At 73.5% G+C, this 453,103-nt stretch carries 395 protein-coding genes, 6 tRNA genes, 2 other RNA genes and 4 pseudogenes (1 of these 407 cut by a window edge); 220 read left to right on the top strand and 187 right to left on the bottom strand.

Annotated elements, in window-relative coordinates:
- The 3 genes in view from AMOR_RS09150 to AMOR_RS09140 are tightly spaced (at most 6 nt apart) and all read left to right on the top strand, a layout consistent with a single transcriptional unit that may run on beyond the window.
- Positions 1-941 carry the end of a helicase-related protein gene (locus AMOR_RS09150; RefSeq protein WP_248360503.1) on the top strand. 1,813 nt of this gene lie to the left of the window's left edge, so only the last 941 of its 2,754 coding nucleotides appear in the window; its start codon lies off the left edge, out of view; the stop codon is at positions 939-941.
- Between the two features lie 6 nt (positions 942-947).
- Complete coding sequence (locus AMOR_RS09145) at positions 948-3,506, top strand: helicase-related protein (RefSeq protein ID WP_248360502.1); 2,559 nt, start codon at positions 948-950, stop codon at positions 3,504-3,506.
- Positions 3,445-4,053 carry a phospholipase D-like domain-containing protein gene (locus AMOR_RS09140; RefSeq protein ID WP_248360501.1) on the top strand — a complete coding sequence of 203 codons (609 nt, stop codon included), beginning with the start codon at positions 3,445-3,447 and terminating at the stop codon, positions 4,051-4,053. The genes AMOR_RS09145 and AMOR_RS09140 overlap by 62 nt, the downstream gene beginning before the upstream one ends.
- A gap of 133 nt (positions 4,054-4,186) precedes the next feature.
- Here AMOR_RS09140 and AMOR_RS09135 read toward each other — a convergent pair whose 3' ends face one another.
- Positions 4,187-5,935 (bottom strand): tetratricopeptide repeat protein, encoded by a 1,749-nt coding sequence (locus AMOR_RS09135; protein ID WP_248360500.1) that lies wholly within the window; start codon positions 5,933-5,935, stop codon positions 4,187-4,189.
- Between the two features lie 57 nt (positions 5,936-5,992).
- On the bottom strand, positions 5,993-6,139 hold the full coding sequence (locus tag AMOR_RS09130; protein WP_248360499.1) for a hypothetical protein: 147 nt from the start codon (positions 6,137-6,139) through the stop codon (positions 5,993-5,995).
- Positions 6,140-6,380: 241 nt separating this feature from the next.
- Here AMOR_RS09130 and AMOR_RS29805 point away from each other — a divergent pair.
- The 8 genes and pseudogenes from AMOR_RS29805 to AMOR_RS09085 all read left to right on the top strand — a co-directional run.
- Positions 6,381-8,311: pseudogene (locus AMOR_RS29805) on the top strand (DEAD/DEAH box helicase family protein); the annotation flags it as partial.
- Positions 8,312-8,422: 111 nt separating this feature from the next.
- Positions 8,423-9,502 (top strand): hypothetical protein, encoded by a 1,080-nt coding sequence (locus tag AMOR_RS09115; RefSeq protein WP_248362684.1) that lies wholly within the window; start codon positions 8,423-8,425, stop codon positions 9,500-9,502.
- Positions 9,481-10,602, top strand: a complete 1,122-nt coding sequence (locus tag AMOR_RS09110; protein ID WP_248360498.1) for a S24 family peptidase — start codon at positions 9,481-9,483, stop codon at positions 10,600-10,602. The genes AMOR_RS09115 and AMOR_RS09110 overlap by 22 nt, the downstream gene beginning before the upstream one ends.
- Before the next feature lie 529 nt (positions 10,603-11,131).
- On the top strand, positions 11,132-11,950 hold the full coding sequence (locus AMOR_RS09105) for a hypothetical protein (protein ID WP_248360497.1): 819 nt from the start codon (positions 11,132-11,134) through the stop codon (positions 11,948-11,950).
- Positions 11,951-12,604: 654 nt separating this feature from the next.
- Entirely contained in the window at positions 12,605-12,775 is a 171-nt protein-coding gene (locus tag AMOR_RS09100) for a hypothetical protein (protein WP_248360496.1), read from the top strand.
- A gap of 627 nt (positions 12,776-13,402) precedes the next feature.
- Positions 13,403-13,624: a hypothetical protein gene (locus AMOR_RS09095; RefSeq protein WP_248360495.1), complete on the top strand. Its 222-nt coding sequence runs from the start codon at positions 13,403-13,405 to the stop codon at positions 13,622-13,624.
- Between the two features lie 5 nt (positions 13,625-13,629).
- Positions 13,630-14,016, top strand: a complete 387-nt coding sequence (locus AMOR_RS09090; protein ID WP_248360494.1) for a helix-turn-helix domain-containing protein — start codon at positions 13,630-13,632, stop codon at positions 14,014-14,016.
- A gap of 109 nt (positions 14,017-14,125) precedes the next feature.
- Entirely contained in the window at positions 14,126-15,223 is a 1,098-nt protein-coding gene (locus AMOR_RS09085) for a tyrosine-type recombinase/integrase (protein WP_248360493.1), read from the top strand.
- A 106-nt stretch (positions 15,224-15,329) separates the two neighbouring features.
- Here AMOR_RS09085 and AMOR_RS09080 read toward each other — a convergent pair.
- The 3 genes from AMOR_RS09080 to AMOR_RS09070 all read right to left on the bottom strand — a co-directional run bounded on the left by AMOR_RS09080 (position 15,330) and on the right by AMOR_RS09070 (position 15,665).
- Positions 15,330-15,406, bottom strand: a tRNA-Arg gene (locus AMOR_RS09080).
- 51 nt (positions 15,407-15,457) lie between these two features.
- Positions 15,458-15,549, bottom strand: a tRNA-Ser gene (locus tag AMOR_RS09075).
- Positions 15,550-15,575: 26 nt separating this feature from the next.
- Positions 15,576-15,665 (bottom strand) — tRNA-Ser (locus tag AMOR_RS09070).
- 924 nt (positions 15,666-16,589) lie between these two features.
- On the opposite strand from AMOR_RS09070, the gene AMOR_RS09065 reads away from it, so the two are divergent.
- The 3 genes from AMOR_RS09065 (at position 16,590) to AMOR_RS09055 (ending at position 19,314) form a co-directional block, all read left to right on the top strand.
- A complete protein-coding gene (locus tag AMOR_RS09065) occupies positions 16,590-16,802 on the top strand; it encodes a hypothetical protein (protein WP_248360492.1) in 213 nt (70 codons plus the stop codon).
- Positions 16,803-17,254: 452 nt separating this feature from the next.
- The gene (locus AMOR_RS09060; protein WP_248360491.1) at positions 17,255-17,944 is read left to right on the top strand and encodes a response regulator transcription factor; all 690 of its coding nucleotides are present in this window, start codon (positions 17,255-17,257) and stop codon (positions 17,942-17,944) included.
- Positions 17,941-19,314, top strand: coding sequence for a sensor histidine kinase (locus tag AMOR_RS09055; RefSeq protein ID WP_248360490.1), 1,374 nt, complete (start codon positions 17,941-17,943; stop codon positions 19,312-19,314). The genes AMOR_RS09060 and AMOR_RS09055 overlap by 4 nt, the downstream gene beginning before the upstream one ends.
- 288 nt (positions 19,315-19,602) lie before the next feature.
- Here AMOR_RS09055 and serS read toward each other — a convergent pair whose 3' ends face one another.
- Entirely contained in the window at positions 19,603-20,910 is a 1,308-nt protein-coding gene (serS, locus tag AMOR_RS09050) for a serine--tRNA ligase (RefSeq protein ID WP_248360489.1), read from the bottom strand.
- A 121-nt stretch (positions 20,911-21,031) separates the two neighbouring features.
- On the opposite strand from serS, the gene AMOR_RS09045 reads away from it, so the two are divergent.
- The 3 genes from AMOR_RS09045 to AMOR_RS09035 are packed head-to-tail and all read left to right on the top strand — an operon-like array spanning position 21,032 to position 22,963.
- The gene (locus AMOR_RS09045; protein WP_248360488.1) at positions 21,032-21,724 is read left to right on the top strand and encodes an RNA polymerase sigma factor; all 693 of its coding nucleotides are present in this window, start codon (positions 21,032-21,034) and stop codon (positions 21,722-21,724) included.
- Positions 21,721-22,227, top strand: coding sequence for a zf-HC2 domain-containing protein (locus AMOR_RS09040; RefSeq protein ID WP_248360487.1), 507 nt, complete (start codon positions 21,721-21,723; stop codon positions 22,225-22,227). Before AMOR_RS09045 ends, AMOR_RS09040 begins: the two co-directional genes overlap by 4 nt.
- Positions 22,228-22,264: 37 nt before the next feature.
- A complete protein-coding gene (locus AMOR_RS09035; protein WP_248360486.1) occupies positions 22,265-22,963 on the top strand; it encodes a periplasmic heavy metal sensor in 699 nt (232 codons plus the stop codon).
- Between the two features lie 153 nt (positions 22,964-23,116).
- Here the strand turns inward: AMOR_RS09035 and AMOR_RS09030 are convergent, their stop codons facing one another.
- From AMOR_RS09030 to AMOR_RS09015, 4 genes are all read right to left on the bottom strand, one after another.
- Positions 23,117-23,272 (bottom strand): hypothetical protein, encoded by a 156-nt coding sequence (locus tag AMOR_RS09030; protein WP_248360485.1) that lies wholly within the window; start codon positions 23,270-23,272, stop codon positions 23,117-23,119.
- 342 nt (positions 23,273-23,614) lie between these two features.
- Positions 23,615-24,007 carry an ArsR/SmtB family transcription factor gene (locus tag AMOR_RS09025; protein WP_248360484.1) on the bottom strand — a complete coding sequence of 131 codons (393 nt, stop codon included), beginning with the start codon at positions 24,005-24,007 and terminating at the stop codon, positions 23,615-23,617.
- The gene (locus AMOR_RS09020; RefSeq protein WP_248360483.1) at positions 23,994-24,440 is read right to left on the bottom strand and encodes an SRPBCC family protein; all 447 of its coding nucleotides are present in this window, start codon (positions 24,438-24,440) and stop codon (positions 23,994-23,996) included. The genes AMOR_RS09025 and AMOR_RS09020 overlap by 14 nt, the downstream gene beginning before the upstream one ends.
- Before the next feature lie 497 nt (positions 24,441-24,937).
- On the bottom strand, positions 24,938-25,783 hold the full coding sequence (locus AMOR_RS09015) for a hemerythrin domain-containing protein (protein ID WP_248360482.1): 846 nt from the start codon (positions 25,781-25,783) through the stop codon (positions 24,938-24,940).
- Positions 25,784-25,967: 184 nt separating this feature from the next.
- Between AMOR_RS09015 and AMOR_RS09010 the strand changes: the two genes are divergently transcribed.
- The 3 genes from AMOR_RS09010 (at position 25,968) to AMOR_RS09000 (ending at position 28,028) form a co-directional block, all read left to right on the top strand.
- Complete coding sequence (locus tag AMOR_RS09010) at positions 25,968-26,768, top strand: SDR family NAD(P)-dependent oxidoreductase (protein ID WP_248360481.1); 801 nt, start codon at positions 25,968-25,970, stop codon at positions 26,766-26,768.
- A complete protein-coding gene (locus AMOR_RS09005; RefSeq protein WP_248360480.1) occupies positions 26,765-27,559 on the top strand; it encodes a hypothetical protein in 795 nt (264 codons plus the stop codon). The genes AMOR_RS09010 and AMOR_RS09005 overlap by 4 nt, the downstream gene beginning before the upstream one ends.
- Positions 27,560-27,668: 109 nt before the next feature.
- Positions 27,669-28,028, top strand: coding sequence for an endonuclease domain-containing protein (locus AMOR_RS09000; RefSeq protein WP_248360479.1), 360 nt, complete (start codon positions 27,669-27,671; stop codon positions 28,026-28,028).
- Positions 28,029-28,538: 510 nt separating this feature from the next.
- On the opposite strand, the gene AMOR_RS08995 is transcribed toward AMOR_RS09000, so the two are convergent.
- Entirely contained in the window at positions 28,539-29,330 is a 792-nt protein-coding gene (locus AMOR_RS08995; protein ID WP_248360478.1) for an alpha/beta fold hydrolase, read from the bottom strand.
- Between the two features lie 320 nt (positions 29,331-29,650).
- Here AMOR_RS08995 and AMOR_RS08990 point away from each other — a divergent pair, with 320 nt between their 5' ends.
- The 3 genes from AMOR_RS08990 (at position 29,651) to AMOR_RS08980 (ending at position 32,953) form a co-directional block, all read left to right on the top strand.
- Positions 29,651-31,108, top strand: coding sequence for a TldD/PmbA family protein (locus AMOR_RS08990; RefSeq protein ID WP_248360477.1), 1,458 nt, complete (start codon positions 29,651-29,653; stop codon positions 31,106-31,108).
- Position 31,109: 1 nt separating this feature from the next.
- Entirely contained in the window at positions 31,110-32,486 is a 1,377-nt protein-coding gene (locus AMOR_RS08985) for a TldD/PmbA family protein (protein WP_248360476.1), read from the top strand.
- A 119-nt stretch (positions 32,487-32,605) separates the two neighbouring features.
- A complete protein-coding gene (locus AMOR_RS08980; RefSeq protein ID WP_248360475.1) occupies positions 32,606-32,953 on the top strand; it encodes a response regulator in 348 nt (115 codons plus the stop codon).
- On the opposite strand, the gene AMOR_RS08975 is transcribed toward AMOR_RS08980, so the two are convergent.
- The 4 genes from AMOR_RS08975 to purS form a co-directional block, all read right to left on the bottom strand.
- Entirely contained in the window at positions 32,922-33,383 is a 462-nt protein-coding gene (locus AMOR_RS08975) for a hypothetical protein (protein ID WP_248360474.1), read from the bottom strand. The two genes, AMOR_RS08980 and AMOR_RS08975, sit on opposite strands and share 32 nt — an antisense overlap.
- A complete protein-coding gene (locus AMOR_RS08970) occupies positions 33,380-34,027 on the bottom strand; it encodes an alpha/beta hydrolase (RefSeq protein WP_248360473.1) in 648 nt (215 codons plus the stop codon). The genes AMOR_RS08975 and AMOR_RS08970 overlap by 4 nt, the downstream gene beginning before the upstream one ends.
- Before the next feature lie 156 nt (positions 34,028-34,183).
- Positions 34,184-34,843 (bottom strand): phosphoribosylformylglycinamidine synthase subunit PurQ, encoded by a 660-nt coding sequence (gene purQ / locus AMOR_RS08965; protein WP_248360472.1) that lies wholly within the window; start codon positions 34,841-34,843, stop codon positions 34,184-34,186.
- A complete protein-coding gene (gene purS / locus AMOR_RS08960; protein ID WP_248360471.1) occupies positions 34,844-35,089 on the bottom strand; it encodes a phosphoribosylformylglycinamidine synthase subunit PurS in 246 nt (81 codons plus the stop codon).
- Positions 35,090-35,154: 65 nt separating this feature from the next.
- Between purS and AMOR_RS08955 the strand changes: the two genes are divergently transcribed.
- The 8 genes from AMOR_RS08955 (at position 35,155) to AMOR_RS08920 (ending at position 43,524) form a co-directional block, all read left to right on the top strand.
- Positions 35,155-36,429, top strand: coding sequence for a hemolysin family protein (locus AMOR_RS08955; protein WP_248360470.1), 1,275 nt, complete (start codon positions 35,155-35,157; stop codon positions 36,427-36,429).
- Positions 36,430-36,439: 10 nt separating this feature from the next.
- Complete coding sequence (locus AMOR_RS08950; RefSeq protein WP_248360469.1) at positions 36,440-36,985, top strand: GNAT family N-acetyltransferase; 546 nt, start codon at positions 36,440-36,442, stop codon at positions 36,983-36,985.
- Positions 36,986-37,064: 79 nt separating this feature from the next.
- Positions 37,065-37,523 (top strand): hypothetical protein, encoded by a 459-nt coding sequence (locus tag AMOR_RS08945; RefSeq protein WP_248360468.1) that lies wholly within the window; start codon positions 37,065-37,067, stop codon positions 37,521-37,523.
- Positions 37,524-37,604: 81 nt separating this feature from the next.
- Positions 37,605-38,990: an MFS transporter gene (locus AMOR_RS08940; RefSeq protein ID WP_248360467.1), complete on the top strand. Its 1,386-nt coding sequence runs from the start codon at positions 37,605-37,607 to the stop codon at positions 38,988-38,990.
- A 214-nt stretch (positions 38,991-39,204) separates the two neighbouring features.
- Positions 39,205-41,019 (top strand): HEAT repeat domain-containing protein, encoded by a 1,815-nt coding sequence (locus AMOR_RS08935; RefSeq protein ID WP_248360466.1) that lies wholly within the window; start codon positions 39,205-39,207, stop codon positions 41,017-41,019.
- 9 nt (positions 41,020-41,028) lie between these two features.
- Complete coding sequence (locus tag AMOR_RS08930) at positions 41,029-41,979, top strand: ParA family protein (RefSeq protein ID WP_248360465.1); 951 nt, start codon at positions 41,029-41,031, stop codon at positions 41,977-41,979.
- A 489-nt stretch (positions 41,980-42,468) separates the two neighbouring features.
- A complete protein-coding gene (locus AMOR_RS08925) occupies positions 42,469-43,194 on the top strand; it encodes a hypothetical protein (protein WP_248360464.1) in 726 nt (241 codons plus the stop codon).
- A 111-nt stretch (positions 43,195-43,305) separates the two neighbouring features.
- The gene (locus AMOR_RS08920; protein WP_248360463.1) at positions 43,306-43,524 is read left to right on the top strand and encodes a hypothetical protein; all 219 of its coding nucleotides are present in this window, start codon (positions 43,306-43,308) and stop codon (positions 43,522-43,524) included.
- A 4-nt stretch (positions 43,525-43,528) separates the two neighbouring features.
- Here AMOR_RS08920 and sthA read toward each other — a convergent pair whose 3' ends face one another.
- Positions 43,529-44,959 carry a Si-specific NAD(P)(+) transhydrogenase gene (gene sthA / locus AMOR_RS08915; protein ID WP_248360462.1) on the bottom strand — a complete coding sequence of 477 codons (1,431 nt, stop codon included), beginning with the start codon at positions 44,957-44,959 and terminating at the stop codon, positions 43,529-43,531.
- A 54-nt stretch (positions 44,960-45,013) separates the two neighbouring features.
- Between sthA and dapC the strand changes: the two genes are divergently transcribed.
- The 6 genes from dapC to AMOR_RS08885 all read left to right on the top strand — a co-directional run bounded on the left by dapC (position 45,014) and on the right by AMOR_RS08885 (position 50,344).
- Complete coding sequence (gene dapC / locus AMOR_RS08910; RefSeq protein ID WP_248360461.1) at positions 45,014-46,165, top strand: succinyldiaminopimelate transaminase; 1,152 nt, start codon at positions 45,014-45,016, stop codon at positions 46,163-46,165.
- The gene (locus tag AMOR_RS08905; protein WP_248360460.1) at positions 46,162-46,986 is read left to right on the top strand and encodes a 2,3,4,5-tetrahydropyridine-2,6-dicarboxylate N-succinyltransferase; all 825 of its coding nucleotides are present in this window, start codon (positions 46,162-46,164) and stop codon (positions 46,984-46,986) included. The genes dapC and AMOR_RS08905 overlap by 4 nt, the downstream gene beginning before the upstream one ends.
- A gap of 25 nt (positions 46,987-47,011) precedes the next feature.
- The gene (gene dapE / locus AMOR_RS08900) at positions 47,012-48,154 is read left to right on the top strand and encodes a succinyl-diaminopimelate desuccinylase (protein WP_248360459.1); all 1,143 of its coding nucleotides are present in this window, start codon (positions 47,012-47,014) and stop codon (positions 48,152-48,154) included.
- Positions 48,155-48,244: 90 nt separating this feature from the next.
- Positions 48,245-48,748, top strand: a complete 504-nt coding sequence (locus tag AMOR_RS08895) for a hypothetical protein (RefSeq protein WP_248360458.1) — start codon at positions 48,245-48,247, stop codon at positions 48,746-48,748.
- Positions 48,749-48,887: 139 nt separating this feature from the next.
- Entirely contained in the window at positions 48,888-49,739 is an 852-nt protein-coding gene (locus AMOR_RS08890) for a DODA-type extradiol aromatic ring-opening family dioxygenase (RefSeq protein ID WP_248360457.1), read from the top strand.
- Entirely contained in the window at positions 49,736-50,344 is a 609-nt protein-coding gene (locus tag AMOR_RS08885; protein WP_248360456.1) for a YceI family protein, read from the top strand. Before AMOR_RS08890 ends, AMOR_RS08885 begins: the two co-directional genes overlap by 4 nt.
- 184 nt (positions 50,345-50,528) lie before the next feature.
- Here the strand turns inward: AMOR_RS08885 and AMOR_RS08880 are convergent, their stop codons facing one another.
- Positions 50,529-51,209, bottom strand: a complete 681-nt coding sequence (locus AMOR_RS08880) for a class I SAM-dependent methyltransferase (protein WP_248360455.1) — start codon at positions 51,207-51,209, stop codon at positions 50,529-50,531.
- 244 nt (positions 51,210-51,453) lie between these two features.
- On the opposite strand from AMOR_RS08880, the gene AMOR_RS08875 reads away from it, so the two are divergent.
- The 5 genes from AMOR_RS08875 to murI all read left to right on the top strand — a co-directional run bounded on the left by AMOR_RS08875 (position 51,454) and on the right by murI (position 55,786).
- Entirely contained in the window at positions 51,454-52,137 is a 684-nt protein-coding gene (locus tag AMOR_RS08875) for a PadR family transcriptional regulator (RefSeq protein ID WP_248360454.1), read from the top strand.
- Positions 52,134-53,141, top strand: a complete 1,008-nt coding sequence (locus AMOR_RS08870; RefSeq protein ID WP_248360453.1) for an ATP-binding cassette domain-containing protein — start codon at positions 52,134-52,136, stop codon at positions 53,139-53,141. Before AMOR_RS08875 ends, AMOR_RS08870 begins: the two co-directional genes overlap by 4 nt.
- Positions 53,142-53,143: 2 nt before the next feature.
- Positions 53,144-54,004: an ABC transporter permease gene (locus AMOR_RS08865; RefSeq protein WP_248360452.1), complete on the top strand. Its 861-nt coding sequence runs from the start codon at positions 53,144-53,146 to the stop codon at positions 54,002-54,004.
- A 182-nt stretch (positions 54,005-54,186) separates the two neighbouring features.
- Positions 54,187-54,870, top strand: coding sequence for a JAB domain-containing protein (locus tag AMOR_RS08860; protein WP_248360451.1), 684 nt, complete (start codon positions 54,187-54,189; stop codon positions 54,868-54,870).
- 85 nt (positions 54,871-54,955) lie between these two features.
- The gene (gene murI / locus AMOR_RS08855; protein ID WP_248360450.1) at positions 54,956-55,786 is read left to right on the top strand and encodes a glutamate racemase; all 831 of its coding nucleotides are present in this window, start codon (positions 54,956-54,958) and stop codon (positions 55,784-55,786) included.
- A gap of 785 nt (positions 55,787-56,571) precedes the next feature.
- Here murI and AMOR_RS08850 read toward each other — a convergent pair.
- From AMOR_RS08850 to dacB, 12 genes are all read right to left on the bottom strand, one after another.
- Positions 56,572-57,261, bottom strand: a complete 690-nt coding sequence (locus tag AMOR_RS08850) for a haloacid dehalogenase type II (RefSeq protein WP_248360449.1) — start codon at positions 57,259-57,261, stop codon at positions 56,572-56,574.
- 57 nt (positions 57,262-57,318) lie between these two features.
- Positions 57,319-60,180 carry a tetratricopeptide repeat protein gene (locus AMOR_RS08845; RefSeq protein WP_248360448.1) on the bottom strand — a complete coding sequence of 954 codons (2,862 nt, stop codon included), beginning with the start codon at positions 60,178-60,180 and terminating at the stop codon, positions 57,319-57,321.
- Between the two features lie 240 nt (positions 60,181-60,420).
- Positions 60,421-61,518 (bottom strand): MBL fold metallo-hydrolase, encoded by a 1,098-nt coding sequence (locus tag AMOR_RS08840; RefSeq protein WP_248360447.1) that lies wholly within the window; start codon positions 61,516-61,518, stop codon positions 60,421-60,423.
- Positions 61,519-61,678: 160 nt separating this feature from the next.
- Positions 61,679-63,727: a methyl-accepting chemotaxis protein gene (locus AMOR_RS08835; protein WP_248360446.1), complete on the bottom strand. Its 2,049-nt coding sequence runs from the start codon at positions 63,725-63,727 to the stop codon at positions 61,679-61,681.
- A 57-nt stretch (positions 63,728-63,784) separates the two neighbouring features.
- A complete protein-coding gene (locus AMOR_RS08830; RefSeq protein ID WP_248360445.1) occupies positions 63,785-64,819 on the bottom strand; it encodes a chemotaxis protein CheB in 1,035 nt (344 codons plus the stop codon).
- The gene (locus AMOR_RS08825) at positions 64,816-66,900 is read right to left on the bottom strand and encodes a hybrid sensor histidine kinase/response regulator (RefSeq protein WP_248360444.1); all 2,085 of its coding nucleotides are present in this window, start codon (positions 66,898-66,900) and stop codon (positions 64,816-64,818) included. The genes AMOR_RS08830 and AMOR_RS08825 overlap by 4 nt, the downstream gene beginning before the upstream one ends.
- 7 nt (positions 66,901-66,907) lie before the next feature.
- A complete protein-coding gene (locus AMOR_RS08820; RefSeq protein ID WP_248360443.1) occupies positions 66,908-67,438 on the bottom strand; it encodes a chemotaxis protein CheW in 531 nt (176 codons plus the stop codon).
- Entirely contained in the window at positions 67,435-68,685 is a 1,251-nt protein-coding gene (locus tag AMOR_RS08815; RefSeq protein WP_248360442.1) for a CheR family methyltransferase, read from the bottom strand. Before AMOR_RS08815 ends, AMOR_RS08820 begins: the two co-directional genes overlap by 4 nt.
- Positions 68,682-69,560 carry a response regulator gene (locus tag AMOR_RS08810; protein WP_248360441.1) on the bottom strand — a complete coding sequence of 293 codons (879 nt, stop codon included), beginning with the start codon at positions 69,558-69,560 and terminating at the stop codon, positions 68,682-68,684. Before AMOR_RS08810 ends, AMOR_RS08815 begins: the two co-directional genes overlap by 4 nt.
- Entirely contained in the window at positions 69,557-69,934 is a 378-nt protein-coding gene (locus AMOR_RS08805; RefSeq protein ID WP_248360440.1) for a response regulator, read from the bottom strand. Before AMOR_RS08805 ends, AMOR_RS08810 begins: the two co-directional genes overlap by 4 nt.
- 559 nt (positions 69,935-70,493) lie before the next feature.
- Positions 70,494-70,979, bottom strand: a complete 486-nt coding sequence (locus AMOR_RS08800; protein WP_248360439.1) for a single-stranded DNA-binding protein — start codon at positions 70,977-70,979, stop codon at positions 70,494-70,496.
- A gap of 87 nt (positions 70,980-71,066) precedes the next feature.
- Entirely contained in the window at positions 71,067-73,256 is a 2,190-nt protein-coding gene (dacB, locus tag AMOR_RS08795) for a D-alanyl-D-alanine carboxypeptidase/D-alanyl-D-alanine endopeptidase (RefSeq protein ID WP_248360438.1), read from the bottom strand.
- Between the two features lie 161 nt (positions 73,257-73,417).
- Between dacB and AMOR_RS08790 the strand changes: the two genes are divergently transcribed.
- From AMOR_RS08790 to AMOR_RS08760, 7 genes are all read left to right on the top strand, one after another.
- Complete coding sequence (locus tag AMOR_RS08790; RefSeq protein ID WP_248360437.1) at positions 73,418-73,927, top strand: Fur family transcriptional regulator; 510 nt, start codon at positions 73,418-73,420, stop codon at positions 73,925-73,927.
- 332 nt (positions 73,928-74,259) lie between these two features.
- Complete coding sequence (locus AMOR_RS08785) at positions 74,260-75,009, top strand: ABC transporter ATP-binding protein (RefSeq protein ID WP_248360436.1); 750 nt, start codon at positions 74,260-74,262, stop codon at positions 75,007-75,009.
- A complete protein-coding gene (locus AMOR_RS08780) occupies positions 75,006-75,734 on the top strand; it encodes an ABC transporter ATP-binding protein (RefSeq protein ID WP_248360435.1) in 729 nt (242 codons plus the stop codon). Before AMOR_RS08785 ends, AMOR_RS08780 begins: the two co-directional genes overlap by 4 nt.
- Positions 75,735-75,767: 33 nt before the next feature.
- Positions 75,768-76,982 carry an ABC transporter substrate-binding protein gene (locus AMOR_RS08775; protein ID WP_248360434.1) on the top strand — a complete coding sequence of 405 codons (1,215 nt, stop codon included), beginning with the start codon at positions 75,768-75,770 and terminating at the stop codon, positions 76,980-76,982.
- A 57-nt stretch (positions 76,983-77,039) separates the two neighbouring features.
- Entirely contained in the window at positions 77,040-77,906 is an 867-nt protein-coding gene (locus tag AMOR_RS08770) for a branched-chain amino acid ABC transporter permease (protein ID WP_248360433.1), read from the top strand.
- A complete protein-coding gene (locus AMOR_RS08765) occupies positions 77,903-78,913 on the top strand; it encodes a branched-chain amino acid ABC transporter permease (RefSeq protein WP_248360432.1) in 1,011 nt (336 codons plus the stop codon). The genes AMOR_RS08770 and AMOR_RS08765 overlap by 4 nt, the downstream gene beginning before the upstream one ends.
- A 25-nt stretch (positions 78,914-78,938) precedes the next feature.
- Complete coding sequence (locus tag AMOR_RS08760; RefSeq protein WP_248360431.1) at positions 78,939-79,712, top strand: 3-hydroxybutyrate dehydrogenase; 774 nt, start codon at positions 78,939-78,941, stop codon at positions 79,710-79,712.
- A gap of 24 nt (positions 79,713-79,736) precedes the next feature.
- On the opposite strand, the gene AMOR_RS08755 is transcribed toward AMOR_RS08760, so the two are convergent.
- From AMOR_RS08755 to AMOR_RS08740, 4 genes are all read right to left on the bottom strand, one after another.
- The gene (locus tag AMOR_RS08755; protein WP_248360430.1) at positions 79,737-80,366 is read right to left on the bottom strand and encodes an NADPH-dependent F420 reductase; all 630 of its coding nucleotides are present in this window, start codon (positions 80,364-80,366) and stop codon (positions 79,737-79,739) included.
- Between the two features lie 160 nt (positions 80,367-80,526).
- Positions 80,527-82,377: a class I SAM-dependent methyltransferase gene (locus tag AMOR_RS08750; RefSeq protein WP_248360429.1), complete on the bottom strand. Its 1,851-nt coding sequence runs from the start codon at positions 82,375-82,377 to the stop codon at positions 80,527-80,529.
- Positions 82,374-83,012: a M15 family metallopeptidase gene (locus AMOR_RS08745; protein ID WP_248360428.1), complete on the bottom strand. Its 639-nt coding sequence runs from the start codon at positions 83,010-83,012 to the stop codon at positions 82,374-82,376. The genes AMOR_RS08750 and AMOR_RS08745 overlap by 4 nt, the downstream gene beginning before the upstream one ends.
- A 35-nt stretch (positions 83,013-83,047) precedes the next feature.
- Positions 83,048-83,386, bottom strand: a complete 339-nt coding sequence (locus tag AMOR_RS08740) for a hypothetical protein (protein WP_248360427.1) — start codon at positions 83,384-83,386, stop codon at positions 83,048-83,050.
- Positions 83,387-83,650: 264 nt separating this feature from the next.
- Between AMOR_RS08740 and AMOR_RS08735 the strand changes: the two genes are divergently transcribed.
- Complete coding sequence (locus tag AMOR_RS08735; protein ID WP_248360426.1) at positions 83,651-83,914, top strand: hypothetical protein; 264 nt, start codon at positions 83,651-83,653, stop codon at positions 83,912-83,914.
- 50 nt (positions 83,915-83,964) lie between these two features.
- Here the strand turns inward: AMOR_RS08735 and AMOR_RS08730 are convergent, their stop codons facing one another.
- The 6 genes from AMOR_RS08730 to AMOR_RS08705 all read right to left on the bottom strand — a co-directional run bounded on the left by AMOR_RS08730 (position 83,965) and on the right by AMOR_RS08705 (position 100,465).
- Positions 83,965-84,252, bottom strand: a complete 288-nt coding sequence (locus AMOR_RS08730) for a polyhydroxyalkanoic acid system family protein (RefSeq protein ID WP_248360425.1) — start codon at positions 84,250-84,252, stop codon at positions 83,965-83,967.
- 18 nt (positions 84,253-84,270) lie between these two features.
- Positions 84,271-84,969, bottom strand: coding sequence for a 7-cyano-7-deazaguanine synthase QueC (gene queC / locus AMOR_RS08725; RefSeq protein ID WP_248360424.1), 699 nt, complete (start codon positions 84,967-84,969; stop codon positions 84,271-84,273).
- A gap of 14 nt (positions 84,970-84,983) precedes the next feature.
- On the bottom strand, positions 84,984-85,526 hold the full coding sequence (locus AMOR_RS08720; protein WP_248360423.1) for a hypothetical protein: 543 nt from the start codon (positions 85,524-85,526) through the stop codon (positions 84,984-84,986).
- Between the two features lie 9 nt (positions 85,527-85,535).
- Positions 85,536-96,335 carry a tetratricopeptide repeat protein gene (locus AMOR_RS08715; protein WP_248360422.1) on the bottom strand — a complete coding sequence of 3,600 codons (10,800 nt, stop codon included), beginning with the start codon at positions 96,333-96,335 and terminating at the stop codon, positions 85,536-85,538.
- 155 nt (positions 96,336-96,490) lie between these two features.
- Positions 96,491-99,760: an MXAN_5808 family serine peptidase gene (locus tag AMOR_RS08710; RefSeq protein WP_248360421.1), complete on the bottom strand. Its 3,270-nt coding sequence runs from the start codon at positions 99,758-99,760 to the stop codon at positions 96,491-96,493.
- Positions 99,761-99,940: 180 nt separating this feature from the next.
- Positions 99,941-100,465, bottom strand: a complete 525-nt coding sequence (locus AMOR_RS08705) for a hypothetical protein (protein WP_248360420.1) — start codon at positions 100,463-100,465, stop codon at positions 99,941-99,943.
- Between the two features lie 79 nt (positions 100,466-100,544).
- Between AMOR_RS08705 and AMOR_RS08700 the strand changes: the two genes are divergently transcribed.
- Positions 100,545-101,177, top strand: a complete 633-nt coding sequence (locus AMOR_RS08700; protein WP_248360419.1) for a helix-turn-helix transcriptional regulator — start codon at positions 100,545-100,547, stop codon at positions 101,175-101,177.
- A 35-nt stretch (positions 101,178-101,212) separates the two neighbouring features.
- Positions 101,213-102,577, top strand: coding sequence for a glutamate--cysteine ligase (locus AMOR_RS08695; protein WP_248360418.1), 1,365 nt, complete (start codon positions 101,213-101,215; stop codon positions 102,575-102,577).
- Positions 102,578-103,576: 999 nt separating this feature from the next.
- Here the strand turns inward: AMOR_RS08695 and AMOR_RS08690 are convergent.
- The 9 genes from AMOR_RS08690 to AMOR_RS08650 all read right to left on the bottom strand — a co-directional run bounded on the left by AMOR_RS08690 (position 103,577) and on the right by AMOR_RS08650 (position 113,335).
- Complete coding sequence (locus AMOR_RS08690) at positions 103,577-104,308, bottom strand: tetratricopeptide repeat protein (RefSeq protein WP_248360417.1); 732 nt, start codon at positions 104,306-104,308, stop codon at positions 103,577-103,579.
- Entirely contained in the window at positions 104,305-106,140 is a 1,836-nt protein-coding gene (locus AMOR_RS08685; RefSeq protein WP_248360416.1) for a BatD family protein, read from the bottom strand. Before AMOR_RS08685 ends, AMOR_RS08690 begins: the two co-directional genes overlap by 4 nt.
- Complete coding sequence (locus AMOR_RS08680) at positions 106,121-107,011, bottom strand: tetratricopeptide repeat protein (RefSeq protein ID WP_248360415.1); 891 nt, start codon at positions 107,009-107,011, stop codon at positions 106,121-106,123. The genes AMOR_RS08685 and AMOR_RS08680 overlap by 20 nt, the downstream gene beginning before the upstream one ends.
- A complete protein-coding gene (locus AMOR_RS08675; protein WP_248360414.1) occupies positions 107,008-108,078 on the bottom strand; it encodes a VWA domain-containing protein in 1,071 nt (356 codons plus the stop codon). The genes AMOR_RS08680 and AMOR_RS08675 overlap by 4 nt, the downstream gene beginning before the upstream one ends.
- Positions 108,075-109,088 (bottom strand): vWA domain-containing protein, encoded by a 1,014-nt coding sequence (locus AMOR_RS08670; RefSeq protein WP_248360413.1) that lies wholly within the window; start codon positions 109,086-109,088, stop codon positions 108,075-108,077. The genes AMOR_RS08675 and AMOR_RS08670 overlap by 4 nt, the downstream gene beginning before the upstream one ends.
- Positions 109,085-110,452, bottom strand: coding sequence for a hypothetical protein (locus AMOR_RS08665; protein ID WP_248360412.1), 1,368 nt, complete (start codon positions 110,450-110,452; stop codon positions 109,085-109,087). Before AMOR_RS08665 ends, AMOR_RS08670 begins: the two co-directional genes overlap by 4 nt.
- Positions 110,449-111,426, bottom strand: a complete 978-nt coding sequence (locus tag AMOR_RS08660) for a DUF58 domain-containing protein (protein ID WP_248360411.1) — start codon at positions 111,424-111,426, stop codon at positions 110,449-110,451. The genes AMOR_RS08665 and AMOR_RS08660 overlap by 4 nt, the downstream gene beginning before the upstream one ends.
- Entirely contained in the window at positions 111,423-112,424 is a 1,002-nt protein-coding gene (locus tag AMOR_RS08655) for an AAA family ATPase (protein ID WP_248360410.1), read from the bottom strand. Before AMOR_RS08655 ends, AMOR_RS08660 begins: the two co-directional genes overlap by 4 nt.
- 134 nt (positions 112,425-112,558) lie before the next feature.
- On the bottom strand, positions 112,559-113,335 hold the full coding sequence (locus AMOR_RS08650) for a hypothetical protein (RefSeq protein WP_248360409.1): 777 nt from the start codon (positions 113,333-113,335) through the stop codon (positions 112,559-112,561).
- Positions 113,336-113,517: 182 nt separating this feature from the next.
- On the opposite strand from AMOR_RS08650, the gene AMOR_RS08645 reads away from it, so the two are divergent.
- The gene (locus tag AMOR_RS08645; protein ID WP_248360408.1) at positions 113,518-114,252 is read left to right on the top strand and encodes a class I SAM-dependent DNA methyltransferase; all 735 of its coding nucleotides are present in this window, start codon (positions 113,518-113,520) and stop codon (positions 114,250-114,252) included.
- A gap of 30 nt (positions 114,253-114,282) precedes the next feature.
- Here AMOR_RS08645 and AMOR_RS08640 read toward each other — a convergent pair whose 3' ends face one another.
- From AMOR_RS08640 to dusB, 3 genes are read right to left on the bottom strand one after another with little or no spacing between them, the layout of a single operon-like run.
- Positions 114,283-115,116 (bottom strand): ZIP family metal transporter, encoded by an 834-nt coding sequence (locus AMOR_RS08640; RefSeq protein WP_248360407.1) that lies wholly within the window; start codon positions 115,114-115,116, stop codon positions 114,283-114,285.
- The gene (locus AMOR_RS08635) at positions 115,113-115,535 is read right to left on the bottom strand and encodes a helix-turn-helix domain-containing protein (protein WP_248360406.1); all 423 of its coding nucleotides are present in this window, start codon (positions 115,533-115,535) and stop codon (positions 115,113-115,115) included. Before AMOR_RS08635 ends, AMOR_RS08640 begins: the two co-directional genes overlap by 4 nt.
- Complete coding sequence (gene dusB / locus AMOR_RS08630; RefSeq protein WP_248360405.1) at positions 115,532-116,581, bottom strand: tRNA dihydrouridine synthase DusB; 1,050 nt, start codon at positions 116,579-116,581, stop codon at positions 115,532-115,534. Before dusB ends, AMOR_RS08635 begins: the two co-directional genes overlap by 4 nt.
- A 456-nt stretch (positions 116,582-117,037) precedes the next feature.
- Here dusB and AMOR_RS08625 point away from each other — a divergent pair, with 456 nt between their 5' ends.
- Entirely contained in the window at positions 117,038-118,771 is a 1,734-nt protein-coding gene (locus AMOR_RS08625) for a lytic transglycosylase domain-containing protein (RefSeq protein ID WP_248360404.1), read from the top strand.
- 122 nt (positions 118,772-118,893) lie between these two features.
- On the opposite strand, the gene AMOR_RS08620 is transcribed toward AMOR_RS08625, so the two are convergent.
- Positions 118,894-119,466 carry a class I SAM-dependent methyltransferase gene (locus tag AMOR_RS08620; RefSeq protein ID WP_248360403.1) on the bottom strand — a complete coding sequence of 191 codons (573 nt, stop codon included), beginning with the start codon at positions 119,464-119,466 and terminating at the stop codon, positions 118,894-118,896.
- A gap of 184 nt (positions 119,467-119,650) precedes the next feature.
- Between AMOR_RS08620 and AMOR_RS08615 the strand changes: the two genes are divergently transcribed.
- A complete protein-coding gene (locus AMOR_RS08615) occupies positions 119,651-122,284 on the top strand; it encodes a fibronectin type III domain-containing protein (RefSeq protein WP_248360402.1) in 2,634 nt (877 codons plus the stop codon).
- Between the two features lie 78 nt (positions 122,285-122,362).
- Here AMOR_RS08615 and AMOR_RS08610 read toward each other — a convergent pair whose 3' ends face one another.
- From AMOR_RS08610 to AMOR_RS08600, 3 genes are read right to left on the bottom strand one after another with little or no spacing between them, the layout of a single operon-like run.
- Positions 122,363-123,646 carry an ABC transporter permease gene (locus tag AMOR_RS08610; protein WP_248360401.1) on the bottom strand — a complete coding sequence of 428 codons (1,284 nt, stop codon included), beginning with the start codon at positions 123,644-123,646 and terminating at the stop codon, positions 122,363-122,365.
- The gene (locus AMOR_RS08605) at positions 123,643-124,314 is read right to left on the bottom strand and encodes an ABC transporter ATP-binding protein (RefSeq protein ID WP_248360400.1); all 672 of its coding nucleotides are present in this window, start codon (positions 124,312-124,314) and stop codon (positions 123,643-123,645) included. The genes AMOR_RS08610 and AMOR_RS08605 overlap by 4 nt, the downstream gene beginning before the upstream one ends.
- Complete coding sequence (locus AMOR_RS08600) at positions 124,311-125,957, bottom strand: hypothetical protein (protein ID WP_248360399.1); 1,647 nt, start codon at positions 125,955-125,957, stop codon at positions 124,311-124,313. The genes AMOR_RS08605 and AMOR_RS08600 overlap by 4 nt, the downstream gene beginning before the upstream one ends.
- A 23-nt stretch (positions 125,958-125,980) precedes the next feature.
- Between AMOR_RS08600 and trmB the strand changes: the two genes are divergently transcribed.
- Positions 125,981-126,586, top strand: a complete 606-nt coding sequence (gene trmB / locus AMOR_RS08595) for a tRNA (guanosine(46)-N7)-methyltransferase TrmB (RefSeq protein WP_248360398.1) — start codon at positions 125,981-125,983, stop codon at positions 126,584-126,586.
- 143 nt (positions 126,587-126,729) lie between these two features.
- Here the strand turns inward: trmB and AMOR_RS08590 are convergent, their stop codons facing one another.
- The gene (locus tag AMOR_RS08590) at positions 126,730-127,380 is read right to left on the bottom strand and encodes a hypothetical protein (protein WP_248360397.1); all 651 of its coding nucleotides are present in this window, start codon (positions 127,378-127,380) and stop codon (positions 126,730-126,732) included.
- Positions 127,381-127,539: 159 nt separating this feature from the next.
- Between AMOR_RS08590 and AMOR_RS08585 the strand changes: the two genes are divergently transcribed.
- The 3 genes from AMOR_RS08585 to AMOR_RS08575 all read left to right on the top strand — a co-directional run bounded on the left by AMOR_RS08585 (position 127,540) and on the right by AMOR_RS08575 (position 131,309).
- On the top strand, positions 127,540-127,950 hold the full coding sequence (locus AMOR_RS08585) for a hypothetical protein (protein ID WP_248360396.1): 411 nt from the start codon (positions 127,540-127,542) through the stop codon (positions 127,948-127,950).
- Between the two features lie 79 nt (positions 127,951-128,029).
- Entirely contained in the window at positions 128,030-130,762 is a 2,733-nt protein-coding gene (gene alaS, locus AMOR_RS08580; RefSeq protein WP_248360395.1) for an alanine--tRNA ligase, read from the top strand.
- Between the two features lie 160 nt (positions 130,763-130,922).
- On the top strand, positions 130,923-131,309 hold the full coding sequence (locus tag AMOR_RS08575) for a hypothetical protein (protein WP_248360394.1): 387 nt from the start codon (positions 130,923-130,925) through the stop codon (positions 131,307-131,309).
- Between the two features lie 16 nt (positions 131,310-131,325).
- On the opposite strand, the gene AMOR_RS08570 is transcribed toward AMOR_RS08575, so the two are convergent.
- The 3 genes from AMOR_RS08570 to AMOR_RS08560 are packed head-to-tail and all read right to left on the bottom strand — an operon-like array spanning position 131,326 to position 133,733.
- Positions 131,326-132,303: an NUDIX hydrolase gene (locus tag AMOR_RS08570; protein WP_248360393.1), complete on the bottom strand. Its 978-nt coding sequence runs from the start codon at positions 132,301-132,303 to the stop codon at positions 131,326-131,328.
- On the bottom strand, positions 132,300-132,791 hold the full coding sequence (locus AMOR_RS08565) for a hypothetical protein (RefSeq protein ID WP_248360392.1): 492 nt from the start codon (positions 132,789-132,791) through the stop codon (positions 132,300-132,302). Before AMOR_RS08565 ends, AMOR_RS08570 begins: the two co-directional genes overlap by 4 nt.
- Before the next feature lie 3 nt (positions 132,792-132,794).
- On the bottom strand, positions 132,795-133,733 hold the full coding sequence (locus AMOR_RS08560; protein ID WP_248360391.1) for a hypothetical protein: 939 nt from the start codon (positions 133,731-133,733) through the stop codon (positions 132,795-132,797).
- 294 nt (positions 133,734-134,027) lie between these two features.
- On the opposite strand from AMOR_RS08560, the gene AMOR_RS08555 reads away from it, so the two are divergent.
- The 3 genes from AMOR_RS08555 (at position 134,028) to AMOR_RS08545 (ending at position 136,944) form a co-directional block, all read left to right on the top strand.
- Positions 134,028-134,630: an outer membrane beta-barrel protein gene (locus AMOR_RS08555; RefSeq protein WP_248360390.1), complete on the top strand. Its 603-nt coding sequence runs from the start codon at positions 134,028-134,030 to the stop codon at positions 134,628-134,630.
- A gap of 65 nt (positions 134,631-134,695) precedes the next feature.
- Entirely contained in the window at positions 134,696-135,703 is a 1,008-nt protein-coding gene (locus AMOR_RS08550; RefSeq protein WP_248360389.1) for an alpha/beta hydrolase, read from the top strand.
- A 68-nt stretch (positions 135,704-135,771) separates the two neighbouring features.
- Positions 135,772-136,944, top strand: a complete 1,173-nt coding sequence (locus AMOR_RS08545) for a M24 family metallopeptidase (protein WP_248360388.1) — start codon at positions 135,772-135,774, stop codon at positions 136,942-136,944.
- Positions 136,945-137,199: 255 nt separating this feature from the next.
- Here the strand turns inward: AMOR_RS08545 and ftsZ are convergent, their stop codons facing one another.
- From ftsZ to AMOR_RS08530, 3 genes are all read right to left on the bottom strand, one after another.
- On the bottom strand, positions 137,200-138,414 hold the full coding sequence (ftsZ, locus tag AMOR_RS08540; protein WP_248360387.1) for a cell division protein FtsZ: 1,215 nt from the start codon (positions 138,412-138,414) through the stop codon (positions 137,200-137,202).
- Between the two features lie 18 nt (positions 138,415-138,432).
- Positions 138,433-139,665, bottom strand: a complete 1,233-nt coding sequence (gene ftsA, locus AMOR_RS08535) for a cell division protein FtsA (RefSeq protein ID WP_248360386.1) — start codon at positions 139,663-139,665, stop codon at positions 138,433-138,435.
- A 66-nt stretch (positions 139,666-139,731) separates the two neighbouring features.
- Positions 139,732-140,583: a cell division protein FtsQ/DivIB gene (locus AMOR_RS08530; protein WP_248360385.1), complete on the bottom strand. Its 852-nt coding sequence runs from the start codon at positions 140,581-140,583 to the stop codon at positions 139,732-139,734.
- A 248-nt stretch (positions 140,584-140,831) separates the two neighbouring features.
- Here AMOR_RS08530 and AMOR_RS08525 point away from each other — a divergent pair, with 248 nt between their 5' ends.
- From AMOR_RS08525 to AMOR_RS08505, 5 genes are all read left to right on the top strand, one after another.
- Positions 140,832-141,182, top strand: a complete 351-nt coding sequence (locus AMOR_RS08525) for a cytochrome c3 family protein (protein WP_248360384.1) — start codon at positions 140,832-140,834, stop codon at positions 141,180-141,182.
- Positions 141,183-141,370: 188 nt separating this feature from the next.
- On the top strand, positions 141,371-142,450 hold the full coding sequence (locus tag AMOR_RS08520) for a cytochrome c3 family protein (protein WP_248360383.1): 1,080 nt from the start codon (positions 141,371-141,373) through the stop codon (positions 142,448-142,450).
- An 11-nt stretch (positions 142,451-142,461) separates the two neighbouring features.
- Entirely contained in the window at positions 142,462-143,286 is an 825-nt protein-coding gene (locus AMOR_RS08515; protein WP_248360382.1) for a thioredoxin domain-containing protein, read from the top strand.
- Between the two features lie 91 nt (positions 143,287-143,377).
- The gene (locus AMOR_RS08510; protein WP_248360381.1) at positions 143,378-144,211 is read left to right on the top strand and encodes a tetratricopeptide repeat protein; all 834 of its coding nucleotides are present in this window, start codon (positions 143,378-143,380) and stop codon (positions 144,209-144,211) included.
- A gap of 132 nt (positions 144,212-144,343) precedes the next feature.
- Positions 144,344-144,877, top strand: coding sequence for a hypothetical protein (locus AMOR_RS08505; RefSeq protein WP_248360380.1), 534 nt, complete (start codon positions 144,344-144,346; stop codon positions 144,875-144,877).
- Positions 144,878-144,945: 68 nt separating this feature from the next.
- Here AMOR_RS08505 and AMOR_RS08500 read toward each other — a convergent pair whose 3' ends face one another.
- The 14 genes from AMOR_RS08500 to AMOR_RS08435 all read right to left on the bottom strand — a co-directional run bounded on the left by AMOR_RS08500 (position 144,946) and on the right by AMOR_RS08435 (position 160,361).
- Complete coding sequence (locus tag AMOR_RS08500; RefSeq protein ID WP_248360379.1) at positions 144,946-145,872, bottom strand: D-alanine--D-alanine ligase; 927 nt, start codon at positions 145,870-145,872, stop codon at positions 144,946-144,948.
- Between the two features lie 19 nt (positions 145,873-145,891).
- Positions 145,892-146,833 carry a UDP-N-acetylmuramate dehydrogenase gene (murB, locus tag AMOR_RS08495; protein WP_248360378.1) on the bottom strand — a complete coding sequence of 314 codons (942 nt, stop codon included), beginning with the start codon at positions 146,831-146,833 and terminating at the stop codon, positions 145,892-145,894.
- Complete coding sequence (gene murC, locus AMOR_RS08490) at positions 146,833-148,212, bottom strand: UDP-N-acetylmuramate--L-alanine ligase (RefSeq protein ID WP_248360377.1); 1,380 nt, start codon at positions 148,210-148,212, stop codon at positions 146,833-146,835. The genes murB and murC overlap by 1 nt, the downstream gene beginning before the upstream one ends.
- Before the next feature lie 25 nt (positions 148,213-148,237).
- Positions 148,238-149,389 carry an undecaprenyldiphospho-muramoylpentapeptide beta-N-acetylglucosaminyltransferase gene (gene murG, locus AMOR_RS08485; protein WP_248360376.1) on the bottom strand — a complete coding sequence of 384 codons (1,152 nt, stop codon included), beginning with the start codon at positions 149,387-149,389 and terminating at the stop codon, positions 148,238-148,240.
- Positions 149,386-150,618: a putative lipid II flippase FtsW gene (gene ftsW, locus AMOR_RS08480; RefSeq protein ID WP_248360375.1), complete on the bottom strand. Its 1,233-nt coding sequence runs from the start codon at positions 150,616-150,618 to the stop codon at positions 149,386-149,388. Before ftsW ends, murG begins: the two co-directional genes overlap by 4 nt.
- The gene (gene murD, locus AMOR_RS08475) at positions 150,615-152,006 is read right to left on the bottom strand and encodes a UDP-N-acetylmuramoyl-L-alanine--D-glutamate ligase (RefSeq protein WP_248360374.1); all 1,392 of its coding nucleotides are present in this window, start codon (positions 152,004-152,006) and stop codon (positions 150,615-150,617) included. Before murD ends, ftsW begins: the two co-directional genes overlap by 4 nt.
- Positions 152,007-152,009: 3 nt before the next feature.
- Positions 152,010-153,152, bottom strand: coding sequence for a phospho-N-acetylmuramoyl-pentapeptide-transferase (gene mraY / locus AMOR_RS08470; RefSeq protein WP_248360373.1), 1,143 nt, complete (start codon positions 153,150-153,152; stop codon positions 152,010-152,012).
- Complete coding sequence (locus AMOR_RS08465) at positions 153,153-154,544, bottom strand: UDP-N-acetylmuramoyl-tripeptide--D-alanyl-D-alanine ligase (RefSeq protein WP_248360372.1); 1,392 nt, start codon at positions 154,542-154,544, stop codon at positions 153,153-153,155.
- The gene (locus AMOR_RS08460; RefSeq protein WP_248360371.1) at positions 154,541-156,034 is read right to left on the bottom strand and encodes a UDP-N-acetylmuramoyl-L-alanyl-D-glutamate--2,6-diaminopimelate ligase; all 1,494 of its coding nucleotides are present in this window, start codon (positions 156,032-156,034) and stop codon (positions 154,541-154,543) included. Before AMOR_RS08460 ends, AMOR_RS08465 begins: the two co-directional genes overlap by 4 nt.
- Positions 156,035-156,146: 112 nt before the next feature.
- Positions 156,147-158,174, bottom strand: coding sequence for a penicillin-binding protein (locus AMOR_RS08455; protein ID WP_248360370.1), 2,028 nt, complete (start codon positions 158,172-158,174; stop codon positions 156,147-156,149).
- A gap of 3 nt (positions 158,175-158,177) precedes the next feature.
- Entirely contained in the window at positions 158,178-158,678 is a 501-nt protein-coding gene (locus AMOR_RS08450) for a hypothetical protein (RefSeq protein ID WP_248360369.1), read from the bottom strand.
- On the bottom strand, positions 158,675-159,607 hold the full coding sequence (gene rsmH, locus AMOR_RS08445) for a 16S rRNA (cytosine(1402)-N(4))-methyltransferase RsmH (protein WP_248360368.1): 933 nt from the start codon (positions 159,605-159,607) through the stop codon (positions 158,675-158,677). The genes AMOR_RS08450 and rsmH overlap by 4 nt, the downstream gene beginning before the upstream one ends.
- The gene (locus AMOR_RS08440) at positions 159,604-159,906 is read right to left on the bottom strand and encodes an STAS domain-containing protein (RefSeq protein WP_248360367.1); all 303 of its coding nucleotides are present in this window, start codon (positions 159,904-159,906) and stop codon (positions 159,604-159,606) included. Before AMOR_RS08440 ends, rsmH begins: the two co-directional genes overlap by 4 nt.
- 17 nt (positions 159,907-159,923) lie before the next feature.
- Complete coding sequence (locus AMOR_RS08435) at positions 159,924-160,361, bottom strand: division/cell wall cluster transcriptional repressor MraZ (protein WP_248360366.1); 438 nt, start codon at positions 160,359-160,361, stop codon at positions 159,924-159,926.
- Between the two features lie 269 nt (positions 160,362-160,630).
- On the opposite strand from AMOR_RS08435, the gene AMOR_RS08430 reads away from it, so the two are divergent.
- The 6 genes from AMOR_RS08430 (at position 160,631) to AMOR_RS08405 (ending at position 166,020) form a co-directional block, all read left to right on the top strand.
- Complete coding sequence (locus AMOR_RS08430) at positions 160,631-161,452, top strand: SDR family oxidoreductase (RefSeq protein WP_248360365.1); 822 nt, start codon at positions 160,631-160,633, stop codon at positions 161,450-161,452.
- 156 nt (positions 161,453-161,608) lie between these two features.
- Positions 161,609-162,505 carry a hypothetical protein gene (locus AMOR_RS08425; RefSeq protein ID WP_248360364.1) on the top strand — a complete coding sequence of 299 codons (897 nt, stop codon included), beginning with the start codon at positions 161,609-161,611 and terminating at the stop codon, positions 162,503-162,505.
- Between the two features lie 129 nt (positions 162,506-162,634).
- The gene (locus AMOR_RS08420) at positions 162,635-163,669 is read left to right on the top strand and encodes a hypothetical protein (RefSeq protein ID WP_248360363.1); all 1,035 of its coding nucleotides are present in this window, start codon (positions 162,635-162,637) and stop codon (positions 163,667-163,669) included.
- 348 nt (positions 163,670-164,017) lie between these two features.
- Entirely contained in the window at positions 164,018-164,554 is a 537-nt protein-coding gene (locus AMOR_RS08415) for a mismatch-specific DNA-glycosylase (protein WP_248360362.1), read from the top strand.
- Between the two features lie 162 nt (positions 164,555-164,716).
- Positions 164,717-165,232 (top strand): flavodoxin family protein, encoded by a 516-nt coding sequence (locus AMOR_RS08410; protein WP_248360361.1) that lies wholly within the window; start codon positions 164,717-164,719, stop codon positions 165,230-165,232.
- A 173-nt stretch (positions 165,233-165,405) separates the two neighbouring features.
- Complete coding sequence (locus AMOR_RS08405) at positions 165,406-166,020, top strand: histidine kinase (RefSeq protein ID WP_248360360.1); 615 nt, start codon at positions 165,406-165,408, stop codon at positions 166,018-166,020.
- A 34-nt stretch (positions 166,021-166,054) separates the two neighbouring features.
- Here the strand turns inward: AMOR_RS08405 and AMOR_RS08400 are convergent, their stop codons facing one another.
- The 11 genes from AMOR_RS08400 to AMOR_RS08350 all read right to left on the bottom strand — a co-directional run bounded on the left by AMOR_RS08400 (position 166,055) and on the right by AMOR_RS08350 (position 178,211).
- Positions 166,055-166,828, bottom strand: a complete 774-nt coding sequence (locus AMOR_RS08400; protein ID WP_248360359.1) for a VOC family protein — start codon at positions 166,826-166,828, stop codon at positions 166,055-166,057.
- A gap of 155 nt (positions 166,829-166,983) precedes the next feature.
- On the bottom strand, positions 166,984-167,727 hold the full coding sequence (locus AMOR_RS08395) for an endonuclease V (RefSeq protein ID WP_248360358.1): 744 nt from the start codon (positions 167,725-167,727) through the stop codon (positions 166,984-166,986).
- A 37-nt stretch (positions 167,728-167,764) separates the two neighbouring features.
- On the bottom strand, positions 167,765-168,619 hold the full coding sequence (locus AMOR_RS08390; protein WP_248360357.1) for a formate dehydrogenase accessory protein FdhE: 855 nt from the start codon (positions 168,617-168,619) through the stop codon (positions 167,765-167,767).
- A complete protein-coding gene (locus AMOR_RS08385) occupies positions 168,616-169,275 on the bottom strand; it encodes a formate dehydrogenase subunit gamma (protein WP_248360356.1) in 660 nt (219 codons plus the stop codon). Before AMOR_RS08385 ends, AMOR_RS08390 begins: the two co-directional genes overlap by 4 nt.
- A 5-nt stretch (positions 169,276-169,280) precedes the next feature.
- The gene (gene fdxH, locus AMOR_RS08380) at positions 169,281-170,153 is read right to left on the bottom strand and encodes a formate dehydrogenase subunit beta (RefSeq protein ID WP_248360355.1); all 873 of its coding nucleotides are present in this window, start codon (positions 170,151-170,153) and stop codon (positions 169,281-169,283) included.
- 9 nt (positions 170,154-170,162) lie between these two features.
- The gene (fdnG, locus tag AMOR_RS08375) at positions 170,163-173,264 is read right to left on the bottom strand and encodes a formate dehydrogenase-N subunit alpha (RefSeq protein ID WP_248360354.1); all 3,102 of its coding nucleotides are present in this window, start codon (positions 173,262-173,264) and stop codon (positions 170,163-170,165) included.
- A 309-nt stretch (positions 173,265-173,573) separates the two neighbouring features.
- Positions 173,574-174,110, bottom strand: a complete 537-nt coding sequence (locus AMOR_RS08370) for a hypothetical protein (RefSeq protein WP_248360353.1) — start codon at positions 174,108-174,110, stop codon at positions 173,574-173,576.
- A 652-nt stretch (positions 174,111-174,762) separates the two neighbouring features.
- A complete protein-coding gene (locus tag AMOR_RS08365) occupies positions 174,763-175,383 on the bottom strand; it encodes a hypothetical protein (protein WP_248360352.1) in 621 nt (206 codons plus the stop codon).
- Between the two features lie 220 nt (positions 175,384-175,603).
- Positions 175,604-176,425 (bottom strand): ABC transporter ATP-binding protein, encoded by an 822-nt coding sequence (locus AMOR_RS08360; protein WP_404800952.1) that lies wholly within the window; start codon positions 176,423-176,425, stop codon positions 175,604-175,606.
- Positions 176,426-176,427: 2 nt separating this feature from the next.
- Positions 176,428-177,243 (bottom strand): ABC transporter permease, encoded by an 816-nt coding sequence (locus AMOR_RS08355; RefSeq protein WP_248360350.1) that lies wholly within the window; start codon positions 177,241-177,243, stop codon positions 176,428-176,430.
- 2 nt (positions 177,244-177,245) lie between these two features.
- Positions 177,246-178,211 (bottom strand): ABC transporter substrate-binding protein, encoded by a 966-nt coding sequence (locus AMOR_RS08350; protein ID WP_248360349.1) that lies wholly within the window; start codon positions 178,209-178,211, stop codon positions 177,246-177,248.
- A 276-nt stretch (positions 178,212-178,487) separates the two neighbouring features.
- Here AMOR_RS08350 and AMOR_RS08345 point away from each other — a divergent pair, with 276 nt between their 5' ends.
- The 4 genes from AMOR_RS08345 to AMOR_RS08330 all read left to right on the top strand — a co-directional run bounded on the left by AMOR_RS08345 (position 178,488) and on the right by AMOR_RS08330 (position 184,068).
- Positions 178,488-178,871, top strand: coding sequence for a response regulator (locus AMOR_RS08345; RefSeq protein ID WP_248360348.1), 384 nt, complete (start codon positions 178,488-178,490; stop codon positions 178,869-178,871).
- Positions 178,872-178,874: 3 nt separating this feature from the next.
- On the top strand, positions 178,875-179,114 hold the full coding sequence (locus AMOR_RS08340) for a hypothetical protein (protein ID WP_248360347.1): 240 nt from the start codon (positions 178,875-178,877) through the stop codon (positions 179,112-179,114).
- Positions 179,107-182,406, top strand: a complete 3,300-nt coding sequence (locus AMOR_RS08335) for an ATP-binding protein (protein WP_248360346.1) — start codon at positions 179,107-179,109, stop codon at positions 182,404-182,406. Before AMOR_RS08340 ends, AMOR_RS08335 begins: the two co-directional genes overlap by 8 nt.
- A gap of 486 nt (positions 182,407-182,892) precedes the next feature.
- Complete coding sequence (locus AMOR_RS08330; protein ID WP_248360345.1) at positions 182,893-184,068, top strand: HNH endonuclease; 1,176 nt, start codon at positions 182,893-182,895, stop codon at positions 184,066-184,068.
- 387 nt (positions 184,069-184,455) lie between these two features.
- On the opposite strand, the gene AMOR_RS08325 is transcribed toward AMOR_RS08330, so the two are convergent.
- The 3 genes from AMOR_RS08325 to AMOR_RS08315 form a co-directional block, all read right to left on the bottom strand.
- The gene (locus AMOR_RS08325) at positions 184,456-185,811 is read right to left on the bottom strand and encodes a TrpB-like pyridoxal phosphate-dependent enzyme (RefSeq protein WP_248360344.1); all 1,356 of its coding nucleotides are present in this window, start codon (positions 185,809-185,811) and stop codon (positions 184,456-184,458) included.
- Between the two features lie 122 nt (positions 185,812-185,933).
- A complete protein-coding gene (gene yedA / locus AMOR_RS08320; RefSeq protein ID WP_263009841.1) occupies positions 185,934-186,845 on the bottom strand; it encodes a drug/metabolite exporter YedA in 912 nt (303 codons plus the stop codon).
- A gap of 245 nt (positions 186,846-187,090) precedes the next feature.
- The gene (locus AMOR_RS08315; RefSeq protein ID WP_248360343.1) at positions 187,091-187,864 is read right to left on the bottom strand and encodes an SDR family NAD(P)-dependent oxidoreductase; all 774 of its coding nucleotides are present in this window, start codon (positions 187,862-187,864) and stop codon (positions 187,091-187,093) included.
- Positions 187,865-188,295: 431 nt separating this feature from the next.
- Between AMOR_RS08315 and AMOR_RS08310 the strand changes: the two genes are divergently transcribed.
- The 3 genes from AMOR_RS08310 (at position 188,296) to AMOR_RS08300 (ending at position 190,399) form a co-directional block, all read left to right on the top strand.
- Positions 188,296-189,135, top strand: coding sequence for a response regulator (locus AMOR_RS08310; RefSeq protein ID WP_248360342.1), 840 nt, complete (start codon positions 188,296-188,298; stop codon positions 189,133-189,135).
- A 254-nt stretch (positions 189,136-189,389) separates the two neighbouring features.
- Positions 189,390-189,602 carry a biotin/lipoyl-binding carrier protein gene (locus tag AMOR_RS08305; RefSeq protein ID WP_248360341.1) on the top strand — a complete coding sequence of 71 codons (213 nt, stop codon included), beginning with the start codon at positions 189,390-189,392 and terminating at the stop codon, positions 189,600-189,602.
- Positions 189,599-190,399: an enoyl-CoA hydratase-related protein gene (locus AMOR_RS08300; RefSeq protein ID WP_248360340.1), complete on the top strand. Its 801-nt coding sequence runs from the start codon at positions 189,599-189,601 to the stop codon at positions 190,397-190,399. The genes AMOR_RS08305 and AMOR_RS08300 overlap by 4 nt, the downstream gene beginning before the upstream one ends.
- Positions 190,400-190,403: 4 nt before the next feature.
- Here AMOR_RS08300 and AMOR_RS08295 read toward each other — a convergent pair whose 3' ends face one another.
- The 10 genes from AMOR_RS08295 to AMOR_RS08250 all read right to left on the bottom strand — a co-directional run bounded on the left by AMOR_RS08295 (position 190,404) and on the right by AMOR_RS08250 (position 199,939).
- Positions 190,404-190,991, bottom strand: coding sequence for an FHA domain-containing protein (locus tag AMOR_RS08295; protein WP_248360339.1), 588 nt, complete (start codon positions 190,989-190,991; stop codon positions 190,404-190,406).
- A gap of 7 nt (positions 190,992-190,998) precedes the next feature.
- Positions 190,999-192,777 (bottom strand): serine/threonine-protein kinase, encoded by a 1,779-nt coding sequence (locus AMOR_RS08290; protein WP_248360338.1) that lies wholly within the window; start codon positions 192,775-192,777, stop codon positions 190,999-191,001.
- Between the two features lie 59 nt (positions 192,778-192,836).
- On the bottom strand, positions 192,837-193,751 hold the full coding sequence (locus tag AMOR_RS08285) for a hypothetical protein (protein WP_248360337.1): 915 nt from the start codon (positions 193,749-193,751) through the stop codon (positions 192,837-192,839).
- Between the two features lie 25 nt (positions 193,752-193,776).
- Positions 193,777-194,133, bottom strand: a complete 357-nt coding sequence (locus AMOR_RS08280; protein ID WP_248360336.1) for a glycogen-binding domain-containing protein — start codon at positions 194,131-194,133, stop codon at positions 193,777-193,779.
- Positions 194,130-195,014, bottom strand: coding sequence for a hypothetical protein (locus tag AMOR_RS08275; RefSeq protein ID WP_248360335.1), 885 nt, complete (start codon positions 195,012-195,014; stop codon positions 194,130-194,132). Before AMOR_RS08275 ends, AMOR_RS08280 begins: the two co-directional genes overlap by 4 nt.
- Positions 195,015-195,626 (bottom strand): glycoside hydrolase family 13, encoded by a 612-nt coding sequence (locus AMOR_RS08270; RefSeq protein WP_248360334.1) that lies wholly within the window; start codon positions 195,624-195,626, stop codon positions 195,015-195,017.
- Positions 195,623-196,069, bottom strand: coding sequence for an RNA polymerase sigma factor (locus AMOR_RS08265; RefSeq protein WP_248360333.1), 447 nt, complete (start codon positions 196,067-196,069; stop codon positions 195,623-195,625). Before AMOR_RS08265 ends, AMOR_RS08270 begins: the two co-directional genes overlap by 4 nt.
- A gap of 318 nt (positions 196,070-196,387) precedes the next feature.
- Entirely contained in the window at positions 196,388-197,170 is a 783-nt protein-coding gene (locus AMOR_RS08260; protein ID WP_248360332.1) for a methyltransferase domain-containing protein, read from the bottom strand.
- On the bottom strand, positions 197,167-197,973 hold the full coding sequence (locus AMOR_RS08255; protein WP_248360331.1) for an alpha/beta fold hydrolase: 807 nt from the start codon (positions 197,971-197,973) through the stop codon (positions 197,167-197,169). The genes AMOR_RS08260 and AMOR_RS08255 overlap by 4 nt, the downstream gene beginning before the upstream one ends.
- A gap of 157 nt (positions 197,974-198,130) precedes the next feature.
- Positions 198,131-199,939, bottom strand: coding sequence for a hypothetical protein (locus AMOR_RS08250; protein WP_248360330.1), 1,809 nt, complete (start codon positions 199,937-199,939; stop codon positions 198,131-198,133).
- 49 nt (positions 199,940-199,988) lie between these two features.
- Between AMOR_RS08250 and epmA the strand changes: the two genes are divergently transcribed.
- A complete protein-coding gene (gene epmA / locus AMOR_RS08245) occupies positions 199,989-201,017 on the top strand; it encodes an EF-P lysine aminoacylase EpmA (RefSeq protein WP_248360329.1) in 1,029 nt (342 codons plus the stop codon).
- Between the two features lie 7 nt (positions 201,018-201,024).
- On the opposite strand, the gene AMOR_RS08240 is transcribed toward epmA, so the two are convergent.
- From AMOR_RS08240 to AMOR_RS08220, 5 genes are all read right to left on the bottom strand, one after another.
- A complete protein-coding gene (locus tag AMOR_RS08240; RefSeq protein ID WP_248360328.1) occupies positions 201,025-201,702 on the bottom strand; it encodes an O-methyltransferase in 678 nt (225 codons plus the stop codon).
- Positions 201,703-201,794: 92 nt separating this feature from the next.
- The gene (locus tag AMOR_RS08235) at positions 201,795-203,540 is read right to left on the bottom strand and encodes a sensor histidine kinase (RefSeq protein ID WP_248360327.1); all 1,746 of its coding nucleotides are present in this window, start codon (positions 203,538-203,540) and stop codon (positions 201,795-201,797) included.
- A 40-nt stretch (positions 203,541-203,580) separates the two neighbouring features.
- Positions 203,581-205,722: a cyclic nucleotide-binding domain-containing protein gene (locus AMOR_RS08230; protein ID WP_248360326.1), complete on the bottom strand. Its 2,142-nt coding sequence runs from the start codon at positions 205,720-205,722 to the stop codon at positions 203,581-203,583.
- 87 nt (positions 205,723-205,809) lie between these two features.
- Positions 205,810-206,979, bottom strand: a complete 1,170-nt coding sequence (locus tag AMOR_RS08225) for a class I SAM-dependent rRNA methyltransferase (protein ID WP_248360325.1) — start codon at positions 206,977-206,979, stop codon at positions 205,810-205,812.
- Positions 206,980-207,062: 83 nt separating this feature from the next.
- Positions 207,063-207,914, bottom strand: coding sequence for an MBL fold metallo-hydrolase (locus AMOR_RS08220; RefSeq protein ID WP_248360324.1), 852 nt, complete (start codon positions 207,912-207,914; stop codon positions 207,063-207,065).
- A gap of 119 nt (positions 207,915-208,033) precedes the next feature.
- On the opposite strand from AMOR_RS08220, the gene AMOR_RS08215 reads away from it, so the two are divergent.
- A complete protein-coding gene (locus AMOR_RS08215) occupies positions 208,034-210,328 on the top strand; it encodes a nitric-oxide reductase large subunit (RefSeq protein ID WP_248360323.1) in 2,295 nt (764 codons plus the stop codon).
- On the opposite strand, the pseudogene AMOR_RS29800 reads toward AMOR_RS08215, so the two are convergent.
- The 3 pseudogenes from AMOR_RS29800 to AMOR_RS29790 form a co-directional block, all read right to left on the bottom strand.
- Positions 210,288-211,475, bottom strand: a pseudogene (locus tag AMOR_RS29800) (ATP-binding response regulator); the annotation flags it as partial. The gene AMOR_RS08215 and the pseudogene AMOR_RS29800 sit on opposite strands and share 41 nt — an antisense overlap.
- A gap of 261 nt (positions 211,476-211,736) precedes the next feature.
- Positions 211,737-211,949, bottom strand: a pseudogene (locus AMOR_RS29920) (ATP-binding protein); the annotation flags it as partial.
- A 255-nt stretch (positions 211,950-212,204) separates the two neighbouring features.
- Positions 212,205-212,666: pseudogene (locus AMOR_RS29790) on the bottom strand (histidine kinase dimerization/phospho-acceptor domain-containing protein); the annotation flags it as partial.
- 339 nt (positions 212,667-213,005) lie between these two features.
- Between AMOR_RS29790 and AMOR_RS08205 the strand changes: the two are divergent.
- On the top strand, positions 213,006-213,551 hold the full coding sequence (locus AMOR_RS08205) for a CPBP family intramembrane glutamic endopeptidase (RefSeq protein WP_248360321.1): 546 nt from the start codon (positions 213,006-213,008) through the stop codon (positions 213,549-213,551).
- 31 nt (positions 213,552-213,582) lie between these two features.
- Here AMOR_RS08205 and AMOR_RS08200 read toward each other — a convergent pair whose 3' ends face one another.
- On the bottom strand, positions 213,583-214,638 hold the full coding sequence (locus tag AMOR_RS08200; RefSeq protein WP_248360320.1) for an NADH:flavin oxidoreductase/NADH oxidase: 1,056 nt from the start codon (positions 214,636-214,638) through the stop codon (positions 213,583-213,585).
- Positions 214,639-214,756: 118 nt separating this feature from the next.
- Positions 214,757-215,827 carry a hypothetical protein gene (locus tag AMOR_RS08195; protein ID WP_248360319.1) on the bottom strand — a complete coding sequence of 357 codons (1,071 nt, stop codon included), beginning with the start codon at positions 215,825-215,827 and terminating at the stop codon, positions 214,757-214,759.
- 73 nt (positions 215,828-215,900) lie between these two features.
- On the opposite strand from AMOR_RS08195, the gene treZ (AMOR_RS08190) reads away from it, so the two are divergent.
- The 3 genes from treZ (AMOR_RS08190) (at position 215,901) to AMOR_RS08180 (ending at position 221,193) form a co-directional block, all read left to right on the top strand.
- Positions 215,901-217,802, top strand: a complete 1,902-nt coding sequence (treZ, locus tag AMOR_RS08190; RefSeq protein ID WP_248360318.1) for a malto-oligosyltrehalose trehalohydrolase — start codon at positions 215,901-215,903, stop codon at positions 217,800-217,802.
- A gap of 7 nt (positions 217,803-217,809) precedes the next feature.
- A complete protein-coding gene (locus tag AMOR_RS08185) occupies positions 217,810-219,828 on the top strand; it encodes an amylo-alpha-1,6-glucosidase (RefSeq protein ID WP_318653859.1) in 2,019 nt (672 codons plus the stop codon).
- Between the two features lie 72 nt (positions 219,829-219,900).
- Complete coding sequence (locus AMOR_RS08180; RefSeq protein WP_248360316.1) at positions 219,901-221,193, top strand: flavin monoamine oxidase family protein; 1,293 nt, start codon at positions 219,901-219,903, stop codon at positions 221,191-221,193.
- A gap of 15 nt (positions 221,194-221,208) precedes the next feature.
- Here AMOR_RS08180 and AMOR_RS08175 read toward each other — a convergent pair whose 3' ends face one another.
- Positions 221,209-221,475 (bottom strand): hypothetical protein, encoded by a 267-nt coding sequence (locus AMOR_RS08175; RefSeq protein ID WP_248360315.1) that lies wholly within the window; start codon positions 221,473-221,475, stop codon positions 221,209-221,211.
- Positions 221,476-221,589: 114 nt separating this feature from the next.
- Between AMOR_RS08175 and AMOR_RS08170 the strand changes: the two genes are divergently transcribed.
- A complete protein-coding gene (locus AMOR_RS08170; protein ID WP_248360314.1) occupies positions 221,590-221,880 on the top strand; it encodes a hypothetical protein in 291 nt (96 codons plus the stop codon).
- A 12-nt stretch (positions 221,881-221,892) separates the two neighbouring features.
- Here AMOR_RS08170 and AMOR_RS08165 read toward each other — a convergent pair whose 3' ends face one another.
- Positions 221,893-223,959: a hypothetical protein gene (locus AMOR_RS08165; protein ID WP_248360313.1), complete on the bottom strand. Its 2,067-nt coding sequence runs from the start codon at positions 223,957-223,959 to the stop codon at positions 221,893-221,895.
- Positions 223,960-224,475: 516 nt separating this feature from the next.
- Between AMOR_RS08165 and AMOR_RS08160 the strand changes: the two genes are divergently transcribed.
- Positions 224,476-225,984, top strand: a complete 1,509-nt coding sequence (locus AMOR_RS08160; protein WP_248360312.1) for an MDR family MFS transporter — start codon at positions 224,476-224,478, stop codon at positions 225,982-225,984.
- Positions 225,981-227,243: an MFS transporter gene (locus AMOR_RS08155; RefSeq protein ID WP_248360311.1), complete on the top strand. Its 1,263-nt coding sequence runs from the start codon at positions 225,981-225,983 to the stop codon at positions 227,241-227,243. The genes AMOR_RS08160 and AMOR_RS08155 overlap by 4 nt, the downstream gene beginning before the upstream one ends.
- A gap of 18 nt (positions 227,244-227,261) precedes the next feature.
- On the opposite strand, the gene AMOR_RS08150 is transcribed toward AMOR_RS08155, so the two are convergent.
- From AMOR_RS08150 to AMOR_RS08140, 3 genes are all read right to left on the bottom strand, one after another.
- Positions 227,262-228,929, bottom strand: coding sequence for a methyl-accepting chemotaxis protein (locus AMOR_RS08150; RefSeq protein ID WP_248360310.1), 1,668 nt, complete (start codon positions 228,927-228,929; stop codon positions 227,262-227,264).
- A 240-nt stretch (positions 228,930-229,169) separates the two neighbouring features.
- Positions 229,170-230,834 carry a methyl-accepting chemotaxis protein gene (locus AMOR_RS08145; protein WP_248360309.1) on the bottom strand — a complete coding sequence of 555 codons (1,665 nt, stop codon included), beginning with the start codon at positions 230,832-230,834 and terminating at the stop codon, positions 229,170-229,172.
- Between the two features lie 314 nt (positions 230,835-231,148).
- Positions 231,149-232,189, bottom strand: a complete 1,041-nt coding sequence (locus AMOR_RS08140) for an aminoglycoside phosphotransferase family protein (protein ID WP_248360308.1) — start codon at positions 232,187-232,189, stop codon at positions 231,149-231,151.
- A gap of 128 nt (positions 232,190-232,317) precedes the next feature.
- Between AMOR_RS08140 and AMOR_RS08135 the strand changes: the two genes are divergently transcribed.
- The gene (locus AMOR_RS08135; RefSeq protein ID WP_248360307.1) at positions 232,318-233,700 is read left to right on the top strand and encodes a pyridoxal-phosphate dependent enzyme; all 1,383 of its coding nucleotides are present in this window, start codon (positions 232,318-232,320) and stop codon (positions 233,698-233,700) included.
- A gap of 146 nt (positions 233,701-233,846) precedes the next feature.
- On the opposite strand, the gene AMOR_RS08130 is transcribed toward AMOR_RS08135, so the two are convergent.
- Positions 233,847-235,499: a solute symporter family protein gene (locus AMOR_RS08130; RefSeq protein WP_248360306.1), complete on the bottom strand. Its 1,653-nt coding sequence runs from the start codon at positions 235,497-235,499 to the stop codon at positions 233,847-233,849.
- Between the two features lie 22 nt (positions 235,500-235,521).
- A complete protein-coding gene (locus AMOR_RS08125; RefSeq protein ID WP_248360305.1) occupies positions 235,522-235,863 on the bottom strand; it encodes a DUF485 domain-containing protein in 342 nt (113 codons plus the stop codon).
- A 404-nt stretch (positions 235,864-236,267) separates the two neighbouring features.
- On the opposite strand from AMOR_RS08125, the gene AMOR_RS08120 reads away from it, so the two are divergent.
- Complete coding sequence (locus tag AMOR_RS08120; RefSeq protein WP_248360304.1) at positions 236,268-237,014, top strand: metallophosphoesterase family protein; 747 nt, start codon at positions 236,268-236,270, stop codon at positions 237,012-237,014.
- Positions 237,015-237,018: 4 nt separating this feature from the next.
- Positions 237,019-238,413 carry a bifunctional serine/threonine-protein kinase/universal stress protein gene (locus tag AMOR_RS08115; protein WP_248360303.1) on the top strand — a complete coding sequence of 465 codons (1,395 nt, stop codon included), beginning with the start codon at positions 237,019-237,021 and terminating at the stop codon, positions 238,411-238,413.
- Positions 238,414-238,527: 114 nt separating this feature from the next.
- On the opposite strand, the gene AMOR_RS08110 is transcribed toward AMOR_RS08115, so the two are convergent.
- Entirely contained in the window at positions 238,528-240,249 is a 1,722-nt protein-coding gene (locus AMOR_RS08110; protein ID WP_248360302.1) for an MFS transporter, read from the bottom strand.
- A 353-nt stretch (positions 240,250-240,602) separates the two neighbouring features.
- Between AMOR_RS08110 and AMOR_RS08105 the strand changes: the two genes are divergently transcribed.
- The 5 genes from AMOR_RS08105 to AMOR_RS08085 all read left to right on the top strand — a co-directional run bounded on the left by AMOR_RS08105 (position 240,603) and on the right by AMOR_RS08085 (position 245,823).
- Positions 240,603-240,860: a DUF4212 domain-containing protein gene (locus AMOR_RS08105; protein WP_248360301.1), complete on the top strand. Its 258-nt coding sequence runs from the start codon at positions 240,603-240,605 to the stop codon at positions 240,858-240,860.
- Positions 240,861-240,864: 4 nt separating this feature from the next.
- Positions 240,865-242,616 (top strand): sodium:solute symporter family protein, encoded by a 1,752-nt coding sequence (locus tag AMOR_RS08100; RefSeq protein WP_248360300.1) that lies wholly within the window; start codon positions 240,865-240,867, stop codon positions 242,614-242,616.
- 1 nt (position 242,617) lies between these two features.
- Positions 242,618-244,423: a DUF294 nucleotidyltransferase-like domain-containing protein gene (locus AMOR_RS08095; protein WP_248360299.1), complete on the top strand. Its 1,806-nt coding sequence runs from the start codon at positions 242,618-242,620 to the stop codon at positions 244,421-244,423.
- On the top strand, positions 244,423-245,019 hold the full coding sequence (locus AMOR_RS08090) for a 3'-5' exonuclease (protein ID WP_248360298.1): 597 nt from the start codon (positions 244,423-244,425) through the stop codon (positions 245,017-245,019). Before AMOR_RS08095 ends, AMOR_RS08090 begins: the two co-directional genes overlap by 1 nt.
- An 84-nt stretch (positions 245,020-245,103) precedes the next feature.
- Positions 245,104-245,823 (top strand): hypothetical protein, encoded by a 720-nt coding sequence (locus AMOR_RS08085; RefSeq protein WP_248360297.1) that lies wholly within the window; start codon positions 245,104-245,106, stop codon positions 245,821-245,823.
- Here the strand turns inward: AMOR_RS08085 and AMOR_RS08080 are convergent.
- Positions 245,792-246,979 (bottom strand): MFS transporter, encoded by a 1,188-nt coding sequence (locus AMOR_RS08080; protein WP_248360296.1) that lies wholly within the window; start codon positions 246,977-246,979, stop codon positions 245,792-245,794. The two genes, AMOR_RS08085 and AMOR_RS08080, sit on opposite strands and share 32 nt — an antisense overlap.
- A 21-nt stretch (positions 246,980-247,000) precedes the next feature.
- Between AMOR_RS08080 and AMOR_RS08075 the strand changes: the two genes are divergently transcribed.
- Positions 247,001-248,062: a sugar phosphate nucleotidyltransferase gene (locus AMOR_RS08075; RefSeq protein ID WP_248360295.1), complete on the top strand. Its 1,062-nt coding sequence runs from the start codon at positions 247,001-247,003 to the stop codon at positions 248,060-248,062.
- Positions 248,063-248,069: 7 nt separating this feature from the next.
- Here the strand turns inward: AMOR_RS08075 and AMOR_RS08070 are convergent, their stop codons facing one another.
- The 3 genes from AMOR_RS08070 to AMOR_RS08060 all read right to left on the bottom strand — a co-directional run bounded on the left by AMOR_RS08070 (position 248,070) and on the right by AMOR_RS08060 (position 251,296).
- Positions 248,070-248,840, bottom strand: a complete 771-nt coding sequence (locus AMOR_RS08070) for a Stp1/IreP family PP2C-type Ser/Thr phosphatase (protein WP_248360294.1) — start codon at positions 248,838-248,840, stop codon at positions 248,070-248,072.
- Between the two features lie 82 nt (positions 248,841-248,922).
- Complete coding sequence (locus AMOR_RS08065; protein WP_248360293.1) at positions 248,923-250,773, bottom strand: DUF4388 domain-containing protein; 1,851 nt, start codon at positions 250,771-250,773, stop codon at positions 248,923-248,925.
- 34 nt (positions 250,774-250,807) lie between these two features.
- Complete coding sequence (locus AMOR_RS08060) at positions 250,808-251,296, bottom strand: tRNA (cytidine(34)-2'-O)-methyltransferase (protein WP_248360292.1); 489 nt, start codon at positions 251,294-251,296, stop codon at positions 250,808-250,810.
- Here AMOR_RS08060 and AMOR_RS08055 point away from each other — a divergent pair.
- The 5 genes from AMOR_RS08055 (at position 251,295) to rsmA (ending at position 256,837) form a co-directional block, all read left to right on the top strand.
- Entirely contained in the window at positions 251,295-252,236 is a 942-nt protein-coding gene (locus AMOR_RS08055; RefSeq protein ID WP_248360291.1) for a diacylglycerol kinase family protein, read from the top strand. The two genes, AMOR_RS08060 and AMOR_RS08055, sit on opposite strands and share 2 nt — an antisense overlap.
- 98 nt (positions 252,237-252,334) lie before the next feature.
- Positions 252,335-254,479, top strand: a complete 2,145-nt coding sequence (locus tag AMOR_RS08050) for a response regulator (RefSeq protein ID WP_248360290.1) — start codon at positions 252,335-252,337, stop codon at positions 254,477-254,479.
- Between the two features lie 45 nt (positions 254,480-254,524).
- The gene (tsaD, locus tag AMOR_RS08045) at positions 254,525-255,526 is read left to right on the top strand and encodes a tRNA (adenosine(37)-N6)-threonylcarbamoyltransferase complex transferase subunit TsaD (RefSeq protein WP_248360289.1); all 1,002 of its coding nucleotides are present in this window, start codon (positions 254,525-254,527) and stop codon (positions 255,524-255,526) included.
- An 80-nt stretch (positions 255,527-255,606) separates the two neighbouring features.
- Positions 255,607-255,936 carry an SPW repeat domain-containing protein gene (locus AMOR_RS08040; RefSeq protein WP_248360288.1) on the top strand — a complete coding sequence of 110 codons (330 nt, stop codon included), beginning with the start codon at positions 255,607-255,609 and terminating at the stop codon, positions 255,934-255,936.
- Between the two features lie 46 nt (positions 255,937-255,982).
- Positions 255,983-256,837 (top strand): 16S rRNA (adenine(1518)-N(6)/adenine(1519)-N(6))-dimethyltransferase RsmA, encoded by an 855-nt coding sequence (gene rsmA / locus AMOR_RS08035; protein WP_248360287.1) that lies wholly within the window; start codon positions 255,983-255,985, stop codon positions 256,835-256,837.
- A gap of 106 nt (positions 256,838-256,943) precedes the next feature.
- On the opposite strand, the gene AMOR_RS08030 is transcribed toward rsmA, so the two are convergent.
- Positions 256,944-257,210 (bottom strand): hypothetical protein, encoded by a 267-nt coding sequence (locus tag AMOR_RS08030; RefSeq protein WP_248360286.1) that lies wholly within the window; start codon positions 257,208-257,210, stop codon positions 256,944-256,946.
- A gap of 204 nt (positions 257,211-257,414) precedes the next feature.
- Between AMOR_RS08030 and AMOR_RS08025 the strand changes: the two genes are divergently transcribed.
- From AMOR_RS08025 to AMOR_RS08005, 5 genes are all read left to right on the top strand, one after another.
- Positions 257,415-258,062, top strand: a complete 648-nt coding sequence (locus AMOR_RS08025; RefSeq protein ID WP_248360285.1) for a deoxynucleoside kinase — start codon at positions 257,415-257,417, stop codon at positions 258,060-258,062.
- A gap of 64 nt (positions 258,063-258,126) precedes the next feature.
- On the top strand, positions 258,127-259,041 hold the full coding sequence (panB, locus tag AMOR_RS08020) for a 3-methyl-2-oxobutanoate hydroxymethyltransferase (protein WP_248360284.1): 915 nt from the start codon (positions 258,127-258,129) through the stop codon (positions 259,039-259,041).
- Positions 259,042-259,108: 67 nt separating this feature from the next.
- Entirely contained in the window at positions 259,109-259,978 is an 870-nt protein-coding gene (panC, locus tag AMOR_RS08015) for a pantoate--beta-alanine ligase (protein WP_404800951.1), read from the top strand.
- Positions 259,975-260,466: an SsrA-binding protein SmpB gene (gene smpB / locus AMOR_RS08010; protein ID WP_248360283.1), complete on the top strand. Its 492-nt coding sequence runs from the start codon at positions 259,975-259,977 to the stop codon at positions 260,464-260,466. The genes panC and smpB overlap by 4 nt, the downstream gene beginning before the upstream one ends.
- Positions 260,467-260,693: 227 nt before the next feature.
- A complete protein-coding gene (locus AMOR_RS08005) occupies positions 260,694-261,602 on the top strand; it encodes an HD domain-containing phosphohydrolase (protein WP_248360282.1) in 909 nt (302 codons plus the stop codon).
- Here the strand turns inward: AMOR_RS08005 and AMOR_RS08000 are convergent.
- The 3 genes from AMOR_RS08000 to AMOR_RS07990 form a co-directional block, all read right to left on the bottom strand.
- Positions 261,599-261,952 carry a DUF971 domain-containing protein gene (locus AMOR_RS08000; RefSeq protein ID WP_248360281.1) on the bottom strand — a complete coding sequence of 118 codons (354 nt, stop codon included), beginning with the start codon at positions 261,950-261,952 and terminating at the stop codon, positions 261,599-261,601. The two genes, AMOR_RS08005 and AMOR_RS08000, sit on opposite strands and share 4 nt — an antisense overlap.
- 35 nt (positions 261,953-261,987) lie before the next feature.
- Positions 261,988-262,731: an NRDE family protein gene (locus tag AMOR_RS07995; RefSeq protein WP_248360280.1), complete on the bottom strand. Its 744-nt coding sequence runs from the start codon at positions 262,729-262,731 to the stop codon at positions 261,988-261,990.
- 127 nt (positions 262,732-262,858) lie between these two features.
- Positions 262,859-264,646 (bottom strand): phosphoenolpyruvate carboxykinase (GTP), encoded by a 1,788-nt coding sequence (locus AMOR_RS07990; RefSeq protein ID WP_248360279.1) that lies wholly within the window; start codon positions 264,644-264,646, stop codon positions 262,859-262,861.
- Positions 264,647-264,887: 241 nt separating this feature from the next.
- Here AMOR_RS07990 and treZ (AMOR_RS07985) point away from each other — a divergent pair, with 241 nt between their 5' ends.
- On the top strand, positions 264,888-266,579 hold the full coding sequence (gene treZ / locus AMOR_RS07985; RefSeq protein ID WP_248360278.1) for a malto-oligosyltrehalose trehalohydrolase: 1,692 nt from the start codon (positions 264,888-264,890) through the stop codon (positions 266,577-266,579).
- A gap of 72 nt (positions 266,580-266,651) precedes the next feature.
- Here treZ (AMOR_RS07985) and AMOR_RS07980 read toward each other — a convergent pair whose 3' ends face one another.
- The gene (locus tag AMOR_RS07980) at positions 266,652-268,271 is read right to left on the bottom strand and encodes a 30S ribosomal protein S1 (protein ID WP_248360277.1); all 1,620 of its coding nucleotides are present in this window, start codon (positions 268,269-268,271) and stop codon (positions 266,652-266,654) included.
- A gap of 48 nt (positions 268,272-268,319) precedes the next feature.
- Between AMOR_RS07980 and AMOR_RS07975 the strand changes: the two genes are divergently transcribed.
- Positions 268,320-268,670 (top strand): DsrE family protein, encoded by a 351-nt coding sequence (locus tag AMOR_RS07975; RefSeq protein WP_248360276.1) that lies wholly within the window; start codon positions 268,320-268,322, stop codon positions 268,668-268,670.
- A 128-nt stretch (positions 268,671-268,798) separates the two neighbouring features.
- A complete protein-coding gene (locus AMOR_RS07970) occupies positions 268,799-270,025 on the top strand; it encodes a M23 family metallopeptidase (RefSeq protein ID WP_248360275.1) in 1,227 nt (408 codons plus the stop codon).
- 215 nt (positions 270,026-270,240) lie between these two features.
- Here AMOR_RS07970 and AMOR_RS07965 read toward each other — a convergent pair whose 3' ends face one another.
- Together AMOR_RS07965 and AMOR_RS07960 are read right to left on the bottom strand one after the other, a co-directional pair.
- Positions 270,241-271,566, bottom strand: coding sequence for a citrate (Si)-synthase (locus tag AMOR_RS07965; protein WP_248360274.1), 1,326 nt, complete (start codon positions 271,564-271,566; stop codon positions 270,241-270,243).
- A 398-nt stretch (positions 271,567-271,964) separates the two neighbouring features.
- Positions 271,965-272,411: a hypothetical protein gene (locus tag AMOR_RS07960; RefSeq protein ID WP_248360273.1), complete on the bottom strand. Its 447-nt coding sequence runs from the start codon at positions 272,409-272,411 to the stop codon at positions 271,965-271,967.
- Between the two features lie 379 nt (positions 272,412-272,790).
- On the opposite strand from AMOR_RS07960, the gene AMOR_RS07955 reads away from it, so the two are divergent.
- The gene (locus AMOR_RS07955) at positions 272,791-274,965 is read left to right on the top strand and encodes a hybrid sensor histidine kinase/response regulator (protein ID WP_248360272.1); all 2,175 of its coding nucleotides are present in this window, start codon (positions 272,791-272,793) and stop codon (positions 274,963-274,965) included.
- An 82-nt stretch (positions 274,966-275,047) separates the two neighbouring features.
- Here the strand turns inward: AMOR_RS07955 and AMOR_RS07950 are convergent, their stop codons facing one another.
- Both AMOR_RS07950 and AMOR_RS07945 read right to left on the bottom strand, forming a co-directional pair.
- A complete protein-coding gene (locus AMOR_RS07950; RefSeq protein WP_248360271.1) occupies positions 275,048-275,356 on the bottom strand; it encodes a hypothetical protein in 309 nt (102 codons plus the stop codon).
- A gap of 49 nt (positions 275,357-275,405) precedes the next feature.
- Positions 275,406-278,246, bottom strand: a complete 2,841-nt coding sequence (locus tag AMOR_RS07945) for an aconitate hydratase (RefSeq protein WP_248360270.1) — start codon at positions 278,244-278,246, stop codon at positions 275,406-275,408.
- A 104-nt stretch (positions 278,247-278,350) separates the two neighbouring features.
- Between AMOR_RS07945 and AMOR_RS07940 the strand changes: the two genes are divergently transcribed.
- Positions 278,351-279,826, top strand: coding sequence for a nicotinate phosphoribosyltransferase (locus AMOR_RS07940; RefSeq protein WP_248360269.1), 1,476 nt, complete (start codon positions 278,351-278,353; stop codon positions 279,824-279,826).
- Here AMOR_RS07940 and AMOR_RS07935 read toward each other — a convergent pair.
- The 3 genes from AMOR_RS07935 to AMOR_RS07925 form a co-directional block, all read right to left on the bottom strand.
- Complete coding sequence (locus AMOR_RS07935; protein WP_248360268.1) at positions 279,823-280,311, bottom strand: hypothetical protein; 489 nt, start codon at positions 280,309-280,311, stop codon at positions 279,823-279,825. The two genes, AMOR_RS07940 and AMOR_RS07935, sit on opposite strands and share 4 nt — an antisense overlap.
- A 27-nt stretch (positions 280,312-280,338) precedes the next feature.
- Positions 280,339-280,836, bottom strand: coding sequence for a GNAT family N-acetyltransferase (locus AMOR_RS07930; protein ID WP_248360267.1), 498 nt, complete (start codon positions 280,834-280,836; stop codon positions 280,339-280,341).
- Positions 280,837-280,902: 66 nt separating this feature from the next.
- On the bottom strand, positions 280,903-281,742 hold the full coding sequence (locus AMOR_RS07925; protein ID WP_248360266.1) for a metallophosphoesterase family protein: 840 nt from the start codon (positions 281,740-281,742) through the stop codon (positions 280,903-280,905).
- Between the two features lie 335 nt (positions 281,743-282,077).
- Between AMOR_RS07925 and AMOR_RS07920 the strand changes: the two genes are divergently transcribed.
- The gene (locus AMOR_RS07920; protein WP_248360265.1) at positions 282,078-282,713 is read left to right on the top strand and encodes a class I SAM-dependent methyltransferase; all 636 of its coding nucleotides are present in this window, start codon (positions 282,078-282,080) and stop codon (positions 282,711-282,713) included.
- A gap of 45 nt (positions 282,714-282,758) precedes the next feature.
- A complete protein-coding gene (locus AMOR_RS07915) occupies positions 282,759-283,097 on the top strand; it encodes a PspC domain-containing protein (protein ID WP_248360264.1) in 339 nt (112 codons plus the stop codon).
- Positions 283,098-283,357: 260 nt separating this feature from the next.
- Here AMOR_RS07915 and AMOR_RS07910 read toward each other — a convergent pair whose 3' ends face one another.
- The 6 genes from AMOR_RS07910 to AMOR_RS07885 are packed head-to-tail and all read right to left on the bottom strand — an operon-like array spanning position 283,358 to position 290,735.
- The gene (locus tag AMOR_RS07910) at positions 283,358-284,161 is read right to left on the bottom strand and encodes an NADH-quinone oxidoreductase subunit B family protein (protein WP_248360263.1); all 804 of its coding nucleotides are present in this window, start codon (positions 284,159-284,161) and stop codon (positions 283,358-283,360) included.
- Positions 284,158-285,669: a hydrogenase large subunit gene (locus AMOR_RS07905; RefSeq protein ID WP_248360262.1), complete on the bottom strand. Its 1,512-nt coding sequence runs from the start codon at positions 285,667-285,669 to the stop codon at positions 284,158-284,160. The genes AMOR_RS07910 and AMOR_RS07905 overlap by 4 nt, the downstream gene beginning before the upstream one ends.
- A complete protein-coding gene (locus AMOR_RS07900; RefSeq protein ID WP_248360261.1) occupies positions 285,666-287,096 on the bottom strand; it encodes a complex I subunit 5 family protein in 1,431 nt (476 codons plus the stop codon). Before AMOR_RS07900 ends, AMOR_RS07905 begins: the two co-directional genes overlap by 4 nt.
- 3 nt (positions 287,097-287,099) lie before the next feature.
- Complete coding sequence (locus tag AMOR_RS07895; RefSeq protein WP_248360260.1) at positions 287,100-287,747, bottom strand: NADH-quinone oxidoreductase subunit K; 648 nt, start codon at positions 287,745-287,747, stop codon at positions 287,100-287,102.
- Between the two features lie 4 nt (positions 287,748-287,751).
- The gene (locus AMOR_RS07890) at positions 287,752-288,660 is read right to left on the bottom strand and encodes a respiratory chain complex I subunit 1 family protein (protein WP_248360259.1); all 909 of its coding nucleotides are present in this window, start codon (positions 288,658-288,660) and stop codon (positions 287,752-287,754) included.
- Positions 288,657-290,735 (bottom strand): proton-conducting transporter transmembrane domain-containing protein, encoded by a 2,079-nt coding sequence (locus tag AMOR_RS07885; protein ID WP_248360258.1) that lies wholly within the window; start codon positions 290,733-290,735, stop codon positions 288,657-288,659. The genes AMOR_RS07890 and AMOR_RS07885 overlap by 4 nt, the downstream gene beginning before the upstream one ends.
- A gap of 54 nt (positions 290,736-290,789) precedes the next feature.
- Here AMOR_RS07885 and AMOR_RS07880 point away from each other — a divergent pair, with 54 nt between their 5' ends.
- From AMOR_RS07880 to AMOR_RS07845, 8 genes are all read left to right on the top strand, one after another.
- The gene (locus AMOR_RS07880; protein WP_248360257.1) at positions 290,790-292,223 is read left to right on the top strand and encodes a sigma-54-dependent transcriptional regulator; all 1,434 of its coding nucleotides are present in this window, start codon (positions 290,790-290,792) and stop codon (positions 292,221-292,223) included.
- 164 nt (positions 292,224-292,387) lie between these two features.
- Positions 292,388-292,747 (top strand): hypothetical protein, encoded by a 360-nt coding sequence (locus AMOR_RS07875; RefSeq protein WP_248360256.1) that lies wholly within the window; start codon positions 292,388-292,390, stop codon positions 292,745-292,747.
- Between the two features lie 72 nt (positions 292,748-292,819).
- Positions 292,820-294,817, top strand: coding sequence for a proton-conducting transporter transmembrane domain-containing protein (locus tag AMOR_RS07870; RefSeq protein WP_248360255.1), 1,998 nt, complete (start codon positions 292,820-292,822; stop codon positions 294,815-294,817).
- Positions 294,814-295,743, top strand: coding sequence for a respiratory chain complex I subunit 1 family protein (locus AMOR_RS07865; protein WP_248360254.1), 930 nt, complete (start codon positions 294,814-294,816; stop codon positions 295,741-295,743). Before AMOR_RS07870 ends, AMOR_RS07865 begins: the two co-directional genes overlap by 4 nt.
- Positions 295,740-296,363, top strand: coding sequence for a hypothetical protein (locus AMOR_RS07860; RefSeq protein WP_248360253.1), 624 nt, complete (start codon positions 295,740-295,742; stop codon positions 296,361-296,363). Before AMOR_RS07865 ends, AMOR_RS07860 begins: the two co-directional genes overlap by 4 nt.
- Complete coding sequence (locus tag AMOR_RS07855) at positions 296,360-297,805, top strand: proton-conducting transporter transmembrane domain-containing protein (protein WP_248360252.1); 1,446 nt, start codon at positions 296,360-296,362, stop codon at positions 297,803-297,805. Before AMOR_RS07860 ends, AMOR_RS07855 begins: the two co-directional genes overlap by 4 nt.
- Positions 297,802-299,265: a hydrogenase large subunit gene (locus AMOR_RS07850; RefSeq protein WP_248360251.1), complete on the top strand. Its 1,464-nt coding sequence runs from the start codon at positions 297,802-297,804 to the stop codon at positions 299,263-299,265. The genes AMOR_RS07855 and AMOR_RS07850 overlap by 4 nt, the downstream gene beginning before the upstream one ends.
- Before the next feature lie 14 nt (positions 299,266-299,279).
- The gene (locus tag AMOR_RS07845) at positions 299,280-300,047 is read left to right on the top strand and encodes an NADH-quinone oxidoreductase subunit B family protein (RefSeq protein ID WP_248360250.1); all 768 of its coding nucleotides are present in this window, start codon (positions 299,280-299,282) and stop codon (positions 300,045-300,047) included.
- Between the two features lie 60 nt (positions 300,048-300,107).
- Here the strand turns inward: AMOR_RS07845 and AMOR_RS07840 are convergent, their stop codons facing one another.
- Complete coding sequence (locus AMOR_RS07840; RefSeq protein WP_248360249.1) at positions 300,108-300,374, bottom strand: GlsB/YeaQ/YmgE family stress response membrane protein; 267 nt, start codon at positions 300,372-300,374, stop codon at positions 300,108-300,110.
- A gap of 111 nt (positions 300,375-300,485) precedes the next feature.
- Here AMOR_RS07840 and AMOR_RS07835 point away from each other — a divergent pair, with 111 nt between their 5' ends.
- The 3 genes from AMOR_RS07835 (at position 300,486) to AMOR_RS07825 (ending at position 302,624) form a co-directional block, all read left to right on the top strand.
- Entirely contained in the window at positions 300,486-300,869 is a 384-nt protein-coding gene (locus tag AMOR_RS07835; RefSeq protein ID WP_248360248.1) for a response regulator transcription factor, read from the top strand.
- A gap of 109 nt (positions 300,870-300,978) precedes the next feature.
- Complete coding sequence (locus AMOR_RS07830) at positions 300,979-301,287, top strand: hypothetical protein (RefSeq protein ID WP_248360247.1); 309 nt, start codon at positions 300,979-300,981, stop codon at positions 301,285-301,287.
- Positions 301,284-302,624 (top strand): OmpA family protein, encoded by a 1,341-nt coding sequence (locus AMOR_RS07825; protein WP_318653857.1) that lies wholly within the window; start codon positions 301,284-301,286, stop codon positions 302,622-302,624. The genes AMOR_RS07830 and AMOR_RS07825 overlap by 4 nt, the downstream gene beginning before the upstream one ends.
- A gap of 87 nt (positions 302,625-302,711) precedes the next feature.
- Here the strand turns inward: AMOR_RS07825 and truD are convergent, their stop codons facing one another.
- The 3 genes from truD to AMOR_RS07810 are packed head-to-tail and all read right to left on the bottom strand — an operon-like array spanning position 302,712 to position 305,993.
- Complete coding sequence (gene truD / locus AMOR_RS07820) at positions 302,712-303,770, bottom strand: tRNA pseudouridine(13) synthase TruD (protein WP_248360246.1); 1,059 nt, start codon at positions 303,768-303,770, stop codon at positions 302,712-302,714.
- Entirely contained in the window at positions 303,767-305,053 is a 1,287-nt protein-coding gene (locus AMOR_RS07815) for a DUF4388 domain-containing protein (protein ID WP_248360245.1), read from the bottom strand. The genes truD and AMOR_RS07815 overlap by 4 nt, the downstream gene beginning before the upstream one ends.
- A 7-nt stretch (positions 305,054-305,060) precedes the next feature.
- On the bottom strand, positions 305,061-305,993 hold the full coding sequence (locus tag AMOR_RS07810) for a DsbA family protein (RefSeq protein WP_248360244.1): 933 nt from the start codon (positions 305,991-305,993) through the stop codon (positions 305,061-305,063).
- 156 nt (positions 305,994-306,149) lie between these two features.
- On the opposite strand from AMOR_RS07810, the gene AMOR_RS07805 reads away from it, so the two are divergent.
- The 28 genes from AMOR_RS07805 to AMOR_RS07670 all read left to right on the top strand — a co-directional run bounded on the left by AMOR_RS07805 (position 306,150) and on the right by AMOR_RS07670 (position 339,655).
- A complete protein-coding gene (locus AMOR_RS07805) occupies positions 306,150-307,904 on the top strand; it encodes a radical SAM protein (RefSeq protein WP_248360243.1) in 1,755 nt (584 codons plus the stop codon).
- Between the two features lie 14 nt (positions 307,905-307,918).
- On the top strand, positions 307,919-308,374 hold the full coding sequence (tadA, locus tag AMOR_RS07800) for a tRNA adenosine(34) deaminase TadA (RefSeq protein ID WP_248362483.1): 456 nt from the start codon (positions 307,919-307,921) through the stop codon (positions 308,372-308,374).
- A 45-nt stretch (positions 308,375-308,419) separates the two neighbouring features.
- Positions 308,420-308,507, top strand: a tRNA-Ser gene (locus AMOR_RS07795).
- 12 nt (positions 308,508-308,519) lie between these two features.
- Positions 308,520-308,609: transfer RNA gene (locus tag AMOR_RS07790), tRNA-Ser, on the top strand.
- A 68-nt stretch (positions 308,610-308,677) separates the two neighbouring features.
- An RNA gene (gene ffs / locus AMOR_RS07785) (signal recognition particle sRNA small type) lies at positions 308,678-308,771 on the top strand.
- 71 nt (positions 308,772-308,842) lie between these two features.
- Positions 308,843-310,651 (top strand): DNA polymerase III subunit gamma/tau, encoded by a 1,809-nt coding sequence (gene dnaX / locus AMOR_RS07780; RefSeq protein WP_263009839.1) that lies wholly within the window; start codon positions 308,843-308,845, stop codon positions 310,649-310,651.
- A 27-nt stretch (positions 310,652-310,678) separates the two neighbouring features.
- The gene (locus AMOR_RS07775; RefSeq protein ID WP_248360242.1) at positions 310,679-310,990 is read left to right on the top strand and encodes a YbaB/EbfC family nucleoid-associated protein; all 312 of its coding nucleotides are present in this window, start codon (positions 310,679-310,681) and stop codon (positions 310,988-310,990) included.
- A gap of 3 nt (positions 310,991-310,993) precedes the next feature.
- Complete coding sequence (gene recR / locus AMOR_RS07770) at positions 310,994-311,590, top strand: recombination mediator RecR (protein WP_248360241.1); 597 nt, start codon at positions 310,994-310,996, stop codon at positions 311,588-311,590.
- Positions 311,587-312,597, top strand: coding sequence for a hypothetical protein (locus AMOR_RS07765; RefSeq protein WP_248360240.1), 1,011 nt, complete (start codon positions 311,587-311,589; stop codon positions 312,595-312,597). The genes recR and AMOR_RS07765 overlap by 4 nt, the downstream gene beginning before the upstream one ends.
- Positions 312,598-312,691: 94 nt before the next feature.
- The gene (locus AMOR_RS07760; protein WP_248360239.1) at positions 312,692-313,171 is read left to right on the top strand and encodes a roadblock/LC7 domain-containing protein; all 480 of its coding nucleotides are present in this window, start codon (positions 312,692-312,694) and stop codon (positions 313,169-313,171) included.
- An 11-nt stretch (positions 313,172-313,182) separates the two neighbouring features.
- Positions 313,183-313,770, top strand: coding sequence for a GTP-binding protein (locus AMOR_RS07755; protein WP_248360238.1), 588 nt, complete (start codon positions 313,183-313,185; stop codon positions 313,768-313,770).
- Positions 313,771-313,895: 125 nt separating this feature from the next.
- Positions 313,896-314,573, top strand: coding sequence for a dihydrolipoamide acetyltransferase (locus AMOR_RS07750; RefSeq protein ID WP_248360237.1), 678 nt, complete (start codon positions 313,896-313,898; stop codon positions 314,571-314,573).
- Positions 314,570-316,888, top strand: coding sequence for a tetratricopeptide repeat protein (locus tag AMOR_RS07745; RefSeq protein WP_248360236.1), 2,319 nt, complete (start codon positions 314,570-314,572; stop codon positions 316,886-316,888). Before AMOR_RS07750 ends, AMOR_RS07745 begins: the two co-directional genes overlap by 4 nt.
- A gap of 2 nt (positions 316,889-316,890) precedes the next feature.
- Positions 316,891-320,361 carry a tetratricopeptide repeat protein gene (locus AMOR_RS07740; RefSeq protein WP_248360235.1) on the top strand — a complete coding sequence of 1,157 codons (3,471 nt, stop codon included), beginning with the start codon at positions 316,891-316,893 and terminating at the stop codon, positions 320,359-320,361.
- Between the two features lie 17 nt (positions 320,362-320,378).
- Positions 320,379-321,935, top strand: coding sequence for a tetratricopeptide repeat protein (locus tag AMOR_RS07735; protein WP_248360234.1), 1,557 nt, complete (start codon positions 320,379-320,381; stop codon positions 321,933-321,935).
- Between the two features lie 30 nt (positions 321,936-321,965).
- On the top strand, positions 321,966-323,648 hold the full coding sequence (locus AMOR_RS07730; RefSeq protein ID WP_248360233.1) for a tetratricopeptide repeat protein: 1,683 nt from the start codon (positions 321,966-321,968) through the stop codon (positions 323,646-323,648).
- Positions 323,645-323,914, top strand: coding sequence for a hypothetical protein (locus AMOR_RS07725; protein ID WP_248360232.1), 270 nt, complete (start codon positions 323,645-323,647; stop codon positions 323,912-323,914). The genes AMOR_RS07730 and AMOR_RS07725 overlap by 4 nt, the downstream gene beginning before the upstream one ends.
- Before the next feature lie 25 nt (positions 323,915-323,939).
- Positions 323,940-325,280, top strand: a complete 1,341-nt coding sequence (locus AMOR_RS29680; RefSeq protein ID WP_248360231.1) for an AgmX/PglI C-terminal domain-containing protein — start codon at positions 323,940-323,942, stop codon at positions 325,278-325,280.
- Positions 325,281-325,293: 13 nt separating this feature from the next.
- Positions 325,294-326,313, top strand: a complete 1,020-nt coding sequence (locus AMOR_RS07715; RefSeq protein WP_248360230.1) for a hypothetical protein — start codon at positions 325,294-325,296, stop codon at positions 326,311-326,313.
- Between the two features lie 103 nt (positions 326,314-326,416).
- Complete coding sequence (locus AMOR_RS07710; protein WP_248360229.1) at positions 326,417-331,084, top strand: PQQ-binding-like beta-propeller repeat protein; 4,668 nt, start codon at positions 326,417-326,419, stop codon at positions 331,082-331,084.
- A gap of 84 nt (positions 331,085-331,168) precedes the next feature.
- Positions 331,169-331,732: a hypothetical protein gene (locus tag AMOR_RS07705; protein ID WP_248360228.1), complete on the top strand. Its 564-nt coding sequence runs from the start codon at positions 331,169-331,171 to the stop codon at positions 331,730-331,732.
- Between the two features lie 109 nt (positions 331,733-331,841).
- Positions 331,842-333,083 carry an outer membrane beta-barrel protein gene (locus AMOR_RS07700; protein ID WP_248360227.1) on the top strand — a complete coding sequence of 414 codons (1,242 nt, stop codon included), beginning with the start codon at positions 331,842-331,844 and terminating at the stop codon, positions 333,081-333,083.
- A 77-nt stretch (positions 333,084-333,160) separates the two neighbouring features.
- Positions 333,161-333,754 (top strand): polysaccharide biosynthesis/export family protein, encoded by a 594-nt coding sequence (locus AMOR_RS07695; RefSeq protein WP_248360226.1) that lies wholly within the window; start codon positions 333,161-333,163, stop codon positions 333,752-333,754.
- 230 nt (positions 333,755-333,984) lie between these two features.
- Positions 333,985-334,668 (top strand): uracil-DNA glycosylase, encoded by a 684-nt coding sequence (locus AMOR_RS07690; RefSeq protein WP_248360225.1) that lies wholly within the window; start codon positions 333,985-333,987, stop codon positions 334,666-334,668.
- Positions 334,669-334,827: 159 nt separating this feature from the next.
- Complete coding sequence (locus AMOR_RS07685; RefSeq protein ID WP_248360224.1) at positions 334,828-336,339, top strand: YifB family Mg chelatase-like AAA ATPase; 1,512 nt, start codon at positions 334,828-334,830, stop codon at positions 336,337-336,339.
- A 62-nt stretch (positions 336,340-336,401) separates the two neighbouring features.
- Positions 336,402-337,418, top strand: coding sequence for a recombinase RecA (gene recA / locus AMOR_RS07680; protein ID WP_318653856.1), 1,017 nt, complete (start codon positions 336,402-336,404; stop codon positions 337,416-337,418).
- Positions 337,419-337,696: 278 nt separating this feature from the next.
- Complete coding sequence (locus AMOR_RS07675) at positions 337,697-339,211, top strand: EF-hand domain-containing protein (protein WP_248360223.1); 1,515 nt, start codon at positions 337,697-337,699, stop codon at positions 339,209-339,211.
- 234 nt (positions 339,212-339,445) lie between these two features.
- Complete coding sequence (locus AMOR_RS07670; protein ID WP_404800950.1) at positions 339,446-339,655, top strand: hypothetical protein; 210 nt, start codon at positions 339,446-339,448, stop codon at positions 339,653-339,655.
- A gap of 41 nt (positions 339,656-339,696) precedes the next feature.
- Here the strand turns inward: AMOR_RS07670 and AMOR_RS07665 are convergent, their stop codons facing one another.
- Together AMOR_RS07665 and AMOR_RS07660 are read right to left on the bottom strand one after the other, a co-directional pair.
- Positions 339,697-342,837, bottom strand: coding sequence for a TolB-like translocation protein (locus AMOR_RS07665; protein WP_248360222.1), 3,141 nt, complete (start codon positions 342,835-342,837; stop codon positions 339,697-339,699).
- A gap of 70 nt (positions 342,838-342,907) precedes the next feature.
- A complete protein-coding gene (locus tag AMOR_RS07660; RefSeq protein ID WP_248360221.1) occupies positions 342,908-343,387 on the bottom strand; it encodes a DUF1285 domain-containing protein in 480 nt (159 codons plus the stop codon).
- A gap of 78 nt (positions 343,388-343,465) precedes the next feature.
- Here AMOR_RS07660 and AMOR_RS07655 point away from each other — a divergent pair, with 78 nt between their 5' ends.
- Positions 343,466-343,918, top strand: coding sequence for a hypothetical protein (locus AMOR_RS07655; protein ID WP_248360220.1), 453 nt, complete (start codon positions 343,466-343,468; stop codon positions 343,916-343,918).
- A 3-nt stretch (positions 343,919-343,921) separates the two neighbouring features.
- Here the strand turns inward: AMOR_RS07655 and AMOR_RS07650 are convergent, their stop codons facing one another.
- From AMOR_RS07650 to AMOR_RS07620, 7 genes are all read right to left on the bottom strand, one after another.
- The gene (locus AMOR_RS07650; RefSeq protein WP_248360219.1) at positions 343,922-345,148 is read right to left on the bottom strand and encodes a competence/damage-inducible protein A; all 1,227 of its coding nucleotides are present in this window, start codon (positions 345,146-345,148) and stop codon (positions 343,922-343,924) included.
- Positions 345,145-345,753 carry a phosphatidylglycerophosphatase A family protein gene (locus AMOR_RS07645; protein ID WP_248360218.1) on the bottom strand — a complete coding sequence of 203 codons (609 nt, stop codon included), beginning with the start codon at positions 345,751-345,753 and terminating at the stop codon, positions 345,145-345,147. Before AMOR_RS07645 ends, AMOR_RS07650 begins: the two co-directional genes overlap by 4 nt.
- Positions 345,754-345,756: 3 nt before the next feature.
- Positions 345,757-346,614, bottom strand: coding sequence for a CDP-diacylglycerol--serine O-phosphatidyltransferase (pssA, locus tag AMOR_RS07640; RefSeq protein WP_248360217.1), 858 nt, complete (start codon positions 346,612-346,614; stop codon positions 345,757-345,759).
- Positions 346,615-346,768: 154 nt separating this feature from the next.
- Positions 346,769-347,830, bottom strand: coding sequence for a hypothetical protein (locus AMOR_RS07635; protein ID WP_248360216.1), 1,062 nt, complete (start codon positions 347,828-347,830; stop codon positions 346,769-346,771).
- A 192-nt stretch (positions 347,831-348,022) separates the two neighbouring features.
- Positions 348,023-349,027 carry a M23 family metallopeptidase gene (locus AMOR_RS07630; protein WP_318653855.1) on the bottom strand — a complete coding sequence of 335 codons (1,005 nt, stop codon included), beginning with the start codon at positions 349,025-349,027 and terminating at the stop codon, positions 348,023-348,025.
- A gap of 73 nt (positions 349,028-349,100) precedes the next feature.
- Positions 349,101-349,412, bottom strand: coding sequence for a hypothetical protein (locus AMOR_RS07625; protein ID WP_248360215.1), 312 nt, complete (start codon positions 349,410-349,412; stop codon positions 349,101-349,103).
- A 69-nt stretch (positions 349,413-349,481) separates the two neighbouring features.
- Positions 349,482-350,510: a threonine aldolase family protein gene (locus AMOR_RS07620; RefSeq protein ID WP_248360214.1), complete on the bottom strand. Its 1,029-nt coding sequence runs from the start codon at positions 350,508-350,510 to the stop codon at positions 349,482-349,484.
- Positions 350,511-350,538: 28 nt separating this feature from the next.
- Here AMOR_RS07620 and nth point away from each other — a divergent pair, with 28 nt between their 5' ends.
- On the top strand, positions 350,539-351,222 hold the full coding sequence (gene nth, locus AMOR_RS07615; RefSeq protein WP_248360213.1) for an endonuclease III: 684 nt from the start codon (positions 350,539-350,541) through the stop codon (positions 351,220-351,222).
- A gap of 75 nt (positions 351,223-351,297) precedes the next feature.
- Positions 351,298-351,703, top strand: an RNA gene (gene rnpB / locus AMOR_RS07610) — RNase P RNA component class A.
- A gap of 334 nt (positions 351,704-352,037) precedes the next feature.
- On the opposite strand, the gene AMOR_RS07605 is transcribed toward rnpB, so the two are convergent.
- Positions 352,038-352,553: a hypothetical protein gene (locus AMOR_RS07605; protein ID WP_248360212.1), complete on the bottom strand. Its 516-nt coding sequence runs from the start codon at positions 352,551-352,553 to the stop codon at positions 352,038-352,040.
- A gap of 657 nt (positions 352,554-353,210) precedes the next feature.
- Positions 353,211-353,999: a HEAT repeat domain-containing protein gene (locus AMOR_RS07600; protein ID WP_248360211.1), complete on the bottom strand. Its 789-nt coding sequence runs from the start codon at positions 353,997-353,999 to the stop codon at positions 353,211-353,213.
- A 499-nt stretch (positions 354,000-354,498) separates the two neighbouring features.
- Here AMOR_RS07600 and AMOR_RS07595 point away from each other — a divergent pair, with 499 nt between their 5' ends.
- Positions 354,499-355,278 carry a tetratricopeptide repeat protein gene (locus AMOR_RS07595; RefSeq protein ID WP_248360210.1) on the top strand — a complete coding sequence of 260 codons (780 nt, stop codon included), beginning with the start codon at positions 354,499-354,501 and terminating at the stop codon, positions 355,276-355,278.
- 403 nt (positions 355,279-355,681) lie between these two features.
- A complete protein-coding gene (locus AMOR_RS07590; RefSeq protein ID WP_248360209.1) occupies positions 355,682-356,062 on the top strand; it encodes a hypothetical protein in 381 nt (126 codons plus the stop codon).
- 270 nt (positions 356,063-356,332) lie between these two features.
- On the opposite strand, the gene AMOR_RS07585 is transcribed toward AMOR_RS07590, so the two are convergent.
- The 10 genes from AMOR_RS07585 to AMOR_RS07540 all read right to left on the bottom strand — a co-directional run bounded on the left by AMOR_RS07585 (position 356,333) and on the right by AMOR_RS07540 (position 365,336).
- Positions 356,333-356,530, bottom strand: a complete 198-nt coding sequence (locus tag AMOR_RS07585) for a hypothetical protein (RefSeq protein WP_248360208.1) — start codon at positions 356,528-356,530, stop codon at positions 356,333-356,335.
- Between the two features lie 9 nt (positions 356,531-356,539).
- Positions 356,540-356,911 carry a hypothetical protein gene (locus tag AMOR_RS07580; RefSeq protein ID WP_248360206.1) on the bottom strand — a complete coding sequence of 124 codons (372 nt, stop codon included), beginning with the start codon at positions 356,909-356,911 and terminating at the stop codon, positions 356,540-356,542.
- Between the two features lie 295 nt (positions 356,912-357,206).
- Complete coding sequence (locus AMOR_RS07575; protein ID WP_248360204.1) at positions 357,207-357,470, bottom strand: hypothetical protein; 264 nt, start codon at positions 357,468-357,470, stop codon at positions 357,207-357,209.
- Between the two features lie 220 nt (positions 357,471-357,690).
- The gene (locus AMOR_RS07570) at positions 357,691-358,245 is read right to left on the bottom strand and encodes an RNA polymerase sigma factor (RefSeq protein WP_248360202.1); all 555 of its coding nucleotides are present in this window, start codon (positions 358,243-358,245) and stop codon (positions 357,691-357,693) included.
- Between the two features lie 5 nt (positions 358,246-358,250).
- Positions 358,251-358,919 (bottom strand): hypothetical protein, encoded by a 669-nt coding sequence (locus AMOR_RS07565; protein ID WP_248360200.1) that lies wholly within the window; start codon positions 358,917-358,919, stop codon positions 358,251-358,253.
- A gap of 194 nt (positions 358,920-359,113) precedes the next feature.
- Positions 359,114-359,608, bottom strand: a complete 495-nt coding sequence (locus AMOR_RS07560; RefSeq protein WP_248360198.1) for a hypothetical protein — start codon at positions 359,606-359,608, stop codon at positions 359,114-359,116.
- A 292-nt stretch (positions 359,609-359,900) separates the two neighbouring features.
- Positions 359,901-361,778 (bottom strand): Na+/H+ antiporter NhaA, encoded by a 1,878-nt coding sequence (gene nhaA, locus AMOR_RS07555; RefSeq protein ID WP_248360196.1) that lies wholly within the window; start codon positions 361,776-361,778, stop codon positions 359,901-359,903.
- 109 nt (positions 361,779-361,887) lie between these two features.
- Positions 361,888-362,163 carry a PRC-barrel domain-containing protein gene (locus tag AMOR_RS07550; protein ID WP_248360195.1) on the bottom strand — a complete coding sequence of 92 codons (276 nt, stop codon included), beginning with the start codon at positions 362,161-362,163 and terminating at the stop codon, positions 361,888-361,890.
- A 180-nt stretch (positions 362,164-362,343) separates the two neighbouring features.
- Entirely contained in the window at positions 362,344-362,997 is a 654-nt protein-coding gene (locus tag AMOR_RS07545) for a DUF3455 domain-containing protein (RefSeq protein ID WP_248360193.1), read from the bottom strand.
- Positions 362,998-363,248: 251 nt separating this feature from the next.
- On the bottom strand, positions 363,249-365,336 hold the full coding sequence (locus AMOR_RS07540) for a cation:proton antiporter (protein WP_248360191.1): 2,088 nt from the start codon (positions 365,334-365,336) through the stop codon (positions 363,249-363,251).
- Positions 365,337-365,661: 325 nt separating this feature from the next.
- On the opposite strand from AMOR_RS07540, the gene AMOR_RS07535 reads away from it, so the two are divergent.
- The 5 genes from AMOR_RS07535 to AMOR_RS07515 all read left to right on the top strand — a co-directional run bounded on the left by AMOR_RS07535 (position 365,662) and on the right by AMOR_RS07515 (position 369,616).
- The gene (locus AMOR_RS07535) at positions 365,662-366,012 is read left to right on the top strand and encodes an ArsR/SmtB family transcription factor (RefSeq protein WP_248360189.1); all 351 of its coding nucleotides are present in this window, start codon (positions 365,662-365,664) and stop codon (positions 366,010-366,012) included.
- Positions 366,013-366,023: 11 nt separating this feature from the next.
- Positions 366,024-367,163, top strand: coding sequence for an ACR3 family arsenite efflux transporter (arsB, locus tag AMOR_RS07530; protein ID WP_248360187.1), 1,140 nt, complete (start codon positions 366,024-366,026; stop codon positions 367,161-367,163).
- Between the two features lie 4 nt (positions 367,164-367,167).
- Positions 367,168-367,620, top strand: a complete 453-nt coding sequence (locus tag AMOR_RS07525; RefSeq protein WP_248360185.1) for an arsenate reductase ArsC — start codon at positions 367,168-367,170, stop codon at positions 367,618-367,620.
- A 148-nt stretch (positions 367,621-367,768) separates the two neighbouring features.
- The gene (locus AMOR_RS07520) at positions 367,769-368,614 is read left to right on the top strand and encodes a phosphatase PAP2 family protein (protein ID WP_248360183.1); all 846 of its coding nucleotides are present in this window, start codon (positions 367,769-367,771) and stop codon (positions 368,612-368,614) included.
- A gap of 63 nt (positions 368,615-368,677) precedes the next feature.
- Complete coding sequence (locus tag AMOR_RS07515) at positions 368,678-369,616, top strand: hypothetical protein (RefSeq protein WP_248360181.1); 939 nt, start codon at positions 368,678-368,680, stop codon at positions 369,614-369,616.
- 21 nt (positions 369,617-369,637) lie between these two features.
- On the opposite strand, the gene AMOR_RS07510 is transcribed toward AMOR_RS07515, so the two are convergent.
- Complete coding sequence (locus AMOR_RS07510; RefSeq protein ID WP_248360179.1) at positions 369,638-370,075, bottom strand: hypothetical protein; 438 nt, start codon at positions 370,073-370,075, stop codon at positions 369,638-369,640.
- A 624-nt stretch (positions 370,076-370,699) separates the two neighbouring features.
- On the opposite strand from AMOR_RS07510, the gene AMOR_RS07505 reads away from it, so the two are divergent.
- From AMOR_RS07505 to AMOR_RS07480, 6 genes are all read left to right on the top strand, one after another.
- Positions 370,700-372,220, top strand: a complete 1,521-nt coding sequence (locus tag AMOR_RS07505; RefSeq protein ID WP_248360177.1) for an ABC transporter substrate-binding protein — start codon at positions 370,700-370,702, stop codon at positions 372,218-372,220.
- Positions 372,221-372,308: 88 nt separating this feature from the next.
- Positions 372,309-373,208, top strand: a complete 900-nt coding sequence (locus AMOR_RS07500; RefSeq protein WP_248360175.1) for an ABC transporter permease subunit — start codon at positions 372,309-372,311, stop codon at positions 373,206-373,208.
- A complete protein-coding gene (locus AMOR_RS07495) occupies positions 373,205-374,293 on the top strand; it encodes an ABC transporter permease subunit (RefSeq protein WP_248360174.1) in 1,089 nt (362 codons plus the stop codon). Before AMOR_RS07500 ends, AMOR_RS07495 begins: the two co-directional genes overlap by 4 nt.
- Positions 374,290-375,027, top strand: coding sequence for an ABC transporter ATP-binding protein (locus AMOR_RS07490; protein WP_248360173.1), 738 nt, complete (start codon positions 374,290-374,292; stop codon positions 375,025-375,027). Before AMOR_RS07495 ends, AMOR_RS07490 begins: the two co-directional genes overlap by 4 nt.
- A gap of 3 nt (positions 375,028-375,030) precedes the next feature.
- Positions 375,031-375,750 carry an ABC transporter ATP-binding protein gene (locus AMOR_RS07485; RefSeq protein ID WP_248360172.1) on the top strand — a complete coding sequence of 240 codons (720 nt, stop codon included), beginning with the start codon at positions 375,031-375,033 and terminating at the stop codon, positions 375,748-375,750.
- Positions 375,751-375,779: 29 nt separating this feature from the next.
- Positions 375,780-376,712, top strand: coding sequence for an acetamidase/formamidase family protein (locus AMOR_RS07480; RefSeq protein ID WP_248360171.1), 933 nt, complete (start codon positions 375,780-375,782; stop codon positions 376,710-376,712).
- Positions 376,713-376,737: 25 nt separating this feature from the next.
- On the opposite strand, the gene AMOR_RS07475 is transcribed toward AMOR_RS07480, so the two are convergent.
- The 3 genes from AMOR_RS07475 to AMOR_RS29705 form a co-directional block, all read right to left on the bottom strand.
- Positions 376,738-376,878 carry a hypothetical protein gene (locus AMOR_RS07475; protein WP_248360170.1) on the bottom strand — a complete coding sequence of 47 codons (141 nt, stop codon included), beginning with the start codon at positions 376,876-376,878 and terminating at the stop codon, positions 376,738-376,740.
- 364 nt (positions 376,879-377,242) lie between these two features.
- A complete protein-coding gene (locus tag AMOR_RS29675; protein WP_263009838.1) occupies positions 377,243-378,283 on the bottom strand; it encodes a hypothetical protein in 1,041 nt (346 codons plus the stop codon).
- A 117-nt stretch (positions 378,284-378,400) separates the two neighbouring features.
- Positions 378,401-380,848 carry a multicopper oxidase family protein gene (locus AMOR_RS29705; RefSeq protein WP_318653854.1) on the bottom strand — a complete coding sequence of 816 codons (2,448 nt, stop codon included), beginning with the start codon at positions 380,846-380,848 and terminating at the stop codon, positions 378,401-378,403.
- Positions 380,849-381,329: 481 nt separating this feature from the next.
- Here AMOR_RS29705 and AMOR_RS07460 point away from each other — a divergent pair, with 481 nt between their 5' ends.
- Complete coding sequence (locus tag AMOR_RS07460) at positions 381,330-382,325, top strand: GTPase (protein WP_248360168.1); 996 nt, start codon at positions 381,330-381,332, stop codon at positions 382,323-382,325.
- Between the two features lie 45 nt (positions 382,326-382,370).
- Here the strand turns inward: AMOR_RS07460 and AMOR_RS07455 are convergent, their stop codons facing one another.
- The gene (locus AMOR_RS07455) at positions 382,371-383,009 is read right to left on the bottom strand and encodes a cupin domain-containing protein (RefSeq protein WP_248360166.1); all 639 of its coding nucleotides are present in this window, start codon (positions 383,007-383,009) and stop codon (positions 382,371-382,373) included.
- A 226-nt stretch (positions 383,010-383,235) separates the two neighbouring features.
- On the opposite strand from AMOR_RS07455, the gene AMOR_RS07450 reads away from it, so the two are divergent.
- Genes AMOR_RS07450 through AMOR_RS07440 form a run of 3 tightly spaced genes read left to right on the top strand, consistent with a single transcriptional unit; the run spans position 383,236 to position 389,084 of the window.
- Positions 383,236-384,729: a CoA-acylating methylmalonate-semialdehyde dehydrogenase gene (locus tag AMOR_RS07450; protein ID WP_248360164.1), complete on the top strand. Its 1,494-nt coding sequence runs from the start codon at positions 383,236-383,238 to the stop codon at positions 384,727-384,729.
- Positions 384,730-384,743: 14 nt separating this feature from the next.
- Positions 384,744-386,078 (top strand): aminotransferase class III-fold pyridoxal phosphate-dependent enzyme, encoded by a 1,335-nt coding sequence (locus AMOR_RS07445; protein WP_248360162.1) that lies wholly within the window; start codon positions 384,744-384,746, stop codon positions 386,076-386,078.
- Positions 386,079-386,093: 15 nt separating this feature from the next.
- Positions 386,094-389,084: an NAD-glutamate dehydrogenase domain-containing protein gene (locus AMOR_RS07440; RefSeq protein ID WP_248360160.1), complete on the top strand. Its 2,991-nt coding sequence runs from the start codon at positions 386,094-386,096 to the stop codon at positions 389,082-389,084.
- A gap of 24 nt (positions 389,085-389,108) precedes the next feature.
- On the opposite strand, the gene AMOR_RS07435 is transcribed toward AMOR_RS07440, so the two are convergent.
- Genes AMOR_RS07435 through AMOR_RS07425 form a run of 3 tightly spaced genes read right to left on the bottom strand, consistent with a single transcriptional unit; the run spans position 389,109 to position 391,599 of the window.
- Positions 389,109-389,840: a TetR/AcrR family transcriptional regulator gene (locus AMOR_RS07435; protein ID WP_248360158.1), complete on the bottom strand. Its 732-nt coding sequence runs from the start codon at positions 389,838-389,840 to the stop codon at positions 389,109-389,111.
- Between the two features lie 16 nt (positions 389,841-389,856).
- Positions 389,857-391,359: an aminotransferase-like domain-containing protein gene (locus tag AMOR_RS07430; RefSeq protein ID WP_248360156.1), complete on the bottom strand. Its 1,503-nt coding sequence runs from the start codon at positions 391,357-391,359 to the stop codon at positions 389,857-389,859.
- Positions 391,360-391,401: 42 nt separating this feature from the next.
- Positions 391,402-391,599 (bottom strand): hypothetical protein, encoded by a 198-nt coding sequence (locus AMOR_RS07425; RefSeq protein ID WP_248360154.1) that lies wholly within the window; start codon positions 391,597-391,599, stop codon positions 391,402-391,404.
- Between AMOR_RS07425 and AMOR_RS07420 the strand changes: the two genes are divergently transcribed.
- The 7 genes from AMOR_RS07420 (at position 391,598) to AMOR_RS07390 (ending at position 399,182) form a co-directional block, all read left to right on the top strand.
- Positions 391,598-393,082 carry an NCS1 family nucleobase:cation symporter-1 gene (locus tag AMOR_RS07420; RefSeq protein ID WP_248360152.1) on the top strand — a complete coding sequence of 495 codons (1,485 nt, stop codon included), beginning with the start codon at positions 391,598-391,600 and terminating at the stop codon, positions 393,080-393,082. The genes AMOR_RS07425 and AMOR_RS07420 overlap by 2 nt on opposite strands.
- A gap of 11 nt (positions 393,083-393,093) precedes the next feature.
- A complete protein-coding gene (hydA, locus tag AMOR_RS07415; RefSeq protein WP_248360150.1) occupies positions 393,094-394,536 on the top strand; it encodes a dihydropyrimidinase in 1,443 nt (480 codons plus the stop codon).
- 79 nt (positions 394,537-394,615) lie between these two features.
- Entirely contained in the window at positions 394,616-395,872 is a 1,257-nt protein-coding gene (locus AMOR_RS07410; protein WP_248360149.1) for a Zn-dependent hydrolase, read from the top strand.
- Positions 395,873-395,905: 33 nt separating this feature from the next.
- Positions 395,906-397,012, top strand: a complete 1,107-nt coding sequence (preA, locus tag AMOR_RS07405; protein ID WP_248360148.1) for an NAD-dependent dihydropyrimidine dehydrogenase subunit PreA — start codon at positions 395,906-395,908, stop codon at positions 397,010-397,012.
- A 77-nt stretch (positions 397,013-397,089) separates the two neighbouring features.
- Positions 397,090-397,992, top strand: a complete 903-nt coding sequence (locus AMOR_RS07400; protein ID WP_248360147.1) for a hypothetical protein — start codon at positions 397,090-397,092, stop codon at positions 397,990-397,992.
- Positions 397,993-398,380: 388 nt separating this feature from the next.
- Positions 398,381-398,632, top strand: coding sequence for a hypothetical protein (locus AMOR_RS07395; RefSeq protein WP_248360146.1), 252 nt, complete (start codon positions 398,381-398,383; stop codon positions 398,630-398,632).
- 130 nt (positions 398,633-398,762) lie between these two features.
- On the top strand, positions 398,763-399,182 hold the full coding sequence (locus tag AMOR_RS07390; protein ID WP_248360145.1) for a hypothetical protein: 420 nt from the start codon (positions 398,763-398,765) through the stop codon (positions 399,180-399,182).
- A 111-nt stretch (positions 399,183-399,293) separates the two neighbouring features.
- Here AMOR_RS07390 and AMOR_RS07385 read toward each other — a convergent pair whose 3' ends face one another.
- From AMOR_RS07385 to groES, 4 genes are all read right to left on the bottom strand, one after another.
- The gene (locus AMOR_RS07385) at positions 399,294-400,316 is read right to left on the bottom strand and encodes a PDZ domain-containing protein (protein ID WP_248360144.1); all 1,023 of its coding nucleotides are present in this window, start codon (positions 400,314-400,316) and stop codon (positions 399,294-399,296) included.
- A 176-nt stretch (positions 400,317-400,492) separates the two neighbouring features.
- On the bottom strand, positions 400,493-400,729 hold the full coding sequence (locus tag AMOR_RS07380; protein WP_248360143.1) for a hypothetical protein: 237 nt from the start codon (positions 400,727-400,729) through the stop codon (positions 400,493-400,495).
- 221 nt (positions 400,730-400,950) lie between these two features.
- The gene (gene groL / locus AMOR_RS07375) at positions 400,951-402,594 is read right to left on the bottom strand and encodes a chaperonin GroEL (protein ID WP_248360141.1); all 1,644 of its coding nucleotides are present in this window, start codon (positions 402,592-402,594) and stop codon (positions 400,951-400,953) included.
- Positions 402,595-402,636: 42 nt separating this feature from the next.
- The gene (groES, locus tag AMOR_RS07370) at positions 402,637-402,933 is read right to left on the bottom strand and encodes a co-chaperone GroES (protein ID WP_248360139.1); all 297 of its coding nucleotides are present in this window, start codon (positions 402,931-402,933) and stop codon (positions 402,637-402,639) included.
- A gap of 397 nt (positions 402,934-403,330) precedes the next feature.
- Here groES and AMOR_RS07365 point away from each other — a divergent pair, with 397 nt between their 5' ends.
- Together AMOR_RS07365 and AMOR_RS07360 are read left to right on the top strand one after the other, a co-directional pair.
- Entirely contained in the window at positions 403,331-403,945 is a 615-nt protein-coding gene (locus tag AMOR_RS07365; protein WP_248360137.1) for a hypothetical protein, read from the top strand.
- Positions 403,945-404,631 (top strand): hypothetical protein, encoded by a 687-nt coding sequence (locus AMOR_RS07360; protein WP_248360135.1) that lies wholly within the window; start codon positions 403,945-403,947, stop codon positions 404,629-404,631. The genes AMOR_RS07365 and AMOR_RS07360 overlap by 1 nt, the downstream gene beginning before the upstream one ends.
- 63 nt (positions 404,632-404,694) lie before the next feature.
- Here the strand turns inward: AMOR_RS07360 and rpoZ are convergent, their stop codons facing one another.
- Both rpoZ and AMOR_RS07350 read right to left on the bottom strand, forming a co-directional pair.
- Positions 404,695-404,961, bottom strand: a complete 267-nt coding sequence (gene rpoZ / locus AMOR_RS07355) for a DNA-directed RNA polymerase subunit omega (protein ID WP_248360133.1) — start codon at positions 404,959-404,961, stop codon at positions 404,695-404,697.
- A 57-nt stretch (positions 404,962-405,018) separates the two neighbouring features.
- Complete coding sequence (locus tag AMOR_RS07350; RefSeq protein WP_248360131.1) at positions 405,019-405,624, bottom strand: hypothetical protein; 606 nt, start codon at positions 405,622-405,624, stop codon at positions 405,019-405,021.
- Positions 405,625-405,717: 93 nt separating this feature from the next.
- Between AMOR_RS07350 and AMOR_RS07345 the strand changes: the two genes are divergently transcribed.
- A complete protein-coding gene (locus tag AMOR_RS07345; RefSeq protein ID WP_248360129.1) occupies positions 405,718-406,881 on the top strand; it encodes an aspartate kinase in 1,164 nt (387 codons plus the stop codon).
- A 148-nt stretch (positions 406,882-407,029) separates the two neighbouring features.
- Here AMOR_RS07345 and AMOR_RS07340 read toward each other — a convergent pair whose 3' ends face one another.
- Genes AMOR_RS07340 through AMOR_RS07330 form a run of 3 tightly spaced genes read right to left on the bottom strand, consistent with a single transcriptional unit; the run spans position 407,030 to position 409,696 of the window.
- The gene (locus AMOR_RS07340) at positions 407,030-407,914 is read right to left on the bottom strand and encodes an ATP-binding protein (RefSeq protein ID WP_248360128.1); all 885 of its coding nucleotides are present in this window, start codon (positions 407,912-407,914) and stop codon (positions 407,030-407,032) included.
- Between the two features lie 15 nt (positions 407,915-407,929).
- The gene (locus AMOR_RS07335) at positions 407,930-408,598 is read right to left on the bottom strand and encodes a hypothetical protein (protein WP_248360127.1); all 669 of its coding nucleotides are present in this window, start codon (positions 408,596-408,598) and stop codon (positions 407,930-407,932) included.
- Between the two features lie 30 nt (positions 408,599-408,628).
- Entirely contained in the window at positions 408,629-409,696 is a 1,068-nt protein-coding gene (locus AMOR_RS07330; protein ID WP_248360126.1) for a serine/threonine-protein kinase, read from the bottom strand.
- 105 nt (positions 409,697-409,801) lie between these two features.
- Between AMOR_RS07330 and AMOR_RS07325 the strand changes: the two genes are divergently transcribed.
- From AMOR_RS07325 to AMOR_RS07280, 10 genes are all read left to right on the top strand, one after another.
- Complete coding sequence (locus AMOR_RS07325; protein ID WP_248360125.1) at positions 409,802-410,569, top strand: isoprenyl transferase; 768 nt, start codon at positions 409,802-409,804, stop codon at positions 410,567-410,569.
- Positions 410,570-410,579: 10 nt separating this feature from the next.
- Positions 410,580-411,425 carry a phosphatidate cytidylyltransferase gene (locus AMOR_RS07320; protein ID WP_248360124.1) on the top strand — a complete coding sequence of 282 codons (846 nt, stop codon included), beginning with the start codon at positions 410,580-410,582 and terminating at the stop codon, positions 411,423-411,425.
- A 51-nt stretch (positions 411,426-411,476) separates the two neighbouring features.
- Complete coding sequence (locus AMOR_RS07315) at positions 411,477-412,640, top strand: 1-deoxy-D-xylulose-5-phosphate reductoisomerase (RefSeq protein ID WP_248360123.1); 1,164 nt, start codon at positions 411,477-411,479, stop codon at positions 412,638-412,640.
- A gap of 90 nt (positions 412,641-412,730) precedes the next feature.
- Entirely contained in the window at positions 412,731-414,413 is a 1,683-nt protein-coding gene (gene rseP, locus AMOR_RS07310; protein WP_248360122.1) for an RIP metalloprotease RseP, read from the top strand.
- Between the two features lie 35 nt (positions 414,414-414,448).
- Positions 414,449-415,222 carry a tRNA (adenosine(37)-N6)-threonylcarbamoyltransferase complex dimerization subunit type 1 TsaB gene (tsaB, locus tag AMOR_RS07305; RefSeq protein ID WP_248360120.1) on the top strand — a complete coding sequence of 258 codons (774 nt, stop codon included), beginning with the start codon at positions 414,449-414,451 and terminating at the stop codon, positions 415,220-415,222.
- 48 nt (positions 415,223-415,270) lie between these two features.
- On the top strand, positions 415,271-416,740 hold the full coding sequence (locus AMOR_RS07300; RefSeq protein ID WP_248360118.1) for a site-2 protease family protein: 1,470 nt from the start codon (positions 415,271-415,273) through the stop codon (positions 416,738-416,740).
- Positions 416,741-417,224: 484 nt separating this feature from the next.
- On the top strand, positions 417,225-418,124 hold the full coding sequence (locus AMOR_RS07295) for a TIGR01777 family oxidoreductase (protein ID WP_248360116.1): 900 nt from the start codon (positions 417,225-417,227) through the stop codon (positions 418,122-418,124).
- A 12-nt stretch (positions 418,125-418,136) separates the two neighbouring features.
- Entirely contained in the window at positions 418,137-419,159 is a 1,023-nt protein-coding gene (locus AMOR_RS07290; protein ID WP_248360114.1) for an aspartate-semialdehyde dehydrogenase, read from the top strand.
- A gap of 216 nt (positions 419,160-419,375) precedes the next feature.
- Positions 419,376-420,323 (top strand): fibronectin type III domain-containing protein, encoded by a 948-nt coding sequence (locus tag AMOR_RS07285; protein WP_248360112.1) that lies wholly within the window; start codon positions 419,376-419,378, stop codon positions 420,321-420,323.
- Positions 420,323-421,066 carry an MXAN_2562 family outer membrane beta-barrel protein gene (locus tag AMOR_RS07280; RefSeq protein ID WP_248360110.1) on the top strand — a complete coding sequence of 248 codons (744 nt, stop codon included), beginning with the start codon at positions 420,323-420,325 and terminating at the stop codon, positions 421,064-421,066. The genes AMOR_RS07285 and AMOR_RS07280 overlap by 1 nt, the downstream gene beginning before the upstream one ends.
- 167 nt (positions 421,067-421,233) lie before the next feature.
- On the opposite strand, the gene AMOR_RS07275 is transcribed toward AMOR_RS07280, so the two are convergent.
- Positions 421,234-422,046, bottom strand: a complete 813-nt coding sequence (locus AMOR_RS07275; RefSeq protein WP_248360108.1) for a carbon-nitrogen hydrolase family protein — start codon at positions 422,044-422,046, stop codon at positions 421,234-421,236.
- A 114-nt stretch (positions 422,047-422,160) separates the two neighbouring features.
- On the opposite strand from AMOR_RS07275, the gene AMOR_RS07270 reads away from it, so the two are divergent.
- The 8 genes from AMOR_RS07270 (at position 422,161) to AMOR_RS07235 (ending at position 428,828) form a co-directional block, all read left to right on the top strand.
- Positions 422,161-422,787 carry a MerR family transcriptional regulator gene (locus tag AMOR_RS07270; RefSeq protein ID WP_248360105.1) on the top strand — a complete coding sequence of 209 codons (627 nt, stop codon included), beginning with the start codon at positions 422,161-422,163 and terminating at the stop codon, positions 422,785-422,787.
- A 61-nt stretch (positions 422,788-422,848) separates the two neighbouring features.
- Positions 422,849-424,831: a tetratricopeptide repeat protein gene (locus tag AMOR_RS07265; protein ID WP_248360104.1), complete on the top strand. Its 1,983-nt coding sequence runs from the start codon at positions 422,849-422,851 to the stop codon at positions 424,829-424,831.
- 10 nt (positions 424,832-424,841) lie between these two features.
- On the top strand, positions 424,842-425,714 hold the full coding sequence (locus AMOR_RS07260; RefSeq protein ID WP_248360103.1) for an alpha/beta hydrolase: 873 nt from the start codon (positions 424,842-424,844) through the stop codon (positions 425,712-425,714).
- Positions 425,715-425,860: 146 nt separating this feature from the next.
- Entirely contained in the window at positions 425,861-426,229 is a 369-nt protein-coding gene (locus tag AMOR_RS07255) for a bactofilin family protein (RefSeq protein ID WP_242396205.1), read from the top strand.
- 3 nt (positions 426,230-426,232) lie between these two features.
- Positions 426,233-426,775 (top strand): bactofilin family protein, encoded by a 543-nt coding sequence (locus AMOR_RS07250; RefSeq protein WP_248360102.1) that lies wholly within the window; start codon positions 426,233-426,235, stop codon positions 426,773-426,775.
- Positions 426,776-426,832: 57 nt separating this feature from the next.
- Positions 426,833-427,627: a ParB N-terminal domain-containing protein gene (locus AMOR_RS07245; protein WP_248360101.1), complete on the top strand. Its 795-nt coding sequence runs from the start codon at positions 426,833-426,835 to the stop codon at positions 427,625-427,627.
- Positions 427,624-428,184, top strand: coding sequence for an orotate phosphoribosyltransferase (pyrE, locus tag AMOR_RS07240; protein WP_248360100.1), 561 nt, complete (start codon positions 427,624-427,626; stop codon positions 428,182-428,184). Before AMOR_RS07245 ends, pyrE begins: the two co-directional genes overlap by 4 nt.
- Positions 428,181-428,828: a hypothetical protein gene (locus AMOR_RS07235; protein ID WP_248360098.1), complete on the top strand. Its 648-nt coding sequence runs from the start codon at positions 428,181-428,183 to the stop codon at positions 428,826-428,828. Before pyrE ends, AMOR_RS07235 begins: the two co-directional genes overlap by 4 nt.
- A 31-nt stretch (positions 428,829-428,859) precedes the next feature.
- On the opposite strand, the gene nadB is transcribed toward AMOR_RS07235, so the two are convergent.
- Positions 428,860-430,467 (bottom strand): L-aspartate oxidase, encoded by a 1,608-nt coding sequence (gene nadB / locus AMOR_RS07230; RefSeq protein ID WP_248360096.1) that lies wholly within the window; start codon positions 430,465-430,467, stop codon positions 428,860-428,862.
- 74 nt (positions 430,468-430,541) lie between these two features.
- Here nadB and AMOR_RS07225 point away from each other — a divergent pair, with 74 nt between their 5' ends.
- The 4 genes from AMOR_RS07225 to AMOR_RS07210 all read left to right on the top strand — a co-directional run bounded on the left by AMOR_RS07225 (position 430,542) and on the right by AMOR_RS07210 (position 433,234).
- A complete protein-coding gene (locus tag AMOR_RS07225; protein ID WP_248360094.1) occupies positions 430,542-431,168 on the top strand; it encodes a lytic transglycosylase domain-containing protein in 627 nt (208 codons plus the stop codon).
- A gap of 3 nt (positions 431,169-431,171) precedes the next feature.
- On the top strand, positions 431,172-432,479 hold the full coding sequence (locus AMOR_RS07220; protein WP_248360092.1) for a tetratricopeptide repeat protein: 1,308 nt from the start codon (positions 431,172-431,174) through the stop codon (positions 432,477-432,479).
- Complete coding sequence (gene pgsA / locus AMOR_RS07215; RefSeq protein WP_248360090.1) at positions 432,476-433,138, top strand: CDP-diacylglycerol--glycerol-3-phosphate 3-phosphatidyltransferase; 663 nt, start codon at positions 432,476-432,478, stop codon at positions 433,136-433,138. The genes AMOR_RS07220 and pgsA overlap by 4 nt, the downstream gene beginning before the upstream one ends.
- 21 nt (positions 433,139-433,159) lie before the next feature.
- Positions 433,160-433,234, top strand: a tRNA-Gly gene (locus AMOR_RS07210).
- A 36-nt stretch (positions 433,235-433,270) separates the two neighbouring features.
- Here AMOR_RS07210 and AMOR_RS07205 read toward each other — a convergent pair.
- Positions 433,271-433,468: a tyrosine-type recombinase/integrase gene (locus tag AMOR_RS07205; RefSeq protein WP_248360089.1), complete on the bottom strand. Its 198-nt coding sequence runs from the start codon at positions 433,466-433,468 to the stop codon at positions 433,271-433,273.
- 271 nt (positions 433,469-433,739) lie between these two features.
- Complete coding sequence (locus tag AMOR_RS07200; protein WP_248360087.1) at positions 433,740-433,886, bottom strand: site-specific integrase; 147 nt, start codon at positions 433,884-433,886, stop codon at positions 433,740-433,742.
- 191 nt (positions 433,887-434,077) lie between these two features.
- On the opposite strand from AMOR_RS07200, the gene AMOR_RS07195 reads away from it, so the two are divergent.
- Positions 434,078-434,242, top strand: a complete 165-nt coding sequence (locus AMOR_RS07195; protein ID WP_248360085.1) for a hypothetical protein — start codon at positions 434,078-434,080, stop codon at positions 434,240-434,242.
- Positions 434,243-434,296: 54 nt separating this feature from the next.
- On the opposite strand, the gene AMOR_RS07190 is transcribed toward AMOR_RS07195, so the two are convergent.
- The gene (locus AMOR_RS07190) at positions 434,297-434,494 is read right to left on the bottom strand and encodes a hypothetical protein (protein WP_248362682.1); all 198 of its coding nucleotides are present in this window, start codon (positions 434,492-434,494) and stop codon (positions 434,297-434,299) included.
- 351 nt (positions 434,495-434,845) lie between these two features.
- Between AMOR_RS07190 and AMOR_RS07185 the strand changes: the two genes are divergently transcribed.
- From AMOR_RS07185 to AMOR_RS07125, 13 genes are all read left to right on the top strand, one after another.
- Positions 434,846-439,528 (top strand): pullulanase X25 domain-containing protein, encoded by a 4,683-nt coding sequence (locus tag AMOR_RS07185; protein WP_404800949.1) that lies wholly within the window; start codon positions 434,846-434,848, stop codon positions 439,526-439,528.
- 197 nt (positions 439,529-439,725) lie between these two features.
- Positions 439,726-440,112 carry a GFA family protein gene (locus tag AMOR_RS07180; RefSeq protein ID WP_449658177.1) on the top strand — a complete coding sequence of 129 codons (387 nt, stop codon included), beginning with the start codon at positions 439,726-439,728 and terminating at the stop codon, positions 440,110-440,112.
- A 295-nt stretch (positions 440,113-440,407) separates the two neighbouring features.
- Positions 440,408-440,710 carry a DF family (seleno)protein gene (locus AMOR_RS07175; protein ID WP_419720682.1) on the top strand — a complete coding sequence of 101 codons (303 nt, stop codon included), beginning with the start codon at positions 440,408-440,410 and terminating at the stop codon, positions 440,708-440,710.
- 115 nt (positions 440,711-440,825) lie between these two features.
- The gene (locus tag AMOR_RS07170; RefSeq protein WP_248360077.1) at positions 440,826-441,509 is read left to right on the top strand and encodes a hypothetical protein; all 684 of its coding nucleotides are present in this window, start codon (positions 440,826-440,828) and stop codon (positions 441,507-441,509) included.
- Between the two features lie 223 nt (positions 441,510-441,732).
- Entirely contained in the window at positions 441,733-442,116 is a 384-nt protein-coding gene (locus AMOR_RS07165) for a YybH family protein (RefSeq protein ID WP_248360075.1), read from the top strand.
- A gap of 229 nt (positions 442,117-442,345) precedes the next feature.
- Positions 442,346-444,580: a cache domain-containing protein gene (locus AMOR_RS07160; protein WP_248360073.1), complete on the top strand. Its 2,235-nt coding sequence runs from the start codon at positions 442,346-442,348 to the stop codon at positions 444,578-444,580.
- Positions 444,581-445,069: 489 nt separating this feature from the next.
- Complete coding sequence (locus AMOR_RS07155) at positions 445,070-446,491, top strand: hypothetical protein (RefSeq protein WP_248360071.1); 1,422 nt, start codon at positions 445,070-445,072, stop codon at positions 446,489-446,491.
- Between the two features lie 150 nt (positions 446,492-446,641).
- Positions 446,642-447,262: a hypothetical protein gene (locus AMOR_RS07150; RefSeq protein ID WP_248360069.1), complete on the top strand. Its 621-nt coding sequence runs from the start codon at positions 446,642-446,644 to the stop codon at positions 447,260-447,262.
- 192 nt (positions 447,263-447,454) lie between these two features.
- Positions 447,455-448,612 carry an acyl-CoA dehydrogenase family protein gene (locus AMOR_RS07145; RefSeq protein WP_248360067.1) on the top strand — a complete coding sequence of 386 codons (1,158 nt, stop codon included), beginning with the start codon at positions 447,455-447,457 and terminating at the stop codon, positions 448,610-448,612.
- Positions 448,613-448,620: 8 nt separating this feature from the next.
- The gene (locus tag AMOR_RS07140; RefSeq protein ID WP_248360065.1) at positions 448,621-449,691 is read left to right on the top strand and encodes an acyl-CoA dehydrogenase family protein; all 1,071 of its coding nucleotides are present in this window, start codon (positions 448,621-448,623) and stop codon (positions 449,689-449,691) included.
- Positions 449,670-451,313, top strand: coding sequence for an acyl-CoA carboxylase subunit beta (locus tag AMOR_RS07135; protein ID WP_318653853.1), 1,644 nt, complete (start codon positions 449,670-449,672; stop codon positions 451,311-451,313). The genes AMOR_RS07140 and AMOR_RS07135 overlap by 22 nt, the downstream gene beginning before the upstream one ends.
- Positions 451,314-451,332: 19 nt before the next feature.
- Entirely contained in the window at positions 451,333-452,103 is a 771-nt protein-coding gene (locus AMOR_RS07130) for an enoyl-CoA hydratase/isomerase family protein (protein WP_248360063.1), read from the top strand.
- A gap of 2 nt (positions 452,104-452,105) precedes the next feature.
- Positions 452,106-452,990: a BKACE family enzyme gene (locus tag AMOR_RS07125; protein ID WP_248360061.1), complete on the top strand. Its 885-nt coding sequence runs from the start codon at positions 452,106-452,108 to the stop codon at positions 452,988-452,990.
- Positions 452,991-453,103: the final 113 nt, after the last annotated feature.

Here is a 453,103-nt window from a genome sequence, read left to right as displayed (position 1 = left end):
CGCGCCTCGCCCAGATCGCGCGCGACGTCGATCGCGACCGGTTCGAGCTGCTGTTCAGTCGCACGATGTCTCTCATCCCGCTTCAGGAATTGGAAGCGCTGATGGCGGCTGATGGGTTCGGACCGCTGGATCCGCACGAAGGTGCGCGATTGGACGCGCTTGTGAAGGAAGGCTTCGAGCGGTGGCACACGACCGACCGCGAGTTCCGTGCACAGCAGGCCTCGCTCGCGGCGCTCGACCGCGGCCCCCTCGATCTCGGTGACCTCACCGCGTTCGTCAAGGATTACGTCGGAGCATCGCCGGCCGAAGGCTACATGCGCCGAGTGTTCAAGGACGTTCGCCCCGGCGCGGAACCGGTACTCGCGGAGGAGCCGCTCGAAGCGTTCACGCTCGAGGACGGGACCGTGGTCGCGTTCGGCCGCAACGGCGGAGTCGGAGTCGCGGGACCAGTCGGTGCGCGCGTGCCGCGCAGAGCGGGGCTGAACGACCCTGCGATCGCGGCAGCCGTACGCCGTGCCGTCGGGCTCGGCGGGGACGGTGAGGTCCTCGGCGGTGGGAGCTGCCTCGTGCAACCCTCGCGGCTCGGCGAGCTGGTGTCGTCGGGCGTCATCCCCGCCGACTTCCGGTCAGGGTTCGTGTTCCTCGCGTACGTCGTCCGCGAACTCGAGGCTGGGACCCTCGCCCGAGAGGTCGGCACGTCGCTCCGGTGCTGGGGATTCCGGCCCGGAATCGCCGAGGTCGCGCTCACGCCGCGGCAAGCGGCGGCGCTCGTGCGCCTGCTCCGGGAGCCGCGACCCCGAAAGAATGCCCCCGCGACCGGCGAGCTCGCCGGGCTCGAGGCGCTCGACGAGCGCCTCATCGCGTCGATGAGGCTCGGGCAACCTGCGCGCCCTGTTCCGGCGGTGTTCCCCGTCGCGGCAATTCTCATCGAGCCAGGGTAGGTCAGGATGCCGAGCACGAATCCGCCTTCGGTGTTCGCAGCCGATGCGCTGCTCCGCCGCTGGAGCGCGCAGGTCGCTCCTCACGCCGTTCACTTGATCACGCCTGTGCCGTCGCGCACCTCGCTGGCGAAGCTCGCGGTTCCGGGAGAGGTCCGAGCGTTCGTCGCCCGGTACGAGCCGCGGATCGAGGGCGGTGGCGTCTACTCGCATCAGGCGCAGGTGCTCGAGGCGCTTGGGTCGCACAGAAGAAACGTGGTGCTAACGACCGCGACAGGCTCGGGCAAGAGCCTCGCGTTCTGGGCGTGGGCGTTCGACCTGCTCCGGCGCGACCCGCGCGCCACCGTCATCGCGTGCTTCCCGACGCAGGCGCTGCTGTGGGGGCAGGCGGACCGGCTCCGCCGGTCGTCCGCGACCGAGTCCCTCGTCATCCGCAGCGAGCAGCCGTTCGCGGGCGAGATCGCGGTCGGAGAGACACGGGTGCCGTGGACGGTCTGGTACGGCACGCAGAACTGCGAAGACATGAAGGCTCACGAGAAATCGGAGTCCTTCGAGAACGCGCGGATCCGGCTCTGCACGCTCGACAAGGCTCACTGGAGCCTCATGCGGTCGCAGCACGAGTATTTCCTGCGGAATATCGCAGGAGTGATCGTGGACGAAGGTCACGTGTGGCAGGGCGTCTCCGGGGCCCACGTTCGTCGGATGTTCGACCGGCTCCGCGTGGCGCTCGACGTGTTGCAGGCCGGTTACCCGAGCTTCTTCGTAGCCTCGGCGACGCTGCCCGACCCTGGCCGGTTCGCCACGCTCCTGACCGGCGCGACGGGCTTTCTCGCAATCGACGACGGTACGGCTCCTCGGCACGAGCTCGTGGCAGCGAGCGAGGTTCCGGCGCGCCTCGGCGCGGCGCCCGGGCTGGAGGGGCTACACCGGTTCGTCCTCATGGTGCGTGCCTCCTCCGATTCTCTCAGGTCGCGCGATCTACTCTCTAACGTGGAACTCGTGGGGCGAGAGGCCGCCGCGCTGTGCTTCGTGCAGAACAAATTCGAGGGCCACCGGCTCACGGCGGACCTGGTCAGGGACGTCCGCGAGCGGCGCGCCGTGGCATACGACGCGGACATGAGCGCCCGTGATCGCCGTGCAGTCGAACGAGAGTTCCAACGCGGTGAGAAGGGCGTCACGTACGTGGCGACGAGCGCGCTCGAGGTCGGGGTGGATCTCCCAGCGCTCGATCTCGTCGTCATGGACGAGCTTCCCGCGCGGAGAGCGGATCTGCTCCAGCGCCTCGGGCGCGTGGGCCGGGCGGCGGAGCGGCCCGGGCTCGGCGTGCTGATCCTTGGCGGCGGCCCCGCAGACCTTCGGCTGCTCGACGAGCCGGCAACCCTCATAGCGTCCTCGTCGAGGCCACTCGGGATTCCGCTGCACCTCGACTCCCTGCGCCTGAAAGCGATGAAGGCGTGTTTCGGAGAGCACGAGCGACGCGCGCGCAGCGCATCCATCCGAGGACGGCTCACGGCGTCGCTCGAGCGCCATTTCGGCGAGGGTATCGGTGAGTCGGCGCTCGACCAGCGCATCGCAGACGAGCTGTCGGGCCTGGTCGAGCTCGATGACGGCGCCTGGGTCTACAAGGGATTTCGGACCAGCGCGTCACAAGGAAAGATCCCGCTCGTCCTAGAAGCCTCCGGCAAGGAGGTCGCCCGTATCCAGGACATCGCGGTGTTCCGCGACGCCCACCCCGAGGCTGTGTACCTTGGTCACAAAGGCGAGCGGTTCCGGATTCTCCGGTACGAGGGGGAGTTCCAGGTTGGTGAGTGGCGGCACCCAGACAGCCCCGTGGTGCTCGGGAAGTTCATGCACCAGCTCCGAGCGGTGATCGTCGAGCAAATCTCGGAGAGGGTCGCGACTCGTGGGTGCTGGGAGGATCGGTTCGATTTGCACACGCCAAAGGACCTTCCTCCGAGCGGGATCGCGCCTGCGACCGGCGCACTCGAGTACGGAATCTGGGACTTTCTCCGGCACTTCGACGGATACAACGAGATCGAGCTCGCGACCGGGCGAACGAAACGTGTGAAGCTCGCGGACGTTTCGAAGCGGTTCAAGGAAGCGGTCCAGAGGGGAGCTAGCTTCCCGTTCCTCCACGACTTCACGTATCGGACGCTGGGGTGGCAGTGGCACCTCGCACGAGTCCTCCCCGAAGTGGAGGTTCGAACCCGGGCGGCGCCCATGCTTTCGAGGCTGCTCCACGCCTGGTTCTGCGATGCGGTCGAGTGCGCGCCCGGCGACCTCGAGGTCGAGCTCGATCCCCTCGAGCCGGCCCTCCGGGTGGTGGACACCACCCCAGGAGGCAACGGCCTGTCGGCTGCGCTCCTCGACGATCGCATCGCTGCGGCCCTCGCGGCGGCGCGCCGGGCTGTCGCGGCCGAGAGCGCCAGGGGTGCCGAGGCGTTCTCGAAGTGGATCACGGGCGAACTCGGGGTCGATCCGGAGGCCTCGCCCAAGGAGATCGACGATGCCCTCCAACGCCTGGAAAGCCCTTGGCGGTCCGAGCGTCCTCGGGCATCTACGGGCTGATCTGGCGCGGGCGCGAGCCGTCCTGATCGTCGGGCCGTGGCTGGACGAGCACGTCGCGGCGGCGATCCTCGCTGCCTCCGGGAATTCGATCCGCTTCAGGGTGCTGACGCGGCCCTACGACGCGATGGATCCCGGGTTCGTCCCTCACGCCCGAGCGGCACATTCCGCGTTCCTCGAAACGGGTCGCGCCGAGATCAGGACTCTGCAAACGCTCCATGCCAAGGCGCTCGTCCTCGACGACGAGGTTTCGTATTGCGGAAGCGCGAACTGGTACCGCTACAGCCTGGAGACGAGCAAGGAGATCGTCCTCCGGGGGCTCGTGTCCGAGGTTCCCGCGCTGCTCGACCTGGCGGAGGGGTATTGGCAGGCTGGCGAGCCGCTTCAGGCGGTGTGGGACGACGCGGCGCGCGGCTCAGTGCCACCGGGAGAAACCGGTAAGCCTGCATCCGGCGGGTACCGCGCCGAGGTGCTCGACCCGCTCGCCGCGAAAGTGCTCCGGGAGGTGAAGGGCGCATTCGTGCTCGGCCGAGACAAGCGCAAAGCTTGACGCAGGCTGAAGTGCATCGCGGTCGCCCGGTATCGAATTTGGCGAGCCCCGCATTCCGCTCGCGCCTCCCGGGCCCCTCGCGCCCGGCCGCCCGACCGGCTCATCCGCCTGTGCAGCCCGACGGAACGGCCACTCAGTATCGGCCGTCCTCGAGGTCCTTCAGCACCTGCGGCATCCCCAGATGCGCTGCCCGCTTCGCGACCTCGCGGCCGTTGGTGCGATCCCCGGTCAGCAGGAGCGCGTGGGCGAGCCGTTCCGCTGTGGCCGCGTTCTCCGGATACCGCTCGAACGCCGTCGTGAGAACCGGTACGGCGTCCCGCGGCCGGCCCAGCCGAAGCAGCGCCTCGCCCTGGTGATAAAGGACGTGCGCCGCGAGCTTCGGATCCGGCTCCGTGGCGACGTACGTTTCCGCGACGCGCGCCAGCACCGAGAGCGCCTCCTCGTTCCGGCCCGCGCGGAGGTGCACGATCCCGACCTCTGCGGCTGCGATGATCCAGCCGCCAGCGAGCTGGTCGGCGACGTGGCACTCGAAGAGCGCCTCGGCGTGAGCGCCGCTCTGGGCGAGCGCGTCCCCGAGCCACAGGTGGTACTTCGGGACCTCGGGGTGCAGCTTCACGAGGCGCCGTGCGGCCGCGACCCAGGTGACGAGATCTCCCGAGTGCTGAGCCTGAATCATGCGCTCCTCCATCGCGGGCGCGTCATCCAGGTTGGCGACCTTCGCGACGGCGCGGTCAATCTCGGGATCGCGAGCTTGCTTCGGCTTCACCTTTGGGGTGCGAAGCAGCAGATCCTTGATATGGCGCGCCTCGCTTTCACTCGCCGAACCGAGCACGGCCGTGAGGGACGCCGCCCACTCCGAGTCCGGCGTAGCGAGCTCCCGGTAGCACCGTAAGATGGCCGTGCTCCAGTCGCCGGCCGCGCCTCGGAGCTGGAACGCTTCGTGGGGGAATTGAACGTTTTCCGCCGCGGCCGCGAGAACCCGGTTGCTCCAGTCGCCGCGAACACCCGTCGCGACGTGGTACCAATAAAAACCCTCGGCATCCTTCGGAGCCTTCTGAGCGACGAAGGAGTGGACGAACCGCACGAGGTACGCACAGCCCAGCGCCAAGTCCTTCGCCCAATCCTCGCCCAGCCTCGTGCTCACGAGACCGTGGAGTGCCGACGCGGCGCGGGCGGCGACGAGCTGGAACCGCACCGTCGTGGCGAGGCGCTTGCGGTCGCGGTCGCCAAGGTGGCGCTTGCCCGCCAGTGATGCGGCGAGAACCTCCGCGATCCCGGGCAAGTTGCTGAAGTGCGGCAGGCGACTTCCCGAGAGCCAGGCGCGCGGATCCGAACGCGTCTTCTGCGCAAGCGCCTCTCGGGTAAGGTCCGCTTCCTCACGCAACCACTGCAGCGTCGAGGCGAATGCCTTTCCGCCTAGAATGGCCTCGATCGTCTCGCGCCGGGGCACGGGCGTGCCGCTAGCGAGCAGGAAGAATCCCCACCGCAGCCCGAGGTCGATAGCCGCAAGCCGCGCCCATGGCAGCACCGCCTCGTGATCCCGCGTCACCCGAGCATGCCCGGCGCTCAGCTGACCGCGGGCTGCATCCCATGCGTCAAGGGCGGAGGACACCGACTCGAGCGCAAGCGCGATCCAGTCATGGTGCAGGTCATCGCGCCGAAACAGCGCGGACGAAGTCTCCTCGGTCCAAAGGACCTCGATCAGAGCGCGGACGAACTCGTCGCGGGTCGCGCGCTTCACCGGCTTTCCCGAAAGGACCGCGCTGACAGAGTGGGGAGAAATGCACTTCCGCTCCTCGATCGCGGAACGGATCCCGAGCGCGTCGACGAGAACGCGCAACGCAATGCCGGAAGGCGGGAGCTGGAGGCTAGTCGAGGTCAAGAAAGCTCCGAGGCGACGGGCGGGGAGGGGCGGGGCGGCCCCTCCCCGCGCGCGTGGCTACTTCCGCTTCGAAGCCGCCTTGTTCTCCTCAGCCTGCTTTCTGCGGTTCTCCGCGTCGAGCGCATGCTCTCGGCTGTTCGGGTTCATCACCGTGGCGCGCTGGTCGTTGGGCGTTGGCTCCTTCTTCTCGTTCGTATCCGGCATCGGGGTTCCCTTCCGTCTCGGCGCGACATGCGCCTCGCCCGAAGAGAAGATCGGAGCGGTGGCTGGCGCTAGGCGCACTTTCCTGCATTTTCGGATGACTCTCCCCCGGACGACGAGGAAACCGTGACGATCCAAGGACATCGGCAGCGGTTCGCGACGGTCGAACTGGTAGGGACGGCGGTCACTCGCGAGAAGCTGAGCGAGATGGCAGGCGACGCCCGGGCGTAGAGTAGCAGGGTCGATGACCTCTCCTTTTGCCGAGATCCCGGGCGAGCGATGGGTCGCCTCGAATGCGCTCACGTTCGCGGTCCGTGACGCCTACGCCGTCTCCGAAGGGCACACGCTCGTCATCACGCGCCGGGTCGTGGCCGACTGGTTCGAGGCGACTCGTGACGAGCAGCTCGCGGTCCTCGACCTCATCGAGGTGGTGAAGCGGCAGCTCGACGCGGAGTACCGCCCCGCAGGCTACAACGTCGGTTTCAACGCAGGGCTCGCCGCCGGCCAGACCGTGATGCACCTCCACGTCCATGTCATTCCTCGCTATGAGGGCGACATGGACGATCCGCGTGGCGGCGTCCGACACGTCATCCCGTGGAAGGGCAACTACAAGCGAGCTGCCGCCGAGCCGTTGGTCGTCGGCGGGGTGAGCGACCCGTTCCTCTCCCACATCCGACCGCTTCTCGCGGCCGCTCGCGACGTCGCGATCGTCGCGGCATTCGTCCAGGACAGTGGCCTCGAGCTGCTTCAGGACCCGGTGTTTTCGGCGGCGGAGCGCGGCGCCCGCGTGCGCCTGGTCACGGGCGACTACCTCGACATCACGCAGGCCGAGGCGCTGAAGCGCATGCTCGACTGGCAGGGCGCGCTCGCGCCCGCGGGTGAGGTGGCCAGGTTCGAGGCGCGAGTGATCGAGACGGCGCGCCTCCCCGTGTCTGGTCAATCCTTCCATCCAAAGTCATGGCGGTTCGAGGGCGACGGCTTCGGGGTCGCGTTCGTGGGGAGCTCAAACCTATCGGCGTCGGCTCTCGCACGCGGGATCGAGTGGAACCTGCGATCGGACCGGGCGCTGGATCCGGGCGCCTATGCGCGCATCAAGGACGCGTTCGAGGCAGTGTGGACTCAGGGGCGGCCGCTCACGTACGACTGGGTGTCGTCGTACGCTGCGCGCGTCCGACTCGTGCCCGTCGCACTGCCGCCGGGCGAGGCCGAGGCAGAGCCGCTCACGCCAGCGCCGGATCCTCACGACAATCAGCTCGACGCTCTCGACGCACTCGCGGAGACGCGTGCGGAGGGGGAGAAGCGCGCGCTCGTCGTCATGGCGACCGGCCTCGGCAAGACCCTGCTCGCCGCCTACGATGCCGACGCATTCCGCTCTACGCTCGGTCGTCGCATCCGGGTGTTGTTCTCGCCCACCGGCGCGAGCTGCTCGTCCAGGCCGCCACGACGTTCCGGCGCGTCCTCCGGACAGCGATGCCCGACCTCCGGGTGGGCTGGTTTGTCGAGGATCGCTCGGAGCTCGATGCGGACGTCGCGGTCGCGTCGGTACAGAAGCTCTCCCGGCCGGAGAACCTGGACCGGCTCGCGGCCGAGCGGTTCGACTACGTCGTCGTCGACGAGGTGCACCACGCCGAGGCGCCGAGCTATCGCCGGATCCTGTCGCGGATCGAGCCGGAGTTTCTGCTCGGGCTCACGGCGACGCCCGACCGAGCCGACGAGGGAGACATCCTCGGCCTGTTCGGCGACAACCTGGCGTTCCGCGCCGACCTCGGCGTCGGCATCTCGGCGAATCGCCTCGTCCCGTTCGCGTACTTCGGCCTCAAGGACACCGTCGACTACTCGTACGAGAACATCCCCTGGCGGAACCGGCGGTTCGATCCGAAGCGGCTCGAGGCGGCCGTCCAGACGCAGGAACGGATGGATCGTCTCTGGGCCGCTCTCGGTGAGCATGTGGGAACGCGCTCTCTCGTGTTCTGCTGCTCGATCCCGCACGCCGAGTTCGCCAAGCGTTGGCTCGAGGGCCGCGGCCTCCGCGCGAGGGCAGTTCACTCGGAGCCGGGCTCAGACGATCGGAGTCGCGCGCTCGAGGACCTCGCCGCGGGGCGCATCGACGCGGTGTGCGCCGTCGACCTCTTCAATGAGGGTGTCGACGTGCCCCTCATCGATCGCGTCGTGATGCTGCGACCCACGGAGTCGCCGGTCGTGTTCCTCCAGCAGCTCGGGCGCGGGCTGCGCGTCGCACCAGGGAAGGATCGGCTCACCGTCATCGATTTCGTCGGGAACCACCGCGTGTTCCTCGACCGGGTTCGCACGCTGCTCTCGTTCGGCGAGGCCCAGCCGAACCTGCGCGCGTTTCTCGAGGGAGCCGAGCCCGAGCTGCCGCCCGGCTGCTCCGTGGACGTCGAGATCGAGGCCGTCGATCTCCTGCGCAAGCTCCTTCCGGCGGGCGCCAACGCGGTCGAGCGCGCTTACCGCGAGCTTCAGGTCGCCCGCGGCGAACGTCCGACCATCGGCGAGCTGTATCGGTCCGGCTACTCGCCCTCCGTTCTGCGCCAGGCGCATGGTTCCTGGTTCGAGTTCGTGCGATCCGAGGGGCACCTCACGGAAGAAGAGGCGCAGGTCCTGGACGCAGGACGTGATTGGTTTCGCGAGCTCGAGACGACCGCGGTCGAGAAGTCGTTCAAGATGGTGCTCCTTGAGGCGCTCATCGAGCTCGAAGCGCTCCGCGCCGGAGCGCCGCTCGAGGTGCTCGCTCGCCGCAGTCATCAGATCCTCGTCCGCTCCGCGGAGCTGTTCCGCGACATCGAAGACGTGAGGGAACTCCCGGATCCCCGCCGGCCAGATGAGCGGACGTGGACCGGTTATTGGCGGAGGAACCCGGTCAAGGCGTGGGCGGGAACGCCAGCTGCCCCGAAGCGGTGGTTCGCCGTGGATGGGGACCGGCTCGTGCCGCGGCTGCCCGTCCCCGACGCTCTCGACGAGGTGTTCGTCGAGATGGCCCGCGAGCTCGTCGACTATCGGCTCGCTCAGTATCGTCGGCGCTTCGAGCCCGAGGCGCGGGGCGAAGCGTTCGTGGCAAAGGTCTTCTGGAACCAGCGCGACCCCATCCTGAAGGTACCGCCGCGAACGAAGCGTCCGGACCTGCCCCTCGGGGATATCGATGTACGGCTGCCGAGCGGCGCGTTCTGGCGGTTCCGGTTCGCGCAGATCGCGTGCAACGTCGCCCACCGGGTCGGTTCCGCGCGAAACGAGCTCCCCGATCTGCTTCGGAGCTGGTTCGGCCGGGCGCGGGGCGTCCAGGTACGGCGTTCCAAGTCCGGTTCTTCCGCTCGCCGGATGGCTGGTTTGTGGAGCCGATCGGCCAGGTGATCGAGCTGCCGCCGCCGGGCCGCATCACCGCGTTCCCGACGTTGCGGGCGGCGGCAGGCGCGGCAGGAATACTTGTCGCCGGCGCTCCGGAGGCAGAGGAAGTCGTCCTGCCGGTTCGGACCCGCGGAAACGGTCTGTTCGCGGTCCGCGCAGCGGGCGACTCCATGAACGGCGGCACCGACCCGATCCGCGACGGTGAGTGGATCGTCTTCCGCTATTCGCGCGGCGTCGGTCTCGGTGCCGTCGAGGGGAGGGTGGCCCTTCTGCAGAGCGGCCACGCCACGGGCGACAGCGCGTACCAGGTGAAGCGCGTGGTCCGCGACGGCCGACGTTGGATGCTGAAATCGGACAACCCGTCCTCGCCGTCGTTCCAGGCGAGCGCGGAGACCACGCCCATCGCGGTACTGGTCGAACACATCTCGCCAGAGGCACTCGGGCCGGCGGTAGGGGAACGCCTCTCGGACGGCGAGATCGGAAAGGCGTTCGGTCTTGACTCGGACCCGCGGCCCGGGCGAGCCGGCGGACACCTGTTCGTCTTCGTCGAAAGACCGGGCTCTCTCGACGCGCCGGATCGCGTGAAGTCGCGGACGTTAGACCGGCGGCCGGGTGAAACTGCCTTCGTGCTCTCGCGACACGAGCCCGGGCCGTGGCGGTACTGCGGCGTGGCGCGATGGGATGAACAGGCTGCGGCCTGGGCCTTCGCGGCAGTCGATTACGCAACCTGGCGTGCTGTCGGGGCGGGGCGCAGCTCGTCACGGCGGCTCACCGATGAGCAACTGGATCGCGCCCGTGTGTTCGCGAGCTCCGTCGTCGAACGCCACGCAGGGAAGTGGGTCGAGTACGCCGGGAAGCGGTGCCGCGTAGTGAGCAGCTCCGAGCAGGGCGGGGTGCGGATCGATGGCGGGCGGGACGGCTTCGCCGAACGAACCGTGTCGCTCACCGACATCGCGTGGGTCCTCGTTGCCCGCGACGAGGTGGCGTCGGCCGGTGGCGTCCTCGACGAGGCTCGCGTGAACCGGCTCCGTTACCTCGAGGGCACGCCGAAGGGCGCCACACGGTGGATCGACACCGGGTGGGCGATCGTGCTCGTGGCCGGGTGAATACTCCCCTGACAGCAGTAACAGCCCCGGACGTCAGGTTCGGGCATACGGGTCAGGGTCGTCTGGTACTGTGCCCCACGACGCGCGAATGAACGTGGACATCCGATTCAGCGGGGGCCGCCGCGTACCGCACAGCGGAAGGGCGACGTCGAGAAACGCGCTGCCGCTGCATGAACGATCCAGCATCCGCGTCGAGTGGCTCTGATGTCAAAGCCTTCGGGGTGCGCTCGAAACGTCGGTTAGGTGAAACTCGTCACCGGGAGCTGACTTAATGGCAGCGTCCAAGAAAGGGTACGCGTGTCCCCAATGCGGCGGGCCCATGCCCACGCGCCGCGTGCGTTGCGCGAAGTGCGCTGAGTGGGTAGACCGCTACAGTCAAGGCTGGCGACGCTTCACGACCGCGTCAGGCGCTATCGAGGCGCAGTTGCCACATCATGCGTGGCACCGGTACGAACGCTTCCGCAAACCGAATGCCCTTGGCCCAAGGTCAAAAGTCGGAGAGTTCCTCGAGATCGTTCTCGGCGTCGCCGTGAACGGAGCGGAGTACCTACCGGAGCCGCACCAGCCGTGGCTCGTCTCGCTGGTGCACGACATGTTGACGGCGAACATCGACGTCCGTCGGTCGGGATGGTCGACAACTGGTGGCCCATTCACGCAGATGCCGCTAGAGGCAATGCACCTGGGGCTAACGCAGTGGTTTAGTGACATCACTGAAAAGCGGAATCCGCGCGACAGGCTTTTGCCGCATTTTGCTCTCGCGGCCGCCCGTTTCGTGGAGGACCACTACTGGGGAACGGACGGGGTATTCTCGCTTGAGGGCATTGCTCCGAGGGAGTACGGCGGAAGTCTTAGACTCTGCAGCAGCAAGGGCGACAAGAAGGACTTTACGCAGCGATGGTGCCCCGTTCACGTCCGAGCCGTCGTGCCGCGGGGTGCGAAGCTCATCGTTGATCGAGGCTACTCACGCCAGGGCAGGCATGAGGTGGAGGAATACGAGGAAGGAAAGAACTTCGAGTTCGTCATCCAGCGGTGCTTTGATAGCTCAGGCATCAACGATTATCAGAATCTCGAACCAGTCGTCCCGGAGCGCGCGTACGACATTCTGTATGGGTTTCGCGCTTATGGCGTGCTGTTCGAGGATCGTGAGCCAGGGTGTTATCTCGGGGGGCAGATCCCCTTCGAGTGGATAACCGAGCGGCGCTTGCGGGCCGAGCCGAAGAATCCGGCGAAGCCGTGGGAAGCGCCGTTCGAATGGGTGCCCCTGCCACCATGGCTAAAGCCTGTTCCAGAGAAGGCTCCGCTCAAAGGGTTCGTGCTCGCCCACTATGCGGACGGAGGGGGAATATGACTCTCCGTGGAGAATCCTTTTCTGGTTCGGAGCCGGGCGGTACGCAGCGGACGTTGTTGGTGAGAATGGTGCGCGCTCATCCATGGCGACCCGCACACCCCTCCAGACCAGGGGGCGTACTCTGCTGAATGCGGTGTGTCGCGCCGCACACGTGAACCTGCGACCCGGGTGCTGCCGCCGAGTGGGCGATCGGGTGCGGTCCGCCGCGTCATTCAACTCCTGTATTCCGCCACTCGACCCTAGTGGCGGCGGGAGTGAGTCCGTCTACGAGGTCCGGTACCGATGGACAGCCCGGCCGCGCCCGGACGAAACCGCGTTCGTGCTGGCGCCGCACGAAGGTGGGCGCGTGGCGCTATGCGGCGTAGGCCGCTGGACGAGACGAGCGGAGCCTGGGCCATTCCCGACGTCGACTTCGCGACGTGGAAAGTGCTCGGGTCAGGACGCTGAGTCTAACGCGGCGACTCACTGAGGCTCAGCTCGAGCGGGCGCGCGTGTCCGCTGATACGGTTCTCGAACTACGCCGGCCGCTGGATCGAGCGCGGCGGAACCCGGTGCTGGTGCTGGATCGCCGGGACCGGCAGAGCAGGGCGGCATCCGGAGCGGCGGTGGGCCGGGCGGCTTGACGGAGCGCACGGTGTCCCTAACGGACATCGCATGGGCGCTCGTCGCCCCGAGGACGTTTCGGCGCCGGGCGGCGTCCTCGACGAGGCGAGGGTGAACAAGCTGCGGTACCTCGAGGGCACGCCCAAGGAGTCCACGCGCTGGATCGACACCGGGTGGGCGATACTGCTGGTCTCCGCTGGCCGGAATCCGCCTACCGGGTAGCGGCGTCGGGGGGGGGACGGCCTGGTTCCACCGAACAGGCGCGAACAGCCCGCCCGGAAAACCGCGACTGTTACGCGGGGCGAGGTCGGGCGCGATCGGCCCTGGGCTGTTTCAGTCGGGTCCGCGCCGCAGCGGACGGCTGTTCAGCCGAGATGGGAGCGCAGCGGCGCCGATCGCGGCTGAGCGGGGTGCCTTGTCCGCACGATGTTCAGCGCGCGGTGCTGAACAGGCGGGAAAACGGCCGATTCGTCCCGAGAGCGCCAGGTCCCACGCGAACTTCGAAGTCCCGAACATCGGGAAATGAATCGCGCGCGGGGTGCCTTCGCGACTATGGCAATCCCGAGTCTGCTTTGGCTTCGGCTGAACAGCCCTGCTTCGTTCGAAACAGCTGAGCCGTGAGAGCGATTCGTTCTCCGCGGTCCTTGAATTGGCCGCGGGGTGCCAATCGATCGTTTACGAGCGAATCGCGTCAGAGTGACAGCCAAACCAATCTCTGTAAGCAATGGATCTCGACGCTGCCTTTCGCAGCGCAAGGAGACGACCATGAGTGAGAAGGTGAAGCGAAACGATGAGAACGCCGACGCCCCCACGCGTGCCCGAGAGCACTCCACGGACGAGCTCGGCGAGATGACCGACTCCGAAGCGGACGCGATCATCGCCGGCGCAGAGGCGGCGCTCGGGTTGGCGGTGCGGGCCTGCCGCCGCCGCGGACCCAAGGAGGCATGCGACATGCTCGAGGCGCTGACGCCGATCGTCCGCGCGCTCCAGCCGAAGCGCACCGTTCCTGTGCCGGAGCACGAGCCCGAGCGCCACTGCTGCCCCGCGCAGCCGAAGCGGAAGAACGAGTAAGCGCGATGCCCGCACCCACTCCGCCTCCGTCCTGGACCTGCCAGATCTGCGCGCTCGGCCAGGAAATCCTCTACCGCCCGCCGACGTCCCCCGACGCCCGCTGCGCCGCCTGCGGGGACGCGCCTCAGGGCTGCGAGATGCTCCGCTTCGACGTCGCCGCACTCCGGCACGCCGTCGAGGAGCTGAAGACGCGGCTCCTCCGGGCGGAGCTGCCGAGCCGCGAGCGCGAGCCCGCGGACCTCATGACGCCGACGGAGGCGGCCGACTACCTCCGCCTGCCGAGCGTCCGAGCGCTCTATCAGCTCGTCCGCCGCGGCCGCGTCCACGCGCAGCGGCTCGGCCGCCAACTCCGCTTCAGCCGTAAGGACCTCACCGGGCTCGCGCGCACCTAGCGGTTCCGTGGGCTACCGCGCGCCCTGCGGGGCGGAGCGCGCTCCCGAGCGCGACCATGCGAGGCGCGGTAGAACTTCAGTCCGACGCCCGCCTGCCAAGGAGAACGACATGGGCGTCAAGCAGTACGAGAAGGACGGCCAGACGCTGTACGCCATCGACGTCTGGCTGAAGATGCCGAACGGCACGCAGAAGCGGGTGCGGGTGAAGAAGATCCCCACCCTCAAGCACGCGAAGATGCTCCTCGCCAAGCTCGAGATCGATTCCTTCGAGGGCCGGTACTTCGACAGGCAGCTCGAGGCGAAGATCACGGTCGAGGGCGCCTGGAAGGCGTGGGAGCCGATCACCCGCCGGGACAACGACAGCTGGCAGTCCGACATCGATCGGGCTCGCCACCTCGTCGAGCACCTCGGGAACCGCCGAGCCGCGAAGCTCACGCGGCAGGACGTCGAGGAGTACCGGCAGAAGCGCTTCCAGGAGACCACCCGCCGCGGTGGCCCTCCGGCGCCCGGCACCATCGACCGCGAGATCGCGCTCCTCAAACGCTGCATCAACTACCAGGTCGAGTGCGGGATGCTCGCGCGGAACCCCATCGCCGGGGTGCCGCTCCTCAACGAGCCGAACACCCGTGATCAGGTCCTGAAGCCGGCCATGCTCGAGCGGATCCTGAAGGTGGCGCCGCCCGCCTTCGCGCCCGTGATCGAGTTCGACTACGAGACCGGACTCCGGAAGACCGAGCTCCGCTTCCTTCGCTGGGAGCAGGTCGACCTCACCGTCGGCTGCATCCGGCTCTCGGCGAAGGAGACCAAGACGAACCAGGCTCGCATCGTGTACCTCACGACGCGGGCCCTCGAGATCCTCCGGCAGACGCCCCGCCAGCTCCATTCACCTTACGTGTTCGTGAACCCGGACACCGGCCGGCCCTGGAGCGAGCACAACAAGATGCTCCGGCGCGCCTGCGAGCGGGCGGGGTACGAGGGGATCTGGTTCCACGACCTGCGCCGCTCGTTCGTCACGAACGCGCGGCGGAGCGGGGTGCCGGAGTCGGTCGTGATGAAGCTCTCCGGTCACCGCACCCGGAGCGTCTTCGATCGGTACAACATCATCGACGAGGGCGACCTCCGGGCCGCCGTCGAGCGCATCGACGCGTTGCGTCAGCATGCGATGCAGCACCCCTCCCGGGGCAAGCTTCTGCCCCGGAGGGAGTAGGCAACGGATGGGCACGAAGCCACCCGAAGGGATGAGAACAGTGCGTGGCCAGGCTGTAAAAACGACGAGGCCTCGCGGGTTTTGGCCCGCAAGGCCTCGGAACTACTGGCGCGCCCTAGAGGATTTGAACCTCTGGCCTTCGGATTCGTAGTCCGACGCTCTATCCAACTGAGCTAAGGGCGCAAACGCTATTCATAATGTCTCCGGCCTCGCGGCCGGCGGTGCTTCAGCTACTGGCGGAAAGGGAGGGATTCGAACCCTCGATACAGGTCACCCCGTATACTGGTTTAGCAAACCAGCGCCTTCGGCCTCTCGGCCACCTTTCCAGAACCTCTTCGCTCCTTCTTCAACCTGGCGGAGGAGGAAGGATTCGAACCTTCGGAGGGCGTGAACCCTCAGCGGTTTTCAAGACCGCCGCCTTAAGCCGCTCGGCCACTCCTCCGAATCCGTCCTCCGTCTGTCCCCGAGTGCCTGGCGCGATGGTCCGGCCGTCGGAGTCCGCCCATATACGGCACCTCCGGCCGGTGATCAAGCGGAGATCGCTGGGGTTCCGACCACGCGCGCGCAGGGGCTGGGATCGGGGGTGTTCGGGTGGAGTGGGCGGGTGCGGGCGGGGTCGCCGTGGTCGCTGGAAGAGGGGAGGGCGACGTTCTGCGACGGGATTGGCTCTGACACCGACCCCTGGCCGGGCGATTCGCGACTGCGAGCGCGAGCGGCCCCCCTCACCCCGCCCTCTCCCCCCGCTCCGCTTCGCTGCGCGGGGGGAGAGGGAGGACCACAGCCGAGCGGGCGGGCGAGCGCAGCCACACCCGAGCGGGCGAGCGCAGGGCCGCAGTGGGCGAGCGCGCATCGGGCGAGCTCGAGGCGGTCGGCTGCGGTTGCCGCCCCGCGCGGGATCCTCGCGTGACCGCACCATTCCGGCTCTCCGGCCCGATGCTGCCCGCCTAGATGCGCCCCAGTCCCCCGAGCAAGCTTCCCCCGCACCCCCATCCGCCTGCGACGCCACCAGAGTCACCCCGGGCGCGACGTCCCCAAACCCCAGCCATTCCGCGCGACCAGCGCCCGCCCGAAACCCTCACTTGCGCCCCATCAAAGAGCCAATTCTGAGACCCGTCTCAGCGCCGCCCCATGAACATCCGGCCCTGCGACCCCATGTCTACCCCCGATGCCGGCTGTTCCCCGCCCCGCAGCTTGCTCCGCCTCGACGCCCCATCGCGGTGGCGCTCGGTCCGAAGTAACGCCCGCCTCCTACCCCCTCCCCCCAGGTCTGAGCCGGTGCGTACGCGTGATCGGCGGGGCGGGGACGGCCGCATCGACGCGCTCGACCAACAGCAGGGAGGCGCTTCCTCCTGCGGAGGTGCCGGCCGTGAAGGCGCTCGCTCGCATCACGCTCGCGACGATCGCGGTCGCCCCGCCGTCGATCGCCGTGGAGCGCGCAGACCAGCCGCGCGCGTTCGCAGCGGCGGTGCGCGACGCCTTCACGGCCGCACCTCCGGTCACCGCGCCGCGTGCGGGCCGGTGCGCGAGAGGCGACGAGGTGGCGGCTGCCGCGAGACCGGCGGTCGGGAATGGGACCTGACGCGGACGCGGAGTCCGCAGGCGGCGCCGCGCGGGCAGCCGCCACCTCTCCTTCGTTACTTGGCCCTCCACATTGTCCACCGGTTGTTCCACACCCCGCCCCGGGCCTTCCGCGCGCGAATCGCCGTGACGGGTGCGTCCCGTCGGGCACGATGCTCGAATCGACGCATCCGGTGCGCCTCTCGCGAGCGCCGAGGAGGCGCGCCGGTGTCGGTGCATCACGCCCATCCGCCTCGCCGCAGCCGCGCCACTGCGCACGTCGCCTCGGGTCCGACACCGGCTCCGACGCGCGGCGCCGACACGGCGACCGCAGGCCGCCTGTGCAGCGACGGGCTCACCTCGCCTCGCTCGCCGGCGGGCGAGCGCGTGCTCCCCACTCCGGTCAGGCACCCGCGGCGCTTGGCCTCGCAGCCGCTTCGGGGGATCATGCGCCCCCGTGCGAGGCTCCGAACGATGAAGCTCTTGCTGGTCGAGGACGAGGAACGCGTCGCGCGGATGCTCGCGCGTGGCCTCGGAGAGGAAGGCCACCAGGTCGACGTCGTCGGCACCGGCCTGCAGGCGCGTGACCAGGGGCTCGCGGTCGCCTACGACGTCGTGGTCCTCGACTGGTCGCTGCCGGACCTCGACGGCGTCTCCGTGCTCCGCGAGTGGCGCACCCGCGGCCTCCGCACCCCGGTCCTCCTCCTCACCGCGCGCGGCTCCACCGGCGAGAAGGTCACCGGGCTCCGCGCCGGCGCGGACGACTACCTCGTGAAGCCGTTCGCGTTCGACGAGCTGCTCGCGCGCCTCGAGGCGCTCCACCGCCGCGGCGGCGCCACCGACGCCTTCGTGCTCGGCGCGGCGACCCTCGACGCCCGCCGCCGGGCGCTCGTGCTCGGCGCGAAGGCCGAGCCGCTCACCGCGCGCGAGTTCGCCCTCTTCTCCGAGCTCGCCTCGCACGCCGGCGAGGTCCTCTCGCGCTCGAAGCTCGTCCAGACGGTCTGGGGCGCCGACTTCGACGGCAACACCAACGTCGTCGACGTGTACGTCGGCTATCTCCGCACCAAGATCGAGCGGCTCGGCGTCGACGGCCTCGAGATCCAGGCGGTGCGCGGCGTCGGGTACCGCCTCGCCGTCCCGCCGCCACCGGGGCCGCGCACGTGAAGCTCGCGACGCGCCTGTGGCTCTGGGGCGCGCTCGTCCCGTTCGTGGGCACCGTCGCGGCGCTCCTCGCCGCCGGCCAGATCTTCCGCGCGAACCTCGAGCGCACCGTGGACGAGGCGCTGCTCGGCCAGGCCGCCGTCGAGGCGGTGAGCATGTTCGACGGCCCGAACTACTCGCCCCACCTGCACATCCTCAAGTCGCCGCTCCAGCACGCCGTCGCGCAGATCGCGCCGGCGATCGCGCTGTACGAGCCGGACGGCCGCGTGCGGATCCGGTACCCGAGCGACGCCCGCGAGGGCTGGACGGCGGAGCGGCTCCGCCCCGAGGACGTCGAGCCCGAGCCCCGGCTCGAGACGCGGCAGCTCCCCGACGGCACCCGGCTCCGCGTCGTCTCCGTCGAGATCAAGAGCCCGGCCGGCGAGCCGCACGCGCTGCAGCTCGCGGCGTCGCTCGCTCCGGTGGACGCGACGGTCCGCGTCTACCACCGCACCGGCTTCGCGATGGCGCTCGCGCTCGGCGTCGCGCTCTTCCTGCTCCAGAGCTACCTCGCCGCTCGCGTGAGCGCGCGCGTGAAGCGGCTCACCGGACACATGGGGGCGCTCCGCGAGGGGAAGCTCGATGCCGTCCCGCCGCGGCCGGAGGGCGGGGACGAGATCGCGGAGCTCACCGGCGTCGTCGCCGACGCGACCGCGAAGCTCCGCGGTGCGCGCGCGGCGCAGGACCTCCTCGTCGCGGAGGCGGCCCACGAGCTCCGGACGCCGCTCACGCTCATGCGCACTTCGATCGACCTCGCGCTGCGGCGGAAGCGCGAGGTGCCGGAGCTGGTGGCGTCGCTCGAGGAGACCCGGCGCGAGGTGGATCGGCTCGCGCACCTCTCGACGCGGCTCCTCGACTTCGCCACCGCGCGGCGCGGCACCTGGGATCGCGCGCCGGGCGACCTCGCGGCCGTCGCGCGCGACGCGGCCGAGGCGGCGCGCGCCGCGGCGGAGGAGCGGCGCCTGCTCGTGCAGGTCATCGCGCCCGCGCCGGTGCCCGCGCTGTTCGATCCAGAGGGCCTGCGCCAGGCGGTCGACAACCTCGTCGGGAACGCGATCAAGTTCAGCCCACCGGGGACGGCGGTGACCGTCGCCGTGGCCGAGGACGGCAGGATCGCGCGGCTCGTGGTGCAGGACGAGGGGCCGGGTATCCCCGTCGAGGACCGCGAGCGGTTCTTTCATCCGTTCGAGCGCGGGCGGGACGGGGCACGCGGGGCGGGGCTTGGGCTTGCGATCGTGCGCGAGATCGCGAACGGGCATGGTGGGCGGGCGTACGCGACCGATGCGCCGCGGGGCGCGCGGGTGGTGATCGAGATTCCTTCGGCGCGGGCGTAGAGGTCCAGGCGGCGCCCCTCACCCTGGCCCTCTCCCCCCCCGGGTGAAGCTCGGGGGGAGAGGGAAGCCTCATGTGTATCGGGCGCTCGACTTCGCGCGGAGCGTCTGCGCGGTGATCCGCTCGAGTCGCGGGCCTGGAGGTCCAGGCGGCCCCCCTCACCCTGGCCCTCTCCCCCCGCTCCGCTTCGCTGCGCGGGGGGAGAGGGAAATTCTGCACGCGTCTTTTCCGAGCCTCGCAGCCCGCAGCCGAGACCCCGCGGCCTGACGCCCGAAGCCCGAAGCCTTCCGCTACCGCTCGACCCCCCGCGGGAACTTCTGCGCGGTGATCCGCTCGAGCCCGCCCATGTACGGCCGCAGCGGCTCCGGCACGATCACCGAGCCGTCCGCCTGCTGGTACTGCTCGAGGATCGCGACGATGGTCCGGCCGACCGCCACGCCCGAGCCGTTCAGCGTGTGCGCGAGCCTGGGCTTCCCGCCCTCGCCGCGGTAGCGCACGCGGATCCGGCGCGCCTGGAAGTCCTCGCAGTTCGAGACGGAGCTGATCTCGCGGTACGCCTCCTGGCCCGGGCACCAGACCTCGATGTCGTAGGTCTTCGCCGACGCGAAGCCCATGTCGCCCGTACAGAGGAGCGAGATGCGGTGGTGGAGCCCGAGGCGGCGGAGCACCTCGGCGGCGTCGTCCACCATCTTCTCGTGCTGGTCGTAGCTCTCGTCCGCCTTCGCGAACTTCACGAGCTCGACCTTGTGGAACTGGTGCTGCCGCATGATGCCGCGCGTGTCACGGCCCGCGCTCCCCGCCTCGGCGCGGAAGCACGGGCTGAAGGCGCAGTACGAGACCGGCAGCGCGTCCGCCTCGAAGATCTCGTCCCGGTGCATGTTGGTCACCGGGACCTCCGCCGTCGGGATGAGGTACATCGGCGGCGTGTTGGTCGTCTTGAAGAGGTCCTCCTCGAACTTCGGGAGCTGGCCGGTGCCGGTCATGGTCTCGCCGGTGACGAGGTAGGGCGGGAGGATCTCGAGATACCCGCGCGACGTGTGCACGTCGGCGAAGAACGAGATGATCGCCCGCTCGAGCTTCGCGGCGGCGCCCTTCAGGATCGTGAAGCGCGAGCCCGACAGCTTCGCGGCCTGCTGCCACTCGAGGATCCCGAGCGCCTCGCCGACCTCCCAGTGCGGCCTCGGCTTGAAGTCGTAGGCCTTCTTCTCGCCCCAGGTCCGGACGACCACGTTGTCGTGCTCGTCCTTGCCGGTCGGGACCGAGTCGTGGGGCGGGTTCGGGACGAGGAGCAGGAGCCGCTCGATCTCCGCCTCGACCTCGCCGAGCTCGGCCTCGGTCTTCTTCGCCACGTCGCCGAGCGCCCGGAGCGCCGCACGCGCCGCGTCCATGGCCGCCTGGTCGCCCTTCGCGAGCGTCCGCATCTTCGCGTTCGCGTCCGCCTGCTCCTTCTTCTGCTTCTCGAGGAGCACGTTCAGCTCGCGCCGGCGCGCCGCGAGGGGCTTCACCGGGGCGAGCGCGGCCACCGCGCCCTCGCCGCGGCGGGCGAGCCGCCTCTCGTAGCTCTCGAAGTCGCTGGCGACGGCCTTGAGGTCGAGCATCGGTCCTTCCCTCGGGTGTGGAAAAGCCCCGAAAATCGGGGCTCCGGAGCGGGCCCCAGGATTAGTCTTTAACCTCTGGACGGGCAAGGGGTCAGGTAGAGGCGTGACCCCGGGGAAGCGCATGGCCGACGAGAGGGACCAGGGCAGGCGCCCCGCGCTGCGGGTGGTCGCGGGCGGGGCGGCGTCGCGCCCCGGCGCGGGCGGCAGCGCGGCGCACGGCGAGCCGGCCGGCGCGGCCGCGGACGAGACGCCCCGGATCCGGCCGGTCGACGAGGGGCTCCTCGCGGCGTTCCTCGTCGGCGACGACGACGCCTTCGCCGAGCTCTTCCGGCGCCACGAGGCGCTCGTGCTCGCGCTGGTGCGGCGCTACGCCCGCACGCCGGAGGACGCCCGCGACCTCGCGCAGCGGACCTTCCTCCGCGCCCTCGAGGCCGCCCGCCGCACGCTCCGGCGCGGCCCCGTCGCGGTGCCCTTCCGCCGCTGGCTCGTCCGGATCGCCGTGAACCTCGCGAAGAACCACCTCCGCGACGAGCGCCGCTTCTCGCGCGCGCCGCTCGACGCCCTCGGCTCCGCGGAGGCGACGCAACCCGAGGCGCCCGCGGATCTCGAGCGCGCGGAGCGGACCGCTCGCGTGCGCCGGGCGGTGCTCGAGCTCCCGCGCCGCCAGCGCGAGGTCCTCACCCTGCGCATCGACGCCGAGCTCCCCTTCGCGGAGATCGCCCTCGCGCTCGGCATCACCGAGAACTCCGCGAAGGTGAGCTTCCACCACGCCACCCGGCGCCTGCGGGCGCTCGTCGAGGAGGACCACCCGTGACCGCCGCCTGTGCCGACCTGCAGGTGCTCCTCTCGCTCCGCGCCGCCGGCGCGCTCGTGCCGGCCGAGGAGGCGCTCGTCGCGGCGCACCTCGCGGACTGCGCGGCGTGCCGCGCCGAGGCCGCGCGCGACGCGGACGTGCTCGGGCTGGCGCGCCTCCCCGAGCCCTCCGAGGGCGAGCGCCGCGCGGTCGCCGCCGTGCCGGAGCGCGTCGTCGCGGCCGTGCGGCGCACGGAGGCGCGGCGCGGCGCGGGGAAGCGGGTCGTCGCGGTCGTGGCCGCGATCGCCGCCGTCGCGGTGATGGTCGCCGCGCCCGCGGTGCTCCGGAAGCAGCCGCCGGAGCTCGCGTCGGCGCAGGTCGCCGCGACGTGGACGGAGCCGGACGTGGACGGGCTCTGGAGCGAGACGGACGTGCTGGAGCTCGAGTCCGCGTCCGCGAGCGGTGCGGACGGAACCGCGAGCGACGCGGCCCTCGCCGCGCTGGACGTGGACGAGGGCGGATAGCCTCTCACCCGGAGTGACAGACAGAAGGAGAATGGAGATGAGGAAGATCCTCGTTGCGCTGATGGTGTGCCCGCTCGTCGCGCTGGCCCAGGGGCCGGCGAATCCGCCGGGACAGGGGCAAGGGCAGGGGCAGGGCGCCGGACCGGGGCGCGGGATGGGCCCGGGCCGCGGTGACCCGGCGCGGATGGAGAAGCGGATGCGGCTCGCGCGGACGCTCGGGCTCGCGGAGGCGCTCGACCTCGACAGCGCGCAGGCGCTGAAGCTCGGCGACACGCTTCAGAAGTACGACGACCGCCGCACGGCGGCGCGGAAGCAGATCCGCGACGCGCGCGAGACGCTCCGCAAGGCGGCCGCGAGCGACAAGGCCAACGCCGCGGAGGTCGACGGGGCGATCAAGAGCATCTTCGAGGCGCGCACGCAGCTCCAGGCGTCCGACCGCGACATGCTGGCGGCGATCTCGAAGGACCTCCCCGCCGAGAAGCGGGCGCGCGCCGCGCTCTTCCTCGGGCGGTTCGAGAGCCGGATCGAGCGGCGGATGATCATGCACCGTGGCCCGGGCGGCCCCGGCCACCCCGGCGGGATGGGTCCGGGGATGATGCGCGGCCCCGGCTCGCAGATGGGCATGGGCCCGGGCGGAATGCAGAGTGACCGCTACACGTTCAGGAGCGGCGGCCCAGACGACGAGCAGATGGACCTGTGCACGGGCGAGGACTGCCCGATGGACGACGAGGAGTAGAAGCATCCGCGGCGCTCGCTCCGGTGGATCCAGGGAGACACCGGAGCGGGTGGCGGTGGTCAGGAAGCCGGTGGCGCCCGGGGACAGGCGCCGCCGGATTCCGCTTTTCTGGCGAGGGCTGCGCCGCCGCCCTTCGGGCAAAGCCGCGCGCGCTCAGCCTGAGACGCGGGGCCCGTGACCCTCGCGTGGCTGCTCGAGCAGCGGCGTGGCGCGCGCGCGGACCGCGGGGTCGGGATCGGCGAGGACGCGCCAGAGTGCGAGCGTGAGCCCGTGATCGGAGGACCTGACCGTGAGGAGATCGTCCGCCACCAGGGTCCGAGGGGACCGCGACGAGCGGCGGGCGCCCGAACGCGCGCCGGAGCGGGTCGAGCACGCGGGCGCGTGTGGCCGGCGAGGCGCGAATCTCGTCCGCGAGGTCGTACGTCGGAGAGCGCCTCGGTCCGGAATGCCGGCACGGAGACGCCCAGGGGCCGGTTCGCGAGGCCCCCACCCTGCGTGCACTCATGAGGCGTCACCGGCCGGGCGGGCGGCTCCGGGGCGGAAGAGGACGCCGGGCCGTCGACGATCAGGCCGTCCGGCGTCGCCAGTTACCGGTAGCTCGGTCATCGCGAGCCGCCGCGGGCGGGCCACGCGGTGACCGCCGCGCCTCGTTCACTCCTCGACGAACTTCCTCAGCCGCTCGAGGGCCTCGTCCCAACGCCTCGAGATCTCCTCCAGCGTCCGGCGCGCCTCGCCGAGCCGCTCCGGCTCGAGTTCCCAGAGCCGCTCCCGGCCGCGCCACGTGTCGCGGACGAGCCCGGCGTCGGCGAGGACCTGCAGGTGCTTCGTGACCGCTTGCCGCGTGACCGCGGAGCCCTCCGTGAGCCGCGCGATCGACCACGGACCGCCGTCGCAGAGGCGCGCGACGAGCGCGAGCCGGGTCTCGTCGCCGAGCGCGGCGAACACCGGCGCCGCCAGGGTGACCGCGAAGGCGCCCTTTGACTCCGCGCCGCCTGCGGCGACGCGACGCTCCGGGCGAACGGCTTTCCCGCTACGCCGAGACATGTCGCTCGATGTTCCTGAGCTGCTCGGCCCAGCCGCCGTCGTTCATGCGGAAGGCAGTGGCGCGGCGCGGCTCGGGGAGCCGATCGAAGCCGGACTCCACGACGGTGAGCTCGGTGCCGCCCGCGATCTCGACGAGCCGGAACTCGACGAGAGTGGTCGGCTCGGCAGTCACGTCGACGCCCGGCTGCGGGTACGGGTGCCACCGCCACGAGAGGAGCTGCTCGGGCTCGACCCGTTCGACGGTGAGCTCGACCTTCCAGGTCTCGTACCCGGGCGTGGTGATCCGGCCGGTGACGCGGGCCCCGGGCGCGAACCCGCCGTCGAGCCTCATGCCGAACCAGGTCCCGAACTCCTCCGCGCTCGCAATGGCGCGCCACACCCTCGATCGCGGCGCGCGCAGCACGATCTTCTTCTCGATCCGGTCCGTGGTCATGCGCAACCCCCAGGTTGCACGTTAACCAGGGCCGCGAAGCGCAACCGGATGGTTGCAGGTGAGCCCGTCAGGGGCAGGGAAACGAGGTGTGGTGGGCCCGGCCGCGCGACGCGCGCGCGGCCACGGCGCCGGGCGCGCGTCGTTCGCGGCGAGCGAAGCGGCGCTCCCGCTCGCCGTGCGATCCGGAACCCCGGCGGCGCTCCCGCTCGCCCTGCGATCCGGCTCCCCTGCGGCGCTCCCGCTCGCCGTGCGATCCGGAACCCCGGCGGCGCTCCCGCTCGCCCTGCGATCCGGCTCCCCCGCGGCGCTCCCGCTCGCCCTGCGATCCGGCACCCCCGCGGCGCTCTCGCTCGCCGTGCAACCGGCCCCCAGAGGTCCCTCTCCCCCCGGGCTTCACCGGGGGGAGAGGGTAGGGTGAGGGGGGCACTCGCGCCGCAAGGAGTCGAAGCCAGCGCCCATCCACTGCTCGGCCGCTTCCCCCGTCACGCTCGATGGCGTCAATGCACCGTCGGCCTGCTCTCCCCGCGACCGCCACCCCTCGCCACCTGCCGTCCGGCCTTCTGCACCTTCCGCGACGCCTGCTCCCCCCGCCGCCCGGCGTCGGTGAGCGCCTCGGCCCCGCGCCTGCGCCCTTCCGCGAGCGCTTGTGTGCTCCGGGCCCGTCCGCGCTCCACCGCCTCGCGGCCGCGCTGGGCGGCCTCGCCGACGACCTCGCGCCCGCGCCGCTCCGCCCTTCCGATCGCGAAGCGCGCCACGTCCATGCCCTGCCGCCCCGCGCGCTCGACGAGCAACCGGAGCGTCCCGAGCGCGTCACGCAGCGTGTCCCGCGCGCGGTCGAGGAGCGCTGCGAGCGCGTTCGCGACGACGTTCGCCGGCGGGGTGTCGGGCGCAGCGGGGTGCGGCCGGGTCGGCGCCGCTCGCTTCGCCTCGACGAGCGCGTCGCCGAGCTCCCGGAGCTTCGCCGCGTCGATGGCGCGCCGCAGCCGCGGCAGGAGCTCGCGCTCCTCCTCGGCGACGTGGTGCCGGACCTCGGTCGCGAGCACCCGCACCTTCGCCTCGAACCGCTCCGCGCCCGGGCCGAGCGCCTCCAGCTCCGAGAGCGTGAGCTTCGCCGCGTGGTGCTCCTCGAGCGCGCCGAGCACGTCGTCCTCGACGCCCGCCGCGCGGAGCGCCGGGTACACGAGCTCCTCCTCCACGGCGGCGTGCACCGAGAGCTCGCGCACGAGGTCGCGCACGATGCGCGCCTGCTCGCGGCGGCGCCCGTCGCGGGCCGCACGCTCGAACGCCTTGAACAGCGTCTCCACCTCGCGGTGGTCCTTCTGGATCAGCTGGATCGGGTCCAAATCGTGTTCCTCCGCTGGGAACCCTCGGCACGATGGCGCCGCGCGTCAACGCGCCCCGGCTGCCCGGCCGCACCGCGGTCGCTCGCCCTGAGCGTGGACGGCGGCACCGCCCGGGACGGGCGCGGCGCGGCGGCCGCTCGTCTCCCGGGGCGCCGGGGGCGCGCACGCGTTAGACTCGCCCGGAATGCCCACCCCGCCGCGCTCTCCGCGCCTCGCCGTCGTCACCGGCGCGTCCGCCGGGATCGGGCTCGCCCTCGCGCGGCTCGTCGCGCGCGCCGGCCGCCCCGTGCTCGCCGTCGCGCGGCGCGGCGAGCGGCTCGAGGCCCTCGCCGCCGAGGCGAGCCGCGAAGGGTGGGCGCCGATCCACCCGCTCGCCCTCGACGTCGCGGCGCCGGAAGCCGCCGAGGCGATCCGGGCGCGCGCCGGCGCCCTCGGGGGCGCAGGGTGGGTGGTGAACAACGCGGGCCTCGGCCAGTACGGCCGCTTCGCCGAGGCCGATCCGCGGCGGCTGGTCGAGCTCGTCCGCGTGAACTGCGAGGCGGTGGTGCTCGTCTCGCGCGCCTTCGTCGCCGACCTCCGCGCGGGCGGCGGCGGCACGATCCTGAACGTCGCCTCCGCGGCGGCGTTCCAGCCGACGCCGTACATGGCCGTGTACGGCGGGACGAAGGCGTTCGTCCTCTCGTTCACCGAGGCGCTCGCCGAGGAGCTCCGCGGCACCGGCGTGCGCGCCGGCGCGTTCTGCCCAGGGCCCGTCGAGACGGAGTTCGGGGCGGTGGCAGGGACGGGCAACCGGTTCGAGCGGCCGCCGGGGATCCTCACGGCCGAGGAGGCCGCGCGCGAGGCGCTCCGGCAGCTCGAGCGAGGCGAGGTGGTGCGCGTGCCGCACCCGATCTACAAGCTCACCGCGGCGGCGTCGCGCCTCATCCCGCGCGCCGTGCTGCGCCGCGCGTCCGGCCGGATCCACCGGCCCGCGGAGGAGACATGAGTGGCCGCAGGCGAGGGAAGCCCGACGACGCGACGCCCGGAATCGTGCCGGCGTACGAGGGGCCGGAGGTGCTCGAGGCGCTGCTCCGGAAGGCCGGCTCGCCGAGCGGCGCCGACGACGTGATCGCGACCTTCCAGCGGGCGCAGGCGGCGGGCGAGCCGCGCTCGGCGGTGATCCCGGCGCTCTTCCCGGACGAGCCGCGGTTCGCGACGCCCGAGGACGCCCGGCGGCTCTACTCGAACCTCTTCGGCCTGTGGGCCCGGCTCGCCGCGGGCCTCGGCGCGCACGACGACGCGCCGGAGGTGGTCCCCGAGGCGTCCGAGCCGCCGCCGCTCCCGGAGCGTGGCGCGATCTCCGGCTCGATCGTTCCGGCCGACCTCGTCGAGGCGATCTGGAAGAACCTCGCCGCCGCGCCGCCGCGAGAGGTGCAGCGCCAGCGCGACCGGTTCACGAACGTGCAGCCGGATCTCGCGGCGTGGCTCGACGTGGTGGCCCTACCGGACTCCGGCGCGCTCGCCACGCAGGACCTCGCGTTCGAGGCCTGGGCGATGTTCGATCACGCGTTCGGCGAGCGGCTCGGCGGGGTGGAGTGGCGGACGCTCACCACGCTCGAGAAGGAACCGCCGCCGCTCGAGGAGACGCAGCCCCCGCTCGCCGCGTACGCGGCGGAGCAGCTCGACGTGCTCGAGGGCGAGGACCCGGCCTTCGGCGAGGCCGAGCGCGCGCAGGTGGAGCGCGCGATCGCGACGGTCGGGGCGGCGCTGACCGAGGCGGTGCGAGAGCCGTCGTAGGGTCTGCCAGGCCACGTTGCACGCGGTCTGGCTCACGGCCGGCGCGTGGAGCCGAGCGGGAGAGTCAGCGTCCTCGGGCGTCGTCAGACGCGCGCATACACTGTGCGTCATGGGCGTGCCGAGCGAGCCGGTCGCGTTCCGGAGGGCGCTCCGCGGCGGCTCGACGGACGCCGAGGCGAAGCTCTGGCGCGTGCTGCGCGACCGGCGGCTCGGGGGTGTGAAGTTCCGGCGGCAGCATCCGGTCGGTCCCTACGTGCTCGACTTCTTCTGCCGGGCTCACCGGCTCGCGGTCGAGCTGGATGGCGGCCAGCACTACACGCCGGAGGGCGAGGCGCACGACGCGCGGCGGACGGAGTGGCTGGCGGAGCGGGGCATCCGCGTGATCCGGTTCACGGATGCGGAGGCGCTCCGGGACACGGATACGGTGCTCCAGGTCATCTGGGATGCGCTGGGGCTTCCGTCGGGGTGACTTGCCGGTTGCGTCCGGGTGAGCCCCCCTCACCCCGGCCCTCTCCCCCCGCGCGCGTGGGCTTCACGTTGCGCTAGAGCGCGGGGAGAGAGGGAGGAAGTCTTTCCGAGGGCTCTGCCGTGGAGCTCGAGGTGATCTGGCGCTCGCTGTTTCGTCAGGCTGACCGCGGGTGCGTGTGGTGCCCCCCCTCACCCCGGCCCGCTCCCCCCCGCGCGCTTGGGCTTCACGTGGCGCGAGAGCGCGGGGCGAGAGGGAGGAAGTCTTTCCGAGGGCCCTGGCGACGTCGCTCGAAGGAGAAGGTCCCTCGCAGGAGAAGCTCGATCGCCGGGAGAAGCTCCCCCGCGCGCGTGGGCTTCGCGCCGCGCGAGAGCGCGTGGGAGAGCGAAGGACATCCTCGCGTGAAGACGCTCGAAGATCGTCCCCTCTCCCCCACCGGGGGAGAGGGCTAGGGTGAGGGGGCTCGTTCGCTGCGCCTGATCGCGCGATCCCCCGCGGCGCCCGCCCACCGCCCTACGCAGGCAGCTTATCGAGGAACGGCACCATCGCCGCCTCGAACGCGTCCGGATTCTCCAGGTTCGCGAGATGCCCGGCCTTCGGGATGCGCGCGAGCTTCGCCCCCGGAATCGCCTTCGCCATCTTCTCGGACTCGGCCGGCGGCGTGAGGCCGTCCTGCTCGCCGACGATGACCAGCGTCGGGCAGGCGATCTTCGCGAGCGTCGGCGTCGAGTCCGGGCGGCGGGCCATCCCGCGCTGCGCGGCGGCGACGCCGGCGGGCGTGCCGGCGGCGATGAGGTGGCGGACCTCCTTCGCGACGGCCGGATCCGGCGACGGCTTGAGGAGCTTCGGGATCATCTCGTCGGAGACCCACCCGAGCCCCTTCTCGAGCGTGGTCCGCGCGAACTGCTCGCGCATGGCTTTGCCCTCCTCGGTGTCGGCGGCCGCCTTCGTGTCGCAGAGCACGAGGCCGCGGAACAGCGCCGGCGCGCGGCGGTAGAGCTCGAACGACACGTAGCCGCCCATCGAGAGCCCCGCGACCGCGACGCGCTCGATCCGGAGGTGCGCGAGCACCGCGCGGACGTCCTCCGCGATGACGTCCATCGTGGTCGCCTCGGGCGCCACGCCGCTCTTGCCGAGCCCGCGGTAGTCGATCGCGACCACGCGGTGGCGCTTCTCGAGGGCGGCGATCTGGCGCGACCACATCCCCGAGTTCAGCGGGAACGCGTGGAGGAGCAGGACCGCGTCCTTGGCGCTCCCCGCGTCGCGAAAGTGGATCTCCGTTCCGTTCAGGTGGGCGACGGGCATGCGGAAAGCATTAGCACTTCCCGACCGCCGTCATCTGATCCCGGGCCGGCCCGGGAGGGGGGCGGGCGGGCAGGGGGCACCCACGCGCACCCACCTGTGTTCACCGTCGGTGTCCTCCGGTGTCCGGCCGCCGCGGCGCGACCTCGGCGGCGGCGCGGACGGCGGTGCGGGCAGGCGAGGTCTCGGCGGGGCTCCGGCGGGCCTCCACCGCAGGGGCACCCCGGGCTCTCTTCCGCCCGGGCACCGGGGGGCGTCCCGGGTTATGAAGAGCCGGTCCGCCGGCGCGTCGCGCGGCGGGCCTCTCGACAGGCGGGGTGCACATGATGGGACAGGACGTGGGGCGCGGGACGGGACCGCGCGAGGGCATCGGCTACTTCGCGCGCTTCGGGGTGACGGAGCGGCTGATCGCGGAGACGCTCGCCGCCGCCCTCTCGCGGGGTGGCGAGCACGCCGACGTCTTCTTCCAGCACCGCGTCGGCTCGGACCTCGGCCTCGAGGACGGCGCGGTGAACCGGGCCTACGCGTCGGTCGAGCTCGGCGTCGGCGTCCGGGTCGTGAAGGGCGATCAGACCGGCTACGGCTACACCGAGGACCTCTCGCTCCCGGCGCTCCTCGAGTGCGCCCGCACCGCGGCGGCCATCGCCGACGGCCCCGGTCGGCCCGGGCCCGCGCGCTTCCACCTCCGCTCCGATCTGCCGGACCGCTACCCGCTCGTCCGCCCCTGGGACGAGGTGCGGCCGGAGGAGAAGCTGCCCCTCGTGGCCGGCCTGAACGAGCGGGCGTTCGCCGCGGACCCGCGGATCAAGAAGGTGAGCGTCTTCCTCCGCGACGAGGCGGGCGCCGTGCTCGTCGCCGACTCCTCGGGCCGCATCGTCGAGGACCGCCAGCCGATGACGCTCCTCTACCTCTCGGTGCTCGCCGAGGAAGGCGGGCGCCGGGAGCAGAACGGCTACAACGTCGCGGGCCGCGCCGGGTTCGAGTTCTACACGCCGGACCGGCTCGACCGCGTGGTGAGGGAGGCCGTCGCCCGCACCGCGATCCTGTTCGAGGCCGGTCCGCCGCCCGCCGGCGAGATGCCGGTCGTGCTCGCCGCCGGGTCCTCGGGGATCCTCCTCCACGAGGCCATCGGCCACGGCATGGAGGCGGACTTCAACCGCAAGGGCGTCTCGATCTACGCCGACAAGATCGGCAAGCCCATCGCGAAGCCGTTCGTGAACATCGTCGACGACGCCGCGAACCCCGGCGCGCGCGGCGCCATCAACGTCGACGACGAGGGGAACGCCGCCGGCACCACGCACCTCGTGGAGAACGGCATCCTCGCGACCTACCTCCACGACGCGATCTCGGCGAAGCACTACGGCGTCGCGCCCACCGGGAACGGCCGCCGCGAGAGCTACCGCCACCCGCCGCTCCCGCGCATGCGCTCGACGTACATGCTGCCCGGCCCGCACAAGAAGGACGAGATCATCCGCTCCGTGAAGAAGGGCATCTACTGCGTCAACTTCTCGAACGGCCAGGTCAACATCGGTGCGGGCGACTTCACCTTCTACGTGAAGAACGGCTGGCTCATCGAGGACGGCAAGCTCACCCGGCCGGTGAAGGACGTGAACATCATCGGCAACGGGCCCAAGGCGCTCGAGCAGGTGGACATGGTCTCCGACGATCTCGCCATCGACGAGGGCGGCTGGACCTGCGGGAAGGACGGGCAGAGCGTGCCGGTCTCGCAGGGGCTGCCGACGGTGCGGGTCGCGAAGATGACGGTGGGCGGGAGGGGCTGACATGAGCACGACGACGACGCGGTCGCGGGGCACCCCGGCGGCGGCCGACGCGGACTCGAAGGCGCTCCTCGACGTCACGCGCTGCGCGGCGGACCTCGCCCTCGCGAAGGGCGCGAGCGAGGCCGCGGCCGGCGCGTACCGGGCGCGGCACGTCGAGGTGGCGTGGCGCGACGGGAAGCTCGAGAAGGTCACCGAGGCCACCACCCGCGGCCTCGGCCTCGACCTCTACGTGGACGGCCGGTACAGCTCGGTCTCGACGAGCGATCTCCGCGCGGACGCCCTCGAGCGCTTCGTCGAGGACGCCATCGCGCTCGCGCGGACGCTCGCGCCGGACCCGAACCGCCGCCTGCCCGACCCCGCGCTCTACCAGGGCCAGTCGACCATCGACCTCGACCTCGAGGACGGCACCTACGGCGCGCTCGACGCGAGCGCCCGCCGTCGCGCCGCGGAGGCCATCGAGGCCGCCGCGCGTGGCGTGCCCGGCGCCGGAGCGATCCTCTCGGTGACCTCGAGCGTCTCCGACTCCCTCGGGGAGAGCGTCCTCATCCAGACGAACGGGTTCGAGGGCACGCGCCGCTCGACGGACTTCTGGATCGGCGCCGAGGTCACGGTGAAGGATCCCGACGGCCGGCGTCCGGAGGAGTACGCGTCCTCGGGGGCGCGGCATCGCGAGGACGTGGAGGCGCCGGAGATCGTCGGCCGCCGCGCCGGGGAGCGCGCCATCGCCCGCATCGGCTCGACGAAGGGCGAGTCGGCGGTGATGACCATGGCGGTGGACGCGCGCGCGTCCGGCCGGCTCGTCGGCGCGCTGTTCGGACCCCTCGCGGCGGCGTCGATCCAGCAGCGGCGCTCGTTCCTCGAGGGGAAGCTCGGCGCCGAGGTGGGCAGTCCCCTGCTCGACCTCCGCGACGATCCGCTCGTGCCGCGCGGACTCGGCTCCCGGCGCTACGACGGCGAGGGCATCGCGGCGCGGCCGTTCCCGGTCTTCGAGAAGGGCGCCCTCCGGAGCTATTACGTGGACACGTACTACGGCCGGAAGCTCGGGATCGCGCCGACGACCGCGCGCGCGTCGAACCTCGCGTGGCGGCTCGGCGACCGCTCCCAGCCGGAGCTGCTCGCCGCCATCGGCGAGGGGATCCTCGTCACCGGATTCCTGGGCGGGAACTCGAACGGCACGACCGGGGACTTCTCCCTGGGCGTGCGCGGATTCCGGATCCGCGGCGGGCGCCTCGCGGAGCCCATCGGCGAGATGAACGTCTCGGGGAACCACCTCGACCTCTGGAAGCGGCTCGCCGCGGTCGGCAACGATCCGTATCGGTACTCCGCGATGCGGACGCCGACGCTCGTGTTCGAGGGCGTGCAGATCGCGGGGACGTGACCCCGTCCGGAATGCGGCCGGCCGGGCTGCGGCCGACTGTCTGCGGCGTGTGCTCCACCCCGAGCGACCGCTTGCCACGGATTTGCAGGAGAGGCCGATCGGGCTTACCTCTACGCTTGATGGCGCGCGTACTCATCGTCGACGACGAGGTGGACATCCGGCAGGCGGTCGCGGAGGTGCTCGCTGACGAGGGGTACGTGGTCGCTTCCGCCCGGGACGGCGCGGAGGGGCTCGCGCAGGCACGGGCGTTCCATCCGCAGGTCGTGCTGCTCGACCTGATGATGCCCGGCATGAGCGGCTGGGAGTTCCGGCGCCGGCAGAAGGACGATCCGGACCTCTCGGAGATCCCGGTCGTGGTCCTCTCGGCGCTCGGCCGGGACGGCCTGGTCGACGCCGCCGGATACCTGCAGAAGCCCTTCGATCTCGACGACCTGCTCAGCGCGGTACGCCGCCACGCAGCGGCCTGAGCGGCGAGAACGACACCACCCTCACGATCGCCGGCGGTCCGCCCCCGCGGATCGACTCGAGGCCACCGCGCGCGAGCTCCACCGCGCGCGCCGCGACGTCGGTCACCTCGGGCCCCGCCTCGAGCGCGTCACACGCGGCCGCGATCACCTCGCCCACGAGCCGCCACTCCGCGCGAAGCTCGTCCTCGGCGAGCCCCGACGCGGCCGGGTCGAGGCGCACCACGCCCTCCGCGCGGGCCCACACGTCCTCCGCGGGGCGCCCGAGCACCAGCGCCTCCCCGAGGCCCGCGACGAAGCGCTCCACGAGCCCGTCGGAGAGCCCGGGGAACACGTCCGGGCTCGCCTCCGCCCGCGCCGCGCGCCAGATCCGCGTCAGCTCCGAGGCTGCGGTCGCGAGGGCCTCCCCGGCGCGGCGCCCGTCGAGGCTCATCGCGCCTCCCCGAGCAGCCAGGCGAGCGCCGCCTCGGCCTCTCGCTGCAGCGCCTGGAGCGCCTCGCCGAAGAGGTGGGTCGCGCCCGGGATCGCGACGAGCCGGCGCGGACCGGCGGACCCCGCGAGGGCGAGCTCGACCTCCTCGGGGGTGCCGAACTCGTCGCGCGAGGCCTGGATCACCGCGACCGGCTTCGCGATGCCGCGGACGTCCGCGCTGTCCCGCACGAGATCGAGGTCGGCGGACCGGAGGGCGAGGCCTGCCAGCAGGAGCCCGCGGACCTCCGGCTCGGCGCCGCCGGCGTGCGCCGCCATCCACGCGCCGAACGAGAACCCGGCGGCGACGAGCGGGATCCCGGGCCGCTCCGCCCGGAGCCATGTGAGCGCGGCGCGCGTGTCCAGGGCCTCGCCGCGGCCGGCGTCGTAGGACCCGCCGCTCCGGCCGACGCCGCGGTAGTTGAACCGGAGGGAGACGCCCCCCGCGGCGCGGACCGCCTTCGCGAGCCGGTAGGTGGCGTGGTTGTGAAGCGTGCCGCCGAAGCGCGGGTGCGGGTGGCACACCACCGCGGCGAAGCGTGCTTCCGCGGGACCCTCGAGGAGGCCCTCGAGGCGCCCCGCCGGACCGTGGAGATCGACCTGGAGCACTTCCGTGCAGCTTATAGCGGCGCGGCGAGCGGCGCGCTCCCGGCGCGGGCCCGCGCCGAAGCGCCGCGGCCGGACACCACTCCGGCGCGCCCTTCGACTCCGCGCCCGCTCCGCGGGCGCTGCGCTCAGGGCGACCGGAGTCCGGCCGCCGCGCGCTCAGGCCGCGAGGAGCGACTCGAACAGCCGCTTCCCGTCGTCCCGCCCGAGGATCGCCTCGGCGGCGCGCTCCGGGTGCGGCATGAGCCCGACCACGTTGCGGCGCGGGCCTGCCGCGATGCCGGCGATGTCTCGCGCGGCGCCGTTCGGCGCGCCGCCCACGTACCGGAACACCACGCGGCCCTCGCCCTCGAGCCGGTCGAGCGTCTCGGCGTCGGCGAAGTAGTTCCCCTCCGCGTGCGCGACCGGCATCGTGAGCGTCCGCCCGACGAGGCCGCGCGTCACCGGCGTCTCCTGCCCGTCGACCTTCAGCGTCACGTCGCGGCAGATGAACTTGAGCGACGCGTTCCGCATGAGGACGCCGGGGAGGAGCCCGGCCTCGCAGAGGATCTGGAAGCCGTTGCAGATGCCGAGGACCGGGCCGCCCGCGTTCGCGAACGCGGCCACGTCCTCCATCACCGGCGAGAAGCGGGCGAGCGCGCCGCAGCGGAGGTAGTCGCCGTAGCTGAACCCGCCCGGCACGACGACCGCGTCGAGCTTCTCCGGGAGCCGGTCCTTGTGCCAGACGTAGCGGGCGTCCGCGCCGCAGGCGTGCTTCACCACGTGGTAGACGTCGTGGTCGCAGTTCGAGCCGGGGAAGGTGACGATTCCGACGCGCATCTAGAGCTCGATCCGGAAGTCCTCGATGACGGTGTTCGCGAGGAGCTTCCGGCACATCTCCTCGAGCCGCTTCCGCTCGTCGGCGACCGGCACGTTCTCGTCGAGCGTGACCTCGATGAGCTTCCCGAGCCGGACGTCCGAGACCTCGCCGTAGCCCATCGCGTGCAGGGCCCGGTTCACCGCCGAGCCCTGGGGGTCGAGCACCCCGCGCTTGAGCGTGACGTACACTCGCGCCTTCTTCGCCATGCGCCGCTTCATAGCACGATTCGATGTCGGCGCATCCGGCCGAGTTTGCTAGGGTACCTGGCGGAATGACGGACGGCTCGGGCGCGGAGATCCTCGGCATCGTCGCGATCCTCCTCGTGCTGCTCCTCACCCGCGCGGTGGCGGCGGCCCTCGAGGCGGCGCTGGTCGCGGTCGGCGTCCCCAGGGCCCAGGCGCTCGCCGCGGCGCCCGACGCGGGTGCGCGCGCCCGGGCGCTCGCCATCCTCGCCGGCGATCCCGAGGCCACCGCCTTCGCGCTCCGCTGCGCCTCGACGTTCTCGATCCTCCTCGTCGGGCTCTTCGCCGGCGTCGAGGGCGCGCTGCTCGTGCCGTCGCCGGCGCGGTGGGCGGCGGGCCCGATCGCCGCGCTCGCGGTGGGCGGCCTGTCGCTCCCGATCGCCGCGCTCGCCCGCGGCGTCGGCGCGGCACACGGCGAGGCCGTCGCGCTCGCCTTCGCGGTCCCGTTCCGCGCGCTGCGCGAGCTCCTGCGCCCGCTCTCCGTCGCGACGCTCCTCGTCACCGGCGCGAAGGGCCGCTTCTCGCTGCCGAGGCCGCCGCTCGACGAGATGGAGCGCGCGCTCACCGAGTGGGCGAAGGGCCAGGGCGGGGCCGGCGCCGAGGCGACGAGCGAGCTCATCCACAACGTCTTCGAGTTCCGCGAGAAGGTCGCCCGCGACGTGATGGTGCCCCGCACCGACATCGTCGCGGTGGACGTCGACACGCCGGTCCCGGAGATCATCCGGATCCTCGCCGAGGAGGGCCACTCGCGGATGCCGGTCTACCGCGGCAGCCTCGATCACGTGGCGGGCGTGCTGCACGCGCGCGACCTCGTCCCGTTGCTCGCCCACCCCGAGCTGATCGTCCTCCCGGACCTGCTCCGCCCCGCCCACTTCGTGCCGTGGTCGAAGCCCGTGGATCAGCTCCTCCGCGAGATGCAGAAGCGGAAGCTGCACATGGCCTTCGTCGTCGACGAGTTCGGCGGCGTGATGGGCATCTGCACGATCGAGGACGTCCTCGAGGTCATCGTCGGGGACATCCAGGACGAGTTCGAGGACGAGGACGTGAAGGCCGTGGAGGCGCATCCCGACGGCACCTTCACCGTGCTGGGCCAGACCCCCATCGCGGAGTTCAACGAGGCGGCGGGCGCGGATCTCCCGGACGATCAGGGCTTCGAGACCGTCGCCGGGTTCCTCAACTCCGTGGCGGGCGCGATCCCGGCCCGCGGAGACCGCTACTTCTGGAAGGGGTGGGTCTTCACGGTGGCGGACGCCGACCCGCGGAAGGTCACCAAGGTCCGGGCGGCGCGCGTGAAGCGCGGCTAGGAACGGAGCCATGGCGCCCCCGCGCATCGACGGCGACAAGGTCCTGCTCCGTCCGCTCGTCCACGAGGACGCGCCCCGGCTCACCGGCATCCTGAACGACGAGGCGGTGCGGCGGAACCTGCGCCTCGAGCGGCCCGTGTCGCTCGCCGCGGAGCAGGAGTTCATCGCCGCGCTCGCCCGCGCCACCGACGAGGTGGTCGTCGGGATCGTCGCGAGGCCCCACGGCCGCCTCGTCGGCGTCACCGGCCTCCACCACCTCGGCGATCCCGCCCGGCAGTCCGAGTTCGGGATCTTCCTCGGCGGACCGGAGGAGTGGGGGAAGGGCTACGGCCAGGAGGCGACGCGGCTCATCGTGGGGTACGGCTTCGAGGCGCTCGGGCTGAACCGGGTCTGGCTCCACGTCCACGCCGACAACGCCCGCGGGATCCACGCGTACGAGAAGGTCGGCTTCCGGTCGGAGGGCCTCCTCCGGCAGGCCGCCCTCCGGGACGGCCGCTTCGTCGACGTGGTCTCGATGGCGGTGCTGCGCGAGGACTGGCGCCCGGCGTCCCGCTGACGCCCCGCCCGGGAAGGACCCCGCGCCGGCCGTGCCCCGGCCAGGCCCTCTCCCTATCCTGCTCTGCGAGAGGCGCGAGATGGCGGACCGCGAGCGGAACGGAGTCCAGCTGGGGCAACGGGTCCGGGACCTGGACGGCAAGGATCTCGGCCGGGTCACGTCGCTCTACGGCTGGGGGTTCGAGGTCGCGAAGGGCTTCATGATGTTCCGGCGCGATCAGGTGATCCGGTACGACGAGGTCCGGGGCGTCCGGGACGGCGCGGTCGTCGTGGCGCGGAGCGACCGGGCGCTCTTCGAGCTCGCGGCCGGCGAGATGCCCGGGATCTGGCGGATTCGCGTCCCGCCCGACTTCCCCGCCGCGGCGACGCCGCCCGAGGCGCGCGGCGTCTTCGAGGAGCTCGCCGCGGAGCGTCTCCAGGGCACCGCGCCGGGCTCCCCACAGCCCGCCGGTGAGCCGCCGGCGATCACGACGGGCGAGGTGCGCGACTACACCGAGCGCCGGGGCGAGACGTTCCCGGCTCCGCCCGCACATCCGTAGACGCCCGGCGCGCGCGGGCGCGGCTCTGCCGCGTGATCCCCCGATGGCGTCCCCCGCCGAGGCGGACTATCGTCCGCGGCCATGATCGACGCCGCCGCCCCGGACCTCGCCGCCCGGCCTGCGCCCCCGACCGCGTACCGCTGGCTCGTGCTGGTGGCGTGCAGCCTCGCGATGTTCGGGAACTACTACGTCTTCGACGCGCTCTACCCGGTGACGCCGCTCCTCGAGAAGGCGTTCGGGTTCACCGGCGAGCAGATCGGCAAGCTCGACACGGCGTACAACGTCGCGGCGCTCCTCACCCTCATCGCCGGCGGCGTGCTCATCGACCGCCTCGGCACGGCGCGCTCGGCGGTGCTCTTCGGCGCGGTCGGCGCGCTCGGGAGCGTGCTGATCGGGGTGCTTCCGGCGCTCGTCCCGTCGGCGCCGTGGGCAGCGATGATGGGCGGCCGCTTCGTCCTCGGCGTCGGCTCGGAGCTCTTCATCGTCGCCGCGACGACGGTGGTGGGCCGCTGGTTCAAGGGGAAGGAGATCTCGTTCGCGCTCGCGCTGCAGCTCCTCATCGCGCGCCTCGGATCCTACGCGGCCGACAAGTCGCCGAGCGCGGCGGGAGGGCTCTTCACCTCGTGGCAGCCGCCGCTGCTGCTCGCGGCAGGGCTGGGCGTCGCCTGGCTCGTCTTCGCGATCGTCTACGCCGCGCTCGAGGCGAGGGCGGCGCGGCGCTACGCGGTCGCGCGCGCCGGCGCGACGGACAAGCTCGTGCTCGCGGACCTCGTGAACTTCGACACGTCCTACTGGTGGGTCGTCGGCCTCTGCGTCGCGTTCTACTCGACGATCTTCCCGTTCCGGACCTTCGCGAACCTCTACCTCACGCAGGCGCGCGGGGTCTCCGACGCGGTCGCCGGAGACCTGAAGAGCGTCCTCCCCATGCTCTCGATGATCGGCATGCCGCTCTTCGGGCTCCTGGCGGACCGGATCGGGAAGCGCGCGCTGCTCATGGCCGCCGGGTCGGCGCTCCTCGTGCCGCCGTTCCTGCTCCTGACGTACTGGAGGACCGGCGTGACGCTGCCCCGGATCGGGCTGCCATTCATCGGGACGGTCCTCTCGGCCGGCGCGCCCCTCGACGGCGTCGTCGCCATGGCCATGCTCGGCCTCGCGTTCGCGCTGGTCCCCGCGGTGCTCTGGCCCGCGGTGACGTACCTCGTCCCCGAGCAGCGGCTCGGCTCGGCCTACGCGCTCATGACCTTCTGCCAGCAGATCGGCTGGGGCGCGATGAGCTGGGGGATGGGCCTGGTGAAGGACGTCGCGCACGCCGGCGCGGACCACCCCGCCGGCTGGACCCCCGTCATGTGGATGCTCGCGGCCCTCGCGAGCGTCGGGTTCGTCTTCTCGTTCCTGCTCTGGAAGAGCGAGCGCGGGGCCCGCGCCCACGGCCTCGAGTCCGTCACGCCGGGGCGTCAGGCGGCCTGAGGGCGGCCTGAATCCTCCGTCCGGGCGTTACGGAGCGTGACGTCGCGAGGGGCCGGGATCACCAGCCCCGCGGCGGCGTCAACTTATTTGCCATCGGGATCCCGACACCGTATGCTGCGATATCGGCGCAAGATCCCGTGATCAGGACGGGATCCGTGACACGGGGCGCCGGGGGTGGCGGGACGGCGGTCTCACGGCATACGGGCGGCGGGTGATGGCGGACGGGACCGAGGTGACGGGGGCCGTTTCGATCGACCCGGAGGGCTACCTCCGGAGCGCGCTCGAGAAGATCGTCTTCTTCGAGTGCCGCGTCTCGCAGCTCGAGTCGGAGCTCCAGGCAGCCCGCACCGTCGCCGAGCGCGGGCGCGGCGACGCGGCCCAGTCGCGGCGCCGCGAGGTCGAGCTCGAGCAGCTCGCCGCGGCCGAGCGCGGCGCGCGCGCCGACGCCGAGGCGCGCGCCTCCGACCTCGCCGAGCGCGTGCGGCTCCTCGAGGGCGAGCGCGAGCGGCTCCTGGGCGGCCTCGTCGATCGCGCCCGCGTCGCGGGGGCGCCGGGCTCCGACGGAACGCCCGGGCCGGAGGAGGGCGGCGCGGATCTCGCCGGCTTCATCGCCGAGCTGCGCGCCGAGATCGAGACGCTCCGGGCCTGGAAGGCGGCGGCCGAGGCGCAGGGGCTCCGGGTGGACGGCGCCGCCGCCTACTCGCACGCGCCGCGCGCCGCTGCGGAGCCCGTCGCGCGGCTCGCGGGGCGGTTCGAGGCGGAGGGGCGCGTCGGGGTCTCCGGGCGCGACACCGACCGGATGAAGGACCTGCTCGCGACGCGCGCGGACCGCGTCCTGTACGAGCGCTCGATGGACGACCTCCGCGCGCCGGACGCCGGCGCCCGGCTCCGCGCGGTGCGCGCCCTCGAGGCGCTCGGGTCGAAGGCGGCGGCGCCGCTCCTCGCCGTCGCGCTCGGGCGCGAGCCGGAGGGCGAGGTGAAGGGCGCGATCCTCCTCGCGCTGGGCCGGTTCAAGGAGCCGTTCGCGGCCGAGCTCGCGGCGCGCGAGCTCGGCGACCCGCGCCCCGCCGTGCGGGTCGCCGCGCTCGACGCCCTGGCCGCGGTCGCGGAGGGCGCCGCGGAGGAGCGGCTCGCCGGCGCGCTGTCCGACGCAAGCCCGCTCGTGCGCCGCCGCGCGGCGCTGCTCCTCGGCTTCGCGCCGGGCGAGCGTGCCGAGGCGGCGCTCGCGGGCGCGCTCGCGGACCCGGATCGCGGCGTCGCGCGGGCCGCGGCGGCGGCGCTGTCCGGCCGGCCGACGGCGCGCGCGCAGGGCGCCCTCGCGCGCGCGCTCGAGCACCCGGACGCCTCGGTGCGGCGGGCCGCGGCGGGCTCGCTCTCGCGGGTCGCCGGGGAGCGCGTCGACGTCGAGGGCTCCGCGTCGGCGCGGCGGGCGGTGTCCCGCCGGATCGCGGCGAAGCTCGCGGCGATGGACGGGGCCGCGCTCCGGGAGGCGGTGATCGTGGGGGCGGGGGCCGCGCGCGCGGACGCGACGCGGAGGGCGAGCGCGACGGCGACCCCGAACGTCGTGAAGGCGGCCGTCTCCGTGCACCCGAACGCCCCCCTCACCCCGGCCCTCTCCCCCCGCAAAAGCGCGGGGGGAGAGGGAGGTCCGCTCGTGGCGAGCGCGAAGGGCTCAGCAGGGGCGGCCACAGTGGCCGCCGCGCCCGTCGCGGCCGCATCTGCTGTCGGCGCCCGCGTCGCGGCCGCATCCGCTGTCGCCGCCCCCGTCGCGGCCGCATCCGCTGTCGCCGCTCCCGTCGCCCGCGCCACCGTCGCCGTGCTCGTCCAGCAGGCGGCGGTCGCCGGCGGCCCGGCGGACGACCTCGAGGCGACCGTCGTCTCGGAGGTGCGCGCGGCGCTCCGGGGCTGCACGCCGGAGGGGCTCGCGGCGACCGTCGGCGCGCCGGCGGCGAGGATCGAGGCGGCGCTCGCCGCCCTCGAGTCGAAGGGCACGGTCGCGAAGCGCGGCACCCGCTGGTTCATGGCCTAGAGGACCTCGATGGAGAACGTCCGGTACACCGCGAAGCGCCTCGCCGAGATCGTCGGCGCGACCGAGAAGCAAGTCGTGGCCGCGCTCGGCAAGAAGGACGGGCTCGCGCCGGAGGACCTCGCGGTCCTGCGCGACAAGCTGAAGAAGCGCCCGGAGCCGTTCCCGCCCCGCATCCAGCTCTTCCTGAACTTCAAGGGCGGGACGGGGAAGACGAGCATCTCGTCGTCCTACGCGTACCGCCTCGCCGAGCGCGGCTACCGCGTCCTGATGATCGACCTCGACAGCCAGGGCCACGCGACCAAGTGCCTCGGGAGGGAGGGATCGTCGTTCACGAAGACGCTGCACGACGTGCTCATCCGGCGGACGCCGCTCGACGACGTGACGGTCACGACGCGCTTGCCGAACCTGGCGCTCGTGCCCGCGAACCTCGCCATGAGCACCATCGATCTCGCGCTCATGCCCCTCGCCGGCCGCGAGTTCCGGCTGCGGAACGCGCTCGAGGCGGTGAAGGGCAAGTACGACTTCGTGGTCCTCGACGCGCCGCCGTCGTTCGGGCTCCTCAACCTGAACGCGCTCATGGCGGCGACGGACCTCGTGATCCCGGTGCTCGCCGACTTCCTCTCCTACGACGGGCTCAGGCTCCTGTTCGAGACGATCCAGGGCATCGAGCAGGACCTCTCGCACCAGCTCGAGAACATCTTCATCGTGGTGAACGCGTTCAACCAGACGTTCAAGATCGCCCGGGAGGCGCTCGAGGCGCTCCGGACGCACTACGCGGACTACCTGCTCGACACCGTGGTCCGCCAGTGCACCAAGTTCGCCCAGGCGTCGAGCGAGGGCTGCCCGATCTTCGGCTACGACCCGGAGTCGAAGGGGGCGACCGACATCGAGGCGGTCCAGCAGGAGATCCTCGGACGGATCCGCGCGGCCGCGAAGGCCGCCGGCGCCGCGGGAGCGTGAGAGATGCGCAAGGCCTTCGACGCGAACGTCCCGAAGCTCAAGCCGCGGCTCAAGGCGGCGGTGCCGGTCGATCCGGTCGTGGCTGAAGAGCCGCCTCGGGCCTCGGACGACGCAGGGCTTCAGGCCGCCGAGGGCGAGCCTCAGCCCTCAGGCGTCAGGTCTCAGGCCGAAGTTCTGGCAGCGGCCGAGGACGTCACCGTGGCGAGAGCTTCGGCGCCGCGCATCACGGATCCTCGCGCGCGAGCTTCAGCGCCGGCCATCACGGATGCTCCTGCGCGAGCTTCAGGCCCGAGCATCCCGGATGCTCACGCGCGAGCTTCAGGCCCGAGCATCACGGATGCTCCTGCGCGACCTTCAGCTCCGCGCATCACGGATCCTCCTGCGCGAGCTTCGGCGCCGAGCATCACGGACCCTCCCTCTCCCTCCGCGCAGCGCAGCGGAGCGGGGGGAGAGGGCCGGGGTGAGGGGGGCACGCTCGAGGCCCTCGTCGTGGAAGCGCGGACGTACGCGGAGCCCTCCTCGTCCGTCGCGACGACCACCAACGACGTCCTCAGCCGCCGCGACCGCCTCGAGAAGATCAAGCGCCGGGTCGCCGACGCCGCGAAGCCCTCGCCGCGCATCGACCCGGTCCCCGCGGACCCCGCCCGCGCCGCCGAGAGCGTGCTCGGGCTCGTGCGCGACCTCGAGGGCGAGCTCGCCCGCGCGCGCGAGCGCGAGGAGGCCCTCCGCGCGGATCTCGACGGCGCGCGCCAGGAGCTCGCGAAGGCGGCGGGCGAGGCGCGCAGCGCGTCGGAGCGGCTCGGCGTGGCCGAGAAGGAGCTCGACGAGAAGCGCGGCGTCCTCACCGAGCTGCTCGCGGAGATGGAGGCCCTCGAGGACGAGCGCGACGAGGCGGTGCGCCGGGCCCAGGCGCTCTCCGCGCTCGACGAGGAGCGCGCCCGCCTGCTCGACGAGGTGACCCGGCGCGCGGACGAGGAGGCGCGGCTGCGGGCGGAGCGCGAGGCCGAGGTGGAGCGGCTCTCGGAGGAGCTCCGCGCCGGGGCCGCCGACGGCGCCCGGCTCCGGACCGCGGTCGGCGAGCTCGCCCGCGAGCGCGATCAGCTCGGCGCGGAGCTGGACCGGCTCCGCCAGGAGCGCGACGACCTCGCGAGCGCGAAGCGCGCGCTCGAGCAGGTCCACGCGGCGCTCGCGCAGGCACGCGCGCGCCTCGGGTAGCGCGCCGCGACGACAAGCCGCGCGGGCCCGCGCGCGCGCCCGAGGGCCGGGGGCCTACAATCGGGGGAGCGACCGCGGGCCGGGGGGTACGCGGTCGCCGGAGGAGGAGAGATGGCCTGCGCCCGCGTCGCCGCGTGCCCGCTGTTCAAGCAGTTCTCGATGAAGTCGTCCCTGAAGGTGTGGCAGTCGTACTATTGCGAGGGCGACTTCTCGCGCTGCGAGCGGTTCAAGCTCGCCTCCGCGTCGGCGCCGGTCCCGAAGAACCTGCTCCCGAACGGCCGCGTCCTCGAGCTGCCGCTCGAGCGGCTCGAGGCGCACCACCTCGAGTGAGCTCTCACTTCTTCGCGGCCGCGCTCTCGATCGACCGGACGTTCGTGCGCTCGCGCATCTTCTCGAGCGCGTCGTAGGCCGCGTACTTGTACGCCTCGCCGAGCGTCGGGTAGTTGAACACGGCCTCGACGAAGTAGTTCAGGTTGCCGCCGTGGCTCATCACGGCCTGGCCGAGGTGCACGAGCTCGGACGCATGCGGGCCGATGCAGTGGACGCCCAGCAGCTTCCCGTCGTGCGCGTCCGCGACGACCTTCACGAACCCGACCGCCTCGCCGATGAGGTTCGCGCGGGCGTTCCCGACGAGCGTCGCCTTCCCGACCACGTACTCGTGCCCGCGGGCGCGGAGCTGCTCCTCGGTGTCGCCCACCCCCGAGACCTCCGGGATCGTGTAGATGCCCACCGGGAGCAGCGAGGAGAGCGTCTGCGTCCGCGAGCCGCCGCAGGCGTGGTTCATCGCGACGCGGCCCTGCTCCATCGAGGTCGAGGCGAGGCCGGGGAAGCCCACCAGGTCGCCCGCCGCGTACACGTGCGGCACCGCGGTCTGGTAGTAGGCGTTCACCTCGAGGAGGCCCTTGTCGGTGGCCTTCAGACCCGCGGCGCCGAGGTTCAGCGACTCGACGTTCCCGATCCGCCCCGCCGCGACGAGCACCTTCTCCGCGACGAGCCGCGAGCCGTCCTTGAGCGTCACGAGCACGTCCTTGTCGCCGGGCTCGAGGCGCATCGCGCGGGTGCGCTGGTACATGTCGATGCCGGCCAGCGCGAACAGGTCCTGCATCGCGGTCGAGAGCTCCGCGTCGAGCCAGGGCAGGAGCCGGTCCTTCGAGTCGATGATCGAGACGTGCACGCCGAGCGCGGCGAAGATCGACGCGTACTCGCAGCCGGCGACGCCGCCGCCCAGGATCGCGAGCGAGCGCGGGATGCGATCCAGCATCAGGATCGAGTCGGAGTCGTACACGCGCGCGTTGTCGATGGCGTACTGCGGCGGGTGGAAGGGGCGCGTCCCCGTCGCGAGGAGGATGACCTCGGCGTGGAGGTCCTGCTCGCCGCCGTCCGGCACCGCCACCCGGATCGTGTGCGGGTCCTGGAAGCTCGCGACGCCACGGAACTGCTCCACGCCGGCGCGGTTCAGCGCGCTCCGGATGCGCGAGTGCTCGCGCGCGGTGACGAGGCCGCGGCGGCCCATCAGCTCCGGGACCGTCACGGTCTCGGACACCCGGAACTCGATGCCGTGCGCGTCGCGGTTCCGCGCCTGCTGGATCGCGAGGGCGGTCTCGCGGAGCGCCTTCGAGGGGATCGTGCCGGTGTTCGCGGAGGCGCCGCCCGGGACGGCCTCCTTCTCGACGAGGGCGACCTTCTTGCCGAGGAAGGAGGCCTGGATCGCGCCGTTCTCGCCGGCGGGGCCGCTGCCGATGACCACCACGTCGTAGGAGAGCATGCGGGCGGGCTTATAATGCAACGAGGTCCGGACTTCGATATCCTTCACGGTTCCGTGCGGAACGCTCCGAAGAACCCCGCCCTCTCGCAGGTCCAGAAGAACCTCTCGGTCGAGCTCGACGAGCGCCGGAAGGCCCTCGCCGCGCGCGGCGTGCGCCTCTTCGACTTCGGCCTCGGCGACCCCAAGGAGCCCACGCCGGGCTTCCTCCGCGAGGCGCTCCGCGAAGCGGTCCCCGAGGTCTCGCAGTACCCGAGCGCGTTCGGCACCGTCGCCCTCCGCCGGAGCGTCGCCGGGTACCTCCGGCGCCGGTTCGGCGTGACGGTCGATCCCGAGGCGCAGGTGCTCGCCTGCGCGGGCGCCAAGGAGGCGATCTTCCACCTCCCGCTCGCCTTCGCCGGCGACCCGGGCCGCCGCAAGGTGGTGATGCCCGATCCCGGCTACCCGACCTACGAGGTCGGCGCGCGGTTCGCCGGGCTCGAGCCGGTGAAGGTGCCGCTCACCGCGGCGCGGCGGTTCCTCCTCGAGCCGGAGGACGTCGGCGAGGCGACGCTCCGCGAGACGCTCGTCTTCTGGCTCAGCTATCCCCACAACCCGACCGGCGCCGTCGCGCCGCGCGACTACCTCGCGCGCGTCGGGGAGGCCGCGCTTCGGTACGGGTTCGTCGTCGCCTCCGACGAGTGCTACGCGGACATCTACTTCGGCGAGAAGCCCGCCTCGATGCTCGAGGTGCAGCAGGAGAACGTGATCGCGGTGCACTCCTGCTCGAAGCGGAGCGGCATGACCGGCTACCGGAGCGGGTTCATGGCGGGCGATCCGGACCTCGTGAAGGTGCTCCGGTCGCTCCGGAGCCACCCCGGCGTCGCCTCGCCCGAGTTCGTCACGCCGGCGGCGGCCGCCGCGTGGGGCGACGACGAGCACCCCGCCGAGCGCCGGGAGATCTTCCGGCGGAAGCGCGACCGGTTCCTGCGCTTCTTCGCGGAGCACGGGCTCGTCGCCGACGCGTCGGAGGCGACGCTGTACCTGTGGGTCCGCGTGCCGGCCGGCCACACCGCGTCGAGCTACGCGCTGCGGCTCCTCGAGGGCGGCATCGTCGTCGCGCCGGGGACCGCGTTCGGCGCGGGGGAGGGTTACGTACGCGTGGCGCTGGTGCCCACGCTCGAGGAGTGCGAGGAGGCCATCTCGGCCTGGAAGAGGATCGACGGATGAGCGACTGGAACGACGTGGAGCGGCTCGTGGCGGCGGCGTTCGCCGACCGGGCGCGGCTCTCGGACCCGCAGACGAAGGCCGCCGTGGTGAAGGCGCTGCACGGCCTCGACCGCGGCGAGCTGCGGGTGGCGGAGAAGAAGGACGGCGAGTGGAAGGTGAACGCCTGGCTGATGCAGGCGGTGAACCTCTTCTTCGCGATCTCGCCGATGGAGACGACGACGCACGGCGCCTTCGAGGCGCGCGACAAGATCCCGCTCAAGAAGGATCTCGAGAAGGCCGGCATCCGCGTGGTGCCGGGCGGCGTCGCGCGGTTCGGCTCGCACCTCGAGCCGGGCGCGGTGCTCATGCCGGGCTTCGTGAACATCGGCGCGCGCGTCGGCGCGAACTCGATGGTCGACACGTGGGCGACGGTCGGCTCGTGCGCGCAGGTCGGCGCGAACGTGCACCTCGCCGGCGGCGTCGGCATCGGCGGCGTGCTCGAGCCGCCCGGAGCGCGCCCGAACATCATCGAGGACGGGTGCTTCATCGGGAGCCGCTGCATCATCGTGGAGGGCGCGCTCATCGAGGAGGACGTGGTCCTCGGCGCGAACGTGGTGATCACGGCGTCGACGCCGATCATCGACGTCACCGGCCCGCAGGAGGTCGTCTACAAGGGCCGGGTCCCGGCGCGCTCGGTGGTGATCCCCGGCACGCGCCCGAAGCAGTACCCCGCGGGCACGTTCCAGATCCCGTGCGCGCTCATCGTCGGGAAGCGGAGCGCGTCGACCGACAAGAAGGTCTCGCTCAACCAGGCGCTGCGCGACTTCGAGGTGCAGGTCTGACGCTGCGCTCCGTCACGAGGTCGCGATGAGCGGCGAGCTGGCCGAAGCCCTGGCACGGCGCACCGAGGCGCTCTGCGCCATCGAGTCGCCCATCGGCCACGAGCGGGTCATCTGCGATCACGCGGAGGCCTGGGCGCGCGGTCGCGGGTTCGGCGTCCGCCGGATCAAGGACTCGCTGGTCGTCGAGGTGGACGGCGCTCCGGCGTCTTCGGGAAGTCCTCCCTCTTCCCCCGCGGCAGCGGGGGGGGAGGGCCGGGGTGAGGGGGACCGCCCGCGGATCGCGCTCTGCGGCCACCTCGACACGGTCCCCATCCACGACGCCGACAAGGGACGCCCGCCGCGCCGCGAGGGCGGGCGCCTCGTCGCCCCCGGCAGCTCCGACATGAAGGGCGGCGTCGCGCTCGCGATGGAGCTCGCCGAGCGCCTCCCGCGCGCGGCGCGGTTCGCCGACCTCGTGCTCGTCCTCTACGCACGCGAGGAGGGGCCGTTCCTCGAGAACGAGCTCGGCGACGTGCTCCGCGCGCCGGGGGCGCTCTCCGGCATCGACCTCGCGCTCTGCCTCGAGCCCACCGACAACGTGCTCCAGCTCGGGTGCGTGGGCTCGATCCACGGCACCTTCGTCTTCGAGGGGCGGAGCGCCCACTCCGCCCGGCCGTGGCAGGGCGCCAACGCGGTGCACGCGGCGGGCGCGCTCCTCGCCGAGCTGCACGGGCGCGTGCCGCGGGAGGCGGTGAGCGGCGGGCTCGTCTTCCGCGAGGTCGCGAGCGTCACGCGCATCGACGGCGGCCGCGCGCGGAACGTCGTCCCGGATCGCTGCACGCTGAACGTGAACTTCCGGTTCGCGCCCGACAAGACGCTCGACGCGGCGGCCCGGGAGCTCGTGGCGCTCGGCGCGCGGTTCGGCGCGAAGGTCGAGCTGACGGACCTGTCGCCGGCGTGCCCGGCCTACGCGGATCACCCGCTCGTGAAGCGGCTCCTCGAGCGCGCCGGGATCGCGGCCGAGCCGAAGCAGGCGTGGACGGACGTGGCGCGGCTCGCGCAGGCCGGCATCCCGGCCGCGAACCTCGGCCCCGGCGCGACGGCGCAGGCGCACCAGCAGGGAGAGTGGCTCGAGCTCGCGGCCCTGGAGCGCGGCTACCGCATCCTGGAGAAGTTCCTCGCCGCGTGACGCCCCGCGGCTCGCGCCTTCGCGAGCGCGGCGGCGCGCCCCCGGTCAGGAATGCTGCGCGGACGCGCGGACGCGTCTATCATCGCCCGCGTGCGCCCCCTCCTCCTCGCCGCCCTCGTCGCGCTCGCGCCGGCCGCGGCGATCGCCGACGAGGACGAGCTCGGCAACGAGATCGAGGCCCAGGACACCGGCCGCGGCCGCCTCGCGCTCGTGGCGTGGGGAGGGCAGGCGTTCGACACGTCGGGGTCCGGTCCCAACGTGCCGCTCCTCGGCGGCGAGGTCGCGTGGGCGTTCGACCAGCTCGATCTCGGCGTGGCAGGGTACGGGTACCGCGATCTCCGCGGGATCGGCAGCAGGAGCTACGACCCGGTCGTCCTGGCGCGCGTGACGCAGCGCTTCGAGACGTACCGCGGGGTGGATGCCGGGATCACGATCGGGGTCGGCGCGGCGCGCGAGGATCACTGGCGGGCGTGGTTCCAGTTCGCGCTCGGGCTGCGGCTGAACCTCGGGCCGGTGTTCATCGCCGGCGAGCTCGGGTTCGAGCAGCAGAGCCTGCTCAGGCTCGCCGGCGGCGTCGGGGTAAGGCTCTTCTAGCCTCCGGCGGTGCGCCGCACGTCCGCCCTCGCACCGCCTGTCCTGCGACCGCTCCCCGCCCGGGCCGTACCCCCGCGGGTGTGTACGCTCCCGGTTGAATCTGTGCCGTCTCCGGTTACACATTCCGTTCCATATGTCGATGGCGTCCTGCGAGGCGAGCCGCGCGCCCGTTCTCTTCGTGTCCCACGGCGCGCCGACCGTCGCGCTCGACCCGGGCGCGTTCGGCGCGGACCTCGCTTCGTTCGCCGCCCGCCTCCCGCGGCCGCGGGCGATCCTCGCCGTCTCGGCGCACTGGACCACGGGGTCGGAGATCCGGATCACGGGCGCGGCGCGGAACAAGCTCGTCTACGACTTCTCGGGCTTCCCGCCGGAGATGTACGAGCTCCGCTGGCCGGCGCCAGGCGCGCCGGACGTCGCGGCGCGCGCCGTCTCGCACCTCGAGGCCGCCGGCTTCCGAGCCCGCCTCGACCCGTCGCGAGGTCTCGACCACGGCGTCTGGGTGCCGCTCCGGATCGCGTGGCCCCAGGCGGACGTCCCGGTCGTCCAGGCGTCGCTGCCCCAGGTGCCGCCCGCGGCGCTGGTGCAGGTCGGCGCGGCGCTCGCGCCGCTGCGCGAGGAGGGCGTCCTGCTGCTCTTCACCGGCGGCGTCGTCCACAACCTGATGCAGCTCCGCTGGGACGCACCGGAGGGGCCGGCGGCGGAGCCGTGGGCGGCCGCGTTCGACGCCTGGGTCGCCGCGCGCCTCGACCCGCTCGACGTCGCGGGCCTCGCCCGCTGGCGCGAGGACGCGCCGCACGCCGCTCTCGCGGCGCCCACGAGCGAGCACCTCGATCCGCTCCTCGTCGCGATCGGGGCAGCCCAGCACGGGGACGTCCCGACGACCATCCACGCGGGGTTCACGTTCGGGACCCTCTCGATGCGGAGCATCGCGTTCCTACCCCCCGGCGGTCCCGCCGCCACCACCGAAGCACGAAAGGAGCAGGCCTCATGACGAAGCGACTCGTCCCCGTCCTCCTCGCGATGGTTCCCGCGCTGGCCCTCGCCCAGGCCACGACGTGGAACCTCGACCCCGTCCACACCCAGACGACCTTCGGGGTGAGGCACCTCGTGATCTCCACCGTGCGCGGGGAGTTCAAGAAGACGAGCGGCGTCGTGATGCTCGACGAGCAGGACCCGACCAAGTCCTCGGTCGAGGCGACGATCGACGCGACGACGATCAACACACGCGAGGACAAGCGCGACGCGGATCTCAAGTCGCCGAACTTCCTGGACGTGCAGAAGTACCCGACGATCACCTTCAAGTCGACGAAGGTCGTGAAGGACGGCGACCGGTACAAGGTGACCGGCGATCTCACGATCCACGGCGTCACGAAGCCGGCCGTGCTCGACGCGACGCTCTCGCCCGAGGTGAAGGATCCGTGGGGCGGGACGCGCCGCGGGATCCAGGCTTCGACGAAGATCAACCGGCAGGACTACGGGCTCCACTACAGCAAGGCGATCGAGGCCGGCCCGGTGGTGGGCGACGAGGTGGCGATCGAGATCAACGCCGAGATCGTCAAGGCCGCCGGCGGCCAGAAGGCCGCCTCGGCGAGGTAGCGGCGCGGCCGGACGCGACCCGGGCCCCCGGGCCTCGCCGGCTAGAGCGTCTCCGGCGCGACGGCTGCCGGATCCCGCTGCGAGTGGGTGCCGCAGGAGCCGGAGGGCGGCAACCGGCAAGAGACTGCCAGGGCGGCCCCGAGGACCGGCCGCTGATCACTCGGCGTCAAATGCCGTGTGTCGGTCACGTCGGGCTCTTCTCGAGGATCCAGCCGCCGACGTGCAGGCTGGCGTAGAACGGGCGCGCGGTCGAGAATCCAGCCCGCCGAGCCCGTTCGGCATACGCGTCCGGAGCGAGGAGATGTAGCTCGTTGGGCACGCGCGCCACGTACGCATCGGCTTCGACGGCGCTCATCTTCGAGAACCAGTCGAGGTAGAGCCGGAGCGCCGCCATGTCCCTTGCGTGCGTCTCGGTCCGGCACAAGTCCATGAGCACCAGCTCGCCGCCTGGACGCAGACGGCGGGCGATCTGCTCCAGCAACCGTTCCTTTCCGTCGTCCGGGATGAAGTGCAGGACGAAGCAGAGCAACGCGGCGTCATACCGCGGCTCGTCCGGAAGGTCGGAGACCGTGCAGCAGCGAAGGTCCACGCCGAGGATCCCCTCGGCTCGGAAGCGCGCGGCAGCGAGGGCGACCATGTCCGGCGAGGGGTCGATCGCGGTCACTTGGTACGTGGGCCGCCGCGCGAGCTCGATGACGTCCTGGCCGGAACCGCAGCCAACGGAGAGGATCGCTCCGGCGCCGCGGGAGCACGCGATCTGGGCCGTCGCAGTCTGGAGCACGACGTCGTACCCCGGGATCCGTGCTCGGATGGTGGCCTCGAACTGACGTGCTCGGTCGCCGGCGAAGAGCTCCACGAACTCCATGCCCTCTCCTTGTCGTGCTGGGAGCCTACCTCACGGGCTCGTCGCTGCGGAGCGGCGACTCCGTGGCCGCGCAGAACACGCGGGACGCCGCGTGGTGAACGCCGATCATGTCGCGCGAGCGACCTGCCGCACTCCCGCACGGCTCCGAGTGACGAGTGGCGTGGTCTTGACCGGTATCGAAGATACCGATATATCGCTGACGCAACGCTGGCTGTCGGGGACACTCGACGCAGGAGGTCACGTCATGGAGCGCTGGCCGCACTTTCACCACTTCTTCGACGAGACGAGGTGCTTCGCCGCGGAGCGGGGTCGCCACCGAGGGCGAGGCGGACACGGCGCCCGCGGACCCGGCGGGCCCGGGAGCCCCTTCGGCGGCCCTCCCGGCGACCCACCGGGAGGCGGGAACCCCTGGGGCGGAAATCCCTGGGGCGGCAACCCGTTCTCGTTCTTCTTCCACCGCGGGCCGCGGGCGCGGCGGGGCGACGTCCGCGCCGGCATCCTGGCCCTGCTCGCCGAGCAGCCGCGCAACGGATACCAGGTCATGCAGGAGCTCGAGCAGCGGAGCCGCGGCCTCTGGCGGCCGAGCCCGGGCTCGGTCTACCCGGCCCTCCAGCAGCTCGAGGACGAGGGGCTCGTGCGCGCTGCGGAGAGCGGCGGCGGCCGCGTCTTCGAGCTCACCGAGCGCGGCCGCGCCCACGTGAAGGAGCACGCGAGCGAGCTGAAGGCACCCTGGGACGCCGTGGGCGACGCCGCCGGCGGCGAGGTGGTGGCCATGATCGGCCTGTGCCGGCAGCTCGGGGTCGCGGCGGTGCAGGTAGCGCGCGCCGGAAACGCCGACCAGATCGCCCAGGCGCGCAAGGTGGTCACCGAGGCGCGTCGCGCGCTCTACCGGCTCCTCGCGGAGGACGCGCCGGAGGAGGCGGAATGAGCGCGGCCGTCGCTCCGCTCGCCGGGGGGCGCGAGCCGGCGGTCTGGGCGAAGGGGCTCGCGAAGCGCTTCGGCGCCGTCGAGGCGGTGCGCGGCATCGACCTCGCGGTGGCGCCCGGCGAGACCTTCGGCTTCCTCGGGCCGAACGGCGCGGGAAAGTCGACGACCATCAACATCCTCTGCACCCTCACCGATCCGAGCGGCGGCACGGCGCGGGTCGCCGGCTTCGACGTCGTGAAGGAGCGCGACGACGTCCGCCGCCACATCGGCCTCGTCTTCCAGGACCCCACGCTCGATGGGTACCTGTCGGCGGAGCAGAACCTGCGCTTCCACGCCGAGCTGTATGGCATCCCGCGGGCGGTGACCGCCCCGCGCCTTCGCCAGGTGATGGAGATGGTGGGGCTCTGGGAGCGGCGCGAGAGCCTCGTCAGCACCTTCTCCGGCGGGATGAAGCGGCGGCTCGAGATCGCGCGCGGGCTCCTCCACTCTCCACGGGTGCTCTTCCTCGACGAGCCGACGGTCGGCCTGGACCCACAGACGCGGAGCTCGATCTGGGCTTACGTGCACGCGCTCAAGCGGCGCGAGGAGATCACCATCTTCATGACCACCCACTACATGGAGGAGGCCGAGTACTGCGACCGCATCGCCATCATGGACGCGGGCCAGATCGTGGCGCTCGGCTCCCCGGAGGCGCTCAAGGCCGAGGTGGGCAGGGATCGCGTGCAGATCCGGACCGCGGACGACCCGGCAGCCATCGCCGCCCTGAGGTCCCGCTTCGGGCTCGAGGCGGCGGTGCGCGATGGCGCGGTGACGTTCGCCGTCCCCGAGGGGGAGCGGTTCGTCCCGCGGCTCTTCGGCGAGCTCGGCATCGCGATCCAGTCGGTGAGCGTGACGCGCCCGACGCTCGACGACGTCTTCATGGCCCACACCGGGACCACCATCCGCGACGCGGAGGCGTCGCGGCCGGAGCGGATCCGCGTGGGGCCGTTCGGGCGAGCGAGATAGCCATGACGGACCTCTCCATGCCCGTGGACCTCCCTGACACCGTGCCGGTGCGCGTGCCGGAGCGGAGCTTCCGGAGCGACCTGCGCGCGGTGAAGATCGTGTGGCAGCGGGAGCTCATCCGGTTCTTCCGTGACAAGCCGCGCATCGTCACCGCGCTGCTCCAGCCGATGCTCTACCTCTTCGTCTTCGGCACCGGGATGTCGTCGATGATCGCGGGCGGCCGCGGCGATCTCAGGGTCTTCCTCTTTCCCGGTGTCATGACCATGGCGGTGCTGTTCACGAGCTTCTTCTCCGCGGGCTCGCTCGTCTGGGACCGGGAGTTCGGGTTCATGCGCGAGATGCTCGTCGCTCCGGTCCGGCGCGGCGCCATCCTGCTCGGCAAGTGCCTCGGGGGCGCGACCGCCGGCACGTTCCAGGGGCTCGTGGTCCTCGCCGTCGGCGGGTTCGCCGGCATCCGGTACTCGCCCTCGCTCGTGCTCACGCTCGTGGGCGAGCTCCTCGTCGTCGCCTTCGCGGTGACCGCCCTCGGTCTGCTGGTCGCCGTGCGTATCCGGGCCATCCAGTCGTTCATGGCGCTCGTGCAGATGCTGCTCATGCCCCTGTTCTTCCTCTCGGGCGCGCTCTTCCCGGTCTCCGGCCTGCCCTCCTGGCTGGCGGTCCTCACCCGCCTCGACCCGCTCACCTACGCAGTCGACCCGCTGAGGCGAGCGGTGCTGGCGCACACCGGGGCCGGCCTCGGCGCCGTGGCCCCCGGCGTCACCTGGTTCGGCTGGAACGTGCCCGTCCCGCTCGAGCTCGCCCTGGTAGCGCTCTCCGCCGCCGTCGCGCTGACGATCGCGGTCTCTCTGTTCGGGCGGGACTGATCCGATCTGTCGATCCCTGGATCCCGTCCTGGATCCTGGATCCCGACCCAGGGCAATCGGGTCCACGCCGAGCGCGAGGCCGCGGCGCGGCCCGGAGGTCCGCCCTTCACCCCGAACGCGCTCGGGCGCGTGAGTGTGGTCTCGGCGTCCCCCGGGCACGCCGGTTGCTCCGCTCCGCCGGAATGGCCCTCGCTTCGGACTCCTCGCCCGCCCCCGTCGATCTTCCCCGCGAGCGGCTCCTCGCCGCCGGGCCCCGCGCCCTCTCCGATGCCGAGCTGATCGCGCTCGTCCTCGGCGCCGGCGCGGGCCGGCTCTCCGCCCGCGCGACCGCGCTCGGGCTCCTCGAGGCGCTTCCGGTGGCCGAGCTGGCCTGGGCGCCGCCGGACGTGATCGCCGCGTTCCCCGGGATCGGCCTCGCCCGCGCCGCGGCGGTGTCCGCCGCGTTCGAGCTCGGCCGCCGCGGCGCCTGGGCCCCGCCGCGCCGCGGCGAGCGGTGCCTCGACCCGGGCCGTGTCTTCGAGCTGATGCGCCACGCGGCGCACGGGGAGCGGGAGGCGTTCCACGTCGTGCTGCTCGATGTCCGCGGCCGGCTGCTCCGCGCGGTCCAGGTCGCGGAGGGCTCGCTCACGCAGTGCCCGGTCTCGCCGCGCGACGCGCTCCGCCCCGCCGTCCGGGAGGGCGCGCACGGCATCGTCTTCGTGCACAACCACCCGTCGGGCGATCCCTCCCCGAGCCCCGACGACGCCGATCTCACCGAGCGGCTCCGCGCCGCCGCCGATCTCGTGGGCGTCCTCGCCCGCGACCACGTGATCGTCGCGACCGGCGGCTACTACAGCTTCGTCGAGGCGGGGAGGTGGAGGCGTTGAGCCGTCACACGATGGCCCGCCGGCGGGAATCGACCTGGTTCAACGTGGATACCGCGAGCTTGGCGGTGGTAGCGTCTTTTGCTGGATGACCCCTGCGCTGGACCCTGACGGCCCAATCGGCGTCTTCGACTCCGGGGTGGGCGGCCTGTCCGTGCTGCGCCACGTTCGAGCCCGGCTGCCGCATGAGGACCTCCTCTACTTGGCCGACTCGGCGCACGCGCCCTACGGCGACCGCTCACCTGCCTGGATTCGTGCGCGGTCTGTCCAGCTCTGTGAATGGCTCGTGAGCCACGGCGCGAAAGCCATCGTGGTGGCCTGCAACACCGCGACGGCTGCTGCAGCTTCGGCGCTTCGGGCTCACCTGACGCTGCCGGTGATCGCGATGGAGCCAGCAGTGAAGCCGGCCGCAGCTGCCACGCGCAGCGGCGTCGTGGGCGTCCTTGCTACGTCAGGGACGCTGGAGAGCGCTCGATTCGCGGCGCTGCTAGATCGCTTCACAGCTGGGATCGAGGTGCTCGCGCAGCCCTGCCCAGGCTTGGTCGAAGTGATCGAGCGCGGCGAGCTCGACGGGTCAGCCACGCGGGCCCTGGTGGCGCGCTTCGTGAGGCCGCTCCTCACCCGCGGCGTCGATACCATCGTCCTCGGCTGCACGCATTATCCGTTCGTGCGCGACGTCATCGCTGCTGCCGCTGGTCCAGGCGTGGCCATCGTCGACACTGGACCTGCTGTGGCCCAGCAGGTCGAGCGCCGGCTGTCCGAGGCAGGCCTCCTCACTCCCGCCTTGGCTCCGGGTCGCGATCGACTGATCACGACGGGTAACGCGGCCGCGGCTGCGACTGTGCGGCTGCTGTGGCCCGAGGCTCGGGTCGAAGTGCTCGACCTCGAGCTCGCGCCACCAGACCGATGGGCGCCGTAGCTCTCCCCGGTCGCGGCGCCGAGCCGGTTCACCGCGAGCTGGTAGACGGACGGGTGGGGCTTGTACACCCCGACCTCCTCGATCATGGTGCAGGCATGGAAAAGCGCGACGTGACGCCTTGGCGACTCGGAGAACCGTGTCCATACGAAGCGGGCTCGCAGGCCGCTAGTCGCGGGGTCCTCGCTCTGCTGGCCGCGGTCGCGTTCAGTGCGAGCGGGTGCGGGCCAAATGAGCGCCAGATCCACGGTGCCGTCGAGGCATGGCCGTTGTCTGTAGAGGTTGCTCCACCGTTCAAGATGACCGGCGCGTCGACTCGGTTGTGCCTGGGCCTGCCGACTGGGTTCTCCGTGGGCTACGCCTCGAAGCATGAGCCGCCGGTGATGGCCGCCGACGGCACCCCCGTGGAGGCACGCGCTCAGGTGTGCTTTGACGATGGGAAATGCGGCGTCTGGAACAAATGGGAGGTCTCGCTCCGGAACGACGGCAGCAGGCGTTATTGCCTGAGGGAGCTTACGATTCCTCGGGCGGGTAGCATCATTTCTGCGCGAATCGATGCGAGTCCCTCGATGCGTGCGGATGGCGCTTGGCTAGAGAGCTATACGCCTCGCTAGCACGCGCGCGTGGTGCGGCGTTCCCACCTGGAACTCTGCACTTCCCGTGGGCACGGGCAGCCGTCGTGCTGCACGTCGCCAGCGTCGAGCAGGTTCTCGGAAAGTGAGCGCGGACTCGCCAGGGCGCGCGAACGCGGACTGCTGGCGGCGGTGACGGCGGCGCCCGGCGGCTCGTCAGCCGCCCACGCCCGCGATCGCCGGCAGCTCCGCGAGCGATCGGATGGTGAAGTCCGGCGCCGGCCGGAGCCGCTCCGGCGGCTGCCCGCTCCGGTTGCACCACGCGACGGTGAGGCCGGACGCCTTCGCGCCCCAGGCGTCCCAGCCGTTGGAGGAGACGAACAGGATCTCCTCGGGGGCGAGGCCGAGCCGGTCCACCGCGAGCCGGTAGACGGACGGATGGGGCTTGTAGACCCCGACCTCCTCGACCGACAGGATCGCGTCGAGCAGCCCGGTCAGTCCGGCGCTCCGGGTCGCCGCCGCGAGCATGGGCGGCGAGCCGTTGGAGAGGATCGCGCAGGGGAGGCCGCTCCGTCGCAGCGCCTCGAGCGCGGGCCGCGCGTCCGGGTACGCAGCGAGCGTCTCGTAGAGCGTCATCAGCCGCGCGCGCAGCGCGCCGTCGCCGACCCCGAGGCTCTCGAGCGCGAAGTCGAGCGCGTCGCCGGTGACCTGGCGGAAGTCGGCGTGCCGGCCGGCGAGGCCGCGGAGCCAGCTGTACTGGAGCTGCTTCGTGCGCCACAGGTCGGCGAGCGGCTGCCAGTGGGCGCCGAGCGCGTCCTTCGCGTCGGCGGCGGCGCTCGTGACGTCGAAGAGCGTGCCGTAGGCATCGAAGACCGCGGCGCGGAGCGGAACTCGGGGCGTGGGCATCGGCGGATGGTAGCGGGTCGAGGCGGCCGCGAACGGGCCCGGGCGGGGCGGGTCGCGCTACCGCTTCCGCTTCCCGGTCTCCGCGGCGATCCTCCGCGCGTCGGCGGCGTCGGGGCCGTGGGCCCCCGCCTTGAGCGCGCGATCCGCGAGCGCCTTCGCCGTGCCGCGGTCGTCCGTGGCGAGGGCGGCGCGGGCGGCCGCCACGAGGAGCGCCGGGTCGCGCGGCGCCGCCGCGAGGCCGCGCTCCGCGGCGCGGCGGGCCTCGGCGGGCTGGCCCTCGGCGAGCCACGCCGCCGAGACGAGGCGCAGGGCGTCGCGGTCTGCCGGCCGCCCGAGCAGTACCGCGTCGAGGTCGGCGCGCGCGGCCGAAGGGGCGCCGGCCGCGAGCCGCGCCGCCCCGAGCGCGCGCCGGGCGTCGAGGTCGGCCGGATCCGCCGCGACGGCCTTCTCGAGCGGCGACAGCGCCGCGGGGACGTCGCCGCGCGCGAGCAGGAGCGCGCCGAGCGCGACGTTCGGCTCCGGCGAGGAGGGATCGCGCTCCACGGCGGCGCGGTACGCGCGCTCCGCGTCGGCGGGCCGGCCCTGCGCCTCGAGCACCCGCCCGAGCGCCACGTGCGCGCCGGGGGGCGGGTTCCGCGTGGCGGTCAGCTTCTCGAGGAGCCCCCGGGCGCGGTCGGCGCGGCCCTGGCCGAGGTCGGTCAGGGCGTACCAGACGGCGGCCTCCGCCGGCATCCGCCCGTCCCGGGCCGTCCGCTCCAGCTCCGCCCGGGCGAGACCGAGCTGGCCGAGCCGGTACCGCGCGATCGCGCGCTGGATCCGGACCGCGCGCCCGTCGACGCCGTCGGTCGCGGCGAGCGACTCGACGAAGCGTCCACGCCCGATGCGGGCGCGGGCGAGCAGCACCTTCGCGTCCACGTCCTTCGGGGCGAGCGCCACCGCGTGCGCGGCGGCCGCCTCCGCGCGATCCCACGCCCGCGCCGCGAGGTGCAGCTCGGCGAGGGCGGTGGCGACGGGGGCACTCTCGCCGAGCGCCTGCGCAGCGCGGGAGAGCCGCTCGGCGGCCCTGGCGGCGTCGCCGGTCGCGGCGAGCACGCGCGCGGTGACGATCTCGTAGCGGGCGCGGAGGTCCCGGGGCGGAGCGCTCGCCGGATCGGCGTCGACGGCGGCGAGCTCGCGCCGCGCGACGGCGAGGTCGCGCCCGAGGGCGAGCCGCGCCTCGGCCGCGCCCACCACCGCGCGCGGATGCGTCGGCTGCACCCGGAGGGCCGCGCCGTGGAGCGCGAGCGCCTGCTCCGCGTCGCCCGCGGCGAGCGCGAGGTCCCCGAGGTCCGCGACGGCGCGGAGGAGCGGGGGCCAGGCGGCGGCGTCGCGCGGGCCGGCCTCGTTCGCGCGGGCGGCGATCCCGAGCCGGCCGCGGGCGGCCTCCGCCTCGCCGCGGTCGAGCAGGATCCGGCCCGCGAGCGCCTGGAGGAGCGGCTCGGAGGACGGGGGCGCGGCGAGGATCGCCGCGGCCGCCGCGCGGCGCGTCTCGGCCGTCTCGGCGAGGAGCCACCGGGCGGCGAGCGCGCCGTCTCCGGCGGCGTCGCTGCCGGCGAGCTCGGTCGCGACCGCCCGGGCGGACGCATCGCCGTGGTCGGCCGCGAAGAGCGCGTTCGCCTGAGCGGAGAGCGAGAGGATCTCGGGGGCGTGCGGGGCGCGCCGGCGCGCGTCCGCGAGGAGCGCGACCGCCTCGGAGAGCGAGCCGCGCGTGTCGCGCGCGATCCCGGCCCGCGCCTTCGCGGCCGCGTTCGCGGCCAGGTCCGCCGCGCGGCGAGCGTCGATGGCGAGGTAGACGCCGGCGGCGCCGCCCACCGCGAGCACCGCCGCGACGGCGAGCACGAGCCTCCGGTGGCGCCGGAGCGGCGGCGGGGGCGGCTCGGGCGCCGCGGCGAGCCGCTGGCGGACCTCCAGCTCGTACTGCGCCGCGATCCGCTCCGCCTCGGCCGCGTCGGGCTCCGCGGCGCCGAGGACGCCGCTACCCGCGCCCGGCGCGGGGATGGCGGTCTTCGTCCCGGGCAGCATCGAGAGGAGGGAGCGGGGGATCTCGTCCCGCGGCGGCAGGTGGGGCGCGGCGTCGGCCCGGATCGGGGGAGGGCGCGGCGGTGCGGGTGACGCCTCGGCGTCGCCCTTCGACTCCGCGCCGGCGGCTCCGTTCGGGTGGGCGGCCCCGTTCGCTTTCGCAGCTCCGTTCGCAGCCCCGCTCGCGCTCGCAGTCCAGTTCGTGCTCGCAGCGCCGTTCTCCTTCGCGGCCCCGTTCGCCCCCGCAGTCCCGTTGGTCTTCGTGGCCCCGTTCGCGCTCGCGTCCCGGGCGACCTCGTTCCCCTTCGCCCCGTTCCGCCCCGCGACCCCCGGCACCGGAACCGGAAACTCCGCCGTCCGCTCCGCGTCGGCCTCCGCGGAGGCGAGCGCCGTCGCCCCGCTCGCCGGAATGCGCCGGGTGGTCTCGGTCCGCTCGTCCTCGTCCGCGGGGTCGACCTCGCCGAGCTTCCTCCGGGCGTCCTCGAGCCAGCCCTTCACCCGCGCGTCCGCGGGCTGCAGGGCGACCGCCTTCCGCAGGACGGGGAGCGCCTCGCGGTGGAGGCCCTTCGCGAGGAGCGCCTCGGCGACGAGGTTGTAGGCGTAGGGGCTGCCGGGATCGAGGGCGAACGCCGCGTCGAACTGTGCCGTTGCCCCGCCAGGATCGGCCGACTCGAGGAGGGCGCGGCCCCAGATCACCCTTCCCAGGATCGAGGTCGGGTGGTGCTCGAGCCCCTGGCGGCACACGTCGATGGCGCGGGTGGGCTCCCCCCGTTCGAGGAGCGCCTTCGCGAGCTCGACGAAGATGCGCGAGCGGGGATCGGCGGCGAGGATCTGCTCGTACTTCTCGAGGATGGAGGCCATTCGGCAGGGTCTCACCGGCGGTGCGGGGCCGGCGGGAGCGTACCATGCAAGCTCGACGCGGAAGGGGGCGCCCGGCAAGTGGCCCGTGACAGTGATGTCGGCGCGTGTCGCCGCCGCACTCCACGCACATGCGCCGCCTTCGCCCGACGAAGAGCGGCGCGGGCCCGGCCCCGATGATCCGGGTGCCGGGCCCGCCGTGGAGCGGCTCGCCCTCGCGGGGCGAGCGGCCTCCAGGCGACGTCAGAAGACGATCGAGTCGCCGTTCCCGATGTAGTGGCTGCTCTTGCTGCCGTAGTTGGCGCTGCCGGTCACCATGGGGAAGCCGCGCTCGATCATCTTCTCGACCGCGGTGATGCCGGTGCAGTGGTTGCTCGCGACGACGCTGAACTGCGCGGCCTGCATCGCGTCGAGCATCTGGTCCGCCGCGGGGCTCCACGTCTCGAGCGCCGAGATGTGCAGGCCGCCGAACAGGCCATAGAAGCGCCCGGCGCTCGTGACGATGTTGTTCTGCGCGAACGCGATGGCGTTCTGGATCCCGACGTGGCCACAGCCGGTGACGATGACCATGCCCTTGTCCTTCACGTTGAAGTACAGGATCTGCTCGCCGCGGACCCCGAGGATGATCGGGACGTCCAGCACCGCCGAGGCGAAGCCGGGGAAGTGCTTGTGCACGGTCCCGGGGGTCACCTGGGTGATGGGGCCCTTCAGCTTGCTGCGATCGATGAAGTTCCACGCCTCCGCGCTGAGCGTGGACGGGACCCAGAACGGGACCTTCCGGTTGAGCGCGGTGAGGGCGGGGAGCCCCCAGAAGTGATCGAGGTGCTCGTGGGAGAGGATGGCCCGGTCGATGAGGCCGTTCTCGAGCTTCTCGGCCACGCCTTCGCGCCGGAAGACCCAGCTCATGTACTGGGTGTTCCAGCCCGTGTCGAGCAGCACGGTGTGCACGGTCCCGTCGCACTCCTGCGCCTCGATGAGGGCCGAGTAGCCGCCCGAGTTCTTCGGGTCGAACGGGATCGTCCACTGGTTCGTGCTCATCCCGCCGGCGGCGTCGATGTCCGCGAGGAACTGCGGCGTGGACCACCAGCCGACCTCGCTGAGGCAGGTCACCTTCAGGCTCTTCAGCTCCCCGATCGCGACGGGCGCGCCCACCGGGATCACCTGGTCGTACGCGCCACCATCGCCCGGGCATGCCCGCGCCGCTCCCGGCGCGCCGAGCGCGCCGGCCGCCAGCACGGCGGCACCTCCCATGGTGACGTCGCGGATGAAGCCCCTGCGATCCATGGTCCGCGGCGCCCGGCCGCTCTCGCCCCGCTTCACGTTCTCATCGGTGTTGGCCACGTTGCATCCCCTCGTCGTGGGTTCACTGCGAGCCGGTGCGCCATGCACCGGTGATCGTCGCTCGTCGTCGCGCGCCTCCACCGAGGCGCGCGCCACTGCTCCGGCGCGGTCCTCCTCTCGACCCCCCGGCGACCACGCCCGCTCGTGCGGGCGCGGCGGATCAGACGCGGTACTCCTTGATGATCTCCTGGACCTGGGCGGTCACCGCCTTCACCGCCTCGGTGGCGCGGTCGGTGGTCTCGACGCGCTTCACGGTGTCGTCCACCGCCTTCGACAGCTCGGTCACCGAGCCGAAGATCTGGGCGATGCCGGCGTCCTGCTGGCTCACGGCGGCGGCGATCTGCCGGACCGCCGAGGAGTTCTCCCGGACGATGTTGGAGAGCCGGCGGAGCGTCTCGCCCGAGGTCTTCACCTGGGTGAGCCCGCTGTCGATCTTCTGGGCGCCCTTCTCCGAGATGGAGATGGCCGTGGTGATGGCGTTGGACGTGTCGTCGAGCACGTCGCTCACGCGGTGGGTGGCCTGGATCGACTGATCCGCCAGGTTGCGGATCTCGCGCGCGACCACGCCGAAGCCCTTGCCGTGCTCGCCGGACCGCACCGCCTCGATGGCGGCGTTGAGCGCCAGCATGTTGGACTGATCGGCCAGGTCTCGCACCGACTGCGTGATGTGGCCGATCTGCCGGGTCCGCGCGCCGAGCTCGCCGATCTTGGAGGAGATCTCCGTCGCCTCGGTGCGGATGTCGGTGAGCCAGTTGAGCGTCTGCTCGATGGACGTCTCGCCCGAGCGCCCGATGTCGTCCGCCTCGGAGGCGACCTTGAGCACGACCTCGGCCTTCTGCGCGGCCATGTTGGAGGTCTGCTTGATCTCCTGGGCCGTGACCTGCGTCTCCTGCAGCGCGGCCGCCTGGCGGGTGATGGTCTCGCGCTGCTCGGCGTTGATCGCCTCGAGGTTGGTCACCGCCTCGACCAGCGAGGAGAGGCTCTGCCGCAGGCTGGTGGCCATCTCCCGCAGCTTGTCCACCATCTGGTTGAAGGTGCGGCTCAGCTCCCCGATCTCGTCGTTCGTGTGCGCGTCGATCTTCTGGGTGAGGTCGCCGGAGCGGACGATCTCGGCGGCCGCGCGGGTGAGCTTGAGGAGCGGCTGCGTGATGGTCCTGGTGGTGTGCCGGTAGAGCAGGATCGCCACGAAGGCGGCGAGGACGACGGAGAAGAAGAGGTAGGAATAGACCTGCGTGGTGGAGGACTTGACGATCTCCGACTTCGGCTGCCCGGAGACGATGTACCAGTCGTTCGCCATCAGGTGAGGCGACCCCGCGGCGGCGCCCGGCAGGTCGAACGAGTCCTTGGTGAGCCGCGAGACGACGTAGAGCTTCTCGACGCCCTCGTAGCTCTCGAAGAAGGACTCGTCCTTGCCCTCCAGGATGCGCCGGGTCAGCGGCGCGACCTTCTCCTTCTCCTTGTCGTTGAGGATGAGCTTCTTGTCGGGATGGGCGACCACCTTCCCGTGCTCGTCGAACATCATCAGGTAGCCGGACTCGCCGATCTTCACCTTGTCGAGGAAGAGATCGGTGAAGTAGTCCATGCGCGGCGCGACGAGCGTGTAGCCGATGACCTGCCCCTGCGACTTCACCGGCGCGGCGACGACGAAGAGCGGGTTTCCGCGGAGGAGGCTCGGGTAGACGTGGCTGACGTAGTACGGAGCCCCGTCGAACATCGCCTTCACGTAGTTCAGCTCGGGGCTCGCCTTCCCGAGCGTGCGGCCCTGGACCGTGTCGAGGAAGAAGCCCCCGTTCCGGACGACCTTCTGCTGGCCCTCGTAGTCGATGGTGAGGGGCTTGTCGGAGGGGAGCCGGATCCCGACCGGCACGTTCTCGTAGTACTGGTACCGGTCGTGGATCTCCTGCAGGTAGGCGTGGGCCTCCGCGCGCGCCTTGTCGTCGGTCGGGTTGAGGCACGCGTTCACGACCTTCGGGTTCGCGGCGATGGACTGCGCGAGGTAGATCTGGTCGTGGATCCAGTTGATCAGCGCGACCCGGGTCTGGTCCGTCAGCAGCGTGGACGACTGCTGCGAGAAGGAGACGAGGGACTCGCGGGTCACGAAGAATCCGGCCACCCCGAACGCCACGAACGAGACCGTGAGCAGCGGGATGATCCAGCGCAGAAAGCGGAACGATAGGTTGGTCTGCAGGGCCTGCTTCTTGCCGAACATCTGTCTTCCTCCGGTGAGCGGCGACGGTGCGCGATGCGAGGAGCGAGGGTTCGCGGTTCAGCCGGCTGCGGCCGGGCACGCGGCGACGAGGAGGACCGCGACCTCCGCCGGCGCCGGCCGGGCCTCGGCCGCCCCTAGGGCGTCGGCTGCGCGGGGCATGCCGTCCACGACGGAGGTGGCGGCGCTCTGCGCCAGGGCGAGGCCGCCGGCGCGACGGATGGCGAGCAGGCCGCGCGCGCCGTCCTCGCCCATGCCCGAGAGGACGACCCCTCCCGCGCGCGGCCCGAGCGCCTCCGCGAGGGAGCCGAGGAGGGCGTCTCCGCTGGGACAGATGGAGTCGGTGCACGGTGGCGTTGCGAGCAGCCCGGACCGCGCCCAGAGGAGGTTGCAGCCGGGCGGCGCGAGGTAGACGCAGCCCGGTCGCGGCCGCTCCCCGTCGCGCGCCACGCGGACCTCGAGCGGGGTGGACTCGGAGAACCACCGGCGCATCCCGTCCACGAACCCGGACGCGATGTGCTGGGCGACGAGGATCGTCAGGGGCAGCCGCGCCGGCAGGCTCGACAGGATCGCCACCACCGCCTGCGGTCCGCCCGTCGAGGCGGCGAGGCCGACGGCGTCGAGCGTGCGGGGCCGCGCCGCGCGCGCCGGCGTCGCGCCTGGCGCGGCGCGCCGGGTGACGACCGGCACCTCGCTCATCAGGCTCACCGCCTCGCGCACCGCGAGGCCCCAGCGCCGCAGGTCGTCCGGTCCGGCGGCCTGCGGCTTCGGGAGGAGCTCGACCGCGCCCGCCGCCAGGGCGCGGAAGGCGAGGCTCTGCTCGCGCGTCGCGAGCTGGCTGATGACGATGATCCGGGTGGGCGCGACGGCCATGATCTCCTCGGTCGCGCGCAGGCCGTCGAGGCCCGGCATCACCACGTCCATGGTGACCACGTCCGGCCCCACGCTGCGCGCGGCGGCCACCGCCTCGGCCCCGTCGCTCGCCTCCGCCACCACCTGGATGCGCGGGTCCTCCTCGAGGAGCACGCGCAGCGCCTGGCGGAGCGTGGGGGAGTCGTCGGCGACCAGCACGCGCGTCCGAGGGCGTCCGGTCACGCGCGCCTCCGCCGGCGCGCGACGGCGCCGTCGATCTCCGCGAGCAGCATGCCGGCGGCGCAGGCCTGCTTGCTCACGAACGCGTCGGCGCCGGCCTCCCGTGCGCGCCGCCGACCGGCGTCGTCGTCGTGGGACGAGACCAGCACGACGGGGACGGCCTCCAGCTCGGGGCGCGCCCGGACCAGCGCCGTCAGGGCGATGCCGTCCATCCCCTCGCCGAGATCGACGTCGCACACGATGGCCTGGTAGCCGCCGCGGCGCAGGTGCTCGAGGGCCTGCGGAGCGCTCGCCGCGACGTGGGCGGAGTAGCCCGCGGACTCGAGCACGGCCCGGTGCGCAGCGCGCGCGGTCAGCGAGTCGTCGACCACGAGGACGCGGGGCGTCGCGGCCGCGGCCGAGGTGCGGCTCTCGAGGAGCCACGACGGCCGGAGGACGAGGACCGGCTCCCCGCGAGAGAGGGTGGCCGCGCCGAGGTACGGGTCGAGGTGGCGAACCTCCTCCGGCAGCGGGCGCACCACCGGCCAGCGGTCGCCGAGGGTGGAGTCCACCGCCAGCGCGGTCTCGCGCCCCTCCGCGCTGACGACGAGCAGCGGCTGGCCGTCCCCGGGCGAGAGCGGCTGGCGCAGGCCGAGCAGCCCCCCGAGGTCCTGGAGCGGGAGGAGCGCGCCCTCGTCCTCGAGCTGCAGGCCGGAGTGGCCCGTCCGCACCCGGGACGCCTGCGCCGGGAGCGCCTTGCGCACCGCGTACAGCGGGATCCCGAAGACCTGATCGCCCACCCCCACGAGCATCAGCGGGGAGCTGCCCATCTCGGCCGGGACGCTCAGGACGAAGCGAGTTCCGTGGCCCCGGACGCTGTGGACCTCGATCCGGCCGTGGATCGACCGCACCGCGTCGGCCACCACGTCGAGCCCCACCCCGCGGCCGGAGACGCCGGTCGCCGCCGCGCGGGTGGTGAACCCGGAGCGGAAGATGAGCGCGGCGAGCTGGCGCGCGTCGAGGCGCGCCGCCTCGTCGGCGCCGACCAGGCCGCGGCCCACCGCGGAGCTGCGGATGCGCTCGTCGTCGAGCCCGGCGCCGTCGTCCGAGATCTCGACGAACACCTCGTTCCCGGCCTGCTCCACCCGGATCGCGACGATCCCCTCGCGGTGCTTGCCGGCGCGCTCGCGGACGTCCGGAGCCTCGATCCCGTGATCGACCGCGTTTCGCACGATCTGGACGAGCGGTGCGCGGAGCGCGTCGAGGAGCCGGCGGTCGAGCGCCACCTCCACGCCCACCGCCGAGAGCTTCGCCTCCTTCCCGAGCCGGCGCGCGAGGTCGCGCACGGACCGGTGGAGCGGCTCGACGACCGTCTGGCACGGCAGCGTGCACACCGTCTTCAGCCACTCCTCCATCGACTCCACCCGCGCCGCGACCTCCGCCGCGTCGCCGGAGAGGCCGACGCGCGCCGCGAGCAGCGTGCTCCGGAGCTGGTCCGCGGCGTCGGCCGGGAGCCCCTTGGGCAAAAGGGAGAGGCAGCGCGCCACGTCGCGGCTCTGGTCCTCGAGCCGGAGCGCGATCTCGCGGAGCCGCTCGACGTCCGCGACCATCGACGCGACGTCCCGGGCGTCCACCCGCCAGCCGGTCGCCTCGGGCTCGCCGGTCGGGGCGGACGGGGGCGCGGCGGGGCCGCGCGGGGCGGCGGCGCCCGGGACCGAGGGCGCCGCGCCGGCCCCGGCCCGCAGCGCGCGCACGACGCCCGCCAGGTCGGGGAGGTCGGCCCGCTGGCTCGCCCGGCTTCGCATCCACTCGAGCCCCCGGTCGAGGGCGGTGAGGAACGCGTCCACCACCGCACGCGGCAACGCCGCGTCTGCCGCGTGGACCGCGAGCTGGTCCTCCATCTCGTGAGCGAGGTCGGAGAGCTCCGCCAGCCCGACGGTGGCCGCGCTCCCCTTCAGGCGATGGAGCCCGCGGCGCAGTTCCGCGTGCGCCGCGCCCAGCGCCGCTTCCCCGTGCTCGGCCTTCTCCACCACGAGGAGCGCGCGGGTGAGCTGCGCGCCGAGCTCCTCCGCCTCGCGCGAGAAGGTCGCGATGAGCGAGCCCATGACCGCCTCATCCACGGGCCGCCTCCGCTCCCCGCGCGAGCAGGGCGGGCACGTCGACGAGGCCCACGGTGCGGACCCCGGCGGTCGTGACCTCGCGGACCGGCCCGCCGCCGCGCGCGCGCGCCTGGTCCACCGCGCGCTGGGGCAGCGCCTCGATGCGCGGTACGTGCTCGCAGTCGATGGCGATGCGGTGGCCGTCCTCGCGCTCGAGCACGAGGAGCACCGCGCAGTCCTGCCGCCATCCCTTCACGCCGAGGAGGGTCATGAGGCTCACCGCGGTGACGAGCTGGCCCTGGAAGCGGAGGACGCCGATCACGTGCAACGGCGACCTCGGCACGGGCGTGACCAGCCTGAGCGGGAGGACCGCCCGGAGGGAGGCGAGCGGGATGGCGTAGCGATCGTCGCCCAGCCCGAACTCCGCGACGGGGAGCGTCGCCTCCGCCCGATCCGTGTCGGCGGTGGCGCGCGCGCGTTCGGCGCGCCGCGCGAGGATCTCCTCGACGGCGCGGTCCTGATCCTGTGCGACTGGGGCGCTCACCGTCGGACCTCCGCGCCCAGGAACGTCCGGGCGGCTGCGGCGTAGAAGCTCGCGGGCAAGGTCTCGGGGCCCGGGACCGGTGCCTCGGCCGGAAGCGCGCGCGCGCGAGCGAGGACGGAGCGCATCAGCTCGACGGCGTGCGCGCGGCGCCCCTCCCGCGCGTGAAGGAGCGCGCCCTCCAGCAGGCCGGGGAGGTACTGAGGGGCGAGGCGCTGGAGCTCGACCAGCAGCGCCCGCGCGTGGGCGTGGTCGCCGCGCTCGATGTGAGCGAGCACCCGGAGGTGCAGCGACACGGGCTCGCCCGCGGCCGGCGGCGCGACCGCGGGGGACGCCGAGCCGGCGCGCGGCCCGGGCGTGGGACGCGGCGCGGGCGACACCCGCGGCGGAGCCGGCGGCGCCTCCCGGCCGGGGGGCGGTGGGACGGGGGTGGGCTCGCGGGCCGCGGTCACGGGCGGCCGCTGGAAGAGCTGCAGCTCCGGCGGCCCGATCCGGACGAGCGGCGCGGGCGCCTCGCCGACGTCCATCGTCGCGAACGCGATGACGCCGCCCGGCGCGAGCGCCGAGACCAGCGCCGCGAGGGCGCGGTCGGCGGCCTCGCGCGTGAAGTAGATGAGGACGTTCCGGCAGAAGATCAGGTCGAACCGGCCCGGCGCCGGCGGCGCGTCGAGCAGGTTGTGGGCGTGGAAGCGGGTCCGGGTGCGCAGCGCCGGATCGACCTCGCGCGGCCCGTCCCCGGTGGCGGGCAGGAACGGGTCCTCGGCCGCCGGAACGCTGCCGCGCAGCGACCACGGCCCGTACCGGCCGGCCCTCGCCGCCGCCACGTTCGCCTCGACGAGATCCGTCCCGACGATCTGGAAGGAGCGGACCCCGGACGCACGCAGCATCGCGGCCAGCGAGTAGGCCTCCTCGCCCCCGGCGCAGCCCGCGCTCCACACGGACCGGACGCGCTCGGCGTCGGCCGCCCAGCGCGGCCCGAGGGTGTCCCGCACGAACGCGAAGTGCTCGGGGATGCGGAAGAAGTAGGTCTCGCCCACGGGCACCGCCTGCGTGAGCCGGCGGCGCAGCGCGGGATCGTCCCGCTGCGCCAGCGCGACCATCTCCTCGGCCGCGATCCCCTCCGCGAGGAGCGGCGCGAGCGCGCCGTGGACCGCGCGCACCCAGATCGCGTCGGGGTGGAACCCGGTCCAGCGGGTGATGCTGGCGGCCAGCTGCGACCAGGCGGCCGGGGTGAAGGTCGTGGCGCTCAAGGGTGCGGGGGGGCGGACGCGTCGCGCTCGTCGCGTCCGAGGAGGCCGGGGAGCGCGTCCAGCACGCGAGGGGAGATGAGCGAGGACGCCGAGAGGACGGGCAGGGTCCCTCCAGCGTGCCGCACGAAGGCCACGAGCGCCGGGGCGAGCACCTCCCGTCCCTCTCCGCCGAGCGGCTCCCGCGGCAGCACGCCCTCGGGCGGCACCTCCACCGGATCGCGGATGCGGTCGAGGCTGAGCGCCACGGAGCGCCCCGCGTGCCGGAGCACGACGAGGACACGATCGACGAGAGGGGTCGTGTGCTCGACGCCCAGCGCCTCCGCGAGATCGATCACGCCCACCGGCTCGCCCTCGAGCTCGAACCAGCCCTTCACCACCGGCGGGGCGCCCGGCAGCGGCGCGACCCGCGTCTGGTGGAGCACGCGGGCGACGCCGTCGAGGGGCAGCGCGAGCTCGTGCGGCCCGACGCCCACCGGGAGGACGGCGAGGCTGCCCGCGCGCTCGAGCGCGCGGCGGGCCTCCACGACCGAGATCGCGGTCGCGCGCAGCTGGTCCGCCGCCGCGGGCTTCGTGAGGAACACGTCCGCGCCCGCCGCCAGGCACTCGCGCTCCCGGAACGACTCGGAGGAGAGGACGATCACGGGGATCGGGCGCAGCCGCGGGTCGGCCTTGAGGCGCGCGAGCACCTCGCCGCCGTCCATCTCGGGCATGGACAGGTCGAGCAGGATCACGTCGGGCGGGACGCTCTCGACCTTCTCCAGCGCCTCCCTGCCGTTCGAGGCGAGGCTGACCTCGAAGTGGCCGGTGAGCGCCGCGCGCCCGAAGGTGAGCACCGCCTCGCTGTCGTCCACGAGGAGCGCGAGCGGGAGGCTCACGGGGACCCCCGGGGCATGACGTCCTGGATCGTCTGGAGGAGGGTCCTCGCGTCCACCGGCTTGCAGACGAAGGCGTTCGCGCCGGCCTCGAGCCCCTGGACGCGGACGGCCTCGGAGCGATCGCTGGTCAGCATGACCACCGGGACGGAGCGGAGCTGCGGGCGCTCGGACTGCCGGAGCTCCCGCACGAAGGTGATGCCGTCCATCGGGGACATCTGGACGTCGACGATGACGAGGTCGACGGGGGAGAGCCGGAGGACGCGGAGGGCGCGCTCGCCGTCCTCCGCCTCCAGGAACGTCGGGTGAAGCCCCATCAGGTAGACCTGGAGGATCGCCCGGACGGAGGCGCTGTCATCGACGAGGAGGACGTTCATCGCGGGCTCGAGCCGTGGTGTGGCCGAGGGTCCTGCAAGGATCGGGACACGCGGAGCGCGTGGGGGTCCTGGCTCCGTCGAGGTCGGGTCCGTCGCGGACGTGTTTCAGCGACCGTTACGTTCCGTGATCTAGTGTTTTCACTATGGTGGACGGATCGTGAAACGGTTAACGTAAAGTTAACACCCGCCGCGTGCTGCTCGACGGGTCGCCCGGCGCGGGCGCCGGACGTCTCGCGGCGCCGGGTCGCCTCGCACCTCGGGAAGCGGCGTCCCCGGCGGCGCTTACCCGGCCGTGGATGCGGGGATGGCGCACCGGGGAGCAACCGAGGGTGAACTTGACCTATGGGTCGGCGGCGACAGGCGCCCGGTCACGCTGGCGCGCCGAGCGCCGCGGCGCCCGAGGCTCTGCGTGGCCGGGGCGCGGAGCGCGCGATGTCACTCGCCAGCGCGGCGCGTGGTCCTCTCCGGCCATGAAAAAAGGCGCGGACCTCTCGGTCCGCGCCTCGCGATCGGCGGGCTGGCGCGCAGTCGCGGCGTCCGCCCACCTGAGCTTCGAAACCTAGAACGGGATGTCGTCCGGCCCGCCGCCGCCGCCACCACCACCACCGCCGCTCGGGCCGGGCCCCATGTCCGGCTCCTCGAAGCCGCCCGGCGGCTCCTCCGCGTGCGGGCGACCGCCGCCGGCGCCACCCGCGCCGCGGCCGCCGCCACCGGCGCCTCCGCCCAGGAACCGGACGGTCTCGGCGACCACCTTCACCTTCGACCGCTCCTGGCCGGACGCCTTGTCCTGCCACTTGTCGGTCTTGAGGCGGCCCTCGACGTAGACCTGGCGGCCCTTCGAGAGGTACTCGCCGCACTGCTCGGCCTGCTTGCCCCACACCTCGACGTCATGCCACTCCGTCTCCTCCTTGCGCTGCCCCGACTGCTTGTCGGTCCAGGAGCGGGAGGTGGCGATGCGGAGGTTCGCGACCGCCTGGCCGCCGGACGTGTAGCGGACCTCGGGATCCTTACCGAGGTTCCCGACGAGGATGACCCTGTTCACCATGGCGATCGTCTCCTAGGCGTGGCCTGCGCTGGCCGCAGGCGTTTCGTGTGAGGGCACGACCGTAGCAGCCGCGTCTGACACGGGCGCCTAGTGGGCCCGGGCGGGCACGTTCGTGCTCGAGGCGGGGACGAGCGAGGGCGCGGTCCGGGTAGCCGTGCCGGCCTTCTCGCCCTCCTCGATGCGCGGCAGGAGGGCGCGGGCGAACGCGGCGAGCTCGCCTTGCTTCGCGCCCATGGCGCGGAGGACCGCCGGGAACGGATGGTCGGGCTCCTCGGAGCGCGCGAGCCCCGCGCCGAGCGCGCCGATCGCGGCCTCGACGGCGGGGCCGGGCGCGCCCCGGAGCGCCTGGACGAGCTCCTCCGGCGCGCTCGCGGCGACGCCAGCGAGGGCGTCGGAGATCGCCATGGCGAGGCGGCCGTCGAGCGCCGACGCCGGCGCGAGCTCGACGAGCCTCGCGAGCGCGTCCGGGGAGCCCTCGGCGGCGAGGTCGCCGAGGGACGAGACGACCGGCGCGGGCGACTCGCCCGCCGCCGCGGCCCAGAGCCGGCCCAGCACCTGCGAGTCCGGGGACAGCGCCTCGAGGAACGCCCGCTTCGCGGAGTCGGCGTCCGTGTCCGACAGGTAGATGCACTCGCCGATGGCGAGCCGCAGCGCGGGATCCGTCTCGCTGCGGAGCGCCGTCTGCAGGAACGGGATGTTCCGCGGATCGCCGGCGCGCCCGAGCGCGTAGTACGTCTTCACCGTCTCGGTGAGCGCGGAGGGCGCCGCCGCTGGGACGGCCGGCGCCGGCGCCTTCGCGAGCGCCACCGCGGCGCCGAGCCCGGCCGCGGGCCCGCCGCTCGCGGCGAGGGCGCCGCCGATGGCGTCCACCGCCCGCACCACGCCGGCCGCCCGGCCGGGGTAGTCGTTCACGAGCACCGCGAACGCGAGCGTCTCGTGGCCGGCGGTCTCGACGTAGCCGGAGAGGCTCGTCACGTTCTCGAGCGTGCCGGTCTTGGCGCGGAGCCGGCCGGCCGCCTCGGTGCCCTCCATCCGCCAGCGGATGGTCCCGTCCCGGCCCGCGACCGGCAGCGAGGCGAGGTACTCCGCCTGGAGCGGGAAGCGCGCGTACATGTGGCGGAGGAGCGTCACGACCTGGCGCGCGCTGAAGCGGTTCGTGTCGTTCAGCCCCGAGCCGTTCTTCATCACGTACGCGCCGCGCGGGATCCCGGCGTCGGCGAGGAAGTCCTCGACCGCGGAGACGCCCTTCGGCCAGCTGCCCGGCGCGCCCTTCGCCTCGGCGCCGAGCGTCTCGAGGATTTGCTCCGCGGTGAAGTTGTTCGAGGTCTTGTTGAGCTTCCGCACGATCTCGGCGAGGGCCTCGGACTCGGAGACGTACACGAGCCGGGCGCCCTGCGGCGCCGCGCCGGCGCGCACCTTCCCGACCTTCACGCCGCGGAGCTCGAGGAGCCGCTTGAGGGCGCTCCCGAAGTAGAGCGCCGGATCCTCGATCTTCCGCCAGCTCGCCTGCGGGCGGCTGCCGAGGGGCAGGCGGCCCTCGACGACGATCTTCTGCCGTCCGTTCACGCGCATGGTGGAGATCGTCACGCGGCGGCGCGCGTTGGCGGCGACGGTGGTGGTCCGGTTCTCGACGTCGAAGTGGTCGCAGGCAGGCTCGAGCTCGACCTTGCCGCGGAGGCCCTTCCGGTCGCCGGGGCCGACGTGGACCGCGATGGTGTTGAAGTTGAGCGAGAGCGCGCCGGTGGGCGCGAGATAGGCGTTGTCGCCGCCCTCCTGGTCGAACCCGGGACCGGTCCGCTCGCCGTCGAAGAACGAGTCGTCGACGACGATCTCGCCGACGCGCTCGAGCCCGAGGTGCTCGAGGTCGCCGGTGATCCCCCAGAGCCGCTCGGTCACGATGGACGGGTCACCCCTGCCGCGGACGTAGAGCGTCTTCGGCGAGGGCGCCGCCGCCTGGCCCGGGTCGACGAGGAACTCGGTCGCGAACCGGTACTCGGGCCCGAGGCGCGCGAGCGCCGCCGCCGACGTGAACAGCTTCACGTTGGACGCCGGGTTCAGGAGGACGTCGGCGTCCCTCGCGTAGAGCACCTTCCCGGTGGCGACGTCGGCGACGAGGATGCCGGCGCGGGCACCCGCGAGCGGCGTCCCGTCCACGATGGCGCGGAGCGCCGCGTCGACGTCGTGCGGGGGAGGATCGGCGGGGCGGGCGAGGGCGGGGAGGGAGGCGAGGGCCGACAGGACGGCCGCGGCGAGCGCGCGGCGAGCGGGGCGAGTCACACGGTTCCTTTACCGGAAGGCCGGGCGGGTGGACAGGGCACGGGGGAGCGCTCCCCGTTGAACCCTCCGGACCGGCTGCGGTATTTCAGGCGAACGTTGACACGGCCGACGGCCGGCCGATAGGGTACGGCGCTGTGAGAACGGGTCGCACCGAGGGAGACGTGACGGTCACGGCAGAGCCCCGCACGCAGGAGGCGCTCGAGCGCTTCGAGCGGTTCCTCCACAGGAAGGACCTCCGGCTCACGGAGGCGCGGGCGGCCATCGTCGAGGCGGCGCTCGCCCGGCAGGGGCATTATCCGATCGAGGAGCTGATCCACGACCTCAAGCAGCGCGGGATCCGCGGCTCGAAGGCGACCGTGTACCGGACGCTGCCGCTCCTTGCGGAGGCCGGGATCCTCCAGCCGGCGATCGTCGCGGGCGACTCGAAGAGCTACGAGACGACCTTCGGCCGGCAGCACCACGACCACCTCCTCTGCATGACCTGCCGGAGGGTCGTCGAGTTCGAGTTCGAGGCGTTCGAGATCCTCCAGAAGGAGGTCGCGACGCGCTACGGCTTCCGGCTCGAGGGCCATCACCACGAGCTCGTCGGCACCTGCCCCGACTGCCTCGCGAAGGAGGCGGCCCGCGCCAGCGCCGCCCCCGCCCCGAAGACGGCGAGCGGCGCGGCGTAGACGTAGCCCGGCGTTCGTCCAGCCATCCTCCGTTGCCGGAAGCCCGGACGCTCCGTGCGGGCGGCCGCGGAGCCGCGCGAAGGCGCGGGACGATTCGCGCCAGATCCACCGGACCCAGAGTAATTCCCGGGGGCCCCCGGGGATCCCACGGCATCCGACCGAACCCAGAGCATTTTCGTCCCGCCGGGGCGCCCGCTGCCGCGTCCGCGCCCTCTCCTCGTCACGGTGCGTCAAGGCCCCGGGTCCGGCGCGACAGCCCTGGACAGGTGCTTGAAGAACCCTTCGCAGGGCGCAAGAAGACGTGGACACCTCGTCGCATGCGCCGGAGTGGAATGGACGACGTCATCCTCGAGACGCGTCGCCTCACGAAGGAGTTCGCCGGCTTCGTCGCGGTGAGCGGCGTCGACCTCCGAGTCCGCCGCGGCGCCATCCACGCGCTCATCGGCCCGAACGGCGCCGGCAAGACCACCGTCTTCAACCTCCTCACGAAGTTCCTCGAGCCGACCGCCGGGACGATCCACTTCGCGGGGAAGGACATCACCCGGACCGCACCCGCGGCGGTGGCGCGGATGGGCGTCGTGCGATCGTTCCAGATCTCGGCGGTGTTCCCGAACCTCTCGGTCCTCGAGAACGTGCGGGTCGCGCTCCAGCGGACCCTCGGCACCGCGTACCACTTCTGGCGGTCGCCGCGAACGCTCCAGGTGCTCGACGACCGCGCGCTCGAGCTCCTCGAGGCCGTCGACCTCGCCGCGTTCCGCGACACGATCGCGGTCGAGCTGCCGTACGGCCGGAAGCGCGCCCTCGAGCTCGCGACCACGCTCGCGCTCGACCCGGAGCTGGTGCTCCTCGACGAGCCGACGCAGGGGATGGGCCACGAGGACGTCGGCCGCGTCGTCGCGCTCATCCGGAAGGTCGCCGCCCGGCGGACGGTGCTGATGGTGGAGCACAACCTCTCGGTCGTCGCCGACCTCTGCCACCGGATCACGGTGCTCCAGCGCGGGAGCGTCCTCGCGGAGGGGCCGTACGACGAGGTCTCGCGGGATCCGCGCGTCCTCGAGGCGTACATCGGGGGAGCGGCGTGACGGGGGTGAGCGCGTTCACGCCGAGTCACGAGCTGCTCCGGGTCGCGGGGCTGCACGCGTTCTACGGCGAGTCCCACGTCCTCCACGGCATCGACCTCCAGGTCGCGAAGGGCGAGCTCGTGACCCTCCTCGGCCGGAACGGCTCCGGGCGGACGACGACGCTGAAGGCGATCCTCGGCCTCGTCGGGAAGCGGAGCGGGTCGGTGATGGTGAACGGGCGCGAGACCATCGGCCTCCCGCCGCACCGGATCGTCCACCTCGGCCTCGGCTACTGCCCGGAGGAGCGCGGGATCTTCGCGAGCCTCACGGCGGAGGAGAACCTGCTGCTCCCCCCGCCCGTCACCTCCGGCGGGATGGGCGTCGACGAGCTCTACCGGATGTTCCCGAACCTCGCCGAGCGGCGGAGGAGCCCCGGTGGCCGGCTCTCCGGCGGCGAGCAGCAGATGCTGGCGCTGGCGCGCATCCTCCGGACCGGCGCGCGGCTGCTGCTCCTCGACGAGATCACCGAGGGCCTCGCGCCGGTGATCGTCCAGGCGCTCGGCCGCGCGGTGCGCGCGCTGAAGGAGCGCGGCTTCACGGTGGTCCTCGTCGAGCAGAACTTCCGGTTCGTCGCGCCGCTCGCGGACCGCCACTACCTCCTCGAGCACGGCCGGATCGTGGACGAGATCCCCGCGGCCGCGCTCGAGGCCCGCACCGAGCAGCTGCACCGTTTCCTCGGCCTGTAGCCAAGAGGCCGAACAGAGAGGAAGGCCAAGCGCATGGAACGCCTCGCCCGCATCGCCCTCACCCTCGTCTCGCTCGCCGCGGCCGGCGGCGCGGCCGCCGCCGACGGGAAGATCTCCGACGGGATCGTGAAGATCGGCGTCCTCACCGACATGACCGGCGCGTACTCCGACCTCGCCGGCCCCGGCTCCCTCGCGGCCGCGCAGCTGGCGGTGGAGGACTTCGGCGGAAAGATCGGGAACGCGAAGATCGTGGTGGTCTCCGCCGATCACCAGAACAAGCCGGACGTCGCCTCGAACATCGCGCGGCGCTGGATCGACGAGGAGCAGGTGGACGTCATCGTCGACCTCGTCTCGTCGTCGACCGCGCTCGCGGTGATGCCCGTCGCCGCGGCGAAGAAGCGGATCACGCTCCTCTCCGGCCCGGGATCCGACCCCATCACCGGCGAGAAGTGCACGCCGTACAACGTCCACTACACGTACGACACGTACGCGATGGCGCACGGCACGGGGAAGGCGGTCGTCGAGACCGGCGGGAAGAGCTGGTTCTTCATCACCGCCGACTACGTGTTCGGCCGGACGCTCGAGGAGGACACGATGAGCGTGGTGAAGGCCTCCGGCGGGAAGGTGCTCGGCAACGTGCGGGCGCCGTTCCCGACGACGGACTTCTCCTCGTACCTGCTGCAGGCGCAGTCGTCGGGCGCGCAGATCATCGGGCTCGCGAACGCCGGGGCGGACACGATCAACGCCATCAAGCAGGCGCACGAGTTCGGCGTCGCGCCGAAGCAGAGCCTCGCCGGGCTCCTCGTCTTCATCTCCGACATCCACAGCCTCGGCCTCGACACCGCGAAGGGCATGTACCTCACCACCGCGTTCTACTGGGACCGGGACGACGCGAGCCGGAAGTTCTCGAAGCGCTTCTTCGAGCGGACCAAGAGGATGCCGACGATGGTCCAGGCGGGCGTCTACTCCGAGGTGATGCACTACCTGAACGCCATCAAGGCGACCGGCACCGACGACGCGGACGCCGTGATGAAGTCGATGCGCGACACGCCGGTGAACGACTTCTTCGCGAAGAACGGCCGCATCGGTCCCGACGGGCTGCACCGGCACGACATGTACCTCGCGGAGGTGAAGGCGCCGAACGAGTCCAAGCAGCCCTGGGACTACTACAAGATCGTGAAGACGATCCCCGCGGACCAGGCGTTCCCGCCGCTCTCCGAGTCGAAGTGTCCGCTCGTGAAGAAGTAGGGGCGCGCCGGGCCGCGCGGCGGTCGTGCGGCCCGGTCCGTCACCGTGCGTGACCCAATGACCCAGGCACTGTTCGGGCAGCTGCTCCTCGGCCTCATCAACGGGTCGTTCTACGCGCTCCTCTCGCTCGGGCTGGCCATCATCTTCGGCCTCCTGAACGTGGTGAACTTCGCGCACGGCGCGCTCTACATGCTCGGCGCGTTCCTCGCGTGGATCGGCCTCACCCGGTTCGGCGTGAGCTACTGGGTCGCGCTGATCGCGGTGCCGCTCGTGGTGGGCGCGCTCGCGATCGGGGTGGAGCGGACGATGCTCCGGAGGCTGTACGGGCTCGACAACCTGTACGGCCTCCTCCTCACCTTCGGGCTCGCGCTCGTGGCCGAGGGCGTCTTCCAGAACGCCTACGGGATCTCGGGGAACTCGTATCCGGTCCCGGAGGCACTGCGCGGCGGCGTCCGGCTCTCGTTCATGTACCTGCCGCTCTACCGCGCCTGGGTCGTGCTCGTCTCCGTCGCGGTGTGCTTCGCGAGCTGGTTCGTCATCGAGCGGACCCGGCTCGGCGCGTACCTCCGCGCCGGCACCGAGAACCCGCACCTGCTCCAGGCGTTCGGCGTCAACGTCCCGCTCATGTTCACGATCACGTACGGCTACGGCGCGGCGCTCGCGGCGTTCGCCGGGGTGATGGCGGCGCCCATCTACCAGGTGACGCCCATGATGGGCTCCTCGATCGTGATCGTGGTCTTCGCGGTGGTGGTGATCGGCGGGATGGGCTCGATCGTCGGGTCGATCGTCACCGGGCTCGGCCTCGGCCTCGTGGAGGGGCTCACGAAGTTCTTCTGGCCACAGGCCGCGTCGGCGGTGGTCTTCCTCGTGATGGCGCTGGTGCTGCTCGTGCGGCCCGCCGGGCTGTTCGGGAGGGAGCGGTGAGCCGCGATCCCGCCGCGCCCCGCGCGGATCCGGCAGGCGGCGCGCGATCCGGGGCGACGCCCAGCGCCACTACGGAGCCGCTCTGGCGCCGCCGGATCTTCTGGGCGTACGCGCTCATGGTGGTGCTCGGCCTCGTCGCGCCGTACGTGGTCTACCCGGACTTCGCGATGAACGTGCTCTGCCTCGCGCTGTTCGCGAGCGCATTCAACCTGCTCCTCGGGTACGCGGGCCTGCTCTCGTTCGGGCACGCGGCGTTCCTCGGCGCCGCGGCGTACGCCGCCGGCGTCGTCACGCGCGACCTCGGGCTCCCGACGGAGGCCGGCCTGCTCGCCGGCACCGCCGTCGCGACGCTGATGGGCCTGGTCTTCGGCCTCCTCGCGATCCGCCGCTCCGGCATCTACTTCGCGATGATCACCCTCGGCTTCGCGCAGCTCGTGTACTTCCTCGCGGTGCAGCTGCCGTGGACGGGCGGGGAGGACGGCTTCCAGGGCATCCCGCGCGGGCGGCTCCTCGGCGTCGTCGACCTCGGCCACTCCTTCTCGATGTACTACTTCACCTACGCGGTGTTCCTCGGCGGCTTCTGGCTCATCCACCGGACCATCGACTCGCCGTTCGGCCACGTGCTCCGCGCGATCCGCGAGAACGAGCCGCGGGCGGTGTCGCTCGGCTACGACGTCGCCCGCTTCAAGCTCCTCGCGTTCGTCCTCTCGGCCGCGCTCTCCGGGCTCGCGGGCTCGCTCCGCGCCATCGTGAACCAGTTCGCCGCGCTCCCGGACCTGCACTGGCACACCTCGGGATCGGTCGTCCTCATGACGCTCCTCGGCGGGCTCGGGACGGTGATGGGGCCGTCGGTCGGGGCGCTCCTCGTCGCCTCCCTCGAGTACAAGCTCGCGAGCTTCGGCTCCTGGGTGGCGGTCATCACCGGCGCGGTGTTCGTCGCCTCGGTGCTCGCGTTCCGGCGCGGCATCGTCGGCGAGGTGCGGGCGCTCGTGAAGCGGTCCTTCTAGAAGAGCCGGAGGAGGGAGCGACGGCATGGGACTGCTCACGGGACGCGCCGCGTTCGTGACGGGCGGCGGCGGCGGGATCGGGCTCCGGATCGCGGAGGTGCTCGCCCGCGAGGGCGCGCAGGTCGCGATCGCGGACAAGGACGGCGCGGCGGCCGAGCGAGCGGCGGCGGCGCTCGGCGACCGAGCGGTCGGCCTCGCCTGCGACGTGACCCGCGAGGCGGAGCTCACGGGTGCGCTCGACCGCGCGACGGCGGCGTTCGGGCGTCTCGACGTCCTCGTGAACAACGCGGGGCTGCAGCACGTCGCGCCCATCGAGGAGTTCCCGACGGAGCGGTTCGAGCTCCTGGTCAAGGTGATGCTGGTCGCGCCGTTCGTCGCGACGAAGCACGTGTTCCCGGCGATGAAGCGGCAGCGCTACGGCCGGATCCTGAACATGGCGTCGATCAACGGCCTCGTGGGCTTCGCCGGGAAGGCCGCCTACAACAGCGCGAAGCACGGGCTCATCGGGCTGACCAAGGTCGCCGCGCTCGAGGGCGCGCCGCACGGCATCACCGTGAACGCGCTCTGCCCCGGGTACGTGGACACGCCGCTCGTCCGCAACCAGCTCGGGGACCTGTCCCGCACGCGCGGCGTGCCGATCGAGCGGGTGCTCGAGGACGTCATCTATCCCCTCGTGCCGATGCGGCGGTTGCTGTCGGTCGACGAGATCGCGCAGTACGCGCTCTTCCTCGTCGGCGAGCAAGCCGGCGGGATCACTGGGCAGGCCGCCGTGATCGACGGCGGGTACACCGCGCAGTAGCTCCGCGCCGGCTCGCGCCCGACGTCAACCGCCGCGCGCGAGCGCTGCGCGGGCCTCCGCGCCAGTCATGGGACGATTGTAGATGGCCGTACCCGGCTGCTGTCGCTGCCCGCCCTCCCGGAGCGAGCCCGTGTCCACCGGGGCGAACCCGATCTGCTCGATGAGCGTCTCGACCACCCGCTTCGCGGCGGCGTCGTCCCCGGCGACGAAGATCGCGTGGCGCTCCTCGACGGGGAGGTCGCGCCGCCCGCGTGTCGCGAGGTGCTCGAAGTAGATGGTATTGAACGCCTTCACGAGACGGGCACCGGGGAGTCGTTTCGCGGTCTCCTCGCTCGACGTCGATGTGCCAAGGTCCTGGAGGCCACCCGTCGCCGTGTACGGGTTCATCGCGTCGATGACGACCTTCCCCGCGACGCGCGCCGGCGACGGGAGCGCCTCGGGCTTCCTCCAGGGCGTCGCGAGCAGGATCACCTCCCCGAAAGCCGCCGCGTCATCCACGGTGGCGGCGTGCGCCTTCGACCCGAGTGCGGCCGCGAGATCGCGCAGCGAGTCCGGGCCCCGTGAGTTGCTCACCGAGACCTCATGCCCAGCTTCGACGAAGAGCCGCGCCGCCGTGCCGCCGATGTGCCCCGCGCCGATGATCCCGATCTTCATGTCGTCTCCATCTAACCGCGGGAGACCCTGGCCAGCCACGCCGGTTCGGCGACCCTTCGCTCCCAGTGAGGGTGGCCCCAGCCGGCGAGGGGGCGTGCGAGCGACCGGCCGGCACCCCGGAGGAGCCGCGTGGATCGGGGGGAAGCTCGGATGCCCCCGACTACCCCGCGAGCTTCTCGCGGATCGCCGCCGCGTGCTCGAGCCGCGCCTCCACGCGCGCGACGAGGGTCCGGCGGCCGCGCTCGACGTCGCTCGCGGTGAATCCGAGCGCCCTCCCCACGACGAGATCGAGCTCTCGCTGCGCTGGCCGGGCGAGCATCGCCCGGAGATCGGTCGTGACCGGGTCGCGCGCGAGCGCCGCCCTCAGCGCGGTGAGCGGCGCCGCGACGGCGGCGAGCGCGGCGGGCCGGGGGAAGGGTGCCGCTGCCAGGACGCGGCAGTCCACGTCCGCGATCGCCTGCGCTCCGGTGAGCTGCCGTGCGCCCTCGTCGATCGCGAGCCGGACGGGCGTCGCGGAGAGCACGACCGCGAGCTGCCATGCGGGCACCGCGCCGGCCGGGAAGAGCGCGTGCCACTTCTTGTCCTCCCAGAGTCCCGCCTCGTTCAGGAACGCGAACGCGCGCGCGCCGAGCTTCGCGGGGTAGAGCACCGGCGCCGGTCCGCGGCCGGGCGCGAGGCGCCACCAGGGTGCGCGTCCCGCGCACGTCGGCCGGCGGTGGACCCCGAGCGCCTCGCCCATCGCGACGTACCGGATCGCCGTCGCGCTCTCGCGCGCCGGGCGGAACAGCACCCGGGCCGGCGCCGCGTCCTCGGGCGCGCGCGCCTCCTTGAGGCTCGCGAGCAGCGGGACGACGTCGGTCGGCCCGAGGGCGACGTCGCCGGCGAGGGCCGAGGCGAAGCGTCCGCCCCCCGTGGGCGCGAGGTGGAAGAACGCGTTGCATCCGCTCTTCGTCCCGAAGCGGACCGCGCAGACGTCCGCGACGGTGACCGCGCCGCGGGGTGCCGCCGCCGCCCGCGTGCTCCGCCGGATCCGCGGCCCGCCCGCGCCGCGGGCGAGCGCCGCCAGCTCCGCGTCCGCGAGGTCCGACAGCGGGGCCGACGCCTCCACCGCCGCCGCGTCGCGCGCCCCCTCGGCCCAGACCGCGAGCGCCGTGTCGACGGACGCGGCGAAGCTCCCGGCCGAACGGGATCGGAGCCGCAGGACGAAGCCGCCCCGGGCGCGCGCATCGGCGAGCACCGGCGCCGCGGACCGCGACACGTCGAGCGCGCGCGGCCAGACCAGCGCCGCGACCGGCGCGCGGCGGAGCGCGAGGGCCGCGAAGTGCGCCGAGAGGTCCGCCTGACGCGAGAGGCCGCTCGCGGCCGCTGCGGCGGCCTTCTCGTCCGGCGGGACCGCCTCGTGTCGCAGGAACGGCGGGTTCGCGAGCACGAGGTCGGCCGCCGGCCACTCCGTGCGAAGCGCGTCGGCGCAGACGATCGTCGCCTCCAACCCGAGGAGCGCGAGGCGGGTGCGGGCGGCGTCGGCAGCGAGCGGCGCGACGTCGATGCCGTCCACCCGGAGCCGCGCGCGTTGCGGCGACGCGAGTCGCCCCGCAGCGGCGAGGAGCGCGCCGCCGCCGCAGGCGGGGTCGAGCACCGCGATGCCGTCGAGGGCCCGTGCGAGGGCGGGGAGGCGTACGCCCGCGAGCAGCGCGGCGAGCGCCTCCGCCGCGGGCGGTCCGCCGCGGACGGACGCCGCGTGGGCGAGGCCGAACGCGGCGAGGATCCGGGCCTCCGCCGCGGGCGTGAACACGGCGCCGCGCGCGCCGGAGAGGGCGCGCGCGCAGATCGCCTCGAGCAGCGCGCCGTCGACCGCGTCCGCCGCGGGCGCGCGCTCGGACCCGCGACGGACGTGAGCGAGCGCCGGGCTCGCACCGCCCGCGAGCCAGCGCGCCGCCTCGGCGAGCTGCGCCGCCGGCGGGAGCGGGGCGAGCGCGGCGAGCGCGCGATCGAGCGGGTCGAGCCTGGTCACGGGCGCGGCGGCGGGCTCCCCGCGAGGGCGGCGGGCGCGAGCGGCACGTCCAGGATGGGCGCGCCGCGCGCCTCCGGTGCGTCGAAGTGCCACCACTCCGCGCGGTTCACGCGGAACCCCTCCGCCTCCATCGCGGCGCGAAGCAGGTCACGGTTCACGCGTGCGACGCTGGGGATCCCGGCCGCCGCGTCGGCGCGAGCGCGCGGCTCGAAAGCGTCGAACGCGGTCGGCAGCTCGGCCTCGCGGCCGTCCGCGGTGGAGAGTCCGACGTCGACGGCCGCCGCGCGGTTGTGGTTCGAGCCGTGGCGCGGATCCGCGACCCAGCCCCGACGCGGAACGAGTCGCCACATCTCCCGCTGGACGGCGAGCGGCCGGTAACAGTCGTACAGCCGGAGTCGAAGGTCGCGCGTGCGCAGGCGCTCCGCGGCGCGCGCGAGCCGCGCGGCGACGTCGGCCCGGACCAGGCAGCGCGCGTCCGGCGGATAGACCGCGCGGCCCAGGAAGTTCGCCGCCGTCGCGTACCGGAGATCGACGACCGCGTCCGGCACCAGCGCCGAGACGTCCACGAGCGCGGCGCCGCGCGCGGTCGGGGCGGCGGTGACGAGCAGTGGCAGGAGCGCGGCGAGCGCGGTCACGCGTCGATCATACGCGACCGGGATCCGCGAGGCGATCAGGCCCGCGCACCGGCCCGATGCTCGCGCTCGGCGGCGGCGCGGTCGAACCGCGCGCTCGGGAACAGCGCGAGCACGACGAGGAGCACGCCGCTCGCGATCTCGACCACGGCCGCGGAACGATCGCTGGTCGACCGCGCGCTCCACACGAGCCACAGCGCAGGCAGGGCGAGCGCGAACCGCGCCGGCGGCCACTCGAGCGCGGCGAGCGTCGCGATGCACACGAGGAGCCCGACCGCGACGTGGTGGAGGATCGGCTCCACGGCGCCGTAGCCGAGCACCAGCGGGGCGAGGACGAGCCCCAGCCCGACCGCGAAGCTCCCCCAGCGCGCGTACATGCACCTCCAAACCTAGTCGGGGTTTCGGAGGCCGCAAGGGGAGGGCTCGCGCTGGCCCCTGGCCGGGTGGTGCCCGCGAGAGCGATCGCTCGGCCTGCCTGGCCGGACGCGATCCGGGCGAGCGAGCGGGCGCAGCAGCCGGGACGGAAACTGGCGGAGTCAGACGCCCCGGCTAGGATGCGAGCGCTCTCGAGGAACTGCGAGAGGATGGCGTGCATGCCGCGACGCCGATCCGAGCGGTCGCACCGCACGACGGAATCAGAGATGACCTACGCCGACGAACGCGTCGCCGCAGAGATGGGGCGAGTCTTGCTCGCGCTATACCGCGCCGGGATGCAGGTTCGGGTATGGCCGGACGCGCTGAACGGGCGGGCGGGCGCCCGGATCGTTGCGGGACCCTCGGCGAAGAAGCGCCGGACGGCTCTCAAGTCCGTGACGGGCTCGGGAGATTCCCCCCTGCAGGCGATCTACGCGGCGGTCGAGCGGATGAACGAGCGCGCGGGCGCCATCGTGGTGCCGCTGGACTAGGCCGCCCTCGCTGCCCGGATCCAGGCCCTGCCGGGTCGCGATCCAGTCACTCAGGACTGGCCGAACAGCCCGTCCAGCTTCCGCTCGATGTCCTCCTGCACCTTCTGGCGCATCGAGCCGGGCACGAGCATCGGGAACTTGAGGTCGATGGTGACCTGCTCGTCCTTCACCGCGTAGGCGCCGCTGACGCCCATCTTCGAGACCTTCCCGGTCTTCGCGTCGAGATCCTTCTCGTAGTCGAGCGACATCTTCTGGGCGATGCGCTCCATGACCTCGTCGACCTTCTCGTAGATCTCGGCGGCCTTCTTCCCGGGATACTTCCTCGTGATCTGCGGCATCCGATGTGCGCTCCTGGTTCAGGGCTGCTTCGCGTAGAGAGTTGGATCGGGCACCCCCGCCTCGGCAAATCCCTTTCGGCGCAGCCGGCACGCATCGCACCGGCCGCACGCGCGTCCGCGGACGGGGTCGTAGCAGGACATCGTCATCCGGTAGGGGACCCCCAGCGCCGAGCCGAGCCGGATGATCCCCGCCTTCGAGAGCTTCAGGAGAGGGGCGCGGATCCGCAGCGGCCGCCCCTCGACGCCCGCCTTCGTCGCGACCTTCGCGAGCTTCTCGAACGCGCGCAGGAACGCCGGCCGGCAATCCGGGTACCCGGAGTAGTCGATCGCGTTCACGCCGACGAAGACGTCCTCGGCGCCGATGGTCTCCGCGTGCGCGAGCGAGAGGGCGAGCATCACGGTGTTCCGCGCCGGCACGTAGGTCACCGGGATGTCGCGGGACATGCGCTTCTCGCTCCGGTCCTTCGGGACGGCGATCCGCGCATCGGTCAGGGCCGAGCCGCCGAAGGCGGAGAGATCCACCTTCACGACGCGGTGGGCGGCCGCCCCGAGCGCGGCCGCGACGCGCCGCGCGCGGGCGAGCTCGTGCCGGTGCCGCTGGCCGTAGTCGACCGACAGACAGTGCGCCTCGAAGCCCTCCGCGCGCGCGACCGCGAGGCAGGTCGTCGAGTCGAGCCCGCCCGACAGGAGCACCACCGCGCGCTTCACCCTGGCCATCCGTCGTCCTCCGTCTACGGCGCCAGCGCGCCGGTCACGTCGTACCGCGCGTCGCAGGGGAGCGGGCACGCCCCGCAATCGCCCTCGTGTCGCGACATCCGCTCGATGTAGGTCCCGGCGAAGCCCGTCGCCACGCCGCCGCCGTCGCGGAGCACGGTCCCGCGGAGGATCACCGTCAGCTCCGCCGAGCAGGTCGGGCCGCAGCCGCCGAGCACCGCGCCTCGCGTCGTCGCCTCGACGTCCACGGCGTCGCCCGAGCGCTGCCCGAACAGCGTCGCCGCGAGGGGCCGCCCGGAGCAGAAGGCGGCGCCGGACGTCTCGGAATCCGACGAGAGCGTCCCGAAGAAGCTGATGGGCGCGTCTCCGTAGCCGGTCTCGGCGGGACAGGCCGGGATGGCGGGAGCCTCGGGGTCCGGCGCCAGGTTGCGGGTCCCCGAGAGCGCGAACGCGCCGATCGTCTCGCCGGGACACGCGTCCGAGCGCGAGCTGCCGCACCCGGCGCCGAGCAGGGCGGCGAGCGCGGCGAGCGCGATGACGGGGGCGGGGTGGCGGCGCATCGAGGGGCGTCAGCCTAGCACCGCGAGCCGCAGCTCGAGGAACGGATCCGAGAGCGCGAACAGCGCGACGTCGCGGAGGTCGGGGAGGGCGAGCGCCTGCGCCGGCTCGAGCGCCCCCGCCTCGACCCGCCGGTCGAGCCGCGACAGCGCCCGGAGCGCCTCCCCCGGATCTCCGGCGTACAGCAGCGCGACCCGGTTCGCCGTCCGGCGCAGGGAGGCGGCGAGCGCGCGCGGGTCCACCGACGCGAGCTCCGCGGCCGCGGCCGCGCCGAGGCGGCTCGCGTCCTCGCGGATCGCCGTCGGGACCTTCGCCTCGAGCGCCGCGACGAAGGCGCCCGCCCGCTGCGCCGGGAGCCCGAACGAAGGCGGCGCGCCTCCCGCGAAGCGGCAGGCGAGCTCGAGCAGGATCCCGACGTCGCGCGGCGCGAACTTCCCGATCAGCGCCCAGCCGTGCTCGACGAGGTCGAGGGTGCGCGCCGCCACGAACGGGAGGGCGGCGGCGGGAAGCGCCGCGACGCCCTCCGAGAGGACGGCCGCCGCCGGCTGCGTGTTCTCCACGGCGATCTCGACGCCGGGCCGGCCGGTCAGGAACACGGCGTGCGGCCGCGTGCCGAGCGCGGTGGCCGCGTCCTCGAGCGCCGCCCGGAGCGCCGGTGCGCGCGGCGCGACGAGGCGGTCGGCCGCGGACGCGCCGCGGCGGGCGAGGTCGGCGGGGAAGAGCGGCTCGAGCCACGGCGCGAGCAAGGTGAGGAGCCGCGCCACGGCGCCGGTCGCGCCGGGTGCAGCGACCCGGTCGCGCAGCTCGGGCGGGATCCGGAGCGCGAGGCGCGCCGGCGCCGGCGGCGCGTGCGGAGGACCGGCGAACGCGGCGAGCGACGCCGCGAGGCGCGCCCGCTCGGCGAGGCGCGCCACGTCGGACGCCGCGGCGGCGCGCGCGACGGCCTCGCACGACGACGCGACGGCCGCGAGCGCGGCGCCGTCCGACGGGTCCTGCCGGGCGAGGTCGAGCCACGCCTCGAGCGCCCGCGGCGCGGTCTCCGGCCGCTCGCCCCACGCGGTGACGAGCGCCCGTCGCGCGTCGGGATCGTCGGGCACGAGCGCGAGCGCCTTCTCGAGCATGACGACCGCCTGCTCGGTCCGCCCGAGCTTCACCGTGAGGACCTCGGCGAAGTGCCGGAACCGGGCGGCGGCGGCGAGCGGATCGTAGGCTGCGATCGCGTCGGCGCAGACCTCGCCGAGCTGCACGTACTCGTCGAAGCGCCCGAGCTTCTCGGCGATGCGGGACAGGTCGCGCGCGATGGTGAGGTCCGACGGCTCGCGCGCGAGGGCTCGGGACAGCCACCGGCGCGCATCCTCCCACTCGCCGGCGCGCATGTGCGTCCGGCCGAGGGCGGCGGCGTCGACGCCGGGCTCTGGAGGCGACGCCTCCGAGGTCGCGGGAGCGCTCTCGAGCTCGACCGGCGGGAGCGACTGCGCAGCGGGCTCGGCGGCGTCGGCCAGGACGGGCGCCTCGCCCGCTGCGGGGCCCGCTTCCTCGAGGGAGAGAGGCGGAGGGAGGACGTCGGGCGGGCCGAGGTCGGTCGCGCTCGCCGTCGCGTCGCCCGTCCCGTCCTCGCCTCGGCTCGCGTTCGCGTCGTCGCCGGGCGTCGCGGTTCCCCCCGTCTCGCCCGCGGGCTGCTGCTCGAAGGCCCCGTCGTGTGCCGCGGGTTCCGCGAATCCCGGCCGGACGAGCCGTGCCCGGAGCGCATCGGCGCGGGCGACTCGCGCGGCGTCGCCCTCGGCGAGCCCGAGGAGCCACGACCAGGTGAGGTCGCGCTCGGGATCCGCGTCGAGCGCGTCGAGGAGCGCGTCCGCGGCGCCGCCGCGGTCTCCGCTGCGCTCGAGGTGGCCGGCGAGCCGCTCGTACAGCTCGGCGCGCTCGAAGCCGCTCGCGGCCTCGGCCTGACCGCGGAGCACGTCCGCGACGAGGTCCGCGCCCGGCGTCGAGTCCGCGTCCTCGTCGTCGGTCCCGGCCACGGCGCCCGGCGCGACGGCCCCCGGTGCCGCGGTGCCGAGGAGGGCTGCCTCGAGCGCCTCCGCGTCCTCGACGACGCGGCGGGCCTCGGGCGCGTCGCTCTCTCGCGCGCGGGCGCGCGCGTGGTCGAGCGCGATGGCGGCGCCGACGTCGTCCCCGAGCCGCTCGTGCAGGACCCGCGCGCGGAGGAGATGGATCGCGGCGGCGTCGGCCGGGTCGGTGGCGCGCTCCGCCTCCGCGAGGAGCGCCGCTGCGGTCGCGGTCCACCCGCCCTCGCGCTGGTCCAGGTCGGCGAGGGCTTCCGCCGAGGGCGCGTGAGCGGGATCCAGCTCGAGAGCGGCGAGGAACGCGTCGCGGGCGGCCTCGGGCCGGCCGTGCTCGGCGAGCAGGGCCCCGCGGGCGTGGAGGAGATCGCGCCGGCCCGCGTCGTCGCCGGCGGCCCCGAGCGCCTGCTCGCGCGCGGAAGAGAGGTCGACCCAGGTCTCGACCGCGCCGCGGGCGATGGCGAGCCCGGCCGCCTGCTCGAATGCCTCGAGGTCGCGCGGCTCGCCTCGCAGCACCGCGGTCCAGACCGCCTCCGCGTCGGCGGGCCGCCCGCCCCCCTCGAGCGCCCGGGCGAGCTTCCGCGCGTGAGCGGCCCGGTCCTCCGGCGCGAGCTCGTCGGCGTGGATGGCCTCGAGGTGCTGCGCGGCAAGCTCCGCATCGCCTGCCGCGAGCGCCTCCTCCGCGAGGACGGCGCGCGCCGGCACGCAGCCGGGGCGCGCGTGCACCGCGACGCGGTACGCGCGGGCGGCGTCCCCGTGCCGGCCGGCGGCATCGAAGAGGCGCGCGGCCTCGAGCGCGGCGCGAGCCGCCTCGTCCCCGGAGGTCCGGATCGAGACGGCGAGGTGGGCGCGGGCCGCCGCCGCCGCGTCTCCGGCGGCGGACTCGAGCCGCGCCCGCGTCCGCCACGGCTCGGCGGCGTCCGGATCCGCGTCGCAGGCGAGCTCGAGGACGGCGCGGAGCTCGTCCGGGTCGGCGCCGGCCCGCTCGAGCGCGTCGGCCGCCTCGACGAGCGCGTCGGCGCGGGCGGAGAGGTCGTCGGTGGAGAAGGCGCGCTCGGCGGCCGCGCGGGCGAGCTCGCGGAGTGCGTAGGGCGTGAGCGGGGCGGCCGTTTGCTCGAGCTCCGTCGGGCTCGTCCCCGTGCCCGTGCCCGTCAACGTGCCCGGCCACTCCGTGCCCGTGCCCCGCGTCCCGTGGCCCGTGGACCCTGGCCCGCTTCCCGGGCTTGTCGCGGTGGCGATCGCGGCGTCGTCCGACTCCGCGCCCCATTCCCGGTCCGCAGGCGGCCGGCGGCCCCCCTCACCCCGGCCCTCTCCCCCCGCTGGCGCGGGGGGAGAGGGAGGTTCCGCTTGGACCACGCCGCTCGTGTCCGCAATGCCCGTCGCGCCGACAATCCCGGTCGCGTCCGCAATCCCGGCCGTATCCGCAAGCCCGGTCGCGTCCACAGCCCCGGTCCCGTCCGCAAACCGGGTCGCGTCCGCAAACCCGGTCCCGTCGGCAACCCCGGTCGCGTCCGCAAACCCGGTCCCGTCGGCAACCCCGGTCGCGTCCGCAAACCCGGTCCCGTCGGCAAACCCGGTCCCGTCCGCAAACCCGGTCCCGTCCGCAAACCCGGTCCCGTCCGCAAACCCGGTCGCGTCCGCAAGTCCGCTCGCGTCCGCAAACCCGGTCCCGTCCGCAAACCCGGTCCCGTCCGCAAACCCGGTCCCGTCCGCAGCCCCGGTCCCGTCCGCAAACCCCGTCCCGTCCGCAGCCCCGGTCCCGTCCGCAAACCCCGTCCCGTCGGCAAACCCGCTCGCGTCCGCAATCCCGGTCGCACCGATCCCGGCCGCATCTGCAGTCCCGCTCGCGCCGACAAGCCCGGTCCCGTCCACGGTCCCGTCCGCGGCCCCGTCCGCAAGTCCGCTCGCGTCCGCAATCCCGGTCGCATCCGCAATCCGAGTCGCGTCCGCGGCCCCGGTCGCATCCGCAATCTCGCTCGCGCCCGCGGTCCCGCTCGCAAGCGCAGTCGCGCTCGTATCCAGAGCCCTGCTCGCGCCCGCGCCCGCGGTCCCGCTCACAAGCGCAGCCGCGCTCGTATCCAGAGTCCCGCTCGCGCTCGCGTTCGCGATCCAGCTCGCCGTCGCAGTGCCGCTCGCGCCCTCGGTTCCGCTGGCGGCCGCGCTCGCGCTCTCCGCCTCGTTCGTGCTCTCCCCCTCGCTCGCTGCAGCGACCGCCGCAGCGATGCCGCTCTCCGCCGCCCCCTCGCCCCCCGCGACCGCCTCGCGCGCGAGAGGCGCGCGCGGGTCTTCCGGCGCCAGCGCGAGCGCCCGGTCCAGGTGCACGACCGCGGCGACGTTGCCCGCGCGCCACGCGGCGAGCCCGGCGCGGTAGCGGCTCGGGGCCTCGCACGCCGCCGGCACCGCGCCAGCGATCGCAGCCATCGTGAGGATCCGCGCGTCGACCTCGGCGGCCTCCCAGTCGCGCCCCGCGTCGGCGAGGCACCCGGCCAGCGCCGCGAGCGCCGACGGGTCGTGGGGCGCGAGCTCGACGCAGACGCGGTAGGCCTCGATCGCGCGATCCGGCTCCCCGAACGCGACGAGCGCGTCGGCGCGGGCACGATGGCAGCGCACCGCCTCGGCCGGGACCGCGCCCGCGCGCGCCGCGAGCACGGCGTCGAGCCGCTCCGGGTCGGCCGCGCCGTCGCCGAGCGCGGCCACGAAGGCGGCGTCGTCGGCGGGGCAGCCGTCGAACGCGTCGCGGAGGGCGGCGCGCGCGCCGGCGTCGTCGCCGGCGGCGAGGAACGCCGTGGCGGCGTCGCGGAGCAGGGTCGCGCGCTCCCCGCCCGCCGCGCGCTCCGCTCGCGAGAGCAGCAGCGCGGCGCGCTCGGAGTGCCGGTCCGCCAGCGCGTCCGCGAGCGCCCGCGCCGTGGTCTCGTCGGAGGGATCGGCGCGGACGAGGGCGGCGAGGTGGGGGATGGCGTCCTCGGCGCGCCCGAGCCGGAGGAGCAGGTCCGCGGCGGCGCGATCGAGGACGAGATCGCCGGGCCGGTCCGCGGCTGCCGCGATCCGGGCCTCCGCCGCCATGGCGAGGTCCCCCGCGTCGCCGGAGCCCTCGAGCACCCTCGCCGCCTCGGTCCGCAGCGGGGCACGAGCCGCGGGGTCGGCGAGGCGCGCGGCGCGCGCGAGGAGGAGACGCGCGCGCTCGACCGCCCGGCCCTCGGCGGCGAGCCGCGCGAGGAGCCGCGCCTCGGCGCCGGCGTGGCCCGGGGCGTCCGCGAGCGCCGCCCGGAGCGCCTGCTCGGCCTTGGCGGGCGCACCGGCGGCGTCGCGCGCGTCGGCGAGCGCGACCAGCGCATCGGCCCGGTCCGCGCCTGGCGCGGCGCGCTCGACGCGCTCCTCGAGCAGGCTCGCGAGGAGCGGCGCGCCGGCCGCGCCCTGGGCGCGCGCGACCTCCTCGAGGAGCCGCGAGGCCTCGACGCCGGACGGATCCGTCGCCGCGGCGCGGCTCAGCGCCTCGGCGGCGCCCTCGAGATCGCCGGCGCGGAGGAGCAGCGTCCCTGCCGCGCGGGCATAGGCCGCCGCGGCGGCGAAGTCGCCGTCCGCGGCGGCGAGGGCGTCGACCTGCAGCAGCAGGCGGGCCGCCTCGACGGGCGCGGTCTCCCGCGCGCGCGCAGCGGCGTCCGCGTACAGCGCGCGGGCGGCGGCGCGGTCTCCGGCGTCCTGCGCGAGCGCCGCGGCCTCGGCGAGCGCCTCGACGACGGCGGGGCCGCGCGGGCCGTCGAGCGCCTCGAGCGCTGCGGCGCGATCGCGGGCGAGCGCCGCGAGCCGGCGCGGGTCGCCCTCCGCGGCGGCGCGGGCGCGCCCGAAGAGCTCCTCCCCGAGCGCCCGGTCCCGGAGCGCGCCCATCGCCTCCGCCGCGGCGGCGCCGAGCGCGCCGGCGCGCGCGGTCGCGGAGCGTGACGCCTCCACCGCGGCGGCGAGGGCCTCGACGGCCATGCGCCGGTCCGGCTCGAGCGCGAAGCGGGCCCGCGCGGCGTCGAGGTCCTGCGGGCGCCGGGAGAGGACCTCGTCGAGGGCGGCCCGCGCGAGGTCGTGCTCGCCCGCGTCGGCGGCGAGCTCGGCGAGCTGCCGGGCGACGGCGAGCGCGTCCTCCGGGGCGAGCGCGTCGAGGCCAGCCTCGAGGAGCCGCCGGTGCAGCACGAGCGCCTCGGCGCACGAGCCGCCGAGGTAGAGGAGGCGCGCGAGGAGCGGTCCCGCGAACGCGAGCTCGTCCTGCGTCCGGACGTAGGCGCGCCGGGCGCAGCGGAGGGCCGTCGCGGGATCGCCGGCCTCGAGGGCGAGCGCGGCGGCGGTCCGCAGGGCCCGGGCGGCGGCGCGGACGTCGGGCGCGCGCGTCGCGAACGCCTCGAGCGGCGCGGCGGCGGCGCCGAGCGCCGGGTGCGCCCGGCGGAGCGCCGCGTGCGCGTCGGCGAGGGCGCGATCCGGGGGGAGCGCCGCGAGCGCGGCGGCGTAGGCGCGGTCGGCGCCCGGCACGTCCCCGAGCGCCGCGAGGAGCCGCGCCCGGGCGAGGCGGTGCCGCCCGGCGTCCCCCGGCACGAGCGTCGCGAGCTCTTCCAGGCGCTCCGCGACGGCGGCGAGGTCGCCGATGGCCTCGGCGGCCGCCCGGGCCGCCTCGACCGCAGCGGGATCGCGGGGCGCGAGGGCGCGCGCCTCCTCGGCGCTCGCCCGCGCCGCGGCCGCGTCCCCGGCGGCGAGGGCGAGGGCGGCGTGCCGGAGCAGCGCCGCGGGTCGCTCCCCGGTGGGGAGGAGCGGGACCAGCTCGGGGAGGAGCTCGCGCTCGGCCGCGCCGTCGGCGCGGGCGCGGGCACGGGCGACGAGGGCCGCGACGACGGCCCGGGCGTCCTCCTTCCCCGTCCCGAGCGCGCGCGCCTCCCGGAGCGCCTCCTCGGCGCCGGGCAGCTCCGCCGCGTGCGCGGCGAGGGCGGCCGCGGCGAGCCGCTCGGGTCCGTCGGGCTCCTCCCACTGGACCGCGCGCCGCGCGCGCTCGAGGAGCGCCGTCGCGGCCTCCGTCCCGGCGCCCGCGCGCGCGGCGAGCTCGGCGCGGAGCTCGAGCGCGTCGTCCGCCTCGGGCGCGCGCGCCGCCGCGGCGCGGAGCGCGCCGAGCGCACCCTCGAGGTCGCCGGCCCCGGCGAGGAGCTTCGCCCGCTCCGCGAGCGCCGTCGCGGCGTCGCCGTCCGGGATCGCGGAGTCCGCCGCGAGGCGGCCGAGGAGCTCGGCGCGCTCGGGGGCGGCGACCGCCGCGCACCGCGGCGGCGCGAGGAGCGCGCGGGTCGCGGCGAGCGCCGTCCCGGGATCCGCGAGCGCGGCGCGCGCGAGGCCGGCGGCGGGCTCGACGTCCCCGCGCGCGGCGAGGAGGTCGGAGAGCTCGAGCCGGAGCGCGCCCGCAAGCTCGCCGGGCGCGCGCGTGATCAGCCGCGCGAGCACGCCCGCGAGCGCGGCCGCGTCGCCCGCGCGGCGGTGGAGCGCCGCGAGCCGGTCGAGCGCCGCGAGGTCGTCCGGCGCCGCCTCGCAGTAGGCGGAGAGGTGCGCCCGCGCGCGTGCGCCGTCGCCGAGCGCGGCGGCGGCGCCGGCCGCGAGCGCGAGCAGCGCGGGGCGCTCCGCGGGATCGAGCGCGTCGCCCGAGAGGGCCGCCTCGGCGTCCGCGAGCGCGGCGCCCGGGTCACGCGCGGCATCGCGTCTGGCGCGACGGGCGCGCGCGGGCGCGAACGCGGGATCGCAGGCGACGGCCGCGTCGAGGCCGGCGGCGCCGGGATCGAGCGCATCGGCGCGGAGCGCGAGGACGGCGCCCGCGCGGCCGCCCCGGTGCCGCGCGAGCCGGACGAGCGCGAGCGCGGCCCCTGCCGCGTCGCCGCCCGAGAGCCGCAGGTCCGCGAGGCGCTCCAGGGCATCGGCGGCGGTCGCGGGATCGCCGGCGGCGCAGTCGTACGCGGCGAGCGCGCCGTCGAGATCGCCGTCGGCCTCGAGGAGCCGTCCGGCGTCGAGGTGGCGCCCGACCCGGGCGAGCAGCGCCGGCCGCGCGGGATCGCCGGCGGGCGTCTGCGCGAGCACCTCCGCGAGCAGCGCGGCGGCGCCCGGGGCGCCGCCTGCCTGCGCACGCTCCGCGTGCTCGCAGGCGGCGCCGGGCTCGCCCGTCGCGAGGGCGGCGCGGCCGGCGCGGAGCTCGAGCGCCGCGGCGTCGGGCGCCCCCGCGGCGAGGAGCGCGCGCAGCGCGCCGAGGGCGAGGCGGGCCTCGCCGGCCTCCTCCGCGAGATCGGCCTGCGCCCGGAGCGCGGCGGCGTCGCCCGGAGCGGCGGCGCGGGCGGCCGCGAGCGCGGCGAGCGCGGCGGCGGGATCGGACGCCGCGACGAGCCGGGCCCGCTCGAGCCAGGCGGCTGCGGCCCCGGAGGCGTCGCCGGCGGTGCCCGCCGCCTCGGCGGCGTCGGCGAGCACGGCGGCGAGCCGCGCGCCGTCGCCGGCGCGGCGCGCGAGGTGGACCTCGGCCGCGAGCCGGTCCGGGCTCGGTGCGGCCTCCCGCGCCGCTCGCGCCGCGGCGAGCGCCGCGGGGAGATCGCCGGCCCGCGCGGCGGCGACGGCGAGCCGGTCGTGGAGCACGGCGACGTCCCCGGCGTCCGTCGCGAGCGCCGCGAGGCGCGCGAGCGCGTCGCGCTCGGCGAGCACGTCGCCGCGATCACCGGCGAGCCGGGCGAGGCCGGCGAGGGCGGGGCGGCACGCCGGGTCGTGGGCGAGCGCGGCGGTGAAGCGCTGGACCGCCTCGGCGGGAGCGCCCGCCGCGAGAAGTGCCTCGCCCGCCTCGGCGAGGAGCGCGGCGCGCTCGCCCGGCGACGCGGCGAGCGGCGCGAGGCGGTCGAGGGCGGCGGCGAGCGGCGCGGGGCGCGCGAGGCCGCGGAGGAGCCCGGCGAGGCGCGCGAGCAGCGCCGCGTCCGGCGAGAGCGCCGTCGCCGCCTCGAGGTGCGCCGCGGCCGCGGCGGGATCCGCGAGCCTTCGCTCCGCCACGTCCGCGAGCGCGACCCGCGTCCGGACCGCGAGCGCCGGCCCGCCGGGCGCGCGGAGGTCGAGGGACGCGAGCACCGCCGCGTGGTGGTCCGACGCCTCGGCCCACTGGCCGACGGCCTCCGCCGCGCGCGCCGCGCGGGCGTGGACGTCGGCGGACGGCGCGAGCTCCGCCGCCTCGCGGTACCGGAGCAGGGCGTTCTCGGGGTTCCCGAGCGGCCCCTCCCAGAGCGCGCCCGCCTCGACCGCGGCGGCCGCGGCGGGGCCCCGCTCCTCGCGCGCCGCGTGCACGGCGCGGAGCCGGTCGAGCGCGCGCACCGCCCGGAGCGCCTCGCCCGCGGCCGCGCACGCTCGGGCGAGGGCCGCGAGCGCGGCGGGGTCCTCCGGCGCGAGGCGCAGCGCCTGGTCCAGGTGGAGGCGCGCGGCGGCCGGGTCCGACGCGAGGAGCAGCTCGCCCAGCTCGGCGTGGGCGCGGGCCTTCCCGGCGTCGTCGGGATCGTAGGCGACGAGCCGGCGGTCGGCGCGCAGGAGCGCCTCGCGATCTCCGCCCGCCGCGGCGAGATCGCGGAGCGCCCGCAGCGCCGGCACGTGATCGCGCCGGACCGCGAGCGCGACGTCCACCGCGCGCAGCGCGTCCTCGCGGCCGGCGCCGGGCAGCGCGAGCGCGGCGTCGGCGGCGGCGAGCGCCGCGAAGGGTTCCCCGCGCTCCGAGGCGCCCGCGGCGAGCTCCGACAGCGCCCGCGCCGCGCGGCCGGTCTCCCCGCGGCTGAGCCGGACGTGTGCCTCGGCGAGGAGCGCGGGCGCGAACCCCGGCCGCCGCCCGAGCCAGTCGGCGGCGAGGTCGAGGGCCTCCTCGTGGAACGCCTCGTCGAGCACGAGCAGCGAGAGCAGCCGCTCGGCGGCGAACGGGTGGACCGCGGCGGCCGTGCCCGCCGCGAGGAGCGTCTCCCGCGCGGCGGCGGGGTCGCCGCGCGCGATGGCCTCCTCGGCGACGGCGAAGGCGCGCGCGCCCTCGTCGGCGGCGAGGAGCTCGGGGTCGACGGACAGCGCGGCGGGCGCGGCGCCGCTCCCGTCCCAGGCCAGCGCGGCGACGCCACCGGCGAGCTCGGCGCGGGCGAGCCGGACGCCGCCGACGCGCGGGAGCTTCCAGCCCCGGGGCGCGAGGACGCGACGGAGCAGCGCCGAGAGCGGATCCTCCGGCAGCCCGGCGTCTCCGAGCCCGGCGAGGGCGCGGAGCGCGAGGTGAGGGAGCTCCGCGGACGCGAGCGGCGCCGGCCCGTACAGGCGCGGCGCGAAGAAGGCCAGGCGGACGCCGCGATCGCCGGCGGCGAGCAGGCCCGCCTTGAGCGTGAAGACCGGTCCGGCCGCGATCCGTCCGGCGAGCTCGGCGAACCCGTCCCGGAACGCGATCCGGACGTCGGCCAGCCCGAGCGCGGCGAGCGGCGCGGCGGCGACCGCGGCCTCGGCGAGCGCCGGCGCGGCGCTCACCCGGAGCTCCACGAGGTCGGACAGGCGGTGGCGGAACTGCGCGGCGCCCTGGCCGACGTCGAACGGGAACCGGACGTCGGGGATCTGCAGGGTGAGGACGTCGACGGCGAGCCCGGGGGCGATGGGGCGGGCGGCGAGCCGGACGGCGGCGCCCCCGCGCTCGAGCCGGAGCTCGAACCCCGTCCCGCTCCTCCCGGGGTCGCCGGCGGAGGCGGTCTTGTTCACCTCCGCCATTCGAGGGCGAATTCTACCGGACGGTCGAGGGGTTCGCGAATCGCCGCGCGCCGGTTTCGCGCGCGCCGATCCGGGTGGGAGGCGGGCCTACTCGTGAGAGAGCCCCGGCCGCCTCATCGGGCGAGCCGGGGCTCTCGAGCCTGCCCTGGACGTCGCTAGCGCGTCACGGTGGTCTGCGCTGCCTGCGGCGGCGTCTTCCGGCCGTCCTGCGCGACCTCCGGCTGCGGCGGCGTCTTCCGCCCGTCCTGCGCGACCTCCGCCGGCGGGCGCCGGTACACGACGATGCTCCGCCGCGTCTGGAAGTCCTCGTCCTCTCGCGCGAACACCGTCACGACGTTGTTCCCCGGCTGGAGCGGGACGTCCGTCGTGAACTCCATGCGCGGGGTCGTCGCGTTCTCCTGCTGGACCTTGAAGAAGACCTTCTGGTCGTTCACGAACACGAAGACGTCCCGGAGCTTGGTGCCGGGATCGGCGCTCGCGGGCACCGTGGCGGTGCCGGAGAGCTTGATGCTCTCGCCGTCCACCACCGGCGCGCCCTTCACCGGGTCGGGCAGGAGCGCGATGCGCGGCGGCTCGCGCTGCCAGACCTCGGCGATCGTGCCGGAGCGCGCGCCGGTCGCCGGCTTCACGTCGGCGTCCGCGGCGAAGGCGAAGCGGCCCTTGTGCCACTCGACCCGGTAGAACTCGCCGAGCTTGGCGTCGACGGGCAGCACGGCCCCCTTGCGCGCGACGGCGATCACCGGCGACGACGGGCTCGCGCCGGTGCGCAGGACCGCCTCGGTCGCCTCGACGCGGACCGCGCCCTGCGCCGCGGCCTTCACGGGCTCGTCCTTCGCGACGGGCAGGTCGAGCTTCTCCTGCACGAACTCGTCCGTCTTCTCGTCGAAGATCGCCACCCGCACCGGCAGGGTGTCGCTCTTCGAGCCGCGCTTCAGCTCGACCTCCATCGTGGCGGACTTCACCTCGCCCGGCTTCAGCGCGCCGATCACGTCGCGGCCCTTCTTGATGAAGAGCTTCTCGTCGCCGAGGTTCTTGAGCGAGACGAACGTCTTCTCGCTCGCGGCGCCGGTGCCGGCGTTCTTCACGTCCACCCGGAGGCGGAACGTCTCGCCGCGCTGCGGGAGGCCGTCGCCGTTCCCGCCCTGCTGGTCCTCGAGCTGGACCGAGAACGCGAACACGGGCTTCGGGATCTCCGTCACGGCGACCGCGCTCGTCACGTCCGGCGGTGCCTTCCCGTTCTCGTCGGCGAAGTGGAAGACCACCTCGTCGCGACGCGTGTCCATGCCCTTCGGCAGCTTCACGGGCACCGTCCAGGTCCGCCGCTCGCCGGGACGGACCGTGCCGAACACGAACTCGCGGCGGTCGAGGAGCAGGTTCTTCTCGGCGGTGGTCCAGGCGCGCAGGCGGCGGAACGGGCCGTCGCCCCGGTTCTCCACCGTGACCGTCCACGGCATCGTCTCGCCGGCGCGGATCTCCTTGCCGGGCGGGGGCGTCACGGTCACGACGGCGCGCGGCGCGCCGTTCGCGGGGCCCTCGGCCCAGTCGACGCCGAACTCCTTGAGGCGCTTCTCGGCGCGCTGCTCCTCCTCCTCCTTGCGCTCGTTCACGAAGCCCTTCGCGGCCTCGAGGAGCTTCGAGCGCTTCGCGAGGGGCGCGCGGCGCAGGAGGTCGCGGGCGAACTTCACCTGGTAGTCGGCGACGAACTCGTCGGGGTTGGCGTCGCTCTCCTCGTCCTCCACCTGCTCCGGCGTGAGCTGGTCGTCGTCGCCGTGCGGCGAGGCGGCGGCCGCGGCGTCCTTCTTGAGCTGCTTCGCCACCGCGTCGTCCTTCTCGTCGAGGAGGTAGCGAAGCTCGTACGGCGAGGGCGGCGGCTTCGGGCGGGCCTTCTCCGCCGGCTCGGACGCGTCGACCTTCCCGCTCGGCCCGGCCGCCGTGTGGTTCACGAAGTGGCGGTCGAGATCGGCCTCGCCCATCGACCGCGGCGGCGCGAACAGGTTCACCTGCTCCTTCAGGATCCGGCCCGGGAAGAGCGCGACGTCCGGCGTGATGCCGACCTCCTGGATCGAGACGTCACCGGGCGTGAGGTACTGCGCGATGGTGAGCTTGAGCGCGGCCTCCTCGGAGGGCTTCGCCGGATCCGAGAAGTCGTACAGGACCTGGACCGAGCCCTTGCCGAACGTCTGGCGGCCCACGATGAGGGCGCGATCGTTGTTCTTGAGGGCGCCGGCGACGATCTCGCTCGCCGAGGCCGAGGACCCGTTCACGAGCACCACGAGCGGCAGGCTCGTCATGTCGGAGGGATCGGCGGTCGCCTCCTTCACCTCGTGGATCTGCTGCTTGTCGCCCTCGCCGACCGTCTTCACGATCACGCCCTCGGAGAGGAACAGATCGGAGACCTGGATCGCCTGGTCGAGGAGGCCGCCCGGGTTCCCGCGGAGGTCGAGGACGAGGCCCTCGAGCTTGCCGCCGGCCTGCGCCTTCTCCGCCTGGATCGCGGCGACGAGGTCCCGCGTCGAGTTGGCCGAGAACTGCGAGAGCCGGACGTAGCCGACGTTGCCCTCGAGCAGCTGCGCGGTCGGGACGGTCTCGACGTTGATCACCTCGCGCGTGAGGTGGAGCCGCCGCGCCTCCGTCGTCCCGTGCTGGACGGTGATCGCGATCTTGGTGGCGGGGCGCCCGCGGAGGTGATCCACGGCGTCCTGCAGGTCCATGTTGATGGTGGACTGCTCCTCGATCTTGGTGATGACGTCCTTCGCCTTGATCCCGGCGCGCTGCGCGGGCGTGTTCTTCAGGACCTTCACGACGGTGAGGTTCCCGTCGCGCATGGCGATGACGAAGCCGAGCCCGCCGAACTCGCCGCGGGTCTGGAGCTTCATCTCCTTGAAGAACTTCGGCTCGAGGAGGACCGAGTGCGGATCCAGCGTCGAGAGCATGCCGTTCACCGCGGCGTACTCGATCTCGCGGAGGTCCTTGTGGGCGACGAGGTGCTCCTGGATGAAGCCCATCGCCTCGCCCAGCACCGTCCGGATCTCCCAGATCGACTTCACGCCGGAGATGTCGAGGTCGCGCGACGCGCCGCCCACGGTCAGCGTGAGCTTCTGCGACTTGGCGTCGCCCTGGACCATCACCTCGGCGACGGTCTTCTCCACCGCCTCGAGCGACGCGACGAGCATCTGCTTCGGATCGAAGCGGGACGGGTCGACGTAGTTGTCCTTCACCTGCAGGATGACGCGCGAGAAGATCGGCAGCCGATCGAGCTGGTAGTCGCCGCTCTGCGCCGGATGCGCCGACAGCGGGGCCGCGCCGCGATACGCGACCGCGGACGGTGCGGCGTCGGGCTCGGCGCGGACGAGGCGGGCGGTGACGCCGAGCGCGAGCGCGAGCGTCGCCGCCAGGGTGGCGAGCAACCGGAAGGGGCGGATCATGGGGCGCCTGGGCGGAGGGAGGGAGTCAGGCAAGCGAAAACCTGCGTAACGTCGGAGGATAAGTTGCGGTCGGGGGCGGTGCAAGGAGAACGGCCCCGAGCACCGGCCCTTGGGACAGAACGCCCGGGGGCGAGGAGTGTTCCCGGGCACCCACACCGGAGCCGCGCGCCCGATCGGGCGCTAGTCGTCGTCCCCGTCCGCGCGCCTGGCCGCAGGAAGGGTGAGCCCGCCCGCGGTGCCGCCGCTCCCGGCAGGCAGGTACGCGGCCGCGGCGCCGTGCTGGTAGACCAGCGCCCCGCCTGCCTCGCCGGTGCGGACCGCGAGGCCGGCCACCGCGAGCGTGCCGGCCGCGACCACCGCGGCGACACCCGCCGCGGCGCCGGCGGGCACGATCAGGACCGCGATCATCCCCGCGAGCACCGCGCCCGCCGCGCCCAGGAAGAGCTCGGCGCGCTCCTCGTGCTCCTCGATGAGCTTCTCCGGGACGACCCGCTCGGCAGTCTTCTCGTCGCGCTCGCCGAGCTTCATCGCGAGCCCGCCGCCCGCGACGAGCACGAGCTGCAGCCCCACCAGGACCGCGAACGCGCCGCGTGGCAGGCGCCGCCGCCAGAGCGCGATCGCGAGCCCGATCGCGACGAGCGGGACGACGAAGGCGAGGCCGAGGGGGATGTGGACGATGGCGGGGTGCAGCGGTAGGTTCGACATGACTCGGGCTCCTCCAGTGGGTTCGTGGCACGTCTCGCGGCGAACCTGCTCGCCGGCCGCGAAGGACGCCATCCGGCGGATGACACACGACCGAAACCAGAGCGGCGGTGCGGGGTTCCGCGGCGCCCATGCGGCGGACGGCGAGGCGCCGCGTCCGTGGATGCTCGCGCTGCCGGCCTCGATCCTCGGCCTCGTCGCCGTGCTGGTCGGGCTCGACGTCGCCGGGGACGCGCGCGCAGGCGGGTCGATCCCGCACCTCGTCCTCGAGGTCGCGATCATGATCGTGGCCCTCGCGGGGACGGTGGCGCTGTGGGGGCAGCTCTTCGCGGTCCGGCGGCGCGCTCGCGCCCTCCAGCGGGACCTCGTCCGGGCCGAGGCGGACCTCGCGCGGTTCAGGGCCGAGTCCCAGGACCACCTCCGCGGGCTCGCCGTCGCGATCGATCGCCAGTTCGAGCGCTGGTCGCTCTCGGCGGCGGAGCGCGAGGTCGCCCTGCTCCTCCTCAAGGGCCTGACGCACAAGGACATCGCGGCGGTGCGGGAGACCAGCGAGCGGACGGTGCGCCAGCAGTCGCTCGCGGTGTACCGGAAGGCCGGGCTCGCGGGCCGCGCCGAGCTCGCGGCCTTCTTCCTCGAGGACCTGCTCTTGCCGCCGCCGGCGACGACGCACACCGGAGGCCCGCCGGGCCGGATGGCGGGCGGCTCATCGGGGTAGCGCCGCCGGAGGTCGGCGGGTAGATTCCCCGCGCGATGTCCCTCGACGCCCGCGTCACCGAGAGCCCGCCCGTGCGGAGCGTGGACGAGCTCGCGGCCTGGTTCGCCGGCCGGGAGCGGCCGCGCGACACCTGGAAGGTGGGGCTCGAGCACGAGAAGTTCGCGCTCCGGGCCGGGACGACGCGCTCCATCCCGTACGAAGGCGAGGGCGGCGTCGCGGCGCTCCTCCGCGCGTTCACCCGCTTTGGCTACGAGCCGTTCGAGGAGGACGGGCGGATCATCGCCGCGCAGAAGACCGGCCTCACCGTGTCGATCGAGCCGGGCGGCCAGATCGAGCTCTCCGGGCGCCCGTTCGCCGACGTCCACGTCGTCGCGGCGGAGCTCGACCGTCACCTCGCGAAGTGCCGCGAGCTGGCGACCGACCTCGGGATCGAGCTCCTCGCCGCCGGGTACCGCCCCTGGGGCACGCCCGAGACGACCCCGTGGATGCCGAAGAACCGGTACCAGGTGATGCGGCCGTTCCTCGCGGCGCGCGGCCGGCTCGCGCCGGACATGATGGCGATGACGGCGTCCGCCCAGGCCTCGTTCGACTTCTCGTCGCCGCGCGACATGGCGGAGAAGCTCCGGGTCGCGCTCGCGATCCAGCCGGCGGTCACGGCGCTGTTCGCGAACTCGCCCGTGGTGAACGGGCGCGAGGTGGGCTGGAAGAGCTACCGCGTGGCGGTCTGGGAGGAGGTCGATCCCGCGCGGCAGGGGCTCCTCCCCTTCGCCTTCGAGCCCGGCTTCGACGACGATCCCTACCGGCGCTACGCGGAGTGGGCGCTCGACGTCCCGATGGTCTTCCTCCGCCGCGAGGGCGGCTACCGCGACCCGGGCGGCCGGACGTTCCGTCAGTTCCTGGAGGGTGGCCTCGCCGGCGAGCGGCCCACGATCGCCGACTGGGAGGACCACCTCACGACCCTCTTCCCCGAGGTCCGGGTGAAGGGCGTCGTGGAGGTCCGGGCGGCGGATGCGTGCGACGCGGAGCACACGAAGGCGCTCATCGCGTTCTGGAAGGGCATCCTCTACGACCGCGACGCGCGCGCGTGGGCGTGGGATGCGGTGAAGAAGCTCACCGTCGCCGAGCGCCGCGCCGCGATGCTCGCGGCGGGGCGGGAGGGGCTCGCCGGCCGCCTCGCGGACGGCCGCACCCTCGCCGAGCTCGCGCGCGTGGTGCTCGACGCGTCCGCGAACGGCCTCTGCCGCCAGCGCTGCTGCGGAAGTCACGGCGAGGACGAGCGCGTCTGGCTCGCGCCGCTCCGCGAGCGCGCGGCGTCCGGCCGGTCGCCAGCGGACGACGCGCTCGAGGCGTTCCGGAAGGGCGGGGACCGGGCGCTGGCGGAGAAGCTGCGGGTGGCGTGACGGGGCGGGCATCCGGGCCGCCGGCCGGGGAGGGCGACGGAAGCCACGAGGTGGTGGGGGGAGAGGGCCGGGGCGGCACGCAGGACGGCAACGCTACCCACCGCAGGGTCACGTTCGAATTCGCTTTCCCGTCAGCGATCTCAGTCCCATTCACGGGTGCCGGGCGCTCCGGGGTACGGCGCCGCGCGGGCGTGGAGGCCCCCTCGTCCGTGCTCGCCGCGGAACTCGCGACCGGGCGCCGTAGGTCGATCGGGCGCCGAAGCGCGCGGGGCCGCGGCACGCCCGGACGCGCCACGCTCGCGCCCGGGCGTGGCGTGCGTCGCGCGAGGCGAACGGTTCCGTGGGGCGCTCGCGTGTCACGTCGCGTGCACCGCGGCTGAAGTACTGTCGATCGCGTCCGTACGCAGCGACGCGGCTGCGCGCGGGCGAGGGGGCCTCCCCGACTGTATGGCGCGGCGCCTGTTGGCGTTCGCGATCCGACCTCGCCGCTCGCCGCTCGCCGCTCGCCGCTCGCCGTCGCCCGAGCCCGAGCCCGAGCCCGAGCCCGAGCCCGACCCGACCCCGACCCCGACCCCGACCCCGACCCCGACCCCGAATCCGACCTCGACGCCGACCTCGCGCCGACCTCGCGCCGGTCCTCTTCGCCCGGCACCACCAGATCCCTCCCTCTCCCCCCGCCACGAAGTGGTGGGGGGAGAGGGCCGGGGTGAGGGGGGCGGCCGCAGTACGGCGACGCTTCCACCGCAAGGTCACGTTCGCAGTGCGGCTTCCCGTTCGGAAAGCGGGGATCCCGTCACACCAGCTCGATGGCGGTGACGGACGACGCGGCGGATGGCTCTCCAGCTCGTCAATCGCTTCGGAACGGGGGCAGTGGAGCGGGTCACGGACGCTGGGCCACGGGCCACGGGAGCCGGGTCACGGGCACGGGTGCGGGCACGTGTACGGCACGGGCACGGGCGAGCGACGGGTTCGCGTTCGTGACGCGGGGAAGGCAGCCCGTCAGATCACCTCGAGATCCCCCGTCCTCATCCACCCCTCGAGCCCGTTCTCCAGCCGCACCCGCGCCGCCTCCCCGCGCACCTCCAGCACGTTCACCCGCGTGCCCTCGTGCAGCTCGAACGCCGGCCGGAGCGCCTCCTCCGGTCCCTCGCGCACCGGGCTCGTCGCGCCGATCACCACCGCGGCGGGCGTTCGCCGGTCGGCCGCCTTCCGTGCGAGGAGCGCGGCCGTCGCGATCGCGAGGCTCGCGGCGACCACCGCTCCCAGCGCGAGGGGGCCGCGGGCGCGCGCCGGGGCGCGGCGGCGGGCGGCGAGCGCGATCCAGATCGCGGCCCACGCGGCGGCGAAGAGGATCGCCGCGGCGCCGTCGCCGGTCCGCTCGGCGAGGCGCGCGAAGACGGAGCGCTCCGCCGCGCCGACGACCCGGTCGACGTTCTCGGCGCGGGCGAGGGCGAGGTTCGCGCGCGCGTCGGCGTCGCCGGGGTCGAGGCGGAGCGCCCGCTCGTAGCTCGCCGCCGCGAGGCCGCGCTGCCCGAGCCGGACCCGGGCGTTGCCGAGGTTCAGGTGCAGCGCCGGGCTCTCCCAGCCCTCGGCGAGGAGCGCCTCGTACCCCTCCGCCGCCGCCGCGAACTGGCCGGCGCGGTACGCGCCGTTCGCGGCCTCGAGCCGCGCGGTGGGATCGTCGGCGGCGGGCGCGGCGGCGAGGGCGAGGGCGACGAGCAGGGCCGTCATGACGACGCCACCTCCGCCTCTGCGCGCCAGTCCGCCTCCTCGAGGAGCGCGATGGCGCGCTCCGCGGCGGCGAGCACGTCCTCGCCCGCCCCGGCGCCGCCGTAGCGGGCCGCGTCGCAGGCGTCGAGCGCGGCCGAGAGCGCGCGCGTCGCCACGGGATGCGCACCGGCGCGGACGAGGGCGTCCGCGAGCGCGTCGCGCGTGTAGCCGACGGCCGGCCGCCCGAGCCGGTCCGCGGCGTAGCCGATGAGGGCTCGCGCGACGGCGCCGTGGAACGCGGCGGCGTCGCCGCGGGCGAGATCGCGGCGCGCGCCGGCGAGGGCGCGGCGGGCGGTGCGGGCCGCGGCGCGCTGGCGGGCCTCGCGCGCGCCAGCGCGGGCGCGCAGCCGGTCCGCGAGGGCGAGGGCGGCGAACGCGAGCGGCGGGACCGCGAGCGCGAGCGCGAAGAGTGGGCTCCGCCAGGGCGGCCCCCGCCGGTGCGAGAGGGCGGCGTCGGCGCGGATCGGCCGGAGCCCCGCCGCGAGCGCGTTCGACCCGGCGGCGGTCGCGGGCGCGCCGCCAGCCGCGCCGGGCCCGACGGTCACGCGCAGCTCCGGCGTGCGCGCGGTCTCGTACCGGCCGGCCTGCGGATCGAACCAGGACCACGCGACCGGCGGCACCACCAGCTCGCCCGGGGCCTCCGGCACGAGCACGGTCTCGATCGTCCGCGATCCGCCGAACCGCGTCCCGCGTGGCGCGGCCTTCTCGGTGACGGTGGGATCGAAGGCCTTCGCGCCGGCGATGGCCGGGAGCTTCGGCAGCGACAGCGCGCGGACGTTCCCGTCGCCGGAGACGGTCATCCGGACCGTCACCGGCTCGCCCGCCGCGACGCGCGCCTCGGACGCGGCGGCCTGCAGCGCGAGCCGCCCGACGTTCACGCTCTCGAACCCGGGCGGCGCGCCGGGCGGGAGCGGCTTCACGGTGATCGTGACGGGCGTGCTGCGGCGCGAGACCCGCTTCACCTCCGGGAACGGGTCGAACAGCGATCCGCCCCCGACCCGGACGCCGACGTGCAGCTCCGCCGCGCCGATCTCGAGCTTCCCGGCGCGGGTCGGGAACAGCGCGAAGCGCTGCAGCAGGTACGCGCGCGTCGGGATGCCGTCGATCGTCTTCACCTGGTACTGGATCGTCCTCGGCGTCTCGAGCTCCTCCTCCCAGAACCCGTCGTGGCGCGGCGGCGAGAAGCGCTCGTACTCGACGACCCCGAGCGGCGAGTACAGCCAGATCGAGACCGTCACCTGCTCGCCGAGGAACACGTCGCGGCGGTCCGCCTGGACGTCGAGGACGAGATCGCGCTCCCAGCCGCCGAAGGCGCTCCCGGAACCTCGCGGCGGCCGCGGCTCCGCGGCGCTCCCGGGCGCGCCCGGCGACGCCGGGGCGGCCGTGCCGGCCGGCAAGACCTTCACCGCGATGGGCTGCGTCTCGTACCGCTTCCCCTTCACGATCGCGACGACCGGCGGAATGGTGAGGTCGCCTTCGCGGACCGGCGCGAGCCCAAGCGTCGAGACGAGAACCTGCTGCGAGGACACACCGCCAGCCCCGAGCGTGAACGAGGACTGGCGCGACTGCGCGCGCGAGGCGATCCGGAAGTCCGGCGCCTCGCCGAGGTCGAGCGTGCTCGGCGCGTCCGGCGACTCGAGCCGGATCTCGAGGGTGAGCGTCTCGCCCACCGCGACCGTGGTCCGGTCGACGTGCGCCTCGAGCGTCACGCCCGCCGCGAGGGCCGGCGCGGCGAGGGCGAGCGCGAGCGCCGCGGCGAGGCCGCGGGCCCTCTCACCAGTCCTTCGCGGCATCCGCCCTCCGGCCATCCTTCCGCGTCCGTCCCGGCGCGATCGGCATGTTCCGCTCGCGGGCGCGGAGCGCGTCGAGGAGCTTCTCGGCCTCCTGGCGCGAGAGCGGCGCCGGCCTTCCGCCCCGGCGGTCGTCGCGCGCGGTCGCGTCCGCGGGCTCGGTTCCGTCGCGCGGGGTGCCGTCCCCGGGCGTCGCGTCCGCCGGCGTCTCTCGCGGCTCCTGTCCCTGCTGCCCGGGCTGCGGCTGCTGCTGCTGCTGCTCCGGCTTCTCGCCGCGCTGCGCCTCCGCGGGCTCCTCCTTCTTCTTCTCTTGCCCGTCCTGGCCCTGCCGGGGCTCCGGGCTGGGCTTCGCGCCGTCCTTCCCGTCCTGCGGCTCGTCGGGCTTTCCGCCCTTCTTCGCCTGCTTCTCGGCGCCCTGGCCCTGCGGCTTCGGCGCGTCGCTCGCCGCGTCCTTCTTCCGGAGCAGCACCTCGAGATCGAAGCGCGCATCCTCGTTGGCGGGGTCGGCGCGGAGCGCCTCGGTGTACGCGGCGATCGCGCCGTCGCGATCGCCCATCGCCGCGAGCGCGTTCCCAACGTTCTGGAGCGCCATCGTCCCGAGCGCGCCCGCGCCGCGATCGAGCGCGCGGCGCCACGCGTCGCGGGCCTCGGCGTGCCGGCCGAGCCGGTAGAGGGCGTTGCCGCGGTCGTACTCGATCTGCGCGCGCGGCCCGATGGCCTGCTCGGCCGCGTCGTAGCGGCGCAGCGCGGCGGCCGGGTCGCCGCCGGCGAGCCGCTCGTTGCCGTCGCGCACGTCCTTCTGCTCGGCCTGGAACGGGGAGAAGCCGGTGGCGAGCGCGGCGAGCGCGAGGGCGAGGGGGCGCCGGAGGGTCATCGCTCCTCCCGCGGCGCGGGCCGCGCCTCCGGCAGGAGCAGCGCCGCCAGGAGGAGGAGCAGGGCCGGGAACGCGGCGACGGCGTACCGGTCCTCCCAGGTGACGGTCACGCGGCCCTCGAGCTCCGACTTCTCCATCCGGTCCAGCTCGGCCCGCAGCGCCGGGATCCCGCGGCCGGGCGCCTCGACGTCGTAGAGCTTCCCGTTCCCCTTCGCCACGATCGCCTGGAGCCCCGCCTCGTCGAGCCGCGTGACGATCGTCTCGCCGCGCCGGTCCTTGCGCCAGCCGGTCACGTTCCCGACGCCGTCGACGATCGGGATCGGCGCGCCCTCCCGCCCGCCGACGGCGAGGGCGAACACGCGGATGCCGTCGTCCGCGAGCGCCTGGACGGCTTCGTCGACGCCGCCCTCGTGGTCCTCGCCGTCCGAGACGAGGAGCACCACCTTCGCGCGCGCCCCGCGGTCGGACGTCGTGAGCACGTCGCGCGCGCCGAGGAGGGCGTCGGCGAGCGCCGTCCCCTGCTGCGGGATCGCGTCCGGCCCGACGGCGCGGAGGAAGAGCTTCGCGGCCGCGTAGTCGCTCGTGAGCGGGCACTGGACGAACGAGGCGCCCGCGAACGTCACGATCGCCACGCGGTCGCCGGCGAGCCGGTCGAGAAGGTCGGCGATCTCGAGCTTGGCGCGGGAGAGCCGGTCGGGCTTCACGTCGCGCGCCTGCATGGAGCGCGAGGCGTCGAGGACGATCGCGACGTCCACGCCCCAGCGGCGCGCGAGCTCCGTCCGCGTGCCGCACTGCGGGCGCGCGAGCGCGACGGCGAGGAGGGCGAGGCCGAGCGCCGACGAGGCGAGCCGCGCCGCCGGGCGGGCGAGGCCGGCCCCGGGCGCGACCCGGTCCGCGAGGGCGCCGGCGGCGCGGACGAGGGCCGCGCGACGGCGGACGAGCGCGAGGGTGCCGAGGAGCGCGACCGCGGCCACCGCGAGGAGGAGCCGGAGCGCGGAGGGGTCGGCGAGGCGGACCGCGTCGCCGAGGACGTCGAAGGAGAGCGCCGGCGCCGGGACGTCGGTCACGGGAACGCCCTCCAGCGCGTGGCGCCGAGCGCGAGCCCGGCGAGCGCGAGCCAGAACGCCGGCGCGAGCAGGCGCGGGAAGAGCTCGACGGGGCGCGAGGTGCCGGTCGCCTCGAAGATCCGGGTCTTCTCCATCCGGTCGAGCACCTCCTGGAGGCCGTGCTCGAGGGTCTCGCGGTCGGTCGCGTTCGCGTACGCGCCGCCGGTGACGCGCGCGATGCGCTGCAGCAGCTCCGGGTTCACCGGGAACTCCCGGTACTCGTAGATCGGCTGGCCGAAGAGATCGGTACCGACCGGGTAGGGGACGACGCCGCCCTTGCCGACGAGGATCGGGAACACGCGGATCCCGAGCGCGTGTGCCATCTCGGCGGCCTCGAGCGGCGCGAGCTGGCCGGCGTTGTTCTCGCCGTCGGTGATGAGGACGATCGCCTTCGACTTCGCGTCCGACTCGCGGAGCCGGTTCACCGCGGTCCCGATCGCGTTCCCGATCGCGGTGCCGTCCTCGATGACGCCGAAGTCGAGCCGATCCACCAGGGCGCGGAGGATCCCGTAGTCGAGCGTGAGGGGCGCCTGCGTGTAGGCGTCGCCGGCGAACACGACGAGGCCGATCCGGTCGCTCGTCCGCCGCCCGATGAAGCCCTTCAGGACCTCCTTCGCGACGTGGAGCCGGTTGTTCGGCCGGAAGTCGGCGGCCTTCATGGAGGTCGAGAGATCGAACGCGATGACGATGTCGATCCCCTCCACGCTCGTCGACTCGGGCCGCCGCTCCCGCGCCTGCGGGCGCGCCAACGCGACCGCCGAGAGCCCGAGCGCGGCGACGACGAGGAGGTGCGGGAGCCACCAGGTCCGGGCCACGAGCCCCCGCCCCGCCCGCGCCAGCGTCGCGGCGCGCGGGTGCCGGAGTCGCGGCGCGCGGTGGCGCTCGAGCAGCATCGCGGCGATCGCGAGGGGGATCGCGCCGAGGAGGACGAGCGCCCAGGGCTGGGCGAGGTGGGTGGGGAGATCGGTCATTGGCGATCGCCGCCCGGCTTCGGGGTCGGGTCGCTGCCCGTACCCGTACCCGTACCCGTACCCGTGCCCGTGCCCGTGAACGTACCCGGCGTCTCCTTGCCCGTGACCCGCGTCCCGTGGCCCGTGGACCCTCGCCCGCCTCCCGTGCCCGCCTCGCGCTCGATCGAGGATCCCGGGCGGCCCCCCTCACCCTGGCCCTCTCCCCCCGCTCCGCTTCGCTTCGCGGGGGGAGAGGGAAGGATCTCTGGGCGTGCGCTCGCGGGCGTCCCCGTCCCCGTGCCCGAACGCGAACCCGGCTTCTCCGTGCTCGAGACCCGTGTCCCGTGTCCCGTGTCCCCTGGCCCGTTTCCCGTGTCCCCTGGCCCGTTTCCCGTGTCCCCTGGCCCGTTTCCCGTGTCCCCTGGCCCGTGTCCCGTGTCCCCTGGCCCGACTCCCGCCCCCGCCCTCGTCCTTTCCAGCAACTGCTTCGCGTACGCGGAGGCCGCCACGCACGCCCCCACCCCCGGCTCCGCCCGCGCGAACTTCACGAGGTCCGCGGTCGCGAGGAACCCGGCGAGCGCGTCCGGCTCGACGCGCGGATCGCCCACGCGCGCCATCGCCTCGACGAGCTCCTCCGTGGTGAGATCGAGCGCGTTCACTCCGGTCACCGCGCCGAGGTACTCGCGCACGAGCTCCGACAGGCGCGCGACGTGCTCCCGGCCGAGGCCGCGCGCCGGGAGCCGCTCCGCCTCGAGCGCCTCCAGGCGTCGCGCGAAGCGCACGTCCGCGGGGACCGGCGCCGGCGGCTCTGCGGGTCGGCCGCGCCCGCGCCACCACCGCCACGCGACCAGCGCGGCGGCGACCGCCGCGAGCACGCCGAGCGTCCACCAGACGAGCGCGAGCGAGCGCACGAACACCGGCGCGGGCGGGGCGATGTCCCGCAGCTCGAGCTTCTCGGGCGGCGCCGCCGGGTCGATGATGCCCACGCCGGTCACCCGGGGCCCGGGCACCTTCAGGACGGCGTCTCCGGCGGGCGTCGTCACGGCGAGCGGGATCTCGGGCACGTCCTGCGGCCCGAGGGTGAAGAGCGCGAGCCGCATGGTGCAGGTCGTCGTGACCTCGTCCTTCCCCTCGGCGCGGCGGCAGCGGGCGCCGTCGGCGCGGAAGGGCGCCAGGTCCGGGGTCGCCGGCAGCGCGTACGCCTCCTCGGCGCGGTGCCGAACCTCGATCGCGTAGCCGAACGGCTCGCCGAGCTTCACCTCCGCCCGCTCCGCGCGCGCCTGGAAGGAGAGCGGGTGCGGCGTCGCCGAGGTCGCTCCCGCGGGCGCGTCCGGCGCCGGCGCGGCCGCGAGCAGCGCCGCCGCGAGGGCCAGGCCGGTCGTCACGCGAGCCTCCGCGCCCGCGCCCGGAAGAAGGCGAGCAGCGGGGAGACGTAATCGGCGTCGTCCGCGCGGACCTGGGCGGAGTCGAGCTCGAGGCGCGCGAACAGCCTCCGGAGGGCGTCGTCCTCGGAGTGCAGCGCCTCGCCGAGGCGCCGCCGCACCCGGTGATCGGCGAGGTCGACGCGCGAGACCGCCCCGGTCTCCGGGTCCTCGATCCAGGCGAGCCCCGACGCCGGCAGCTCCGCCTCGAGCCGGTCGGAGATCCGGATGGGCACGACGTCGTGCTTCCGCGCGGCGATCCGGAGCGCGCGCTCCCACGGCGGCGCGCCCGCGCCCGGCGCCCCCTCGACGAAGTCCGAGAGCAGGAACGCGACGGTCCGCCGGCGGAGCGCGCGCCGGAGGTACTCGAGCGCGGTGCCGATCGAGGTCCCTCGAGAGGCCGGGCGGAGCTGGAGGATCTCGGAGACGAGCCGGAGCGCGTGGCGGCGGCCCTTCCGCGGCGGCACCGCACGTTCCACGCGATCGGTGAAGAGGACGAGCCCCACGCGGTCGCCGTTCGCGACCGCCGACAGCGCGAGCAGCGCCGCGATCTCCGCGGCGACGTCCGCCTTGGTCCGCTCGCGCGAGCCGAAGTCGGTCGAGGCGGACAGATCGCACAGGATCATCACCGTGAGCTCGCGCTCCTCCACGAAGCGCTTCACGTGCAGCTGCCCGGTGCGCGCCGAGACGTTCCAGTCGATGGACCGGACCTCGTCTCCGGGGGCGTAGGGCCGGACCTCGCTGAACGCCATGCCCCGGCCCTTGAAGACCGAGTGGTACTGGCCGGAGAGGGTGTCCTCCACCGCGCGGCGCGTGGCGATCTCGATGCGCCGGACGCGCTGGAGCAGGTCCTTCGCGTCGGGTCGCCCGTCCCCGGCGCCGGCCCGCGGCGCGCCCCGGCGACGCGAGCCGCCCGCCCCTGGCCGCACCCCGCTCACGGCACCTCGATCCGGTCCAGCACCTTCGAGACGACCTTCTCCGGCGTGACCTCCTCCGCCTCCGCCTCGTAGGTGAGCGTGATGCGGTGCCGGAGCACGTCGTACGCGACGGCCTTCACGTCCTCGGGGGTGACGAACGCGCGGCGGCGCAGGAACGCGTGGGCGCGCGCGGCGAGGGCGAGGAAGAGCGTCGCGCGCGGCGATGCGCCGTACTCGACGAGGCCGGCCAGCTCCGGCAGCCCGTGGCCGCGCGGATCGCGCGTCGCGAAGACCACGTTCACGATGTAGTCCTTCACGCGGTCGTCCATGTAGATGCGGAGGACGGTCGCGCGGGCGGCGGCGAGGTCCTCGGGGCCGACGACCTTGCCGGCGCGGGGCGGCGTCGCGACGACCATGCGGTCCATGATGACCCGCTCCTCCTCGCGCGTCGGGTAGCCGACCTTCACCTTCAGCATGAAGCGGTCCACCTGGGCCTCGGGCAGCGGGTACGTGCCCTCATGCTCGATGGGGTTCTGCGTCGCGAGGACGATGAACGGGTCGGGCAGCGCGAAGGTCTGGTCGCCGAGCGTGACCTGCCGCTCCTGCATCGCCTCGAGGAGCGCCGACTGCACCTTCGCCGGCGCGCGGTTCACCTCGTCGGCGAGCACGACGTTCGCGAACACCGGCCCCTTCTTCGCGGAGAAGGTCTGCGAGCGGGGGTCGTAGACCTGCGTGCCCACGACGTCGGCGGGGAGGAGGTCGGGGGTGAACTGGATGCGGCTGAAGAGGCAGTCCACCGCGTCGGCGATGGTCTTCACCGCGAGGGTCTTCGCGAGCCCCGGGACGCCTTCGAGGAGCACGTGCCCGCCGGTGAGCAGCCCGATGAGCGCCCGCTCGACCATGTACCGCTGGCCGACCACGACCCGGCCCGTCTCCGAGAGGAGCGCCTCGACGAAGGCGCTCCGCGAGACGAGCTCGTCCTGCACCGCCTGGATGTCCGCCCGGATGTCCGTGCCCAAGGAAGGCCCCTTTCCTCCGCGGATCGAGGAGGGAGCTTAATCCGCGGCCGGGGAGAGGAACAGCGAAGGAGCGGGCGTGTTCCCGGGCGGTCGAGGCGCGGGGTCGGGGCCGGGACGGGGCTCGCGGCGCAGCTTCAGGATTCATCGCCTCGTGCGCCAAGCGAATCCTGGGGGTCGGGCTGAGAAGAAGGGGGACGGCCTGAGCGGCGCCGCGCGAACGAGACGTCGCCGCGCGGATCGGCTCCCAAGAAGCCCGCGTCGCGACAATGGCGTTCCGGTGGCGCTCCGACGCGCCCGACGGTCACGGTGGACCGGTAAGGGCCGAGGCCGGGATTTCGGAGTGCACACCCGCGGAGCCGGCACCGTCGCGGCGACCCACCGCCGCCGTGGCTTTCCGGGCGGGAGCGAACCGCTCCATCCAGGCGCTTCGTGACGGTGAGATGCATCCGGCGGAGCTCGGAGGTGAGCGGCTCGAAGGTCGGCTGGTCAGCCCGGAAAATCGGGGCGTTCACGTTGCGTGCGGGCACTTTGGCATCGAGGAGTTCAGCTGGCGAACCGGGCGCGACGACACACGCGGGCGCCAAAGCGCAGAGCTCCAGCGCTGCGGCGGGTTCTGGGGCGCGAGCTGGCGTTGCCGCCGCGGCTGCGGCCCGAACGGTCGTCACGATCTCCCGCTGCGGGGGACGCTCCACCGGCTTCAGCTCCGCGACGACCGCCCGCGCCTCCTGCTTGGAGAGGTGGAAGAACCGGGGGATCACCTCGTCCCGGTTCTCCGGCGTGAGCACCTGCGCGAGCTCGCCGACGGTCGAGAGGCAGAGTCGACCGTGCTCGAGCGGCTCGACGATCTCGGCGATGCAGCACAGGGCTAGGGCCGGGGTGAGGGGGGCCGCTTTCGTCGGCGTCGGCCTCACGCGCGCGCTCCGTCGAGCCGCCGCCCCTTCGACCGCGTGCTAACCTCCCGCGTGTGATCAGGCGCATCACCCAGCGTGTACGTTCGTTCGCCGCGCGCGCGGATCTCGTGACGCCCTCCGGTCGTTCACCGCCGGCGGCGGGAGTCCATACGAGGGAGACGCTTCCCGAGCCGGTCAGGGCGATGCTCGAATCCCGTTCCCCGCTCATCGAGCCGTACTCGCAGCTTGCGGCGGCCTGGCACGAGCACGGCACCGTCTTCCTGCCGCGCTACGGGCGATACGCCGAGCGTCTCGTCACGTGGGGTGCCGTGCGTCGCGGATTGGCGCTCGACCTCGCGTGCGGGACCGGGATCACGGCTGCGGCGCTCGCTCCGGTGTTCGAGCGTGTATACGCGGTCGATCGAAACGAGCACATGCTCCGGCAGGCGCGCAACCGGCAGTCGCACGCGAACATCGAGTACATCGCCGCGGACTTCCGGTCGTTCGAGCTGCCGAGCGCAGTGGATCTCGCGGTGTGCTCCGGCGACTCCCTGAACTACGTCCAGGCGATCTCCGAGCTCCGCGACGTGTTCGAGTGCGTCGTACGTGCCCTGTGCCCGGGTGGCTTGTTCCTGTTCGATGTCCAAGCGGAGAGGAGCTTCCTCTCGAGTAACGGTTACATCGCGCGGTACGTGACCGACGAGGCGGACTGGTTCCAGGTGCACCAGTACGACCCCGAGTCCCGCGTGGACGACTCGTGCGCGATCACGGAGCACGGCGTCGAGCCGCACCGGCGGCTGTTCCTGTCGTCCGAGGACGTGCACGAGGCAGCGCTCCGGGCGGGCCTCACGCCGGCCGTGCGGTTCGACACGCCCATGCTGCGCTTTCTCGCGGCGCCCGGCGGGCGCGACTTCTACGCCTTCCGCCGTCCCTCGTGACCGCTTGATGGAATGCGCGGCCCCCGCGCCTCAGTGCCCGTGCCGCAGCAGCCTGAGCCCCCACATCAGCGCGAGCCCCACGACCAGCGCCCCCGAGAGCTGCCACTTCGAGCCGCCGCGCCGGTGCAGGTCCGGCAGGATGTCCGAGAGCGACAGGTGCAGGAACGTCCCCGCGCTCGCGGCGAGCGCGTACGAGGTGAACGTCTCGATCCGGACCAGCTCCTTCACGGCGAGGTACAGCCCCGCGCCGACCGGCACCATCAGCGCGAACGCCGCGTTCATCGCGAGCGCCTTGCCGCGCGAGTAGCCCTCCGCGCGGAGGATCGTCGACAGCGAGAACGAGTTCGGCACCTTGTGGGCGAGGATCGCGAGGAACACCAGCACGCCGAGCTCGGCGTCGACGCTCGCGGCCCCGAGGGCGAAGCCGTCGACGAGCGTGTGCGCGCTCATGCCGGCGAACGCCGCGAGGCCGACGGTGTGCACGTCGCAGAGGGCCTCGTGGGTGTGCGCGTGCAGGTGGTGCTCGCCCGGGGCGTGGAGGTGCGCCGACTCGAGCCCCGCGCCCTCGGGCGTCGAGAGGTGCGCGTTCGGCCCGGGCTCGCCGCAGACGTGCACGAGCACGAACCGCTCGAGCAGGTAGAGGAGCAGGAAGCCGACCAGCACGAACGGCGTCGCCTTCGCCCCGGCCCCCTCCACCGCCTCGGGCAGCATGTGGAAGAAGGCGGCGCCGAGCATCACCCCGGCCGAGAACGATAGGCCGAGGTCCGAACGCCCCATGCGCCCGACGAGGGGCAGCGACCCGCCGGCGAGGGCACCGGCGAGGATCGCGCCGGTGTACAGGGCGAGGGAGTGGGTCGGGTTCATGTCTCGTCCAGGCCGAGCGCGCGCATGCGCCGGGCGAGCGTGCCGCGGTCGATGCCGAGCGCGTCGGCCGCCGCGCTGCGGACGCCGCCGCTCCGCGCGAGCGCGCTCGAGATGAGCGGCCGCTCCACCTGCTGCATCACCGCGTCGTAGAGCCCCGCCGCGGAGTGCCCCTTGAGCCGGTGGAAGAAGGCGTCGAGGCGGTGCTGGATCTCGTCCTCGAGGGGCCGCGGCCGCGCGAGCCGCTCGTCCACGAGGGCGAACCGCTCCTGCGCGAGCCGGTGGATCCCCTCGGCCACCGAGCCGACGCGCACGATCTCGAGCCGGCCCTCCGCGCACGCGCGGACGAGCTCGGGCGAGGCGTCCGCGAGGAGGAGCGCCCTCAGGGCGTCGCCCGGGCTGGGCGGCCGGGCGGGCTTCACTCCGCGTCCTCGGAGGCGCCCCGGTAGTTCGGGTCGAGATCGAAGCTCGCGCTCCCCGGCGGGAAGTGCTCGTCGACGAGCTTCGCCACGTCATCGGCGGTGACGAGCCGGTCGGCGTCGCGCCGGAAGTGTGCGCCGCCGCGCCGGCCGCGCGTGTACCAGAGGAGGTGCTTGCGGAGCTCGCGGATGGCGTGGCGCTCCGCGGCGGCGGCGTCCTCGGCGGGCGCCTGCCGGCGCCTGTGCTCGATCTGGAGCCGCACGTGCTCGAGGACGGTCCCGATCCACTCGTCGCGCGTGGGCGGCGGCGGCCGCGGCTGGCCCAGCTCCGCCGCGCGCAGCTCGCGGAAGATCCACGGGTTCCCGCAGGCGCCCCGGGCCACCAGCACCGCGTCGCAGCCGGTCTCGGCGCGCATGCGGAGGGCGTCCGCGGCGCTCCACACGTCTCCCGAGCCGAGCACCGGGATCGAGACCGCCTCCTTCACCGCGCGGATGAGCTCCCACCGGGCCTTCCCCGAGTACATCTGGGTCCGGGTCCGCCCGTGCAGCGACACCGCGGCCGCGCCGCCTGCCTCCGCGGCGCGGGCCACGTCGACGCAGTTCAGCTCCGCCTCGTCCCAGCCCGCCCGGATCTTGATCGTCACCGGGACGGAGACCGCGGCGCGGATCGCCCGCACCGCCTCCTCGACCCGGCGCGGCTCGCGCCCGAGCGCGGCGCCGGCACCGGTCCCGCACACCTTCTTGACCGGGCAGGCCATGTTCACGTCGATGATGCCGGCGCCGGCCTCGACCGCGACCGCGGCGCCGCGGGCGAGCACGTCCGGCTCGGCGGCGAAGATCTGGACCGCGAACGGCTCCTCGTCCGGCTCGCGATCGAGGTAGCTCTGCGTCTGCAGCTGCCCGTGCACGAGGCCGTGCGCGCTCACCATCTCGGTGTACGCGAAGCTCGCCCCCATCCGGCGGCAGATCGTCCGGAAGGGGCGATCCGAGACGCCGGCGAGCGGGGCGAGGAAGAAGCGTCCGGGGAAGCGATGAGGGCCGATCAGCATGTTTCGGACGGGCGCGCGCTGCGGGGCGGGATGTAGCACGACCGTTCCGGGTCTGGAACGGAGGAATGCGGCAGCCCGTCGGCGGTTCGGGAGTAAGCCCCGGGCCCGCCGTGCGCAAACCTTTGCCCCTTCCCGCCGATCTGGCGCTCCCGTACCCCGCCCGAAGGACGGCGCCCCGCTGCCTCCCTCCCGCCCGGGGGCGTGCCAGGGGGCTGCCGCTTGCCGAGCCCGTGCACAGCGTCCGTACGATTCGGCGCGGGGTACGTGGTGCGCCGTGTTGCGCGCGTGCGATACCGCGCGAGGTGATGGTCGCGCGTCCGCGGACGCGAGGAGGAGATGAATACCGGGCGGGCAGCCCCCCGGGTGGTTGATTTTGATCTCTCCCCCCACGCCAGTACGATGGAACCCCGAGCAGGCGCCGGTCGTTCGGCCGGTCCCCGAGGTAGCCGAGGAGCGATGAGGCCGATCCGTACGACCTTCCTGGTTCTCTGTTCGACGTTCATCGTGTCCCGCGCCCTCGCGCAGGGGCAGCAGGTCAGCGCCGCCGCCACGGAGGAGACCGCCCAGGCGCTGCCGCCGGCGGCGGTCCCCGAGCCGGCGCTCGTCCCGCCGCCTGCTGCTCCGGCGCCCAAGGGGGCGGCCGTCGACGCGACGCTCGCCTCCATCGATACGCCCGACGAGCCCGCCGTCGCCCAGGAGATCCAGGCCGAGTCGGCCGAGCTCGACGACGTCCGCAAGGCCGAGGAGGCCGCCAAGGTCCGCGAGGCCCCCGGCGCGAAGCGCGGCAGCTCCGACGGGCTCGGGCTCGAGTCGCCCATCCGCGATCGCGTCGACGGCGCCCTCGGGCGCGACGGCGCCGCGCCCGCCGAGGGCGGCCGGATCGCGCTGATCCCCGAGCTCGACCACGACCTCGCCCGGCTCCAGGCCGAGTACGACATCCCGATCGAGGTGAACGAGGCGGTCGTCGCGTACATCCGCTTCTTCCAGTCGCCGCTCGTCCGCGGCCACTTCGTGAAGTGGCTCGGGCGCGCGCACCGCTACATGGAGAAGTACCGCGCGATCCTGAAGGACGAGGGTCTGCCGGAGGACACCGTCTTCCTCGCCATGATCGAGAGCGGCTTCGCGAACTTCGCGTACAGCCGTGCGAGCGCGGTCGGCCCCTGGCAGTTCATCGCGCCCACCGGGAGGATGTTCGGGCTCACCCAGGACTTCTGGGTGGACGAGCGGCGCGATCCGGAGAAGTCGGCGCACGCCGCGGCGCGGTTCCTGAAGCAGCTCTACCAGCAGACCGGCGACTGGCGGCTCGCGTGGGCGGGCTACAACGCGGGCGTCGGCCGGGTGCTCCTCGGCAAGCAGCAGGGCCACGACGACTTCTGGGAGATGGCGGCGGTGACGGGCCGCGGCGCGCCGTTCCGCGAGGAGACGAAGGGCTACGTCCCGAAGCTCATGGCGGCGGCCATCGTCTACAAGCACCAGGAGGCCTTCGGGTTCTCGCCGGACGAGATCGAGCGGGAGAAGTGGGTCGACTACGAGGAGGTCAAGATCCCGCAGGCGACGCTCCTCTCCGTGCTCGCCCGCGCCGCCGGGGTCTCGGAGCGGGACATCCTCGACCTGAACCCGGAGCTGCGCCGCGCCTGCACGCCGCCGCGCCCGTACCGGCTCAAGATCCCGCAGGCGCAGGCCGAGGTCTTCGCGAAGAGCTGGCCGGCGATGCAGAGCCAGGTCCGGCTCACCTTCGCCGGTCACGTGATCCGTCGGGGCGACACGCTCTCCGGCATCGCCGCGCGCTACGGCGTGCCGGTGCAGGGGATCGTCGAGATGAACGGCCTGAAGGGCCACAAGCACCTGCGCGTCGGGACGGAGCTCCTCATCCCGAGGCCGGTCGGGAGCGCCGTCGCCTCCGCGCGCGTGGCGCCGGAGCCGGTCGCGCGCCGCGCCGCGGAGTCGCCGCGGCAGCAGCGGGTGGCGGCCGTCGAGGTGGAGAAGGTCGCGGCGCGGGGCGCGTCGAAGGCGGCCGCGAAGCAGCCGCGCGCGGACGTGAAGGTCCGCGCCGGCGACACGCTCTGGTCGATCTCGCAGCGATACGGCGTCGAGCTCGGCGAGCTGTGCAGGTGGAACGGGATCAAGAACCCGCAGCGTCACAAGCTGCTCGTCGGCGCCCGGCTCGTCGTCTATCCCGAGCGCGGGTAGAGCGGTCGACGCCAGGCGGAAGCGGTCCGCCAGGCAGGCCCCGGCGCGCGTCGCGGCGAGCGTGCCGCCGAACCGGAAGCGCGCGTCGGCGCCGGCGTCGAGCATCACGAGACCCTCGACCGTCAACCTCGCCCGGCGCCCTTCCGCGCCACGACCCGCGCCTCGTACCGGCCCGACTCCATCCAGCCTTCCTCGGAGCGGAGGAGCTCGAGGCCCGCCACGAGCGCCGGCAACTCGCCGTCCTCGAGCACGTGCGCGGGGCCCGGGCGCGGGTTCCGCTCGAGGTTCGTGCGCGTCGCGTGGGCGACGACGAGGAGGCCGCCCGGCGCGAGCGCGGCCTGGAACGCGTCGAACAGCGGCCGATGCAGGAAGTAGGTGCAGACGACGACGTCCCAGGGGCCGGCGGGGAGCGGGGCGGTCTCGAGGTCGACCAGGACGGTCGCGAGGGGGAGAGCCTCGGCGCGAGCCGCGGCGGCGGCGCGAGCGAGCGCGACGTCCGAGACGTCGGCGAGGGTGACATCGAGGCCGCGGCGGGCGAGCCAGAGGGCGTTGCGACCGGAGCCGCCGGCGACGTCGAGGGCGCGGCCATGGCGGGGGAGGAGCGCGTCCAGGGAGGTGAGGAACGGGGAGGGCGCGGGGATCCCGGGCTCGGCGCGGTAGCGGTCGTTCCAGCGGTTGCGGTCGGAGGCGGGCACGGAGATGGGCGTAACCGGAGGCAGGGTGATGCGCTCGCGGTCGGGGCGGGGGGGGACTTCGACTCCGCGCCCGGCCTCGCGGAGCGCGTGACGCTCGAATCACCGTCGTGGCATCGCGGGATTTCGAGCCTGCGGCGAAAGGGCGCACCCTGCGGCCTGCCCATCCAGGCGCCGGAGGTGCGCGATGCGTGCTCGTCTCGTCTTCGTGGTGATCGCGGTCAGCCTGATCGCAGCGTGCGGTGGCGGTTCGAGCACGGGCGGAGGCACGGCTCCGGCGGTACCCGCGGCGCCGACCAGCGTCGCGGCGGCGCCCGGCGACGGGAAGGTGACCGTCTCGTGGACCGGGTCGGAAGGCGCCACGTCCTACGACCTGTACTGGTCCACCTCCCCCGGCGTCTCGAAGGCGAGCGGCGCGAAGGTGCCCGGCGTGCTGAGCGGCTGGGCCGTGACCGGCCTCGCGAACGGGACGGCGTACTACTTCGTCGTCACCGCGGTGAGCGCGGCAGGGGAGAGCGTCGAGTCCGCTGCGGCGACCGCGACGCCCGTCCCGTCCGTCCCGGCGGCGCCGACGGGCGTCACCGCGGTGCCCGGTGACGGAGAGGTCGTCCTGTCGTGGACCGGTTCCTCGGGCGCCACGGCATACGACGTCTACTGGTCGACCGCGCCGAACGTCTCGAGGACGAGCGGCACGAAGGTCGCCGGGGCCGTCAGCGGTGGCCCGATCACCGGCCTCTCGAACGGGACGCCTTACTGGTTCGTGGTCACGGCGGTGAACGCGGGCGGCGAGAGCGCCGAGTCGTCGCCGGCGGCGAGCGCGACGCCCCTGCCGCCGCTGCCGGCGCCGCCGACGAACGTGAGCGCCGTGGCCGGGGACGGGCAGGTGACGGTGTCGTGGACGGCGTCGACGGGCGCGACCTCGTACGACCTGTACTGGTCCACGTCCCCGGCGGTCTCGAAGGCGACCGGCACGAAGATCGCCGGCGCCGCGAGCGGCAGCGCCGTCACCGGTCTCGCGAACGGCACGCCGTACTACTTCGTCGTCACCGCGGTGAACCTCGCCGGCGAGAGCGCCGAGTCGTCGCCGGCGGCGAGCGCGACGCCGCTCCCGCCGATCCCCGCTCCGCCGGCGAGCGTCACCGCCGTCGCCGGCGACGGGAAGGTCACCGTCTCCTGGACGGCGTCCAGCGGCGCGACGTCGTACGACCTCTACTGGTCCACGTCTCCGGCGGTCTCGAAGGCGACCGGCACGCGGGTCGCCGGCGCCACGAGCGGCAGCGCCGTGACGGGCCTCGCGAACGGCACGACGTACTACTTCGTCATCACCGCCGTGAACCTGGGGGGCGCGAGCGCCGAGTCGTCGCCGGCCGCGAGCGCGACGCCCGTGCCGCCCGTCCCGGCTCCGCCCGCGAACGTGAGCGCCGTCGCCGGCGTGGGCGAGGCCATCGTCTCGTGGACGGCCTCGAGCGGGGCGACGTCGTACGACCTGTACTGGTCCACGTCCCCGGCGGTCTCGAAGGCGACCGGCACGAAGATCACCGGCGCCGTGAGCGGCGACGCCGTGACCGGCCTCGCGATCGGCACGACGTACTACTTCGTCGTCACCGCCGTGAACCTCGGGGGCGAGAGCGCCGAGTCGTCGCCGGCCGCGTCGGCGACCCCCGTGTCCGCCGCCCCGGCCGCTCCGACGGGCGTCACCGCCGCCGCCGGTATCGGCAAGGCGACCGTCTCGTGGACCGCGTCGAGCGGGGCGACGTCCTACAACGTCTACTGGTCGACCTCCGCCGCGGTCTCGAAGACGAACGGGACCAAGGTGGCGGGAGCGACGAGCGGCGCGACGATCGCCGGGCTGACGGCGAGCACCGGGTACTTCTTCGTCGTGACCGCCGTGAATGCCGGCGGGGAGAGTGCCGAGTCGTCCGCGGCGTCCGTCACCGCGCTGCCCGCGGTCCTCGGCTCGTTCGCTTACTCGGGGGCGGGCGGCACCGACATGGCGGTCGACTCCGCCGCGAAGCGCGTCTACGTGTCCGGAGGGATCGGCCAGCAGGGCCTCATCCGCATCGACGCATCGAACCCGTCGAGCATGAGCCAGACCTCGCTGTCGTACGGCGGCGGCATCGCGGTCGACACGGCGACGGGACGCTATGCGACCACGAGCGGCTACAGCGCCGGGCTGTACGTCTTCAACGCGGACGACAGCGCGTACGACTCGGAGACGATCAGCGGGTGCGGCGGCAGCCTCGCGGCGGACCCGACCAGCCCGGGTCGGTTCTTCGTGAGCTCGCAGTGCAACGATCACATCGCGGTCTATGACGCCGGCGCGAAGAGCCTCGTCGCGAACGTCGCCTCGAACGGCGTCGGCTCCTCGGCGGTGTTCGACCCGAGGACGCGGAGCGTGTTCCAGAACCTCACGCCGAACCACGCGGTGGGTAACGTCCTCGCGCCGCTCGTCGTGAGCAGCGCCTACGCCACCAGCACGCCGATCACCGGGTTCGTCGTGGCCGCGGATCCCGCCCTGGGCCACCTGTACGTGGACACGAACGGCGGCAGCTTCGTCGTCCTCGACAGCACGAACCTGGCGGCGAGCCCGCTGCACACCTTCGCGTCGACCTACTTCCCGCACGTCGCCGCCGACACGGCGCTCGGGCTCTTCTACGCCACGACCGGCAACGCCGTCGTGGCCGTGTACGACGCGACCTCGTACGACGCGCTCACGACCCTGACGCTCCCGGCGAGCGTCGACAACGTCCAGATGGTGCCGGGGGACACGCGGCTGTACGCGATCGCGGGAAGCCGGCTGTACGTGATCGAGGTGCAGTAGCGATCCGCGAGGGGTCGGAGGAGCGGGTCGCCTCCGACTCCGCGCCCGTTCCGCGGGCGCTGCGCTGAACCTGCGCCGTCAGCTCAGCGTCCGCGCCGGATCCACCCGCGCCGCGATCGCCGCCGGCGCGAGGGCGCCGAGGACCGCCGCGAGCGCCGGGACCGCGACGCCGAGGAGCGGGATCCAGGGCGGGAACGCGAAGAACGTGTCCGGGCGCAACGGGAAGTCCGGGAGGAGCCGCAGGCCGGCGCGGTCGGCGAGCGCGGCGAGGGCGAGCGCGAGGAGCGTGCCCGCGACGCCGCCCGCGAGGCCGAGGATGCCGGCCTCGGCGAGGACGATGGCGCGGACGTCGCGCGGGGCGGCGCCGACCGCCTCGAGGACCGCGATCTCGCGGGCGCGGCCGCGAACGCTGGCGGAGAGCGACTGGGCGATGGCGAGCGCCGCGAGGGCGCACATGACGGTCGCGAGCAGGACGAGGGCGCCGGTGGTGACGAGCACGACCGTGCCGACGCGCTCGGCCGCGGCGCGCTCACCCTCGTCCACGGCGAAGCCCATCCGGCGCGTCGCCGCCACGATGCCGGGCACGTCGTCGGGCCGTCGCGCGAGCAGCGTCACCTGCGTGTAGCCCTGGTCCGGCTTCCCGTACGCGCGGTGGAGGCGCCTCACGGTGTCGAGCGGGACGGCGGCCATGTAGATGGGCACGCGGTCCGAGAGGCCGGCGAGGACGAGGCGGCCGTCGGAGACGCGGTCCTCGGTCTTCTGCGGGACGATGGAGAAGCCGACGCGGACGGGGACCTCGAGCCCGACGAGCGAGAGGCCGGCGGGGAGGCGCCGGACGTTCCAGGCCGGCGCGATGGTCTTGTTGTAGATCTCGAGGAGGCGCCCGGAGATCACGGCCGGGATGGCGCCGCCCTCGCCCGGATCCACGAACGGCCGCCCGCCGAGATCGGCGGCGACGAGGCCGGGCGCGACGCCGACCACCGGGACCTGGAGCGTCATGCCCGACGGCCAGTTGTAGGCGAGCCCGCGCGGCGGCCCCGGCACGGCCATCGGCACCCGCAGGGTGAGACGGGGCCAGGCGTCGGCGACACCCGGGAGCGCCGCGAGCCGCGCCACCGTGGCGTCGTCGAGCTGCCCGCCGCCGAGGACGCCGCCGAGCGAGACGGCGCCCGGGACGACCTCGACGAGCCGCGCGTCGGCGGGGAACATCCGGCGCGCCGCGTGCGAGACGCCGAGGCCGAGCGCGAGGAAGAAGACGAGCGACGCCGCGCCGACACAGGCGGCGGCCGCGTTCACGATCGCGCCGCGCCGGTCGGCGCGGAGGTTCGCGCCGGCGATCCAGAGGAGGCCGCGGGCGCTCATGAGACGCGGAGCCTCCCGTCCTCGAGGTGGAGCACCCGCGACGCCGCCCGCGAGACGCGCTCCTCGTGCGTGACGACCAGCACGGTGAGCCCGTCGCGGGCCAGCTCGCCGAACAGCCGGATGATGCCCTCGCCGCTCACCGCGTCGAGGTTGCCGGTCGGCTCGTCGGCGAGGAGGACGCGCGGGCGCGCGAACATCGCGCGGGCGATGGCGACGCGCTGCCGCTCGCCGCCGGAGAGCCGCGCCGGCGGCGCCGACGCCCTCGCCGCGAGCCCGACGCGCTCGAGCGCCTCGGCGGCCCGGGCGCGGACCGCGGCGCGATCGGCGCCGGCGCGCCGGAGCATGCCCGGGAGCATCACGTTCTCGAGGGCGGTGAGCCCCTGGAGCAGGTTGAAGGACTGGAACACGAACCCGACGGCGCGGTTCCGGAGCTCCGCGAGCGCCGGGGCCGAGAGCCCTGCGAGCCGGGTGTCGGCGACGACCACCTCGCCGGTGTACGCGGAGTCCAGGCCGCCCGCCACGTAGAGGAGCGTCGACTTCCCGGAGCCGGACGCGCCCACGATGGCGACCAGCTCGCCGGGGGCGACCTCGAGGTCGACGCCGCGGAGCACGGGGAGCTCGCGCTCGCCGTCCTGGAACGACTTCGAGACGCCGGCGAGCCGGATCACGGCCGCGCCCCCGGGGCGGCCGCCTCGACGTCGAGGGCGAGCACCAGCGCGCCGTCCGCGAGCTCCGCCTGGAGCGAGACCGCGGAGAGCCGCGCCGCGGGCTCGAGGAAGCGATCCACCACCGAGCGGACCACGAACCCCGAGGGCCCGGTGCCGAACGCGTCGTCGGGGAGCCGGCGGACGCTCGCCACGAGCCGCTGCGGATCGAGGACCGCGCCGCCGAGGCCCCCCTGCAGCGCCGCGGCGGAGACCATCGTCGGGGCCTCGAAGCCGCGCCCGTCGCCCGCGAGCCGCGCCTCGAGGAGCGCGAGGGCGCCCGTCGGGCCGCCGGCGAGGGCGATGCGGCGCTCCGCCTCGTCGACGCGCCACGCGATCTCGCCGCTCGGCGTCGCGATCCGGAAGGTCTTGGCGTCCGCGGGGGCGGGCTGGGCGCGGCCACGCCCGGCGCGGCGCGGATGCGGCGCGAGGCGCTCGGAGACCGCGAGCGCCGCGGCCGGGTCCTTCACGGGGAGCACCGCCTCGAACCGCGCGACGAGGAGCGGGTCCGTCCGCGCGGTGTCCTCCGAGACCGTCGTGAGGTCGAGGTTCGGAGGGATCGACAGCACCGCCGCCGCGCCCGGCGCGAGGACGTCGAGGACGTCGCGCTGCGGGTCGACGCCGCGTGCGCCGAGGCGGGCGCGCTCGCGCGCGGGGAGCAGGAAGAGGAGCTTCCGGCCGAGGGCGGAGGGATCGCCGTCCCACCGCAGCGCGAGCGGCGCGCCGGGATCGAGGCGGCCGACGAGGCGGGCCGCGGCGCCGCCCGCGGAGAGCTCGCGGAACGAGGGTTCGCGGTCGCCGAGGAGGACGACGGCGCCGAGGCGGGCGCCTGCCGCGCTGCCGGAGGTCGCGAGCGCGATGCCGTCCTTCACCGCCCAGAGGCCGGCGAGCCGGCGAGAGCCGGGCGGGGCGAACAGGATCGCCGCGTAGCGCTCCCCGAGCGCGGCGCGCGCGGTCTTCCACGCCGGAGTGGCGGCGAGGCTCTCGTCGATCCGGCGCGTCGCCGCCGCGGCGACGACGTCCACGGCGAAGGGGCCGGCCGCGACGAGCGCGGTCCGCTCGACCACCGCGTACGCGAGCGCGGGCGGCGTGCCCGGCGCCGGGCTGAACACGACGACCGAGGTCTCGCCGCGTAGCTCCGAGGACCGGAGCCCGGCGCCGAGCCGGTCGCGCGCGATGCGGGCGAAGAGGTCGCCGAGCCGGTCGGCGTCGCGGACCGGGAGCACGAGGAGCGCCGCGGCGGCGGGCTCGGCGCGCCCCGGGAGCGGGTACGCGGCGACGGCGGCGCCGCGCCGGGGCTCGACCCCGGCGCCCTCGAGCGCGTCCGGATCGAGCGGGTCGAAGCCGAGCTGCGCCGTGAGCGCGCCGCGCGCCTGGACCAGCTCGGGCGCGCCGGGGAACCCGGCGATGGTCGCGTGCAGCGCCGCGAGCTCGCGGGCCGCGCGCCCGGCCTCGGGCACGATCACCGCGGCGTCGACCTTCGCGGGGAGGAACCGCTCCGGCGGCGGCCCCGCCTGCCTGCCACCGCAGGTGCAGCCCGGGAGCGCGAGGGCGGCGGCTGCGAGGACCAGGGCTGCTGTGGCGCGCCCGAGCACGACCGCTTCCATACCATGCTAAGAGAGGCGCGCTCATGATCTTCTCCAGCGAGGACGAGGCCCCGATCGCGCGCGATCTCCTTCCCGACTGGCACGCCGCCTTCGGCGACGCGGCGGGGCGGCTCGAGCTCGAGATCGGCGCCGGTCACGGCGGGTTCGCCCTCGCCTACGCGCGGGCGTTCCCGGACCGCGCGCTCGTCGCGATCGAGCAGCGGAAGAAGTTCGCGACCGTCGTGGCCGCGAAGGCGGCCGCCCGCGAGCTCCCGAACCTGCTCGTGCTCTGCGGCGACGCGCGCATCCTGGCGCCGCGCCTCTTCGGTGCCGGCCGGCTCGCGGCGATCCACGTCCACTTCCCCGATCCCTGGTGGAAGCGGCGCCATCACCGCCGCCGGCTCGTCGACGACCGGATGTCGACCCTGCTCCTCGGCCTCCTCGCGCCGGGCGGGCTCCTGGACTTCCGGACGGACGTCGAGCGCTACGCGGAGGAGGCGGTGGTACGCCTCGAGGCCGCCGGGTTCCGGAACGAGGCCGGCGCCGGCCGGTTCTCGGACGCGCCCCCCGACGAGATCCCCTCCACGCGCGAGAAGCGCTACCTCGCCACCGGGCAGCGGGTCTGGCGGCTCCGGCTCCGCAAGCGGTGAGACGGGTCCCGGCCAGGCCGGCCTCGGCGCACCCGGTCCAGCGCGTCACCCTCGCCCTGGACTGCCCGGCCATCGGTGAAAGCCGAGGGCCCCCGGGTCGCCCCGGGGGCCCTCCCTCACACCCGCCACGAGACCGCGCGGCGCTACCACTTGCTGCCGGTCGAGCTGCCCGTGTTGCCCGTGTCCGGCTTGGCCGCGCTCCCCGGCGCGGCGGTGCCGCTCGCGCCGCCCTGGCCCGCGTCGTTCTTCGAGCCGGTATCCGGCTTCGAGCCCGGCGGGTAGTTCGTCGAGCCCGCCGCGTCCGTGCCGGCGCCGGTCGAGCTGCTCGGGGCCATCGTGCCGGACGCCCCGCTCGACCCGGAGCCCAGCGCGCCGCCCGTGCCGGACTCGACCTTCACGGCGACGCGCTGGCCGTCCTGGTCGTTGTAGCTCGCGCGGACGTCCTGCCCCGGCTTGAGATCGGAGAGGTGGCTGTCCTGCCCGTCGATCGTGACGGTGGTCTGGTCGACCACCGACAGCGTCTGCTGGCTGCCGTCCGCCGAGTCGATGACGAGCGTGTCGCCGGTCGCGCTGGCGACGCGGCCGGAGACGATCTTGTCGCTCGGGTGGCCCTTGACGTCGCCCTGCATGCCGGCGCCAGCGCTGGCCGAGCCGGCCGGCGTGCTCGCGGTGGCGCCCGCGTCGGCGCTCGGCTGATCCGACTTCGCGGTCGAGGCGGAGCCCGTGGAATGGGTGGTGCTGCAGGCGAGCCCGAGCGCGAGCACGGGCACGGTGAAGAAGACACGGTAGGTCATTTGCGAGGATCCCTCCCGACCCGAGAACCTGCGCGCTTCAGGGGCAGGGGGCGAGCCCCCCGCGAGCGCGGTCCGGTCGGGCGGGCGCCCCCGTGCCAGCCAGGACGGCGCCACCGCGCAGCGGGCGCTCCGGCGCTCCGCCGGCTAGACTGCTGATCCATGACGCGTCGCTTCCTCCCGGTGGTCGCGCTGTCCCTCGCCGTGCTCCTCCCCGGCTGCCGCCGCACGGCGACGCCCGCGGACCGGTACCGCCTGTTCGCGAACGCGGCCCGCAACCAGGACTCGGCCGCGGTCTGGGGGATGCTCTCGAAGCGGTCGCGCGCCGACTTCGACGCGCGGGCGAAGGCGCTCGCTGCCGCCGCGCCGGGCGTCCTGCCCGCGCGCGGGCAGGACGTGGTCGTCGGCGACCTCGCCGTGCGCGCGCCGAAGGTGAAGTCGACGGTGATCCTCCGCGAGTCCGCCGACGCCGCGGTGATCGCGGTGGAGGACGAGGCCGGCGTCCGGGGCGAGGTGACGCTCGTGCGCGAGGACGGGGACTGGAAGGTCGAGGTCCCTCGGGCGGGCGGGTAGGGCGGCTCCGGCCGGGGGCCGCGGCGAGCGAGGCGGCTGTGGATCCGGGCGCAAACGTCTGTTATTCAAGGCGTCCCTCATGAAGACCCCGACCGCCGCCGAGATCCGCGAGCTCTTCGTCCGCTTCTTCGAGGAGCGCGGCCACCGCCGCGTCCCGAGCTCCTCGCTCGTCCCGCAGAACGACCCGACGCTCCTCTTCACCAACGCCGGCATGGTCCAGTTCAAGGACGTGTTCACCGGCCGCGAGAAGCGGGACTACAGCCGGGCCACCACCGCGCAGAAGTGCGTGCGCGCCGGCGGCAAGCACAACGACCTCGAGAACGTCGGGTTCACCGCCCGTCACCACACGTTCTTCGAGATGCTCGGGAACTTCTCGTTCGGCGACTACTTCAAGAAGGACGCGATCGCCTGGGGCTGGGAGTTCGTGACGAGCCCGAAGTGGCTCGGGCTGCCGAAGGACCGGCTCGCGGCGACCGTGTTCGCCGGCGAGGGGACGCTCCCCTGGGACGAGGAGGCCTACGGCCTCTGGAAGGCGCAGGGCGTCCCCGAGGAGCGGATCCACAAGCTCGGCGCGAAGGACAACTTCTGGGCGATGGGGGACACCGGCCCCTGCGGTCCGTGCTCGGAGATCCACTTCTTCCAGGGGAACGACATCCCCTGCGCGGAGGAGAAGGCCGGCCGCAAGTGCGAGGGCGTCGCCTGCGACTGCGACCGCTGGCTCGAGATCTGGAACCTCGTGTTCATGCAGTTCGAGCGCAGCCAGGACGGCGGCCTCACCCCGCTGCCGAAGCCGTCCATCGACACCGGCGCCGGCCTCGAGCGCATGGCGTCGGTCGCGCAGGGCAAGCGCTCCAACTACGACACCGACCTGTTCCAGACCATCATCGGGGCGATCGCGAAGCTCGCCGGGAAGCGGTACGGCGAGAAGGACGACGACGACTCGGTCTCGATGCGCGTCATCGCGGACCACGCCCGCGCGACCACCTTCCTCGTCGGCGACGGCGTCCTGCCCTCCAACGAGGGGCGCGGGTACGTGCTCCGCCGCATCATGCGGCGGGCGATCCGGCACGGGAAGCGGCTCGGGCTCGAGAAGCCCTTCCTCGCCGACGTGTGCCGGGTGGTGATCGCGGAGATGGGCCAGGCGTACCCGGAGATCCGCGAGAACGAGGCGTTCATCACGAAGGTCGCGCAGCAGGAGGAGGAGTCCTTCCGCCGGACCCTCGACAAGGGCCTCGCGATCCTCGAGGCGGAGATGCGGAAGGTCGGCATCCCGGACGCGGTCGCCATGGGCAAGCCCGCGACGCCGCCGCCGGCGAAGGCCGCGCGGCCCGTCATCGACGGCAAGGTCGCCTTCCAGCTCTACGACACCTTCGGGTTCCCGCTCGACCTCACCCGCGTGATCGCCGCGGAGCGCGGGTTCGACGTGGACGAGCAGGGCTTCGATCGCCACATGGCCGAGCAGCGCGCCCGGTCCGAGTGGAAGGGCTCCGGCGAGCAGGCGGTCGGGGACCTCCAGAAGGCCATCGCGGGCGACATCGGCGAGGTGAAGTTCCTCGGGTACGAGGTGACGAAGGCGACCGCCGAGGTGAAGGCGCTGCTCGCGAACGGCGCCCGCGTCGCGAAGGCGCGGAAGGGCGACGCGGTCGAGGTCGTCACCGCCGCGACGCCGTTCTACGGCGAGTCGGGCGGCCAGGTGGGCGACGTCGGCACCATCACGGGGCTCGGCGGGCTGCGGATCCGCGTCGACGACGCGCAGCGGCCGGTGCCCGGGCTCATCACGCACGTCGGCGAGGTGCTCGAGGGCGAGCTCGCCGTCGGGGATCGGGTCGAGCTCGCCGTCGACGAGGCGCGCCGCGACCTCATCCGCGCGAACCACTCCGCGACGCACCTCCTGCAGTTCGCGCTCCGCGAGACGCTCGGCGAGCACGTGAAGCAGGCGGGCTCCGTCGTCGCGCCCGACTACCTCCGGTTCGACTTCTCGCACTTCCAGCCGCTCGCGACCGAGGAGCTGAAGAAGATCGAGCGGCGCGTGAACGAGCTCGTCCGCGAGAACGCCGAGACCGAGACCGCGGTCCTCGAGCTCGAGAAGGCGCGCCAGGCGGGCGCGATGATGATCTTCGGCGAGAAGTACGGCGACGTCGTGCGCGTGGTCCGCATCGGCCCCTCCAAGGAGCTCTGCGGCGGGACGCACGTGCGCCGCACCGGCGACATCGCGTACTTCAAGATCGACTCCGAGGAGTCCATCGCCGCGGGCGTCCGGCGCATCGTCGCCCTCACCGGACCCAAGGCCGTGGAGGCCTCGCAGCGGGAGGCGGACGAGCTCCGCCAGGCGGCCCAGCTCCTCAAGGCGGGCGCGCTCGAGGTCGCGCAGAAGATCGAGCAGGCGCAGCGGCGGATGAAGGACCTCGAGCGGGCGCTCGAGGAGGCCAAGTCGAAGGTCGCGACGGCGCAGTCCGGCGATCTCGCGGCGCAGGCGAAGGACGTCGGCGGCGGCGCGAAGGTGCTCGCCGCCAAGGTGCAGGGCGACGGCAAGAGCCTGCGCGAGCTCGCGGACAAGCTCCGGGACAAGCTCGGCAGGGGCGTCGTCGCGCTCGGCGCGGAGCAGGACGGCAAGGCGATCCTCCTCGTCGCGGTCACGAAGGACCTCACCTCGAAGGTGAAGGCGGGCGATCTCGTGAAGGAGGCGGCGAAGCTCGTGGGCGGCTCGGGCGGCGGCAAGCCGGACATGGCGCAGGCGGGTGGCTCCGATCCCGCGGGCCTCGAGAAGGCGCTCGCGAAGGTGACGGAGCTCGCGGCGTCGGCGCTCGGGTGACCGAGCGCCGATCCCCCGGAGCGGGGACGGCGCGCCCCGGGGGCCGCGCGGAGAGGAAGCGCCGCATTGTCGCGTCTGCGGGCGTGCGTCTCGCGCGGGACCTGTCAAGGCGTTCGTGGCGTTGACCGTCGCGCGCGGGGGGGCCTACCATCCTCGCGCGATGGCTCACCCGGCGAAAGGAGCGCGAGGCGGCAAGGCGCGCGTGACGTCGCCGGACGTCGTCGACCTCGCCCAGGCGCGCGACGCGCGCCGGCTCCGCGACTTCCAGGCACGCTGCCACGGCGTCGACGAGGTGAACCGGAAGTCGCTCGCGCGGCTGTTCCAGACCGGCTTCATCTTCACGCGCCAGGGCGCGCGCCTCGCCCGCGACCTGCTCCTCGCCCACCAGCACCTGCTCCGCGTCGGCGACCTCCTCGCGCGGATCGCCGAGCTGCCGGAGGGCGCCGACGCGTCGGACTCGGCGGTGCTCTACGACGAGGCGCAGTCGCTCCTCGCCCGCACCACCGAGCTCACCGCGCGCTGCGGCGTCGTGCTCGCGCAGCGGTAGCCGGCTGCGCGCTCGCTCAGGGCGCGACCAGCAGCGCCAGCGTCGCGAGCCCGCCCTGGACGCGCACGTCGCGGCCGGTCGCGCGCTCGCGCTCCGGGAAAGCGTCCACGAACCAGCCGACCTCGAGCTTCACCGCGACCGTCGAGAGCCGGCCCATGAGGAGGCCGCCGAGGAGCCGACCCTGGAGCCCGCTCGCGCGCTGTTCGCCGCCGAGGTGGCTCCACGCCCACGCCGCGCCGGCGCCGAGGTACGGCGACACGTTCTTCTTGGAGAACGGGTAGTAGACACCCATCCCGAGGGTGATGGCGCTGTCCTCGTCACGAACGTACGGATCCGGGTTCGCGGTCGCGCCCGCGAGCGTCACGTCGGCGAGGAAGTCGCGCGCGTCGTAGTGCCAGGTGAGCCCCAGACCTCCGAGGCCGCCGGTCCGGCGTTGCGGATCGGCGCGGTTCACCGGCATCAGCGCCACGAAGGTGAGCCCGAATCCGGTGGTGGCCTCCATCTTCCGGAGGGGCCGCTCCTCGTGCGCGGTGACCGTCTCGATGGTCGCGAGGTCGCGCGCGGGCCCGCCGGTCGCGAGCCCCTCCGCGAGCCGCGCCAGCGCGGGATCGAGGTCGTCCGCGCCGAGCACGCTCAGCGTGTCGGCGTGGACGAGCGTGCCGTCTTGCGCGTACGCGGCGACGCGCGCGACGCCGGTCGCCTCGAGGCGGGACACGTCGAGCGTCACGCCGAGCTCCGCGCCCGCGTCGCGCGCCGCCGCGCCGACCTCGACCGGCCGCAGCTCGGACGGCGCCGCCGCGGGCCCGACCCGCACCACGACGAACCGCCCGGTGGCCTCGAGGTGCGCCCGGAGCACGTCGCCCGCCGCGGCGAGCTGCGGCTCCGGGACGTTGTGCCCGGTCGTCGGGAGGAGCGCGACGGTGTGCGTCGCGGCGGCCGCGGGGGCGGCGGCGAGGAGGAGGGCGAGAGCGGACGCGAGGCGAGGCGGGGTCATGGGGTGGCTCCGCGGGGTGGGGGAGGGAGGGTCCAGGTCGGGGTCGGGGTCACGGTTGCGTTCGCGGTCGCAGCTCCGCTCGGCGGCGCCATCCACGCCGACGCCTCCGGGCCCTCCGCCCAGGGATCGAGCCCGGGATCGACGTCCCACCCGGCGGCCGGCCGTCGCGGCGGGAGCGGCACCACCACGTCCTGCGGATACGTCCAGCAGAAGACGAAGCAGACACCGAGCGTCCGCAGCCCGGCCGCGAACGTGAACCAGGAGAACTCGCGCTCGACCAGCGTCCGCGCGCGGCGTCCGTCCTTCGCGACGACGACGACGCGCGCCGTGTGCGGCGGCCCCATGGACCAGACGTCCCCGCTCTTCCCCACCGGGCGGCCGTCGAACCAGATGACCGCGTCCGGATCGTCGGTGAGCACCCGGCTCGTCACGCACCCGCCGAGCAGGAGCGCGGCGACGCCGGCGGCGATGGGAGCGCGGGCGACCACGGCTCAGTACCCGAGCCCCACGGTGGCGAACGGGCCGTGCGGCGTGACGGGGCTCGCCTCGTGCACCTTCTCCGTGAACGCGGACACCTGCCACCCCGCCTCGACCCGCACCTGCACCGTGGAGAGCCGCCCGACGAGCACCCCGCCCGCGGCCCGGAACGCGAGGCCGGCCGCGCCGTCGCCGCCGGTCTGGAGCCAGTGGTACGCGACGCCGCCGCCGAGGTACGGCGACACGTTCCCCTTCGAGAACGGACGGTAGAACCCGATCCCGAGCGCCACGAGGCGATCGGCGTCGCCGCCGTAGAGGTCGAACGAGAGGTCCGCGAGGAAGCTCCGCGCGTCGTAGAGCCAGAACACGCCCCCGCCCGCGGCCGAGTGCGAGGTCCCGGCGGGCGAGGCCCGGTTCATCAGGAACGCGCTCCCGAGCCGGATCCCGAACACGTTGGTGGCGACGTACTTGAGGTACGGGTCGGCCTCGCGCTCCGTCACCGTGTCGATCTCGGCGAGCGCGTGCGCGGGGCGGCCCTCGGCGAGCCCGGCCGCGAGGCGCCGGAGCGCCGCGTCGAGGTCGTCCGGTCCGGCCGCCCCGAGCTCGTCGACGTGCGCGGCGCTGCCGTCCTGCCGGTACGCGGCGAGGCGGACGCTCGCGACGTTCCCGAGGCGCGCGATGCGGAGCGTCACCGCGAGCTCCGCGCCCCCGGCGCGCGCCGCCTGCGCGGCCTCGAGCGGCGACGGCTCGGCGCGGAGGCCGCCCGGGACCGGCGCGACGGTGACGGCGAGCTTCCCCGTCCGCTCGAGGTGCGCGCGGAGCACGTCCGTCGCGGCGGTCAGGTGGCCCTCGTGCACGTTCGCGCCGGTCGCGGGGAGGAGGACCACCGAGGTCACGGCGCGGGCGGGCGCCGCGGCGGCGAGCAGGAACGCGAGGACCACCTTGTGCGACATCGGATCGACTCTCCGTGAAAGAGCGAATGGCGCAGCGCGCCAGGACGCGCTCACCTCGGAATCAGCATCGCATGTGCCATGACCCTGTCGATGTGACCGAGGTCAGGGACGCGCGGACGTTTTCCGAATGTGAATGTCTCTTGCAGCTCCCGCGTCCGCCTGGCCGGCGGCGCTGCCCGGCGGGAGAGGCGTACCTCGATCATGGTTCGAGCCGGGTGCGCCGCCGGCGTCAGGTGTGAAATCGCAGCACTCCAGTCGAAGTCGTCTCGCACACTCACAAGGAGTCACGAACAGATGCGCAAGCTCGCAATCCTCACGGTGGCCCTCGCCGCGCTCGCGGTCCCCTCGCTCTCTCACGCCCAGGTCAGCCTCGGGCTCCGGCTCGGGTTCGCGCCCGTCGGCGGCGACGCGATGAAGGACCTCAAGATGTCGGACGGCATCAAGAGCCAGATCCCGATCCAGCTCGACGCGATCTACAACCTCAACAAGAACGTCGGCCTGGGCGGCTACTTCTCGTACGGCCTCGGCCAGACCGCGTCCGACGCGTGCGGCACGGGCGTGAGCTGCAGCGCCTCGGTCATGCGCCTCGGCGTGCAGGGCACGTACACCCTCGACCCGATGGGCCAGGCCACCCCGTGGGCCGGCGTCGGGATCGGGTACGAGTGGGCGAAGGTCTCGGGCGGCGGCGAGACGCTGACGCTCAAGGGGTTCGAGTTCCTGAACCTCCAGGTCGGCGCGGACTTCGCGGTGGCCCCGCAGCTCGCGGTCGGTCCGTACCTCGGCATGAGCGTCGGCCAGTACTCGGACGCCGAGATCAGCGGCACGAGCGCCTCGATCCCCGACAAGTCGACGCACGAGTGGTTCCAGGTCGGCGTCCGCGGCAAGTTCGACCTCTAGTCGCGAACGGCAGCGTGGAGCGGCCGCCCCTCCCCCGGGGCGGCCGTTTCCGTTATGGAGAGCCGATGACCCCCGCTCGCCTCGTCGAGCTCGAGCTCGACTCCCCCGCCCTCGCCGGGAACCCTCTCGGCGATCCCTCGCGGCGCCCGCTCCTCGTCTGGCTGCCGCCCGGCCACGACGGCGCGACCCCGCTCCCGGCGATCTACTTCCTCCACGGCTTCTCCGGGAACGTCCGCGGCTGGACGACGGCCGGGCTGTTCCAGCCGAGCGTCCCCGAGCGGCTCGAGGCGCTCGTCGCGTCCGGCGAGGTCCCGCCGTTCGTCGCGGTGTTCCCGGACGGCGCGACCGCGCTCGGCGGGACGCAGTGGATGGACGCGCCGGCGGTCGGGCGCTACCAGTCCTACGTCGCGGAGGACGTCGTGGCGGTCGTGGAGGAGAAGTTCCCCGTCGTCCGGCGGCGCGAGGCGCGCGCGGTCGTCGGCAAGAGCTCCGGCGGCTACGGCGCGCTGCGCATGGGCCGGGACCGCACGGCCGTGTTCGCGCACGTCGCCTGCCACTCCGGCGACGCCGCGTTCGAGTACTGCTACCTCCCCGAGCTGCCGGTCGCGGCGGCGGCGCTGCTCTCGGCGCCCGATCCGGCGACGTGGCTCGCCGGCGCGAAGCGGCGCGCGCGCGAGGCGAAGCTCGGCGGCGGCGACCACCCGGTGCTGAACATCCTCGCGATGGCCGCGCACTACTCGCCCGACCCGCACGCGCCGCTCGGGCTCGCCCTGCCGTTCGACCGGGAGACGGCCCGGCTCCGGCCGGAGGTCTGGGCGCGCTGGCTGGCCGAGGACCCCGTCCGCTTCGTCCCCGCCGCGATCGACACCTACCGCACGCTCGAGACGGTCTTCGTCGACTGCGGCACGCACGACGAGTACCACCTCCGCTGGGGCGCGCGGATGGTGGTGGAGAGCCTCCGCGCCGGCGGCCTCCACCCGCTCCACGAGGAGTTCGAGGACGGCCACTCCGGCACGAGCTACCGGTACGAGGCGTCCGTCCGCGCCATCGCCCCGCGGCTCGCCCGCTCGTGACGGCTTCCCTTCGCGCGCGCGATACGGCAGGCTCTCCGGTCCTCGGAGAGACACCAGGAGGCGACGCCATGGACACCCGAGAGCACGCGGAGCGGATCGGCCGGCTGCAGGAGGCGCTGCGGGCGCGATCGCTGTCGGGCGCGCTCCTCCTCCACGCCGTCGACGTCTTCTACCTGAGCGGCACGCGCCAGAACGGCGCCTTGTTCGTCCCCGCCGAGGGCGCTGCGCTGCTGCTCGTGCGGAAGTCGCTCGCCCGCGCCCGGGCCGAGGCCGCGATCGCGGACGTGCGGCCGTTCCCGTCCTCGAAGGAGCTCGCCGGCGTCCTCGGCGCCGCGACCGGCCGCGTCGGCGCGACGTTCGACGCCGTCCCGCAGGCGACGCTCGACTGGTGGCGCCGGCAGCTGCCCGCGGCGGAGCTGGTGGACGTGTCCGGCGTCCTCCGCGAGCAGCGGTCGGTGAAGTCCGCGGTGGAGCGGGCGATCCTCCGGGACGGCGGTGCGCGCATCGCGTCCGTCCTCGCCGAGGTGCCGCGGTTCCTCCGCGCCGGCGCCCGGGAGATCGACGTCTCCGCCGAGATCGAGGCGCGGCTCCGGCGCGCCGGGAACGAGGGCAGTCCGCGCCTGCGCGGGTTCAACGCCGAGCTGTTCGTCGGGATCGTCGCCGCCGGCGCGAGCGCGTCGGCGCCTGGCTACTTCGACGGCCCGGTGGTCGGGCCCGGGCTCGGGGCGGCGTACCCGCAGGGCGCGTCGACGAAGGTCATCGCCGCCGGGGAGCCGGTGCTCCTCGACTTCACGGGCGTCTTCGGCGGGTACGTCGTCGACATGACTCGCATCGCGGTGGTCGGCGCCCTCGCGCCCGAGCTCGAGCGTGCGTTCGGGGTCGCGCTCGAGATCCAGGCCGAGGTCGCCGGCGCCCTCCGCCCCGGCGCCATCGGCGAGGCGCTCTGGGAGCGCGCCCGCGCCCGCGCCGAGGCGGCGGGGCTCGGGGACCGCTTCATGGGGCCTCCCGGCGACCAGGCGCGCTTCGTCGGCCACGGCGTCGGGCTCGAGCTCGACGAGCTGCCGGTGCTCGCGCCCGGCTTCAAGGCGCCGCTCGTCGAGGGCCAGGTCGTCGCGATCGAGCCGAAGTTCGTGTTCCCGGGCGTGGGCGCGGTGGGGATCGAGAACACGTGGATCGTGACGCGGGGGGGCGGGGAGAAGGTGACCGCGCTCGCGGACGAGGTGCTGAGGGTGGGGGCGTAGCGCGAGCGACGGGCGATCGGAGCCCGTTCCCGTAAACGTGCCCGTACACGTACCCGGCTTCTCGGTGCCCGTGACCCGTGTCCCGTGGCCCCTGGACCGTCGTCCCGTGCCCGGCCTCACTGGCGGTTCGGGGGTCGGCAACGGCTCACGGGCCACGGGCCACGGGAATCGGAAGGCGGGCACGGGGGATCGGGCACGGCCACGGGCACGGTCACGGGCACGATCGCCCGTCTCCGTGCCCCGTGGCGTGGCCGCCTACTCCCTCGGCGCACTCCCCCCGCGCCGCAGGAACGCGGGGATGTCGTACTGATCCTCGTCCGCCGGCTTGAACGAGCCCGGATCGCGCCGCACCGGCGCCGTCGAGGCGCGCACCGGCACCGTCGCCGGAGCGACCGTCTGGAGCCGGATGGGATCCTTCGCCTTCGCCTCCGCCGGGAGCGGCGGCGGCACGGTGCGGACCGTCGCCGGGAGCTTCGCCTCGGCCGGCTGGCGGGCCAGCGCGCGGCTCCGCTCCTCGCGGCCCTGGAACCCGGTGGCGATGACGGTGATCTTCACCTCGTCGCCGAGCCGCTCGTCGATGACCGAGCCGAAGATGATGTTCGCCTCGGCATCCGCCGCCGCCTGCGCCATCGTCACGGCCTCGTTCACCTCGTTCAGCGTGAGGTCCGCGCCGCCGCTGATGTTCACGAGGAGGCCGGTCGCGCCGTCGAGGGTCACGTCCTCGAGGAGCGGCGACGAGATCGCCGCCTGCATCGCCTCGACCGCGCGGCGCGCGCCCGCGGAGCGGCCGGTGCCCATGAGCGCCATGCCCTGGCCGCTCATGATGGTGCGGACGTCGGCGAAGTCGACGTTCACGATCCCGTGCACGGTGATGAGGTCGGAGATGCCCTGCACCGCGTTCAGGAGGACCTCGTCCGCGCGCTTGAACGCGTCGGCGAGCGACATGTTCTCGCCGGCCACGGCGAGGAGCCGCTGGTTCGGGATCACGATGAGCGTGTCGACGGCCGCCGCCAGCTCCGCGATGCCGGCCTCGGCCTGCTTGCGCCGCCGGTTCCCCTCGAAGAGGAACGGCTTCGTGACGACGCCGACCGTGAGGGCGCCGGTGGACTTGGCGATGTCGGCGACGACGGGCGCGCCGCCGGTGCCGGTGCCGCCGCCCATTCCCGCGGTGACGAACACCATGTCCGCGCCCTCGAGCGCCGTCGCGATCTGCTCGCGCTCCTCGAGCGCGGCGGTCCGGCCCACCTCGGGGTTCGCGCCGGCGCCGAGGCCGCGGGAGGCGCTCCGCCCGAGCTGGATCTTCACCCCGGCCTTGTTCGCCGCGAGCGCCTGCACGTCGGTGTTGGCCGCGATGAACTCGACGCCCTCGAGGCGGCCCGCGACCATCGTGTTGATGGCGTTCCCGCCGCCGCCCCCGACGCCGATGACCTTGATCTTCGCCGCGTCCTGCTTGTCCGTGTACTCGATCATGTGCGTAGGCCCCCGCGGCTAGAAGATCTGCCCGAGCCACTCCTTCATCCGGCCCTTCACCTTCCGGTACACGTTCTCGTCGCGGATCTTGAAGTACGGGCTCGCCTCCTGCTGCTGCGCGCCGTAGATGACGAGCCCGACCGCCGTCGCGTACATCGGGCTCTTCACCACGTCGACGAGCCCGCCGATCGCCCGCGGCAGCCCGCGGCGGACCGGCACGCCGAGCACCTCCTCGGCCATCTCCGGCATGCCGGCGAGGAGCGTCGAGCCGCCCGTGATCACGACGCCGGAGGCGAGGATCTCCTCCATCCCGCACTTCTGGATCTCGTGCTGGACGAGCATGAAGATCTCCTCGACCCGCGGCTCCACGATCTCCGCGAGGATGTGGCGGGAGAGGACGCGCGGGGAGCCCCCGCCCACGCTCGGGACCTCGATGGTGTCGGACTTGTCCACCATCGACGCGACGGCGCAGCCGTACTGCTTCTTGAGCCGCTCCGCCTCGTGCGTGGGCGTGCGGAGCCCGACCGCGACGTCGTTCGTGAGGTGGTTGCCGCCGAGGGAGATGACGGCCGTGTGCTGGATGGAGCCGTTGTGGAAGATGGCGATGTCGGTCGTCCCCCCGCCGATGTCCACGAGGCAGACGCCGAGCTCCTTCTCGTCGTCGCTGAGCGTCGCGAGCGAGGACGCGAGGGGCTGCAGCACGATGTCGGCGACGTTCAGGCCCGTGCGCTGGGCGCACTTCACGATGTTCTGGGCGGACGAGACCGCGCCGGTCACGATGAGCGCCTTCGCCTCGAGGCGCACGCCGCTCATCCCCACCGGCTCCTTCACGCCGTCCTGGTCGTCGACCACGAACTCCTGCGGGAGGACGTGGATCACCTCGCGGTCGAGCGGGATCGCCACGGCCTTCGCCTGGTCGATGACGCGATCGACGTCCTGCTGCCGGACCTCCTTGTCCTTCACCGCGACGACGCCGTGAGACGGGAACGCCTTGATGTGGCCGCCGGCGATCCCCGTGTAGACGGTGGTGATCTCGCACCCCGCCATGTGCTCGGCCTCCTCGATCGCGCGCTTGATCGAGGCGACGGTGGCGTCGATGTTGACGACGACGCCCTTCCGCAACCCCTTCGACGGGTGCGAGCCGATGCCGATGATGTCGATCGTGCCGTCGTCGGTCACCTCGCCGACGATGGCGCAGATCTTCGTCGTGCCGATGTCCAGGCCGACGAGGATTTCGCCGCTTCTCGCCATGTCCACCACCTCCGGGCGTGTCGCGCTCTCGCGCTCACCCGACGGAGCCCTCTCGGACCCCTTCACCTACCGTCCGGACGCCGAGCGCCCGGACGGATCACCACCACCGTTGCCACGCACCGCCAGCCGCACGGCCACCCAGTCCGGGCGCCGCCGGTTGTCGAGGTGGAGCACCTCCGCCCGCTGGCCCTCCGCGTCGAGCGCGGAGAGCACGCGGGAGAGGCGCGCCAGCTTCTCCTCGATGTCACCCTGGCCGAGCCGCACCTCCGTGCCGTCGGCCGTGAAGATCGTCGTCCCGTAGTCCGGGTCGACGTGGAGCTCCGAGATCGCCACGCGCGCCGCGAGCCCGAGCTCGGACCACCGCCCGAGGAGGGCCAGCGCCGCCGCGAGCAGCGGCTCGTACTCGGCGCGGCGGTCGACCCAGTCCTCCCGGTCGATGCCGGTCACGAGGGGCAGGTCGAGCCCATCGCCGGGGACCGCGCGCTTGAAGACCTCGCCGCGCCCGTCGACGAGGTAGAGGCCCCCCAGGTCGACGAGGGCCGCAGGCTCGCGCTCCACGACCGCGACGTCGAGCGCCGGCGGCCAGCGCCGCTGCACCTCGGCGCGGGCGACCCAGGGGTGGCGCCGGAGCGCGGCCTCGACCGCGGCCGTGTCGAGGAACAGCAGGTGATCGCCGCGGCGGACGGGGGACAGCTCCGCGAGCTCGGCCGCGGTGGCGCGGTGGAGCCCGGAGAAGCGCAGCTCCTTCACCCGGAGCAGATCGCCCGCGTACCCGAACCGCCAGAAGAGGAGGCCGATGGCGGCGAGCGCGGCGACGGTCACGGCGGCGGGCAGGGCGAGCCGGACCGCGCGCGCCAGCTTTCGCCGCCGCTCCCCGGGAACCCTGTCCACCTTCCGCCGGTTCGGACCCCGCGCCACCGCCGCTCCGCCTCGCCCTCGCGCCGCTCCGACAGCGGCCGCTTCCAGGCGCTATCACCCGAGGGTGCAGGATGCCCCAGCCCCGGGCGCTGGCAAGTTTTTGACCGCCCTGATCTTCGCGCTGGCACCCGGAGTGCACGGACCGACCGGCGAGGTCGCGATATCGACCCGTCCCGGCGCATCGTGTAAATGACTTCACCACCCGGACGTCGAGTGGAAAGGCGGCTGGAACCCTCACGGAGCACCGAATGCGCATCGGAAACGCAGCTCTCCTCGTCGTCGGCGTGCTCCTCTGCGCGGCAGGCGTCGCCCGCGGCGCCGACCGGCGACTCGCGCCGATCCCGCGCGACCAGGCGGTCTCGTCCCACGGGCCGTTCGAGATGGGGGCGTGCGACACCTGTCACGCGCGGAACGATCCGCGGAACCCGGGGCCCGCCTCGGTCACGAACGACGCGTGCTTCGAGTGCCACGACGAGTTCAGGGGCTCCGCGCCGGTGAAGATGGAGCGGGCGCTCCACCCGAGGGCGGGGGCGACGAACTGCGTCGGCTGCCACACGCCGCACAACTCCCGGAACCGGAAGCTGCTGCTGCGCACCTGAGTCCCACTCCGATCGATTCTGGCGCCGCGCCGGGCACGCGCCCGCGCCGGCGTGTCTTTTTTCCGCGAAGTTGGGCAGGATCAAGGTTGGTGGAACGCCAGGTCGACAAAGATCCCGGCCCGGCGCCGTGTCCCGGCCTCACGGGGCACGCGGCGCACCCGGACCTCGGAGCGGACTCGAAAATGCACATGCGGCCCTCGAACCTCGCCGGACTCCTCGTCGCGGTCGCCGTCGTCGTCGTCGCACGCGGCGCGAGCGCCGCTCCGATGAAGACCGAAGTGAAGAAGCAGGCGCTCCGGCGCGGCGCCGCGGTCGCGCCGCTCCCGAAGGACAGGGCGGTCCGCTCGCACGCGCCGTTCGAAGGCGGCGACTGCGGCGTGTGTCACCAGAACAACGATCCGAAGAACCCGGGGCCGATCCGCCACGCGAGCGTGAACGAGCAGTGCTTCGAGTGCCACGACGACGTGCGCGACGTGATGGCCCGGAAGTACAAGCACGTCCCGGCGATGGAGGCGTGCACCGACTGTCACAACCCGCACAACTCGACCGAGCCCGCGCTGCTCGCCACCGAGATGGTGGACATGTGTACCCGGTGCCACGTCGGCATCAAGCAGCAGGTGACGAACGCGAGGGTGAAGCACGACGCGGTGACGACCGGGAAGAAGTGCTCCAACTGCCACAACCCGCACGCGGCGAACGTCGAGAAGCTGCTCATCGCGCTCCCGTTCGATCTGTGCGTGACCTGCCACTCGAAGGACGGCATGACCTCCGACGACGGCAAGGTCATGACGAACTTCAAGAAGTGGCTCGACGAGAACAAGGTGTGGCACGACCCGGTGAAGGCGAAGGACTGCTCCGCCTGCCACCGCACCCACGGCGGCGAGAACTTCCGCCTCCTCGTCGCGCCGTATCCCGAGAAGTTCTACGCGCCCTACGACAAGAAGCTCTACGGGCTCTGCTACGGCTGCCACAACGACAAGGTCGTCTCGGAGCCGGAGACCACCACGCTGACCGGCTTCCGTGACGGCTCGCGGAACCTGCACTACGTCCACGTGAACAAGGAGCGCGGCCGCACCTGCCGCGCCTGCCACGAGGTCCACGCGTCGAAGCAGGACCACCACATCCGCGACGGCGTGCCGTACGGGCCGAAGGGCTGGATGCTCAAGGTCGGCTACACGAAGCTGCCGAACGGCGGCTCGTGCGCGAAGACCTGCCACGACACGAAGACGTACAACAACAAGACGCTGACCAGCGCCGTCCCGAAGTAGCCGAGGCCAGCGTGAACGGGCGCCACGTCGTCCGGGGGATCATGCTGGGCGTCCTGGCGTTCGTGGCCCGGCCGCTCCCGGTCCGCGGGTTCTCGAACGTCGCCGTGGGCGACGTCGTGGACGACGCCGAGCTCCGCACCCTGGACGGCGGCAAGCACCACCTCGTCGCGAGCGGCGCGAAGGCGAACGTCCTTCTCTTCTTCCGGCCGCAGCAGGAGCACTCGCTCGACACGCTCAGGGACATGGCGGCCTGCGAGAAGGCCTTCGCGGGGAAGCCGGTCCACTGGGTCGCGGTCGTGTCCAGCTCCTGGACGACCGAGGAGATCCGGGGCGCGATCGCCGGGACGGGGATCCGGATGCCGGTGCTGCTGGACGAGGGGGACGCGCTGTACGGCCGCCTGGGCGTGCGGCTCCACCCGGTCATCGGGATCCTCGACGCTCGGCGGCGGCTCGTCGCGTACGAGCCGTTCCGGCAGATCAACTACTGCGACCGCGTGAAGGCGCGCATCCAGCTCCTGCTCGGCGAGATCGGCGAGGCCGAGTTCGCGAAGGTCGACGCGCCGGAGCCGTCGACCACGCGAACCGACGACGGCGTCGCGCGGCGGCACCTCAACTACGCCCGGACGCTCGTCCGGATCCAGAAGCTCGACCGCGCCCTCGAGGAGGTGCGGAAGAGCCTCGCGCTCGTGCCGAGCGCCGCGGCGTACGCGCTGCAGGGCGAGATCCTCGCCGCGCAGGGGAAGTGCCCGGACGCGCTCCGCGCGTTCGACGTCGCGTTGAAGATGGAGCCCGCGAACGCCGTCGCCGTCGAGGGAAGGAAGAGCTGCGGACGCTGACGCGGCGGGCCGTTTTCACGCCGAGTCCCGCGAATCCGAGACAGAGAACGTCCACCGCCCGCTGCGGCGGAATGCCATCATCCGAGCGCCCATGACCCCAGCCCGCCGTCGCTCCGCCACCGTCTCGCTCCTGGCCATCCTCGCCGTGCTGCCGCCCGCGGCACACGCCCGGGCCGAGCCGGGCACGCAGGTCGACAACGTCGAGCTGAAGACGCTCGCCGGCGGCAAGGAGAAGCTGCTGTCCCCGAAGGTCAAGGCGAACATCTTCGTCTTCTTCCGCCCGGGCCAGGACCGCTCCGTCGACGCCCTGAAGCAGATGGCGCAGTGCGAGAAGGATCTCGCCGGGAAGTCGATCCACTGGGCGGCGGTCGTGTCCTCGTCGGCACCCGCCGACGAGGTGAAGACGCTCGTCGCCGAGACCGGCATCCAGATGCCGGTGCTCATCGACGACGGCGACGTGCTCTACGACCGGCTCGGGATCCGGCTGCACCCGGTCGTCGGGCTCGTCGACGGCAAGTTCAAGCTCATGGCGCTCGAGCCGTATCGCCAGATCGACTACTGCGACATCATCAAGACGCGCATCCGGATGCTGCTCGGGGAGGCCTCTCAGGCCGACCTCGACAAGGCGCTGAACCCCGAGAAGTCGCCGCTCCCCGGCGCGGATCCGATGAAGAAGGCGATGCGCGACGTGAACATGGCGCGCCGCCTCTACGAGATCGGCCAGTACGAGAAGGCCGTGAAGCAGGCGCAGCGCGCCCTGGAGATCGCGCCGGTCGGCCAGGCCTACGTCGTGATGGGGCAGGCGTACGCGAAGCTCGGGAAGTGCGCGGACTCCGCGAGGATGCTCGACACCGCGGCGAAGCTCGAGCCGTCGAACCCGAACATCGCCGGCGCGCGGGCGCTCTGCGCCGGCGCGAGCAAATAGATCGCGACACTGCGCGGCGGCGTGGGACGCGGCGCGCCGGTCCGCACGCGTGGTGCTTGCGGCGCCGTGACGGGGCGTCGTAAACGTTCCGTCACGCCACGCCCGCTCCGGGCGCGCTGGGGGTCACACCACATGAACGTCCGGAACGCCCTCGCGGCGGCCGCCGCCGCGCTCCTCGCCTCCGGCTGCGCGACGATCGTCAAGGGGGGCGGGCCCGAGCCCGTCTCGGTCCGCTCCCAGCCGTCCGACGCCGACGTGAAGATCTACGACGCCGTCACGGGCATCCACATCGCCTCGGGCAAGACGCCGGTTCTCGTCCCGCTCGCGAAGTCGACGGGCTTCTTCCTGGGCAGCAAGTACCGGGTCGTCATCGAGAAGCCCGGCTTCGAGAAGCGCGAGGTCCTGATCGACTCGCACGTCTCCGGCTGGTACATCGCCGGGAACATCGCGTTCGGGCTCCTCGGCTGGCTCATCATCGACCCGGCGACGGGCGCGATGTGGACGCTCGACGAGCAGGTCTCGGTGGACCTCATGCCCATCGCGCCGCCGCCGCCGCCGTCCGCGCAGGCCCCGGCGGAGAAGCCGGTGGCGCGCCTCATGACGGTCGACGAGCTGCGGGAGCAGCACCCCGAGCTCGCCTCGCACCTCGTGCCGGTCGTGCTGTAGCCGGCGACGGAGGCGTGGCAGGTCCGACGGGCTCCGCGCCGGCGCGCGGGGCCCGTCGTCGTCTCCGCCTACGCCTTCAGGCCCGCGCCGTCGAGGAGCCGCTCGCACAGATCGGGGAACGGGATGCCGTTCCCGGCGGCGATCTTCGGGACGAGCGACGTCGCCGTCATGCCGGGCAGCGTGTTCACCTCGAGGATGTACGGCGTCCCGTCGGCGGTGAGGATGAAGTCGGTCCGGGTCACGCCGGCGCAGCCGAGGCCGCGGTGCGCCTGCTCGGCCGCGTCCATCACGATGCGCGCGTGGTCGGGCGGGATCCGCGCCGGGTAGAAGTACTGCGTCGTACCCGCGGTGTACTTCGCGGCGTAGTCGTAGAACTCGTTCGCGGGGACGACCTCGATGGCGCCGAGGGCCTTCCCGTCCAGGACCGCGACCTGGATCTCCTTCCCCTTCACGTACCGCTCGACGATGACGTCGCCCTTGAACGACGCCGCGTCCTTGCACGCCGCCGCGAGCGCGCCGGCGTCCTTCACGAGGTGGACGCCGACGCTCGAGCCCTCGCCGGACGGCTTCACGACGCAGGGCAGGCCGAACGGGAGGTCCGCGACGGTGATGGCGGCCGCCTTCCCCGGGGGAAAGACCACGTACTCGATCACCGGGATCCCGAGGGTCCGGAAGAGCACCTTGGCGACGACCTTGTCCATCCCGACGGCCGACGCCAGCACGCCCGAGCCGGTGTACGGGATGCCCATCGCCTCGAGGAGACCCTGGATGCAGCCGTCCTCGCCCCAGCGTCCGTGCAGCGCGATGAAGGCCACCTCCGCCTTCGCGTCCCGGAGCCGCCCCGCGACGTCGACGTCGACGTCGACGAGCGTCACGTCGTAGCCCTTCTGCCGGAGGGCGTCGGCGCACGCGGCGCCGGTCCGGAGCGAGACGTCGCGCTCCGTGGAGCGACCGCCGTACAGCACCGCCACCTTCCTTCCGGTCCACCTGGGCATGTTCCGTGTCTCCTTGTCGCTACGAGTGAGTGATCCCGGTGACGTCGGCGAGGTCCTCTGCAAGGAACTCGCCGAGCAGCCTCACCTCGGCCTCGAGGTCGAGCCCGAACCGCTCCTTCACGCGTGAGCGCGCCAGCTTGACGAGCGCGAGCACGTCCCGCGCGGTGGCGCCGCCGAGGTTGGTGACGAAGTTCGCGTGGACGGTGGACCACGTGGCGTTTCCGACACGGTGCCCCTTGAGGCCGACCGCCTCGATGAGGCGCCCCGCGAAGTCGCCCTCGGGGTTGCGGAACGTGGAGCCGAAGGTGGGACGGTCGAGCGGCTGCGTCTTCCGGCGCTTCTCGCGATCCTCCGCCATCAGCGCGGCGCTCGCGGCGACGTCCCCGGCGCGGAGCGTCACCTCGACGCGCGTCACCACCGCGCCCGGGGGCAGGCGGCAGGTCCGGTACGCGAACCCGAGCGCGGCCGCCGGCACGAACCCGGCGCCCTCGGCGGTCGCGAGCTCCACCCGCGTCACGACGTCCTTCATCTCCCCGAGGCGCGTCCCTGCGTTCATCGCCACGCAGCCGCCCAGCGTCCCGGGGATGCCGGCGATGAACTCCATCCCGACGAGCCCGAGCCCGTGGGCGCGCGCCGGGAGGCGCGACGTGGGCGCGCCGGCGGCGAGCACCAGCGTGGCGCCCGACGTGGACTCGCCCGGGAAGTCCTGCGGCAGCTTCAGGACCACCCCCCGGACCCCGGCGTCGGCGACCAGCGTGTTCGCGCCCCCGCCGAGGATCGAGAGGGGCACGCCGAGCGCGCGCACCGCGCGGAGCAGCTCCGCGAGCGCGTCGGGGTCGGCCGGGCGGACGAGGAGGTCGGCGGCGCCCCCGACGCGGATCGCGGTCCGGGGCGCGAGCGGGGCGTCGCGGACGATCTCGCCGCGAACCCGGGCCTCGATCTCGTCGCGCCAGCCGGGCACTACCGCTCCAGCAGCCCGAGCAGCTCCGGACCGACCGCGGTGATGTCGCCCGCGCCGAGGGTGAGCACGATGTCGCCGGCCCGGACCCGGTCGCGGGCGGCGCGCGCGAGCTCGGCGCGCGGGACGAGCGAGACGTCGCGGTGGCCGCACGCCCGGATCGCGTCGGCGAGGCAGCCCGCGGTCGCGCCGGGGATGGGGTCCTCGCCGGCGGCGTAGATGTCGGTGAGGAGCAGCACGTCCGCGTCGTTGAACGCGCGGGCGAAGTCGTCCATCAGGTCGCGCGTGCGCGTGTACCGGTGCGGCTGGAACAGGCACACGACGCGCCGCCGGAAGGCCTCGCGGGCGCCCTGGAGCGTCGCCTTCACCTCGGCCGGGTGGTGGCCGTAGTCGTCGACGACGGTGACGCCGCCGGCCTCGCCGCGGACCGTGAACCGGCGCTGCACGCCCTGGAACGACGCGAGCGCGCGGCGGCTCACGTCCGCGGGGATGCCCATCTCGTCGCCGAGCGCGATGACGGCGAGGGCGTTCAGGGCGTTGTGCCGCCCGACCATCGCCACCTCGAACGGCCCGAGCGGCTCGTCGCGGCGCCAGGCGTTGAAGCGGACCGCGTGGCCGGAGACCTCGATCCCGTCGGCGCGGTAGTCCGCCTGGTGGCTCTCGCCGTAGGTCGCGACGCGCTTCTCCACCTCCGGCAGGAGCGACTGCACGGTGGGGTGGTCGATGCAGAGGATCGCGAGGCCGTAGAACGGGACCCGGTTCACGAAGTCGACGAAGCCCTTCCGGAGCGCCTCCGGCGTGCCCCAGTGGTCGAGGTGCTCGGGGTCGATGTTCGTGACGATGGCGATCGCCGGCGGGATGCGGAGGAACGAGCCGTCGGACTCGTCCGCCTCGACCACCATGTAGTCGCCCTTGCCGAGCTTCGCGTTGGACCCGAAGCCGTTCACCTTGCCGCCGACGACGGCGGTCGGGTCCATGCCCGCGGTCGCGAGGAGGTGGGCGGCCATCGACGTGGTGGTCGTCTTCCCGTGCGAGCCGGCGATGGCCACGCCGTACTTGAGCCGCATCAGCTCGGCGAGCATCTCGGCGCGGGGGATGACCGGGATCTTCCGGCGGCGCGCCTCGGCGATCTCCGGGTTGTCCCGTCGCACCGCCGACGAGGTCACGACGACATCCACGTCCTCGACGTTCCCGGCGCGGTGCCCGGGCGGCGCGATCCGGCCGCCGAGGCCGGCGAGGCGGCGGGTGGTCTCGGACTCCTTGAGGTCCGAGCCGGAGACGGCGTAGCCGAGGTTCAGCAGCACCTCGGCGATGCCGCTCATGCCGATGCCGCCGATCCCCACGAAGTGGATCTTGGCGGGCCGCGAACGGAAGAGGCTCATGGCGAGTGCTTACTCCAGCTCTGGGCTACGAGGCGAGGCCGGGCGGCCGGACGGGCTTCTGGCCGGGCTCGCGCGCCTGGCCGAGCGGCGAGCCCCAGCGACGGCGGACGAGCTCCGTGCAGACGTCGGCGATCTCCTTGGCGGCCTGCGGGCTCCCGAGCCGCCCCGCGGCGCGCGCCATCTTCTCGCGGCGCTCGGGGCTCGCGAGGATCGCGCGGATCTCGCTCGCGAGGAGCTCCCCGGTGAGGTCGCGCTCCTCGATCATGACCGCGGCGCCGGCGTCGACGAGGCTCTTCGCGTTCACGAACTGGTGGTTGTCGGCGGCGGCGGGGAAGGGGACGAGGATCGCCGGCTTCTTGCAGACCGTGAGCTCTGCGAGGGTGGTCGCCCCGGCGCGGCAGACCACGAGGTCCGACTCGGCGTACGCCGCGCTCATGTCGCTGATGAACTCGCGGACGTCGGGGTCGAAGCCGCAGGCGCGGTAGCCCTTCTCCACCTGCTCCTTGTCGCGCGCGCCGGTCTGGTGCGTGATCCGGAGCGACTCGCGGAGGTCCGCGAGGTGCGGCAGCGCCTCGATGACGCGCATGTTGAGGGCGTGCGCGCCCTGCGAGCCCCCGAACACGAGCAGCCGCGGCCGGTCGTGATCGACCTGCGGGCGCATGAAGTTCTCCATGAGCACGCGGCGGATCGGGTTGCCGAGCTGGTAGACCTTGCGCGCGGGGAAGTTCCGCGCCGCCTCCGGGAACGCGGTGAAGGCGGCCTTCACGACCCGCCCGAGGACGCGGTTCGTGAGCCCCGCGATGGCGTTCTGCTCCTGGACCGCGGTCGGGATCCGCATGAGCCAGGCGGTGAGCACCACCGGCCCGGACGCGTACCCGCCGACGCCCACCACGACGTCCGGGCGCCACCGCTTGAGGATGCGCCAGGACTGCAGGAAGGCGCGGGGGAGCAGCAGCAGGTTCAGGAGCGCGCCGAGGAGGCCCTTCCCCTTGAGGCCCTTCACCTCGATGAGCTCGATGGGGAAGCCCGCCTGCGGGACCACCTTCGCCTCGAGCCCGCGCGCGGTCCCCGCGAACACGACGTCGTTCCCCGGGTGGCGCGTCACGACCTCCTCCGCGAGGGCGACCCCCGGGAAGACGTGCCCGCCCGTGCCGCCGCCCGCCACGAGCATCCTCATGAGGAGATCTCCTCCGCCGCCCGGGGCGCCGCCAGCCGCGGGGCGCCGCCGACGGGCGCACCGATGCGCGTCGCCGCCGGGGCGCGGCGCAGGAACCCGCCGCGCTCGCCGGAGATGGACAGGAGCACGCCGCAGCCGCCGAGCAGGGTGATGAGGGAGCTGCCGCCGTAGGAGATGAACGGCAGGGTGAGGCCCTTCGTCGGGAGCAGGCCGAAGACGACCATGAGGTTCACCGCCGCCTGGGCGCCGACCAGCGTCGTGAGCCCGACCGCGGCGTAGCACCCGAGCGCGTCGGACGCGCGGAGCGCCGCCCGGATCCCGCGCCACACGACCACCGCGTAGAGGACGACGAGGAGGAGGATCCCGACGAGCCCCGTCTCCTCGGCGATCACTGCCGCGATGAAGTCGGTGTGCGCGGCGGGGAGGAAGAAGAGCTTCCCCTTCCCCTGGCCGAGCCCCTGGCCCAGCCAGCCGCCGTTCGCGGTCCCGAGCAGCGATTCCCAGAGCTGGAAGCCCACCCCGGTCTTGTACTGCTCCGGATCGAGGAACGCGAGCCAGCGCGCGTACCGGTACGGCGTGGACTTCACGATGTGCCAGGCGATGGGCGCGGCGACCATGCCCGCCGCGACGAGGTAGCTCACGCGCGCGCCGGCGGTGAAGAGCATCGCGAACAGGACGAGGAAGAGGATGAACCCCGTGCCGAGGTCCCGCTGCCACAGGCAGAGCCCGACCATCGCGCAGGTGACGATGAGGTGAGGGAGGAGCCCGATCGAGAAGGTCCGGACGTGGTCGCGCTTCTTCGCGAGGGAGCGCGCGAGGTACAGCACGAGGGCGACCTTGGCGAGCTCGGACGGCTGGAGGTTGAGCGGCCCGAGCGGGATCCAGCGCTGCGCGCCGCCGGCGGTCTTCCCGAAGAGCAGCACCACGACGAGGAGGACGAACGTGACGAGGAGGACGGGGTAGGCGAGGGCGAGCGCCTTGCGGTGGCCGAGGCGGAGCGCCGCGAAGAGCGCGGCGAACCCGATCCCCGCGGCGAAGAGCTGCCGCTTCAGGTAGTGGAACTCGTCCCCGAGCCGCCGCCCCGCCTCGACCGCGCTCGCGGAGTAGACCATCACGCAGCCGATGGCGACGAGGGCGACGACGGCGCCGAGCAGGACCGGGTCGAACCGCGGCTCCTCGCGGGGCGCGTCCGCCGCGCCATCGCGGCCGGTCCGGCGCAGGAACGTCATCGCGCGTGCTCCTTCGCGAGCCGCCGGAAGGCCTCGCCCCGCTCCTCGTAGTTCGCGAACTGATCGTAGCTCGCGCAGGCCGGCGAGAGCAGCACCACGTCGCCGGGCCCCGCGAGGACCCCCGCCCGCCGCGCCGCGCCCGCCAGGGTTCCGCAGCCCTCGGTGGGCGCGAGCCCGCCCAGCTCCCGCTCGATCGCCGGCGCGTCCTCGCCGATGGTGAGGAGCGCCTTCACGCGCCCGGCGAACAGCGGCGCGAGCGGCGCGTACGGCGCCCGCTTCCCGCGGCCGCCCATGATGAGGACCACGCGCGGCGCGCCGGCGGGGAACGCGGCGAGCCCGACGAACGTCGAGTCGACGTTCGTCGCCTTCGAGTCGTTCACCCACTCGACGCCGCCCTTCTCGGCGACGAGCTCGAGGCGGTGCGGGAGGCCCGGGAACGCGTCGAGCCCGGCCTGTACGGCATCGCCGGGGACGCCCATGAGCCGGGCGCAGAGGATGGCCGCCATGGCGTTCTCGCGGTTGTGGCGGCCGCGCAGGGCGCGGTTGCGGAGCAGGTAGCGCTCCGGCGCGCGCCCGCTCGGCGCGACCCAGATCGCCGCGCCGGCGGCGCCGGGCTCGCCGTCCGCCGTGCGCGCGCCGCACGGCGCCGCCTCGCCGAAGCCGAACGTGTACCGCTCGCCGCGCGACGCGCCCGCCATGGCCATGGCCCGGTCGTCCCGGGCGTTGGCGATGGCGGCGTCACCGGGCTCCTGGCGGGAGAAGAGGCGCGCCTTCGCGGCGGCGTAGGCGTCCACGTCCGGGTAGCGGTCGAGGTGGTCGGGGGTGACGTTCAGGATGGCGGCGACCCGGGCGCGGAGGCGGTCGATGCCCTCGAGCTGGAACGAGGACAGCTCCGCCACGACGGCGTCGGCCGGCGCGCCCGAGAGGACGTGCTCGCACAGCGGCGTGCCGAGGTTGCCGCCGGTGAAGGTGCGCCGGTCGCGCGCGAGCAGCGCCCCGGTGAGCGCGGTGGTGGTGGACTTGCCGTTCGTGCCGGTGATGCCGACCACGGGCGTCCCGGGCGGCAGGAACCGCCAGGCGAGCTCGACCTCGCCCCAGACCGGCACGCCCCGCGCGCGGGCCGCCCGGAGCTCCGGGTTCGCGAGCGGCACGCCCGGCGAGACGACGACGAGCTCGGCGGCCTCGAAGTCCTGCAGGTCGTGGCCGCCGAGGCGCCGGCGGACGTCGGGGCCGAGGGCGGCGAGCGCCGCGGCGAGATCCTTCTCTTCGCGCCGGTCGGTGACGGTGACCCGCGCACCCTCGCGGGCGCAGAGCCGGGCCGCGGCGACGCCGCTCTTCGCGAGCCCGACGACGGTGACCCTCCGCCCCTTCAGCTCCGGTCTCGACAAGGCCTACCTCAGCTTGATGGCGAGCAGCGCCACGAACGCCAGCATCACCGACATGATCCAGAAACGGACGATGATCTTCGGCTCCGCCCACCCCTTGAGCTCGTAGTGGTGGTGGATCGGGGCCATCCGGAAGATGCGCTTGCCGCGCGTCTTGAACGACCAGACCTGCAGGATGACGCTCACCGTCTCGGCGAGGAAGACGCCGTGCAGGATGGCGCTCGCGACCTCGTTCTTGGTGAGGACGGCGAGCATGCCGAGCGCGCCGCCGAGGGCGAGCGAGCCCACGTCGCCCATGAACACGGACGCCGGGTACGTGTTGTACCAGAGGAACGCCACCCCCGCGCCGAAGATGCCCGAGCAGAGCACGCCGAGCTCCTCGGCGCCCGGGATGTACGCGATGCGCAGGTACTCGGCGAGGCTGAACCCGGCGATGGTCGCGCCCGCGATGTACGAGAGCGCGAGGAAGGTCATCGCCGACACGATCGTCGGGCCGATGGCGAGGCCGTCCAGGCCGTCGGTGAGGTTCACCGCGTTCGAGGTCGCGATCACCACGAACACCATGAACGGCAGGTACAGCCAGCCGAGGTCCGGGGCGAAGAGGCGGCTCGGGACGAAGGGCAGCGTCACGTGGAGGTCCACGTAGCTGCCGACGAACACCCACGGGAACCGGTGCTCGGTGTGGAAGTGCCAGTCCGTGAGGACCGCGTAGTAGACGATGACGACGATGAGGACCTGGAAGAGGAGCTTCTTCTTGCCGGCGAGCCCCTTCGAGTTCCGCTTCGAGATCTTGAGCCAGTCGTCGCTGAAGCCGATGGCGCCGTAGCCGAGCATGACGAGCAGGGCCGCCCACACGAGCCGGTTCCCGAGGTCGGCGAAGAGGAGCGTCGAGACCGTCACGGCGAGGAGGATCAGCGCGCCGCCCATGGACGGCGTGCCGGCCTTCTTCTTGTGCGCCTCGGGCGTGTCCTCGCGGACGTTCGTCGACCCGTACTGGAGGATCCGCATCCGCTCGATGAAGAGCGGCCCGAGGAGCAGGCCGATGATCATCGCGACGAGGCCCGCCGCCACGATGCGGAAGGACGGGTAGCGGAGGACGTTGAAGAGGCTGATGCGCCCGGCGAGCGGGTAGAGGAGGTGGTAGAGCATCTAGCGCAGCGCCTCGACGAGCCGCTCGAGCTTCATGCCGCGGCTGCCCTTCACGAGGAGGACGTCGGAGGAGGGCCGGAGGCGCTCGCGCGCCCACGCGACGAGCGTGTCGAGGTCCTCGGTGTGGAAGACGTCGAGGCCGGCGGCGCGGGCCGCCTCCGCGACGGCCCGGGACCGCGGTCCGAAGGCCGCGAGGAGGGCGACGCCGGCGGACGCCGCCTCCGCGCCGAGGGCGCGGTGCGCCTCGGCCTCGAACGCGCCGAGCTCGAGCATGTCGCCGAGCACCGCCACCGGCCGGGCGCCGGCGCCGCGGGCGAGCGCGGTGACGGTGCCGAGCGCGGCGGTCATCGAGGCGGGGTTCGCGTTGTAGCAGTCGTCCACGAGCCGGAGGCCGGACGGGAGGGTCTCGAGGCGGAGCCGCCGGCCCACCGGCCGCACCGCCGCGAGCCCCTGGACGATCTCGCGGTCGGTCGCGCCGAGCGCGATGGCGGCGGCGGCCGCGGCGGCGGCGTTCGCGGCGTTGTGCGCGCCGACGAGCCCGGGGATGTGGACCGGCACCTCGCGGTTTCCGATCCCGAGCACGAACCGAAGCCCGTCGTCGCCCTGGGACAGCACCTCCAGCACCACGACGTCGCCGCGCCGGCCGCGGCCGCTCGCGAACGTGAGCATGCGCCGCCCCGACGCGACCGCGCGCTTCAGCATCCGGGGATCGTCGGCGTTCGCCACCACGATGCCGCCCGCCGGGAGCCCCTGGTACAGCTCCGCCTTCGCGTCGGCCACGGCCTCGACGGTCCCGAGCCCCTCGAGGTGGGCGGGCGCGGCGAGCGTCACGACGCCGACCTGCGGCTCCGCGATCGCGGTGAGCCGGGCGATCTCGCCGGGGTGGTTCATCCCCATCTCGATGACGGCGGACGCGTGCGACGCGTCGAGGCCGAACAGCGTGAGCGGGACGCCCACCTCGTTGTTGAGGTTCCCCTCCGTCTTGAGGACCGGGCCGCGCGTCGCGAGGATCGCGGCGATCATCTCGCGGGTGGTGGTCTTGCCGTTCGAGCCGGTGACGCCGACGAACGGGATGGAGAACCGGCGGCGGTGCAGGCGCGCGATGGCGCCGAGGGCGGGGAGGGGGTCGGGGACCGAGAGCGCCGGCAGCGGCGCGGCGTGGCCGGCGGCCCACGCGTCGGCGACCACCGCCGCGACGGCGCCCTTCGCGGCGGCCTCGGCGAGGTAGTCATGCGCGTCGAACTTCTCGCCGCGGAGCGCGACGAAGAGGCCGCCGGGCGCGATGGTGCGGGTGTCGGTGGAGACGCCCGCGATCGTCGCGGGCGGTGCGCCGATCCAGCGACCGCCGGTGGCGGCCGCGAGCGCGTCGGGGGTGAACGTCGGGTGACTCATGGCGTGCCGAGGGCCCGGCGGGCCTCCTCGCGATCGGAGAACGGGCGCTTCTCGGCGCCCACGATCTGGTAGTCCTCGTGCCCCTTGCCGGCGACGAGCACGGCGTCGCCCGGCCGCGCGCAGGCGACGGCGAGGGCGATCGCGGCGCGGCGGTCCGGCTCGACGACGTAGCCGTCCGCGCCCGCGCGGGCCGCGTCCGCCGCGATCCGCGGGCGGCCGGACGCGTCGAGCCCGGGCACCACGTCGGCGATGATCGCGGACGGGTCCTCGGTGCGCGGGTTGTCGCTCGTGACGATGGCGAGGTCGGAGGCCGCGCCGGCGGCGCGCCCCATGAGCGGCCGCTTCCCGCGATCGCGATCCCCGCCGCAGCCGAAGACGCAGACGAGCCGCCGCGGCGCGAGCGCCCGGAGCGCCTCGAGCACGCGGGCGAGCGCGTCGTCGGTGTGGGCGTAGTCGACGAACACCGAGACCCCGCGGCCGTCGAGCCGCTCGAGCCGGCCGGGCGCGCCGTGCGAGCGCGACAGCGCACGGCCGACGTCGCCCGGCGCGACGCCGAGGCCGAGGGCCATGCCGGCGGCGCAGAGCAGGTTCTCGAGGTTGTGCGCGCCGACGAGCGGTGAGCGGAGGCCGACGGTCCCGGCGGGCGTGTCGAGGGTCGCGGCGATGCCGCCGAGCCCGATGGAGACGTCGGTGGCGCGGAGCGCGTCCTCGGCCCGCGTCCCGTACCGCCAGACGCGCCGGCCGGGGCCGAGCTGATCCGCGAGCCGCGCCCCCCACGGATCCCGCGCGTTCACCACCGCCACGCCGCCCTCGGCGAGGTGCTCCACGAAGAGCCGGCGCTTCGCGGCGAAGTAGCTGTCCATGTCGCCGTGGTAGTCGAGGTGATCGCGGGTGAGGTTCGTGAACCCCGCCACCTGGAAGCGCATTCCTGCCACGCGCTCCTGCGCGAGCGCGTGGGACGACACCTCCATGACGACCGCGCGCGTCCCGGCCGCCCGCATCTCCGCGAGCACCGCCTGGATCGCGGTGGACTCCGGCGTCGTGTGGCTCGCCGGCCGGTCCACGCCGGGCCAGCGCCAGGTCACCGTCCCCAGGACGCCGGACGGGATCCCGGCCTCGGCGAGGCACGCCTCCACGAGGTAGGTGACCGTCGTCTTTCCGTTGGTGCCCGTCACGCCCGCGAGCCGCATGGCGTCGGCCGGCCGGCCGTGGAAGGTCGCGGCCGCCACTGCCATGGCGCGGCGCGCGGACGGCGCGAGGAGGAGCCGCGCCGGGGCGCATTCCACCGCGCGCTCCGCGACGACGGCGGCCGCGCCCCGCCGCGCCGCCTCGGCGGCGAAGGCGTGGCCGTCGAGCTTCGCGCCGGGGAGCGCGAAGAAGACCGCGCCGGGGATCACCTCGCGCGAGTCGCCCGTGACCCGCGTGACCTGCGGGTCGTCGCCGAGATCGCCGTGGGCTCCCGAGCCCGCCAGGAGGGAGGAGAGGTTCATCCGTTCGACCGAGATACCATGCAAACCGCCGTCCGCCCCGTTTTCCTCCGCGCGCCCGGCCGGTTGCGCGCCCACCGTGTCCGGTCGGACACGGCGGCGGCGAACTCTTCTATCACCCGGGCGGCGCGAGCGTCATGCGCACCCGGGTCCCCCGCTCGACCACCTTGCCCGGTGCCGGCGACTGGCTCACCACCCGCCCCGACCCCGCGACGTCCGCGCCGAGATCCGACTCCTCCAGGCGGCGGATCGCGGTCCGGGCGGGCAGCCCGGCGAGCGCCGGCACGGCCACGTGCCCCGAGGCGTCGTCGGCCTCGGCGGCCCACTCCACCGCGGGCGGCTCCGGCTCCTCCTCGTCGGGCGCGAGCGGCTCCACCGCAGCGGCGGGGCTCGCCGTCGCGAGCGGTTGCGCGTCGCTCACCCGGAGGGCGAACTCGGCGATCTCCTTGAACGCGGGCGCGGCGACCTGCCCGCCGAACGTCTCGCCCTTCGGCTCGTCGATGAAGATGCCGATCACGAACCGCGGGCTCTCGTACGGCGCGAACCCCACGAAGGAGCTGAAGCGGCGGTCCGCGGAGTAGCCGCCGGAGATCCGGTCCGCCTTCTGCGCAGTGCCGGTCTTCCCCACCGCGCGCCAGCCGTCGAGTCGCGCGCGCTTGCCGGTGCCGTGCGGCTCCTCGATCACGCCGAGGAGCCACCGCGAGATCTGCTGCGCCGTCGCGGCGCTCACCACGCGCCGCACCACCTCCGGGTGCGTGGCCTCGATCACCTCGCCGGTGGCGGGATCGACGACGCGGCGGAGGATCCGCGGCCGGACGAGCTGGCCGCCGTTCGCGATGACCGCCATCGCGTTCGTGATCTGCAGCGCGGAGGCGGTGATCGGGCCCTGCCCGAAGGCCTGCGTCGCGAGGGCGACGTCGGAGCGGGCGAGGGAGACGACGCCGCGGACCTCGCCGGGGAGGCCGACGCCGGTCCGCTCGCCGAACCCGAACGCCTGGAGCCAGCCCTGGAGCCGCTCGCGGCCGAGCTTCGCGGCGACCTTCGCGGCGCCGATGTTCGACGACTCCGCGAGGATCCGCGAGGCGCCGGCCCAGGCGATCGGGTGCGTGTCGTGGATGGTGTGGCTCCCGATGGTGAGGGAGCCGTTCCCGCAGTCGACGACGTCGTGGGCGGTGAACACGCCGTCCTCGAGGGCGCCGGCGAGGGTCATCGCCTTGAGCGTCGAGCCCGGCTCGAAGGCGTCGGTGACCGGCCGGTCCCGGAGCGCGTCGGCGGAGCGCGCGGCGTTCGCGTTCGCGGTCGGGTAGGTCGCGAGGGCGAGCACCTCGCCCGTCCCGACCTCGAGCACCACCGCGGTCCCCGCGAGCGCGCGCGAGCCGGTGACGGCGCGCGCCAGCGCCCGCTCCGCCTGCGCCTGCACGCTCTGGTCGAGGGTGAGCTCGACGCGGGCGCCCTCGCGCTCGCGCCCGGAGCCCGGCGCGCCGGTCGTGAGCACCATGCGCCCGCGGCCGTCGCGCAGCGACGGGACGCGCTCCGGCTCGCCGCGGAGCCAGTCGTCCTGCGAGAGCTCGATCCCCTCGCGCCCGCCGCCGTCCTCGTCGACGATGCCGAGCACCTGCCCGGCGACCTCGGTCTTCGGATAGTAGCGGCGCGTCTCCGGCACGAGCCGGATCGCCTTCACCCGCTCGCGGTCGAGGAAGGCCTGGAGCGCGGCCGCCTTCTCCGGCGAGACCCGGCGCTCGAGCCAGACGAACCGGCCGCCCTTCGCGAGCTTCCTCTCGAGCGCGCGGGCGTCCACCTTCAGGATCTGCGCGGTCCGGCGGAGGAGGTCGGCGCGGCGCGCGAGGTCGTCGCGCCTCCCGTTGCCCGCGAGGAGCCGCGGGTCCGCGTACACCGACTGCGAGTCGGCGCTGCCGGCGAGGAGCACGCCGGTCCGATCGGTCACGACGCCGCGGCGCGGCCGGAGCACGAGCTCGCGGAGGTACTGGTCGACGGCCTCTCCCGCGAGCTCGTCGCGCCGGAGCACCTGCAGCCAGAAGACGCGCGCGGCGATGGCGCCGAAGGCCGCCGCGAGGAGCACCGCGAGGACGCCGATCCGGATCCCGATCCAGCGCGCGGTGCGCGGGTCGACCTCGGCGCGCACGGGTCAGGGATCCCGCGGTCGCGCGCGGCCCGCCCGCAGCGGTCCCCGGAGCGCGACCCGATCTCCGGGGGCCGCCGCCGGCCCCGCCGCCGCCCGCCCGGGCGCCGTCGCCGGCGCCGTGTGGAGGGCTGGCCCCGCCGGCCGGGAACGGTCACCAACCCCGTCCACGCCCGCCCTACCCGTGCCGTCCAGAGGACGGCCCGGGCCTGCCGCCAAGACCGCACCCCGGTCCGGCGGGGCCATGCCCAGCCTTGCAAGCCTCGTCCGCACCGCCTCCTCCAGCTTGGCGGGGGACCGCACCATCTCGAGCTCGATCCGCAGCGCGTCGTGCGCGGCGACCAGCTCGGCGTGCTGCTTCTGCAGCTCGCCCAGCTCGTAGCCCGCCGCGAGGACCCGGGTGCGCGACCAGACGTGGAACACGCCCACCGCGACGAGGGCGAGCGCGACGGCGACGATCTCGGCCCCGGCGCGCGGGGCGCGGCGGGGGAGGGCGCGGGCGCTCATCGCAGCTTCTCCACCGCCCGGAGCCGGGCGCTGCGGGCGCGCGGGTTCCGCGCGGTCTCCTCGTCGGAGGCCTTGATCGCCTTGCGCGTCACGGCGGTGAAGGCAGCCTTCGCGCCGCACGCGCAGACCGGGAGATCCGGCGGGCACGTGCAGGCCTGGGTGAGCGCGCGGAAGCGCTCCTTCACCATCCGGTCCTCGAGGGAGTGGAAGCTGATCGCCGCGGCGCGGCCGCCCGGGTTGAGCAGCGAGGGGAGCCCGTCGAGCCACGCCGCGAGGGCGCCGAGCTCGTCGTTGACCGCGATCCGCAGCGCCTGGAACGTGCGGGTCGCCGGGTGGATCCGCCTGGGCCACGCCTTGCGGGGAATCGCGTTCGCGACGACCTCGGCGAGCCGCGCGGTGTCGAGCTTCTCCTCCTGCGCCACCGCCGCCTTGATCGCCCGGGCGACCGGACGCGCGAACGGCTCCTCGCCGTACTCCGAGAGGATCCGCGCGAGCTCGCGCTCGTCGATCCGGCGCAGCAGGTCCTCGAGCGTCTCGCCCTCCTCGCCCATGCGCATGTCGAGCGGGCCCGGGCGGGAGAACGAGAAGCCGCGGTCGGCCTCGTCGAGCTGCGGGGAGGACACGCCGAGGTCCACGAGCGCGCCGTCCACGCCGGAGAGGCCGAGGGCCGCGAGCACGTTCTTCGCGTCGCGGAAGTCGGAGCGGACCGCGCGGAACGCCTCGCCGAAGCGGGCCAGCCGCGCCGTCGCCGCCGCCAGGGCGCGCGGGTCCTTGTCGAGGGCGATCACGCGCGCACCTGCCTCGAGGAGCAGGCCGGAGTGGCCGCCCCCGCCCAGGGTGCCGTCGAGGAAGAGCTCGCCCGGTTTCGGGCGCAGGACCTCCACGACCTCTCGTGCCAGGACTGGCTCATGGACGAATCCCGCGCTCACGCCGCTCGCACGGCCTCCTCGACGTCTGGATAGATCTCCACGTACCCGCCCGCACCGCCCGCGAACACCAGGTCGCGCACGTACCGGCTCGCCCCGGCCGCGCGCAGGCCCGGGATCGCCTTGAGGAGCGCCGCGCCGGCGTAGTGCAGGTGGGTGACCCGCTTCAGATCCACTACGACCATCCGGCCCTCGTCCCGCGCGCGCCGCGCGATCGCCGCGATCTCGACGAGCTCGTTCCGCGCGAGCTCGCCCGTGCACCGGATCACCGTCACCTCGTCCTGCCGCCGCGCCTCGAACATCGCCCGCCTCCGCCGCCCTAGATCTTCGAGAAGAAGTCCACCACCTGCTCCGCCGGGATGTCGGCGGCCATCTCCGCCTCGTGCCGCGCCCGGTCGAAGAGGTGGATCGTGCGTCCCATCCCCACCCACACGACGTCCTTCGAGAGCCCCGCCCACTCGCGCAGCGCCGGCGGCACGAGCACGCGCCCGTGCACGTCGAGGTCCACCTCGTGGGCCGACGACACGAACTTGAGGACGCTCCGCTGCCACCGCGCGTCGAGGGGCGACGCCTCCATCACCTTCTTCACCAGCTCGTTCCAGACGGACTGCGGCAGGGTCAGGATCGACCGCCAGTGCGGGTACTGCATCAGGACGATCCGCGGCTCGCCCGCCGCGGACAGCGCCTCGCGGAACTTCGCCGGGAGCGACGTGCGCCCCTTCGCGTCGATCGCGTGGTTGAAGGTCCCGAAGAACACGCCCTGGCCGATCTTCCCGCTGTGATCCGCTGCTTGCCACTTTTTCCCACCGGATGGTCCCGATCTACGGACATCGGAGGGGGAAGTCAACGGCCCGGGCCGCCGCAGCGCGGACGGGCCTGGATCGGCGTTCAGCACCGGTATCGGGTGGGTGTGGGCACACACGGAGAGCGGCCCCCGGAGGACGCCCGTGCGGCCCACCCCTTACGCCCCGTTGCCCTGCGCGGGACGCGGTTCCATCGTGCCCGCACCGAGAGCCCGAGGACCCCATGCCTTCACTCCGTGGAAAGACCGTCTTCATCACCGGCGCGAGCCGCGGGATCGGCCGCGCCATCGGCGTCGCCTGCGCCCGGGAGGGCGCGAACGTGGTCGTCGCCGCGAAGACCTCGCGGCCGCACCCGAAGCTCCCGGGCACGATCCACGACGCTGCGGACGAGATGACGCGCGCCGGCGGGCAGGCCCTTGCGGTCGAGTGCGACATCCGCGAGGAGGACCAGATCGCCGCGGCGGTGACGGCCGCGGTGGATCGGTTCGGCGGGATCGACGTGTGCGTCAACAACGCGAGCGCGATCTTCCTCGCGGGCACCCTCGAGACCCCGATGAAGCGCTGGGATCTCATGCACGGCGTCAACGCGCGCGGGACGTTCGCGACGACGCAGGCGTGCCTGCCCTGGCTGCTCCGGGCGGAGAACCCGCACGTGCTCATGCTCTCGCCGCCGCTGAACCTGAGCCCGCGGTGGTTCGCGAATTCCGTCGCCTACACGATGGCGAAGTACGGCATGAGCATGTGCGTGCTCGGGATGGCGGAGGAGTTCCGCGATCGCGGCGTCGCCGTGAACGCGCTCTGGCCGCGCACGGTGATCGCCACCGCCGCCCTGAACCTGCTCGGCGGCGAGGAGACCGCGCGCCACGGCCGCAAGCCGGAGATCGTCGCCGACGCCGCCGTCGCGATCCTCCGGCGCGAGGCCCGGACGTGCACCGGCAACTTCTTCGTCGACGAGGACGTGCTCCGCGCCGAGGGCGTCACCGATCTCGGGAAGTACGCCGTCGCGCCCGGCGAGGAGCTCATGCCGGACCTGTTCCTCGGCTGACGCCGACGGCGGGCGGCGTCGGCGATCCTCCCCGATGTCGGGCGAGGTCTCACCCGGCAGGCGATCGAGCGCTCGCCAGCCCGCGCGGGGCCGTGCTACGGGATCGGCACCAGCCGAACACGTGGCGCGCTCGCGCCCGAAAAGGGAGGGTTCCACATGAAGAAGACGCTCTTCGCGGCGCTCTGCGCCGTCGCGACCGGATGCGGCGGCGGCTCGTCGTTCGATCCGAATTCCGTGAAGTTCAGCTACTCGGCGAGCAGCCCCGTCGCGGCCTACTCGCCCGAGAGCTACGCCGTCGCGGCCGGCCAGACCGGCCTCTCCGACGCCCAGCCGCTCACGCAGACGACGGATCCCGTCGAGGCGGACGCGCGCGCGAACTCCGTCGTGACGCTCGGCGACACGATGGCGAGCGAGTGCATGGACGGCACCGGCACCGGGATGACGACGACGCTCATGGCGAAGGCGGCGCAGATCGCCTCCGCCCGCAAGGTCGTCGCGCTCGGCCTGAACGGCGCGGTCCCGGCCGCGTTCGACGCGAGCTGCATCACCGTCATCCCCGGCAAGATCACCTACAACCACTGCTCCGAGACGAGCACGGTGACGAGCACCGACGGCACCACCGAGACCATCACGGCGAGCATCGACGGCTCCGTCACGCGCACCGTGGCGGTCGGGACCGCGAGCGCCTCCTGGGACATCTCCGTGCGCGCCACGATGACGACCTCGGACCCGATGAGGATCGACGTCACGAACCACTACACCGGCGGCCTCCAGCTCACCGCGACGACGCTCGCCGGCAACTCGCGGTCCGACGTGACCCTCGACGCCTCCGCGCAGGGGATGAACGTGAGCGCGGCCTACTCCACGCTCGCGGACTACGACCTCGACTTCGCGACCGGGCCGTTCTGCGTCACCGGCGGGACCCTCGAGCTCCGCCGCGTCTGGTCGAAGCGCCCGACGGGCGCGACCGCGACCGACTTGCCCAACCAGGCCGTCCTGTTCACCTGGAACGGCTGCGGGAACGTGACCGCTGCCTGGGGCACGCCGCAGTAGCTCCACGAGAGCTCGGCTTCACGGCGGGCCGCCGCTCGCGTCCGATCGGGCGCGGGGGCGGCCCGCAGTCTTTTCCCCGGTGTCCGGACGCGGGTCGCGCGCGCCCGGCCCCGCCGCTACGATTCCCGGATGCACTCCACCGAGCGCGCTCTCGCTCTCGTCGAGCGCGAGCTGCACGTGCGGCTCCCCCGTCCCCTGTTCGCGCCGGGCGGCCACGGCCCCTACGACGCGACGGTGGATCCGGAGGCGCTCCTCGATCCGCGCGCGGCGGTCGTGCGCGGGGGCGAGATGCTGCCCGACGCCCTCCCGCTCGCGGGCGACGCCGCCGGCAACTGGCTCCTGCTCCGCTTCGGCCCCGGGGGCGCCGTGACCGAGGCGGTCGAGTGGCGCACCGACGGCGGCTGGCACCCCACCGAGCTCGTCCCCGGGTTCCCCTCGGACGCCGCGCGCCTTCGCGCCCGGTGCGCCGCCGCGCTCGCCAACGGCCTCCAGGCGCTCGCGCAGGCGGGGGAGGCATCGCTCGCGCAGGACCTCGGCGTCTCGCGCGAGACCTTCTCGGACTGGCTCCTCGACGGGCGCCTCGTCCCGGACGCGCTGCGGACGCCGCTGCGCCGCCTGACCGGCTCGACGGACGCGGCGCTGTTCGATCAGGACTGGGAGGGCGCCGCGGCGGCGGCGCTCCGCGTCCGGGATGCGCGGCCCGAGCTCGCGTGGCCCGGCGCCGTGATCGGCTGGTTCGAGGAGGGGCGCGGCGCGAGCGCGGCGGCCGCGGCCGGTTACGCGGCCGCGCTCCGCGCGTTCTCCGGGACCCTGGACGTCGCCGAGCGGTTCGGCCGCCCCGGCGAGCGGACCGCGCGCGTGCTCGCCGCGGCGTACGAGCGGTGCGGCGGAGACCGCGCGCCGGACGACGGCAGCCTGCGCGCTGCGCTCGCAGGCGCTCGCGCGGTCCGCGTGTTCCATCTCGCGGAGAGCGATCGGCTGCGAGGCGCCGGGCGTCACCGGGAGGCGTACGCGGAGGCGCTCCAGGCCGGATGGCACCGGCACGTCGCGATCGACATGGACGACGTGCTCGGACGGCTCGGCGACGCCGCGGAGGCGGCGGGGGCGGCGGCGCACGCGGCGCTCGCGCGCCTGCACCTCCGCACGTGGGCGACGACGCGCTGACCCGAATCGCGTCACCCCGCCCGTCTGACGCACGCGCGTGCGCGCTCCGCGCCCGCCCGGCCGCACGGCGCCGTTCGGAGCCACGACCCGACGATGGTCTCGCCGCCGGCGCCGGGGATGCCATGTATCGAGCGGGAGGCACCGCCTCGGCCATTCACGTATGGTGATGTGAGCGGCTTCGCGCGGACTCAGCTTCGAACTCAGCTCGAGAGATCGCGCGTCGCCCGCCGGGCGGTCGCGCGTCGCGGGCACGGCCAACCCCCCTTCGCCGTCCCGTGCGTCGTCGGGGCACCTCCGTCGTCCCCCCACCCAGGACGGAGGTGCCCCGATGGCATATCGTGTCACTCCGTGCTCCCGCCGCTCCCCGACATCGTGGCGCCGGACCTTCGCGTCCTGTTCGTCGGGATCAACCCATCGGTCTTCTCGTCGAAGGTCGGCCATCACTTCGCCTCGCGTGGCAACCCGTTCTGGCGGCTGCTGCACGCGGCGGGGCTCACCCCCGTGCTGCTCCGGCCCGACGAGGATCGCCGCCTGCTCGAGTTCGACCTCGGCATCACCAACGGCTGCGAGCGGCCGAGCAGGACGGCGGCGGAGCTGTCGCGCGCGGAGCTGCTGGAGGGAGCGACGCTGCTCCGGGACAAGGTCGAGCGCCTCCGGCCGCGCCGGGTGGCGATCGTCGGGCTGACGCTCGTGCCCGTCCTGTTGCCGCGCGCCGGAGAGCCGGGCCCGGGGGCGAAGCGCGCGACGTTCGGGGGCGCGCCGGTCTTCGTGCTGCCGAACCCGAGCGGGCTCAACCAGGCGTACCCGGGGTTTCAGTCGAAGCTCGTCTGGTTCCGGCGGCTGCGGGCAACGATGGACGGGGCGCCGTCGCGGCGCGCGCGGTGAGCGCGGCGCCGCGCAGGGCGCGACCTCGGGCCGCCGGCGAGATGACCGCGGACCTCCGGGGCGACCCAACGCGACGCTCGCCCCATGCCGCAGAGCGTGTTCTCCCTCGGTCGGGCGCCGCGCGGTGCCGGGCCGAACCGCCGCGGGGCCGGAGGAGGGGACATGGCCACGCCACGCATTCTGGTCGCTCACTACTCGCGGTCGGGACGCACGCGCCGGATCGCCGAGGAGCTCGCGGAGGCGCTCGGCGCGGACCTGGAGCCGATCCGCGACCGGACCGACCGGCGCGGGATCGTGGGGTACCTGCGCAGCGGCTTCGAGTCGCTGCTCGCCGCGTCGGGGCCGATCGAGCGGCCGGCGCACGATCCGGGCCGCTACGACCTCGTCGTCGTCGGCACGCCGGTGTGGGCGTCCGGGCTCTCGACGCCGGTCCGGACGTGGCTCTGGATGGAGCACGACCGGCTCCCGCGCGTCGCGTTCTTCCTGACGCACGGGGGGTCCGGCGCCGCGCGCGTGTTCGGGCAGATGACCCGGCTCGCCGGGAAGCCGGTCGCGACGCTCGCGCTCCGCGAGGGCGAGATCGACCGCGACCGCCACGCGGAGAAGCTCGCCGCGTTCGCCGCGGAGGTGCAGCAGCGGGCCGCCCGCGCCGCGCGCCGCCGGCGCCGGAGCGCCTGATCGAGGAGCGCGTCCGCCTACCCTCGGCGACCATGCCTGGCGCGCGAGGCAGCCCTCGCCCGGGTTCCAGGAGCACTGCCGAGAGAGTGATCCCGGCCTGGAATCTTCCGACACCATCCGACTGTTTCGCACATGTCAGTCGAGCGGGTCAGGCATCAGCGAGGGCGACAAACGTGTCCATCGAGACGACGAGCAACGACGTGGAGCAGTCGATCGGCGCGCGTGACCACGGCACGCGCGAGGCGATCGAGCGCCCCGTAGCCTCCACACCTGGAGGCGACCAGGAGTTCCCGCTGAAGGTGTCGCGCACGCTGCTCGCCGAGCTGTGCCCTGCGGCGGTCGAGGACGTCCTCGCGCGCTTCTCGGATGGCGTGATCGAGTACTCCACGGACGCAGATCACGAGGGCTCGGGCGAATGGGACGCGACGCGCATCGCGTACGCCGTCACGGTCCTCCTCGAGGACGCCCTGAAGCGATGCGGCGGCGCCGGACCGGTGTCGCTGCGCTGGCGGGAGTACGAGGACGAGGTGGTCCTGCGCGTCCAGTTCCCGCGCCCGCTCGCGCGCGGCGACCGGCTCGTCACCTACTTCAAGGAGGGCGTCCGGCTCGACGGCGCCGATGACACCGTCGGCACGCTGCGCCTCGTCGTCGCGCGGAAGATCGTGCTGCAGCACGGCGGTCGCCTCGCGCGCGTGAGGACGCGCGCGGGGACCTGCTACGTCGCGACGCTGCCGCGAGCCGGCGCCGGCGCGGCGCGGGCGGACGAAGAAGACCTCGACCTGGGCTAGAGCGCGCGCGGGCGCGCGACCCGAGGGCCGGCGCCTACTTCCTGGGAGCCTGATGGAGCGCGAACGCCGCGCCCTGAGGGTCCATGAGCTGCGCGATCCGGCCGCCGCCCGGCACGTCCATCGGGCCGTTCATGATCTTCGCACCCTTGCTCGTCGCGCGCCCGATCGCGGCGTCGAGGTCGCTCGTGCCCACGTAGAAGAGCCACGTGGGCGGCATCGGCGCTTCCCTGGGCGTCGTCATCATGCCGCCGAGGCGCCGCTCACCGAGGCCGAAGACGCGGTACGTGCCCATGGGGCCCATGTCCATCTCCTCCAGGATCTTCCACGCGAAGAGGCCAGAGTAGAACCGGGACGCGGCGGCGCTGTCGCTCGTGAGGAGCTCGTTCCAGCAGAACTCCCCGTCCTTCGAGGGGTCGTGAGGCGGCATCGAGCCGTTCGGCCTGAACACCGAGAGGGAGGCGCCCTGTGGATCGGCGATTACGGCGAAGCGACCTACGGTGGGGATGTCGGTGGGCTCCTTGTGGATCTGGCCACCCAGCTTCCTGGTGAGCGCCGCCGTGGCGTCGACGTCCTCGACCTGGACGTGCGCCATCCAGTGAGGTCGCGCGCCCGCCCCTGCCGCTTCGTCCGGGAGCCTCATCACTCCGCCGAGCGGGCCCTGGCTGCCGACCCACATCACGTAGTCACCGCCATCGCCGAAGGGCTGCGTCTTCCAGCCGACGACGTCGGAGTAGAACGCGATCGTCGCCTGGGCGTCCCTGGTCAGGTGCTCGTACCAGACGAAGAGCCCCTCGTTCCCCGTGGCCATGCGCGACCTCCTGAACGGTGCCGCCCGGCGTTCCGGAGCGGCTTCGCGATCTTCATCGCTTCCTGCCCGGTAGACGCCGCCGTCGCCGGCCCATCATCGGTCCCCGAAGGGTCGCCGGCGGGCGCGCTCCGGTCGGAGCGCCGGCGAGGCGCCCCTCACGCGCGCGCACGGAGGCGGCGTGCCCGCTCGAGCGCGCGCCGGATCGGCTCGGGCGTGCGCGCGTTCGCCGTGGTCCCGAGCGCGAGGGCCGCCGCGAGCTCCGCGGTCGTGCGCCAGCCGGCGTGGGCGACGACCGGACGGAGCCCCGCGCGTGTCCTGACCCGGTACGCGACGATCGCGCCGTCGAGCACGAGTGGCTCGAGAACACATGCGTCGTTCCCCCACCGGGGGAGAGGGCCAGGGTGAGGGGGCCGGTCCGCGACGTCCGGCGCGCGCGCCACGAGCGGCCGGGTCGTCACGCCGATGGAGGGGAGCCCTGTCGCCGCGCCGAGCATCAGCGCGAGGCCGGCGCGGCGCGGGTGATCGCGGCCAGCGGCGTGGACCACGAGCACGTCGGGCGCGCGGGGAAGCGCGGCGACGGCCGCGTGCAGCAGCGGGCCCTCGCGGAGCGCGAGCACGCCGGTCTCGAACGCGGCGCCGAGGGCGCCGGTCGCGTCCGCGGCGGCGACCTCTCGCGGCGGCCCGGCGCCGACCTCGAGCAGCACCGCGGCCGCCCAGCCTGGATCGCCGGACCCTCCGGCGCCCGCCGCGCCGCGGGTGGAGACGAGAGCGCAGCCGGCGACGAGGAACGGGCCGTCGGGGAGCGACCACGGCGGTGGCGAAGCGCACGCCAGCGTGTCCTGGGCCGCGGCGAGGCTGGCGCGGTCGCCGGGCCAGGTGAAAGGGGGCGCGTTCGCCATGCCCGGGAGCATGCCGGAGCGGTGGCGCCGTCGCCCGCTACCCCGCCCCCACGATCGCCGCCGGCATCGCGCCCATCAGGAGATTCACCCCACCGCGCCCGTACCCCTCCTCGCCGAGGAGCACGTCGAGCGCGAGCGTCGCCGCGTCGTCCGCGAGCGGCTCGGCGCCATGGCGCTTCTCGAGGTCGAAGAGCTTCACGTAGCTCCTGCAGCGCTCGCACGTCTCCGCGCGCGCGCCCTCGTCGCTCTCGAGGTGCCGGTACGAGAGCGCGTCGTTGCCGCGGCAGGTGGCGCAGTGGAGGCGTGGCAGGTGCCACTCGGCGGAGCACAGCGCGCACGTGAGGTACCGCAGCCGGTCGTCGCCCTGGACGATCCCGGCGACCGGCGGCGAGCCGCACACCGGGCAGCCGCTCGCGGTGCGCGGGACGGAGCCGGGATCGAGGCGCGCTGCGCGTACCGTCGCGACGGCCTGGAGCGCCGCGCCGACGAACGGCACCGACGCGAGCGCCTCCATCGCGACGTCCCCGGAGAGCACCGCGGCCGCGAGGCGCGCGATCGCGTCAGGCCCCGCGTCGGCGAGGCCGGCGACGGCCGCCGCCGCGGCGGCGGGGAGCGGGATGGTGCGCGACGCCGCGAGGATCGGCCGGAGCGCGGCGTGCACCGCCGGATCACGGGCGAGCGCGGCGGGATCGAGGAGCCGGTCGGCGACGGCGGGCACGGCGCCGGTCCGGATCGCCTCGCGCTGCCCGCGGGCGATCCGGCCGAGGAACGCGAGGTACGGCTCGCCGGTCGAGGCCGCGAGCGCCTCCAGCCGCCGGGCCCGGCCCTCGAGGAGCAGCGCCGGATCCGGGAGGCGGAGGTGCGGGATCTCCTGGGTGACGTCGAGCGTCACGGCCGCTCCTGCCGGCCGAGCGTCTTCGCGGCCCAGCCCGGGTGATGGAACCGCGCCCAGGAGCGGGTCACGGACCCGCGCGTCATCGCTCGCATCGAGCCCTTCGTCCAGTACGCAGCGTACACGTGCACGCCGATGCCCACGAACATCACGAACGCCAGGAACGCGTGGACCACCGCCGCGAGCTGCTTCGTGCCGGCCGAGAACGACGACGAGAAGAACGGCCGCCACAGCGCGATCCCGGACAGCGCCAGCACCGCGATGACGATCACCATCGACCAGTACATGAGCTTCTGCCCGGCGTTGTACTTCCCCTCCACGAACGTTTCGCCGCGCTTGTTCATGTACGCGAACATGCTGCCGAGCCACTTGCGGTCGCTCGGGAGGAGGACGTTGTCCTTCCAGAGCCGGAGGGCGTACGGGTAGAAGAGCACGACCAGCGCGACGCCCAGGAACGGGTGGAGGACGCGCATGAACGCGGCCCCGCCGAACAGCGCGCTCGTCCAGAAGAAGAACGGATGGAAGAGCGCGAGCCCGGAGAGGAACAGCGCGACGTAGGCGAGCGCGACCGCCCAGTGCGTGAGCCGCTCCGCGGTGGAGTAGCGGGGAACGAGATCGGGCCGGGGGGTCGGCGGCTTCGTGATCGCGGGCATCATGGCGGCTAGCCCTCCTTGCCCTTCGTCTCTTCGTCGACCTCGAGCGGGCCGACCTTCATGTAGTGGAAGAACCCGGCGACCACGACCGACGCCATCGTGACGACGCCGAGCGTCTTCGCGAACCCGCTGCGCCACAGCGACACGAGGGGCGAGACCGAGGGTTTCCTGGGCAGCCGGTACAGCTCCGGGTCGCCGTGTGGCAGGACGAACATCACGTGCGTGCCGCCCACGCCCGTCGGGTCGTAGACGTCCGCCTTCTCGAAGCCGCGCGCCTTGAGCTCCACCAGCCGCTCGTGCGCGAGGTCCTTCATGTCGGTCTTCGACCCGAACGACAGCGCGCCGGTCGGGCAGGTCTTCACGCACGCCGGCTCGAGCCCGACCGCGACGCGGTCCGAGCAGAGCGTGCACTTGTAGGCCTTCTGGTCCTTCATCGAGTAGCGCGGAATGTTGAACGGGCAGCCGGTCTGGCAGTACCCGCAGCCGATGCAGTTCTCCTGCTGGAAGTCGACGATGCCGTTCGCGAGCTGGACGATCGCGCCGGGCGCCGGGCACGCCTTGAGGCAGCCGGGCTCGGCGCAGTGCAGGCAGCCGTCCTTCACGATGAGCCACTGGAGCCCCTTGTCCGGGAGCTCCTCCTCGTAGAACCGCATGACCGTCCACGACTCCGCGCCGAGGTCGTGCGGGTTGTCGTACGTGCCGGTGTTCGTGCCCACGAGGTCGCGGAGGTCGTTCCACTCCATGCAGGCGGACTGGCACGCCTTGCAGCCGATGCACTTCGAGACGTCGATGAGCTTCGCGACCTCGAGCGCGCCGCGCGCCTGCGGCGGCGTCGAGGTGGAGGCGGAGCGGGCGATCACGTCGAGCGACTGGAGCGCCATGGCCGCCTCCTAGACCTGTCCCGCGGGCGCCTTCGCCACGTCCACGAGGAACGCCTTGAACTCGGGCGTCTGCGTGTTCGCGTCGCCGACGAACGGGGTGAGGGTGTTGGCGATGTGGCCCGGCTTCGTGAGCCCGTCGAAGCCCCAGTGGATGGGGATCCCGACGGTGTGGACCTCCTTGCCCGCGATCCTGAGCGGCTTGATGCGCTTCGTGACCACCGCCTTCCCGACGATCTTCCCGCGCTTCGAGCGGACCTGCACCATGTCCCCGGAGCGGATCCCCTTCTGCGCGGCGAGCGCCTCGTCGAGCTCGATGAAGAGCTCGGGCTGGAGGATCGCCGGGATCCGTGCGTGCTTCGTCCAGGTGTGGAAATGCTCGACCACGCGGTACGTCGTCGCCGCGTACGGGAACTCGCCCGGCAGCCCGAGCTGCTCCTTGTCGCCCTTGTAGATCCGGGCGGCCGGGTTCGGGCCGACCTTCGGGTGGAGCGGGTTCGCCGCGAGGGGCGACTCGAACGGCTCGTAGTGCTCGGGGAACGGGCCCTCCGCCATCTTGTCGAGGGCGAAGAGCCGGGCCACGCCCTCCGGGTTCATGATGAACGGGGAGACGCCGTCCTCGGGCCTGGCGTCGAGGCGCATGTCGGGCACGTCGTTCCCGACCCACTTCGCGCCGTTCCACCAGGCGACCTTCCGGGCCGGGTCCCACGGCTTCCCCGACGGATCGGCGGACGCGCGGTTGTAGAGGATCCGGCGGTTCGCGGGCCACGCCCAGCCCCAGGCCAGCGCGAGCCCGAGGCCGCTCGGGTCGGCGGGATCGCGCCGCGCCATCTGGTTGCCCGCCTGCGTGAACGACCCGCAGTAGAGCCAGTTGCCGCACGCGGTGCTGCCGTCGTCCTGGAGGTGGGCGAACGTCGCGAGCTGCTCGCCCTCCTTCGCGAGCGGCGGGAGCGGCGCGGCCTTCGGGTCGCGCTTCGGATCCGCCATCTTCGGATCCGGCACGTCGGCGAGCGCCTTCCCGTTGAACTCGCGGGCGAGCTCCTCCGCCGAGGGCGCGCGCGGGAGCTTGTAGTCCCAGGCGAGGTTCAGGATCGGGTCCGGGAACGCGCCGCCCTCCTTCTGGTAGAGCGCGCGGATCCGGGTGAACAGCTCCGCCACGATCTCGGCGTCCTGCTTCGCCTCGCCCGGCGGGTCCGCGGCGCGCCAGTGCCACTGCAGCACGCGCCCGGAGTTCACGAGCGAGCCGTCCTCCTCGGCGAAGCACGAGGACGGGAGCCGGAAGACCTCGGTCTGGATCTTCGCGGGCTCGACCGGGTTCAGGTCGCCGTGGTTCTGCCAGAAGTTCGAGGTCTCGGTGACGAGCGGGTCGATCGTCACGAGGAACCGCAGCTTCGACAGCGAGGCGACGATCTTCTCCTTGTGGGAGATCGAGGCGATCGGGTTGAAGCCCTGGCAGAGGTACCCGTTCACCTTCCCCTGGTACATGAGGTCGAACACCGCGAGGACGTCGTAGGTCTTGTCGAGCTTCGGGAGCCAGTCGTACGCCCAGTCGTTGTCCTTCGTGGCCGCCTTCCCGTACCAGGCCCTCATGAGCGAGACGAAGAACTTGGGGTAGTTCTGCCAGTAGCTCATCTGGTTCGGGCGGATGGGCTTCTGGGTCTTCTTCTCGAGGTACGTCTTCAGGTCGGGATCGTTCTCGCGCGGCATCCCCAGGTAGCCGGGGAGGAGCTCGGAGAGGAGCCCGAGATCGGTGAGCCCCTGGATGTTGGAGTGGCCGCGGAGCGCGTTCACGCCGCCGCCGGCCATCCCGACGTTACCGAGCAGGAGCTGGATCATCGCGATCGAGCGGATGTTCTGCGAGCCGACCGAGTGCTGCGTCCAGCCGAGCGCGTAGAGGCTCGTGAGCGTCCGGTTCGGTGCGGCGGTGGAGGCGATGAGGTCGCAGATCCGGAGGAACTGGTCCTCCGGGACGCCCGTCACGTCGGCGACCATCCTCGGCGTGTAGCGGGCGTAGTGCGCCTTCATGAGCTGGTACACGCAGCGCGGGTGCTGGAGGGTCTCGTCGACCGTCACGAACCCGTCCGCGCCCATCTCGTACGACCAGCCGGACTTGTCGTAGCTGCGCTTCGCCTCGTCGTAGCCCGTGAACAGGCCATCCTGGAACCCGTAGCCCTCCTTCACGAGGTACGCGGCGTTGGTGTACGCCGCGACGTACGGCTTCTGGATCGCGTCCTTCTCGACGAGGTGGTGGATGACGCCGCCGAGGAAGGCGATGTCGGTGCCGGGGCGGATCTGCGCGAAGACGTCCGCGACCGCGGCGGTCCGCGTGAAGCGCGGATCCACGACGATCAGCTTCGCGCCCTTGTGCGCCTTCGCCTCGACGACCCACTTGAAGCCGCAGGGGTGCGCCTCGGCGGGATTCCCGCCCATCACCAGGACGACGTCCGCGTTCTTGATGTCGACCCAGTGGTTCGTCATCGCGCCACGGCCGAACGTGGGGGCCAGACCGGCCACCGTGGGGCCGTGTCAAACCCGGGCCTGGTTGTCGATCGCGGTCCCTCCGAGCGCCCGCCAGACCTTGTGCGTGATGTAGCCGGTCTCGTTCGACGAGGCGCTCGCGGCGAGGAGGCCGACCGTCGTCCAGCGGTTCACGGTGGCGCCGCTCCCGTTCTTCGTCGTGAAGTTCCGGTCGCGGTCCTCCTTCACGAGCCGGGCGATCCGGTCGAGCGCCCAGTCCCAGGTGACGCGCTCCCAGCGATCGGAGCCGGGCGCGCGGTACTCGGGGTGGCGGAGCCGGTCCGGAGACTGGACGAAGTCGAGGAGCGAGGCGCCCTTCGGGCAGAGCGTCCCGCGGTTCACCGGATGATCCGGATCGCCCTCGACGTGGACGATCGCGCTCTTCGCGTTCTTCGCCCGGTCGCCGAGCGAGTACAGGATGACGCCGCAGCCCACCGAGCAATACGGGCAGGTGTTCCGCGTCTCGCTGGTGCGCGCGAGCTTGAACGTGCGCACGTCGGCGAGGACGCGATCCGGCGAGAAGCCCAGGGCGACGAGGCTGGTCGATCCGATGCCCGAGGCCGTGAGCTTCAGGAACTGCCGCCGCGAGACGGTCATGTCGGAACCTCCGGGGAGTGCGGGATTCGTAGCGACCCTGCGGTGCGTGGACAGGCCAGCGCGGCGGCTATGTTGGGGCGCCAATCCATTGACCGTCGGTGACGCGTTGCGTCGCCGCTCGTGCGGTCCGGAAAGCATCCCGCAGTGCGCAAATATCGAGTCGAACGGTCCACGAGCGGCGGCGGGAACGTCGTCGCTCCACCCGCGGGAGCCGCGCTGCTCCGGCCGGGGGCGCGGGCGGGCTACCCCGCGTGGACGCCGGCACGCGCGCCGTGGCCGGCGAGGGCGTAGTGGGCGGAAACCGCCCGGCTACCGCGACGCGGTGGGGCCGTCGAGCGCCCGCGCGGACAGGAACCGGCCCATCGGGTCCAGCAGGACCTCGATCGGCGCGCCGGAGCCGTCCGTCACGACGCGGACGACGCGGCCCCACGAATCTCGCCGCGAGGAGAGGACGGGCAGGTCCATCACGTGCCGGACCACGGGCCTGCCGATCCGCTCGCCGTCGGGGCCGATCAGGGTGAGGACCACGCGGCCGTCCGGGTCGACCGTGCGGACGACGCTGACGCGGAGCGGCGCGGACTGGAGCGAGGCGAGGCGGGGAGCCGTGGCGGATGGGGTCGCGGTCGCCGTCGGAGCCTGCGTCGTGCCTGTGAACGAACCCGGCTGTTCCGTGCCGTGGCCCGTGGGCCCTGTCCCGCTGTTCGTGCCCGCCTCGCTCGGCGTCGGCGTCGCGTTCGTTGCCGGCCCGGCGCTCGTCGCCGCCTCCCCCTTCGCCGCCGCGGGCACCTCGATGATGAGCGGCCCGGCCGAGGCGGGCGGGGTCGGCGCGGCGGGTGCGTTCGGCATCGCGACGGTCGGGGCCGGCGCTGTGGGGGCGGCCGCGGGCGCGGGCACGGTCGGTGCGGCGGGGACCGGCACCGGCGCGGGCGCGGCTGCGGGGACCGGCACCGGCGCGGGCGCGGCTGCGGGGACCGGCACCGGCGCGGGCGCGGCTGAGGGGACCGGCACCGATGCGGGCGCGGCTGCGGGGACCGGTACCGATGAGGGCGCTGCGACGGGAGCCGGGGCCGATGCGAGCGCTACAGCGGGAGCCGGGGCCGATGCGAGCGCTACAGCGGGAGCCGGGGCCGATGCGAGCGCTACGGCGGGGACCGGCACCGATGCGGGCGCTGCGGCGGGAGCCGGGGCCGCGGCCGGAACAGGCACAGGCGCCGCGGCGCCGACCGGCGCCGGCGCGCGCGCGGGCTCCGCCTGCACCACGGCGAGCCGGACGTCCACACGGAGGCCGTGCGTCGCGGCGCGTATCGGCGGCTGGTCACCGTCCGGGAGCAGCCGGATCCGGGCCTCCGCACCGCTCTGCGGCGCGCCGGCCTCGGTGATGAGGCGCTCCACGATCGACGGGGAGGGATCGCTCGCGGCCGGCGAGGCGGCGGTCGCGGCGGCGAGGACGATTGCGAGCGGGGTCATCGGGCCATCTCCGGGTTCGATCGGGAGCGAGTCATCGCGCGGATGGCTGCGGTGCCGGCGCGATCACGGTTGCCGTCGGCGCGATGGTCGGCGCGGAGGGCGCCGCCGGCGCCGCCGCCGCGGGCGCCGCGGGCGCGGGCGCGGCGGCGGGCGCGGGTGCCGTCGCCGGAGCCGGGGTGGAGACCGCGGCCGCACCGGTCGCGGGCTCGTCCTTCGCGATCCGCACGCCCTCCGCCATCCGGCGCGCATCCGCGAGGAGCGCCTCGACCTGCTCGGGGGTGCTCTCGAGCCGCAGCCGGATCTCGACGTCCCGGTACACGGCCCCGGGCTCGATCCGGTCCGGCAGGTTCACGCGCTCGGTGGTCCAGCGCACCCGCAGCGGCCCCGCCCCGGCGAGGCTCACGCGCACGCGCGGGACCTCGTCGAAGGAGATCGCGCGGGCGCGGACGGTCGCGGCGAGCTCGAGCGTGGCGCCGCCCAGGTCGCCGGCGCCGCCCGGCGAGAGCTGCGGCGCGGGGGAGACGGCGAGCGCGATCGCGAGCGCGGCGACGGATCGCTCGTCCAGGAGCGGCGCATCGGGGGCACCCGCGCGCGCGACGAGGGGCAGGGCCAGCGCGGCGAGCGCGGCGAGTGCGGAGCGCAGCGGAGACATGGGGGACCTTCCTTCGGCGCGGCGAGCGGGGAGCCAGGCCGTCGTACGGCGCGAGCATGGTTACGGCGGCGCTGCGCCGGAAGCGCCCGCGGCGGGAGGGACCCGGGACGGCGCGGGCGCCGCCCTCCGGCTCCGCGTCGACGCCACGCTCAGGGCGAACGGTCGGGGCGGGCCGGGCTCGCGTCACGGGTCGCGCTCGCAGTCGCGCTCCCCGCCGCCCTCAGTCCGCCGTCGCGCGCCCCTCCGCAGCCTCGTGCCGGAGCTGCTCCTCCATCACGAGGGCGGAGACCTCGCGCTTGAGCGCGTTGAACTCGGCCGAGGCGGGATCGCGCGGGCGCGGGAGCGCGACGGGGACGATCCGCTTCACCGTGCCGGGGCGGTAGGTCATCACGACGACCCGATCCGCGAGGTAGATGGACTCCTCGATCCCGTGCGTCACGAACACGATCGTCCGCCGCAGCTCGGCCCAGATCCGGAGCAGCTCGTCCTGGAGGTTGCGGCGGGTGAGGGCGTCGAGGGCGCCGAACGGCTCGTCCATGAGGAGCATCGGCGCGTCGATCGCGAGGACGCGGGCGATGGCGACCCGCTGGCGCATGCCGCCCGAGAGGTCCTTCGGGAAGCGGTCCCGGAAGTCCGAGAGGTTGAGCTTCGCGAGGAGCGCGTCGACCTTCGCGCGGATCTCCTGGCGCGTCGCCCCCGCCATCTCGAGGCCGAACGCGACGTTCCGCTCGACGGTCATCCAGGGAAAGAGCGCGTACTCCTGGAAGACCATCGCGCGGTCCGGCCCCGGGGCCGTCACGGGGCGGCCGTTCGCGACGACCGTGCCCCGGGTGGGCGGCGAGAAGCCGGCGATGGCGTTCAGGAGGGTAGACTTCCCGCAGCCGGACGGTCCGAGGAGGCACACGAGCTCGCCCGCCGCGACGTCCAGGTCGATGCCGTCGAGGGCGAGGACCTCGCGACCGCCCGTCGCGAACGCCTTCCGGACGCCCCGGATCCGGATCGCCGGCTCGGCGGCGCCCGCGCCGGGCACGTCCGTGGCCAACCTCATCCCTCCATCCCCCGGTGCCAGCGCAGGAGGCGCGCGTTCAGCTTGTTCATCGCCAGGTCGATGCCGAGCCCGGCGAGCCCGATGGAGATCATGCCGGCGATCACCTTGTCCGACCAGAAGTACTCGCGCGCCTCGAGGATCCGGTACCCGAGACCGGCGTTCACCGCGATCATCTCCGCCACGATCACGACGATGAACGCGACGCCGATCCCGATGCGGACGCCGGCGAGGATGTACGGCATCGCCGCCGGGACCATGATCCGCCAGAAGAGCGTCCACTCCCCGGCGCCGAGGTTCCGGGCGGCGCGGAGGTAGATCGCGTCCACGTTCCGCACCCCCGCGATGGTGTTCATGAGCACGGGGAAGAACGCGCCGAGCGAGATGAGGAAGAAGGCGGGCGGGTTCCCGAGACCGAACCAGAGGATCGCGAGCGGGATGAACGCGATGGGCGGGATGGGGCGGAGCACCTGCACGAGCGGGTTCATGAGCTCGTACACGATCGGCTTCGCGCCCATGAGGAGCCCGAGCGGGAGCGCGAGCCCCGCGCCGAGGGCGAAGCCGCCGGCGACCCGGAGCAGGCTCGTCGCCGCGTCGTGCGGCAGCTCGCCGGAGAAGGCCCAGGCGAGCCAGCTGCCCTGGGCCGGATCGTACGGCTCGAGCGGCTTCGCGTAGGCGATCCAGCGGATCAGCACCTGCGAGGGCGCCGGGAGGACGATGGGGGACACCCATCCCGCGCGCGAGATCGCCTCCCACGCCGCCACGAACAGGACGGGGACGACGAGCGCGCGCGCGAGCCGCTTTGCGGTGTCCACGGCTACTTGACGCCCTCCTTCTGCTTCGCGTGCTGGAGCAGATCGATCTTCACCCAGTCCGTCGCCTTCGGCGGGCTCTGCAGCTTCCCCACGCCGTACTTCACCATGAGGTCCGTCGTCGTCTGGATGTGCTCGGCCGACACGTCGTACGTGAACGAGGCGTTCGACATCGCGTCGCTGTAGTCCTGGGGGGTGATCTGCCCCTTGAACATCTGGTCGACGACGTACTTCTCGGCCACCCTCGGGTTGTCGAGGAAGTACTTCGTCGCGTCCACGAAGCAGTCGAGCACCTTCTGCGCGACCTGCGGCCGCTCCTTGTAGAGCTTCTCGGTCATGACGAGCACGCGGACCGGCTCGCCGAGGGGCGTGTCGTAGGGCTTCAGCATCTCCTTCCCGAACCCCTTGTTGATCGCCTGCGACGACTGCGGCTCGGACTGGCACATCGCGTCGATCTGCTTCTGGAAGAGGGCCTGGTTCAGGTCCGCGAACGGCAGGTAGACGAGCTGGACGTCCTTCCCCGGCTTGTCCGACCAGGTGAGGCCCGCCTTGGAGAGCTCGGCGAGGAGGAGCAGCTCCTGCGCGCCGCCGCGGGCGACGCCGACCTTCTTCCCCTTGAGGTCGGCGATCCTCGTGAGGTCCTGGCCCGCCGCGGCGACCATCCGGGCGCCACCCTTCGCGAACCCCGCCACGACGAAGATCTGGCCCCCTCCGGAGCGGTTCGCGATGGCCGCGTCCGCGGCGCTCGCGGCGAGGTCCACCTCCCCCTTCACGATCGCGGGGAAGATGTCGATGCCCTTCGGGAAGACGATCTCCTGCACGTCGAGCCCGAACTTGCGGCAGTGGTCCTTCATGAAGGACACGGCGCCGTAGTGGGCGAACTTGAGGTTCCCGAGCCGGACCTTCTCCTGGCCGGCCGCGGGGGCGGCGAGCGAGAGCGCGAGCGCGGCGGCGACGACGAGGCGAGACATTCTCGAGACCTCCCGGTAGAGGCGCCGCGGCGCGACGCCGGCGTTCACGCAGCGTCGGATCGAGGACGTCTGCGTAGCTAACCCGACCCTGCGCCACTTGGGGGGCTCTCGGTTGGGTACAGCCGAGGCGACCCGGACCGTGGACCCGGGCCGGGCCTCCCGATCGCGTGCCACCGACCCGGCGCTCCCCGCCTCGCCCCTTGGCGCCGCCGGCCGCCGGGGCGGATGATTCGACCTCACGCCCCGGCGCTTCTCGCGCCCCGGCGTACACCGCCCATGCCGGCGCCCGACATCCTCCTCGTCGACGACGACGCCGACATCCGTGAAGCCCTGATGCTCGCGCTCGAGCTCGAGGGGTACGCCGTCGCGGCGGCCCGGCACGGCGGCGAGGCGTGGGCCCTGCTCGACGCCGGCGTCCGCCCCGCGCTCATCCTCCTCGACCTGGCGATGCCGGTCCTCTCCGGCCCCGAGCTCCTCGCCCGGATCCGCGCCGACGCCCGGCTCGCGGCGCTGCCGATCGTGATCCTGACCGCGTTCGGCTCCCTCGCCGCGGGTGTCTCCGACGCGGCGAACGGGTGTCTCCACAAGCCGGTCGACCTCGCGGACCTCCTCTCGATCGTCGCCCGCCACTGCGCGCCGCACGCGGCGAGCACGGGATAGGGGATGCGCGGGGTGCGAGCGGAGCGGAGGGCGGCGCGCGGAGCGCCACGCGCGCGCGCGTTCGCGGCGTGGCTCCTCGTGGTCGGCGGGCTCCTCGTGACGTGGCCGTTCGTGCGCGTGCCGGCGCTCCCGCTGGTCCACGCCTGGGTCCATCTGCTCGGCGCCTGGGTCGTCGTCATCTTCGCCCTCGTGGCCCTCTCGCTCGCGCTCGGCCGACGCGCGAAGGACCGCGACGATGGCTGAGCTCGCGCTACCCGCCGCGATCGTGACCGCATACGTGGCGCTCCTCGTCGCCGTCGCGGTCTGGGCGGAGCGGCAGGAGGCGCGCGGCCGCGCGGTGGCGTCGAACGGGATCATCTACTCGCTCTCGCTCGCGGTCTACGCGACGACCTGGACGTTCTACGGCAGCGTCGGGCTCGCCGCGCGCGAGGGGCTCCTGTGGCTCACCGTGTACCTCGGCCCGACGCTCTGCGCCGCGACGTGGTGGTGGGTGCTCCGGCCGCTCATCCGGCTCAAGGAGCGGCACCGGGTGACCGGCCTCGCCGATCTCCTCGCGCTCCGCTACGAGAAGTCGCAGCCGCTCGCGCTCCTCGCGACCGTCGTGGTGGTCGCCGGGCTCGTCCCGTACCTCGCCCTCCAGCTCAAGACGATGATCGCGACGCTCGCGATCGTGTCCGGCGCGGCGGGGCCGGGAGGGGTCGACCCCGCGGCGGGCCGCCACCTCGGACCTCCGCTCGTCGTCGTGATGCTGCTCTTCACCATCGCGTTCGGGCTCCGGCGCGTCCGGCCCGCGGAGCGCCACCCCGGGCTCGTCGTGGCGCTCGCGGTGGAGAGCGTGGTGAAGCTCGTGGCGTTCGTCGCGGCGGGCGCGTTCGTCACGTACGGCCTCTTCCACGGCTTCCGCGACGTCTTCCAGCGCGCGGTCGCGGTCCCGGCCGCCGTGCCCGACCTGCTCGGGGGCGAGGGGGTCCTGGCCTGGCTCTCGCGTCTGCTCCTCTCCGCCTTCGCGATCCTCCTCCTCCCGCGCCAGTTCCACGTCGCGGTCGTGGAGAACGCGGACGTCCGCCACCTCCGCACCGCGATGTGGCTCTTCCCGGTCTTCCTGTTCGCCATCAACCTCTTCGTGCTCCCGGTCGCCCTCGGCGGGCTCGTCCTCGGCCACCCGGCCGCGCAGGCGGACACGTTCGTGCTCCAGCTCCCCCTCGACGCGGGGCGGCCGGTGCTCTCCTGGCTCGTCTTCCTCGGCGGCTTCTCGGCGGGGACCGGCATGGTCGTCGTCGAGACGATCGCGCTCGCGACGATGATCTCGAACCAGGTGGTCATCCCGGCGGCGGATCGCATCACCGCGCTCGGCGCGCTGCGCCGGCACGTGCTGCCCGCACGCTGGGCCGCCGCGGCGCTCGTCCTCGTCGCCGCCTTCGCGTACGAGCGGCTGTTCGGTCAGGGGTATTCGCTCTCGTCCATCGGGTTCATCTCGTTCGCGGCGGTCCTGCAGCTCGCGCCGGCGCTCCTCGGCGGGCTCGTCTGGCGGGGCGCGAGCCGCGTCGGCGCGCACGCGGGGCTCGCGACGGGGTTCGTGACGTGGGCGTACGTGCTGGTCGCCCCGGTCCTCGCCCACGCCGGCTGGCTCCCCGCCTCGCTGCTCACGCACGGTCCGTTCGGGATCGAGGCGCTGCGGCCCGAGGGGCTCTTCGACGTCCACCTCGACACGCTCTCGCACGCGGTGCTCTGGACGATGCTCCTCAACGTGGGCGCGTTCATCGGCGGATCCCTCCTGTTCCCGCCCGGCAGGGAGGAGGACGCCCGCGTCGACCGGCTGCTCGCGCCGGTCGTGACGACCGCCGCGCCCGCGGAGTGGGCGCCGCCCCTCGTGACCGTCCGCGAGAAGCGCGCGCGCGCGGCGGCGCTCCTCGCGCGGTACCACGGCGAGGCGCTCGGGGCGGAGCTCGCCGACGCGTGCCTCGCCAAGGTCGGGGCCGACCCGGACGGCGCGCTCTCGGCGCTGCAGCTCGCGGAGCTGCAGGGCGAGGTGGAGACGACGCTCGCCGCCGCCATCGGCTCGGCGGCGGCGTACGCCGCGCTCCGCCGCGAGCCCCTCGTCGCGCCCGACGAGGCGCGCGCGGTCTCGGCCGCCTACGCGGACATCCTCGCCGAGCTGCACGTCACGCCCGCGGAGCTGCAGCGGAAGATCGACTACCACCTCGAGCGGGAGCGGCTCTTGCTCCGCGACGCCGCGAACCAGCGGTTCCTCGCGGGGGTGAGCGGGCTCCTCGCGGCATCCCTCGATCTCGAGGCGACCGCCCGGACGGCGGTCCGCCTCCCGGTCCCGCACCTCGCGGACGCGGCGGTCCTCTGGCTCGCGCCGGAGGGCACGCGGCCGGCGCGGGCCTGGCTCGCGCACGCGGACGCGGCCCTCGAGCGCGCGGGCGGGGCCGTGCTCTGCGCCGGGGCGCCGGCGATCGGGGAGGGGACGGCGGTGGCCCGGGCGCTCGCCTCGCGCCGGCCGGTGGTCGAGGAGGGCGCGCCCCGGGGCGGCTGGTCGGCGGCCCTCGTCGCGGTCCTCCCGAAGGGAGGCTCGGTGACGCTGCCCCTTCACTCGGCGCGCGGCGCGGTCGGAGCGCTCGTGCTGCTCGCGAGCGACGCGCGCCGCCTCCGGCCGGCGGAGGGGCTCGCGCTCGCGGAGGAGCTCGCGCGCCGGGTCGCGCTGGCCCTCGAGAACGCGCGGCTGTACCACCATGCGGAGGAGGCGGTCCGCGCGCGCGACGAGTTCCTCGCGGTGGCCTCGCACGAGCTCAAGACGCCGCTCACGCCGCTCCGGATCAAGATCCAGGCCCTCGAGCGCCTCGTGGCGCGCGGCGATCTCGGGCGCGTGCCCCACGACAAGCTGCTGCAGCTGTTCGGCGGCGCCGAGGGTCAGGTGCTCCGGCTCGTCGGGCTGGTCGACGATCTCCTCGACGTCACCCGCCTCACCTCGAAGCGGCTGCGCCTCCGCCCGGAGCCAATGGATCTCGCCCGCGCGGTGCGCGACGTCGTGGAGCGCCACGCGACGGAGGCGCGCGCGTCCGGGTGCGTGGTCGTGGTGGCCGCCTCGAGCCCGGTGCAGGGTGCCTGGGATCGCCTCCGCATCGAGCAGGTGGTGACGAACCTCCTCACGAACGCGTTCAAGTACGCGCCCGGCGCGCGGGTGGCCCTCGCGGTGGAGGGCGACGACGTGCGGGCGCGGGTCGTGGTCCGCGACGACGGCCCCGGGATCGCGCCGTCGGATCAGGAGCGGATCTTCCGCCCGTTCGAGCGCGCCGCGCGCTACCTCGAGGTGAGCGGGTTCGGGCTCGGGCTCTTCATCGTCCGGCAGATCGTCGAGGCGCACGGCGGCGAGGTGCGCCTCGAGAGCGCGCCGGGGCGCGGCACGTCCTTCGAGGTGGAGCTGCCCCGGCGACCGCTCCGCGTGTCCGAGGAGGAGGGCACGGCCAGGACGGCCCCGCCCGCGCAGCCGATGCCGCAGGGCGGGGCGCCGGGGCTGGAGCGGGACGCCTGAACGGCAGATCGTGATTCGCGATCGCGATCTCACGGGGGCTGCGCCCTGATGATTCACCACAAGTCCGTCGAGGACCGGTGCCTCACGCCCGGACGGGCTCCGCCGGCGGACGTGGAGGAGGGCAGAGAAGAAGGGGGACGGCCGAGGCGGGTCCGCGCGGTGGAAACGTCGACCGCGCGGATCGGCCTGCAAGAAACCCGTGCTGCATCGCCGCGAGGTCGCGGCAGGAGCGCGGCGGTCGCGAGCGCTTTCGGGGGAACCCAACGGATCGCATCGCGGATCGCATCGCGCGATTGACGCGTTCTCGGCTACCGCGCGGATCGCGGCGGCGCTCGTGCGAGAAGGCTGCTCTCGCAGCGCGCCGCGTGCGTGTGGCGGCGCGTTCGACGTCCGAACCTCGGCGCGAGGCGCGGCGCCACTTCTCGCGCCGGCACCGCCATTCCGTGCGTTTCCGGAGCGTGAGAATTCGCGTGCGACGATGCATGCATGAACGCACGCGACTCCTCGGCCCGCCTCTCCGATCTCCTCCGACGCGAGCACCACGCGATGGCGGAGTTCCTCGTCGCCCTTGCGCACTTCGATGAAAAGCAGGTCTGGCTGGAGCTCGGCTATCCGAGCCTCTTCACGTACCTGCACCGGGAGCTCGGGCTCTCGAAGAGCGCGGCCTTCTACCGGAAGACCGCCGCCGAGCTCATCCAGCGCTTCCCCGAGATCGTCGGGCCGCTCGAGCACGGTCGACTCTGCCTCTCGACGGTCGGCGAGCTCGCGCAGGTGCTCACGCCGGAGAACCGGAACGAGGTGATCCCCCGGTTCTTCCACCTCTCCAAGCAGGAGGCGCGGGCGGTCGTCGCGGAGCTGAAGCCGGTGGAGCGTCCCCCGCAGCGGGAGATCGTGACGACCGTTCGGGCCGCAGCCGCGGCGGCAACGCCAGCTCGCGCCCCAGAACCCGCCGCAGCGCTGGAGCTCTGCGCTTTGGCGCCCGCGTGTGTCGTCGCGCCCGGTTCGCCAGCTGAACTCCTCGATGCCAACGTGCCCGCACGCAACGTGAACGCCCCGATCTTCCGGGCTGACCAGCCGACCTTCGAGCCGCTCACCGCCGAGCTCCGCCGGATGCACGTCACCGTCACGAAGCGGTTCGAGGCGAAGGTCACCGCAGCGAAGGATGCCCTCTCGCACACGCACCCCGGGGCAAGCACCGAGGAGGTCCTCGAGGCCGCCCTCGATCTGCTGCTCGACCGGGCCGCGAAGCGGAAGGGCCTGGTCCAGAAGCCGCGGCGCGAGAAGCGCCCGTCGAAGCGGGACCACCTCCCGGCGGAGGTGAAGCGAGCGGTGTGGGTGCGCGACGGCGGCTGCTGCCAGTGGGCGCTCGAAGCTGGCGGCATCTGCGGTTCCCGCCACCGCCTCCAGTACGACCACATCCATCCGAAGGCCCTGGGCGGTCCGTCGACGATCGAGAACGTTCGCCTCCTCTGCGGTCGCCACAACTTGCTCTCCGCGCGGAGGATCTTCGGGGACGCCTGGATGGAGCGGTTCGCGCCCGCCCGGAAAGCCACGGCGGCGGAGGGACGCCGACGCGAGGACGCCGATGGCGACCGTCATGACGCCCGCGACGGTGACGGCTCCACGGGTGCGCACTCCGAAGTTCTCGCCGCCTCGTCGTGACCCGGTCCACCAGGACCGTCGAGCCCGGAGCGCGCCCCGGAACCCTCGGGCCCCAGCCAGATCGCCATCGTTGCGACGCAGGCTTCTTGCGGGCCGATCCACGCGGCGACGTCTCGTCCGCGCGGCGCCGCTCCGGCCGTCCCCCTTCTTCTCAGCCCAATGCCGCCCCTACTACCGATGACGCGACGCCCGCGCGGACGCGGTCGCGAATCCGTCCGTCCCCGATGTGATGAATCCTGAGGCGCTGCGCCCCCACCCCTGCTGCGCGGGGCCCTGCGCCGTGCTCGCCGCTTCGCGGCTGCGCGCGGCTGCCCCGCGGCGAGGGGCTGCGCCCCTCCCCCGCTGCGCGGGGCCGCACCTGTTCGCGAATCGCGCTCGGCCCGCCGTCTAGAAGCTCACCTTCGGCAGGTGCGCGAGCGACTCCTTCACCTTCTCCGCGGGGTACTCGAAGTCCTCGAGCTGGCCCGAGAAGTACGCGTCGTACGCCGCCATGTCGACGTGGCCGTGGCCGGAGAGGTTGAAGAGGATCGTCCGCTCCTTCCCCTCCTCCTTCGCCCGGAGCGCCTCGTCGATGGCGCCGCGGATCGCGTGCGACGACTCGGGCGCCGGGATGATCGCCTCGGTGCGCGCGAACTGGACCGCCGCCTCGAAGCAGGCGAGCTGGCCGACCGCGCGCGCCTCCACGAGCCCGGCGTGCACCAGCTGGGAGACGAGCGGCGACGCGCCGTGGTAGCGCAGCCCGCCCGCGTGGATGCCCGGCGGCATGAAGTCGTGGCCGAGCGTGTACATGCGGACGATGGGCGCCATCTTGCCGGTGTCGCCGTAGTCGAACGCGTAGACGCCCTTCGTGAGCGTCGGGCACGAGGTCGGCTCGACCGCGAGCACCCGGACGGCCTTCCCGGCCGCCTTGTCCGCCAGGAACGGGAAGGCGATGCCCGCGAAGTTGGAGCCGCCGCCGTGGCAGCCGATCACGACGTCCGGGTAGTCGCCCGCGAGCTTGAGCTGCTCCTTCGCCTCGAGGCCGATCACCGTCTGGTGCGTGCAGACGTGATTCAGGACGCTGCCGAGCGCGTACCGCGTGTCCTCGTGCGTGGCCGCGTCCTCGACGGCCTCGGAGATGGCGATGCCGAGCGAACCCTGGTTCGCGGGATCCTTCGCGAGGATCGCGCGGCCCGCGTTCGTCCGGTCCGACGGGGAGGCGATGACCTCGGCGCCCCAGAGCTGCATCATGCTCTTCCGGTACGGCTTCTGCGTGAAGGAGACCTTCACCATGTAGACGGTGCACTCGAGGCCGAACATCTTGGCCGCGAGCGCCATCGAGGAGCCCCACTGCCCGGCTCCGGTCTCGGTGGCGATCCGCTTCGTGCCGGCGATCTTGTTGTAGTAGGCCTGCGGGATCGCCGTGTTCGGCTTGTGCGAGCCGGCCGGGGAGACGCCCTCGTACTTGTAGTAGATCTTCGCCGGCGTCCCGAGCGCCTTCTCCAGGCGGTGGGCGCGGAAGAGCGGCGACGGGCGCCAGATCCGGTAGATCTCGCGGACCTCGTCCGGGATCTTGATCCACCGCTCCTGGGAGACCTCCTGCTCGATGAGGCCCATCGGGAAGAGCGGCAGGAGATCGTTCGGCGTGACCGGCTGGTTCGTCCCCGGGTGGATCACCGGCGCGAGCGCGCCCGGCATGTCGGGGATGATGTTGTACCAGTGGGTCGGGATCTGGTTCTCGCCGAGGAGGTACTTGGTCTGCATCGTGGGCCCCGCACCACCCGCCACCGGCGGGTGGGCTGCAAGTCGTGAGCCCGCGATGAGAACCGAGGACGCCCGCGCGCGTCAAGCCGCCCCGCGCGACCACGCGCTCGGTGGGCCGGCCGTCAGCGCCGCCGGGTCGCGACGATGACCACGCCCGCCACCACGAGGGCGAGCGCGGCGAGGGCGCGGGGCGGGATCGCCTCGCCCGCGAGGGCGCCGAGCCCGACCGCGACGGCGGGGTTCACGTACGCGTAGCTCGTCGCGAGGGCCGGCCGGACGTGCCGGAGCAGCCACACGTACGCGCTGAACGCGACGAGCGAGCCGAACACGATCAGGTAGACCCACGCGAGCGTCGGCCGGAGCGCGGGGGCGGCGCCGATCCGCTCGCCGCGGACGAGCGCCGCGGCGAGGATCACCGCGCCGCCGCAGAGCTGCTCCGCCGCGCTCGCCATGAGCCCCTCGGGCAGGGGGAGCCGCCTCGACACGATCGACCCGCTCGCCCAGCACCACGTCGAGAGCACGAGGAGCGCCGCGCCGGCGGGGCTGCCGCGCAGCTCGCCCCCGGCCTGCAGCACGACCACGCCGGCGATGCCCACCGCGATGCCGATCCACTCGCGGGCCGTGGGCCGCTGCCCGGAGATCGCCGCCGCGATCGCCGTCCAGAGCGGCACGGACGCGACGACGATCGCGGCGACGCTCGACGACACCTGGACCTCGGCGGTCGAGACGAGGGCGTTCGCGCCGACCAGGAGCGGCCCCACGATCGCGGCCGCCCCCCAGCCCCGCGGGGAAGGCCGCGGCGCGCCGCGGAGCCGCAGCGCCGTGTAGAGGACCGCGCCCGCGACGACGAAGCGGCTCCCCGCCATGAGGAGGGGCGGGAAGCCCTCGAGCGCGACGCGGATGCCGAGGTAGGTGGACCCCCAGATGACGTACAGCGCGCCGAGGGCGAGGACGATCGCGGTGGTCTTCGGAGCGGCGGTGGTCTTCGGAGCGGGGGTGGACGCGGAGGGAGCGGGGGTGGACGCGGGCGGCATGGGGTCGGGAGGTGGCGGCGCCGGACGCCTCGGGCGGCAGGCCGCAGGAGCTGGCGTCGTTCGCAGGATTCCTCCCTCTCCCCCTGCGCAGCGAAGCGGAGCGGGGGGAGAGGGCCGGGGTGAGGGGGGCCGCCGGGGGACGGGCCACGGGCCACGGGCCACGGGAGGCGGGACACGGGCACGAGAGCCCGGGCACGTTCACGGGCACGGGCACGTGGGCGTGGCCGTGGAGGATGCGGGTCCGATCAGCTCATCACCTCGCCCCCATCCACGTGGATCGCCTGCCCGGTCACCGCCGCGTTGCGCACGAGGAACACCGCCGCCTCCGCCACCTCCTCGGGCAGCGCCGCGCGGCCGAGCGGGTTCGAGCGCAGGATCGTCGCGCGCGCCTCCGCCTCCGACCTCCCCGTGGCCCGGGCGATGGCCTCGACGGCCTCGTCGAGCATCTGCGTCTCCGTCCAGCTCGGGCAGATCGCGTTCACGGTGACGCCCTTCTTCGCGGCCTCGAGCGCGAGGCTACGCGTGAAGCCGATGAGCCCGTGCTTCGCGGCGGAGTACGCCGACCCGTGCTTCAGGCCGATCTTCCCTGCGACGGACGCGACGTTCACGATGCGCCCGAAGCCGCGCTCGTACATCGCGGGGAGGCACGCCCGCGTGAGGAGCATGGGGCCGGTGAGGTCCACCGCGAGGATCGCGTCCCAGGTCGCGTCGTCCATCTTGTGCACCGGCATCGACGCGTGGGTGCCGGCGTTGTTCACCAGGATGTCGACGGGACCGAGCTCCTCCGCCACGAGGCCCGGCGCGCGCGCGACCGCTGCGCGATCGGAGACGTCGAGCGGCAAGAAGAGCGTGCGCCGGCCGAGCCTGGCCACCTCCGCCGCGACCGCCTCGATCTCGGGGACGGAGCGCGCCGCGACCGCCACGTGCGCCCCCGCCCTCGCCAGCGCGAGCGCGATGGCGCGACCGATGCCGCGTCCGCCGCCCGTCACGAGTGCCACCCGTCCTTCGACCGCGTCCATGATGTCTCCTCGTCGTGCGAAGGAGTGAGAGAGAACGCGGCGACGATAGCGACGCGCCGGTGCGGTCGCAATTGGACCGTCGGCGCGGCACGCGGCTGCACCGGGGGAGACGCGCGCCGCGTCGGCTCGACGAGGTCGCGAGGGCGTGTCAATCCTGCGCCGCGCTGGTCGCCAGGACGAGCCCTTGCCGCAGCGGCGGCGAGGGGCGGCCGTCCAGCGGGCGTGGCTTCGCCTGAGATCTCGGCGCCTTGAGCGGCACTCGGTCGCCGTCCACCGCGACGCGCCGTGCTCCCACGCCGACCCCGTCCCGGCGTCATGGTGCACGTCCGGTGCGCACCGGACGGGACGTGGTGGCAGGAAAGGGCGTAAATTGAGGTCTGTTCGCCGGGCACGCAGCGCACGGCCGCGAGGGCGGCTTTCGAGGAGCGGTGATGGATCACGAGAGGAGAGCGCATCCCCGCTTCCCCCTCATCCTCGCGGTCCAGTACCTCGGCGCGGAGAGCGTCCTCGACTATACCGAGAACCTCTCCGCCGGCGGCCTCTTCATCCGCACGGAGCGCGAGTTCGCGCTCGGGGATCGGGCGACGCTGGTCGTCTCGTTCCCGCAGCTGCTCGAGCCGGTGGAGCTGACGGTCGAGATCGTCCGGGTGCGCGAGCCGTCCGCCGATCACCCGGGCGGCGTGGCGGTGCGCGTCCCCGCCGACCTCGCCGCGGACCGGACCAAGCTCGTGGAGGTCGCCCGCCGCGTCGCCGGCGCTCGCCGGCCGGACCCCTCGTTCCGGATCCTGCTCGTCGAGGACAACGCGCTCGTCGCCTCGATGTACGCCGCCGCGCTCCGCCGCCTGTCGGAGACCGACAACCTCCCGGACCTCGGGATCGAGGTCGCGAGCGACGGCGCGAGCGCGTTCGACCGCCTGCTCGGGGCGCCCCCGGTCGACGCGGTCGTCACGGACGTGTTCATGCCCGTCCTCTCCGGGATCTCGATGATCGAGAAGATCCGGGCGGAGCCCGCGCTCGCTCACCTTCCCGTCGTCGTGATCACGTCCGGCGGCGACAAGGAGCGCGAGCGGCTCGGCGCCCTCGGCGTCGCGCACTTCCTCCGCAAGCCGGTGAGCTACCAGGATCTCGCGAACACCATCCGCGCGCTTCGCGCCGGTCGCGGCGTGGGGGCGAGCGCTCCCTCCGCCGGGGAGACCCGCGGGGAGGAATTGCCGAATGGGACCGGAGTGGCTAAAGATCGGGCAGACGCGAAACCGGCCTCCCGCCGGTAGTTCCGGGGAACGAGTCGCCCCCGGGGACGCGAATCGAGGGTCCGCCCGCCGCGCGGACCCTTTTCGTTCGTCGAGCGTCTTCCTCCAGCTCAGCTCGCCGAAGCCGGCTCTGCGTCGCGTGACGTTGACGTGTGGTGAACGGCGTCGGACACACGACCTCCCCCCCCCTGACCCCGACCTGCGCCCGTGATTGCCGGCCGTGCCGCAGCGAGATACCTTTCCCCGCCGCGAACCCGCACCGCCGGAGAGCCCAAATGCCCCAGGTCGCCGCCCACATCACCGGCACCGTCACACGGATCGAGAAGAAGCCCGGCGACGCCGTGAAGCCGGGTGACGTGATCGTGATCCTCGAGTCGATGAAGATGGAGATGCCGGTCGAGGCGGAGGCGGGCGGGACCGTGAAGGAGATCCGCGTGAAGGAGGGACAGCCGGTGTCCGAGGGTGACGTCCTCGTGGTCCTCGGATGAGCGCGGTCAGGAGCTCACCGCGGATCCGCGCGGAGGACCGCGATACCGTCCGCGTCCTCGTCATCGACAACGTCGCGAAGCGGAACGCGCTCGACTTCCAGGCGCTCGAGGAGCTCGAGGCCGCCTGCGAGCAGGCGGCGGCGGACCGCGTGCGATGCCTCGTGCTGCGCGGCGCGGGCGATGACGCGTTCTCCTCGGGCTTCGATCTCGCCGAGATGGGACTCACCTCGCCGCGCGGGCTCCGGCCCGACGAGGCGGTCGAGCGCGCGTCGGACGTGCTCGCCGCGGTGCCGTGCCCGACGCTCGCGTTCCTGAACGGCTCGGCGTTCGGCGGCGGCCTCGAGCTCGCCGCGACGTGCGATCTGCGGGTCGCGCGGGCGGGCGCGGCGCTCGGGATGCCGCCCGCGAAGCTGGGCGTCGTCTACCCGGAGGGCGGCCTCCGCCGGTTCCTCGGCCTCGTCGGCGCGGCGCGGACGCGAGAGCTGTTCTTCGTGGGCCGGCCCGTCGACGCGGACACCGCGCTCGCGTGGGGGCTCGTGAACCGGGTCGCGCCCGCGGCGGAGGCGGAGCGGGAGGCGCTCGCGCTAGCCGCCGAGATCGGCGCGAACGCGCCGCTGGCCGTCCAGGGCATGAAGCGGATCCTCGACCTGCTCGAGGCGACGCACGAGCGCGGCCTCTCCGGCGAGGAGCGCGCCGAGATCGCCGGCCTCCGGCGGCGCGCGTTCGAGAGCGAGGACATCCTCGAGGGGCGGCGCGCGCGCGAGGAGCGGCGGGCGCCGCGCTTCAGCGGACGGTGACGCGCTACGGCGGGGCGGCCGCGGTCGGCGCGGGCGGCGCCGGCGCGGGCCGGGTGGCGAGCCCGACGGCGACCCCGGCGGCGATCCCGAGCAGCAGCCCGACGAGCCCGGCCACGAGCGCCGGCGCGAGCGCGCGGCGCGCGCGAGGAGCGGCGGCGGGGGCCGGAATGGTGCGGGGGGCCGGAGCCGGCGCGGCGCGCGCGACGACGGGGGCGGCCGCCGCGGGGACGGCCCGGACGGGCGCCGGAGCGGCGGCGTCTCCCGGGAGCGGCGGCGGCGCGCCCGCGGCGTGCGCCGCGTCCTCGTCCGGGAGCACCGCCAGGTCGTAGTCGCCGATCTCCACCAGGTCGCCCTCGCGGAGCCGCCGCCGTCCCGCGATCTTCTCGCCGTTCACGCGCGTGCCGGTGAGGCTGCCGAGGTCCTCGACGAACACCGCCCCGCTCGAGCGGACGAACCGCGCGTGGCGCCGGGACACGTCGCGATCGAGCAGGCGGAAGGAGACGCCGTCCGCCGCGCGGCCGACGACGATCTCGTCGCGCGTGAACGGCACGACGGAGCGCGTCCCGGCCTCGTCCTCGATGACGAGCTTCATCCCGTCCTCATGGCCGGCCCTTGTCCCGGCCCTTCGGCTCCGGCGCCTTCTCCTTCGGCCGCGCCTCCGTCCGCGCGAGCGTCCGGGAGAACTCGGTCCCGTCCTTCTCCGGCAGCACGACGAACTGATCGAGGTCGTACCCGACGAGCGTGAGGTCGATGCGGTGCCGCTCGTCCATGCGGACCTTCGAGATCGTCACCGGCGTCGCGCCGATGACGCGCTCGTCCACGCGGACCTCCGCGCCGGCGGGGACGCTCCGCACCGTGAAGCTCCCGAGCGCGGTCTGCAGGCGCGCGTGGACCCGGCGGACCATCTTCCCCGGCACCGGCTCGACCGCGACCGCGGCGCCGCGGAGGCCGGCTCCCTCGAGCGCCACGTCGTGCCGCGTCGACAGGATCACGTCCTCGAGCACCGCCGGCGTCACCTGGCCGGTGGGCGTGCCGTCGAGCGACACCGCCGCGCCCGGCGGCTCCGACGTCACCACGAGCACGCCGGGCCGGAGCCACGTCTCGCCGTAGTGCAGCCCCGCCGCGCCGGCCGCGGCGACGAGGAGCCCGACGAGGAGCGCCGTGCGCACCCGCACGCCCTCGAGGACGACCGTGCGCGGGCGGCTCGGGCGTCGCGGCGCCGGGCGCGGCGTCTCGAGCGACGATCCATCGGTCGATCCCGCGGCCAGGTGGGGCTCGAACAGCGCGTCCGCGCTCTCCGTCGCGAACGCCGGCGCCGACTGCGCGCTGAGCCGCTCGTACTCCGCCTTGGCCTGCTTCTCGGCGAGGTTCGCGAGCACCTTCATGATGAGCGGATCGTGCGCGCGCGCCGCCCGCTGCCGGACGATCTTCTCGGAGAAGACCTGCTGCATCTGCTTCCCGAGCAGGTCCTGGATCGAGGACTGCGGGGTCGGGAAGAGCACGTCCACGAGCGCATCGGCGAACGAGCGCGCGTCGGGGTAGCGGTCGTCGGGGTCGTACGCGAGCGCCTTCGCGACGATCCCGTCGAGGTCCCTCGGCAGCCGAGGGTCGACGGACGTCGGCGGGACCACCCGCGCCTTGCGCGACTGGACGAGCGACTCGACGTCGGTCGCCTTCGGGAAGGGCTTCTGCTTCGTGAGCAGCTCGTAGAGGATGATGCCCGCGGCGAAGATGTCGACGCGGTGGTCCCACTTGCGCTCGAGGGAGGCCTGCTCGGGCGCGACGTACCCGAGCTTCCCCATCAGCATGCCCTCCTTGTAGTTGGAGAGCCCGGTGGCCGCGCGCGCGATCCCGAAGTCGAGGAGCTTCATCTCGCCCTCCCACGACACGAGGGCGTTGTCGGGAGAGACGTCGCAGTGGACGATCTGGAGCGGGCGCCCCTGGGAGTCCGTCTTCTTGTGCGCGTAGTCGAGGCCGGTGAGCAGCTGCAGGACCATGAAGATGGCCTGCTCCGGAGAGATCGCCTGCCCGGCGCGCGTGAACGCCTGCATCATCTCCTTCAAGGAGACGCCGTTCACGAGCTCCATCGAGATGAAGTAGGTCCCGTCGATCCGCCCGCACTCGTACACCTGCGCGATGTTCGAGTGCGTGAGCTGGACGGTGAGCTTGGCCTCGTTCACGAGCATCTTGATGAAGCCCTGATCCTGCGCCCGGGCGGGCAGGATCCGCTTCACCACGAGCTCCTTCTCGAACCCGCCCGCGCCGGGGACGCGGGCGCGGTAGATCTCCGCCATCCCTCCCATCGCGAGCCGCTGCAGGAGGAAGAACTTCCCGAAGAGATGGGGCTTGAACTCGGAGGCGGGGGCTGCTTCGGCCACGGCGGGATGTTAGCCCGGCCCCGCTCGGGGCCACAAGGCGCGTGGACCCTGTCCCCGGGTCACCTCGCGCGGCCGCCCTTGTTGCTGTTGCCTCTCCCGCGCGGCTCGCCCTCCACGCCCGGGACCGCGCCGGGCTCCGGTCGACCCACCGCGCGACCGTGCGCGCCGGGCGCCGCCGCCGGGCCGCCGGCCTGCCGGGCGTGGTTCACGTGGTCGGGGCTCTCGCCGAAGTGATCCACGACGTCGGCGAGGGGCTCGCCGCGCGCGATCCGGCCCCGCGCCTCGTCGAGGAAGGGCCCCGGCGCGTCGCCACCCTCGCGGCGGTACGCCTCGTACAGCGCTGCGATCTCGCCGGGGGGCAGCGGCGGTCGCTTCGCGAGGGCGACGGCGAGCGGGGTCGCGTCCGCCACTGGCACGCCGCGCCGCGCGAGCTCTCCGAGCGTCCGCGCCGCCGCGACGGCCGCATCGGCCCGTCCGCCCGCGGCGCGCGCCGCGTCGACGAGCGCGAGCACGGTCTCCGGCGACACGCCGGCGGCCATCGCGTCCGCGAGGTCGGCGAGCGCCGCGATCCGCAGGTCGGGGCCGATCGCGAGGCCCGACTCCGCCGCGCGATCGAGCAGCGCGCCGGCGCGGCCGAGCCGGTCCGCGAGCGCGCCGGCGACCGCGAGCACGCGCTCCGCCGGCACTCCCTTCGCGAGGCCCTCGAGCACCTTCGCGGCGACCGGACCCGACGGCACGCCGGCGCGGGCCGCGGACGCGACGGGCGCGAGGGCGGCGGCCGGATCGACGCCGCGCGCCTCCGCCCGCGCCGCGACGTCGCGCGCCAGGACCACGGGGACGCCCGCCTCGACCGCCGCGTCGACGGGCGTCGGCTCCGGGCGCGCCTCGGCGTCGGGCGCGACGAGGAAGGCGGCGAGGAGCAGCGCGTTCAGCATCGGGGTCCAGGGGGTGAGCCGGAGGGCCGGCCTCGTCATCCCGGACGAGGCGATCCGGCCGTGGTTACGGCACGCGCACGATCGCATTCTCGCCTCCGAACCCATCGTCCGTCCGCTCCGCACCCTCGGGCACCACGACCTGTACCTCCCCGCCGCGGTGAACCTCCAGTCGATACTCGTATCGGCCCGGCGGGAGTGGGAGGGTGAGGCCGAACCCACGCGCGTCGCGCTCGAGGGGGACAGGCTCCCACCCCGTCATCGTGCCGCACACGTACACGGCGTCGGCGGCGCCGTCGTACCGCAGGACGGCGCCCTCCGCGTCCGCCGCCGCGGCCGGCGCGCGCGGCGCGGTCGCGCAGCCGAGCGACACCGCGAGGAGCGCGGCCCGGGCACGGCGGAGGAGCGGTGCGACGCCGTTCACCACGAGAGCGCCCTCGCCCGGCCCCTCACGCCGGCGTAGACGAGGTACCGGGAGGCGGCGCCGGCGACGCCGGCGTCGCTCCGCGTCCACGACCACGCGACCACCGCCTCCACCGGGCCGACCGGGTGCGCGACGTCCACCGCGAAGCGCGAGAGCGTCTCCCGGACGCCGGTGTCGAACGACACGCGGTCGAGCTGTCCGCGGACGGCGAGATCGAGCGCGGGCTCCTCCAGCGCGGTCGCGGTGAGCGCGACCTCGCCGCCGGTCGACACGCGGGCGAAGTCCGGCCGGGCGCTCGCGACGCGATCGTGTCGCGCTCCCGCGAGCAGGACGAGGCGCCGCAGCACCGGCCACTCGACGGCGGCATCGAGCCCGAGCCCGCGCTCCGCGACGTCCTCGCCCGCCTCGGACGTCCGGTAGGACGCCGCTGCGGCGGCGCGGAGCGCCACCGGGCCGGAGCGGAGGCGCAGCGCCGACGCGAGCGCCACGGCGCCGGTCGACGTCACGGGCGGCGCGGCGGCGAGATCCGAGAACGGGACGGGGCGCGAGAACTCCGCGCGGTCGCCGCTGAGCGCGAGCGAGAGCTCCGCGCGCTTCCCGATCAGCCGGGCCTCCGCGCCTGCCCGCGCGGCCAGCGAGCCGAAGTCCGCGCCGTTGAAGCGGAGCAGGGAGAGGTCGCCGGCGATCGCCACCTTCAGCCGCGGCGAGAAGGAGAGGTCGAGGCGCGCGCCCGGACCGAGCTCGATCATCGGGCCGCCTCCCAGGCCCGCCCCGACGAACGGATCGCTCGCCCAGCCTCCGCCCGCGACGGCGGTCAGCACGACGCGCCCGTGCTCAGCCGCGCCGGCGGCGATGGCGAGCGCGAGCAGCAGCGGCGACACTCAGGTGTCCAGGATCGCGTTCTGGCCGCCGAAGCCGTCGTCCGCGCGGGCGGCGGCGGCCGGATCGGTCACCCACGCGCCGTCCACGACGAACATGTACTCGTACCGCCGGCCGCGCTCGACGGGGATCTCGACGTGCCATCGGCCGTCGCGGTCGCGGGCGAGCGGCGTCGCCTCCGGGCGCCAGCCGTTGAAGTCGCCCGCGACGCGGACGTCGCGCGCCGCGGGGGCGACGAGCGCGAGGCTGGCGCGGTTCTGCGGGGGAGCGGCGGTCGCGGGCGGGCCCGCCGGGGCGCGGCCCGGGTAGCGGGCGACGGCGACGGCGAGGAACGCGGCGGCCGCGGCCGCGGTGAGGGAGCCGGCGAGCGGGACCCCGACGAGCCGCTCGAGCAGGCCGCGCCGGGGCGGGCGCGCCGCGCGGACCCGCGCCATGGCGCGCGAGGCGAAGTCGGCCGGCGGGAGGGGGCGGGGGAGCGCGCCCGCGGCCCGCGCGAGGCCGAGGAGGGCGCGCGCCTCGCGGCGTGCGGCGGGCGGCAGCGCGGAGAGGGCGCGCTCCGCGCGGGCGGGATCGGGCCGCGCGTCGAGCAGTTCGCGGAGCTCGCGGTCGGTCACGACGTCACCTCCGTGTCGAGGAGCTCGCCGAGCGCCGCGCGCAGCATCCCGCGCGCGCGGTGCACCCGGACCTTGAGCGCGTTCACCCGGACGCCGGTGATCGCCTCGATCTCCTCGTAGGGCATGTTCTCGACGTGGAAGAGCGTGAACGCCTCGCGGTACTTCGGCGGCAGCGCGGCGATGGCCGCGGCGAGCGCGGAGATCGCCTGGCGCGCGGCTGCGTCGCGCTCGGGGTGGAGCCCGGTCACGAGCTCGTCGCCGGTGAGGTCGCTCGGGCGCTCGGCGCGCGCGCCCGCCTTGAGCCAGTCGCGGCACCCGTTCACGGCGATCCGGAACAGCCAGTGCCGGAACCGGCAGTCTCCGCGGAACGATCCCAGGCTGGTGTACGCGCGCGCCAGGGCGTCCTGCGCGAGCTCCTCGCCGAGCCGGGCGTCGTTGACCATGCGCGAGCACACCGACACGAGGCCGCGGGCGTGGCGCTGGACCACACCCGCGAACGCCTGCGCGTCGCCATCGAGCGTCCGGGCGACCGCGTCGAGGTCTGCGGCCTCGGCCAGGTCGACCGGCGCGTCGCCTGCGGCGAGCGCGGTCCCGTCGGCGGCGGCGAGCGCGAGCCTGGGATCCGGCGGTGCGATGGCGAGACTCCTCCCGGAGGAAGCGTACCGCGGTTCGGCGCCTCTTGGGAGGTACTGCGCTCCTCGCCGCAGGGATGCGGGGTCGGCCGCACCCTCCCCGCGAGGCGGTGCCGGGTCGGGGACGCGTCAGCGCGCCGCGACGGCCCAGACGACGTGCCACGTCGCCGGTACGCCGCGCGGTCCGGCGTGGCCGTCCTCGTAGCGCCGGAGCATCTCGAGGGTCGCGCCCCGCCCGCCGAGGCCGCGCGCGCCGGGCACCGCGTTGGTCGCCCCGATGGCCTTGAGCGAGCGGAGGACGGCGCGCGCGTCCGGGTGGTGCTCCACGAGGTCCTCCTCGACGACGCTCCGGGTGGCGAGCCCCGCCGCGGCGAGCGCGCGCTCCACGTCGTCCCGCGAGAAGAAGCGGTGCGTGCGCGCGGCGCCGGCGCCGGCCGCGGCCCAGGCGTCCCGCAGCTCGCGGAGCGTCCGCGCCCCGAACAGCGCGATCGCGAGCACGCCGCCAGGCGCGAGCACGCGGCGCGCCTCGGCGAACGCGGGCTCGAGCCGCGGCAACCACTGGAACGTGGAGGTCGAGACGACGAGGTCGAAGGCGCCGCTCCGGAAGGGGAGCGCCTCGGCGTCCGCTGCAGCCACGGTCGCGGACGGGACGCGCGCGCGGGCGGCGGCCGCCATGCCCGGCGCGAGGTCCACCGCCGCCGGCGCGAGGCGCGGCCGCGCCGCGGCGAGCCGGGCGAGGAGGGCGCCCGTGCCCGCGCCGACGTCGAGCGCGCGGCGCGCTTCCGGGGCCGCCTCGCCGAGGAGCGCCAGCATCCGGTCCTGGATCTCGCGCTGCACCGCCGCGCGGCCGTCGTACGCCCGAGCCGACCGCGAGAAGCTCCGCCGGACGCGGCGCTTGTCGACCGGGTTCATGCCTCACCCGCGAGGAACGGCCGGAGCGCGCCGGCCACCGCCGCCGGCCGGGACAGGAACGGCGCGTGACCCGCTCCGGGGAAGACGACGAGCCGCGCGCCGGGGATCGCGTCGGCGAGGGCCCGCCCGGCGCCGGCGGGGCAGATGGGATCCGCGCCGCCGTGGACGACGAGCGTCGGGACGTCCACCGCCCGGAGCGCGCCGCGGAGGTCGACGGAGACGAGGAGGTCGAGCCCCGCCTGCGCGGCGGCGGGCGCGGGCGGCGGGAGCGCGTCGCGGAGGGCGGCGACACGCGCGCGCGCGCCGTCGTCGAGCTCGCCCGGCGCGAACATGCCGTCGAAGAAGCGCGGCAGCGCGCGGGTGGGATCCCGGCGGACGCGGTGCGCGAGCACCTCCACGTGCTGCGCGGGCAGGCCGTGCGGCCAGCCTTCCCCGGCGGTGAAGCGCGGCGTCGTGGAGAGCAGGGCGAGCCGCGCGACGCGGCGGCGGACGCGCGGCATCGCCGCGAGCGCGACCTGGCCGCCCATGGACCAGCCGGCGAGCGCGACGTCCCGGAGCGCGAGCGCGTCGAGCAGCGCGGCGAGGTCGCCGGCGAGATCCTCGAGGCCGAACCCGCCCGGCGAGGAAGCCCCGTGGCCGCGCAGGTCCGGGACGATCACCCGCCGGCCGTCCTCGAGCGCCCGGCCGAGGTCGGTGAGCACCGCGGAGGACATCGCCCACCCGTGCACGAGCACGAGCGGGGGTCCGGAGCCCCAGTCGAGATACGCGACGCGCGCGCCGCTGGCGGTCTCGAGGGAAGGCATGGGGCGAGGGGCGCAGGATAGCAGGGGAAAAGGTGTCGTCAACCGTTGGCAGAAGACTCGGTTGACGAGCGCAGAACCGCACGCCATCGGGAACGCGAAAGCCGGGCACGGTGACGGGCTCGGCCACGGAGACCGATGGCCGTTGGGTGGGCGAGTCCTACATCCCCGCCCTTCTCCGCGCCACCGCGTCGAGCGCCGCCGGATCGAGCCCCTGCTGTCCCATCGCGAGCGAGAGCTCCTCGGCCGTCCTCCGGCTGCCCTCGCCCCAGGCCCCGACGAGCCAGGTCCCGGCCGCCGGGGATCGCCACCAGGCCTTCCCTCCGGCGCGCGCCGTCAGGAACTGCTCCGCCTGCGCGGCGAGCAGCTCCGCGCGGAGCCCCTCCGCGCTGCGCAGCAGCGGATCGGGATCCGCGGGCGGGAACGGGTCCGCATCGGCGGGGCACCCGCGCGCGCGGGCGAGGAGCTTCGCCTCCTGCTCCGTCGCGCCGGCCGTCCCGCGCGCCCGCGCGATCGCCGCGAGGAGCCGGGCCGCCCCCTCACGGGCGCGGAGCAGCCGCCGCGCGGCGGCGGCGCGGGCCTCTGCCCTCGCGTGCTCGGCGTCGAGGCCGCGCTCCACGAGCCAGTCGGGCTCGCCGCCCACCTCCTCGAAGAGGATCCCCCACGTGTCCGGGATGGCCGCGGGGCCGAGCCGGCGGAGCTCGGACGGGCCCGGGCGGACGTGCGCGTAGTACTCGGCGACGCCCATCTCGTGCAGCACCGCGCGGAGCGCGTCGAGGCCGGCGAGCGGTGCGGTCGAGAGCCGGACGTCCGCCGGCGGATCGATCGGGAGCGCGATGGCGCGCGGGATCTTCCCGGCGCGCGCGGCCGGATCGAGGTGGAGGTTCCGCTGCGAGGCGAGGTCCACGCCGAGGCCGCCGAGGAGCGCCGCGGCCGCGTCGAGCTGCCGGTCGCCCGGGAACGCCGCGGGCGGCGCCAGGGTGCGCACGAGGCGCGGGAGATCGCGGGCGCGCACGTCGTCGCGCGCGAGCCCGTCGCGCTTCGCGAGCTCGGCGAGCAGCGCGCTCCAGGTCGCGTCGGTCCGCGCCAGCACCGCCTCCGCGAGGGCGGCGAGGGCCGCCGGCACCTCGCCGCGGACCTCGGCCGCGAGGTCGAGGATGGAGGGGTACCCGATTGCGCGCGCCGCGTCCTCGAGCCGCGACGCGCGCCGGGCGGCGACCGCCGTGAGCGGGCGTGCGCCCGCGGCCGCGGCTTCGGCGAGCGCGCGGCGACGGTCGGGATCGTGCTCGCCCGCGAGGAGCACCGCCGCCTCGCGCACGGGCACGGCGCGCCCGTCCCATTCGAACGTCGCGGCCGCGCGGGGCGGCCCCGCGCGGCCCGCCGGCTCCGCGGCGTCGCGGGCGAGGCGCTCGCCGAGGAGCCACGCGCGGAGGTGGGCCAGCGCGCGCCGCTCGTCGCCGCTCGCGCCCTCCGCGGCGGCCGCCACGCCTGCAAGCGTCGCGTCGGACAGGAGCGCCTCGTGCCCCTTCCACGCCGCGCCCGGATCCGCGACCTCGCCGCGCGTGAACCAGCGCCAGTACGCCTCGGCCTGGCTCCGGAGCACCGCGTCGGCGCCCGCGCGGACGCTCTTCAGGTCGATCCGCGCCGCGCGCCGCGCCGGAGGCGTCGCCGGCGCGGCACCGGACGGCTTCGCCGGCCCGGGAGCGGGCGTCGCATCCGGCGCGGGGGCCGGCGTCGCCGTCGCTGGTGGGGCGGCCGGCGGCGGATCGGCGGCCTGGGGCACGGCGGGGTCGGCCGGAGCGTCGGGGTCCGTGGGTGCGAAGCCCGGAGCGGGGTCCTCCGCGGGCGGCGTCGACGCGTTCGGGGCCGGGTCGGGGAGGGCGCCGCGGTGGGCGCAGGCGCCGCCTAGGACGAGGGCGAGGACGAGCGAGAGCGAGAGCGAGAGCGGGAGCGGGAGGCGAAGCTTCACCGCACGAGTCTAGCGCGGCGCCCGCCGCGAGGCGCTAGAGTCCCCCGCGATGGACTTCGAGAAGCGCAGGGCGAACGCGCGGGCGCGCGCCCGGCTCGCCGCCGAGGTGAGGCGGGCGCTCGGTGCACGCGGGTACGAGGAGGTCGAGACGCCCTGCCTCGTGCCCGCGCCGGGCATGGAGCCCCACATCCAGGCGTTCGAGGCGCCGTTCGTGCCGGAGCGCGGCGGTGCGCCCTCGCCGCTCTACCTCCACTCGAGCCCGGAGTACGCGATGAAGCGGCTCCTCGCCGAAGGCTTCTCGCGCGTGTTCCAGCTCGCGCGGGTCTTCCGCAACGGCGAGGTCTCGCGGACGCACAATCCCGAGTTCACGATGCTCGAGCTGTACCGGACGGGCGTCGGGTACCGCGGGGTCATGGAGGACGTGGAGGCGCTCGTCGAGGGCTGCGCGCGGACGCTCCTCGGCGGCGCGACCCGCGCGCTGCGCGACGGCCGCGAGGTCGAGCTCGCCGCGCCGTTCGAGACGCTCACGGTCCAGGACGCCTTCCTCCGGCACGCCCGCGTCGATCTCGCCGCCTGCTCCGGCGATGCCGGCCGGCTCGCCGCCGCGGCGCGCGCCGCCGGTCACGACCCCGGTCCGCCGGGCGAGGGCTTCGACGACGTGTTCTTCCGCGTGATGCTGGACGCCGTCGAGCCGCGCCTCGGGACCTCGCGGCCGACCTGGCTCGTGGACTGGCCGGCGTCCATGGCGTCGCTCTCGAAGGTGAAGCGCGAGGACCCGCGCTGGGCGGAGCGGTTCGAGCTGTACGCCGGCGGGCTGGAGCTCGCGAACGGCTTCACCGAGCTGAACGACGCGGTGGAGCAGCGCGCGCGCCTCGTCGAGGAGCAGGAGCTGCGGCGGCGGCTGGGGCGGCCGGTGTACCCGCTCGACGAGGCCTTCCTCGAGGCGGTGGGCCGGATGCCGGACGCCGGCGGCGTCGCCATCGGGTTCGACCGGCTGCTGATGCTGCTCGTGGGGGCGGAGTCGATCGAGGAGGTGCTGCTGTTCCCCGCGAGCGGGTTCCCGGGGATCGGCGGATAGCGGTCGGCTACCGGATCTTCACCGCGAGCGACATGCCCTCCGCCGTCGGCAGCATCGTCGCCCGGAACCGCCCGCCTCTCGCGAGCCGGTCGCTGAACCTCCGGAGCGCCGCCATCGCGCCCGGGTCCTCCCCCTCCGGCTCGTCCTCGTGGACGTGGCCGAAGCCGAACGTGTTGTCCGCCAGGAGCACGCCGCCCACGCGCAGGTGCTGCTCCGCCCACGCGAGGTAGCCGGGGTACCCGGCCTTGTCCGCGTCCACGAACACGAGATCGAACGGTCCGTCCGGCTCGATCCCGCGGAGGCGCTCCGCCGCCGGACCGACGTGCACGCGCACCTGATCCGCGAGGCCCGCGTGCTCGAACGAGCGCCGGGCGAGATCCGCCCGGCCCGGGTCGAGCTCGAAGGTGTGCAGGAATCCGCCGGATCCCATGCCACGGAGCAGGCAGACGCCGCTGTACCCTCCGAGCGTGCCGATCTCGACCGCCTTCCGCGCGCCGGACACGCGCGCGATCACCTCGAGGTGCAGCGCGTCCATCTTCCCGACCTGGATCGGCGGGAGCCCCGCGGCGACGCTGCGCTCCCGGATCTGCCGGAGGACGTCGTCCTCCGGCCGGTAGACGGCCTCGGTCCACGCGGCGAGGGCGGGGTCGCCCTGGCCGAACCCCTTGACCGGCGGAGAGCCCATGGCCGGCATGGTGGCTCCCGGAGGGACGACGTGCAGCGGCCGTTCGGGGCGGGTGTCGGCTGGCCGGGCGGCAGTGACGCGCCGCCGCGCCGTCAGTGGACCGGCGTCGGCGTGCGCGCCTCGCCCGCCGCGATCGCCGGCTGCTGCTGCGGCAGGTCCACCGAGAACGAGGCGCCGGCGCCGGGCGCGCTCTCGACGCGGACCGTCCCGCCGTGCGCCTCGACGATGCGCTTCACGATGTACAGCCCGAGGCCGAGCCCGCCGTAGTTCCGGGAGGAGACGGCCCGCTCGAAGCGCTCGAAGATGTGGCGCTGGTCGGCCGGGTCGATGCCGATCCCGCGGTCCTTCACCTCGAGGAAGGCCCGGCCGCCCGCGGCGCCGTACGTCACCTCGACCGGCTTCCCCGCGCCGTACTTCACCGCGTTCGAGAGGAGGTTCGTCGCGACCTGCGAGATCCGGAGCCGGTCCCAGCGCCCGACCGCCGGGCCGCCGTGCACCACGACCTCGCACCCGGCCTGCGCCGCCTCGTCCTCGACCTGCGCCACCGCCTCCTGGACCGCCTGCGCGAGGTCCACGTCCTCGAGCTCCAGCTCGAGCTTGCCCATGTGGATGCGGGACACGTCGAGGAGCGCCGACACGAGCTTCTCGAGGCGCTGACCCTGCCGCTCCGCCGTGGCGAGCACGCGCTCGACGTAGGCGGGCGGGAGCGTCTCGAGCGCCTCGCGCGAGGACACCCGGCGCATGTTCTCGAGCGCGAGCCGCAGCGCGGTGAGCGGGGTCCGGAGCTCGTGGGAGGCGATGGAGAGGAACTCGTCCCGTGCGGCGACGGCCGCCTGCGCGTCGCCGTAGAGCCGGGCGTTCTCGATGGCCTGAGCGGCGCGGTGGGCGAGGTCCTCGAGGAGGGTCTCGTCCTCCGCGGTGTACGGCGCCCCGCCGGCGTCGCGCATGAGCGTGATGTGGCCGAACACCTGGCGCCGCTGCTTGAGCGGCGCGATGAGCAGGCTGGTCACGCCCTCGAGGTAGGGCAGGTACTCCGGCTTCATCTCGTTGCGGATCGTCTCCCGCGAGAGCGCCGGGATGCGGAGCGTCTGGCCGCGCTCGAGGACGCGGGCGGTGATCCCCTCGGTCGTGCGCTGGGGGGCGGCCACCAGCATCCGCCGGCGGAGCGCCGCGCGCTCGGGGGAAGGGTGATAGATGGCGACCGGGACGAGCCAGGCGCCGTCCGGGGAGATGATCCGGATGAGCGCGCCGTCGCCGATGAGCTCCGACAGCCGGCGGGCGACCGTGTCGAGGGTCGTCTTGTAGTCGAGCCCGGAGGCGAAGACGCGCGAGGACTCGGCGAGCGCCTCGAGCCGCTTCGCCTGCCGCCGGAGGGCCCGCTCCGCGTCGGTGCGCTCGGTGATGTCGATCCCCGTGCCGACCACGAACGCGACCTCGCCGGACTCGTCGAGCAGGACCGTGTTCGACCAGGCGACGAGCCGCGGGGGCCCGCCGCGCGCGCGGAGGTGGTTCTCGTGCGAGCTCGGGAAGTCCTTCGCGAGCAGGCGATCGAACACGGCGCGGACGCCGTCCTGCTCGTCCTCGGGCAGGAGGTCCCAGAGGAACGCGCCGCGGGCCTCGTCGGCGGGGACGCCGGTGACGCGCACGCACGCCGAGTTCCAGCGGACGATCCGCGCGTCGCGGTCGAGCACCACCACGAGGGCCCCGGAGTGCTCCACCACCGCCTCCGCGAGCGCGCCCTCCTCGGCGACGAGGTGCAGGCCCTCGCGGAGGATCGCGGCGTCGGGCGCGGCGCCGCTGGCCTCCGCGCGATCGAGGAGCTCCCGGAGGCGCGCCATCGTGTGGCTCGGGTGTCGAGGCTCGCTCAGGCGGTTCCTCCTAGTACTCGAACCCGCTGCCGCCGATGAACTCGCGGATGAGCGAGGTGGGCGGCACGTGGTCCGGGTAGATCGACACGAACCGATCCACGAGGTAGCGCAGCCGGTGTGCCGTGGGGTACGCCGGATGGGTCGGAGGTACCTCGAGGAGGTAACGCTCCGCGTAAACCTTCAGGACGGCGGGCTCGTAGATGAGCGCCGAGTCGAACACCGCGTCCGCCTCGGTCTGGTAGGGGAAGATGTGCTCGCGCTCGCCCGTCTGGACCGACGGCCAGCGGACGATGTTGTCCGCGGCGGAGTAGCCGCGGTGGTGGCGGTCGCGGATGATCCGCCGGAGCAGCCGGAGGTCGGTGGCGGAGACGCGCGTGAGGCGGTCGAACGGCAGGGTCGTCGCCGGGTGGATGAAGATCCGGTACAGCTCGCCCTCGCGCGGGATGGGGCCGAGCAGCCGCGGGTTGAGGCCGTGGATCCCCTCCAGCATGAGGACGTCGCCGGGCCGCAGCCGGATCGTGGGGCCGCCCTCCGGATCGCTCCGGCCGGTGAGGAAGTCGTAGCGGGCGGTCCGGACCGTCTCGCCCGCGAGCAGCCGGCGGACGTGATCCTGGAGGAGGGGGAGGTCGAGCGCCTCGAGCGCCTCGAAGTCCCACTCGCCCCGCGCGTCGCGCGGCGTCTTCTCCCGATCCACGTAGTAGTCGTCGAGCGAGATGCCCACGGGGTTCACGCCGTCGATCTGCAGCTGGACGGTGAGCCGCCTGATGAAGGTGGTCTTCCCCGACGAGGACGGGCCGGCGATGGAGATGATGCGGATCCGCCCGCGCCGGGCCGCCACCTCGTCCGCGATCCGGCCGATGCGCTTCTCGTGGAACCCCTCGGCGACGCGGATGAGCTGGGTCACCTGGCCGGAGATGCAGAGGTCGTTGAACGCGCCGACGCTCGACACGCCCATCGCCGCGAGCCACGTCTGGTGCTCGGAGACCATGTGGCCGTCGCGCGACGGGGCCGGCGGCGCCGTGCGGCGGCTCCCGTGCCCGTTCCTCGGATCGCGGTCGCCGACCACGAGCGCGAGCCCCTCCGGGTCGGCGGAGAGGCGGAACCCCCGGAGCGCCCCCGTCGACGGGAGCAGCGGCCCCTGCGAGAGCGCGTACACCTCCCCGCACGAGACGAGCCGGACCGTCGCCTGCCGGCGGACCCGGAGGAGCTTCGCGGCGTCGTCCCAGCCGCGCTCCGTGAACCACCGCTCCGCCTCGTCGGTGGCCCAGTACTCGAGCCGGAACGGCGCGTCCCCCTCGGCGAGCCGCTGCATCGCCGCCTCGAGGCGCGCCGCCAGCCCGGCGTGGTCCTCCGCGGCCGGCACGGTCACGACCTGGTGCGTGCCGCGCGACGGGCCCATCCGGACCGGGATCCCCGGCGCGACCTGATGTGCGGCCTCGAGGAGCAGGAGCCCGAGGGAGTGGACGTAGATCTGCCGCCCCTCCCAGTGCGAGAGCGTGAGCGGCGCGACGGTCGTCTCGGTGAAGACCGGCGTCGCGAGCGACACCGGCTTCTGCCCGAGGAGTCCCGCGACGACCGGATCGCCCTCGAGGGTCGAGGGGAGCAGGTCGAGGAGCCGCGTCCCGGTCCGGATCCGGCGCTCCTCGCCGAGCACGTGGACGGTGATCTCCTGCGCGCGCGGCAGGGAGCGGCCGCGGAGGAGCAGGCCCATCTCGTCGGTCACCTGCCCCAGCTCCTCCGAGAGCGCGGCGGCGATCCCGAGCGCGAGCTTCGTCGCGAGCGCGGGTGCCTCTCGCTCGACGGCGGTCCACGCCGCCGCCGAGAGGCGGGCGACGGAGAGCGGGCCGTCGGAGGTGACCGTCTCGCCGCGGTGGCTGCTGCCGAGCACCGCCAGCTCGCCGAAGTGATCGCCGGGGCGGAGCGTGCGGAGCGCGAGCCCCTCGCGTCGGCACGTGGCGCTGCCGTCGAGGACGAGGCACAGGTGCTTGCCCGCGTCGGCGTCGCCGTGCACGCGCGTGCGGCCGGGGAAGGTCACGCGCTCCGCCCACCCGAGCAGCCGGAGCCGCTCGGTGGCGTCGAGTCGCGCGAGCAGCGGGCTCCGGTCGAGCGCGGAGAGCGCGGCTGCGCCGAGATCCTGTGGCCGGACGGCCATCGTGCGGCTCCTTCCCGCGGTGCGGGCTCGATCCTACTGCGGTCCGACCCGCCGCGGGAGACCGGGAACCCCCGGCGGCGGGGTGCGTCAGACCACGCGGAGCACGAAGCACTTCAGGTACCGCGTCTCCGGGACGCCCAGGAGGACCGGATGGTCGCGCCCGGCGCCCCGCCGCTCCAGGACCTGCACCCTCCGTCCGGCGTCGTTCGCCGCGTCGAGGACGAGCCCCTCGAGCGCGTCCTCCGCCAGGTGGTAGCTGCACGAGGCGGTGACGAGGATCCCTCCCGGCTTCAGGACCTGGATCGCGCGGAGGTTGATCTCCTTGTAGCCGCGGCGCGCCGCGGGCAGCGCGTCCTTGTTCTTGGCGAACGCGGGCGGATCGAGCACCACGAGGTCGAAGGCGGGCTCCTCGTCGGCGCGGTCGCGGAGGTAGTCGAACGCGTTCGACTCCACCACCTCCAGGTTCTCCGCCCGGTTCAGGACCGCGTTCTCGCGGAGGAGCGCCACCGCCGGCGCCTGCATCTCGACCGCCGTCACCCGCTCGGCGCGGCGCGCGAGCTGGAGGGCGAAGCCTCCCGCGTAGCTGAAGCAGTCGAGGCAGCGTCCGGTCGCATACTCGCCCGCGCGGAGGTGGTTCTCCCGCTGGTCGAGGAACGCCCCGGTCTTCTGCCCGCCGAGCACGTCGAGCTTCATCCGGACGGCACCCTCCCGGTACTCCAGGGGGCCGGGCTCGGGCCCCCGCAGCACGCCCTTCACCTGCGCGAGGCCCTCGAGCTCGCGGACGCGCACGTCGTTCCGTTCCACGACGGTCCGGAGCGACAGCGCGTTCGCGAGCAGGTCCGCGAGCAGCGCCTTCCGGCGGTCCGTCGCCGGAACGAGCGTCTGGATGACCGCGACGTCGGCGTACCGGTCGACGACCAACCCCGGCAGGAGATCGGCCTCCCCGTGCACGAGCCGGACGAACGGCTCGTCGCCGAACGCGCGCTCGCGGAGCGCGATGGCGTCGGACAGGCGTCCCGCGAGGAAGCCCTCGTCGACGGGCACCTCGTCGCGCGTGACGACGCGGAGCGCGATCTTCGAGCGGGCGGACCAGAACGCCTTCCCGAGGAAGCGGCCGCGGCCGTCCACGAGGGCGACGACGTCGCCGGCCTCGACGCCGGCGGGCACGTCCTCGACGTCGGTCCGGTAGATCCAGAGGTGGCCGTTCTGGAGCCGGTCGGCGCCACGGCGGGTCACCTTCACCTTGCGCTCGTTCATGGGTGGGCGACGTGTACCTGAGAGGAGCGGCGAGCGCTACTCGGGCGGTGGCGGGGCGCAAGCTCCGACGTCGCGTACGCCGCCTACAGCTCCACCTGCTCCCGGAAGACGGGGTGCCCTTCCTCTTCCCGGAGCCGGCACGCCGCCATGTTCGGATCGTGCCCGAACGCGATGATCCCGTCGTCCTCGAGCGCCTCCGCGAGCACCACCTTCTTCTCCTCGAGCGTGGTGACCGGCTGGAGGTCGAACGCCATGATCCACGACGGCTCGAGGTGCGCGCGGGTCGGGACGAGATCGCCGCAGAAGGTGAGGTGGGTCTGGTCTCCGTGGAACCGCGGCAGCTGCTGCGCCACGGTGTGTCCCTCGGACACGACGAGCTCCACGTCCGGCAGGATCTCGGCCTCGCCCTCGACGAGGTGGAGCCGGTCCGAGCGGCCGAGGACGTCGAAGTCCTCGGGCAGGAAGCTCGGGCCGTCCCGGTCGGAGGGACCGTGCGCCCACGCCCAGTGCCGCCGCTGCACGTGGTGCGTCGCGCGCGGGAACGCGAGCGCGGCGTGCCCGGCCGCGTCGCGGCGGGTGACGCCGCCGGCGTGGTGCAGGTGCAGGTGCGTGAGCACCACGTCCGTCACGTGCTCGCGGCGGAGGCCGTGGCGCGCGAGGGCGGCGTCGAGCCCGCCCGCGCTCCGGTCGAGCGCGTGCCGCTCGGCGCGCGCCGGCTCCCACTTGTCGCCCGGCCCAACGTCCACCAGCACGACGCGGCGCGCGTCGCGGTCGACGGCGAGCAGGCAGCGGGCGAGGAGCGCGACCCGGTTCCGGGCGTCGGGTTCGCTCGCCCGCTCCCACTCCGGGCGTGGCACGACCCCGAACACCGCGCCGCCGTCGAGGGCGAAGCGGGCGTCGACGAGGCTCGAGAGCTCCCACCGGCCGATCCGCACGGGTCGAACGTAGAACGCCCGGCGTGACAAGGCCACATCCTTGCATCCCCCTGCGCTGGCAGGCCCCGCCTGCGCGGCGGCCCGGGCGGGCGCAGCTTTCTGCGGGAGGAGCCGCCGCCATGTCCTACCGCGTCCACTGGATCGCGCTGATCGCCGTCATCGCCGCGTCGTTCGTCATCCTCGGCGCCATGGGGCCGCGCATCCGCTCGTCGGCCCCACCGATCCCCGACCGCGTCGTGACCGGCGACGGGCGCGTGGTCACGGACGGCAGCGCGATCCATCGCGGCCAGAACGTCTGGCAGTCGCTCGGTGGGCAGGAGGTCGGGACGGTGTGGGGGCACGGTGCGTACGTGGCGCCCGACTGGTCCGCGGACTGGCTCCACCGCGAGGGCGCGTTCATGCTCGACCGCTGGGCGCGCGCCGACGGCGCGAAGGGGTACGCCGCGCTGTCCGCGGAGCGCCAGGCGGCGCTCCGCGAGCGCCTCCGGGAGGACCTGCACCGGAACACGTGGGATCCGGACCGCCGGGAGGTGCGGGTGGACGCGGAGCGCGCCGCCGCGTTCGATGCGAACGCCGCGCACTACGCCGCGGTGTTCCGCGATGGCGTCGACGCGTATGCGATCCCGCCGGGGGCGCTCGTGGACCCGGCCCAGGCGCGCGACCTCGCGGCATTCTTCTGGTGGACGAGCTGGGCGGCGGTGACGGATCGCCCCGGCGAGCAGGTCACGTACACCCAGAACTGGCCGCACGATCCGCTCGTCGGGAACCGCCCGACGGGCGCCGCAGTCGTCTGGAGCGTCGTGTCGTTCGTGCTGCTCCTCGCCGGGATCGGCGCGCTCGTCTGGTATCACGGCAGCCGGCAGGAGCCGGAGACCGTCGCCCACGAGCTGCCCGCGCGCGACCCGCTGTTCGGGTTCCACCCGACGCCCAGCCAGCGCGCGACCGTGAAGTACTTCTGGACCGCGGCCGCGCTCCTCGTGGTCCAGATCGCCCTCGGCGCGGTCACGGCGCACTACGGGGTCGAGGGCGCCGGGTTCTACGGCTTCCCGCTCGCGAAGGTGCTCCCCTACGCGGTCGCGCGGACGTGGCACACGCAGCTCGGGATCTTCTGGATCGCGACGACGTGGCTCGCGACGGGCCTCTACGTCGGTCCGGCCGTGTCCGGCGCGGAGCCGCGCCTCCAGAAGCTCGGCGTCGACCTGCTCTTCCTCGCGCTCCTCGTCATCGTGGTCGGGTCGCTCGCGGGCGAGTGGCTCTCCGTCGAGCGCCGGCTCTCCCCCGCCGCGTCGTGGTGGTTCGGCCACCAGGGGTACGAGTACGTGGACCTCGGCCGGTTCTGGCAGATCTTCCTGTTCGTCGGCCTCTTCCTCTGGCTCGGGCTCATGCTGCGCGCGCTCTGGCCCGCCCTCCGGACGCCGTCGACCTCGCGACCGCTCCTCGGGCTGTTCGTGCTCGCGAGCGTCGCCATCGCGCTCTTCTACGGCGCGGGGCTCATGTACGGGCGGCAGTCGAACCTCGCGGTGGTCGAGTACTGGCGCTGGTGGGTCGTGCACCTCTGGGTCGAGGGGTTCTTCGAGGTGTTCGCGACCGTCGTGATCGCCTTCCTGTTCGTCCGCCTCGGCCTGCTGCACGTCGAGAAGGCGACCCGGGCGACCTTCTTCTCCACGACCGTGTTCCTCGCCGGCGGCATCGTCGGGACCTTCCACCACAACTACTTCGCCGGGACGCCCGCCGCGGTCATGGCGCTCGGCGCCACGTTCAGCGCGCTCGAGGTCGTGCCGCTCACGCTCGTGGGGCTCGAAGTCTGGCAGAACATCCGGTTCGCGCGCGCCGACACCTGGGTGCGCGCGTACCGCTGGCCGATCAACTTCTTCGTCTCGGTCGCGTTCTGGAACCTCGTCGGCGCCGGCCTCTTCGGCTTCTTCATCAACCCGCCCATCGCGCTCTACTTCATGCAGGGGCTCAACACGACCCCGGTGCACGGGCACACCGCCCTCTTCGGCGTCTACGGCATGCTCGGCATCGGGCTCATGCTGTTCTGCCTCCGCGCCCTCCGGCCCGGGGCGGCGTGGAGGGAGCGCCCCATCGCCGTGGCGTTCTGGCTCATCAACTGCGGGCTCGCGCTGATGGTGCTCCTGTCGCTCCTCCCGGTCGGGATCCTGCAGACCTGGGCGTCCGTCGAGACCGGCACGTGGTGGGCGCGCTCGGCCGAGTTCCTGAAGACGCCGCTCATGGACACCCTGCGCTGGCTCCGCGTCCCCGGCGACACGCTGTTCGCCGCCGGGGCGCTCGTCCTCGGGTGGTTCGTGCTCGGGCTCGCGACCGGGTGGTCGCTCGAGCGACGGAGCCACGTGGACGAGGGGTCGACGGAGGTCACGCCCGGCGTGGACGTGGAGGCGGAGGGACGGGCGTAGCGGCGAGCGTCATCGGCCCGTCGCTCGTCCGGCTCGCCCGGTCCGGTGGCGGCAGCTCGACCCGCGCGGTGGTCCCGGCGCCGGGCGCGCTCTCGATGCGGAGACTGCCCCCGAGCGCCTCGACGACGCCCTTCACGAGCGCCAGCCCGAGCCCGACCCCGCCGCCGGCCCGCGGCGTGCCGAGCTGCTCGAACGGGCGGAGCGCGCGACCCTGCTCGTCCACGGTCATCCCGCCGCCGGTGTCGCGCACCTCGACCCAGTGCCCTCCGGGCCCGTGGCCCAGCGCCACGAGCACCGCGCCGCGCTCGGTGTACTTCACGCCGTTCATCACGAGGTTCGTGAGGACGAGGCGGAGCAGCCTCGGGTCCGACTCGACCGGCGGCGCCGCCGGTCCGGGCGCGATCGAGAGCGCGAGGAGCTTCTGCTGCGCCTGCGGGAGCACGTCCTCCACGACGTCGGCGGCGATCGCGGCGAGGTCCACGGCCTCCCGCGACACGACCAGCCGGCCGCTCTCGACGCGCGTGTACTCGAGGAGCGACTCGACGAGGGCGAGGAGCCGGGTGGTCGCGCGGGCGAGGCGCTCCACGGTCGCGGCCTGCCGCTCGTCGAGCGGGCCCGCGCGGAGCCCGGCGACGCCGAGCTTCAGCGACGTGAGCGGGGTCCGGAGCTCGTGCGAGACGAGGCCGAGGAACCTGCTCTTCACCTCGCTCGCGCGCTCCGCCTGCTCGCGGGCGACGCGCGCCGCGTCCGCCGTGATCTCGAGCTCGCGCTTGCGCCGCGCCAGCTCCGAGACCAGCACGTCGAGGTCGCCGGTGCGGCCGTCCAGCTCGCGCGCGAGGACGTCGCGGGAGCGCTTCGCCGCGACGAGGTTCCTCACGCGCGCCCGCAGCTCCTCCGCCCGGTAGGGCTTCACGACGTAGTCCTGCGCGCCCGCCTCGAGGAGCCGCACCCGGGCCTCGTCGTCCGCGCGCGCGGTGAGGACGAGCGCCGGCGTGTGGACGAGCGCGGGGCGGCGCCGCAGCTCCGCGAGGAGCGCGTCGCCGGGCACGCCGGGCATCATGAGGTCCGTGACCACGGCGTCGGGCCGGAGCGCCTCGGCCTTCTGGAGCGCCTCGCCTCCCTCGGACGCCGTGACGATCCGGAACTCCGGCGCGAGCGCGGCCGCGACGCCGCGCAGCGCGTCCGGGTGGTCCTCGACGACGAGCACCGCGGGCGCGTCCGGGGGGCCGGACGGCGCGGGGGGGTCGTTCGCGCCGCGCGCCGCGCGGAGCTCGTCGGCGAGCTCCGGGCCGGTGCGCGACGCGGGAGCGGCGCCGGCCGGCGCGGCGGCGTCCGGGGGGGCGCCGCCCGGCGCGAGCGGCAGCGACACCACGAGCCGCGCGCCGTGCGCGGGGGCGTCCTCGACGTGGATCCGCCCGCCGTGCAGCTCGACGAACTCCCGCGCGATGGCGAGGCCGAGGCCGGCGCCGCCCGTCGGGCTGGGCCGCCCGGGGTCCTGGCGGAACCGCTCGAAGACCGCCTCGCGCAGCTCGGGCGCGATGCCCGGCCCGTCGTCCTCCACCGTGACGATGGCGTCCCTGCCCTCGATCGCGAGGCCCGCGCGGACCCGGCCCCCGTCGGGCGCGAACTTGAACGCGTTCGCGAGGAGGTTCGCGAGCACGCGGTCGATCTTCTCGGCGTCGATCGCGAGCGTGAGCGTGGCGGGCGCCTCGACCTCGAGGGCGACCCGCCGCTCGCGGGCGAGCGCCTCGAACTGCGTCGCGACGTCCCGGACCAGCGCCGCGAGATCCGCGGGCTGGCGCCGGACCGGGAGCCGGCCCTCCTCGAGGCGCGCCACGTCGAGCAGGTCGTTCACGTGGCGGAGCAGCCGCCGGGCGTTCCGGCGAACGACCGTGAGCTCGGCGCGCGCTGTCTCGCCGAGCTCCCCCGCGAGCAGCTTCTCGACCGGTCCCAGCACGAGGGCGAGCGGGGTCCGGAGCTCGTGGCTCGCGTTCGCGAAGAACCGGGTCTTCGCGTCGTCGAGATCCTTCACGCGCGCGTACAGCGCCTCGAGCTCGCGGTTCTTCACCTCGAGCTCGACGCGCCGCTCCTCCGAGAGCTGCGCGCTCCGCGACACGGCGACGACCGCCGGCCGGAGCCGGACTAGGTACGCGCCCGTCGCCACCGACGCGATCGCCGTCACCGCCTTCACCGCGCCCGAGATCCAGTACTGCGCGTCCCAGAGGGTCCAGATCTCCATGTAGTGGGTGAGGCCGCAGGCGCCGATGAAGATGCCGAACGCGAGGATCATCGGCGAGAACGGGAGGCGGATCCGGCGGACGAGCCCCCAGAGCGTCATCGCGATGACGACGTAGGCCGTCCCGATGAGCGCGTCGCTCGTGACGTGCAGGGCGACGAGCGGCGGCTTCCAGAGATAGCAGTGCCCGTGGGGCATGAAGTCGGACGTCGAGAAGTAGTCCCGGAGCGCTGCGAGCATGGATCGACCCCCGCCGACGTGCGGCCGATGCGAACGTGCTGCGGAGAGCCGGTCGGGTCTTCGACCCGGATCGGTATGGCGCCGGGGGAGAGCCGGGCGGCTCGGTCACCGGTGGGACCTCGCAGCAGCCCGCGTGCCGGAACCCGTGCCCGTGAACGCACTTCGGGTTCGGGTCCTGGCGCGCCGCGCTAGAGTGCTCGCGTGGATTCGATCCTCCGCGTGCTCCTCCTCCGCACCGCGCTCCCCGTCGCTGCCATCGCGGTCGCGTTCGCCGTCGCGCACGTGCGCGGCGCGGACGTGCGCACGCTCTTCGCGCTGCGGCCGCCGTCCGCCCGCGCGGCGCTCGGCTGGCTCCTGTTCTGGGCGGCGTGGGTCGCCGCCGTGGAGGTGGCGGCGCGCGCGCTCGGCGTCGCCGCGCCGGCGCCCTGGGTGGGTCGCGGCGCGGCGCTCCTCGCCGCCATCGCCGTGGGGATGGTGCTCGCGGCGCCCGCTCTGGAGGAGCTCGTGTTCCGGGGGGCGCTCGTCTCGCGCCTGCAACCCCGGCTCGGGACCGCCGCGACCGTGCTCGCGACGGCGGCCCTGTTCTCGGCGGTGCACGTCCAGTACGGGCTCCCGGAGCTCGGGCTGCTGTTCCTGGACGGCGTCGTGCTGGCGCTGGCGCGGGTGCGGACCGGGTCGGTGCTCCTGCCGTTCGCGATGCACGCGGCGGGGAACCTCGTCGCGTTCGTGCAGAGGGCGGCAGGCTAGCCGGAGGGCCTCGAACCGCGGGGCGCGTGTCCTACTTCGCCCGCCCGTACTGATTCGGCCACGGCACGTCGTGCCCGAGGGCCTTCGCGGCGCGCAGCGCGAAGTACGGATCGCGCAGCAGCTCCCGCGCGAGCAGGACGAGATCCGCCTGGCCGGTGCGGATCACGTGATCCGCCTGCTCCGGCGAGAGGATCATTCCCACCGCGCCGGTGGCGATCCCGGCCTCGCGCCGGATGCGCTCGGCGAAGCCGGTCTGGTAGCCCGGGCCGACCGGCATCCGTGCGGTCGCGACGAGCCCCCCGGAGGAGACGTCGACGAGATCGACGCCGAGCGGGTGGAGCGTGCGCGCGAGCTCCACCGACTCCTCGATCGTCCAGCCGCCCTCGACCCAGTCCGTCGCGCTGATCCGGACCAGGACCGGCAGCGACTCGGGCCACTCGGCGCGGACCGCGGAGACCACCTCGCGCACCAGGCGCATCCGATTCTCGAGGCCGCCGCCGTACGCGTCGCTCCGCTGGTTCGAGAGGGGCGACAGGAACTGGTGCAGCAGGTAGCCGTGCGCCGCGTGCACCTCCACGACGCGGAACCCGGCGGCGCGCGCCCGGCGGGTCGCGGCGGCGAACGCGTCGACGACGCCCCGGATCCCGGCGTCGTCGAGCGCCGTCGGCGGCGGCAAGCCGTCGAAGGCGACCGCGCTCGGCGCGACGGTCGTCCACGCTCCCTCACGCGGCGCGAGCGGCCCGCCGCCTTCCCACGGCGCGTGCACCGACGCCTTGCGGCCGGCGTGCGCGAGCTGGACCCCCGCCGCCGCGCCCTGCGCCTCGACGAACCGCACGATCCGCGCGAGCGGCTCGATCTGCCCGTCCTCCCAGAGCCCCAGGTCTGCGGCCGAGATCCGGCCCCGCGGCTCGACCGCCGTCGCCTCGGCCAGGACGAGCGCCGCGCCGCCGACCGCGCGCGCCCCGAGGTGCACGAGGTGCCAGTCGTTCGCGCGGCCCTCGGTCGCGGAGTACTGGCACATCGGGGAGACCGCGATCCGGTTCCGGAGCGCGACGGAGCGGAGCGGCAGCGGAGAGAACAGGTTCATGGTGCGCGCATGGAAGCGCCGCGCCGGACCGGGCGCAAGGGTGAAGAGCAGGGCGCCACGGAGCCCCGCACGGGATGGCACCCGCCTGGAGGTCGGAGTGCCGCGCCCGGGGCGCGTCCTACCCGCCGTCGCTCGTCGGGTCCCGCCGCGCGGCGTCCGCCTCGGCCGCCCCGCTCCCGACGGGCCGCTCGTCCGGGCCGAGGATCCGCGCCGACGGGTTCGCGCCGGCCTCGTCCGGCGCGATGATCCGCGGGGCGGACTCCTCCTCCTCGTCCGGCGGCCGCATGGAGCCGAGCTCGCCCTCGCGCACGCTCGCGCCCGGCTCGGGCGCGTCGAACTCGCTCGCCGGCGTCACGTCGTCCGTCCCCGGCGCGAGGAACCCGCCGTCCTCGCCGACGTCCGCCGCCGCGTCGTAACCACCACCGCGCGGGCCGCCGCCGTCGCCGCGCCCGCGGCCCATGTGCGGACCGCTGCGGTCGGCGCGGTCGCGGTACGTCGGCTCGGGGTGGCCGGACGCGACGCCGGGCTCGAGCTCGGACGGGCTCTTCGCCTCGCGCACCTCCGGCTGACGCCGGGCGCCGCCCCGCTGCCGCCCGGACCCTCCGCCGCCGTGCTGCCGCTCGTGCCCCTCGGCGCCCTCGATCTGCTCACGGAGCCGGTCCGCCGCGCTCCGCGCGACGTCGCGGGTGCGCTGGACGCCCCGGTGCAGCGAGTCGGAGCGGGACGCGAGCCGCGCCAGGACGGAGATGCCGGCGATCCCCGCCGGGATCCGCAGGAGCCCGCCGCCGAAGATGGCGCGCGCGAGGAGCACGCCGCCCGCGGCTCCCTGCAGCGCCTGGTCGTTCGTCACGCCGCGGCGGGCGAGCGCCTCCCGGCCCTGCGCCGCGGTCTCGCGCACCTCGTCGGCCGCGCCCCGGGCGCGCTCGGTCGCCTCCTGTACGCCGCGCTCCACCTTCCCTCGGGTGTCGCGGAGCGTGCGCCCCGCCCGCTCGCCGAGGTCGCGGGCGGTCGCCTCGACGCGACCCGGAGCCCCCCGGAGCGCCTGCGAGGCGCGAGCCCGTCGCTCCCCGCCGCGGCGGGGATCGAGGAAGTAGAAGAGCGCGGCGCCGGCCGCGATGCCGCCCGCGGACACCGCGACGATGGCGCGGGCCCGTGACCTCCGCTCGCGACGAAGTCGGAAAGAAGCCATGTGTGGTCCTCCGGTTCGTCCGTCAGCCTAGGCATGAGCGCAGGCGGCCGGCACCGTGGCTACGCTTTTCGGCGTGAGGCCGGAGATGCGGGCGAGGAGCGGAGGGACGCCACCCCGGCGGCTGGCGGCGGGGGCCGAGGTCTTGCCGGACGGCGTGCACTTCCGGGTGTGGGCGCCGGCCTGTGCGCGCCTCGAGGTGATCGTGGAGAGCGGCGCGCCGGGGCTGTACGCCCTCGCTCCGGAGCCGGGCGGGTGGTTCTCGGGGCTCGTCCGCGGCCTCGCGGCGGGCGCTCGCTACCGGTACCGGCTCGACGGCGGCGACGCGCTCCCGGATCCCGCGTCGCGGCGCCAGCCGGAGGGGCCGCACGGAGCGTCCGAGGTCGTCGATCCCAATGCGTTCCGGTGGACGGATGCGGAGTGGAAGGGGCTCGCGCCCGAGGGCCAGGTGCTCTACGAGCTCCACGTCGGGACCTTCACCCCCGAGGGGACCTTCGAGGCGGCCTCGCGCGAGCTGCTCGCGCTCGCACGCCTCGGGATCACCGCGGTCGAGGTGATGCCCGTCGCCGAGTTCTCGGGCGCGTTCGGGTGGGGCTACGACGGCGTGGATCCGTACGCGCCCTCCCACCTCTACGGCTCGCCGGACGACCTCCGGCGCTTCGTCGATCGCGCGCACGCCGTCGGGCTCGGCGTCCTCCTCGACGTCGTCTACAACCACTTCGGCCCGGATGGCTGCTACCTCGCACGCTACTCCCCGGCCTACTTCACCAAGCGCTACGCCGGCGAGTGGGGCGACCCCCTCAACTTCGACGGCGAGGACGCCGGCCCGGCCCGCGCATTCGTCGCCGACAACGCCGCGTACTGGATCTCGGAGTTCCACCTCGACGGGCTCAGGCTCGACGCGACGCAGAGCCTGTTCGACGCGTCGGACGAGCACATCCTGTCGGTGATCGCGGCGCGCGCCCGCGACGCGGCGGGTCCGCGGCGGATCCTCCTCGTCGCCGAGAACGAGCCGCAGGACGCGCGCCTCGTCCGGCCCCGCGAGGCGGGCGGTCGCGGGCTCGACCTCGCCTGGAACGACGACTTCCACCATTCGGCGGTGGTCGCGGCGACCGGGCGGCGCGAGGCGTACTACGCCGACCACGCCGGGACGCCGCAGGAGCTCATCTCCGCGGCGAAGCACGGCTACCTCTTCCAGGGTCAGCACTACCGGTGGCAGGGCAAGCGGCGCGGCCGGCCGACGCGCGGGATCCCGCCGCGCGCGTTCGTCGCCTACCTCGAGAACCACGACCAGGTGGCGAACTCGGCGCGCGGCGAGCGGCTGCACGAGCGGACGGATCCCGGCCGATGGCGGGCGCTCACCACGCTGCTGCTCCTCGGGCCGTGGACGCCGCTGCTGTTCCAGGGCGAGGAGCACGCCTCCAGCCGCCCGTTCCTCTACTTCGCCGATCAGGCGGGCGAGCTCGCGCACGGCGTGCGCGAGGGCCGCGCCGCGTTCCTCCGCCAGTTCCAGGGGATCGACGGCCCCGACATGCGCGACCGCGTCCCCGACCCGGGCGCGCGCGCGACGTTCGAGCGCTGCCGGCTCGAGGCCACCGAGCGATCCGCGCACCGCGAGCCGGTCGCGCTCCATCGCGACCTCCTCGACCTCCGGCGCAGCGACCCGGTGCTGCGCGCGCAGGGGGCCGATGGGCTCGACGGCGCGGTGCTCGCCGCCGAGGCGTTCTGCCTCCGGTTCTCCTCCCCGCGCGGCCGCGACCGGCTCCTCGTCGTGAACCTCGGCGCGGGCGTCGAGCTCGCCGGCGCCGCGGAGCCGCTGCTCGCGCCCCCCGAGGACGGGGCGTGGAGGCTCGTCTTCTCGAGCGAGGATCCGCGCTACGGCGGCTCGGGCACGCCGGCGCTGGACGAGACGCGGTTCCGGGTGCCGGGCCACTCCGCGCTCCTCCTCGCGCCGGCGCCGGGGGCCGACCTTGGCTGAGGGGCCGGTGCGGATCGGGTGGCGTCCGGAGGACGGCGCCGACGCGCTCCTCGAGCGCGAGTGGCTGGTCGCGAACGGGCTCGGCGGCTACGCGACGGGCACCGTCGCGGGGGTGTGCACGCGCCGCTACCACGGGCTGCTGGTCGCGTCGCTGCCCGGCCTCGGTCGCACCGTGATGCTGTCGCACCTCTCGGACCGCGTGCGCCTCCCGTCCCGCCGCGCGGTCCGGCTCGGCGCGGAGGAGAGCGCCGTGGGCCTCGCGCTCCACGGCGCCGAGCACCTCCAGGAGTTCCGGCTCGAGCTCGGGCTGCCGGTGTGGATCTTCGACGTCGACGGAGCGGTCATCGAGAAGCGGCTCGTCCTCACGCACGGCCAGAACACCGTCCACCTCGCGTACCGGCTCCTCGACGGCGAGGGCCCGGTCCGGCTGAACCTCCGGCCCGGCGTCCACTTCCGGCCGCACGACGCGCCGGTCTCCGGGCCGCTCCAGAAGTTCCGCGTCCTGGCCGCGGAGGGCCGGTACGAGATCACGAGCGACGATCCCCGCTTCCCGCCGCTGCGGCTCCTCCTGCGCGGCCGCCGCGCCGCGTTCACCTTCGAGGAGGATCGGCTCGCGGAGGTCGTCTACCGGGTCGAGGCGAGCCGCGGCTACGACCAGCAGGGAGATCTCCACAGCCCCGGGTTCTTCCGCGTCGATCTCGACCGCGGCGCGCCCGTGACGCTCGTCGCGTCCACGGAGCCGTGGGAGACGGCGCTCGCGATGCCGTCCGACGACGCCCTCCGCGCCGAGCGGGCGCGGCGCGAGGGCCTCCTCCTGCGGGCGCCGGACGTCGCGCGGAAGGGCCCCGCCGCGGAGCTGGTGCTCGCGGCGGACGCGTTCGTCATCGAGCCGGCGGGACGGGTCCAGGAGGCGACGCACGCGCGCGCGGAGGGCGACCAGCCGCGGACGATCATCGCCGGCTACCACTGGTTCACCGACTGGGGCCGGGACACGATGATCTCGCTCGAGGGGCTCACGCTCGCGACGGGGCAGGCGCGCGAGGCGGGCGCGATCCTCCGCGCGTTCGCGCGCCACGTGCGCGACGGCCTCATCCCGAACCTCTTCCCGGAGGGTGACGCCGAGGGGCTCTACCACACCGCCGACGCGACGCTCTGGATGTTCCACGCGGTCGACCGCTACGTGGCGACGACCGGCGATCGCGACACGCTCCGGCGCCTGCTGCCGGTGATGGAGGACGTCGTCCGGCATCACCTCCGCGGGACGCGCTTCGGGATCGGCGTCGACCCGAAGGACGGCCTCCTCCGGCAGGGCGAGCAGGGCTACCAGCTCACCTGGATGGACGCGAAGGTGGACGGGTGGGTGGTTACGCCGCGGCGCGGGAAGGCGGTGGAGATCAACGCGCTCTGGTACCACGCGCTGCGGATCCTCGAGGCCTGGCTCGAGGAGGAGCGCGGCCGCGACGCCGCGCGCCCGATCTCGGAGGCGGCGGAGCGGGCGCGGACCTCGTTCAACCGGCGGTTCTGGTACGCGGACGGCGGCTACCTCTATGACGTCGTGGACGGCGAGGACGGCAAGGACGACGCGGCGTGCCGCCCGAACCAGATCTTCGCGATCTCCCTCGGGCACCCGGTCCTCGACCGCAGCCGCTGGGAGCCGGTCGTCGAGACGGTCCGCGCGCGCCTCCTCACGCCCGTCGGGCTCCGGTCCCTCTCCCGCGATCACCCCGACTACAAGGCGAGCTACCACGGCGATCTCCGGACCCGCGACGCCGCGTATCACCAGGGCACCGTGTGGAGCTGGCTCATCGGCCCGTACGTCGACGCCTGGCGGAAGCTCCACCCGGATGACGGGAAGACCGCGCGCGCGCTCCTCGACGGGCTCGTCGCGGAGCTCGGTCACGCGTGCATCGGGCAGATCTCGGAGGTGTTCGACGCCGAGCCCCCGTTCACGCCGAGAGGGTGCGTGGCGCAGGCGTGGGGGGTGGCGGAGGTCCTGCGGGTCCTCCTCGAGACGGCGGAGCCGTGAGGGTCGGGGAGGGCGACGCATACCCGTAGCCTCACCCGTGCCCGTGCCCGCCCCACGATGGAGGGCATCGCCTTGGCTCACGACGCGGACGTCATCGTCATCGGCGCCGGCGCCGCCGGCCTCTCCGCCGCGAGCGCGCTCCGCGCCTCCGGCGTCGACGTCCTCGTCCTCGAGGCGCGCGATCGCGCCGGCGGGCGCGTCGACACCGCCATCGACCCGCTCCTCGGCGTCCCGATCGAGCGCGGCGCCGAGTTCGTGCACGGGCGTCCGCCCGAGGTGATCGCGCTCGCGCGCTCCGCCGGCGTCCGGCTCCGGCGGATCCCGGACCGTCGCCGCGTGCTCCGGGGGGAGCGGCTCGTCGACGCCGCCGGGGCGTTCGAGGCGGGCGAGGCGCTCCTGTCCCGGCGCGCGCGGGGCGACCCGCCCGTCGGCCGGGTCCTCGCGCGCGCGCGGCGGCGGGGCGAGGCGTCCCCCGAGGCGGTCGAGCTCGCCCGGGAGTTCACGGAGGGTTTCTATCTCGCCGATCCGCGCGACGCGTCGAGCGCCGCGATCGCCCGGATGCAGCGGGCGATGGCGGCCGTGGGCAGCGAGGCGATGTACCGCGCCGACGGCGGCTGGGCGGCGCTGCTCGCTCCGCTCGTCTCGCGCGTCTCCCGCGGTGGAGCGCTCAGGCTCGGCGCCGCCGTGGAGGAGATCCGGTGGCGTCCGGGCGAGGTGGAGGTGAGGGCGCGCGGCCCCGCCGGGGGACGCCTCCCGCCGCTCCGGGCGGCCCGGGCGATCGTGACGCTGCCGGTGGGGGTGCTGCGCGCCGGGACCGTCTCGTTCGTCCCCGCGATCCCGGAGGCCGCCCGCGCGGCGCGCGCCCTCGAGATGGGCCCCGTGGTGAAGGTCGTGCTGCGGTTCCGCGCCCCTCCGTGGGAGGATCGCGGACCCCGCGATCTCGTGTTCCTCCACCTCCCGCGCGCCCCGGTCCCGGTCTTCTGGACGATCGCTCCGATCCGGGCGCCGCTCCTCGTCGGCTGGGCGGGCGGTCCCGCCGCCGTCCGGCTCGGGCGCCGCGATCCCGCCGGCGTCGTCGCGGCCGCGCTCCGCGGCCTCGCGCCCGCGTTCCGGCTCACCCCTGCCGCGCTCGAGGCGCGGGTCGACGGGGCGACGGTCGTCGACTGGTCGCGGGACCCGCTGGCGCGCGGCGGCTACGCGGTGTTCCCGGCCGGCGCCGCGGACGCGCTGTCGACGCTCGCGCGGCCGGTCGCGGGGACGCTCTTCTTCGCCGGCGAGGCGACAGACGCCGGGCTCGCAGGCACCGTCGACGGCGCCCTCCGCTCGGGCGCGCGGGCCGCGCGCGAGGTTCTCGCGACGCCGTGATCCGCGGCCACGTCGCTACGTCTCGTCCGCGTCTCCGCGCGGAGCGGGGTAGTCCGACTGCTCGCCGAGCAGCTCCGGCGCCTCCTCCGGCTCGGGCTCCGGCACGCGGTCGCCCGGCCGCGCCGCCGCGCGGTCCGGCGCCTGCTCCGGGACCCCCGGCCCCCGCACGTCGCCTGGCCCCCTCGCTCCTCCGGCGGGCACGCTCGCGCCGCCCGTCTTCCCCCGCTCCGCCGCCTGGCGCGCCGCGTCGGCCGCCGCCGGGTCCGTCCGTTCGTTCGCCATGCCGCGACGATGCGCACGCCCGCGCCGAACCGCCCCCCGTGCGCGCTTGATCCGCCGCGCCGCGGTCCCTATGCACCTCCTGCCCCACGCCGGGGCAGCCGTGCGGAGGCAGGCATGATGCGGACGATCGACGACGTCGTGGAGCTCCGTCGCTGGGCCGAGATGCGCGGCGCGCGTCCGTGCCGCGACGCGTCGACCGGACGGCTCGTCCTCGCGCTCGCCGGCGACGTCTGCGACGTCTGCGACGTCGACTGGGGCGAGTGGGAGACGACCTTCGTGCTCTGGCGCTGCGCCTTCGTGTACGACGACGCGCCGGGCGCGGCGCGCTACTTCATCGGGCCGGCCGAGGAGGCGCACGCCTACGTCGAGCGGGAGCTCGCCGCGAGCTGCGCCCGCCACCCCTGACGCGGGCCGCCGTCACCGCGCCGCGGCGCCGTCCAGCGCCCGTCGCGCCGCGTCGAGGAGCGGCCGTGCCGAGACCGGCGCGCCGGTCGCGTGCGACATCCAGAGATCGGGCGTCACCGCGCCGAAGGTGGTGATCCGCTCGATCTCGGCGCCGAGGCGGTCCGGCGCGACCGTCGCGAGGTGCGCCTCGAGCTGGGCGGCGACGAGGTGGCCGAGCGGGTAATCCGGGAGGTAGAGGTCGCGGTTCACCATGTGCTGGTAGGCGGCGAGCAGCGGGACGTCGCGCGCGCCGAGCACCGGCGCGTACCAGCGGTTCCACACGTCGCGGGCGAGCCGGACCGTCGCGTCCCGGAGCTCCGCGGGCGCCGCGCGGGGGTGCGCGTACAGCCACCGCCACATCCCGAGGTCCACGAGGGCGACGCCCGCGATCTCGTACGTCATCCAGAGATCGTTCAGCGCCGCGAGCCGGCGGGACCCGGGGTCCGCGGGCGGCAACCCGAGCACGTCGAGGCCCCGCGCCTGGAACACGAACGCGATCGCCTCGGTGAAGGCGGTGTTCGGCACGCCGGCGAGCAGGGTCGAGTCCACGCCGTAGAGCGAGAACGTCTGCTCGACGTTGTGGCCGAGCTCGTGGATCGCGATGTCGAAGCCCTTCCAGTCCATCCCGTCCGGGCCGACGCGCGTCCGGAGGTGGGCGCGATCGCCGCGCCGCGCGGCGCCGAGCGCGTGCCCCGAGCCGCGGGCGGGGTCGACCGCGATCCGCTCGGCGAGCCACGCCGCCCTGTCGGGCGCGAACCCGAGCCGGCGGAGCGTCTCCGGGAGCGCCCGCGCGAACGCGTCGGGCGTCGGGAACCGCGCGCGCGTGAGCGCGTCGAGCTCCGGCTCCGGGCGCGCCGGCGCGGGCCGGAATCCCGAGTACCAGAGGTCGAGCGGCTCGAGCGGCCGCCCGAGGCGCGCCGCGATCCGCGCCGCGGTCTCGCGGATCTCCGGCGCGCCGAGCACCTCCTCGAGGAGCGCGACGACGCGGGCCTCGGGGATCTCGCGCTCGAGGTCGAACTTGCGCGCGACGAGCGTCGGCGCCGTCGGGGACCACGGGTCCGCCGCGCGGGCGGCGCGGAAGTTGGCGAGGATCTTCGCGTACCGCGCGTCGGGCTCGCGGGACGCTTCCACCTTGGCGGGCGGCCGCGCGCCACCCTCGATCGTCTCCGGCGGGGCCGGCCGGACCTCGTTCGTGAACGGGTTCCAGTCCACCGCCGGATCGTCGATCACGGCCGCGGGGATCGTCTGGGTGACGATGCGCTCCAGCACCTTCGCGAGCGCCCGCTGGCGCGCGAGGCCGCCCTCCTGCCCGTACTGCGCCTTGAGCTCGTCGCGCAGGTTCCAGTGCGCGAGGAGTCGCTTCCCCTTCGGGAACAGCCGCGCGCCGTCCTCCCCCAGCACGTGGTGCGCGTACACGTCGTAGCGCGACACGTACAGGTCCGCGTCCGCCGCCGCCTCGGCGATCCGCCGGTTCACCTCGGCGGGCACCCGCCGCGCGAACCGGCTCGCGAGCCGGACCTCCGCCCACTCGCGCCGCGACCACGTGGGGCCCTGCGCGAGGCGCTCGTCGAGCGTGGTGAGCGGGAAGTTCAGGAGCGCGACGAACGCGAGCTTGCCGTCGAAGAGGTCGTCCACGACGTGCGCCCCGGGGTCGTACGCCGCGAGCAGCGCGTCGACCGGCTCGAGCGGTCCGACGTCGAGCTGCGCGAACCGGGACAGCTCGCGCCCGATCTCCACGCCGTGCCCGTCGAGCGCCTCGAGCGCGGCCTCGAAGCGTCCGAGGATCGCGTCGAGCCGCGGCCCGCGCGGCTGGAACTGCGCGAGGCAGAACGCCTCGAACGCCCTCGCGTCGCCGTCGGAGGCGCGCCAGAGGCTCGCCGCCTGGGCGGCGCCCCGCTCGGCGCGAGCGCGCTCCGGCTCGCCGTGGCGCGAGACGAGCGCGGAGGCGCAGCGGCGGGCGCCGGCCGCGAGGGAGGGGGGAGGAGAGGGGGCGGGGGCGGGCGCGGCGGAGAGGGCGAGCGCGAGGACGGGCGCGAGCATGGGGGGACTGTAGCCGGGATCGGGGGTCCGTCACCCGTGACCGTGACCGTAGCCGTGACCGACCCCGTGCCCGCCTCCCGGTTCCCGTGGCCCGTGGCCCGTGTGGCCCGACCGCGACCGGCGGCCCCCCTCACCCCGGCCCTCTCCCCCCGCGCGGCAGCGACAGCAGGCTAGAGCGCGGGGGGAGAGGGAGGACTTTCTTGCGTGACCTCGACCGCGACCGGCGGCCCCCCTCACCCCGGCCCTCTCCCCGCGCGGCAGCGGCAGCAGGCTAGAGCGCGGGGGGAGAGGGAGGACTTTCTTGCGTGACCTCGACCGCGATCCCGACCTCGACCCCTGACGGATACGGGAACGGGCCAGGGTCCACGGGCCACGGGACGCGGGTAACGGGCACGGAGAGACCCGGGCACGTTCACGGGCACGGGCACGGGCACGGGATGGGACCGCTGGCGTCGCAGGTCCTGACGGTCTCGCTCATTGACGCCAACGCCTCGGCCCGTTAACCCTCCGGGCCTCATGCGCCAGACGAACAGGCCGCTGACGGTCGTCTCCCTCCTCCTCGGCCTGTTCCTCGCCGCCATGGAGATGACGGTCGTCTCGACCGCCATGCCCACCGTGGTCGGGGAGCTCGGCGGACTGCCGCTCTACGCGTGGGCCTTCGCCGCGTACATGCTCACCGCGACGGTGACGGTGCCCATCCACGGCAAGCTGGCGGACCTGAAGGGCCGCAAGCCCGTGATGCTGGCGGGGATCGCCCTGTTCCTCACCGGGTCCGCCGCGTGCGGGTTCGCGCGGAGCATGGGCGCGCTCATCGCGTTCCGCGCGCTGCAGGGGCTCGGCGCCGGCGCGATCCAGCCGGTGACGCTCACGATCGTCGCCGACCTCTTCGACCTGCGCGAGCGCGGCCGGATGCAGGGGCTCTTTGGCGCGGTCTGGGGCGTGGCGGGCCTGGTCGGGCCGCTCCTCGGCGGCGCCATCGTCCACTACCTGTCCTGGCGGTGGGTCTTCTGGGTCAACGTGCCGTTCGGCCTGGGGTGCGCCGCGGTGCTGGCCATCGCGTACCACGAGCGGCCGGAGCACCACCCGCACCGCCTCGACGTGGCCGGCGCGCTCCTGCTGTCGGGCACGGTCGTCGCCGCGCTCCTCGCGGCGCGCTCCCCGTCCGCCGGCGCGATCGCGGGGCCCGCCGCGCTGGCCGGCCTCGCGGCGTTCGTCGCCGTCGAGCGGCGCGCGGTCGAGCCGCTCGTGCCGCTCGATCTCTTCCACGATCGGATCATCGCCGTCGCGTCGATCACCGGCGCGCTCGTCGGCGCCGCGATGATCGCCATGGTGACCTACGTCCCGCTCTGGGTGCAGAGCGTCCTCGGCGCGTCGCCGACCGCCGCCGGCGCGGCCATCGCGCCGATGGCGATCGGCTGGCCTCTCGCGAGCGCCATCTCCGGCCGGCTCATCCCCCGCGCCGGGTTCCGGCCGCTCATCCGGAGCGGGCTCGCCGTCTCCGCGACGGCCGGCGTCCTCATCGCGCTGCTGCTGCGCCCCGGCGTGCCGCTCGCGCTGCCCCAGGCGCTCACCTTCCTCTACGGCGTCGGCCTCGGGTGCGCGAACACCCCGCTCCTCATCTCGGTGCAGTCCGCGGTGGCCTGGAACCGGCGCGGCGTCGCAACCGCGTCCACGCTGTTCTTCCGGACCATCGGCGGCACGCTCGCGGTCGGCATCCTCGGCGGCGTGCTCGCGCACGCGCTCTCGGCGGGAGGCGCGAGCCGCGACCTCGTCCAGCGGATGCTCTCGCCCGAGCGCAGCGCGCTCGACCCGGCCGCCGTCGCGGCGCTGGCGGGCGCGCTGCAGGCCGCCATGGCGCGCATCTTCTGGACCGTGGCCGCGATCGCGCTCGCCGCGCTCGGCGCCTCGATCGTCTTCCCGCACGTGCCGGTCGCGCCGCAGGCGGCGCGTCCGGGCACCGCCGCCGTGACGGATCCGCCTCCGGCCGCGGACGTGCGCGCGCGCCGCACGGAGCGGGTCCGGTGACCGCGCCCGCGACCCCGGGGCGCGGGCGCCGCGACGTCCCCGTCCTGTTCGCGACGCGCGCGGCGCGCCTCTTCGCGTACGGGCTCCTGTCGGTCGTCCTGGTCCTCCACCTCTCCGCGGCGGGGCTCGGCGAGGCGGAGATCGGGGTGCTCCTCACCCTGACGCTCCTCGGCGACACGGCGATCTCCCTCTGGCTCACGACGCGCGCCGATCGCGCCGGTCGGCGCCGGACGCTGGTCGCCGGCGCGCTCCTCATGGTCCTCGCGGCCGCGGTCTTCTCGACGACGACCTCGTTCCCGCTCCTCCTCCTCGCGGCGACGATCGGCGTCATGAGCCCGTCCGGCAACGAGGTCGGCCCGTTCCTGGCGATCGAGCAGGCGGCGCTCGCCCAGGAGCTGCCGGCGGAGCGGCGCACGTCGGCGTTCGCCTGGTACCAGCTCACCGGTGCGCTCGCGACGGCGGTCGGGTCGCTCGCCGGCGGGGCGCTCTCCGAGGGGCTGCAGCACGCCGGCCTCGCACCGCTCGCGAGCTACCGGGCGGTGTCCGCGGGCTACGGCGCGGTCGGGCTCGGCCTCGCGGCGATCTTCCTGCGCCTCTCGCCGGCGGTGGAGATCGCCCGTCCGCCCGCCGTCGCGGCGACGCCCCGCCGGTCGTTCCTCGGGCTGCACCGCTCGCGCCGCACCGTGCTCGAGCTGTCCGCGCTCTTCTCCGTCGACGCGTTCGCCGGCGGGTTCGTGGTCCAGAGCTTCGTCGCGTACTGGCTCCACCGGAGGTTCGGCGTCGCCGAGGCGGGGCTCGGAGCGATCTTCTTCGGCGCCAACGTGCTCGCCGGGCTCTCCGCGCTCTCCGCCGCCTGGATCGCGCGGCGCATCGGGCTCGTGAACACGATGGTCGCGACGCACCTCCCGTCGAACGTGCTCCTCGCGCTCGTGCCCTTCATGCCCACGCTGCCCCTCGCGGTCGCGGTGCTCTTCCTGCGCTTCTCGATCTCGCAGATGGACGTGCCGACCCGGCAGTCCTACACGGTGGCGGTCGTCGAGCCCGACGAGCGGAGCGCCGCGGCGGGCGTGACCGGCATCGCGCGGACCGTGGGCGCGGCCCTCGCGCCGCTCGCCGCCGGGCCGCTGTACGCGAGCCCGGCGCTCGCCGGCGTCCCTTTCCTCGTCTCGGGCGGTCTCAAGATCGTCTACGACCTGGTGCTGTGGCGCCGCTTCCGCGCGATCCGCCCGCCGGAGGAGGCGGCGCGCGAGCGCGCGTGATCGTCGGGAGCGGCGCGCCTAGAACCGCCTGAAGCCGTGATCACCGGACGCGCCGTTCCGGTGCGCGGGCGGCGGCAGGACGGGGTGCTCGACCGGCGGCGCCGCGCGGGGGAGCCGCGCCGGCGGCGCGGCGACGGCCGCGGCCGGGCGCCGGGCAGCGGGGAGGCCGGCGACGGTCCGCCCACCGTCGTCGCGGACCTGGAAGAAGGCGACGAGCTGCTGGAGCGCCTCCGCCTGGGAGGACATCTCCTCCGCGGTGGAGGACAGCTCCTCGGCGGCCGATGCGTTCCGCTGGGTCACCTGGTCCACGACGCCCATCGCCTTCGAGACCTGCCCGACGCCCGCCGACTGCTCCTGCGACGCGGCCGCCACCTCCTGCACCAGGTCCGCGGTCTTCCGGATGGCCGGCACCAGCTCGACGATGAGCTTGCCGCTCCGCTCCGCCACGTCGACGGAGGACCCCGCGAGGGAGCCGATCTCCTTAGCGGCCTTCTGCGCGCGCTCGGCGAGCTTCCTCACCTCGGTGGCGACCACCGCGAAGCCCTTGCCGTGCTCGCCGGCGCGTGCCGCCTCGATGGCCGCGTTCAGGGCGAGGAGGTTCGTCTGGTAGGCGATCTCCTCGATGATGCCGATCTTCTCTGCGATCGCCTTCATCGCGGCGACCGTCTCCGCCACGCTCTTGCCGCTCTCCTCGGCGTTGCGGGCGCTGGCCTGCGCCATCGCCTCGGTCTGGCGCGAGCTCTCGGCGTTCTGGGTGATGGAGGCGCTCATCTCCTCGAGGGAGGACGTCGTCTCCTCGACGCTCGCGGCCTGCTCGCCGGTCCCCTGGGAGAGGGCCTGCGCCGTCGCCGACACCTGCTGCGAGGCGCCGGTGAGAGCCTCGGCGCCGCCGCGCACCTCGCCGATGACCTCCGCGAGCTTCTCGGCCATCTCCCGCATCGCCGCCTGGAGCTTCCCGACCTCGTCCCGGCTCGTCACCGCGATGGCGTCCCGCAGGTCCCCGCGGGCGATCCGGTCCGCCGCCGCGACCGCGCTCGCCACCGGCACGGTGATGGAGCGGGTCACGTAGGACGCGACCGCGATCGCCACGACGAGGGCCGCGATCATGAGCGCGATCGTGACGGCGCGCGCAGAGGCGTACGCCTCGTCCTTCTCGCGGACCTCCGCGTCGATGAGCGCGTTCTGGTGCTCGACGAACGTGTTCCAGGTGTTCTGCACGTCGATGAGCGCGGGGTCGAGCTTCCCGTGCAGCTCGTCGAGCGCGGCCTCGCGGTCGCTCACCGCGAGCGCGGCCCGCATCCGCTCGAAGGCGTCGCCGTACCGCTGCCGGAGCTGCCGGAGCTCGCCGAGCAAGCGCTTCCCCTCGTCGTCGAGCCCCATCTTCTCGAGCTCCTCGCCGAGGAGCGCCGCGTTCCGCCGGTTGTCCTCGACGATCTGCGCGTGCTTCCGGACCGCGGCGGGATCGGCCTCGAGGAACATCCGCGTCACCGCGAGGGAGTTCTGCGCCGCGTAGTTGGCCCCCTGGACCGCCTTCCGCGCCTTCACCCAGCGCACCTGCGCGAGCTCGTCGACGATCCCGTTCAGCTCGGAGAGACGTCCGAGCCCGAGCAGGCCGGTGCCGGCGAGGAACACGAGGAGCAGGCCGAAGGCGGCCGCGAGGCGGACGCGGATCCCGAGGTTCTTCATGTGCTGGACGCTCCGGCGCTCCGCCAGCGACGCGCCGGCGCGAGCGCGCGGCGCCTCGTGCAACCGGGGCGCCAGGGATGCGCGGATGCGCGCACCCGGAGCATTCCCCGAGAAAGCTCCGGCGGGTGCGCGCCCCCCGGTCCTCGAGCTGCGAGCGTGCGGCTCTACTCCGGGTGCGAGTGGGCGGTCACCCGGGGCGGCCGCAGACCCGTGCCCCGTTTGGGGCGGGCGGCCCGGGGGCTAGAACCGCCTGAAGCCGTGATCGCCGGACGTGCCGTTCCGGTGCGGCGGGGGTGGCGGCAGCACGGTGTGCCGCGTGGGCGCCGCGGGGCGGGCGAGCGCCGCGGTGAGCGCGGCCGGCGGCGGGGCGGGCAGGTGCGGCACGGCGATCCGGTGCGGCGCGTGCACCTCCCGGACCTGGAAGAAGGCGACGAGCTGCTGGAGCGCCTCGGCCTGCGAGGACATCTCCTCCGCGGTGGAGGACAGCTCCTCGGCGGCGGACGCGTTCCGCTGCGTCACCTGGTCGACCACCCCCATCGCCTTCGAGACCTGCCCGACGCCCGCCGACTGCTCCTGCGACGCGGCCGCCACCTCCTGCACCAGGTCCGCGGTCTTCCGGATGGCCGGCACCAGCTCGACGATGAGCTTGCCGCTCCGCTCCGCCACGTCGACGGACGAGCCCGCGAGCGAGCCGATCTCCTTCGCGGCCTTCTGCGCGCGCTCGGCGAGCTTCCTCACCTCGGCGGCGACCACCGCGAAGCCCTTGCCGTGCTCGCCCGCGCGGGCCGCCTCGATGGCCGCGTTCAGCGCGAGGAGGTTCGTCTGGTACGCGACCTCCTCGATGATCCCGATCTTGTCGGCGATGGCCTTCATGGCGGCGACCGTCTCGGCCACGCTCTTCCCGCTCTCCTCGGCGTTGCGGGCGCTGTCCTGCGCCATCGCCTCGGTCTGGCGCGAGCTCTCGGCGTTCTGGGTGATCGAGGCGCTCATCTCCTCGAGGGAGGACGTCGTCTCCTCGACGCTGGCCGCCTGCTCGCCGGTCCCCTGGGAGAGGGCCTGCGCCGTCGCCGACACCTGCTGGGAGGCGCCGGTGAGCGCCTCCGCGCCGCCGCGCACCTCGCCGATGACCTCCGCGAGCTTGTCGGCCATCGCCCGCATCGCCGCCTGGAGCTTCCCGATCTCGTCCCGGCTCGTCACCTCGACCGAGTCCCGCAGGTCCCCGCGGGCGATCCGGTCCGCCGCCGCGACCGCGCTCGCCACCGGCACCGTCATGGAGCGGGTCACGTAGATGGAGACGGCGACGGCGAGGACGAGCGCGGCGACGATCAAGGCCATCGAGACCCGGCGTGCCGACGTGTAGCTCTCCGCCTGGCTGCGCGCGGCGTCGTTCACGAGCTGTCGCTGGTGATCCGTGAAGGCGCCCCACTCCGCGTCGAGCCGCGCGAGCATCGGCGCGACCTCCGCGCGCATGAGCTGGAGCGCCGCCTCGTGATCGCCGGCCGAGAGGAACGCGTCGAGCCGGGCACGGAGGTCGCCGTACCGCGCGCGGTCCCGGATGGCCTCCTGCAGCATCTCCGAGGACCTCGCGTCGAGCTGCCGCCGCTGCAGCGCCTGGACGGCGTCCGTCGCCTGTTTGCGCTGCGCGTCGATGGCGGTGACGAGCTCGCGGATCTCGCGGGGATCCGCCGCGAGGAGCTGCTCGTGCGTGAGGATCGACACCTCCATGGCGGCGTCGGCCGCCTTCTGCGCCTCCTCGGTCCGCGCGAGGAGGTCCTGCGTGATCACCTGCAGGCTGGCGTTCATCTCTCCCATGCGATCCATGCCGAGCCACCCGAGCCCGAGCAGGAACGTGCACAGCGCTGCGAATCCGGCGGTGAGGCGGACTCCGATGGACAGGTTCCCCACGCGACCCCTCCTGCGGCGGAATGCCGCTCCACGGCATCGCGGCCGTGGCTCCCGCGGAGCCGGTCTGCAATCCGCCCGCCGCGCAAAAAAGGGAGGCTTCACACTTCGCAACAGTTGTATCGGCAACTATCGGGCGGCGCGACGCGGACTTTCACCAATAGAGAACGCCCGCGATTTCTGCGAGTCGGCCGGGCCACCCGGACCCAGGGTCGTCTGGAGGCTCAGCGCATCCTGCGCCCGGCGGGCGCCCGGTCGGTCCCGGAGGCACGGCGCGGGCCGGGCGGGCCGGCCCGGCGCGAAGGCCGCGCCGGCGGTCAGGAGAGCTCGGGGACGTGCCGCGCCAGGATCCGCCGGAGCTCCTCGAGGTCCGGGCGGCGCGCGAACGCGTCCCTCACGTACCGCAGGGACGCGGGGATCGACACGAGGAACCCGGGGTTCTTCTTCACGCGATCGATGAAGACGAACCGGCCCGCGTCCTTGAGCTTCCGCTGGACGGTGAGGAGGTCGAAGGTCTGGCGGAAGGCCGCGACGTCGAGGCGCGGGCCGCCCGCGCGCGCGAGCTGCTCGAGATAGCGGCGCAGCATCGCGTCGACGAACGCGGGCTCGAGCTCGACGTAGCTGTCGCGGAGCAGCGCCACGAGGTCGTACTGCCGCGGTCCGAGGAGCGCGTCCTGGAAGTCGATCACGGCCTGCTCGCCGGACGGAAGCACCATGAGGTTGCGCGACTGGTAGTCGCGGTGGGTGAACCCCTTCGGCTCGGCGGCGAGCGCCGCCGCGATCCGGTCGAACTCCCGGTCGACGACGTCCTTCTCCTCCGGCGAGAGGCGCGCGCCCTTCCACGCCTCGAGCCCCCACTCCACGAAGTGGTCGAGCTCCCACCGGTAGAGCTCGGCGTCGAAGCTGCGGGTGAACGCGACGGAGCCCCCCGGGCGCGCCTCGGCGGCGGCGCGGAGGCGCGCGAGCTGATCGATGGCGCGCTCGTACAGCGGCCCCTTCGGGTCGCCGGCGAGGAGCCGCGTCTCGAGCATGTCGTCGCCGAGGTCCTCGAGGACCATGAGGCCCTCGGGCTCGTGGAACGCGTGGATCGCGGGGACCCGCACCTCGAGGCCGGCCAGGTACCGCTGGACGTCGACGAACGGGTTCGCCGCCGGCGCTCCCCCCTTCGTCACCTCCTCGGGCTTCGCGTCGGGCGGCAGCACCATCACGACGTGCGAGGCGGGGAACGTCCCGACGCGCCAGTAGCTCCGGAGCGAGGCGTGCCCGGCGAGGCGCCTCACCGGCGCGGCGGAGACCTCGGCGCCGGTGGCGCGCGCGACCGCCGCGCGGACGCGGGCTTCCGTCTGGGGATCCTGCATGGCCTCCGAGCCTCTCTCCCGGGACGCCGCCCGGCGGGTCGCGCCTCGCGGCGCGCGTTGACGCCGTTCGCGGCGCCTGCCTATAACGCCCCGATTCCTGCGGATCTTTCCGCCCCGGAGCGAACCCCATGAGCTACCACGAGACCGTCCTCTCCGCGATCGGGCACACGCCGCTCGTCCGGCTCCAGAAGCTCGTCGGCCCGGACGACGCGACGGTCCTCGTGAAGCTCGAGTACATGAACCCCGGCGGCTCCATCAAGGACCGGATGGCGGTCCACATCATCGAGAAGGCGGAGCGCTCGGGGCTGCTCAAGAAGGGCGGCACGATCGTCGAGAACACGAGCGGCAACACCGGCGTGGGCGTCGCGATGGCCGCGGCGGTGAAGGGCTACCGCTGCATCTTCACGATGCCGGACAAGATGTCGAAGGAGAAGCAGGACACGCTCAAGGCGTTCGGGGCGCAGGTGATCGTGACGCCCACGAACGTGCCGGCGGACTCGCCGGACAGCTATTACTCGGTCGCGAAGCGGATCGCCGCCGAGACGCCGAACAGCTTCTACCTGAACCAGTACCACAGCGTGGACAACGTCGAGGCGCACTACCGGCTCACCGCCCCGGAGATCTGGGAGCAGACCGGCGGCAAGCTCGACGCGTTCGTCGCCGGCCTCGGTACGGGCGGCACGATGAGCGGCTGCGGGAAGTTCTTCAAGGAGAAGAGCCCGAAGATCCTGAACGTCGGCGTCGACCCGATCGGCTCGGTCTACCACTCGATGTTCGAGACCGGGAAGCTCTCGCAGCCCCACGTCTACAAGGTGGAGGGCATCGGCGAGGACATGATGTGCGGGGCGATGGACCTCTCCGTCCTCGACGACGTCCGGCAGGTCACCGACGCCCAGTCGTTCGTGATGGCGCGGCGGCTCGCGCGCGAGGAGGGCGTGTTCGCCGGCGGCTCGTCCGGCGCCGCGGTCCACGTGGCGGTCCAGCTCGCGAAGGAGCTCGGGAAGGGGAAGACCATCGTCGTCCCGCTGCCCGACGGCGGGCGCGCCTACATCTCGAAGTTCTTCTCCGACGAGTGGATGCGGGACAACGGCTTCCCCGTGGCGACCGCGGGCGAGGGCGTCTCCGGCGCGACGGTGAAGCAGATCCTCGGCCGGCGCCGCGGCGAGGTGATCACCGCGCGGAAGACGGACAAGGTCGAGGTCGTCGTGAAGAAGCTCAAGGACCACGACATCTCGCAGATGCCGGTCGTCGACGAGGCGGGCCGCGCGATCGGGATGATCCACGAGTACGACCTGCTCAACTTCCTCATCGAGGGGAAGCACCGCCTCTCCGAGATCGTCGAGCCGCTCGTCCAGCCGCTCCAGGGCGTCGTCGGACCGGACACGCCCATCGCCAAGCTCCGCGAGATCTTCAACGACGATCACGTCGCGATCGTGAAGGAGGGCGACCGGGTGACGGGCGTCGTCACCAAGATCGATCTCATCGAGTTCCTGGGCGAGCGGCTGAAGTAGGCCGCTCGGCGCGCGCCGGCGCGGACGCGGAGCACGCGCTCCGGAGGTCGCACTGCCGGGGCGCCTCGCCGGTGCGACGGGCGGAAAGGAAACGGGCGGGCCCCGCGAGGAGCCCGCCCGTCTCGTGTTCGGCTGCTGCCGGAGCGCTACTCGGCGCCGACGCCGAGGTACGTGCGGATCTTCTCGTCCTCGAACGCCGCCTGCGCGGACTTCTCCTCGGAGAAGAGCGACACGAGGATGCCCACCACGAACGCCGCCGTCATCGAGTAGATGGCGGGGTTCTTCACCGGGATGATGCCGTACGGCTTCCCGGCCGCGTCGAGGTGGTGGAGCACCTCGCCCCAGACCGTCGGCGAGAGCAGGATCATGATGACGGAGGTGAGGGCGCCCACGATGATCGAGGCGACCGCGCCCTTCGTGGTGAACTTCTTCCAGATGATCGACATGAGCAGCGCGGGGAAGTTCGCGCTCGCCGCGATGGCGAACGCGAGGCCCACCATGAACGCGACGTTCTGGCCCTTGAAGAGGATGCCGAGGCCCACCGCGAACACGCCGAACACCACCGTCGCGATCTTCGCCGCCTTCACCTGCTCCTCCTCGGTCGCCTTGCCCTTCTTGATGACCGAGACGTAGATGTCGTGCGAGTAGGCGGACGCGCCCGCGAGCGTCAGGCCCGCGACCACCGCGAGGATCGTCGCGAAGGCCACCGCGGCGATGAAGCCGAGGAAGCCCGCGCCGGCCATCTGCTCGCCGAGGAGCGGGGCGGCCATGTTGCCGCCCTTGTCGATCGAGCTGATGAACCCGCGACCGCCGGGGATGAGCGCCGCGGCGCCGAAGCCGACGATCGGGATGATGATGTAGAAGTAGCCGATGAGGCCGGTGGCGTAGAGCACCGACTTCCGGGCGGCCTTGGCGTCCGGCACCGTGTAGAACCGCATCAGGATGTGCGGCAGGCCGAGGAGGCCGAACATGAGGGCGAGGCCGAGCGAGACCGCCTCGACCGGGCTCGACACGAGGCCGCCCGGCTCGAGCGCCGTCTGGCCGTACTTCATCCCGTTGGGCGCGCCGTTCACCACCGCGGCGTAGAGGTTGCCCGGGTTGAAGCCGAACTTCGCGAGCACGAGGATGGTGAGGATCGTGACGCCGATGAGGAGCAGGACGGCCTTGATGATCTGCACCCACGTCGTCGCGAGCATGCCGCCGAAGAGCACGTAGGCGAGCATGACCACGCCGACGATCATCTCGGCGACCTCGTACTTGAGGCCGAACATGAGCTGGATGAGGGCGCCCGAGCCCACCATCTGGGCGATCGTGTAGAAGAGCACCGTCAGGATGCCGCCGATGGCCGCGGCGATGCGGACCGGCTTCTGCTGCAGCCGGAACGCCACCACGTCGGCGAACGTGAACTTGCCGAGGTTGCGGAGCGGCTCGGCGACGAGGAACATGAGCGCGGGCCAGCCGACGAGCCAGCCGGTCGCGTAGATCATGCCGTCGTAGCCCTTCAGCGCGACCATGCCCGAGATGCCGAGGAACGAGGCGGCGGACATGTAGTCGCCCGCGAGGGCGAAGCCGTTCTGGAGCGCCGAGACCGACCGGCCGGCGGCGTAGAACTCGGAGGAGGTCTTCGTCTTCTTGGCGGCGAAGTAGGTGATGACGAGGGTCACCGCCACGATGAGGAAGAAGAAGCCGATCGAGGCGAACGTCGGCTTGCCGATCGTCGTCTCGACCTGCGGGGCGGCGGCCGCCGCGGGGGCGGCGACCTGGGCGAGCAGCAGCTGGGAAAGCGCGGCGAGGTGCATGTGAGCTCGGTCTCCGGAGTGGCTACGGCTTGATCTGGCCCTTGAGGCGCTCGACCTCGGGATCGTAGGACTTGTTGGCCCACGCGACGTAGAACGCCGTGAGGAGCCACGCGAACACGATCACCGCGATGCCGAGCGGGATCGCGAGGGTGGTCACCTCGCCGACCTTCTGGACGACGAGCGCCTTGTTGAGGCCGATGACGAGGATGAATCCGTAGTACGTGGCGAACAGCGCGACGAGGAGCGTCATGCTGACGCTCCAGCGCTTCTTCACCAGCGCCTTGAAGTCCGGGGACTCCAGGATCTCGGTCGCGCTCTTGTGGGCGCGCGTCTCCTTGCTCGGGCTACGTGCCGGTTCCGCCATTGACTCTCCTCCACGCACTGCGGGGCGGTTCGTTCCGCTTCCCGCTCGATAGGACGTGCGACAGATCGACCAGGGGGACTCGCCTGATTCGGCGAGGACGCACAACGTGTGAACGGGTGCTACGACGTCGAAACACTACAGCACGTTCTGCGCGCATGGAAGAGGGCGAAACGCAAATCTGTACAAGCAGTTTGCTGATGAGCGTCAAACCAATTCGCCCTGCGCGGTCCATGATCCGGGGAGGACGCACCGTATGCGCGAACGGATTGCGTTTGATCGGCCGAGGGCGATCAGGATGCGATCGCGGCAACATCTAATGCGCGCGGCTTGGCACCCATTTCCCGACTAGACTCCTCCATGAACCGCGGCGTTTCCCCCGACGGCGGCGCCCCCGGGCCCTCGCCATGAAGCTCGCGCTCCTCGCCGACGTGCACGCGAACCTCGAGGCGCTCACCGCCTGTCTGGCGCACGCGCGGGAGCAGGGCGCCGACGCGTATGCGTTCCTCGGCGATCTCGTCGGCTACGGCGCGGACCCGGGGCCCGTGCTCGACCTCGTGCGCGGGCACGTCGAGCGCGGCGCGATCGCGGTGCTCGGCAACCACGACGCCGCGGTGCTGGACGCGGCGGAGGCGGCGACGATGAACCCCGCGGCGGAGGAGGCCGTCGCGTGGACGCGCGGGCGGCTCTCGCCGGAGCACCGCGCCTTCCTCGCGAGCCTTCCCCTCGTGGCGCGGCGCGGCGACATGCTGTTCGTGCACGCGAGCGCCGAGTCCCCGCGGCAGTGGATCTACGTGACCGACCCGCTCCGCGCGGCGCACGCGCTCGGCGCCGCCGACGCTCGCTGGGTCTTCTCGGGCCACGTCCACGAGCCCATCCTGTACTTCGCGAGCGCGGCGGACCGTCCGGTCGCGTTCCGGCCCGTGGCGGGCGTCGCGATCCCGGTCCCGGCGCGGCGCCGGTGGCTCGCGATCGCGGGCTCCTGCGGCCAGCCGCGCGACGGCAACACGGCCGCCTGTTATGCGATGATGGACGACGCGCGGCCGGCGCTCACCTTCCACCGCGTGCCGTACGACTGGCCGTCGGCGGCGGCGAAGGTGCGGGCGGCCGGGCTGCCGCCGAGGCTCGCGGATCGACTCGCGCACGGAGAGTGAACGGGTGGCCGATCTGCCCCAGCCCGGCGAGGTCGTCGACGGGTTCCTCGTGGGCGAGCGCGTCCACTCCGGGGGAATGGGCGTCATCTTCCGCGTGAGCGGGCCCGACACCGGCTTCCCGATGCTCATGAAGGTGCCGCGGCTCGGGCCCGGCGAGCCGGCGACCAGCGTCATCTCGTTCGAGGTGGAGCAGACGGTCATGGCGGCGCTCTCCGGCCCCCACGTGCCGCGCTTCGTCGCCGCCGGCGACCTGGATCGCCGGCCGTACCTCGTCATAGAGGAGATCTCCGGCCCGTCGCTCAAGGAGTGGGTCCCCCGGGCGCCGCTCCCGCCCGCGGAGGTCGCCCGGCTCGGGATCGCCCTGGCGACGGCGCTCCACGCCATCCACCAGCAGGACGCGATCCACCTCGACCTCAAGCCGGCGAACGTCCTGTTCCGTCCGACCGGCGAGGCCGTCCTCATCGACTTCGGGCTCGCCCACCACGCGAGCTACCCGGACCTGCTCGCGGAGGAGTACCGCCGCCCCATCGGCAGCGCGCCGTACATCTCGCCCGAGCAGGTCGTCGGCGAGCGCGGCGACCCCCGGAGCGATCTCTTCTCCCTCGGCGTCATCCTCTACGAGCTCGCCACCGGCCGCCTGCCGTTCGGCTCGCCGACGAGCGAGGGCGGCCTCCGGCGCCGCCTGTGGCGCGACCCGCCGCCGCTCCGCGCCGTCGCGCCGGACGTGCCGGAGTGGCTGCAGGAGGTGGTCCTCCGCTGCCTCGAGCCCGACGCGTCCCGGCGCCACGCGTCGGCGGCGCAGGTCGCGTTCGACCTCGCGCACCCGGATCAGGTCGTCGTGACGGAGCGCGGTCGCCGGGCGCGCACGTCGGGGCCGCTCGCGCGCGCGCGCCGGTGGATCCTCGCGGCCGGGTACGAGCCCGCGCCGCTCGCGCGGCCCTCCTCCCACCTCGCGGCCGCGTCGATCGTGCTCGCCGCGATCGCGACCCAGCACGACAACGAGGCCCAGTTCACCGCCCTCCGTGACGCGGTGCGGCGCGTCATGGATCGCTCCGAGGGGCGCCGCCTCGCCTGCGCCACGGTGATCCGGCCCATCCCGGAGCTCGGCGGCTCGCGCCTGGACGAGACCGCCGCCCACCAGCGCCTGAAGCACCTCTCCATCCTGCGCCACTGGGCGGAGCCGCTCGCGCTGCCGGCGGGCCAGGTCTCGTTCCACGTCATCGAGTCGAGCGATCCCGCCGGCGCGCTCCTCGAGTACGCCCGCACGAACGGCGTCGATCACATCGTGATCGGCGCGCCGCCGCCCGACGTTCCGCTCCGCGGCGTGCTCGGGACCGTGTCGACGAAGGTCGCCATCGAGGCGCCGTGCACGGTCACGCTCGTCCGTCCGGCGCGGTGAGCGCGCCGCGCCGCCGACCCGCTCCAGCGCCCCACGGGAAACGAAAAGCCGGGCGCGCCCGCTTGGACGCGCCCGGCCGTGGTCCCGCCCCTTGGTGTCCGGGCCCACGCCTCGCTAGGCGTCGTGATGAATGTCGCGGTCCTTCGTCTCCGGCATGAAGATCGACCCGATGACGGCGGTCATGATCGCGATGCCGATGGGGTACCAGAGGCCCGAGTAGATGTCGCCCGTGGACGCCGTGATGGCGAACGCGATCGTCGGCAGGAAGCCGCCGAACCAGCCGTTGCCGATGTGGTACGGCAGCGACATCGAGGTGTAGCGGATGCGGGCCGGGAAGAGCTCGACGAGCCAGGCCGCGATCGGCGCGTACACCATCGTCACGTAGAGCGCGAGGAGGAAGAGCAGGAAGATGACGAGCGGCTTGTTGACCTTGTTCAGGTCGGCGGTCTTCGGGTAGCCGGCGGCCGTGAGCGCGTCCGCGAGCTGCTTGTCGAACCGGGCCTTCTCCACCTTCGCGTTCGGCGCCGTCGCATCGTAGCTGTCGATGAACGTGGAGCCGATCTCGATCTTCGCCGTGCCGGTGCCCTCGACGTTCGTGTAGGGCACCGCGGCGCGGGCGAGGGCGCCCTTGGCCACGTCGCACGACGACGTGAACTTGGACGTGCCGGTCGGGTTGAACTGGAAGCTGCAGTCACCCGGCGCGGCGACGACGCGAGCAGGGCTGTTCGCCTGGGCGGCGGCGAGGTCCGGGTTGGCGGCCTTCGTGAGCGTCTTGAAGATCGGGAAGTAGGTGAGCGCCGCGATCACGCAGCCGGCCATGATGATCCACTTGCGGCCGATCTTGTCGGAGAGCGTTCCGAACACGATGAAGAAGGGCGTCGCGATGATGAGGCCGATCGCCACCCAGATGTTCGCCGCCTTCGGATCCACCTTCAGCGTCTGCGTGAGGAAGAACAGCTCGTAGAACATGCCCGTGTACCAGACCACCGCCTGGCCGGCGACGCCGCCGAAGAGCACGAGCAGCACGATCTTGAGGTTCCCCCAGCGCAGGAAGGACTCGGTGAGCGGCGCCTTCGAGGACTTGCCCTCGGCCTTCATCCGCTTGAACACCGGCGACTCGTTCAGCTTGAGGCGGATGTAGACGGAGATCGCCAGCAGCCCGAGGGAGATGATGAACGGGATGCGCCAGCCCCACGCGTCGAACGAGGTGATCATCTTCGTGTGCGTGGGATCCGTCGGATCGACGACCTGGCCCGTCATCGCCATGCGGCAGCCGAGGATCACGAGGAGGGAGAGGAACAGGCCGACGGTCGCCGTGGTCTGGATCCAGCTCGTGAAGTTGCCGCGCTTGCCCGGCGGTGCGTGCTCCGCGACGTAGGTCGCGGCGCCGCCGTACTCACCGCCGAGCGCGAGGCCCTGCAGGAGGCGGAGGCCGATGAGGATGACCGGCGCCGCGATCCCGATGGTCGTGAAGCCGGGCAGCATGCCGACGATCGCCGTCGCGCCGCCCATGATCAGGATCGTGATGAGGAAGGTGTACTTCCGGCCGATCATGTCGCCCAGCCGGCCGAACACGAGCGCGCCGAACGGGCGGACGGCGAACCCGGCCGCGAAGGCGAGCAGGGCGAAGATGAACTGGCTCGTCTCGTTGAGGCCGGTGAAGAAGTGCTTGCCGATGAGCGCGGAGAGCGAGCCGTACAGGTAGAAGTCGTACCACTCGAAGACCGTCCCGAGGGACGACGCGAAGATGACCATTCGCTCTTCGGGGGTGATGCCGACGCGCGGTCCGCCCTGCGGAGCCACGGGTTTGATCGGTGACGCCGACGACACGGACATGGGTTTCCTCCACGGTGAGGTTCGAAGCCGGCCGCGTGGCCTGAGGTAGGACACGTAGCATGGCGAATACGGCGTTTACAATCGCAAAGACGCAAATGACGCGTCGCGCGCAGGGCGTGCGCGCACGATGTGCGAGACGGGACCCCTTGTCGGGGCTGGGGTTTTCGGTCCATCCGGGTCTTTGTCGGCACTCGGGCGCAATTCCGTGCGCGGCTGACGCGAAAAAGAGGCGCCAGGTCGGGCGTGCGTGATTGGCGCACTGCGTCGTGCGGCCGATCGCCGGCGCATGGGCGGAAGCGGATAGGCTGCGAGGACGACAGCTCGCGGCGTGGCGGCGCGAGGGGAGACTTTCCATGGACCCGGCCCGGCAGGCGGCCTACTGGCGCAGCACGCTCCGGACGATCGGGGTCATCCTCGCCGTGTGGCTCGCGGTGTCGTGCCTGGCGGCGATCGTCTTCGCCGACGCGCTCGACGCGGTGCACGTCGGAGGGTTCCCGCTCGGCTTCTGGTTCGGGCAGCAGGGCGCCGAGCTGATCTTCGTGCTCCTCGTCGCCGCCTACGTCGCGGTGACGAACGCGCTCGACCGCCGGCACGGCGTGTACGAGGACTGACGCGATGGGCGCTCAGGCGTGGACCTGGACGATCGTCGGCGCGTCGGTGGTGCTCTACGTCGCGGTCGCGATCTGGGCGCGCGCGCGGACGACGAGCGCGTACTACGTCGCCGAGAAGCAGGTCTCCCCCGTGCTGAACGGGATGGCGACGGCCGCGGACTGGATCTCCGCCGCGTCCTTCATCTCGATGGCCGGGCTCATCGCCTCCTCGGGGCGCGACGGCTCCGTCTACCTGATGGGCTGGACCGGCGGCTACGTCCTCCTCGCCGTCCTCGTCGCGCCGTACCTCCGCAAGTACGGTAAGTACACCGTCCCGCAGTTCGTGGGCGAGCGGTACTACTCGAAGGGCGCGCGAGCGGTCGCGGTGGGGTGCGCGGTCTTCGTCTCCTTCACCTACGTCGCCGGCCAGCTCCGCGGCGTCGGCCTCGTGTTCTCGCGGTTCATGGGCGTCTCGGTGGAGCGGGGCGTCCTCGTCGGCGTCGTGATCGTCCTGCTGTACGCGGTGCTCGGGGGGATGAAGGGCGTCACGTACACGCAGGTCGCGCAGTACGTGGTGCTCGTCACGGCGTACCTCGTCCCGGCGATCTTCCTCTCGATCCTCCTCACCGGCGACCCGGTCCCGCAGCTCGGCTTCGGCGGGCGCCTGAGCGCGGAGGGCGCGGCGGTGCTCGGCGTCGAGCCCGGCCGGCACCTGCTCGAGGTGCTGGACGGGATCGGGCGGGAGCTCGGGTTCGGCCGCTACACGGGCGGCGCCCGCGGTCACGTCGATCTGCTCGCGAGCACGCTCGCGCTCATGGTCGGGACCGCCGGCCTCCCGCACATCATCATCCGCTTCTTCACGGTGCCGAAGATCCGCGACGCCCGCGCGTCGGCCGCCTGGGCGCTCCTCTTCATCGCGGTGCTCTACACCACCGCGCCGGCGCTCGCCGCGTTCGCGCGCACGACGTTCCTGCAGAGCCTGGAGGGGAAGCCGTACGCCTCGGCGCCCGCGTGGCTGAAGAGCTGGGAGCGGACGGGGCTCGCGAGCTTCGTGGACAGGAACGGCGACGGCATCATGCAGCTGTCGGCGGATCCTGCGCGGAACGAGGTGACGGTCGATCCCGACATCCTCGTCCTCGCGACGCCGGAGATCGCCCGGCTCCCGGCGTGGGTGACGGGGCTCGTCGCCGCGGGCGCGCTCGCCGCCGCGCTCTCCACCGCCACCGGGCTCCTCCTCGTCATCTCCGCGTCGATCTCGCACGACCTCGTGAAGGGGCTCTGGATCCCGCGCCTGTCGGAGAGGGCCGAGCTGTCGTGGGCGCGCGGCGCCGCGGCGGTGTCGGTCGCGATCGCGGGCTGGCTCGCGATCCACCCGCCAGGCTACGTGGCGGACGTCGTCGCGCTCGCGTTCGGCCTCGCCGCGTCGTCGTTCTTCCCGGTGCTCGTGGCGGGCATCTTCTGGCGGCGCGCCACGAAGGAGGGCGCGATCTGGGGGATGATCACGGGCACGGCGTTCACGACGCTGTACGTGCACTGGTTCAAGTTCGTGCGCCCCGACCTCGACGCCCCGGCGCACTGGCTCCTCGGGATCTCGCCCGAGGGGATCGGCACGGTCGGCATGCTCGTGAACTTCGCGGTGCTCGTCACCGTGTCGCTCCGGACGCCCGCGCCGCCCCAGGGCGTGCAGGACCTCGTGACCGCGCTCCGGTATCCGCGGGAGGCCGACCGGGCGCCGGCGCGCGCCAGCGCGGGCCTGAGCGGCCGCCGGCGAGGCTGAGATGGCCGCGCTCGACCCGGTCGCGTACCTCCGGTCGACCCCGCCCTTCGGCGCGCTGCCGCCGCCGCTCTTCGAGCACGCGGCGGCGGCGCTCGAGGTCGGCTTCTATCCGGCGGGCACGCGGCTCGCGCACGTCGGTGGCGAGCCGCTCCGGCACCTGTACGTGATCCGCAAGGGCGCCGTCCGCCTGGAGCGCGACGGGCAGGTGCTCCAGGTCCTCGAGGAGGGGGAGATCTTCGGCTACACCTCCCTCATCACCCGGCGCGCCACGCTCGACGTGCTCGTCGACGAGGACCTCCTCGCGTACCGGGTGCCGGGCGAGGCGTTCGAGGCGCTGCTCGTGGACGCGCAGTTCGCGAGCCACTTCGCGGTGGGGCTGGCGGAGCGGCTCAAGTCGTCGCTCGAGCACTCGGCGGTCGCGACCTTCCGGGCGGACCTGTCGCTCCCCGTCGGCCGCCTCGTCCGGCGCGCGCCGCTCTGGATCGGGGCGGAGGCGTCCGTCGGGGACGCCGCGCGGCTCATGCGCGCCGAGCGCGTGTCCTCGCTGCTCGTCCGCGGCGAGCCGCCGGGCATCGTCACCGACCACGACTTTCGCAACCGCGTCCTCGCGGAGGGGCGCGGGCCGGAGACGCCGATCGCCGAGATCCTGTCCCGGCCGCTCCGGACCGCCCGCGAGGGCGCGCCGCTGCACGAGGCCTGGGCGGTGCTGCTCGAGGCCGGCGTCCACCACCTGCCGCTCGAGCGCGGCGGCGAGATCGTGGGGGTGGTGACGTCCGGCGAGCTGCTCCGGGAGAGCGCGCACGGGCCCGTCGCGGTCCTGCGCGGCGTGGAGCGGCTCGCATCCCGCGACAGCCTCCCGGGGTACGCGCGCAAGGTGACCGAGATGGCGTCGGCGCTGCTCGCGGGCGGCCTGGACGCCGCGGCGATCGCCGGGTTCGTCGCGCGCCTGAACGACGCCCTGGTCGGACGCATCCTCCGATTCGCCGAGGCGGACCTCGGGGAGCCGCCCGCGCCCTACGCCTGGCTCGCGCTCGGGTCGGAGGGGCGGATGGAGCAGACGCTCCTCACCGACCAGGACAACGCGCTCGTCTTCGGCGACGACGGCGCGGGCCGGCGCGCCTACTTCGAGGTCCTCGCCGAGCGCGTGAACGCCGACCTGGAGCTGGCGGGCTTCCCGCGGTGCCCGGGCGGCTTCATGGCCCGGCGGTGGCACGGCCCGCTCTCGGAGTGGCGGGACCGCTTCGAGGGGTGGCTCGACCAGCCCGCGCCGCAGGCGCTGCTCGAGGCCGCGATCTTCCTCGACTGGCGGCGCGTGGCGGGGCGCCTCGACCCCTCGCCGCTCGAGGCGGTGCTCGCCGGCGCGGCGCAGCGGCCGGTGTTCCTGCGGTTCCTCGCGAAGGCCGCCCTGGGGTTCAAGCCGCCGCCGTCGCTGCTGCTGCGCCTGCGCGGAGAGGCGTCCACCGTCGACCTGAAGCTCCAGGCCCTGTCGCCCATCGTCGGGCTCGCGCGCTGCTACGGCCTCGAGGCGCGGCCGGGCGCGCGGAGCACCCTCGAGCGCCTCGACGCGGCGCGCGAGGCCGGCGCGCTCCCGGAGGACGTGCAGGCGGCGGCCGCCGAGGCGTTCCGGTTCCTCGTCGGGCTGCGCCTCCGGCTGCAGCTCCGCGCCGTCGCCGAGGGCCGTCCGCCGGTGGACGCGGTGGCGATGTCGGCGCTCTCCGCCATCGAGCGCTCTCGCCTCAAGGACTCGCTGCGCGCGGTGAAGGCCCTGCAGGAGCGGGCGGAGTTCCACTTCAAGGTCGCGTTCTGATGCTCTTCTCGTCGCCGGCGTGGGACGCGGTCGTCTACTGGTCGCTCGACCTCGAGACCGGCGGCCTCGATCCGCGGCGCGACGCGATCCTCGCCGTCGGGATGGTCCCGGTCCGCGCCGCGCACGTCCGCCTCGGCGAGGCCTACCAGACCCTGGTCCGGCCGGAGGGGAACGTGGACCCCCGGTCGATCGCGGCGCACCAGCTCGTCGCCGGGGAGACCCGCGACGCGCCGCCCCTCGCCGACGTGGTCCGGGAGATCGACCGGCGGCTCGATGCCCACGTCCTCCTCGTCCACCACCGCAAGCTCGACGTGCCGTTTCTCCGCCGCGCCTTCCGCGCCGCCGGGGTGCGGTGGCGCGAGCCGCCGGTCGTCGATACCGTCGAGCTCCTGCTCCGGCAGGCGCGCCGCGCGCACCGCGCGCACCCGGAGCTGCCGTCGGATCCGCCGTCGGTGAACCTCTCCGCGGCCCGCGAGCGGCTCGGGCTCCCCGGCTACGCGGCGCACGACGCGCTCACGGACGCGGTCGCCACCGCCGAGCTGTTCCTGGTGCTCCGCGAGGCGCTCGGGGCGAGGACCCTGCGCGACCTTCGCTGACGGCGCACCGCGGCACGCGCGCGAGGTGACTCACCGAGCGTCGCTGCGGTACCGTGGAGGGGCCCCCCATCCGAGGAGCCCTCGATGAAGCTGCTCGCCGTGCTCGCCGCCGCCTTGCCGCTCGCGGCCGTCGCCCAGTACTCGCCCGCCACCGACGTCCCGGCGCAGGCCGCGCCGTCCTCCGACGCGACGTCCGCCGCTCCGCCGCCCACCACGGGCTGGGCGCCCGCGCCGCAGCGGAACGCGCCGCCCGCATATCCGCCGGACGCCCCGCTCCGCCGCGAGAGGACCCGCGGCAGCTGGTACATCGGGTTCGGCCTCGGCGGCGGGGGCGGCAGCATCAGCGACTCGGCCGGCACCCATGGCCTGAAGGACTTCGTGGGGCCGAATCCGACGGTCCTCTCCATGAACTTCAACGTGGGCGCGACGATCTCGCCGCAGCTTCTCCTCGGGCTCGACGTCGGCGCGGTGGCGGCGATCTCGTCCACCGAGACGTCGCCGGGCGTGAAGGACACGCAGATCCAGACCACCTACTACGACGTCGCGCTCACGTACTTCCCGTGGGAGCGCGGCCTGTTCGTGAAGGGCGGCATGGGCCTGACGGCCCTGACGTGGGATCTCGACGCCGGCGGCAGGAGCACCTGGCGCGGCTACGACATGATGGCCGGCGTGGGGTACGCGTGGTGGCTCGGGCAGTCGTTCAACCTCACCTTCAACCTCGACGGGTCGAAGGCGTGGTACGGCTCGAACGGCCCGGACTCGACCCAGACCTTCAGCCTCCACCTCGGGTGCGAGTGGTACTAGGGGCGCTCAGCGCGCGACCGAGCACGGTCATCGCCGCGATCCCGAGGGCGAGCTCGAGCCCCGCCGCCCAGGCGAACAGCGGGCCGACGGAGCCGTACCGGTCGTAGCCGGCCCCGGCGAGCCCGTATCCGAGCCCGTTCCCGGCGCCGAACACGATCGCGGTGAACAGCGCCTGCCCCGTCGCGCGGAGCCGGCCGGGCACGAGGGCGCCCATCGCCGCGGTCGCGCTGCCCCAGAACAGCCCGAACGTGAGCCCGTGCAGGAGCTGGAGGAGCACGATCGCCGGGGCGCCGCGGGCGCCCGCGAGCAGCGCCCACCGCACGGCGCTGCCGAGGAACGCGGTGGCGAACAGCGCCCGGAGGCCGAACCGCGCCTCGAGGCGCGGGAACAGGAGGAGCGCGCCGATCTCGGCCGCGACCCCGGTGGCCATCCCGAGCCCGGCGACGTCGGCGGGAAGGCCGCGGTCGCGGACGAACACGCCGAACAGCAGGTGGAAGGGGGCGCACGCCATCCAGTGGACGGCGCAGCCGCCGAGGAGCAGCCCGAGGCGCCGGTCCGAGAGCAGGGCGAGCATGTCGCGCGGGCCGGGGCGGTCCGCGTGGGCGGGCGTCGCGGGCAGCCGCCGCGCGGCGAGGGCGTACCCGGCGACGAGGACGGTGACGATGACGGGGACGAGCGGATCGGCGGTCCGGCTGCCGCGGGCGGAGAGGACCCAGCCGGTCCCGAGCGCGAGCACGACGAAGCCGAGCGAGCCGAAGAGCCGGATGCGCGCGTAGGAGGCGCCGGGCCGCGCGCGGCAGTGCTCGAGCGTGACCGAGTCGACGAGCGGGACCACCGACCGGTCGCCCAGGGACATCGCGGCGACGACGAGCCCCATCGCCGCGGGCGTGCGGGCGAAGGGCAGGGCGAGCCCGGCGATCGCGGCCCAGCCGGTCGCGAGCGCGAGCGCGCGGGCGGGACCCGCGTGCCGGTCGGCCCAGGCCGCCCACGCCGTCGCGACGACCGGCGACATGAGCGAGGGCAGCATCTGCACGCCGCCGATCTGCTCACCGGTGAACCCGAGGCCGCGCAGGTACGGGGCGAAGAACGGCATGAAGGCGCCGACGTTGCCGTAGTACAGGAAGTAGACGAGGCGCAGGCGCGCGGCGGGGGCCATCGGGTTAGACTCGCGTGTACCATGGGCGACCTCGCGGCGATGGTGCTCTGCGCCGGGCTCGGGACGCGGCTGCGTCCGCTCACCGCGCGCGTCCCCAAGCCGGCGGTCCCCGTGTGCGGCGTGCCGCTCGTCCGCTGGTCGCTCGCCCTGCTCGCCGGGGCCGGGGCGCGCCGCGCCGTCGTGAACGTGCACCACCTCGCCGACGAGATGGCCGCGGCGGCGGGCGCGGCGGCGTCGGCGCTCGGGCTCCCGCTGCACGTCTCGCGCGAGCCGGTGATCGCGGGCACGGGCGGCGCGCTCCGCGAGGCGCGCGGCGCGCTCCGCGGCGCGGACGCGATCGTGGTCTTGAACGGCGACGTCCTCTTCGACCTCGACGTCGCCGCCGCGCTCGACGCGCACCGCGCGTCGGGTGCGCTCGCGACCATGGTCCTCCTGCCGATGCCCGCCGGCGCGAGCTACGCCGCGGTCGAGGTCGACGCGGGCGGCGCGGTCCGGCGCATCGCGGGAAAGTTCGGCCCGGGCGGCGAGCGGCTCTCGCCGTGGCACTTCACCGGCGTGCACGTCCTCTCGCCCGCGCTCCTGGACCGCCTCCCCGACGCGCCGTTCGAGGCGGACGTGAACCGCCACGTGTACCCGCCCCTCATGGCGTCCGGGGCGATCCGCGGCCACGTCGCGAGCGGCTACTGGAACGACCTCGGCACGCCGGAGCGCTACCTCGCGGCGAACCTCGACGTGCTCTCGGGCGCGGCGCCGACGGCGCGGTTCGCCGGCGCCGATCCCCTCGCGGCCGCCACGGCGCTCGCCCCCGGCGTGCACGTGGCGCCCGGCGCGGACGTCCACCCGGGCGCGGTGCTCCACGGCCCGGCGTTCATCGGGCCGGGCGCGCGGATCGACGCGGGCGCGGAGGTCGGCCCGCTCGCGGTGGTCGGCGCGGGCGTCCGCGTGCACCGCGGCGGGCACGTCACCCGGGCCGTCGTGTGGGACGGGACCGAGGTCCGGCCCGGCGAGCGGATCGAGGGCGCCATCGCGGCCGCCGCGGATCGGGTGGCGGCGCGGGACGGCGAGGCGGGATCGCCGCGCTAGTCCGGGGTCAGTCCAGCGCCTGCACGAGCACGCAGGTCACGTTGTCCACGCCGCCCGCCGCGTTCGCGGCGTCGACGAGGGCGCCGGCGGCGCGGCGGAGGTCGCCGTGCGAGCCGCGGACGATCTCCGCGATGCGCTCGTCCGGGACCATCCCCGAGAGCCCGTCGGAGCAGAGCAGCAGGACGTCGCCCGCCACGAGCTCCTCGCGCACCACGTCGATCTCCACCTGCGGCTTCATCCCGAGCGCCCGCACGATCACGTTCTTGTGCGGGAACGCCTGGATCTCCTCGGGGGAGAGCGCGCGGGTCTTGCGGTAGTCGTTGAGGAGCGAGTGGTCCTCGGTGAGCTGGCGGATCCCGCCCTGCCGGGCCAGGTACGCCCGGCTGTCGCCCACGTGGCCGACGAGGACGGTGCGCGCGTCCCGCGGGAACGCGGCGGCCACGATGGTCGTCCCCATCCCGTGCAGGCGCGGGTCGACCTGGGCGCGCTCGTGGATCCGGAGGTTCGCGAGCTTGATGCCGGTGAGGAGGCGGTTCTCGTCCGGGGTCCGGGCGGGGTCGAGCTTGTACGGCCAGGTGGCCTCGTCGTCGCGGCCGGTGAGGCGGAAGAACTCGGCCATCTCCTCGACCGCGATCCGCGCCGCCACCTCGCCCGAGGCGTGGCCGCCCATGCCGTCCGCGACGCACCAGAGCTGCTCCTCGGGCAGGAGCAGGAAGGCGTCCTCGTTGTGCGTCCGCTTGCGCCCGACGTCGCTGGCGCCGGCGTGGGAGAGCCGCATGCGCCGAGGAGGTTACCCCGGGTCGGGGGCCGGGTCGAGCAAGGGGTGGGGCCTCGGGGGGCACCCCGCGGCGCCGCCGCCGCTACCGGCCGCGCCGCTCGGCGCGCCGAGCCTCGATGGCCCGGAGCTCCCGGAGCGCGTCGGCGTTCCGCGGGTTCGCGACCGTCGCGGCCCGGAACAGCCGCTCGGCGCGCGCGTCGTCGCCCTCGTCACGGGCGAGGATGCCGGCGACGTACTGCGCGCGATCGCAGGAGGCGTCGCGGGTCGCCTCCTCGAGGAGCGCGCGCGCCCGCTCGCGGTCTCGCCGCACCGGGTCCAGGATCAGCGCGAACGCGAGCGCAGCCTGGTACTCGGGGCGCGGGTTCGCGCGGATGGCGGACTCGTAGAACCCGCGCGCGCGCGGGAAGTCGCGCGTCCGGAGGCACGCCTCGGCCTTCTGGAAGTCGACGCGCGCCGAGTCCACCTGCGCCTGCGGGACGCCCGCGCCCGACTTCCGCAGCGCGAGGTACTCGGCCCGGCGGCGGTCGTCGGAGAGGACCTCGTACGCCTCGTTCACGGCGGTGAAGAAGTCCCGCACCGTCTCCGAGAGGTCCCGGAGCGCAGGCGACGCGAAGCGGTCCGGGTGGAACTGGCGCGCGAGGGCGAGGAACGCCTTCTTCACGTCGTCGCGCGTCGCGGTCGCAGGCACGTCGAGACGCACGAAGAGGTCCCGCTCCTTCGCGCGGGGCGCGATCGCGAGGAGCGCCTTCCGGAGCCCGTCCTCGGCCGACCCCGGCGGCGCAGCGGCGGGGACCGTCTCGGCCGGCGCCGGCGCCGGCGTCGGCGTCGCGGAGGATGGGCGGGCGCCGGCGAACGGACCGACGCCCATGTTCTTCATCGCCTGCTGCAGGAGGCGCTGGCGGCGCGCGCGAGCCTCGGCGGGATCGCTGCGACGCGTCGCGGTCGCAGCGGGCGGCGTGCCCGTGGCCGCGCCCGGTCTCTCCGCGCCCCTGACCCGCGTCCCGTGGCCCGTGGAAGCTGGCCCGGGACTCGTGCCCTCCGCAGTCGCGGGCGGCGTCGGCGACGGAGCCGCCGCCGCGACCGGCCGCGGGATCGCCGTCGCCGTCGCCGTCGTCGGGATCGGCGGCGGCGTCCAGGCCGGCGCGTCGGTCGCGTCCAGCTCGAGGATGTCGAGCTCCTCGCGGACGAGGGCCGCGCCGGTGTCGCCGGGCGCGGCGGTGGCCGGCACCGCCAGCCCGAGCAGGAGCAGGGCCGAGAGGATCGCCCGCGCCCGCTCCGGCCGGACGTCCGACGCCGAGAAGAAGGCGTCGAGCCCGGCGGCCCGGACGATGCGCGAGACCAGCGCCCGCTCCGCGGCGGTCCAGCGGAACGCGCCCTCCACCTCGGCGTACCCCGACGAGAGCCGGACGCCGCCGGACGCCACCGGCTGCAGCGCGGACACGACGAGCGCCCCCGCCTGAGGTCGCTCGAGCGCGTCGACGATCGTGCGCAACGGCGACAGGAGGCTCGAGCGGGTCCAGGCGGGGACCTCCGCCGCCGGATCGAACCGGTATCCTCCGCGCTCGAGCGCGGCGATGAGCGCGAAGTACCCCGCCTGCTGCTCGGTGAGCGCGCGGTCCACGTCCGCGCGCGACACCACGCCCATCTCCAGGAGGAGCTCGCCCTGCGGGCGGCCCGTCCGGGCCATCTCGGCGAGGCTGCGCGACAGCGCGTCGATGTCGATGAGCCCCGCCTGGAGGAGCATGTGCCCGAGCGGCCGGAATCCGGCGAACACCTGCGCCCCGACCGGCCGGCCATCGCGGAACCAGAGCCGCGACGTCCCACCCCCGTGCTCGACGGCGAGCACCCCGCTCGCCCGGAGGTTCAGCGCCTCGAGCAGCACGGCCGCGAGCGGCGTCTGCGCGAGATCTCCGGGCTCGTGGAGGATGCTCATCCGGCGCGCATCTTACCCGAAGGGGCGCCGGCCTTCACCGCGCGCGCAGCGACCCGTACGCAGCGTAGAGCGCGACGCCCGCGGCCACGGCCAGGTTGAGGCTGCGCATGCCCTCCCGCATCGGGATGGCGACCTGCCGCTCCGGCCACGCCGCGAGGAGCGCGGGGGGCAGCCCGAGCTGCTCATGCCCGAAGACGAGGAAGTCGCCCGGCGCGAACGTCGCGTCGAAGAGGGTGCGATCCGCACGTGCGGTGAAGAGGTGCAACTTTTCGATTTGACCGCGGAGCGCCGTCGCTTCAAATTCGGGCCAGTCGCGGTGGACGCGGGGGGCGATCTCGGACCAGTAGTCGAGGCCGGCGCGCAGCAGGCTCTTCTCGTCGAGCGAGAACCCGAGCGGTCCGACGAGGTGGAGGCCCGCGCCGGTCACCGCGCACGTGCGCGCGACGTTGCCGGTGTTGGGCGGGATCTGCGGCGAGACCAGGACGATCTGCAGGGGCGGGTCGACGAGGGGCAGAGGCGGCATGGGCGGCATCGGCATCGTGAACAACCCCCGGTCCCGGCGCAACCGCCGCCACCCCGGGATCGCGCGCCGCCTCCGCGAGCGGCTCGGGGACGACGGGGAGGTCGTCGACGCCTCGACGCCGGAGGAGCTCGCGCGCGCCGTCGAGCGGTTCCGCGCAGCGAAGATCGAGGTCCTCGGCGTGAACGGCGGCGACGGGACCGGCCACTACGTCCTCACCGCCTTCGCCCGCGCCTACGGCGCCGAGCCCCTGCCGAAGCTCCTCCTCCTTCGGGGTGGCGCCATGAACACCGTCGCCCACGGCCATCACATCCGCGGCGGGCCCGACTCGATCCTGCGCGAGGTGCTGATCCGTCGCCGCCACGGATATCCGCTCCGGACCGTCGAGCGCGACCTCCTCTGCGTCGAGGCCGACGGCGGCCCGCCGCGGTTCGGCTTCATCTTCGGGACGGGGGTCGTCGTCACGTTCCTCGAGGCGTACTACCAGGGCGACAGCCCGTCACCGCTCACCGCGGCGGCGCTGCTCGTCCGGGCGGTCGGCTCGGCGCTCGCGGGCGGCCGCTTCGCGGCGTCGCTGACGCGCCGCGAGCCGCTGCGCGTCGTCACCGACGGCGACGAGTGGCCCGACGCGAGCTACCTGGCGCTCGTCGCCGGCTCGACGCCGGACATCGGCTTCGGGTTCAAGGTGTTCCACCGCTGCGCCGAGCAGCCGGGGTCGTTCCACGCCGTCGGCGTCACCGCCACGCCGCTCCAGATCGCGCTCGCGCTCAGGCGGATCCACGCGGGCCGGCCCTGGAAGCGCCGGCACGCGCAGGACGAGGTGACCCGCGACCTCCTCGTCGAGGCGGAGCGGCTCCGCTTCACCATCGACGGGGACCTCTACGCGGCCGAGCGCCGGGTCCGGGTCTCGACCGGTCCGGGCATCGAGATCGTGCTGCCGTGAGCCCCGCGCCCACACCGCCGTCGCCTTGACTCGGCACCCGTTCCGGTGCCTGATCCCCGGAACCGGCGCGCGCCGAAAAGGCGCGGAAAGGCGACACCTTGGCGAAGCAGCACCTGCTCCTCGTCGACGGCGACCCGAAGTCGCTGCGGGTGATGGAGGTCTCGCTCAAGAAGGCGGGCTTCTCGGTCACGACCGCCGTGAACGGCCGCGACGCGCTCGAGAAGTGCGCGATCTCCCCGCCGGACCTCGTCCTGTCGGACACGAAGATGCCGGAGATGGACGGGTTCGAGCTGTGCCGCCGCCTCAAGGAGGACGACCGGTACCGCGGCACGCCGTTCATCTTCCTGACCGGCCAGAAGTCGGTCGAGTACAAGGTGAAGGGCCTCGAGCTGGGCGTCGAGGACTACCTGACGAAGCCCATCTACATCAAGGAGATCGTCACCCGCGTCCGCATCCTGCTGCAGAAGAAGGAGAAGGAGCGGCTCGAGAAGAAGGACCTCAAGGCGAGCTTCGCGGGCAACCTCGCCGACATGGGCGTCGTCGACCTCGTGCAGACGCTCGAGATGGGAAAGAAGTCCGGCGCGCTGCACGTCAAGAGCACGAAGGGCGTCGAGGCCATCTGCTACTTCAAGGACGGCCGGATCCTCGACTGCGAGCTCGGCGGCAAGGTCACCGGCGAGAACGCCTTCTACCGGCTCCTCAACTGGCAGGACGGCGAGTTCGCCATCGAGTTCAAGGCGATCGAGCGGGACGAGCGGATCCCGGTCTCGACGCAGGGCCTCCTCATGGAGGGCATGCGCCGGATCGACGAGTGGGGCCGGATCGTCGAGCAGCTGCCGCGCCTCGACCGGCCCTTCGAGCTCGACTACGCGCTCCTCTCCGAGCGGCTCGCGGAGATCCCGGACGAGGTGAACGCGCTGCTGCGGCTGTTCGACGGCCGGCGCACGCTCGAGGAGGTCATCGACGAGGCGGACTACGACGACCTCGCGGCGGCCGGCGTGATCTCGAAGCTCTTCTTCGAGGGCATCATCAAGGAGGCGGCGCTCTTGCCCGTCGAGGCGGCTCCGCCGCCTGCGCCCGCGCCGCCCTTCCGGCCGGAGCCGTCCGCCGAGGTCCCGGCGGAGGAGCCGGCCGCGCGCGCGCCGGAGCCGCACCCCGAGCCGGAGGGCGTCGACTGGTTCGCGGGTCCGGTGCCCGGCGGCGCCGGCGCGCCCGGCGGCGGGGCGATGGCGACCGCCGGCGGACCCGCCGAGGCCGCAGACTCCAAGATCCTGCGCTTCCCGGAGCGCCGCCGCGAGCGGACCGAGGACGCCGACCCCGCCCCGGCGCCCGCGGCGCCGGCCGCGTACCGCCCGCCCACGCAGTACTCGATGCCCATGCCGCCGCCGGGCTCGATCCCGCCGCCGCCCTCGATCGCGGCGCGCGGGCACGGGCCCCGCACCGCCGCCGCGCAGCAGGCCGCGACGGCGACGCGCCCGCAGCCGGAGCCGACGCCCGCGGCGGTCGAGCCCGGCGCGCCGGTCCCGCCGGAGCCCGCCTCCGGGCCCGGCGCGGAGGACGCGTCGCGGCGCCGGTCGAAGGCGCCGATCGTCGTCGCGGCCGTGATCGCGGTCGTGGTCGCGGCGATCGCCTTCCTCGGCCGGCGGAGCCCTGCCGCCGCACCTTCGACGCCCGCGGCGGCCGCGGTCGCTCCCGTCCCGGTTCCGCGCGCGCCGGCGCCGGCCGATGCCGTCGCCGCGCCCGCGCCCGCGCAGGCGGCCGCGGAGGCGCAGCCCCCGACTCCCAGCCCCGCGGCGCCGCCCGCCGCGCCCGCGCCGGCCGCTGCGACCGCCGGGGCCTCGCCCGCCGCGCCCGCGGCGCCGCCACCCGCGCCACGGCACGACGACGCGGACGCGCGCCGCCTGCTCGCGATCGCCGAGAAGAAGTACGAGAGCGGCCGGTTCATGGACGCGATCGACGACTATCGCCGCGCGCTCGCGATCCGGCAGACCGCGCCGGGCCACGTCGGCCTCGCGCGGGCGCTGTACGACGCGAACCGCTCGAGGGACGCGCTCCGCGAGCTCGATCGCGCGGTGGCGCTCGACGGCGGCTACGCGCCCGCCTGGTTGCTCCTCGGCGAGATCCACCAGGGCGAGGGCCGCGCGCCCCAGGCCCGCGCCGCGTACCAGCGCTTCCTCCAGCTCGAGCCCCGGAGCGAGCAGGCCCGGGCCGTCCGCGAGATCCTCGCGAAGCAGCTGCAGTAGACGAGGGCTCGCGCGCGGCGGGCGACCGGGTTAGGTTCCCCGCCCATGCGCGTCCTGGGCATCGAAACGAGCTGCGACGAGACCGCGGCCGCCGTCGTCGAGGACGGGCGGCGGGCGCTCTCGGACGTCGTGGCGACCCAGATCGACGTGCACCGGCGCTGGGGCGGGGTGGTTCCCGAGCTCGCGAGCCGGAACCACGTCGTGCAGGTGATGCCGGTCGTGGACGAGGCGCTCTCGCGGGCGGGTGTCGGGCCGGACGGCGTCGACGCCATCGCCGTGACGAGCGGGCCGGGGCTGGTGGGCGCGCTGCTGGTCGGGGTCCAGGCCGCGAAGGCGCTCGCGGCGGCGTGGGGGAAGCCGCTCGTCCGCGTGAACCACCTCGAGGGCCACCTCGTCGCCGCGTTCCTCGCCGAGACTGCGCCGGCGTTCCCCTTCCTCGGTCTCGTCGTCTCGGGCGGGCACACCTCGCTCTACGCGGCGCGCGCGTTCGGCGAGTACCAGCTCCTCGGGCACACGCGCGACGACGCCGCCGGCGAGGCGTTCGACAAGGGGGCGAAGCTGCTCGGCCTGCCGTACCCCGGTGGCGTCGCCATCGACCGACTCGCCAGGGAGGGCGACCCCGGCGCGATCCGGTTCCCGAAGGCCATCGTGAAGGGCGCCGACCTCGACTTCAGCTTCTCCGGCCTCAAGACCGCGCTCCTGCACCACGTGAAGAAGCACGGCGTCCCGGAGGGGAGGGGGCTCGCGGATCTCTGCGCGAGCTACCAGGAGGCGATCGTGCGGGCGCTCGTCGAGAAGGCGTTCCGGGCGGCGCGCCGCCTCCAGTTCGACCGCCTCGTCCTCTCCGGCGGCGTCGCGGCGAACAGCCGGCTCCGCGCGGCGGCCGCGGCGCGGGCCGCAGAGTACGAGGGGATGAGCGTGTTCCTCCCGGCGGTGAAGCTCTGCACCGACAACGCCGCGATGATCGCGGTCGCCGGGACCCACGCGTACCTGCGGGGCGAGCGCGCCGGGCCGGAGCTGAACGCGGACCCGGCCTGGCGTCTGTAGCGGCGTCGGGGTGCCCACCCGGCAGCCCGCTGTCACGCGCGCACGGCCTGCGCATCTTCTCTGGGAGAGGCAAACCCCACATGGCACCCCGCTGGTTCAACGTCGCCTTCGGCGTCTGGTTCCTCGCGTCCGCGTTCATCGCCGGCCCGGGCTCCCCCGAGTTCGCGAATCACGTGTTCCTCGGACTCGCGATCTTCCTCCTCGCGTTCCTCTCGATGGGGATCCCGCAGTTCCGGCTGCTCACGTTCATCCTCGGGGCGTGGGCGCTCGTCGCCCCCTTCGCCCTGCACTACGCCGCGAGCGGGTTCGCGTTCCACGACATGGCGCTCGGCGTGCTCGTGATGTGGGCGGCGGCGACCGACGGGCGGACGCGCGACCGCCGCCGCCGCGACGTCGCGACGACGACCTGAGCGCCGTCCGCGACGGGCGCGCCGCGCCGGGTGATACTCGGGCCCGATGACCGAACGCTACCCGAGCCCGCGCGCGCTCCTCGACCGGTACGACCTCCGCGCCAAGAAGAGCTGGGGCCAGAACTTCCTCGGCGACGAGGCGATCCTCGACGACATCGCGCGGCTCGCGGCGCCGCGGCCCGGCGAGACCGTGCTCGAGCTCGGCGCCGGCCTCGGTCACCTCACCGCCCGGCTCGTGGCCCGCGGCGCGCGGGTGGTCGCGGTCGAGCGCGATCGCGACATGGCGAGGGTGCTCCGCGGCGAGCTGGGCGAGCGGATCACGCTGCTCGAGGCGGACGCCGCGCGCCTCGATCTCCCGGAGCTGGCGCGGCGCTTCGGGAGCGGCGGGAAGCTCTCCGTCGTCGGGAACCTCCCGTACCACCTGACGAGCCCCATCCTGTTCTCGCTCCTCGACCAGGCGCCTCACGTGCTCCGCGCGGTGTTCCTCCTCCAGCGCGAGGTCGCCGAGCGGCTCGCCGCGCCTCCCGGATCGCGCGACTGGGGCGTCCTGTCGGTCCTCCTGCAGCGCGAGGCGGACGTCTCGGTCGAGCGCATCGTGCGGCCCGGCGCGTTCTGGCCGCCGCCGAAGGTCGACAGCGCGGTCCTCTGCGCGCTGTTCCGGCCGCCCGCCGACGCGGTCGCGGACCCGGCCCGCTTCCGGCGGCTGGTCAAGGCGGGGTTCGCGCAGCGGCGGAAGACCCTGCGGAACGCGCTCGAGGCGGGGAAGATCGCGGACCCGGAGGCGCTGCGGGCCGCGCTCGCGACCACCGGCGTCGATCCGGGCCGCCGCGGCGAGACGCTCACGCTCGCGGAGTGGGCCGCGCTGGACCGGGCGCTGGGACCGGTCGCTGCGGAATCGTGACGGGGACGGCTCTGCACTTCACGGGCGCCCGTCCGCAAACTCCCCAAACTCCCCGCTCGCCCCAACCCACCGGTCGAACGGGCGCCCGTGAACCCTTCGCCGGCGCCTAGAGGGCGCCGGTGCGCGCGGTCGCGAGGAGGAGGCTCATGTTGCGGGCCCCGTTCTCGCCGAGGTACCGCCGGAAGGCGACCGGGTCGAGCTTCATCGACCGGATGGTCGCGACCACGATGGCGTCGTAGCTGGGCGCGTTGGGCTTCTTGAGCTCGAGCGCGATCTTGAGGATGGCGCGGTGGAAGGCCGGGTCGATCCCGTCCTCCGTGGTCCGCGCCGCCCTGGTGGCGACCTCTTCCCCGACCGCGATCCGCCTGCCCATCGCGAGCTCCTCCCGACCTGGTACACCGCGAAATCTGGCGTGACGATACGTGCGGTGGCGTGCACTGTCAATGGGCACCATGATCATTGGATCACGGGATCCGCGATCCGGATGTCACACACGGGAGGCGATCCCACGGTCGCCCCCGCCTTGCGGGCGACCGGTCGGCGTGGCAATCTCCCGCGTTCCCGCGCACATCCGCCCATGGAGCGCCCCCGCTACATCGCCGTGGAAGGCCCGATAGGCGTCGGCAAGACGACGCTGGCGCACATCCTCGCGGAGCGCCTCGGGGGGAGGCTCGTCCCCGAGCAGGCGGACGAGAATCCGTTCCTCCCCGGGTTCTACGCCGATCGGCGCAAGCACGCGTTCCAGGCGCAGCTCTTCTTCCTGCTCTCGCGCTTCCAGCAGCAGCAGGCGCTGTTCCAGCAGGACCTGTTCTCGCGGTCGACGATCGCCGACTACCTGTTCGCGAAGGACCGGATCTTCGCCTCGCTCACCCTCGATCCGAACGAGCTCGCGCTGTACCAGCAGGTCTACGACCTGCTCGGCCCGCGGGTGGTCCGGCCCGACCTCGTGATCTACCTCCAGGCCCGCGTCGACGTGCTCGCCACGCGCATCAAGAAGCGGGGGCGCGACTACGAGCGCGGCATGGACGCGGGCTACCTCGAGGCGCTCGCGAAGGCGTACAGCGACTTCTTCTTCCACTACGACGACACGCCGCTCCTCGTCGTCAACACGAGCGACATCGATCTGGAGGGCAACGCCGAGGATCTCGAGGCGCTGCTCACCGTCATCCGGAAGCACCGCAAGGGTACGCAGCACTACGTTCCGCTCGGGACGCGGACGTATTAGAATTTCCCCCCTTGCACCAATGGGCAGGACCCCGCGAGGGGCCTACACCGGAGGTATCACCGTCATGTCGAGCCACACCGCCGGTCCGCGGAAGCACGTGACCGTTCACGAGCTCCGCCGGATGAAGGAAGCCGGCGAGAAGATCGCCGTCGTCACCGCCTACGACGCCACCGCGGCGCGCCTCGTCGCCGCCGCCGGCGCGGACGTCGTGCTGGTCGGAGACTCCCTGGGGATGGTCGTGCAGGGGCACGACTCCACGCTCCCCGTCACCCTCGAGCAGATGACGTACCACTGCGCCGCCGTCCGGCGCGGGCTCGCGCGCGGCGACGGTCGCGCCCACCTCGTGGGCGACCTCTCCTTCGGGAGCTACCAGGCGAGCCCCGACGAGGCGGTGAAGAGCGCGATGCGCCTCGCGGCGGAGGGCGGCGTCGAGGCCGTGAAGCTCGAGGGCGGCGCGGAGTTCGGCGAGGTGATCCGCCGGATCGTGCGCGCGGGCGTGCCGGTGATGGGGCACATCGGCCTCACGCCGCAGTCGGTTCACAAAATGGGCGGGTACGTCGTGCAGGGGAAGGACTCGGAGAAGGCGCAGCAGCTCCTCAAGGACGCGCGCGCCCTCGAGGCGGCCGGCTGCTATGCCCTCGTCCTCGAGTGCATCCCCGCCGAGCTTGCCCGCATCGTCTCGGGCCAGCTCCGGATCCCGACGATCGGCATCGGCGCCGGCCCGCACTGCGATGGCCAGGTCCTCGTGCTGAACGATCTCCTCGGCCTCGACGACGCGTTCACCCCCAAGTTCGTGAAGCGCTTCGGGGAGCTCGGCGCCGCCGTGAAGGGCGCCGTCGGCGCGTACGTGGGCGAGGTGAAGGCCCGGACCTTCCCCGCAGACGCGCACAGCTTCCACTCGAGCGCGGTGCGGCTCGTGCCCGTGACGCCCGAGAACGATCGCGAGGAGCCGCCCGACGCCATGGGCGCGCCGATCTAGGCTAAGCTCCGCGACCGCTCGTTCACCCGCGCTGGCGGCCCCGCCGCCCGCGCCGGAGTCGCCATCCTTGAAGACGCCCGAGCTCATCACCGAACCCGCCGCGTGGCAGGCGCGCTGCGCCGCCGCCCGCGACGGGGGTGCGCGCATCGCCCTCGTGCCGACGATGGGGTACCTCCACGCCGGGCACCTCTCGCTCCTGCGCGAGGCCCGGCGCAGAGCCGACGTGGCGGGTGGCCCCGGCCTCGCCGTCGCGAGCATCTTCGTGAACCCGACGCAGTTCGGCCCGACCGAGGACCTGTCGCGCTACCCGCGCGACCTCGACGGCGACCTCCGGAAGTGCGGGGAGGCGGGGATCGACTGGGTGCTCGCGCCCTCGGACCCGCGGAGCATGTTCGCGCCGGGCCACGAGACCTGGGTGGACGTGTCGGGCGTCTCGCAGGGGCTCTGCGGCGCGTCCCGGCCCGGGCACTTCCGCGGCGTCGCGACGGTGGTGACGAAGCTCTTCAACCTCACCCGCCCGCACGTGGCGCTCTTCGGCGAGAAGGACTTCCAGCAGCTCGCGGTGATCCGGGCGATGGTCCGCGATCTCGCCTTCGGGCTCGAGGTGCTGGGGATGCCCATCGTGCGCGAGCCGGACGGGCTCGCCCTATCGTCCCGGAACGCCTATCTCTCGGCGGACGAGCGGGCCCGCGCGGTCGCGCTCTCGCGGTCGGTGCGCGAGGCGCAGGAGGCGACCGCGCGAGGCGAGCGCGACGCGGCCGCGCTCCGGGCCCGGGCGCGAGCGCGCCTCGAGGCGGCGCCGGCGAGGGTGGACTACGTCGAGATCGTCCACCCGGAGACCCTCCGGCCCGTCGACGTCGCGGCGCCCGGCAGCGTGATGCTGGTCGCGGCGTACGTCGGCGCGACGCGGCTCATCGACAACGGCCGGCTGCCATGAAGAAGGGCGGCGGGAAGAAGCCGGTCGACGAGGGCGTGAAGGTCGTGGCGACGAACCGCCGGGCGCGGTTCGACTACGCGATCGAGGACGCCTGGGAGGCCGGCCTCTCGCTCGTCGGCAGCGAGGTGAAGTCCCTCCGCGAGGGGAACGTCAACCTGTCCGACGCTTACGCCCAGCCCCGGGGCGACGAGCTCTACCTCGTGAACTGCCGGATCGGCGAGTACAAGCAGGCCGCCCACTTCGGCCACGAGCCGCTCCGGGACCGGAAGCTCCTCATGAAGCGCGCCGAGCTCGACCGCATCCGGGGCAAGGTCGAGCAGCGCGGCTACACGCTCATCCCGCTCCGGCTCTACTTCAAGGAGGGCTGGGCCAAGGTCGAGATCGGCCTCGCGAAGGGCCGGTCCCACGAGGACCGGCGGGACGTGATCGCCGAGCGGGAGTCGAAGCGGGAGATCGACCGCGCGATGTCGAGAGGACGGCGGCGCTAGCGCGCCGGAGGCGCGCCGCCGGGGACCTCACGCGAGCCCGCGGGCGGCCGCTGCCGCAGCGCGGCGCGAACGCTGCGTCGGGCCGCGAGCGGGGATGCCTGACTCGCCCGGAGTGAGGGTGAGCCTCGCCTTTCCGCCGCCTCCCCGGGGGCCAGGGACCCCGGCTGCAGGTCACGATGGGGCGTCGGTTCCCCGCGCGCGATCCGCTCTGCTAGCCTCGTGAACGCGTGTTCGATCGGCTCACGCTCGCGGAAGATCTGGTCGATTGCCGCGGCGAGGTGATCGGCCGCAGAGGCCTGGTCGTGTCGCCGGAGGCGATCGCGGAGGCCGGGCAGGCGGCGCCTCCGCTGCCACGCCGTCTCCTCGGCGACACGCGGCTCGCCTGCGACGTGCGCGCCGCGCTCGACGCTCCCGTTTACGCGCCGCTGTTCGCCCGCGCCGACGCCCGCGCGGCGGTCGAGCGGATGCTCCTCGCCGCCACGCTGCCGGACGTGCTCCTCGAGGAGCTGGAGGTGATCCGGCGCGAGCTGCCGATCGTTCACCAGCACGCGTTCGCGACGGCGGCCGTCGCGATCCGGATGCTGCTCGCCGCGGTCGGGCCGGCCCAGGCGCTGCCCTCGCTCGCCGCGGCGGCGCTCCTCCACGATCTGGGCATGCGCCACGTCCCCCGGAGCCTGCACCTGCGGCACGGCGCGGCGCTCGGCGCCGGCGACGCGCACCGGATCGCCGCGCACCCGCTCCTGGGCGCGTATCACCTCGCGGTGGTGCTCGGGGTCCACCCGGCCGTCTCCGCCGCGCGGAGCCATCACTGGCGGTGCGGGCAAGGGTACCCGGGGCTCGCCGCGCCGCCGTCGCGCGCGATCGAGGTCATCGCCGTCGCGAGCGCGTTCGCCGCGCTGACGCACCCGCGGCCGTACCGCTCGAGCGCGTACGACGCCCGCGGCGCCGCCGACGTCCTCGTCGCCGAGGTGGTGGCGCAGCACGCGGACGGCAACACGGTGAAGCTGCTCGTGCACGCGCTTCGCGGCGGGTCCGGAGACCCCCGGGACGTCCGCTTCGGCGTGCCGCGCGAGGGGCACGCGCCGGACGAGAACCGGTACGCGCCCGTCTCGGCGCCGGCGCGGAGCCTGCTCTAGGACTGCTGCCGCGGGTCCCGCAGCCCCGACACGTCCCGCAGCGTCTTCCACGTGTAGAGCCCGGTGTTGTGACCGTCCGACCACTGGATCTGGACGGCATAGCTGCCGACCGGGACGATCTCGAGCGGCCGGATGTCCGCCGGGATCGTCGCGGGATCGAGGATCTTCCGGCCGGTGCCCTCCTCGATGCAGCCGGCGCACGGGCAGAAGTCGCGGAGGACGAACGCCGGGATGTCCACCTGCGGCCCGCCGGGCCAGCGGATCCGGATCTCGTTCTTCTCGGTGACGTCGATCGCCTCCGGCGGCTCGGCGGTCTCTTTCTGGAAGGAGATGCGGTCGAGGAGTCCCATGGCGGAGATCTACATGGCGCGCGCGGGGCCCCCCGTCAAGCCGAGCGCGCGAGGGCGGCGAGCAGCGCGGACCGATCCTCGTGCGGCGCGAGGCAGGGGCGGGCGTCGGTGGCGTAGAGCTCGGAGGCGGCGAGATCCGGCGCGAGGCGCAGGATGGCCGAGGAGCGGGTGCCGTACGCCGGATCCATGTGGATGCAGGTCGCGGCGCCGAAGGCCGTGACCGGCGCGTGCCTCGTGAGCAGGTCGTGCAGCCTCGGGATGCTCGGGTCGAGCGGCCAGCGGGCGCGGACCACCTCGCTGCGCGGGTCATCGCCGTGCGGGGAGGTCTCGGTGACCACGTGCAGGCCGGGCGCGAGCGGCTCGACCGCCGCGGTCTCGCCGTCGTACCACCACAGGAACGCGTCGCGCGCGTCGGCCACCACGAGGTGGAACGGGTTCCACTGGTGCGCGTCGAGCGCCGTCGTGGCGGTGCGGGCGGTCGCCGCGTCCGGCGCGCGGAGCGCGAGCGGCACGAGCTCGCCGCGGGAGCGGCGCGCGGGATCGGGGTACCAGGTCGCGGGCGCGTGGAAGTTGGTGAGGGCCGCGACGAGGCCGCGCTCGGAGACCCCGATCCAGGTGCCGCCGGCGAGCAGGTCGCGGGGCGCGGCGTACCGTCCGCCGTCCGGATCCGAGCGGATCGCCCAGCCCTCGGCGGCGCGGCCGAGGCGCTCGTCGCGGTTCGCGGCGACGATCACCGGCCAGCGGCGGTCGGTCTGGAAGGCGACGGCGAGGGTGCACATGTCGACGTGGGCTCGGCTCCGCTGTCGCGTGGGCGGCGGGCCGCGCCGGTGCCTCCGGAAGAAGGACGGGCCCGGCGCCGAGACGGCGCCGGGCCCGCGAGAGACCACCCGCTCGTCGCGGGGCGCCTTACTTCACCTTGCGCGCGGAGCGGACCCGCTCGAGCAGCATCTCGCGCTGGAGCGCGATGGGCTTCGGCAGCGTCTTCCCGAGCTTGTCGAACCACTCGGCCTGCGACTCGAGCTCCTGCTCCCACTCGCCGAGGTCGATCTTCGTCGCGGCGGCGACGTTCTCCTTCGGCGCGTCGAGGCCGGTCAGGTCGAGATCGCCCGCCTTCGGCGTGTTGCCGAGGAGCGTCTCCTGCGCGCCGACGCGGCCGGCCGCGCGGTCGAGCATCCACTTGAGGACGCGCATGTTGTCGCCGTAGCCCGGCCACAGGAACTTGCCTTCCGCGCTCTTCCGGAACCAGTTCACCATGTAGACCTTGGGCGGGTGCGGGATCCGCGTCTGCATGTCGAGCCAGTGCTGGAAGTAGCTGCCCGCGTCGTAGCCGCAGAACGGCAGCATCGCCATGGGGTCCCGGCGGACGACGCCGACCTGGCCGGTCGCGGCGGCGGTCGTCTCGGATCCCATCGTCGCGCCGAGGTAGACGCCGTGCGTCCAGTTGAAGGCCTCGAGGACGAGCGGCACCGTCGTGGAGCGGCGGCCGCCGAAGATGATCGCGGAGATCGGCACGCCCTTCGGATCGTCCACGGACGGCGAGATGGCCGGGTTGTTCTTCGCGGGCGCGGTGAAGCGGCTGTTCGGGTGCGCCGCCTTGTCGGGCGAGCCCTTCTTCCAGTGCTGGCCCTTCCAGTCGGTGAGCTCGGGCGGCGCCTCGGTGTCCCAGCCCTCCCACCAGATGTCGCCGTCGGCGGTGCGGGCGACGTTGGTGAAGAGCGTGTCCTTGCGGACCGAGTCCATCGCGTTCGGGTTCGTCTTCCGGTTCGTGCCGGGGGCGACGCCGAAGTAGCCGTTCTCGGGGTTCACCGCCCAGAGCCGCCCGTCCTCGCCGACGCGCATCCAGCTGATGTCGTCGCCGACGGTGCGGATCTTCCAGCCCTTGAACACGGCGGGCGGGATCATCATCGCGAAGTTGGTCTTGCCGCAGGCGGAGGGGAACGCGGCGGCGACGTACTGCTTCTCGCCCGTCGGGCTCTCCGCCTCGAGGATGAGCATGTGCTCGGCGAGCCAGCCCTCGTTCTTCGCGAGGTAGCTCGCGATGCGGAGCGCGAGGCACTTCTTGCCGAGGAGCGCGTTTCCGCCGTAGCCCGATCCGATGGACCAGATCGTGTTGTCCTGCGGGAAGTGGCAGATGAAGCGCCGCTCCGGGTTGCAGTCCGCGACGGAGTGGAGGCCGCGGTTGAACTCGTTGGACTGGCCGAGGCGATCGAGCGCGACCTTCCCCATCCGCGCCATGATCCCCATGTTGAGCGCCACGTAGACGGAGTCGGTGATCTCGATGCCGACCTTCGAGAAGGGCGAGGTCGCCGGGCCCATCACGTAGGGCACCACGTACATCGTGCGGCCCTTCATCGCGCCGTCGTATAGCGCGCCGAGCTTCCGGTACGCCTCCTTCGGCTCCATCCAGTTGTTCGTCGGACCCGCGTCCTCCTTCGTCGGGGTGCAGATGAAGGTGAGGTGCTCGACGCGCGCGACGTCGTTCGGGTTCGAGTGGTGGTAGTAGCAGCCGGGCCACTTCTTCTGGTCGAGGGGGATGAGGACCTTCGCGGCGACGGCCTCCTCGGTCAGCCGCTTCTTCTCCGCCTCGGACCCGTCGCACCAGTAGACGCGGTCGGGTTTGCAGAGCTTGGCCATCTCCTCGACCCAGCCGAGGAGATGGGCGTTCGTCGTGGGGCGCTCGGAAGACGTGTGCATCCGGATTTTTCCTTTTTTGCGGTGTTACGAAAAAAGGGCCTGGATTCAGACGATGTCGGGCGCTCTGAAGAGGGATCCAGGCTGAAGGGGGACCCAAGCTAGCGCACGTCTGGTTACAGAGTCGAGCCCCGTTTTCCAACTCACCCGGGAAACTGTCGCCGGGAACGGATGGTCGCAAACAAACCGGCTCGCCCGCTCGCCCGCGGCGACGGAACGCCGCTGCGGATCTAGCTTCCAGCGCATGCCAGAGAGGGAAGATCGCCGCGCCTCGCCTCGCCCGCACGGGCCCGAGATGTCGCGTCATGCGGTCCGCTTCCGCGTGTGGGCTCCCGCGGTGGACGGACTCGCCGTCCGGGTCCGCGGACGCGACCACCCGCTCGAGGACGACGGCGAAGGCTGGCGCGTCGCCGAGGTGCCGGGCGCCGGGCACGGCGATCGCTACGCGTTCGTCCTGCCGGGTGGCGAGACGCGGCCCGACCCGGCGTCCCGGCGTCAGCCCGACGGCGTGCATGGGCCCTCGCAGATCTTCGACCCCGCGCGGCACGCGTGGCGGAACGGCGGGTTCACCGGGCGCGCCCTGGAGGAGCTCGTCTTCTACGAGCTGCACGTCGGCACGTTCACCCCGGAGGGAACGCTCGACGCGGCCGCGGAGCGCCTCCCCGGGCTCGTCGAGCTGGGCGTCACGTGCGTCCAGCTGATGCCGCTGCAGCCGTTCCCCGGGGATCGGAACTGGGGGTACGACGGCGTGGCACCGTACGCGGTGCACGAGGCGTACGGCGGGCCCGCCGCGCTCCAGCGCTTCGTGGATCGCGCGCACGGGCTCGGACTCGCCGTGTGCCTCGACGTCGTCTACAACCACCTCGGCCCGGAGGGGAACTACCTGGCGGCGTTCGCGCCGTACTTCACCGATCGCCACCACACGCTGTGGGGCGACGGGCTCGACTTCGACGGCCCGGGCGCGGGCGTCGTCCGGCGCTTCATGATCGGCGCGGCGGTCCAGTGGGTACGCGACTTCCGCGTGGACGTCCTGCGGCTCGACGCGACGCACGCGATCCAGGACGGGGCCCCGCGTCACCTCGTCGCGGAGCTGTGCGAGGCGGTCCACGACGTGGGGCGCCGCGCCGGGCGCCGCGTCCACGTCGTGGCCGAGAACGACGAGAACGACCGCAAGGTCCTCGATCCGCCGCCGGAGGGCTGGGGCTGCTCCGCCGTCTGGGCCGACGATCTGCACCACGCGCTCCACGCGCTCGTCACCGGGGAGGGTGGCAAGTTCCTCGCCGACTTCGGGCGGAAGGAGGACGTCGCCGCGGCGCTCGCGGGAGGCTTCGTCTACCAGGGCCAGCGCTCGGCGTTCCGCGGCCGGCCGCACGGGACGCCCACGCGCGGCCTCGCCCCGGCGCGCTTCGTCACCTGCGCCCAGAACCACGACCAGGTCGGCAACCGGCCGCGCGGCGAGCGGCTCTCGACGCTCGTCCCCTGGGAGGCGCTCTACCCGATCTCGACGCTGGTCCTCCTCGGCTCCGGCACGCCGCTCCTCTTCATGGGCGAGGAGTACGGGGAGACGAGGCCCTTCCTCTACTTCACGAGCCACTCCGATCCCGGGCTCGCGAAGGCCGTCAGCGAAGGCCGGAAGGCGGAGTTCATCGCGGAGGGGGTCGAGGCGGTGCCGGATCCGCAGGCGGAGGAGACGTTCCTTCGATCGAGGCTCGCGCCCCGCCGCGACGGCCGCCACGGCGAGCTGCTCGCGCACTACCGCCGCTGTCTCGCGCTCCGGCGGCGGCACCTGCCCGCGATCGCGGCGCGCTGGCCCGAGGTGACGCTGGACGGGGCCGCCGTCACGCTCCGGCGGCCGGGGCTCCTCGTCCGCGCGAACCTCGGCGCGGCGCCGGCCGGGGGCCTCGGGCCATGGAGCGTGGAGCTGCGGGAAGGCTAGCGGGCTCGCCGCGCGCGCCGCGACCGGCGTCCGCCCCCGGAGCGCGCCAGCCGCGTACGCAGCGAGGCCGCGCTACTTCTTCTCGAGCTTCTGGCGGAGGAGATCGCCGAGCGTGCCGAAGCCCTTCCCGGACGCGCGGGGCGACTTCTCCATGTAAGCGCGGGCCTCGGCGCGCTCCGCCGCGTGCTCCGCCTCGGTCTTCGAGAGCCGGATCCGGCCCTGCTCGTCGATGGCCGAGACGAGGGCGTGCAGCGTGTCGCCGACCTTGAAGCTCTTGCGGAGATCGGAGCCGCGGGGCGTGCCGGTCTCCGCGGCGGGGACCAGGCCGCGGCCGCCCGCGAAGCGGACGAACACGCCGAACGGCTCGATCTTGTCGACCGTCGCCTCGACGACGTCGCCCACGCGCGGGGGCGGCGGCGGCGCGGCCCGCGCCGGCTTCTCCGGCGAGGCGACCGGCTCCGGCCTCGGCGTGAGGGCGCGCACCGAGAGGCCGATGCGCTCGCCCTTCTTCGGATCCTCGTCGATCCGGAGCACCTGCACCTGCACGGCGTCGCCGGCCTTGAGCAGGTCCTGCGGCTTCGACACGCGATCCCAGGAGAGCTCGGAGACGTGCACGAGCCCCTCGATGCCTCCGAGGTCCACGAACGCGCCGTAGTCCTGGACGCTCGTCACGATCCCGTCGAGCACGGCGCCCGGCGCGAGCTTCTCGCGCGTCGCGCGTGCCTTCGCCGCGCGCTCCTCCTCGAGGAGCGCGCGCCGGGACAGCACCACGTCGCGCTGGTCGGCCTTCTGGACCCTGAACTGGAGCTTCTGGCCCACGAACGACGCCGTATCGGCGACGAAGCGGACGTCGATCTGCGACACCGGGCAGAAGGCGCGGACGCCGTGGACCTCGACCTCGAGGCCGCCCTTGTTCACGCCCTTCACGATGCCCTCGACCGGCAGCCCGCTCTGCGCCGCCTCGATCACCGCCTCGCGGGCGTGATCGCGGGTCGCGTGGGCGCGGCCCTTCGAGACGATGGCGCCGCGCTCGTCGGCGTGGATGACGACGCCGTCGATGATGTCGCCGACGCGCGCGGTGACGTTCCCTTCGGTGTCGGTCAGCTCGACCGTCTCGATGAGCGCGTCCGCGAGGCCCGAGCCGAGCTCGAGGAACGCGACGCCCTCGCCGATCTGGATGATCTTGCCGGCGACCTTCTCGCCGACCTGGAACCGGCGCCGCGGGGCCGAGTCCGTCTGCGCGAGCATGTCCGCGAACGAGCCCTCGTCGGGCGCCGCCACCTCGGGCGCCGGCGGCGGCTCGCCGCGCATCGCCGGCGACGGCGGCTCCTGCCGCTCACCGCGCGCCTCGCGCCGGTCCTCGCGATCGCGGCGCGGCCGGTCGCCGCCGGGCCGGCCGGGAGCGCCGCCGGGTCCTCCGGGGCGCCCGCCGCGCGGGCCGGGGCCGCCGGAGCGCGGACCGTGGCCGCCGCGCGGACCGGGAGCGGCGCCGCCCGGCGCGGCCTTCGGACCGCGCTCGTCGGCGACGCGCTGCCAGAGCGGACGGCTGTCGACGGGCGCCGGCGCGGCGCTCGTCGGCGGGAGCGGCTCGACCGTCGGCTCCTCGATCTTCGAGCCGGGAGGCGGCGGCCGGACGTGGCCCTTGCGGATGACGACGGGACCCTGGGACTCGGGCTTCTTCTCTTCCGACATGCGGGCCGTCTTATAGCAGAGCCCTCGCGTCTCGCGTAAAAGGGGCGCATGGCCGAGCGGCGCGTCGTCGTCTTCCTCTCGCACGCGGACGCGGGCGCGCTGCGCCTCGCCGGGTCGTGCGCCCTCGCCGCGGCCGCGCTCGGGGATCGGGTCGACGTCTACCTGTTCGGACCCGCCGTGCCCGCCCTCGTCGCAGCGCACGGGGAGGAGCCGGACGAGCCCGGCGGCCTCCTGCACCGGGCACGCGAGGCGGGGACCTGCCGTCTCGTCGCCTGCAGCGCGAGCGTCGTCGAGCAGAAGGTCGCGCTGGACGCGGCCGAGCGAGCGCTCGACGCCGTGGTGGGGTGGCCCACCATCATCGAGTGGAGCCGAGGGGTGGTCGATCGCTTCTTCTTCTAGCGGCCGGGCGGGCGCTCCCTCGCCAGCGGCATGCGCTCGGCGGGTCCGTCGGGCACCTTGCGCCAGCGCGGAACATGGGAGCCGCGCCGGGCGTTTTCGGGTACGCCCAACCCCTCGGAGCCCTTCCTATGGTCGCCCTGTCTCTCGATCCGCCTCCCTCGTCCCGCAGCGGCCGTGCGCCGCGCCGTGGCCTCGGCCGTCTCGTGCTCACCATCGCGTTCCTCGTCACCGCCGCCGGCGGCTTCGCGCTCGGCCGCGCGACCGCGCCCGGCGGCCGTTTCCCCGTCACCGTCTCGACCGGGAAGGGTGCCGCCGCGCAGGCGGCGCCGGCTCCCGCCCCGGCAGGGGCTTCCGCGGCCACGCCCGGAGCGGAGGCGGGTGCGGCGGTCGCGGCGCCAGCGGCGGCCGCCGCTCCCGCGGCTCCGGCGCCGCCGATGGCTGCGCAGGCCCCTTCCGGGCCGCGCCGCATCACCGCGAACCTCACCGGCGCGCTCGAGGAGTCGATCACCGCGGCGATGCCCGCGCAGGACCGCGGCTTCTCCGAGCAGCTCACGCAGGTCGTGAACCGGCTCCTCGTGTGGGACCTGCAGGTCTCGCACGACGGCCGCCGGGGCGACCGGATCGAGATCGTCTACGAGCCGCCCGGGACGCTGCCGCCGGGCGCGCCGGGCGCGAACGAGCCGGTGGTGCAGGCCATCCGGTTCGCCTCCCAGAAGCTCGGCCGCACGTTCGCGGTCTACCGCTTCCAGGCGCAGGGGTCGAAGTGGCCGCGGTACTACCGCGTCGACGGCACCGAGCTCGAGGAGCGCCTCGTCACGATCCCGGTCGCCGACTACGACCAGGTGACGTCGCTCCTGCGCGACGGCCGGCGCCACAAGGGCGTCGACTTCCGCACGCCGGTCGGGACCCCGGTGTTCGCCACCTTCGACGGCGTGGTCGAGCGCCGGAACTGGAACTTCGCCGGCAACGGCAACTGCCTCGACGTGAAGGACGCGGCCACGGGGCGCCACGCGATCTACCTGCACCTCGACGTGCTGCCGAAGGACATGGTTCCCGGCCGGCGCGTGAAGAAGGGCGAGCAGATCGCCGTCTCGGGGAACAGCGGCCACTCGTTCGCGGCCCACCTGCACTACCAGATGGAGGACGCGAACGGGACGATCCTCGATCCGTTCGCGGTGCAGCCCACCCACCGCGCCGCGCTCGACGCGGGCCAGAAGCCGGCGTTCGAGGCCCGTCGCGCCGCGCTCGACGCCCAGCTCTCCGGGACGGTCGTCGCCGCCGCTCCGGTCGCCTCGCCGATCCCCACCGCGGCCGCGCCCGCCGCGCCGGTGCCTACGGCCGCGCCGGCGCGGTAGTCGCGTCGCCCGCAGCACGGAGCGGGAACGGGGAGCTGCCCGCGGGCGGCTCCCCTTCGTCTTTTCTCGGGAGGCCGGCGGCGTCTCCGGCGCGGATCTCGACAGGCTCGGGGCGAGCGGTAGGCAGCAAACGCCGGCGTGGCGCCGCAGCACGGGCGGAAAAAAAGGGAGCCGCCCGAGGGCGGCTCCCTTTCACTTTCAGGTCTACGCGAGGGCTAGATCTTGCGGCCGCCCTCGTGCGCCCACTTCTCGAGCATGTCCGTGGTGACCGACTTCGGGCGCTCGATCGCGTAGCCGAGGCCGCGGTCCCACGTGATGTTCGCGAGCACGCCGAGCGCGCGGCCGATGCCGAAGAGGACCGTGTAGAAGTCCTCCTCCACCACGCCGTAGTGCACCTGGATCACGCCCGAGTGCGCGTCGACGTTCGGCCACGGGTTCTTGGTCTTGCCGTGCTCCGTGAGGACGCCCGGCGCCACCTCGTAGATCATGTTCACGAGCTGGAAGAGCGGGTCGTTCGGGAGGTGCTTCTTCGAGAACTCGTTCTGGGCGACGTAGCGCGGGTCGGTCTTGCGGAGCACCGCGTGGCCGTAGCCCGGGATCACCTGGCCCGAGTTCAGCGTGTCCCAGAGGAACTGCTTGAGCTGCTCCTTGCTGGGAAGCGTGTTGTTCAGCTTCTTCATCGTCTGCTTGATCCAGCCGAGCACCTCCTGGTTCGCGAGGCCGTGCAGCGGGCCCGCGAGGCCGTTGATGCCGGCGGACAGCGAGTAGTACGCGTCGCTGAGCGCGGAGGCGACGAGGTGCGTGGTGTGGGCCGAGACGTTCCCCGACTCGTGATCCGAGTGGAGGATGAAGTACATGCGGGCGACGTCGTCGTACGGGTTGGGGATGCCCATCATGTGGGCGAAGTTGCCGCCCCAGTCGAGCTTGGGATCCGCCGGGATGATCGTGTCGCCCTTGTACTTCATCCGGTAGATGTACGCGCCGATCACGGGCAGCCGGGCGAGGATGTCCATCGAGTCCTCGTACATCGGCTCCCACATGTCGTTCTTCTTCATCGTCCCGGTCGCGTACTTCTTCGCGAACTTCGACTCACGCTGCATCGCGAGGATCGCGGTCGAGAACATCGTCATCGGGTGCGAGTCCCGCGGCATCGCGCGGAGCACGTCGAAGACGTACTGGGGCACCGCGGAGCGGGCCTTCCAGTCGGCGACGATCTCCTGCGTCTGATCCATCGTCGGGATCTCGCCCGTGAGCAGGAAGTAGAAGAAGCCCTCGACGAAGGGCTGCTCCTTGCCAGGGACCTTCGGGAGCGCCGCGAAGGTCTCAGGGATCGTCTTGCCGCGGAAGCGGATGCCTTCCTGGGGGTCGAGGTAGGAGATGTCCGTCACGAGGCAGCGCACGTCACGGGCGCCACCGATCGCCTGGCCGATGTTGACCTTGTCGATCACCACCTCGCCGAATTCCTTGTTCAGCTTCTGGGTCCGGGGGCGGAAGGCCTCGATCTTCTGCTTCAGCGTCTGCTTGAGCGTGGACTCAGCCATGAATCACTCCAGCCTGGGGAAGGTTGAGCTGCGGAAATGCGAGCGCGGATGTCAGCGAGGAGCCCGAATCCTACTCGCGGCGGCGGCCGCCGCGCAAACGCTTAAACTCTCGTATTTAGTAGAGTCTTGCTGTCTACTTTCGCGCGCAGCGAGGGCTCGTACCGCGCCCCCGCGCGCAGCGGAGCATGACGCCGCGCCCCGTATGGCGCCGGACGCCGCGCGATGCGAAAGGGGCCCTCCCGGACGGGGGGCGATCCGGCCCTTTTCGTAATGCCTTCGGCTGAGCCCGATTGCAGTCTATGCGGCCGAAAGTCGCACGCTTCCGATGTTCCCGCGCTGGGGAGCGCAGGGCGAGCGATCGGATGCCGCGCCGCTGGAAAAAAGGGTATCTCGCCCGATCAGCGCCGGAGGCCCGCCGCGAGCGCCGCGGCGACCTCGGCCGCCATCGAGCTCGACGGGCGCCGCGCCTCGGGCGCCGCCGTCGCCGCCGCGGAGGCCGCGCCTTCCGCGCCGAGGGAGGCCTCGGTCGCCGTGGAGTCCACCGTTTCTGCAGACTCCCGGACGGACGGCTTCTCTCCGGTGCCCGAGCGGCAGCTCCGGCACCAGGGCTGGTTCCGGATCGCGCCGTCGGCCATCTTGCGGAGCCCGAACTGCGAGAGCGGCCGCATCTTGTGGCACTTCAGGCACATGAGGGTGATGAACACCTCGTTGCCGTCGGCGTCGTAGACGGACGAGCGCCGGCGCTTCGGCTTCGTCTCGCCGGGCTCCTTCTTCCTCTTCACAGGCGCCGCCTTCGCGAGCTCACCCTTCGCGATGGCGGGCGCCACCATGACCTTCACGGCCATCTCTCGAGACCTCCGCGGAGAGGACGGATTCGCGCCGCCGCCCCGTTCGCCGCGCGCCCGGATGGGCGGAGCGGACGTGGAGGGCGCGCGGCGGAGCGACCGTAGTCGGGGCCTCTGACACCGGACCCCCGACCGGCCCGCTGCGCCGTGGACCGTCGCTTGCGGCACGGCCCTGGAACGGCGGCCGGCTGTCGGTCGGGCTCGGGATGATCCCGCGCCGCGAGGCGGGGTCGAGCGGTTCGAGTCATGCGGTCCCGGGCCCGCTCGCCCGACGACCGCTCGCCCGCCCCTCCGACCCAAGGGAAGGGGGCTTCCGCTCGCCCGAGCACGTGGCGGGAGCGCCGGGTCGGCCCTACTTTGCTCCGAGCGAGCCCCCCGGATGGACGCGCCGAACCTCAGCCCCGCGGCCCCTCGCGACATCAGCGCGGTCGCGCGGATGGCGCGTGTGGGGCGGAACGCGGCGGTCACGGCCGGTCTCGTCGGCCTCCTCGCGCTCGGCGGGTGGGTGCTCCGGCTGGAGTGGCTCCGCTCCGCCGGGCAGCGGTTCGAGACGCAGCCGAACGCGGCCGTCGGCCTCGTCCTCGCGGCCCTGGCGACGGTCCTCGCGTGCCGCAGGGATGGAGCCTCCCGCAACACCGCCCGGGTGCTCGCGGTGATCGTCGCCGCGCTCGGGGCCGTGACGCTCCTCGAGCACCTGACCGGGGCGGATCTGCTCCTCGATCGGACCCTGCTCCCTACGGACGCGCCGGTCGCCAACGTCGCCGGGATCCCCGGCCGGATGGGCGCGCCGGCGGCGCTCGATCTGCTTCTCTGCGGGGTGGCGCTGCTCGCCCTGTCCGCGGGCCCGCGGGGCGCGCCGGCCGCCCAGACGATCGCGCTCGCCGCGGCGCCGCTGCCGCTCCTCGTCCTGGTCGCGTACGCCTACGACGTCCGCCCGCTGTACGCGGCCCCGTTCCTGTCGGCGGTCGCGTTCCCGACCGCGCTCGCGCTCCTGCTCCTCGACGTCGGGATCCTCCTCGCGCGGCCCGGCGACGGCTTCGTCGCGAACCTCGCGACGGCGGGCGGCGGCAGCGCCATCGCCCGGCGGATGCTGCTCTACGCCGTCGCGCTCCCCATCGCGGTGGGCTGGATCGCGCTCACCGCGCACCAGGCCAGGTCGGAGAGCGCGTTCGCGGTGTCGCTGGTGGTCGTCGCGCTCACGCTCGCGCTGGTGCTCCTCGTGCTCCGGGACGCGCTGGTGCTCGACCGCCTCGAGGCGGCGAAGCTGCACGCACAGTCCGAGCGCGAGGCCTCGCGGGACGAGCTCGCGAAGGCGCTGCGGCGCGAGCAGGAGGCGCGCAGCCACGCCGAGTCGGCGAGCCGGGCGCGCGACGAGTTCCTGAACACGCTCTCCCACGAGCTCCGGACGCCGCTCAACGCGATCCTCGGCTGGACCCAGCTCCTGCGCGACGGCGGCACGGATCCGGCCCGGCTCGCGCGCGGCCTCGCGGTGGTCGATCGGAACGGGCGGGCCCTCGCGCAGGTCGTGTCGGACCTGCTCGACATGTCGCGGATCGCCCGCGGCGTCATCCAGCTCGAGCGGATGGAGCTCGATCCGGTCGCGGCGGTCGATCGCGCCGTCGAGGCGGTGCGTCCCGCGGCGAACGCGAAGGGCGTCGCGCTCGTTCGCGCCGTCCCCGCTCCCGTCCCGGCGGTCCTCGGGGATCCCGTGCGCGTGCAGCAGATCGCGTGGAACCTCCTCACGAACGCCGTGAAGTTCACGCCGGGCGGCGGGCGCGTCGCGGTGGGCGTCGCGGCCGACGGCGGCGACGTCGTCCTCACCGTGGAGGACTCGGGCGCGGGGATCCCGCCCGAGTTCCTGCCGCACGTCTTCGACCGCTTCCGCCAGGCGGACGGCTCGGACAGCCGGCGGCACGGCGGCCTCGGGCTCGGGCTCGCGCTCACGCGGGAGCTCGTGGTCCTGCACGGCGGCGCCGTGGAGGTGGCGAGCGCAGGCGAGGGCCGCGGCGCCACCTTCCGGGTGATGCTGCCCCAGGCGCCACGCCAGGCGGAGGTCGCTCCGCCGCCCCGGCGCGACCGCCCGCAGCTCGGCGGCGCGCGGATCCTGGTCGTGGACGACGAGGCGGACGCGCGCGAGCTGCTCGTGCAGCTCCTGCAGTCGTGGGGCGCGCGGCCGGCCGGCGTCGCGTCGGCGCGGGAGGCGCTCGCGGCGGCCGCGCTGGAGAAGCCGGACCTGCTCGTCTCGGACATCGCGATGCCGGGCGAGGACGGCTGCGCGATGCTGCAGGAGCTCCGGCGCATCGAGCGCGCCCTCGGGCAGCTCCCCGTCCCGTCGCTGGCGCTCACCGCGTTCGGCCGTCCGGAGGACCGGCGGCGGGTGCTCGCCGCAGGGTTCGACGCGCACGTCGCGAAGCCGGTGGAGCCGGACGAGCTCCGCGCGACCATCGCCGCGCTGCTGCGGCGCGAGCCGCAGGTGATCGCGCCGGCGCGCGAGCTCCGGCCGGTGCCGGGTGCGCCCGGCCGCGGGGCGGGCGGCGCCGCCGCGGCGCACTGATCTACACGGGGCCTGCGCCCCCCGGCCGAGCGCCCTCGACCACTGGGCGATGGCCCGCCCAGGCGTGCTCGCCTCGCCCGCGTCAGTGACGCAGCCGCACGCGCTCGACGACCTGCACGATCCCGATGAACGTGACGATGGCCGCCGCGGTGATCGCGGGCTTCCCGGCCGCGCGGAACCAGGCGACCAGGCCGGGGATCGCGAGCAGCAGCGCGAGGATAAGGCCGAGGTTCAGGCCGGCGACGTCCACCCGGAGCCACCCCATCACCTGCACCACCTCGAGCCCGCTCGCGAGGAGCGCGATCGCGGGCAGGGCCCGGCCCTGCGCGGTGAAGAAGAGGAGGCCGGATCCGGCGAGCGCGGCGATCGCGAGGTAGACGTGCGTCGTCATGCCCGCGCTTGTATGCCGGCGGGGCCCCGCACGGCAAGTGAGGAGACCGTCAGGCCCGGCTCACGATCTGGCGGAGCACGTAGGGCATGATCCCACCGTGCCGGTAGTACTCGACCTCGATCGGCGTGTCGATCCGGACCGTCAGCGGGACCTCCTCCCGCCGCCCGTCCTTCCGGTGCACGACCAGCCGCGCGCCCTGCCGCGGGCGGAGCGCGCCGGAGACGCCGACGAGGTCGTACGTCTCGCTGCCGTCGAGGCCGAGCGTCTGGGCCGACACGCCCTCCGGGAGCTGGCAGGGGAGGACGCCCATCCCGACCAGGTTCGAGCGGTGGATCCGCTCGAACGAGCGGGCGACCACGAAGCGGATGCCGAGGAGCGCCGGCCCCTTCGCCGCCCAGTCGCGCGAGGAGCCGGTGCCGTACTCCTGCCCGGCGATCACGCAGAGCGGGACGCCATCGCGCGCGTACTCGAGCGCGGCGTCGTGGATCGGGAGCCGCCGGCCGGTAGGCTGGTGGATCGTGACGCCGCCCTCGACGCCCGGGACCATGAGGTTCTTGATCCGCACGTTCGCGAAGGTGCCGCGGACCATCACGTGGTGGTTGCCGCGCCGCGCGCCGTACGTGTTGAAGTCGCCGACGCCGACGCCGAGCGACTGGAGGTAGAGGCCGGCGGGCGAGGACGGCTTGATGGCTCCGGCCGGGCTGATGTGGTCCGTCGTGACCGAGTCGCCGAAGACGGCGAGGGCTCGCGCGCCCGTCACGTCGCGCGGCTCCCCGGGACCGAGGGCGAACGGCGTGAAGTACGGCGGCTCCTGGATGTACGTGGACTCCGGGTTCCAGTCGTAGACCTTGCCGCCGCGGATCGGGAGGGCGTTCCATCGCGGGTCCTTCGCCAGGTCCGCGTAGTTCCGCCGGTACTCCTCGGGATCCGCCGCCGCTTCGCGGAGCGCCTCGACCTCCTCGAGCGTGGGCCAGATCTCGCGGAGATAGACGTCCTTCCCGTCGGCCCCCTTGCCGAGCGGCTCGTGGTCGAGGTCCACGTCCACGCGTCCCGCGATGGCGAAGGCGACCACGAGCGGCGGGCTCATGAGGAAGTTCGCGCGGACCGACTGGTGGACGCGCGCCTCGAAGTTCCGGTTGCCCGAGAGCACCGACGCCGCGACGACGTCGTGGTCGTTCAGGACCTCCTCGATGCGGGCGTCGAGCGGCCCGGAGTTGCCGATGCACGTGGTGCAGCCGTAGCCGACCGTCTCGAAGCCGAGCGCGTCGAGGTCCTTCTGCAGCCCCGTCCGCTGGAAGTAGGTCGTGACGACGCGCGACCCCGGCGCGAGCGACGTCTTCACGGTGGGGCGGATCTTCAGCCCCTTCGCCACCGCCTTCCGCGCGAGGAGGCCCGCCGCGAGCATGACGCTCGGGTTCGAGGTGTTCGTGCAGGAGGTGATGGCCGCGATGAGCACGTCTCCGTGGCCCACCTCGACGTCCCGGTCCTCGAGCCGCCGCGGGGCCGTGCGCACCGGATCCGGCGTCGGGCGGTTGTTCATCATCTCGAACTCGGTGAGCGTGCTCGTGTTCTTTCGCTCGCCGTCCGGCGCCGTCTCCGGCTCCTGCAGGCCGCCGCCCGGCACCGGCTTCCCGTCGCCGTCCTGGAACAGCCAGCGCTGGCCGAGCTCCGCGAGCGGCTTGCCGTAGCCCGTCGCGTCCGCCCGGGTGAACACGTCCCGGAACGCCTCCTTGAGCGCGGGGAGGTCGATCCGGTCCTGCGGCCGCTTCGGGCCGGCGACGCTCGGACGCACCGTCGCGAGGTCGAGCTCGACGACGTCGGTGTAGTCCACCTGGCCCGGCCGCGGCATCCCGAACAGCCCCTGGGCGCGGTGGTACGCCTCCGTCGCGGCGACCAGGGCGGCGGGGCGGCCGGTCTGGGTCAGGTACCGGATCGACTGGGCGTCGAACGGGAAGTAGCCGACCGTCGCGCCGAACTCCGGCGACATGTTCGAGATCGTCGCGCGCTCCGGGACCGGGAGCCGCTCGGCGCCCTCGCCGAAGAACTCGACGAACTTCCCGACCACCTTCGTCTTCCGGAGGATCTCCGTGATCCGCAGCACGAGGTCGGTCGCCGTGACGCCCTCGCGCAGCGCGCCGACGAGGTGGAAGCCCACCACGTCCGGCATCGCGAAGTAGTACGGCTGGCCGAGCATCGCCGCCTCGGCCTCGATGCCGCCGACGCCCCAGCCCAGCACCCCGAGCCCCGCGATCATCGTGGTGTGCGAGTCGGTGCCGACGAGCGAGTCCGGGTAGGAGAGCCCGTCCTTCTCGAGCACGCCGCGGGCGAGGTACTCGAGGTTCACCTGGTGGCAGATGCCGACGCCGGGCGGGACGATGCGGAGCGCCTGGAACGCCTGCGTCCCCCACTTCAGGAACTCGTAGCGGGGGAGGTTCCGGTCCATCTCCCGGTCCATGTTGTACCGGAGCGCGTCCGGGCTCCCGAAGGCGTCCACCTGCACCGAGTGGTCGATCACGAGGTCGACCGGCACGACCGGCTCGACGGCGAGCGGGTCCTTGCGCAGCCGCGCCACCGCCGCGCGCATCGCGGCGAGATCGACGAGGAGCGGTACGCCCGTGAAGTCCTGGAGGAGCACGCGCGCGAGGACGAACGGCACCTCGCGGCTCCGGTCGCCGCGCGGCTGCCATCCGGCGAGCGCGCGGACGTCGTCCTCGGTGACTCGCTTGCCGTCCACGTTCCGCGTCACGGACTCGAGGACGATCCGCAGCGACACGGGGAGCCGCGAGACCGGCCCGAAGCCCTTCTTCTCGAGGGCGGGCAGGGAGACGAGCGTGCCCGGCTTGCCGGGGGCGGGCTCGAAGGGGGTGACGACGCCGAGCGGATCGTTCATGGTTTCGACCTGTTCCTCGCGGTCTCTTGTTACGAGCGGCGCCCGGTGAGGCAAGCGGCGGAACGGGTGCCGAGGTATGAAGATCGCGCGCGACAGGAGGTCGCATGCCCGTCCCATCGCAGCTCTACCGCCCGTCGCTCGCCCTCCTCACCGACTTCTACGAGCTGACGATGGCGTACGCCGCGTGGAAGAGCGGGATCGCCGGCAGGGAGGCGTGCTTCACGCTGTCGTTCCGGCAGAACCCGTTTCACGGTGGGTTCAGCATAGCGGCGGGCCTCGAGCACGCGATGGATCTCGTGCAGCACCTCCGCCTCGACGAGGAGGACCTCGCCTTCCTCGCCGAGCAGCGGGGCGCGGACGGCGCGGTGCTGTTCGACCGCGGCTTCCTCGAGGCGCTCCGCGGGCTCGAGGTCGACGTCGACGTCGACGCGGTCCCCGAGGGCACCGTGGTATTCCCGCAGGAGCCGCTCGTGCGGGTGAGCGGGCCGGTGATCCCCTGCATGCTCCTCGAGACGGCGCTCCTCACCGTCGTGAACTTCCAGACGCTCGTGGCGACGAAGGCGGCGCGCGTCTGCCTGGCGGCGCACGGCGACCCGGTGCTCGAGTTCGGGCTCCGGCGCGCGCAGGGGATCGACGGCGGGCTCGCCGCGAGCCGCGCGGCCTACCTCGGCGGCTGCGCCGCGACCTCGAACACGCTCGCCGGCCGGCTCTACGGCATCCCGGTGCGCGGCACGCACGCGCACTCCTGGGTGATGCTCCACGACGGAGAGGCGGAGGCGTTCGAGGCGTACGCGCGGGCGCTCCCGGCGAACTGCGTCTTCCTCGTGGACACCTACGACACGCTCGAGGGCGTCCGCCGGGCGATCGACGCGGGGCGCCGGCTCCGCGAGACCGGGCACCGCCTCCTCGGGATCCGCCTCGACTCGGGCGACCTCGCCTGGCTGTCCATCGAGGCCCGGCGGATGCTCGACGCCGCCGGCTTCCAGGACGCGGTGATCTACGCGTCCAACGAGCTCGACGAGACGATCATCCAGAGCCTCAAGGATCAGGGCGCCCGCGTCGCGGCCTGGGGCGTCGGGACCCGCCTCGTCACGGGGCAGGGCGACGGCGCGCTCGGCGGCGTGTACAAGCTCGGCGCCGTGCGGGCGTCGCGGGCTGCGCCGTGGCAGCACCGGGTGAAGGTGTCGGAGCAGGCGGCGAAGACGACGATCCCCGGGCTGCTCCAGGTCCGCCGCTTCGCCGCGGCACGCGGGTTCCTCGCGGACGTGATCCACGACGAGCTCCTCGGGCTGCCCGCGTCCGCGATGATCGTCGATCCCCTCGACCCGACGCGCCGCCGCGAGATCCCGGCGGACACCCCGGGCGAGGACCTGCTCGTGCCGGTGTTCCGGCGCGGCAGGCGCGTCTACGACCCGCCGCCGCTCGACGCGATCCGTGCCCGGACGGCGGCCCAGCTCGCCGGGTTCCACGCCGGCGTGAAGCGCTTCGTGAACCCGCACCAGTTCCCGGTGGGGCTCGAGCGCCGCCTGTACGACCTCCGCACGCAGCTCGTCCTCGAGGCGCGCGGGGCCCCGCGCTAGCGCGGCGGGTCGACGGAGTCGAGCGCGAACCCCGCCCGTGCGCCGGCCGCGGCGGGACGGGCGACGCCCCACGCGATCACCGCGGCGCAGCCCGCCGCCGCGAGGAGCGCGAGCCCGCCGGCGGACGCGAGGGCGGGCGCGATGGGTCGCGCGAGGACGCGCATCCCGAACCGCTCGCCGACGGCCTTCACCGCGTACGACACCGAGAAGACCACCGCCCCGAGCGCGTACGCCGGCGCGAGGACGCGGGGCGCCCAGGCCGGCCCCCGGTACGACGCGGCGAGGACCTTCAAGGCGGCCCCGAGCGCGGCCGCGCCCAGCCAGACGAGGGCGTCGAAGTGGGCGTGGAACGCCTGGAAGCTCTTCACCGCCTCCGGCGTGTCGAGGAGGTGATGCGCGGGGCTCGCGCGGATCGTGCCGAACCCGACGACCGCGGCGAAGCCGGCGAGGGAGGTGGCGAGGAGCAGGCGGGCGGAGCGTTCCATGGGGTCCCTTCGAGGCTCGACGTTCGATCAGCGCGGCGCCGCGGGAGCGAGCCGCTTCACCATCCGGTGCGCGTCCCACCGCTCGCCGCTCCGGCGCGGGTAGGCGCGCCGCACGAGCCCCCGGTCCTCGAACCCGTGCTTCCGGTAGAGCGCGAGGGCCGCGGTGTTGTGCGGGAACACGTGCAGCACGACCTCGGCGGCGCCGGCGGCGCGCGCCCAGTCGAGCGCGCCGAGGAGCAGCGCCTCGCCGACGCCGCGGCGGCGGGCGCCGGCCGCGACGAGCATGCCGAGCTCCGGCCGGGCGCGGCCCACGAGGGCGACGAGGCCCGCCGGGGGCGCCCCGGGCGCCTCCTCCGCGAGGAGCAGCGTGCCGTCGCCGCCGGCGAGCAGCGCCTCCCAGCTCCGCCGTACCTCGGCGCGGTCGATGGGCGCCTCGGTGGCGAGCCAGCGCCCCTCCGCGCACACCGCCTCGAAGAGGTCGAGGCTCGCCTCGAGATCGACGGCGGCGACGGTCCGGACGCGCAACGCCCGGAACGCTAGCACGACGGCGGCGGGTGACGCTCGGCCGGCCGCGGTGGGGCGAGGTGGGAGCTACGCCGCGGCGCGGTCCGCGCGGAGGCGGCGATCCAGCGCTGCTGCGGCGGCGCCGTCGATCGCGACCCAGCGGTCGAGCACGACCGCGCCCGCCCGGGCGCCCAGCAGCCTCATGCGCCCGAGCTCGGTGGTGCTCCCCGCGTTCAGGACGCGCAGCGGGCGCGGGCCGTCGCGATCGAGCACGAGCTGCGACGGCGCGTGCCGGTGCCCGTGCAGCACGAGGTCGCAGCGCCCGCGGAGCCGCTCGAGCAGCGCCGCCCCTAAGGGCAGCTCGCCGGCGGACGGCCACCCGAGCAGGGTCGCGAGCCGCTCCGCGAGGAGATCCTCCGGGAGCGGGTGCAGGTGGTGGTGGAGGAGCAGCACGCGGAGCGCGCCCGCCGGCGCGCGGTCGAGCGCCGCGACGGCCTCGGCGAGGTCGTCCTCCGTGAGGAGGCCGTGAGAGTCCACGAGCGAGCGGTTGTGCGGCCCGGTCGAGTCGAGGCGGACGGCGTGCAGGCCGGGCCGGCTCGCGACGTCGACGCGCGCGCCGGACATGAGCCGGCCGGCGACGTCGTCGCCCAGCCGGTCGTGGTTGCCCGGGACGACGATCAGCCGGCCGGCGTCGAGCAGGGGCCGGAAGATCTCCTCGAAGCGCGCGAGCTCGTCGAGGCGTCCCCGGTGCGTCACGTCGCCGGTGACCAGGGCCGTGGCGACCCTGCCCTCGTGGAGCGCGGCCGCGAGCCGCCGGGCGGCGTCGTCGGTCCGCCGATCGCGGCCGAGGTGCAGGTCCGACACGTGCGCGAGGAGCATCCGGATCCTCCGATCCACCACCGTCGTGTCCGCCGCGAGGAGCCACACGCGGCGCGTCCCTCGAAGGAAAGGCCCGCGCCGCCGCGGAGCAACTGCTCGTGCGGGCTCCCGTCGTCCCGGCGCGCGCCGGCATGTCACCCCGCGAACGTGACGGGCGCGGGGACGCCCCGCGAACGTTCCGTGACGCGTCGGCGCAGGGCGCCCGTCGCGGATCCGTCGGGGCGATTCGACCGCCACGCTCGCGGCGCACCTGCTCCTCGAGGGGCTCGCGCTCGTCGCGGTCGCGGGGCGGCGCTGAGGGCGCCGTCACGGGCCTGGTAGGCGCGGGTGGGACACGCGCCGGACGCGGTGCGCGCGCGCGGATTCGAGTAGGCTTGGAAGACATGAGCACCCCGAACCCCTGGACCGTCGTGCCCGCCGCCGACTACGAGCGGCACATGGGGCCGGACGGCGTGAACCAGCTCGCGCCGCTCGCGCAGATCTTCCAGGAGGTCTACCTCGCGACGCAGCCGGACCGCGTGCTCCTCCTCGGCTGCGCCACGGGCAACGGGCTCGAGCACGTCGATCCCTCGGTGACCCACCGGATCGTCGGCGTCGACGTCAATCTGCAATACCTCGGGATCGCGCGGCAGCGCTTCTTCCACCTCGGGCCGAAGCTCGAGCTCTTCTGCAGCGAGGCGTCGGCGTGGCGCGGCGCGCCCGGGAGCTTCGATCTCGTCCACGCGGCGCTCGTCTTCGAGTACCTCTACCCGGAGGTGCTCGTCCGGAAGATCGCCGAGTGGCTCGCGGACGGTGGCACCTGCTCCGTCGTGCTGCAGCTCCCCGGCGGCGCGGGGCCCGAGGCGCCCTCGAAGGCGATGCGGATCATCGAGAAGGCGATGAAGCTCGTGCCGCCGGACGAGCTCGTCCGGCTGTTCGAGACCTACCGGATCCCGCTCCGGCGGCAGAGGACGGTCCCGCTCCCGTTCGGCAAGAGCTTCTGGGTGGGGATCTTCGGCCGCGAGGTCCCGGCGAAATAGCCCGCGGCTCGGTTACGTAAGGCTCCTCGAGGAGGTCACACGAGGATGCTCTGCCCGTACTGCCGCACCGAGAACGCCGATGGCGCGACCCGCTGCGCCGCCTGCACCAGCTGGATGGTCGAGCGCCCGCCCGCGCGGGAGTGGACCCGCGCCCGGCAGGGGCGGCTCATCGGCGGAGTCTGCCGCGGGCTCGCGAACCGCTTCGGGCTCCCCATCGCGGCGGTGCGGCTCGCGTTCCTGCTCTCGATCGCGGTCGGCGGCTGGGGGCTGCTGGTCTACGTCGCGCTCTGGATCGCGATGCCGCTCGAGCCGCTGCTGCTCCCGCCCGCGGCGATCGAGCGGCCGCCGGAGACGCGGGCCTCGCCGCCGGTGACGCAGGCGTGAGGGGTACGGCCGCCATCCAGGGCACCAACACCCACCGTGACCGTGCCCGTACACGTGCCCGACCCCGTGCCCGTCACCCGATTCCCGTGGCCCGTGGACCCTGGACCGTGCCCGGCAGACGACGGCGCGCTCGCGTCGAGCCAGGCCACGGGTCGTCGGATCACGGATCGTAGGGCCACGGGCCACGGGAGGGCGGGCCACGGCCACGGAGAAGCCGGGCACGTGTACGGGCACGGGGCACGGGAACGAAGGCGTCCCCGTCAGAGCTGCGTGACCTCGACCCCCGGCCCATCCCCCTCGATCCGCCCAAGCAACCGGAGCAGCCCGTCGAGCACGGTCACCGGGTGCGGCGGGCAGCCGGGGATCCACAGATCCACCGGGACGTCCGGCAGCCCGCCCGCAATGCCGTCGTGGCAGGCCGGGCTCCCCCGGAACGGGCCGCCGGAGATCGCGCAGGCCCCGACCGCGATGACGAGCCGGGGAGCGGGCGTCGCCTCCCAGGTCGCGCGCAGCGCGGCGCGCATGTTCTCCGAGACGGGGCCGGTGACGACGATGCCGTCGGCGTGGCGCGGAGAGGCGACGAACTGGATGCCGAAGCGGCCGAGGTCGAACTGCACGTTGCCGGCGGCGTTGAGCTCCGCCTCGCAGCCGTTGCATCCGCCCGCGGACACCTGCCGGAGCTTGAGCGAGCGGCCGAAGAGCCGCCTCATGCGCCCGTCGAGCGCGCGCGCGAGCCGCGGCTCGTCCCCGCGCGCGACCAGCTCGGACCGCGAGCGCATCGCGAGGCGGTAGTCGCGCGTGAACCGGATCGCGCCGCCGGAGCAGGCCTCCTCGCACCGCCCGCAGTAGAGGCAGGCGCCGAGGTCGATCGCGAGGTCCTTCGTGCCGGCGCCGAGGACGGCCTCCGTCGGGCACGCCGCGGCGCACTCCGCGCACCCGGCCTCGCACCGGCCCGCGTCGAGCGCGGGGCGGCCGCGGAAGCGCGCCGGGAAGCGGGCCGGGCCGTTCGGGTACGCGATCGTCTGTCGGCCGAGGCGGAGCCGGGTGCGGAGGATCCCGATCACAGGTCGTGCCCACAGTAGGAGAGGTTGAAGCTCTTGTTGCAGAGCGGGAAGTCGCTGATCTGCTGGCCGCGGAGCGCGAGCTGGAGCCCCATCCAGTTGTGGAACGAGGGGTCCACGATCTGGTAGCGGGCGAAGCGGCCGTCCGGGCCGGTCCGCACCGCGTGGCAGATCTCGCCGCGCCAGCCCTCGACGAGCGACACGGCGAGGCGGTCCGGCCGCGGCGCGGGAACGTCCGTCCGCACGGGCCCGAGGGGCAGCGTCGAGAGCGCCGCCACGACGAAGGCCGCCGAGTGCTCCGCCTCCTTCCGGCGCACGCGCGCCCGGGCCGAGACGTCCCCGCCCTCGTGCGTGACGATCGGGATGGGCGTCGTCTCGTACGGCGCGAAGGGGTGCGTGGCGCGCACGTCGACGGCGAGCCCGCTCGCGCGGCCGGCGGGGCCGACGAGCCCGAGCTCCCGCGCGACCGCGGTGGTGACGACGCCGGTGCCGTCGGTCCGGTTGCGCACCGACGCGGCCCGGAAGAAGAGGCGGGCCGCGGCCGCGGCCTTCTCCCAGGCGTGCGCGACGCGGCCGGCGAGGCGGGCCGCCGCGCCGTCGGGCAGGTCGAACCGGACGCCGCCCGGGACGACGAGCCCGCGGCCGAAGCGGTTCCCGCAGATCTCGGCGACCGCGTTCAGGAACTCGGCGCGGAGCGCGCCGCAGTAGCTCGCCGTGGGGAGGAACCCGATGTCGGTCGCGAGCGCGCCGAGGTCGCCCACGTGGTTCGCGAGCCGCTCGAGCTCGAGGGCGACGGCGCGGAGCGCGACGGCCCGCGGCGGCGCCTCGATCCCGCAGAGCGCCTCGAGCGCCCGCGCGTGGGCGAGGGCGTGACCGACGGTCGTGTCGCCCGCGATGGACTCGACGAGCGCGACGGTGCGGCGGTCGGGGCCGCCCTCGAGGAGGCGCTCCACGCCGCGGTGCTGGTACCCGAGGACGATCTCGAGGTGGAAGACGTTCTCGCCGTGGCACTGGAACCGGAAGTGGCCGGGCTCGATGATGCCCGCGTGCACCGGGCCGACCGCGACCTCGTGCACCTCCTCGCCGGCCACCGCGAAGAACGGGTAGGCGCCCGGGATCGTCTCGGCCGGACCGGGGCGGCCCGCGGCGCCCTCGCCCGGGCGCGGCGGCTCGAAGCGCACCGGCTTCGGCCAGGGGTGGCCGACGGGCACGACGCCGTGCTGCTCCGCGAGCTCGCGCTCGAAGAGCTGGAGCGCCGGGCACTCCTCCGCGAGCGAGGGGACGGCGGGCGGCATCGACGTCGAGAGCAGCCCGACGACGTGCTCGCGGTCGTTCGCGAGCGCGGCGGTGACCGTGACGCCGTCCGCGGCCGGCTCGCCGAAGTAGGCGACCACGCGGCCGCCGGCGGTGAGCGCGTCCGCGACGATCCCCTGGAAGGCCGCGAGCGGCAGCCGCGGCACGTCGTCCGCCGGCACCGCCTCGGCGTTCCGGGCGACGAGGACGCGGCTCACGATCGGCCCCCCACCGCAGCGGCGGCGGCGTCGAAGAGGGCGAGGAGCCCGCGCGGCACGAACAGCCCGAGGGCGAGGACGACGAGCATGAGCGCGAGCGGCGGTCCCGCGGTGAGCGCCGCGTCGCGGAACTCGGGGCGGACCTCGACGTCGCCGGGGTCGCCCTGCACCACCCGGAGCACCGTCACGCCCATCGCCACGAAGATCACCGCGAGGAGCAGGAGGTACGCGGCGGAGACGAGGAAGCGGCCGTCCTGGAGCGCGCCGGAGAGGATCGCGAACTCGCTGAAGAACGGCGAGAAGGGCGGGGAGCCGGTGACGGCCAGGAACCCCGCGAGGAAGAGCGGACCCGAGAGGGGGAGGAGGCGCGCGGCGCCCCGGAGGTGGTCGACGTGCTTCGAGCCGAAGGCCCGCTGGATGTTGCCGGCGGTGAGGAACAGGACGCCCTTCGTGAGGCCGTTGTTCACCATGTGGAAGAACGCGCCGGAGCTGGCGGCGCCGCCGAGCCCCACGCCGAGCGCGAGGATGCCCATGTGCTCCACGCTCGAGTACGCGAGCAGCCGCTTCACGTCGCGCTGCCCGACGATGAAGATCGCGGCGACGGCCATCGACAGGAGCCCCACGCCGAGGAGGGCCCCGCGCGCGAAGGCGCCCTCGCCCGCGGCGTGGCACACCGTGAGGACGCGCACGAGCGCGAGGAAGGCGAGGTTCGTCACGCCGCCGGAGAGGAGCGCGCCGAGCACGCCCGGGGCCTCGCCGTACGCGTCCGGCTTCCAGGCGTGGAAGGGCGCGAGCCCCATCTTCGTGCCGTAGCCGGCGAGGAGGAACACGAACGCCCCGCGCACCCACGGCCGCGAGAGCGCGGGGGCGGCGGCGACGAGGTCGGCCACGAGCAGCGACCGGGGCCCGCCCGGCCCCGCCGACGCGACGGCGAGGAGGAAGGTGCCGAGGAGCGCGAGCGCGATGCCGATCGAGCAGACCATGAGGTACTTCCAGGTGGCCTCGAGCGAGCGGGCGTCGTGCTTGAAGTAGATGAGAGGCGCGGTGGAGAGGGTGGTGACCTCGATCACCACCCAGAGCAGCCCGAGGTGCTGGGCGAGGGACACCGCCGTCATCGCCGCGAGCAGGACGAGGAGGCTCGACACGAACACGCGGTCGTCGCGCTCCGGGTGCGCGGCGAGGTAGCCCTGCACGTAGACGGCGCAGACGAGGAACACCGCGCTCGCGGTCGTCAGCGCGAGGAGGCCGGCGGCGTCCACCGCGAGCCAGCCGCCGAGCGCGGGCGCCGGGCGAAGAACCCAGAGCGCGGCGACCCCCGCCGCGTGGACGATCGCGCCGGCGAGCAGCACGCGCGGTCTCCGCCGTCCCGCGGGGAGGGCGAAGGCGACGGCCGCGAGGGCGAGCGGCACGAGGACGAGGAGGAGCACGCGTCAGTCCCTCAGGCTCGACAGCTTCCGGGTGTCGAGCGACGAGAACTCCCGGTTGATGTGGAAGATCACGATCCCCATCACGAACACCGCGGCGAAGAGGTCGAGCAGCACGCCCGCCTCGACCATCACCGGCATGAAGTCCGAGAGCAGCACGCCGAAGACGAACACGCCGTTCTCGAGCACCAGGAACCCGAGCACCTGGGCGACCGCCTTGCGGCGGGTGACGACGAGGAGGAGCCCGGTCCACACGGTGGAGAGGGAGGTGGGGACGAGCAGCGGGTGCTTCTCCGGGATGGGCAGCGGCACCGCGCCGGAGAAGACGAAGGCAGCCACGATCCCGATGGCGCCGAGGACCATGGACGGCCCGAACCCGACGATGGGCTCCTGCTCCCGGCGGATCGCCGCCTCGCGCATCGCCCAGAGCATCAGCCCCGGGATGACGACGCCCTTCACCACGAGCGCGCCCGCCGCGAGCGCAACGACGTGGACCGTCTGGTGCGCGCCGGTGGCGAGCACCACGGGCAGGAGCGACAGCAGCGCGCCCTGGAAGGCGACGCTCCGGATCGCCCCGCGCAGGCGGCTCGAGGCGAGGACGACCAGGTCCAGCACCACCACGAGCACGAAGAGGAGGGCGGTCCAGGACGTCATCCGGTCACCGGAGCAGCAGGACGAGGGCGAGCAGCGACAGCACGGAGGAGGCGACGAGGAACTGGGGGACGCGGGTCAGCCGGAGGCGCGCCATGGTGGACTCGACGGCGCCGACCACGACCGCGAAGGCGAGCATCCCGGCGAGGAACGCGGCGAGCGACGCCTCCGGCGAAGCGAGCGGCAGCCCGAGCCCGAGACGCACGACGAGGGCACCGAGGAGGAAGAGCTTCAGCGAGGCGCCGTACTGGATGAGCGCGAGGTCCGGGCCGGAGTGATCGAGGACCATCACCTCGTGGATCATCGTGAGCTCGAGGTGCGTGGTCGGGTCGTCGAAGGGGATGCGCGCGTTCTCCGCGAGCGCGACGCCGAACAGCGCCACCGCGGCGAGGAGCAGCGTCGGGCCCTGGCCGTGCCACACGTCGGGGAGCGCGTCGCCGAGCATCCCCGTGAGCGACAGCGAGCCGGTCGCGCTCGCCAGGACCACGAGGCACAGGAACAGCGCGGGCTCGGCGTACGACGCGAAGGTGACCTCCCGCGCCGCGCCCATCCCCTCGAACGACGACCCGGTGTCGAGCGCCGCGAGGGCGGTCGCGAACCGGCCGAGGCCGAGCAGGTACGCGAAGAGGACGAAGTCGCCCGGGAACGCGAGCAGCGCCGGCGCGCCGCCGAAGGACAGGAGGAGCCCGGCGCAGAGGACCGCGGCGAGGCCGACCACCGGGCCGGCCCGGAAGACCCACGTCGTCGTGCGGCTGTAGACGGCGCCCTTCCCGAGGAGCCGGCGGAGGTCGTGGTACGGCTGCAGGAGCGGCGCCCCGGTGCGGCCCGCGAAGATCGCCTTCACCCGGGTCACGACGCCGAGCAGCAGCGGCGAGAGCAGGAGGAAGGCGGCGAAGGAGATCGCGGACCGGATCACGGCGCGCCTCCCGCGAGCGCGAGCCACCCGAGGAGCACGATCACCCCGGTGACGAGCAGCAGCGCCTGCACCTGCACCGACCCGAGCAGCGGGCTCCGCGCCCGCGCGGCCAGGCGGCCGATCCAGGACGTGGCGGGCGTGATCGCGACGTCGAGCACCGTGTCCGGTACCGACGAGGAGAAGGAGGCGCGCCGCGGGAACACGCCGCGCGGCGGCTCGACCCGCGCCCGCGGGAAGAAGACCCAGCCGAAGCGCAGGACGAGCATCTCGGCGAACGACGAGCCGGTGTACTGCATCCGGGCGGTGGGCCGGGCGTAGCCGCAGCCCCACGTCTCCGCCTCGGGCTGGGGCGCGCGGAGGCGGGCGCGCCGGAGGAGCGCGAGGAGGAGCACCGCCCCGACGAGCGCGGCGGCGACGGCGCTCACCCGCATCGCGGACGCGCCGGCCTCGGCCGCCGGCCCGGCGAGCGCGGCGGGCGCCACCCCCGACCACTGGGCGGCGGCCTTCGCGAGCGCGGGGAGGAGCGCGGCGGGCGCGACGCCGATGACGACGCAGACGCCGGCGAGGACCGCCATGGGGACGAGCATCGGCGCCGGCGCCTCGTGCGCGCCGCCGGCGTGAGGCGACCGCGCGTGGCCGAGGAACACCGCCCCGAACACCTTCGCGAAGCACGCCGCGGCCAGGCCGCCGACGAAGGCCAGCACCGGCGCGCCGAGGACCGCGAAGTGCGGCTGGGGGACGGGGCCGCCGTGGAGCGCGGTCCGGACCGACGCGACGTACACGAGCCACTCCGACGCGAACCCGTTCAGCGGCGGCAGCCCGCTGATCGCGGCGGCGCCCACGAGGAAGAGCGCCGCCGTCCGGGGCATCGCCCGCGCGAGGCCGCCGAGGTGGTCGATCTCGCGCGTGCCGGTGGCGTGGATGACGGCGCCCGCCCCGAGGAAGAGGAGCGCCTTGAAGGTGGCGTGGTTCACGACGTGGAGCACGGCGGCCGCGAACCCGAGGAACACGAGCGCGGGATCGCCGAGGGCACGCCCGAGGAGCGCGAGCCCGATGCCCATGGCGATGATCCCGATGTTCTCCACCGAGTGGTACGCGAGCAGCCGCTTCACGTCGTGCTGCGCCAGCGCGAAGGCGACGCCCAGCACCGCCGAGACGGCGCCGCCGAGGAGCACGAGCGTGCCCCACGCCACCGGCGGCCCGTCGAAGAAGCCGGTCACGCGCAGGATCCCGTAGATGCCGGTCTTGAGGAGGACGCCGGACATGAGCGCGGAGACGTGGCTCGGCGCCGCGGCGTGGGCGCCCGGCAGCCAGAAGTGGAGCGGGAGCAGGCCCGCCTTGAGGCCGAACCCGCCGAGCGCGAGGACGAACACCGCGGTGGCGAGGCCGCCGTGCGCCGCGAGCCCGCCCATCCCTGCGAAGTCCAGGGTCCCGGCGAGCTTCCCGAGCAGCGCGAACGCCGCGAACAGGGCGAGGTTCCCGGCGTGCGCCGAGGCGAGGTACACGAACGCCGCGCGCTGCGTCTCGGGCACCTCGTGATCCGTGAGGACGAGGAAGAACCCGCAGAGCGCCATCACCTCCCACGCGGCGAGGAAGAGGATCGCGTTCGCGGCGGCGACGACGAGGGCCATCGCGCCGGTGACGAGGCCGTAGAAGATCTGGAGCCGCACCGCCTTCCCGCCGAGGCGCGCCTGGGGGAAGTAGGCGAGGCCGTAGATGGACCCGAGCGCCGGGACGACGAGCACCGGCAGGAGGAACAGCGCGGAGAGGCCGTCGAGCCGCAGCGCGAACGTGCCGCCGGGCGCGGCCCACGGCAGGGCGAGGGCGGGCGGCGCCGGCGCGCGGAGCGCCAGCACCGCGCCGGTCACCCCGAGGACGGCCCCCGCGCACATCGCGGCACACGCCACGCGCTGTGCGCGCGCCGGGGTCCGCCGGAAGGGCAGCGCGAGCGCGCCGCTCGAGGCGGTGAGGAGGATGGCGGCGGTGACCAGGGCCAGGATCATGGGCGACCGCAGGACCGGGAGCAGGTGCGACGTGCTCCGAGCAGGGTACTCCAGCTCGCGCCGGAGGGGCACGTTCCCTCGGGGATCGGGTTGTGACCGGTGCCGAATCGGCACTACACTCCGTCCGTGCCGAGGACGCGATCACGGGAGGACGGGCGGCGGTGCCTCGTCCTGAAGCCGCAGCCGGGTGGGCCGCCGAGCGCCCGGTGGCTCGCCGCCGCGGGGCTCACGCCGGTCGTCGCGACGACCGAGGCCGACGCGCTCGAGGCCCTCGACCGGGAGCCGCTCGCCGCGATCTTCGTCGCCCACTCGATGGGCCCGGTCGCCGTCGCGAGCCTCGTCGCGCGCGCCGGGCACCAGCACCCGGACGTGCCGGTCGTCGTCCTCGGCGCGGCGGGCACGGTCCAGGAGGCCGTGGACGCCATGCAGCAGGGGGCGGCCGACTACCTCGCGCCGCCGTTCGATCCCGTCGTGCTCGTGTCGCGGCTGCGGAAGCTCGCGGAGCGCTCGGGCGCGCCCGACCCCGACGCGGCCGGCGGGGCGGCGTCCTACAGCGGCCTCGTCGGCTCCTCGCCGGCCATCCGGCGCGTGCTCACGACCCTCGAGAAGATCTCCCGCTACAAGACGAACGTCCTCGTCCTCGGCGAGAGCGGCACGGGGAAGGAGCTCATCGCCCGCGCCCTGCACGCCCGCGGGCCGCGCCGCGGGCAGCTCTTCGTCCCGCTGAACTGTGCGACGCTCGGGCGCGAGCTGCTCGAGAACGAGCTGTTCGGGCACGAGAAGGGCGCGTTCACCGGCGCCAACGAGCGCAAGAAGGGGCTGTTCGAGCTCGCCGACGGCGGGACGCTGTTCCTCGACGAGATCGCCGAGATGGATCCCGCGACGCAGGCGAAGCTGCTGCGCGTGCTCGAGCGGAACGAGTTCCGGCGCGTCGGCGGGACCGGGAAGGTGAAGGTGGACCTCTCCGTCCTCGCCGCGACGAACCGCAACATCGAGGAGGCGATCGCGTCCGGCAAGTTCCGCGAGGACCTCTACTACCGGCTCAAGGTGGTGACCCTCCTCGTCCCGCCGCTCCGCGAGCGCAAGGAGGACATCCCCGCGCTCATCGACGCCTTCATCGCCGACTTCAACCGGCGGAACGACGGCAAGATCCGCGGGATCTCGCCCGCCGCCCTGAAGCTCGTCATGGAGTACGACTGGCCGGGCAACGTCCGCGAGCTGAAGAACGCCGTGGAGAGCGCCGCGATCCTCGCCTCCGGCGAGACCATCAGCACGGACGGCTTCTCCGAGCTCGGCCGCCGGCGCGCGGCGCCGTCCGGCGCCGGCTCCGTCGCGCCACCGCGGCCGTGGCCGCCCGCCGCAGCGAGCGGCGTCGTCACGATCGAGGTGGGCGCGACGCTCGCGGACGCCGAGCGCGAGCTCATCGCCGCGACGCTGCACCGCTACCGGAATAGGCGCGAGGCCGCCCGCGTTCTCGGCCTCGGGCTGCGCACCCTCTACACCAAGCTCCGCCAGTACCGGCTCCGGCCGCCCGGCGGGGATCGTGCCGAATCGGCATAGGATCCTCGAAGGTGCCGAAACGGCAGTGACGGCGCGAGGCGCGCCGATCCGCCGGCGGCGCGTCTTTCCGCGCCGTTGGGCGCCTGCGGCGTCCTGGCCTGGTTCCTGCGTACGCGCCTGGGCCTCACCGATCCATGCACGCGCGCTCCAGACAGATCCGGGCCTTGCTCGTCGTCGCGCCGGAAGGCGGGGACGCCGACGATCTGTTCAGGGAGCTGCGGGGGCGGCCCGACCTCCAGGTCCTGAGCGCGGCCACGGCGGCGGCGGCCGCGGAGCGGCTGCGGGAAGCGGCCGTGTGCCTGCTCATCGCCTCGCCCGACGTCGCGACGTCCGCGGTGAGCGAGCTGCTCGCGTCGAAGGAGCGCGTCCGGCCGGAGCTGCCGGTGCTCGTCATCCGGAACCGGCAGGCCGAGGAGCCGGAGGGCTGGATCGGGCGCGGTGTCGGGGTGCTGCGGTGCCCGCTCGTCGCGGGTGCGCTGCGGCGGTCGGTGGACGTGGTGCTCGGGCTGGATCTTCACGGATAGGGACGTGGACGAGGAGCGGACGATGCGGACGGGATCCCAGAGAGACGGCGCGGACGCCGGCGGGCGCGGGCGATGATCCTGCTCGCGGCCGCGTCCGTGATCCTGCTCGCCGGCGCGGGGCTCGCGCTGGCGCTCCGGGACAACGTCCACCGGGGCTGGGCGAGCCTCGCCACCCAGGCCGGCGCGAGCGTCCTCGTGCTCGCCGCGGTGCTCCCGACGCTGCTCCGGGGCGGCGACGTCCGGTACCGGGTCGCCTGGTCCTACCCGGTCGAGAGCATCGCGGTGCACCTCGATCCCCTCGGCGCGTTCTTCCTCGCCTGGTCGCTGCCGATGACGCTGGTCGGCACCGCGTACGCGTTCGGCTACCTGCGCCCGTACTTCCGGACCCGCAACGCCGGGGTGCAGTTCGCGCTGCTCAACATGATCTCCCTCTCGTTCGTGATGGTCTACACGCTCGAGAGCGCGTTCCCGTTCCTGCTCGGCTGGGAGATCGCGGCGGTCTCCGCCTGGCTCCTCGTGGTGTGGGACTACCGCAACCAGAAGATCCGCTTCGCCGGCTTCAACTACCTCGTCTCCACGCACGTCGGGCTCTTCGTCCTCCTCGCCGCGTTCATGGTCCTGCACAGCCAGACCGGCTCGATGGACTTCCAGTCGTTCTCGGCCTTCCTCCAGCATCCGAGCCGGCTGCGCAGCGTCACGTTCCTGCTGCTCGTGACGGCGTTCGGGCTCAAGTCGGCGTTCTTCCCGTTCCACACCTGGCTGCCGCGCGCCCACTCGGCCGCGCCGGCGCACGTGTCGGCGCTCATGTCGGGGGTGATCCACAAGGCCGGCCTCTTCGGCCTGCTCCGGTTCACGCTCCTCCTCGGCGAGCCCGAGCCCTGGATGGGCTGGTACCTCGTCGGCTTCTCCGCGCTCTCCGCGGTCGTCGGCGTGCTGTACACGACCTCGCAGCGCGACCTGAAGCGGCTCCTCGGCTACTCCTCCACCGAGAACGTCGGGATCGCCGGGATCGGCTTCGGGATCGGCTACCTCGGCCTCGCCTGGCACCAGCCGGCGCTGGTCGCGCTCGGGTTCACCGGCGGCGTCCTCCACGTGCTGAACCACGCCCTCTTCAAGTGCCTGCTCTTCTACGCCGCCGGCGCCGTCTACCGGTCGACCCACTCCGTCGACCTCGAGCGGCTCGGCGGCCTCGCCCGGCGGCTGCCCTGGACCGCCGGCTACTTCCTGCTCGGCGCGCTCGCGATCTCTGCGCTGCCGCCCTTCAACGGGTTCGTCTCCGAGCTGCTCGTGTACGCCGGGCTCCTGAACCCGGCGGTGCCGGCCGGGATCCCGCGGGTGCTCCTCGTGGCCGGCGCGGCCGCGCTGGCGTTCGTGGGGGGCGTGTCGGCGCTCGCGATGACGCGCGCGTTCGGCGTCACCTTCCTCGGCGCCCCCCGCGACGCGAAGATCCACTGCGAGGGAGAGGTGTCGCGCTGGATGCGGGGCGCCATGGCCGTGCACGCGGCCGGCGTGGTCCTCGTCGGCCTCGTGCCGGGCGTCGGGCTCGCGGTCGTGGACCGGCCGGTGCGGCTCTTCCGTGCCCGGGCCGGCGCGATGGCGCTCGGCGACCTCGAGCCCGTCCGGGCGCTCGCGCCGGTCGCGTGGATCGCCGCGCTCGTCGTCGGCGTGCTCGGGGCGCTGCTCCTCGTCCGCCGCTGGCTCGCCCGCGGCGCGCCGGCGCCCCGCCACGTGACCTGGGGCTGCGGATACGGCGCCCCGACGCCGCGGATGCAGTACACGGGAACGTCCTTCGCCTCGCAGTTCGCCGCCCTGTTCTACGCGGTGCTCCCGCACCACCGGCGCGCGAAGCTGCCCGAGGGCCCGTTCCCGGAGAAGGTCGGCCACCTCAACACGCACTGCGTGGACGCCGTGGAGAAGCGGATGTTCGAGGTGATGGGCGAGGGGGACCGGTTCGTCACCCGGCTCGCCGCGCGGATCCCCGCGGACCTCGGCGTGTCGCTCGGCGCGGGGCTCGTCGTGCTCGCGGTGATGGTGGGGCTGGTCCTCGCCGGGACGGGAGGCCTGCCATGACGGCGCTCCTCGTCGTCCTCCACGCCGCAGCGCTCGTCGGGCTGCCGTTCCTGCTCGTCGGCATCGTGAACCGCACGAAGGCGCTCTGGGCGGGGCGGAAGGGGCCGCGCCTCCTGCAGGCGTTCTCGGACTTCCGGCGGCTCCTCGGGAAGCGCCCCGTCTACTCCGAGGTCACCACCGAGATCTTCCGCCTCGGCCCGCTCGTGGTCCTGGCGAGCACGCTCGTCTCGGCGCTGATGATGCCGGTGCTGGGGGGCTTCGCCCCGATCTCCTTCCCGTACGACTTCGTGGCCGTCGCCTACCTGTGGGGCCTCGGGCGCGTCTTCACGATCCTCGCCGCGCTCGACACCGGTAGCTCGTTCGAGGGGATGGGCGCGAGCCGCGAGGCGACCTACGCGGCGCTCGTCGAGCCCGCGCTCTTCCTCGCGCTCGGGACGCTCGCGGCCGCGACGGGCCACGGGACCTTCGCCGAGCTGGTGGGTCTCGGCGTCCGCGGGCCCGCGCAGGCGGTCGTGACGGCCGGCTGCGCCGTCGCCTTCTTCATCGTGCTGCAGGTCGAGGCGGCGCGGGTCCCGGTGGACGATCCGACCACGCACCTCGAGCTCACGATGATCCACGAGGTGATGGTCCTCGATCACTCGGGGCCGGACCTCGCCGCGATCCAGTACGCGGCGGCGCTCAAGATGATGCTCTGCGCGTCCGTCATCGCCTCGCTGCTGAACCCGCTCCGGCCCGCGGACGGCGTGCTCCTCGTCGCGGCCGTGAACCTCGCCCTCACGGCGTTGGTCGCGGTGGGGGTCGGGTTCGTCGAGTCGCTCGTCGCGCGGCTGCGGCTCCGCACCGTCCCCGCGTACGTGCTCGTCGCCACCGTGTCGGCGCTCGTCGCGCTGCTCACGACGGCGTGGTGGCAGGGGAGCCCGGGATGACGTACCTCCTCGTCGCGTTCCTCGCGGTCGCCGTCGCGCCGCTCCTCGTCGCGACCTGGCGGACGAGCCTCGTCGGGCTCGCGCTCCAGGGGCTGCTGCTCACCGCGATCTTCCTCCAGCGCGGCTGGCCGACGACGGCGTCGGGCGCGGTCCTCCTCGTGGACCTGCTCCTGCTGCGGACCGTGTTCGTGCCGCGTCACCTCTACCGCATCCTCCGGCGGCAGAACGTGCCGCGGCGGAACGACGTGATCCCGGCGAACATGATCTCGTGGACCGTCGCCGCGGCCCTCGTGTACGCCGGCTTCCGGTTCTCCGAGCGCGTGGTGCCCGGGGGCGGGGAGGAGGCGATGCACGTGGCGGTCGTCGCCGCGGCGCTGCTCCTCGCGTTCCTGGTGCTCGCCACCCAGCGCCGGACCTTCGGCCTCGTGGTCGGCGTGCTCCGCCTCGAGAACGCCATCGCGCTGTTCGAGCTGGGCGCCGCCGAGACGCTGCCGCTGCCCGTCCAGCTCGGGGTGACCGGCGTCCTCCTCCTGACCGTTCTCACCTTCGGGTCGTTCGTCACCCGGATGCGCGCGGAGCCGGCCGACGTCGCCGGCGCCGCGCCGAGGCAGGCTCCATGATCCGACTGCTCGCCGGGCTCGTCCCGGCCGTCGGCGCGCCGGTCGCGGGGATGAAGCTCCTCCGCCCGCGCGCCGTCCAGCTCCTCGCCGTCGTCGCCGCCCTGGACGCCGCGCTGGCGCTCGCCGTGGCGTTCGGCACGCCGGCGGGCTCGGTGGTCCGGGTGGTCGACGGCTTCTTCGTCGTCGACGCCACCTCGCGCCTGTTCCTCCTCGTGGTGAACTTCGTCTTCCTCGGGGTCGCGGCCTACGTCTGGACGCGCGTCCGGGACACCCCCGAGCTGCAGGAGCGCATCGAGCGGCTCGTCACGTTCTCGCTCGGGTTCATCGCCGCGGCGAACCTCGCGATCCTCTCGAACCACCTCGTCGCGATGTGGGTGCTCGTCGAGCTCACCACGCTCGCCGCGGTCCCCCTCGTGCAGCACCGCGGGACGGCGGCGCGGCTCCGCGCGTCGTGGAAGTACTTCCTGTTCTCGTCGGTGGGCCTCGCCCTGACGCTGCTCGGGTTCGCCTGTCTCGCGCGCGGGATGGAGGCCTCAGGCGCGCGGGAGGCGACGTTCTTCCTCGACGGCCTCGCCGAGGCCGCGCGCCAGCCGACGGACGTCTGGCGCCGCCTCGGGCTCGTCCTCGTCCTCCTCGGGCTCGGGACGAAGCTCGGGCTCGCGCCGATGTACGTGTGGCTCCCGGACACGTACCAGCAGTCGCCGCCCGCGGTGACGGTGCTCCTCGCGGCGGTGCAGTTCAACGTCGCGCTCGTCGCCGTGTTCCGGGTCGTCCAGATCTACCACCGGACGGACCAGGACGTGATCAGCGCCGAGCTCGTCACGCTCGGCCTCGCCACGATGGCGGTGTCCGCGTTCGGCATCATCGCCACGCGCAACTACATCCGGCTCATCGCGCTCGCCTCGCTGAACCACGGCGGGGTCATCGCCATCGGCCTCGGGATCGGCGGGGTCGCCGCCTACGGCGTCGTCCTCTACGCGGTGAGCAACGCCTTCATCAAGGCGATCCTGTTCCTCACCGCGGGGAAGATCGAGGCGCACTACCGGACCGAGGACGTCCGGGAGGTGTCGGGGCTCCTCAAGGACATGCCCTACAGCGGCCTCTTCTTCATGGTCGGCACGTTCGCCCTGCTCGGCTTCCCGCCGTTCGGGAGCTTCCTCGGCGAGCTCATCGTGATGAGCGGGCTCATCGGCCGCGGCTACTACGGCGTGTTCGCCGCGTTCTGCACCATCCTCACCGCCACGTTCATCGCGACCGGCCGCTCGGTGTTCCCGATGATCTGGGGCGAGCCGCGGAAGCGGGTCGACTGGGCGAGCCAGCCGCTCGCCACGATCCTCCCGAAGCTCGTGTTCCTCGCGTGCCTCCTCGCGATGGGGCTGTACCTGCCCGCGCCGGTGAACGCGCTCTTCCGGCAGGTCGCCGCCGGGCTGGGGGCCCAATGACGACCCTCCTCGTCCCGGTGAAGGACCTCGGCGCCGAGCCGAGGGAGTTCTTCGCCAGCCTCCACGCGCGCCTCGAGGGCGGCGCGCGGGCGGTCACGTTCTACGGCCAGCCGTCGGAGGACCCCGCGCGCCTCGAGCTCACCGCCGTGCTCGAGGAGAAGGGCCGCCGCCTGTCGGCCACGCGCACCGCCATCCCGCGGGAGAAGGGCTTCCACGCGCTCACCCGCGACTTCCCCGCGCTGCACGTCTTCGAGCGAGAGATCTTCGAGCAGCACGGGGTGAAGCCGCACGACCACCCATGGCTGAAGCCGGTGCGCTTCCCCGGCGCGGGGGCCGAGCGCATCGCCGAGTACCCCTTCTATTCCATCGAGGGCGCGCAGGTGCACGAGGTGGCGGTCGGCCCGATCCACGCCGGGGTCATCGAGCCGGGCCACTTCCGCTTCATGTGCCTCGGCGAGACCGTCCACCACCTCGAGATCCACCTCGGGTACCAGCACCGCGGCGTCGAGCGCCTGCTCCTCGCGCGCGATCCCAGGGTGCTCGCCCCGCTCGTCGAGACCATCGCGGGCGACGCGAGCGTCGCGCACGCGTGGGCGTACGCCGACGCGCTCGAGGCCCTCGCGGGACTGCGGGCCGGTCCCGACGTCGAGGCGTCGCGCGCCCTCGGCCTGGAGCTCGAGCGGATCGCGATGCACCTCGCGGGCCTCGCGGGCCTCGCGACGGACATCGCGTTCCTGCAGGGCGCGGCGACCTACGGCCGGCTGCGGACCACGGCGATCAACGCCTCGATGCTCGTGTGCGGCAGCCGGTTCGGGCGCGGCTGGGTCCGCCCCGCCGCGCTCCGCGCCCCGGTCGACGCGGCCAAGCACGCGGCGCTCCGGAGCGCGCTCGAGCTCCTCGCGCGCGACCTCGCCATCGTGAACGCGCACTTCCAGAGCGCGTCGACCGTGCTGCACCGCCTCCGCGGCGTGGGGACGGTCACCCGCGAGCAGGCGCTCGAGGTCGGCCTCGTGGGGATGGCCGCGCGGGCGAGCGGAGTCGTCCGCGACAACCGCGCCAGCCTCCCCGGCGAGCCGTACACGAGCCGCCCCATCGCGCCGGTGGTGGAGCAGACCGGCGACTGCTGGGCGCGGGCGCGGGTCCGCATCCGGGAGCTCGACGCGTCGATCGCGTGGCTCGGAGCGCTCCTCGACGCCCACCCGGCGCTGGAGCGCGCCGCGGATCCGGTCGGCGCGCTCGCGCCGGACACGCTCGCGATCTCCGTTTGCGAGGGCTGGCGCGGCGAGGTCGTGCACGCGCTCGAGACCGACGGCGCGAGCCGGCTCCGGGCGTACCGGGTGCAGGATCCCTCGCTCCGGAACTGGATGGGGCTCGCGCTCGCGGTGCGCGAGAACGACATCTCGGACTTCCCCATCTGCAACAAGAGCTTCGACCTGTCGTATTGCGGAAACGATCTCTAGAGAGGCGAGCGGGAATGCTGAGCGCACTTCGAGTCCGGATCTCGCAGGGGAGGCAGTACATCCCCGACGTGCGCCGCGTGACGCTGAAGGGCTTCCGCGGGCTGCCGGTCCTCGGCGCGGAGGCCTGCGCCGACGGGTGCCGCGCCTGCCTCGACGTCTGCCCCGCCGCGGCGCTGTCGGTCGCGCCGCTCCGGCTCGACCTCGGGCGTTGCCTGCTCTGCGGCGAGTGCGGCGTCGCGTGCCCCCAGGAGAAGATCGCGTTCACCGTCGAGCACCGGATCGCGGCGAGCGCGCGCGACGCGATCGTCCTCGGCGAGGGCCCCGCGGCGCCGCCCGCCGTCGCCGTGTCCGAGGCGCTCGCCCGCGCCTTCGGCCGCTCGCTGAAGCTCCGGCAGGTCTCCGCCGGCGGCTGCAACGGCTGCGAGCTCGAGCTGAACGCGCTCTCGAACGTGAACTTCGACCTGGGGCGCTACGGGATCGAGTTCGTCGCCTCGCCGCGCCACGCCGACGGCCTCGTCCTCTCCGGGCCGGTGACGGCCAACATGGCCCAGGCGCTCGAGCTCGCCTGGGACGGCATGCCCGACCCGAAGTTCGTGATCGCCTGCGGCGCTTGCGCGATCTCCGGCGGGCCCTACGCCGACTCGGCCGTCCTCGACCGCTGCTTCCTGGGCCGCTTCGCGCCGAGCCTCTACGTCCCGGGTTGCCCGCCGCACCCGCTCACCTTCGTGAACGGGATCCTCGACCTGCTCGGCATCGACGTCCCGGCGGCGCCGCGCCGCTGACGGACGGCGGTCCGCCGGGCCCGTAGCGCCCCGGCGGACCGCGTCCTCCCCCTCGACCCGCTAGACCGTCCGGCGTCGCGGGCCCATCACCATGCCCGCGATGACGAGCAGGACGATGGCGCCGATGAGGCTCCCGATGAAGCCCGTGGGCTGGAAGCCCGTGACCGAGCTCCCCGAGATCGCCGACGCCACGAGCCCGCCGACGAGCGACCCGGCGATCCCGAGCAGCGTCGTCATCACGAACCCCATGCCCTGCTTGCCCGGCACCACCGCGCGCGCGATGAGCCCGATGATGAAGCCGAAGATGATCCACGCCAGGATTCCCATGCCTTCGCCCTCCCGACGAGCAAGGTAGGCCTCCGCGGGCGTACGTGCTCGCCCGTCCGCGGCACGCGCGCCTAGGCGGGCGGACGCCCATCCGGTAAAACCAGGAGCGGAATGGGCAGCGCGCCTCCAGCGTTCCGCGTCCTCCTCGTCGACGACGAGCCGGTGATCCGGGCGCTCGTCCCCGCGATGCTCGAGGGCGACGGGGTCGAGGTCCGCTGCTGCGCGACGGGCGCGGCGGCGGTGGCCGAGGCGCGGAGCTGCCGGCCCGATCTCGTCCTGCTCGACGTCGTGCTCCCCGGGCTCGACGGGCTCTCGGTCTGCCGCATGCTCAAGGCGGACCCCGCCCTCGGCCGCGTGCCCGTCCACATGCTGACCTCCCGCTCGCGCCCGGCCGATCACGCCGCGGCGCAGCGGGCCGGCGCCGACGGCTACATCGAGAAGCCGTTCAAGGGGCAGGTGCTCCAGGCGCTCGTCGCCGCGCTGCGCGGACGATGATCGCTCGCTCGTACGCGCGGTGAGCCCCCGGGCGGGTTGGCCCTTCCTTGACGTTTCATCCCCCCCCGGGTAGCGTCGGAACCCGGCACGACGAAAGGAGTTCTCCTCCGTGCGGCTCCCGAAGCGCCTCCTCGCCGTCCCCGCGTTCGCGCTCCTCGCCGGGTGCGGCCCCATCCAGTCCACGAGCGCGCTCATCGACGCCGACGTGGAGCTCGAGGCCGCTCGCGCCGCCGGCGCCCAGACCACCGCGGTGTACGAGTACACGGCCGCCGAGGTCTTCCTGCACAAGGCGCGCGAGACGCAGGGCCGCTCCCAGTACGAGGCGAGCGGCCGGTTCGCGCAGAAGGCGGCCGAGCTCGCGAAGAGCGCCCGCCAGAAGGCGCTCGAGAGCTCGAACAAGGCCGAGGAGACCCCGTGATCCGCGCCCGCGCCCTCCGGCTGGCCTCCGTGGCCGGCCTCGCCCTCGCGTGTGCCGCGGGCGGCAAGCTCCGGCAGAACGCGCAGGTCGTCCGCGCCGACGTGGACAAGGCCCGCAAGTCGGGCGCGCTGCGCTGCGCGCCGAGGGAGCTCGCGCTCGCCGAGTCGAACGTGGAGATCGCGGACGAGGAGATCGCCTACGGCCACGGAAGCCGCGCGAAGGAGCACCTCGAGACCGCCGAGCGGAGCGCGAAGCGAGCCCTGGATCTCTCGAAGGCCTGCGGCCCGACGCAGGTGACGATCGCAAAGAAGCCCCCCGAGTACGCGAAGAAGCCGGCGGTCGTCATCGAGAAGACGGACCGGGACGGCGACGGCGTGCCCGACCTCGAGGACCGCTGCCCCGACGTGCCCGGCAAGCCGGAGTTCCAGGGCTGCCCGGACACGGATGGCGACGGCATCCCGGACTCGGAGGACGCCTGCCCGAAGGACCCGGGGCCGAAGGAGACGCAGGGCTGCCCGGTCGTGAAGGACACCGACGGCGACGGCATCCCCGACGACATCGACCGCTGCCCCCTCGACCCCGAGGACAAGGACGGCTTCCAGGACGAGGACGGCTGTCCCGATCCCGACAACGACGGCGACGGCATCGTCGACAAGCTCGACGCGTGCCCGAACGAGCCCGGGCCGCTCGAGAACAAGGGCTGCCCGGTGCTGGACCGCGACGGCGACGGCGTGCCGGACGCCGCTGACCGGTGCCCCGACGTGAAGGGCCTGAAGGAGCTCGCCGGCTGCCCGGACTCCGACGCCGACGGCATCGCGGATCCCGACGACAAGTGCCCGCTGAACGCGGGGCCGAAGGAGAACGGCGGCTGCCCGGACGTCGACCGCGACGGCGACGGCATCCCGGATCGCCTCGACAAATGCCCGGACCAGATCGGCCCGGCGCCCGACGGCTGCCCGAAGAAGTACACGCTCGTCGAGGTGAAGAAGGAGCGGATCGAGATCAAGCAGCAGATCCACTTCGCCTACGCGAAGGCGACGGTGCTGCCCGACTCGTTCGCGCTCCTGAACCAGGTCGTCCAGGTGCTGAGCGACTTCCCGAAGATGAAGGTGTCGATCGAGGGCCACACCGACTCGACCGGGCCCGAGGCGAACAACATGCGCCTCAGCCAGAAGCGCGCCGACGGCGTCCGCGACTACCTCGTCGGGAAGGGCGTGTCGCCGGAGCGGCTCGAGACGGTCGGCTTCGGGCCGACGAAGCCCATCGCGTCGAACAAGACGGAGAAGGGGCGCGCGCAGAACCGGCGGACGGAGTTCCGGATCGTGACGATGGAGTAGGGTTCCCGTTCGTGGTGAGCCTGTCGAACCACGAACGGGCGCCGCGGGCCCTTCGAGAGGCTCAGGGCGATCGGAGACGCTCCACCCTCACGCCTCGTCGGGCTCCGGGAGCGTACCCTCGGCCTTCATCAGCTCCCGCATGACGACGGTCGCGTACGAGCCCTTCGGCAGCTCGAAGCGCGCGCGGTAGCCCTCGCCGTCCTCCAGCGGCTCGAGGGCGACCTCGACGCGCAGCCGCGCCGCGCGCCGCGTGCCCTCCGCCTCCCCGCCGCCGCGGGCGAAGTCGGCGAGCGCGATGCCCTCCTCGGCGAGGAGCCGCTCCTCCCGCGCGAGCGCCTCGCCGGCTGCGGCGCGGAGCTTGTGCCCGAACATCGGGCCCGCGGGCGAGACCTCGAACCGCACCACGCGCGCCGTGTCGGTGGCCGGGTCCTCGCAGGTGAAGAGGCCGCCCGTGTCGAGCTTCTTCAGCACGTCGCCGGCGAGCGCGGTCCCGAAGAGGCCGTCGTGGAGCCGCGCCACGAGCCAGCGGTTGAACAGCTCGGCCTGGTACGCGGAGATGGAGAGCCGCTTCAGGAAGCGGTCCCGGACGGCGCGGCCGGTCTCCGCGGTGCGCTCGCCGCGGAGGAGCGCGCGGCCGACGGCGGCGTTCCGGCCCTCCGCGCCGAAGCGCTGCGGGCCGAAGAAGTTGGGGAGGCCGCGCGCCGCGAGCGCCTCGGCGCAGGCGCGTGCGCGGGCGAGGTCGCCGCCGCGCACCGCGAGGACGAAGCGGTTCGACCGGACGTGCCCGGGGCGGAGCTTGTTCGCGTGCCGGGAGAGCTCGAGGACGGAGATCCCCGGGGCGGCGAGCGCGGCGGGGTCGGGCTCCTTCGCGAGGGGGAAGGACAGCCACTGCGTCGTGACCGCCTCCTTGTCCTTCAGCCCCGCGTAGCCGGCGTCGCGCTCCGGGACGCCGAGGACGCCGGCGAGGTGGCGCAGCACGTCCCGCGTGGTGCGCCCGCGCTTCTCCACGCGGACGTACAGGTGCGGACCGGCGCCGGAGGGCAGGTACGCGGGCACCTCGTCGACGCGGAAGTCCTCCGGCGAGGCGCGCAGCGCGCCGCCCGAGCCGGGGAGGTCGAGGGTGACGAAGGGGAGCGCCGCCGTCATCGGGCGCCCTCGACGAGCCCCTCGAGCGCCACGAGCCTCGCCTTCACCGCCAGGCCGAGCGCCTCGTCCGCGTCGCGGCCGATCCGCTCGCCGGCGAGGAACAGGTAGAAGAACAGCAGCTCGCGGAGCGCCTCGAACAGGAGCCGGGCGGGATCGGCGGACGGCTCGAGGCGGGCGAGGACCGCGCCCTTGATCGCGGCCACGTTCGCGAGGACGGTGGTCTCGTCGACGGCGCCGTCGTTCCCGTGGGCGGCGCGGGACCAGACCGGCGAGAGCGCGTGCTGACCGTCGGCGAGGAACGCGCGGACCGCCGCGAGGAAGGCCGGGCGCCCGGGCTCCGGGATCGCCGCCGCGGCGAGGCGCAGGACGGCGTTCATCCCCGACGCGATGGCGGCGAGGCGCGCGCCGGGATCCGCCGCGGCGGCGGGTGCCGCGACCGCCTCGACGTGGCCGGCCTCCGCGAGGTGGTACAGGATCTTCGTCGCGTCGAACTCGGAGAGGTGGGCGGCGGTCGCGACCTCGGCCACGGTGCGGCGGCCGTCCACGAGCGCGAGGAGGGACTGCTCGGCGGGCTTCAGCGTCGCCGCGCGCTTCGGCTCCCGGCGCCGCAGGTACGCCTGGGCGGAGGGGATCCGCGCGCGGAACAGGCTCATCTCGTCGATGCGGCGGATCCCGTCCATGAGGAGGGACTGCGTCGAGACGGCGAGCGGGGTGCCGGGCCGGTCGGTCACGTCCTCGTCGATCATGTGGAACGTGCCGTCGGCGGCGAGGAGGATGGCGTGGAACACCGCCGTCACCTGCTCGTGGAGGCACTTCCAGAGGTCGTTCGCGGACAGGATCCCCTTGTCCACGAGGGCGCGTCCGAGCGGCGCGCCCGCGCCCGCGCACTGCGCGACCTGGGCGTCCGTGACGAAGCCGAGCCGGACCGCCACCTCGCCGACCCGCTCGCCCGGACCGGTGGACCGGGCGTTCCGGACCTCGCCGTCCTTGAACGCGATGGCCCGCTCGGCGCCCGCGGACGCGACCGTGAGCACCCCCGAGAGGCGCGACTGGTGGACGAACGCGATGAAGTCCGCGATGGGGAACCCGGCGAGATCGCCGGCGAGGAAGCACCGCGGCCTCGGCGCGACGCCGCCGACCGCCGGGGTCCGGCGCGCGACGACGAGGTCGGGTGCGGACGGGAGGAGCGCGAACCGCCCGGCGCGATCCGCGAGCGCGCGGCGGACCTCGTCCGACTGCGGGACGAGCCGGCCGTGCGCGTCGATGTCGAGGACGAGGGCCATCGCCCGTTCAGTCCCGGTCCCACCCGTGGTTCTTCTGCCATTCCTCCTCGTCCGCGAGCGAGCGCTCGAGCGACTCCGGCGCGAAGTCGAGGGAGTGGCGCCGCCCGTCGAGGTAGAGCGTCGGCGTCCCGTGGAGCCCGGCCGCGCGCGCCTCCGCCTGCGAGCCGCGGACCTTGGCGAGGTACTTCCGGGTGGCGAGCGCGTCGCGGAGGTCGGACTCGTCGCCGCCCGCCTGGCGCGCGGTCTCGGCGAGGCCGTCGAGGGAGTGGTCGGGCGTCGTGAAGAGCGCGTCGTGCATCGTCCAGAAGATGCCCTTCTCCCGCGCCCACTCGCCGGCCTGCGCTGCCTCGAGCGCGCCCGGGTGGCTCTCGATGGGGAACGGCTTGTAGAAGAGCTTCACCCGGTCGGCGCGCTCCTTCACGAACGCCTCCAGCGTCGGGCGGAGCGCCTGGCAGAACGGGCAGGTGAAGTCGGAGAACTCGATGATCGTGATCGGCGCGGCGGCGTCGCCGAGGGGCGGGCCGAAGTCGGTGGGGTCGAGGCGCGCACGACGGTCGAACGACGCGTAGTACTCGCCGAGCACCTTCCGGACGTCGGCGACGCGCCCCCCGGCCGCGGCGATCCGGACCGCGAGGCCCGCCTGCCTCGGGGCGTGCTTGCAGGACGCGTGGGTCCGCAGGCACTGCGAGACGGTGTGGGGGCAGCCGCAGTGGCAGAACTCGGACCGCGCGTACTCGGCCACGACGGCCTTCTGGTCGTCGGACAGCCCCTCGAGCGACACGCCCGGGACGACCTCCTCCGGCGTCGCGTTCGCGGCGAGCGGGGCCACGCCCGCCGGGGCGGTGGCCTGGCCGCCCGGCGCCGGGCCGGACGACGCGGAGCGGCAGGCGAGGGCGCTCACGGCCAGGGCGGCGAGGACGGTCTTCTTGGTGGCGTTCATGGAGGGGTCCCGGGGTGCGGCTCGTTCGGAATGCCGGCCGAGCACGAGGAGGCGATCGCGGTAGGGCCGAGCGGGCGGATTCTAGTACGAGACGGCGGGACGGCCCCGCCTTTGATGGTGGCGGGGGCAGCGCGGACTCCTTACAAGGGGGCGGGCGTGGAGCACTTCGACACACCGCTGGAGCGAGGCGCCGTCCGCAAGGAGCCGGGCGGGAAGCTGCGCATCGCCCTCGTCTACCCGAACACCTACCGCCTCGGGATGGCGAACCTCGGCCTCCACGCGGTCTACCGGCTGCTCAACGCCGACCCTCGCACCGCCTGCGAGCGGGTGTTCCTCCCGGAGGACGGCGGCGTGCCGCGCTCCGTGGAGTCGGACCTCCCGCTGGGCGGCTTCGACGTGATCGCGTTCTCGCTGTCGTTCGAGGAGGACGCGGGGCACGTCCTCGAGCTCCTCGACGGCGCCGGGCTGCCGCTCCGCGCCGCCGCGCGCGACGGCCGCCACCCGCTCGTCGTCGGCGGCGGCATCGCGGTCCAGATCAACCCGGAGCCGCTCGCGCCCTTCTTCGACGCGTTCCTCGTCGGGGAGGGCGAGGTGCTCGTCGCACCGTTCCTCGCGCTGCTCCACGCCGCCGTCGCGGAGTCCACCCCGCGAGACGCGCTCCTCCGCGCCATCGCCGGCCTGCCCGGCGGCTACGTCCCGGCGCTCTACGACGTCGCCTACTCCGACTCGCACGCGCCGGAGGGCGCGTGGGTGACGCGCTTCGTCCCCCGGGAGGGCGCGCCGGAGCGCGTCCGCCGCCTGTACGTCGAGGACCTGCGGCAGGTCCCGACCTCGCGGGTGGTGGACTCCCCCGACGCCCAGTTCGGCGATCTCTTCCTCACCGAGGTCGCCCGCGGCTGCCTCTGGGGCTGCCGGTTCTGCGCGGCCGGGTTCGTGCAGCGCCCGTACCGCGAGGTGGACCTCGAGGTCCTCCGCGGCGAGGTGAAGGCCGGGATCGAGAAGGGGCTGCGCATCGGGCTCGTCGGGCCGGACACGAGCGACTACACGGGGCTCGACCCGCTCACCTGCTTCATCGGCGAGAAGGGCGGCACCTTCAGCCCGTCGTCGCTCCGGGTGGACGCGATCACCGAGGCGCTGTCGAAACGGATGGCGGACGGCGGGGAGCGCTCGATCACCATCGCGCCCGAGGCGGGCACCGAGCGGATGCGCCGGGTCATCAACAAGGACTTCACCGACGATCAGATCGTGAAGGCCGCCGAGAACGCGCTCTCCCAGGGCATGCAGCACGTGAAGCTGTACTTCATGTGCGGGCTCCCCACCGAGACCGACGACGACCTGCTGGGGATGGTCCGCATCGCCGTCCGGATCCGCGAGGAGGTGATGCTCCCGTGGGCCCGGAAGCGCGGGCGGATGGGGCGCATCTCGCTGTCGGTGAATCCGTTCGTCCCGAAGCCGTGGACGCCCTTCCAGTGGGTGCCGATGCAGGACCGGAGCTGCCTCGAGGCGAAGCGGAAGCTCCTCGAGCGCGAGCTCAGGCCGAAGGGCATCGACGTCGACTTCTTCAGCCCGCGCGAGGCCTACGTCCAGACGCTCCTCTCCCGCGGGGACCGGCGCTGCGCCGACCTCCTGGAGCTCGCGCACCGGGAGACGGGCGGCGACCTGCGCAAGGCGCTCCAGCGCTGGGACGAGGACCCGGACTTCTTCGTCCTGCGCGAGGCGGGGGAGGGCGAGGCGCTGCCCTGGGACTTCATCGACCAGGGGCTCACGAAGCGGTTCCTCGCCCGCGAGTGGCGGCGCGGCGTCGGCGCGCGGATCACGCCGAAGTGCGCGGTCGACACCTGCCGCGCCTGCGGGCTCGCCTGCGCGGATCACCCGGAGCTCCAGCCCGCCGTGGTACGACTCGGCGCGTGACGGTCGAGGAGGCGATGGACGAGGCGCTCGCGCTGGCCCGGTCGGCGGCGGCGCAGGGCGAGGTGCCGGTGGGCGCGGTGGCGCTGTTCGAGGGCCGCGTCGTCGGCCGCGGCGCCAACGCCCGCGAGTCCGCGCGCGATCCCACCGCGCACGCCGAGCTGCTCGCCATCCAGGAGGCGGCGCGGGCGCTCGGCCGCTGGCGCCTCACCGGCGTCACCGTCGTCGTCACCCTCGAGCCGTGCGCGATGTGCGCCGGCGCGATGGTGCTCGCGCGGATCGACCGGCTCGTCTTCGCGGCCTCCGATCCCAAGGCCGGGTGCGTCGGCTCCCTCCAGGACCTCTCGGCCGACCCCCGCCTGAACCACCGCTTCGAGGTCGAGCGCGGGGTCAAGGCCGCCGAGGCGAGCGACCTGCTCCGCGCCTTCTTCCGGGCGCGGCGCTCGGGGGCCGGAAACGAATCCGACCCCTGACCTTCCCCCTTGGCACGCGGGGGGAGATCGGTTAAACCCGCCGGCGGAGAGCTGGCCGAGCTGGTCGAAGGCGCCTGACTCGAAATCAGGTGTACCGGCAACGGTACCGGGGGTTCGAATCCCTCGCTCTCCGCTTATCAATTCGGGAGAGGTGACCGAGCGGCTGAAGGTGCACGACTGGAAATCGTGTGTACCGGGAACGGTACCGTGGGTTCAAATCCCACCCTCTCCGCCAGCATGCCGTCCCGCGCACCGTTAGATAGGTGAGGGACCGAGCCGGTGGATCTGCCGGGTGAGCCGGCCCAGAATCCTCGGGCGACGTGGGGGCCTTCGAACCCCGCCAGGCCCGGAAGGGAGCAACGGTAGATGGTCCTCCGTGCGCCCGGGGATTGTGGGCCGGCTCGTTTGTTTGGTACCTGACCCCGCGCGTCCGATCGCGAGCGCAGGCGAGCGCCGCCCCCACTTCCGATGACCTACCTCGTCCTCGCCCGCAAGTACCGACCGCAGCGCTTCGGCGAGATGTCCGGCCAGGAGCACGTGGTCCGGACGCTCTCGAACGCGCTCAAGACCGGCCAGCTCGCGCACGCCTTCCTGTTCACCGGGCCGCGCGGCGTCGGCAAGACCACGACCGCCCGCCTGGTCGCGAAGGCGCTCAACTGCGAGAAGGGGCCCACCGCGGAGCCGTGCGGAGTCTGCACGCCGTGTGTCGAGATCGCGGAGGGGCGCGCCGTCGACGTGGTGGAGATCGACGCCGCTTCGAACAACGGCGTCGACAACGTGCGCGACATCGTCGAGGCGGTGAAGTACCGGCCCGCCCGCGACCGCTTCAAGGTCTTCGTCGTGGACGAGGTCCACATGCTCTCCCAGGGCGCGTTCAACGCGCTCCTGAAGACGCTCGAGGAGCCGCCGGAGCACGTGAAGTTCGTGCTCGCCACGACCGACGTCCACAAGGTCCCGGAGACGATCCTCTCGCGGTGCCAGCGCTTCGACTTCCGCCGCCTCACGCTCCAGCAGATCGCGGACCAGCTCGGCAAGGTCGCGGCGGAGGAGGGGATGACGGTCTCGCCCGCCGCCCTCGCGCTCGTCGCGCGCCAGGCGGAGGGCGGGATGCGCGACGCGCTCTCGCTCCTCGACCAGGTGCGCGCGGCGTGCGGCGACGCTCCCGCGGACGACCAGGTCGCCGAGGCGCTCGGGGCGGTGGACGCCGCGGCGATCTCCCGCATCGCCGGCGCGCTCGTCGGGCGCGACGGCGCGGTGGTGCTCGCGGAGATCGAGGCCCTGCACGCGAAGGGGCTCGAGGTGAGGCGGATCGCGGAGGAGCTCGTGCGGCACCTCCGGAACGTCGTGGTCGCGCGGCTCGTCCCGGACGCCCGCCTCGACCTCCCCGACGCGGAGCTCGCCGAGGTGAAGGCGCAGGCGGGCGGCGCCGACCCGGCGCAGCTCACGCGCCTGTTCGATCTCGCGCAGCGCGCGGTGGTCGACGTGAAGCTCTCCGAGCAGCCGCGGTACGCGCTCGAGGTCGCGCTGCTCGAGGCGGTCTTCCTCGCGCCGGGTGCGCAGGTGGCGGAGCTCATGGGCCGTCTGGAGGCGCTCGCTCGCGGTGCGCCGCTGCCGTCCGCGCCCGCGCGGCCGCCGCCCGCCGCGAGCGGCAGCAGCGGGGGCGCGGGTCCGGTCCGGCCCGCGGCGCCCGCACCGGTGCCCCCCGCGCCGTCCGGGAGCGGCTGGCGTGACCTCTCCGGCTTCGGGAGTCCTGCGCCCGCCGCCCCGACCCCGACCCAGGCTCCGAGCGCGACGCCGGCTCCGAGCGCGGCCCCGGCCCCGAGCGCGACCCCGGCCCCGGCCCCGGCCCCCACCGGCTCACCGACCGATCGCTGGCGCGCCGCCGTCGACGAGGTCGAGAAGGCGAGCCCGGCCGCGGGCCCGGCGCTGAAGCAGGCCGCGCTGCTCTCGATGGTCGACGGCGAGGTCACGATCCAGCTCCCTCAGGGCATCTTCTCGGCGACGATCGAGCGGAAGCGGAACGACATCGAGGCGGTGTTCGCGCGCTTCTTCGGCCGGCCGACCCGGATCACCGTGAAGATCGGGGCCGCCGCGCCCGCGACCGGCGCCGCCTCGCCCGAGGCGGCGCCCGCGCCGTCCATCGCCGCCGCCGACGCGGCGGAGCGGCTCGCGCGCACCCGCCGGGTGAAGGACGCGGCGCGGAATCACCCGAACATCAACGACGCCGCGAAGCTCCTCGACGGTCGCATCGACGACATCGAGGAGCTGAAGCCCTAGCCGCGCACGCGGCACCGAGGAGCCCTCATGGACATTCAGTACTTGATGCGCCAGGCCCGGAAGCTCGAGAAGGCGATGGCGGACGCGAAGGAGAAGCTCGCCGAGATCGCCGTCGAGGGCGAGAGCGGTGGCGGGCTCGTGAAGGTCGCCATGAACGGGAAGTGCGAGGTGACGAAGCTCACCATCGACCCGAAGGCGGTCGACCCGAACGACAAGGCGATGCTGGAGGACCTCGTCACTGCGGCCGTGAACGCCGCCGCCGAGAAGGCGCGCGCCGCCGCCGACGAGTCGATGCAGAAGGCGACCGGCGGCATCAAGCTGCCGGGGATCACCGGCTAGCGCATGGCGGTCGCGGACCCCATCGCGCGGCTCGTGAAGGAGCTCGCGAAGCTCCCCGGGATCGGCGAGAAGACGGCGCAGCGGCTCGCCTTCCACATCCTGAAGGCCGGGCCGGGCTACGCGGGCGACCTCGCGAACGCCATCGCCGGCGTGATCCGCGACGTCCGCCTCTGCTCGTCCTGCCAGACGCTCACCGACCAGGATCCGTGCGGGATCTGCCGGGACCCGGAGCGCGACGCGCGGACGATCTGCGTCGTCGAGGGCGTGCCCGACCTGCTCGCGATCGAGCGGACGCACGAGTACCGCGGCCGCTACCACGTGCTGCACGGCGCGCTGTCCCCGCTCGACGGCATCGGCCCGTCCGATCTCAAGATCCGCGAGCTGCTCGTCCGGCTCGAGCAGTCGCCCGCGGACGAGATCGTCGTCGCGACGAACCCCGACGTCGAGGGCGAAGCGACGGCGCTCTACCTCACGAAGCTGCTCAAGCCGCTCGGGCTCAAGGTCACGCGGATCGCCCAGGGAGTTCCCATGGGCGGGGATCTCGAATACGCTGACCAGGTGACGCTGGCGCGAGCGCTCGCCGGCCGCCGAGAGCTATGATCCCCCACGATCGCGCGGTACGGCTCGCCGCGGCGACCGCCCTCTTCCTCGGCGCCGCGTGCGCGACCGGCTCGCGGCGCGGGGTGTCCGGCGCGCTGGCGCCGCCCGGCGATCGCGTCGCCCTCGGGCTCGTGTTCGGCCAGGACCGCGCCGCCGTGGAGCGGGCGCTGGACGTGGACGGCATCGGGCACCGCGTCGCGGACGGCGATCCCGACGTGCTCGTCGCGGACCGCTGCTCCGGCGTACCCGCTCCCGGCCCGTGCCGCCTCCTCTTCGGCGAGGAGGGGCTCTACGCCGGGCAGGTCGAGGTGCCCGCGGCCGAGGAGGGCGCGCTGGTGGACGCGGTGGCGCACGCGCTCGGGCCGCCCGCGCGCCGCGGCGACGGCGCCTCCGTCGACGGCCTGCCCGCGCTCGTCGCGACCTGGGAGCGGCCGGCCTGGTCCGTCGGCGTCTCGCGTCACGCTCCGAAGGACGCTCCCGCGGTCGCGGTGCTGCACGTCCAGTGGGAGCCGGCGGCGCCGCCGGTCGCCGCCGGCGTGCCCCTCGGGCGCCAGCGCGTCGACGTCGAGCACCTCCTCGACCGGCAGGGCGCCACCGTCGTCCAGCGCGACTCCGGGTCGACGACCTACCTCGGCTGCCCCGGCGGCGCGCCGGACGTCGTGTCCTGCGTCGTGACGTTCCGGCGCGGTCGCGCGGCGGAGGTCACCGAGGTCCACCCGACGCCGCCCGAGGATCGCGACGCGATGGCGGCGTGGCGCGAGCTGTCCGACCGGCTGGAGGCCGAGATCGGCCGCACGCCGGCGAGGACCTGCCCCGATGCCGGGCCGGACCGGATCGCCGGGGACTGCACCGCGACCTGGGCGACGGATCGCCTGGTGGTCGTGGTCGGCGCGCACCGCAACGCCGGCGCGCGTCATCGCGGTACGATATCCGTCTACACCGGCTTCACGTACCCGCCGCTCGCCGCGCGTGAAGGCGAACCCGACGTCGAGGCGTCGTCGCCTTGACCGCGCGAGTTGATCCCCCGCGTGAACCCGGGATTGAATGCCGTGCGGTTCCCTGGTATTCGGCCATGACTCGATTCGCGGAGAGCCAGAGCCCATGAATTCCGGCTTGGTGATGTACGAGGAGGAGTTCCGGCTCATCGCCGGGATCTGCGACCGGCTCACGCGCGACGCGAACGCCAAGGTCGTCTTCCTCGTCGACAAGAACGGGCAGCTCATCGCCTCCAGCGGTCAGGCCCAGAACCTGGACACGACCTCGCTCGCCTCGCTCACCGCGGGCAACGTCGCCGCGATGGGCGGCCTGGCGAAGCTCATCGGGGAGAAGGAGTTCCCGAACCAGTTCCACGAGGGCGAGCGGGAGTCGCTCCACATGAGCATCGTGGGCGGCCGGGTGGTGCTCGTCGTCATCTTCGATGCGAAGAGCTCGCTGGGGCTCGTGCGCCTGAGGGTGAAGAAGGCCGGAGAGGAGCTCGCGAAGGTGTTCGAGACGCTCGCCAAGAAGCAGGCAGCGCCGGGCGCCGCGAGCCCGTTCGCCGAGATCACCGACGACGACATCGACAACCTCTTCAGCGAGTGAGCGAGTGATCGATGAGCTTCATCAACTACAGCTCGCGCGAGATCAACTGCAAGATCGTCTATTACGGCCCGGGTCTCTGCGGTAAGACGACGAACCTCCAGTACGTCTACGCGAAGACCAACCCGGACGCGAAGGGGAAGATGATCTCCCTCGCGACCGAGACCGAGCGCACGCTCTTCTTCGACTTCCTCCCGCTGTCGCTCGGCGAGATCCGCGGCTTCAAGACCCGCTTCCACCTCTACACGGTGCCGGGCCAGGTCTTCTACGACGCGTCCCGCAAGCTCATCCTGAAGGGCGTCGACGGGGTGGTCTTCGTCGCCGACTCGCAGATCGAGCGCATGGAGGCGAACCTCGAGTCGGTCGAGAACCTGCGCGTGAACCTCGCGGAGCAGGGCTACGACCTGAACAAGATCCCGTACGTCGTGCAGTACAACAAGCGGGACCTCCCGAACATCGCGACGGTGGAGGAGCTGCACCGGCTCATCAACCCGCGGGCCGTCCCGGAGTTCCAGGCGGTGGCGCCGACCGGGGTCGGCGTGTTCGACACGCTCAAGTCGGTCGCGAAGCTGGTCCTCAACGAGCTGAGGAAGGGGGGCTAGCGGGGGCCTCCGGCGCCGGAGAGAGGAACGGAGCTTCAGCACCCTCTCGGTGCCGTGGTAGGATCAGGCGCTCCCCTGGTCGGCTGGTTCCCGGGGGAATTCCCCTGGAAGCGAGGGTGATCGTGGTGCGCTACCTCAGGCTGGCGGCTCTCAGTCTCATCGTGCTCCCGCGCCTCGCGCTCGCGCAGCCGGCGCAGGCGACGGTCGCGGACGCATCGGCGCCCGCCGCGCCCGCGATGACCGCGGAGGAGCGGAACGATCTCCAGGTCCGCACGCTCGAGGAGCGGGTCTCGGACCTCAAGGAGAAGATCTTCCGCACGAAGGCGCGGCTGATGAACCTGCAGGAGATGGTCATCGGCGGCGACATCACCACCGGCTCGAAGGCGGTGCTCGTGCACCGCAACGAGATGGGCGCCTCCTTCTACCTCGAGTCCGTCGCGTACGCCCTCGACGGCGCGCCCGTCTACACGAAGGTCGACGTGGAGGGCGATCTCGAGAAGCGGGAGGAGTTCGAGATCTTCAACGGGCGCATCGTGCCCGGCAACCACCAGATCTCGGTCCAGCTCGTCTACCGCGGCCACGGCTTCGGCGTGTTCAGCTACCTCGAGGGCTACAAGTTCAAGGTCCAGTCCTCGTACACGTTCAACGCGGAGCCCGGGAAGGTGAACACCATCAAGGTGGTGGGCTTCGAGAAGGGCGGCATCACCGCCGAGCTGAAGGATCGCCCCGCGGTCCGCTACGACGTGGACGTGCAGCGGGAGGACGGCTCGAAGCGCCCGGCGGCGGAAGGCGCGAACCAGTGAAGTTCCGCGGTGCCGGCGTCGCAGCGGCCGCGATCGCGGCCGCCGCGCTCCACCCCTGGCCTGTCCGCGCCGACGCCCTCCCGGACGTCGAGCGGGACGCGGTCCAGGTCGAGGAGCGACTGGCGCTCGTCGAGTCCCGGTCCGCGCGGGAGGACGAGCCGGCGGCGAGCCGCGCCGCGCGCCTGTTCTCCGAGGGCGAGACGCAGTACCTGCTCGGCGACTGGCAGCACGCCGCCACGCTCCTCGCGAGCGCGGTGGACGAGCCGGCGTTCCGCGCGAGCCGCGACTACCCCGCCGCGCTGTTCGAGCTGGCCGACGCCCTCCGCCGCCAGGGCGCCTGCGGCGCCGCGCGCGCTCCGTACGAGGCGTACCTCGCCCTCGGAACCCCGGACCGCCGGCCCGACGCCCTCACGGGCGCCGTCGAGTGCGCCGTGAAGTCCGGCCGCCCCGAGGCGGTCGAGCCGCTGGTGGCCGAGGCGGAGCGCGCCTTCGCCGGGAACGCGCCGCCGGAGGTCCGCTACCTCGCCGCGAAGGCGCTCTACGGCCGCACCGACCTCCCCGCCGCCGTCCGCCTCGAGCGAGCGATGGCCGCGTTCGACGCGGTGCCCGCCCCGTACCGGCAGCAGGCGGCGTACTTCCAGGGCGTGCTGCAGATCGAGCAGCACGACCTCGCCGCGGCGATCCAGCGGTTCGAGCTGTGCGTCGGCGAGAAGGCGATCGACGACCGCCAGCGCGCGGTGGCGGACCTCTGCATGCTCGCGCTCGGGCGCGTCCACGGCGAGCTCGGCCACGCGGCGGAGGCGCTCGGGTGGTACCAGCGCGTGCCGTACGACTCGCCCCAGTTCACCGACGCGATGTACGAGACGGCGTGGGCGTACGTGCGCGCCGGGCAACACGACGCGGCGCTGCGGGTCGCCAGCATGATCGCGGATCTCTCGCCCGAGTCGCCGCTCGCCCCGGAGGCGACGGTGCTCCAGGGCCACCTGCTCCTCAAGCTCGGCCGGTACGCCGAGGCCACCGACGCGTACAGCCGGGTGATCAACAGCTACGCGCCGATCCGCGACGAGCTCGACGCGATCCTCTCCATGCGCGAGGACCCGGTCCGCTACTTCGACGAGCTCATCGGCCGGCAGGGCAAGGCCTTCGACGTCGCGACGGTGCTCCCGCCCGTCGCCGTCCGGTGGGCGTCCACGCAGCGCCAGGTCTCGGACGCGCTCACCCTCGCCGGCGATCTCGACGCGAGCCGCAGGGAGATCGACGAGGCGAACGCCGTCTCCGACCGCATCGACGCGCTCCTCGCGAAGGGCAACGGCCTCGACGCGTTCCCTGCGCTCCGCGAGACCTACGCGACCGCGCAGGCGATCGAGAACGCGGCCGTGGCGCTCCAGGGCCGGGCGGACGACGCGGCGTACGCGGCGGTCGCCGCCTCGGTCGCGGGCGACGCTCGCGCCGCGCTCGACGCGGTGCACGCGGACCGCGTGGCGCTCGGCCGTCGCCTCTCCGCGCTCCCGCGGTCCGCCGCCGACGTCCGCTCCCGCGCCGAGCGGCTCCGCGGCGCGCTGGACGCGCTGGAGGGCGAGGGCTTCCGGCTCTCGTACCAGCTCGACGACGCGAAGGCGGCGATCACGGGCGCCGAGGCGTGGCTCGAGCAGCACCGGGCGGAGATCGCCGCGGACGCCGAGGCCCGCACGGAGTTCACGGGCGAGCTCCGCAAGCACCGGGCCGTGGTCGAGGGCTACGAGGCGGAGCTCCGGGCCCTTCGCCAGGACGTCGCGCTCGCGCGGGACGCCGCGGCGGGCACGGACGCCCTCGCAGAGGAGGCGACGCTGCGGTCCGCCTACGCGGCCCTCGCGGCGCGCGAGCTCGAGCTGCTCGAGGCGCACCGCGGGGGCGCGGACGCCGGCGCCCTCGCCGCGCTGGATCGCGCCGGGGCGCTCGCGGAGCGGCTCGCCGCCGTGCGCAAGCGCGCCGAGGCCGCGGCCGCGCGCGTGGCGGCCGACGCCACGCGGCACGCCGGGGAGCTGCGCGACCGGATCGCGAAGGAGAAGCTCGCCATCGCCGGACACGCGGAGGCGCTCGCCGCGGTCCAGGGCGACACGAAGGATCTCGTGGGCAAGATCGCCTATCAGTCGTTCTCGCGCGTGCGCGGTCAGTTCTACCGGCTCGTGCTCAAGGCGGACGTCGGCCTCGTGGACGTCGCCTGGGCGCGCAAGCGCGTCCGCCTGGAGAAGATCCAGCAGCTCTCGCAGCAGAAGGGGGAGGAGCTGAAGCAGCTCGAGGACGACTACCGCGACCTCCTGCGGGAGGTGGACTAACCGTGCGCGCGCTCGTCGCCGCCGTGGCCGCGCTCGCGCCGGCCGCCGCCCTCGCCGTGGCGCCCGCGAGCGGGTACCAGTCCTGCCGCGAGCGGCCCGCCGGGACGCCGGCGCGCGCCGCCCGTGCCGCCGCCGCGCAGGTCGACACGACGCCGCCGGTGACCGCCGAGCAGGCCGAGTCGGAGCTCGCCGCCGCCGTGCGCCGGTTCTCGGAGGAGGCGAAGGGCTACCGGACCGAGGTGCAGCAGATCGTCCAGAAGGAGTTCGACGACAAGCGCCGCTTCCTCGCGGATCACTACGAGCAGGCGATCAAGGATCTCGAGGTCCTCGAGCGGAACGAGCGCGAGGCGGCCATCGTCCGGTTCGAGGAGTTCCTCGCCCGCTACCCGGACGACCCGCAGTTCACGCCGGACGCGATGTTCCGCCTCGCCGAGCTCTACTACGAGAAGGCGAACGACGACTTCAACGTCGCCATCGCGGCGCACCGCGAGGAGGCGCGCCGCGCGATCGCCGAGGGCCGCGATCCCCCCGCCGAGCCGATGAAGAGCTACGCGCCGTCCATCGCGCTCTACCAGCGGCTCATCACCGGGTTCCCCGAGTACCGGTTCACCCACGGCATCTACTACCTCCTCGCGTACTGCCTCGGCGAGATGGGGCAGGGCGAGGAGGCGCAGGCCGCCTACGCGACGCTCATCGAGCGGTTCCCGGACAGCCCGTTCGTGCCGGAGGCCTGGGTCCGGCTCGGCGACTGGCACTTCGACGAGGTGAAGCCCGACTCGCTCCAGCACGCGGCGGAGGCCTTCTCGAAGATCTACGGCTATCCCCAGCACCCGCTGTACGCCCGCGCCGTCTACAAGCTCGGCTGGACGTACTACCGCATGGACGACTTCGAGGACGCCGTCGAGGCGTTCTCGAAGCTGCTCGATCACTACGTCGCCGTCGCCGCGAAGACGGGCGAGAAGCCGACCGGCGACGTCTGGCCCGAGGCGGTGCAGTACACGGCGATCTCGTTCGCCGACGAGCGCTGGGGCGGCGTCCAGAAGGCGAAGGCGTTCTTCGCCGGGCTCGGCGGGCGGACCTACGAGGCGGAGATCTACGCGCGCCTCGGCGACGTCTACTTCGAGGAGACGAAGTGGGCGCTCGCGGTCGAGGCGTACAAGGCGGTGCTCGAGAAGGATCCGCTCTCGCCCGAGGCCCCGAAGGTCCAGGCGAAGATCGTCCTCTGCTGGTCGCGAGACCGGCAGTTCGACAAGGAGGCCGCGGAGCGCGAGGCGCTCGTCGCCGCGTACGGCGAGGGCACGGCCTGGTGGGAGCGGAACAAGGGCGACCCGGACCTCACCGCCGCCGTCCGCGACCTCTCCGAGAAGAGCCTGCTCCGCGCGGCGAGCTTCCACCACGCGCAGGCGCAGCAGTACAAGCAGGAGACGCGCCTCGAGGCCGCCGTCGCGGAGTACCGCGTCGCCGCCCGGGCGTACGGCGATTACCTCGCCCGGTTCCCGCACTCGAAGCAGGCGCACGAGCTCGCGTACAACTGGGCGGACTGCCTCTACAACGCCCTCGAGTTCGAGAAGGCCGCCCGGGTCTACGCGCAGGTGCGCGACGATCCCGCCAGCGACAAGTTCCTCGCCGAGGCGGCGCACTCGGCGGTGATCTCCTGGCAGGGCGAGATCACGCGGCTCCAGCGCGCCGGGCAGCTCGAGGAGCGCCGGATCCTCCTCTCGAAGGACCGCCCGGACGGAGAGGTCCCGAGGCCGGAGCGCATCCCGGCCGTGTACGAGAACCTCGTCCGCGACTCGGACGCCTACCTCGCGTTGCTCCCCGGGAGCGAGAAGGCGCCCGCGGTCGGCTACGAGGCCGGCGTCGTCTTCTACAAGTACGGCGATTTCGAGGAGGCGCGCTGCCGGTTCGAGGAGGTCGTCGCGCGCTGGCCGACGGCGGAGGTCGCGCAGTTCGCCGCCAACTACATCATCGAGAGCTACCTCTCGATGAAGGACTGGGCGGCCGTGGAGCAGGCGTCCGCGCGCCTCCAGTCCGCCGACGTCGCGAAGAACCCGTCGCTCAACGCCACGCTCCAGAAGTTCAAGCTGGGCGGCCGGTTCCAGCGGGCGACGCAGCTCATGGACGCCAAGCAGTACGAGGACGCCGCCGCGCTGTTCCTCGCGCTCGTCGCCGAGGAGCCGAAGCACGAGTTCGCGGACAAGGCCCTCTACAACGCCGCGAGCTGCTACGAGGGCGCGCGCCGGTTCGAGAGCGCCCTCAAGCTCTACGAGCGCATCCACGCGGAGTACCCGTCGTCGGCGCTCGCGGACGAGGCGCTCTTCCGCGTCGGCTGGAACGCCGAGAACACGTACGAGTTCGAGAAGGCCGTCGACCGGTACCTCGTGCTCGTGGACAAGTACGCCGCCTCGAAGCACCGGAAGGACGCGCTCTACAACGCGGCCCGATCCCTCGAGAACCTGCAGCGCTACGAGGAGGCGGCCGCGGCGTTCGCGCGCTACGCGAAGGTGTACCCGGACGCCGAGGACGCCGCGCGCACCCAGTTCCACGCCGCGCTCATGTACGAGAAGACGAGCGACTGGAAGAAGGAGATCCAGGCGCTCCAGGAGTTCGTCCGGCGCTTCGCGCGGAGCCGCGAGCACGAGCTGGTGGTGCAGGCGCACCTCAAGATCGGGCTCGCGCACCGCGAGCTCGGGCAGGCGAAGGAGGCGCGCGCCGCGTACTCCGTCGCCGTCCAGGAGTTCGCGACCCGCGGCCTCAAGCCCGACGTGCACGTCCGGGCCGCCGCCGCCGCCGCCGAGGCGCGCTTCCGGCTCGCCGAGTTCGACTTCGATCGCTACGACAAGATCGCCCTGCCGGCGACGACCAACACCAAGAAGCTGAAGGCGGCGCTCGAGGCCAAGCTCTCGGAGGCGAAGAAGGTCGCCCCGCAGTACGACGAGGTCATGAAGTACCGCCGCCCCGACTGGATCCTGGCGGCGTTCTACCGGAAGGCGTACCTCCTCGAGCGCCTCGCGCAGACCCTGTACGACGCGCCGATCCCGCCCGAGGTGAAGAAGGACGACGAGATGCTCGCCGCCTACCAGGACGCCCTCGCGCAGGCCGCCGCGCCGTACGAGGAGCAGGCGGTCAAGGTGTACGTGGATGCGATCGAGGCGGCCCGGAAGCTCCACGTGAAGAACGAGTGGACGAAGAAGGTCGGTGAGTCGCTCGCGCGGTTCCGGCCGAGCGAGTACCCGATCATCAAGGACGCGAAGGCGCGGATGGTCCTCGAGGACTCCGCGCCCATCGCGTTCGCGGACACGCCGGACGGCTTCACCCACCGTGCGCTGCCGGAGGCGGACGCCGCCCCGGCCGACAAGCGCGGAACGGGCCCGCAGCCCGCGCCGGCCGCGATCGAAGCGCCCGGGGGCGACCCCGGGAAGAACGTCGCCCCGTCGCCCGAGGAGGAGAAGCTCGGGACGGGCGCGAAGTGACCATCGAGGGGAGCACAATGACGAGACCGAACATCCGGATCGCAGCAACCGTCCTCCTCGCCGCGGCGTGCGCGACGGGCGGCGGCGGCGTGAAGTCCGTGAACGAGCGGTTCAAGCAGGCCGACGAGAAGCTCCCGGCCGAGAGCGCGTTCACCGAGGACGCCGAGCGCGCCTACTACAAGGAGGCGCGCACCTACGAGGCCCGCGGCGAGCAGGCGATGACCTCCGGGAACGCGGACCAGGCCCGGGCCGAGCTCCTCGAGGCGGCGAAGCGCTACGCCGACTTCAAGGACCGGTTCGGCGCGTCGGAGTACCAGATCCCGATCGCCTACCACGCGGCGGAGCTGTACCTCTTCGCGCAGCAGTTCCAGAAGTCCGCCGAGGCGGCGGACCGCGCCGCGGCGGATCAGTACGCGAACGCGAAGACCAAGGCGATGGGGAGCCACCTCGCCGCGCAGGCGTGGCTCAACGCGGCGAACCAGGACGTGAAGGCCGGCTCGCTCGAGCCCATCCGGATCGCCTACCAGGACCAGCGGAAGGGCCCGCTCGCCCCGAAGCCGCCGCCGGGCGCCTGGGGCCGCTTCGTCGGCGCGACCGATCGCTACATCGAGAACATGGCGGCCGATCCGGAGCTGCAGAAGCCCGCGAACGAGCGGCGCCTGCTCCCGCCGTCGCGCCTGGCGCTCATCGCCGCCGAGGTGGAGTACGCGTTCGACAACATGGAGGACGCGCGGCGCCGCTTCGCGACGATCATCGACCGGTGGCCGAGCGAGGGTGACATCCTCGAGGACGCGGTGCCGATCTACCTGCAGACGTTCCTCGCCCTCGGCGATCAGGCCGGCTACCAGGCGGCGCTCCAGAAGACGCGCGCGACGGTCGAGGCCGAGGCCCAGAAGGCGAAGGACCCGAAGCAGCAGGAGTCGTTCGCGAAGGTGAAGGAGGCGCTCGCGCGCGCGGAGGCGTCGGCGGGCTTCGGGCAGGCGCAGAAGCTCCTCGAGGAGGGGAAGCCCGCCGAGGCGGCGCAGGCGTTCGAGCAGCTCGCGGCGAACCCCACCGCCGGCGGGGACGCCGCCACGGCGCTCCACAACGCCGCGCTCGCGTGGGACAAGGCGAACGAGCCCGCGAAGGCGACCGCGATCCGCCAGCGCATCCTGAAGGAGTACCCGGACTCGAAGGTGACGCCGAACAACGTGCTCCTCCTCGCGACGGGCGCGTCGAAGAAGGGCGATCACACCGACGCCGCGAAGCTCTACGGCGACTTCCTCCAGAAGTGGCCGGACCACCCGAACCGCTGCGTGGCGCTCCAGAACGTGGCCGCGGAGCTGGACCAGGCGAAGAAGACCGGCGACGCCGCGGAGGGCTACCTCAGATTCGGCACCGACCAGGCCTGCGCGAAGTCGGACCCGAACTTCTCCGCGCGGGCGCTCTACCGCGCCGGCGTCCTCTTCGCCGGGGAGCGGAAGAAGGCGAAGGCGAAGGAGGCGTTCCAGGCCGCGTCGAGCGTGCAGGGCGTCACCGACACCGTCGCGAAGAGCCAGGTCGAGGACGCGAAGAAGCGGCTGAAGGGGCTCTAGCAGATGCCGAGGCGCGCCCGAACGTTCCGCGTGGCCCTCCCGGCGGGCGCCGTCCCGCCGGCGCTGGCCCTCCTGCTCTCCGCGTGCGCCGGCCCGCAGCGGCCGGCGACGGCGGAGCGCGCGGGCGCGCCCGATTCCACTCCCGCCTCGCCGTCGGCCGCCGGGCCGGCGGCGGCGGCGGTCGCTCCCGAGGCGCCCCCCGCCACTCGCGGGCGCGACGCGTTCGCGGAGGGCGTCCGGCTCCAGGCGAGCGGAGATCTCGCCGCCGCCGTCGTCGCGTTCGATCGCGCGGCGGCGACGGCCCCGGAGCTCGTCTGGGCGTCGTTCGACGCCGGCGTGCTCCGCGAGCGCCTCGGGGACGACGACGGGGCACGGGCCGCCTACGATCGCGCGCTCGACGCGAGCCCGGCGTTCGGCCCCGCCGCCCAGAACCTCGCCCGGCTCGAGCTCCGGCGCGGGCGGGGCGAGGAGGCCGAGAAGGATCTCCGCGCCCGGCTCGAGCGCACGCCCGACGCGGTCGGCCCGAGGATCGGCCTCGCCGAGCTCCACCTCGGCGCGGGGCGGCTCGAGCTCGCGGAGGAGGAGTCGCGGCGCGCGCTCAAGGCGGACGAGCGGAACGTCGCGGCGATGGTGAGCCTCGCGACCGTGTACCACCGCAAAAAGCGGCACGAGCTCGCGAAGATGGTCCTCGAGAACGCGCGGCAGGTCGACGGCCGCGATCCCTCGATCTGGAACCGGCTCGGGTTCGTCGAGCTCGCGCTCGGGAACCGCCCGCAGGCGCTCGAGGACTTCCGGACCGCGGCGGCGCTCCGCCCCGACTACCCGGAGGCGCACGCCAACTACGGGGCGATGCTCGCCGACGCGGAGGACTACGCGGCGGCCGTGTCCGAGCTCGAGCTCGCGGCGAGGTACGCGCCGCGCTCGGCGGCGATCTGGCTCGACCTCGGCAACGCCTACCGCGGCCAGAAGGAGTTCGCGAAGGCCGAGGAGGCGTACCGGAAGGCCGGGGACCTCGATCCGGGCGCCGTCGAGGTGTCGTTCGATCTCGCGGTGCTCTACCTCGACGGCGACAAGCCCGGCCTCGCCGCGGCCGCGCGCCTCGAGCAGGCGATCGCGTACTTCGACGCGTACGAGGCGAAGGGCGGGAAGGACGCGAAGATCGCCGAGTACCGCAAGGACGCCGGGCGCGCCATCGACCGCGAGAAGAAGCGGCTTGCGCGCGAGGAGAAGGACCGGCTCCGGAAGGAGGCCGAGGCGCGGAAGAAGGCGGAGGAGTCGCGCAAGGAGGCCGAGGCGCAGGCGAGGCGCGAGGCCGAGGAGAGCCGGGTCGCGAACGAGCCTGCCGCCGGCCAGCACGGCGGACGCCGGTCGACCTGGCGGACGACGGCGCCGCGGAACGCCGCCGAGGAGGAGCAGGCGCGGCGCTCCGAGGAGGCGGCGAAGGCGCCCGCGCCCGCGCCGGCCGCGCTCGAGGCTGCACCCGAGACCGCGCCCGCGCCCGCGGCTGCACCCGAGACCGCGCCCGCGCCCGCGCCTACCGCCGTGCCCGCGGCTGCGCCCGCGCCCGCAGCGGCGGCCGTACCGGCGGTGACGCCGGCTCCTGCCGGCGACGCGCAGGCCGCGCGCGCGGAGACACCGGCCGGCGGACCGGCGCTACCGGCGCCATCGGCCAGTCCCGGCGGCACGCCGGGTGAGGAAAGGGGCGATAGATGACAGGCAGGCGTGCGCTTGTAGCGCTGTTCCTCGCCGTGCTAACGATCGGTGCGGCCCCCGCCTGGGCCCAGTCGACGGACGCGGCGAAGCGGAAGGCGGCGCCGCGCAAGGTGATCCACCTCGAGGAGCTGAAGGTGGAAGGCCGGATCCAGAAGCCCCAGGCGATGTTCCTCATGCCCCGGGCCAACCTGAACTACGGAGACCTCGAGCGCTCCGAGCCTTTCCTGCCGAAGGTGAAGAGCGCGGTGGAGAAGGGTCCGTTCTAGCCGGGGCGAGGAGCGGGAAGCGAAGATGGCGGCTCAGCAGGGAAAGGTCCTCCGCGTCGGGGTGATCCAGGGCGGCAAGATCGTCGAGGAGCGCGTGCTCCCGGCGCGGCAGCCCGTGACGATCGGCACGTCCCCGCGGAACACGATCGTCGTCGCCCACTCCGAGCTGCCCCCGTCGTTCCAGGTCTTCTCCTGCCAGGGCGAGCGGCACACCCTGCACTTCCGGGAGGGGATGGACGGCCGCATCCAGGGTGCGCAGGGCACCGCGACCGACTTCGCGGCGCTCGTGTCCCAGGGCCACGCCAAGGCGCAGGGCGGCGGCTACGCCGTGCCGCTGCGCGAGGACGAGCGCGGGAAGATCGTGCTCGGAGAGGTCACGCTGCTCTGGCAGTTCGTGGCGCCACCGCCGGAGTCGCCGAGGCCCGTCCTCCCGAAGGAGGCGAAGGGCAACCACTTCAAGAGCATGGACCGGCTCTTCGTGTCCGTGCTCGTCGGCTCCTTCCTGCTCCACTCCGGCGTGTACGTCGCGCTCGCGAACACCGACCTCCCGAAGGAGGTCACGCTCGAGGAGATCCCCGAGCGCTTCGCGAAGGTGCTCATCCCCGAGAAGCAGCCCGCGCCCAAGAAGGTCGAGGAGAAGAAGGCCGAGGTCGTCACCGAGGCGAAGCCCGAGGCGAAGAAGGACGCGGCCGAGAAGAAGCCGGTCGAGCCGCCCGAGCAGGTCGCCGCGAAGAAGGCCGCGCGCGCGGCCGCGGTGGCGAAGGCCGTCCAGTCGAAGGGCATCCTCAAGGTGCTCGGCGCGCTCGGACCCTCGTCCGGCGGCGGTGCCGTCGCGGACGTCTTCGGGGCCGGCGGCGGCATGGGCGACGTCGCGACGGCGCTCTCCGGCGCGGGCGGCGTCGCGCTCGCGACGGACCCCGGCGCCGGCGGTGGCCGGAAGGGCGGCGGGCAGGGCGGGAAGGCGTCGATCGGCGATCTCGCCACCACCGGCGGCGGCTCGGTCGGCTACGGGACGAAGGCGGACGTGAGGGTCTCGGGCTCGGTGCAGGCGGACGAGGCCGAGGTGGACTCCGCCGAGATCGACCAGCAGAAGCTCGCGAGCTTCGTCCGCGCGCGCATGGGCCTCATCAAGGCGTGCTACGAGAACGCGCTCAAGCGGAACCCGGGCCTCAAGGGCAAGGTCGCCATCCGCTTCACCATCCTCGAGACGGGCGGCCTCTCCGACATCACCGCGGCGGTGAACACCCTCGCCTCGCCGGACGTGGCTTCCTGCATCGTCGGGACGATGCGGACGTGGCGGACGCAGTTCAAGCCGTCCGGCCCGGTCACGGTGGAGTACCCGTTCGTCTTCTCCCCGGTGAACTAGGAGGCGCGTCCGCTTGAAGGCGCTGTCCCTGGGCGAGCTCCGGGAGCTCCTGCAGAGCGCCGCGTTCGCCGCGTGGTGGACCGATCACGCCCGCGCGGTGTCGGCGCTGGTCGACGCGCGCCTCCGTCACGACGAGCTCGTGGCGCAGTCCGAGCTCATGGACCTGCGCTCGGAGCTCGCTCAGCGCGCGGCCATCGACACGTTCTCCGCCGCCGGGGGCGCCGAGGACGACGCCGCGAAGACCGGCGTCGCCGCCCAGGCGCTCGAGAACGCCGCCCTCGAGCTCGTCGGCCGGTACGAGGAGCAGCGGCTCCGGACCTCCGACCTCTGGGTCCGCCTCGGCGGCACGGAGCGGGCGCTCGACGAGCGCCGCGAGGCCGCCGCGGCCGCGTCGCGAGACGCGGAGCGGTCGCGGACGCACGCGGAGGCGGCGCTCAGGGCCGCCGAGCGGCAGCACGCCGCGCTCCGCGACGCGTACGGCGTCGAGGACGGCAAGCGCACGAGGCTGTGGGACGAGATCGAGGCGATCTGGGGCCGGAGCTTCGAGCGCGCGCTCGTCGTCGCCGAGCAGGCTGCGCACGCGCGGAAGGTGCGGCGCAGCGCGGAGCGGCTGTTCGAGGAGGCCGAGGAGCGGCGGCGGCGCGCCAGGCAGCTCCGGGGCGAGGCGGAGGCCGCCGGCCGCGCCGTCGCCGAGGCGGAGGCGGGCCGGCGCTCGCTCCTCGACCGCGCCTCCGCGGAGCTCGGGTGCCTCGCAGGGGAGTCCTTCCTCTACTTCCGGCACCGCGACGACAAGCGCACGGCCTACGCGGTCGCCCTCGCCGACGATCCCGACGGCGCCGTGCAGGTGAAGGCGCTCGGGATCTACGCCGTCGGCCGCCGCGGCGTCGCCGCGCTCGAGCCGGCGCGCGAGGCGCCGCCCGTCCCGGCCGCCGGCGGCGGCGGCGGCGAGCCGCTCGAGAACCACAGCCCCGGCGCGCGGCAGGCGAAGGCGGGCGACGGGCCGGCCTCGCCGCCCGCGCCCGCGAAGCCATGACCGTCGCCTCGAGGCGCTCCGCCGATCGTCGCCGGGCGCGCCGGCGCGCTCCACTCCGCTGCGCGAGGCGGATGCCCTCGCGCGCCGTCCCGAGGGAACACCCATGAACGAGCTCCTCCTCGCGATCGCGCTCGGGGCGGGCGCGCTGTCCAACTTCCCGCGGGAGACGGGCGGCAAGATCGCCCACCCCGGCGTCGGCGTGGTGCTGGGCGGCGCCCCCGCGGTCGTCGTCGCCGCCGGCGATCTCCTCACCGGCTTCCGCGCGGACGGCAGCACGCCGGCCGGACTGCCCATCCAGCTCGGGCCGGACGAGGTCGCGAGCGGCGCGGCGGCGGCGGCGGACATGGACGGCGACGGCCGCGTCGAGATCGGGGTCGCGACCGCGTCCGGGAAGGTGTTCCTCTGGAGCGGCGGGGTCGTGCCGGGGTTTCCGGTCCAGCTCGGCGCGCGCGTGAAGGCGGCGGTCTCGTTCGGCGACGTCGACGGCGACGGGCGGCCCGAGCTCCTCGTCGGCGACGACAAGGGGCGCGTCCACGCGTTCAAGCGGAGCGGCGCCGAGGCGAAGGGCTGGCCGGTGTCGGTGGGGCGCACCGTCACGAGCGCCGTGTCGTCGGCGGTGTTCGCCGGCGGGCGCAGCGTCGCGTTCGGCTGCGAGGACGGGCGCGTCGTCGTCCTCGACGCCTCGACCGGGCGCGCGCGGTCGGGCTTCCCGCTCGCGACGCACTTCACGGTGACCGGGGCGCCGGTGTTCGTGGATCTCGACGACGACGGCCAGATGGATCTCGTCGTCGCGAGCCAGGACTTCTCCGTGTACGCGGTGAGCGCCAAGGGCGAGCCGCTCCCCGGCTTCCCGGTCCCCGCCGCGTACCGCCTCTACGAGGCCCCCGCCATCGCGGATCTCGACGGCGACGGCCGCCTCGACGTGATCTTCGCGTCCGCCGACGGCATGGTCCACGCGGTGGACCGGACCGGGAAGCCGCTCCCCGGCTTCCCCGTCCGCGCGGGGAGCCGGATCTTCGGCGGCCCGGCCGTCGGCGACCTCGATCGCGACGGCAGCCTCGACGTGGTGGTGGCCTCCGCCGACGGCGCGGTCCACGCGTTCTCCCGGACCGGCAGGGCGCTCAACGGCTTCCCGGGGACGACCGGCGACGAGGTGACCGCGACGCCGCTCCTGCTCGACCTCGCGGGCGACGGCTCCCTGTCGGCGTTCGTCGGCGTCGCCTCCGGCGACCTGCATGCGGTGCGTGCGGCGCACCTCGGCACCGGGGTCGCCGCCGTGCCGTGGCCCGGCCCCGGCCGCGACCCCGCCCGGAGCGGCCGCTACGGCCCGAACCCACCGACGTACAAGGATCTCCGGCTCGAGCCGGCGCGGCCCCGGATCACGGACGCGCTGGTCGGGCGCTGGCGCGGCGTCTGGCTCGACGCCGCGCCGGGCGAGCCGGCGCCGCCGCCGCGGATCGAGTGGCTCCGCAACGGGACGCCGGTCCGGGAGCTCGACGGGAAGCGCGAGGTCCCGGCCGGCGCGACGCGGCACGGCGACCGGTGGCGGTTCGTCGTCTCGTCTCCCAGGGGCGAGTGGAAGGGGGAGGGCCCGGAGGTCACGGTCACGGACAGCCCGCCCGGCGCGGCGCAGGTCGCGCTGCAGCCCGAGACGCCGACCCGCGCCGGACCGGTCCGGGCGATCGTGACGAGGCCCGCCTCCGACGCCGACGGCGACGCGATCACGTACCGGGTCGAGTGGCTCCAGGACGGCCTCGACACCGGCGCGACCGGCGAGACGTTCCCGGGCGACCGGATGAAGAAGGGCACCCTCCTCACGGCGCGCGTGATCGCGTCCGACGGCCAGCTCGAGGGTCCGCCCGCGCTCGCGCCGGCGCGCGTCGGGGACACCGCGCCCGGTCCGGTGGCGGTGACGCTCGATCCGGCGCTGCCCCGGCGCACGGACCTGGTCCACGCGCGCGTCGACCACCCCGCGACGGACGTCGACGGGGACGCCGTCGCGTATCACTATCGGTGGAAGGTGGACGGGCAGGTCCGGAACCTCCCGCTCCTCGCGGCGCAGCTCCCCGCCGGCCTCGCCCGGAAGCACCAGCGGGTGACCCTCGAGGCGCGCGCCTTCGACGGGCAGCTCGAGGGCCCGCCCGCCTCCGTCGAGCTGGAGGTCCAGAACTCGCCTCCGTCCGCGCCGAAGGTGCTCGTCGTGCCGGCGCGCCCCCGCAAGGGCGAGGCGCTCCGGGCGACGTTCGCCGTCCCTGCGGCGGACGCCGACGGCGACGCGATCGGTTACCGGTTCACCTGGCGAAAGAACGGCCAGCCGCTCGCGGTCGGGGGCGACGGCCGCGAGGTCCCGGGGACGGAGGTCGCCCGCGGTGATCGCTTCGAGGTGACGGTGGTTCCGAACGACGGCGAGGTGGACGGGCCGGCGGGCACGGCCAGCGTCACGGTCGCGAACACGCCGCCCTCGCCGCCGCGCATCGCCGTCGAGCCCCGCCGGCCGAAGGGCGGCGAGACGCTGAAGCTCGTCGTCCTCGAGCCGGCCCGCGACGCCGACGGCGACGACGTCCGGCTCGCGATCGCCTGGACGCGCGAGGGCCGCCCGACCGGGACGGGCGCGGAGACGCTCGCGCCCATCGACTACAGGAAGCACGAGCGCATCCGGGTCGTGGTGACGCCGCGCGACGGCGAGGAGGCCGGCGAGCCCGTCGCGTACGAGGTCGTCGCCGACGACGCCCCGCCCACCGCGCCCGTGGTCGCGTTCGCCAGCGAGCGGCCGACGGTGACCGCGCCGCTCCAGGTGCTCCTCAGGCAGAAGGCGCAGGATGCCGACGGGGACACGCTCCGGTACCGCTACCGGTGGCTCCGGGACGGCGCGCCCGTCGCGCAGCCGGACGGGACCGAGGCGTCGCGCACGCCGCCGTTCTGGACGGCCGCGGCGGAGGTCCCGAGGAGCGAGCTCCGCAAGGGGCAGCGCTGGGAGGTCGAGGTCCAGGCCTATGACGGCGAGCGCTACGGCCCGTCGGCGCGCGCCGCGGTCACCATCGCGAACAGCCCGCCCGCCGCGCCGACGCTCGCGTTCACGCCGGAGCGCCCGCGACGGGTGGACGGCATCGGCGTCTCGCTGACGCAGCCTCCCGACGCGGACGGCGACGTCGTGACGTACCGGTACGCCTGGACGAGGAACGGCGAGCCGTGGCAGGCGCCGCCCGATCAGGCGCGGGTGCCTCGCAACGTCGCGAAGAAGGGCGAGCGCTGGGTGGTCGAGGTGGTCGCCACCGACGGCGAGGCGGAGGCGCCCCCGACGCGCCTCGAGGTCGTGGTCTCCGACACCGCGCCGGGCCCCACCTCGATCACGCTCTGCGACGGTCCCGTGCCCGTGGGCACGGTCCCGCAGGCGCGGATCGTCACCGCCTCGACGGACGGCGACGCCGACCCGATCACGTACCGCCACGACTGGACGGTGAACGGGAAGCCGGTCCCCGCCATGCAAGGCCAGGCGCGGCTCACCGCGCCGGCGCTCCGCAAGCACGACCTCGTGCGCGTGGTGGTGACGCCGTGGGACGGCGAGCTCGCCGGCCCGCCGGCGGTCGGCGAGTGCGAGGTGGCGAACACGCCGCCGGTCCCCCCGGCCATCGCGCTCGAGCCGGCCGAGCCGACCGCCCGGAGCGGCGTGCAGGTCGCGATCCGCAAGCCCTCGACCGACCGGGACGGCGATCCGATCCAGTACCGCTACACGTGGACCCGGAACGGCGTCCCCGCCGGCCAGGAGGGGGCCGCGATCCCCGCGGGCGTCCTCCGGCACGGCGAGGTCTGGCGCGTCGAGGTCCGGCCGTTCGACGGCGAGGAGGAGGGCGAGCCGATCCTCGCGGCGGTGACGGTGAAGAACACGCCTCCGCCCACGCCCTCCGTCCTCCTCCGCCCCGAGGCCGCCGCCGTCGGCCAGGCGCTCACGTGCGACACGCAGGTCCCGCACCGCGACGCCGATCAGGAGCCGGTCACGGTCTCGTATCGCTGGTACCGGAACGATCGGCTGGATCCGCTCGCCGAGGAGAACGCGTACCTGCCGGCCGGGGTGATCCGGCGCGGGGAGCGGTGGCGCTGCGAAGCGTGGGCGAGCGACGGGTTCGCCGAGAGCCCGCGCGTCAGCGCCGAGCTCACCGTGAAGAACAGCCCCCCGGGCGCGCCGCAGATCGTGGTCGAGCCGGACCGGGCGCATCGCGACGACGACCTCGTCTGCCGGATCGCGGTCCCCTCGGCGGACCCGGACGGCGACGCCGTCGCGTACGCTTACGCGTGGTGGCGCAACGAGCGACCGATGCCGGCGGGCGCGGACCCGGCGCGCGTGGAGGCGTCGCGGATCGCGAAGGGGGAGCGGTGGCGCTGCGCGGCGACCCCGAGCGACGGCGCCCTCGCCGGTCCGGCCGGGAGCGCGGAGAAGGTGGTGTCGAACACGCCGCCTGGCCCGGCGCGCGTCCGCCTCGAGCCTGACGCGCCTCACGGAGGGCAGAGCCTCCGGTGCGAGATCACCGGAAGGAGTGAGGACCCCGATGGCGACGCGGTGCGTTATCGGTACACCTGGTTCCGGAACGGCGCCGCGCAGCCGTTCGCGGAGACCTCCGTCGACGTTCCCGCCCGGCTCGTGAAGGCCGGAGATCGCTGGCGTTGTCAGGTGATCCCGACCGACGGGGAGGAGGATGGCCCTCCTGGGGGGAGCGAGGACGTCCTGGTATCACCCGGCCCGGAAGACGGCCTCTCGATCGTGGGACGGCCATAGGGGCGAGCCCTCCGTTGACCTCTCGCTTCCAACCTTGTAGTCTTCCGAGACTTTTTCGATGGGTACGCTTGCCGGGAGATCCCTTTGAGCCTCAAGATCGCTGGTCTGCTCGTCGCCGGTGCGCTCCTCGCGGGGCGCGCCTCTGCCCAGACCTCCGCCGTGCCACTCGCTTCGGTGAGGGGCACCGGTCTGACCGACTCGGAGAAGCTCGAGAAGTCCGGTGAGCACCTCGACCGGATGAAGGCCTCCCTGCGCCAGGTGCTCGGCCGGGTCGAGGAGGCCCGCAACGAGAAGGACGTCGTGAAGCTGAACTGCGTGAACGAGAAGCTCACGCAGATCAAGGCGCTCCTCAAGGTCGCGGAGCAGGCGGACATCTCGCTGCACGAGTCGATCGCGAACAAGGACCAGGGCGCAGACACCGAGTTCTCGAAGATCGGGATCGCGGGGACCAAGATCGAGGCCCTCCGCGGCGACGCCCAGCAGTGCATCGGGCAGCTCGCGTACGTCGTCGACGAGCGGACCACGGTCGAGGTCCAGCAGCCGGACGGCTTGCCCCAGCGCGACGTGACGAGCCGGTTCGCTCCGAGGTCGCCGTGGGTGACGCCGCCGGTGGTCCGGCGGCCGCCGAACGCGAGCCGCTACTACTAGCCACGCGCGAACCGCGGGCGGGAATGGGGCTCAGGGGCTCCATCGGGCCCGGTGTGACGTTCGCCGGGATCGCAGCAATTCCTCGCGAGGCGAGGGGAGCGTGAGGGACATGTCGAAGCGGGCGAAGGCACTGCTCGGAGCGTTCGTCGCCGTGGTCGCGGCGGGAACGGCGTCGTCCGCGGTCGCGGACGCGGGAAGCGGGATTCGACTCGGCGGCAGCGATGGCCGGCTCCATCCGTCGCTCGAGGTCGAGTCGCGGAGCGACTCGAACGTCATCTACTGGACGCCCGGCCAGAGCGTCTCGGACGTCATCCTGCACATCCGCCCCGGGCTCACGCTCACCGTTCCCGGCGAGCTCACGGCGGTCGATCTCCACGCGGCGCTCGACTGGGCGCAGTACCTCGGCGTCGAGGGTCACACCTCCGACCTCTCCCGGCTCTACGGCGATGCCTCGCTCGGCATCGGGGTGAACCGGCGCGGCCAGCTCGGGCTCGAGCTCAACGACGACTTCTTCCGCCGCAGCAACACGTCCGTCATGTCGTTCGGCACGGCGGTGATCGCGAACAACAACGCGCTCCGGGTCGCGATGCCGTGGAAGCCCGGCGGCGGCGCCCTGCTCCTCACGCTCGGCGGCGAGTGGGAGCTCGAGACGTACGAGCCGTACGCCACGCCCACCCTGTGCGGGACCGGCGAGCTGATCTGCGAGCCGGGCCTCGTGTCGAAGTTCGGGTGGAACGAGCTCCGCGGGACGGGCGAGCTCAAGTGGAAGTTCCTCCCCCGCACGGCGGTCGTGCTCGACGGCAGCTACTTCTCGCGCCTCGCGAACGACAACGTGTACTCGCCGGACCTGTCCGGCTTCCGGACGGAGGCCGGCCTCACCGGCCTCGTGACGCAGCGGATCGCCGGCACGGTGAAGGCCGGCTACGGCCAGACCTTCGGCAACGAGGCGCTCCGCACCTGGCTCGCGAACGCCGAGTTCGAGTGGCTCGCGACCGAGACCTCCGCCGCGCGCGTCGGATTCAGCCACGACTACGGGACGGATCCGGGGTGGATCCTGTCGCTGTTCCAGTCGAACCGCGTCTACGTCGACGGCCACGTCCTGCTGGGCGGCCGGTTCACGGCCCGGCTCGGGGCGAGCCTCGAGCGCCGCGAGTACGAGAGCGTCGCCGCACACGCGACCCTGTTCCGCATCGAGCCCGCCTTCGAGGCGGAGGTCACGCGCGCGTTCCGGGCCGTGCTCGGGTACGCCTACACCGACCGCGCCTCGAACGTGCCAGCGGGCACGCTGGGCCTGCCCGGGTACAACTACTCGAAGAACGAGTTCTGGCTCCGCGGCGTCGTCTCCTACTAGCGGGCGGGCGGACGCCGGGCGCTCCGTTGACGGGCCGACCGGCGTCCGGTACGAAGTTGCCGCTGCTGCCCGTCCCCATGCTCCCACGCCTCCTCCTCGTCGCCTCCGTGCTCGCCGCGACCGCGTGCGGGCACGCGCGCTCCACCTCGCTGCCGGCGCCCGTGGCCGCCGCGCCCGCGGTCGCGTCCACGCTCGGCGCGGGCGACGTCCTGGAGGTGCGGGTCTTCCAGGAGCCGGAGCTGTCCGGCGTCTACCAGGTCGGGCCGCAGGGCGACGTCATGTTCCCCCTGTGCAAGCAGGTGGTCGTCGACGGGCTCACCGCGAACGGCGCGGCCGAGAAGCTGCGCGCCTGCCTCGCGAACGGCTTCCTCCGGGATCCGCAGGTCTCGGTCCTCGTGAAGGAGTACAACTCGAAGAAGGTCTTCGTCTTCGGCGAGGTCCAGAAGCCCGGGACGTTCCCCTACCAGGACGGCATGTCGATCGTGCAGGCCGTCACCATCGCGGGCGGGTTCACGAAGACGGCCGCCCAGAACTCGACGTCGGTCACCCGGCGGGTGAACGGGACCGAGTCGAAGGTCAAGGTGAACGTGCAGGACATCGCGCTCGGGAAGGCGCCGAACTTCACGCTCGAGCCCGGGGACATCGTGTACGTCCCCGAGAGTCTCTTCTAGCGGGGGCTGCGCCCCCGCCCCGCCGGCAAAGCCGTCGGGGCCCCACCCCTGCTGCGTGGGGCCCGTGACCGCTCGCGCCCGCCTTCGCGGGCGCGCGAGCGGTCCGGCGGTCCCCACGCGGAGGGGCTGCGCCCCTCCCCCCGCCTGCGGCGGGGTCGCCCCTCCCTGCGATCCGGCGGTTTCCTCCTCCGCCGTGCGCAGCGAGCTCTCGCCGCCGCTAAGCTCCGGCCGTGCCCTCCGCGCTCGAGGCGCTCGCCGCCGAGATCGTCCGCTGCCGCGCCTGCCCGCGGCTCGTCGCCTGGCGCGAGGAGATCGCGCGCGTGAAGCGCCGCGCCTACCGCGACGACGAGTACTGGGGACGGCCGGTGCCGGGGTTCGGGGATCCCGCCGCGCGCATCGTGCTCGTGGGGCTCGCGCCCGGCGCGCACGGCGCGAACCGCACCGGGCGGATGTTCACCGGCGACGCGTCGGGGGACTTCCTCTACGCGGCGCTCCACCGGGCCGGCCTCGCGAGCGCTCCGGCGTCGCGCGCCCGGGACGACGGGCTCACGCTCACCGGCGCGTGGATCACGGCGGCGGGCCGGTGCGTGCCGCCCGCGAACCGTCCCGCACCCGCGGAGCTCGCCCGGTGCGCGCCGTTCCTCGATCGGGAGCTCGCGCTGCTTCCCCGGATCCGCGTGATCCTGGCGCTCGGCGCGATCGCCTGGGACGCCGCGCTCGCCCACCTCGCCCGCGGCGGGATCGCGGCGCCTCGGCCGCGGCCGCGGTTCGGCCACGGGGCGGAGCTCCGGCTCCCGGGCGCGCCGGCGCTCCTGGGGAGCTACCACCCGTCCCGGCAGAACACGCAGACCGGGCGCCTCACCCCGGCGATGCTCGACGCCGTGCTCGTCCGCGCTGCGGCGCTCGCGGGGTGAGTCCGTCCTCGCGTCCCTCCTCCCCCGGCGGCGGCGCAACCGGTGGCCGGCGCGCGGCCGCTCCGGTCGGCGGGCGGCCGCCGCCCGCGATCCGAGGAGCGCCTTCTCGCGGGATCCTGCACGTGGATCCCTGGCACGCGCCCTGCTGAACGGCCGTGCATGCTCGTCCGCGTCCGCTCCGGCGCCGTCCTCGGCGTGAGCGCCGTCCCCGTCGACGTCGAGGTGGAGGCCTCGCTGGGCTTCCCGGGCTTCCACCTCGTGGGGCTCGCCGGCGGGGCGGTGCAGGAGGCGAAGGTCCGGGTCGCCGCGGCGGTGCGGAACCTCGGCGTGAAGCTGCCGTCGAAGCGCTTCACGGTGAACCTCGCGCCGGGCGATCTCCGGAAGGAGGGCACCGGGTTCGATCTCCCGATCGCGGCCGGGCTGCTCGCGGCGACGGAGGAGCTGCCGCCGGAGGCGCTGGAGGGCATCCAGCTCGTGGGGGAACTCGGGCTCTCGGGCGAGGTGAAGCCCGTGCGCGGCGTGCTCCCGCTCGCGATCGAGGCCCGCCGCGCGGGGGCGCGGGGCCTCGTCGTCCCGGAGCCGAACGCCCTCGAGGCGGCCGTCGTCGAGCGCCTGGACGTGCTCCCGGTCCGGCACCTCGGGGAGCTCGTCGCCTGGGCGCGCGGGCACGCGCCGCTGCCGCCCCGCGCCCCGGCGGCGCCGGAGCCGCCCGCGTCCCCGCTCGATCTCGCCGACGTCGCCGGGCAGGAAGCCGCGAAGCGCGCGCTCGAGGTCGCGGCCGCGGGCGGCCACAACCTGCTGTTCTTCGGTCCGCCGGGGAGCGGGAAGACCATGCTCGCGCGGAGGCTCGCGGGGATCCTCCCGACGCTCACGTTCGAGGAGGCGCTCGAGGCCACCGTGGTCCACAGCGTCGCCGGGCTGACGCGGCACCGCGGCCTGCTCGTCGAGCGGCCGTTCCGGGCGCCGCACCACTCCATCTCCGACGCCGGGCTCGTCGGCGGCACCAGCTCGCCGCGCCCCGGCGAGATCTCCCTCGCGCACCACGGCGTCCTCTTCCTCGACGAGCTTCCCGAGTTCCGCCGCCACGTGCTCGAGGCGCTCCGCCAGCCGCTCGAGGACGGGGAGGTGACGATCGCGCGTGCCGGGCGGAGCGTCACCTACCCATCCCAGCTCATGCTCGTCGCGGCGATGAACCCGTGCCCATGCGGACACCACGGGGATCGCACCCGCGCCTGCCGCTGCACGGCCCACGAGCTCCTCAAGTACCGGCGCCGGATCTCGGGGCCGCTCCTCGATCGCATCGACCTGCACGTCGACGTGCCGCCGGTCGCGCCGGGGCAGCTCGGCGGGGCCGGCGGCGGCGAGCCGAGCGCCGAGGTCCGCGACCGCGTCGCACGGGCGCGGAGGCTCCAGCTCGAGCGCGTCGGGACGCGGGGGGCCCGCTGCAACGCCCGGCTCCGCGGCGCGGCGCTGCGCCGGTTCTGCGCGCCCGACGACGCCGGCCGGCGCCTGCTCGCGGACGCGGTGGCGCGGCTCGGGCTCTCCGCGCGCGCGCACGACAAGGTGCTGCGGGTCGCGCGCACGATCGCGGATCTCGCCGGCGCGGAACGGGTCTCGGCCGAGCACGTGGCGGAGGCGATCCAGTACCGGGTCCTCGATCGGCCCACCTGACCGCCGCCCGCTCCGGGCGGCCTTTCACCCCCGCGCGCGGCGCGGAGAAACCGAGGCGAGACGTGACGAAGCTCAGCGAGAAGATGAAGGCGCTCGGCCAGGCCCTGGCCGGGATCGAGAAGCAGTTCGGGAAGGGCAGCATCATGCGCCTCGGAGACGGCGCGGAGCCGGCGCCGGTCGCGGTCGTGCCGAGCGGCTCCATCGGGCTCGACGTGGCGCTCGGCGTGGGGGGCCTGCCCCGGGGCCGCGTCGTCGAGATCTACGGGCCGGAGTCGTCGGGCAAGACCACGCTCGCGCTCCACGCCATCGCCGAGGTCCAGAAGGCGGGAGGGGTGGCGGCGTTCATCGACGCGGAGCACGCGCTCGACGTGACCTACGCGCGCAAGCTCGGGGTGAACCTCTCGGAGCTCCTCGTCTCCCAGCCGGACACCGGAGAGCAGGCGCTCGAGATCGCCGAGCAGCTCGTCCGGTCGGGCGCCTGCGACCTCGTCGTGGTCGACTCCGTCGCCGCGCTCGTCCCGAAGGCGGAGATCGAGGGGGAGATGGGCGACGCGCACATGGGCGTCCAGGCGAGGCTCATGAGCCAGGCGCTCCGGAAGCTCACCGCCGTCGTCTCCCGGAACGGCTCGCTCGTCGTGTTCATCAACCAGATCCGGATGAAGATCGGCGTCGTCTTCGGCAACCCGGAGACGACGACCGGCGGCCACGCGCTCAAGTTCTACGCCTCGGTGCGGCTCGACATCCGCCGGATCGGCCAGGTGAAGGACGGCGACTCGGTGATCGGCAGCCGGACGCGGGTGAAGGTGGTGAAGAACAAGGTGGCGCCGCCGTTCCGCGAGGCGGAGTTCGACATCCGCTACGGCGTGGGCGTGGACCGGCACGCCGAGGCGATCGACCTCGGCGTGGAGCGGGGGCTCGTCGAGAAGTCCGGCGCCTACTTCGCGCTGGACGGAGACCGGATCGGCCAGGGGCGCGAGCGGACCATCGAGTGGCTCCGGGCGAACCCCGAGGCGTTCGAGCGGCTCGTGGCCCGGCTGCGGGAGCCGGCGGCGGCGCCGGCAGTGGCGGCGGTCGCGTAGGAGTGCGGTCGGCGGGACCAGGCGGCGGGGAGACCGCTGCCTTCGCGGGGCAACGATCGGTTCCGGTGGAGCCGGCGCGAGCTTTCGAAGGGCCTCACTGACGATTCCTGGCCCACTCCTGTGCCCCCCGGTGTCTGCGCTCCCCAGAACCGGAAGACGGGCGAGGCCCGGCGACCAGATCGCAGTCGAGGGAGGTCACCATGAGAAGAACGCCTGGAAACGGGAGGAAGTGGATCAGCAGCGCTGGCGATGCCACCGTGCGGGTAATGGGGTGGGTCGTGATCGCCAGCATCGCAGCGCTGGCCAGCCCCGACGGCGGTCGAGCGGCCGCCGCCGCCGAGTCGCTGCCGCCGGAGTGCGCCACCGAGGCAGCGGAGATGCCAGGGAACCCGCCACAGCACCCGGCGAGCTGCCACGGCAACCCGAACTTCAACGCCGACGGGATGGCCGTCATGAGCCGCGGCGACGTCGCGTCGCTTCCGGCACCGCTCAAGAATCAGCTGGCGCGCCTCGCTTGCCGACCGCATAGCACCTTGCCGATCCAGTTCTACGGCGAGTCGGACACCCCGAGCCAGCTCTTCCAGTACTACCTCCTGGACACCAAGAACTTCGAGCCCAACGTCTTCACGGCGCGGCTCCCGGGCGTCAACGACACGGCGATGTTCACGGCGACCGGCGCCAACTGCGGATTGCCCACCGTCGCCGCGGTGCGCCTCGTCCTCGAGCCCAAGCCGGGGCTCCCGAACAACCCCGACGATCCGCGGGCTTTCATCGACATCATCACCGACCTCTCCGGCGTGTTCGTCATCAACAACGAGAGCGGCTGGTACGAGGGTTGGATGATTCACGACCTCCGGGTGGCGCAGGTCGCTCCGCCCGGCCCGGACGGCCATGCGAAGTTCGGGACGATCACCTCGGGAGACGCCGCCCGGCTCGCGAAGATGGGCAGCGGCAACAACGTGCCTGGCCACACCTTCACCGTCGACGGCAACGCGCCACACTTCCCGAGCGCGAGTGATCACTTCCCGGACAAGGTCACGAACGTGGTGCCGATCCAGCTGAGCATGGGTGCCTACAACGCCCTCCAGCAGTCCGATGCGCACCAGTACTGGGAGTTCAACTACACGACGAACTGGATCCACCCGCTCTACGAGCTTCCCTTCACCGGCGGCTTCCCCGATCACAAGGCGACCGATCCCGCCGAGACCTTCCAGGAGGGCCAGATCGGTCGCGAGGCGTCGATCGTCCCGGGGAACCGGATCGGGCTGAACCAGGACAAGCAGCGCACCGTCAAGTTCGGCGACGACCCGAGCCGGCCCCGCGATCCCGACCTCTTCGACGCCGACGTCGACTCGCAGCGCGAGTTCCGCCAGCGCTTCATCCCGAGCGGCCTGGCGCGCGAGGTGCTCCTGAACGCCTTCGAGCGCTTGAGCTCCTTCCGCTCCGGTATCACGGACCTCCAGCAGCGGCTGGAGGAGAGCTACAAGGCGGCCCTCGACGTCGCGGACACCAACCACGACGGCATCATCTCGGCGGCAGAGGGCGACATCGACACCTGCAACCCGAACTGCTTCCCGGCCACGCCCAGCGACGAGTGCCCCGTCAGCGACAACTCGTGCCTGTACCTGTCGCCGCGGAGCTATGACCGCTTCGCGGTCACGCGGGAGATCAACGACGGCTACATCGCTCCGCGCTTCGCCCCCAGCCAGCGGGCCTGGGTGCTGTCCGGCAGCAAGGTGGACGTGTCGCCGGCGGTCAACGCCTCCGAGGGCCGCGACAGCGATGACCGCTGAGGGCCAGGGAGACGATGCGGGTGGGCGTCATGGTGGCCACCGCGCCGAGGGATGCGGTGGCCACCACGCATCGTCGAGCCCGTCAGCGCGGAGACGCGGGGCGGAGGCGGGTGCGCGCGAGGCGGCGCCGGTGAGCGACGAGCGGCTCGTCCTCTGGGAGTTTGGGCGCGGACTTCCTCGTCTACGTGGGCGGTCGCTAGGCATTTTAGGTTCGACATCCGCTACGGCGTCGGCGTGGACCGGCACGCCGAGGCGATCGACCTCGGCGTGGAGCGGGGGCTCGTCGAGAAGTCCGGCGCCCACTTCGCGCTCGAGGGGGAGCGGATCGGGCAGGGGCGCGAGCGGGCCATCGAGTGGCTCCGGGCGAACCCGGAGGCGTTCGAGCGGCTCGTGGCCCGGCTGCGGGAGCCGCCGACGGTGCCCGCGGTCGCGGCGGTGGCCTGAAGGGACTGGCGCGCGTGAGCAGGAGGGGGCGCCAGCCCCCTCTAGAAGAAGAAGTAGCGGAGCGTGATGTTCGTGACCCACCGGTCGTGGTTCAGGAGCGCGGGCGTCTTGAGGCCGCCGATGTCGAACGGATGGCCGAAGTGGACGCGCAGCAGGAGGGGGCCGAACAGCACGTTGAACCCGAGCACGCCGGTGAGGGTCCGGGACTCCCAGGCGCCGGGCTGGACGATGACGCGGTTCACGTCCCGCTCGGTCCCGAACTTGTTGAACACGCCGCCGAAGTCGAAGGCCGCGACGCCCTCGATGTAGTCGAAGATGAGGAGTCGGATGAGCGTGTCGAGCGGGAACTGCAGCTCGGCGTTCACGATGTAATAGTGCTGGCCGATGAGGAACGCGAGGTCGCCCGGGCTGTAGCCACGGAGGTTGTCCGCGGACGTGATCCACCAGCTCCGCTCCCACACCCGGCTCTGCTCGTTCGGCGAGAACGTGGTGCCGCCGGCGAACCGGAGCTCGAAGTTGGAGCGGCCGATGATCTGCCAGTAGTGCTGTGCGTCGACGCGGGCGAAGCCGTGGACCGCGTTTCGGCCCGGGAGGTAACCACCCCCGAGCTCCAGGAGCAGGGAGCTTCCCGCGAGCGGACCCGTGTACTGATCGTAGCGGATGCTGTCGTACCCGTACCGGATCGCCGGGTTCATCGTGAAGTTCACGCCGCCGTTCTGCCGCTGCCAGTTCAGGTTCGCCACCCCGGGCGTGTCGCCGTACGCGGGGCTCGGGCTCGAGATGCCCTGGCAGACGAAGAACACCTGGCCCGTGAAGTCGGTCAGGCAGTACCGCTGGACGCCGCCGAGCGTCAGCTCGAACTCGAGGCGGCGGAAGCGATCGAGCGGGTACCGCAGCGCGCCGATCACGCCGAAGTCACGCTGGTAGTAGGCGAGGTTCGGATCGAGGGGATCGAGCTGCTGCTGCACGAAGTGGAACGCGCCGAGGACCCATCCCCTGCGCCTGGCGCGGTTCTCGAACAGCACGAGCGCCTGCGTGTAGTTGAACGATCCGTAGACCGACAGGTCCACGAACAGGACGTGGTCCCGCAGCATGTCGGAGAAGAGGACCGCGGCGCGTCCGGCGACGGAGCTGCCCGCGCCGCCGCCGTACACGAAGCCGGCCTCGGGCCGCCAGTTCCGGATCGAGAGGGCGTCGTACTCCGAGATGTGCTCGGAGAAGTCGGCCTGCGGGATGGGGAGCACGTCGCCCGACGGCGGCGCGACGGGGGTGGTGGCGCCGTCGAGCCACGCGACCTTCGGGACCTCCACGAGCTTGAAGTAGCCACCGTAGAAGGTCGCCGCGAAGATCCCGCGCGCCTTCGGCGCGGGTGAAGGGCTCGTGAGGCCGGTCGTGAAGTCCGTGAGCTGCTGGACGGTGCCGTCCTTGAGGAGGTACAGGTCCGGCTTCCCGTTCGCGTCGGACGAGAACAGGACCGAGCCGTCGGCCTGCGGGCGCGGGTGGCGATCCGTCGCCGGCGCGGTCGTGAGCCGCGTGCGCGCGCCGCTCGCCGCGTCGATGCGGAAGAGGTTCATCCGCCCGTGGTCGGTCGCGTCGGAGGTGCAGTAGATCCCGTCGGGACCCCAGGCGAGATCGCGCTCGGCGTAGCCGTCGTTCGTGAGGCGGCGGGCCTCGCCGCCGGTCACCGGCACCACGTAGATGTCCTGCTGCCCGTCGCCGGAGACGCCGACGAACGCGATGTGGCTCGCGTCCGCGGAGAACGTCGGATCGCCGATCTGGACGAAGACGCCGCCGCCGGGCGGGTGGATCTTCAGCGCGTGCCGCTTCCCGAGCTGGAACCGCGGCGTGCGCCCCTCCTGGAAGATGTGCCGGAACCGCTGCACGTACAGGGTGTCGCCGATGCCCGCCTGGGCGGAGAACGCGAGGACGCCGTTCGAGATGGCCGTGACGCCGTACTCGATGGGATGGAGCGACTCGATCCCGGGGACGCTGTCCGAGGCGATCTCGACGGCGGAGCGTGGATTCCGGGTGTCGAGCAGGTACAGCCGGGCGCGGCCGCGCTCGCGGTCGATCCCGCGGACCAGCATCAGGGTGCCGTCGCTGGTGGCGCTGTAGTCCTCCGGCTCGGTGGGCAGCTGGCGGATCTCCCGGAGCTGCGGGAGGTCCTGCTTCGCCCGCATGTACTCCGGGTAATAGCGCCGCTTCAGCCACGCCTTCCAGCGCGCGTCCACCTGCTCCATCGGCTCGTTCAGCACGCGCCGGACCAGCGCGCCGAACCCGCGGATCGAGCCGCCGCCGGGGCCGCCGCCGTCGCCGAGCAGGTACGCGTTCTCGAGGAACGCCTGGATCTTCTCGCGGCCGTACTCCTCCGCGATGAACGCGATGCGCGCCTGGCCGAGCTTGTAGGTCGGGATGTAGCCGCGGAGCCGATCCTCCGCGAACGAGAGCACCTCGTACCCGCGCCGCGGATCGGGGTTCCACACCAGGTCGCGGAGGTAGAGATCGGTCTCCACGTCGATCCCGCCCTTCGAGTAGTACTCGGCGATGCCCTCGATGAACCACAGCGGGAGGAAGTTGATCGGGGAGACCATGTCCTCGGCGCCGGCCTGGTCGAGGAGCTTCTGGATGGTGAACTGGTGCACCATCTCGTGGGTCGAGACCTCGATGAACTTCGAGTGATCGCCGAAGTACGGGACCGTCATCTTGAGGTCCTGCGGCGAGGTCACGCCGAGGACCGACTCGGTCACCTGGAAGACGTTCTGCGTCTGGAACTCGCGCTGCGTGGCGTAGAGGATGTACGGGATCCGCTTCGTCGGGTTGTAGTGGAAGGCCTCGACGAGCCGCGCGTACGCGCTCTGGATCGCCGGGAGCGCCTTCCGCGCCTGGGCCGTCTCGCTCCGGTAGAAGTACAGCCGGATGCCGCCGGGGCCGCCGCCCGGTGGCGGGACGTCCTCGTACTCCCACCGGAAGTCGAACCACGCGACCTGGTTCTGTCCCGGCCGCTCCGGCAGGATGAACACCTGGTCGAGGTCGCCGGGCCGCTTCCGCTCGACCTCGCGGCGGTCGAGCCGGTCCATCGTGGAGAGCGCGTCGCCGATCGACGGCGGCCTGAGCTGGAAGCTCTGCGCCTCGCTCGCGAACGGGACGAGGAGGACCCAGAGCGCGAGCAGGTGTCTTGGCATGAGAGGGAGCTTGCCTAGGCGAATCGGGGTAAGCGAGCGAAGGATACCCGTTGGGCAGAGGGGCCGCACGTCATTCCCGTGGGATGTGGAATCTGTCCCCGTTCACGCATAGTATGAAGTGCCCAGACCCGGGCGGGTCCTCCTCGAGGGCGAGCCCGAGGGTCACCTGTCCCGCGCGGGTGAAGCGCGCCCGGTACCCGCCCTTCACCCGGCACCGCAGCGCGCCGTCAGCGCCGAGCACGAGCGTCGCAGGGTCGAGCGGCTCGGCGCTCCCGTCCGACAGGCGCAGCGTCGGCGCGCCGCCGGGCGGGTCGAGCTCAACGCCCCGGACCGTGTACGGTGCGTCGACGACCTCGACGTACCCGCGCTCGCGGCCGATCGCCACCTCGTACCGCCCGTCCTCGCGCAGCCGGAGCGAGCGGTGGAGCACCTCGAGCGTGCGGCGGTGGGTGATGGGCTCGCCTCGGTGGAGGAACCGGCCCTCCGCGTCGATCGAGAGCCCGCTCCGGGTGCGAAGGAGCTCGAGCGCGTCGTCGTCCGGATCCGCCACGCCGGGATACTAGGCCGCCGGCGCGCGCGCCGCCGCGCCCCCGTTGCGCAGCGGCGAGACGGGCGGTAGACCCGACGCGTGACCACGACCGAACCCGCCGTCCGGATCCGCTGCACGCCCGAGGCGGAGCCCCGGGCCCGCGCGGCCCTGGCCCGCGGCGGCTTCGAGGCGGAGCGCGTCCTCACCTGGCTCGTCGTGCGCGACGCCTCGCCCGACGCCGTGAACGAGGCGCTCGCCGCCGGCGGCGCCACCGTTCGCACCGTCGTCCGCGAGCGGATCGGGCAGCTCGTCGGGTGGCTCCTCGATCGCGAGGGCCGGCTCGAGGGGCGCGGCGTGAACGTGCAGACCCTCGTGCGACGCGTCCTCGACGAGGGCGGGCACGCGGCGCGTTACGCGCCGCGCCCGGTGCCGGAGCTGCTCGCGGCCGCGGCGCGGCTCCACGAGGAGCTCATGGCGAGCGGCGCCGCGATGGTGACCTGGCCGCGCTTCGTCGAGCTCTTCTGCGAGCGGCGGCCGGACGTCGCGGCTTGACCGCTACCGCAGCGCGAGGCGCAGGAGGTTCAGCGCCTCGTAGGCCGCCTGCCGGCGGATCCGCTCCCGGTCGCCGCGGTACTGCCTCTCTACGTGCACGGTCCCGGCGGCGCTCGCGAGGGCGACGTGCACGGTCCCCACCGGCTTCTCCGGCGTGCCGCCGGTCGGGCCCGCGATGCCCGTGATCCCGACGCCCCACGCCGCGCCGCCGACGCGCCGCGCCCCCTCCGCGAGGGCGCGCGCCACCGGCTCGGAGACGGCGCCCTCCACGGCGAGGACGCCAGCGGGGACGCCGAGGAGCCGCTCCTTCATGGCGTTCGCGTAGGCCACCACGCCGAGGTCGATCACGTTGGACGCGCCCGGCACGCGCGTCACGAGCTCGGCGAGGAGGCCGCCGGTGCAGCTCTCCGCGAGCGCGACGCGCTCGCCGCGCGCGGCGAGCCGGGCGACGACGAGCTCGGGGAGCTCCTCCTTCGCCTCGCCCCAGACCGCCTCGCCGAAGATCGCCCGCACCGCGTCGCGGATCCGGTCGGCGCGCGCCGCCGCGTCCGGGCCCGGGACGGTCCACTTCACGTGGACCTCGGGCCAGTGCGCGCGGTAGCCCCAGCGGACGCCGGCGTTCGCGGGGTCGTCCATCACCGGCCGCATCGCGTCGTCCGCGTGCGACTCGGGGACGCCGAAGAGCTTCAGCACGCGGGCCGCCGGGACGTCGCCGAGCCGGGCCGCGAGCCGGGGGAGGACCCACTCGTCCGCGAGCCCCTTGAACTCCAGCGGGACGCCCGGCAGGCACACGACCTCGCCGCGCGCGACCTTCACGGCGAACCCGGGCGCCGTGCCGAAGCGGTTCGGGATCACCTCCGCGCCGCGAGGAAACATCGCCTGCTTCCGGTTGTTGGGCGTCATCGTCCGACCGAACTTCCGGAAGCGCTCCTCGATGACGCGGAGCGAGGACTCGTGCAGCTCGAGCGGGACGCCCAGCACCGCCGCGACGCACTCCGCCGTGAGGTCGTCCTCGGTCGGCCCCATGCCGCCGCTCATCACGACGAGCTCGGCGCGGGCCGCCGTCTCGCGGATCGCGGCGACCAGGTCGGCGCGGTCGTCGGCGACGAGCGTCTTCCGGCGCACCATCACGCCGAGGTCCCAGAGCCGGTCCATGAGCCAGGTGGAGTTCGTGTCCACCACCTGCCCGGTGAGCAGCTCGTCCCCGGTGGAGAGGATCTCGACGATCACGGCGCCACCCCCGTGCACCACCAGTGACCCGGGCAGCCCGCGAGGAGCCGCAGCGCGACGGCGACGAGCTGGAGCGCGCACCACGCGAAGACCCCGGCGGCCACGTCGTCCATCATCACGCCGAAGCCGTTCTTCACCCGGTCGAACGCCGACGCAGGCCAGGGCTTCAGGACGTCGAAGAGCCGGAACAGCAGGAAGCCGACGAGGGCGGCGGGCCAGGAGAACGGCACGAACGCCATCGTGACGAGGTACCCCACGACCTCGTCGATCACGATGGGCGAGGCGTCCGCGATCCCCCAGTACCGCCCGGCGCGCTGTGCGGCGGCGACGCCCACGGCGCAGAGCAGGACGGTGAAGACGAGCGCCTGCGGCGCGTCGAGCCACCGGTCGAGCGCCCAGTAGAGCGGGATCGCGCCGAGGGTGCCGAACGTGCCCGGCGCGACCGGCGCGTAGCCGCACGGACCCCACGCGGCGAGCAGCACCCATGGGCCGGGCGGTCCTTGCGGGCGGGGACCGCTCCGCTGTCCGCGGGCGCGGATTCGCTGGAGGAGCGGGGCGGGGGTCGGGGCGGACGGTGCGGGCGCGGGACCGGGCGACGAGCTCACGCCCTAGATGTACTCGTCCTGCTCCGCCTTGTCCCCGTCCACGTCCTCGGGATCCGGCTCCAGGGCCTCGTCGGCCTCGAGCTCGGCGCGCAGCGCCGGCGGGAGGCGGCCCCGGTCGAGGGCCGGGCGGGCCTTCTCGAACAGCGACTCCGCGATGCCCATCGCGATGTACGCCCCCATGTAGACCACGAGGACGAACGAGGCGCGGGTCGCGACGCCCACCGCCACGCCCACGGCGCAGAGGAGGACGAACACCATGAGGCTCCGCGCGGAGAGGTGAAGGTCCTTGAACGTCCGGTAGCGGACGGTCGAGACCATCAGGAAGGAGAGGAGGATGACGACCACGAGCACCGGCGCGCGGGTGGCCGCGTCGGTCGCCGCCCCGAACTCCTTGTAATGGGCGATGACGAGGGCGGTGATCGCGCCCGCCGCGAGCGGGATCGGGAGGCCGACGAAGAAGCGGGACGAGCCCTTGTCTCCACGCTGGGCGAGGACGTTGAAGCGGGCGAGCCGGAGCGCCCCGCACGCCGCGAAGGAGAAGGAGAAGAAGAGGCCCACGAAGCCGAGCGGCGCGAGCGCCCACTTGTAGACGAGGAGCGCGGGCGCGGCGCCGAACGAGATGACGTCCGCGAGGCTGTCGAGCTGGACGCCGAAGTCGGACTGCGTCTTCGTCATCCGGGCGACCCGCCCGTCGAACGCGTCGAAGAACATCGCGAAGAAGATCGCGAGCGCCGCCTGGTAGAGCTGGGCGGGGGTCGCGTCGCCGGCGCAGAGGGTGAGCGCGTAGAAGCCGAGGAAGATCGAGCTGACCGTGAACAGGTTCGGCAGCACGAACATCGCCTTGCGCAGGTTGATCTGCATGGACGCGCGATCCTCCTCGGCGCCGGGGCCGGAGGGGCCCGCGGCCGGCGCGCCGGGCGCCGGGCGGATCGCCGGGAACGGGCCGATCCACCGCAATTTGCTGGGCAGGCTGTCACGCGCGGAGGCGTTTGTCGAGGGCAGGCCGGGCGGCGGTTCAGCGGCCGGGGCGGCAGGGCTCCGCGACCCGCTCGCCGCGTCCGAGCGTCACGCGCGCACCGGAGCCGCAGTCCACCCACAGCACCGGGTCCGTCCGCCACCGGTTCATCCGCGCGACGGCCTGCGCGCCGCTCGCCGCGACGACCGACGGGCCACGGCCCGAGCACACGTTGCCGACCAGCTCGGCCCGGGCGGCGTCGACGAGCACCAGGCAGCCGGCCTCGCCCCCGACGGCGTCCACGCCGCGGAGCGTCACGCTTCCACCCGAGGCCTCGACCGCGGCGCCACCGCACCCGGTGAGGGTCGCCGCCGAGAGTGCGGCCGTGCCGCGCCGGACGTGCAGGCAGTCGCCGAGGATCGCCTCCACGTCGGCGGCCGGCGACACGTGCACCTCGGTCGCGCCGGCGACGTCGACCGCGGAGGCGCGCAGGACGCCCGCGCCGGTCACCGCGATCCCGGACGGCCCCGGGCTGCGCACGACGACGTCGTCGAGCTCGGCCTCGCCGCCCGCGATCGTGATCCCCGCCTCCTCCGCCCGCCCCGTCACCGCGAACCGCCGCAGCACGAGCGCGCCGGAGAGGAGCGCGACACCCGCCAGGTCGCCGCGCGCGGTGCCCCCGGTGAGGTCGACCCGGCTCTCGCGCGCGAGCAGCGCGTACCGCCCGAACAGGTCGACCCGCCGCCCCTCGAGCCCGCCGCCCTGCACGAACGCGCCGACCTCGCCGCCGGCGAGCACCGCGTCCTCGACGACGGCGCGGCCGCCGAGCACCTTCAGCGCCGATCGCGCGCGGCCGGCGCGGAGCGCGAGGCCGGCGAGCTCGACCTCGCCCGCCTCGACGACGAGCGCGTCCTCCCCCTCCGGCGCGATCACCTCCGTGACGCCGACCCCGGCGCCCTCGATCCGCAGCGGACCATGGCGCCGCCCGAGGGAGGCATGGTGCTCGCCGGGCCCGAGCCGGATGACGTCACCCGCACGCGCGCTGGCGATCGCCTGCGCCACGTCGCCGCCCGCAGGGACGTCGACGACCGCGGCAAGCACGAGCGCCGACGTCGCTGCCATGATTTCGATCACGATCACGCTCCGAGGCGCGCGCCCCGCTCGTTTGACCCGGCCGCGCGGACGATGTTTGATCGGGAAGCTTGCCACGGCGGCTCACGAGCCGCGCGAAGGATCCCGGGGGAGGGTGAGGGATCGGCGCCCTGGAGCTCTCCAGGGCGCTTTTTTTCGTCCGCGGCCGCCGCGGCGGCGCGGTCACTTCCCGCCGGACGCCGCGTGAATCGCGCCGAGCCCGAGCCAGGTCAGGGGATCCTCGGCGACGCCGCCCTTCCAGACCTCGAAGTGCAGGTGCGGGCCGGTGGCGCGGCCCGTCCGTCCCACGAGCCCGAGCGGCTGGCCGGGGTCGACCGCGTCGCCCGGCGCGCACAGGATCGCGGACAGATGGCCGTAGCGGGTCGTCACGTCGCCGGGGTGGCGGACCTCGACGAGGAGCCCGTAACCGCCGGTGAACCCGGCGCGGACGACCCAGCCCGCCGCCGCGGCGGAGACGACCCTGCCCTTGTCCGCGGCGAGATCGATCCCGGCGTGCTGGCGCCGCTCGCCGGTGAGCGGGTCGACGCGGACGCCGAACACCGAGGAGAGCCCCGCGTCCTCGACCGGCCAGCGCAGCCGCGACGGCGGCGGCCGGGTGAACAGGCCGAGGCCGAGCGCGCGCGCGGTGTCGATCCGGATCGCGAGCCGGCGGACGCGCGCTGCCACCGCGGCGGCGAGCGGCGCGGGCGCGACGCCGAAGCGCCGGCCGTCGTAGTCCCACTCCGCCTCGACGGTGACGCGCGCGCGGACGAGCTCGAGGAGCGGCGTCTGCGGGAGCGCGCGGGCGAGGTAGCCGTCCAGCTCGCCGAGGAGCGCCTGCCACGCGGAGGCGGCGTCCTCCGGGAAGGCGTGCGCCGGCCCGGGCCGCCCGCGGCGCGAGCGCGCCTCGGCTGCGAACCGGACCAGCGCCGCGTCGATGGGTGGGCCGTCGGGGCGCTCGGTCGCGATGGACTCGGGCGCGGGGACGGCGACGGGCGGCAGGGCCAGGCCGTCCGGCTCCGTCGGCTCGGCGGGCACCGCGAGCGGCGGCGTCTCCCTCGGCGGCGTCGCCGGGCCCGCGAGCCCCGCCTCGGCGAAGCTCATCTTGGGCCGCGAGCCGGCGCAGCCGGCCGCGAGCGCCGCCGCGAGCGTCAGGGCGAGGTGGGTGGAGGTGTTCCGCGCCGGCACGGGCTTCGGATCGTAGCACGGGGGCGCGCGCCGGCTGCGCGCCGCGCCCGGTCCTCCTGGCGTCGCGTCACCGCTACTGCAGGTCGATCTCGGCGACGCGCGCGCCGTCGTCGATCACGTAGTACACGCGGGCGCGCTGGCCGGCGGACAGCGCGGACAGGGACCCCGCGGGCTTGCCGTCCGCGGAGAAGACCTGCACGTCCGGTCCGACGCGGTACACGATCGGTCCCGCGGGCGTGTTCATGCGCAGCTCGGAGCGCTGCGCGTCCACCGAGAGGATGGTGCCCGTATCGCACTTCGTGGCGTCCGTCGGCACGACGAGGCGGGGCGGCGGGTACGGCAGGCCGCCGAGGACGAGCGCGCCGACCAGGGCGAGGAGGTTCATCGCGCGAGCGTACACGGGCGGCGGCCCGGCGGTCGAGGAGGGCGCCGGCCGGGTGCGGTCGCTGCGGCGTCAGGCGAGGACGCGGGCCGCGATCCGGAGCGCCTCGTCCACGTCGGCGCGCGAGACGTCCAGGTGGGTCACGAAGCGGAGCATGTCGGGGCGCGAGCCCTCCGGGTTCGCGAGCACGCCCTCGGCGGCGAGGCGGCGCGAGAGGTCGGCCGCACTCCGGCCCTCGAACGCGACGAAGACGAGGTTCGTCTCGACGGGCAGCGGGAGGCTCGCGCCGCGAAGCGCGCCGAGCCCCTCCGCGAGGCGGCGCGCGTTCGCGTGGTCCTCGCCGAGCCGCTCGACGTGGTGGTCGAGCGCGTACAGGCCCGCCGCGGCGAGGATCCCGACCTGGCGCATCCCGCCGCCGAGCCGCTTGCGGAGCCTGCGCGCATCCGCGATGAGCGCCTTCGTCGAGGAGATCACCGAGCCGACGGGCGCGCCGAGCCCCTTCGAGAGGCAGACGGAGACCGTCGTCGCGCTCGCGGCATAGTCCGCGGGGCGGAGGCCGGACGCTGCGCACGCGTTCCAGAGCCGCGCGCCGTCGAGGTGGACGGCGAGGCCGCGCCGCTCCGCGACGGCGGCGAGGGCGCGGATCCGGTCGAGCGGGTACACCGCGCCGCCGCCCCGGTTGTGGGTGTTCTCGAGCTCGAGGACGCGCGTGCGCGGGTACGGGTCGCCCTCCGGCCGGATCGCCGCCTCGACCTGGGCGGGCTCGAGGAGGCCGCGCTCCGCCACGACGGTGCGGGCCTGTACGCCCCAGAGCGCGGAGAGCGCGCCGGTCTCGAACGAGATGCAGTGTGCGCCGTGATCGCAGACGATCTCGTCGCCGGGGCGCGTGAGGACGCCGAGGCAGAGCTGGTTCGCCATCGTGCCGCTCGGCACGAAGAGCGCCGCCTCCTTTCCGAGGAGCCCCGCGACCCGCTCCTGGAGCCGGTTCACGGTCGGGTCCTCGCCGTAGACGTCGTCGCCCACCTCGGCGCGCGCCATCGCCTCGCGCATGGCCGCCGTGGGCCGGGTCACCGTGTCCGAGCGGAGGTCGATGGTCTTCATGGCTGGCTGGTATAGCATCGCGGCCGCGATGCCCGCGCGAGCTTCGAGGAGGCGCGCCCCGTCCCGAGAGGCGAGGGCGCGGGCGGTCGAGATCGTCGACCGGCTCGAGCGCGCCATGCCCGAGGTGAAGATCGCGCTCGAGTTCGGCGACGACCTCCAGCTGCTCGTCTCGGTCATCCTCTCCGCGCAGTCCACCGACGTCGGCGTGAACAAGGTCACGCCCGCGCTGTTCGCGCGGTTCGCGGACGCGACGGCGTACGCGGCCGCTCGGCCGGAGGACCTCTGGCCGTACATCCGCAGCCTCGGCCTCTACCGGAACAAGGCGAAGGCGATCGTCGCGGCGGCGCGGGCGATCGCGGCGGAGCACGGCGGGCGCGTGCCGCGGACGCGCGAGGGGCTCGAGGCGCTCCCCGGCGTCGGGCGGAAGACCGCAGGGGTCGTCCTCGTCCACCTCGGCGCGGCGCACGCGTTCCCGGTGGACACGCACGTCGGCCGCGTCTCGCGCCGCCTCGGCCTCACGAGCGAGGAGGATCCGGACCGCGTCGAGCGGGACCTGGAGGCGCTCGTCCCGGAGGAGCGGTGGGGGAAGGCGCACCAGCTCTTCGTCTGGCACGGGCGGCGGACCTGCATCGCGCGCGCGCCGGCGTGCTCGCGGTGTCCCGTGGAGGACCTCTGCCCGAAGCGCGGGGTGCCGAAGGTGATCCGGCGGTGACCGCGGTAGGGGCCTCCGAGGGCTCCGGAGACGACGTTTGCCGGTGCCGGTACGGCGTGTTACATCCGACGTGCCGGAGCCGTCCGGGCGAACGCGTCGTCCCTGCATTTCCGGGGGCCGCCGAGGAAAGTCCGGGCACCACAGGGCAGGGTGCCGGTCAACGACCGGTCGGGGTGACCCGCAGGACAGTGCCACAGAGAACAGACCGCCGAACGGCATCGCGAGGTGCGCGTGGCAAGGGTGAAACGGTGCGGTAAGAGCGCACCGCGCGCCGGGTGACCGGCGCGGCACGGCAAACCCCACCTGGTGCAAGAGCAAATAGGGAGGCGTTCCGCCCGCGCGAGCGGTCGGAGGGATCGGCCCGGTCCAGGCCTCCGGGTATGGCTCGCTGGAGGCGCGCGGCAACGCGCGTCCGAGAGGAATGTTCGCCGCCGCGGGGAAACCTGCGGGACAGAACCCGGCTTACAGGACGGCTCCGGCCTTTTTGTTCTGACATCTCGCTCGGCGTGGGTGGCCTCACCCCGGCGCCCGTGGACCGAACGTGCACCGATCTTCAGGACGGTCGCGCCGTCCAACGGCCCGAGGTCGACGGCGAGCCGCACGCGGTCCTCGTCCGTGAACCGGCCGCGGACGAGGTGGGCGTAGTGCCGGTCCGTCAGCGCGATCGAGGCGTGCCCGAGGATCCGGGAGAGCCGCCAGATGTTCCCGCCGAAGGCCATCCACTGAGAGGCGAAGGTGTGCCGCGTCGCGCGGTGCCACGCCTGTCGATCATGCGGCGGAAGACCGAGCCCCGACCACGCGTCTGGCATCGTTCCCTAACAGCCCTTTAGCAACACGAGGTCGGTCGCCGTGTCGCCCCCAAGAACAATCATCCAAGGCCAAGAACCACTATCCACGAAGAGTACACGGCGATACTTCCGGTCAAAGGTAACGTCCTCGTACTCTCGACAGATCCGGAAGTACGCCCCACGCTCCGACTCGTATTCCGTCGTGATGAGATCCAGGCCGAACTTGGCGCGCAGCTGCGCCTTCGTCTTCCCCACCACGATCTCGCTACTCTTCGGATCGCCGATCATCGCGCTGGTAACTCCTGGCGCGAGAGAAGCGGGGTACGTGCCGGCCTTCCACGAGACGTAGCAGGTGCTCTCCGGGTCCCAGCACGGCTTCTGCGGGTCGCCGGACTTGCCTCGCAGTTCTTCTCGAACGAAACGGAGCGTCGGGAGCACGGCGTCCCAGAACCGATGCGCGCGGTGCGCGTCTTCCCGAAGCCACGCCACCCCGGCCACGGCCAAGACGCCGGCGGCGATCGCGAAAGCGTAGATCCGCTGCATCCGTCCCCCCGGCCTTCAGTCTACCCCTGACCTTTGCCGGCTCCGCCGCAGCGCCTCTTGCTCCGTATGAGAGGCACTTCGAGTCAACCGCCATCTGGGGAGGCTGGTCCACGCCCGATATCATCGTCGCCCCGCCCACGCGCCGAGGGCCGCTCTTGGCCCCAGATCGCGACCCTCGGGCGCTCGCTGAGCGCCGCGCGGCGCGCAGCTATCGCCTACCCGGTTGGCCGAGGGACGTCGAGTGCTACATGAGCGACTCCGTACCCGGGCGCGGTCAGGTCGAACTCGTACATGCCCGGCGCCGAAGCGTTGACGAAGCAGGTCGTCGCTGCCCCAGGACCCGGGGTACAGCCAGATGCCGGCCCGCCGCGACCCACCGCCGACGCAGGGACGTTCAGGTTCGTGACGGCGAAACTGGACCCACTTCGGAGAGGCGCTCCCGATACTCCCGCGCGTCCTCGGTCGCGAGCAGCAGGCGAACGCTGTTCAGGCCGTGCGTGGTCCGGTTGACCGACGACCGCAGGCGGCCCGCAGGCGAGCGCGGACCCGCGGTGCGGGCGCCGTTTCGGCGGGATGCGGTGCGCTGCGCCTCGGCGCGGGGCGTCGAAGCCATGCCCCCATTGTCCGGCCGGCCCGGTCTCGGTGGGAGGCGGCGGGTCATGATCGCGGCAGTGGAGTTCGGTCGGGCGGAAGTCGGCCCTCGATGACCGCAATCGCATCCGCGGCCTCGTCGCAGACCCGCCACCAACCTGGACAGACCGCCTTGTCCCGGCGAGCGAGCTTCCTGAGCGTCGGGATCGCTGGCTTGTGCCTCATGGCACCCAGTGCGAACGCGCACCAGAAGCGGACGACGGGCGAGGGATCGCCGAGCCCGCGAAGTGCCGTCCGAATGGCAAGACGTCGGTGAGGACCGCCTTCCCGACCGAAGTAGTCGAGCCCCTCGGCAGCCTGCCCCCGAATCTCCGGGTCCTCATGCTGATCAACAACGAGTGCCACGACGGTCCGTGCGGCCTCGTCGTCGCGCATGAACGCGAGCGCGTGGGTCGCCGCGTATCTCGCTGACTTCGGCGCATCGCTCTCCAGCAGGCGAATGCAACCGCGCCGAGCCCGCGCACCACCGATGTTCGCCAGAACCTTGGAAGCCTCGGCGGCTATCGGGTTGTCCGCCAGCGTGAGAATCGGGACGAGTGCCGAGGCGATACGTCGGCCACGCCGTTCGAGCAGCCGGATCGCCGTCCACCCAGCGAGACCGCGCAGGTGCGGGAGAGCCCTGATCAGCGTCGCAAACGAGCGGATGCTCTCGTTGCGCAGGAGCCGCAGTCCACGATCATAGTCGCGCCGTATCCTGGATGAGGGCGCGGAGGCGAGGAGAACGGTGACTCCCTTATCGAAGTCACTTCGTTCGGCCTTTCGAGACCTACGCCCGCTATCAGCGTTCTTGGGCACGTTGGTCAACTTACCCCGAACGGCGTGTGCCATCATCGGCGCCGAAACGAACGAAACCATCCTCCGGAGACGAGGGGGCCAAGGTCAGGAAGATCGAGGCGGACCTACCCGAGGGGCAGCGCAACTCCCAGGTGGACGCGGACGCCAAGAAGACGATCCAGGCGTGCCTCGCCGATGCCCTGGCCGCTCCAGCGAAGTAGGGCAGGAGCGCCTGCCCAAACCCTGCCCAGCCGCCGATCGGAGCCGCCCACCCGGCGATCCCCCGCGAGGTCACGCCGCGCGCCAGGCGCCCGGGATGACAGCGCGTGACCACGCCGTGCGGTCAGGCGTGGCCACGCTGGGCGACCCCGGCTCACAGGGCGGCTCCGGCCTTTGTTCACCCGCCACACGTTCGCTTCGCAGCGAGTGCGCGAGCTCGAGCGTCGCATGGGCGCTCGCGATCCCGACCCGCTCGGGGCCGCGAAAACCACGGCGTGCGGCGTCGCCTATCATGCGCTTGATGAGACGCGGTGTGCTCGCCCTCGCACGGACGGTGCTCGCGGCGTGCCTCGCCGCCTGCGCGACGGCCGGCGCGCTCGCCGCGACGCCCGCTGCGCCCGCACCGCCCACGATGGATTCCGCCTGGCCGCCGCCGCCGCCCAGCGAGCGGGTCGCGCGGGCCCGCAGGCTGCGGGCCGAGGGCGACGTCGCGGGCGCGGGGGCGCAACTCGAGTCCGCCCTCGCGACGGCGCCGGCGTACGACGACGCGCGGCTGGAGTTCGCGGACATCCTCCTTTCGAACGGGAGCGATGTCGACCGTGCTGCGGCACTCCTCGCGGGCGTCCGCGCGCCGGGCGCGCGTGGTCAGGTCCTGTCAGCGTGGCTCGCCGAATTCCGCGGCGACGACGCGGGCGCCGCGGCGGCCTACGCGAAGGCGCTGGAGCTGGCGGACGATCCCGACGTGCGACTCCGCCGCGCGCTGGCGCTCGAGCGGCTCGGCTGGGCGGACGAGGCGATCCGTGAGCTCGAGCGCGTACGCGACGCGCGCCCGAAGGACACGTTCGCGCGCGGCCGCCTCGCTGCCCTGTACGAGACCGCCGGCCGGATCCGCGAGGCGGACGCGGAGTACTGCGCGCTCGCGGCGGCGCGGCCTGAGCGTGCGCAGGGCTGGGAAGAGCTGGCCCGGTTCTACGAGCGGAATGGGCGGCGCGACGAGGCGCGCGCCGCGCACGACCGTGCCCGCACCGCGCGAGGCCAGACGAGCGCACGCAAGTTGCGGCCGCTGCCGCCGAGCCCGTGAGGCGGCTGCCGAGGATCGCGGGCCCGCGAGAGACGGCGGGCACGATCAAGCCCCGGAGCTAGCGACCCCGCCCGCGGCTTTCCCCGGTGAGCGGTCGCACTGGGGGAACTCGCTCCGGCGGCGCAGTCGACGTAGCCTTCCGCTGTACGGGAAGGCCCCCGAGCACAGGACGCCAAGTTAACCGGCTGCCCATCTCCGCCGGCGAGTCGAGCTCGACGCCACGTTCCCGGTCCACTCCAGCGAGGCTGGGCGCCGCACCGTATTTGCTCTTCCGCGGCTCTCTTCTGTGCGTTGGTCTGCCTTACGGGAGGGTCCGGACGCACTCATCGTTAATCCACCGCAGCGATTCCCCTAGACGCAGAACGTGTACAGTCCAGGCCTCCAGCCTGAGGAAGAGGGGGCCATGAAGCATATCGTTCTGCTCGCATCGCTCTGCGCCGGCGCGTCGCTCGCTGGATGCAGCAACACACCAGACGACGAATCCGCCGGGACGTGGCAGGTCGACTTCGCTCCGGTCGACGGCCCCGCGTACGCGTGTTCAGGGACGCTCGAAATCACCGGGCAGGCGAACGGGCTTTCCGGGACACTCACGTGTGGTTACATGGACATCCCGGTGAAGGGATTCCGCGACGACAACTATCTTCAGTTCGAGGAGACGGATTCGTCGGGCGTGCGCGTCCTCATCACCGGCTCGTACCGGTTCGACCGGATCGAATTGGACTTGCTCGCGCACAACGGTAGCGAGTCGTTCGCCTACGGTCCCCTCACCGGAACGCGTCGTTGAAGCACGAAGTAGACATGCCGAGCCCCACGCAGTGACCTGCGGCGAACAGGGGAACGAAAAGCCCCGCGTTGAGCGCGAGGCCTGCGACCTAAGCATCGCAGCGGCGGCGGGGTAGATGTTGGACCGCGCTCATCACTTACTATGAAGCGAAGGTGTGGCGCGTCACGCAGTACCAAGCACGCGGGTCAGCGGCGAGCCGTTCCAGCCCGAGTCGCACGAGAACGGGCCGCAGGTGCGCGCCCGGCGTCTCCTGTGCCTGGGCTCGACGCTCTAGCCGGACGCTATGGGGCCGAGCTTGCGTGACGACCGCTGGGTCTGGATCTCGCTCGCGCTGGGCGTCGTGGTCGCCACCGTGCCGCACGTCGCGGACTTCATCGCCGTTGACGTCTTGAGATAGACGAGCGCCAGGCCGATCCCGAGCAAGAGGCTCGTCCACCGCGCGAGTTCGCTGACCGAGAAGTCCTTCATCGCGCTCGCCTACCAGTGGCCGTCGGTCGAGATGATGACCGCGACGCCGCCTTGGCTCAGGTACTGGAACCCGTTCCCGCTCGTCTTCGGCTCGGCGAAGGGCGCCAGGAGATCGATGACCTGGAGCCAGCCCTCGTGATCCATCACCCAGGAGAAGCTCTCGTTCTCGACTCTACGCACGCCGAGGTCCGCCTTGCCCTCGGAAACGTGCAACCGGACCCCGCTGACAGGCTCGACACCTGCGGCGCCGTCGAGGGCAACGGGGGTGGGCCCCACCCGCCGCAGGACTTGGATCAACTGCGTCACCGTCGCCGGGTCCGCGTATGCGAGGCGAAGGAGGGGGCAAGCCGGCGCCCCGGTCTCGATGAAGTCGAGCTTCACGGAGAGGCACTGTACCCCGCGTGCGGTCGTCGAGGTGCTGCCGGTACTCCTCGACGTCCTCGTTCGCGAGCAACAGCCGCACGCTGTTCAGGCCGTGCGTGGTCCGGCTCGCCGACGACCGCACGCGCCCCTCGGGCGTGCGCGGACCCGTGCTGCGGGCGCCATTTTCGGCGGGAGGCGGCGCGTTGCGCCTCTGCGGGAGGTCGGCATGCCCCTTTCTCCGGCCGCGCCGATCCCGATGGGAAGCGTGGAGCGCCGGCCCCACATCTTCCCGAGCATCGGACGGCGATAGGACCTACGCGTCGTGCCCAGTGTGGTGCCTGGCTGACGCGTTCGGGACGATGTCCCAGTCGCCGCCCGCAGCGCGGTCGATCTCCGGCTGAACCGGCGGAGGATCGTGTAGGACGGCAAAGAGGAGCGCGCCCAGACCAGGAACCGCCGCCAGGAGGGCCCAGACCACCTTGATCACGATGTGGTCGTTGCCGCGCCAGAGGGCTCGCCAGCACAGGATGCTGAGGAGACCCGAGACGACCAGGAACCCGAGGACCATCTTGTTCACTCCGGGAGCCTAACACCAGAGGTGAGAGCCTGCCCAAACCCTGCCCAGGCGGCGGCCGGAGCCGCCCTCCTGGCGGGGGCGGGCGAGGTCACGCCGCGCGCCAGGCGCCCGGGATGACGCTGCGTGACCACGCCGAGTGGTCAGGCGTGGCCACGCTGGGCGACGCCGGCTTACAGGGCGGCTCCGGCCTTTGTACGTGACCAGGGTTAGCGCGCGCTCCTCAGCGCTCGCGCCCCAGCTCCGCCGCTAGCCGCTTCCGCGCGCCGTGGAGGCGAGACCAGACCGTCCCCTCCGGCACGCCCAGGATGTCGGCGATCTCGCGGTGGCCGAGGCCGTCGAGCGCGAAGAGGGAGAGCACGGCGCGCTGCTCCGCGGGGAGGCGCGCCAGGGCGGCCGCGAGGTGCCGGGCCTCCAGTCGCGCCCGCATCGCCTCCTCGCCGCCGCCGCCCGGCGTCTCCGGATCGAGCGGCTCGGACGGGCGTCGGCGCGCCCGCGTCCGGAGCGCCGTCCGGAGCGCGATCCGGTAGATCCAGGTGGTGAGGCGAGCCTCGCCGCGGAAGCGCGGCAGGGCCGAGTGCACCGCGAGGAAGACCTCCTGCATGGCGTCCTCGGCGTCGGTGCGGGAGCCGGTGAGATGGAGGCAGAGCGCCAGCACCGGCGCACGGTAGGCCTCGAAGAGCGCGCGGAAGGCGGCGTCCCGCCCCGCCGGCCGACGCACCTCGGCCAGCAGGGCGGCCTCGGCCGCTGCGTCCAGCGCGGGGAGCCTCGAGGCCATCGCGCCTACCGCTCCGCCGGGCCGAGGTCCGCCAGCTCCCGGCGGAGCCGCGGCAGGCGGAACCAGGTCGCGTACCCGAAGATCGCGGCGAGGATCACGGCGACGTAGAGCCGGATCACCGTGTGCGGCAGGTCCGGCCCCTCCAAGGCGCGCACCGCCTCGAGCGCGGCGACCGCCAGCACGAGCCAGCGCGTGCGGGAGAGGATGGCCAGGCTCCGCGCGGTGATCCGGCGCTGGTAGGCCAGCACCTCGCCACGCGTCGGGAGACGGGCGGTGCGCCACGCGTTCCAGCCGACGAGCCCCATCACCGCCAGGAAGATCCCCGCGATCGCCGGCGCGACCGCGGAGGCGCTCGCGAGCCGCTGCCCCTCGGGGTCGAGCAGGACGAGCACCCCCATCACCGCGACGCAGACCACCGCGCCCACGGCCATCCGCACCACGTTCTCCGCCATCCGCCGGCGGATCCCGCGCTCCACCCGGTCCCAGTCCACCTGTCGCAACGCCTCGCCGGTGAGCTCCGACATGACTCCCTCCGCTCGCCGGGACGACTCCTCGAATGCCCGGCAGGATGCGCAGCCGGAGAGGTGGCGCCCGAGGGCCGTGCGCTCCGGCTCCCCGAGCGCGCCGTGACGCGCCATCTCGATGGCGATCTCGAAGGACTCGCAACCCGCCATGACCACCTCTCTGCCACGTTGGTGCCGCGGCGGAGCAAGACCTTCACGTGAGGCAGCGCTTTTCTTCGGAGCGGGGCCGGGCCCGCGGGGAGCGCCTGGGCAGCGCGCCCGCCAGGCTCGGTGAAAACCGTCGTGATCACGCGGGTCGCGCGGCACCGCGCCTGCCGATGATCCGGTGGAGGTCTACGGGCCGACTATCTACCCAGTCTACGGGCAGTCTCCGCGTCCACCTGCGCCCACCACGCCTGGAATTCCGGTGGGTGGTCGGCGTTGCGCAGCCCGAGGCGTGTCCAGAGGTAGTGCCCGAGCTCGTGTGCCAGGGCCGTCTGCTCGATGTGCTGGAACGGGTAGCGGGGAGCACCGGGCTGCGGCGGGCTCGGGTACGTGAGCGCCACGAGAAACTCCGGCGTCATCGGCAGGCAGCTCCCGCCCGTCCACTCACCCGCGAGTGCCGGGTCGTAGAGGACGTCGGAGAAGTGCACGGTGCCGCCCTCGACCCATGCGTCGGGGACCGGCCCGGGCGCCATCTCGACGGCCGTCTGGAGCGCGACCTCGAAATCGGAGGTCCACGCTGGCGGCAGCCCAGGAGTCTCCCATTCGTCGGGGACGAAGTAATCGTCGGTCTTCGCGCACGCCATGGGGAGCATGAGCGCGATCGCAGCCGCCATCATCCTGAGCGTGCCCCGCATGGCTCCACTCGCCTCGCGCCCGCTCGTCCGTGGGTGAGTGGAAGCATCGGCCCGGCGTCGTGGAGACGGCGCCGACTCCTCGGGGGCGTCGGCGCGCAGCATTCGCTCACGGTGAAGCCGTGTGACCCGGCCGCGCCATGCCGGCGCGAGGTCAGGGGAAATCCCTACTCGACGGTGGGTCCTGGCCGTACGCTCCGATGAAGCCCCTCCGAGGTGCGAGGTCGTCGGAGTGAGCGCCGAACGCGCAGACGGCGCGGCTCCGGGACTACCGAGGTGCGGCTGTCGTGTCGGCTCACGGCGCCGGCGTCCGCGGGACCGTCCGACGCTGGAGCACGAGCGTCCCGAGGATTCCTGCGATCCCCGATCCCGCGAGCACCGCGAGCTTCGCGACCGGTGCATCGGCGGGCGACAACGCGCGGTCGGCCATGAGCAGCGCCACGGTGTCGCCGATGCCGCACAGGCAGGCCGCGCCGACGAAGTGGCGGAGCGTCACCCCTTCCGGCGGGATCGCGAGCCGCCTCGCGATCGCGACGCCGGACGCGAGGAGGATTCCGAGCGGCTTTCCGACGACGAGCCCGACCGCGATCCCCGCGAAGATCCGACCGGCGTCTTGCGACGAGAAATCGGCCCTCAGGCTCACGCCGGTCGCCGAGAACGCGAAGGCGGGCAGGATGACGTACGCGCTCCAGGGCGCCACGGCGCGTTCGATGCGCTCGGCGGGCGACGCGAGGCGTGCGCTCGCCGCCGAGAGATTGCGAGCCGCCCATTCCCACACCGGCTCCTGCTCGAGTCGCGCGTCGTCACGGCCTTCGCGCCGCGCCTGCGCCTCTGCGTCGTCGAGCGACGCGAGCGCGGTCGCGGCCTGTGCGAGCAGCGGGCCCGCCCTCGGTGCCGGGCGCGTCGGCAGGCACATCGCGAGGAGCACGCCCGCGAGCGCCGCGTGGACGCCGAGCGCGTGGAGGGACGCCCAGAGCACGAGGCTCACCACGACGTACGGCCAGGCCGCGTAGACGCGCGCGCGATTGAACGCGATCAGCATCAGGGACGCGCCGAGCACCGCGAACGTGAACGACGGCGCGAAGGAGCGCGGATAGAAGATCGCGAGCGTGAGGACCGAGAGGATGTCGTCGACGACGGCGAGGGCGGCCACGAAGGCGCGAAGGCCCACCGGGATCCGATCGCCGAGGACCGCCAGCAGCCCGAGCGTGAACGCGATGTCCGTGGCCGTGGGGATGGCCCACCCGCGGAAGGCAGGTCCGCGATTGAACGCGAGGTAGATCAGCGCCGGCGCCACCACGCCGCCCAGCGCCGCGAGGATGGGCAGGATGGCGGCGCGCCAGTCCGCGAGGGCGCCCGTCGTCATCTCGCGCCGGATCTCGAGGCCGACGAGCAGGAAGAAGACGGCGAGCAGGCCCTCGGAGAACCAGTCACGCACCGTGAGCGACAGCTGGCTGCCGATCGGACCCACCGCGACGTTCGCGCTCATGATCCGGTCGTAGAGCGGCGCGATGGCGGTGTTCGCGCACACGAGCGCGAGCACGGCGGTGACGAGGAGCACGAGCCCCGCCGACGTCGGCAGGCTCGCGAACACGCGCGCCGAGCGGTTCACGCGCGCCGCGACCGGACGTTCGAGCGCCTCCAGCATCGAGTGAAAGTCCCACGCGCCGTCGTAGCGGACCCCGTCGACGAACAGCGTCGGCGTCCCCGTCACGCCGTTCCTGCGCCCGTCGGCGAGGTCCTGCTCGACCCGCGCGCGCACCCCGTCGCCCTCGAGGTCGCGCGCGAAGCGCTCGACGTCGAGTCCGATCGCACGCGCGTCCTCGACGAGATCCGCCTCGCCGATCGGAGGCTCCCGGGCGAAGAGCCGGTCCTGCATCTCGAAGAAGCGCCCCTGTCGGGCGGCCGCCTCCGACGCTCGGGCTGCGAGCTCGGCCCCGGGGTGCGCGCGCTCGTTCGGAAAGTGCCGAAACACGTAGACGAGCCGATCGCCGAGCGCTCCCCGAAGCCGCCGGAACACCGGGCGCAGCCGCCGGCAATAGGGACAGAGGAAGTCCTCGTACGCTACGACGACGACGGCTTCGTCGCTCCGCACGCCGCGGATGTGGTCGCGATCCGGGTCGACGGCGCGCAAGAGCCGGAGCTTCGCGCTGGAAGGTTCGTCGTGAGCCATGACCGACCCGGTTTCACGGCAGCGCCATTCGAGTGGGGCGGATCCCGGGTCTCATGTCGACGGTGACGACCGCGTGTGACCCGGGAGGACGGAGGAGCGGCCGCCAGCCTCACAGCCCCGGGCGCTCGCCGTCGTGGGCGTGCGCAATGGCGTGCCGCACGGCCGGGTCGAGCCGCGTCGCGTCGACGATCACCTTCTCGGAGTGGACGTCGACGATCGCGTCGAGCGGGATGCAGTGATCGCCGCCGTTCTCGATGTTGACCAGAAGCTCCAGGCGGCCCTCCGGACAGACGTCGCGGACGGCGCCGAACTCCTCGCCACCATCGCGGTCGAAGACCTGGAACCCGGCCCGGATGCTCTCCTGCCACTGCCGCTCGCTCGCCATCGCGCCTCCCGTGCGCGACCGCTCGCCGGCGCGCCCTCCTCGTGTAGAGGCGGTGATCGGGAGAGGAGGCGTGCCAGATGGGGTCCCGGCCGCACTCGGTTCGAGTGGCGGCGCCGGCGCGGCGACGGATCGGGCACGACGTCGCCTCGGGGGAGCCATCCCCCGAGGCGACCCGAGCCTCTACTGGCCGTCGGACGCGCTGGCGGCCTTGTAGAAGAAGTAGTCGGCCGTGTACGGCACGAACGCCTTCTTGCCGACGTCCGATGACGAGGCACAGTCCGCCGGCGCTGCGACCCCTCCATGCGTATTCACGCGCTGGATGAAGGTCGTCCCGGCCAGCGTGGCGCCGCCGGTCGGTCCTTCTCGAGTTCCATTCGGCGGAACCTGGAGCAGGAGCCACGGAACCGCACCCTTCGTGACGAAGACAGGGTTGTTGATCGCCGCGGCCCAGACGGTGCTCGCGTCACGCGAGTGCTGCCACGTGGCGCGAATCGTGCCGTTCTCGGACGGATTGGGGCTGAAGAAGTGGGTGATGAGCTCCTTGTCCTGGTCGTCGAACAGGGTGGCCTGGGGCGTGAAGAGCGTCCAGGCGAAGCCAGAGCTCGAGGGAAGGCAGACGTAGTTCTGGGTACCGTCGGCGTGGCCCACGAGGAACGCCGTGTTCCCCACTGGCACCTGGAGGTCGTGGGGCACGTCCGGCGGTGTGACGTCGTCGGCGTGCGCGGCGCGCGGCAGCGAGACCGCGACGGCGCCGATCAGGAACAGCGTGAGCCCGGCTGAATCACGGAAAAGAACCCTGCTTCTCATTGCTGACCTCTGTCTCTCGACGAGCATTGGGGCACCATTGCCCGATTCCATTCGCATGTTCGCGTGGACCGCGAGCCGCTCCGTAAGTACGGCGCGGGCGGCGGTCGGATACAGGCACCGCCGGAGGGAGCACACGGCAAGGGCGGCAGCGCCCGCAGGTCCCGGGAGCAATCCCCGCCGTCTCTTCCGGTAACCGCCGCGTCCCTGGTGCGTATTGCCCGCAGGCGCGGCGGTGTCGCCCTGGGCTCACGCCATCGGCCGGGCGCTCGTGAGGTGCGCTACGCGCGCGCTACCGCGTCGGCCCCGGTGCTCGACAGCAGCTCGGCGTCCAGGAGCTCCCGCGCCGAATCGATGGCGTCGTGCGTCCCCGAGAGCGCGACGACGTCGCCTTCCCGGAGCCGCTCGTCGGCGGCGGGCACGAGGACCGAACCGTCCGGGCGCGAGATCGCGAGCACGGAGGCGCCGGTCTTGCCGCGAATGCCCAGCTCGGACAGCGACCTTCCCACGGCGGCGCTCCCTGGCCGCAGCCGCGCCGCCACGGGCTCGCCGAGGCCGGGGAACATCGCGCGGAATCCGGTGAGCGCGTCGCCGTGAGCGCCGGACGCCCCCTGCTTCGCGAGCGACTCGACGATCACCTGCGCGCCGGCGCGGACGTGGCCCTGCAGGTTCGCGGCGCTGCGCCAGAAGGCAATCCCGAGCACGATGATCGCCGTGGCGACGACGGCCGCCCCGGGCGCGCCGGGAAGGAAGGGCTGCGTGAGGGCCACGATGGGCAGGAGCACGACGATCGTGGCGCCGAGCTGCACCACGGCGACGAGGGCGCGGCGCGGCGCGGCGGCGAGGTCGGGCCGTCCCGCCTCGCCGCCGGGCAGGGCCGCCGACGCGACCGCGACTCCGAGGGCTCGTGTGTTTCGCAGCAAGCCGACGCAGAACGGGACGGCGAGGAGCGCCGCCGCCGCCCAGAGCGCCACGCGACCGAGTCGCACCCCGATCCCGAGCGCGCCGGCGATCCACCTCGCGGCCGGCTCCGTCGCGACCGACGTGCCGATGACCAGCGCCGTCATCGCGGCGACGTCGACGAGCAGCGCCCGGACGACGCGGCGCACGCGGGTCCCGAGCGTCGCGCGGCCCGGTGATGCCCCGAGCTGCTCGAGCCAGCTCCCGTACAGGGAGACCACCGTCTGGACGCGGCGGGGCAGCTTGCGATCGACCCACGCGGCGACCCGCCCCGAGCCGCCGATGAGCCAGGGCGTCGTGAGCGTGGTCACGGCCGAGACGGCCACCGCGAGCGGGTAGAGGAACTCCCGCGTGGCCCCGAGCGAGGTGCCGAGCGCGGCGAGGATGAACGAGAACTCTCCTATCTGCGCGAGGCTCATGCCGGCCTGGACCGAGGTCCGGACGCCGTGACCGGTGAGGAACGCGCCCACCGTGACCGCGATGGACTTCCCGGCGACGACGAGCCCGATGAACACGACGATGGCGATCCAGTGCCGCGCGACGAGCGCCGGATCGATGAGCATCCCCACCGACACGAAGAAGATGGCCGCGAAGAGGTCCCGCACCGGGCGGACGAGGTCCTCGACGGCGGGCGCGACCCCGGACTCGGCGACGAGCGATCCCGCGATGAACGCGCCGAGGGCCACCGAGTAGCCGGCCGCGAGCGCGAGATACGACGTCCCGAAGCAGAGGCCGAGGCTCGCGACGAGGAGCGTCTCCCGGGAGCCATGCCGGCTCACGTACCGGATCCCGCGCGGCACGATCAGCATCCCCGCCGCGAGCAGGACCGCCAGGAACGCCCCCAGCCGGCCGAGCGTGGCGCCGAGCTGGCCCGGTGAGACCCCCGCCCCGGTCGCCACGGCCGTGAGGACGGCCATGAAGAGGATCGCGAACAGGTCCTCGACGAGGAGCACGCCGACGACGAGGTCGCGGAGCCGGCCGCGCACGCGGAGGTCGTCGAACGCCTTGGCGATGATCGTCGTGCTCGACATCGCCACGATCGCGCCGGCGAAGACGCTCTCGAGCGTCGTCCAGCCGAACGCGCGGCCCGCGACGAACCCGAGCCAGACCATGATGCTCGACTGCACGACGGCGGTGACCCCTGCCGTCGGGCCGACGCTCACGAGCTTGCGCAGGCTGAACTCGAGCCCCAGCGCGAACATGAGGAGGATGACGCCGAGCTCGGACAAAGTCTGGACGATCTCGCGGTCGGCGACGAGCGGGATCGGGACATGCGGCCCCACGAGGAGGCCCGCGAGGATGTAGCCGAGGACGACCGGCTGGCGAAGGCGCTGGAAGAGGACCGTCGTGACCGCCGCGACGCAGAGCACGATGGTGAGCGCGAGGAGGAAGTGGTGGGCGCCCTGCATGGCTCACGACTTAGCACCGGTGGTGTGCGCGCGCGTCACGGTTCGACGGCTGGACCGTGAGAAAATGTCGAAGGCTCGCTTTCGAATTAGCTCCGTCGCGGTCGGCAAGTCGAGCACCGTCCCCGGCGCGGCGCCCTTCCCGAGGTAATCGTCTAGTCACGATGAACGAAGAAGCGGCGCAAGCGCCTGCTCGCCGCAGTCGACGCTCGACGGCGCCTGGATGGCGGTTCCATCCGGCGGGAATGACTTGGCTTCGACGCGGGCCACGCGCGAGGCGCGACGCCGCCTTGCCGAACGGGGCCAGGCATCGTAAAGAACCGATGCCATGACTCCCACCCCCAAGGCGATCCCCGGCTGCGGACCCGCGCCCGTGCGGGAGGAACCCGATCTCAGGCCGGTGGAGGGCACCGAGGCGGACGAGGAGCTCGCGGCGCTCGCGAAGGCCGTCGGGCATCCCGCGCGCGTCCAGATCCTGAGGCTCCTCGCGCGGCGCGAGGCGTGCGTGTGCGGCGACATCGTGGACGAGCTCCCGCTCGCGCAGTCCACCGTCTCCCAGCACCTGAAGGTGCTCAAGGACGCGGGCCTGATCCGCGGCGAGATCGACGGGCCGCGGGTCTGCTACTGCATCGAGCCCCGGGCGCTGCGCCGGCTCAAGTCCCTCGTCGGAAGCCTGTAGGAGTCCAGCGCATGTCCGAAGCCGCCCTCGCCGTTCCCGCGCGCGCCAGCGTCGCCCGCCGGCTCTCGTTCCTCGACCGCTACCTGACCCTCTGGATCTTCCTCGCCATGGGCGCCGGCATCGCGCTCGGCTGGGCGGTACCCGGCGTGGTCCCCGCCCTCGACCGGCTGAGCGTGGGCACGACGTCGCTCCCGATCGCGGTCGGCCTCGTCCTCATGATGTACCCGCCGCTCGCCAAGGTCCGCTACGAGGAGCTGCCGCGCGTCTTCCGGAACGGCAGGGTGCTCGGGCTCTCGCTCGTGCAGAACTGGGTCGTCGGGCCGCTGCTCATGTTCGCGCTGGCCGTCGTGTTCCTGCGCGATCGGCCGGAGTACATGGTCGGGCTCATCCTGATCGGCCTCGCCCGCTGCATCGCGATGGTCATCGTCTGGAACGACCTCGCGAAGGGCGACACCGAGTACTGCGCCGGCCTCGTCGCGTTCAACTCCATCTTCCAGGTGCTGTTCTTCTCGGTCTACGCCTGGCTGTTCATCACGGTGCTGCCGGGCTGGCTGGGGCTGCGCGGGGCCGAGGTCCACATCACGATCGGCGAGATCGCGCGGAGCGTCTTCGTCTACCTCGGCGTCCCGTTCCTCGCCGGCATGGCGAGCCGGTTCGGCCTCCGCGCGCTGAAGGGCGAGGAGTGGTACCGGAAGGTCTTCATCCCGCGCATCTCGCCCGTCACCCTCGTCGCGCTCCTCTTCACGATCGTGGTGATGTTCTCGCTCAAGGGCGAGACGATCGTGCACGTGCCGCTCGACGTGGTGCGGATCGCGATCCCGCTCCTCGTCTACTTCCTCGTGATGTTCTTCGTGTCGTTCTGGATGAGCCGGAAGGTGGGCGCGACGTACGGGCAGACGGCGACGCTGTCGTTCACCGCCGCGTCCAACAACTTCGAGCTCGCGATCGCGGTCGCGGTCGCCACCTTCGGCATGGGCCACGGCGCGGCGTTCGCCGCGGTCATCGGACCCCTCGTCGAGGTGCCGGTGCTCATCGGGCTCGTGAACGTGGCCCTGCGCCTCCGGGACCGGTTCTTCCCGGGTGAGACCGCGGAGGTCGGCGGCGTGAAGAGCTGCGCGGGCACCTTCCCCGCGTCGTCGGCGTCGAGGTGAGCCGGTGACGTCGGAGAGCTGGCGCGCCGAGGCGGACGAGCTCAGGAGGCTCGCGCCCCGCCACGTTGTGTTCCTGTGCGTCGCGAACTCCGCGCGGAGCCAGATGGCCGAAGGGATCGCCCGATCGCTGGCGCCGGCCGGGGTGACCGTCTCGTCCGCGGGCTCGAGGCCGTCGCGGGTGAACCCCCTCGCGATCCGCGCGCTCGACGAGATCGGCGTCGACCTCCGCGGGCACCGCTCGAAGGGCGTCGAGTCGATCTCGCCCGAGGGGGTCGACGCCGTGATCACGCTGTGTGCCGAGGAGGTCTGCCCGGTGTTCCTCGGCGAGGCGCGGCGCGTTCACTGGGCGCTGCCCGATCCCGCCGGTGCGGGGAGCACGGAGGAGGAGCAGCTCCGGGCGTTCCGCGGCGTCCGCGACGAGCTTCGTCGCCGGCTCTCGGTCGTCTTCGGCCGGTAGGGCCGAGGGCCGGCAATCCGGCCGAACGAGCCCCCGATCGCGACGAGCGGACATCCTCCCCTGCAGGTGCTCGAAAGTCCCGGAGACGATCACGAAGATCGTCGGACCCGACGAGCCCTGTACGAGACCCGTGCGGAGGTGCCACGCGATGAACCTACCTCCCGCCCACGCCATCGCACCGCGCTCCGTCGCTCTCGCGCGGCGCCCGCTCGCCGGACTCGCCCTCGCCCTGGCCCTCGCCCTCGCCCTCGGGCCGGCGAGGCCGGCGCGCGCGGAGGGCGTGACGACGTCGTGGCCCTCGTACGATCTCGGGACGGACCTCGCCGTCACGGCGGTCGCCGGGGGCGGAACGCTGACGCTGCTCGCGCTGGAGCAGCAGCTCGCGCCGCTGCACTGTCGCTGGTGCACGCCGCCCGGGTTCGACGCGGACGTGACGCGAGCGCTCGGATGGAGCGACACCACAGCGGCCGCGACGGCGTCGGACGTGCTGCAGGTGGTGGTCGGGGTCGGCGTGCTCGGAAACGCGCTCCTCGACGGCTACCGCCGCGGTGACCCGAAGCTGGGGATGGTGAACGTCCTCCTCATCACCGAGGCGACCAGCATCGCGATGCTCCTCGACACGGGCGTGAAGTACGCGGTGGGCCGGGCGCGACCGTCCGTGTGGCTCGGCGAGACGAAGGAATCGCACAACGGCAACCTGTCGTTCTTCTCCGGCCACACGACGTTCGCGTTCGCGATCGCCGCGTCGTCGTCGACCCTGCTCCTGTCGCAGGACGCTCCCGACGCCGGGCTCGCAACCGCTGTTTCGTTCGCCGGAGCAGGCCTCGTCGGCTACCTCCGGATCGCCGCCGACGCGCACTACCTGACCGACGTGCTCGCGGGCGCGGCCGTGGGGAGCCTCGTGGGCTGGGCCGTGCCGCACTTGTTCCATCCCAGCAAGCAGGCCGCCGTCCAGCTGCGCCCCGCGGCGGGGGGATTCGCCCTCGTCTGGTGAGGGTCCGTGAGCGGGTGGGTCCGGTCTTCGACCGCGGCGTCGCGCATCGGGTAGGCTGGACCGATGCCGGCGATCGATCTTCGCAGACCCGCCGTGGTCACCGACGACTTCCGCCGCCGCGTCGCGGACCTGCTCGCGCCGAGCGGCTTCGCCCCGCGTGCGAAGGGCGACCTCGTCCGGCGGCGTGGCAAGAACGTCCACCGCGTCGGGTTCTCGTCGAGCCAGCGGAACACGGAAGGTCACGTGGCCTGCTCCGTGTCGCTGGGCTTCGAGGACGCCGCCGTGCGGGCGCAGTCGCCGGGGTGGGCGGCGGGAGGCTTCCTCGACGGCCCCGAGTTCGACGGGTCGTGGCAACGCTCGAACATCGCCGTCCCCGGCGACGCCGACGCGCTGGCCGACCTCGTGATGAAGCGCCTGGAGTTCCTCGAGCTCATGGAGAGCCCGGAGACGGTGCTGTCCGAGACCTCCCGCCGCTACGTCCCCGGCCTGGTCGAGCCCCGCGTGATCGTTCCGTACCTCGCCGTGCGCCTCGGGCGCGACGCCGCCCTTTCCTACGCGCGCGCTCTCCTCGGCGGACGCCCGGAGCTGTGGCCTGCGTTCGCCGGCGCCTGCGGACGAGGAAATGCTCCCGGAGGGCACGCCGATCACGGCTCGCAGCTCGCGACGGCGCTCGCGGACGTGGAGGCGGTCCCGCCCCCCGCCGCACCGGCGGACGTGGTGCCGTCGGCGGATCCCCGGGCTGCGGCGCTCCGGTGCTTCTTCGGGCGGCAGCTCCGGGCCTGGGGCGAGCCGGAGGCGGCCGCAGCGCTTCGCCGCCTGCCGGACGCGGACGTCCACGGCTCGTACGCCGCGCAGAAGGCCGTCGAGGAGCCGCTGGTCGACAGCGCTGCTGCCGCGCGCGTCGTGCTGCGATGCGTGCTGGGCGAGGACCGCATCCCCCGTCGCCCGGCACCGAGGCCGCGCCTCTTCCAGTACCACGCGCTCCACGAGCCGTTCGCGTGACGAGGCGGCGCGTCGCGGCCGTCAGTCGCTCGCGAGCAGCGCGGCAGCCTCGAGCCTCACGGCGTCCCCGGCGGCGCGCGAGGCCTCCTGCATGCCGCGCAGGGCGCCCTCCTGGCTCCGGTCCCAGTAGATGGCCTCCATCGCCTCCCCTGCGCAGATCCAGCCGTCGAGGGCGGCCAGCACCTGGCGCCGGCTTGGCGACGCACCCTCCGGCTTCTCCAGCCGGGCCACGTCGCCCTTCGCCAGCTCGGCGGCGCGCACGAGCTCGCGCCCGCCCACGGCGCACGCGTCGAGGCTCTGGCCGCACGCGCCGACGACGCCCACGTACTTCGAGTGCACGCGGTCGAGGATCTCGGCGACGCTGCGCGCGTAAGGGCTCGAGAGCTTCGGCGCGCCGCACAGACACGCGGGCAGGCAGCACAGGAGCGCGAGCGTGAAGCGCGGGGGTGGTCTTCGCATGTCGTGAGTCTCGTGGCGTGCCCGCCGGGCGCCAAAGCGCCATTCGAGGCCCTCCGGCAGGCTGCGGCACGATGCGCCAGGGCGCCCGTCTCCGCCGCCCTCGTGACCTCGCGACCGCGAACGTCCCGTCGTGGTCGATCACCGCCCAGGCATTCCCCCGAGCACGCCAGGAGCGCGAGCGTGCAGAGGCTCGCGCGGACCCATCGACGCCCTGATCGACCCCCCTCGGCCCGACGTGGAACGGAGCGCCGACCGTCCAGGAGCCGGCGCCGGAGAGGTGCCCACCCTCCGTGAACCGGGAGTGTCGCGAGAGGCCGCGGCGGCTAATCGTCATTCGAGGTCCCTCCGCCACGCTGCGGCACGAACGGACGCCTTCACGCTCGCTCGGCCGCAAGGCCTACCCCGATGCGTCCTCCCCGCCCGAGAGCCGCGCCGGCCCGACGCGCCGCGCCGTACCGCGACGCCCCGCAGGAGCCGACGCGCCGCGCTTCCGCTGGAGACACACTCCACGTGCCTCCTGCCTGCCGCGCTCACCACGCTCGGCGGAATCGTCGCTCGCGCGCGCCTCGCAGCCGCTCCCGGAAGGTGGTTGCACCGCAAATCAAATCACGGAAGGCGAACGCCATGAAGACCGACGCCCACGAACCCATTGTCTCCACGTCATCCACGAACGACCCGGCCGCCGCCGGGACGCAGCCCTCCGGCGGGCTCACCCGGCGCGACTTCATGAAGGCGGCGGCGGTGACCGCGGCCGGGGTCGGGATCCTCGGCGCGCCGGCCGTCGTGCGCGGCCAGGGCCCCGGCCCGATCAAGTTCGGTCTCCTCGAGGACCGCTCCGGGAACTTCGCGATCTTCGGCCTCAACAAGTGGCACGGCACCCAGCTCGCGCTGAAGGAGATCAACGAGGGCTGGACGCTCGACGGCGGCGTGCAGGGGCCAGGAGGGCCCGGCGTCCACGCGAAGGTCGCCCCGAAGCCGCCCACCGAGAACATCAAGGCGACCGTCGACGCCGGCGGGCCGCCGTCGCGGGACGACGTCGTCTGGACGGAGTCGGCGGAGTACCTCGTCAAGTCCGGGGAGCAGGGCGTCCTCGGGCGCAAGATCGAGCTCATCGCGCCCGATCCGCAGTCGGACAACACGCAGTTCCAGGCGCTGGCGCGCCGGTTGATCCTGGACGAGAAGGTCGACGTGATCATGGCCGGGTTCGCGAGCGCCGAGCGCGAGGCGATCCGGCCGATCATGGATCAGAACAAGATGCTGTACTTCTACAACAACCAGTACGAGGGCGGCGTCGCCGACAAGAACACGTTCTGCACCGGCGCGGTCCCGGAGCAGCAGATCGTCCCGGTCATGCAGTACATGATCAAGAACTTCGGGCCGCGGATCTACACGCTCGCCGCCGACTACAACTTCGGCCAGCTCAGCGCCGCGTGGACGCGCGCGATGGCGCCGCTCCTCAACGCGGAGGTCATCGGCGAGGAGTTCATCCCGCTGAGCGTGTCGCAGTTCAGCTCCAGCATCGCGAAGATCCAGCAGGCGAAGCCGAGCTGGCTGATGATGTACATCACCGGCCAGAACCACTCGAACTTCTACCCGCAGGCGAACGCCGCCGGGCTGCAGTTCCCGATGGGGTCCTCGATCAACATCGCCCAGGGCTACGAGCACCGCCGCTTCGCGCCGCCCGCCCTGAACCGGTTCCATGTCACGGCGAGCTACATGGAGGAGATCCCGACGCCGCGGAACCGGCTGTTCGTGAAGCGGTGGCGCACCATGTTCCCGGACGAGCCGTACATGGCGATGGAGGGCCACAGCGCGTACGTGGCGACGCACCTCTACGCGAAGGCGGTGCGGCTCGCGGGCACGACGGACAAGGCGACCGTCATCAAGGCCCTCGAGTCGGGCATCGGCGTCGAGGCGCCGGCGGGCTGGGTCGCCATGGATCCGGCGACGCACCACCTCAGCCAGTACATCCGGCTGGCCCGCTGCGACGCGAAGCACGACATCACGTTCATGACCGAGTGGCCGCACATCGAGCCGTGGTGGACGCGGCGACTCGGCGTGAACCTCGTGCGGACGCCGGAGTACAAGCAGTACATCCCGGACGAGGATCCGTTCTTCAAGATGTTCCAGAAGAAGAAGACGTAGCGGATCCTCGCCGCGGACCGGCCGCCGCGTCGCGGCGGCGACCGGTCCGGCGGGAGGGGCGGACGGTCCGGCACCGGGAGCCCTCGCGATGAGCGTCCCCTATCTCGTGAGCCTGCTGTACCAGTACGCGGACAACCTCGCGTTCCTGCTCCTCGCCGCGCTCGGGCTCATGATCATCCTGGGCGTCGTCGACGTCATCAACCTGGCGCACGGCGAGCTCATCATGCTCGGGGCGTACGTGACGACGCTCGCGTATCACCGCGCGCACCTGCCGCTGCCGCTCTGCATGCTGCTGAGCGTGGTCGTGGTGGGGACGTTCGGGATGGTGCTCGAGCGGACGGTCATCCGGCGCTTCTACCGGGACAAGCTCGGGGCCCTGGTCGCGACCTGGGGAATCAGCCTCATCCTGAGCCAGGGCATGCTGCTCGTCCTCGGGCCCTCGCTCATCGCGGTGCCGCTCCCGGAGTGGACCCTGTCGTACGCCGGGTACTCGTTCGGCGGCTACCGGCTCCTGCTGTTCGCGGCGTCGATCGTCGTCGTGGTCGCCGCCTGGTGGGTGTTCTACCGGACGCGCCTCGGCGTGCACACGCGCGCCACGATGCAGAACGCCGCGATGGCGCAGGCGCTCGGCGTCGACACCCGGCGCATCTACCTGTACACGTTCGGGGCCGGCTCGGCCCTGGCCGGGCTCACGGGCGCGCTGTACGCCCCCACCACCACCATCGTCCCGCTCATGGGCACGACGTTCGTGGACGTGGCCTTCATCACGGTGGTGGTCGGCGGCGGCGCGAACCCCATCCTCGGCGCGCTCACGAGCGCCGCGCTGCTCGCGCTGATCTCGACGCCGCTCTCGAGCGCGCTCGGCACCTTCGCCGGGCGCATCGGGCTGCTCATCGCGGCGCTCGTCATCATCCGGTTCCTGCCCCGCGGGCTGTCCGGGTACTTCGCGGACCTGCAGCGTCGGCGGATGGCGGCGGCGCGCACATGAGCGCGCCGGGACGCTCCGGGATCGGGTCCCGCCTGAACGGCCCCCAGGACCTGGGCCGCGGAGGCGCGTTCTGGATCGTGTTCGCGGTCGTCGCTGCCGGGCTGCTGGCGTTCCCGATCGGCGGCTCGCCGTTCCTCCTGTCGAACCTCGCCAACTTCTTCGTCTACGTACCGATGGGGCTCGGGCTGGCGCTGCTCTGGGGATACGGCGGGATCCTGAGCTTCGGGCAGGGCGCCTTCTTCGGGATGTCGGGCTACCTGTACGGCATCATCGCGCAGAACCTCGCCCTCACCCCCGGCGGCTCCCTGATCGCGGTCGGCGGCGCGATCGGGGTCACCGTGCTCGTCGCCGCGGCGTTCGGCTACTTCATGTTCTACGGCGAGGTGAGCGCCTGGATCATCCCGCTGCTCACCCTCGTCCTCTCGCTCATCGGCGAGACGTTCATGGGGCAGACGGCGGGGTACCAGTGGCGCGTCGGCCACGTCCTCCTCGGCGGCTACAACGGAATGACCGGCATCCCGTCGATCCGGGTGGGGCCGCTGGAGTTCGGCGGCGCCTCGGTCGAGCTGTACCTGCTGTCCGTGGTCGCGATGCTCCTCGCGTACCTCGGCCTCCGGCTGCTCGTGAACTCGCACTACGGCTACGTCGTCGTCGCCGTGCGCGACGACGTCGAGCGCACCCGGATGCTCGGCTACAACGTCGCGCTCCGGCAGGTGCAGGTGTTCGCCCTCGCGGCGGGCCTCGCCGCCGTGAGCGGGATCCTCTACGTCTCGTGGGGGAACTACATCAACCCGTCGAGCATGGGGCTCTACGCGGCGACGCTCCCGGTCATCTGGACCGCCGTGGGCGGCCGGACGAGCCTCCTCGCGGTCGCGGTCTCCACCGTGGCGCTGAAGTGGCTCGCCGACGCTCTCGCGGTCCGGGGCGGCGAGTACGCCTTCCTCATCATGGGCGCGCTGCTCCTCGCGACGATGCTGTTCTTCCCGGCCGGGATCGTCGTCTCCCTCGCCCGGACCTGGCGCCGGTGGCGCGCGCCGGCGGCGGACCGCGCGCCCGAGGCGCGGGAGCGGGGGGAGCCGTCATGACGGCCGGCCCCGCCCCCGCGGCGCGCGAGCCGCTGCTCCGCACCGAGGGCCTCACGAAGGCGTTCGGCGGCATCCGCGCCGTCGACGACGTGAGCCTCGCGGTGGCGCCCGGCGAGCTGCGCTGCCTCATCGGCCCCAACGGCGCCGGCAAGTCCACGCTGTTCAGCCTCCTCGCGGGCCTGCAGCGGCCCGACAGCGGCCGGATCGTCTTCAAGGGCGAGGACGTCACGACGCTCTCGCCGTTCCGGCGCGTCCGGCGCGGCATCTGCCTCAAGTTCCAGACGACGCGGATCTACCGCGGCCTGACCGTCGGGGAGAACCTCACGATCGCGCGAGGCCCGCGCGGCGGCGCCCGCGCGGGCGAGCGGCTCGACTGGGCGCTCGGCACCCTCGGCCTCGCCTCCGAGCGCGCGCGGCCGGCGGGCGAGCTCTCCCACAGCCACCAGCAGTGGCTCGAGGTCTGCCTCGCCCTCGCCACCGGGCCGGACCTGCTGCTCCTCGACGAGCCGACGGCGGGCATGACGCCCGAGGAGACCGCGCTCACGGCGGAGTTCGTCCTCGGGCTCGCGGGGCAGGGGATCACGGTGCTCGTCGTCGAGCACGACATGGCGTTCGTCCGCCACATCGCCCGCGGGGTGACGGTGCTGCACTACGGCCGCATCTTCGCGGACGGGACGCTCCAGGAGATCGAGGCGAACCAGGAGGTCCGGCGCATCTACCTCGGGGAGCAGTGAGAGATGGCCGACCCGCTCCAGCCGCTCCTCGCCGTCGAGGACCTCCGCGCCGGCTACGGCAGCGGCGACATCCTGCAGGGCATCGGGCTGCGCATCGAGCCGGGGGAGATGGTCGCGACCATCGGCAGGAACGGGGTCGGGAAGTCCACCCTGATGAAGGCGATCATGGGGATGCTCCCCGCGATGTCGGGCGCGGTGTCGTTCCGGGGCGAGGACATCGCCCGGCTCCGGCCGGATCAGCGCGCGGCGCGCGGCATCGGCTACGTCCCGCAGGGCCGGGAGGTGTTCCCGAGCCTGACCGTCGAGGAGAACCTCGCGATGGGCGAGACCATCAACCGGGACAAGTCGCACCCCCGCTACGATCTCGTCTACGGCTACTTCCCCATCCTGGCGGAGCGGCGGCGCCAGCTCGCCGGGACCTTCAGCGGCGGTCAGCAGCAGATGCTCGCCATCGCCCGCGCGCTCGTCGGCCGTCCCGAGCTGCTGCTCCTCGACGAGCCGTCGATGGGGATCCAGCCCAGCATCATCCAGGAGATCGGCCGCGCGCTCGTCCGGCTCAACGAGGAGGAGAAGGTCACGATCCTGCTCGTCGAGCAGAACACCCGACTCATTGCGCAGGTCGCCCGGCGCGCCTACGCGATCGACAAGGGTCGCATCGTCGGCACGCTGGACCGCCGCAGGCTGAGCGACCCGGCGGCCCTCGCGGAGTACCTCGCGGTGTGAGTCGCTCGCAGTCCGGAAGGAGGAGCACGATGGCCACGCACCACCTGACCGAGAAGGCCCAGGGCAAGTTCCACTACACCATCGGCCCGTACGCGGAGCCGGTCCTGCGGGTGCGCCCCGGGGACACCGTCGTGGTCGAGACGGCCGACGCGTTCGAGGGCCGGATCACGGACGAGCGGGTGAAGCCGAGCTCGGTCCTGGAGGTCCCGTTCCTGAACCCGCAGAGCGGGCCCATCTACGTCGAGGGCGCGGAGAAGGGCGACGCGCTCGCCGTCCACATCGACTCGATCCTCCCGCGGAAGGACCGGCCGGGCGGGACGACGTGCCTCATCCCCAACTTCGGCGGGCTCTGCGGGACCGATCTCACCGCCTTGCTCCACGAGCCGCTGCCGGAGAAGGTCTGGAAGATGGAGGTCACGGAGGCCGGGGTCCGCTGGAACGGCATGACGTTCCCGTACACGCCGTTCCTCGGGACGATCAGCACGTCCCCGCAGATCGACTCCATCAACGCGCTCACCGGCGGGAAGCACGGCGGCAACATGGACCTGCCGGACGTCTGCCCGGGCGCGACGATCTACCTGCCCGTGAAGGTGCCCGGCGCGCTGCTCTACCTGGGCGACGGCCACGCCACCCAGGGTGACGGCGAGCTGTGCGGCGTCGCCGTCGAGTTCGCGACGATCACCACCCTCACCGTGAACGTCGTCAAGGGCTGGGACCTGCAATGGCCGCGGGTGGAGAACGACCGCTTCATCATGAGCGTCGGCAGCGCCCGCCCGATGGAGGACGCGGCGCGGATCGCCTATGCGGACCTGGTGAAGTGGCTCGAGAGCAAGTTCGGGTTCGACCGGTGGGACGCCTACTTCGTCCTGAGCGAGGTCGGGAAGGTCCGCCTCGCGAACATGGTCGACCCGATGTACACGATCGGCGCGAGCATCTCGAAGGAGTACCTGAAGCAGCGGTGACGTCGATCTCGACGGGGCGCGTCGTTCAGGGGAAGGAGACGTGGAGCGCGCCGTGGGTCAGGACGTTGCCCCCGACCGTCCACGCCTCCGCGCCGATCCAGACGCACTGCCACGCCGTGCGCCAGGGCCGCGGGAGGAGGTACGCCACGACCGCGTGCAGGCCCATGCTGGCGAGGTTGTAGGCGAGGAGCGTGGCGCGCGCCGGGCGCTCGCCGAGGAAGGGGTTCGCCTCGAGCGATCCCTGGCGGAGGAAGTGCCGCGTCTACATCCAGTCCACCAGCTGGAGCGACACGTACGTGAGCTCGAGGGCCGTGTCCGTCCTCGTCCGAAAGGTCCTGGGTCGCGGCCCAACGATGCTGCCGCATATCGGTGCCTCCGCGCGGCGACCCGCTCATCGGCTCAGGCCGGAGTCTCGCGACCGCCGGGCGCGGCGGCGACGCGCGTCGACAGGTCGCCGCCCCGACCGCGGGCGGGCGAGTCCCCGTCCTTCGGCGGCGGAGCCGCGGGGCCCTTCGGGCGCGTGAGCCGGTCTAGCGCGCCGCCGCTGCGGTCCGCCGGATCCACGGCTGGTTCGCGAGCGCACGATCGAGGAGCTTCGTCATCTCGCGGGCGTCGCGGGGATCGACGTGGTCGCGCGCGACACGCGTCCAGAGCAGCGCGCCCGTCCGGTGGTCGAAGAGGTCCACCTCGAGCACGGTCTCGTCGCCCGTGAAGAAGCCGCGGTCCTCGACCGCGAGCTCCGGCGGCGGCGGGACGGCGAGCTCGACCATCGGCTCCGGCTCTGCCTCGTCCGTCCATGCGTCGGCGTCGCTCGGCACCGGCGCGGGTTCCGCCCACGCCTCCGCGGGCGGCGCACCGGGGTAGGGGGGCTCCGGCGCCACGACGTAGTCGGGCGGCGGGAACACGTAGACGAAGTCGAGCCCGATCCAGACGTTCGGGCCGTGCCACGGCGCGACGCCGTAGGCCGGCGGCGGGGGCACGGAGCCGAACGGCCGCCCGGGAACCGGCCGGACGCCGGGAGCGGGGACGGGCTGGAAGCCCGGGGTCGGGACCGGGCGCGCGACGCGCCCGGACGCCACGCCCGGCCGCGGCGCCGGGACCGAGACGCGCGGCGCGGGTGCCGAAGCGGTTCCGCCCTGCCGGGCCGTCGCGGGGGGGTGCGTCTTCGGGGCGCTCTTCGAGAGGACCACGATGGCGATGACGGCCGCCACGACCACGACGATGCCGACGACCAGCGCGACGGTCGCGGCCCGCTGGTCCGAGCGGTGCGACGCGGTCCGGGCCACCGCCCGCGCACGGACGAGCAGCAGGGGATCGGCGGCGCCGAGGGCGCCGGGGGAGATCTCGCGGCCCGCGAGCGCGGTGCCGAGCGCGGAGCGGACGAGCTGCCGCGCCTCCTCCGCCTCCGCCTCGTCCACGGGCTTCGCGCTCTCGAGCCAGAGCTCGACCTGCGGCTCCGCGATGGCGCCGGCCGGCGGCGCGAGCCGCTCGCCGAGCGAGCTCGCCGGGACGCGGATGGTGGTGCAGCCGAACGTGACGAACGCCACGAGCGCGACCGAGATCCTCCACATGATTCCGAGGATACACCCGCCGGCGCGCGCTGCGCCGGAGCGCGCCACCGCGAGACGAGGGGGCGGCGCCCCGGAGGACGCCGCCCCGCTGGATCGTCACGGACGTCCGACCGGCCGCTAGAAGCTCGCGCCCATCGCGAACGTGCGCGGCGTCGCCGGATCCGAGATGACCACGTCCGGCCGCATCATCTCGTTGTCCTCGTGATCGATGATGTGGCAGTGCCAGACGTAGTTGTAGCGGCCGCCGCTCGACGGATCGAACGGGAAGGTCGCCGACGCCGCCGGCGTGCCCGCGGCGACGCTGGTCGGCGCCCAGCGAACCACGAGCCGCGTCACCATCCCGGGCGGCGCCATCACCGTGTCCTTCCAGCCGGTCTCCTGGGGCCCCGGCGCGAGCGCCGGGCCCTGCAGGTACGGGAACACGTCCGGATTCCCGCCGACCACCGGCACGAGCGTGCCGCCGAAGCCGTGCACGTAGGGCGGATTGAGGCGCGGCGCGAACTTCGCGTAGTCGAGCGGCGGGCCGTACCCGCCCTGGAAGACGCCGCCGGGGAAGAGCGCGTTGTAGGCCGTCAGGTACTGGTTCGTCGCGAAGGACTGCCGGTTCAGGATCTGGAACTGCACGAGGTGCAGGTGCATCGGGTGGGCGTCCGCCGTGAGGTTCACGATCTCCCAGATCTCCGTCTCACCCTCCCTCGGGAGCTCGGAGTAGGAGAGGCCGGCGGGGTCGGTCGGGAGCCGGGTGAAGTCGGTGCGGACCGCCATCGTCCTCGGGTCGACGCCCGACCACTTCGTGTTGTTGACGAGGATCTCGAGCGGGCCGCCCGGATACGCGGTGGCGACGCCGGTGATCGGGTTCGGCCAGGTCACCTTCATGCCCATGACCTCGTTGAGCGTCAGCTCGCGCGCGACGGTCGGCGTCACGCCCTGCGCGAGCGCGCCGGCGCTCGCGAGCCGCACCATGGGCGTCCGGAGCGCACCGCCGGCCGCGGGGTCGTAGCTCGCGTCGGCGACGGCGGTCGCGCCGACCCGGAACTGCATGACGCGGCCGAGGGTCGAGCCCGGAGGCGGCGAGCCCTTGGGATAGGGCGTGCGGGCGGTGTTCCGGAGCGTGAAGTTGCGCCCGCCGAAGCCCGCGAAGTCCACGATGATCTCGTAGCGCTCGCCGGGCATGACCGTGAGGACCTGGCCGGCGGCGGGGTCGATCTTCGCGGGCCGGTCGAGGTACCCGCCGTCGTTGGAGATGACGTACATCGGCGGGCCGAACGTCTTCGTCACGGGGTCGATGAGCGACAGCTCGTAGGTGCGCGCGTTCGAGCCGTTCAGCACGAGGAACCGGTACCGCCGCGGCTGCAGGTCGAGGTACGGCCACGCCTTCCCGTTCACGACGACGGTGTCGCCCAGGAACTCGGGGACCCAGTACGGATGATCCGGGTTCGGCGTCCAGAGGAGGCCGGTGTAGCTGTCCGCGGGGAAGAACAGCTGCCCACCCGTGTCGAACATGCGGTCCTGGATCACGAGCGGGACCACGTCCGTCACGTCGGCGCCCGGGAGCGGCTGCTGCGCGGGATCGACCACGTAGTACGCGCCGGCGAGCCCGGCGTACACGTTGAGGCGGGTCGCGCCGAGGGTGTGGTCGTGGAACCAGATCGGCGACGCCTCCTGGCTGTTCGGGTACGTGTACGTGACCCTGTTGGCCATGTACGGCGTCCAGGAGAACGCGAGCGTGGTGGGATCCTGCTGGACCTGGTACGCCGCCTTCGTGGCGAGGTCGTAGACGATCGCGCCCGCGGCGTACGGCGCCGTCCCCGGCGTCGCCGGCAGGCCGCTCACCGTCCCGGCCCACCCCTTCGTGTAGAACTTCGATCCGACGAGCCTGCCGTCACTCGTGAACCACGAGTCGGGCGAGCCGTCGATAGCGGCGGGGTCCTCCGCGCCGTGCAGGTGCGGGACGGTGGCGATCGGGCCCGAGTAGTTGAGGGCGCAGGGATCCGGCTGCCCGTTCCAGAGCAGCGGGCCGCCCATCTCGACCTTCATCATGCAGTCGTTCCGGCCGAGGTTCAGCGGGTCCGCCCAGTGGAGCGTCTGGTCGGTGCTGAACCGGTACGCGTTCACGCCGGTGTCGCTCGTCGAGCCGAGCGCGTTCACGTACGTCACCGCGGTCGGGGTGCCGCGCGACGCGACGATCACCGGGCCGATGTACGTGTCGCGGACCGCGGTCTTCCCCGGGCACGCGCTGCCCGACACGTATCCCCAGACCGACGTCGGCGTCCCCGCGGCGCCCGCCGCGAGCGGCGGAAGCACGTTCGACTGGAACTCGCACATGGTGAGCGTCACCGGGGCGGTGCCGTCCACCGTGGGGATCACGGGGTAGCTTCCGTAGGTCGCCGCGGGCTGCTTGGCCTTCCAGACGTCGAGGACCGGCAGCGGCTGGGCGAACTGCGGGATGTTGCCCCCGGGCAGCAGGAGCGGGTTGTACGTCGTCTGCGCGCGCGCGCTGCCGGACGCCAGCAGCACGCACGCACCCATCCACGCCAGGGCTTGCGCCCCGCGCACACGGTTCATCGGTGAATCCTCCCATCGGCGGACACGGGCGGGGGGTGGCGGGATCCCGGCGCCCATTCGCCGGGGCCCCAGCACGGCGACCGGGGGCCAGGCTCCCCCCTGGCGCTCCGGACGTCCGTGTTGCCGCCCTGCTGTCCGACCGGTGACTAATGGTTGACGCAGATCAAATCGGCGACCGCCGCGACGGGTGCTTCAGTCTTCAACGGTGAGTGACTCTGGTGATGGGAAAACACTGAGCGGCAGTGGTTCTGTCGACGGCCATGCACCGATCGTCAAGTCACGCACCGTTCACCCGACCCCACAGGGAGTGAGCCCGGCGCTCGCCTCGAGATCGCGGCGGCGCGCGAGGCGGACGCGAAGTGCAGGGCGGCCGCGACGAAGGCGATGACGAACGCTCCGGTGGCCGGCCGCCGCGCCTCGGATGGGGCCACCCCCACCGTCCGCGACGCCGGCCGGCGCGCGGCGCGTCCACCATCGGCGCGTGCCGGCGAACCTGACCGCCCAGTACAAGGACGCGGAGCTGCGGCTCCGTCAGGCGACCAGCCACGACGAGAAGGTCGAGGCGCTCCGCGAGATGCTCGCGCTCCTCCCGAAGCACAAGGGGACGGAGAAGCTCCACGCCGATCTGAAGAAGCGCCTCGCGAAGCTCGAGGAGGAGCGGGAGCACGCCGCGCGGAGCGGGAGCCACCACGTCGACCTCGGGCACGTCCGGCGCGAGGGCGCCGGCCAGTGGGCGCTCGTCGGCCCGCCGAACGCCGGGAAGTCGTCCCTCCTCGCGGCGCTGACGCACGCGCACCCGGAGATCGCGGAGTACCCGTTCACGACGCACGTCCCGCAGCCCGGGATGATGCCGTTCGAGGACGTCCAGGTGCAGCTCGTGGACACGCCGGCGATCGCGCCGGGCCACGTCGAGCCGTTCCTGCCGGCGCTCGTCCGCGGCGCCGACGGGGTGGTGATCGTGCTCGACGTGGCGGCGGACGACCTCGAGGCGTCGCTGGTCGGCACGCTCGACGTGCTGCTGCACGGACACGTGTGGCCGGAGGGGCGCCCGGTGCCGGACGGCGCGTCGCCGCTGGTCGTCCCGCGCCCCGTCCTCGTCGCCGCGAACAAGCACGACCTCGACGACGCGGAGGGCACGTTCTCGCAGCTCGCGCGCGAGGCGGTCGGCCCCGGCCTGCCGTTCTTCCCGGTGTCGGCCACGCGCGGGGACGGGCTCGACGGGCTCCGCCCCTGGCTCTTCCGCGCGCTCCGCAAGATCCGCGTGCACACGAAGGAGCCGGGGAAGAAGGCCGACCTCGGGAAGCCGTTCGTGCTCCCCGAGGGCGCCGCGGTCGAGGCGCTCGCGGCCCTGGTGCACCAGGATCTCGCCGCGCGCCTCAAGTTCGCGCGCGTCTGGGGCCACGCGCGGTTCGACGGGCAGCAGGTCGATCGCCACCACGTGCTCGCGGATGGCGACGTGGTCGAGCTGCACGCGTGACGGGCGCCCGCCCCGGCCACTGGCGCGGGGCGGGTCGCCGGCCGGTCAGAACGACGGCGGCGTGCAGGCGCTCACGATCTCGCACGGCTCCTCGCCGAGGTTCCGGAAGCGGTGCGGGATCCGGCTGTCGAAGTAGTAGGCGTCGCCGGCGCGCAGCACGCGAGTGCTCATGCCGACGGTGAGCTCCATCTCGCCGCGGATCACGATGCCCCCCTCCTCCGCCTCGTGGCGCAGCATCTCCGAGCCGGTGTCCGCGCCCGGCATGAGCCGCTCGTGGATGACCTGGAGCGCCCGGCCCTGCAGGTTCGCGCCGACCTGCCGGTACGAGATGGGGCCGCCGGCGATCTCGACGAGCTCGTCCGCGCCGAAGAAGATCTTCGGCTGCTCCGGCTGGCCCACCGCGAAGAAATCCGCGAGCGACATCGGGAAGCCGCCGAGGATCTTCTTCAAGGTCGCGATGGACGGGCTGCTGCGGTTCTTCTCGATCATCGAGATCATCCCGTTCGTCACGTCGGCGCGCATCGCGAGCGCGCGCTGCGACAGTCCGTAGCGCTCGCGGATCTCGCGAAGGCGCTCGCCGATGTCGAACTCGCCGAGGGAGGCGGGGGCCGCGGCGGTGGGCGCTTGCGCGGGCGCGGCGCGGGGCGGCGCGGGGCTCGGGGCGTGGCGCTTTCTCGACGGCATCGATCTCCTCCGGGTGGACGGATCCGGTGAGCGGTGTGAACGGAATATTTATCACCGAACCGGTGCGCGCCACACCGCCTCGACACGCAAGTGGCCGTTTCCTGCGGGAATTGCGCGAAGGCTGCGCGCTTCTGCCGCGGTCGCCTTGCTTAGTATTTTAAACACTGTTACCGTTTCACAGGTCGCTCGCAGCACACCACCTCCACGCAGAAAGCGCAGGGACGCCATGACGGTCGGTCACATCATCAACGGGAAGCCGGTGCCCGGCACGAGCGGGCGCCACGGGAACGTCTACGACCCGGCGAGCGGCCAGGTGACGAAGCAGGTCGCCCTCGCCAGCCAGGCCGAGGTCTCCGCCGCGATCGCGGCGGCCGCGGACGCGTTCCCGGGCTGGGCGGCGACGCCTCCGGCGCGGCGCGCCAAGGTCATGTTCCGGCTGAAGCAGCTCGTGGAGGAGCACGCCGCGGAGCTCGCCGCGCTCGTCACCGCCGAGCACGGCAAGGTGCTGAGCGACGCCATGGGCTCCATCGCCCGGGCGCTCGAGATCGTGGACTTCGCGTGCGGCATCCCCCAGCTGCTCAAGGGGGAGCACTCGGACAGCGTCGGCACGGGGATCGACAGCTACACGCTCCGGCAGCCGCTCGGCGTCTGCGTGGGGATCACGCCGTTCAACTTCCCCGCCATGGTCCCGATGTGGATGTTCCCCCTCGCCGTCTCCTGCGGGAACACCTTCGTGCTGAAGCCGTCGGAGCGGAACCCGTCCGCGCCCATGCGCATCGCGGAGCTCGCCATCGAGGCCGGGCTGCCGCCGGGCGTCCTCAACGTCGTGAACGGCGACAAGGAGGCCGTCGACGCGCTCATCTCGAGCCCGCGCGTCGCCGCGGTCAGCTTCGTCGGGTCCACGCCCATCGCGGAGTACATCCACCGGACCGCCTCGGCGCACGGCAAGCGCGTCCAGGCGCTGGGCGGGGCGAAGAACCACGCGGTGGTCATGCCGGACGCCGACCTCGACCAGGCGGCGGACGCGCTCATGGGCGCCGCCTACGGCTCGGCGGGCGAGCGCTGCATGGCGATCTCGGTGGGCGTCGCGGTGGGCGACGAGGTCGCCGACGCGCTGGTCGCGAAGCTCGTCGAGCGGCTCGCCAGGCTCCGCGTCCTCCCGGGCACCGACCCGAAGGCGGAGATGGGGCCGCTCGTCACGAAGGAGCACCTCGCCCGCGTCCGCGGGTACGTCGACGCGGGCGTGAAGGAGGGCGCGAAGCTCGTCGTGGACGGGCGGGCGCTCGCCGTGCCGGGCGCGAAGGACGGCTTCTTCATGGGCGGCTGCCTCTTCGACCGGGTCACGCCGGAGATGAAGATCTACCGCGAGGAGATCTTCGGGCCGGTGCTCTCCATCGTCCGCGTCCCGAACGTCGAGCGCGCGCTGCAGCTCATCAACGTGCACGAGTACGGGAACGGGACCGCCATCTTCACCCGCGACGGCGACGTGGCCCGCGAGTTCGTCTCGCGCGTCCAGGCCGGCATGGTCGGCGTGAACGTGCCGATCCCCGTGCCCGTCGGCTACCACAGCTTCGGCGGCTGGAAGCGGTCGCTCTTCGGTGACCACAGCATCTACGGCGCGGAGGGCGTCCACTTCTACACGCGGCTCAAGACCGTCACCTCCCGCTGGCCCAGCGCGGTGAGCAAGGGCCCCGAGTTCGTCTTCCCGACCATGAAGTAGCGAGGACCCCGACAATGACTTCCGAGACCCAGAAGCCGCTCTCGGGCGACGAGCTCGTCGCCCTGACCAAGAAGCACTCCCTCTACGAGTGGTCCGCCCAGTCGAAGGTGGATCCCATCCCCGTGGCGCGCTCGAAGGGCATCCACTTCTGGACGCCGGAGGGGAAGCGGTTCGTCGACTTCAACAGCCAGCTCATGTCCGTGAACATCGGGCACGGCGACGAGCGCGTCGTGCGGGCGATCCAGGATCAGGTGGCGAAGCTCGCCTACGCCAACCCCTTCATGGCGACGGAGCCGCGGGCGCGCCTCGGGGCGAAGCTCGCCGAGATCACGCCCGGCGACATCGACGTGTTCTTCTTCACCAACGCCGGCGCGGAGGCGAACGAGAACGCGGTGAAGCTCGCGCGCCAGTTCACGGGTCGTCACAAGATCCTGGCCCGCTACCGCTCGTACCACGGCGCCACGGCGGGCGCGATCTCGCTCACCGGCGATCCGCGGCGCTGGGCCGCCGAGCCGGGCATGGCCGGCGTCGTGCACGTGCTCGACCCGTACCACGGGATCCAGCGCGGCTGGGATGACACCGCGACGGCGCTCGCCAACCTCGAGGAGACGATCCAGCTCGAGGGTCCGCAGACGATCGCCGGCTTCATCCTCGAGACGGTCACCGGCACGAACGGGATCCTCGTCCCGCCCGACGGCTACCTCCAGGGCGTCCGCGACCTCTGCACGAAGTACGGCATCCTCATGATCTGCGACGAGGTGATGGCCGGCTTCGGGCGGACCGGCGAGTGGTTCGCGGTGGACCACTGGAAGGTGGTCCCCGACCTCCTCACGATGGCGAAGGGGCTCACCGCGTCGTACGTGCCGCTCGGCGCCGTCGGCATGCGCCGCCACATCGCCGAGCACTTCAAGGACAAGGTCTTCTACGGCGGCCTCACCTACAACAGCCACCCCGTCGGCTGCGCCGCGGCCCTCGCGACGATCGGCGTCTACCAGGAGGACCGGCTCATCGAGCGCGCGCGGTCGACCGGCGCCGTGATGAAGCAGCTCCTGGCGCAGCTCGCCGCGAAGCACCCGTCCGTCGGCGCGGCCCGCTCCATCGGCCTCTTCGGCCTCGTCGAGCTGGTGCGCAGCCGGAAGACCCTCGAGCCGATGGCGCCGTTCAACGGGACCTCCGAGGAGATGCAGGCCCTCGGGCGCTTCTTCCGGCAGGAGGGGCTCTACACGATGGTGCGGTGGAACACGTTCTTCACGAACCCGCCGCTCGTCATCACCGAGGCCCAGCTGCGCGAGGCGTTCGAGATCATCGACCGCGGGCTGGAGATCACGGATCGCGCGGTCCGCGACTAGCGCGGGGGGATTCCCATGGCGAGGGCTCAGCCGTCCAGGGTGGGCGAGCAGCCGGAGCTCGGCGCGCTCGGCGAGGTGGCGACGAGGAACCTCGCGTGGCTCCGGGACAACGTCCCGGGGATCTTCTCGGGGGTGATGCGCCGCGACGATGCGGCCATCACCGCCCTCGCAGCCGGGCTCTCCCGGCTCGGGCGCGAGCGGCAGCTCGTGGCGGCCGACCGCGAGCGCGAGCTCATCCTCGCGCGGCTCGACGTCCCGGGGTCCGTCTTCGAGACCCTCCGTCGGGTCCAGGACCGCGAGATCTCCTGCACCGAGATCTTCCACTCCTCCGGAGAGGTGCCCGGCACCGGTCGCCGCCTCGAGCTGCAGCGCTACCAGTTCGACCGGAAGCCGGACGGGCTCGTGGCCCAGGCCGGCGAGCCCGCCATCCCGGAGCGCGTGCGCGGCGAGCTGCGCGCGGCCCTCGCCGGGCGCGGCGCCGCGCTCGGCGGCGACGAGCGGGACGCGCTGCTGCGCATCCTCTGGCTCAACGACCGGCGCCTCGTCGAGGAGTCGCCGCCCGCCGAGGTCGCGCAGCTCGCGTGGCTCCTCCACCAGGGCCGGACGAACGCGGGCTTCTTCCTGCACGTGGAGCCGCGCGCGCCGGGCGAGGCCGGCGGCGGGGAGGAGGTGAACCTGCTCTTCGCGGTGGAGAACCCGCCGCCGCGGCACCACCTCGCGCAGGTGATGGAGGTCTTCAACCGGCTGGACCTCGGGGTGCGCCGCTCGCTGACCCTGACGCTCAGCACCGGGGCGCAGCCGTTCTTCCTCGGGAGCTTCCGCGTCGCGCACCGCGGCGGAGCGGGGCTGCAGGAGGGCTCGGCGCTGTTCGACCAGCTGCGGCGCGAGCTCTACGGGACGCAGATCCTCGCGAACGAGTCGCCCGCGTACCGGGAGTTCGTGCTCACCGGCGTCATGAGCGGGGAGGAGGCGTCGCTCGTCAACGCGCTCGTCGGCTTCTGCCACACGAGCTGCGCGCACGCCCAGATCCACCGGTACACCTTCGAGGACGTCGTCCGGGCCTTCCAGTCGCATCCGGAGATCGCGCTCAGGCTGGTGCGGCTCTTCGAGCTGCGCTTCGACCCGGAGCTCGCCGATCGCGAGGCGCGCTATGCGGCCGAGCTGCCCGAGGTCGAGCGGGAGATCGCCTCCTACAACACCGGGCACCGGCTGCTCGACGAGTTCCGCCGTTCCGTCTTCGCGACCGCGCTGACCTTCGTCCGGCGCACCCTCAAGACGAACTTCTTCGTGCTCGAGAAGCACGCCCTCGCGTTCCGGCTCGACCCGGCCTACCTCGACGATCTCGGGTCGCAGTTCACGGCGGATCTGCCGCCGCAGCGCCCGTTCCGGGTCTCGTTCTTCTTCGCGCGGAACGGCCTCGGGTACCACGTCGGGTTCTCGGACATCGCGCGCGGCGGCTGGCGCACGATCGTCACCCGCACCCGCGACGACTACGTCACCGTGGCGAACACGATGTTCCGCGAGAACTACGTCCTCGCGCACACGCAGCACCTGAAGAACAAGGACATCTACGAGGGCGGCTCGAAGCTCGTCTGCATCCTGCACGCGCCGGACGCGGAGCCGCGCGAGCGGCTGGACTCGCAGCTCCACAAGCTGCAGTACGCGTTCGCGAGCGCGTTCCTCGATCTCTTCGTCACCCAGGACGGGAAGGCGCGCGACCGGCGCGTCGTGGACTACTACGGCGAGGACGAGCCCATCGAGCTCGGCCCCGACGAGAACATGCACGACGAGATGATCGAGGCGATCGCCGAGCTGTCGGCCCGCCGCGGCTACGTCCTCGGCGCGGGCATCATGTCGAGCAAGCGGGTGGGCATCAACCACAAGCAGTACGGCGTCACCTCGCTGGGCGTCGTCACCTTCGCCGAGGCGGCCCTGCGCGAGCACGGCGTGGACATCCGGCGCGAGCCCTTCACCGTGAAGCTCACCGGCGGCCCGAACGGCGACGTGGCCGGGAACGCCATCCGGCTCCTGCTCGAGCGCTGCCCGGGCGTCGCGATCCGCCTCATCGTGGACGGGACGGCCGCCCTCTGCGATCCGCGCGGCCTCGACCGCGAGGCGCTCTCCCGCATCCTCCTCCGCGCGGACGCCGACGCCTTCGACCCGGCGCGGCTCTCGCCGGGCGGCTTCGTCCTGTACCGCAGCGGCCGCCGGCGGGAGGGGCTCCGCGATCTGCACCGGCGCGTCGAGATGACGGCGGACGGCCCGAGGGAGGGCTGGGTCACGCTCGACGAGTTCCACAAGGAGTTCGACGACCTGCTCTTCACGGTGAAGGCGGACCTCTTCATCCCCGCCGGCGGACGTCCCGAGACGATCGACGGCGCGAACTGGCGGCGCTTCCTCGGCGCGGACGGCACGCCGTCTGCGCGGGTCGTCGTCGAGGGGGCGAACTCGTTCCTGACGCCGGAGGCGCGCGCACGGCTCCAGGAGGCCGGCGTCGTCGTGCTCCGCGACGCCTCGGCCAACAAGTGCGGCGTGATCTCCTCCTCGTACGAGATCATCGGGAACCTGCTCCTCGACGAGGACGAGTTCCGCGCCCACAAGGACGCGTACGTGCGCGACGTGCTGGAGATCCTCGAACGGCGCGCCGCGGACGAGGCGCGCGTCCTGTTCCGCCGCCACCGCGAGGAGGGCGGCCGCCGGAGCTTCACCGAGCTCTCGGAGGCCCTCAGCGTGGAGATCAACGCGCACAAGGCGCGGCTCTTCGCCTTCTTCCAGGCGAAGCCCGACCGGGCCCACCGGCCGCTCTACCGGCGGGCGCTCCTCGCGCACCTGCCCCGGCTCGTGCGCGACACGCCCGAATTCAGTCGCCGCATCGACCGGCTCCCCGCGAAGTACCGGTCCGCCATCCTGGCCGCGGAGATCGCCACCACGATGGCGTACCACCGCGGGCTCGAGCCCGACTTCGAGCGGACGCTCGAGGAGTACGTCGCGGCGCAGTTCGCGTGACGGGCGGACGGCGCCCGTCCCCGCTCACCGCGGCTGCGCGGGGGAGGGGGCGGGCGCGGCGAGGCCGAGCGCGCGGAGCACGACGCGCGTGACGACCTCCTCAGCCGCGTCGAAGTCGGCGGGCTCGAGCGCCTCCTTGTCCATCACGAGCGCCATCTGGTGGGAGAAGTCCGCGTAGGTCTGGGTCGCCGCCCAGAGGACGAACATCAGGTGGACCGGGTCGATGGGCTCGACGCGCCCGTCGGCGACCCAGCGCCCCAGGGTCTCGACCTGCGCGCGGAGGGCCGGTACCACCCGCGCCCGGATCTCCCGCGCATACAGCGGCAACCCCGCGATGATCTCGGTGGCGAAGACGCGGGAGCCCGAGGGGCGCTCGCGGGAGTACCGCAGCTTCGCGCGGATGTAGTCGCGCAGCGCCGCCTCGGGCTCCTTGTCCGGATCCGCGAGCCCCCGCAGCCGCTCGAGCCACTCGTCGAGGACGCCGTCCAGCACCCGGCGGTAGAGCGCCTCCTTCGTCGGGAAGTAGTACGTCAGGTTCTGCTTCGAGATGCCGACGCGCGCGGCGACCTCGGCGATCGAGACGCCCTGGAACCCGTGCTGCGCGAAGAGCTCCTCCGCCGCCGCGACGATGTTCGCGTCGAGGACGCGGCGGCGCCGGAGGCGGCCCTGTGGCGGCGCCGCGCGTCCCGGCCGGCGCGCGCGGCTCGACCCTCGGCCGGCAGCGGTGTGTGCGACCCGGCGCTCTCTCTCGATCACGGCGTCCCCCCCGGGGCTAGAAGCCGAAGCGCGTCCGGACGTCCCGCAGGAAGGCGTGCAGCCGCGGGTCGTCCGAGTACGCGACGTTGAAGCGGAACCAGATCGTCTCCGGCGTGCCCACCTCGAAGAAGTCGCCGGGCGCGAGCGCGATGCGCGCCTTCAGGGCCTCGTCGGCGATGAGCCGCGCGCTCGCGACGACGGTCGGCCGCACCGGCCAGCCCGCGCTCACGAACATCCCGCCCGCGGGCGTGGCGAGCGGCGCGAGGCCGAGCGACTCGAGCGTCCCGAGGAACCGCTCGCGGGCCGCGGTGAGCTTGGTGTGCAGGCGCTCGAGGTACCGGCGGTGGCCGCCGCTCCCGAGCACCTCGTGGACGCACCGCTCGTTCACCTCGGAGGTGGTGAGCCCGCAGAGCATCTTCGCGCGGACGAGCGGCTGCACGAGGTGCTGCGGGCACGCGACGTATCCGACGCGCAGCGACGGGCTCACCGACTTGGAGAAGCTGCCGATCTTGAGCACGCGCTTCAGCCCGTCCAGGGCGGCGAGCGAGGCGTCCCCCGCGGCGCAGAAGTCCCGGAAGATGTCGTCCTCCACGACCATGAAGTCGTAGCGCTCGGCCGCGGCGAGCACGCAGTGGGCGTCGACCTGGGAGAGCGTGGTCGAGAGCGGGTTCTGGAGCGCGGTCGTGACGAACATCGCCTTCGGCCGGTGCTCTGCTGCGAGCAGGTTGAGCGCGTCGATGGAGAGGCCGCGCGCCGTCCGCGGCACCGCGAGGAGGCGGCACCCGCGCTCGCGGAGCAGCGGGATCAGGTTGCAGTAGCCGGGGCTCTCGACCAGGACGGCATCGCCCGGCGACAGGAGCGTCCGGATCACGAGGTCGAGGGCGTGCGTCGCGCCGCTCGTGAGGATGATCTGCTCCGCGGCGGTGTGGCCGAGCTGCTCCGACAGCCGGAGCGCCAGCCGCTGCCGGAGCGGCAGGAACCCGAGGGGCGTCCCGTAACCGGCGAGCCGCTCGTTCGGGATGCGCGCCGCCTGCCGGAGCGCCTCGGTGAGATAGCTCTCGCCGCACCACTCTGCGGGCAGCCAGCCGCAGCCCGCGGCGGAGAGGTTGCGCTGCTGCGCGAAGAGCTCGAAGGAGAGCCAGTTCTCGCCGACGGTCGCGGGGATGGGCTGCGGCTGCGCGTCGGGCGCGCCGCGGCCGGCGCCGAGGTGCATGACGAACGTCCCGGAGCCGCGCCGCGCGGACGCGGTGCGGGTCGCGACGAGCTGGTCGTACGCCTCGACCACCGTGAACGTGCTGACGCCGAGCGCGCGCGCGAGATCCCTCACCGACGGGAGGCGCGTGCCGGCGCGAACGCGCCCCTGCTCGACGAGCGCGGTGATGCCGCGGCTGATCTGCTCGGGAAAGCGGACGCCGCTCTGGCGGTCCACCACCAGCCCCGGGAGGCCGGGGCAACCACCCGCCGCGTCGACGGGAATCGCCTCCTGGCCGTCCTGCGCGTCCGCCGGCGCTGCTCGCATCCAGGGCCTCCAGTGTCTCGGTTCGAGGCAGGCAGCGATGACTCAAATCAATTGTGCTGCTTTGGCGACCGATACGGTTGTTGTGGCCCGCGCCAACTGTGCATTCAGGTGCGCGATTCCGCGCATTACCATCGCGATGAACTTGCCAAACGGCAAAATTTTTGTCCAGCCGGCTCCAAGTTTTGCGCGCGCCACGCGGTTTTTGCAGCCGTTTTTGCGGTCCTCCGAGGAGATGGACATGGAAAAGCCCCTGAATACCGGCGACGGCCTTTGGAACGAAGATCTGGCTCCGACCAGCGAGTCCGCCCGGACATGGCGCTGGTACCACTACACGGCCCTCTGGATCGGCATGGTGATGTGCATCCCGGCGTACACCCTCGCCGCGAGCCTCATCGAGGGCGGGATGTCGTGGGGCCAGGCGGTCGCCACGGTCTTCCTCGGGAACGCGGTGGTGCTCGTGCCGATGCTCCTCATCGGCCACGCCGGCGCGAAGTACGGCATCCCGTACGCCGTCCTCGTCCGCGCCTCGTTCGGCACGCGCGGCGGACGCATCCCGGCGCTGCTCCGCGCGCTCGTCGCCTGCGGCTGGTACTCCATCCAGTCCTGGTTCGGCGGCGCGATGATCTACACGCTCGCGGGCGTGCTGCTCGGGCACCCGCTCGGCGGAGCGCCCATCGCGGCCCTCGGGATCAACCTCGGGCAGCTCGGGTGCTTCCTCGCGTTCTGGGCGATCCAGTTCTACTTCGTCGTCCACGGGATCGACTCGATCCGCAAGCTCGAGACCTACACGGCGCCCATCAAGATCGTCATCTGCTTCGTCCTCCTGTGGTGGGTGTGGGCGAAGGCCGGCGGGTTCGGGCCCATCCTCGACCAGCCCTCGCAGTTCGTGGAGGGCGGCAAGAAGGCCGGCCAGTTCTGGCCCACCTTCTGGCCCTCGCTCACCGCCATGGTCGGCTTCTGGGCGACCCTCGCGCTCAACATCCCGGACTTCACCCGCTTCGCGAAGTCGCAGAAGGATCAGCTCATCGGCCAGACCGTCGGCCTGCCCGGCCCGATGGGCCTCGTGGCGCTCCTCGCCGTCATCGTGACCTCGGCGACCGTGGTCCTGTTCGGCAAGGCCCTCTGGGATCCGGTCGACGTGGCGAGCCGCATGACGGGCGCCGGCGTCCTCATCGCGCTCATCGTCCTCCTCATCGACACGGTGAGCGTGAACCTCGCCGCGAACCTCGTCGGCCCCGCGTACGACTTCGCGGCGCTGGTGCCGAGCAAGATCACCTACAAGATCGGCGGCTACATCACCGCGAGCATCGCGATCGTGCTCATGCCCTGGAAGATCCTGGAGAGCACGCAGGGCTACATCTTCACCTGGCTCATCGGCTACTCCGCGCTCCTCGGCCCGGTCGCCGGCATCCTCGTCGTCGACTACTACCTCATCCGCAAGACGAACCTGGACGTGCCGCAGCTGTACGTCGAGGGCGGGAAGTACTCGTACGGGAACGGCTGGAACCCGGTCGCGATCGCCGCCTTCGTGCTCGGCGTGCTCCCGAACATCCCGGGCTTCCTGAACGCCGCGTTCCCCGCCGCGTTCCCGCATATCCCGGAGGTCTTCAAGGTCGTCTACACGTACGCGTGGTTCGTCGGTCTCGCGGTCGCGGCGATCGTGTACCGGCTCGGCATGATGCGGAACGCCGAGGTCCCCGCCATCTCCGCCGATCCGGCGTGAGCGAGGGAGCCATGTCCGCGATCCTGATCCGCGGCGGTACGGTGGTGAACGGGGACCGCTCGGTCCGGGCCGACGTCCTCTGTGACGGCGGCGTCGTCCGGGCGGTCGGCGAGGGCCTCACGGCCCCCGCCGGCGCCGAGGTCGTCGACGCCGGCGGCCAGCTCGTCATGCCGGGCGGCATCGACCCGCACACGCACATGCAGCTGCCGTTCATGGGCACCGTCACCATGGACGACTTCTTCACCGGTACGGCGGCGGGGCTCGCCGGCGGCACCACGACGATCATCGACTTCGTGATGCCGGGGGCGCGGCAGCGGCCGCTGGAGGCCTACCGTACCTGGCGCGAGTGGGCCGAGAAGTCGGCGGCGGACTACGCGTTCCACGTGGCCATCACGTGGTGGGGCGACGCGGTGCACGAGGACATGGGCACCCTCGTGCGCGAGGAGGGCGTGACGAGCTTCAAGCACTTCATGGCCTACAAGAACGCCATCATGGCGGACGACGAGACGCTGGTGCGGAGCTTCCGCCGCGCCCTCGAGCTCGGGGCCATGCCCACCGTGCACGCCGAGAACGGCGAGCTCGTGTTCCTCCTGCAGCAGGAGATGCTGGTGCGGGAGATCTCCGGTCCGGAGGGTCACCCGCTGTCGCGCCCGCCGGCGGTCGAGGGCGAGGCGACCAACCGCGCCATCGCCATCGCCGGCGTCCTGAACGTGCCGGTCTACGTGGTCCACGTCTCGTGCGCGGAGTCGCTCGAGGCGATCGCGCGAGCCCGCGCCGCCGGGCAGCGCGTCTACGGGGAGGCGCTCGCGGGGCACCTCGTCGTCGACGACTCCGCCTACCGGAGCCCGGACTTCGCGACCGCCGCCGCCCACGTGATGAGCCCGCCGTTCCGGCCGAAGGAGCACCAGGAGGCGCTCTGGCGGGGGCTGCAGGCGGGGCACCTCCAGACGACCGCGACGGATCACTGCACGTTCTGCGCGGGCCAGAAGGCGGTCGGCCGCGGCGACTTCACGAAGATCCCGAACGGCTGCGGCGGGGTCGAGGAGCGCATGGCGGTGATCTGGGACGCGGGGGTGAACACCGGACGGCTCACGCCGAACGAGTTCGTCCGCGTCACGTCCACGAACGCGGCCCAGCTCTTCAACCTGTACCCGCGGAAGGGCCTGGTCGCCCCCGGCGCCGACGCGGACCTCGTGGTGTGGGATCCCGAGGGGACGAAGACGCTCTCCGTGAAGACGCAGTTCAGCAAGGGCGACTTCAACGTGTTCGAGGGGCGCACCGTCCGCGGCGTGCCCACCCACACCGTCAGCGGAGGCCGCGTGGTCTTCGCGCGCGGGGACCTGCGCGCCGAGCGGGGCGCAGGACGCTACCTGAAGCGCCCCGCCTTCAACGCGGTGACGGAGGCGCTCGGCCGGGCCGCGTCGCGCCGCGCTCCCGTGGCGGTGAAGCGCTGAGCGACTCGAGGCGACGAGCGACTGGGACGTGACGAGCGATCCGCTCCGGTGCGCCGGAGCGGATCGCACGGAGGAAGACATGCACTCGGCAGGCGAGCTGAACGGACTTAGGGTGAACGGCGAGCGGCTCTGGGCCTCGCTCATGGACCTCGCGAAGATCGGGGCGACGCCGAAGGGCGGAGTGTGCCGCCTGGCCGTCAGCGAGGCCGACGGGAAGGGGCGGGACCTGGTCGTCTCCTGGGCCCGCGCCGCCGGGCTCACCGTCACCGTGGACCGGATCGGCAACATCTTCATGCGCCGGCCAGGGCGCGCGATGGGCAAGCCGCCGGTGATGATGGGCAGCCACGTCGACACGCAGCCCACCGGCGGCAAGTTCGACGGCAACTACGGCGTGCTCGCCGGCCTCGAGGTGATCCGCACGCTGAACGATCGCCGGATCGAGACCGAGGCGCCCCTCGAAGTGGTGGCCTGGACGAACGAGGAGGGGTCGCGCTTCGTCCCGGTGATGATGGGATCCGGCGTGTTCTGCAACGTCTTCCCGCTGGAGGTCGCGCTCTCGGCGAAGGACCTCCAGGGCAAGACGGTGGGAGACGAGCTCCGGAACATCGGCTACGCGGGGCAGCTGGAGCCCGGGGGACGTGCGGTGGCCGCGTACTTCGAGGCGCACATCGAGCAGGGCCCGGTGCTCGAGGACGCCGGCAAGGTGATCGGCGTCGTCGAGGCCGTCCTGGGCCTCCGCTGGTACGACTGCATCGTCACCGGCCTCGAGTCGCACGCCGGCGCGACGCCGATGGGCCGGCGCAAGGACGCGCTGCAGGTCGCCGCGACCATCATGCGGGAGGTCGTGGCGATCGCCGAGCGGTACCCGCCGCACGGCCGGGGCACCGTCGGCTTCGCCCAGGTCCACCCGAACAGCCGGAACGTCATCCCGGGCCAGGTCACGTTCTCCATCGATCTGCGGAACGTGAACCGGGAGCTGCACGACCGGATGGACGCCGACCTGCGCGCGTTCGCGGCGATGCAGCAGGAGCGGACGGGCGTGAAGGTCGAGCTCCGCGAGGTCTCCTACAACGCGCCGGTCCACTTCCACCCGGACTGCGTCTCCGCCGTGCGGCGCGCGACCGAGCGGCTCGGCTACAGCCACATGCCCGCGACCTCCGGCCCCGGGCACGACGCGGTGTTCATGGCGCGGGTGGCGCCCACCGGGATGATCTTCATCCCGTGCAAGGACGGCATCAGCCACAACGAGATCGAGCACGCCGAGCCGGAGCACGTCACGGCCGGCGCGAACGTGCTGCTCCAGGCGGTGCTGGAGAAGTCCGGCGTCGCGGCCTGACCGGGCCCGACGGATCCCTACCAGGAGGACGAGATGAGCGTCGATCTGTCGATCCAGGTGAATGGCATGCAGTTCGAGAACCCGTTCCTCCTCGGCTCTGGACCGCCGGGCACGAACGCCCGCGTGATCGCGAAGAGCTACGACCTCGGGTGGGGCGGCGTCGTCTGCAAGACGATCAGCCTCGACGCGAGCAAGGTCGTGAACACGGTCCCGCGGTACGCGAAGGTCGTGACCCGCGGGAGCGGGGACGTGATGGGCTTCGAGAACATCGAGCTCATCTCCGATCGCCCGTTCTCCGTGTGGCTCGAGGAGCTCGCGCAGCTCAAGCGCGCCTACCCGAAGAAGATGCTGGTCGCCTCCATCATGGAGGAGCTCGACCGGGAGCGCTGGCACACGCTCGTCCGCGAGGTGCAGGACACCGGCGTCGACGCGCTCGAGCTCAACCTCTCCTGCCCGCACGGCCTCCCGGAGCGGAAGATGGGCATGGCGATGGGGGAGAACCCCGACATCGTGCGCCAGGTCGTGTGGTGGGTGAAGGAGGTCTCGCGCATCCCGGTCTGGGCCAAGATGACGCCGAACGTCGGCGACATCACGGAGCCCGCCGGGGCGGCGCTCGAGGCGGGCGCCGACGGCATCGCCGCCATCAACACGATCCTCTCCATCGCCGGAGTGGATCTCGAGTCGCTTCGGCCGCTGCCCACGGTGGAGGGCCACACCATCCCCGGCGGCTTCTCGGGCCAGGCGGTCCGCCCCATCGCGCTCCGCCACTGCGCGGACATCGCGCGCGCATTCCCGGGCGTCGAGCTCTCCGGCATGGGGGGCGTCGAGACGGGCCTGAACGCGGTCGAGTTCATGCTGCTCGGGTCGTCGACGGTGCAGGTGTGCACGGGCGCGATGCTCCGCGGCTACGAGCTCATCGACGAGCTGCGGGCCGACCTCGAGAAGTTCATGGTGGATCACCGGTTTGCGACGGTCCGAGAGTTCGTCGGCAAGAGCCTGCCGTACCTCTCGACCCACCACGACCTCGTCGCCCGCCAGCGCGCGGCGAAGGTCGCCCGGGCGGCGCAGACGAACCTCGACGGCAAGCAGTGGCAAGGCAACATCGCCAAGGAGACCGACGCCCTGGTCGCGCGCTCCTGACAATCCCTCGCTCCATGTCCCGAACCCGCTGCGGCCCGCCGCGGTGGTCACCCGAAGTGTGTCCAAGGAGAGAAGCCATGAACTGGAAGAACACGCTGGTCCCGCTCGTCGCGCTCGCCCTCGTGTCCGTCGCACGGCCCGCGGCTTCGCTCGACTGGAGCGACAACTCGTTCCACGTCTCGTGGGGCGGCAACTACCACGAGCCCGGGACCGTGAAGCCCGGCACCGACGAGGCGCAGGCCATCGCGAAGACGACGCTCACGTACACCCACGCCTCCGGCGACAAGCTGGGCGGCAACTTCCTCAACGTGGACATGTACATCTCGGACAAGCACGACCCGGCTCAGGGCTCCGCCCAGGGCGCGACCGAGGTCTACGCCGTCTACCGCCGGACGTTCAGCCTCAACCAGATCACCGACTCGAAGAAGTTCGCCTTCCCGGGCGTCGCCGACGTGCGCCTCGACGCCGGCCTCGACATCGGGACCAAGAACAACGGCTTCGCGTCGCACAAGGTGATGCCCGTCGCGGGCGTGTCGCTCGCGCTGGCGGTGCCGGGCTTCTGGAACATCGGCGCGTACGTCTCGAAGGAGTGGAACAACAACGGCTTCATGCACGCACAGGGCACGATCCCCAGCGGCGGCTCGGTGGAGTTCGACGTCGCGCCGGTGTTCTCGACGGCGTGGGGCGTCCCGCTCTTCGACCTCCCGCTGCAGTTCGCGGGCTTCGCGAACGTCCTGCTGCCGAAGGGCAAGGACGGGTTCGGGAACGAGACGAAGACCGAGGTGCTGCTCCAGCCGAAGCTCGTGTGGGACGTCGCGAAGACCTTCTCCTCGACGCGGACTGGTTACGAGGTCGGAGTCGGGTACCAGTACTGGCTGAACAAGTACGGCAACGACAACGACCTGACCGTGGGCGGCGTCAAGGTGAACGCGGGCGCGCTCTCGAGCACCGTGTTCGTCGAGGCGGCGATCCACCTGTAGCCAGTCTGCGAGGCGAGTGGGGTCGGGCGCGGGTCGGGCGAGGCCGCGTCCGGACGGGACAGGTGGGCGCGGCGCCGCGGCGGGGGCCGGGGCGCCGCGCCCCCTGTGTTCCAGTTGGGTGTCGCCTGCCGCCGGAACGGGTGCGGTCGCCTGCCCGACGCCCGCCCGTGTCGCGGCGGGGCCGCGCGCCGACGATGCGGTGCTTCGCCGGGGCGCACGGCCGCTTGCGCGGAAGTCCGTTCACGCAGGGTGACGGAGCGCCCCGCAGCCGGGGTCGGCCTTTCGCGCGTCCCGCGACGACGGGGCGTCCGCCTCACCTCCACGCGGGCGCTCGATCGATCCGCTGCCAGCGTGGGACGGTTCCCCGGTCCAGGGGGAGGGACCCGTCATGAAGCTGAAGGCGGTCGTGCGGAGCCTGGCGAAGGCTCTGCTGCTGGTGGTCCTGCTCTCGCCGGCGATGGGCTTCGCCGGCGACGAGGGGAACGATCACGGGCGTGGCCACGGTCGCGGCCACCACCATGGGAATGGCTACGGGCACGGCGTCCCGGAGTTCGATCCGAGCGCGGCCGGCTCGGCCGGCGCGCTGCTCGCTGGGGGGAGCCTGCTCGTTGCCCGACGGCGGAGCAGCAGGAAGCCCTGAGGCCCGGAACGCGCGCCGCGGCACGGCGCCGGTCGCGTCGCGGTCGCGCGCTCCCCGCCGGGTCCCGGGCGCGGACGCCGGACGGGCCCCGCCGCACGGCGGCGGGGCGCGGCCGCGCTACACTCGATCCGTGTGGACCTCGATCCCGACCGCGGGCTCCGGCCGCGCCATCGCCGCGGCCGCGTACCTTGCCGCGGTCATCGCCTTCCTGCTCCTGCAGGAGGTGGGGCTCCGGCTGCGCCGTGCGGAGCACCGCGACTGGTGGGCCGGATCCGGACGGGATCTCCTGAACGTCGCGGGGCTCGTCGCGATCTCCGGCGCGCTGCGACTCCTCGGGCTGTCCGGGCCTGCGGCGCTGCTCGTCGGCGGGACGCTGACGCTCCTGCTCTTCGGCGTCTCGGTGTTCGTCGCGACGCAGCTCGACGTGCGCCACCCGCGCGCGTGGGCGCTCGCCGCGGGGCTCGCGATCGCGCTGCCCGTGCTCTTCTTCACCGCGCGGGTCGTCGAGGCGCTGGGCGCCGCCGCCCGCGCGCTGTTCGTGCTCGTCTGATCGCGAGAACCGTTCGTGGGGAGCCTGTCGAACCGCGAACGGGCGAGGCGAGCCGCCCTTCGACGGGCCCAGGGCGAGCGGATGACGCCGTGAGGCACGCCGCGACGTTCGTCAGCGGGGCATCACCGTCACCGGCACCCGGACGGCGCCGCGCGCCACGGTGAGCTCGACCGGGCCGCCGCGCGCGAGCGCGACCGCGCGCTGCAGGACGTGCGGCCCGGCCGCGGCGCGTCCGTCGACCGCGACGATGACGTCGCCCTCCCGGAGCGGCGGCGCCCATGCGCCGCCGTCGACGACGAGGAGCCCTCCCGGCAGCCGCATCCGCCGCGCGAGCGCTCGGCCGTCGACGTCCGGGTCGAAGTAGCGGAACACCGCGAGCCGCGCGACGTCCGCCTCCACCGGGTCGGCGGCCGCGAGCTGCTCCGCGAGCGAGGGCCGCCCCGGCTCCGTCCACGCGAGCGTGGCGCCCGGCACCACGATCACCCGCGCCGGCACCGGCGGGAGCGGCGGGGCATCCCCCGGGAGCCGCGCCGCGAGTACGCGCCACGCCTCGTCGACGAGCGCGCGGTGGAGCCGCGTCAGCTCGGGCGCGTCGTCGAACGCGTCGACCGTCGCGGCATCGCGGGTGGCCTCGCCCTCCACCTCGACGAGCACGCCGCGGCCGCCGCCGTCGAGCACCTCGAGGTGCGCGACGTAGGTGACCTGCTCCGCGGACGAGACCACGCCCTTGCCATCGAGCTCCCCGGCGGTGCGCACGATGCGCCGCTCGGCCCAGCCCCGGAACACCACGAACCCGGTGGCCGGGAGCCGCCGGTCGGCGAGCACGCCCACGAGATCGGTCCCGACCCGCGGGTCGTCCGCCTCCGGGCGCCAGACGCGGAAGTCGTCCGGGCCGAAGACGAGGAGCCGGTCCTGCGCGGAGAGCCGCATCGCGGCGTCGAGCGCCTTCGCGTGGCTCTTCCACGCCGGCTCGGGCCAGCGGAAGGCGTACGGGTACACCGCGACCGCCCGGACCGCGACGGGCCCCGCCGGCCGGCGTCGCACGAGCACCCGTGGGCCGGAGGCGCAGCCGGCGACGGCGAGCGCGAGCGCCAGGGCGGGGAGGGCGGTGCGGCGGGCGAGGGCGCGGAGCATCGCGCGATGCTACCGGAAGCGGGCGGCGCCGACGAACGCCGGCGCCGTCCCCTGGCTTCGTGGTTGCGTCGCTCGCGAGTCTGCGGCAGGCGAGCCGCCGGCACGCAACGCCGTGAGCCGCCGCGGCGGCCGCCCACGACGGCGCTCACGACGCGCTCGCTTCCTCCGGGGTGGCGCTACCGCGCCGCCCGCGCGGCCGCCTTCCGGTGCGCGGCCTTCCGGACGCGGCGGACCGGCTTGTGGGCCGCGTGCTTGTGCGCTTCCTTCAGGAGCTTCTCCTCCTCCGGCTCCATGTCGACCGGGTGGTAATCGGTGGGAGTGAGCTCGCGTGCAGTGATGCCCGCTGGCAGGTCCATGCCGATGTCGCCCGGTCGCTCGACGACGGCCATCGCCTTACGGATCTTTCGCTTCATGATGTGAAACCCCCTGGCCGCCATCGTGCGCGCCGCGCGGCGCGCCGGAGGCGTCGAAGACGGGGGTCGTTTCGCGGGGTTCCCCGGGGCGGGTGCGCCAGGATGCATCGGCCGTGCGGCCGAGCGGGCGCGCCGGTGGCCGGAAACGAGGAGAGGCCGCCGGGATCGCTCCCGGCGGCCTCTCGAGCACTTCGCGTTCGGTCAGGAGCGCGAGGCGGCGACTACATCATGCCGCCCATCCCGCCCATGCCGCCCATGCCGCCGCCCGCCGGAGCCGGCGACTCCTCCTTCGGACGCTCCGCGACCATGGCCATGGTCGTGAGCATCAGGGAGGCGACCGACGCCGCGTTCTGCAGCGCGGAGCGGGAGACCTTGGTCGGGTCGATGACGCCCGACTTCACGAGGTCCTCGTACTCGCCCGTGGCGGCGTTGAAGCCGAAGTTCGTCTCCTTCGACTCCTTCACCTTGTTCACCACGATCGACGCCTCGTAGCCGCCGTTGCCGGAGATCTGGCGGAGCGGCTCCTCGAGCGAGCGACGGACGATGTCGAGGCCGAACTTCTCGCCCTCGTTCGTCTTCACGCCCTCGAGCGCCTTCACGCAGCGCAGGTACGCCACGCCGCCGCCGGGGACGATGCCCTCCTCGACGGCCGCGCGGGTCGCGTGGAGCGCGTCCTCGACGCGGGCCTTCTTCTCCTTCATCTCGGTCTCGGTCGCCGCGCCGACGTTGATGACGGCCACGCCGCCGACGAGCTTCGCGAGGCGCTCCTGGAGCTTCTCGCGGTCGTAGTCCGAGGTGGTCTCCTCGATCTGCGCGCGGATCGTCTTCACGCGCGCCTCGATGTCGGCCTTCACGCCGGCGCCGTCGACGATCGTGGTGTTGTCCTTGTCGATCGTGATCCGCTTGGCGCGGCCGAGGTCCTTCAGGGTGACCTGCTCGAGCTTGAGGCCGAGCTCCTCGGCGATCATCTTGCCGCCGGTGAGGATCGCGATGTCCTCGAGCATCGCCTTGCGGCGATCGCCGAAGCCCGGGGCCTTCACCGCGGACACGTGGAGCGTGCCGCGGAGCTTGTTCACGACGAGCGTCGCGAGCGCCTCACCCTCGACCTCCTCGGCGACGATGAGGAGCGGCTTGCCGCCGCGGGCGATCTGCTCGAGCACCGGGAGCAGATCCTTCATGTTCGAGATCTTCTTCTCGTGGATCAGGATGTACGCGTCCTCGAGGACCGCCTCCATCCGCTCCGCGTCGGTCACGAAGTACGGCGAGAGGTAGCCGCGGTCGAACTGCATGCCCTCGACCACGTCGAGCGTCGTCTCGAGGCCCTTCGCCTCCTCGACGGTGATGACGCCCTCCTTGCCGACCTTCTCCATCGCCTCGGCGATGATGTTGCCGATCGTCTGGTCGCCGTTCGCGGAGATGATGCCGACCTGGGCGATCTCCTTGTGGTCCTTGGTCGGCTTCGAGAGCTTCTTCAGCTCGGCCGTGATCACCTCGACGGCCTTGTCGATGCCGCGCTTGATGTCCATCGGGTTGTGGCCGGCCGCGACGAGCTTCGAGCCCTCGCGGTAGATGGCCTGCGCGAGCACGGTCGCGGTGGTGGTGCCGTCACCGGCGACGTCGGAGGTCTTGGAGGCGACCTCCTTCACCATCTGCGCGCCCATGTTCTCGAACTTGTTCTCGAGCTCGATCTCCTTGGCGACCGTCACGCCGTCCTTCGTGATGGTCGGGGAGCCGAAGCTCTTCTCGATGACGACGTTCCGGCCCTTGGGCCCGAGCGTCACCTTCACCGCGTCGGCGAGCGTATTGACGCCCTTGAGGATCGCGTCGCGGGCCTTCTGATCGAAGATGATTTCCTTGGCAGCCATTCTCGTTGCTCCGTTCTCGTGTGGAGGAAGACGACGCGGGAACTAGCCCTCGATCACGCCGAGGATGTCCTCCTCGCGCATGATCAGGTGCTCCTCGCCGTCGATCTTGACCTCGGTCCCCGCGTACTTGGAGAAGAGGATCCGGTCGCCGGCCTTCACGTCGAGCGGACGGACCTTGCCGTCCTCCAGGACCTTGCCGTTGCCGACCGCGATCACCTTGCCCTCGATCGGCTTCTCCTTCGCCGTGTCGGGGATGATGATGCCGCCCTTCGTCTTCTCCTCCTCCTGAACCCGCTTCACGATGATGCGGTCCTGCAGGGGACGGATCTTCGTCGCCATGGGTGTGCCTCCTTGCTGTCACGGCCGCGCGCTCGCCTGGCGGCGGGCGGCGGTCCAAGGTCTGAACAATGGCCCTGGCACTCGCGAGGCGAGACTGCCAAAGGCGGGCGTATCCTAACCACCGACCCCCTCCTGTCAAGCGATAGGGCGTCGCCGTTATCTTCCCGTCCCGCGAAGACTTTTTCGGGTGCGCTGGCAGTCGACCCCATCGAGTGCTCGCGGACGGCTGGCGGTCCGCAGGGGCGACTGCCGAAGCGGCGTCAGCAGACGAAAACGCCATTTGCTACGGGGGGTTGCCGCTCCAGAGACGCGGGCGTTACCGTTTTCAGGTGGGGTGCCCCCGCTGGGAGGAGGGGGGCGGGCGCCCCCGAGTGCCTGGAAGGAGGGCCACGCGAAAGTGACTCGCGACATCCTCGTAGGCAAGAGCGCGCAGGAGTGGTTCCGGGAGATGGTGACCGACGCCCTCTCCCACCGCCGCCTCAAGATCCAGGAGGTCACCGAGTTCTACCTCGTGAACCTCCTCGCGAGCTTCCTCGAGAAGGAGCGGCTCTTCGTCGAGGACGCGGACGGCACCGTCCGCGCCGAGCCGCTCGCCCTCATCCTCCTCCGGGCGCTCCAGGCCGATCGCCGCGCGCGCGTCCGGGAGCTGCGCCGGCTCGGCGACACCGCCCTGTTCGTCTCGGGGTTCTTCGGCGACTCCCTCGCGCGCTCGCTCGTCGACGTCGACTACTACATCGCCATGGGCGAACGCGCGTACGGCACGCTCGCGGACAGCGAGCGCGGGCCGGCCGTCGAGCCGTTCGGCGAGCTCGCGGATCGCTTCGGCGACTTCGTGGACCTCTTCGCCGAGATCGCCGAGCTGTCCGACCTGCGCTCGAACCGCGGCCTCGTCCGCCTCTACGAGCGCTTCCTCGCGACGCGCTCGGAGCGCGTCGCCGAGCTCCTCCGCGCGCGCGGCGTCGCGCTCTTCGCCGGGCCCGCTGCGCCGAGCCCGCGGAACGTGAAGCACTGATGGCCCGCGTCCGGGACGACGACGCGGCGGAGACCCTCGGCTTCCTCCAGGACGAGCTCGAGACGATCTACGGCGTCGAGGCCCCGCGCGTTCACGAGTTCCTGGTCGGCCTCGAGACGGCGCGCGCCGCCGGCTGCCCGCCGCGCGCGCCGGAGGAGCTCCTCGTCCTCCAGGAGGACGACGGCGTCGCGCTCGGGCTGTACCTCGACGATCAGGTGATGGCGGTGGCCGCCGACCTCGATCCCCACGACCGCCGCCCGCGCCTCGTCGCCCGCGGCGCGCTCCGCGAGCTCGCGTGCGCCGCGGAGGGCGTCTCCCACTTCGTCTACCTCTCGACGCGTGCCGCCGCGGGCCGGCCGGTGTCGCTCCTCGAGCTCGAGGTCCAGGCCGAGATCGACAAGTTCGCGCTCCTCGTGCTCCACCTCTGGCGCCGCGGCCTCCGGCGGATGAGCCCGGCGCTCCGGCGGCGGCTCTTCGGGCGCGTCCGCTACCACGCCCACCTCGGCGCCGACGAGCTCGCGCGCTACCGCGAGGCGAACCGGCTCGGCGGCGGCTACGCGCGCTGGCTCGAGGGCCGGTTCGTCGGCGACGCCGACGTGGACGGGCTGCTCCGGGAGCTGCGCCGGCTGTACCGGCTCGGGGGAGGGGAGAAGCTCGGGTATCTCGGGAACCGGACGCAGCAGTAGCAGCCAAAACGAAAAGCGCGCCGTGGAGGCGCGCCTTCGGGTGCTGCTCGGCGAATCGAGCGCCTAGCGCAGCGTGCGGGTCTGCCCCGCCGGGATCGTCGACTTCTCCTTGTCGAACTTCCCGGAGAGCGCATCGCGGACCGAGCGGTCGAAGCGGACCTTGCCCGTGGCGATCTCGCGCAGGGCGACGACCGGTGCCTTGTTCTTCGACGCGCCCTGCAGGGGGCGGGCGCCGGCCATGAGCTGGCGCGTCCGCTTGGTCGCGAGCAGCACGAGCGCGAAGCGGTTGTCGACGAGGGGGAGGCAGTCTTCGACGGTGACGCGAGCCATGGTCTTCCTCTCTGCGGTTCGGCGAAGGGCGGAAGATAAGCGGAAGGCCCGGGCCGGTCAACGACGACTTCCGGAGCTCGCCGGCGCCGGGGTGCGGATGTCAGGGACGTCCATCCGGGACGCCGGCGGTATCGCCGTCCCGGCCAGGGCGGCGAGCGCAGCCTCGAGCGCCGCGACCGGCTCCTGCGCCGCGATCACCACCGTCTCGTCGGGCGCCAGCAGGAAGGCCGCCCCGTCGCGGCCGGTCTCTTCGCCCACCGCCCAGGCGAGCGCCCGTCCGTCGTCGAGCGTCGCCTCGACCCGCGCCCGCGGCCGGACGAGACCATACGCGCCGAGCTCCTCGCGCAGCGCGTCCACCCGCGCCAGCGTGCCGCGCCGGCGGAGCGCCGCGAGGCGCGCGAGCACCGCGTCGACCTGCGGCCCGGAGACCACGGTGCCCTCGCCGCGCCAGCCGTCGGGCGAGCGGACGGCGGTGACCGAGCGGCCGCGCACCTCGACGCGGAGACGGACGACGCGGGCGGGATCGAGCGCGGCGACCTCGGACCCCCGGTGGACGCCGCTCGCGATCTCGCGGCTCCGCACGTGCCGGGCGAACCACGTGATGGCCGCAGCGGCCGGCAGGAGCGCCACCAGGATCCCGACGAGGACGGCGCGGGAGCGCATCGCACATCGACCCTGCCACGGATGGAGGCGGGGCGCGAGCGCCCTTGTCGGCCGCCGGGGGCGGGGGCATCCTGCGGCCCGCCGGAGGTCCACATGGCGTGCGTCGTCCAGAAGTACGGCGGGTCGTCGGTCGCGGACGTGGAGAAGATCCGGAAGGTGGCGGAGAAGGTCGCCGCCACGCGGCGGGCGGGCAAGGACGTGTGCGTCGTGGTGTCGGCCATGGGCGACACCACCGACGAGCTCCTCGCCCTCGCGAAGCGCGTCTCCCCCGCGCCGCCCCGGCGCGAGCTCGACATGCTCCTCAGCGCCGGCGAGCGGATCTCGATGGCGCTCCTCTCGATGGCGCTGAACGACCTCGACGTCCCCGCGATCAGCTTCACGGGGAGCCAGTCCGGGATCATCACCACCGACGCGCACGCGAACGCCCGCATCGTCGAGGTGCGGCCGAAACGCGTGCACGAGGAGCTCGAGAAGGGGAAGGTCGTCATCGTCGCCGGCTACCAGGGCGTGTCGACGCGCAAGGAGGTGACGACCCTCGGGCGCGGCGGCTCCGACACCACCGCGGTGGCGCTCGCGGCGGCCCTCGGAGCGGACTGCGAGATCTACTCGGACGTGGCCGGGGTCTTCACCGCCGATCCGCGCGTCGTGCCGTCCGCGGGCCGGCTCGACGCGCTCTCCTACGAGGAGATGCAGGAGCTCGCCGCCGCCGGCGCGAAGGTGCTGAACGCGCAGGCGGTCGAGTTCGCGAAGGAGAAGGGGATCGCGATCCACGCGCGCTCCACGTTCGGCGCCGCGGACGAGACCGTCGTGCGGGGCGGCGCCCACCCGGAGCGGATCGCGGGCGTCGCGACCCGGCGCGAGCTCGCCCTGCTCGCGTTCCCGGCGGCGCGGCTCGAGGACGTCCTGGGGCTGCTGGAGCGTCACGGCGCCGTCGCGACGGAGCTCGCGAGCCCCGGCGAGGGCGCGGGCGTGGCGCTCGATCTCGAGAACGTGCACGACTGGCCGGTGCTCCGGGGGCGCCTCGCGGAGGCGGTGCCCGGGCTCGTCGCGGAGGACGAGGCGATCGGGTCGGTGTCGGTGGTCGGGACCGGGCTCTCCGCCGGTCACCGCGTGCTGCGGGAGGTGACGGGCTCGCTCGCGGCGCTCGGGGCGCGGCCGCGGGCCGTGTTCACGTCCGCGCTGCGGGTGACGGTCTACTGCGACGCCGCGGTGCTGAAGGACGCGGCGCGGGAGATCCACCGGCGGCTGATCGGGTGACCGCGCTTCGCCCTTCGACTCCGCGTCGAGGCTGCGCCTCGCCGCTACGCTCAGGGCGACCGGAGATGGGGCTCTCGGGGCGACCGGAGATGGGGCTCTCGGGGCGACCGGAGATGGGGCGCTGCGCTCGGGGCGAACCGAGCCGACGTCACGATCGCTGCCAGTACCCGGACCCCTGCGCGTCCTTCCGGTGATCGTGGCCGGGGTCGAGCTTCACGAACGTGCACATCTCCACGAGGCGCGAGTAGATGCGATCGCCGACGCGCTGCTGGAGCGTCATCGTCTCCGCGTCGCGCTGGAACTCGGGGGAGCTGGTCCGGACCACGCGCCCGGGCGCCTCGCGCGGCCGGGGCGCCTGCTCCTCAGGGAAGTAGTTCGTGGCGAACAGCGTCGACAGGCCGGAGTTGTAGCGGCGGCTCACGAGCTCGTCGAGCATCGACCGCTCCCACTCGGTCCCGCGCTCCTTCCCGAGCTCGTCGATGGCGAGCACGGGCACGGCGAGGAGCGGCTTCAGGATGTCCATGTGGCTCCGGTTCGCCGAGAAGCCGGCGCGGATCTCGGAGAGGAGCAGCATGAACTCGACGTAGCGCCCGGAGACGCCCTTCTCGAGCGCGAGGTAGCGCAGCGTCGCGACGAGCAGGTGGGTCTTGCCGGCGCCGGGGCGGCCGAAGAAGAGGAAGCCCTGGGTCGGCGCGTCCCGCCGGAACTTCCGCGCGAAGTCCTGGGCGACCTGGATCGCGTTCGCGTGGGGCTGGGCGTAGCTCTTGAAGGTCTCGAACGACGCCTTCGCGATCGCCGCCGGGACGCCGATCTGGTTGAAGAGGCCGATCCGCTCGTCGAGGTGCTTGCAGCTGCAGACCTGGGCGACCATCGAGCTGCCCTGCTGGACGAGCGTGTACCCGGTCTCGCCGCAGCGCGGGCACGCCGCCTGGCACGGGCAGCGGCGGGCGCGGGCCGACTGGCCGAGCACCTGCTCCACGAGGTAGCCGGTGCCGCCGCACTCGGTGCAGGTCCTGTCCGCGGGATCGGGCATGGGGGGCGAGGGAGTCTACACGGATCCGCGGAGGCAGGTCAGCCCCGCCCGGCGCGCCGCGTCATGCAGGTGATGGCGCAGCGCCTCGCGGTGTGCGCGCGCGCTCGTGCCGCGCTCCCGCGGTCCGGCGAGGAGCCGGAGCCGCGGCCCGAGGGCGGCGCGCTCCGGGCGCGGCAGGCACGCCAGCCACCCGGCGAGGAGGCGATCGTCCGCCTCCGCGAGCGCCGTCTCGAGGCGCTCGAGGGGCGAGCCCGGCCGGCCCGGCGCGGCGGCGACCGCGCGCCACGCGTCCCGGTAGGCGTCCCGGAGCGGGCCGCGCGCCTCGCGCCCGGCGTCCGCGAGCAGCGCGCGCGCGGCGGCGAGGCGCGCGGCGGCGGCCGCTTCCTCGCCCGGCGGCGGCGGCGCGTCTCCCACCCGGCCGGCGCGGTACGCCCGCCACGCGTCCTCCACCGCGAGGCGGAGGGACCGGATCGAGCGCGGCGCGCCGGCGTTCCGGGCCGCGAGGGCCGCCATCCCGTCCTTGAGCCCCTGGCAGACGACGGCCACGGGCAGGCCGCGGCGCTCCCACTCGAGCACGAGCTCCTCGTCGAGCGGCGACACGAGCAGCCCCGCGCCGCGGAGCGCGAGGAAGTACTCGGTCACGACCGCCTGGTAGCCGAGCGCGGCGGCGGGGAGGTCCGACATGGGCGCGCGGGATCGTAGCGCGGAGGTCCGTCAGTAGCGGAGCGTCGGCTCGGCGGACGCGAGCACCGCGATCACCTCGCCCGCCGACTGGCAGCGCGCCGCGGGGTCCTTCTCGAGGAGCCGGAGCGCGAGCGCGGAGAGCGCACGGTCGGCGCCGGGGTTCACCTGCTCGAGCGGCGGCGGCCGCGCGTGCAGGATCTCGCGCCACAGCTCCACCGGATCCTGCGCCGCGAACGGCGGCACGCCCGCGAGCAGCTCGTAGAGGATCACGCCGAAGCTGTAGAGGTCGCTCCGCGCGTCGACGGTGTGCCCCTGCGCCTGCTCTGGTGACATGTACCGGTAGGTGCCGACCACGCGCCCCGCCTGCGTGAGCGCCTCCTCCGCCTCCGTCGCCGCCTTCACGAGCCCGAAGTCCATGAGGCGCGCGCGGCGGGCGTCGTCGACCATGATGTTCGAGGGCTTCAGGTCCCGGTGCACCAGCCCGCGGGCGTGCACGTACCGGAGCGCGTCGGCGACCTGGGTCATCGCCGCCCGGAGCCGCGCGACGCGCGCGGGGCGGTTCAGCGCGGCGACGATCTCCGGCGCGAGCGGGGCGGGTGCGGCCCGCGGCGCTCCGTCCGCGACGTCGCAGGCCGCGCCGCCGGGGACGCGGACCTCCTCCGTCTCGGGCTCGTCCATCATCGCCGCGAGGGCGCGGATCGCGTCCGGGCCGGGCTCGCCCGTCGATCCGGAGAGCGTCTCGCCGCCCGCGGTCGGCTCCACGGCCCGCGCGGCGGCGATCGCAGCGTCGTCCAGGGTGGGCGACAGGTAGGTCCTGAGGTCGAGCCCCTCGACCAGCTCCATCGCGAGGTAGGAGTACCCCTCCGCGACGCCCGCCTCGAGCACGCGCACGACGTTCGGATGGTCGAGCGTCCGCAGCACCTCGAACTCGCGGGCGAGGCGGCGGGCCGCGGTGGCGTCCACCGCCGGTGCGGGACCGAGCACCTTCACCGCGGCGAGCGAGCCGCTGGCCGTGTGGCGGGCGCGGTAGACGGTTCCCACCCCGCCCCGGCCGATCACGGACAGGATCTCGAACGGGCCGACGCGGTGCGGAGGCACGGGGTTCGAGGATAGGAGGGGAGAGGGAGGGGGTCAAACGGAGGCAGGGGGCGAGCCCACCCGTCCGGGCCCGCCCCGTGCCGCGCCGTGCTATAAGCGCGCGCGATGACGAACCCCCGGAGCCCGCTCGCGGAGCTCGAGGCGCGCGTGAAGGCGCGCCCACTGCCGCGCCACGTCGCCATCATCATGGACGGCAACGGCCGGTGGGCGGAGCAGCGAGGCCTGCCGCGCGTGGCCGGCCACCGCGAGGGCTCGGAGTCGGTGCGGGCGGTGACCCGGACGGCGCGCCGCATCGGTGTCGAGGCGCTCACGGTGTACGCCTTCAGCGCCGAGAACTGGGCCCGGCCGGACGACGAGGTGGACGCGCTCATGCAGCTCCTCGCCGACTACCTCGACTCCGAGCGCGCCGAGATGATGGAGAACGGGATCCGGCTGAACGCGATCGGAGAGCTGGACCGCCTCCCGGAGTCGGTGCGCGGGCGGCTCGCCGCGGCGCGCGCGGAGACCGCCGCGAACCGCGGGATGACGCTCACGCTCGCCCTCTCCTACGGCGGGCGGCAGGAGATCGTGTACGCGGCGCGCGCGGCCGCGGCGGCGAAGGGCGCCGAGCTCGACGCCGAGGACATCGAGGCGGCGCTCTGGACGCGCGGCCTCCCCGAGCTCGACCTGCTCATCCGGACGAGCGGGGAGCGGCGGATCTCGAACTTCCTCCTCTGGCAGTGCGCCTACGCCGAGCTGCACTTCTCGGAGGTGCTCTGGCCGGACTTCCGCGACGAGGCCCTCCTCACGGCCATCTCCGACTTCCAGGGACGGGAGCGCCGCTTCGGCCTCACCGGCGCGCAGCTCGCGGGCCGCGCGCGCGACTGCGACTAGCGAGGGCCGATTGGGAGCGCTCGACCCGAAGAACCGCCGGAACCTCGTCCTCCGCGTCGCCTCCGCGATCGTCCTCTTCCCGGTCGCGGTCTGGATCACGATCGTCGGCGGGAAGGCCTTCGCGATCCTCGCCGCCGTCGCCGGGCTCGTCGCCGCGAGCGAGCTCGTCCTCATGTTCACCACCCTCGGCGTCGGCGAGGCGCTCGGGATCGGCGTCGCCGGGGCGATCCCGCTCATGGCGGCGTTCGCCGACCAGGGTGCGCTGCTCCCCGGCTGGTCCGCCCTCGCCCTCGCCTGCGCGACGGTGGGGCTCCTCGCCGTGCTCCTCTTCCGGAGGGCTCCGCTCGAGACGATCCCGCGCGCCGCATCGGTCGTGGCGCTCTCATGGCTGTACTGCGGCCTGCTCCTCGCGAGCGTGGTCGGGCTGCGCCGCTTCGGGGTCGAGTGGGTGATCCTCGCGTTCGTCGTGACGTGGGGGAACGACACCTTCGCCTACTTCGCCGGGCACTCGTTCGGAAAGCACAAGATGTACGAGCGGATCTCGCCCAAGAAGACGTGGGAGGGGTTCGCCGGAGGCGCCATCGGCTCGGTCGTCGGAGCGCTCGTCACGCGCTGGCTCCTGCCGGATCTCGCCGCGGCGCTCCCGGCGGGCGTGGCGGTGGGGATCGGCGCGGGCGGGGCGGTGCTCGGTCCCCTCGGCGACCTGTGCGAGTCCATGGTCAAGCGGGCCGCGGGCGTGAAGGACTCCGGGAAGATCATCCCGGGCCACGGCGGGCTCCTCGATCGCATCGACGCGCTGCTCTTCGTCGCGCCCTGGATCTACCTGTTCGCGGCGGCGCTGGCGGTCCCCCGCTAGACCCCCCCGGCCGCGCGGCGCACCTCCGGTGGCCGTGCTACAGAGATTCCCGTGCCCGTGAAGAAGGTCGCCATCCTAGGCTGCACCGGGTCCATCGGCGTCCAGGCGCTCGACGTCGCGGCCCGGTTCCCGGAGCGGTTCCAGGTCGTCGGCCTCGCCGCCGGGAGGAACGGCGCGCGCGTGCTCGAGCAGGTCCGGCGCTTCCGCCCGCGCCTCGTGTCCGTCGCCGACGAGGCGGTCGCGCGGGAGGTCCGCGCCGAGGCGCCGCCCGGCACGGAGGTGCTCGCGGGCGAGACGGGCGCGGTCGCCATCGCCTCGCACCCGGACGTCGACTTCGTCCTCGCCGCGATCTCCGGCGGCGCGGGGCTCCGCTCGACGGCCGCCGCGATCGAGGCGGGCAAGCCGGTCGGGCTCGCGAACAAGGAGTCCCTCGTCCTCGCGGGCGAGCTGCTCATGGCGCGCGCCGCGGCGAAGGGCGTCCCGATCCTGCCGGTGGACTCGGAGCACAGCGCGATCCACCAGTCCCTCGTCGGCCACAACCGCGCCGAGGTGCGGCGGCTCCTCCTCACCGCCTCCGGCGGCCCGCTCCGCGGCGTCCCGGCGGCGGAGCTCCGGACGGTCACGCCCGAGCGCGCCCTCAAGCACCCGAACTGGACGATGGGCGCCAAGATCACCATCGACTCCGCGACCCTGATGAACAAGGGGCTCGAGGTGATCGAGGCGCGCTGGCTGTTCGGCGTGGACTCCGCGCGGATCGACATCGTCGTCCACCCGGAGTCGATCGTGCACTCGATGGTCGAGTACATCGACGGCTCGATGGTGGCGCAGCTCGGGATCTCCGACATGCGCGGGCCGATCAGCTACGCGATGGCCCACCCGGGGCGCCTCCCCCTCGACCTCGCGCCGCTCGACCTCGCGCGGCTCGGGAAGCTCACCTTCGAGACCCCCGACCCGGCGCGCTTCCCGGCGTTCACGCTCGCGTACCGGGCGCTCGAGCGGGGAGGGACCTCCCCCGCGGTGCTCTCCGGCGCGGACGAGGCGGCGGTCGCGGCGTTCCTCGCGCGCCGCTGCAGCTTCACGGAGATCGCGGAGATCTGCGCCGACGTGCTCGAGGCGCACGCGCCGGAGCCGGTGCGGTCGGTCGAGCAGGCGCTCGCCGCGAGCGACTGGGGCCGCCGCGAGGCGGAGCGGCGCGTCGCGCGGGCGGAGCGGTGACCATCGGCGCAGGGCCCTCCCGCCCGGCGGGGCGCCGGGCGACGAGCACGGGGCGAGCGGGACGACGCCCGCTCCGCTAGAGTCTCCTGAATGCCCGACGCGCTCGTCCAGTTTGGGTCCATCGTCGTCCTCCTCGGCGGCCTGATCTTCGTCCACGAGCTCGGGCACTTCCTCGTCGCGAAGGCGCTGGGGGTGAAGGTCGTCCGGTTCTCGATCGGGTTCGGGCCGCGGCTCTTCGGGGTGACGCGCGGCGAGACCGAGTACCGGATCTCCATCCTGCCGCTCGGCGGCTACGTGAAGATGGCGGGCGACGATCCGTCGGAGGTCCCCGCGCCGGAGGATCGCGGCCGCGGCTTCCTCGAGCAGCCGCCGTGGAAGCGGCTCCTCATCGCGGTCGCCGGCCCCGCGTCGAACCTCCTCTTCCCCGCCGCGATCTACCTCGCCCTCGCGCTCGCCCAGAACGGGACGCCCACCGCCGGTCCGGTGGTCGGCACGGTCGCGCCTGGCTCGCCCGCTGATCGGGCGGGGCTCCGCCCGGGCGACCGCATCCTCGCCGTGACCGCGCCGGGGGCCGCGCCTCGGCCGGTGCGCTACTTCGGCGACCTCCGCGATCTCGTCTCGCCGCACGCGGGCGAGCCGCTCGCGTTCGAGATCGAGCGGGAGGGACAGCGGGTCGCGCCGGTGACGATCACGCCCTCGAGCGAGCGCGAGTCGAACCCCATCGAGACCACCGAGCGCGGCGTCATCGGGGTCACCCCCTACTACGCGCCCGCGCTCGTCGCGCCGGCGACGCCCGGGGCGGCCGGCCCGCTCCAGCCGTTCGACCTCGTGGTCAAGGCCGGGGGCGCGCCGGTGCGGAACGCCGGCGACCTCGAGCGCGCCCTCGCGAAGGCGGCCTGCGCGCCCATCGATCTCGAGGTGGTCCGCGAAGGCACCCTGCCGATGCCCGGCGCCGAGCTCGCGCGCTACGAGACGGTGGCGCTCGGGGGCGTCCCGACCTGCGCGGGCGAGGCTCGCGTCATCCGGCTCGCCGACCCGACCGTCTCGAGCTTCGTCGCCGCGGTGGAGCCTGGCAGCCCCGCGGCCCTGGCCGGGCTCCGACGCGGCGACGCGATCGTCGCGGTGAACGGCCGGCCGGTGCGCTCGCTGCTCCGCGACCTGCCCGCGAAGGACTGGAAGCCGGGCGTCCCGGTGAAGCTCGCGCTCGCCGACGGGCGCACCATCGAGATCGTCCCGGGGCGCCGGACGGTGAAGGACGAGATCAGCGGCAAGCAGGTGGACCTGCCGGTGGTCGGGTTCGAGCCGGACCGGCGCGTCCCGGTGGACGCGAAGGCGCTCGTGGCGGCGCAGGTCCCGCTCGACCGCGGGCTCGGCGAGATCGCCGGCCTCGCCGTCCAGCAGCTCCGCGAGGTGGTGCGGATCACCGTCCTCGGCATCGTCCGGATCGCCACCGGCAAGATCAGCTTCGAGAACGTGGGCGGGCCGCTCATGCTCTTCCAGATCGCGCGCGAGGCCGCGGAGGAGGGCTGGGAGTCGTTCCTCTTCAAGATGGCCCTCATCAGCGTGAACCTCGGGCTCATGAACCTGCTCCCGATCCCGGTCCTCGACGGCGGCCACATCGCGCAGGCGGCGGTGGAGGGCGTCACGCGGCGGCCGCTCTCGATGCGGGCCCGCGAGGTCGCGAACGTCGTCGGCCTCATCCTGCTCGTCGTGCTGATGGGGTTCGTCTTCAAGAACGACATCGTCCGGTTCCTGAAGCCGCCCGGCGAGTAGCGGCCCGGAGCGGGGCGATCTGCTAGAACACCGCCGTGCTCGTCGCCGCCCTCGACACCGCCACGCTCACGCTCTCCTGCGTCCTCGCCGACGTCGCGCCCGGCGCGGCAGCGCGCGTCCGGTGCGAGCGGACCGAGCACGCCCCCGCGAAGGCGGCGCGCGGCGCCGTGACGGGCGGCCACGGCGCGCGGCTCCCGTCGGCGCTCACGGACCTCCTCGTCGCGGAGGGGCTGACGCTGCCGGACGTCGAGGGCTACGCCATCGGCATCGGCCCCGGGTCGTTCACCGGCCTGCGCATCGGCCTCGCGACGTGGAAGGGGCTCGCCTACGCGAACCGCCGGCCGCTCGCGGGCGTGTCGAGCCTCGCCGCGATGGCGCTCGCGGCCGCGGCGGACGCGCCGGAGGGGACCCTCCTCGTCCCGCTCCTCGACGCGAAGAAGGGCGAGGTCTACGCCGGCTTCTACCGCGCGGAGGGGAAGGGCGTCGCCGCGGTCGCGCCGGACGCCGCGCTCGGCCCGGACGCGCTCGTCGCGCGGCTCGCCGCGCTCCCGGACCCCGGCGCCGCGCGCGCGTTCGGGGAGGGGTACGCGGCGTTCGCCGCCGCGCTCGAGGGCCGCCTGACGCGCCTCGCCACCGCCGTCGTGACGCCGCCCGCGTCCGCCGTCGCCGCGCTCGCCGGCGACGCGCTCCTCTCGCGCCCCTTCGACGCGCAGGCGCTCTTCGCGCTCGAGCCGCACTACGTCCGCCCGAGCGAGGCCGAGCTCAAGTTCCCGCACGGCCTCGGCCCCGGCGCGACGAAGCCCGCCTAGAGCGAACCCGCCGGCCGGCGCCCCCGGCCCCTGGAACCGAACACCCTCATGGAACCCGCCGTCTTCCGCCCCGCCCTCCGCAACGTGCTCCCGGTCGTGATCGCCGGCGCGGCGGGCGGCGCGTTCCTCGCCTTCCTCGCGGCGATCCCGCCCGAGCGGGCGCTCGTCGGGGGCGGGATCCTCGGCGTGGTCGCGACGCTCGTCACGCTCGCGGTCCGCCAGCTCGGCGGCGTCCGCGCCGTCGCGACGGCGCGCGGCCTCGCCGTGCTCGGCCGCGACGCGCCCCTCGACGCGCGCTGGGAGGAGCTGCGGGTCGGCTTCGGCGAGAGCGCGTGTCACGACCGCGCGCCGCAGCGGTACGCCATCGTCGCCGACGCGCGCGGCCGCTCGTTCGCGTTCGGGGACCTCGCCGGGCAGGGCGCCTGCGCGAAGGTCCGCGGCCTCGACGGCGACGAGGTGGAGGTCGTGGACCTCCGGGACGCGCCGCTCCTCCTCGCCCTCGTCGTGCAGCGGACGCCGGCGTGGGACGTCCTCCCGCCCGGCCTCGTCGCGCCCCCGCTCGACGCGCGCGCCGTGCCGGAGCCCGGTGCGGCGCCGCAGGCCGACCGCCCGCGCTCCGGCGGCGTGGGGCTCATGGGGCTCCTCGCGAAGCTCGGGGGCACGGTCCTGAAGGCGCTCAAGACCGCGAACCTCGGCTGGGCCGCCGCGTCCGTCGCCACGTACGCGTACGTCTTCAGCTGGAAGTTCGCGCTGGTGCTGCTCTTCCAGCTCTTCGTCCACGAGTACGGCCACGTCCACGCGATGCGCCGGACCGGGATGCGTGTCCGCGGCATGTACTTCATCCCGTTCCTCGGCGCGGTGGCGGTGAGCGAGGACGCGTTCACCTCGCGGCGGCAGCAGGTCTACGTCGCGCTCAACGGGCCGCTCTGGGGGTCCGCGCTCGCGCTCGTGCCGGCGGCGCTCTGGGTCTGGACGCGCCAGCCCGCCTTCGCGGCCGTCGCGGCCTGGTGGGCGCTCATCAACCTCTTCAACCTCATCCCGGTCGCGCCGCTCGACGGCGGCCGCGCGATGCAGGCGCTCGCGTTCTCCTTCTCCTCGATCCTCGGCGTCGCGCTCACCGTGCTCGGGCTGGGCGCCGCCGTCGTGGTGGGGACGCACTTCGGCTACGGGCTCGTCTGGCTCGTGGCGATCCTCGGCGCGATGGAGCTCGCGGGGGAGGTGCAGGCCCGGGCCGGCGGCCGAGCGCTGCGGCTCCTCCCGGAGCGCGCTCGGTTCGGGCGCGAGCACTTCCGGTGGCTCCGGGCCGTGGTGGGGCCGCCGCTCGGCGCGCCGTCGGAGGCGTTCTACCTGCGCGATCTCGAGCGCGTCGAGAAGGCCTCCCGCGCCGCGCCACTCTCGACCCGGCAGCTCGCCGCGTGGGGGCTCGCGTACGCGGCGCTCGCTGCGGGGCTCCTCGCGCTGGTCCATTTCCTCGGGCAGGTGCCGGGGGCGGAGGCGGCGGCGCGGATCCTGTCGTAGCGGAGAGGAACGACGCCCCCGTTGCCGATCGGGTGACGTGGGGGTGCGGTCGTCGGGGTACCGATCGGGGAGGGCCCCCTCACCCCGGCCCTCTCCCCCACGCGATGAAGCCGCGCGGGGGAGAGGGAGTACGGAAGAGAACGCGAGATCCAGGCCCTCACCTGGCGCAGACAGTGCGGGGGAGGGGAGTACGGAAGAGAACGCGAGATCCAGGCCCTCACCCGGCGCAGACAGCGCGCGGGGGAGAGGGAGTACGGAAGAGAACGCGAGATCCAGGCCCTCACCTGGCGCAGACAGCGCGTAGGGGAGAGGGAGTACGGAAGAGAACGCGAGATCCAGGCCCTCACCTGGCGCAGACAGCGCGCGGGGGAGAGGGAGTACGAAAGAGAACGCGAGATCCAGGCCCTCACCTGGCGCAGACAGCGCGCGGGGGGAGAGGGAGTCGGACAAAGGAAGCGACATCCAAGGCCAAGGGGGATCGGTCATGCACGTCTTCCTCACCGGCGCGACGGGGCTCATCGGCCGCGCAGTCGCGGGTGCGCTCCTCGAGAAGGGTTACGCCGTCACCGCGCTGTCGCGCTCGCCGGCCGGGGCGGCCCGGCTCCCCACCGGAGTCCGGCACGTAACGGGCGATCCCGCTGCGCCCGGGCCGTGGGAGGAGGCGCTCGCGCGGTCGGACGCCTGCCTGCACCTCGCCGGCGAGCCCGTCGCGGAGGGGCGCTGGACGGAGGAGAAGAAGCGGCGGATCCGCGAGAGCCGCGTCCGCTCCACCGAGCGCGTCGCAGCGGTCGTCCGCGCCGGCGGCCCGGCGGTGCTCGTGTCCGGCAGCGCCGTCGGGATCTACGGCTCGCGCGGCGACGAGATCCTAGACGAGTCGTCGGCGCCCGGGACCGGCTTCCTCGCGGACGTGTCGCGGGCGTGGGAGGACGCGGCCGCCCCCGCCCGGGAGCGGGCGCGGGTGGTGCTCGTCCGGACCGGCATCGTCCTCTCGCCCGAGGGCGGCGCGCTCCCGAAGCTCGTCGCGCCGTTCAGGCTGTTCGCGGGCGGTCCCCTCGGGAAGGGCGAGTTCTGGCAGCCGTGGATCCACCTCGCGGACGAGGTGGGCCTCCTCCTCCTCGCGCTCGAGGACGCCCGCTGCGAGGGGCCGCTCGACGCGACCGCGCCGGAGCCGGTGCGGAACCGCGACCTCGCCCGCGCCGTCGGCCGCGCCCTCCGGCGGCCCGCGTTCCTGCCCGCGCCGGAGGCGGCGATCCGGCTCGCCCTCGGCGAGGTCGCGGACGTGGTGCTCGCGAGCCAGCGCGTGCTGCCGCGGAAGGCGCTCGCGCTCGGGTACCGCTTCCGGTTCCCGGAGATCGGCGCGGCGCTCGCGGACCTGCTGAGGTAGAAGGAGTCCCCCATGCCCACCCGCCCCCTGTCCCTCGCCCTCGTCGGCGCGACCGGCCTCGTCGGCCGCGCGGTGCTCGACGCCCTCGCCGAGGCCGACCTCGACCTCTCCCGCCTGAAGCTCCTCGCCTCCCCCCGGTCGAAGGGCACGCGGCTCGAGTGGAACGAGGAGGAGCTGCCGGTCCACGCGCTCGAGGAAGGCGCCTTCCAGGGCGTGGACGTCGCCATCTTCTGCGTGCCCGCCGAGGTCGCGCGCGCCTGGGCGCCGAAGGCGTGGTCCGCCGGGTGCGCGGTGGTGGACGGCTCGCCCGCGTTCCGGGCCGAGCCGGACGTACCGCTCGTCGTCCCCGAGGTGAACCTCGACGCGGTGGACGGCTTCCGCGCGCGCGGCGTCGTCGCGAGCCCGAGCCCCGCCGTCACCGCGCTCGCCGTCGCGCTCGCGCCGCTCCAGCGCGCGGCCGGCCTGGAGCGCGTCGTGGTCGCGACGTACCAGGCGGCCTCCGGGGCCGGGCACCGCGCCGTCGAGCAGCTCGAGCGGGAGGCGACGGACCTCATGAATGGCCGCGAGCCGGAGGCCGGGACGGTCGTCCCGCACCGGCTCGCGTTCAACCTGGTGCCGCAGGTCGGGTCGTTCCGGCCGGACGGCCGGACCGACGAGGAGGCGAGCCTCGTCGACGAGACGCGGCGGGTGCTCGGCGCGCCGGGGCTCGGGGTCGCCGCCACCGCCGTGCGCGTGCCGGTCTTCTTCGGCCTCGGCGCGGCAGTGAACGTCGCGACGGCGCGGCCGCTCCCGGCCGCCGAGGCGCGCGAGGTGCTCCGGAAGGCGCCCGGCGTGAAGGTGATCGACGACCCCGCCGCGCAGGTCTACCCGATGCCCATGCTCGCGGTGAACGACGACGCGGTGCTCGTCGGCCGCGTCCGCGACGATCCCTCGCAGCGCCACGGCCTCGATCTCTTCCTCGTCTCGGACGACCTGCGCCGCGGCGCCGCGACGAACCTCGTCCGGATCGCGGCGGCGGTCGCCGCGCGGCGCTAGCCGGAGCGCGCGGCTCGCCAGATCAGGCACGAGCGGCCTTCGCCGGCGCGCGCCGGCGTCCTGCCAAATTGACAGGCGGCGACTGGTGGCGGTCCGCCCTTTGCCATTTTGGCGCCGGCCGCCCGGCCGGCGTGCGGTCCCGGTCCGCAACCCCGCGACCGCACGGGGCTCCGGCGGTTGCACGCGTGGCGCCTCCCTTGCACAATCGGGCCCGCCATGAGACGCGCCCTCATCCTAGTCGCCGCGGTCGCGGTGCCCGTGCTCGTGCTCGCGGCCATCTCGGCGCCCGCCGGCAAGGTCATCGAGACCACGAACTTCGACGCCACGACCGGCGTCAGCTACATCAGCCTCGCCGAGTGCAGGGGCGGGAGCGTGCCGCTCGAGTGGAACCTGACCGGCGTGACGTTCACGGCGCGCGGCCAGTACCGGATCTTCGCGTCGTCGCGCGACCCCGCAACCCGGACCGGGGCTGACCTGGGCTTCTGCGACGAGACGGCCGCCACGACTCCCGTCGTCGTCTACGCCGGATCGGTCGGGTCCGCGCCGGCGACCACAGCCGTGCAGGACCTGGGCGTCTCGGGAAGCGACATCGTGAAGGCCGTGCTTCCGCCCAGCGCGACGGCTCCCGGGACGGACCCCTGCACGTCCACGAACGAGACCACGTCGCTCTGGATCTGCGTGCACTGGATCGACGCGAGCTCGACCCGCGCCGGCGTCGCGAGCGGCAAGTTCATCCTCCAGGTCCAGGCGCCCGGGGATCCTACGAACGTGACGGCGAGTGCGGGCGATCGAGCCATCGAGGCGAGATGGGATGCCAGCACCGGCGGCGCGGCCGTCGACCATTACGTCGCGACCGCGACGCCGGTCGGCGGCGGCACGCCCATCAGCTCCGGCGAGACGAACGCGACCAGCGTCCGCATCGGTGGCCTTCAGAACGACGTCCAGTACAACATCACCGTCACCGCCTTCAGCAAGGCCGGCAACCCGAGCAACGCGGTCGCCGCGTCGAACAACCCCGTTTCGCCGCTTCCGGTCGAGGACTTCTGGGACTGGTACAAGCTCCAGGGCGGACAGGAGGCGGGCGGCTGCGCGAGCGGCTCGGCGGGCGTATTCGCGCTCGCGGGCGTCGCCGCATTGCTCGCCATGCGCCGGAGGAGGAAGTGATGCGCGGCGCCCGCCTTGCCGTCGCGGCGCTCGCCGCACTCGCCCTCGCGCCCGCCGTCGCGCGTGCGCAGGCGAGGCATTCGCCCATCAGCGGCTCGTTCGAGCTCGGCGCGACCTACTCGTACCCGAACATGGACGCGGACTTCGCGCCGAGCACGACCTTTCCGCTCGGACATGGCCCGTGGGAGCAGGTGTTCGGGAGCCGCAGCCGCTGGGGGTTCCGCGCCGGCATCTCGCGGATGGTCTACAACAAGGTCGGCACGGTCGAGCTCGGCTTCCGCAGCGGGTTCCTGAGCGCGAGCGGGAAGGGCTTTTCCAACATGGCGACGGATGGGCAGCCCCCGGTCTGGGTCCGCTCCGAGGCCGACACTACGACGTTCCACATGATCCCCACGAGCCTCATGGCGACGTACCGGTTCGACTGGGCCGCCGACCGCGTTCCGCTCGTGCCGTACGTGCGGCTCGCGCTCGAGCGCTACAACTGGTGGGTGACCGACGGGGCCGGGAAGACCTCGCAGAAGGGCGCGACGAACGGCTGGTCCGCGACGGGCGGCCTGGCCTTCCTGCTCGACTGGTTCGATCCGGGCCTCGCCCGCGAGCTCGACGCCGACTCCGGCGTGAACCACACGTACCTGTACTTCGACGTGACGCGGGCGAAGGTGGACGACTTCGGCTCGAAGAAGAGCTGGGACCTCTCGGACAAGCACGTCGCCTACTCGGCCGGGCTGCTGTTCATCTACTGACGCGGACTTCCCGCGGCGCGAGGCGCACGTCGCAGGCGGCGACCGTGCGTCGAGCCAGCAGGCTGTTGAAGAACGGGCCTGTCCAGACCCGGTCGCCCTGAGCGTAGCGCCGCCGCAGGCGGCGCGAAGTCGAAGGGCGGGCCGGGCTGCCCGCTCAGGCCGGCCTGCTAGAGCTTCCGGTGCTTCAGCGCCGGCAGCTCCTGCCGCACCTTCTCCAGCCGATCCCGCTTGAACGGCGCCACGCAGACGCCCTCGCCGTCGGGGCAGCGTGCGAGCACGACGCCCCAGGGATCCACGATCATCGCGTTCCCGAACGTCTGCCGGTTCGAGGAGTGGCGTCCGACCTGCGCCGGCGCGAGCACGTAGGCGAGGTTCTCGATCGCGCGGGCGCGGACGAGGACCTCCCAGTGATCCTTGCCGGTGAACAGCGTGAAGGCGGCAGGGATCGTGAGGACCTCGGCGCCGAGCTGGGCGAGCTTGCGGTACAGCTCGGGGAAGCGCAGGTCGTAGCAGACGGTGAGACCGATGCGGCCGAGCGGCGTCGGGGCGATCACGGCCTTGTCGCCGGGCACGACGACCTCGGACTCCGCGTACCGCGCGCCATCCGGGATCGACACGTCGAAGAGGTGGATCTTCCGGTAGGCCGCCACGATCGACCCGTCCTCGGCGATGAGGACGCTCGTGTTCGCCGTCTTCTTCGGGGCGTCCACCTTCTCGGCGATCGACCCCGCGAGGACGTACACGCCGCGGCGGCGTGCGACCTCGCGCAGCGCCCCGAGCGTGGGTCCCTCGAGCGTCTCGGCGCTGGCGAGCCGCGCCTCCTCGGGCCCCATGAACGCGAAGTTCTCGGGCAGGCCGATGAGCTTCGCGCCCACATCGGCGGCCTCGTTCACGAGCCGGAGGGCGGTGTCCAGGTTCCGCGCGCGGTCGGCGGTGGACGTCATCTGCACCGCGCCCATCAGGTAGGCGGAGGGGGGCATGTATTTTCCTTAGCACGTCTCGGCGCGACACTCTGTCCTGTCCATCCGGCCTCCTCCGCCGGGGGTACCGCGTCGCGCCGGGCCGCCGCCCGCGGGGCGGGCTACACTTCCGGCGTGCGCAGCTTCTACACCACGTTCGAGGCGGCCCGGCTCCTGGGCGTCTCCCTCCCGACCGTCGTCAACTGGATCAAGGCGCGGCGGATCAAGGCTCACCGCACGCCGGGCGGTCACCGGCGCATCGCGCGGGAGGACCTCGCCGCGTTCATGGTGCGCCAGGGGATCCCGATCCCGGAGGAGCTGTCGGACGCCGCGCCCGGACGCCGCAAGGTGCTCGTGGTCGCGGACGCTGGTCCCGCGCGGGAGGGGACGGCGCGGCGGCTCGCGATCGCGGGATACGACGTGGAGCAGGCGACGCCGGGCTTCGCGGCCGGCGCCGCGGCCGCGCGGTACGCCCCCGACGCCATCGTGCTCCACGCGCCGTCGCCCGACGGCGGCGAGGTGCTCAGGGCCGTCCGCGCCGACCGGGACCTCGAGGGCGTCGTGGTGGTGGGCGTCGGGCTCGGCGCGTGGACGGAGTCCCTCTCCGACGCGGGGTGCGCCGCCGTGGTGACGGGTCCGCCGTCGGAGGGCGCCCTCGAGGCCGCGGTCGCCGCGGCGCTCCGCGCCAACGAGCCGCGCTCACCGCGCCGGGCATCGCCGGTCGGGCGCCGGGGCCGGCCGGCGCGCGCCCGCGCCGATTGAAGGGGCGGGCGCTCGCCGTTATGCTTGCCCCGCCGTCGCCCGCCCGCCCCGAGGGGCCGCTTTGCTCTTCGCGCCACCGCTCGCCCTCGCACTCGCCCTCGCCGGCGCCGCGGCCGTCCAGCCGCGGGCGCACGTCGATCCGGACGCGATGCGAGAGGCGCGGCGCGCTGGCGGCGCCCTGGCGTCGCCCCGCGCCATCGCCCACTACCTCGAGGCCCGGCGGCGGCTGAACCGTGGCGACTCTGCGGGCGGCGTCGCCGAGCTCCGCCTCGCGGTCGCGTACGACGAGGCGAGCGCGGAGCTGCGCGTCGCGCTCGCCGAGGCGCTCGAGGAGACGGGGCGCGCCGAGGCGGCGGAGGGCGAGGCCCGGCAGGCGCTCCAGCTCGACAAGGACGAGGACGGCGTGGCGGTCCGGGCTCACCTGGTCGTGGCCCGGCTCGCCCGCGCGCGGCGCGACGGCCCCGCGGCCATCCTCGCGTACCGGCAGGCCGCGCGCGCCGAGGCGGCGCGGCTCGCCCCGGGCGAGCGGCCGGACCCGGAGCCGTGGACCGGGCTCGCGCGCGCGTACGTCGAGGCCGGGGACGAGGCGGCGGCCGCGCGTGCGGCGGACGATCTCCTCGAGCGCGCGCCGGCGGATCCCTCCGGCCTCCTGGCGATCGGCGACGCGCTCCTCGAGCGCGGTGACGCGGGCCGCGCGGAGCGGTACCTCCGCCGCGCCGCCGAGGTCGCGCCCGGCGAGGCGGACGGCTGGCGCCTCCTCGCGCGCGCCCACGACGCGCTCCGGCGTCCGGCGGACGTCGAGGAGGACCTGCTCGCGGTCCTGCGGTGCGCGCCCGACGACGCGCCGGCGCTCCTCGTGCTCGCGCGCTCCGCGCTCGAGGCGGGCGCGCTCGAGCGCGCCCGCGAGCTGTCCCACCGGTTCCTGCGCGCCGCTCCCGCGCCGTCGGCCGGCGCGACGGCCGCGGCGTTCGCGCGGGACGCCACGGCGCTCGCGGAGCGCTGGGGCGAGGTCGCCGGCGGGGAGGATGCCGTCGACGTCGCTCGCGCGGCGCTGTCGGCGATCGGCCCGGACCCGCGGCTCCGGGTCGTCGAGGGGCTCGCGCTGCGATCGCTGCGGCGCTGGCCGGACGCGGCGCAGGCGCTCGCGGTCATCGGGCCGGACGACGGTGGCTCGTACCTCGTCGCGCGCGCCGCGCTCGCCGACGTCCTCTCGCGCGCGGGCCGGACGGCCGAGGCGGAGCGGCTGCTCGGCGACGCGCTCCGCCGCAACCCCGGCGACCCGCGCCTCCTCGCCGCCCGCGCGCTCCTCCTGGAGCGCGCCGGCAAGCTCGGCGAGGCGACGACGCTCCTCGCCGACGCGGCCCGGGAGCGCGAGCGGGCGCGGGACGCCGAGGCGGCGGCGACGCTGCAGGCGGCGCTCGGGGAGACGCTCCTCCGCGCCGGCCGCGCCGCCGACGCGGCGAACGCGCTCGAGCCGGCCGCGGCCGCGTACCCGGGCGCACGCCCGATCCTGCTCGCGCTGGCCGCGAGCCACCGCGCGACGGGGGCGCCGGAGCGGGCCGCCGCCGAGCTCCGGGCGCTGCTCGCGCTCGACGGCGGCGACGTCGCGGCGCTCGTCCTCCTCTCGCGCGTGCTCGCGGACCAGGGCGACCGGCTCGACGAGGCCGAGCGGCTCGCGCGGCGCGCCGCCGACCTGCGGCCTCGCGCGGCCGCACCGCTGCAGGCGCTCGCGGAGGTGCAGCTCCGGCGGGGCGACGCCGCCGCGGCGATCGCGGCCCTCGAGCGGGCCGAGGTGCTCTCCGGGAGGGACCCCGCCGTCGTCGACCGGCTCGGCGACGCGTACCGCGCCGCGGATCGCCCGGCGGACGCCGCCGCAGCGTGGCGCCGCGCCCTCGCCGGAGCCGGCGAGGAGCCGCCCGCCGTGGCGCTCCGGCTGCGGACGGAGATCGGCCGGAAGCTCGCCTTGCCCGCCGAGCGCCACCCCGGCGCGCCGGGCGCGCCACGTCCCGCCGCGCGCCTTGACCCCGCCGCGCACCGCCGATAGCGTCCGCCCGATGCCCGTCCCGTCCTATCCGTCCGACGCCGAGGCGAGGCACGACGAGGGCTTCCTCAACTCCGCCGACCACCTCCGGCTGTACTGGCAGCGCTACACGCCGCCGAAGGCACGCGCCACGGTGGCGGTGATCCATGGCGGCGGCGATCACTCGGGACGCTACCCCGCGCTCACCTCCGCGCTCGTGAAGGCCGGCTTCCAGGCCGCGCTGGTGGACCTCCGCGGCCACGGGCAGTCCGACGGCCGCCGGTGGCACGTCGACGCGTTCTCGGACTACCTCGCGGACCTCGACGCGTTCGTGGCGAAGCTCTCGCAGGACGGCGTCGCCGGCGAGCGGCTCTTCGTGATCGCGCACAGCATGGGCGCGCTCGTGACCGCACTCTGGGGGCTCACCCGCGGCCGCCACGTCTCCGGCTTCGTGTTCTCGTCGCCGTACTTCCGGCTCGCGACCAAGCCGCCCGCCGCGAAGCTGATCGGCGCGCGGGTCCTCGGTCGCGCCATCCCGTGGCTGCCGCTCTCGACGAACCTCGACCCCGCGGACCTCACCTCGGACCCGGAGCTCCGCCGCTGGACCGAGCGCGACCCGCTCTACGGGCGCGCCACGACCCCGCGGTGGTTCGACGAGTCGTCGCGGGCGCAGATCGAGGTGCTCCGGCGCGCCGGCGAGTGGAAGCCGCCGCTGCTCGTGCTCGCGGGCGGGGCGGACCGGATCGCCGACGTGACCGCGGCGCGGGCGTTCGTCGACGCGGCGAGCGCCGCCGACAAGCGGATCGTCGTGTACGACGGCTTCCGACACGAGATCTTCAACGAGGTCGAGCGCGAGAAGCCGATCTCCGAGGCGATCGCCTGGCTGACGACCCGCAGCGGCCCGTGACGGCGGCCCATCGCGGCGCCCGCCACGCGCCTGTACGCAGAACACCCTGTTGACGCCTCCGGGAGGGGCCTTCTATCCTGCCCCGGTCTTTCACTCCGCGCGGCGTACGCGCGGCCCATCGCGGTCCTCCCGGAGGAAGAAGCGAAATGGCTGGCATCGAGAAGGTCCCGGCGCCGCGCGCCGGCGCTCACACGGTCATCGGCAGCTCGATCGTCATCGACGGCGAGATCTCGGGCGACGAGGACCTGGTGATCCAGGGCACCGTCAAGGGCCGCATCAGCCTCCGCGAGAGCCTCTACGTGGAGAACTCCGGCGTCATCGAGGCCGACATCGAGACCGCGAACGTCGAGGTCTCCGGTCAGGTGACCGGCAACATCGTCGCGAGCGACAAGGTGGAGCTGAAGGCGGACTGCAAGGTCGTGGGCGACATCCGCGCCCCGCGCATCCTCATCGCCGACGGCGCGCTCTTCAAGGGCAACGTCGACATGGACGTCAAGGATACGAAGGGAAAGTGACCCGTGGCCACCTCTGACGGCAGCACCATCATCGGCGAATCCATCCTCATCAGCGGCTCCCTCAACGGCGACGAGGACCTCACGGTCCGCGGCCGCGTCGAGGGGACGCTCACCCTCACGAAGACCCTGGTGGTCGAGCCCACCGGCATCGTGAAGGCCGAGGTCCAGGTCAAGAACTGCGTCATCGCGGGGGCGGTGGTCGGCAACGTCACCGCGACCGAGTCGGTCGAGATCACGAAGGAAGGCCGGATGGTGGGCGACATCAACGCCCCCCGCGTGATCATCGTCGACGGCGCGAGCTTCCGCGGCCGGATCGACATGGGCGAGGTCGAGGTCGACGCCGAGCGTCCGGTCCGCCCGGTCGCCGCCCGCGTCGCGCCCCCCGCGCGCCCCGGGCTCCGCCCGCAGCCGCGGCCGTCCGCCGTCCCCGAGCCGAAGAAGCTCGAGGAGAAGCTGGCCGCGCCCGCGGTGGCGAAGCCGCCCGCGCCGCCCGCCCCGGTCGCGATGGGCGCCGTGAAGCGCAAGGTCATCGTCAAGCGGAAGTAGCCGGCGCCGGGGCCCGCTCGGCGGGCCCCGCGCCGTCCTTCTCCGAGCGGAGGCCACGTGGAGCTCGAGCCCCGCACCACGGCGCCCGCCCATGCGACGGGCGCCGTCGAGTTCGTGCCGCTGTCCGCGGTCGCGGACGACGTCACCTTCCGGCTGCGCGAGGAGGAGGACGTCTCCGCGCTCGCCGCGTCGATCGGCCGCCTCGGCCAGCTCGCGCCGGTCGAGCTGCGCCTCGTCCCCGGCGCGCCCGCCGAGGCTCCCCGCTACCAGGTCGTCGCGGGCTTCCGGCGCATCGCCGCGCTCCGGATGCTCATGCGCGAGCGCGTGCTCGCCCGCGTCCACCGCGCCCTCGACGACGACGACGCCTGGGGCCTCGCGCTCGGCCACGCGCTGCTCACCGAGCCGCTCGACCGCGACGCGCTCTGGCGGCTCCGCGAGCGGCTCCAGGAGAGCGGCGCCGCGCCCTGGGCCGACGAGCTCCTCGACGAGGCGCTCGTCCGGGCGCCCATCGAGCCGGAGCTGCGAGAGCGGTTCTTCGAGTTCCTGGGCGGCGCCCCCGCCGCGGACGCGCCCGCCGCGACGCCGGACGCGGAGGACCTGGCGGTCCGCGCCGCCGCGGAGGCGGAGGACGCCCCGCGGCCCGCCGCCGCGGGAGGCGCCGAGGTGGAGGTCACCCCCGAGGAGCTCGTGGACGATCTCGCCGCGCGGCTGTACGAGGTGAGCACGGATCTCGCGGTGGCGCTCGACGCCTGGCGGGAGCTGCCCGCCGGCGGCCGCCGCACGATCCTGGAGCAGGTCCGCTGGATCGCGGGCCTCCTCCCGCACCTCGAGGGCGAGGGAGAAGATCCATGAGCATCGAGACGGACCGCGCGCGCCTGCTGGAGCTGCTCCGCACGCTCTCGTTCGAGCGGCGCAAGGTGATCCTCGCCTCGGGCAAGGAGAGCGACTTCTACGTCGACTGCAAGCGGACGGCGCTCACCGCCGAGGGCCACGTCCTCGTCGGGCGCCTCCTGTTCGACCGGGTCCGCGCGATCCAGCCGCTCGTCCGCGGCGTCGGCGGCCTCACGCTCGGCGCGGACCCCATCGCGAGCGCGGTCGCGCTGACGAGCTTCCTGGAGGGGGCGCCGGTCGACGCCTTCATCGTCCGCAAGGAGCCGAAGGGGCACGGCACCGGACAGTGGATCGAGGGGCGGAAGACGATCCCGGACGGCTCGCGCGTCGTCGTGATCGAGGACGTGGTGACGACGGGCGGGAGCGCGCTCAAGGCCATCGAGCGGTGCCGCGCCGAGAAGCTCGAGCCGGTCGCGTGCCTCGCCCTCGTGGACCGCCTCGAGGGCGGCCGCGAGGCGATCGAGGCGCAGGGCGTGCCGCTCCAGGCGCTCTTCACCCGGAAGGACTTCATCCCGTGAGGCGCGCCCGGCGCGTCGCGGCGGTCCTCGCCCTCGCGGCGGCGACGGCGCTGGCCGGCTGCTCGGCGCTCCACCCGCGCCAGCCCGTCCCCGCCACCACGGAGGGCGAGTGGGGCGCGGCCCGCTTCGCCGCGACGCGGCGGTTCATGCTCTACGACGGCCTGGTCCACCGGGCGACCGCGACGGCGACCTACCTCGGCCCGGCCGAGCGCGAGGCCCGGGCGCGAAGGCTGGCGGAGTGGCTCGACTGGACCCCGGAGGAGCTCGACCGCCGGCTCGCCGCCGAGCGCGCGAGCGCCGCGAGCGAGGAGCAGTTCCTCCTCTCGTTCTACACGGCGGACTCCAAGGTGAACGACCTCGACGCCGCGAGCAGCGTCTGGCGCGTCGCGCTCCACGTGGACGGCGCCGAGCTCCTCCCGGTGCACGTGGAAGGCGTCGAGCCCGACGCGACGGTGCGCGGGCTGTTCCCCTTCGTGGGGCCGTTCGACGTCGTCTACCTGGTGCACTTCCCGAAGGCACCGGGCGGCGCGCTCGCGGGGCGCGCCTTCGAGCTCCGGATCTCGAGCGCGCTCGGGAAGATCCCGCTCGACTTCGCCGAGGTGGACGGCGTGGAGCATCCCGCGCCGGCCGCGCCGGCGCCTTAGCGGCGGGTCGCCGGGACGGCGGTGCCCCTCGTCACTCCAGATCGCCGCGGGTGATCACGGTGTCCCGCAGCCACCGATCGTCCGACTTCGGGTAGTCGAGGATGTAGTGCAGCCCGCGGGACTCCTTCCGCTGGCGCGCGCACTCGACGATGAGCATCGCGACGTCGGCGAGGTTCCGGAGCTCGATGAGATCGGGCGCGACCCGGTACTGCCAGTAGTACTCGCGGATCTCCGACCGCAGCACCGCGAGGCGCGTGCGCGCCCGCTCGAGGCGCTTCTGCGTCCGGACGATGCCGACGTAGTTCCACATCAGGCGCCGGACCTCGTCCCAGTTGTGCGCGACGACGACGCCCTCCTCCGGCGCCAGCGCGTCGCCCGGGTTCCAGTCCGGGAACGGCGACGGCGGGCCGCTCGCGGCCGACACCTCGTCGATCGCGGAGAGCGCGGCGCGCCGCGCGAAGACGACGCCCTCGAGGAGGGAGTTCGAGGCGAGCCGGTTCGCGCCGTGGAGGCCGGTGCAGGAGGCCTCGCCGAGCGCGTACAGGCGCGGGATGGTCGTCCGGCCCATGAGGTCGACGACGACGCCGCCGCACTGGTAGTGCGCGGCCGGGACCACCGGGATCGGCTGCACCGCCATGTCGATCCCGAACTCCTTGCAGGTCGCGTAGATGTTCGGGAAGTGCTCGATGAGGAAGCTCTTCGGCAGGTGCGTCATGTCGAGGAACGCACAGTCGTCGCCGCGCCGCTTCGTCTCCGCGTCGATGGAGCGGGCCACGATGTCGCGCGGTGCGAGCTCCTTCCGCGGGTCGTAGCGGATCATGAACGCCTCGCCCGCGGCGTTCCGGAGGATGCCGCCTTCCCCGCGGAGCGCCTCGCTGATGAGGAAGCTCTTCGCCTGCGGGTGGAAGAGGCAGGTCGGGTGGAACTGGAAGAACTCCATGTTCGCGACCGCCGCGCCCGCGCGGTACGCCATCGCGACGCCGTCGCCGGTCGCGACGTCCGGGTTCGACGTGTACAGGTACACCTTGCCCGCGCCGCCGGTGGCGAGGACCGTCACGCCGGCGGACACGGCGCTCACCTGGCCCGAGGCGCGGTCGAGGACGTAGGCGCCGAGCGCGCGGTTCGGCCCGCCGAGGCCGACCTTGCTGCTCGTCACGACGTCGATGGCGATCTGGTCCTCGATGACCCGGATGCCGCGCGCGTCGCAGGCGGCGAGGAGGGCGCGCTCGATCTCGCGCCCGGTGGTGTCCTTCGCGTGCGCGATGCGGCGGCGGGAGTGGCCGCCCTCGCGGGTGAGGTGGAGGTGGTCGCCGCCCTCCCGGTCGAACTCGACCCCGAGCGAGAGGAGCCAGCGGATCCGGTCCGGGCCCTCGCGGACCGTGACCTCGACCGCCTCGCGCTTGCAGAGCCCCGCGCCGGCGACGAGCGTGTCCTGGACGTGCAGCTCGAACTGGTCGTCGGGGCCGAGCACGCCGGCGATGCCGCCCTGCGCGTACTGGGTCGAGCCCTCCGACCGCTGCCGCTTGGTGAGGACCAGCACCGACCCGTGGTCGGCCGCCTCGAGGGCGAACGTCAGCCCGGCGATCCCGCCACCGAGGACCAAAAAGTCCACGTGCTCGCGCGCGGAGAGAGGACTCATGGGTGTCCATGTAGCATACGGACCGGGAATAAAGTTGTCCGGCCGACCGTGCTCTTGGTAACTTTTTCCATCGTATGTTCGCCCCCCGCGCCCTCCTCACGCTCGTCGTCGCCGGGCTGCTCGTCTCGGCCCGGGCCGCGCGCGCCGGCGAGCTGTACAGCTACGTCGACGACGACGGGGTGATGCACTTCTCCAACGCGCCGACCGACGCCCGCTATCGCAAGCTCGGGAAGAAGGCGACCGCCGGCGGCGTGTACCGGGCGACGGCGCAGGCGCGTGCCCTGCCGCTGCCCCGCGCGGGCGCCCAGGACCGTTACGTCGAGCACATCCGCGCCGCCGCGGCCAAGTACCGGATCCCGGAGGCGCTCCTGCTCGCGGTGATGGCGGTCGAGTCGAACTTCGACCACCGCGCCGTCTCCGAGAAGGGCGCGGTCGGCCTCATGCAGCTGATGCCCGGCACCGCGAAGGACATGTACGTCGCCGACGCGTACGAGCCCGCGCAGAACATCGAGGGCGGCGCGCGGTACCTGCGAATCCTCGCGAACATGTACGACGGCGATCTCGTGCGGACCCTCGCGGCGTACAATGCGGGTCCCGACGCGGTGCGTCGCGCGGGCGGCGAGGTCCCGGACATCCCGGAGACGCGCGAGTACGTCCGCAAGGTCGTGGCGCTGTACGAAGCCTACAAGGCAGGGCGGTGATCGGTGGCCAGGCTCGGGGGCGGCGACGAGGTCGAGGGACTCGACGAGGAGTTCCTGTTCCACCTGAACCGGGGGTCCGATCTCCTCGCCCGCGGCGACGCGGACGCGGCCCGCGCCTCGCTCGAGAAGGCGCTCGAGCTCCGGCCCAAGGACGCGAAGGTCCTCGGCCTCCTCGGGCAGGCGTTCTACCGGCTCGGTGAGTACGAGGACGCGACGATCGCGTGGCAGCGGCTCGTCGACGAGAACCCGGTCGAGCCCGCCGCGCGCGTGAACCTCGGCCTCGCGTTCCTCAAGGCGAAGCAGTACCCCGAGGCCACGCGCCAGCTCGAGATCGCGCTGGATCTCAACCCCGAGCACAAGAAGGCGATGGGCTACCTCGGCCTCGCGCTCCTCGAGGCCGGGAACGCCGCGAAGGCGCGCGAGTGGTTCGTCCGGTCCGGCTCGGAGCAGATGGTCGCGCGCTGCGACGAGATCCTCTCCGGCGCCCGCCCGGCGCCGGGGGCGCAGGCGTCGCAGACGCCGCCCGAGCCGCCGGTCGCGGCGGAGGCGCAGGCGGAGGAGGAGCCGCCGCCCGTGCCCGAGCCCATCCGCACGCCGGTCCCGGCCAGCGTGCCGGCGATCCGGCCGGTCGCGGCGCCGGCCGAGCCGACTCCGGCGGGCCCCGACGGTGCGCTCGGGGCGTACGCCGCGGCCCGCCTCGTGCCCGTGGCGGAGCGTCCCGGCGTCGCCGCGGGAGTCCTCTCCGTCCCCGTCCGCGGCGAGGTCCGCGTGCGCCTCGACGGCCTCTTCGCCACGCGCGGGCGGGTCTCCGTGACGCTCGAGCGGAAGCGTTTCCGCGGCCGCGCGACGGATCAGCCCTTCGGCGACGGCGCCACGCGGATGCATCGTGCGAGCGGGGAGGGGACGCTCCTCTTCCGCGCCGACGGCCGCCGCTTCACCGCGCTCGACCTCGGCGCCGAGCCGGCGTACCTCCGCGAGGAGGCGCTCTTCGGCTTCGAGGACGGGGTCGTGTGGGAGAACGGGCGCGTCGCGTCCGCGAGCGGCGCCGAGCTGGACCTCGTGCTCCTGCGCGGGCGCGGTCGCTTCCTCCTCGTCACGGCCGGCGAGCCTGTCGCGCTCGACGTCACGCCCGACGCGCCGCTCCGGGTGCCGCTCCGGGCGCTCGTCGGCTGGACGGGCGCGCTCACGCCCCGCCTCGCGACGCTCCTCGACGACGCCGGGGACGGCGCGCTCGCGGTGGAGCTGACCGGGCAGGGGCGGGCGCTCGTCGATCCGGCCGCGGCGGGCGGCCCCGCCGGGGCCGCGGCGTGAGCCGGTCGCTCCGGCACGAGGCGCTCAACCTCCCGAACGCGATCACGCTGACGCGCATCGCGCTCATCCCCGTCTTCCTCTGGTTCACGTACTACGAGTCGCGCGTCGACAGCTTCATCGCCGCGGTCGTGTACGCGTTCACCGGCGCGACGGACTTCCTCGACGGCTGGGTGGCGAGGCGGAAGAACCTCGTCACGGTGATCGGGAAGTTCCTCGACCCGCTCGCCGACAAGCTCATCGTGATGGCGGCGCTCGTGATGCTCGTCCACCTCGGACGGGTCGCGGCCTGGGTCGTCATCGTGGTCATGGCTCGCGAGTTCATCGTGACCGGGCTCCGGACCATCGCGATGAGCGAGGGCATCGTCATCGCAGCCGGGCAGGAGGGGAAGCACAAGACCGCCTTCCAGGTCTCCGCGATCACGTTCCTCCTGTTGCACTACACCTACCCGATCGACGCGCTGCTCTTCTCCTTCGAGCTCGACGCGAACCGGGTCGGGACCTGGCTCCTGTACGTCTCGCTGGTGTTCTCGGTGTGGTCCGCGGTCAGCTACTTCGCGGGGTTCATCCGGGCGGTCTACAAGTCGCCCGGCGGTTCCCGGGCGGCCGCGGCGGGTCCCGGCGGAAAGACCCTTGACACCCCCCGCGACCCCCTTCTATAAAGCGCGTCCACGCTAGGTCTTGCGGGAATAGCTCAGTGGTAGAGCATCGCCTTGCCAAGGCGAGGGTCGAGGGTTCAAATCCCTTTTCCCGCTCCATCTAACCCCCGGTTCCGACCGGGGGTTTTTCTTTTTCTACGTCCCCGTCTCCCCCAGGTCTCCCCGCGCGCCGTCGAGGAGCCGCACGGTCGCGCGCCGCACGTCCGGCGTGAGGTGCGAATACCGGAGCGTCATCTCGATGCTCTCGTGCCCCAGTAGCTCCTGGACGGCCTTCAGCGAGGCCCCGCGCATCACGAGGTGGCTCGCGAAGGTGTGCCGGAGCCCGCGTGCCACGTGATCCGCTTCGCGAGGCCTGCGCGGAGGCACCCTGCGGGACCACGTTCTTCACGATGGAGTGCGTCAGGCGGGCCCCTGCCTCGTCGCAGAAGGCGTAGGGGCCGCGGAGGTGCCGGTGCGCCTTGAGCACGCCAGCCGCGGCGTCCGAGAGCGGGACCGGACGGTGCCGGCCTCCCTTCGGCACGCCTTCCTCGCCGTTCCAGAGGGTGCGCCGGACGACGATCTGCCCGGCGACCAGATCCACGTCCGCCCATCGGAGAGCCAGCAGTTAACCGACGCGCAGCCCCGTCTTGAGCGCCAGCGAGATCATCGGCTGCCACTCGGGCGAGGTCGCGGCGACGAGTCGCTCGGCCCCCTCGAACGTCAGGAACTCGTCCTCGCCCACCGGCTGCATCTTGAGCGCGAAGCCGCTCACCTTGGGTGCCCGCTCCAGCCGTCCCCACTCGACGGCCAGGTTCAGCAGCTTCCGGAGCGCCGTCAGGTGGTTGTTGATCGACTTGCGGTTGAGCCCCTCGTCCAGCTTCTTCGCCTTGTACGCCTCGATGTCGGCGGGTCCGAGCTGGTCGAGGCGCGTGCGACCGAAGTACGGCAGGAGGTGAACACTCCTTGGCGGCGACCGTGCTCGGCTTGTTGTTGGTCTTGGAGAACGTCAGGAAGTCCTGCGAGAACGCCTCGACGGTCGGTGACTCCTTCTTCGGGCGACTGCGGCTCGCGGCCGCCCTCCGCGAGGATCTCGGTGTCGATTCGACAGGTCGCGCACGAGGGTACTGAAGACCTTGGTTCGGTCAGATGAGCGCCGTGTGACCCTGCAGAGACTTGCCGGTTTCAGTCTTGGCCGAGGAAGGTGAAGTCCCCCGTCGCTCCGTCAAGCACTCCAAACTGGCTCGAGTTGTAGGCGAGCGCGATGGCCACCCCCTTGGTGGGCACGTGCGGCCATTGGGCCGGTTTCCCGATGAAGAGGATGAGGGGCTTAGCCACACGTAAGGCTTGACCCCTGCATCCATGAAAGAGCAGCTCCTTCACGGCCATAAGGGTCACGCCGCGCATGACGAGGTGGGAGGCGAAGGTGTGCCGGAGCCCGTGCGTGGACCTGCGCGCCGGCATCGACCTCCTGCAGCGTCCGGATGATCTGCTCCTCGGTGAACTTGCTCTTCCGCATCCGTCCTCCACGTTCAGTGAAAGACTCACGCTGCGATCCGTCCAGCTTTCGGGGGCAGGTCACCCGCGCCGCCTCAGCGAATCGGGGCGTAGGCAGAAGGTCGCACCGCGCTGGGCGTGTCGTGCGCAACTGACTTCTCCCGCAACGACGCGGAATAGCACGGCGCTCGCGATCCCCCACCAATCCGGTTGCACGCGCGTGTGCGCAAGCGTCGGATGTGTCGTGTTCCGCGCGTCCGGATTCGTTCCGGGGGAGGCAGCGCCATGGCGAGCCCCTCGCCGACGTCGAGCAACGTTCTCCGTCTCCGTGCAGCTCAACTCATCGCGGCGCTCGCCGCTTGGGCGGTTCTGGCCGCGTGCGGCGGCGGGGCGAGCTCACCCGGCGGCGCCGGCTCCCCGGCCATACGGGCGGATGCTGCGACTCCGTCGAGCGTCACGATCGCCGGCGACCTCGAACCGGCGCTCGGCTGTGCAAATGCGTGGGACCCGTCCTGCGCCGCCGCTCACCTCACCTACGACGCGAACGACGACGTGTGGCAGAGCGTGGTGACGGCGACGACGCCGTGGTCCATCCCGGCGGGCAACTGGAACTACAAGGCCGCGCTGAACGACGGCTGGGATGAGAACTACGGACTGCACGCAGCGCCGGGTGGAGCGAACATCCCGCTGAACCTCGGCGCCACGCAGGTCGTGAAGTTCTACTACGACGACAAGACGCACTGGATCACGGACAACGTCAACTCCGTGATCGCGACCGCCCCGGGCAGCTTTCAATCCGCGCTCGGCTGCAGCGGCGACTGGGATCCCGGTTGCCTTCGCTCGTGGCTCGAGGATCCCGACGGCGACGGCATCTACACGTTCGAGACGACGGCGCTCCCCGCGGGGAGCTACGAGGGCAAGGTCGCGATCAACGAGAGCTGGAACGAGAACTATGGTCAGGGCGGCGTCCCGAACGGAAACAACATTCCGTTCACGGTTCCCGTGAACAACGCCAGGGTGAGCTTCACGTACAATTCGGCGACCCACGTCCTGACGATCAACGCCGGGCACGGGCACGACAACAACGTCGAGTACGCAGGGCTTCGCCACGACTCGCGTGACAGCCTCTACCGCGTGCCGTTCGGCGCGGTCGCGCCCAGCACCGAGGCCACGCTGCGCTTCCGCACGTACCACAAGGACGTGACCGGCGTGACGATGCGCCTCTACGACACGGCGGTCGGGCACGAGGACCGCCAGCCGATGGCGCTGGTGGCGAGCAATGTCGATTGCCAGGACGCCACGATCACGGACAGCACGTGCGACCTGTGGCAGCTGAAGTACACGCCGAAGGCGCTCGGCACCGTGTATTACCGCTTCATCGTCACCGACGGCACCGCGACGGCGTACTACTCAGACAATGCCCCACGCTACGGTGGCGTCGGGGCGGCGACCCCGACCGAGGTCGACAACGGGTTCCGGCTCAACGTCGTGAAGCCGGCGGCGCAGTTCCCGACCGTCGGATGGATGAAGGACGGCGTGATGTACCAGATCTTCCCCGATCGCTTCCGCAACGGGGCGACGGAGAACGACCCGCGTACGACCGACTTCCGTTACGATTATCCGGCGCCGAGCAACGCGACGCCCCAGCAGCTCCAGGCCGCGGCGGATGCGCAGGTCCAGCTGAGGAACTGGCTCACGCAGCTCCCCGAGGGGTACTGCCGCGACTACGTGAGTCCGGCAAATCCGTGCATCGAATCGCCCAAGGGACGCGACTACTTCGGTGGCGATCTGAAAGGCGTCGACGACAAGCTCGACTACCTGAAGTCGCTGGGCGTCACCATCATCTACTTCAACCCGGTATTCGCTTCGGGGTCGAACCACGGGTACGACACGCGTGACTACCTGTCGGTCAATCCGTACTTCGGCGGCTACGGGTACCTGAAGAAGCTCGCGACCGACGCGTCCGCGCGCGGGATGAGGGTCGTCCTCGACGGCGTGTTCAACCACATGTCGTCCGACAGCCCATTCTTCGACCGGTACCACCACTACACGACCGTCGGCGCGTGCGAGAGCACGTCGTCGCCGTACCGGTCGTGGTTCACGTTCCATGACGTCTCACCGGGCAGCGGGCCTTGTGTGGACAGCCAGGGCCGCCCCAACGCCGCGACGTACGACGGCTGGGCCGGGTTCGACACGATCCCGGTGATCACGAAGCGCGACCCGGCGCAGCCCGAGCTGCCCTACGAACCCGTCGCGAACTATTTCTACAGGTCGTCGTCGAGCAGCGTCGCGGGGTACTGGCTGCTGAACGGCGCCGGCGGCTGGCGCTTCGACGTCATGAGCGACCCCTCGTTCCCTCCCGCCTACTGGCAGCAGCTGCGCACCATCACGAAGGGCGTGAAGCCCGACGAGATCCTCATCGCCGAAGCCTGGAACTGGTACGACAACCTGCCGATGACCCACGGTGACCAGGCGGACACCGCCATGGGCTACCGCTTCCGCAACGCGGTGCTCGGGTTGCTCGGAGCCGTCGACAACAAGGGCTTCGCCGAGGAGGCGGACCCGAACCTGCCGCCTTCGACGTTCATGCACCGAATGGACTCGATCCGCGAGGACTACGCGGACGCGACCTACTACACCTTCCAGAACCTCGTCGACAGCCACGACACGAACCGGGTGCTGTGGAGCCTGACCGACGGCCTGTACAACCGCGAGGACAGGGAGTTCAACGCCGCGAACCTCGCGCTCGGCAAGCAGCGCCAGAAGCTCGCGGCGATCGTGCAGATGACCGTGCCCGGGACGCCCACCATCTACTACGGTGACGAGGTCGCGCTCACGGGCGCGAGCGACCCTGACGACCGCCGTCCGTTCCCGTGGGCCGACCTGACCGGCACCGCGAAGAAGGACAAGTACTACGGGGCTGGCGGCGACCACGACATGTTCGACCACTACCAGAAGCTCATCCTGCTCCGGAAGGCGACGCCGGTCCTCCGCGACGGCAGGGTGCAGTTCCTGCTCGCGGACGACGTGCAGAAGACGCTGGCGTATTCGGTGCGCAGCGACACGGCGCTCGCCATCGTGGTCATCAATCGGAACGAGGACACGGCACAGACCGTCACCGTGCCGACCGCGCCGTACCTGCGCGACGGCATCACGCTGAAGGACTCGCTCACCGGGAAGAGCGTCACGACCGCGGGCGGTGCGTTCATGACGGCCCTGGGCCCGCTGTCCGCCGCCATCTACGTCATGAACCCCGGGCAGGACATCAAGGGACCGGTTGCGCCCACGGGGCTGACGGCGGCGTCGAACAACGGAATCGCGAGCACGGTCAGCCTCTCGTGGAGTGGCAACTCGGACAGTGCATCGTACGACGTCTATCGCAGCCCGGTCGCCGGTGGCGGGTACGTGAAGATCGGCACCGTGGCCGGTACGACGTTCACCGACGCGACCGTCCAGAACGGCACGACCTACTACTACGTGGTCCGTGGCGTGGACTCGGTAGGGAACGAGGGCGCGAGCTCGAACGAGGCGAACGCCACGCCTGCCTTCCCCGTCGGCTACGCGGTCCTGCAGTGGCCGAAGACGATCACCCAGACGATCACCTCGAACTTCACGACGGTGTACGGGCAGGTCTACATCGCCGGCTTCACCGACGCCGGCGGCGATCCGAGCGCAATCCAGGCGCAGATTGGCTTCGGCGCCCCGGGGACCGACCCGGCGAGCTGGTCGTCCTGGCAGCCGATGACCTACAACGTGAAGTCCGGCAACAACTACGAGTACATGGGCGGCATCCGTGCGGATGCGGTGGGTACGTACGACTACCTGGTGCGCTTCTCCGACGACGGCGGGAGGAGCTGGGTGTACGGGGATCAGGACGGGTTCTATCCGGGCAATCCGGGAACGAACCAGCCTGGGGTCATGACGATCTCCGCCAGCTCCGACACGACCGCGCCCACCGCGCCGGTCGCGGAGATCGACTACGGCGCGTCGAGCCTGACGGTGAGCTGGACGGCGTCGACGGATCCGGATGACGTCGTGGCGGAATACCGCGTCTACCGCGGCACGGTGGCGGGTGGCGAGGGCGCGGTCGCGCTCGCGATCGTCTCGGGGACCACGCTCGCGTTCGTGGACCACACGGTGAATTCGGGCGAGACGTACTACTACGTCGTCAGGGCGTACGACACCTCGCTCAACGCCTCGCCCGCGTCGAACGAGGTGTCGCACGACGTGGAGCCGAAGCTGGTGCAGGTGACATTCCGTGTGAAGGTGCCGGCGTTCACGCCACCCGCGGACTTCGTCTACATCTCGGGGCAGGCGCAGGGTGCCGCGGCGGACCCGCTGTGCGGCTATTGCGGCGGGACGCTGTCGACGAAGATGACGTCCGCCGGCTCGGGCGTCTGGCAGATCACGCTGAACATCGCGGATGGAACGCCCATCCAGTACAAGTACACGCGCGGTACGTACGACTACGTCGAGGAGTGGGGGACGATCAAAGGGTTCACGAACCGCGTCGCGACGGTCGCGGCGAACAGCCCGACCGACCTCACGCAGCTCTTCGACGACACGAGCGACACGAACCCGGACGACAACCACAAGGCGGTCCAGAACTGGCGCGACGCGCTCGTCACCGGCTACACGGCGACGGCCGCCTCCATCGACGTTACGTTCAACTGGGATGTGAAATCCGACGCCACCAACTCGTCGGACTTCTCGACGGCCATCGCCGTCGTGCAGGGCGGCGTGCCCATCGCAGGCGCCGTCACGCACGACTCGGGGGCGCAGTCGCTCACCTTCACGCCCGGGACCGTGCTGGCTTCCGGCGCGTACACGGTGACGATCGATCACGTCGTGCCGATCACCGTCCAGGCCGACGGCATCAAGATCCGGACGCCGTACGTGTTCCAGTTCTCGGTGCCCTGAACCGATCGCCGACACCCAGATCCGGTGTTCATCAAGGGCGCCGCACCCGTCGTCTCGCGAGGGCGCTGGAGCGGGCGAGTAGTTACGGCCACATCGCCCGCTACCCGCGTATCTGTCGGCAGCTCGCCTGCGCGCTGCTATGGCTTCGGCGTTCCGAGCGTCTACCTTCTCGAGACAGCTTCTAATCAGGAACGAACATGACGACTCCGAGAACCTACAGTGCCAGTTGCCATTGTGGTGCCGTCCGTTTCACGTTCGCTTGCGAGGAGATCACGAGCGGCCGAAGATGCAATTGCTCCATCTGCGTCCGCAAAGGGGCGGTCATGTCCTCGAACTACTTCCGCCCATCGGATGTCGAGGTGGAAGGTAGAGAGCACCTGGCCCTGTACCAGTTCGGGGACAAGGACGTGAACCACTTCTTCTGCCGCACCTGCGGTATCTCTCCGTTCACCACGGTGGCCTCCGTGCCGCCCGACTATCAAGGACCCGCAAGGCCGGGGGACTATCGGATCAACCTCGGCTGCGTTCATGACCTTGATGTGCTCTCCCTGGAAATCCAGGTCATCGACGGGGAGGCACTCTAGGGCGCGATATAGACAATCGAAGGTGATCCGAGTGCGGCCCGTTCTCTTTGAACCGATCTTCGACGCGCCGCCCGCCTTCGAAGTCGGCGCTGGAAGGGGAACCCGACCATCTCGAAGTCGGTCTTGAACTGCTTGTAGGTGCCGCTCACGAGGCAGGCCGTCCTCGCGGGGGGCCAGCTTCGCCGAACCAGGTGCGATGAGTTGGGGCGAGCCTTGACTGTTGGCGCTCACCGAGAACCGCGGAATTTCTGAACGTGCCGACGCGGGCCGGGCGGAGTGGTAGCCTTCAGGCGGGATGAAGATCCAGGTCCTCATGAGTCCCGGCTGCGGGCACGGCGCTCGCGCGCTCGAGGTGGTGGCGGACGTCGTTGGCCAGATCGCGCCAGGGGCGGAGATCGAGACAATCGCGGTCGCGACGCTCGAGGACGCGGCCCGGTGGTCGTTCCCGGGCTCGCCAACCGTCCGCGTCGATGACATCGACATCGACCCGGAGGCGCCGACGGGCGTCGCTCTGGGTTGACGACTGTACGGTCTCGCGGGCGTGCCCCCGCGAAGGCTCATCGAGGCCGCGATCCGGTGCGCGCTCGTGTGTTCATGATCGCTTCTTCCGTCGGCGCGTCTCGGTCGCCACCTCGGAGAGCTCGGCCCGCGATTGTTGTGGCACCCTCGCGGTCACGGAGCGTCCATTCGGACGAGGCGGAACTATGCGTCTGTTGCCGAAGGTCACCACGCTGGCGGTTCTCGTCACGGCAGCTGCACGTCCAGCGACCGCAGACGGTGGCGAATGGATCGAGCGCGCCGACATGTACTTGATGGCGCTCGACACAGGGGCGGCGGGCCTTTCGGGTTCTGAGGGTGGATGGGCCGTCGTCGATGCCGTAACGCGGGCACGTGAGTCACTTGAAGCGGCTACGCCCCCGCCGTGGGCGGAGCTTCGTACTCGTCTCGCGTCGACTGAGCGTACGCCGCGGCAAGCGCTCGCGATGCTATCCGTGATGAACTGCCCGCCCGACGACGTGGTGATCGAGGCTCTGAGGGACCGTTCGCCCGACGATCTCGAAGCCCGATGGCTTGTCGCCTGGATCGCCGGGAGGCTCGGCGCGGCGTCCGTGCAGCGGAATGCAGACCAGTTGGTGGAAAGGTTCGAGCGAGAGGACAGCGCATTTGTTGTCGCTGCGGCCCGCCCCGCCATCGAGCGGCTGGACCCGCGCAGGCAGACCATCGTGCTGTCGGCGATCGCGCAGCATGGGCTCGCGAAGGTGGCCTACATCATCGCCGAGAGTCAGCCGGGCGGAGTGGACCGGCTGCTCGCGCGGTTGCGCGAATCTGGCGCACGGGACGCCGAGAGGGAGGTCCTGTCGCTGCGCCGCCGCGACGAAGAGCGCACGCGTAGGTGAGGCGTGGTGCGCCGGCGCCGACGATTCGTAGCGGCGTCAGGTAGCTTGCGAAGCGGTAGTAGCCGGAACGCCAGGGGCGTCTCCCCTATATCTCCCCGCGGTTGGTCGAGAACCGTGGAGAGCCGTGGAGTCGGGTGGAGTCGGGATCGCAGCAGAAGCGCTGTGGACGCGCGGTGCCCGCGCCGAATCGCGGACAAAGGACGGATGAACGATGGCGCACCCCTTGGAAGAGATCATCGCATCGGCTGACACTGCCATCGTCAGAGAGGACTTCGACACCCTGCTCGAGTTCTACTCCGAGGATGCAGTGCTCGTGATCAAGCCGGGGATGAGTGTGACGGGCAAGGCTTCCATCAGGAAGGCCTTCGAGCGGATCGCCGAGTACTTCCACCACAGCGTGCAAGTCCAGCAAGCGGGAATGGTGGTCCTCGAGAGCGGCGACACTGCCCTGGTATTGGCGAAGACGGTCGTGTCGGCGTCCAACCTTCCCGCTGTCACTCGAAACGCAACGTACGTCTTCCGAAGGGAGAGCGGCGGCAGGTGGCGCTGCGCGATAGACAACTCGTACGGGCACGAGTTGTTGGCAGGTCGCGGGCCCACTGCCTGAGCGGAGTAGCGGCACTGGGCGAACCAGGCAGCCGCATTCGCGCCCAACCAGCGTAGCATCCGGCGACGTGCGCGGGGTTGCCGGGGCTGGGTGGGGCCCTCCCTTACCTCGCGACCACCGCGTTCCGCTCACGTCCGGCGAGAAGTGCGCGCCCGCCGTCGTCATGTCGATGGCCGGGCGGCCGACCGGGTATGCTGGTGGCGGATTCGTGCAAGGGGACCTTCCGCCAATGAAGTCGCTCTCGGCGCTCTCGATCCGCGTCCAGCTCACGCTCCTGGCCGCGATCTTCGTGCTGCCTGCGGCGGGGATCATCGTCTGGTCCGGCCTCCGCTCCCGCGAGGAGAAGATCCAGGAGGCGAGGGTCGAGACGCAGAAGCTGGCTGCGGCCATCGCGGCGGCGTACGAGAGCAGGCTCGCGGCAGCGCAGCAGCTGATGACCGCGCTCGCCAACCTCCCGGCCGTGAAGGCGCGCGACCCCGCGGTGCAGCACCTCCTGCGCGACATGGTCGCGCTCAACCCCGACTACGCCAACATCTCCATCGCGGACGCGGCTGGAGACGTCTGGGCATCCGCAAATCCAGGTCGCTTCAACATCGCCGATCGACGGCATTTCCAGGGTGCGCTCGCGACCGGACGGCTCGCCTCGGGCGAGTCCGTGACGGGTCGGGTCACCTCGAGGCCGACCTTCTTCTTCGGGTATCCCTTCCGCGACGCTCGGGGAGAGATCGCGGGCGTCATCAGCGTCGGGTTCGATCTCCGCTTCGTGCGCCTCCTCGAGTCGTCGCGGCTCCCGCCCCGCTCGAGCTTCAGCCTCACCGACCGCAACGGCATCGTCGTGGCGCGCGCCATCGACGCCGAGCCGTACGTGGGCCGCCCCATCTCGCCGGCGCTCCTGGCCGCGATGGTGGACGGGCCGGACGAGGCGACGAACATCGGCCCGAGCCTCACCGGTGAGTACCGCGTCCAGACCTATCGGAAGCTGAGGCTCGCCGGGGAGCAGACGCCCTTCCTGTACGTTCGCGCCGGCATTCCCTACGCAGGCGTCATCGCCGGCGCGAACCGTGCGCTCGCGAGAAACGTCGCGCTGCTCCTCTCCTTCTTCCTGGCGGCCCTCGCCTTCGCCTCGGTGGTGGGCAAGCGGACCATCGTGGACCGCATCGCGCGCCTCGAGTCGGCCTCGCACCGGCTCGCGGGCGGCGATCTCGGCGTGCGGGTGGGGGAGCTCGTCCGCGGCGGCGAGCTGGGGCGGCTCGGGCGCAGCTTCGACCGGATGGCGGAGCAGCTCGCCCGTCGCGAGAAAGCGCTCCAGGAGAGCGAGCGGAACCTCCTGCAAGCGCAGAAGATGGAGACGGTGGGCCGCCTCGCGGGCGGCATCGCACACGACTTCAACAACCAGCTCACGGCGATCCTGAGCAACTCGGAGCACCTCGCACGCGCGCTCCCGGGCGATGAGGGCGCCATCGCGGGCGACATCCGCGACGCGGCGCTGCGCTCGGCGCGTCTGGTGAACCAGCTCCTGGCCTTCGCGCGCAAGGGACCGTCGCGCGTCGTCGCGGTGGACCTCCACCGCACGGTGGACGAGGTCGTGGGGCTCCTCTCGCGCAGCATCGACAAGCGCATCCAGCTCCGCACGAGGCTCGAGGCCGCGCCCGCCCTGGTGCGAGGCGACCCCGACCGGCTCCACACCGCGCTCGTGAACCTCGCCCTCAACGCGCGCGACGCCATGCCGGACGGCGGGACGATCACGTTCGAGACGCGGCGTGTGGAGCTCGACGCGGCCGCCTGCGCGGCGGTCCCCTTCGACGTCTCTCCCGGCCCGTACCTGGAGGTGCGCGTGGTCGATACCGGCATCGGGCTCTCCGAGGAGGTCCGAGCGCATCTCTTCGAGCCGTTCTTCACGACCAAGGGCGTGGGCATGGGCTCCGTGCTCGGGCTCGCGGAGGTGTACGGAACGGTGAAGACGCATCAGGGTGCGATAACGGTGGAGAGCGCCGCGGATCGCGGTACCAGCTTCGCCTTGCTTCTACCCGCGGTGGATGGGGTCTCGCCCGAGCCTCGGTCGGAGCGGACGCAGGGTCGGCCGACGCCGACGTACCCGCTGCGCGTCCTCATCGCGGACGACGAGCAGAACGTCCGAATCTCCCTGGGCCTCCTGCTCCGGACAGGCGGCCACGAGGTCATCGAGTGCGCGAATGGCGCGCAGGCTGTGAGGACGCACAAGGCCGACGCCCGGCGGATCGACGTCGTCATCCTCGACATGATGATGCCGGACATGTCGGGCAGGGAGGTGCTCGCGAAGATCCGCGAGGTCACCCCCGATGTGCCGGTCATCGTCTCGTCCGGCTTCAGCAAGGGCCCGGATGTCGAGGCGCTCCGAGGCGAGTCCGCCGTCTTCTATCTCGCAAAGCCGTACACGACCGAGCAGCTCGAGCGCGCGCTGGCGAAGGCATGCAACGAAACGTGAAAGCTCGACGAGCGACTACGTCGTCGCGACCGAAAGCCCCGACCCAGAGTAATCGAGAGACGCGGCAGAAATCGGCCGAACGACGGACGTTGCGCGGCTGAAGGGGGAGCAAACCGCCGAAAACGTAGGTCCGCAGCACGGACGCGATCCTGTGTTTCTTCGATCGGGAATGGTCCGGGAGGCGGCCGCTCGGGTTGATCGGCGGAACTCTCGGTCGGGACCTTTCTCGGATCGGCGGAACTCTCGGTCGGGACCTTGGGACCTTCTCGCGGCGCGCCCAAGGCCTAGCCGGGCCCTCGAGACCGACGCGTTGGCCAGGCCGCGAGGTGCGCCCTGACGAGCCGCTGCGGTGCCGAGTCAAACAGTTCGTCGCACCACAGTCGACGTAGCGCGTACAGCGAGCCCCGCGTGCCCGGTCGCGGGAACCGCCTTCGAGAACTCATGCTGCAGGCGATCTTCGTCGCTCAGTAGTGCGATGAGAGGGCCACCATGACGAGATACACGCGACTGATCGCCATCGACCTGGGCATGATCGGCAAGCACAACGTGGCCGTCGACATCAACCAGGCCGGCCAGGTGGTCGGCTATGGCCAGATGGCGGACGGATCGCTGCGTCCGTTCGCCTGGACGCGGTCGACCGGTCTGTACGAGCTGACGAGGTTCAACGCGACGGAGGGCGTGGCGCTGCGTGTGAACGAGAGGGGCGAGATCTTCGGCTGGTATCGAAGGGTGGGACAGGACTACTCGGACATGCGCGGCATCTTCTGGACCGCCGAGAATGTCCCGGTCGACATGGGGTCGCCCGGCAAGACGCCGATGTGCCCTGCATCGATGAACAACGACGGCGTGGTCGTCGGGTGGGCTACGACCGCGGTCGGCGCGCACGCGTTTCGATGGACGCGTTCGGATGGGATGAAGGATCTGGACTCGCTCAGTGGCTACTACGGCGCTAGCTATGCGCTCTCCATCAATGACGCTGGCCTCATCGTCGGTTCCTCTAGGGGCTCCGACTTCCCGTACGACCGTGCCTTCACATGGATCGCTCCGGGCCCGATGGCGCCGCTGCTCCCCGAGCTATCCGAGGGGAGGGAGAGCAAAGCCCTCTTCGTCAACAATCGAGGCCAGATCGCCGGGCACCACGGGCCCTGTGACGCCCTATGGGTCTACTCGTACACGCCGAGTGGCGGGCGAGTCGACATCCTTTCGTCGCATACAAACCCGGAACCCTCGGTGGGGCTCGGGGAGGGCGGCCACGTGCTGATCGACGAGCAGTACGGAACGCTGATGCGCCGGCTTCGCGTGTGGACGGCTGAAGGGGGCACCGTCGATGTCGGCGGGCTGCGACTAGAACAGTACGTACAAGTGACCCAGGCCGGGAACACCATGCTCTCGAGCAGCACGGGCCCGAGCATCATCTATCATGGCTTCTTGCGCGCGGTGAACGTTCACGGTCAGGTGGTCGGCAGGAGCCTCGTCGACGACGGTGAATACCACGCGTTCTCGTGGACGGCTTCGGGCGGGATCGTGGACCTGAACGCGCTCGCCGGCGGGGCGTCCAGCGCCGCCTTGGCGGTGAACGACGCTGGCCAGATCGTCGGCTACAGCGTCCAGGCGGATGGCACGACGCACGCGATGCTGTGGGTCCCGCAGTTGATCGTGGTCGATCGCATCGCCGAGTTGCGGGTGCGCCTCCGGGCCATGGCGCCACGCCCCGCCATCCTCGCCAGCCTCGACACCAGGCTCCTCGCCGCCCTCGAGGCGGCGACGGCGGAGAAGAACGTCGTCGTTCACGACGTTCTCGGTGCCTTCATCCGGGAGGCGGAGGCCCAGGGCGGTGTGGTGCTCACGGTCGGACAGGCCAAGGAGCTGGTGACCTCGGCGCAGCAGATCCGCGCGTCGATCCAGCGCTGACGCCCCCGCCGGGCCGGCGGCGGCGCTTCCTGGCAGGCAGCTCGGCGCCGCGTCGTTCGTCCGTGGAGCGCCGTCCCGCGGGAGCGTCTATGGATCCTCGGTCCCACCGTGAGCATGTTCCACTGGGGGTAATGCGAAAGGAGAGGGAGAATGTCACGCACCGCGTTGGGTCTGCTCATCGTCGCCGCGTCACTCGTTCCGCGCGCCGTGGTCGCGGAGGGCGGCGGCGGCGTCACCATCGAGGGCTTCTACGGGCTGGAGCGACCGCCTTCGACGAGCTTCAGCGCAGCGGTGAGCGGCACCACGAGCTCGCCGGACCTGTTCAGCTCCTCGCTCCAGATGGCCGGGGGTGACATTCTCGTCGACCTGGGCGGGCTCGAGCTCGGCGCGATCGTCGACACCACGTTCGGCAGCAACACGGCGTCCCAGACCGCGATCGGAGCGCTGGGGGGGCTCGCCCTCGGAACGGGGTCCGTCAGGCTCGACCTGCTCGCCGAGGCGGGCGGGCATCGCTACGGGAACCTCGCGAGCAACCCCGAGATCGTCACCGCGAGCTCGACGAGCGAGTGGCTCTTCTACGTGGGGCTCCGGCCCGGCATCTCCGTCAAGCTCGGCGGCGGACCGCTCTCCGTCGGGCTGTGGGGGTTCGCCCGATGGGACGTGAACTCGAAGGACGTGCCAGTGACGGTGGGGAGCGCCGGAAGTGCGGGCTCATACAAGCTCGGCGGCTCGACCATCGGCGCGACGCTGCGGCTCGGCTTCACACTCTAGGAGCAGGCGCCCGATCGCTGCGAATGCCGAACGCATCCTCTTCCGGGCGCCGCCCGGAAGGGGCGGCGTGGCTCCGCGAGCCGTGAAACGTCGTACTGCGTCCAGGTCACACTCCGGGGGCGCGGCGGCCGGCGGTCGGCGCATCTATGACCTCCCGCCGATCGGCGCCTCGCGCCGGTGTCCCGAGGCGCCGTGGAGTTCTCCCTCACCGCCGAGCAGCGGGCGCTACGCGAACAGGTCCTCCGCTTCGCGCGCGAGGAGATCGTGCCGCGCGTCCGCGAGCACGACCTCGCGGGCCGCTTCGACCTGCGCTCGTTCCGGCGGCTGGGCGAGCTGGGCGTGCTCGGGCTCCACCTCGACCCCGAGCACGGCGGCAGCGGCGCGAGCGCGGTGACCTGCGTCGCGGTGGGCGAGGCGCTCGGCGAGGCGGGGGTGGACGGCGGGCTCGCGCTCTCCTACGGCGCGCATTCGTTCCTGTGCGCCGACACCATCGAGGTCCACGGCACCGCGGCGCAGCGGGCGCGCTGGCTCCCGGGCCTCGCCTCGGGCGAGCGGATCGGCTGCATGGCGCTCACCGAGCCGGGGGCCGGCTCCGACGTGGCGGCGCTCTCGACCCGCGCGGAGCGGATCGACGGCGGGTACCGGATCACCGGCCGCAAGATGTTCATCACCAACGGATCCATCGCCGACGTCGCGGTGGTCTTCGCGAAGACCGATCCCGAGGCCGGACACGACGGGATCACCGCGTTCGTGGTGGAGAAGGGGACGCCGGGCTTCTCTGCGGGGCGGGACCTGCACAAGCTCGGGATGCGGAGCTCGGTGACGAGCGAGCTCGTCCTCGAGGACTGCGTCGTCCCCGTGGAGCACCGGCTCGGCGAGGAGGGGGCGGGGTTCCTCGCGGCGCTCCAGGCGGTGGAGTGGGACCGCTCGACCCTCCTCGCGCCGTTCCTCGGCCAGATGCAGTTCCTCGTCGATCGCTGCTGCGGCTACGCGCGCGACCGCACGCAGTTCGGGCGCGCCATCGCCAACTTCCAGGCGGTGAAGCACCGCATCGCCGATCTCCGCATCGTGCTCGAGGCGTCCCGGGCGCTCGTGTACCGGGTGGCGTGGTGCAAGGACCAGGGGCGCCCCATGAACCCGCTCGAGGCCGCCTGCGCCAAGCTCTTCGTCGGCGACGCGTCGCTCGGACCGACGAACGACGCGCTCGTCGTGCACGGGGGCTATGGCTACTGCCACGAGTACGACGTGGAGCGCGTCTTCCGCGACGCGCGCCTTGGCGCCATCGGGGGCGGCACCTCCGACATCCAGAAGCTCGTCCTCTCCCGCCTGCTCGACGCGGCGCTCGCCTAGGATCTCCCTTGGACTTCGCCCCTTCGCCGGAGGAGCTGGACGCGGAGCGGCGCGCGGCCGCGCTCGCCCTCGATCAGGCGCGGGCGCTCGCTGACGTCGGGGCGGTCGACGCGCCCGCGTGGCGCCGGCTCCACGCCGCCGCCTGCGCGGCGCTGGGCGCCGGGCCGGCCGTTGCGGCGCGGCTCGCGCTGGCGCGCGCCTCGCCCGCGCTCCTCCTCGCAGCGGACGCGACGCGCCAGCTCGCGTCACTCGCGGCCGCGTTCCTCCCTGGCGCGCTCGCGCCCGGGGACGCCGCCGCCTTCGACGCGGGCGAGCGGGTCGGCGCGGTGGCGCTCGCGGACGCCGCGGAGCGCGGCCCGGCGCGCCTGCGACGCGCCGGGGATGGCTGGCGGCTCACGGCGGCGAAGCCGCTCGTGACGAACGCGCCGGTCGCCGACCTCGTCGCGGTCTTCGCTGAGGCCGACGGCGCCGAGGCGCTCTGCCTCGTCGCTCCGGGCGATCCGGGGATCCGGGTCGGCCCGCCCGCCGCGCTGCTCGGCCTCGACGGCCTGCCGGTCTCCGCGCTGGACGCCGACGATGCTCCGGTCGCGGCGGCGCGCGTCTCGGCCCCGCGCCCGGATCGGGCCGCGAGCGCCCGGTATCGCCGCGACGCCGACCTCTCCCTCGCCATCGCCGCCGCAGGGCTCATGCGCGGCGTCCTGCGCGCCGCCCACCGCCACGCGAGCGCGCGGATGCGCGACGGCCGGCCCGTGCTGGCGCGGCAGGAGGTGGGCTTCGCGCTCGCGGCGGTGCTCTCCCGGACCGAAGCGGCCGAGCTCCTCTGCCACCGCGCCGCCTGGCTCTCCGCGACCGGCGATCCCGACGCCGACGCGGTCGTCCGCTGCGCGAAGGTCTTCTGCGCCGAGGAGGCCGAGCGGGCCGCCGGCGCCTGCCTCCAGGCCATGGGCGGCGAGGGCTACCGCCGCGGTAGCGCGGCCGAGCGCGCCTGGCGCGACGCGAAGGGGCTCGCCCTCGCCGGAACCACGATCGAGGTCGCGCGGATGGAGATCGCGGACGCGTGCCTCGATCACCAGAGGTGAAGCGCATGGACGTCCTGCCGACCCGGGTGGATCCCAGCGGCGCCGAGTACCGCGAGAACTTCGCGGCCATGCAGGCGCTGGTGGAGCAGCTCCGCCGCGAGCTCGAGCGGGCTCGCTCGGAGCGGTCGGAGCGCGCGCTGCGGCGGAACGCCGAGCTCGGCAAGCTCACCGTGCAAGAGCGGCTCGAACGCCTCCTCGATCCGGGGGGGCCGTGGCTCGAGCTCGCGCCGCTCGCCGCGCGCGGCCTCTACGAGGGCGACGTCCACGGTGCCGGCTCGCGCGCCGGGATCGGCCTCGTCCACGGCCGCGAGGTGCTCGTCCACGCCAACGACCCGACGATCAAGGGCGGCACGGTGTACCCGCTGGGCGTGAAGAAGACGCTGCGCGTCCAGACCATCGCGCTCGAGAACCGGCTCCCCGTGATCATGCTGGTCGACTCCGGTGGCGCGTACCTCCCGCTCCAGTCGGAGATCTTCCCCGACGTCGACGACGGGGGGCGCATCTTCTACAACCAGGCGCAGCTCTCCAAGGCGAACGTCCCGCAGATCACCGCGGTCATGGGGCACTGCACCGCCGGAGGCGCCTACATCCCGGCGATGAGCGATCACGTCGTACACGTGAAGGGCACCGGGGCCATCTTTCTCGGAGGGCCGCCGCTCGTGCGCGCCGCGACGGGCGAGGAGGTCACCGCGGAGGAGCTGGGCGGCGCGGTCGTCCACTGCCGCGAGTCCGGCGTCTCGGACTACCTCGCCGAGGACGACGCCGACGCGCTCCGGATCGTCCGCGGGCTCGTCGAGGCGCTGCCGCGCGACGTCCGCCCGGCGGAGCCGGCGCGGACCCCCGAGCCGCCGCGCTACGACCCGGAGGAGATCTACGGGATCGTCCCCCGGAACCTGTCCCGCCAGTACGACGTGCGCGAGGTGATCGCGCGCGTCGTGGACGGGTCGCGCTTCCTCGAGTTCAAGGCGCTCTACGGCAAGACGCTGGTGTGCGGGTTCGCATTCGTGCACGGGCACGAGGTCGGGATCCTGGCGAACCAGGGAATCCTGCTCTCGGCGTCGGCGCTCAAGGCCACCCAGTTCATCCAGCTGTGCGATCGCCAGGGCATCCCGCTCGTGTTCCTGCAGAACGTCCCCGGCTACATGATCGGCCGCGAGTACGAGCGGCGCGGCATCACGAAGGACGGCGCGAAGATGGTGAACGCGGTCGCCACCGCGACGGTGCCGAAGCTGACCGTCATCATCGGCCAGTCGTTCGGCGCAGGGAACTACGGGATGTGCGGCCGCGCCTACTCGCCGCGGTTCCTGTGGACCTGGCCCAACGGGCGCATCGGGGTGATGGGGCCGGAGCAGGCCGCGCGCGTGCTCGTGAGCGTGAAGAACGACCAGCTCGCCCGCGAGGGCCGCCCGCCGCTCGGGCCCGAGGAGGAGGAGCAGATCCGCGCCCCGATCCTCGCGGCCGCCGAGGCGGAGGGGAGCGCGTGGTACTCGACCGCGCAGCTCTGGGACGACGGGATCCTGGACCCGGCGGGCACGCGCGACGCGCTCGGGCTCGCGCTCGCGGCGGCCCGGAACGCGCCGCTCGAGGGGCGCCGGCAGGGGTACGGGACCTTCCGGATGTGACCGTGGGTGGAGGATCGGCATGGCGGACGAGGTGCGGTACGAGGTTCGCGGCGCGGCCGCCTGGCTCACCATCGACCGGGAGGCGCGCCGGAACGCCCTCGGCCCCGCCACGCTCGAGGCGCTCCTGTCGCACCTCGACCGCGCCGAGGCCGACGCGGCCGTGCGCGTGGTCTGCGTGACCGGCGCCGGCGAGCAAGCCTTCAGCTCCGGCGCCGATCTCGCCGCGGCGATGGGCGCGGGCGATCCCATGGCGCTGTTCCGGACCTACGCGGCGCTCCTCTCGCGGATGCGCGGGTACGGGAAGCCGCTCGTCGCGCGGGTGAACGGGGACTGCCTGGCGGGCGGGCTCGGGCCGGTGCTCGCCTGTGACGTGGCGCTGGCGCGCGAGGGGGCTCGCTTCGGCACGCCCGAGGTGAAGGTGGGCCTCTTCCCCATGATGATCGCGGCGCTCCTCCTCCGCGACGGCCTGCGCAAGAAGGTGCTCGAGCTCGTCTACACGGGCGCGCTCGTCGGGGCGCGCGAGGCGGAGGCAATGGGACTCGTGACGCGGGCGGTGCCCGACGCCGCGCTCGACGCCGAGGTGGAGCGCGTGCTCGCCGCCATCGCGGCGGGCGCTCCGCGCGCCGTCCAGATCGGGCGCCGCGCTCTCTCCGAGGCGGAGGAGCTGCCCTTCGACACCGCCGTCGAGCACCTGTGCCGCCGGCTCGGCGACGTGTTCGCGACCGAGGACGCCGCCGAGGGGCTCTCGGCGTTCCTCGCGAGGCGCGAGCCCCGCTGGACGGGGAGGTGACGATGGGAACGTGGACCCGGGCGAACCAGGACCCCGAGCGGCCGTGCATGATCACCTGCGCCCTCTCCGGCGTGGTGGCGAACCGTTCCCAGTGCCCGGCCATCCCCTACCGGCCGGAGGAGTACGCGGCAGAGGCGCGGCGCGCCTTCGAGGCGGGCGCGGCCGCGGTGCACATCCACGCGCGGCGGCCCGACGGGACGCCGAGCTACGAGGTGGAGGACTACCGCGCGATCTACGAGGCGGTCACCGCCGCCTGCCCGGTCATCGTCAACTTCTCGACGGGCGCGGTGGGGATCCCGACCGAGAAGAAGACGGCGCCGGTCCTGGCGATGCGCCCGGCGGTCGCGGCGCTCAACATGGGCTCGATGAACTACGCGAAGTACCACTCCGGCCGGAAGGCGTTCGTCTTCGAGTTCGTGTTCGCGAACCCCTTCTCGGAGATCGTGGAGATCCTCCGCGCCATGAGGGAGGCGGGGACGAAGCCGGAGATGGAGTGCTTCGACGTGGGGCACATCGGGAACGCGTACCCGCTCGTGGACATGGGGCTCCTCGCGCCTCCGTTCCAGTTCAGCCTGATCATGGGTGTCCTGGGGGGCGTGCCGCCCACGGTGGCGAACCTGCTCGCGATGGTGGGGCAGCTCCCGGACCAGAGCGACTGGGAGGTGATCGGCATCGGGCGCGACCAGTGGCGCCTCGTCGCCGCGGCCTGCGCAATCGGCGGGAACGTGCGGGTGGGGCTCGAGGACAACTTCTACCTGCCGGACGGCACCATGGCGCGCTCGAATGGCGAGCTCGTCGAGCGGGCCGCGCGCATGGTGCGGGACCAGGGGCGCGCGGTCGCGACGGTCGAGGAGTGCCGGGCGCGGCTCGGGCTCGTGAACCGGTGAAGCGGCGTGCTCCTCGAGCGCGACGGTCTTCCACGACACGCGTCTCAACGGGGGCGGTACTGTTGATCGACGACGAACCACCGTCCTCCGTCCGTTCGCTCGACGACGACGAG

Source organism: Anaeromyxobacter oryzae, from assembly GCF_023169945.1.
Taxonomy (GTDB): Bacteria; Myxococcota; Myxococcia; order Myxococcales; family Anaeromyxobacteraceae; genus Anaeromyxobacter; species Anaeromyxobacter oryzae.
This window is presented reverse-complemented; position numbering and strand designations above follow the sequence as displayed.

What these genes read in the sequence shown, in the direction of transcription:
- AMOR_RS08835 (WP_248360446.1), bottom strand. Translation starts at nt 63,727, where the DNA reads ATGTTCGGCAAGAAGCAGGCCCTGCAGACCAACCTATCGTTCCGCTTT.
- AMOR_RS07840 (WP_248360249.1), bottom strand. Translation starts at nt 300,374, where the DNA reads ATGGGAATCCTGGCGTGGATCATCTTCGGCTTCATCATCGGGCTCATC.
- AMOR_RS08090 (WP_248360298.1), top strand. Translation starts at nt 244,423, where the DNA reads ATGCTCTTCTCGTCGCCGGCGTGGGACGCGGTCGTCTACTGGTCGCTC.
- pyrE (WP_248360100.1), top strand. Translation starts at nt 427,624, where the DNA reads ATGAGCATCGAGACGGACCGCGCGCGCCTGCTGGAGCTGCTCCGCACG.
- AMOR_RS08730 (WP_248360425.1), bottom strand. Translation starts at nt 84,252, where the DNA reads ATGCCGCAGATCACGAGGAAGTATCCCGGGAAGAAGGCCGCCGAGATC.
- AMOR_RS07480 (WP_248360171.1), top strand. Translation starts at nt 375,780, where the DNA reads ATGGCCACGCACCACCTGACCGAGAAGGCCCAGGGCAAGTTCCACTAC.
- AMOR_RS09085 (WP_248360493.1), top strand. Translation starts at nt 14,126, where the DNA reads ATGGGCGTCAAGCAGTACGAGAAGGACGGCCAGACGCTGTACGCCATC.
- AMOR_RS08130 (WP_248360306.1), bottom strand. Translation starts at nt 235,499, where the DNA reads ATGCACCTCGCCGCGCTTTCCCAGCTGCTGCTCGCCCAGGTCGCCGCC.
- AMOR_RS08695 (WP_248360418.1), top strand. Translation starts at nt 101,213, where the DNA reads ATGTCCCTCGACGCCCGCGTCACCGAGAGCCCGCCCGTGCGGAGCGTG.
- AMOR_RS07760 (WP_248360239.1), top strand. Translation starts at nt 312,692, where the DNA reads ATGAATTCCGGCTTGGTGATGTACGAGGAGGAGTTCCGGCTCATCGCC.
- AMOR_RS07495 (WP_248360174.1), top strand. Translation starts at nt 373,205, where the DNA reads ATGAGCGCGCCGGGACGCTCCGGGATCGGGTCCCGCCTGAACGGCCCC.
- AMOR_RS07160 (WP_248360073.1), top strand. Translation starts at nt 442,346, where the DNA reads ATGAAGTCGCTCTCGGCGCTCTCGATCCGCGTCCAGCTCACGCTCCTG.
- murI (WP_248360450.1), top strand. Translation starts at nt 54,956, where the DNA reads ATGACCCCTGCGCTGGACCCTGACGGCCCAATCGGCGTCTTCGACTCC.
- AMOR_RS07735 (WP_248360234.1), top strand. Translation starts at nt 320,379, where the DNA reads ATGACGAGACCGAACATCCGGATCGCAGCAACCGTCCTCCTCGCCGCG.
- AMOR_RS07585 (WP_248360208.1), bottom strand. Translation starts at nt 356,530, where the DNA reads ATGAAGGACTTCTCGGTCAGCGAACTCGCGCGGTGGACGAGCCTCTTG.
- AMOR_RS07870 (WP_248360255.1), top strand. Translation starts at nt 292,820, where the DNA reads ATGATCCTGCTCGCGGCCGCGTCCGTGATCCTGCTCGCCGGCGCGGGG.
- AMOR_RS08975 (WP_248360474.1), bottom strand. Translation starts at nt 33,383, where the DNA reads ATGAGCCTCGACGGGCGCCGCGCCGGGGAGGCCCTCGCGACCGCAGCC.
- AMOR_RS08990 (WP_248360477.1), top strand. Translation starts at nt 29,651, where the DNA reads ATGATGGGACAGGACGTGGGGCGCGGGACGGGACCGCGCGAGGGCATC.
- AMOR_RS08685 (WP_248360416.1), bottom strand. Translation starts at nt 106,140, where the DNA reads ATGCCGCGAAGGACTGGTGAGAGGGCCCGCGGCCTCGCCGCGGCGCTC.
- murG (WP_248360376.1), bottom strand. Translation starts at nt 149,389, where the DNA reads ATGAGGATGCTCGTGGCGGGCGGCGGCACGGGCGGGCACGTCTTCCCG.
- AMOR_RS08930 (WP_248360465.1), top strand. Translation starts at nt 41,029, where the DNA reads ATGGAGAACGTCCGGTACACCGCGAAGCGCCTCGCCGAGATCGTCGGC.
- ftsA (WP_248360386.1), bottom strand. Translation starts at nt 139,665, where the DNA reads ATGGCGAGAAGCGGCGAAATCCTCGTCGGCCTGGACATCGGCACGACG.
- AMOR_RS07275 (WP_248360108.1), bottom strand. Translation starts at nt 422,046, where the DNA reads ATGCCCCCCTCCGCCTACCTGATGGGCGCGGTGCAGATGACGTCCACC.
- AMOR_RS07540 (WP_248360191.1), bottom strand. Translation starts at nt 365,336, where the DNA reads ATGCAGGGCGCCCACCACTTCCTCCTCGCGCTCACCATCGTGCTCTGC.
- rseP (WP_248360122.1), top strand. Translation starts at nt 412,731, where the DNA reads ATGCCCGACGCGCTCGTCCAGTTTGGGTCCATCGTCGTCCTCCTCGGC.
- AMOR_RS08465 (WP_248360372.1), bottom strand. Translation starts at nt 154,544, where the DNA reads ATGAGTCACCCGACGTTCACCCCCGACGCGCTCGCGGCCGCCACCGGC.
- AMOR_RS07255 (WP_242396205.1), top strand. Translation starts at nt 425,861, where the DNA reads ATGGCTGGCATCGAGAAGGTCCCGGCGCCGCGCGCCGGCGCTCACACG.
- AMOR_RS07290 (WP_248360114.1), top strand. Translation starts at nt 418,137, where the DNA reads ATGCCCACCCGCCCCCTGTCCCTCGCCCTCGTCGGCGCGACCGGCCTC.
- AMOR_RS09010 (WP_248360481.1), top strand. Translation starts at nt 25,968, where the DNA reads ATGCCCACCCCGCCGCGCTCTCCGCGCCTCGCCGTCGTCACCGGCGCG.
- AMOR_RS08175 (WP_248360315.1), bottom strand. Translation starts at nt 221,475, where the DNA reads ATGGCGAACGAACGGACGGACCCGGCGGCGGCCGACGCGGCGCGCCAG.
- AMOR_RS08525 (WP_248360384.1), top strand. Translation starts at nt 140,832, where the DNA reads ATGCGCATCGGAAACGCAGCTCTCCTCGTCGTCGGCGTGCTCCTCTGC.
- nadB (WP_248360096.1), bottom strand. Translation starts at nt 430,467, where the DNA reads ATGAGTCCTCTCTCCGCGCGCGAGCACGTGGACTTTTTGGTCCTCGGT.
- AMOR_RS07500 (WP_248360175.1), top strand. Translation starts at nt 372,309, where the DNA reads ATGAGCGTCCCCTATCTCGTGAGCCTGCTGTACCAGTACGCGGACAAC.
- AMOR_RS08950 (WP_248360469.1), top strand. Translation starts at nt 36,440, where the DNA reads ATGGCGCCCCCGCGCATCGACGGCGACAAGGTCCTGCTCCGTCCGCTC.
- AMOR_RS07225 (WP_248360094.1), top strand. Translation starts at nt 430,542, where the DNA reads ATGTTCGCCCCCCGCGCCCTCCTCACGCTCGTCGTCGCCGGGCTGCTC.
- AMOR_RS08325 (WP_248360344.1), bottom strand. Translation starts at nt 185,811, where the DNA reads ATGCAGACCAAGTACCTCCTCGGCGAGAACCAGATCCCGACCCACTGG.
- AMOR_RS08065 (WP_248360293.1), bottom strand. Translation starts at nt 250,773, where the DNA reads ATGAGCATCCTCCACGAGCCCGGAGATCTCGCGCAGACGCCGCTCGCG.
- AMOR_RS07260 (WP_248360103.1), top strand. Translation starts at nt 424,842, where the DNA reads ATGCCCGTCCCGTCCTATCCGTCCGACGCCGAGGCGAGGCACGACGAG.
- AMOR_RS07445 (WP_248360162.1), top strand. Translation starts at nt 384,744, where the DNA reads ATGACTTCCGAGACCCAGAAGCCGCTCTCGGGCGACGAGCTCGTCGCC.
- AMOR_RS07815 (WP_248360245.1), bottom strand. Translation starts at nt 305,053, where the DNA reads ATGGCCCTCGTCCTCGACATCGACGCGCACGGCCGGCTCGTCCCGCAG.
- AMOR_RS07810 (WP_248360244.1), bottom strand. Translation starts at nt 305,993, where the DNA reads ATGAACGCCACCAAGAAGACCGTCCTCGCCGCCCTGGCCGTGAGCGCC.
- AMOR_RS08560 (WP_248360391.1), bottom strand. Translation starts at nt 133,733, where the DNA reads ATGTCGCACAAGGTGGTCCTCGCGTTCCTGCTCGCCGCCGCGGCGCCC.
- AMOR_RS07595 (WP_248360210.1), top strand. Translation starts at nt 354,499, where the DNA reads ATGAGACGCGGTGTGCTCGCCCTCGCACGGACGGTGCTCGCGGCGTGC.
- AMOR_RS07490 (WP_248360173.1), top strand. Translation starts at nt 374,290, where the DNA reads ATGACGGCCGGCCCCGCCCCCGCGGCGCGCGAGCCGCTGCTCCGCACC.
- AMOR_RS07340 (WP_248360128.1), bottom strand. Translation starts at nt 407,914, where the DNA reads ATGCCCGATCCCGCGGACAGGACCTGCACCGAGTGCGGCGGCACCGGC.
- AMOR_RS08310 (WP_248360342.1), top strand. Translation starts at nt 188,296, where the DNA reads ATGGATCACGAGAGGAGAGCGCATCCCCGCTTCCCCCTCATCCTCGCG.
- AMOR_RS07565 (WP_248360200.1), bottom strand. Translation starts at nt 358,919, where the DNA reads ATGGCGGGTTGCGAGTCCTTCGAGATCGCCATCGAGATGGCGCGTCAC.
- AMOR_RS07185 (WP_404800949.1), top strand. Translation starts at nt 434,846, where the DNA reads ATGTGTCGTGTTCCGCGCGTCCGGATTCGTTCCGGGGGAGGCAGCGCC.
- AMOR_RS07395 (WP_248360146.1), top strand. Translation starts at nt 398,381, where the DNA reads ATGAAGCTGAAGGCGGTCGTGCGGAGCCTGGCGAAGGCTCTGCTGCTG.
- AMOR_RS08265 (WP_248360333.1), bottom strand. Translation starts at nt 196,069, where the DNA reads ATGGTCAACGACGCCCGGCTCGGCGAGGAGCTCGCGCAGGACGCCCTG.
- AMOR_RS07590 (WP_248360209.1), top strand. Translation starts at nt 355,682, where the DNA reads ATGAAGCATATCGTTCTGCTCGCATCGCTCTGCGCCGGCGCGTCGCTC.
- alaS (WP_248360395.1), top strand. Translation starts at nt 128,030, where the DNA reads ATGAAGACCCCGACCGCCGCCGAGATCCGCGAGCTCTTCGTCCGCTTC.
- AMOR_RS07510 (WP_248360179.1), bottom strand. Translation starts at nt 370,075, where the DNA reads ATGCGAAGACCACCCCCGCGCTTCACGCTCGCGCTCCTGTGCTGCCTG.
- rpoZ (WP_248360133.1), bottom strand. Translation starts at nt 404,961, where the DNA reads ATGGCTCGCGTCACCGTCGAAGACTGCCTCCCCCTCGTCGACAACCGC.
- AMOR_RS07125 (WP_248360061.1), top strand. Translation starts at nt 452,106, where the DNA reads ATGGGAACGTGGACCCGGGCGAACCAGGACCCCGAGCGGCCGTGCATG.
- AMOR_RS07360 (WP_248360135.1), top strand. Translation starts at nt 403,945, where the DNA reads ATGGCCCGCGTCCGGGACGACGACGCGGCGGAGACCCTCGGCTTCCTC.
- AMOR_RS07425 (WP_248360154.1), bottom strand. Translation starts at nt 391,599, where the DNA reads ATGTCCATCTCCTCGGAGGACCGCAAAAACGGCTGCAAAAACCGCGTG.
- AMOR_RS08385 (WP_248360356.1), bottom strand. Translation starts at nt 169,275, where the DNA reads ATGATGCCCGCGATCACGAAGCCGCCGACCCCCCGGCCCGATCTCGTT.
- AMOR_RS08225 (WP_248360325.1), bottom strand. Translation starts at nt 206,979, where the DNA reads ATGAACGAGCGCAAGGTGAAGGTGACCCGCCGTGGCGCCGACCGGCTC.
- AMOR_RS08450 (WP_248360369.1), bottom strand. Translation starts at nt 158,678, where the DNA reads ATGAGCGCCCGCGCCCTCCCCCGCCGCGCCCCGCGCGCCGGGGCCGAG.
- AMOR_RS07960 (WP_248360273.1), bottom strand. Translation starts at nt 272,411, where the DNA reads ATGGCCGTGAAGGTCATGGTGGCGCCCGCCATCGCGAAGGGTGAGCTC.
- AMOR_RS07965 (WP_248360274.1), bottom strand. Translation starts at nt 271,566, where the DNA reads ATGGCTGAGTCCACGCTCAAGCAGACGCTGAAGCAGAAGATCGAGGCC.
- dnaX (WP_263009839.1), top strand. Translation starts at nt 308,843, where the DNA reads ATGACCTACCTCGTCCTCGCCCGCAAGTACCGACCGCAGCGCTTCGGC.
- AMOR_RS07990 (WP_248360279.1), bottom strand. Translation starts at nt 264,646, where the DNA reads ATGCACACGTCTTCCGAGCGCCCCACGACGAACGCCCATCTCCTCGGC.
- AMOR_RS08315 (WP_248360343.1), bottom strand. Translation starts at nt 187,864, where the DNA reads ATGGACGCGGTCGAAGGACGGGTGGCACTCGTGACGGGCGGCGGACGC.
- AMOR_RS08600 (WP_248360399.1), bottom strand. Translation starts at nt 125,957, where the DNA reads ATGGAAGCGGTCGTGCTCGGGCGCGCCACAGCAGCCCTGGTCCTCGCA.
- AMOR_RS08350 (WP_248360349.1), bottom strand. Translation starts at nt 178,211, where the DNA reads ATGTCTCGCCTCGTCGTCGCCGCCGCGCTCGCGCTCTCGCTCGCCGCC.
- AMOR_RS07995 (WP_248360280.1), bottom strand. Translation starts at nt 262,731, where the DNA reads ATGTGCACCCTCGCCGTCGCCTTCCAGACCGACCGCCGCTGGCCGGTG.
- AMOR_RS08505 (WP_248360380.1), top strand. Translation starts at nt 144,344, where the DNA reads ATGAACGTCCGGAACGCCCTCGCGGCGGCCGCCGCCGCGCTCCTCGCC.
- AMOR_RS07975 (WP_248360276.1), top strand. Translation starts at nt 268,320, where the DNA reads ATGGCCGAGCGGCGCGTCGTCGTCTTCCTCTCGCACGCGGACGCGGGC.
- AMOR_RS07845 (WP_248360250.1), top strand. Translation starts at nt 299,280, where the DNA reads ATGCTGAGCGCACTTCGAGTCCGGATCTCGCAGGGGAGGCAGTACATC.
- AMOR_RS08680 (WP_248360415.1), bottom strand. Translation starts at nt 107,011, where the DNA reads ATGACCCTCCGGCGCCCCCTCGCCCTCGCGCTCGCCGCGCTCGCCACC.
- AMOR_RS08420 (WP_248360363.1), top strand. Translation starts at nt 162,635, where the DNA reads ATGCACTCCACCGAGCGCGCTCTCGCTCTCGTCGAGCGCGAGCTGCAC.
- preA (WP_248360148.1), top strand. Translation starts at nt 395,906, where the DNA reads ATGAGCGTCGATCTGTCGATCCAGGTGAATGGCATGCAGTTCGAGAAC.
- smpB (WP_248360283.1), top strand. Translation starts at nt 259,975, where the DNA reads ATGAAGAAGGGCGGCGGGAAGAAGCCGGTCGACGAGGGCGTGAAGGTC.
- nth (WP_248360213.1), top strand. Translation starts at nt 350,539, where the DNA reads ATGCCCGCGCGAGCTTCGAGGAGGCGCGCCCCGTCCCGAGAGGCGAGG.
- purS (WP_248360471.1), bottom strand. Translation starts at nt 35,089, where the DNA reads ATGGCGAAGAAGGCGCGAGTGTACGTCACGCTCAAGCGCGGGGTGCTC.
- AMOR_RS08215 (WP_248360323.1), top strand. Translation starts at nt 208,034, where the DNA reads ATGTCCTACCGCGTCCACTGGATCGCGCTGATCGCCGTCATCGCCGCG.
- AMOR_RS07280 (WP_248360110.1), top strand. Translation starts at nt 420,323, where the DNA reads ATGCGCGGCGCCCGCCTTGCCGTCGCGGCGCTCGCCGCACTCGCCCTC.
- AMOR_RS07505 (WP_248360177.1), top strand. Translation starts at nt 370,700, where the DNA reads ATGAAGACCGACGCCCACGAACCCATTGTCTCCACGTCATCCACGAAC.
- AMOR_RS07775 (WP_248360242.1), top strand. Translation starts at nt 310,679, where the DNA reads ATGGACATTCAGTACTTGATGCGCCAGGCCCGGAAGCTCGAGAAGGCG.
- AMOR_RS08785 (WP_248360436.1), top strand. Translation starts at nt 74,260, where the DNA reads ATGGACGACGTCATCCTCGAGACGCGTCGCCTCACGAAGGAGTTCGCC.
- AMOR_RS08875 (WP_248360454.1), top strand. Translation starts at nt 51,454, where the DNA reads ATGGAGCGCTGGCCGCACTTTCACCACTTCTTCGACGAGACGAGGTGC.
- AMOR_RS08520 (WP_248360383.1), top strand. Translation starts at nt 141,371, where the DNA reads ATGCGGCCCTCGAACCTCGCCGGACTCCTCGTCGCGGTCGCCGTCGTC.
- AMOR_RS08770 (WP_248360433.1), top strand. Translation starts at nt 77,040, where the DNA reads ATGACCCAGGCACTGTTCGGGCAGCTGCTCCTCGGCCTCATCAACGGG.
- AMOR_RS07560 (WP_248360198.1), bottom strand. Translation starts at nt 359,608, where the DNA reads ATGCGGGGCACGCTCAGGATGATGGCGGCTGCGATCGCGCTCATGCTC.
- AMOR_RS07155 (WP_248360071.1), top strand. Translation starts at nt 445,070, where the DNA reads ATGACGAGATACACGCGACTGATCGCCATCGACCTGGGCATGATCGGC.
- AMOR_RS09100 (WP_248360496.1), top strand. Translation starts at nt 12,605, where the DNA reads ATGGGCGCTCGTCGCCCCGAGGACGTTTCGGCGCCGGGCGGCGTCCTC.
- AMOR_RS08255 (WP_248360331.1), bottom strand. Translation starts at nt 197,973, where the DNA reads ATGCCTTCCCTCGAGACCGCCAGCGGCGCGCGCGTCGCGTATCTCGAC.
- AMOR_RS07325 (WP_248360125.1), top strand. Translation starts at nt 409,802, where the DNA reads ATGACGAACCCCCGGAGCCCGCTCGCGGAGCTCGAGGCGCGCGTGAAG.
- AMOR_RS07400 (WP_248360147.1), top strand. Translation starts at nt 397,090, where the DNA reads ATGAACTGGAAGAACACGCTGGTCCCGCTCGTCGCGCTCGCCCTCGTG.
- AMOR_RS08955 (WP_248360470.1), top strand. Translation starts at nt 35,155, where the DNA reads ATGACGGACGGCTCGGGCGCGGAGATCCTCGGCATCGTCGCGATCCTC.
- AMOR_RS08700 (WP_248360419.1), top strand. Translation starts at nt 100,545, where the DNA reads ATGACACACGACCGAAACCAGAGCGGCGGTGCGGGGTTCCGCGGCGCC.
- AMOR_RS07545 (WP_248360193.1), bottom strand. Translation starts at nt 362,997, where the DNA reads ATGCTCGTCGAGAGACAGAGGTCAGCAATGAGAAGCAGGGTTCTTTTC.
- AMOR_RS08850 (WP_248360449.1), bottom strand. Translation starts at nt 57,261, where the DNA reads ATGCCCACGCCCCGAGTTCCGCTCCGCGCCGCGGTCTTCGATGCCTAC.
- AMOR_RS09145 (WP_248360502.1), top strand. Translation starts at nt 948, where the DNA reads ATGCCGAGCACGAATCCGCCTTCGGTGTTCGCAGCCGATGCGCTGCTC.
- AMOR_RS07485 (WP_248360172.1), top strand. Translation starts at nt 375,031, where the DNA reads ATGGCCGACCCGCTCCAGCCGCTCCTCGCCGTCGAGGACCTCCGCGCC.
- AMOR_RS08805 (WP_248360440.1), bottom strand. Translation starts at nt 69,934, where the DNA reads ATGAACGTCCTCCTCGTCGATGACAGCGCCTCCGTCCGGGCGATCCTC.
- AMOR_RS08410 (WP_248360361.1), top strand. Translation starts at nt 164,717, where the DNA reads ATGGCCACGCCACGCATTCTGGTCGCTCACTACTCGCGGTCGGGACGC.
- AMOR_RS07695 (WP_248360226.1), top strand. Translation starts at nt 333,161, where the DNA reads ATGCTCCCACGCCTCCTCCTCGTCGCCTCCGTGCTCGCCGCGACCGCG.
- AMOR_RS07440 (WP_248360160.1), top strand. Translation starts at nt 386,094, where the DNA reads ATGGCGAGGGCTCAGCCGTCCAGGGTGGGCGAGCAGCCGGAGCTCGGC.
- fdxH (WP_248360355.1), bottom strand. Translation starts at nt 170,153, where the DNA reads ATGGCGCTCCAGTCGCTCGACGTGATCGCCCGCTCCGCCTCCACCTCG.
- AMOR_RS08575 (WP_248360394.1), top strand. Translation starts at nt 130,923, where the DNA reads ATGGCTCACCCGGCGAAAGGAGCGCGAGGCGGCAAGGCGCGCGTGACG.
- AMOR_RS08440 (WP_248360367.1), bottom strand. Translation starts at nt 159,906, where the DNA reads ATGTTCGAGGCGCGGCGGCAGGACGAGGTGACGGTGATCCGGTGCACG.
- queC (WP_248360424.1), bottom strand. Translation starts at nt 84,969, where the DNA reads ATGGCCAGGGTGAAGCGCGCGGTGGTGCTCCTGTCGGGCGGGCTCGAC.
- recR (WP_248360241.1), top strand. Translation starts at nt 310,994, where the DNA reads ATGGCGGTCGCGGACCCCATCGCGCGGCTCGTGAAGGAGCTCGCGAAG.
- AMOR_RS07535 (WP_248360189.1), top strand. Translation starts at nt 365,662, where the DNA reads ATGACTCCCACCCCCAAGGCGATCCCCGGCTGCGGACCCGCGCCCGTG.
- AMOR_RS08340 (WP_248360347.1), top strand. Translation starts at nt 178,875, where the DNA reads ATGCGCGGGGTGCGAGCGGAGCGGAGGGCGGCGCGCGGAGCGCCACGC.
- AMOR_RS08870 (WP_248360453.1), top strand. Translation starts at nt 52,134, where the DNA reads ATGAGCGCGGCCGTCGCTCCGCTCGCCGGGGGGCGCGAGCCGGCGGTC.
- AMOR_RS08865 (WP_248360452.1), top strand. Translation starts at nt 53,144, where the DNA reads ATGACGGACCTCTCCATGCCCGTGGACCTCCCTGACACCGTGCCGGTG.
- AMOR_RS08285 (WP_248360337.1), bottom strand. Translation starts at nt 193,751, where the DNA reads ATGACGAGGCCGGCCCTCCGGCTCACCCCCTGGACCCCGATGCTGAAC.
- AMOR_RS07685 (WP_248360224.1), top strand. Translation starts at nt 334,828, where the DNA reads ATGCTCGTCCGCGTCCGCTCCGGCGCCGTCCTCGGCGTGAGCGCCGTC.
- AMOR_RS08570 (WP_248360393.1), bottom strand. Translation starts at nt 132,303, where the DNA reads ATGACCCCGCCTCGCCTCGCGTCCGCTCTCGCCCTCCTCCTCGCCGCC.
- ftsZ (WP_248360387.1), bottom strand. Translation starts at nt 138,414, where the DNA reads ATGATCGAGTACACGGACAAGCAGGACGCGGCGAAGATCAAGGTCATC.
- AMOR_RS08670 (WP_248360413.1), bottom strand. Translation starts at nt 109,088, where the DNA reads ATGACCGATCTCCCCACCCACCTCGCCCAGCCCTGGGCGCTCGTCCTC.
- AMOR_RS07430 (WP_248360156.1), bottom strand. Translation starts at nt 391,359, where the DNA reads ATGCGAGCAGCGCCGGCGGACGCGCAGGACGGCCAGGAGGCGATTCCC.
- AMOR_RS08860 (WP_248360451.1), top strand. Translation starts at nt 54,187, where the DNA reads ATGGCCCTCGCTTCGGACTCCTCGCCCGCCCCCGTCGATCTTCCCCGC.
- AMOR_RS07635 (WP_248360216.1), bottom strand. Translation starts at nt 347,830, where the DNA reads ATGGCAGCGACGTCGGCGCTCGTGCTTGCCGCGGTCGTCGACGTCCCT.
- AMOR_RS09025 (WP_248360484.1), bottom strand. Translation starts at nt 24,007, where the DNA reads ATGTCTCGGCGTAGCGGGAAAGCCGTTCGCCCGGAGCGTCGCGTCGCC.
- AMOR_RS07345 (WP_248360129.1), top strand. Translation starts at nt 405,718, where the DNA reads ATGGCGTGCGTCGTCCAGAAGTACGGCGGGTCGTCGGTCGCGGACGTG.
- AMOR_RS08260 (WP_248360332.1), bottom strand. Translation starts at nt 197,170, where the DNA reads ATGAACCCGGTCGACAAGCGCCGCGTCCGGCGGAGCTTCTCGCGGTCG.
- AMOR_RS08905 (WP_248360460.1), top strand. Translation starts at nt 46,162, where the DNA reads ATGAGCGACTGGAACGACGTGGAGCGGCTCGTGGCGGCGGCGTTCGCC.
- AMOR_RS08080 (WP_248360296.1), bottom strand. Translation starts at nt 246,979, where the DNA reads ATGGCCCCCGCCGCGCGCCTGCGCCTCGTCTACTTCCTGTACTACGGC.
- AMOR_RS08760 (WP_248360431.1), top strand. Translation starts at nt 78,939, where the DNA reads ATGGGACTGCTCACGGGACGCGCCGCGTTCGTGACGGGCGGCGGCGGC.
- AMOR_RS07515 (WP_248360181.1), top strand. Translation starts at nt 368,678, where the DNA reads ATGCCGGCGATCGATCTTCGCAGACCCGCCGTGGTCACCGACGACTTC.
- AMOR_RS07410 (WP_248360149.1), top strand. Translation starts at nt 394,616, where the DNA reads ATGCACTCGGCAGGCGAGCTGAACGGACTTAGGGTGAACGGCGAGCGG.
- AMOR_RS08645 (WP_248360408.1), top strand. Translation starts at nt 113,518, where the DNA reads ATGCTCGAATCCCGTTCCCCGCTCATCGAGCCGTACTCGCAGCTTGCG.
- AMOR_RS08740 (WP_248360427.1), bottom strand. Translation starts at nt 83,386, where the DNA reads ATGTACGCGCGCTGGGGGAGCTTCGCGGTCGGGCTGGGGCTCGTCCTC.
- AMOR_RS07895 (WP_248360260.1), bottom strand. Translation starts at nt 287,747, where the DNA reads ATGACGTCCTGGACCGCCCTCCTCTTCGTGCTCGTGGTGGTGCTGGAC.
- pssA (WP_248360217.1), bottom strand. Translation starts at nt 346,614, where the DNA reads ATGCAGATCAACCTGCGCAAGGCGATGTTCGTGCTGCCGAACCTGTTC.
- AMOR_RS07570 (WP_248360202.1), bottom strand. Translation starts at nt 358,245, where the DNA reads ATGGCCTCGAGGCTCCCCGCGCTGGACGCAGCGGCCGAGGCCGCCCTG.
- AMOR_RS07475 (WP_248360170.1), bottom strand. Translation starts at nt 376,878, where the DNA reads ATGGGCCTGCACGCGGTCGTGGCGTACCTCCTCCCGCGGCCCTGGCGC.
- AMOR_RS08140 (WP_248360308.1), bottom strand. Translation starts at nt 232,189, where the DNA reads ATGCAGGATCCCCAGACGGAAGCCCGCGTCCGCGCGGCGGTCGCGCGC.
- AMOR_RS08170 (WP_248360314.1), top strand. Translation starts at nt 221,590, where the DNA reads ATGATGCGGACGATCGACGACGTCGTGGAGCTCCGTCGCTGGGCCGAG.
- AMOR_RS08510 (WP_248360381.1), top strand. Translation starts at nt 143,378, where the DNA reads ATGACCCCAGCCCGCCGTCGCTCCGCCACCGTCTCGCTCCTGGCCATC.
- AMOR_RS07765 (WP_248360240.1), top strand. Translation starts at nt 311,587, where the DNA reads ATGATCCCCCACGATCGCGCGGTACGGCTCGCCGCGGCGACCGCCCTC.
- AMOR_RS07300 (WP_248360118.1), top strand. Translation starts at nt 415,271, where the DNA reads ATGGAACCCGCCGTCTTCCGCCCCGCCCTCCGCAACGTGCTCCCGGTC.
- AMOR_RS08345 (WP_248360348.1), top strand. Translation starts at nt 178,488, where the DNA reads ATGCCGGCGCCCGACATCCTCCTCGTCGACGACGACGCCGACATCCGT.
- dapE (WP_248360459.1), top strand. Translation starts at nt 47,012, where the DNA reads ATGAGCGGCGAGCTGGCCGAAGCCCTGGCACGGCGCACCGAGGCGCTC.
- AMOR_RS08160 (WP_248360312.1), top strand. Translation starts at nt 224,476, where the DNA reads ATGCGCCAGACGAACAGGCCGCTGACGGTCGTCTCCCTCCTCCTCGGC.
- AMOR_RS07335 (WP_248360127.1), bottom strand. Translation starts at nt 408,598, where the DNA reads ATGTCGGACCTCCCCGCCGCCGCGCTCGGCTACCAGGCGGTCGTGACC.
- AMOR_RS08550 (WP_248360389.1), top strand. Translation starts at nt 134,696, where the DNA reads ATGACCCCCGCTCGCCTCGTCGAGCTCGAGCTCGACTCCCCCGCCCTC.
- AMOR_RS08735 (WP_248360426.1), top strand. Translation starts at nt 83,651, where the DNA reads ATGACCTACGCCGACGAACGCGTCGCCGCAGAGATGGGGCGAGTCTTG.
- rsmA (WP_248360287.1), top strand. Translation starts at nt 255,983, where the DNA reads ATGACCGAACGCTACCCGAGCCCGCGCGCGCTCCTCGACCGGTACGAC.
- AMOR_RS07380 (WP_248360143.1), bottom strand. Translation starts at nt 400,729, where the DNA reads ATGAAGCGAAAGATCCGTAAGGCGATGGCCGTCGTCGAGCGACCGGGC.
- AMOR_RS08110 (WP_248360302.1), bottom strand. Translation starts at nt 240,249, where the DNA reads ATGTCCGTGTCGTCGGCGTCACCGATCAAACCCGTGGCTCCGCAGGGC.
- AMOR_RS08985 (WP_248360476.1), top strand. Translation starts at nt 31,110, where the DNA reads ATGAGCACGACGACGACGCGGTCGCGGGGCACCCCGGCGGCGGCCGAC.
- AMOR_RS08085 (WP_248360297.1), top strand. Translation starts at nt 245,104, where the DNA reads ATGAAGCTGCTCGCCGTGCTCGCCGCCGCCTTGCCGCTCGCGGCCGTC.
- AMOR_RS07180 (WP_449658177.1), top strand. Translation starts at nt 439,726, where the DNA reads ATGACGACTCCGAGAACCTACAGTGCCAGTTGCCATTGTGGTGCCGTC.
- yedA (WP_263009841.1), bottom strand. Translation starts at nt 186,845, where the DNA reads ATGCCGCCCGCGTCCACCCCCGCTCCCTCCGCGTCCACCCCCGCTCCG.
- AMOR_RS07850 (WP_248360251.1), top strand. Translation starts at nt 297,802, where the DNA reads ATGACGACCCTCCTCGTCCCGGTGAAGGACCTCGGCGCCGAGCCGAGG.
- AMOR_RS08300 (WP_248360340.1), top strand. Translation starts at nt 189,599, where the DNA reads ATGAGCGCGGTCAGGAGCTCACCGCGGATCCGCGCGGAGGACCGCGAT.
- AMOR_RS09130 (WP_248360499.1), bottom strand. Translation starts at nt 6,139, where the DNA reads ATGCCGGATACGAACGAGAAGAAGGAGCCAACGCCCAACGACCAGCGC.
- AMOR_RS08430 (WP_248360365.1), top strand. Translation starts at nt 160,631, where the DNA reads ATGCCTTCACTCCGTGGAAAGACCGTCTTCATCACCGGCGCGAGCCGC.
- AMOR_RS07605 (WP_248360212.1), bottom strand. Translation starts at nt 352,553, where the DNA reads ATGCAGCGGATCTACGCTTTCGCGATCGCCGCCGGCGTCTTGGCCGTG.
- AMOR_RS08295 (WP_248360339.1), bottom strand. Translation starts at nt 190,991, where the DNA reads ATGAAGCTCGTCATCGAGGACGAGGCCGGGACGCGCTCCGTCGTGCCG.
- AMOR_RS08305 (WP_248360341.1), top strand. Translation starts at nt 189,390, where the DNA reads ATGCCCCAGGTCGCCGCCCACATCACCGGCACCGTCACACGGATCGAG.
- AMOR_RS08705 (WP_248360420.1), bottom strand. Translation starts at nt 100,465, where the DNA reads ATGTCGAACCTACCGCTGCACCCCGCCATCGTCCACATCCCCCTCGGC.
- AMOR_RS08545 (WP_248360388.1), top strand. Translation starts at nt 135,772, where the DNA reads ATGGACACCCGAGAGCACGCGGAGCGGATCGGCCGGCTGCAGGAGGCG.
- AMOR_RS08400 (WP_248360359.1), bottom strand. Translation starts at nt 166,828, where the DNA reads ATGGCCACGGGGAACGAGGGGCTCTTCGTCTGGTACGAGCACCTGACC.
- AMOR_RS08060 (WP_248360292.1), bottom strand. Translation starts at nt 251,296, where the DNA reads ATGCCGCCTCTGCCCCTCGTCGACCCGCCCCTGCAGATCGTCCTGGTC.
- AMOR_RS08235 (WP_248360327.1), bottom strand. Translation starts at nt 203,540, where the DNA reads ATGGCGCGCCTCCGGGAGCTCCTCGATCGCGCGGAGGCCAGCGGCGCC.
- truD (WP_248360246.1), bottom strand. Translation starts at nt 303,770, where the DNA reads ATGACGGCGGCGCTCCCCTTCGTCACCCTCGACCTCCCCGGCTCGGGC.
- AMOR_RS08555 (WP_248360390.1), top strand. Translation starts at nt 134,028, where the DNA reads ATGCGCAAGCTCGCAATCCTCACGGTGGCCCTCGCCGCGCTCGCGGTC.
- AMOR_RS08365 (WP_248360352.1), bottom strand. Translation starts at nt 175,383, where the DNA reads ATGTCTCCGCTGCGCTCCGCACTCGCCGCGCTCGCCGCGCTGGCCCTG.
- arsB (WP_248360187.1), top strand. Translation starts at nt 366,024, where the DNA reads ATGTCCGAAGCCGCCCTCGCCGTTCCCGCGCGCGCCAGCGTCGCCCGC.
- AMOR_RS07855 (WP_248360252.1), top strand. Translation starts at nt 296,360, where the DNA reads ATGATCCGACTGCTCGCCGGGCTCGTCCCGGCCGTCGGCGCGCCGGTC.
- AMOR_RS08030 (WP_248360286.1), bottom strand. Translation starts at nt 257,210, where the DNA reads ATGGGCAGGCGGATCGCGGTCGGGGAAGAGGTCGCCACCAGGGCGGCG.
- tadA (WP_248362483.1), top strand. Translation starts at nt 307,919, where the DNA reads ATGGACGAGGCGCTCGCGCTGGCCCGGTCGGCGGCGGCGCAGGGCGAG.
- AMOR_RS09090 (WP_248360494.1), top strand. Translation starts at nt 13,630, where the DNA reads ATGCCCGCACCCACTCCGCCTCCGTCCTGGACCTGCCAGATCTGCGCG.
- AMOR_RS07920 (WP_248360265.1), top strand. Translation starts at nt 282,078, where the DNA reads ATGAGCACCCCGAACCCCTGGACCGTCGTGCCCGCCGCCGACTACGAG.
- AMOR_RS08890 (WP_248360457.1), top strand. Translation starts at nt 48,888, where the DNA reads ATGGCGTCCTGCGAGGCGAGCCGCGCGCCCGTTCTCTTCGTGTCCCAC.
- AMOR_RS08165 (WP_248360313.1), bottom strand. Translation starts at nt 223,959, where the DNA reads ATGCTCGCGCCCGTCCTCGCGCTCGCCCTCTCCGCCGCGCCCGCCCCC.
- AMOR_RS08625 (WP_248360404.1), top strand. Translation starts at nt 117,038, where the DNA reads ATGAGGCCGATCCGTACGACCTTCCTGGTTCTCTGTTCGACGTTCATC.
- AMOR_RS08610 (WP_248360401.1), bottom strand. Translation starts at nt 123,646, where the DNA reads ATGAGCGCCCGCGGCCTCCTCTGGATCGCCGGCGCGAACCTCCGCGCC.
- AMOR_RS08980 (WP_248360475.1), top strand. Translation starts at nt 32,606, where the DNA reads ATGGCGCGCGTACTCATCGTCGACGACGAGGTGGACATCCGGCAGGCG.
- AMOR_RS07350 (WP_248360131.1), bottom strand. Translation starts at nt 405,624, where the DNA reads ATGCGCTCCCGCGCCGTCCTCGTCGGGATCCTGGTGGCGCTCCTGCCG.
- AMOR_RS07295 (WP_248360116.1), top strand. Translation starts at nt 417,225, where the DNA reads ATGCACGTCTTCCTCACCGGCGCGACGGGGCTCATCGGCCGCGCAGTC.
- AMOR_RS09045 (WP_248360488.1), top strand. Translation starts at nt 21,032, where the DNA reads ATGGCCGACGAGAGGGACCAGGGCAGGCGCCCCGCGCTGCGGGTGGTC.
- AMOR_RS08460 (WP_248360371.1), bottom strand. Translation starts at nt 156,034, where the DNA reads ATGAACCTCTCCTCCCTCCTGGCGGGCTCGGGAGCCCACGGCGATCTC.
- AMOR_RS07935 (WP_248360268.1), bottom strand. Translation starts at nt 280,311, where the DNA reads ATGGAACGCTCCGCCCGCCTGCTCCTCGCCACCTCCCTCGCCGGCTTC.
- serS (WP_248360489.1), bottom strand. Translation starts at nt 20,910, where the DNA reads ATGCTCGACCTCAAGGCCGTCGCCAGCGACTTCGAGAGCTACGAGAGG.
- AMOR_RS07710 (WP_248360229.1), top strand. Translation starts at nt 326,417, where the DNA reads ATGAACGAGCTCCTCCTCGCGATCGCGCTCGGGGCGGGCGCGCTGTCC.
- AMOR_RS08230 (WP_248360326.1), bottom strand. Translation starts at nt 205,722, where the DNA reads ATGGCCGTCCGGCCACAGGATCTCGGCGCAGCCGCGCTCTCCGCGCTC.
- AMOR_RS07950 (WP_248360271.1), bottom strand. Translation starts at nt 275,356, where the DNA reads ATGACGACGCACGTCTACCTCGCGATCGCCGCGCTCGCCGGATCCGGC.
- AMOR_RS08195 (WP_248360319.1), bottom strand. Translation starts at nt 215,827, where the DNA reads ATGGCTTCTTTCCGACTTCGTCGCGAGCGGAGGTCACGGGCCCGCGCC.
- AMOR_RS07700 (WP_248360227.1), top strand. Translation starts at nt 331,842, where the DNA reads ATGTCGAAGCGGGCGAAGGCACTGCTCGGAGCGTTCGTCGCCGTGGTC.
- AMOR_RS08885 (WP_248360456.1), top strand. Translation starts at nt 49,736, where the DNA reads ATGACGAAGCGACTCGTCCCCGTCCTCCTCGCGATGGTTCCCGCGCTG.
- treZ (WP_248360278.1), top strand. Translation starts at nt 264,888, where the DNA reads ATGCCAGAGAGGGAAGATCGCCGCGCCTCGCCTCGCCCGCACGGGCCC.
- AMOR_RS07385 (WP_248360144.1), bottom strand. Translation starts at nt 400,316, where the DNA reads ATGCTCCGCGCCCTCGCCCGCCGCACCGCCCTCCCCGCCCTGGCGCTC.
- AMOR_RS08395 (WP_248360358.1), bottom strand. Translation starts at nt 167,727, where the DNA reads ATGGCGAACGCGCCCCCTTTCACCTGGCCCGGCGACCGCGCCAGCCTC.
- AMOR_RS07130 (WP_248360063.1), top strand. Translation starts at nt 451,333, where the DNA reads ATGGCGGACGAGGTGCGGTACGAGGTTCGCGGCGCGGCCGCCTGGCTC.
- AMOR_RS08200 (WP_248360320.1), bottom strand. Translation starts at nt 214,638, where the DNA reads ATGAACCTGTTCTCTCCGCTGCCGCTCCGCTCCGTCGCGCTCCGGAAC.
- AMOR_RS07940 (WP_248360269.1), top strand. Translation starts at nt 278,351, where the DNA reads ATGCCCGTCCCATCGCAGCTCTACCGCCCGTCGCTCGCCCTCCTCACC.
- AMOR_RS08710 (WP_248360421.1), bottom strand. Translation starts at nt 99,760, where the DNA reads ATGATCCGCCCCTTCCGGTTGCTCGCCACCCTGGCGGCGACGCTCGCG.
- AMOR_RS08105 (WP_248360301.1), top strand. Translation starts at nt 240,603, where the DNA reads ATGGACCCGGCCCGGCAGGCGGCCTACTGGCGCAGCACGCTCCGGACG.
- AMOR_RS08775 (WP_248360434.1), top strand. Translation starts at nt 75,768, where the DNA reads ATGGAACGCCTCGCCCGCATCGCCCTCACCCTCGTCTCGCTCGCCGCG.
- panB (WP_248360284.1), top strand. Translation starts at nt 258,127, where the DNA reads ATGTCGAGCCACACCGCCGGTCCGCGGAAGCACGTGACCGTTCACGAG.
- AMOR_RS07550 (WP_248360195.1), bottom strand. Translation starts at nt 362,163, where the DNA reads ATGGCGAGCGAGCGGCAGTGGCAGGAGAGCATCCGGGCCGGGTTCCAG.
- AMOR_RS07450 (WP_248360164.1), top strand. Translation starts at nt 383,236, where the DNA reads ATGACGGTCGGTCACATCATCAACGGGAAGCCGGTGCCCGGCACGAGC.
- AMOR_RS09000 (WP_248360479.1), top strand. Translation starts at nt 27,669, where the DNA reads ATGGGCGTGCCGAGCGAGCCGGTCGCGTTCCGGAGGGCGCTCCGCGGC.
- AMOR_RS08880 (WP_248360455.1), bottom strand. Translation starts at nt 51,209, where the DNA reads ATGGAGTTCGTGGAGCTCTTCGCCGGCGACCGAGCACGTCAGTTCGAG.
- AMOR_RS07625 (WP_248360215.1), bottom strand. Translation starts at nt 349,412, where the DNA reads ATGAACCTCCTCGCCCTGGTCGGCGCGCTCGTCCTCGGCGGCCTGCCG.
- AMOR_RS07520 (WP_248360183.1), top strand. Translation starts at nt 367,769, where the DNA reads ATGAACCTACCTCCCGCCCACGCCATCGCACCGCGCTCCGTCGCTCTC.
- AMOR_RS08075 (WP_248360295.1), top strand. Translation starts at nt 247,001, where the DNA reads ATGGGCGACCTCGCGGCGATGGTGCTCTGCGCCGGGCTCGGGACGCGG.
- trmB (WP_248360398.1), top strand. Translation starts at nt 125,981, where the DNA reads ATGATCTTCTCCAGCGAGGACGAGGCCCCGATCGCGCGCGATCTCCTT.
- AMOR_RS09060 (WP_248360491.1), top strand. Translation starts at nt 17,255, where the DNA reads ATGAAGCTCTTGCTGGTCGAGGACGAGGAACGCGTCGCGCGGATGCTC.
- AMOR_RS07915 (WP_248360264.1), top strand. Translation starts at nt 282,759, where the DNA reads ATGCTCTGCCCGTACTGCCGCACCGAGAACGCCGATGGCGCGACCCGC.
- nhaA (WP_248360196.1), bottom strand. Translation starts at nt 361,778, where the DNA reads ATGGCTCACGACGAACCTTCCAGCGCGAAGCTCCGGCTCTTGCGCGCC.
- AMOR_RS07285 (WP_248360112.1), top strand. Translation starts at nt 419,376, where the DNA reads ATGAGACGCGCCCTCATCCTAGTCGCCGCGGTCGCGGTGCCCGTGCTC.
- purQ (WP_248360472.1), bottom strand. Translation starts at nt 34,843, where the DNA reads ATGCGCGTCGGAATCGTCACCTTCCCCGGCTCGAACTGCGACCACGAC.
- AMOR_RS08120 (WP_248360304.1), top strand. Translation starts at nt 236,268, where the DNA reads ATGAAGCTCGCGCTCCTCGCCGACGTGCACGCGAACCTCGAGGCGCTC.
- AMOR_RS08500 (WP_248360379.1), bottom strand. Translation starts at nt 145,872, where the DNA reads ATGCCCAGGTGGACCGGAAGGAAGGTGGCGGTGCTGTACGGCGGTCGC.
- AMOR_RS08100 (WP_248360300.1), top strand. Translation starts at nt 240,865, where the DNA reads ATGGGCGCTCAGGCGTGGACCTGGACGATCGTCGGCGCGTCGGTGGTG.
- sthA (WP_248360462.1), bottom strand. Translation starts at nt 44,959, where the DNA reads ATGCTCTCCTACGACGTGGTGGTCATCGGCAGCGGCCCCGCCGGCGAG.
- AMOR_RS08615 (WP_248360402.1), top strand. Translation starts at nt 119,651, where the DNA reads ATGCGTGCTCGTCTCGTCTTCGTGGTGATCGCGGTCAGCCTGATCGCA.
- AMOR_RS08585 (WP_248360396.1), top strand. Translation starts at nt 127,540, where the DNA reads ATGACGCGTCGCTTCCTCCCGGTGGTCGCGCTGTCCCTCGCCGTGCTC.
- AMOR_RS08920 (WP_248360463.1), top strand. Translation starts at nt 43,306, where the DNA reads ATGGCCTGCGCCCGCGTCGCCGCGTGCCCGCTGTTCAAGCAGTTCTCG.
- tsaD (WP_248360289.1), top strand. Translation starts at nt 254,525, where the DNA reads ATGCGCGTCCTGGGCATCGAAACGAGCTGCGACGAGACCGCGGCCGCC.
- AMOR_RS29680 (WP_248360231.1), top strand. Translation starts at nt 323,940, where the DNA reads ATGGCGGCTCAGCAGGGAAAGGTCCTCCGCGTCGGGGTGATCCAGGGC.
- AMOR_RS07725 (WP_248360232.1), top strand. Translation starts at nt 323,645, where the DNA reads ATGACAGGCAGGCGTGCGCTTGTAGCGCTGTTCCTCGCCGTGCTAACG.
- AMOR_RS08000 (WP_248360281.1), bottom strand. Translation starts at nt 261,952, where the DNA reads ATGGGACTCCTCGACCGCATCTCCTTCCAGAAAGAGACCGCCGAGCCG.
- AMOR_RS08150 (WP_248360310.1), bottom strand. Translation starts at nt 228,929, where the DNA reads ATGAAGAACCTCGGGATCCGCGTCCGCCTCGCGGCCGCCTTCGGCCTG.
- AMOR_RS08040 (WP_248360288.1), top strand. Translation starts at nt 255,607, where the DNA reads ATGGCACCCCGCTGGTTCAACGTCGCCTTCGGCGTCTGGTTCCTCGCG.
- AMOR_RS09020 (WP_248360483.1), bottom strand. Translation starts at nt 24,440, where the DNA reads ATGACCACGGACCGGATCGAGAAGAAGATCGTGCTGCGCGCGCCGCGA.
- groES (WP_248360139.1), bottom strand. Translation starts at nt 402,933, where the DNA reads ATGGCGACGAAGATCCGTCCCCTGCAGGACCGCATCATCGTGAAGCGG.
- AMOR_RS29705 (WP_318653854.1), bottom strand. Translation starts at nt 380,848, where the DNA reads ATGAACCGTGTGCGCGGGGCGCAAGCCCTGGCGTGGATGGGTGCGTGC.
- AMOR_RS07955 (WP_248360272.1), top strand. Translation starts at nt 272,791, where the DNA reads ATGGACGCGCCGAACCTCAGCCCCGCGGCCCCTCGCGACATCAGCGCG.
- AMOR_RS07150 (WP_248360069.1), top strand. Translation starts at nt 446,642, where the DNA reads ATGTCACGCACCGCGTTGGGTCTGCTCATCGTCGCCGCGTCACTCGTT.
- murC (WP_248360377.1), bottom strand. Translation starts at nt 148,212, where the DNA reads ATGAGCCTCTTCCGTTCGCGGCCCGCCAAGATCCACTTCGTGGGGATC.
- AMOR_RS08055 (WP_248360291.1), top strand. Translation starts at nt 251,295, where the DNA reads ATGGGCGGCATCGGCATCGTGAACAACCCCCGGTCCCGGCGCAACCGC.
- AMOR_RS07860 (WP_248360253.1), top strand. Translation starts at nt 295,740, where the DNA reads ATGACGTACCTCCTCGTCGCGTTCCTCGCGGTCGCCGTCGCGCCGCTC.
- AMOR_RS08845 (WP_248360448.1), bottom strand. Translation starts at nt 60,180, where the DNA reads ATGGCCTCCATCCTCGAGAAGTACGAGCAGATCCTCGCCGCCGATCCC.
- AMOR_RS08330 (WP_248360345.1), top strand. Translation starts at nt 182,893, where the DNA reads ATGAACGCACGCGACTCCTCGGCCCGCCTCTCCGATCTCCTCCGACGC.
- AMOR_RS07835 (WP_248360248.1), top strand. Translation starts at nt 300,486, where the DNA reads ATGGGCAGCGCGCCTCCAGCGTTCCGCGTCCTCCTCGTCGACGACGAG.
- AMOR_RS09035 (WP_248360486.1), top strand. Translation starts at nt 22,265, where the DNA reads ATGAGGAAGATCCTCGTTGCGCTGATGGTGTGCCCGCTCGTCGCGCTG.
- AMOR_RS08125 (WP_248360305.1), bottom strand. Translation starts at nt 235,863, where the DNA reads ATGGCGGAACCGGCACGTAGCCCGAGCAAGGAGACGCGCGCCCACAAG.
- AMOR_RS08755 (WP_248360430.1), bottom strand. Translation starts at nt 80,366, where the DNA reads ATGAAGATCGGGATCATCGGCGCGGGGCACATCGGCGGCACGGCGGCG.
- AMOR_RS08425 (WP_248360364.1), top strand. Translation starts at nt 161,609, where the DNA reads ATGAAGAAGACGCTCTTCGCGGCGCTCTGCGCCGTCGCGACCGGATGC.
- AMOR_RS29675 (WP_263009838.1), bottom strand. Translation starts at nt 378,283, where the DNA reads ATGTGGAGGATCTCGGTCGCGCTCGTGGCGTTCGTCACGTTCGGCTGC.
- AMOR_RS07455 (WP_248360166.1), bottom strand. Translation starts at nt 383,009, where the DNA reads ATGCCGTCGAGAAAGCGCCACGCCCCGAGCCCCGCGCCGCCCCGCGCC.
- groL (WP_248360141.1), bottom strand. Translation starts at nt 402,594, where the DNA reads ATGGCTGCCAAGGAAATCATCTTCGATCAGAAGGCCCGCGACGCGATC.
- AMOR_RS08070 (WP_248360294.1), bottom strand. Translation starts at nt 248,840, where the DNA reads ATGCGGCTCTCCCACGCCGGCGCCAGCGACGTCGGGCGCAAGCGGACG.
- AMOR_RS08025 (WP_248360285.1), top strand. Translation starts at nt 257,415, where the DNA reads ATGGAGCGCCCCCGCTACATCGCCGTGGAAGGCCCGATAGGCGTCGGC.
- AMOR_RS08370 (WP_248360353.1), bottom strand. Translation starts at nt 174,110, where the DNA reads ATGCCGAACGCACCCGCCGCGCCGACCCCGCCCGCCTCGGCCGGGCCG.
- AMOR_RS07970 (WP_248360275.1), top strand. Translation starts at nt 268,799, where the DNA reads ATGGTCGCCCTGTCTCTCGATCCGCCTCCCTCGTCCCGCAGCGGCCGT.
- hydA (WP_248360150.1), top strand. Translation starts at nt 393,094, where the DNA reads ATGTCCGCGATCCTGATCCGCGGCGGTACGGTGGTGAACGGGGACCGC.
- AMOR_RS08720 (WP_248360423.1), bottom strand. Translation starts at nt 85,526, where the DNA reads ATGCGCCGCCACCCCGCCCCCGTCATCGCGCTCGCCGCGCTCGCCGCC.
- AMOR_RS08590 (WP_248360397.1), bottom strand. Translation starts at nt 127,380, where the DNA reads ATGACCTACCGTGTCTTCTTCACCGTGCCCGTGCTCGCGCTCGGGCTC.
- AMOR_RS08715 (WP_248360422.1), bottom strand. Translation starts at nt 96,335, where the DNA reads ATGGCGGAGGTGAACAAGACCGCCTCCGCCGGCGACCCCGGGAGGAGC.
- AMOR_RS07865 (WP_248360254.1), top strand. Translation starts at nt 294,814, where the DNA reads ATGACGGCGCTCCTCGTCGTCCTCCACGCCGCAGCGCTCGTCGGGCTG.
- AMOR_RS08825 (WP_248360444.1), bottom strand. Translation starts at nt 66,900, where the DNA reads ATGGGCTCGCTCATCGCGACCTTCTCGCGCGAGGCGGAGGAGCTCGGC.
- AMOR_RS07755 (WP_248360238.1), top strand. Translation starts at nt 313,183, where the DNA reads ATGAGCTTCATCAACTACAGCTCGCGCGAGATCAACTGCAAGATCGTC.
- mraY (WP_248360373.1), bottom strand. Translation starts at nt 153,152, where the DNA reads ATGCTCTACCACCTCCTCTACCCGCTCGCCGGGCGCATCAGCCTCTTC.
- AMOR_RS07945 (WP_248360270.1), bottom strand. Translation starts at nt 278,246, where the DNA reads ATGAACGATCCGCTCGGCGTCGTCACCCCCTTCGAGCCCGCCCCCGGC.
- AMOR_RS07980 (WP_248360277.1), bottom strand. Translation starts at nt 268,271, where the DNA reads ATGTCGGAAGAGAAGAAGCCCGAGTCCCAGGGTCCCGTCGTCATCCGC.
- AMOR_RS08690 (WP_248360417.1), bottom strand. Translation starts at nt 104,308, where the DNA reads ATGACGGCCCTGCTCGTCGCCCTCGCCCTCGCCGCCGCGCCCGCCGCC.
- AMOR_RS08940 (WP_248360467.1), top strand. Translation starts at nt 37,605, where the DNA reads ATGATCGACGCCGCCGCCCCGGACCTCGCCGCCCGGCCTGCGCCCCCG.
- ftsW (WP_248360375.1), bottom strand. Translation starts at nt 150,618, where the DNA reads ATGACGTTCCTGCGCCGGACCGGCCGCGATGGCGCGGCGGACGCGCCC.
- AMOR_RS08095 (WP_248360299.1), top strand. Translation starts at nt 242,618, where the DNA reads ATGGCCGCGCTCGACCCGGTCGCGTACCTCCGGTCGACCCCGCCCTTC.
- AMOR_RS07665 (WP_248360222.1), bottom strand. Translation starts at nt 342,837, where the DNA reads ATGCCAAGACACCTGCTCGCGCTCTGGGTCCTCCTCGTCCCGTTCGCG.
- AMOR_RS08935 (WP_248360466.1), top strand. Translation starts at nt 39,205, where the DNA reads ATGGCGGACGGGACCGAGGTGACGGGGGCCGTTTCGATCGACCCGGAG.
- AMOR_RS08135 (WP_248360307.1), top strand. Translation starts at nt 232,318, where the DNA reads ATGAGCTACCACGAGACCGTCCTCTCCGCGATCGGGCACACGCCGCTC.
- AMOR_RS08335 (WP_248360346.1), top strand. Translation starts at nt 179,107, where the DNA reads ATGGCTGAGCTCGCGCTACCCGCCGCGATCGTGACCGCATACGTGGCG.
- epmA (WP_248360329.1), top strand. Translation starts at nt 199,989, where the DNA reads ATGGACTTCGAGAAGCGCAGGGCGAACGCGCGGGCGCGCGCCCGGCTC.
- AMOR_RS09005 (WP_248360480.1), top strand. Translation starts at nt 26,765, where the DNA reads ATGAGTGGCCGCAGGCGAGGGAAGCCCGACGACGCGACGCCCGGAATC.
- AMOR_RS08995 (WP_248360478.1), bottom strand. Translation starts at nt 29,330, where the DNA reads ATGCCCGTCGCCCACCTGAACGGAACGGAGATCCACTTTCGCGACGCG.
- dusB (WP_248360405.1), bottom strand. Translation starts at nt 116,581, where the DNA reads ATGCTGATCGGCCCTCATCGCTTCCCCGGACGCTTCTTCCTCGCCCCG.
- AMOR_RS09140 (WP_248360501.1), top strand. Translation starts at nt 3,445, where the DNA reads ATGCCCTCCAACGCCTGGAAAGCCCTTGGCGGTCCGAGCGTCCTCGGG.
- AMOR_RS08800 (WP_248360439.1), bottom strand. Translation starts at nt 70,979, where the DNA reads ATGGTGAACAGGGTCATCCTCGTCGGGAACCTCGGTAAGGATCCCGAG.
- AMOR_RS08240 (WP_248360328.1), bottom strand. Translation starts at nt 201,702, where the DNA reads ATGGGCTCTCCGCCGGTCAAGGGGTTCGGCCAGGGCGACCCCGCCCTC.
- AMOR_RS07620 (WP_248360214.1), bottom strand. Translation starts at nt 350,510, where the DNA reads ATGAAGACCATCGACCTCCGCTCGGACACGGTGACCCGGCCCACGGCG.
- AMOR_RS08640 (WP_248360407.1), bottom strand. Translation starts at nt 115,116, where the DNA reads ATGAACCCGACCCACTCCCTCGCCCTGTACACCGGCGCGATCCTCGCC.
- AMOR_RS08945 (WP_248360468.1), top strand. Translation starts at nt 37,065, where the DNA reads ATGGCGGACCGCGAGCGGAACGGAGTCCAGCTGGGGCAACGGGTCCGG.
- AMOR_RS09095 (WP_248360495.1), top strand. Translation starts at nt 13,403, where the DNA reads ATGACCGACTCCGAAGCGGACGCGATCATCGCCGGCGCAGAGGCGGCG.
- AMOR_RS07420 (WP_248360152.1), top strand. Translation starts at nt 391,598, where the DNA reads ATGGAAAAGCCCCTGAATACCGGCGACGGCCTTTGGAACGAAGATCTG.